Origin of the sequence: Pseudomonas entomophila L48 (assembly GCF_000026105.1) — a bacterium.
GTDB lineage: Bacteria > Pseudomonadota > Gammaproteobacteria > Pseudomonadales > Pseudomonadaceae > Aquipseudomonas > Aquipseudomonas entomophila.
On the sequence record NC_008027.1, the window covers coordinates 2,053,208 to 2,505,967 of the forward strand.

405 protein-coding genes, 6 tRNA genes, 1 pseudogene and 1 riboswitch (2 of these 413 only partly in view) are annotated in these 452,760 nt (G+C 64.6%); of the genes and pseudogenes, 182 read left to right on the forward strand and 230 right to left on the reverse strand.

Annotation, left to right across the window (positions count from 1 at the left end; genetic code table 11):
• The 6 genes from pheT to PSEEN_RS27000 form a co-directional block, all read left to right on the forward strand.
• Positions 1-995 carry the 3' portion of a phenylalanine--tRNA ligase subunit beta gene (gene pheT, locus PSEEN_RS09180; RefSeq protein ID WP_011533209.1) on the forward strand. 1,387 nt of this gene lie to the left of the window's left edge, so 995 of the gene's 2,382 nt are visible here — the last part of the coding sequence; its start codon lies off the left edge, out of view; it ends in the stop codon at positions 993-995.
• 4 nt (positions 996-999) lie between these two features.
• Positions 1,000-1,302, forward strand: a complete 303-nt coding sequence (ihfA, locus tag PSEEN_RS09185) for an integration host factor subunit alpha (RefSeq protein ID WP_009394049.1) — start codon at positions 1,000-1,002, stop codon at positions 1,300-1,302.
• Positions 1,283-1,639 (forward strand): MerR family transcriptional regulator, encoded by a 357-nt coding sequence (locus PSEEN_RS09190; RefSeq protein ID WP_011533210.1) that lies wholly within the window; start codon positions 1,283-1,285, stop codon positions 1,637-1,639. The genes ihfA and PSEEN_RS09190 overlap by 20 nt, the downstream gene beginning before the upstream one ends.
• 99 nt (positions 1,640-1,738) lie before the next feature.
• Positions 1,739-1,815: transfer RNA gene (locus PSEEN_RS09195), tRNA-Pro, on the forward strand.
• A gap of 973 nt (positions 1,816-2,788) precedes the next feature.
• A complete protein-coding gene (locus PSEEN_RS26995; protein ID WP_011533213.1) occupies positions 2,789-3,097 on the forward strand; it encodes a transposase in 309 nt (102 codons plus the stop codon).
• Positions 3,098-3,156: 59 nt separating this feature from the next.
• Positions 3,157-3,495 (forward strand): IS3 family transposase, encoded by a 339-nt coding sequence (locus PSEEN_RS27000; RefSeq protein WP_231845299.1) that lies wholly within the window; start codon positions 3,157-3,159, stop codon positions 3,493-3,495.
• A gap of 220 nt (positions 3,496-3,715) precedes the next feature.
• Here the strand turns inward: PSEEN_RS27000 and PSEEN_RS09210 are convergent, their stop codons facing one another.
• Positions 3,716-6,556, reverse strand: a complete 2,841-nt coding sequence (locus PSEEN_RS09210; protein ID WP_011533214.1) for a DEAD/DEAH box helicase — start codon at positions 6,554-6,556, stop codon at positions 3,716-3,718.
• Positions 6,492-7,811 carry a hypothetical protein gene (locus tag PSEEN_RS27005; protein WP_011533215.1) on the reverse strand — a complete coding sequence of 440 codons (1,320 nt, stop codon included), beginning with the start codon at positions 7,809-7,811 and terminating at the stop codon, positions 6,492-6,494. The genes PSEEN_RS09210 and PSEEN_RS27005 overlap by 65 nt, the downstream gene beginning before the upstream one ends.
• 541 nt (positions 7,812-8,352) lie before the next feature.
• Between PSEEN_RS27005 and PSEEN_RS09215 the strand changes: the two genes are divergently transcribed.
• The 4 genes from PSEEN_RS09215 to PSEEN_RS09230 all read left to right on the forward strand — a co-directional run bounded on the left by PSEEN_RS09215 (position 8,353) and on the right by PSEEN_RS09230 (position 10,556).
• A complete protein-coding gene (locus PSEEN_RS09215) occupies positions 8,353-8,838 on the forward strand; it encodes an Hcp family type VI secretion system effector (RefSeq protein WP_011533216.1) in 486 nt (161 codons plus the stop codon).
• Positions 8,835-9,548: a DUF4225 domain-containing protein gene (locus PSEEN_RS09220; RefSeq protein ID WP_011533217.1), complete on the forward strand. Its 714-nt coding sequence runs from the start codon at positions 8,835-8,837 to the stop codon at positions 9,546-9,548. The genes PSEEN_RS09215 and PSEEN_RS09220 overlap by 4 nt, the downstream gene beginning before the upstream one ends.
• Entirely contained in the window at positions 9,545-9,832 is a 288-nt protein-coding gene (locus PSEEN_RS09225; RefSeq protein ID WP_044487917.1) for a hypothetical protein, read from the forward strand. The genes PSEEN_RS09220 and PSEEN_RS09225 overlap by 4 nt, the downstream gene beginning before the upstream one ends.
• Positions 9,833-10,268: 436 nt before the next feature.
• Positions 10,269-10,556, forward strand: coding sequence for a hypothetical protein (locus tag PSEEN_RS09230; RefSeq protein ID WP_044487919.1), 288 nt, complete (start codon positions 10,269-10,271; stop codon positions 10,554-10,556).
• A 1,050-nt stretch (positions 10,557-11,606) separates the two neighbouring features.
• Here the strand turns inward: PSEEN_RS09230 and PSEEN_RS09240 are convergent.
• The 8 genes from PSEEN_RS09240 to PSEEN_RS09275 all read right to left on the reverse strand — a co-directional run bounded on the left by PSEEN_RS09240 (position 11,607) and on the right by PSEEN_RS09275 (position 21,332).
• Positions 11,607-12,551, reverse strand: a complete 945-nt coding sequence (locus PSEEN_RS09240) for a carbohydrate kinase family protein (RefSeq protein WP_011533223.1) — start codon at positions 12,549-12,551, stop codon at positions 11,607-11,609.
• A gap of 33 nt (positions 12,552-12,584) precedes the next feature.
• Positions 12,585-14,075: a xylulokinase gene (gene xylB, locus PSEEN_RS09245; RefSeq protein WP_011533224.1), complete on the reverse strand. Its 1,491-nt coding sequence runs from the start codon at positions 14,073-14,075 to the stop codon at positions 12,585-12,587.
• A gap of 16 nt (positions 14,076-14,091) precedes the next feature.
• On the reverse strand, positions 14,092-15,567 hold the full coding sequence (locus PSEEN_RS09250; protein ID WP_011533225.1) for a mannitol dehydrogenase family protein: 1,476 nt from the start codon (positions 15,565-15,567) through the stop codon (positions 14,092-14,094).
• 143 nt (positions 15,568-15,710) lie between these two features.
• A complete protein-coding gene (locus PSEEN_RS09255) occupies positions 15,711-16,823 on the reverse strand; it encodes an ABC transporter ATP-binding protein (protein ID WP_011533226.1) in 1,113 nt (370 codons plus the stop codon).
• A gap of 159 nt (positions 16,824-16,982) precedes the next feature.
• The gene (locus tag PSEEN_RS09260) at positions 16,983-17,816 is read right to left on the reverse strand and encodes a carbohydrate ABC transporter permease (RefSeq protein ID WP_011533227.1); all 834 of its coding nucleotides are present in this window, start codon (positions 17,814-17,816) and stop codon (positions 16,983-16,985) included.
• Between the two features lie 10 nt (positions 17,817-17,826).
• Positions 17,827-18,750, reverse strand: coding sequence for a carbohydrate ABC transporter permease (locus PSEEN_RS09265; RefSeq protein WP_011533228.1), 924 nt, complete (start codon positions 18,748-18,750; stop codon positions 17,827-17,829).
• Positions 18,751-18,820: 70 nt separating this feature from the next.
• Positions 18,821-20,131 (reverse strand): ABC transporter substrate-binding protein, encoded by a 1,311-nt coding sequence (locus PSEEN_RS09270; protein ID WP_011533229.1) that lies wholly within the window; start codon positions 20,129-20,131, stop codon positions 18,821-18,823.
• Between the two features lie 295 nt (positions 20,132-20,426).
• Positions 20,427-21,332 carry an AraC family transcriptional regulator gene (locus tag PSEEN_RS09275; protein WP_011533230.1) on the reverse strand — a complete coding sequence of 302 codons (906 nt, stop codon included), beginning with the start codon at positions 21,330-21,332 and terminating at the stop codon, positions 20,427-20,429.
• A gap of 441 nt (positions 21,333-21,773) precedes the next feature.
• On the opposite strand from PSEEN_RS09275, the gene PSEEN_RS09280 reads away from it, so the two are divergent.
• The gene (locus PSEEN_RS09280) at positions 21,774-22,076 is read left to right on the forward strand and encodes a DUF3077 domain-containing protein (protein ID WP_011533231.1); all 303 of its coding nucleotides are present in this window, start codon (positions 21,774-21,776) and stop codon (positions 22,074-22,076) included.
• A 161-nt stretch (positions 22,077-22,237) separates the two neighbouring features.
• Here the strand turns inward: PSEEN_RS09280 and PSEEN_RS09285 are convergent, their stop codons facing one another.
• A complete protein-coding gene (locus PSEEN_RS09285) occupies positions 22,238-22,684 on the reverse strand; it encodes a hypothetical protein (protein WP_044487925.1) in 447 nt (148 codons plus the stop codon).
• A 126-nt stretch (positions 22,685-22,810) separates the two neighbouring features.
• Between PSEEN_RS09285 and PSEEN_RS09290 the strand changes: the two genes are divergently transcribed.
• Positions 22,811-28,018, forward strand: a complete 5,208-nt coding sequence (locus PSEEN_RS09290) for a RecQ family ATP-dependent DNA helicase (RefSeq protein WP_011533233.1) — start codon at positions 22,811-22,813, stop codon at positions 28,016-28,018.
• A gap of 55 nt (positions 28,019-28,073) precedes the next feature.
• Here the strand turns inward: PSEEN_RS09290 and PSEEN_RS09295 are convergent, their stop codons facing one another.
• Positions 28,074-28,799 carry a CPBP family intramembrane glutamic endopeptidase gene (locus tag PSEEN_RS09295; protein WP_011533234.1) on the reverse strand — a complete coding sequence of 242 codons (726 nt, stop codon included), beginning with the start codon at positions 28,797-28,799 and terminating at the stop codon, positions 28,074-28,076.
• Between the two features lie 92 nt (positions 28,800-28,891).
• Here PSEEN_RS09295 and PSEEN_RS27275 point away from each other — a divergent pair, with 92 nt between their 5' ends.
• Positions 28,892-29,119, forward strand: coding sequence for a DUF4225 domain-containing protein (locus tag PSEEN_RS27275; RefSeq protein ID WP_011533235.1), 228 nt, complete (start codon positions 28,892-28,894; stop codon positions 29,117-29,119).
• 719 nt (positions 29,120-29,838) lie between these two features.
• On the opposite strand, the gene PSEEN_RS09300 is transcribed toward PSEEN_RS27275, so the two are convergent.
• Positions 29,839-30,318, reverse strand: coding sequence for a GNAT family N-acetyltransferase (locus PSEEN_RS09300; protein WP_011533237.1), 480 nt, complete (start codon positions 30,316-30,318; stop codon positions 29,839-29,841).
• A 128-nt stretch (positions 30,319-30,446) separates the two neighbouring features.
• Between PSEEN_RS09300 and PSEEN_RS09305 the strand changes: the two genes are divergently transcribed.
• The 4 genes from PSEEN_RS09305 to PSEEN_RS09320 all read left to right on the forward strand — a co-directional run bounded on the left by PSEEN_RS09305 (position 30,447) and on the right by PSEEN_RS09320 (position 34,777).
• Positions 30,447-31,076 (forward strand): LysE family translocator, encoded by a 630-nt coding sequence (locus tag PSEEN_RS09305; protein WP_193383913.1) that lies wholly within the window; start codon positions 30,447-30,449, stop codon positions 31,074-31,076.
• Between the two features lie 17 nt (positions 31,077-31,093).
• Positions 31,094-31,966 carry an alpha/beta fold hydrolase gene (locus tag PSEEN_RS09310; RefSeq protein WP_011533239.1) on the forward strand — a complete coding sequence of 291 codons (873 nt, stop codon included), beginning with the start codon at positions 31,094-31,096 and terminating at the stop codon, positions 31,964-31,966.
• A 176-nt stretch (positions 31,967-32,142) separates the two neighbouring features.
• Positions 32,143-33,279, forward strand: coding sequence for an HlyD family secretion protein (locus tag PSEEN_RS09315; protein WP_011533240.1), 1,137 nt, complete (start codon positions 32,143-32,145; stop codon positions 33,277-33,279).
• Positions 33,269-34,777, forward strand: coding sequence for an MDR family MFS transporter (locus PSEEN_RS09320; protein ID WP_011533241.1), 1,509 nt, complete (start codon positions 33,269-33,271; stop codon positions 34,775-34,777). The genes PSEEN_RS09315 and PSEEN_RS09320 overlap by 11 nt, the downstream gene beginning before the upstream one ends.
• 4 nt (positions 34,778-34,781) lie before the next feature.
• On the opposite strand, the gene PSEEN_RS09325 is transcribed toward PSEEN_RS09320, so the two are convergent.
• The 8 genes from PSEEN_RS09325 to PSEEN_RS09360 all read right to left on the reverse strand — a co-directional run bounded on the left by PSEEN_RS09325 (position 34,782) and on the right by PSEEN_RS09360 (position 44,941).
• A complete protein-coding gene (locus tag PSEEN_RS09325) occupies positions 34,782-35,447 on the reverse strand; it encodes a M24 family metallopeptidase (protein WP_011533242.1) in 666 nt (221 codons plus the stop codon).
• 39 nt (positions 35,448-35,486) lie between these two features.
• Complete coding sequence (locus tag PSEEN_RS09330; RefSeq protein WP_011533243.1) at positions 35,487-36,107, reverse strand: TetR family transcriptional regulator C-terminal domain-containing protein; 621 nt, start codon at positions 36,105-36,107, stop codon at positions 35,487-35,489.
• 102 nt (positions 36,108-36,209) lie between these two features.
• Positions 36,210-37,127, reverse strand: a complete 918-nt coding sequence (locus PSEEN_RS09335) for a pyridoxal-phosphate dependent enzyme (protein ID WP_011533244.1) — start codon at positions 37,125-37,127, stop codon at positions 36,210-36,212.
• A gap of 16 nt (positions 37,128-37,143) precedes the next feature.
• Complete coding sequence (locus PSEEN_RS09340; protein WP_044487927.1) at positions 37,144-37,836, reverse strand: helix-turn-helix transcriptional regulator; 693 nt, start codon at positions 37,834-37,836, stop codon at positions 37,144-37,146.
• Positions 37,837-38,005: 169 nt separating this feature from the next.
• The gene (locus PSEEN_RS09345) at positions 38,006-39,709 is read right to left on the reverse strand and encodes an amidase (protein ID WP_011533246.1); all 1,704 of its coding nucleotides are present in this window, start codon (positions 39,707-39,709) and stop codon (positions 38,006-38,008) included.
• Between the two features lie 286 nt (positions 39,710-39,995).
• The gene (yghU, locus tag PSEEN_RS09350; protein ID WP_011533247.1) at positions 39,996-40,835 is read right to left on the reverse strand and encodes a glutathione-dependent disulfide-bond oxidoreductase; all 840 of its coding nucleotides are present in this window, start codon (positions 40,833-40,835) and stop codon (positions 39,996-39,998) included.
• Between the two features lie 214 nt (positions 40,836-41,049).
• Complete coding sequence (locus PSEEN_RS09355; protein WP_011533248.1) at positions 41,050-43,176, reverse strand: TonB-dependent receptor; 2,127 nt, start codon at positions 43,174-43,176, stop codon at positions 41,050-41,052.
• 109 nt (positions 43,177-43,285) lie between these two features.
• Positions 43,286-43,490, reverse strand: a riboswitch (cobalamin riboswitch).
• A gap of 77 nt (positions 43,491-43,567) precedes the next feature.
• Positions 43,568-44,941 carry an MFS transporter gene (locus PSEEN_RS09360; RefSeq protein WP_011533249.1) on the reverse strand — a complete coding sequence of 458 codons (1,374 nt, stop codon included), beginning with the start codon at positions 44,939-44,941 and terminating at the stop codon, positions 43,568-43,570.
• 530 nt (positions 44,942-45,471) lie between these two features.
• Between PSEEN_RS09360 and quiC the strand changes: the two genes are divergently transcribed.
• The 6 genes from quiC to PSEEN_RS09390 all read left to right on the forward strand — a co-directional run bounded on the left by quiC (position 45,472) and on the right by PSEEN_RS09390 (position 54,209).
• Positions 45,472-47,376 carry a 3-dehydroshikimate dehydratase QuiC gene (gene quiC / locus PSEEN_RS09365; protein WP_011533250.1) on the forward strand — a complete coding sequence of 635 codons (1,905 nt, stop codon included), beginning with the start codon at positions 45,472-45,474 and terminating at the stop codon, positions 47,374-47,376.
• A 169-nt stretch (positions 47,377-47,545) separates the two neighbouring features.
• Positions 47,546-48,208 carry a TetR/AcrR family transcriptional regulator gene (locus PSEEN_RS09370; RefSeq protein WP_011533251.1) on the forward strand — a complete coding sequence of 221 codons (663 nt, stop codon included), beginning with the start codon at positions 47,546-47,548 and terminating at the stop codon, positions 48,206-48,208.
• 260 nt (positions 48,209-48,468) lie between these two features.
• Positions 48,469-50,646 carry an iron-containing redox enzyme family protein gene (locus tag PSEEN_RS09375; RefSeq protein WP_011533252.1) on the forward strand — a complete coding sequence of 726 codons (2,178 nt, stop codon included), beginning with the start codon at positions 48,469-48,471 and terminating at the stop codon, positions 50,644-50,646.
• On the forward strand, positions 50,643-51,260 hold the full coding sequence (locus PSEEN_RS09380) for a LysE family translocator (RefSeq protein WP_011533253.1): 618 nt from the start codon (positions 50,643-50,645) through the stop codon (positions 51,258-51,260). The genes PSEEN_RS09375 and PSEEN_RS09380 overlap by 4 nt, the downstream gene beginning before the upstream one ends.
• Entirely contained in the window at positions 51,257-53,089 is a 1,833-nt protein-coding gene (locus tag PSEEN_RS09385; protein WP_011533254.1) for a carbamoyltransferase family protein, read from the forward strand. Before PSEEN_RS09380 ends, PSEEN_RS09385 begins: the two co-directional genes overlap by 4 nt.
• Complete coding sequence (locus PSEEN_RS09390) at positions 53,076-54,209, forward strand: hypothetical protein (protein WP_011533255.1); 1,134 nt, start codon at positions 53,076-53,078, stop codon at positions 54,207-54,209. Before PSEEN_RS09385 ends, PSEEN_RS09390 begins: the two co-directional genes overlap by 14 nt.
• Before the next feature lie 185 nt (positions 54,210-54,394).
• Here PSEEN_RS09390 and PSEEN_RS09395 read toward each other — a convergent pair whose 3' ends face one another.
• Together PSEEN_RS09395 and aroQ are read right to left on the reverse strand one after the other, a co-directional pair.
• On the reverse strand, positions 54,395-55,243 hold the full coding sequence (locus PSEEN_RS09395; protein ID WP_011533256.1) for a shikimate dehydrogenase: 849 nt from the start codon (positions 55,241-55,243) through the stop codon (positions 54,395-54,397).
• Positions 55,240-55,689, reverse strand: coding sequence for a type II 3-dehydroquinate dehydratase (gene aroQ, locus PSEEN_RS09400; RefSeq protein ID WP_011533257.1), 450 nt, complete (start codon positions 55,687-55,689; stop codon positions 55,240-55,242). The genes PSEEN_RS09395 and aroQ overlap by 4 nt, the downstream gene beginning before the upstream one ends.
• A gap of 318 nt (positions 55,690-56,007) precedes the next feature.
• Between aroQ and PSEEN_RS09405 the strand changes: the two genes are divergently transcribed.
• From PSEEN_RS09405 to PSEEN_RS09425, 5 genes are all read left to right on the forward strand, one after another.
• On the forward strand, positions 56,008-57,222 hold the full coding sequence (locus PSEEN_RS09405) for a TolC family protein (protein WP_044487931.1): 1,215 nt from the start codon (positions 56,008-56,010) through the stop codon (positions 57,220-57,222).
• Positions 57,223-57,340: 118 nt separating this feature from the next.
• On the forward strand, positions 57,341-58,558 hold the full coding sequence (locus tag PSEEN_RS09410) for an efflux RND transporter periplasmic adaptor subunit (protein ID WP_011533259.1): 1,218 nt from the start codon (positions 57,341-57,343) through the stop codon (positions 58,556-58,558).
• 15 nt (positions 58,559-58,573) lie between these two features.
• On the forward strand, positions 58,574-61,729 hold the full coding sequence (locus PSEEN_RS09415; protein ID WP_011533260.1) for an efflux RND transporter permease subunit: 3,156 nt from the start codon (positions 58,574-58,576) through the stop codon (positions 61,727-61,729).
• Positions 61,730-62,125: 396 nt separating this feature from the next.
• A complete protein-coding gene (locus PSEEN_RS09420; protein WP_011533261.1) occupies positions 62,126-62,758 on the forward strand; it encodes a LysE family translocator in 633 nt (210 codons plus the stop codon).
• A gap of 109 nt (positions 62,759-62,867) precedes the next feature.
• Entirely contained in the window at positions 62,868-65,048 is a 2,181-nt protein-coding gene (locus PSEEN_RS09425) for an ATP-binding protein (RefSeq protein WP_011533262.1), read from the forward strand.
• A gap of 214 nt (positions 65,049-65,262) precedes the next feature.
• Here PSEEN_RS09425 and PSEEN_RS09430 read toward each other — a convergent pair whose 3' ends face one another.
• From PSEEN_RS09430 to PSEEN_RS09475, 10 genes are all read right to left on the reverse strand, one after another.
• A complete protein-coding gene (locus PSEEN_RS09430) occupies positions 65,263-67,425 on the reverse strand; it encodes a GAF domain-containing hybrid sensor histidine kinase/response regulator (protein ID WP_011533263.1) in 2,163 nt (720 codons plus the stop codon).
• A 239-nt stretch (positions 67,426-67,664) separates the two neighbouring features.
• A complete protein-coding gene (locus tag PSEEN_RS09435) occupies positions 67,665-68,228 on the reverse strand; it encodes an NUDIX hydrolase (protein ID WP_011533264.1) in 564 nt (187 codons plus the stop codon).
• Between the two features lie 2 nt (positions 68,229-68,230).
• Positions 68,231-68,983: a GntR family transcriptional regulator gene (locus tag PSEEN_RS09440; RefSeq protein ID WP_011533265.1), complete on the reverse strand. Its 753-nt coding sequence runs from the start codon at positions 68,981-68,983 to the stop codon at positions 68,231-68,233.
• Between the two features lie 90 nt (positions 68,984-69,073).
• Positions 69,074-69,463, reverse strand: a complete 390-nt coding sequence (locus PSEEN_RS09445) for a carboxymuconolactone decarboxylase family protein (RefSeq protein WP_011533266.1) — start codon at positions 69,461-69,463, stop codon at positions 69,074-69,076.
• A gap of 128 nt (positions 69,464-69,591) precedes the next feature.
• Positions 69,592-70,077, reverse strand: a complete 486-nt coding sequence (locus PSEEN_RS09450; RefSeq protein WP_011533267.1) for a flavin reductase family protein — start codon at positions 70,075-70,077, stop codon at positions 69,592-69,594.
• A 12-nt stretch (positions 70,078-70,089) separates the two neighbouring features.
• A complete protein-coding gene (locus PSEEN_RS09455) occupies positions 70,090-71,571 on the reverse strand; it encodes an aldehyde dehydrogenase (protein WP_011533268.1) in 1,482 nt (493 codons plus the stop codon).
• Entirely contained in the window at positions 71,568-72,401 is an 834-nt protein-coding gene (locus tag PSEEN_RS09460) for an alpha/beta fold hydrolase (RefSeq protein WP_011533269.1), read from the reverse strand. Before PSEEN_RS09460 ends, PSEEN_RS09455 begins: the two co-directional genes overlap by 4 nt.
• A gap of 67 nt (positions 72,402-72,468) precedes the next feature.
• Positions 72,469-73,065: an amino acid synthesis family protein gene (locus PSEEN_RS09465; protein ID WP_011533270.1), complete on the reverse strand. Its 597-nt coding sequence runs from the start codon at positions 73,063-73,065 to the stop codon at positions 72,469-72,471.
• A gap of 252 nt (positions 73,066-73,317) precedes the next feature.
• Positions 73,318-74,358 (reverse strand): LLM class flavin-dependent oxidoreductase, encoded by a 1,041-nt coding sequence (locus PSEEN_RS09470; protein ID WP_011533271.1) that lies wholly within the window; start codon positions 74,356-74,358, stop codon positions 73,318-73,320.
• Positions 74,359-74,510: 152 nt separating this feature from the next.
• Entirely contained in the window at positions 74,511-74,996 is a 486-nt protein-coding gene (locus PSEEN_RS09475) for a flavin reductase family protein (protein ID WP_011533272.1), read from the reverse strand.
• A gap of 315 nt (positions 74,997-75,311) precedes the next feature.
• On the opposite strand from PSEEN_RS09475, the gene PSEEN_RS09485 reads away from it, so the two are divergent.
• On the forward strand, positions 75,312-76,715 hold the full coding sequence (locus PSEEN_RS09485) for a purine-cytosine permease family protein (RefSeq protein WP_011533273.1): 1,404 nt from the start codon (positions 75,312-75,314) through the stop codon (positions 76,713-76,715).
• Between the two features lie 75 nt (positions 76,716-76,790).
• Here PSEEN_RS09485 and PSEEN_RS09490 read toward each other — a convergent pair whose 3' ends face one another.
• Together PSEEN_RS09490 and PSEEN_RS09495 are read right to left on the reverse strand one after the other, a co-directional pair.
• On the reverse strand, positions 76,791-78,416 hold the full coding sequence (locus PSEEN_RS09490; protein ID WP_011533274.1) for a methyl-accepting chemotaxis protein: 1,626 nt from the start codon (positions 78,414-78,416) through the stop codon (positions 76,791-76,793).
• Between the two features lie 218 nt (positions 78,417-78,634).
• Positions 78,635-79,837 carry an NAD(P)/FAD-dependent oxidoreductase gene (locus PSEEN_RS09495; RefSeq protein WP_011533275.1) on the reverse strand — a complete coding sequence of 401 codons (1,203 nt, stop codon included), beginning with the start codon at positions 79,835-79,837 and terminating at the stop codon, positions 78,635-78,637.
• A 269-nt stretch (positions 79,838-80,106) separates the two neighbouring features.
• Between PSEEN_RS09495 and PSEEN_RS09500 the strand changes: the two genes are divergently transcribed.
• Positions 80,107-80,643: an RrF2 family transcriptional regulator gene (locus tag PSEEN_RS09500; protein WP_011533276.1), complete on the forward strand. Its 537-nt coding sequence runs from the start codon at positions 80,107-80,109 to the stop codon at positions 80,641-80,643.
• A 175-nt stretch (positions 80,644-80,818) separates the two neighbouring features.
• Here PSEEN_RS09500 and PSEEN_RS09505 read toward each other — a convergent pair whose 3' ends face one another.
• Both PSEEN_RS09505 and PSEEN_RS26850 read right to left on the reverse strand, forming a co-directional pair.
• Entirely contained in the window at positions 80,819-81,037 is a 219-nt protein-coding gene (locus PSEEN_RS09505) for a DUF2970 domain-containing protein (protein WP_011533277.1), read from the reverse strand.
• 91 nt (positions 81,038-81,128) lie between these two features.
• Positions 81,129-81,296, reverse strand: a complete 168-nt coding sequence (locus PSEEN_RS26850) for a hypothetical protein (RefSeq protein ID WP_011533278.1) — start codon at positions 81,294-81,296, stop codon at positions 81,129-81,131.
• 138 nt (positions 81,297-81,434) lie between these two features.
• Between PSEEN_RS26850 and PSEEN_RS09510 the strand changes: the two genes are divergently transcribed.
• The 3 genes from PSEEN_RS09510 (at position 81,435) to glgB (ending at position 89,221) form a co-directional block, all read left to right on the forward strand.
• Positions 81,435-83,453, forward strand: a complete 2,019-nt coding sequence (locus tag PSEEN_RS09510) for an alpha-1,4-glucan--maltose-1-phosphate maltosyltransferase (RefSeq protein ID WP_011533279.1) — start codon at positions 81,435-81,437, stop codon at positions 83,451-83,453.
• A 130-nt stretch (positions 83,454-83,583) separates the two neighbouring features.
• Positions 83,584-86,949 carry a maltose alpha-D-glucosyltransferase gene (gene treS / locus PSEEN_RS09515; protein ID WP_011533280.1) on the forward strand — a complete coding sequence of 1,122 codons (3,366 nt, stop codon included), beginning with the start codon at positions 83,584-83,586 and terminating at the stop codon, positions 86,947-86,949.
• Between the two features lie 61 nt (positions 86,950-87,010).
• Entirely contained in the window at positions 87,011-89,221 is a 2,211-nt protein-coding gene (gene glgB, locus PSEEN_RS09520; protein ID WP_044487934.1) for a 1,4-alpha-glucan branching protein GlgB, read from the forward strand.
• An 84-nt stretch (positions 89,222-89,305) separates the two neighbouring features.
• On the opposite strand, the gene PSEEN_RS09525 is transcribed toward glgB, so the two are convergent.
• From PSEEN_RS09525 to ppnN, 8 genes are all read right to left on the reverse strand, one after another.
• Positions 89,306-90,382 carry an autotransporter domain-containing protein gene (locus PSEEN_RS09525; RefSeq protein WP_011533282.1) on the reverse strand — a complete coding sequence of 359 codons (1,077 nt, stop codon included), beginning with the start codon at positions 90,380-90,382 and terminating at the stop codon, positions 89,306-89,308.
• 461 nt (positions 90,383-90,843) lie between these two features.
• Complete coding sequence (gene glgX / locus PSEEN_RS09530) at positions 90,844-92,997, reverse strand: glycogen debranching protein GlgX (RefSeq protein ID WP_011533283.1); 2,154 nt, start codon at positions 92,995-92,997, stop codon at positions 90,844-90,846.
• A 117-nt stretch (positions 92,998-93,114) separates the two neighbouring features.
• Positions 93,115-93,357 (reverse strand): DUF2934 domain-containing protein, encoded by a 243-nt coding sequence (locus PSEEN_RS09535; protein WP_044487935.1) that lies wholly within the window; start codon positions 93,355-93,357, stop codon positions 93,115-93,117.
• Positions 93,358-93,374: 17 nt separating this feature from the next.
• Complete coding sequence (locus PSEEN_RS09540) at positions 93,375-96,149, reverse strand: malto-oligosyltrehalose synthase (protein WP_011533285.1); 2,775 nt, start codon at positions 96,147-96,149, stop codon at positions 93,375-93,377.
• Positions 96,146-98,215 (reverse strand): 4-alpha-glucanotransferase, encoded by a 2,070-nt coding sequence (gene malQ / locus PSEEN_RS09545; protein ID WP_011533286.1) that lies wholly within the window; start codon positions 98,213-98,215, stop codon positions 96,146-96,148. Before malQ ends, PSEEN_RS09540 begins: the two co-directional genes overlap by 4 nt.
• Positions 98,212-99,954: a malto-oligosyltrehalose trehalohydrolase gene (gene treZ / locus PSEEN_RS09550; protein WP_011533287.1), complete on the reverse strand. Its 1,743-nt coding sequence runs from the start codon at positions 99,952-99,954 to the stop codon at positions 98,212-98,214. Before treZ ends, malQ begins: the two co-directional genes overlap by 4 nt.
• A gap of 15 nt (positions 99,955-99,969) precedes the next feature.
• Positions 99,970-101,529 carry a glycogen synthase GlgA gene (gene glgA, locus PSEEN_RS09555; RefSeq protein ID WP_011533288.1) on the reverse strand — a complete coding sequence of 520 codons (1,560 nt, stop codon included), beginning with the start codon at positions 101,527-101,529 and terminating at the stop codon, positions 99,970-99,972.
• A gap of 438 nt (positions 101,530-101,967) precedes the next feature.
• Positions 101,968-103,341, reverse strand: a complete 1,374-nt coding sequence (ppnN, locus tag PSEEN_RS09560; protein ID WP_011533289.1) for a nucleotide 5'-monophosphate nucleosidase PpnN — start codon at positions 103,339-103,341, stop codon at positions 101,968-101,970.
• 298 nt (positions 103,342-103,639) lie between these two features.
• On the opposite strand from ppnN, the gene arfB reads away from it, so the two are divergent.
• Positions 103,640-104,053, forward strand: a complete 414-nt coding sequence (arfB, locus tag PSEEN_RS09565) for an alternative ribosome rescue aminoacyl-tRNA hydrolase ArfB (protein ID WP_011533290.1) — start codon at positions 103,640-103,642, stop codon at positions 104,051-104,053.
• Between the two features lie 81 nt (positions 104,054-104,134).
• Here arfB and PSEEN_RS09570 read toward each other — a convergent pair whose 3' ends face one another.
• From PSEEN_RS09570 to PSEEN_RS09580, 3 genes are all read right to left on the reverse strand, one after another.
• The gene (locus tag PSEEN_RS09570; protein WP_044487939.1) at positions 104,135-105,370 is read right to left on the reverse strand and encodes an RES family NAD+ phosphorylase; all 1,236 of its coding nucleotides are present in this window, start codon (positions 105,368-105,370) and stop codon (positions 104,135-104,137) included.
• A gap of 149 nt (positions 105,371-105,519) precedes the next feature.
• Complete coding sequence (gene pncB, locus PSEEN_RS09575) at positions 105,520-106,719, reverse strand: nicotinate phosphoribosyltransferase (protein WP_011533292.1); 1,200 nt, start codon at positions 106,717-106,719, stop codon at positions 105,520-105,522.
• Positions 106,716-107,366, reverse strand: a complete 651-nt coding sequence (locus PSEEN_RS09580) for a nicotinamidase (RefSeq protein WP_011533293.1) — start codon at positions 107,364-107,366, stop codon at positions 106,716-106,718. The genes pncB and PSEEN_RS09580 overlap by 4 nt, the downstream gene beginning before the upstream one ends.
• A 143-nt stretch (positions 107,367-107,509) precedes the next feature.
• On the opposite strand from PSEEN_RS09580, the gene PSEEN_RS09585 reads away from it, so the two are divergent.
• Complete coding sequence (locus tag PSEEN_RS09585; RefSeq protein ID WP_011533294.1) at positions 107,510-108,211, forward strand: NUDIX hydrolase; 702 nt, start codon at positions 107,510-107,512, stop codon at positions 108,209-108,211.
• Between the two features lie 2 nt (positions 108,212-108,213).
• On the opposite strand, the gene PSEEN_RS09590 is transcribed toward PSEEN_RS09585, so the two are convergent.
• Entirely contained in the window at positions 108,214-108,807 is a 594-nt protein-coding gene (locus PSEEN_RS09590; protein ID WP_011533295.1) for an eCIS core domain-containing protein, read from the reverse strand.
• Positions 108,794-109,357, reverse strand: a complete 564-nt coding sequence (locus PSEEN_RS09595) for a TetR/AcrR family transcriptional regulator (RefSeq protein WP_011533296.1) — start codon at positions 109,355-109,357, stop codon at positions 108,794-108,796. The genes PSEEN_RS09590 and PSEEN_RS09595 overlap by 14 nt, the downstream gene beginning before the upstream one ends.
• Before the next feature lie 88 nt (positions 109,358-109,445).
• On the opposite strand from PSEEN_RS09595, the gene PSEEN_RS09600 reads away from it, so the two are divergent.
• Together PSEEN_RS09600 and PSEEN_RS09605 are read left to right on the forward strand one after the other, a co-directional pair.
• A complete protein-coding gene (locus PSEEN_RS09600) occupies positions 109,446-110,177 on the forward strand; it encodes an SDR family oxidoreductase (RefSeq protein WP_011533297.1) in 732 nt (243 codons plus the stop codon).
• Between the two features lie 26 nt (positions 110,178-110,203).
• Positions 110,204-110,797 carry a 2-hydroxychromene-2-carboxylate isomerase gene (locus PSEEN_RS09605; protein WP_011533298.1) on the forward strand — a complete coding sequence of 198 codons (594 nt, stop codon included), beginning with the start codon at positions 110,204-110,206 and terminating at the stop codon, positions 110,795-110,797.
• Between the two features lie 75 nt (positions 110,798-110,872).
• Here the strand turns inward: PSEEN_RS09605 and PSEEN_RS09610 are convergent, their stop codons facing one another.
• The 5 genes from PSEEN_RS09610 to PSEEN_RS09630 all read right to left on the reverse strand — a co-directional run bounded on the left by PSEEN_RS09610 (position 110,873) and on the right by PSEEN_RS09630 (position 114,682).
• Positions 110,873-111,178, reverse strand: a complete 306-nt coding sequence (locus PSEEN_RS09610; protein ID WP_011533299.1) for a DUF7693 family protein — start codon at positions 111,176-111,178, stop codon at positions 110,873-110,875.
• A 7-nt stretch (positions 111,179-111,185) separates the two neighbouring features.
• Complete coding sequence (locus tag PSEEN_RS09615; RefSeq protein ID WP_011533300.1) at positions 111,186-111,731, reverse strand: cupin domain-containing protein; 546 nt, start codon at positions 111,729-111,731, stop codon at positions 111,186-111,188.
• A 79-nt stretch (positions 111,732-111,810) separates the two neighbouring features.
• Positions 111,811-113,016 (reverse strand): MFS transporter, encoded by a 1,206-nt coding sequence (locus PSEEN_RS09620; RefSeq protein WP_011533301.1) that lies wholly within the window; start codon positions 113,014-113,016, stop codon positions 111,811-111,813.
• Between the two features lie 89 nt (positions 113,017-113,105).
• A complete protein-coding gene (locus PSEEN_RS09625; RefSeq protein WP_011533302.1) occupies positions 113,106-113,639 on the reverse strand; it encodes a cytochrome b in 534 nt (177 codons plus the stop codon).
• Positions 113,636-114,682, reverse strand: coding sequence for a catalase family peroxidase (locus PSEEN_RS09630; RefSeq protein WP_011533303.1), 1,047 nt, complete (start codon positions 114,680-114,682; stop codon positions 113,636-113,638). The genes PSEEN_RS09625 and PSEEN_RS09630 overlap by 4 nt, the downstream gene beginning before the upstream one ends.
• A gap of 351 nt (positions 114,683-115,033) precedes the next feature.
• Here PSEEN_RS09630 and PSEEN_RS09635 point away from each other — a divergent pair, with 351 nt between their 5' ends.
• Both PSEEN_RS09635 and PSEEN_RS09640 read left to right on the forward strand, forming a co-directional pair.
• Entirely contained in the window at positions 115,034-115,552 is a 519-nt protein-coding gene (locus PSEEN_RS09635) for a sigma-70 family RNA polymerase sigma factor (RefSeq protein ID WP_011533304.1), read from the forward strand.
• Complete coding sequence (locus PSEEN_RS09640) at positions 115,549-116,301, forward strand: anti-sigma factor family protein (protein ID WP_011533305.1); 753 nt, start codon at positions 115,549-115,551, stop codon at positions 116,299-116,301. Before PSEEN_RS09635 ends, PSEEN_RS09640 begins: the two co-directional genes overlap by 4 nt.
• Here PSEEN_RS09640 and PSEEN_RS09645 read toward each other — a convergent pair.
• Entirely contained in the window at positions 116,291-117,172 is an 882-nt protein-coding gene (locus PSEEN_RS09645; protein ID WP_011533306.1) for a LysR substrate-binding domain-containing protein, read from the reverse strand. The genes PSEEN_RS09640 and PSEEN_RS09645 overlap by 11 nt on opposite strands.
• A gap of 113 nt (positions 117,173-117,285) precedes the next feature.
• On the opposite strand from PSEEN_RS09645, the gene PSEEN_RS09650 reads away from it, so the two are divergent.
• The gene (locus PSEEN_RS09650) at positions 117,286-118,137 is read left to right on the forward strand and encodes an SDR family NAD(P)-dependent oxidoreductase (RefSeq protein ID WP_011533307.1); all 852 of its coding nucleotides are present in this window, start codon (positions 117,286-117,288) and stop codon (positions 118,135-118,137) included.
• Positions 118,138-118,495: 358 nt separating this feature from the next.
• Here PSEEN_RS09650 and xthA read toward each other — a convergent pair whose 3' ends face one another.
• The gene (xthA, locus tag PSEEN_RS09655) at positions 118,496-119,308 is read right to left on the reverse strand and encodes an exodeoxyribonuclease III (protein WP_011533308.1); all 813 of its coding nucleotides are present in this window, start codon (positions 119,306-119,308) and stop codon (positions 118,496-118,498) included.
• A gap of 164 nt (positions 119,309-119,472) precedes the next feature.
• Between xthA and PSEEN_RS09660 the strand changes: the two genes are divergently transcribed.
• The 3 genes from PSEEN_RS09660 to PSEEN_RS09670 are packed head-to-tail and all read left to right on the forward strand — an operon-like array spanning position 119,473 to position 125,590.
• Entirely contained in the window at positions 119,473-120,123 is a 651-nt protein-coding gene (locus tag PSEEN_RS09660) for a GNAT family N-acetyltransferase (RefSeq protein ID WP_011533309.1), read from the forward strand.
• A gap of 53 nt (positions 120,124-120,176) precedes the next feature.
• Entirely contained in the window at positions 120,177-121,919 is a 1,743-nt protein-coding gene (locus PSEEN_RS09665) for an autotransporter assembly complex protein TamA (RefSeq protein WP_011533310.1), read from the forward strand.
• Positions 121,916-125,590, forward strand: coding sequence for a translocation/assembly module TamB domain-containing protein (locus PSEEN_RS09670; RefSeq protein WP_011533311.1), 3,675 nt, complete (start codon positions 121,916-121,918; stop codon positions 125,588-125,590). Before PSEEN_RS09665 ends, PSEEN_RS09670 begins: the two co-directional genes overlap by 4 nt.
• Positions 125,591-125,714: 124 nt before the next feature.
• Here the strand turns inward: PSEEN_RS09670 and PSEEN_RS09675 are convergent, their stop codons facing one another.
• Positions 125,715-126,095, reverse strand: a complete 381-nt coding sequence (locus PSEEN_RS09675) for a Mor transcription activator family protein (protein WP_011533312.1) — start codon at positions 126,093-126,095, stop codon at positions 125,715-125,717.
• A gap of 441 nt (positions 126,096-126,536) precedes the next feature.
• Between PSEEN_RS09675 and PSEEN_RS09680 the strand changes: the two genes are divergently transcribed.
• Positions 126,537-126,725: a hypothetical protein gene (locus tag PSEEN_RS09680; protein WP_011533313.1), complete on the forward strand. Its 189-nt coding sequence runs from the start codon at positions 126,537-126,539 to the stop codon at positions 126,723-126,725.
• Positions 126,726-126,760: 35 nt separating this feature from the next.
• Here the strand turns inward: PSEEN_RS09680 and PSEEN_RS09685 are convergent, their stop codons facing one another.
• Positions 126,761-127,123, reverse strand: a complete 363-nt coding sequence (locus PSEEN_RS09685) for a hypothetical protein (RefSeq protein WP_011533314.1) — start codon at positions 127,121-127,123, stop codon at positions 126,761-126,763.
• A gap of 199 nt (positions 127,124-127,322) precedes the next feature.
• Here PSEEN_RS09685 and pvdQ point away from each other — a divergent pair, with 199 nt between their 5' ends.
• Complete coding sequence (gene pvdQ, locus PSEEN_RS09690; protein WP_011533315.1) at positions 127,323-129,638, forward strand: bifunctional acylase PvdQ; 2,316 nt, start codon at positions 127,323-127,325, stop codon at positions 129,636-129,638.
• A 99-nt stretch (positions 129,639-129,737) separates the two neighbouring features.
• On the opposite strand, the gene lpxH is transcribed toward pvdQ, so the two are convergent.
• Both lpxH and PSEEN_RS09700 read right to left on the reverse strand, forming a co-directional pair.
• Positions 129,738-130,460 (reverse strand): UDP-2,3-diacylglucosamine diphosphatase, encoded by a 723-nt coding sequence (lpxH, locus tag PSEEN_RS09695; protein WP_011533316.1) that lies wholly within the window; start codon positions 130,458-130,460, stop codon positions 129,738-129,740.
• Positions 130,457-130,957 (reverse strand): peptidylprolyl isomerase, encoded by a 501-nt coding sequence (locus PSEEN_RS09700; protein ID WP_011533317.1) that lies wholly within the window; start codon positions 130,955-130,957, stop codon positions 130,457-130,459. The genes lpxH and PSEEN_RS09700 overlap by 4 nt, the downstream gene beginning before the upstream one ends.
• 213 nt (positions 130,958-131,170) lie before the next feature.
• Between PSEEN_RS09700 and PSEEN_RS09705 the strand changes: the two genes are divergently transcribed.
• Positions 131,171-132,874, forward strand: a complete 1,704-nt coding sequence (locus PSEEN_RS09705) for a glutamine--tRNA ligase/YqeY domain fusion protein (protein WP_011533318.1) — start codon at positions 131,171-131,173, stop codon at positions 132,872-132,874.
• A 9-nt stretch (positions 132,875-132,883) separates the two neighbouring features.
• Positions 132,884-134,266, forward strand: coding sequence for a cysteine--tRNA ligase (gene cysS / locus PSEEN_RS09710; RefSeq protein ID WP_011533319.1), 1,383 nt, complete (start codon positions 132,884-132,886; stop codon positions 134,264-134,266).
• Between the two features lie 35 nt (positions 134,267-134,301).
• Here cysS and PSEEN_RS09715 read toward each other — a convergent pair whose 3' ends face one another.
• The 5 genes from PSEEN_RS09715 to PSEEN_RS09735 form a co-directional block, all read right to left on the reverse strand.
• Entirely contained in the window at positions 134,302-135,693 is a 1,392-nt protein-coding gene (locus PSEEN_RS09715) for a sensor histidine kinase (RefSeq protein WP_044487940.1), read from the reverse strand.
• Entirely contained in the window at positions 135,671-136,351 is a 681-nt protein-coding gene (locus PSEEN_RS09720) for a response regulator transcription factor (protein WP_011533321.1), read from the reverse strand. The genes PSEEN_RS09715 and PSEEN_RS09720 overlap by 23 nt, the downstream gene beginning before the upstream one ends.
• Before the next feature lie 351 nt (positions 136,352-136,702).
• A complete protein-coding gene (locus PSEEN_RS09725) occupies positions 136,703-137,722 on the reverse strand; it encodes a branched-chain amino acid aminotransferase (protein WP_011533322.1) in 1,020 nt (339 codons plus the stop codon).
• Between the two features lie 232 nt (positions 137,723-137,954).
• Positions 137,955-138,308 carry a hypothetical protein gene (locus PSEEN_RS09730; RefSeq protein WP_044488718.1) on the reverse strand — a complete coding sequence of 118 codons (354 nt, stop codon included), beginning with the start codon at positions 138,306-138,308 and terminating at the stop codon, positions 137,955-137,957.
• Positions 138,305-138,676: a glyoxalase superfamily protein gene (locus tag PSEEN_RS09735; RefSeq protein ID WP_011533324.1), complete on the reverse strand. Its 372-nt coding sequence runs from the start codon at positions 138,674-138,676 to the stop codon at positions 138,305-138,307. Before PSEEN_RS09735 ends, PSEEN_RS09730 begins: the two co-directional genes overlap by 4 nt.
• Positions 138,677-138,962: 286 nt before the next feature.
• Between PSEEN_RS09735 and PSEEN_RS09740 the strand changes: the two genes are divergently transcribed.
• The 12 genes from PSEEN_RS09740 to PSEEN_RS09790 all read left to right on the forward strand — a co-directional run bounded on the left by PSEEN_RS09740 (position 138,963) and on the right by PSEEN_RS09790 (position 146,928).
• Positions 138,963-139,796, forward strand: a complete 834-nt coding sequence (locus PSEEN_RS09740) for an urease accessory protein UreD (RefSeq protein ID WP_011533325.1) — start codon at positions 138,963-138,965, stop codon at positions 139,794-139,796.
• 10 nt (positions 139,797-139,806) lie between these two features.
• Positions 139,807-140,109 (forward strand): urease subunit gamma, encoded by a 303-nt coding sequence (locus tag PSEEN_RS09745; protein WP_011533326.1) that lies wholly within the window; start codon positions 139,807-139,809, stop codon positions 140,107-140,109.
• A gap of 10 nt (positions 140,110-140,119) precedes the next feature.
• Entirely contained in the window at positions 140,120-140,437 is a 318-nt protein-coding gene (locus tag PSEEN_RS09750) for an urease subunit beta (RefSeq protein ID WP_011533327.1), read from the forward strand.
• Positions 140,434-142,137, forward strand: a complete 1,704-nt coding sequence (gene ureC / locus PSEEN_RS09755) for an urease subunit alpha (protein ID WP_011533328.1) — start codon at positions 140,434-140,436, stop codon at positions 142,135-142,137. Before PSEEN_RS09750 ends, ureC begins: the two co-directional genes overlap by 4 nt.
• Positions 142,138-142,147: 10 nt before the next feature.
• A complete protein-coding gene (gene ureE, locus PSEEN_RS09760; protein WP_011533329.1) occupies positions 142,148-142,627 on the forward strand; it encodes an urease accessory protein UreE in 480 nt (159 codons plus the stop codon).
• A gap of 19 nt (positions 142,628-142,646) precedes the next feature.
• Positions 142,647-143,192, forward strand: coding sequence for a HupE/UreJ family protein (locus PSEEN_RS09765; protein WP_011533330.1), 546 nt, complete (start codon positions 142,647-142,649; stop codon positions 143,190-143,192).
• Positions 143,192-143,866: an urease accessory protein UreF gene (locus PSEEN_RS09770; protein WP_011533331.1), complete on the forward strand. Its 675-nt coding sequence runs from the start codon at positions 143,192-143,194 to the stop codon at positions 143,864-143,866. Before PSEEN_RS09765 ends, PSEEN_RS09770 begins: the two co-directional genes overlap by 1 nt.
• Positions 143,867-143,877: 11 nt before the next feature.
• The gene (gene ureG / locus PSEEN_RS09775) at positions 143,878-144,501 is read left to right on the forward strand and encodes an urease accessory protein UreG (RefSeq protein ID WP_011533332.1); all 624 of its coding nucleotides are present in this window, start codon (positions 143,878-143,880) and stop codon (positions 144,499-144,501) included.
• A 175-nt stretch (positions 144,502-144,676) separates the two neighbouring features.
• Positions 144,677-144,880 (forward strand): hypothetical protein, encoded by a 204-nt coding sequence (locus tag PSEEN_RS09780; protein ID WP_011533333.1) that lies wholly within the window; start codon positions 144,677-144,679, stop codon positions 144,878-144,880.
• A gap of 288 nt (positions 144,881-145,168) precedes the next feature.
• Positions 145,169-145,318, forward strand: a complete 150-nt coding sequence (locus tag PSEEN_RS26855) for a hypothetical protein (protein ID WP_011533334.1) — start codon at positions 145,169-145,171, stop codon at positions 145,316-145,318.
• 214 nt (positions 145,319-145,532) lie between these two features.
• Positions 145,533-146,438 carry a LysR family transcriptional regulator gene (locus PSEEN_RS09785; RefSeq protein ID WP_011533335.1) on the forward strand — a complete coding sequence of 302 codons (906 nt, stop codon included), beginning with the start codon at positions 145,533-145,535 and terminating at the stop codon, positions 146,436-146,438.
• A 229-nt stretch (positions 146,439-146,667) separates the two neighbouring features.
• On the forward strand, positions 146,668-146,928 hold the full coding sequence (locus PSEEN_RS09790) for a DUF1652 domain-containing protein (protein WP_044487942.1): 261 nt from the start codon (positions 146,668-146,670) through the stop codon (positions 146,926-146,928).
• Between the two features lie 51 nt (positions 146,929-146,979).
• Here PSEEN_RS09790 and PSEEN_RS09795 read toward each other — a convergent pair whose 3' ends face one another.
• On the reverse strand, positions 146,980-147,267 hold the full coding sequence (locus PSEEN_RS09795; RefSeq protein WP_011533337.1) for a hypothetical protein: 288 nt from the start codon (positions 147,265-147,267) through the stop codon (positions 146,980-146,982).
• Between the two features lie 238 nt (positions 147,268-147,505).
• Positions 147,506-147,817: a hypothetical protein gene (locus PSEEN_RS09800; RefSeq protein ID WP_011533338.1), complete on the reverse strand. Its 312-nt coding sequence runs from the start codon at positions 147,815-147,817 to the stop codon at positions 147,506-147,508.
• Positions 147,818-147,976: 159 nt separating this feature from the next.
• On the opposite strand from PSEEN_RS09800, the gene PSEEN_RS09805 reads away from it, so the two are divergent.
• From PSEEN_RS09805 to PSEEN_RS09815, 3 genes are read left to right on the forward strand one after another with little or no spacing between them, the layout of a single operon-like run.
• On the forward strand, positions 147,977-148,630 hold the full coding sequence (locus tag PSEEN_RS09805; protein WP_231845300.1) for an STN domain-containing protein: 654 nt from the start codon (positions 147,977-147,979) through the stop codon (positions 148,628-148,630).
• Positions 148,627-149,169, forward strand: a complete 543-nt coding sequence (locus PSEEN_RS09810; RefSeq protein WP_011533340.1) for an RNA polymerase sigma factor — start codon at positions 148,627-148,629, stop codon at positions 149,167-149,169. Before PSEEN_RS09805 ends, PSEEN_RS09810 begins: the two co-directional genes overlap by 4 nt.
• Positions 149,170-149,198: 29 nt before the next feature.
• Complete coding sequence (locus tag PSEEN_RS09815; RefSeq protein WP_011533341.1) at positions 149,199-150,101, forward strand: FecR family protein; 903 nt, start codon at positions 149,199-149,201, stop codon at positions 150,099-150,101.
• On the opposite strand, the gene PSEEN_RS09820 is transcribed toward PSEEN_RS09815, so the two are convergent.
• Together PSEEN_RS09820 and PSEEN_RS09825 are read right to left on the reverse strand one after the other, a co-directional pair.
• Positions 150,094-150,690, reverse strand: a complete 597-nt coding sequence (locus tag PSEEN_RS09820; protein ID WP_011533342.1) for a type II secretion system protein GspJ — start codon at positions 150,688-150,690, stop codon at positions 150,094-150,096. The two genes, PSEEN_RS09815 and PSEEN_RS09820, sit on opposite strands and share 8 nt — an antisense overlap.
• Positions 150,687-151,121 carry a GspH/FimT family pseudopilin gene (locus tag PSEEN_RS09825; RefSeq protein ID WP_011533343.1) on the reverse strand — a complete coding sequence of 145 codons (435 nt, stop codon included), beginning with the start codon at positions 151,119-151,121 and terminating at the stop codon, positions 150,687-150,689. Before PSEEN_RS09825 ends, PSEEN_RS09820 begins: the two co-directional genes overlap by 4 nt.
• Positions 151,122-151,237: 116 nt before the next feature.
• Between PSEEN_RS09825 and PSEEN_RS09830 the strand changes: the two genes are divergently transcribed.
• The 3 genes from PSEEN_RS09830 to PSEEN_RS09840 all read left to right on the forward strand — a co-directional run bounded on the left by PSEEN_RS09830 (position 151,238) and on the right by PSEEN_RS09840 (position 157,214).
• A complete protein-coding gene (locus PSEEN_RS09830) occupies positions 151,238-151,684 on the forward strand; it encodes a type II secretion system protein N (protein WP_011533344.1) in 447 nt (148 codons plus the stop codon).
• A 225-nt stretch (positions 151,685-151,909) separates the two neighbouring features.
• On the forward strand, positions 151,910-156,601 hold the full coding sequence (locus tag PSEEN_RS09835; protein ID WP_011533345.1) for an RHS repeat-associated core domain-containing protein: 4,692 nt from the start codon (positions 151,910-151,912) through the stop codon (positions 156,599-156,601).
• A 10-nt stretch (positions 156,602-156,611) separates the two neighbouring features.
• Positions 156,612-157,214, forward strand: coding sequence for a hypothetical protein (locus PSEEN_RS09840; RefSeq protein WP_011533346.1), 603 nt, complete (start codon positions 156,612-156,614; stop codon positions 157,212-157,214).
• 83 nt (positions 157,215-157,297) lie between these two features.
• Here the strand turns inward: PSEEN_RS09840 and PSEEN_RS09845 are convergent, their stop codons facing one another.
• The 4 genes from PSEEN_RS09845 to PSEEN_RS09860 form a co-directional block, all read right to left on the reverse strand.
• A complete protein-coding gene (locus PSEEN_RS09845) occupies positions 157,298-158,977 on the reverse strand; it encodes an alpha-keto acid decarboxylase family protein (protein WP_044487944.1) in 1,680 nt (559 codons plus the stop codon).
• Complete coding sequence (locus PSEEN_RS09850) at positions 158,974-160,719, reverse strand: flavin monoamine oxidase family protein (protein WP_044487947.1); 1,746 nt, start codon at positions 160,717-160,719, stop codon at positions 158,974-158,976. The genes PSEEN_RS09845 and PSEEN_RS09850 overlap by 4 nt, the downstream gene beginning before the upstream one ends.
• Before the next feature lie 214 nt (positions 160,720-160,933).
• Entirely contained in the window at positions 160,934-161,710 is a 777-nt protein-coding gene (locus PSEEN_RS09855) for a hypothetical protein (RefSeq protein WP_044487949.1), read from the reverse strand.
• 64 nt (positions 161,711-161,774) lie between these two features.
• A complete protein-coding gene (locus tag PSEEN_RS09860; RefSeq protein WP_011533350.1) occupies positions 161,775-163,052 on the reverse strand; it encodes a bifunctional O-acetylhomoserine aminocarboxypropyltransferase/cysteine synthase in 1,278 nt (425 codons plus the stop codon).
• A gap of 200 nt (positions 163,053-163,252) precedes the next feature.
• Between PSEEN_RS09860 and PSEEN_RS09865 the strand changes: the two genes are divergently transcribed.
• From PSEEN_RS09865 to PSEEN_RS09875, 3 genes are all read left to right on the forward strand, one after another.
• Complete coding sequence (locus PSEEN_RS09865) at positions 163,253-163,735, forward strand: Hcp family type VI secretion system effector (protein WP_011533351.1); 483 nt, start codon at positions 163,253-163,255, stop codon at positions 163,733-163,735.
• Entirely contained in the window at positions 163,732-164,448 is a 717-nt protein-coding gene (locus PSEEN_RS09870) for a DUF4225 domain-containing protein (RefSeq protein ID WP_044487951.1), read from the forward strand. Before PSEEN_RS09865 ends, PSEEN_RS09870 begins: the two co-directional genes overlap by 4 nt.
• 458 nt (positions 164,449-164,906) lie before the next feature.
• The gene (locus PSEEN_RS09875) at positions 164,907-165,224 is read left to right on the forward strand and encodes a hypothetical protein (RefSeq protein ID WP_044487953.1); all 318 of its coding nucleotides are present in this window, start codon (positions 164,907-164,909) and stop codon (positions 165,222-165,224) included.
• An 18-nt stretch (positions 165,225-165,242) separates the two neighbouring features.
• On the opposite strand, the gene PSEEN_RS09880 is transcribed toward PSEEN_RS09875, so the two are convergent.
• Complete coding sequence (locus PSEEN_RS09880; protein ID WP_011533354.1) at positions 165,243-166,190, reverse strand: SCO family protein; 948 nt, start codon at positions 166,188-166,190, stop codon at positions 165,243-165,245.
• Positions 166,191-166,282: 92 nt separating this feature from the next.
• Positions 166,283-169,678: an Ig-like domain-containing protein gene (locus PSEEN_RS09885; RefSeq protein ID WP_011533355.1), complete on the reverse strand. Its 3,396-nt coding sequence runs from the start codon at positions 169,676-169,678 to the stop codon at positions 166,283-166,285.
• Between the two features lie 238 nt (positions 169,679-169,916).
• Here PSEEN_RS09885 and PSEEN_RS09890 point away from each other — a divergent pair, with 238 nt between their 5' ends.
• A complete protein-coding gene (locus PSEEN_RS09890; RefSeq protein WP_011533356.1) occupies positions 169,917-170,663 on the forward strand; it encodes a sulfite exporter TauE/SafE family protein in 747 nt (248 codons plus the stop codon).
• Positions 170,664-170,715: 52 nt separating this feature from the next.
• Here the strand turns inward: PSEEN_RS09890 and PSEEN_RS25790 are convergent, their stop codons facing one another.
• Positions 170,716-171,495, reverse strand: coding sequence for a PDZ domain-containing protein (locus PSEEN_RS25790; RefSeq protein ID WP_011533357.1), 780 nt, complete (start codon positions 171,493-171,495; stop codon positions 170,716-170,718).
• 244 nt (positions 171,496-171,739) lie between these two features.
• Between PSEEN_RS25790 and PSEEN_RS09900 the strand changes: the two genes are divergently transcribed.
• Entirely contained in the window at positions 171,740-172,471 is a 732-nt protein-coding gene (locus PSEEN_RS09900) for a hypothetical protein (RefSeq protein ID WP_011533358.1), read from the forward strand.
• Positions 172,472-172,592: 121 nt separating this feature from the next.
• On the opposite strand, the gene PSEEN_RS09905 is transcribed toward PSEEN_RS09900, so the two are convergent.
• The 4 genes from PSEEN_RS09905 to PSEEN_RS09920 form a co-directional block, all read right to left on the reverse strand.
• Positions 172,593-173,567, reverse strand: coding sequence for a PDR/VanB family oxidoreductase (locus PSEEN_RS09905; protein WP_011533359.1), 975 nt, complete (start codon positions 173,565-173,567; stop codon positions 172,593-172,595).
• Positions 173,568-173,631: 64 nt separating this feature from the next.
• Positions 173,632-174,753, reverse strand: a complete 1,122-nt coding sequence (locus PSEEN_RS09910) for an aromatic ring-hydroxylating oxygenase subunit alpha (RefSeq protein WP_011533360.1) — start codon at positions 174,751-174,753, stop codon at positions 173,632-173,634.
• Positions 174,754-174,881: 128 nt separating this feature from the next.
• Positions 174,882-176,480 carry a BCCT family transporter gene (locus PSEEN_RS09915; protein WP_044487958.1) on the reverse strand — a complete coding sequence of 533 codons (1,599 nt, stop codon included), beginning with the start codon at positions 176,478-176,480 and terminating at the stop codon, positions 174,882-174,884.
• A 243-nt stretch (positions 176,481-176,723) separates the two neighbouring features.
• A complete protein-coding gene (locus PSEEN_RS09920; RefSeq protein ID WP_011533362.1) occupies positions 176,724-177,815 on the reverse strand; it encodes a tartrate dehydrogenase in 1,092 nt (363 codons plus the stop codon).
• 94 nt (positions 177,816-177,909) lie between these two features.
• On the opposite strand from PSEEN_RS09920, the gene PSEEN_RS09925 reads away from it, so the two are divergent.
• Complete coding sequence (locus PSEEN_RS09925) at positions 177,910-178,821, forward strand: LysR substrate-binding domain-containing protein (RefSeq protein ID WP_011533363.1); 912 nt, start codon at positions 177,910-177,912, stop codon at positions 178,819-178,821.
• 89 nt (positions 178,822-178,910) lie between these two features.
• Here PSEEN_RS09925 and PSEEN_RS09930 read toward each other — a convergent pair whose 3' ends face one another.
• From PSEEN_RS09930 to lpxO, 3 genes are all read right to left on the reverse strand, one after another.
• Positions 178,911-179,480, reverse strand: coding sequence for a GNAT family N-acetyltransferase (locus PSEEN_RS09930; protein WP_011533364.1), 570 nt, complete (start codon positions 179,478-179,480; stop codon positions 178,911-178,913).
• Positions 179,481-179,558: 78 nt separating this feature from the next.
• Positions 179,559-179,903, reverse strand: a complete 345-nt coding sequence (locus PSEEN_RS09935; protein WP_011533365.1) for a carboxymuconolactone decarboxylase family protein — start codon at positions 179,901-179,903, stop codon at positions 179,559-179,561.
• A gap of 90 nt (positions 179,904-179,993) precedes the next feature.
• The gene (gene lpxO, locus PSEEN_RS09940; protein WP_011533366.1) at positions 179,994-180,893 is read right to left on the reverse strand and encodes a lipid A hydroxylase LpxO; all 900 of its coding nucleotides are present in this window, start codon (positions 180,891-180,893) and stop codon (positions 179,994-179,996) included.
• Positions 180,894-181,217: 324 nt separating this feature from the next.
• On the opposite strand from lpxO, the gene thpR reads away from it, so the two are divergent.
• Positions 181,218-181,763 (forward strand): RNA 2',3'-cyclic phosphodiesterase, encoded by a 546-nt coding sequence (gene thpR, locus PSEEN_RS09945; protein ID WP_011533367.1) that lies wholly within the window; start codon positions 181,218-181,220, stop codon positions 181,761-181,763.
• Here the strand turns inward: thpR and PSEEN_RS09950 are convergent.
• From PSEEN_RS09950 to PSEEN_RS10040, 19 genes are all read right to left on the reverse strand, one after another.
• On the reverse strand, positions 181,727-183,154 hold the full coding sequence (locus PSEEN_RS09950; protein WP_011533368.1) for an ABC-F family ATP-binding cassette domain-containing protein: 1,428 nt from the start codon (positions 183,152-183,154) through the stop codon (positions 181,727-181,729). The genes thpR and PSEEN_RS09950 overlap by 37 nt on opposite strands.
• The gene (locus PSEEN_RS09955; RefSeq protein WP_011533369.1) at positions 183,145-183,930 is read right to left on the reverse strand and encodes a thioesterase II family protein; all 786 of its coding nucleotides are present in this window, start codon (positions 183,928-183,930) and stop codon (positions 183,145-183,147) included. The genes PSEEN_RS09950 and PSEEN_RS09955 overlap by 10 nt, the downstream gene beginning before the upstream one ends.
• 4 nt (positions 183,931-183,934) lie before the next feature.
• A complete protein-coding gene (locus tag PSEEN_RS09960) occupies positions 183,935-184,363 on the reverse strand; it encodes a ParB N-terminal domain-containing protein (RefSeq protein ID WP_011533370.1) in 429 nt (142 codons plus the stop codon).
• Positions 184,364-184,366: 3 nt separating this feature from the next.
• A complete protein-coding gene (locus tag PSEEN_RS09965) occupies positions 184,367-185,218 on the reverse strand; it encodes a methyltransferase family protein (RefSeq protein ID WP_011533371.1) in 852 nt (283 codons plus the stop codon).
• A 13-nt stretch (positions 185,219-185,231) separates the two neighbouring features.
• Positions 185,232-186,614, reverse strand: coding sequence for an MATE family efflux transporter (locus PSEEN_RS09970; protein WP_011533372.1), 1,383 nt, complete (start codon positions 186,612-186,614; stop codon positions 185,232-185,234).
• A gap of 74 nt (positions 186,615-186,688) precedes the next feature.
• Positions 186,689-188,068, reverse strand: coding sequence for a sensor histidine kinase (locus tag PSEEN_RS09975; protein ID WP_011533373.1), 1,380 nt, complete (start codon positions 188,066-188,068; stop codon positions 186,689-186,691).
• Positions 188,034-188,684, reverse strand: coding sequence for a response regulator transcription factor (locus tag PSEEN_RS26070; protein WP_083789161.1), 651 nt, complete (start codon positions 188,682-188,684; stop codon positions 188,034-188,036). The genes PSEEN_RS09975 and PSEEN_RS26070 overlap by 35 nt, the downstream gene beginning before the upstream one ends.
• 434 nt (positions 188,685-189,118) lie before the next feature.
• On the reverse strand, positions 189,119-190,657 hold the full coding sequence (locus tag PSEEN_RS09985; RefSeq protein WP_011533375.1) for a hypothetical protein: 1,539 nt from the start codon (positions 190,655-190,657) through the stop codon (positions 189,119-189,121).
• The gene (locus PSEEN_RS09990) at positions 190,644-191,228 is read right to left on the reverse strand and encodes a hypothetical protein (RefSeq protein ID WP_011533376.1); all 585 of its coding nucleotides are present in this window, start codon (positions 191,226-191,228) and stop codon (positions 190,644-190,646) included. The genes PSEEN_RS09985 and PSEEN_RS09990 overlap by 14 nt, the downstream gene beginning before the upstream one ends.
• Positions 191,225-191,845, reverse strand: coding sequence for a hypothetical protein (locus PSEEN_RS09995; protein WP_044487962.1), 621 nt, complete (start codon positions 191,843-191,845; stop codon positions 191,225-191,227). The genes PSEEN_RS09990 and PSEEN_RS09995 overlap by 4 nt, the downstream gene beginning before the upstream one ends.
• Positions 191,833-195,783, reverse strand: coding sequence for a non-ribosomal peptide synthetase (locus PSEEN_RS10000; protein ID WP_011533378.1), 3,951 nt, complete (start codon positions 195,781-195,783; stop codon positions 191,833-191,835). Before PSEEN_RS10000 ends, PSEEN_RS09995 begins: the two co-directional genes overlap by 13 nt.
• A complete protein-coding gene (locus tag PSEEN_RS10005; RefSeq protein ID WP_011533379.1) occupies positions 195,780-199,028 on the reverse strand; it encodes a non-ribosomal peptide synthetase in 3,249 nt (1,082 codons plus the stop codon). Before PSEEN_RS10005 ends, PSEEN_RS10000 begins: the two co-directional genes overlap by 4 nt.
• Before the next feature lie 28 nt (positions 199,029-199,056).
• Entirely contained in the window at positions 199,057-200,082 is a 1,026-nt protein-coding gene (sbnB, locus tag PSEEN_RS10010) for a 2,3-diaminopropionate biosynthesis protein SbnB (protein WP_011533380.1), read from the reverse strand.
• Between the two features lie 17 nt (positions 200,083-200,099).
• On the reverse strand, positions 200,100-201,080 hold the full coding sequence (sbnA, locus tag PSEEN_RS10015; RefSeq protein ID WP_011533381.1) for a 2,3-diaminopropionate biosynthesis protein SbnA: 981 nt from the start codon (positions 201,078-201,080) through the stop codon (positions 200,100-200,102).
• Positions 201,081-201,100: 20 nt separating this feature from the next.
• A complete protein-coding gene (locus PSEEN_RS10020; RefSeq protein ID WP_011533382.1) occupies positions 201,101-203,653 on the reverse strand; it encodes a type I polyketide synthase in 2,553 nt (850 codons plus the stop codon).
• A 14-nt stretch (positions 203,654-203,667) separates the two neighbouring features.
• Positions 203,668-213,075, reverse strand: coding sequence for a non-ribosomal peptide synthetase (locus tag PSEEN_RS10025; RefSeq protein WP_011533383.1), 9,408 nt, complete (start codon positions 213,073-213,075; stop codon positions 203,668-203,670).
• On the reverse strand, positions 213,068-214,477 hold the full coding sequence (locus PSEEN_RS10030) for a cytochrome P450 (protein ID WP_011533384.1): 1,410 nt from the start codon (positions 214,475-214,477) through the stop codon (positions 213,068-213,070). The genes PSEEN_RS10025 and PSEEN_RS10030 overlap by 8 nt, the downstream gene beginning before the upstream one ends.
• Before the next feature lie 35 nt (positions 214,478-214,512).
• The gene (locus PSEEN_RS10035) at positions 214,513-215,913 is read right to left on the reverse strand and encodes an amidase (RefSeq protein WP_044487964.1); all 1,401 of its coding nucleotides are present in this window, start codon (positions 215,911-215,913) and stop codon (positions 214,513-214,515) included.
• Between the two features lie 169 nt (positions 215,914-216,082).
• A complete protein-coding gene (locus tag PSEEN_RS10040) occupies positions 216,083-216,682 on the reverse strand; it encodes an NAD(P)H-dependent oxidoreductase (RefSeq protein ID WP_011533386.1) in 600 nt (199 codons plus the stop codon).
• A 93-nt stretch (positions 216,683-216,775) separates the two neighbouring features.
• Between PSEEN_RS10040 and PSEEN_RS10045 the strand changes: the two genes are divergently transcribed.
• Positions 216,776-217,372: a TetR/AcrR family transcriptional regulator gene (locus PSEEN_RS10045; RefSeq protein WP_011533387.1), complete on the forward strand. Its 597-nt coding sequence runs from the start codon at positions 216,776-216,778 to the stop codon at positions 217,370-217,372.
• Between the two features lie 100 nt (positions 217,373-217,472).
• Here PSEEN_RS10045 and nhaR read toward each other — a convergent pair whose 3' ends face one another.
• On the reverse strand, positions 217,473-218,366 hold the full coding sequence (nhaR, locus tag PSEEN_RS10050; protein WP_011533388.1) for a transcriptional activator NhaR: 894 nt from the start codon (positions 218,364-218,366) through the stop codon (positions 217,473-217,475).
• A 132-nt stretch (positions 218,367-218,498) separates the two neighbouring features.
• Here nhaR and PSEEN_RS10055 point away from each other — a divergent pair, with 132 nt between their 5' ends.
• Together PSEEN_RS10055 and PSEEN_RS10060 are read left to right on the forward strand one after the other, a co-directional pair.
• Positions 218,499-218,735: a hypothetical protein gene (locus PSEEN_RS10055; protein WP_011533389.1), complete on the forward strand. Its 237-nt coding sequence runs from the start codon at positions 218,499-218,501 to the stop codon at positions 218,733-218,735.
• Between the two features lie 15 nt (positions 218,736-218,750).
• A complete protein-coding gene (locus tag PSEEN_RS10060; RefSeq protein WP_011533390.1) occupies positions 218,751-219,503 on the forward strand; it encodes a TerC family protein in 753 nt (250 codons plus the stop codon).
• 80 nt (positions 219,504-219,583) lie between these two features.
• Here PSEEN_RS10060 and PSEEN_RS10065 read toward each other — a convergent pair whose 3' ends face one another.
• Positions 219,584-219,763, reverse strand: a complete 180-nt coding sequence (locus PSEEN_RS10065; protein WP_011533391.1) for a hypothetical protein — start codon at positions 219,761-219,763, stop codon at positions 219,584-219,586.
• Between the two features lie 154 nt (positions 219,764-219,917).
• Between PSEEN_RS10065 and PSEEN_RS10070 the strand changes: the two genes are divergently transcribed.
• The gene (locus tag PSEEN_RS10070) at positions 219,918-220,661 is read left to right on the forward strand and encodes a peptidase C39 family protein (protein WP_011533392.1); all 744 of its coding nucleotides are present in this window, start codon (positions 219,918-219,920) and stop codon (positions 220,659-220,661) included.
• Between the two features lie 74 nt (positions 220,662-220,735).
• Here PSEEN_RS10070 and PSEEN_RS10075 read toward each other — a convergent pair whose 3' ends face one another.
• Positions 220,736-222,019 (reverse strand): NAD(P)/FAD-dependent oxidoreductase, encoded by a 1,284-nt coding sequence (locus PSEEN_RS10075; protein WP_011533393.1) that lies wholly within the window; start codon positions 222,017-222,019, stop codon positions 220,736-220,738.
• 202 nt (positions 222,020-222,221) lie between these two features.
• Between PSEEN_RS10075 and PSEEN_RS10080 the strand changes: the two genes are divergently transcribed.
• The 3 genes from PSEEN_RS10080 (at position 222,222) to PSEEN_RS10090 (ending at position 223,433) form a co-directional block, all read left to right on the forward strand.
• Positions 222,222-222,298: transfer RNA gene (locus PSEEN_RS10080), tRNA-Val, on the forward strand.
• Between the two features lie 333 nt (positions 222,299-222,631).
• Positions 222,632-222,708 (forward strand) — tRNA-Val (locus PSEEN_RS10085).
• 155 nt (positions 222,709-222,863) lie between these two features.
• Positions 222,864-223,433, forward strand: a complete 570-nt coding sequence (locus PSEEN_RS10090; RefSeq protein ID WP_044487966.1) for an SPOR domain-containing protein — start codon at positions 222,864-222,866, stop codon at positions 223,431-223,433.
• Between the two features lie 12 nt (positions 223,434-223,445).
• Here the strand turns inward: PSEEN_RS10090 and PSEEN_RS10095 are convergent, their stop codons facing one another.
• From PSEEN_RS10095 to PSEEN_RS10125, 7 genes are all read right to left on the reverse strand, one after another.
• Positions 223,446-223,751, reverse strand: a complete 306-nt coding sequence (locus PSEEN_RS10095; protein WP_011533395.1) for an NIPSNAP family protein — start codon at positions 223,749-223,751, stop codon at positions 223,446-223,448.
• A 70-nt stretch (positions 223,752-223,821) separates the two neighbouring features.
• On the reverse strand, positions 223,822-224,400 hold the full coding sequence (locus PSEEN_RS10100; protein WP_011533396.1) for a hypothetical protein: 579 nt from the start codon (positions 224,398-224,400) through the stop codon (positions 223,822-223,824).
• Positions 224,401-224,575: 175 nt separating this feature from the next.
• Positions 224,576-225,592: an XdhC family protein gene (locus tag PSEEN_RS10105; RefSeq protein ID WP_011533397.1), complete on the reverse strand. Its 1,017-nt coding sequence runs from the start codon at positions 225,590-225,592 to the stop codon at positions 224,576-224,578.
• A 22-nt stretch (positions 225,593-225,614) separates the two neighbouring features.
• Positions 225,615-226,949 (reverse strand): c-type cytochrome, encoded by a 1,335-nt coding sequence (locus PSEEN_RS10110; RefSeq protein ID WP_011533398.1) that lies wholly within the window; start codon positions 226,947-226,949, stop codon positions 225,615-225,617.
• A gap of 18 nt (positions 226,950-226,967) precedes the next feature.
• Positions 226,968-229,214, reverse strand: a complete 2,247-nt coding sequence (locus PSEEN_RS10115; RefSeq protein ID WP_011533399.1) for a xanthine dehydrogenase family protein molybdopterin-binding subunit — start codon at positions 229,212-229,214, stop codon at positions 226,968-226,970.
• The gene (locus PSEEN_RS10120) at positions 229,214-229,669 is read right to left on the reverse strand and encodes a (2Fe-2S)-binding protein (protein WP_011533400.1); all 456 of its coding nucleotides are present in this window, start codon (positions 229,667-229,669) and stop codon (positions 229,214-229,216) included. The genes PSEEN_RS10115 and PSEEN_RS10120 overlap by 1 nt, the downstream gene beginning before the upstream one ends.
• Positions 229,670-229,918: 249 nt before the next feature.
• Entirely contained in the window at positions 229,919-230,392 is a 474-nt protein-coding gene (locus tag PSEEN_RS10125; protein WP_011533401.1) for a GNAT family N-acetyltransferase, read from the reverse strand.
• Between the two features lie 220 nt (positions 230,393-230,612).
• Between PSEEN_RS10125 and PSEEN_RS10130 the strand changes: the two genes are divergently transcribed.
• From PSEEN_RS10130 to PSEEN_RS10140, 3 genes are all read left to right on the forward strand, one after another.
• Entirely contained in the window at positions 230,613-231,254 is a 642-nt protein-coding gene (locus PSEEN_RS10130) for a LysE family translocator (RefSeq protein ID WP_011533402.1), read from the forward strand.
• Between the two features lie 396 nt (positions 231,255-231,650).
• On the forward strand, positions 231,651-233,354 hold the full coding sequence (locus tag PSEEN_RS10135; RefSeq protein WP_373694281.1) for a ShlB/FhaC/HecB family hemolysin secretion/activation protein: 1,704 nt from the start codon (positions 231,651-231,653) through the stop codon (positions 233,352-233,354).
• Positions 233,355-233,399: 45 nt separating this feature from the next.
• On the forward strand, positions 233,400-237,650 hold the full coding sequence (locus PSEEN_RS10140) for a hemagglutinin repeat-containing protein (RefSeq protein ID WP_011533404.1): 4,251 nt from the start codon (positions 233,400-233,402) through the stop codon (positions 237,648-237,650).
• Positions 237,651-237,790: 140 nt separating this feature from the next.
• Here the strand turns inward: PSEEN_RS10140 and PSEEN_RS10145 are convergent, their stop codons facing one another.
• From PSEEN_RS10145 to nhaB, 4 genes are all read right to left on the reverse strand, one after another.
• Complete coding sequence (locus tag PSEEN_RS10145) at positions 237,791-238,492, reverse strand: YoaK family protein (protein WP_011533405.1); 702 nt, start codon at positions 238,490-238,492, stop codon at positions 237,791-237,793.
• A gap of 112 nt (positions 238,493-238,604) precedes the next feature.
• Positions 238,605-239,219: a dihydrofolate reductase family protein gene (locus PSEEN_RS10150; protein ID WP_011533406.1), complete on the reverse strand. Its 615-nt coding sequence runs from the start codon at positions 239,217-239,219 to the stop codon at positions 238,605-238,607.
• Between the two features lie 250 nt (positions 239,220-239,469).
• Positions 239,470-240,069, reverse strand: a complete 600-nt coding sequence (locus tag PSEEN_RS10155; RefSeq protein WP_011533407.1) for a hypothetical protein — start codon at positions 240,067-240,069, stop codon at positions 239,470-239,472.
• Between the two features lie 83 nt (positions 240,070-240,152).
• Positions 240,153-241,655 (reverse strand): sodium/proton antiporter NhaB, encoded by a 1,503-nt coding sequence (gene nhaB / locus PSEEN_RS10160; protein ID WP_011533408.1) that lies wholly within the window; start codon positions 241,653-241,655, stop codon positions 240,153-240,155.
• Between the two features lie 151 nt (positions 241,656-241,806).
• Between nhaB and PSEEN_RS10165 the strand changes: the two genes are divergently transcribed.
• Positions 241,807-242,619 carry a crotonase/enoyl-CoA hydratase family protein gene (locus PSEEN_RS10165; RefSeq protein ID WP_011533409.1) on the forward strand — a complete coding sequence of 271 codons (813 nt, stop codon included), beginning with the start codon at positions 241,807-241,809 and terminating at the stop codon, positions 242,617-242,619.
• Positions 242,620-242,653: 34 nt separating this feature from the next.
• Positions 242,654-243,484, forward strand: coding sequence for an NAD(+) diphosphatase (gene nudC, locus PSEEN_RS10170; protein ID WP_011533410.1), 831 nt, complete (start codon positions 242,654-242,656; stop codon positions 243,482-243,484).
• A 191-nt stretch (positions 243,485-243,675) separates the two neighbouring features.
• Here nudC and PSEEN_RS10175 read toward each other — a convergent pair whose 3' ends face one another.
• From PSEEN_RS10175 to PSEEN_RS10190, 4 genes are all read right to left on the reverse strand, one after another.
• Positions 243,676-244,455 (reverse strand): TSUP family transporter, encoded by a 780-nt coding sequence (locus PSEEN_RS10175; protein ID WP_011533411.1) that lies wholly within the window; start codon positions 244,453-244,455, stop codon positions 243,676-243,678.
• Positions 244,456-244,618: 163 nt separating this feature from the next.
• Positions 244,619-245,962, reverse strand: coding sequence for a glutamine synthetase family protein (locus PSEEN_RS10180; protein ID WP_011533412.1), 1,344 nt, complete (start codon positions 245,960-245,962; stop codon positions 244,619-244,621).
• A gap of 173 nt (positions 245,963-246,135) precedes the next feature.
• The gene (locus tag PSEEN_RS10185; protein ID WP_011533413.1) at positions 246,136-246,696 is read right to left on the reverse strand and encodes a helix-turn-helix domain-containing protein; all 561 of its coding nucleotides are present in this window, start codon (positions 246,694-246,696) and stop codon (positions 246,136-246,138) included.
• A complete protein-coding gene (locus tag PSEEN_RS10190; RefSeq protein ID WP_011533414.1) occupies positions 246,689-247,978 on the reverse strand; it encodes an NAD(P)/FAD-dependent oxidoreductase in 1,290 nt (429 codons plus the stop codon). The genes PSEEN_RS10185 and PSEEN_RS10190 overlap by 8 nt, the downstream gene beginning before the upstream one ends.
• Before the next feature lie 171 nt (positions 247,979-248,149).
• Between PSEEN_RS10190 and PSEEN_RS10195 the strand changes: the two genes are divergently transcribed.
• The 3 genes from PSEEN_RS10195 (at position 248,150) to PSEEN_RS10205 (ending at position 251,338) form a co-directional block, all read left to right on the forward strand.
• Entirely contained in the window at positions 248,150-249,037 is an 888-nt protein-coding gene (locus PSEEN_RS10195) for a LysR substrate-binding domain-containing protein (RefSeq protein ID WP_011533415.1), read from the forward strand.
• Positions 249,038-249,131: 94 nt separating this feature from the next.
• Positions 249,132-250,241, forward strand: coding sequence for an agmatine deiminase (aguA, locus tag PSEEN_RS10200; protein ID WP_011533416.1), 1,110 nt, complete (start codon positions 249,132-249,134; stop codon positions 250,239-250,241).
• Positions 250,241-251,338 (forward strand): extracellular solute-binding protein, encoded by a 1,098-nt coding sequence (locus PSEEN_RS10205; RefSeq protein WP_011533417.1) that lies wholly within the window; start codon positions 250,241-250,243, stop codon positions 251,336-251,338. The genes aguA and PSEEN_RS10205 overlap by 1 nt, the downstream gene beginning before the upstream one ends.
• A 102-nt stretch (positions 251,339-251,440) precedes the next feature.
• Here PSEEN_RS10205 and PSEEN_RS10210 read toward each other — a convergent pair whose 3' ends face one another.
• Positions 251,441-253,408 (reverse strand): DNA topoisomerase III, encoded by a 1,968-nt coding sequence (locus PSEEN_RS10210; protein WP_011533418.1) that lies wholly within the window; start codon positions 253,406-253,408, stop codon positions 251,441-251,443.
• Between the two features lie 233 nt (positions 253,409-253,641).
• Here PSEEN_RS10210 and PSEEN_RS10215 point away from each other — a divergent pair, with 233 nt between their 5' ends.
• On the forward strand, positions 253,642-255,492 hold the full coding sequence (locus PSEEN_RS10215; protein WP_011533419.1) for a polyurethane esterase: 1,851 nt from the start codon (positions 253,642-253,644) through the stop codon (positions 255,490-255,492).
• Between the two features lie 71 nt (positions 255,493-255,563).
• Here PSEEN_RS10215 and PSEEN_RS10220 read toward each other — a convergent pair whose 3' ends face one another.
• The 7 genes from PSEEN_RS10220 to PSEEN_RS10250 all read right to left on the reverse strand — a co-directional run bounded on the left by PSEEN_RS10220 (position 255,564) and on the right by PSEEN_RS10250 (position 263,518).
• Positions 255,564-255,998 carry a GNAT family N-acetyltransferase gene (locus PSEEN_RS10220; RefSeq protein WP_011533420.1) on the reverse strand — a complete coding sequence of 145 codons (435 nt, stop codon included), beginning with the start codon at positions 255,996-255,998 and terminating at the stop codon, positions 255,564-255,566.
• Complete coding sequence (locus PSEEN_RS10225; protein WP_011533421.1) at positions 255,991-257,157, reverse strand: ribosomal protein uL16 3-hydroxylase; 1,167 nt, start codon at positions 257,155-257,157, stop codon at positions 255,991-255,993. The genes PSEEN_RS10220 and PSEEN_RS10225 overlap by 8 nt, the downstream gene beginning before the upstream one ends.
• A gap of 81 nt (positions 257,158-257,238) precedes the next feature.
• Positions 257,239-258,609 carry an adenylosuccinate lyase gene (purB, locus tag PSEEN_RS10230; RefSeq protein ID WP_011533422.1) on the reverse strand — a complete coding sequence of 457 codons (1,371 nt, stop codon included), beginning with the start codon at positions 258,607-258,609 and terminating at the stop codon, positions 257,239-257,241.
• A 246-nt stretch (positions 258,610-258,855) separates the two neighbouring features.
• Complete coding sequence (hflD, locus tag PSEEN_RS10235; RefSeq protein WP_011533423.1) at positions 258,856-259,482, reverse strand: high frequency lysogenization protein HflD; 627 nt, start codon at positions 259,480-259,482, stop codon at positions 258,856-258,858.
• Positions 259,479-260,603 carry a tRNA 2-thiouridine(34) synthase MnmA gene (gene mnmA, locus PSEEN_RS10240; RefSeq protein WP_011533424.1) on the reverse strand — a complete coding sequence of 375 codons (1,125 nt, stop codon included), beginning with the start codon at positions 260,601-260,603 and terminating at the stop codon, positions 259,479-259,481. The genes hflD and mnmA overlap by 4 nt, the downstream gene beginning before the upstream one ends.
• Positions 260,604-260,662: 59 nt before the next feature.
• Positions 260,663-261,103 (reverse strand): NUDIX hydrolase, encoded by a 441-nt coding sequence (locus tag PSEEN_RS10245; protein ID WP_011533425.1) that lies wholly within the window; start codon positions 261,101-261,103, stop codon positions 260,663-260,665.
• A gap of 189 nt (positions 261,104-261,292) precedes the next feature.
• Positions 261,293-263,518 carry an NADP-dependent isocitrate dehydrogenase gene (locus PSEEN_RS10250; protein WP_011533426.1) on the reverse strand — a complete coding sequence of 742 codons (2,226 nt, stop codon included), beginning with the start codon at positions 263,516-263,518 and terminating at the stop codon, positions 261,293-261,295.
• 506 nt (positions 263,519-264,024) lie between these two features.
• On the opposite strand from PSEEN_RS10250, the gene icd reads away from it, so the two are divergent.
• Entirely contained in the window at positions 264,025-265,281 is a 1,257-nt protein-coding gene (gene icd / locus PSEEN_RS10260; protein ID WP_011533427.1) for an NADP-dependent isocitrate dehydrogenase, read from the forward strand.
• Between the two features lie 73 nt (positions 265,282-265,354).
• On the opposite strand, the gene cspD is transcribed toward icd, so the two are convergent.
• Positions 265,355-265,618 (reverse strand): cold shock domain-containing protein CspD, encoded by a 264-nt coding sequence (gene cspD, locus PSEEN_RS10265; RefSeq protein WP_011533428.1) that lies wholly within the window; start codon positions 265,616-265,618, stop codon positions 265,355-265,357.
• A gap of 232 nt (positions 265,619-265,850) precedes the next feature.
• Here cspD and clpS point away from each other — a divergent pair, with 232 nt between their 5' ends.
• Both clpS and clpA read left to right on the forward strand, forming a co-directional pair.
• Positions 265,851-266,225: an ATP-dependent Clp protease adapter ClpS gene (clpS, locus tag PSEEN_RS10270; protein ID WP_011533429.1), complete on the forward strand. Its 375-nt coding sequence runs from the start codon at positions 265,851-265,853 to the stop codon at positions 266,223-266,225.
• Between the two features lie 30 nt (positions 266,226-266,255).
• Positions 266,256-268,526, forward strand: a complete 2,271-nt coding sequence (gene clpA, locus PSEEN_RS10275) for an ATP-dependent Clp protease ATP-binding subunit ClpA (protein WP_011533430.1) — start codon at positions 266,256-266,258, stop codon at positions 268,524-268,526.
• 143 nt (positions 268,527-268,669) lie between these two features.
• On the opposite strand, the gene infA is transcribed toward clpA, so the two are convergent.
• The 3 genes from infA to aat all read right to left on the reverse strand — a co-directional run bounded on the left by infA (position 268,670) and on the right by aat (position 270,437).
• Positions 268,670-268,888, reverse strand: a complete 219-nt coding sequence (gene infA, locus PSEEN_RS10280; RefSeq protein WP_002553999.1) for a translation initiation factor IF-1 — start codon at positions 268,886-268,888, stop codon at positions 268,670-268,672.
• A 103-nt stretch (positions 268,889-268,991) separates the two neighbouring features.
• Positions 268,992-269,699: an arginyltransferase gene (locus PSEEN_RS10285; protein ID WP_011533431.1), complete on the reverse strand. Its 708-nt coding sequence runs from the start codon at positions 269,697-269,699 to the stop codon at positions 268,992-268,994.
• A gap of 57 nt (positions 269,700-269,756) precedes the next feature.
• On the reverse strand, positions 269,757-270,437 hold the full coding sequence (gene aat / locus PSEEN_RS10290; protein ID WP_011533432.1) for a leucyl/phenylalanyl-tRNA--protein transferase: 681 nt from the start codon (positions 270,435-270,437) through the stop codon (positions 269,757-269,759).
• A 351-nt stretch (positions 270,438-270,788) separates the two neighbouring features.
• On the opposite strand from aat, the gene ftsK reads away from it, so the two are divergent.
• The 6 genes from ftsK to cysG all read left to right on the forward strand — a co-directional run bounded on the left by ftsK (position 270,789) and on the right by cysG (position 278,304).
• The gene (gene ftsK, locus PSEEN_RS10295; protein WP_011533433.1) at positions 270,789-273,206 is read left to right on the forward strand and encodes a DNA translocase FtsK; all 2,418 of its coding nucleotides are present in this window, start codon (positions 270,789-270,791) and stop codon (positions 273,204-273,206) included.
• Between the two features lie 62 nt (positions 273,207-273,268).
• Positions 273,269-273,892 carry an outer membrane lipoprotein periplasmic chaperone LolA gene (lolA, locus tag PSEEN_RS10300; RefSeq protein WP_011533434.1) on the forward strand — a complete coding sequence of 208 codons (624 nt, stop codon included), beginning with the start codon at positions 273,269-273,271 and terminating at the stop codon, positions 273,890-273,892.
• A gap of 12 nt (positions 273,893-273,904) precedes the next feature.
• On the forward strand, positions 273,905-275,230 hold the full coding sequence (locus tag PSEEN_RS10305) for a replication-associated recombination protein A (RefSeq protein WP_011533435.1): 1,326 nt from the start codon (positions 273,905-273,907) through the stop codon (positions 275,228-275,230).
• Positions 275,227-275,601, forward strand: a complete 375-nt coding sequence (gene crcB / locus PSEEN_RS10310) for a fluoride efflux transporter CrcB (RefSeq protein WP_011533436.1) — start codon at positions 275,227-275,229, stop codon at positions 275,599-275,601. Before PSEEN_RS10305 ends, crcB begins: the two co-directional genes overlap by 4 nt.
• Positions 275,602-275,631: 30 nt before the next feature.
• Positions 275,632-276,912: a serine--tRNA ligase gene (gene serS, locus PSEEN_RS10315; RefSeq protein ID WP_011533437.1), complete on the forward strand. Its 1,281-nt coding sequence runs from the start codon at positions 275,632-275,634 to the stop codon at positions 276,910-276,912.
• The gene (gene cysG / locus PSEEN_RS10320) at positions 276,913-278,304 is read left to right on the forward strand and encodes a siroheme synthase CysG (RefSeq protein WP_011533438.1); all 1,392 of its coding nucleotides are present in this window, start codon (positions 276,913-276,915) and stop codon (positions 278,302-278,304) included.
• Positions 278,305-278,409: 105 nt separating this feature from the next.
• Here cysG and PSEEN_RS10325 read toward each other — a convergent pair whose 3' ends face one another.
• The 8 genes from PSEEN_RS10325 to PSEEN_RS10360 form a co-directional block, all read right to left on the reverse strand.
• The gene (locus PSEEN_RS10325) at positions 278,410-279,369 is read right to left on the reverse strand and encodes a glutathione S-transferase family protein (protein WP_011533439.1); all 960 of its coding nucleotides are present in this window, start codon (positions 279,367-279,369) and stop codon (positions 278,410-278,412) included.
• Positions 279,370-279,465: 96 nt separating this feature from the next.
• On the reverse strand, positions 279,466-280,449 hold the full coding sequence (locus tag PSEEN_RS10330; RefSeq protein WP_373694309.1) for a glycosyl transferase family protein: 984 nt from the start codon (positions 280,447-280,449) through the stop codon (positions 279,466-279,468).
• A gap of 14 nt (positions 280,450-280,463) precedes the next feature.
• A complete protein-coding gene (locus tag PSEEN_RS10335) occupies positions 280,464-280,799 on the reverse strand; it encodes a TusE/DsrC/DsvC family sulfur relay protein (protein WP_011533441.1) in 336 nt (111 codons plus the stop codon).
• On the reverse strand, positions 280,796-281,092 hold the full coding sequence (tusB, locus tag PSEEN_RS10340) for a sulfurtransferase complex subunit TusB (RefSeq protein WP_011533442.1): 297 nt from the start codon (positions 281,090-281,092) through the stop codon (positions 280,796-280,798). The genes PSEEN_RS10335 and tusB overlap by 4 nt, the downstream gene beginning before the upstream one ends.
• The gene (tusC, locus tag PSEEN_RS10345) at positions 281,092-281,451 is read right to left on the reverse strand and encodes a sulfurtransferase complex subunit TusC (protein ID WP_044487975.1); all 360 of its coding nucleotides are present in this window, start codon (positions 281,449-281,451) and stop codon (positions 281,092-281,094) included. The genes tusB and tusC overlap by 1 nt, the downstream gene beginning before the upstream one ends.
• A gap of 1 nt (position 281,452) precedes the next feature.
• Positions 281,453-281,845, reverse strand: coding sequence for a sulfurtransferase complex subunit TusD (tusD, locus tag PSEEN_RS10350; RefSeq protein WP_011533444.1), 393 nt, complete (start codon positions 281,843-281,845; stop codon positions 281,453-281,455).
• 87 nt (positions 281,846-281,932) lie between these two features.
• Complete coding sequence (locus PSEEN_RS10355) at positions 281,933-283,312, reverse strand: nucleobase:cation symporter-2 family protein (RefSeq protein ID WP_011533445.1); 1,380 nt, start codon at positions 283,310-283,312, stop codon at positions 281,933-281,935.
• Positions 283,313-283,520: 208 nt separating this feature from the next.
• Complete coding sequence (locus tag PSEEN_RS10360; RefSeq protein WP_011533446.1) at positions 283,521-284,192, reverse strand: Bax inhibitor-1/YccA family protein; 672 nt, start codon at positions 284,190-284,192, stop codon at positions 283,521-283,523.
• Between the two features lie 148 nt (positions 284,193-284,340).
• Between PSEEN_RS10360 and PSEEN_RS10365 the strand changes: the two genes are divergently transcribed.
• A tRNA-Ser gene (locus PSEEN_RS10365) sits at positions 284,341-284,428 on the forward strand.
• A 121-nt stretch (positions 284,429-284,549) separates the two neighbouring features.
• On the opposite strand, the gene PSEEN_RS10370 is transcribed toward PSEEN_RS10365, so the two are convergent.
• The 4 genes from PSEEN_RS10370 to PSEEN_RS26915 form a co-directional block, all read right to left on the reverse strand.
• Positions 284,550-285,599 (reverse strand): tyrosine-type recombinase/integrase, encoded by a 1,050-nt coding sequence (locus tag PSEEN_RS10370; protein ID WP_011533447.1) that lies wholly within the window; start codon positions 285,597-285,599, stop codon positions 284,550-284,552.
• A gap of 1 nt (position 285,600) precedes the next feature.
• Positions 285,601-285,846, reverse strand: a complete 246-nt coding sequence (locus PSEEN_RS10375; RefSeq protein ID WP_011533448.1) for a DUF4224 domain-containing protein — start codon at positions 285,844-285,846, stop codon at positions 285,601-285,603.
• 36 nt (positions 285,847-285,882) lie between these two features.
• Positions 285,883-286,530 carry a DUF1281 family ferredoxin-like fold protein gene (locus tag PSEEN_RS10380; RefSeq protein WP_044487978.1) on the reverse strand — a complete coding sequence of 216 codons (648 nt, stop codon included), beginning with the start codon at positions 286,528-286,530 and terminating at the stop codon, positions 285,883-285,885.
• 77 nt (positions 286,531-286,607) lie between these two features.
• Complete coding sequence (locus tag PSEEN_RS26915) at positions 286,608-287,018, reverse strand: hypothetical protein (protein WP_193383914.1); 411 nt, start codon at positions 287,016-287,018, stop codon at positions 286,608-286,610.
• A 424-nt stretch (positions 287,019-287,442) separates the two neighbouring features.
• Between PSEEN_RS26915 and PSEEN_RS10395 the strand changes: the two genes are divergently transcribed.
• Complete coding sequence (locus tag PSEEN_RS10395; protein ID WP_044487979.1) at positions 287,443-289,131, forward strand: ATP-dependent nuclease; 1,689 nt, start codon at positions 287,443-287,445, stop codon at positions 289,129-289,131.
• Between the two features lie 599 nt (positions 289,132-289,730).
• On the opposite strand, the gene PSEEN_RS10405 is transcribed toward PSEEN_RS10395, so the two are convergent.
• Positions 289,731-290,078 (reverse strand): hypothetical protein, encoded by a 348-nt coding sequence (locus tag PSEEN_RS10405; protein WP_011533454.1) that lies wholly within the window; start codon positions 290,076-290,078, stop codon positions 289,731-289,733.
• A gap of 392 nt (positions 290,079-290,470) precedes the next feature.
• On the reverse strand, positions 290,471-290,845 hold the full coding sequence (locus tag PSEEN_RS10410) for a hypothetical protein (protein ID WP_011533456.1): 375 nt from the start codon (positions 290,843-290,845) through the stop codon (positions 290,471-290,473).
• A gap of 120 nt (positions 290,846-290,965) precedes the next feature.
• Between PSEEN_RS10410 and PSEEN_RS10415 the strand changes: the two genes are divergently transcribed.
• Entirely contained in the window at positions 290,966-291,181 is a 216-nt protein-coding gene (locus tag PSEEN_RS10415; RefSeq protein ID WP_011533457.1) for a hypothetical protein, read from the forward strand.
• A 119-nt stretch (positions 291,182-291,300) separates the two neighbouring features.
• Here PSEEN_RS10415 and PSEEN_RS10420 read toward each other — a convergent pair whose 3' ends face one another.
• Positions 291,301-291,567 carry a hypothetical protein gene (locus PSEEN_RS10420; protein WP_011533458.1) on the reverse strand — a complete coding sequence of 89 codons (267 nt, stop codon included), beginning with the start codon at positions 291,565-291,567 and terminating at the stop codon, positions 291,301-291,303.
• A 122-nt stretch (positions 291,568-291,689) separates the two neighbouring features.
• On the opposite strand from PSEEN_RS10420, the gene PSEEN_RS26075 reads away from it, so the two are divergent.
• Entirely contained in the window at positions 291,690-292,811 is a 1,122-nt protein-coding gene (locus PSEEN_RS26075; protein ID WP_083789162.1) for a GTP pyrophosphokinase, read from the forward strand.
• Here the strand turns inward: PSEEN_RS26075 and PSEEN_RS10430 are convergent.
• The 3 genes from PSEEN_RS10430 to PSEEN_RS10435 form a co-directional block, all read right to left on the reverse strand.
• The gene (locus PSEEN_RS10430; protein ID WP_011533460.1) at positions 292,808-293,191 is read right to left on the reverse strand and encodes a helix-turn-helix domain-containing protein; all 384 of its coding nucleotides are present in this window, start codon (positions 293,189-293,191) and stop codon (positions 292,808-292,810) included. The genes PSEEN_RS26075 and PSEEN_RS10430 overlap by 4 nt on opposite strands.
• A 323-nt stretch (positions 293,192-293,514) precedes the next feature.
• The gene (locus PSEEN_RS27280; protein ID WP_162042917.1) at positions 293,515-293,736 is read right to left on the reverse strand and encodes a phage virion morphogenesis family protein; all 222 of its coding nucleotides are present in this window, start codon (positions 293,734-293,736) and stop codon (positions 293,515-293,517) included.
• Between the two features lie 137 nt (positions 293,737-293,873).
• Complete coding sequence (locus PSEEN_RS10435) at positions 293,874-294,920, reverse strand: sensor domain-containing diguanylate cyclase (RefSeq protein ID WP_011533463.1); 1,047 nt, start codon at positions 294,918-294,920, stop codon at positions 293,874-293,876.
• Between the two features lie 426 nt (positions 294,921-295,346).
• Between PSEEN_RS10435 and PSEEN_RS10440 the strand changes: the two genes are divergently transcribed.
• Positions 295,347-296,207 carry an RNA ligase family protein gene (locus PSEEN_RS10440; RefSeq protein ID WP_011533464.1) on the forward strand — a complete coding sequence of 287 codons (861 nt, stop codon included), beginning with the start codon at positions 295,347-295,349 and terminating at the stop codon, positions 296,205-296,207.
• 14 nt (positions 296,208-296,221) lie between these two features.
• The gene (locus tag PSEEN_RS10445; protein WP_011533465.1) at positions 296,222-297,367 is read left to right on the forward strand and encodes an AAA family ATPase; all 1,146 of its coding nucleotides are present in this window, start codon (positions 296,222-296,224) and stop codon (positions 297,365-297,367) included.
• 70 nt (positions 297,368-297,437) lie between these two features.
• On the opposite strand, the gene PSEEN_RS10450 is transcribed toward PSEEN_RS10445, so the two are convergent.
• Complete coding sequence (locus tag PSEEN_RS10450; RefSeq protein ID WP_011533466.1) at positions 297,438-297,866, reverse strand: anti-virulence regulator CigR family protein; 429 nt, start codon at positions 297,864-297,866, stop codon at positions 297,438-297,440.
• Between the two features lie 120 nt (positions 297,867-297,986).
• Here PSEEN_RS10450 and fos point away from each other — a divergent pair, with 120 nt between their 5' ends.
• Positions 297,987-298,397 (forward strand): fosfomycin resistance glutathione transferase, encoded by a 411-nt coding sequence (gene fos, locus PSEEN_RS10455; RefSeq protein ID WP_011533467.1) that lies wholly within the window; start codon positions 297,987-297,989, stop codon positions 298,395-298,397.
• Between the two features lie 11 nt (positions 298,398-298,408).
• Here fos and PSEEN_RS10460 read toward each other — a convergent pair whose 3' ends face one another.
• Positions 298,409-298,594, reverse strand: coding sequence for a hypothetical protein (locus PSEEN_RS10460; protein ID WP_011533468.1), 186 nt, complete (start codon positions 298,592-298,594; stop codon positions 298,409-298,411).
• 355 nt (positions 298,595-298,949) lie between these two features.
• Here PSEEN_RS10460 and PSEEN_RS10465 point away from each other — a divergent pair, with 355 nt between their 5' ends.
• Together PSEEN_RS10465 and PSEEN_RS10470 are read left to right on the forward strand one after the other, a co-directional pair.
• The gene (locus tag PSEEN_RS10465; RefSeq protein ID WP_011533469.1) at positions 298,950-299,441 is read left to right on the forward strand and encodes a GNAT family N-acetyltransferase; all 492 of its coding nucleotides are present in this window, start codon (positions 298,950-298,952) and stop codon (positions 299,439-299,441) included.
• Between the two features lie 58 nt (positions 299,442-299,499).
• Positions 299,500-299,841 carry an SH3 domain-containing protein gene (locus tag PSEEN_RS10470; RefSeq protein ID WP_231845301.1) on the forward strand — a complete coding sequence of 114 codons (342 nt, stop codon included), beginning with the start codon at positions 299,500-299,502 and terminating at the stop codon, positions 299,839-299,841.
• 2 nt (positions 299,842-299,843) lie between these two features.
• On the opposite strand, the gene PSEEN_RS10475 is transcribed toward PSEEN_RS10470, so the two are convergent.
• Complete coding sequence (locus PSEEN_RS10475; RefSeq protein WP_011533471.1) at positions 299,844-300,404, reverse strand: cysteine hydrolase family protein; 561 nt, start codon at positions 300,402-300,404, stop codon at positions 299,844-299,846.
• 515 nt (positions 300,405-300,919) lie between these two features.
• Between PSEEN_RS10475 and PSEEN_RS10480 the strand changes: the two genes are divergently transcribed.
• The gene (locus tag PSEEN_RS10480) at positions 300,920-301,114 is read left to right on the forward strand and encodes a hypothetical protein (protein ID WP_044487985.1); all 195 of its coding nucleotides are present in this window, start codon (positions 300,920-300,922) and stop codon (positions 301,112-301,114) included.
• Between the two features lie 117 nt (positions 301,115-301,231).
• Here PSEEN_RS10480 and PSEEN_RS10485 read toward each other — a convergent pair whose 3' ends face one another.
• A complete protein-coding gene (locus PSEEN_RS10485; RefSeq protein ID WP_011533474.1) occupies positions 301,232-302,149 on the reverse strand; it encodes a LysR family transcriptional regulator in 918 nt (305 codons plus the stop codon).
• Between the two features lie 99 nt (positions 302,150-302,248).
• On the opposite strand from PSEEN_RS10485, the gene PSEEN_RS10490 reads away from it, so the two are divergent.
• A complete protein-coding gene (locus tag PSEEN_RS10490) occupies positions 302,249-303,010 on the forward strand; it encodes a sulfite exporter TauE/SafE family protein (protein WP_011533475.1) in 762 nt (253 codons plus the stop codon).
• Position 303,011: 1 nt separating this feature from the next.
• Here the strand turns inward: PSEEN_RS10490 and PSEEN_RS10495 are convergent, their stop codons facing one another.
• The 4 genes from PSEEN_RS10495 to PSEEN_RS10510 all read right to left on the reverse strand — a co-directional run bounded on the left by PSEEN_RS10495 (position 303,012) and on the right by PSEEN_RS10510 (position 307,343).
• Positions 303,012-304,436 carry a GGDEF domain-containing protein gene (locus PSEEN_RS10495; RefSeq protein ID WP_044487987.1) on the reverse strand — a complete coding sequence of 475 codons (1,425 nt, stop codon included), beginning with the start codon at positions 304,434-304,436 and terminating at the stop codon, positions 303,012-303,014.
• Positions 304,437-304,551: 115 nt separating this feature from the next.
• Entirely contained in the window at positions 304,552-306,381 is a 1,830-nt protein-coding gene (locus PSEEN_RS10500) for an SLC13 family permease (protein ID WP_011533477.1), read from the reverse strand.
• 329 nt (positions 306,382-306,710) lie between these two features.
• Positions 306,711-307,091 (reverse strand): glycine zipper domain-containing protein, encoded by a 381-nt coding sequence (locus PSEEN_RS10505; protein WP_011533478.1) that lies wholly within the window; start codon positions 307,089-307,091, stop codon positions 306,711-306,713.
• Positions 307,092-307,163: 72 nt separating this feature from the next.
• Complete coding sequence (locus PSEEN_RS10510) at positions 307,164-307,343, reverse strand: hypothetical protein (protein WP_044487989.1); 180 nt, start codon at positions 307,341-307,343, stop codon at positions 307,164-307,166.
• Between the two features lie 172 nt (positions 307,344-307,515).
• Here PSEEN_RS10510 and PSEEN_RS10515 point away from each other — a divergent pair, with 172 nt between their 5' ends.
• Positions 307,516-307,866: a hypothetical protein gene (locus tag PSEEN_RS10515; protein WP_011533480.1), complete on the forward strand. Its 351-nt coding sequence runs from the start codon at positions 307,516-307,518 to the stop codon at positions 307,864-307,866.
• A gap of 138 nt (positions 307,867-308,004) precedes the next feature.
• Here the strand turns inward: PSEEN_RS10515 and PSEEN_RS10520 are convergent, their stop codons facing one another.
• Positions 308,005-309,078, reverse strand: a complete 1,074-nt coding sequence (locus PSEEN_RS10520) for a helix-turn-helix domain-containing protein (RefSeq protein WP_011533481.1) — start codon at positions 309,076-309,078, stop codon at positions 308,005-308,007.
• A 135-nt stretch (positions 309,079-309,213) separates the two neighbouring features.
• Between PSEEN_RS10520 and PSEEN_RS10525 the strand changes: the two genes are divergently transcribed.
• Positions 309,214-310,035 (forward strand): class I SAM-dependent methyltransferase, encoded by an 822-nt coding sequence (locus PSEEN_RS10525; protein WP_011533482.1) that lies wholly within the window; start codon positions 309,214-309,216, stop codon positions 310,033-310,035.
• 3 nt (positions 310,036-310,038) lie between these two features.
• Here the strand turns inward: PSEEN_RS10525 and PSEEN_RS10530 are convergent, their stop codons facing one another.
• From PSEEN_RS10530 to PSEEN_RS10545, 4 genes are all read right to left on the reverse strand, one after another.
• Entirely contained in the window at positions 310,039-310,806 is a 768-nt protein-coding gene (locus tag PSEEN_RS10530; protein ID WP_011533483.1) for an SDR family oxidoreductase, read from the reverse strand.
• A 27-nt stretch (positions 310,807-310,833) separates the two neighbouring features.
• The gene (locus PSEEN_RS10535; protein ID WP_011533484.1) at positions 310,834-311,901 is read right to left on the reverse strand and encodes a phosphotransferase family protein; all 1,068 of its coding nucleotides are present in this window, start codon (positions 311,899-311,901) and stop codon (positions 310,834-310,836) included.
• A gap of 198 nt (positions 311,902-312,099) precedes the next feature.
• Entirely contained in the window at positions 312,100-312,417 is a 318-nt protein-coding gene (locus PSEEN_RS10540) for an SCP2 sterol-binding domain-containing protein (RefSeq protein WP_011533485.1), read from the reverse strand.
• A 54-nt stretch (positions 312,418-312,471) separates the two neighbouring features.
• Positions 312,472-313,185 carry a histidine phosphatase family protein gene (locus PSEEN_RS10545; RefSeq protein WP_011533486.1) on the reverse strand — a complete coding sequence of 238 codons (714 nt, stop codon included), beginning with the start codon at positions 313,183-313,185 and terminating at the stop codon, positions 312,472-312,474.
• Between the two features lie 200 nt (positions 313,186-313,385).
• Here PSEEN_RS10545 and sohB point away from each other — a divergent pair, with 200 nt between their 5' ends.
• The 3 genes from sohB to PSEEN_RS10560 all read left to right on the forward strand — a co-directional run bounded on the left by sohB (position 313,386) and on the right by PSEEN_RS10560 (position 315,198).
• Complete coding sequence (gene sohB, locus PSEEN_RS10550) at positions 313,386-314,402, forward strand: protease SohB (RefSeq protein WP_011533487.1); 1,017 nt, start codon at positions 313,386-313,388, stop codon at positions 314,400-314,402.
• A gap of 144 nt (positions 314,403-314,546) precedes the next feature.
• Positions 314,547-314,620: transfer RNA gene (locus PSEEN_RS10555), tRNA-Cys, on the forward strand.
• A 161-nt stretch (positions 314,621-314,781) separates the two neighbouring features.
• Positions 314,782-315,198 (forward strand): hypothetical protein, encoded by a 417-nt coding sequence (locus PSEEN_RS10560; RefSeq protein ID WP_011533488.1) that lies wholly within the window; start codon positions 314,782-314,784, stop codon positions 315,196-315,198.
• A 21-nt stretch (positions 315,199-315,219) separates the two neighbouring features.
• Here PSEEN_RS10560 and PSEEN_RS10565 read toward each other — a convergent pair whose 3' ends face one another.
• Entirely contained in the window at positions 315,220-315,882 is a 663-nt protein-coding gene (locus tag PSEEN_RS10565) for an SOS response-associated peptidase (RefSeq protein ID WP_011533489.1), read from the reverse strand.
• Between the two features lie 398 nt (positions 315,883-316,280).
• Between PSEEN_RS10565 and PSEEN_RS10570 the strand changes: the two genes are divergently transcribed.
• A complete protein-coding gene (locus tag PSEEN_RS10570; RefSeq protein ID WP_011533490.1) occupies positions 316,281-316,469 on the forward strand; it encodes a hypothetical protein in 189 nt (62 codons plus the stop codon).
• A 28-nt stretch (positions 316,470-316,497) separates the two neighbouring features.
• On the opposite strand, the gene PSEEN_RS10575 is transcribed toward PSEEN_RS10570, so the two are convergent.
• The 3 genes from PSEEN_RS10575 to PSEEN_RS10585 all read right to left on the reverse strand — a co-directional run bounded on the left by PSEEN_RS10575 (position 316,498) and on the right by PSEEN_RS10585 (position 317,403).
• Positions 316,498-316,911 (reverse strand): DoxX family protein, encoded by a 414-nt coding sequence (locus PSEEN_RS10575; protein WP_011533491.1) that lies wholly within the window; start codon positions 316,909-316,911, stop codon positions 316,498-316,500.
• A gap of 102 nt (positions 316,912-317,013) precedes the next feature.
• A tRNA-Leu gene (locus PSEEN_RS10580) sits at positions 317,014-317,098 on the reverse strand.
• 92 nt (positions 317,099-317,190) lie between these two features.
• Positions 317,191-317,403 (reverse strand): hypothetical protein, encoded by a 213-nt coding sequence (locus PSEEN_RS10585; protein WP_011533492.1) that lies wholly within the window; start codon positions 317,401-317,403, stop codon positions 317,191-317,193.
• 103 nt (positions 317,404-317,506) lie between these two features.
• On the opposite strand from PSEEN_RS10585, the gene PSEEN_RS10590 reads away from it, so the two are divergent.
• The 4 genes from PSEEN_RS10590 (at position 317,507) to PSEEN_RS10605 (ending at position 320,865) form a co-directional block, all read left to right on the forward strand.
• Complete coding sequence (locus tag PSEEN_RS10590) at positions 317,507-317,797, forward strand: hypothetical protein (RefSeq protein ID WP_011533493.1); 291 nt, start codon at positions 317,507-317,509, stop codon at positions 317,795-317,797.
• 79 nt (positions 317,798-317,876) lie between these two features.
• A complete protein-coding gene (locus PSEEN_RS10595; protein WP_044487992.1) occupies positions 317,877-319,037 on the forward strand; it encodes a two-component system sensor histidine kinase NtrB in 1,161 nt (386 codons plus the stop codon).
• Positions 319,038-319,047: 10 nt separating this feature from the next.
• Positions 319,048-320,493: an ATPase domain-containing protein gene (locus PSEEN_RS10600; protein WP_011533495.1), complete on the forward strand. Its 1,446-nt coding sequence runs from the start codon at positions 319,048-319,050 to the stop codon at positions 320,491-320,493.
• A gap of 12 nt (positions 320,494-320,505) precedes the next feature.
• Positions 320,506-320,865 (forward strand): response regulator, encoded by a 360-nt coding sequence (locus tag PSEEN_RS10605; protein WP_011533496.1) that lies wholly within the window; start codon positions 320,506-320,508, stop codon positions 320,863-320,865.
• Positions 320,866-320,940: 75 nt separating this feature from the next.
• On the opposite strand, the gene csrA is transcribed toward PSEEN_RS10605, so the two are convergent.
• The 8 genes from csrA to PSEEN_RS10640 all read right to left on the reverse strand — a co-directional run bounded on the left by csrA (position 320,941) and on the right by PSEEN_RS10640 (position 326,686).
• Positions 320,941-321,138, reverse strand: a complete 198-nt coding sequence (gene csrA / locus PSEEN_RS10610) for a carbon storage regulator CsrA (RefSeq protein ID WP_011533497.1) — start codon at positions 321,136-321,138, stop codon at positions 320,941-320,943.
• A 263-nt stretch (positions 321,139-321,401) separates the two neighbouring features.
• Positions 321,402-322,412: a DNA topoisomerase IB gene (locus tag PSEEN_RS10615; protein WP_011533498.1), complete on the reverse strand. Its 1,011-nt coding sequence runs from the start codon at positions 322,410-322,412 to the stop codon at positions 321,402-321,404.
• Positions 322,413-322,468: 56 nt separating this feature from the next.
• Positions 322,469-323,560, reverse strand: a complete 1,092-nt coding sequence (gene modC, locus PSEEN_RS10620) for a molybdenum ABC transporter ATP-binding protein (protein ID WP_011533499.1) — start codon at positions 323,558-323,560, stop codon at positions 322,469-322,471.
• A 1-nt stretch (position 323,561) separates the two neighbouring features.
• Complete coding sequence (modB, locus tag PSEEN_RS10625) at positions 323,562-324,242, reverse strand: molybdate ABC transporter permease subunit (protein ID WP_011533500.1); 681 nt, start codon at positions 324,240-324,242, stop codon at positions 323,562-323,564.
• The gene (gene modA, locus PSEEN_RS10630) at positions 324,242-325,000 is read right to left on the reverse strand and encodes a molybdate ABC transporter substrate-binding protein (RefSeq protein WP_011533501.1); all 759 of its coding nucleotides are present in this window, start codon (positions 324,998-325,000) and stop codon (positions 324,242-324,244) included. The genes modB and modA overlap by 1 nt, the downstream gene beginning before the upstream one ends.
• Before the next feature lie 97 nt (positions 325,001-325,097).
• Complete coding sequence (locus tag PSEEN_RS10635; protein WP_011533502.1) at positions 325,098-326,171, reverse strand: NAD(P)H-dependent flavin oxidoreductase; 1,074 nt, start codon at positions 326,169-326,171, stop codon at positions 325,098-325,100.
• Positions 326,172-326,206: 35 nt separating this feature from the next.
• On the reverse strand, positions 326,207-326,377 hold the full coding sequence (locus PSEEN_RS26860; protein ID WP_011533503.1) for a hypothetical protein: 171 nt from the start codon (positions 326,375-326,377) through the stop codon (positions 326,207-326,209).
• Between the two features lie 6 nt (positions 326,378-326,383).
• Positions 326,384-326,686, reverse strand: coding sequence for a DUF1883 domain-containing protein (locus PSEEN_RS10640; protein ID WP_008090281.1), 303 nt, complete (start codon positions 326,684-326,686; stop codon positions 326,384-326,386).
• Between the two features lie 162 nt (positions 326,687-326,848).
• Here PSEEN_RS10640 and PSEEN_RS10645 point away from each other — a divergent pair, with 162 nt between their 5' ends.
• The 8 genes from PSEEN_RS10645 (at position 326,849) to PSEEN_RS10680 (ending at position 334,301) form a co-directional block, all read left to right on the forward strand.
• Positions 326,849-327,208 (forward strand): hypothetical protein, encoded by a 360-nt coding sequence (locus PSEEN_RS10645; RefSeq protein WP_044488730.1) that lies wholly within the window; start codon positions 326,849-326,851, stop codon positions 327,206-327,208.
• A gap of 145 nt (positions 327,209-327,353) precedes the next feature.
• Positions 327,354-328,004 carry a c-type cytochrome gene (locus PSEEN_RS10650; RefSeq protein ID WP_011533505.1) on the forward strand — a complete coding sequence of 217 codons (651 nt, stop codon included), beginning with the start codon at positions 327,354-327,356 and terminating at the stop codon, positions 328,002-328,004.
• Complete coding sequence (locus PSEEN_RS10655) at positions 328,001-328,915, forward strand: c-type cytochrome (protein WP_011533506.1); 915 nt, start codon at positions 328,001-328,003, stop codon at positions 328,913-328,915. Before PSEEN_RS10650 ends, PSEEN_RS10655 begins: the two co-directional genes overlap by 4 nt.
• Positions 328,916-329,205: 290 nt before the next feature.
• Entirely contained in the window at positions 329,206-330,045 is an 840-nt protein-coding gene (gene galU / locus PSEEN_RS10660; RefSeq protein ID WP_011533507.1) for a UTP--glucose-1-phosphate uridylyltransferase GalU, read from the forward strand.
• A gap of 98 nt (positions 330,046-330,143) precedes the next feature.
• Positions 330,144-331,499 (forward strand): glutathione-disulfide reductase, encoded by a 1,356-nt coding sequence (gene gorA, locus PSEEN_RS10665; RefSeq protein WP_011533508.1) that lies wholly within the window; start codon positions 330,144-330,146, stop codon positions 331,497-331,499.
• 228 nt (positions 331,500-331,727) lie between these two features.
• Positions 331,728-332,291, forward strand: a complete 564-nt coding sequence (gene ahpC, locus PSEEN_RS10670; RefSeq protein WP_011533509.1) for an alkyl hydroperoxide reductase subunit C — start codon at positions 331,728-331,730, stop codon at positions 332,289-332,291.
• Positions 332,292-332,416: 125 nt separating this feature from the next.
• On the forward strand, positions 332,417-333,979 hold the full coding sequence (gene ahpF, locus PSEEN_RS10675; protein ID WP_011533510.1) for an alkyl hydroperoxide reductase subunit F: 1,563 nt from the start codon (positions 332,417-332,419) through the stop codon (positions 333,977-333,979).
• A 130-nt stretch (positions 333,980-334,109) separates the two neighbouring features.
• Positions 334,110-334,301 (forward strand): hypothetical protein, encoded by a 192-nt coding sequence (locus PSEEN_RS10680; protein WP_011533511.1) that lies wholly within the window; start codon positions 334,110-334,112, stop codon positions 334,299-334,301.
• Between the two features lies 1 nt (position 334,302).
• Here the strand turns inward: PSEEN_RS10680 and PSEEN_RS10685 are convergent, their stop codons facing one another.
• From PSEEN_RS10685 to PSEEN_RS10695, 3 genes are all read right to left on the reverse strand, one after another.
• Positions 334,303-334,950 (reverse strand): YceH family protein, encoded by a 648-nt coding sequence (locus PSEEN_RS10685; protein ID WP_011533512.1) that lies wholly within the window; start codon positions 334,948-334,950, stop codon positions 334,303-334,305.
• 127 nt (positions 334,951-335,077) lie between these two features.
• On the reverse strand, positions 335,078-336,289 hold the full coding sequence (gene sstT / locus PSEEN_RS10690; protein ID WP_011533513.1) for a serine/threonine transporter SstT: 1,212 nt from the start codon (positions 336,287-336,289) through the stop codon (positions 335,078-335,080).
• 93 nt (positions 336,290-336,382) lie between these two features.
• A complete protein-coding gene (locus tag PSEEN_RS10695) occupies positions 336,383-337,690 on the reverse strand; it encodes a hypothetical protein (protein WP_011533514.1) in 1,308 nt (435 codons plus the stop codon).
• A gap of 223 nt (positions 337,691-337,913) precedes the next feature.
• Between PSEEN_RS10695 and PSEEN_RS10700 the strand changes: the two genes are divergently transcribed.
• Positions 337,914-339,116 (forward strand): sugar transporter, encoded by a 1,203-nt coding sequence (locus tag PSEEN_RS10700; protein WP_011533515.1) that lies wholly within the window; start codon positions 337,914-337,916, stop codon positions 339,114-339,116.
• A 112-nt stretch (positions 339,117-339,228) separates the two neighbouring features.
• Here PSEEN_RS10700 and PSEEN_RS10705 read toward each other — a convergent pair whose 3' ends face one another.
• The 4 genes from PSEEN_RS10705 to PSEEN_RS10720 all read right to left on the reverse strand — a co-directional run bounded on the left by PSEEN_RS10705 (position 339,229) and on the right by PSEEN_RS10720 (position 342,339).
• The gene (locus PSEEN_RS10705) at positions 339,229-339,813 is read right to left on the reverse strand and encodes a LysE family translocator (RefSeq protein ID WP_011533516.1); all 585 of its coding nucleotides are present in this window, start codon (positions 339,811-339,813) and stop codon (positions 339,229-339,231) included.
• A 49-nt stretch (positions 339,814-339,862) separates the two neighbouring features.
• Positions 339,863-340,693, reverse strand: a complete 831-nt coding sequence (locus tag PSEEN_RS10710) for an AraC family transcriptional regulator (protein WP_011533517.1) — start codon at positions 340,691-340,693, stop codon at positions 339,863-339,865.
• A gap of 76 nt (positions 340,694-340,769) precedes the next feature.
• Positions 340,770-341,384: a LysE family translocator gene (locus PSEEN_RS10715; RefSeq protein WP_011533518.1), complete on the reverse strand. Its 615-nt coding sequence runs from the start codon at positions 341,382-341,384 to the stop codon at positions 340,770-340,772.
• A 34-nt stretch (positions 341,385-341,418) separates the two neighbouring features.
• Positions 341,419-342,339, reverse strand: a complete 921-nt coding sequence (locus PSEEN_RS10720) for a LysR family transcriptional regulator (protein ID WP_011533519.1) — start codon at positions 342,337-342,339, stop codon at positions 341,419-341,421.
• Between the two features lie 104 nt (positions 342,340-342,443).
• Here PSEEN_RS10720 and nfsB point away from each other — a divergent pair, with 104 nt between their 5' ends.
• The 3 genes from nfsB to PSEEN_RS10735 all read left to right on the forward strand — a co-directional run bounded on the left by nfsB (position 342,444) and on the right by PSEEN_RS10735 (position 346,159).
• The gene (gene nfsB / locus PSEEN_RS10725; RefSeq protein WP_011533520.1) at positions 342,444-343,097 is read left to right on the forward strand and encodes an oxygen-insensitive NAD(P)H nitroreductase; all 654 of its coding nucleotides are present in this window, start codon (positions 342,444-342,446) and stop codon (positions 343,095-343,097) included.
• Positions 343,098-343,414: 317 nt separating this feature from the next.
• Positions 343,415-343,915, forward strand: a complete 501-nt coding sequence (locus PSEEN_RS10730) for a hypothetical protein (RefSeq protein ID WP_011533521.1) — start codon at positions 343,415-343,417, stop codon at positions 343,913-343,915.
• 132 nt (positions 343,916-344,047) lie between these two features.
• A complete protein-coding gene (locus PSEEN_RS10735) occupies positions 344,048-346,159 on the forward strand; it encodes a putative bifunctional diguanylate cyclase/phosphodiesterase (protein WP_011533522.1) in 2,112 nt (703 codons plus the stop codon).
• Positions 346,160-346,376: 217 nt separating this feature from the next.
• Here PSEEN_RS10735 and PSEEN_RS10740 read toward each other — a convergent pair whose 3' ends face one another.
• Genes PSEEN_RS10740 through mexE form a run of 3 tightly spaced genes read right to left on the reverse strand, consistent with a single transcriptional unit; the run spans position 346,377 to position 352,222 of the window.
• Entirely contained in the window at positions 346,377-347,792 is a 1,416-nt protein-coding gene (locus tag PSEEN_RS10740) for an efflux transporter outer membrane subunit (protein ID WP_011533523.1), read from the reverse strand.
• Positions 347,789-350,968, reverse strand: a complete 3,180-nt coding sequence (locus PSEEN_RS10745; protein ID WP_011533524.1) for an efflux RND transporter permease subunit — start codon at positions 350,966-350,968, stop codon at positions 347,789-347,791. The genes PSEEN_RS10740 and PSEEN_RS10745 overlap by 4 nt, the downstream gene beginning before the upstream one ends.
• Positions 350,969-350,980: 12 nt before the next feature.
• Complete coding sequence (gene mexE, locus PSEEN_RS10750) at positions 350,981-352,222, reverse strand: multidrug efflux RND transporter periplasmic adaptor subunit MexE (protein ID WP_011533525.1); 1,242 nt, start codon at positions 352,220-352,222, stop codon at positions 350,981-350,983.
• 334 nt (positions 352,223-352,556) lie between these two features.
• Here mexE and PSEEN_RS10755 point away from each other — a divergent pair, with 334 nt between their 5' ends.
• The 11 genes from PSEEN_RS10755 to PSEEN_RS10805 all read left to right on the forward strand — a co-directional run bounded on the left by PSEEN_RS10755 (position 352,557) and on the right by PSEEN_RS10805 (position 357,982).
• Positions 352,557-353,081 (forward strand): SMI1/KNR4 family protein, encoded by a 525-nt coding sequence (locus tag PSEEN_RS10755; RefSeq protein ID WP_011533526.1) that lies wholly within the window; start codon positions 352,557-352,559, stop codon positions 353,079-353,081.
• Positions 353,082-353,278: 197 nt separating this feature from the next.
• Entirely contained in the window at positions 353,279-353,653 is a 375-nt protein-coding gene (locus tag PSEEN_RS10760) for a hypothetical protein (protein WP_011533527.1), read from the forward strand.
• A 216-nt stretch (positions 353,654-353,869) separates the two neighbouring features.
• Positions 353,870-354,331 (forward strand): hypothetical protein, encoded by a 462-nt coding sequence (locus PSEEN_RS10765; RefSeq protein ID WP_011533528.1) that lies wholly within the window; start codon positions 353,870-353,872, stop codon positions 354,329-354,331.
• Between the two features lie 124 nt (positions 354,332-354,455).
• A complete protein-coding gene (locus PSEEN_RS10770) occupies positions 354,456-354,704 on the forward strand; it encodes a DUF7660 family protein (protein WP_011533529.1) in 249 nt (82 codons plus the stop codon).
• Between the two features lie 89 nt (positions 354,705-354,793).
• The gene (locus PSEEN_RS10775; protein ID WP_011533530.1) at positions 354,794-355,105 is read left to right on the forward strand and encodes a hypothetical protein; all 312 of its coding nucleotides are present in this window, start codon (positions 354,794-354,796) and stop codon (positions 355,103-355,105) included.
• A gap of 81 nt (positions 355,106-355,186) precedes the next feature.
• Positions 355,187-355,657: a hypothetical protein gene (locus tag PSEEN_RS26935; RefSeq protein WP_011533531.1), complete on the forward strand. Its 471-nt coding sequence runs from the start codon at positions 355,187-355,189 to the stop codon at positions 355,655-355,657.
• 67 nt (positions 355,658-355,724) lie between these two features.
• Entirely contained in the window at positions 355,725-356,021 is a 297-nt protein-coding gene (locus tag PSEEN_RS10785; protein WP_011533532.1) for a hypothetical protein, read from the forward strand.
• An 86-nt stretch (positions 356,022-356,107) separates the two neighbouring features.
• Positions 356,108-356,404 carry a DUF6881 domain-containing protein gene (locus PSEEN_RS10790; RefSeq protein WP_011533533.1) on the forward strand — a complete coding sequence of 99 codons (297 nt, stop codon included), beginning with the start codon at positions 356,108-356,110 and terminating at the stop codon, positions 356,402-356,404.
• Between the two features lie 85 nt (positions 356,405-356,489).
• Entirely contained in the window at positions 356,490-357,077 is a 588-nt protein-coding gene (locus tag PSEEN_RS10795) for a YwqG family protein (protein ID WP_011533534.1), read from the forward strand.
• Positions 357,078-357,106: 29 nt separating this feature from the next.
• Positions 357,107-357,460: a DUF7716 domain-containing protein gene (locus PSEEN_RS10800; RefSeq protein WP_011533535.1), complete on the forward strand. Its 354-nt coding sequence runs from the start codon at positions 357,107-357,109 to the stop codon at positions 357,458-357,460.
• Positions 357,461-357,472: 12 nt separating this feature from the next.
• The gene (locus PSEEN_RS10805) at positions 357,473-357,982 is read left to right on the forward strand and encodes a hypothetical protein (RefSeq protein WP_011533536.1); all 510 of its coding nucleotides are present in this window, start codon (positions 357,473-357,475) and stop codon (positions 357,980-357,982) included.
• A 139-nt stretch (positions 357,983-358,121) separates the two neighbouring features.
• Here the strand turns inward: PSEEN_RS10805 and gspI are convergent, their stop codons facing one another.
• The gene (gene gspI, locus PSEEN_RS10810; RefSeq protein ID WP_011533537.1) at positions 358,122-358,487 is read right to left on the reverse strand and encodes a type II secretion system minor pseudopilin GspI; all 366 of its coding nucleotides are present in this window, start codon (positions 358,485-358,487) and stop codon (positions 358,122-358,124) included.
• A 147-nt stretch (positions 358,488-358,634) separates the two neighbouring features.
• Between gspI and gspG the strand changes: the two genes are divergently transcribed.
• From gspG to gspF, 7 genes are read left to right on the forward strand one after another with little or no spacing between them, the layout of a single operon-like run.
• Positions 358,635-359,081, forward strand: coding sequence for a type II secretion system major pseudopilin GspG (gspG, locus tag PSEEN_RS10815; RefSeq protein WP_011533538.1), 447 nt, complete (start codon positions 358,635-358,637; stop codon positions 359,079-359,081).
• A 6-nt stretch (positions 359,082-359,087) separates the two neighbouring features.
• Positions 359,088-360,038: a type II secretion system minor pseudopilin GspK gene (gene gspK / locus PSEEN_RS10820; RefSeq protein WP_011533539.1), complete on the forward strand. Its 951-nt coding sequence runs from the start codon at positions 359,088-359,090 to the stop codon at positions 360,036-360,038.
• On the forward strand, positions 360,035-360,973 hold the full coding sequence (gene gspL, locus PSEEN_RS10825) for a type II secretion system protein GspL (protein WP_011533540.1): 939 nt from the start codon (positions 360,035-360,037) through the stop codon (positions 360,971-360,973). The genes gspK and gspL overlap by 4 nt, the downstream gene beginning before the upstream one ends.
• Positions 360,963-361,469 (forward strand): type II secretion system protein GspM, encoded by a 507-nt coding sequence (gene gspM / locus PSEEN_RS10830; protein WP_011533541.1) that lies wholly within the window; start codon positions 360,963-360,965, stop codon positions 361,467-361,469. The genes gspL and gspM overlap by 11 nt, the downstream gene beginning before the upstream one ends.
• The gene (gspD, locus tag PSEEN_RS10835) at positions 361,466-363,829 is read left to right on the forward strand and encodes a type II secretion system secretin GspD (RefSeq protein WP_011533542.1); all 2,364 of its coding nucleotides are present in this window, start codon (positions 361,466-361,468) and stop codon (positions 363,827-363,829) included. The genes gspM and gspD overlap by 4 nt, the downstream gene beginning before the upstream one ends.
• Positions 363,826-365,247 carry a type II secretion system ATPase GspE gene (gspE, locus tag PSEEN_RS10840; protein ID WP_011533543.1) on the forward strand — a complete coding sequence of 474 codons (1,422 nt, stop codon included), beginning with the start codon at positions 363,826-363,828 and terminating at the stop codon, positions 365,245-365,247. The genes gspD and gspE overlap by 4 nt, the downstream gene beginning before the upstream one ends.
• Entirely contained in the window at positions 365,247-366,452 is a 1,206-nt protein-coding gene (gspF, locus tag PSEEN_RS10845) for a type II secretion system inner membrane protein GspF (RefSeq protein ID WP_011533544.1), read from the forward strand. Before gspE ends, gspF begins: the two co-directional genes overlap by 1 nt.
• A gap of 9 nt (positions 366,453-366,461) precedes the next feature.
• Here the strand turns inward: gspF and PSEEN_RS10850 are convergent, their stop codons facing one another.
• A complete protein-coding gene (locus PSEEN_RS10850; protein WP_011533545.1) occupies positions 366,462-367,469 on the reverse strand; it encodes a GlxA family transcriptional regulator in 1,008 nt (335 codons plus the stop codon).
• 118 nt (positions 367,470-367,587) lie between these two features.
• Here PSEEN_RS10850 and PSEEN_RS10855 point away from each other — a divergent pair, with 118 nt between their 5' ends.
• Positions 367,588-368,049, forward strand: coding sequence for a hypothetical protein (locus PSEEN_RS10855; protein ID WP_011533546.1), 462 nt, complete (start codon positions 367,588-367,590; stop codon positions 368,047-368,049).
• Positions 368,050-368,173: 124 nt separating this feature from the next.
• Here PSEEN_RS10855 and PSEEN_RS10860 read toward each other — a convergent pair whose 3' ends face one another.
• Positions 368,174-368,923: an SIR2 family NAD-dependent protein deacylase gene (locus PSEEN_RS10860; protein WP_011533547.1), complete on the reverse strand. Its 750-nt coding sequence runs from the start codon at positions 368,921-368,923 to the stop codon at positions 368,174-368,176.
• 130 nt (positions 368,924-369,053) lie between these two features.
• On the opposite strand from PSEEN_RS10860, the gene PSEEN_RS10865 reads away from it, so the two are divergent.
• The 3 genes and pseudogenes from PSEEN_RS10865 (at position 369,054) to PSEEN_RS10875 (ending at position 372,886) form a co-directional block, all read left to right on the forward strand.
• Positions 369,054-369,473 (forward strand): RidA family protein, encoded by a 420-nt coding sequence (locus PSEEN_RS10865; RefSeq protein ID WP_011533548.1) that lies wholly within the window; start codon positions 369,054-369,056, stop codon positions 369,471-369,473.
• A gap of 304 nt (positions 369,474-369,777) precedes the next feature.
• Positions 369,778-370,926: pseudogene (locus PSEEN_RS27095) on the forward strand (GGDEF domain-containing protein); the annotation flags it as partial.
• A gap of 616 nt (positions 370,927-371,542) precedes the next feature.
• Positions 371,543-372,886: an OprD family porin gene (locus tag PSEEN_RS10875; RefSeq protein WP_011533550.1), complete on the forward strand. Its 1,344-nt coding sequence runs from the start codon at positions 371,543-371,545 to the stop codon at positions 372,884-372,886.
• 231 nt (positions 372,887-373,117) lie between these two features.
• Here PSEEN_RS10875 and PSEEN_RS10880 read toward each other — a convergent pair whose 3' ends face one another.
• The gene (locus tag PSEEN_RS10880) at positions 373,118-374,170 is read right to left on the reverse strand and encodes a YVTN family beta-propeller repeat protein (protein ID WP_011533551.1); all 1,053 of its coding nucleotides are present in this window, start codon (positions 374,168-374,170) and stop codon (positions 373,118-373,120) included.
• Positions 374,171-374,822: 652 nt separating this feature from the next.
• Here PSEEN_RS10880 and PSEEN_RS10885 point away from each other — a divergent pair.
• Positions 374,823-378,701: a non-ribosomal peptide synthetase gene (locus PSEEN_RS10885; protein WP_011533552.1), complete on the forward strand. Its 3,879-nt coding sequence runs from the start codon at positions 374,823-374,825 to the stop codon at positions 378,699-378,701.
• A gap of 54 nt (positions 378,702-378,755) precedes the next feature.
• Here the strand turns inward: PSEEN_RS10885 and PSEEN_RS10890 are convergent, their stop codons facing one another.
• The 7 genes from PSEEN_RS10890 to PSEEN_RS10920 form a co-directional block, all read right to left on the reverse strand.
• Positions 378,756-379,421, reverse strand: a complete 666-nt coding sequence (locus PSEEN_RS10890) for a PspA/IM30 family protein (RefSeq protein ID WP_011533553.1) — start codon at positions 379,419-379,421, stop codon at positions 378,756-378,758.
• Positions 379,421-379,993 (reverse strand): ComF family protein, encoded by a 573-nt coding sequence (locus PSEEN_RS10895; RefSeq protein ID WP_011533554.1) that lies wholly within the window; start codon positions 379,991-379,993, stop codon positions 379,421-379,423. Before PSEEN_RS10895 ends, PSEEN_RS10890 begins: the two co-directional genes overlap by 1 nt.
• Positions 379,994-380,232: 239 nt before the next feature.
• Complete coding sequence (locus PSEEN_RS10900; protein WP_158020239.1) at positions 380,233-381,552, reverse strand: di-heme oxidoreductase family protein; 1,320 nt, start codon at positions 381,550-381,552, stop codon at positions 380,233-380,235.
• Positions 381,549-382,841 carry an ABC transporter substrate-binding protein gene (locus PSEEN_RS10905; protein ID WP_052299095.1) on the reverse strand — a complete coding sequence of 431 codons (1,293 nt, stop codon included), beginning with the start codon at positions 382,839-382,841 and terminating at the stop codon, positions 381,549-381,551. The genes PSEEN_RS10900 and PSEEN_RS10905 overlap by 4 nt, the downstream gene beginning before the upstream one ends.
• Positions 382,828-384,873, reverse strand: coding sequence for a TonB-dependent receptor plug domain-containing protein (locus PSEEN_RS10910; RefSeq protein ID WP_011533557.1), 2,046 nt, complete (start codon positions 384,871-384,873; stop codon positions 382,828-382,830). The genes PSEEN_RS10905 and PSEEN_RS10910 overlap by 14 nt, the downstream gene beginning before the upstream one ends.
• A 321-nt stretch (positions 384,874-385,194) precedes the next feature.
• Positions 385,195-386,010, reverse strand: coding sequence for a protein phosphatase 2C domain-containing protein (locus PSEEN_RS10915; RefSeq protein ID WP_011533558.1), 816 nt, complete (start codon positions 386,008-386,010; stop codon positions 385,195-385,197).
• Between the two features lie 120 nt (positions 386,011-386,130).
• Positions 386,131-386,622 (reverse strand): GNAT family N-acetyltransferase, encoded by a 492-nt coding sequence (locus tag PSEEN_RS10920; RefSeq protein WP_011533559.1) that lies wholly within the window; start codon positions 386,620-386,622, stop codon positions 386,131-386,133.
• A gap of 114 nt (positions 386,623-386,736) precedes the next feature.
• Here PSEEN_RS10920 and PSEEN_RS10925 point away from each other — a divergent pair, with 114 nt between their 5' ends.
• From PSEEN_RS10925 to PSEEN_RS10935, 3 genes are all read left to right on the forward strand, one after another.
• Positions 386,737-387,132 carry a VOC family protein gene (locus PSEEN_RS10925; RefSeq protein ID WP_231845302.1) on the forward strand — a complete coding sequence of 132 codons (396 nt, stop codon included), beginning with the start codon at positions 386,737-386,739 and terminating at the stop codon, positions 387,130-387,132.
• 345 nt (positions 387,133-387,477) lie between these two features.
• A complete protein-coding gene (locus PSEEN_RS10930) occupies positions 387,478-388,311 on the forward strand; it encodes an AraC family transcriptional regulator (protein ID WP_011533561.1) in 834 nt (277 codons plus the stop codon).
• Positions 388,312-388,384: 73 nt separating this feature from the next.
• A complete protein-coding gene (locus PSEEN_RS10935) occupies positions 388,385-388,864 on the forward strand; it encodes a VOC family protein (RefSeq protein ID WP_011533562.1) in 480 nt (159 codons plus the stop codon).
• A 39-nt stretch (positions 388,865-388,903) separates the two neighbouring features.
• Here the strand turns inward: PSEEN_RS10935 and PSEEN_RS10940 are convergent, their stop codons facing one another.
• From PSEEN_RS10940 to PSEEN_RS10950, 3 genes are all read right to left on the reverse strand, one after another.
• Positions 388,904-391,063, reverse strand: coding sequence for a TonB-dependent siderophore receptor (locus tag PSEEN_RS10940; RefSeq protein WP_011533563.1), 2,160 nt, complete (start codon positions 391,061-391,063; stop codon positions 388,904-388,906).
• Between the two features lie 214 nt (positions 391,064-391,277).
• Positions 391,278-392,132 (reverse strand): TIGR03915 family putative DNA repair protein, encoded by an 855-nt coding sequence (locus PSEEN_RS10945; RefSeq protein WP_011533564.1) that lies wholly within the window; start codon positions 392,130-392,132, stop codon positions 391,278-391,280.
• Positions 392,129-393,349 (reverse strand): putative DNA modification/repair radical SAM protein, encoded by a 1,221-nt coding sequence (locus tag PSEEN_RS10950; protein ID WP_011533565.1) that lies wholly within the window; start codon positions 393,347-393,349, stop codon positions 392,129-392,131. The genes PSEEN_RS10945 and PSEEN_RS10950 overlap by 4 nt, the downstream gene beginning before the upstream one ends.
• Positions 393,350-393,522: 173 nt before the next feature.
• Here PSEEN_RS10950 and mqo point away from each other — a divergent pair, with 173 nt between their 5' ends.
• Positions 393,523-395,091, forward strand: coding sequence for a malate dehydrogenase (quinone) (gene mqo, locus PSEEN_RS10955; protein WP_011533566.1), 1,569 nt, complete (start codon positions 393,523-393,525; stop codon positions 395,089-395,091).
• Between the two features lie 63 nt (positions 395,092-395,154).
• Here the strand turns inward: mqo and PSEEN_RS10960 are convergent, their stop codons facing one another.
• Positions 395,155-396,072: a LysR family transcriptional regulator gene (locus PSEEN_RS10960; RefSeq protein ID WP_044488004.1), complete on the reverse strand. Its 918-nt coding sequence runs from the start codon at positions 396,070-396,072 to the stop codon at positions 395,155-395,157.
• 90 nt (positions 396,073-396,162) lie between these two features.
• On the opposite strand from PSEEN_RS10960, the gene PSEEN_RS10965 reads away from it, so the two are divergent.
• Positions 396,163-396,468 carry a putative quinol monooxygenase gene (locus PSEEN_RS10965; RefSeq protein WP_011533568.1) on the forward strand — a complete coding sequence of 102 codons (306 nt, stop codon included), beginning with the start codon at positions 396,163-396,165 and terminating at the stop codon, positions 396,466-396,468.
• Positions 396,469-396,481: 13 nt separating this feature from the next.
• Entirely contained in the window at positions 396,482-397,330 is an 849-nt protein-coding gene (locus PSEEN_RS10970) for a type 1 glutamine amidotransferase domain-containing protein (protein WP_011533569.1), read from the forward strand.
• Between the two features lie 54 nt (positions 397,331-397,384).
• Here PSEEN_RS10970 and PSEEN_RS10975 read toward each other — a convergent pair whose 3' ends face one another.
• The 3 genes from PSEEN_RS10975 to PSEEN_RS10985 all read right to left on the reverse strand — a co-directional run bounded on the left by PSEEN_RS10975 (position 397,385) and on the right by PSEEN_RS10985 (position 398,753).
• The gene (locus PSEEN_RS10975) at positions 397,385-397,579 is read right to left on the reverse strand and encodes a hypothetical protein (RefSeq protein ID WP_011533570.1); all 195 of its coding nucleotides are present in this window, start codon (positions 397,577-397,579) and stop codon (positions 397,385-397,387) included.
• Positions 397,576-398,130: a hypothetical protein gene (locus PSEEN_RS10980; protein ID WP_011533571.1), complete on the reverse strand. Its 555-nt coding sequence runs from the start codon at positions 398,128-398,130 to the stop codon at positions 397,576-397,578. The genes PSEEN_RS10975 and PSEEN_RS10980 overlap by 4 nt, the downstream gene beginning before the upstream one ends.
• Positions 398,131-398,264: 134 nt before the next feature.
• Positions 398,265-398,753: a signal peptidase II gene (locus PSEEN_RS10985; protein ID WP_011533572.1), complete on the reverse strand. Its 489-nt coding sequence runs from the start codon at positions 398,751-398,753 to the stop codon at positions 398,265-398,267.
• A 193-nt stretch (positions 398,754-398,946) separates the two neighbouring features.
• On the opposite strand from PSEEN_RS10985, the gene PSEEN_RS10990 reads away from it, so the two are divergent.
• Entirely contained in the window at positions 398,947-399,993 is a 1,047-nt protein-coding gene (locus tag PSEEN_RS10990; RefSeq protein WP_011533573.1) for a class I SAM-dependent methyltransferase, read from the forward strand.
• A gap of 58 nt (positions 399,994-400,051) precedes the next feature.
• On the opposite strand, the gene PSEEN_RS10995 is transcribed toward PSEEN_RS10990, so the two are convergent.
• The gene (locus PSEEN_RS10995; RefSeq protein WP_038705903.1) at positions 400,052-401,296 is read right to left on the reverse strand and encodes a saccharopine dehydrogenase family protein; all 1,245 of its coding nucleotides are present in this window, start codon (positions 401,294-401,296) and stop codon (positions 400,052-400,054) included.
• A gap of 30 nt (positions 401,297-401,326) precedes the next feature.
• The gene (gene nspC, locus PSEEN_RS11000) at positions 401,327-402,424 is read right to left on the reverse strand and encodes a carboxynorspermidine decarboxylase (protein ID WP_011533575.1); all 1,098 of its coding nucleotides are present in this window, start codon (positions 402,422-402,424) and stop codon (positions 401,327-401,329) included.
• Between the two features lie 263 nt (positions 402,425-402,687).
• Here nspC and PSEEN_RS11005 point away from each other — a divergent pair, with 263 nt between their 5' ends.
• From PSEEN_RS11005 to PSEEN_RS11015, 3 genes are all read left to right on the forward strand, one after another.
• Positions 402,688-403,398: a YebC/PmpR family DNA-binding transcriptional regulator gene (locus tag PSEEN_RS11005; RefSeq protein ID WP_011533576.1), complete on the forward strand. Its 711-nt coding sequence runs from the start codon at positions 402,688-402,690 to the stop codon at positions 403,396-403,398.
• Positions 403,399-403,501: 103 nt separating this feature from the next.
• Positions 403,502-404,446 carry a LysR family transcriptional regulator gene (locus tag PSEEN_RS11010; RefSeq protein WP_011533577.1) on the forward strand — a complete coding sequence of 315 codons (945 nt, stop codon included), beginning with the start codon at positions 403,502-403,504 and terminating at the stop codon, positions 404,444-404,446.
• A 141-nt stretch (positions 404,447-404,587) separates the two neighbouring features.
• Positions 404,588-405,997 (forward strand): DOPA decarboxylase, encoded by a 1,410-nt coding sequence (locus tag PSEEN_RS11015; protein WP_011533578.1) that lies wholly within the window; start codon positions 404,588-404,590, stop codon positions 405,995-405,997.
• A 75-nt stretch (positions 405,998-406,072) separates the two neighbouring features.
• Here the strand turns inward: PSEEN_RS11015 and PSEEN_RS11020 are convergent, their stop codons facing one another.
• Positions 406,073-406,681 carry a hypothetical protein gene (locus PSEEN_RS11020; protein WP_011533579.1) on the reverse strand — a complete coding sequence of 203 codons (609 nt, stop codon included), beginning with the start codon at positions 406,679-406,681 and terminating at the stop codon, positions 406,073-406,075.
• 378 nt (positions 406,682-407,059) lie between these two features.
• Here PSEEN_RS11020 and katG point away from each other — a divergent pair, with 378 nt between their 5' ends.
• Complete coding sequence (katG, locus tag PSEEN_RS11025; RefSeq protein ID WP_011533580.1) at positions 407,060-409,294, forward strand: catalase/peroxidase HPI; 2,235 nt, start codon at positions 407,060-407,062, stop codon at positions 409,292-409,294.
• Between the two features lie 57 nt (positions 409,295-409,351).
• Here the strand turns inward: katG and PSEEN_RS11030 are convergent, their stop codons facing one another.
• Entirely contained in the window at positions 409,352-410,521 is a 1,170-nt protein-coding gene (locus PSEEN_RS11030; RefSeq protein ID WP_011533581.1) for a cupin-like domain-containing protein, read from the reverse strand.
• Between the two features lie 273 nt (positions 410,522-410,794).
• On the reverse strand, positions 410,795-412,231 hold the full coding sequence (gene pdxR / locus PSEEN_RS11035) for a MocR-like pyridoxine biosynthesis transcription factor PdxR (RefSeq protein WP_011533582.1): 1,437 nt from the start codon (positions 412,229-412,231) through the stop codon (positions 410,795-410,797).
• A 92-nt stretch (positions 412,232-412,323) separates the two neighbouring features.
• On the opposite strand from pdxR, the gene PSEEN_RS11040 reads away from it, so the two are divergent.
• Positions 412,324-413,535, forward strand: a complete 1,212-nt coding sequence (locus PSEEN_RS11040) for a multidrug effflux MFS transporter (RefSeq protein WP_011533583.1) — start codon at positions 412,324-412,326, stop codon at positions 413,533-413,535.
• A gap of 71 nt (positions 413,536-413,606) precedes the next feature.
• Here PSEEN_RS11040 and PSEEN_RS11045 read toward each other — a convergent pair whose 3' ends face one another.
• The 6 genes from PSEEN_RS11045 to PSEEN_RS11070 all read right to left on the reverse strand — a co-directional run bounded on the left by PSEEN_RS11045 (position 413,607) and on the right by PSEEN_RS11070 (position 419,524).
• Complete coding sequence (locus PSEEN_RS11045; protein ID WP_011533584.1) at positions 413,607-414,395, reverse strand: DNA/RNA non-specific endonuclease; 789 nt, start codon at positions 414,393-414,395, stop codon at positions 413,607-413,609.
• A 183-nt stretch (positions 414,396-414,578) separates the two neighbouring features.
• Complete coding sequence (locus tag PSEEN_RS11050; RefSeq protein ID WP_011533585.1) at positions 414,579-416,732, reverse strand: TonB-dependent receptor; 2,154 nt, start codon at positions 416,730-416,732, stop codon at positions 414,579-414,581.
• 79 nt (positions 416,733-416,811) lie between these two features.
• The gene (locus PSEEN_RS11055; protein WP_011533586.1) at positions 416,812-417,219 is read right to left on the reverse strand and encodes a DUF2946 family protein; all 408 of its coding nucleotides are present in this window, start codon (positions 417,217-417,219) and stop codon (positions 416,812-416,814) included.
• Positions 417,220-417,323: 104 nt separating this feature from the next.
• Positions 417,324-417,641 (reverse strand): DUF2388 domain-containing protein, encoded by a 318-nt coding sequence (locus tag PSEEN_RS11060; RefSeq protein WP_011533587.1) that lies wholly within the window; start codon positions 417,639-417,641, stop codon positions 417,324-417,326.
• A 173-nt stretch (positions 417,642-417,814) separates the two neighbouring features.
• Positions 417,815-418,708 (reverse strand): dihydrodipicolinate synthase family protein, encoded by an 894-nt coding sequence (locus PSEEN_RS11065; protein WP_011533588.1) that lies wholly within the window; start codon positions 418,706-418,708, stop codon positions 417,815-417,817.
• A 33-nt stretch (positions 418,709-418,741) separates the two neighbouring features.
• Entirely contained in the window at positions 418,742-419,524 is a 783-nt protein-coding gene (locus tag PSEEN_RS11070) for an aldolase (RefSeq protein ID WP_011533589.1), read from the reverse strand.
• 153 nt (positions 419,525-419,677) lie between these two features.
• Here PSEEN_RS11070 and PSEEN_RS11075 point away from each other — a divergent pair, with 153 nt between their 5' ends.
• Positions 419,678-420,220: a helix-turn-helix domain-containing protein gene (locus tag PSEEN_RS11075; protein ID WP_011533590.1), complete on the forward strand. Its 543-nt coding sequence runs from the start codon at positions 419,678-419,680 to the stop codon at positions 420,218-420,220.
• Positions 420,221-420,263: 43 nt separating this feature from the next.
• Here PSEEN_RS11075 and PSEEN_RS11080 read toward each other — a convergent pair whose 3' ends face one another.
• Positions 420,264-420,644 carry a RidA family protein gene (locus PSEEN_RS11080; protein WP_011533591.1) on the reverse strand — a complete coding sequence of 127 codons (381 nt, stop codon included), beginning with the start codon at positions 420,642-420,644 and terminating at the stop codon, positions 420,264-420,266.
• A gap of 168 nt (positions 420,645-420,812) precedes the next feature.
• Between PSEEN_RS11080 and PSEEN_RS11085 the strand changes: the two genes are divergently transcribed.
• The gene (locus PSEEN_RS11085) at positions 420,813-421,508 is read left to right on the forward strand and encodes a tRNA (adenine(22)-N(1))-methyltransferase (RefSeq protein ID WP_309305628.1); all 696 of its coding nucleotides are present in this window, start codon (positions 420,813-420,815) and stop codon (positions 421,506-421,508) included.
• Between the two features lie 116 nt (positions 421,509-421,624).
• Here the strand turns inward: PSEEN_RS11085 and PSEEN_RS11090 are convergent, their stop codons facing one another.
• Positions 421,625-422,929 (reverse strand): MFS transporter, encoded by a 1,305-nt coding sequence (locus PSEEN_RS11090; RefSeq protein WP_011533593.1) that lies wholly within the window; start codon positions 422,927-422,929, stop codon positions 421,625-421,627.
• Positions 422,930-423,041: 112 nt separating this feature from the next.
• The gene (locus PSEEN_RS11095) at positions 423,042-423,302 is read right to left on the reverse strand and encodes a DUF2790 domain-containing protein (protein ID WP_011533594.1); all 261 of its coding nucleotides are present in this window, start codon (positions 423,300-423,302) and stop codon (positions 423,042-423,044) included.
• A 114-nt stretch (positions 423,303-423,416) separates the two neighbouring features.
• On the opposite strand from PSEEN_RS11095, the gene PSEEN_RS11100 reads away from it, so the two are divergent.
• Positions 423,417-424,349, forward strand: coding sequence for a LysR family transcriptional regulator (locus PSEEN_RS11100; protein WP_011533595.1), 933 nt, complete (start codon positions 423,417-423,419; stop codon positions 424,347-424,349).
• A gap of 107 nt (positions 424,350-424,456) precedes the next feature.
• On the opposite strand, the gene PSEEN_RS11105 is transcribed toward PSEEN_RS11100, so the two are convergent.
• The 7 genes from PSEEN_RS11105 to PSEEN_RS11135 all read right to left on the reverse strand — a co-directional run bounded on the left by PSEEN_RS11105 (position 424,457) and on the right by PSEEN_RS11135 (position 430,803).
• Complete coding sequence (locus PSEEN_RS11105) at positions 424,457-425,800, reverse strand: OprD family porin (protein WP_011533596.1); 1,344 nt, start codon at positions 425,798-425,800, stop codon at positions 424,457-424,459.
• Positions 425,801-425,817: 17 nt separating this feature from the next.
• Positions 425,818-426,978, reverse strand: coding sequence for an acetyltransferase domain-containing protein (locus tag PSEEN_RS11110; protein ID WP_011533597.1), 1,161 nt, complete (start codon positions 426,976-426,978; stop codon positions 425,818-425,820).
• A gap of 384 nt (positions 426,979-427,362) precedes the next feature.
• On the reverse strand, positions 427,363-427,647 hold the full coding sequence (locus tag PSEEN_RS11115) for a hypothetical protein (RefSeq protein WP_044488008.1): 285 nt from the start codon (positions 427,645-427,647) through the stop codon (positions 427,363-427,365).
• Positions 427,644-428,228, reverse strand: a complete 585-nt coding sequence (locus PSEEN_RS11120; protein WP_158020240.1) for a DUF4225 domain-containing protein — start codon at positions 428,226-428,228, stop codon at positions 427,644-427,646. The genes PSEEN_RS11115 and PSEEN_RS11120 overlap by 4 nt, the downstream gene beginning before the upstream one ends.
• 125 nt (positions 428,229-428,353) lie before the next feature.
• Complete coding sequence (locus tag PSEEN_RS11125) at positions 428,354-428,839, reverse strand: Hcp family type VI secretion system effector (protein WP_011533600.1); 486 nt, start codon at positions 428,837-428,839, stop codon at positions 428,354-428,356.
• A gap of 221 nt (positions 428,840-429,060) precedes the next feature.
• Positions 429,061-429,264 (reverse strand): hypothetical protein, encoded by a 204-nt coding sequence (locus PSEEN_RS11130; protein ID WP_011533601.1) that lies wholly within the window; start codon positions 429,262-429,264, stop codon positions 429,061-429,063.
• A 114-nt stretch (positions 429,265-429,378) separates the two neighbouring features.
• The gene (locus tag PSEEN_RS11135; RefSeq protein WP_011533602.1) at positions 429,379-430,803 is read right to left on the reverse strand and encodes an aminotransferase-like domain-containing protein; all 1,425 of its coding nucleotides are present in this window, start codon (positions 430,801-430,803) and stop codon (positions 429,379-429,381) included.
• Between the two features lie 432 nt (positions 430,804-431,235).
• Between PSEEN_RS11135 and PSEEN_RS11140 the strand changes: the two genes are divergently transcribed.
• Together PSEEN_RS11140 and tam are read left to right on the forward strand one after the other, a co-directional pair.
• Entirely contained in the window at positions 431,236-432,645 is a 1,410-nt protein-coding gene (locus PSEEN_RS11140; RefSeq protein WP_044488010.1) for an amino acid permease, read from the forward strand.
• 115 nt (positions 432,646-432,760) lie between these two features.
• Positions 432,761-433,537, forward strand: coding sequence for a trans-aconitate 2-methyltransferase (gene tam / locus PSEEN_RS11145; RefSeq protein ID WP_011533604.1), 777 nt, complete (start codon positions 432,761-432,763; stop codon positions 433,535-433,537).
• Here tam and PSEEN_RS11150 read toward each other — a convergent pair.
• The 3 genes from PSEEN_RS11150 to PSEEN_RS11155 all read right to left on the reverse strand — a co-directional run bounded on the left by PSEEN_RS11150 (position 433,514) and on the right by PSEEN_RS11155 (position 435,806).
• A complete protein-coding gene (locus PSEEN_RS11150) occupies positions 433,514-433,888 on the reverse strand; it encodes a DUF2784 domain-containing protein (RefSeq protein ID WP_011533605.1) in 375 nt (124 codons plus the stop codon). The two genes, tam and PSEEN_RS11150, sit on opposite strands and share 24 nt — an antisense overlap.
• A 505-nt stretch (positions 433,889-434,393) precedes the next feature.
• Positions 434,394-434,651 (reverse strand): hypothetical protein, encoded by a 258-nt coding sequence (locus PSEEN_RS26620; protein ID WP_158020241.1) that lies wholly within the window; start codon positions 434,649-434,651, stop codon positions 434,394-434,396.
• A 285-nt stretch (positions 434,652-434,936) separates the two neighbouring features.
• Positions 434,937-435,806, reverse strand: coding sequence for a LysR substrate-binding domain-containing protein (locus tag PSEEN_RS11155; RefSeq protein ID WP_011533607.1), 870 nt, complete (start codon positions 435,804-435,806; stop codon positions 434,937-434,939).
• Positions 435,807-436,070: 264 nt separating this feature from the next.
• Between PSEEN_RS11155 and PSEEN_RS11160 the strand changes: the two genes are divergently transcribed.
• The gene (locus tag PSEEN_RS11160) at positions 436,071-437,387 is read left to right on the forward strand and encodes an MFS transporter (RefSeq protein WP_011533608.1); all 1,317 of its coding nucleotides are present in this window, start codon (positions 436,071-436,073) and stop codon (positions 437,385-437,387) included.
• Between the two features lie 14 nt (positions 437,388-437,401).
• Complete coding sequence (locus tag PSEEN_RS11165) at positions 437,402-438,793, forward strand: FAD-dependent oxidoreductase (RefSeq protein ID WP_011533609.1); 1,392 nt, start codon at positions 437,402-437,404, stop codon at positions 438,791-438,793.
• An 8-nt stretch (positions 438,794-438,801) separates the two neighbouring features.
• On the opposite strand, the gene PSEEN_RS11170 is transcribed toward PSEEN_RS11165, so the two are convergent.
• Both PSEEN_RS11170 and PSEEN_RS11175 read right to left on the reverse strand, forming a co-directional pair.
• Positions 438,802-440,088: a sensor histidine kinase gene (locus PSEEN_RS11170; protein WP_011533610.1), complete on the reverse strand. Its 1,287-nt coding sequence runs from the start codon at positions 440,086-440,088 to the stop codon at positions 438,802-438,804.
• On the reverse strand, positions 440,085-440,825 hold the full coding sequence (locus PSEEN_RS11175) for a response regulator (protein WP_011533611.1): 741 nt from the start codon (positions 440,823-440,825) through the stop codon (positions 440,085-440,087). The genes PSEEN_RS11170 and PSEEN_RS11175 overlap by 4 nt, the downstream gene beginning before the upstream one ends.
• Before the next feature lie 219 nt (positions 440,826-441,044).
• Between PSEEN_RS11175 and PSEEN_RS11180 the strand changes: the two genes are divergently transcribed.
• From PSEEN_RS11180 to PSEEN_RS11225, 10 genes are all read left to right on the forward strand, one after another.
• Positions 441,045-441,314: a DUF2790 domain-containing protein gene (locus tag PSEEN_RS11180; RefSeq protein ID WP_011533612.1), complete on the forward strand. Its 270-nt coding sequence runs from the start codon at positions 441,045-441,047 to the stop codon at positions 441,312-441,314.
• Positions 441,315-441,329: 15 nt separating this feature from the next.
• Positions 441,330-441,887 carry a thioredoxin family protein gene (locus PSEEN_RS11185; RefSeq protein ID WP_011533613.1) on the forward strand — a complete coding sequence of 186 codons (558 nt, stop codon included), beginning with the start codon at positions 441,330-441,332 and terminating at the stop codon, positions 441,885-441,887.
• Between the two features lie 136 nt (positions 441,888-442,023).
• Positions 442,024-442,902 carry a DMT family transporter gene (locus PSEEN_RS11190; protein WP_011533614.1) on the forward strand — a complete coding sequence of 293 codons (879 nt, stop codon included), beginning with the start codon at positions 442,024-442,026 and terminating at the stop codon, positions 442,900-442,902.
• Positions 442,903-443,259: 357 nt separating this feature from the next.
• Positions 443,260-445,584 carry an FdhF/YdeP family oxidoreductase gene (locus PSEEN_RS11195; protein WP_011533616.1) on the forward strand — a complete coding sequence of 775 codons (2,325 nt, stop codon included), beginning with the start codon at positions 443,260-443,262 and terminating at the stop codon, positions 445,582-445,584.
• 98 nt (positions 445,585-445,682) lie between these two features.
• On the forward strand, positions 445,683-447,074 hold the full coding sequence (locus PSEEN_RS11200) for a cytochrome ubiquinol oxidase subunit I (RefSeq protein ID WP_011533617.1): 1,392 nt from the start codon (positions 445,683-445,685) through the stop codon (positions 447,072-447,074).
• Positions 447,075-447,088: 14 nt separating this feature from the next.
• Complete coding sequence (cydB, locus tag PSEEN_RS11205; RefSeq protein WP_011533618.1) at positions 447,089-448,105, forward strand: cytochrome d ubiquinol oxidase subunit II; 1,017 nt, start codon at positions 447,089-447,091, stop codon at positions 448,103-448,105.
• 279 nt (positions 448,106-448,384) lie between these two features.
• Entirely contained in the window at positions 448,385-448,993 is a 609-nt protein-coding gene (gene lexA / locus PSEEN_RS11210; protein WP_011533619.1) for a transcriptional repressor LexA, read from the forward strand.
• Positions 448,993-449,613, forward strand: a complete 621-nt coding sequence (gene imuA / locus PSEEN_RS11215; RefSeq protein ID WP_011533620.1) for a translesion DNA synthesis-associated protein ImuA — start codon at positions 448,993-448,995, stop codon at positions 449,611-449,613. Before lexA ends, imuA begins: the two co-directional genes overlap by 1 nt.
• 6 nt (positions 449,614-449,619) lie before the next feature.
• Positions 449,620-451,038: a Y-family DNA polymerase gene (locus tag PSEEN_RS11220; protein WP_011533621.1), complete on the forward strand. Its 1,419-nt coding sequence runs from the start codon at positions 449,620-449,622 to the stop codon at positions 451,036-451,038.
• Positions 451,035-452,760, forward strand: partial view of an error-prone DNA polymerase gene (locus tag PSEEN_RS11225; RefSeq protein ID WP_011533622.1) — the 5' portion only. The gene runs 1,355 nt beyond the window's last position; only the first 1,726 of its 3,081 coding nucleotides appear in the window; its start codon is at positions 451,035-451,037; the stop codon falls past the right edge of the window. Before PSEEN_RS11220 ends, PSEEN_RS11225 begins: the two co-directional genes overlap by 4 nt.

A 452,760-nucleotide genomic window follows, 5' to 3' on the forward strand; every position in this document is an offset into this window, starting at 1 on the left:
TCGAAGAGCTGGCCCGCCTGTACGGCTACAACAACCTGCCGGTGCGCTACCCGCAGGCCCGCCTGGCCCCGCAAGCCCGCCCGGAAACCCGTGGCGAGCTGCCGAACCTGCGCCGCCTGCTGGTCGCCCGCGGCTACCAGGAAGCCATTACCTACAGCTTCATCGACCCGAAACTGTTCGAGCTGTTCACCCCAGGCGTCGAGCCGCTGCTGCTGGCCAACCCCATCTCCAGCGACATGGCCGCCATGCGCGCCTCGCTGTGGCCGGGCCTGGTCAAGGCGATGCAGCACAACCTCAACCGCCAGCAAGACCGCGTGCGCCTGTTCGAAAGCGGCCTGCGCTTCGTCGGCCAGCTGGGTGATCTCAAGCAGCAGCCGATGATCGCCGGCGTCGTCACCGGCAGCCGCCTGCCAGAAGGCTGGGCCAACGGCCGCGACGGCATCGACTTCTTCGACGTCAAAGCCGACGTGGAAGCCCTGCTGGGCTACTCGGGCGCCCTGAGCGACTTCACCTTCGTCGCCGGTAAGCACCCGGCCCTGCACCCCGGCCAGACCGCCCGCATCGAGCGCGACGGCAAGGAAGTCGGCTACCTCGGCGCCATCCACCCGGAGCTGGCCAAGACCCTCGGCCTCGACCGCCCGGTGTTCGTCTTCGAGCTGGTGCTCGGTGATGTAGTCGAAGGCCGCCTGCCGAAGTTCAGCGAGCTGTCCAAGTTCCCGGAAACCCGCCGTGACCTGGCCTTGATCGCAGGTCGTGATGTAGCTTCTAGCTCGGTGCTTGAAGTAATTCGTGACAATGCAGGCGAATGGCTCACAGACCTCAGGCTGTTTGACGTCTACCAGGGTAAAGGCATTGATCCTGATAGAAAAAGCCTGGCCGTCGGCTTGACCTGGCAACATCCATCGCGCACTCTTAACGACGATGAGGTGAATGAAACCCTGCAAACCATCCTCACCTCGCTTGAACAAAGGTTGAACACCACGTTAAGGAAATAACGGCATGGGTGCTCTGACGAAAGCTGAGATGGCCGAAAGGCTGTACGAGGAGCTGGGGCTTAACAAGCGTGAGGCCAAGGAGCTGGTCGAGCTGTTTTTCGAAGAAATTCGGCACGCGCTTGAAGACAACGAGCAGGTCAAGTTGTCCGGTTTCGGCAACTTCGACCTTCGCGACAAACGCCAGCGGCCGGGCCGCAACCCTAAAACAGGGGAAGAGATCCCGATCACCGCGCGCCGCGTCGTCACCTTTCGTCCAGGGCAGAAGCTGAAAGCCCGGGTAGAGGCCTATGCTGGAACCAAGCCATAACGACGAGCTGCCCCCCATCCCGGGCAAACGCTACTTCACCATCGGTGAAGTCAGCGAGCTCTGTGCGGTAAAACCGCACGTGCTGCGCTACTGGGAGCAGGAATTTCCGCAGCTCAACCCGGTGAAGCGCCGTGGCAACCGGCGGTATTATCAGCGCCAGGATGTGCTGATGATCCGCCAGATCCGCGCTTTGCTGTATGACCAGGGTTTTACCATTGGCGGGGCGCGGTTAAGGCTCTCCAGTGATGAGGTCAAGGATGAGTCCAGCCAGTACAAGCAGCTGATTCGGCAGATGATTGCGGAGTTGGAGGATGTGTTGGTGGTGCTGAAGAAGTGACCTGGTTGGCGACGAGTGGAAATTTTTGAAAAAAAGCTTCCATTATTCAAAAGGTTAGGTTAAATTCTTCAACGTTCTCAGCGGTATCGAGAATGATGTCGGGGCGTAGCGCAGCCCGGTAGCGCACTTGCATGGGGTGCAAGGGGTCGAGTGTTCGAATCACTCCGTCCCGACCAAAATACTCCAAAGAATCCAGTCACTTAGCGGTGACTGGATTTTTTTATGTCTTTCGAGATGTTGATTAGATTTCGCGGGCTGCTTAGTACATCGAAATCCGTGGCTGAGGGTTGCTCAGAGCCGTTTACCTCTATGGGGAAGGTCAGATACTCCCTCCCCCCAAAAAAATTGATCTGCAAATGGTGAATTTTGGATGGCCGCTTTCGACCCATAGCGGCCATTAGCGACAGTTACCGGCCAGAAGCGGATGTTTACCTAGGCTCGATTTGAGTCATTGAGTGTCCACGAAACCTGGGACGATTCAGATGTTCCGTTAGAACGGCTCCAATGAGTTGTCGATAGATTGGATGCCAAAACAATCGTCGCAGAGCCGAATTGTTCCTGGCCCAGCTGCGGGAGGCCTCACTAAGGCATAGTCGCGAGCTGGATCATCTGCGCAAATGCTGCACACATTAAAGGTCCCCGCCACTGTAGTAGCCGCTGCTGTCATGGCAGCCTGTTTTGGGTCCCATTCGCGCAGCGAAGCAAACCACTCAGGTGAGTGCGGGCGGAGTAGTCTGCGAGGCGCGGGATCAAGCAGCCCTCTACGTTCCAGCCACGCGGTAGCCGCTTTGATGCGTCGAGCGTGAAAATTGGCCAAGAGGTTATATAGCGCCACCTGTAAGGCGAAGTATTTACGAGGGTGCTCCGCATTTAAGCCTACATAGAACCCGTGATTTAGGACAAAACGGTTTTGTCCTAACTTCTGGTCTGCGAGCAGCTCTTCGCAGTACTTCCGCTTGTGGTCCTCCGGGACATTGTGCCCCTCCATCATGGCGACGTGGTATTGCCAGGCGTTCCTTTCGAATTCCTCATGCCACAACCCCAGATACCGTGAAACTTGCAGGGCTTGCACAAGGTGCGCATCTGAACTGGCCTAATGACCCCGGACACCTCTTAAGGGCGATATGATTCGCCCAATCAGGAGGTTCCATGCAAGAGCGAAAGACCTATACCCGTGACTTCAAGCAACGTGCCGCAAGCATGGTTCTTGATGACAACAGCTCGGTTCCCGACGTCTGTGCGTTATTGGACGTCGGCCCCACGGCTCTACGCCGCTGGGTTGATCAGGTTCGCAAAGAGCGTCAGAAAGGGCAGCCAGTGGCAGGTACCAAGGCAATCAGCGACGAACAGCGAGAGCTTCAACAGCTGCGAGCCAAAGTCAAACGCCTGGAGACCGAGGCCGAAATATTAAAAAAGGCTACGGCTCTCTTGATGTCGGATCCCGATCGTTTTTCCTGATCGAAGAGCTGAGAGAGTCGAACTCGTATCCGACCAGCCTGCTTTGCAGTGCACTGGGCGTGTCCCGCAGCGCGTTTTATGACTGGCTTAAACGACGTTCAGCGCCGAGTGCCAAGCGTGACGCGCTCAGGGCAAAAGTCGTGCAGCTGCATATCGAAAGCCGGGAAAGTGCAGGCGCGCGGATGATCTCTCAGCACTTGAAGGCCCAGCAGATCAAGGTGGGACGGTATCTGGCTGGAAAACTCATGGCGGAGGCAAATCTGGCCAGCAGACAACGCCGTCGCCATCAGTATCGCTCCAAAGGTGTCGAAGCTTTTGTGGCCAAGAACCTGCTCGAGCGTAATTTTGAGCCAACTGCAGTCGGAGTGGGTGCCCTCCAAGGGCTACACGACCATTGAAGAAGCCAGGCAGGACATGACTAGCTTCTTCATGCGCTACAACCGAATCAGGCTCCACAGCTACAACAACTACCTGTCGCCAATGGCCATGGAGCAGCAGGCGGCTTGATCACCGTAATCGGTGTCCGGAAAAACTTGACCAGAACAAGCCCGCTCCCACGATGATTCCTGTACTGCCGACGGCGCTTTTCGGAGCGCCTCAGCAGTCCCGCCCACCCGATCATTGTAACGAACCCGCAAGTAGCGCCAGCAGTGCATCAGCATCCAGCTTGGCACTCACTTCACCGCCCTCCAACAGGCTGTCGGCCAGGTCTCGTTTGCGAGCATGCAGGGCGACGATCTGCTCCTCGATGGTGTTCTCGGCAACCAGCCGGTAAATCGTCACCGGACGCTGCTGGCCGATGCGATAGGCACGGTCACTGGCTTGATCCTCCACCGCCGGGTTCCACCAGGGGTCGAGGTGGATCACATAGTCGGCGGCGGTAAGGTTTAGGCCGCTGCCGCCAGCTTTCAGGCTGATGAGGAAGACTTCACCCGCGCCAGCCTGGAAGGCATTGACTCGGCTTTCCCGTTCCTTGGCGGGCACGCTGCCATCCAGGTACTGGTAGGCGATGCCTTTTTCATCGAACCAGGTACGGACGATACTCAGGTGATCGACGTACTGGCTGAAGATCAAAGCCTTGTGGCCATTGTCCAAAAGCTCTTCGACGATCGCGGTGACCGCCTGGAACTTGCTGCCAGGCAGGGTCGAGCCGGGAGTCACCAGGGCCGGGTGGCAGCAGAACCGTCGCAGGCGGGTGATCTCCGTCAGGATCTGGAATGATCTGCCTGCCCCGGGCGCCAGATCAGAGACATTGCTCACCGCTTGCTGGCGAAGGGCCTCATAGAGGTGAGCCTCTTCATCGGACAGCGGTACTTTGTAGGTAATCTCCGTGCGTGCGGGTAATTCGTCGAGCACCTGGCTCTTCAGGCGGCGCAGGATAAAGGGCTGGATGAGGGCCTTCAGGGCCCGACGGGCTGCTGCATCGCCCTGCTCGATGGGGGTGGCGAAGCGGCTGTTGAAGTGTTCCTGGCTGCCGAGCAGCCCTGGGTTGATGAATCGGAACAGGTTCCACAACTCGCCCAAGTGGTTTTCCAGCGGGGTGCCAGTGGCGACCACGCGGAAATCGGCCTGCAAGGCCATTACTGCTTGAGAGCGTTTGGTCTGGGCATTCTTGATGGCCTGGGCCTCGTCCAGCACGACACTGTGCCAGTGGCAGGCGGCGAAGCCTGCGCTGTCCTGCTGCAGTAGCCCGTAGCTGGTGATCACCAAGTCGCCGGGGCCGAGATCTGCCAGATTGCGCGCTTGCTGATAGAGATGCAGTTTCAGTTGTGGTGCGAAACGCCGGCTCTCAGCCTGCCAGTTGAGGGTTACCGACGTCGGTGCCACGACCAGTTGCGGGCCACCGGCGGCCCGCTGCAGCAGAACGGCCAGGAGCTGTACCGTCTTGCCCAGGCCCATGTCGTCAGCCAGGCAGGCACCGACGCCCCATTGAGCCAGACGTGCCAACCAGGTGAAACCCTCATGCTGATAGGCGCGCAGGTCGGCCTGCAGGGTACGAGGGAGCTGAGGCTGGTGGTCGCGCATCGACTGCAGTTTATCGAGGTGCGCCTGCCAGCTTTTATCGGCCTTGAACTCACTCACCTCGGCGGCCAGCCCGGCCAGCAACGGGGTAGTCAACGGGCTGAGGCGAAGGCCCTGGTCCGTGACCCGATCAGCCAGATACGCCAGTTCCTCCAGGTGTTTGCGCAAGCGCTTGTCAAGCGCCAGCCAGTCACGCTCGTCGAGCTTGAGGAAGCGTCCGGGGCTGGCCTTGAGCAGTTCCAGAAGCTGACGCAGTTGCAGCACTTTGCCGTCATCGAGTGCGACTTCCCCTTGCAGGATGAACCAGTCACCCTGTTTGCGCAGGCCCAGCTTGAGCGCGTCGAGGTTCACGCGGCCCTTTATGCGCAGGCGCTCGCCCTCTGGCCAGACGCAGTGCAGCAAGTCGCCGTCCAATGCATGCAGTTCGCCGAGTACCTGCAAGGCATCCTGAGGCTGGTCCAGCTGCCATTCCTGGCCATCGCTATTGGCGTTGGCCAGGCCGGGGCAGGCATGCAGTACCTGTTGCAGTGCCTGGCGTTCACCCGCCAGGTCGCGGCACACCTGCAAGGGTTTGCCGTCGCGCTCGCCAAGCAGGTTCTGCGCGCCCTGACCCGGGCGAAACCAACTGCTCTCGGCCAAAGGGCGCACCAGCAGTTGCAAGCGCAAACCTTCGGCAAGTGGCAGCAAATGCGCGTACAGGCGCGTATCGGCAGGTTCCTGTTCAAGGTTCACCGAGAGCTCGGGCAGGTCCGAATGGATGGGCAGCAGCGGTGCGATGGCGCTGACGGCTTCGATCAGTTGCGCCTTGCCCGATTGCGGTACGCGCAGGCCGTCGCCGATGATCCTGGCGATCTGGCGCAGATCGCTGTTGACCGGATAGAGCTGCAAACGGGTCGGTGTCTGCTGATGAATGTAGAAGGTGTCGGCGGTGACGATGCCCTCTGGCTCGAGACGCAAATGGATCTGCCCGTCCTGGGCCTGAAGGTGCAGGCTGGCTTCGCCTGCCTGGAGATCGATGCGTGTGTCAGGGGCATCTTGCCAGAACAACGCCGGATGACCGACCAACCTGGGCAGGGCCATGCCAAGCGGCAATTCGTACTCGGCGTGGGAGTAGTAGGACTGGCTGACCTGAATCGCGCTGATCACCTGGCGGTCTTGCTCGCAGAGAAAGTCCAGGCTGTCGCCCTCGTCCATCAGGCGTTTGAGTGCCACGGGGCGGCCCTTGCTCCATTGTCCCTTGGCCCCCAGTTTCTGCTCGCGCGGCTCCAGCTGGTTGCCGTAGCGATGAAGACTCAGCAACCACGCCAGGCGGGTGCTCTTCTTGCCAGCCGCGGTGACCGTTGCATTGGTCGATTTCAGCTGACTCAGTGCACTAAGGGCATGCTGCCAGGCTTCCTGGCGCTGAAGCAGCGCAGTCAGTGGTTTGAAACCCTGCATCGTGATGCAGGTCGTGAAGCTGGCGGGGCACGCCGAATTGCATGGCGATCAGGGCGTCGAATTCTGCCGCCAGCCAGCTGTAACCCTGTTGATCGAGTTCGCCTCGGTAACCTTCCAGCTTCGCGCGCCAATCGGGCCCACGCGCGAGTGGGGCATCCAGCCAGTACAGTGCCAGGGAGAGCATCAGCCCATCCAAGCCATTGAGGGTGGTTGAACGCAGGTACGACAAGTCTGGCGTGTTGCCTTGCAGCCGCTCGAACACCTGATAGAGCGCCGGATAAGCGCTGCCGTAGTTTTCCTTTGTGCCCAGAACCAGTGCCTGTTTGAGCGCAGCGTAGTGCTGGCTGTCGTTTTCAGCGATCAGCGCCAGGCAGTACAGTGCGTTGAGCAACGGTGGCAGGTCGATTTTGCGCTTTTTGGTCTGTTTGCGCTGATCGGTGAGCCAATCCCGCAGCAATCGCAGGGTCTCGTTGGGCTGGCCGCGCAGCATCGACTGCAGACACTGCGTCGTTAGCGGAAGCTCCTGCTCGCCATAGTGTTGCAGCACCGCCCAGTCGCCACGCCAGAGCGCCTGTTGAATCAGTTGCAGGCGCAATGCGGGAAACGGCCTGAGTGCCATCTCCTGCTTGGCCAATGCATAGCTCTCGTCTGCCGGCCCCAGCAGGTCGTTGTTCAGGCGCAGATGATCCTCGATCAGCAGCCCGCGCACCGTCTCGTCCAGTTTGCCGATCACTTCCCGCCCGGCCGGATCGCACTGCAGGAGGCGCATAGGGTGCTGGGCATGCCACTCGCTCACGGGGAGCACCCTGTACGACAGGTACAGCGACTCGGGCAGTCGCTGGCTGTCGCCACTCAGCAGGCGTATCCAAAGCTCTTGCAGTACTCGGGATCTGCCAGGCATTTGCCATTGCCCAAGTGCAGGCAAACTGGCGTTGATCCGGTGCAAGCGCAGGCTCCCCTCGGTTGTGCCCAGCAGGCTGAGGAGCACGCTGTTACGACACTGTGCCGCCACGCAGAAATACAGGCCTTCGTTGCGCTGCTCTACTTCGATCCAGCCCTGGCTTTGCAGCCACTCCAGCAAGGCGGGCAAGGTCGTGGCGTCAAGCAGCCTGCCACCATCGTCACGGATCTCCATGGCACGCAGCAGTTTGAGCAGCGCGGTCTTACCTTTGCCAGGAACCGAGGTTACCAGCGCATAGAGCACAGCCTTGCAATGATCAGGCAGCGAATGGGGGGAGAGGGGGAGGAGGGGCATCCTGGATCTCTGTAAGGTGGTTGTGGCACGGGCGCGCGATGGCTCAAGTCACCTGGTGATGCCCGCGCTGAGGTCGGCCTCGGCAGCAACTTGGCTCCATGCCTACCTATTGCAGTACTTGATTCGGAATACAAAAAAACCGGTGAAAGAGGATAGCACCAGGCATCGCTTCAATGCGGGTGTTCGGAAGGTTACTTGGCCGGACGTCTGGCGTTCACTCTGATCGAGCAGCAACTGCTGCAGTCGTCGGGTGTCCTGCGGGCTTCGAGTCAAGGAGCGTAGGTTCAGGGAGTCTTGTCGCTGAACACATGTTCGCTGGCCGTCTTTGTGGTGCCTTCGGTGTGTTACCTGCATCGCGGGGCAAGCCCGCTCCCACGATGACTCCGGTACCGCCGACGTCTCTTCGCGGAGCGTGCCAGCAGTTCCTTTCCGCCGCAATAAACAGGGCGTTCCGCGAACGGCGGAAATTTGGGAAGCGTCTGGCATACAACCGGTTGTCGTTTTCGTAGGCTGCATCCCTTGTCTACAGGGAGAGCAGACCATGGCGTTCAACGGCTACATGAGTATCAAAGGCAATCGACAGGGGTTGATTTCGGCGGGGTGCAATACCCAGCCATCCATTGGCAACAAATGCCAGCTCGTGCACCAGGACGAAATAACGGTGCTGTCCTTCAATCACGCCATTGCCACCCCTGATACCAACCAACGTGCAGTGCACCAGCCCGTGGTGATCACCAAGCACATCGACAAGGCCACACCTTTGCTGGCCCAGGCCGTGGACAGCCGGGAAGTGGTCGACTGCGATATCCAGCTGTACCGCATTCATCCGGCGGGCCATCGGGAAAAGTACTTCTCCGTAAGGTTGGAGGGCGCGGTGGTCGTCAGTCAGGAGCTGGACGTGCCCCACGTGACGCTCTTGACCGACCAGGATGCCGAGGAGCGGCTGCTTATCAGCTATCGGGCCATCAGCTGGATTCATCATGCTGCCGGTACTACCGGGTACGCCACGTGGGGGGAGGAGCTATGAGCCAGCGCGAAGAATATGGTGGGCGGCTGGATGAGGCGTATTGGGAGGTGAATGCGGCGGCGTCTCGGTTGATCAGTTATGGCTGTGGGGTCAGTGCCAAACACCTGAGCGATCGGCGGTTGCGGATGCAGTTCAATCGAGAACTGGCTTATTACGCGCGGCGAGTTTTGGATGATGTGTACGACCGTAAATCCAGTGCTGGGGATGCGCTTATTGAGCTGAGGAATGAGAGGGACAGGCTGAAAGCTCAGTCGGAACGCATCACTTTGCAAGCGATTGGTGTTGTTGGCGGGACAGGGCAGATTATCACCGGTGCCGGTATTTGTTATGGGTCGCTTGGGTTGTTGTGCGCAACTTTAGGATCTCCAATGATTGCACATGGAGGAAACAACATATATGAGAATGCCAGGGGGTTGTATGAAGGTCGCGATGATGTCGAAGGGCCGGTAAAAAAAGGATACCGTGAAATCTCGAAAAGTTTGGGGTATACCGAGCGTGAAGGCACGCTAGCCTACTTGGCTACCGATGCGACGCTGTCGCTGAGGGCGTTGCTTCGTCCTGTTTTAAAAGCGGATGCATGGAGGCTCTACAAATACTATTCCGTTGATAAAGAGATGGCGGTGAAGCAGATGAGTGGATCTGCAGTTTTTATGGAGGGGCTTACAAATGGTGCGACCGCATACCAGTTTAATGAAGAGCTTAAGAAGTGAGTGTATTCGAGTTTGTGCTCGTGATTCTTGTGGATGTGCCGGTGACGCTATTGATTCGGCGATATTTATTTTCTGAAACGAGTGGTGTGTTTCGGGAAGTGCTAGCCCTTTTGTATGGCTTTGTAATGGGGGTGTTTTATGTGCTGCTTTTAAAAAATGACAAAACGTTTTTCGTGGTGATCGATTATGGTGATAATTTCTATCGAGACCTGATAGTGCAAAATGTTGGTGTGTTTATTATGGTTCTCTTTCACGCATGGTCTGTTTCGGTGCGCTACAAATGATCGGGCCTTGTAGGCGGGCTGACTTAGATGGTGAACGTTATGTCGGCGCGTTGACGCTTGATCAACTTGCCGGAGAGTATGTTAAGTGAGTTTGATAATGTTTTTTGTTTTTTTTGCGCTTGATGTTTTTGTAAGTCTCAAGTGTTTTCGGCGAGTCAGTGTCGATACCCCTGTGTGGAGGGTTAATGTGTCAGTGCTTTACTGCATATTCCTGATTGCAAATTATATGTCGTTATTGCTTGGTAGAGGGTGGCTTATTGTAGGCGGCTCAGAGGGGTTGGAAAATTATCAGTTAATTGTTTTTTTGTTTCTTTTGTTATGGTGATTTTTCATCTTGGACTAATTTAGCTCGGAGTGTTGGGGTGGGTGTCGTATCTGCTTTGGAAGACCTCGCAAGTGGTGCAGTTGCTTATCGGTTTAGTGAAGAAGCTAAGAAGTGAGTGTCTTTGAGTTTGTACTGGTAATTCTGGTGGATGTGCCGGTGACGCTATTGCTTCGGCGGTATTTGTACTCTGAAAAGAGTAGTGTGTTTCAGGAAGTGCTAGTTCATTTGCATGGTTTTATAGCGGGGGTGTTTTATATGCTGGTTTTGAAGGAGGATAAGACATTTTTCGTAGTGATTGACTATGGAAACAATTTTTATCGGGATCTCATAGTGCTGAATGCTGGTACGCTGATCATGGTTTTTTTTCATGCATGGTCTATTTCTGTTCGTCACAAGTGATTCGGTCTTGTCAATAAATTTTTCTATGGCGGTGGGGGACGGGCTCTGTAGCAAATTTTGGCTTTCACCTCGCGAGGTGTTGATTGATTCGAGACTTTGGCAAAGGTTATTGGGAGAAGTGGTGGTGCGGTAGGTGAGTAAGTTTAGTGGTGTTGTGGGGTGGAAATAATATGGCCGCCTATCAGCTTTGTGATGAATATAAGAAATGAGTGTATTTGAGTTTGTACTACTGATTTTGGTGGATGTGCCAACAACCCTCCTGCTCAGGCGCTATCTGTATACCGAGGCGAGAACTGCGTTTCGAGATACACTGGCCTGTCTTCACGCATTCTTAGTAGGGGGGCTCTACGTGACGTTCTTGAAAGACAACGAAACATTTTTCGTGGCAATCGATTACGGCGACAATTTTTACCGAGATTTGATAGTGCTTAATGTTGGGGCTGTAAGTATGATTTTCTTTCATGCATGGTCTATTACGATACGTCACAAATGATTGTGTCTTTTTGCGTGCTCTATACGGGTTGTACTGAACCTGTGTGGCCCTTCCCGCATTTAGGAGGGAGCTGAATGTCGTGGTGACTTTAAGTGTTGCTATGATTCTGTTTTACGCTTGGTTTGTATAGGCTTTCTCAGCTAGGCTCTAAAACCAGTCAATGCCCGAGGGTGTAGAGCGTCATGAGCGTTCATGCATCAGGAAACGTTCAGTTGTTTTGGCTAAATTGGAATCTGACATGAAATGTGTGATTGTTTTGACGTTGGTGCTTGCAGGTTGCGGCGGCACGCCAAGCTTTTATCAATACAACCACGAACGGCAGTTTAATTGTGACATGGACCCGAACCTGCAGATGTGCGCCAGCCCAAGGGATGTCAGCGGCCATGGCGAGAAGCGGTAACAGGCTGCGGCAGGGGCGCGTCAATAGACCATGGACGGGTAGAAGGCTCCTGTTGCGAATCGACGGCGTAGCTGGGGTGGGAACAGTGTCGTCTGCATCGCGGCTAAAGCCGCTCCTACAGGGGGCGCCAACTGAGGGATCTGTGTTGCAGCCGTTTTCAGGGGATCGATGGAAGTTCACGTTCAAAGGGCAAATCGGGGCCTACCCGGGAGCAGGTAATCGCAGCGGCTCGGATTGCATGGGCCAGTATTGCGTCGATCGTTGCCCGGTCGAGCAGCGCCACCTCTGCGGGGCTGTCCGCGCCAAGGCGCGCCAGATAGGCGAGCACGGCCGCTTGGAAGGTGTCGCCTGCGCCCACGGTGTCGTGAACGGGTAGCGAGGTATCCGCCGGGCGCTGCCATGATCCGTGTGCACAGTGCACGCTGGCCCCATCGCCACCGTGGGTGACGAACACCAACCTGCACCGTTCATTCAGCCAGCCACGGGCTACATCGCGTGCCTCTCGGCCTGGATAGAGCAGGGCGAGGTCTTCCTCACTGGCCTTGATCACATGGGCATGGCCAGCAAAGGCTTCCACCTGCCGCCGCCACACCGCCACATCCGGCTGCGGATTGAGCCGCACATTCGGATCGAGACTGATCAGCCGCCGATCGCGCTCGCGTTCTGCCAGCGCCATCAGCGTATCGGCCACGGGCTGCACCACCAGGGTGTACGAGCCCACATGCAACCCCCGCACGCGCTCATCCAACACCGGCAGATGCTCCAGCATCACCTGCCGATCCGCACACCCGTCACCGCGAAACTGATACTGCGCCGAGCCATTGGCATCCAGCCCGACCATGGCCAACGTGGTCGGCGCATCGCTGGTTATCACGTAGCGGCAGTCCACCCGTTCCTCTTCCAGCACCCGGCGCAGCCGGGCACCCAGGTAGTCGCTGGACAACCCGCCAAACAACGCTGATTCCACGCCCAACCGTCGCAAGCCAACCGCCACGTTGAACGGCGACCCACCGGCAATCGCGGTAAACCCCAGCTCGCTGCTGCGGCTGCTGTTTTCCAGGCTGAAGACATCGAACAGGGCCTCGCCACACACCAGGTACATGTAGTTCTCCAATCCAAAAAGTGAGGCCGACGCTCAGCGCGCCGGCAGATGATCGCGATAGCGTCGATAAGCAACCTCATACGCGGCCTGCTGCACAGGGCGGGGCAGGGTGCGGGTGCTTTCGTCCAGCGCCACGCAGCGCTTGCACAATGTCTTTAGGCTGTCGCCCCGACCAAACTGCCGGCCCAGGCTCCAGGCGGCCTGGATCGCGGCGCCCAGGGCGGCGGCTTCGGTTTGTTGGGGGCACACCACCGGCAGGCCCAATAGGTCGGCCAGCACCTGACGCCACAGCGGGCTTTTCGCCGCGCCGCCGACCAGGCGGATTTCGCTGCCTTGCAGGCCGCTGGCGCGCAACAGGTCGAGGCCGTAGCGCAGGCTGAAGCAGGTGCCTTCGAGCACGGCGCGGCAGAGGTTGGCGCGGGTCAGGTTGGCGCTGGTCATGCCGTGCAGGCTGGCGCTGGCTTCGGGCAGCGCGGGCACGCGTTCGCCGTCGAAGAAGGGCAGCATCAGCAGGCCGTCGGCGCCGATCGGTGCTTGGGCGGCGAGCTCAGTGAAACGGTCGAGGTCGAGTTCGAGCAGGTCGCGCACCAGGGCGCAGGCGCTGGTGAGGTTCATGGTGCAGATCAATGGCAGCCAGCCGCCGCAGGAGGCGCAGAAGGTCGCCACTTCGCCCTGGGCGCTGACGTGGGGCTGGTCGGCGTGGGCGGCCAGGGTGCCGGAGGTGCCGAGGCTCAGGGTGATCGTGCCGGGGGCGATATTGCCGGTGCCGATGGCGCCGAGCATGTTGTCGCCACCGCCCGTGGCCACCCAGGTCTGCGGGCTCAGGCCGAGTGCCGTGGCGGCTTGGTCGCGCAGGGAGCCGATGCAATCGCCGGATGCGACCAACTCAGGCAGCGCCGCCAAAAGACGCTCGCCTGGCTCGATGTGCTGAAGGACATCGGATGCCCAGGTCCGTCGGCGCACATCGTAGTAGCCGGTGCCGGAGGCGTCACCGGGTTCGCTGCAGGCGCGGCCGGTCAGCCAGTAGTTCAGGTAGTCGTGGGGCAGCAGGATATGGGCGAGGCGGGTGAACAGTTCGGGATGTTGGCGCTTGGTCCAAAGCAACTTGGACACGGTGTAGCCCGGCGCGATCACCAGCCCAAGGCGTTCGAGCGAGCCTTGGGTGCCGCCGAGGGCATCGAGCAGTGCCTGGTTCTCGGGCGCGCTCTCGGTGTCGCACCATAGCTTGGCCGGGCGCAGCACCTGGCCCTGGGCGTCGAGCATCACCAGGCCGTGCTGCTGGCCGGACACCGCCAGTGCGCGGATCGCCCGGCCAACCACGCCGGCTTCTCGCAATGCCGCGGCCACCGCCGCGCGCAGGGCGTCCAGCCAGTCGGCGGGGTCCTGCTCGCGCCGGCCATTACGGCCTTGGGGCGGCGCGTGGGCAGCGCTGCCCAGGCCGAGCACCTGGCCGCTGCCTGCGTCCAGCACCAGGGCCTTGGTGCCCTGGGTGCCGCAGTCGATGCCGAGGAACAATCCGTCCATTTCGAAACACTCCGTGTCAGTCGCCGAGGACCTGGCGCAGGGTTTCACTCACGCCGACTTCGCGCAAGCTATCGTACAGGCGCTCGAAGGCGCTGACGAAAGCCTTGGACGCGGGGATGGCGCTGCCGAAGATCGCCTCGTCGCCCAGCACCCGGGCGGCCAGGCCGTCGCGCTGTACCACCCGGGCCTGGCAGTCGGCGGCGCGCGGGTCGGGGATGCTGTAGCGGGTGCCGTGCTCGTCTTCGCCGCGCAGGTACAGGGCCCAGGCGGTCACCACCAGGGCCACGCGCTCCAGTGGCTTGCCGTCGGCGATCAGGCGGTTGGCGGTGGGCACGATGAACTTGGGGAGCTTCGACGAGCCGTCGGAGCACACCCGCTCCAACTGGTCGGCGATGGCGCGGTTGGCGAAGCGTTCGCCGAGGCTTTGCTTGTAGCGCTCAAGATCAATGCCGGGCACCGGGGCCAGTTGCGGGGTCACGTCCTGGTCCATGAAGGTGCGCATGTAGCGGCGCAGCAACGGGTCGGCGAGGGTTTCGTGGACGAAGCGGTAACCCTGTAGAAAGCCCAGGTAGGTGAGGGCCAGGTGGCTGCCGTTGAGCAGCTTGATCTTCATTTCTTCATAGGGGGTGACGTCGCGGGTGAACTGCACCCCGACCTTTTCCCAGGCCGGGCGGCCGGCGACGAAGTTGTCTTCCACCACCCATTGCAGGAACGGCTCGCACACCACCGGCCAGGCATCGTCGACACCGTGGCGCTCGCGCAGTTGCTGGCGGTGGGCGGGGCTGGTCATCGGGGTGATGCGGTCGACCATGGCGTTGGGGAAGCTGACGTGGCTGGCGATCCAGTCGGCCAGGTCGGGGTCGAGGCGCTGGGCGAAGGCCAGCAGGGCCTTGCGGGCGACGTCGCCGTTGTGCGGGAGGTTGTCGCAGGACATCACGGTGAACGGGCCGGTGCCGGCGGCGCGGCGGCGGCGCAGGGCTTCGCAGAGGTAACCGAAGACACTTTGCGGGGTTTGTGGGTTGGCCAGGTCGTGCTGGATCTGCGGCAGATCGGCGCGGAACTCGCCGGTGCTGTCGTCGATGCAGTAGCCGCCTTCGGTGATGGTCAGGGAGACGATGCGGATGCCGGGTTCGGTCAGTTTGGCCAGCAGGGGTTCGGCGCCGTCCTCGGCCAGCAGCATGCCGTTGATGGCGGCGATCACGCGTACCTTGGTGTCGGGCTGGTCGCCCAGTTCGAACAGGGTGTAGAGGTGGTCCTGGCCGGCCAGGGCATCGCGCATGGCGCGGTCTTCGCAGCGCAAGCCGACGCCGCAGATGGCCCAGTCGAGGCCTTCGCCGCAGTTCATCAGGGCGTCGGTGTAGGCGGCCTGGTGGGCGCGGTGGAAGCCGCCGACGCCGATGTGCGCGATGCCCTGGCGTAGTTGGGCGGGGTCGTAGCTGGGGCGGGCGACGGTGGGGGGGAGGTGGTGGAGGTTGGGGTGGTTCAGTTTCATTCTGGGGCATCCCTTTTGAGGTCATGTGTGGATCGCGTGATGGCGCTGGGGTGCTTGGCGGGAGCCTTGTGGTGTTCTTGAAGTCGAGCGCCGCATGGGCGGCGCTCGATCTGATAGGCGCCAAAACGCTCCCGCCGAACACCTCAGGCCACCTGCTGCAAACGCTTGTCGATCGCCTGTCCATTACTGTCGAACAGATGGCAATGACCCGGATCGAAGGTCAGCTCCAGCGCCTCGCCAAACGCTGGTGCGAAGTCGCCGCGCACCCGCACGGTAAGCATTTCCCCGGAGGCGGCGCGCATGTGGCAATAGCTGTCGCTACCCAGCCTCTCGCTGACATCGGCGGTCACTTGCAATGAGCCTTGGGTACCTTGCCCAGCACGGTCGATGTTCAGGTGCTCAGGACGAATCCCCAGCGTCACCTGGCTACCGGTATGCAACTCCCCCGCGCGCAACGGCAGGGCAATCCGCGCGCCGCACTCCAGCGCCACCTCACACTGGTTGCCGTGGTTGCGGCTCAGGTGCCCACGCAAAAAGCCCATCTTCGGCGTCCCCAGAAACCCCGCGACGAACAGATTGGCCGGATGGTGGTACAGCTCCAGCGGCGAACCGACCTGCTCGATGCGCCCGCCGTTGAGCACCACCACCTTGTCGGCCAGGGTCATCGCCTCGACCTGATCGTGGGTCACGTAGATCATGGTCGCGGCCAGCTCCTGGTGCAGCCGCGCCAGTTCCAGGCGCATCTGCACGCGCAGGGCGGCGTCGAGGTTGGACAGCGGCTCGTCGAACAGGAAGATCTTCGGGTTGCGCACGATCGCCCGGCCGATCGCCACCCGCTGGCGCTGGCCGCCGGAGAGCTGGCGGGGCTTGCGTTCGAGCAGCGGTTGCAGCTCGAGGATGCGCGCGGCGTTGTCGACCTTGGCGGTGACTTCCTGCTTGCCGACCCCGGCCAGGTCCAGGGCGAACGACAGGTTCTTGCGCACGGTCATGTGCGGGTACAGGGCGTAGGTCTGGAACACCATGGCCAGGTCGCGCCTGGCCGGGGCGGTGTCGGTGATGTCGGCGCCGTCGAGGGTGATGCTGCCGCTGCTGACTTCCTCGAGGCCGGCGATCAGGCGCAGCAGGGTGGACTTGCCGCAGCCGGACGGGCCGACGAACACCACGAACTCGCGGTCGCGCACGTCCAGGTCGATGCCCTTGATGATGGCGTGGCCATCGAAGCCTTTGTGCAGGTTGCGGATTTTCAGGTCAGCCATGATGGGTGTCCTCGGCGATGGTCGGGGTTGGATGCGGGAGTGCCGGGACCGCTTCGCGGTCCTTTCGCGACGCAAGGCCGCTCCCACAGGCGTGCGCGATCCCCTGTGGGAGCGGCCTTGTGTCGCGATTGGGCTGCAAAGCAGCCCCAGATAGCGGGATCATTTGACGGCCCCAAACGAAAGCCCGCGCACCAACTGCTTCTGGCTGATCCAGCCAAAGATCAGAATCGGCGCGCAGGCCAGGGTCGAGACGGCCGAGAGCTTGGCCCAGAACAGCCCTTCAGGGCTTGAATAGGAGGCCACCAACGCCGTCAACGGCGCGGCGGCGGACGAGGTCAGGTTCAGCGACCAGAACGCCTCGTTCCAGCACAGGATCAGCGACAGCAGCAAGGTCGAGGCCAGCCCGCCGCGGGCGATCGGCAGCAGCACGCGGACGATCTCCTGCCAGGTGCCGGCGCCGTCCAGCCGCGCGGCTTCGAGGATGTCCACGGGGATGTCCTTGAAGTAGGTGTACACCATCCACACCACGATCGGCAGGTTGATCAGGGTGTAGACGATGATCAGCGCCAGGCGCGAATCGAGCAGGCCGAACTGCTTGGCCAGCAGGTAGATCGGCATCAAGACGCCCACCGGTGGCAGCATCTTGGTCGACAGCATCCACAGCAGCGTGCGCTTGGTGTGGCGGGTCTCGAAGAAGGCCATCGAGTAGGCGGCTGGCACCGCGATCAGCATGCACAGCAGGGTCGCCGAGAACGAAATCAGCACCGAGTTCCAGGCGTAGGCGAAGTAGTCGCTGCGTTCGTTGATGTGCAGGTAGTTCTCCAGCGTCGGCGCGAAGATGAACTGCGGCGGCGTGGCGAAGGCGTCCAGCTCGGTCTTGAAGCTGGTCAGCAGCATCCAGAATATCGGGAAGAAGATCACCAGGGCGATGGCCCAGCACAGCAGGCCGAGCAGCGCGTTCTTCAGGGTGCGGGTTTGCTTGAGTGTCAGCATGGCGGGCTCCTCAGCTGCGCGCGGTGAGGTTCTTGCCGATCATGCGAACCAGCACGATGGCGGCGATGTTGGCGATCAGCACGGCGATCAGGCCACCGGCCGATGCCATGCCGACGTCGAACTGCAGCAGCGCCTGGTTGTAGATCAGGTAGGCGAGGTTGGTGGACTCATAGCCCGGGCCGCCGCTGGTGGTGGTGAAGATCTCGGCGAACACCGACAGCAAAAAGATCGTCTCGATCATCACCACCACGGCGATCGGCCGGGCCAGGTGCGGCAGGGTCAGGTGCCAGAAGATCGCCAGCGGGCCTGCGCCGTCCAGGCGGGCGGCTTCCTTCTGCTCCTGGTCCAGCGACTGCATGGCGGTCATCAAAATCAGGATGGCGAACGGCAGCCACTGCCACGACACGATCAGGATGATCGACAGCAGCGGATAGTGCGCCAGCCAGTCCACCGGCTGCGCGCCGAACAGGCGCCACACGGCGGCAAGAATGCCCGACACCGGGTGGAAGATCAGGTTCTTCCATAGCAGTGCGCTGACCGTGGGCATGATGAAGAACGGCGAGATCAGCAGCACCCGCACCACGCCGCGGCCCCAGAACTCGCCGGCCTCCAGCAGCGCGGCGATCAGCACGCCGAGCACCACGCTGATCGCCAGCACGCTGCCGACCAGGGTCAAGGTGTTGAGGGCGCCGGGCATGAAACCGGCGTCGGTGACGAAGAAGGCGAAATTCTCCAGGCCCACGAATTGGTTTTCGCCGGGGTACAGCAGGTTGTAGCGGATCAGCGAGAAATACAGGGTCATGCCCAGGGGCACGATCATCCACAACAGCAGCAGCGCCACCGAAGGGCTGACCAGGAACCAGCCGGGGCCTACGCGGCGTTTGCCGGGGCGCGCGGTGGCGAGGCTCGGGGTGTCGAGGGCCGATGTGTTCATGGCGACTCCGTGTGCATCGGAAAGGGGCGGTCACCGCGCCGCAGGACGGCGCGGTCTACGGCGGTGCGAGCTACTTGGGGTAGCCGGCGCGTTTCATCTCGCGTTCGGTGGACTGCTGGGCCGAGGCCAGCACCTGGTCCACTTTCATCTGCCCGGTCAGCGCAGCGGAAAACAGCTTGCCGACCTGGGTGCCGATGGCCTGGAACTCGGGGATGGTCACCAGCTGGATGCCGACGTAGGGCACGGGCTTGAGGGTGGGGTGGTTGGGGTCGACGCGCTTGAGCGATTCCAGCGTCACCTTGGCGAACGGCGCGGCGGCCAGGTACGCATCGCTGTAGGTCGAGGCGCGGGTGCCCGGCGGCACGTTGGCCACGCCTTCCTGCTCGGCCACCAGCTTGCCGTAGGCCTCGGAGGTGGCCCAGGTGCTGAAGGTCCTGGCGGCGTCCTTGGCCTTGGAGCTGGTGGGGATCGCCAGCGCCCACGAGTACAGCCAGGTGGCGCCCTTGTCGGTGACCTCCTTGGGCGCGAAGGTGAAGCCAACCTGGTCGGCGACCTTGCTCTGGGTCTTGTCGGTGACGAACGAGCCGGCGACGCTGGCGTCGACCCACATCGCGCACTTGCCGCTGTTGAACAGCGCGAGGTTTTCGTTGAAACCGTTGCTGGAGGCGCCGGGCGGGCCGTATTGCTTGAGGGTGGTCACATAGAAATTCAGCGCGTTCTTCCACTCGCTGCCGCTGAATTCGGGTTTCCATTGCTCATCGAACCAGCGTGCGCCGAAGGCGTTGGCCACGGTGCCGATCAGCGCCATGTTCTCGCCCCAGCCGGCCTTGCCGCGCAGGCAGATGCCGTACTGATCCTGGTCGGGGTGGTTGAGCTTGGCGGCGAACTCGCCGAGCTGGGTCCAGGTGGGTTGCTCGGGCATGGCCAGCCCGGCCTGCTCGAACAGGTCCTTGCGGTAATAGGTGATCGAGGCTTCGGCGTAGAAGGGCAGGGCGTACAGCGTGCCGTTGGCCGACAGGCCGTTGCGCACCGAGGGGAACACGTCGTCGAGGTTGTAGTTGGCGGGCAGGTCGGTCATTGGCGCCAGCCAGCCCTTGGCGCCCCACAGCGCGGCTTCGTACATGCCGATGGTCAGCACGTCGAACTGCCCGCCCTGGGTGGCGATGTCGGTGGTCAGGCGCTGGCGCAGCACGTTCTCTTCGAGCACTACCCACTTGAGCTGGATGTCCGGATGCTGTTGCTCGAACACCTTGGCCAGGCGCTGCATGCGGATCATGTCGTTGTTGTTGACCGTGGCGATGGTCAGGGTTTCGCTGGCCTGGGCGTACAGCGGCAGGGTGAGGCAGGCGGCGGCAAGGCAGGCCTTGATCGAGTCGTTCATCGGTGAACTCCCCTCGGGGCGGAAGACGTTATTGTTTTTGTGTCGCTCGCGGTGGATTACACCGTTGCGCGACGACGCCGACAAAGCCTCGCCTGCACCTTGGCTGATACTTTTTTGCAGTGGCTTGGCGGATATGCATTCCCCTGTGGGAGCGGCCTTGTGTCGCGAAAGGGCCGCATAGCGGCCCCGGCGATTGATGCATCAACGCTGAAACCCAGGGGCTGCTTCGCAGCCCTTTCGCGACACAAGGCCGCTCCCACAGGGGTTGCGTACGACCTCGGCACATCGCCTTGGCTCAGGCCCGGTTCTGCTCGGTCAGGCGTTGGGTCACCAGGCTGCGGTAATCGGAGGGGGTCATGCCCTTGAGCTGCAGGAAGCGCCGGTTGAAGTTCGACAGGTTGCTGAAGCCCGACTCGAAGCACACCTCGGTCACTGGCAGCTCACCCTTGGCCAGCAGCTCGCAGGATTTGCTCACCCGCAGCCGGTTGACGAACTCGACGAAGCCACGCCCGGCGGCCTGCTTGAAGAAGCGCGAGAAGTAGGTGGGGGTCATGCCCAGGTGCTCGGCCACTTCGTTCTGGCTCAGGTCCTGGGCGTAGTGCTGGAAGATGTAGTCCACCGCCCGGTTGATACGCTCGACGTTGTGCTCGTCGGCCAGCTGCGAGGAGGTGACGGTGGACAGCAGCTGGTAATCGTCGCAGGCGGCCAGCTGTTCCATGAGGATAAAAAAGTATCCTAGCCGGGTCATGCCGCGGCTGTCGGCGATGCGTTGCAGCAGGTGGCGGCTTTCCTGGATCAGCGCCGGGTCGCGGAACTCGATGCCATAGCGCGCCCGGGCCAGCAGCGGGGCGAGCTGGGTGAGCTCGGAGAACACCTGGCTGCCGTCCTCGAGCACCTCGTCGGTGAAGTTGACCAGCATGTCGCGCTTGCCCACCACCTCGTCGGGGCCGACCTGGCTGATCCAGTTGTGTGGCAGGTTGGGGCCTGTCAGAAAGAGCGTGTCGGGGGCGAAGTTGCCGATGTAGTCACCGATGAACACCTTGCCGGCGCTGGCGACGATCAGGTGCAGTTCGTACTCCTTGTGGAAGTGCCAGCGCACCAGCGGGCTGGGGAAGCCGTGCTGGCGGTAGATCAGCGAGGCGCCTTCGTGGTCGTCCATCAGCTCGTAGGACGGGTCGGTGACTTTGCTCGTTCTGGGCATGGCGGTGGCTGGGCCTGGGGGCGAGGTGTCATCCTAGCCTGAAGCAGCCAAGCAGAGGGAGCTGCCCTTGCGAGATTCTCCAATGCCAACGCCGCCCCTGTAGGAGCCGGCTTTGCCGGCGAACGGCCGCGCAGCTGTCCTCACTGACGAAATGACCCCGGTACCTGGGGCTCCCGCTGGCAATAACCCTTGCCAATTCTGTAGGTCCTACAGCCATTCTTCCGATGTTCGTGTAGTCCATTTCCTAAAGGGGCCATTTTCCCCCTTTGGCCGTTGTCGCAGGTGGATACGCGCTTTAGTCTCGCCCTGCCCGCCGTGTTTCACCGTCCGGGGGCGGCCGGGCTTCTGGGCAGAACGCCGCGCAGGGACCGCGCGGTCTGGTCCGGGGGCCCTGGAGGGTGAAACACGGCGGGTTCTTTCTTTTTCTTGGGGGGTGAGGTCATGGACAAGGACGAGCAAGCGAAGGGCACTGGGGATCCGAAAATCATCAGCCTGGTCGAGCGCATGAGGCGGCACTCGGCGCGTGACTGGGTGCAGGCGATCCCGGGGTTGCCGATGCAGGACGTGCTGCAGGAAACATCGATCATCCTGGGCTGCATCACCGGGCTGACGTACCAGGCATTGAGCAAACCAAAAGAGGCGCAGACGCTGATGCGCGCCACGTACTACCTCAGCGGCATGGCCAAGGCGATGATCGATGGGCAGTTGCCGGGGCCACGCGGTGAGAAGAGCGATAACGAGTGACAAGGCTGTAGAGGTCAGTCATCGAAGCCCGTGAGTTCGCGTTGAGTACATCCTGGCAAGGTTTCAAGCAAGCCGCTTCCGTAGCTTCGGGAGCGGCTTTTTAGTGGGCTGTGCTGGTGCCGTCGGTCGTTTGAGAAGTACCGCAACCGGTGCGGTCTGTATCAGAACTCGGTGGTGCAGGCGAACTCGTTCGTCCCCGTGGCGGGCAAAGCCTTGGCCGAGCCCTTGGTCGGCAGGTCCACCACAAGGCCATCGGCTGTCCTGGCCCGCAAGGTCTTGGCTTTGCGCAGGCCATCCCACAGGTGGTAGAAGTTGTTGGCCCCCACGCGCGAGGCTGTCTCGTAGGGGGTCTGCACTTCATTGCCGTCCACCATCAGGTCGAAGCCTTTTTCACTATAGCTACCGTATTGCGTCCCCTTCACGGTCAGCGTCATGCTCACGGGGCGATCTTCGCTGCAAGCGATGTACAGCGCATTTCCGGCATTGTCGGCAACGTTGTATTCGAACGTGCCTTGGCCCCAGCCGCTCGACCATTGGCCGGCCTCGCCAAAAGCCATTGCTGTCAGCGGCAGGGCGAGCAGGGTGGCCGTGCAGACGATTCTTTTCATGTTCTTCCTTGACTGTGGAGGCGCGGTTTTTAGCGCTTCGGGTGAGATTGCCTTCAGGGTTCTAATGATGGCTATTTGCTTGTACTCTGCGATGTCTTCTCGCATCAGGCAAGGATTGCTTCAGGCATGTTCTCGATACCCCAGGATAAAAGTCTCGTTGTCGACCTCGAAGTCGTGCCAGCCAAGGACGGAAAACCGGAACACATCTTCAAGGTCGGGGCCCTACGCAAGGATCAGGGAAAGGAGCTTGAGTGCGAGGTGAACAAGAACCTTGCCCAGGTACTGAATAAGGTTGATGCCCTGGCCGAGGGCGCCGACTACCTGCTGGGCCACAACCTTATTGGGCACGACTTGCGAATACTGCGCGAGCAAGCCGCGCAAATGACACTGCATGGGCTGCCCACCCTCGACACATTGCAGTTGTCGCCGTTGGCGTTCCCACGCAATCCTTATCACCGGCTGGTGAAAGACTACAAACTGGTGCGCGACACGCTCAACTCACCCTTGGCCGATTGCCATTTGACGCTCACCCTGTTCAACGACCAGTGCGAGGCGTTCGCCCAGTTGCACGAAGCGGAACCCGCCGAGCTGCTGTGCTACCAGGCGTTGCTGGCACCGACACAGGACCAGGATGCGGGCGGGTTGTTCGCTGCATTGACTGGGCGCACAGCGGTGGGCATTGCCGAGATCAAGCCACTGATCATGCAGCAGATGGCGGATACCGATACCAGTACCCACCGTGACCTCAAGGTCTGCAGGGCGCGCCTGGAGCGGTTGCTGGACGAAGACCTGCAGGACCCAGCCTTGCACCTGCCGCTGGCCTATGTACTGGCTTGGCTGCGGGTTTCTGGGGGCAACTCGGTGTTGGCGCCCTGGGTCAGGTTGCAGTTTCCCAAGGTTGGCGAGCTGGTCACTGAGTTGCGGGACGTGCCTTGCGAGCGCAAGGACTGCCAGTACTGCCTCACCACCCATGACCCACGCCACGAGCTCAAGCGTTACTTCAACCATTCGGATTTTCGCCGTGAAGCATCGGGCCAAAGCCTGCAGTACCTCATCACCCGCGCCGGGATGCGTGGCAAGCATGTGCTGGCGGTCATGGCCACGGGCGGCGGCAAGTCGATCGCCTATCAGTTGCCAGCCCTGAACCGGTTCCATCGCAATGGCAGCCTGACGGTCATCGTTTCGCCGCTGCAGTCGCTGATGAAGGACCAGGTCGATGGGATGCAGGCCAGGGGTATCCAGTGCGCCGAAGCGCTCAACGGCCTGCTGACCATGCCGCAACGGGCGGATGTGCTGGAGAAAGTCCGGCTTGGCGATATCGGTATCTTGCTGGTCTCGCCCGAGCAGTTTCGCAACAGGGCCTTGCGCCGTGCGATCGAGCAGCGTCAAGTGGGGGGCTGGGTGTTCGACGAGGCGCACTGCCTGTCCAAGTGGGGCAATGATTTCCGCCCCGACTACCTCTACGCATCGAGCTATATCGCGCAGTATCACCAAGGCCGCCGACCAGCCCCTGTCAGTTGTTTCACGGCCACGGCCAAACCGGATGTGCTCGCAGAAATACGCGAACACTTCAATGCCAAGCTGCAAGTGGAATTCGAGGTGTTTCTCGGCAGCCATGAGCGCACCAATCTCAGCTTCGAGGTGATGCCCTGCACCCGCGCCGAGAAAGGGCCTCGGGTACACCAGTTGTTGAAGGAGTACCTGGCAGGTAGTTCGGGGGGCGCAGTCGTCTTCGTCGCCAGCCGCAAGTCGGCGGAGGAGCTGGCGACGAGCCTCGCCAGGCAGGGGCTGAACTGTCGGCACTTCCATGCCGGCCTCAAGGCCACCGAGAAGCAGGCGGTGCAGAGCGCCTACATGCAGGGCGAGATCCAGACGATCATCGCCACCAATGCCTTTGGCATGGGTGTGGACAAGCAGGATATTCGTCTTGTGGTGCACGCTGAAATTCCCGGCTCGTTGGAAAACTACCTGCAGGAAGCGGGCCGGGCAGGGCGCGACCAGGCGGCTGCGCACTGCGTGCTGCTGTACGATCCGCAGGACATCGAGACGCAGTTTGGCCTGTGCGAACGGGCCTGCCTGACCCAGCGTGATATCCAGCAGATTCTCGACAAGCTACGCAAGGACCATGACAACCGTCAGGGGCGTGACCTGGTCATCACCGCGGGCGAAATCCTCATGGATGGCAGCGTGCACACCTCCTTCGATGCCGATGCGGCGGATGCCGAGACCAAAGTCGTCACCGCAATCGCCTGGCTGGAGCGAGGGAAGTATCTGCAACGTGAAGAAAACCACACGCAGATCTTCCCGGCGCGGCCGTCGATATCCCACGAGAAGGCTGAGCAACTGCTGCGAGAGTCAGACTTGCACGCGAGACGTCGCGCAGAGTATCTGGCCATTTTCGACTACCTCTGCAAGGCCACTGCCGATGAACGGGTCAACACCGACAACCTTGGCAAGTTGACCGGCCTGGAGCCGGAAGAGGTGGAGCAGGCGCTCAAGACCATGGCGAAGCTGGGCCTGTTGCGTAACGATACACGGTTCACCGTGATGCTCGCCTATGGTGTCACCAACCCCTCGTCGCAGTTGCTGCAACAGATGCGGGCGCTGGAGAAAGCGCTGCTCGAGACACTGGCCGAACAGGCTCCGGACGCACCCAACGCGGGCTGGCAGGATATCAACGTCACGGCGTTGACCGCCGTGCTGAAGGCGCGCCTGGGCCGCAAGGACCTGCTGCCGTTGCATGTGTTGCGTCTGTTGCGTGGGCTGTCGCCTGACCGTGACGACCAGGGTGACCGGTTCAGCAGTTTCGAGCTCAGGCAATTGAGCCACGATTACATCAGGGTGCGGATCAGGCACAAGCATGGCTGGGAGGGGCTCACCGAAGTCAGTGACACACGGGGTTTGATCGCCACCAAGCTGCTGGTGCATCTGCTCACGCGGGTGACCGCGCGGGGTAAGCGAGTCATGGTCGAGGCGACGTACGATGAGCTGGTCGAGCTGATCGAGGGTGATCTGGACCTCGTTCAACGAGTGCAAAAAAAACGTGCGGCGTACATCGAACGCGTGCTGTTGTTCCTGCATCGTCAGGAGGTGTTCACCCTCAACCATGGCATGACGGTGATGCGTCGGGCAATGACCATCAAGGCTATTGCAGGGCGGCACAAATACCTGAACGAAGACTACCAGCGCCTTGACGAGCACTACCGCGAGAAACGCATCCAGGTGCACGTGATGCGCGAGTACGCCGAGCTGGCGCTGCAGGAGCCGCCTTTGGCGCAGGCGTTGGTCGCCGACTACTTCTCGCTGAGCAAGGAGCGTTTCCTGGCACGTCACTTCACGGGCCGCGAGGGCGTGCTCAAGTACGCCACCAGCGAGGCTTCCTGGCAGAAGATCGTCGAGGACCTGAGCCCGGCCCAGCGCGATATCGTCACCAATGAACACGACAACAACTGCCTGGTACTCGCGGGGCCGGGGTCGGGCAAGACGCGGGTGATCGTGCACCGTATCGCCTACCTGCTGCGGGTAAGACGAGTGCCGTCATCTGCCGTGGTGGCACTGACGTTCAACCGGCATGCCGCTAACGAAATTCGCAAGCGCTTGCGCACGCTGGTGGGCGCCGACGCCCGTGGGGTCAGCGTGATGACCTACCACAGCCTGGCCATGCGTCTGACCGGCACACGCTTCCAACGTGGCCAGCAGGTTGACGAAGCGGTGCTCAAGGGCTTGATGGAGGAGGCGGTGAAGTTGCTGGAGGGGCCGTCGTTGGTGGAGGGTGAAGACACCGAGGGTGGCGACAGGGAGCAAGAGCAGCAAGATCGCCAGGAGGATCAGGACAACCTGCGTGCACTGCTGCTGCGCGGCTACCGTCATATCCTGGTGGACGAGTATCAGGATATCGACGAGTTGCAGTATCGGCTGGTCAGCGCCCTGGCCGATCGGGGCTCCAGCGAGGAGGGCCGGCCTTGCATCATCGGCGTGGGAGACGACGACCAGAATATCTACGCCTGGCGCGCGACCAACAACAAGTACATCGAGGAGTTCCTCACCGACTATGGCGCCCGGAGCACCTACCTGGTGGAGAACTACCGCTCCAGTGGATGCATCATCTCGGCTGCCAACCAGCTGATCGGCTTCAATGCGCAGCGGCTCAAGCAATCCCAGCCCATCACCATCGATGCCCGACGCATGGGCGATGCGCCGGGTGGTGAGTGGGAAGGCCGGGACCCGCTGCGCCGCGGGCAAGTATTACGCCTGGCCATCGACCGCAGCGACCGGGAGGTGGGCAACTGCCAGGCACAGGCGGCCATGCTCGAGCTGGAGCGTCTGCTGGCGTTGGACGAAGAAGGGTGGGAAGGTTGCGCGGTGTTGTCGCGCACTCACCACTATCTTTGGCCGGTACAGGCGTGGTGCGAGGAGCACGACATTCCTTACCACCTGGCCTCGGACAAGGACAGTGGGTTGCCGTTGGCACGCCAGCGCGCATTCGTGGCGGTGGTCGGGCTGCTGGGCAATCTGGACCTGAGCCTCACTGCCGCTCAGGCATTGGCGCGGGCGCGGGCGGTGCTGGATGAAACCTCAAGCCCGTTCTTCGAGACCGCTTTCGAGCAACTCGAGGTCGACTTGGGCGAGGACGCGTTGCAGTGTGAACAGATCGTTGATTGGTTGTACGAGTACGCCCGTGAGATGCGTCAGCAAACTGGCAAGGGCTTGTACTTGGGCACGGTGCATTCGGCAAAGGGCCTGGAGTTTCGCCATGTGGTGCTGCTCGACGGTGGCTGGAACACCCGGGCCAAGACACTCGATGATGAGCGACGACTCTATTATGTGGGGATGACGCGTGCCGAGCAGACGCTGACGCTGTGCGAATTCACCGCCGACAACCCTTTCAGCGGGTGCCTGGCGCCGAGCACCAGGCGAGCGGTGTTTTCTGGCCAGCACCAACCGTCGCTGGACAAGCGCTACCAGCAACTGAGTCTGAAGGATATTGACATTGACCATCCTGGGCGCAAATCAGAGTCGCACGAGATCCATGCGGCCCTGCGCAAGCTGCGGTCTGGGATGCGGTTGAGGTTCGAGGCGGACGGTGAGCGCTACCTGTTGCTGGATGAGGCCGGTCAGGAGGTCGGCAGGACTTCGCAGTCTTTCCAGCCGGAGTTCTTGGTCGAGCAGTGTGAAGTGGCTGACATCGTGGTGCGCTCCCGTGAAGATAGCGCAGAGAAGTATCGGGATTGGATCAAGTGTGATTGCTGGGAGCTGGTTGTACCGCGGATCTCTGGGGTGCCGCGCAAGGTGCAGGCAGTAAATGACTGCACCGTCAATCTACCGCATAGGTAAGGCGCGTTTCGAACAAGCCGCTTGTGAGTGATGTGCAAGCGGCTTTTTTGTGTGCTCAGCGGGTCGCCTGGAACAGGGCGTGGCAGGCCAGGGCGGTCACCGAAGCGCTGGCATGCACCAGCATCGGCACCAGCAGGCCGCCACTGGCGATGCGGGTGACAGCCAGAATGACGCCAACGGCGAACATCAGCACCAGGGTGATCAGGTTCTGGTACTGGCTGTGGATGGCGGCGAACAGCAGCGCGCTTCCAAGGATGGCGGTGTACTTGAGGAACTGGCCGCGCTCCCAGGGCAGCAGGCGCATGAGGAAGTGGCGGAACAGCAGCTCTTCGGTCAGCGGCGGGAACAGCGCCACGCTCAGGCTGAGCAGGATGATCTGGCGCTTATCCAGGCCATCGAAGAACGTCACCATGAACGGCTCTTCCGGTATGTCGAAGGCCTTCATGCTGGCGATGCACAGGGCGTAGGCGGCAACGATGGCCAGGACGCCATTGAGCAACGGGCGTCTGAAGCTATGGCCTGCGAAGGTGCGCACGATGCCTTGCTTGCGGTTTTGCAGGCAGAACAGCAGGAGCAGGGCGATGCCGGCATAGCCGATGCCCAGCATAAGGGTCTGGTTGCCGAGGGTGAAAGTTGCACTTTGCAGCGCGGCCTGGATCCCCGCCAGCATGTTCCCTAGCACGTAAAGCGCGATGGCCAGCAGCAATAGGCCGATGCGTTTGAAGAGGTGGTAGTCGGGTTGGGGGGCGAATGCAGGATGGGGCGTGGTGACAGCGTGCACGGAACGGTCCTTGTCGAAGGTTGGCCGCGCATGATGATGGGCTGGGGGCGGGATATCAACGTGCGCCGTGGTGGATGCAACCTGGGATAAACATGCCGTGTAGAAACGGGCCGGCAATTTCAGACGCAGCTGGCATACACGGCGGTGTCGAGCCCGTAGCCTGCGTGCACAGTGCTTCAAAAGCCCTGGGCTATGGAGAACGTGAGGGAGATATAGCTTATCTGGGAAGTGACATGGCTTTGTCAATAGGCGTACTTTTTAGGCCTGTGCTGCGACCTGACGCTTGGCGGCTATTCAAATACTATCGGGTGGATAAATAGGCGGCTGTCCGACAGATGAGCAAGGGCGGGGTTTTAATTGAGGGGGCAGTGAACGGAAATACGGGATACCAGCTTTATGATGAGTACAAAGAGTGACGTGGTTTAGTTTGTGTATGCTTGTCTTGGTTGATGTTGGCGTCTCCCGTTTCTTGTGGCGGCGCTCTTTAAGTAGCAGAGTGGTTGGAGTCTTGTCTAACCTTTATGGGATGACAATGAGCGCAATTTATGTGGGGGTTTTTGGTGGGAAGGGGGTGGTGGTATTTTCATTTGATTATGGGGCAGGCTTTGCGTGGAATTTCTATGCGGTGATGGCGGTGTGTGTGGGTATGATTATTTTTCATGTTCTCCATGTTAGATGAGTGTGGGGCGTAAAATTTATACAGCTGGAGGGAATTTCAATGTTCGAATACGTCGTTTTTGTGATCTTCAGCTTGTTGATGACTGCCTTTCATTTCTGGGCGTTAAGAATAGGGTAGGGGTACCCGAATACGTGTGCTGCATGGCACCAGCTATGCCGGTGATCGCGGGGCAAGCCGGTGGTGCAGGCCGGGAAGGCTGCGTTGTCACGTGGAGAACAGAGCCCTTTGTAGGAGCGGCTTCAGCCGCGATGCAGGCAACGCGGTGTCAGGCACCCGCCTTGCGGGTGATCGCGGCTAAAGCCGCTCCTACAGAAATCGTGAAAAATCAGATGGATACGATTATTTCGCGACCCGTATGCATCACCCTTCGGCAAACTGCCGCAACCGCTCGCCATCCAACCGGTAGCGCACCCATTCATCCTGCGGTTGCGCCCCCAGCGACTGGTAGAAACCGATTGCCGGTTCGTTCCAGTCCAGCACGCTCCACTCCAGGCGGCCACAATTGTTCGCCAGCGCCTCGCGGGCAATGTGCCGCAGCAGCTTGCGGCCAGCGCCGTCACCGCGTTGCTCGGGCGTCACGTAGAGGTCTTCCAGGTAAATGCCATTGCGCCCCAGCCAGGTGGAATAGCTGTAGAAGTACACGGCAAAGCCAATCGCCTGGCCGTTGCGCTCGCACATCAGGCTGCGCACGGTGCTGCCTTCGTCGAACAGGCTGTGCTCGATGTCGGCGAGGGTGGCCACCACTTCGTGGCGGGCGCGTTCGTAATCGGCCAGTTCGGTGATGAAGGCGAGGATCTGCTGGGCGTCGCCGCGCACCGCAGGGCGGATGGTCAGGCTCATGGCATGTCTTCCTTGTGAAAAGCTACGGACCGTATCAGTAATGTGTATCTGTGCATTTTTCACAAACTGTACCGGTGGAAAGCCGCCGGGCTCCGTTAGTGTGGTCACACGATAACCAGAAAACGGAAATGCCTGCCATGCTTGCCTCTCTCGACCTGCTCAGCGCCTTCGTGCTGTTCGCTTTCGTCTCGTCCATCACGCCCGGCCCGAACAACACCATGTTGCTGGCCTCGGGGGTGAATTTCGGGGTGCGCCGCACCATCCCCCATGCGTTGGGGATCAGCGTCGGGTTCATGGTGCTGGTGCTGGCGGTGGGCCTGGGGCTGGGCGAGGTGTTCAAGGCCTGGCCGCCGCTGTACAGCATCCTGCGCTACGCGGGCGCCGCGTACCTGTTGTACCTGGCCTGGAAGATCGCCACCTCCGGGCCGATGTCCGGTGATACGGCCAGTGGCCGCAAACCGCTGGGCTTCTGGGGCGCGGCGGCGTTCCAGTGGGTCAACCCCAAGGCCTGGGTGATGGCGGTGGGGGCGATCACCACCTACACACCGGCCCAGGGCTATGTGTTCAACGTCATCATCATCGCTGCGGTATTCGCCCTGGTGAACCTGCCCAGCGTGGGGATCTGGGTGATGTTCGGCAGCGCGCTGCGCAACCTGTTGCGCAACCCGCGCGCGGTGGTGCTGTTCAATGTCCTGATGGCCGTGTTGCTGGTGATTTCACTGTATCCACTGCTGTTTGTAGAATCGGCGTTTTCCTGAAGCAATGAGTGCAGTCGATGGAGTTGATTCCCTGGTCCCATGAATGCGCCGAAGGCTTCACCCTGCGGGGTTGGCGCACACCACCGAGTGGCCGGCCGCTGTTGCACTTCCTGCATGGCAATGGTTTTTGCAGCCTGGCCTACCAGCCGCTGCTGATGCGCCTGGGCGAGCATTTCGACCTGTGGCTGAGTGATGTCCAGGGCCATGGCGACAGCGACCATGGTGGTGTGTTCCGCGGCTGGAACCGCACGGCGGCGCTGGCGGTGGAGGCATTCGCGGCCGAGCGTGGTGAATATGGCGAGGTGCCGCGGTATGCCGTGGGCCACAGTTTCGGTGGGGTGCTCACCGGGTTGATCCTGGCGGCCGAGCCTGGGTTGTTCCAGCGTGCGGTGTTGCTCGACCCGGTGCTGTTCAGCCGCGGCATGATCGGCATGATGGGGGCGGCGGCGATGGTCGGCCTGCACCGTCGCCACACCCTGGCGCGCAAGGCCGCGACCCGGCGTAGCCACTGGCCGGACCGCGAAGCGGCGCTGGCGTCGTTGCAGGGCAGGGGGATCTTCAAGGGCTGGAGTGACGCCGCCTTGCAGGCCTACGTGGAGCATGCCATCGGCGATTGCGGCGAGGGTGTGGTACTCAAGTGCCGGCCCAGCCGCGAAGTGGAGATCTTCAGCTCGTTCCCCGAGCGCATGTGGCAGAGCCTGATGCGTATCCAGACCCCGACGCGGATTCTCTACGGTGAACACACCTACCCCTTCGTGCCGCATTCGGTGCGGCGGCTGGCCAGTCTGAATGCCCAGGTGACCGCGCAGCAAGTGGCGGGCGGGCACTGCTTCATGCAGGAAGACCCGGCCGCCGCAGCGGAGCAGGTGGTGGCGTTCCTGCAAGCGTGATCCCAAGTTCGGCGCAGCACCTGTAGGAGCCGGCTTTGCCGGCGAACGGGGTCAGCGCGGTCAGCCCCTTCGATCAGACTGTTGTCTATTTCACGACGATTGCCTGCCGATTCGCGCGCGAACGACAGGCGCAGATTCCTTACGCTGGCGCTCCCTCAATGCGATGGAGCCCCAGCATGAACCAGGCGGTCAGCCCAGACCCACAGCCCACCCTCGAACAATCCCTTGCCCGGCGTCGACAACGCTGGCTGCGCTTCGGCCTGGCCGGCGCAGTCGGCCTGTCGCTGCTGGCCTATGGCGGCTACTGGTGGCTGGACGGGCGTTTCCTGGAGCAGACCGACGACGCCTATGTGCGCGCCGACTGGGCGCCGATCAGCGCGCGGGTCAGCGGCTATGTGGCCGAGGTGGCGGTGGCCGACAATGCCACGGTCAAGGCTGGCGACCTGCTGGTGCGCCTGGACCCACGCGACTTCCACGATCGCCTGCGCAAGGCCGAGGCGCGCCTGGCGGTGAGCGAGGCGGCCGTGCAGGTGCAGCGCATGCGCTTGCACACCTTCGCCGCCGAACAGGACGAGCAGGTCCAGGCCATCGCCCGCGCTGAAGCCGAGCGCGGCGGCAGCCGGGGCGAGGCGCAACGCGCCGCGGCGGACTGGCAACGCTACCAACGCCTGGCCGAATGGCAGGCAGCCAGCGTGCAGCGCATGGAACAGGCCCGCGCCACAAGCATCCAGGCCCACGCCCTGCAACGCGCCGCCGATGCCGAGCTTGCCCGCCAGCAAGCGCGCAAGGCGGTGCTGGCCCAGCAGGGGCGGCAACTGGAGGCCGAACTGGTGCAGCGCGAGGCAGACCTTGACCAGGCCCGCGCCGAAGCCGCGCTGGCCCGCAGCGCCCTGGCCGACACCGAGATTCGCGCACCCTTCGATGGCGTGGTGGGGCAGCGCAAGGTGCGCCAGCAGCAGTACGTCACGCCTGGCCTGCCACTGCTGGCGGTGGTGCCGGTGGCGCAGGCCTACGTGGTCGCCAACTTCAAGGAAACCCAGCTGGCCCACCTGCGCCCGGGGCAGCCGGTCACGCTTGAGGTCGACACCTTCGGCCAGCATTGGCGGGGCACGGTGGACAGCCTGTCGCCGGGCTCCGGCGCGGTGTTCGCCTTGCTGCCGCCGGACAACGCCACCGGCAACTTCACCAAGATCGTCCAGCGCTTCCCGGTGCGCATCCATCTCGATCCACCAGCCGACGACGCGCCTGGGTTGCTGCCTGGCATGTCGGTGATCGCTACCGTGGATACCCGGCAGGCACGCCATGAGCGCTGAGGAGAAGGTCAGCGCACGCGCCTGGGTGGCGGTGATCGGTGGCTTGTTCGGCTGCTTCATGGCGGGCATGAACGTGCATGTCACCAGCGCCGCCTTGCCCGAGATCGAGGGCGCGCTGGGCGCGAGCTTCGAGGAGGGCTCGTGGATCTCCACCGCCTACCTGGTGGCCGAGATCAGCATGATTCCGTTGACGGCCTGGCTGGTGCGGGTGTTTTCGTTGCGCCGGGTGATGCTGGTGGGCTCGGCGATCTTCCTGGTCAGCTCGGTGAGCTGCGCGCTGGCCCCCAGCCTGGAGGCAATGATTGCGTTGCGGGTGATCCAGGGGGCGTCCGGGGCGGTGCTGATTCCGCTGTCGATGCAGCTGATCATCACCGAGCTGCCGGCCAGCCGCATCCCGTTGGGGATGGCGCTGTTCAGCCTGGCCAATAGCGTGGCCCAGGCTGCCGGCCCGTCGATCGGTGGCTGGCTCACCGACATGTATTCCTGGCGCTGGATTTTCCTGCTGCAGTTGCCGCCCGGCGTGGCGCTGCTGGCGGCGGTGGCCTGGTCGATCAAGGGCCAGGCCGGGGACCGCAGTGCCCTGCGCCAGGCCGACTGGCTGGGCATCGCGGCCATGGCGCTGGGCCTGGGGGCGTTGCAGGTGGTGCTGGAGGAGGGCGGGCGCAAGGACTGGTTCGATTCGCGTTTCATCGTCACGTTCAGCATCGTCGCGGTGCTCGCCCTGGCGTTGTTCATCCAGCGCCAGCTGTGGGGCGCACGGCCGTTCATCAACCTGCGCCTGCTGGGCAGCTACAACTTCGGTGTCTCCAGCCTGGCCATGGCGGTATTTGGCGCGGCGACCTTCGGCCTGGTGTTCCTGGTGCCCAACTACCTGTCGCTGGTGCAGGGCTACAGCGCCAGCGAAATCGGCAAGAGCCTGATCGCCTATGGCCTGGTCCAACTGTTGCTGGCGCCGTTGTTGCCACGGTTGATGCGCTGGCTCAACGCCAAGCTGCTGGTGGCCAGCGGGTTCGCGATCATGGCCCTCGGTTGCTGGCTGGGGTCGCAACTGACGGTGGATTCGGGCAGCAATGTGATCATCCCGTCGACCGTGGTGCGTGGTATCGGCCAGCCGTTGATCATGGTGGCGCTGTCGGTGCTGGCGGTGAAGGGGCTGGACAAGGCCCAGGCGGGCTCCGCCTCGGCGTTGATCTCCATGTTGCGCAACCTGGGCGGCGCACTGGGCACGGCGTTGCTGACGCAACTGGTGTCGCAGCGTGAGCGCTTTCATTCGGTGCGGGTGGGGGAGGGGCTGACACCCTTCGATGCTGCATTACAGGCACGCCTGCCGGGCGGCTTGGTCGACCCGCAGTCGCCCGAGGTGATGCAGACCCTGGCGCTGATCGACCGCAGCGTGCGCGAGCAGGCCTACCTGATGGCCTACTCGGATGCCTTCTACCTGTCGTGCGTGGCGTTGCTGGGGTGTGCGCTGGCGGCGTTGCTGCTGCGCAGCCGCTAGGGCTTCAGGCCAGCAGGTCCTCGTGGAAGGCGCCATAGGCGTGTTCGGGGTGGGCGATCTGGATTTCCAGGATCCACAGGCCGTCATGGGGTTCGCCGGTGAAGTCGCCGAGGTCGCCGGCGCGGTAGATGGCGTGGGGGAAGTCACTGACCCGGTGGCCCTTGATGTCCATGTTCAGGCGCCAGCCCATCGCTTCAGCGCGTGCGGCGGCGAACCGGTACAGTTCGACGCCGTTGGTGCGGTGCTGGCGCCAATGGCCTTCGACCTGCTGGAAAAGGTCTTTGGCCGCCCTGGCGCACGCGGCCATCTGGGCATCGTCGCCGGTGACGAAGGTGGCGCCGGCATCACCCTCGTGGCCCTCCCACACCACGCCCATGTCGATGAAGAAGATATCGTGCTCGCCCAGCACCGGATCGCCATCGGAGCGTTGCTTGAAGGTCTTCAGTGTGTTGGCGCCGAAGCGGATGTGCGTCGGGTGCCAGATACGCTGCATGCCCAGCTCGGCCAGCACCTGCTGGGCCAGCTCGCGGGCCTGGGACTCGCGCATGCCGGGGTGGATGCCCCGGGCGATGCGCTCCACCGCCTGCCAGGTCATGGCTTGCGCGTGCTTCATCAGCGCCAGTTGGTAGGGGGCGCCTACGGCTTCCTTGGCGGCGTTGGCTGGGGACATGCCTGCACTCCTTGTGATGTCAGTCATTATTTTTTTTGACTATAGCGTTGGCTGTAGGATGTGTGCTGTCCCGCAGGGGTCGGGCTGCAGCCCACGCAGGAGCATGGCGGTCATGGCGCGTGTCGAGGCGGGTGTCGGCTTGTGCACACCGCCAGCGAACGCGGCGAAGCGAAAGGCCGCCAGCGGCGCGGACCAGAGGAACAGTAGCAGGTGCTCGGGCGCGGTGCGGGCGATCAGGCCGCGATCCATCCACGCGCTCAGGCAGGCCAGGCTTTGCCGGGCACTATGGCGCATGTCCTCGGTGCGCTGGCTCGACAGGTGATGGGCGCCATGCAGCAGTTCACGCAGCCACACCCGCGCGGCGTGCGGGTGACGCCGCGCGACAGCCGCCTTGGCCTTGAGGTAGCGGGGCAGGGCCTGCTCGGGGCTGGCGTCGGGGGCCAGGGCCTGGGAGGCGCGCAGCAGCGGCTCCATGACCGTGTCCAGAACGGCGGCATACAGCGTGTGCTTGGTGCGGAAGTAGTAGAACACGTTGGCCCGGGGCAGGCCGGCGCGGGTGGCGATGTCGTCGACGCGGGAGGCATTGAAACCGTGGAGGGCGAACTCTTCGCTGGCGGCGTCGAGGATCAGTTGCAGGTTGCGGTCGCGGATACTGGGCATGGCAGGGACTTCTGAATCGCTATGTTTAAAAGTATATAGCGATACGCGATAGCCCTGCACCCCTCGAATTCAAGCCGGGCCTTCTACCCGGCTCGAACGCATTCAGCTCGCCTGGTCGAGCCAGGTGTGGATCTGCTCCAGGGTGGCCGTGGCACCGCCGCAGACGATCACCAGCACATTGCCTTGCGCAGGCAGCGCCTCGGGGTGGTTCAGCAAGGCCAGCGCCGCGCCGCACGCAGGCTCGACCAGCAGTCGATGGTCGAACAGGAATCGCTCGCAAGCCTCGAGTGCCTCGCGGTCCGTGACCAGGTGGCTGTGCAGCGGGTGGGTGAGTGCGCAGGTCATTGCCTGCTCGGCCACGCGTTTGGCGCCCAGAGAGGTGGCCACCGAGGTGATGGCCGGCAGTTCCACGGTATGCCCGGCAGCGATGGCCGCGTGTAGCGAGGCGGCGCCTTCGGTTTCCACGGCGAGCACCGGCACATCGTGCCAGCCGTTGCGTTCAAGGCCCTCGACCACACCGCTGAGCAAGCCGCCACCGCCGACCGAGAGCACCACCGCATCAGGCTTGAAGCCCGCCGCCGCCACCTCGTCGATCATGCTGGCATGGCCCTGCCACAGCAGCGGGTCGTCGAAGGGGTGGATGAAGGCGTCGTCCGGGCCGAGCAGCGTCTGTGCATGGGCGTTGGCTTCCTGCCACGAGCCGCCCTGGACCACTACCGTGGCGTCTTCGAGGCGCAGCAGCGCCTTGGCGCGCTCGGTGGTGGTCTCGGGCACCACCACGGTGACCGGCACACCCAGCTTGCGCCCGGCGTAGGCCACCGCCAGCCCGGCGTTGCCACCGGACGAGGAGACGAAATGGCGGGCACCCCGGGCATGGTGCGTTTCGCAGGCATGGCCGACGCCGCGCAGCTTGAACGAACCGCACGGCTGCAGGGCTTCGAGCTTGAGCCAGACTGGGCGGCCGGCGGCCAGCGACAGTGGGCGGGACTCGATCAACGGGGTGGCGATGTGCAAGGGCATGGGGGGCTCCGTGGCGTCAGTCGCGGGCAGCCGACGCGTGTTCGCCGCGCAGCTGCTCCAGGTAGTTGTAGATGGTGTAGCGGGTCACGCCGAGGGCTTCGGCGGCTTTCTCCACGCCACCCTTGACGATGAACAGGCCGCGCTCCTGCATCACGCGCACGGCCTCGACCTTGGCCTGCTTGTTCATCCGGCCCTGGCCGCTGCGCTGCAGCGAGGCCTGGATGATCTCGGCCATCAGCACGGTCATGTCGGCGGGTTCGCTGGCGGCGGGTGGCGCAGGCGTGGCGCCGAGGGGCTGGAAGTGCTGGAGGAAGGCCAGGGCCGCGTCGAGGCCGGTGACGTCGGTGTTCACGCACAGGCTGGCGAAGGGGTGGCCGTGACGGTCGCGGAAGATGGCCGTGGCACTGCGCAAGGTGCGGCCCTTCAAGGTGGTGGGGTAGTCGGGCAGTACCACTGGCTCGCAGCCCTGCTGGTCGGCAGAGGCCTGCATCAGGGCCTTGAAGCCCAGGTCCTGCTCGGGGGCGGCGAGGATCGGGCTGCCGACCTGGCGGCCGGAAAGGTGGCCGTTGACGATGGCCACCACGGAGTGTTCCGGGTGGTCGAGGTCGTGCAGGAGGATTTCCAGGTTCCGCGGGGCGATGCTGCCCAGGGCCTGGAGTGTGGCCTTGAGGACGGTGAGGGTGAGTTGGCGTTCTTGGGCGGGGGTCATGGCATCATGCAAGTATCAACATAAAGTTGATATTTGCATGATTTGTTGAAATCACCAAGGTGTTTCTTGTAGGAGCCAGCCTTGCTGGCGAACCGGCCTCATGGCAAGGCTGCGCCTTGCGTTCGCCAGCAAGGCTGGCTCCTACAAGAAAAAGGGGCGCTTACGTGAATCAGCCCAGCTTGGGGGTGCGCGGCGGGATCATGCGGCGCGAGCCGGTCGACTCGAAGGCGGCGGCGAATTTCAACAGATTGTTGTCGCTGTACGCACGGCCCGCGAAGGTCAGGCCCACCGGCATGCCGATATCGGCCATCACACCCATGGGCACGGTCACGGTCGGCACGCCCAGGTGACGGATCGCCAGGTTGCCGTTGGCCACCCAGATGCCGTTGCTCCAGGCGATGTCCGCCGATTCGGGGTTGACGTCGGCATCGGCCGGGCCCACGTCGGCCACGGTCGGGAACAGCACCGCGTCCAGGCCCTTTTCGTCCATCCAGTCTTCCAGGTCTTGCTTGCGGGTCTGTTCCAGGCCGCGCAGGCCATCGGGCACGGTGGCGATCTGGTCCCAGGTCTTGAGCCCGCGCTTGGCCATGTTGACGTACTCGTCCATGCCGGCAGCCAGGTCGTCCTCACGGTTGGGCAGGGTGCCCGGGTCGTGGGGGAAGATCTGCGGGCCGTCGACATCGGCGAGGCGGTTGAGCTTGGGGTCGTCGTTGGCACGCAGGAAGTCATCGAAGGCCCAGCCGGACAGCTCCCACAGCTCGTCATGCAGGAATTCCTTGCTGACGATGCCGCGGTTGTACACGGTCGGCGCGCCGGGGCGATCGCCCTCGCAGTTGGAGACCAGCGGGAAGTCGGTCTCGACCACTTCGGCGCCGGCTGCTTCCAGGGCCTGGCGCGCCTGTTGCCACAGCTCGATTACGCTGGCGCGGGTGTGGATGCGCTGGCCGGTCGGGCCGCCAATGCCAGGCTTTTCGGACGTACCGGCTTCGGCGTCGGCGTTGATATACATGCGTGGCACGCCGAAACGCTTGCCCTTGAGCGAGTCGGCGTTCGCCGCCAAGTCCAGGTACGAAGCCGGGCGCACGCTGGAGGCGGCCGGGATCGGCACCCATGGCTGCAGGCGCCACAGGTCGCCGCGCGTGTCGGCGTCGTCGGCCACCACCACGTCCAGGATTTCCAGCAGGTCGGCCATGGTTCGCGCGTAGGGCACGACCACGTCCATGGTCGGGGTCAGCGGCCAGTTGCCGCGCACCGAGATCACCCCGCGCGACGGGGTGTAGGCGCACAGGCCGTTGTTCGAGGCCGGGCCACGGCCACTGGACCAGGTTTCCTCGGCCAGGCCGAAGGCGCTGTAGCTGGCGGCGGTGGCGGTGCCGGCGCCGTTGGAAGAGCCGGAGGCGAACGGCGCGGTCAGGTAGTTGGCGTTGTACGGGCTCTCGGCGCGACCGTAGACGCCGCGCTGCATGCCGCCGTTGGCCATGGGCGGCATGTTGGTCTTGCCCAGGCAGATGGCGCCGCCGGCGCGCAGGCGCTCGACGGTGAAGGCGTCGCGCTGGGCGACCAGGTCCTTGAACGCCGGGCTGCCGGAGGCGGCGGTCAGGCCCTTGACCAGGTAGCTGTCCTTGGCGGTGTAGGGGATGCCGTCCAGCGGACCGAGGGTCTGGCCTCGGGCGCGACGGGCATCGGAGGCCGCAGCCTCGTTGAGCGCTTCAGGGTTGCGTGCCACCACGGCGTTGAGGGCGGTGGCGGTGTCGGCCCCATCGTAGGCGTCGATGCGGGCCTGGTAGGCCTTTACCAGCTCGACCGCAGTGGTGCGGCCGGACGCGAGCGCGTCGCGCAGCTCGGCAATGGAAACCTCGGTTACCTCGATCATGCTGTCACCAGTTGTGCAGGTGGAAATCATGGCGGCGAGTGTAGCAAGAAGGTCTTGCCGGGCGCAGGCATGCAGCGGGGAAATGCTTCGTTGCAGCGCGGCATTCTGGCCGCGCTGCGCAATCAGTCCTCAACCCTGGCGCGATCCCTGTAGGAGCGGCTTTCAGCCGCGAAAGGGCCGCAAAGCGGCCCCGGCGATCTATGTAAATGCTGAAGCCCTGGGGCCGCTGCGCAGCCCCTTCGCGGCTGAAGGCCGCTCCTACAGGGTAAGGCGTAAATCCCGATGGTCAGCCCAGGTCGGCCGCCGAGTGGCGCTCCGGTACCTGGCTGGCTTCGTCACCCCAGGTGCGGTTGACCCGGGTGCCGCGCTGTACCGCGGGGCGCTGGGCGATGGCTTCGGCCCAGCGTTGCACATGCGGGTACTCGTGAACCGCCAGGAACTCGGCCGCGCCATACAGGTTGCCGCGCACCAGCTGGCCATACCACGGCCACACGGCGATGTCGGCGATGCTGTATTCGTCGCCGCCCAGGTAGGCGCTTTCAGCCAGGCGGCGCTCAAGCACATCGAGCTGGCGCTTGGCTTCCATGGTGAAGCGGTTGATGGCGTACTCGAACTTTTCCGGCGCATACACGTAGAAGTGGCCAAAACCGCCGCCCAGGTAAGGTGCCGAACCCATCTGCCAGAACAGCCAGTTGAGGGTTTCCGTGCGGGCGGCCAGCGATTTTGGCAGGAACGCGCCGAATTTCTCGGCCAGGTACAGCAGGATCGAGCCAGACTCGAACACCCGCACCGGCGGCTCGACACTGCGGTCGAGCAGGGCGGGGATCTTCGAGTTGGGGTTGACCCCGACGAAGCCGCTGCCGAACTGGTCGCCTTCGCCGATGCGGATCAGCCAGGCGTCATATTCGGCGCCCGTGTGGCCGAGGGCCAGCAGTTCTTCGAGCAGGAGGGTCACCTTCACGCCGTTGGGCGTGGCCAGCGAGTACAACTGCAGCGGGTGCTTGCCCACGGGCAGGTCCTTGTCGTGGGTCGGGCCGGCCACCGGGCGGTTGATGCTGGCGAACTGGCCGCCGGACGGCGCTTCGTGAGTCCAGACCTTGGGCGGGACGTAAGGGTGCTTGCTCATGCGTGAAACTCCTTGAGGCTCGATACGGGCACATACACGTGTGGACTCGCATCTATGCCATGGGTTCGGCGCAAAGGGCAAATGCAATGGGCGCGGGCGGGTGGTGCAAGGGGGAGGGCGTGTGGACCGGTTCGCCAGCAAGCTGGCTCCTACAGGTGCCCGTAGGAGCCGGCTTGCCGGCGAACACCGGCAAGGCCGGTGCCAGTCACAGGGGTCAGAAGCTGTAGTCGACCGTGGCGAAGTACGAGCGCGGCGCGCCCAGCAACCACTGCTCGCCACTGTGGGCCGAGACCACATAGTCGCGGTTGAACAGGTTGTTCACCTGCAGGCCCAGGCGCACGTCCGGCAGTACCTGCCAGCCGAGGTTGGCATCCACCACGGTATAGCCCGGCACGGACTGTTCATTGTCGACACTGGCATAGCGCTCATCCACATAACGCAGGCCCACGCCAGCATCCACCGCCTGGCCGAAGCCCTTGCTCAACCACAGGTTGGCGGTGCGCCGCGGCACGTTGGCGGGGCGGTTGCCAGCACGGTCCATCACGCCTTGCGAGGTGCTCTGCAGGTACTCGTCGTACTTGGCCCGCACCAGCGCGGCGTTGGCCGACAGCTGCCACTGGTTGCCCAGCGCCAGTTCCAGCGAGGCTTCCAGGCCATCGGAGGTCTGCTGCCCGGCCTGCTGCTGGGTCTTGCTGGCCGGGTCGTAGACCAGCAGCTTCTTCTTGACGATATGGTAGGCCGCCAGGGTCCATTCGCCCTGGCCTTCCCAGAAGCGCTGCTTGACGCCGAACTCCGTCTGCTTCGCCTCGGTGAGGTCGAAGTCCATCTGCTTCTGGCTGAGGCTGATCAGGTTGCCGACGCCGTCTTCACTGGTGGAGTACTGGCCATAAACCGACAGGTCGTCGCTGAGCGCATAGACCAGCCCGGCGCGCCAGTTGCCGCCGCGCAGGCTGACGTCGCTGCGCGAGCCATCGACCAGGTTGTCGCGGTCGATATGGTTCTGGTCGCGGCGCACGCCGGTGACCAGCGACAGGCGCTCGGTCAGCTGGGTGCGGTTTTCCGCGAACAAGGCGACGGTGTGGGTGCTGGACAGGGTCTGCGGGCGCAGCGGCGAGGCGCTGTGGAACCCACCCGGTGCCGGGCTCCACGGGTCGACCAGGTCGACGCCGTCGTCGATGTAGGGCGAATTGCTGTCGACGTTGAAGCGGATCTTGTTGTACTCGACGCCAACCACCGTCTTGCTGGCCAGGCCGAACAGCCCGTGGTCAAAGGTGAAGCTCTGGCGATCGCCGAACTGCTCCTGGTTGTGCTTGATTTCCAGGTAGCTGCCCCGCTGCAGCAGGCCTTCATCGGTGTTCCAGGTGTAGTCCTCGGCGTTGCGCCAGTGGCGGCGGCTCTTGATGTAGTACAGCTGGTTGCTGGCCGAGACCGTGTCGCTGAGGGTCCAGTCGGTGGTCAGGCGCGTCCATTCATCGTGGTAGCGCTGCACATCGTTCTGCACGTTGTAGTTCTTCTTGCGCAGGCTATCGCGGTAGTGGCCGTCGATCAGCGGCGTGCCGTAGTAGTTGGCGGGCTCGGCATCGCCACGTTCGTGGGCGAGGGTGAAACTCAGGTCGTCGCTGGCATCGAAGCGCAGGGCGGCGCTGAGCGACAGGTTGCGCGAGTCGGTGCGGTCGACCCAGCCGTTGCCTTCCTGCTTGTTGAGTGTGACCCGGTAGCTCAGGCGTTCGCTCAGGCTGCCGCCGCTGTCCAGGCCCAGTTGCTGGCGGTCCCAGGAACCGTAGCCCAGGCGCAGGTGGTTGTGGATTTCGCCGGCGAAGGGTTTTTTCGGGATCACGTTGACCACCGCGCCGGTGGCCCCTTCGCCGTACAGCACCGAGGCCGGGCCGCGCAGCACGTCGATGCGCTCGACCATCCACGGGTCGACCGGGAAGGTGAGGGTGCCGGCGCCGGTGTACAGTCGCGCGCCGTCGAACAGTGTCATCACCGAGCCCTGGCCGCTGAAACCGCGCGCCGACAGGCCTGTGCCGCCATCACCGGGGGTGCCGATGAAGGTGATGCCCGGGGAGCGGGTCACGGCGTCCTGCACGGTGAGGTTGTTGCGTTGCAGGATCTGCTCGGCGGTGATGCTGCTGGTGCTGGCCGGGGTTTCCAGGGCGCTGAGGTTCAGCCGTGAACCGGCCTGGGTCGGGGTGGCCAGGTCGATGGCCGAGGGCTCGCGGGTTTCGGTGATTGCCGTGGAGGGCAGGGTGAGCGGGGCACCCTCGTGGTCGTCGGCCAGGGCCGGGAGCGAGACGGCCAGGCAGGCCGCCAGGGTGTGAAGCTTGTTGAATCGGGACATGTCGTTCCACTGCTGCAGGAATGAATGGATCCCGGTGGAAAACACGCAAAGGCGAACCACATACGCAGGCGCGCACGCGATGACCGGCCTGCGCCCGCCCACCGCGGGTTGCCAAGTAAGGCTTCAGGCCGGTCTCCGGGCTTGCGAGGGGCATGAAACCTTCACCTTCCCATGCGGGTGCACAGTGGTCTGTCGAAGGGTTCGCTCGCTTACCGTTGCGGGGGCAGCGCCGGACTTGTCGTGAACACGACTCACCGGCTTCCCGTTTCACCCTGCGCGCGGCGGCGCAGGACACCTGAAACTGGCGCGCATCTGACCATCGAACGAGAGGGGAGTCAATCATCTGGATGGGCCAGGCCTGTCGGTGCGCGACAGGCCTGGCCCGGGGCGTTCAATGCCCGAACGCTTTCAGGCTGCCCTTGCGGTTGGCTTCATAGGCCTCCTGTTCCATGGGCTTTGCCTGGGGGTTGCCCAGGTCTTCCATGGCCAGCCGGTGGGTCTCCGGCGCGAGGTACGCCGCGAACGCGCACACGCAGGTGATGAAGAACGCCAGCCCGCCCACCACCAGCGGGATGTTGTCCGAGCCCGGTGGCGCCACGGTGGCGAACAGTGCCGGCAGCATGGCGGTGAGCATGGTGCCGACGTTCTGCGCGATGGCCATGGCCGAAACCCGGTAGCGGGTCTGGAACAGCTCGGGGTAGAAACTTGGGAACACCGCGTTGTAGCCCTGGTAGACCACGCCCCACATGACGATCGAGGCGGCGAAGGCCAGCGGCACGTTGTGGATGCTGATTGCATACAGGTAGACGAACGCCAGCAGGCCCGAGCCCAGGCAACCGGCGATCATGGTCGGGCGACGGCCGATGCGGTCGGAGAGGTTGCCGACGAAGGGGATCACCAGCACCGCGACGATATTGCCCACCACCGGAATCCACAGGTACACGCTCTTGTCGAAGCCGACGCCGTAGGCCGGCTGCACCGCATAGGCCGCGCCGAAGATGGTGGCGACCACCGGGATCACGTTCATCAGCGCCATGAACATCACCAGCACCATGTGCTTCCAGCTGTGGCGGAAGGCCTCGCTGATCGGCGACTTGGCCACCTTGGCCTGTTGCTCTTCCTGAACGAAGGCCGGGGTCTCGTGGACTTCCTTGCGGATGATGAAACCGGCCACCAGCACCAGCGCGCTCATCAGGAACGGAATGCGCCAGCCCCATTCGTTGAAGGCTTCGCTCGGCATGAAGTAGGCCAGCGGCAGGAACACTGCCGCCGCCATCACCTGGCCGGCCTGCACGCCCTGCAGCGTATAGCTGGCGTAGTAGCCACGGCGACCGAACGGCGCGTGCTCCATGATCATCGAGCTGGCCCCGGAGATCTCGCCGGCCACGGCGAAGCCCTGGACCAGGCGCAGCAGCACCAGCAACGCCGGGGCGAGCAGGCCGATGTCGTGGTAGGTGGGCAGCAGGCCCACGGCCATGGTCGACAGGCCCATCAGGAACATGCACAGCAGCAGCACGTTCTTGCGCCCGCGGGTATCGCCCCAGTGGCCGAGCACGAAGGCGCCCACCGGGCGGGCCAGGTAGCCGACGCCATAGGTGGCCAGCGAGGCGATGATGGCCATCTTCGGGTCGGTGGAGGGGAAGAAGATCTGCGGGAAGATCAGCGCCGCGGCCTGGGCATAGATGAAGAAGTCGTAGTACTCGAGGGCAGAGCCGATCCACCCGCTGGCGGTGGCTTTCTTGGCTTGGGAGCTTGAGCGGGCCATGTTGTCTCCGTTGTTCTTGTCGGTGGCCGGAAGGTCAGCGCGCACGGGGCGCGTGAACCGGGGGGCGGTAAGGAGAAGACGAACGTGGCGGTGCGGATCGCAGGGCGAGGAACGTGAGCATAGGTCGGTACCCGTTTTATTGAACTTATTATGTGGTGACGTTGGGTGGTGCGGCGCAGGACCCGCCGAGTAACCGGCGTGGCAGCGAGAAAGGCCGGCGGGCCTGCGACTGGTGTTCATGGTTGTTCACGGGGGTGGGTGAATCAATTCGCTGGAACGGGTTTTGTTCGGTAATCGAACAAAAACTAACTGTTCCGTACAAAGTTCATTGCCGGGGTGACTTTACCTGCGAATAATCGGTCGTGCCAGGCCGGTCGACGCGTCATCGGCCTGGCACGACCTCTGTAGGAGCGGCTTCAGCCGCGATCATCCGCAAAGCGGATGCCAGGCACCCCGGCGCCTGCATCGCGGCTGAAGCCGCTCCTACAGGGGGGCGCAGCCCCAAGCCTCCGACAACAAGGAACCCCAGCATGCAGAGTTCGATTGCCACCGTGTCCCTCAGCGGCACCCTGCCGGAAAAGCTCGAAGCCATCGCCGCAGCGGGTTTCGACGGCGTCGAGATCTTCGAGAACGACCTGCTGTACTACGCCGGTAGCCCGCGCGAGGTGCGTCAGATGTGCGCCGACCTCGGCATCGCCATCACCCTGTTCCAACCCTTCCGCGACTTCGAGGGCTGCCGCCGCGACCGCCTGCACAAGCAGCTCGACCGCGCCGAGCGCAAGTTCGACCTGATGCAGGAGCTGGGCACCGACCTGGTGCTGGTGTGCAGCAACGTCCAGCCCGACGCCCAGGGCGACGAGCAGTTGCTGGTGGACGACCTGCGCCTGCTCGCCGAGCATGCCGGTGATCGCGGCCTGCGCATCGGCTACGAGGCCCTGGCCTGGGGGCGCCACGTCAACACCTACCAGCAGGCCTGGAACCTGGTGCGCCAGGCCGACCACCCGGCGCTGGGGCTGATCCTCGACAGCTTCCATACGCTCTCGCTCAAGGGCGACCCCAGGGGCATCCGCGATATCCCCGGCGACAAGATCTTCTTCGTGCAGATGGCCGACGCGCCGATCCTGGCCATGGATGTGCTGGAGTGGAGCCGGCATTTTCGCTGTTTCCCGGGGCAGGGTGAGCTGAACCTGGCCGGCTTCCTCGCACCGATCCTCGCCACCGGCTATCGCGGCCCGCTGTCGCTGGAAATCTTCAACGATGGCTTCCGCGCGGCACCGCCCCGGCAGAATGCCGCCGACGGCCTGCGTTCGCTGCTGTACCTGGAGGAGAAGACCCGTCGCCAGCTCGAGCGCGAAGCCCGGCAGGTGGAGCCCGGCGTGCTGTTCGCGCCGCCCTCGGCCAGCCGCTACGACGGCGTGGAGTTTCTTGAGTTCGCGGTCGACGAGGCGGTGGGCGCGCGGCTCGGGGTGTGGCTCAAGCGCCTGGGTTTCGCCGAGGCGGGCGAGCATCGCAGCAAGGCCGTGCGTCTGATGCGCCAGGGTGATATCAACATCGTGCTCAATGCCGAACCGTATTCCTTCGCCCACAACTTCTTCGAGGCCCATGGGCCCTCGTTGTGCGCCACTGCCTTGCGGGTGAAGGACGGCCAGGCGGCCTTGCAGCGCGCCACCGCCTACCGGGGCCAGCCGTTCCGTGGCCTGGTCGGCCCCAACGAGCGACAGATCCCGGCGGTGCGTGCGCCGGATGGCAGCCTGCTGTACCTGGTGGAGCAAGAGGCCCACGGCCAGACCATCTACGACAGCGATTTCCACCTCGCGCCCGGCGCGCAGGGCACGGGCGGGCTGCAACGGATCGACCACATGGCCCTGGCCCTGCCGGCCGAGGCGCTGGACAGCTGGGTGCTGTTCTACAAGAGCCTGTTCGACTTTACCGCCGATGACGAGGTGGTGCTCCCCGACCCCTACGGCCTGGTCAAGAGCCGCGCGCTACGCAGCCCTTGTGGCACGTTGCGGCTGCCGCTGAACATCTCCGAGAACCGCAACACCGCCATCGCCCATGCCTTGTCCAGCTACCGGGGCTCGGGGGTGCACCATATCGCCTTCGACTGCGACGACATTTTCCGCGAAGTGGTGCGGGCCAAGGAGGCCGGGGTGCCGCTGCTGGAAATCCCGCTGAACTATTACGACGACCTGGCGGCGCGGTTCGAGTTCGGCGACGAGTTCCTCAGCGAGCTGGCGTACTACAACGTGCTGTACGACCGCGACGCCCAGGGCGGTGAGCTGTTCCACGTGTACACCGAACCGTTCGAGGAGCGCTTCTTCTTCGAGATCATCCAGCGCAAGGGCGGCTATGCCGGGTATGGCGCGGCCAATGTCGCGGTGCGCCTGGCGGCGATGGCCAAGCGGCGCAGCGAACGCCCGCGCCCAACCCTGTAGGAGCCAGCTTGCTGGCGAACCAGGTGATGCACGGTTTCAGGGGCAGCGTCTGCCCCGGTTCGCCAGCAAGGCTGGCTCCTACAGGAGCGGGGGCCTAACAGCGCGCTTCCCTGCACCGCCCGGCTCACGGATAATCCCCCGGATTCCTATAACGAGCCTGTGAGTCGGTATGCGTGATTCGGTAGCCAAGCCTGAAGTCGAAGGGGCGCGCAAGACGCGCAAGAACAACCCGGAGAAGACCCGCGAAAACATCCTCCAGGCCGCCATCACCGAGTTCGTCCAGCAAGGCCTGGCCGGCGCCCGGGTCGACGCCATCGCCGAGCGCACCGCCACCTCCAAGCGCATGATCTACTACTACTTCGGCAGCAAGGAGCAGCTGTATGTCGAGTGCCTGGTCAAGCTCTACGGCGATATCCGCAAGACCGAACAGCGCCTGGACCTCGAGTCGCTGCCCGCCGAACAGGCGATCCGCCGCCTGGTGGAGTTCACCTTCGACCACCACGACCACAACGTCGATTTCGTGCGCATCGTCTGCACCGAGAACATCCACTACGGCGAGTACGTCAAGCAGTCGCCAGTGATCCGCGAGATGAGCAGCCTGGTGCTCGAAACCCTCGGTCGCACCCTGCAACGGGGCGTGGAGGAGGGCGTGTTCCGCCCGGGCATCGAGGTGATCGACCTGCACATGCTGATGAGTTCGTTCTGCTTCTACCGGGTGTCCAACCGCCACACCTTCGGCGACATCTTCCAGATCGACCTGGCCGACGAGCAGATCAAGCTGCGCCACAAGCAGATGATCGGTGACGCGGTGATGCGCTACATCAAGGCCTGACCTGGCGGCACTGCAGCATTAGCGAGGCTCATGCTTGTCGCCAATGCAGCCCGTTTTACATTTTCATGACCACTGCCCAGAATCCCCCTCGCAAAACGTTATAAGCATATTCCCTCGTATCAGGAAGATGCTTCGCATCAAGGACGATGCACTCTTCACCCAGGCCTTCGGCCGCCAGCCTACGCGATAACTTCGCGCGGCCCGGCCTGGCCTGGGTGAGGTCTGTCTTCAGGCCATCACGAAGAGGAGGGGCTGGCGCAATGGCCAACCTGGCGCAGGAGGTGCCTGCGTTCACCGCACCCAGCTTTCTGGCGATCACGCCGACAGCACTCGGGCAGGTGCGACTGAACGCCCGGCAATGGTTCTTCAGACTGGTCAACCAGGAAGAGCGGCATGGCTTGCTGGAGCTGGTCTGGACGCGAGTGACGCAGCATCTCGAGGCGCATCGCGACACCGGCACGCTGCAAGCGGCCGCAATCGACCAACCGTCGCGAGCGCTTCACGAAGGCCTGCGGGCCCACTATCCCGCGCTGATCCCCGATAACCCGCGCAAATGTCACTTCTATTGCCAGCACGCCCCCTTGTTCAAGGTGATGGGGGGATGGCTCGATGGTGTGATCTCGATTGCCCACGCCTGGCGAGCGGACAGCGGCCAGTTGCTCAAGATCCATGCGCTGATGGTCGGGGGCGGTTATCCGCAACGTAGCCAGAGCCGGTTGTTCGACCAGGCGGCGCAACGGGTGGGCATGGCCGTGGCCGAGGTGTTCAGCCATCGCTTCTGCGACGATCCCGCCATCGAAGACGCGGCATTCGAGCTGCCGGTCTTCTTGCTGGCCCTGGCCTGTTTCCCACAGGCATTCCATGCCGAGACACTGGGCGTCAACCTGGCCCTGTGCGACTACATCGACCAGCTCAATGCCCTGCGCGAGGGCGACACGGCGCTGTTCGGGCAGGCGCAGGCAACGGCCTACCATGGCATGGCCGTGTCCGCGCTCGATCTCTTCCTGCAACGGGCTTCGCTGGCCGATAGCGCCCGGGTCGGCACGGGGTACCGCTGTGCACTGGCGCTGATCGAAACCCATGAGCGGCATTTGGCCCAGGTGCTGGCGGACCCGCAGCGCTTCAATGAGCACGCCGCCATGGTGGCCCTCATCGACAGGCTGGGGCGCCATGGGTGTGGTTACCACCAGCGCGGTCAACTGGCGGGCGAGCCCATCGACCAGTGGCTGGCACCGCAGACGTTCTGCCCCCACGCCACGGTCCGGGCGTTGGCCGATTCGCGCTATGTGCGCCCAGGCCAGCCGGCGCGCAGCGCGTTGCTGAACATCATCGGCAAACCCACCGGCAGCATGTTCGGGGTGTTTTCCAGCGATGACATCGCGGTGGTCGAACGATGGATCTCGACGCTGGCACCCAGCGCCGAGCGCCCGACGGCAAGCACTGGGAGCAACCCGCCCACGCCTGCGGCCGTGACCTTGTGCGACCAGGCTTTGGCCCAGGCCAACCGGCTGGCCTTGAAAAAGTACCGGCACCTGTCGCTGCGGGCCTTGTATCCCCTGTTCCTGCAGATAGACCAGGCACCCGACGCCTTGCCAGCGGCCCGGGCCTTTGCCGATGCCTGGCTGGCGCGGCACCGGCTGCGTCTGCGCCGCGAGGGCCTGCCGTTCAGCCCCTACAGCCACGAAGGTCTGGCGCAATGGCTGGAGGCGCAGCATGCGCGGCAGGTGCAGAGCTATCGGCCTCTGGTCGGCACGCCTGAGGAAACCCGCGAGGAGATCGTCGCCGACGCCCTGAGCCTGGCGCCCCTGACCCTGATCGACGGTGCCTGGCTGCGCCAGGTGGTGGCGCCGGCCATGGTCACCACGCCCATCGGCGCCTTGCTTTACCGCACGCTGATCGACGAACTGGGGCAGGGCGACAGTGCGCTGCACCACGGCAACATCTACCAGCAACTGCTGGCCAGCATGGGCCAGGACGTGGGCAGTTTCGTCGAGCCGGGCTTTGCCGCGGCCCGCCATTTCGAGGATGACGACCTGCGCGTGCCGGTGTTCTGGCTGGCCATCTCGCTGTTCCCGCAGCGCTATCAGCCGGAAACCCTGGGCTTGAACCTGGCCATGGAGCTGTCGGGCGTGGGCGGCGAGTACCGGCGCTCCGCTGATGTCCTGCGCCACTACGGTTTCAGCGCGCTGTTCACCGACCTGCACAACACCATCGACAACGTGGTCAGTGGCCACACCGCCTGGGCCATCGAAGCGATCCGCCAGCACCTGGACGACGCCCTGCAGCGCGGCGGCGAACAGGAGCAGGCGCGGCACTGGGAGCGCATCTGGGTGGGTTACCGCGCCCTGAGCCCACCTTCGGGGTCGCCTCTGCAGTGGGTCAAGGACCGCCTGCACAGCATTCGCCACACATTCACTCAACGACGAGGTGCGCCATGACGTACGGCTTTCTCTCCTTTCTGCTGGCAGTCCTGATCATCAACGCCTCCCCCGGCCCGGCCATGCTGTACGTGATGAACCAGTCACTGCGCCACGGCGTGCGCACGGGGCTCAAGGCCGCCGCCGGGGTCGAGTTCGGGGTGTTCTTCTACGTGCTGCTGGCGGCGTTCGGCCTGATGCTGATCTTCAAGGAAGTGCCGTTGCTGTACCGCATCGTCCAGGTGGCCGGCGCCCTGTACCTGCTGTACCTGGCCTACACCTGCTGGCCACGGCGCGCCGCGGCCGGAGCCAGCGCCAGTGGTGAAGGTACGCCGCCGCCCGCGCGCTTCGCCTTCGGCAAGGGCGTGCTGATCAACCTGTCCAACCCCAAGATCGGCCTGTTCTTCGTCAGCCTGCTGCCGCAGTTCGTGCCGGCCGACGCCCAGCCGGCCTGGCTGTACTTCCTGATCTACGGCCTGGTGTTCAACATCGGCGGCATCCTGGTGAACATGACCGTGGGCCTGGCCGCCCACAACCTGCGGGCGTTCATCCAGCGCAGCTCGTGGTTCGACTACGTGCCACCGGTGCTGTTCCTGGCCATCGCGGTACTGACCCTGACACGGGAGTTCGCATGACTTACATCCTCGGGCTATCGGCCTTCTACCACGACAGCGCGGTCACCCTGATCAAGGACGGGCAGATCGTCTGCGCCTTGCAGGAAGAGCGCTTTTCCCGGATCAAGCAGGACCGCGGCTTCCCCCGCCATGCCCTGCGCGCCTGCCTGGAGCAGGCCGGCATCAGCCTGGCCGATGTCGCCTGGCTGGCCTACTACGAAGACCCGGAAGTGAAGTTCGAGCGTATCTGCACCACCTACAAGCGCAACTTCCCCCGTGGCGCGCTGGCCTTCGCCCAGCAGTACACCCGTTTTGCCGCGCGCCGGGACATCAAGGGCATCATCAACACGGAGTTGCAGGGGCTGTTCCCGGACCAACCGCTGCCGGCGATCTTCATCAGCCAGCACCACCTGAGCCACGCGGCGTCGGCGTTCTACCCGTCGCCCTATCAAGAGGCCGCGGTGCTGTGCGTGGACGGGGTCGGCGAGTGGTCGACCACCACGGCCTGGCAGGGCAAGGGCAACCAGCTCGAACCCTTGTTCGAAGTGCGCTTCCCGCACTCGCTGGGCCTGCTCTATTCGGCGTTCACCTACTATTGCGGCTTCAAGGTCGACTCCGGCGAGTACAAGCTGATGGGGCTGGCGCCCTATGGCGAGCCGCGCTACGTCGACACCATCCTCGAGCACCTGATCACCCTCGAGGAGGACGGCAGCTTCAGCCTCAACCGCAAGTACTTCGACTATGAAGTCGGCGAGCGGATGATCAGCACGGCGTTCGAGACCCTGTTCGGCGCGCCGGCCCGTGAGCCGGAAAGCCCCATCGGCCAGCGCGAGATGGACCTGGCGGCGTCGATCCAGGTGGTCACTGAGCGCGTCATGCTGGCCCTGGCGCGGCGGATCAAGGCACAGACCCAGGCCGACTATCTGTGCCTGGCCGGTGGCGTGGCGCTCAACTGCGTCGCCAACGGCAAACTCCTGCGCTCGGGGCTGTTCAAGGGCTTGTTCGTCCAGCCGGCCTCGGGGGACTCGGGCGGTTCGCTGGGCGCGGCGCTGCATTGCCACTACCAGACCAGCCAAGCGGCGCGCCAGGCCAACGGCGTGGACGACGCCATGCAGGGCGCCTACCTGGGCAATGCCTACGACAGCCCGCAGATCGAACGCACCCTCAGCCACCACGGCGCGCCGTACCAGAAGCTCGACCGGGCCGCGTTGCTCGCCGCCACTGCCCGGCACCTGGCCGAGGACAAGGTGGTGGGCTGGTTCCAGGGGCGCATGGAATTCGGCCCGCGCTCGCTGGGCGCGCGCTCGATCCTCGGCAACCCGCGTTCGGCGACGATGCAGAGCGTGATGAACCTGAAGATCAAGAACCGCGAGTCGTTCCGCCCGTTTGCCCCGGCGGTGCTGGCCGAGCAGGCCGGGCAGTGGTTCGAGCTGGACACGCCATCGCCCTACATGCTGATCGTCGCCCCGGTGCACGCGCAAAAACGCCTGGCCGGGCTGGACGAGCGCGGCTACAGCGGCATCGAAAAACTGCAACTGGTGCGCTCGCAAATCCCGGCGGTCACTCACGTCGACTGTTCGGCCCGGGTGCAGACGGTGGACGGGCGCCACAACCCGTTGTTCCGCGACCTGCTGGCCAACTTTGCCGAGCTCACCGGCTGCCCGGTGCTGATCAACACCTCGTTCAACGTGCGCGGCGAGCCCATCGTCGAGAGCCCGGAGGATGCCTACCGCTGTTTCATGCGCACCGAAATGGATTGCCTAGTGCTCGGCGACTACCTGCTGCTCAAGGACGAGCAGCCGCGCTGGCACGAAGTGGCCGACTGGAGAAGCCAATATGCACTCGACTGAAAAGCCTGTACTGAGCCACCACGAGGCCGTGCAGGAGGTGTACCGCTGGACGCCACAGATCCGCGACTACGACCGCTTCATGCACATCGGCGCGCGCTGGGTGCCGTACACCATGTACTTCCACGAAAAGATGTTCCGCTCGCCGACCATCAACACCGATGCCCTGGGTTTTCGCTATACCGAGTTCGACGGCAAGCGCCATTCGGTGGCCGAGCGCCCGCTGGCGGGCAAGGTCAACCTGCTGGTGGGCGGCTCCACCGCCCTGGGCGTAGGTTCCACCCACGATGGCGCCACGGTGGCTTCGTACCTGAGCGCGATCACCGGCGAGGTGTGGCTGAATTTCGCCGGGCGCGGCTATAACGCCACGCAAGAGCTGCTGATGTACCTGATGCAGCAGAAACGCATTGGCGAGGTCGGCCACGTGGTGGTGTTCAGCGGCATCAACACCCTGGCCCTGGAGGGGATTCCCGACGCCTTCGCCAGCGACCATGGGCGCTACTACTACTCGTTCGAATTCCAGCACTACATGAACAAGTTCAACGAGGACATGAAGCGCAAGAAGAACACCTTCGGCGGCGCCGGTGGCGAGTCGCTGTTCAAACGCTGGAAGAACGCCCTGTTCGACGAGAACCCGGCCGATGAGGTGATCACCGACGAAGGTGTCTCGCTGGACGAGCGCCTGGAGCGGGCGGCCCTGGCGATCACCGACGCGCTGAAACAATGGCGGTTGCTGCTGGCCGGCCATGGCGCCAGCCTGAGCTTCGTGCTGCAGCCGCTGGCGCATTGGTGCCGGGAACGCTTGACGGCTGAAGAAGAGGCGGTGTTCCACGCCATCGACAGCTGCCCGAACAACTTCTACCGCCTGTTCAGCGGCGTGCTCGGCAAGGAGGTGCACGCACCGTTCTTCCAGCACATCCAGGCCAGCGCCGACGGCATTCCCTGCCTGGACATGAACGAAATGCTCAAATTCAGCCCCGTCTTCGAGGAAACGCTGTTCGTGGACCGCGTCCACTTCAACGACCTCGGCAACCAGCAACTCGCTCAATTGATCAGTGACGAACTCGGCCTTTACCAGGAGAAAAGCCATGAGCCTCATTCGCAAGCTGTTAAGCCTGTTTAAGCGCAAGAAGAAACGCGGCGGGTCGATCTACCCGCTGCGGTAGCGGTAGGAGCGGCCTTCAGCCGCGAAAGGGCCGCAGAGCGGCCCCGGCGATCTCTGCTGTAGCTGGATTCCTGGGGCTGCTGCGCAGCCCTTTCGCGGCTGAAGGCCGCTCCTACAGGGGGTGCGTTGAACCCAAACCAAGCTCAGCCCAGGCGGGCGAAATGCGCCTGCATGCGCCCGGCATCGGCCGGGTGGCCGCTGAACAGCTCGAACGCCTTGACCGCCTGGAACACCGCCATGGTGCCGCCATCCAGGGTGCGGCAACCCAATGCTCGGGCCTGGCGCAGCAGTTCGGTTTCCAGCGGGAAATAGATGATCTCCGCCACCCACAGCTGTGCCCGCAGCAATTCGGCGGGCAACGGCATGCCCGGCAGCTTGGCCATGCCCACCGGGGTGGTGTTTACCAACCCATCGGCTTCGGCCATCGCGCTTGCCAGGTCATGGCCGAGCACCGCGCGCCCGGCACCAAAACGCTGCGCCAGATTGGCCACCAGCGCCTGGCCACGCGCCGCGTCCACCTCGAACAGCACCAACCGCTCGACCCCTTCGGCCAGCAGCGCATGGGCCACCGCCGAGCCCGCGCCACCCGCGCCCAGTTGCACCACCTGGCGCCGCTCGACATCCGGCAGGCCGCGCCGGAAACCTTCGGCAAAGCCCAGGCAGTCGGTGTTGTGGCCAATCCGCCGACCGTCGCGCAGCACCACGGTATTGACCGCGCCGATGCCCCGGGCTTCCTCCGACAGTTCATCAAGCAACGGCAGGATCGCCTGCTTGAACGGGAACGTGACGTTCAGCCCGGTGAAGCCGGTGCGCTGGGCGGCGTCGAGCAGCTGGGGCAGGGCGCTGTCGTCCACCCCCAGCTGGTCGGCGTCGATCAGCCGGTAGAGGTAGCGCAGCGCCTGGGCGTCGCCTTCGGCCTCATGCAGCGCGGGGGTGCGCGAGGCCTGGATGCCGCGGCCGATCAGGCCAGCGAGAATGCCGGGAGCGTTCATGCCGCCTGCTCCTTGAACAACCCGCTGAAGTAGCCGAGGGCCATGGCGTAGCCTTGGCTGCCGAGCCCGCAGATCACCCCGACGGCAATGCTGGAGACGAACGACAGGTGACGGAAGGGTTCGCGCTTGTGCACGTTGGACAGGTGAACTTCGATCACTGGCAACTCGCTGGCAACCAGCGCGTCGCGGATGGCCACCGAGGTGTGGGTCCAGGCGGCGGGGTTGATCAGGATGCCGTGGCAGCGGCCACGGGCGGCGTGGATCCAGTCGATCAGCTCACCTTCGTGGTTGGTCTGGCGGAACTCCAGTTCCAGGCTCAGTTCGCGGGCGCTGGCGGCGCACAGGTTGGCCAGGTCGGCGAGGGTTTCGTGACCGTACTGGGTAGGTTCGCGGGTGCCCAACAGGTTCAGGTTGGGGCCGTTGAGCACGAGGATTCGGGGTGTCATGGCGGGGCATCGCTTTGTTGTTTTTGGATGTCTCGATATATGTACTACCTGGTTAGTTTCGTCAAATGAGCTGATTCAAAACCGGGCGATTATCGAACGCCTGCACGCGGTCCTGTCCTGTAGGAGCCAGCTTGCTGGCGAACCGGGCCTACACCGAACTACCGTGTCGACTCGGTTCGCCAGCAAGCTGGCTCCTACAGGGGAGGGCGCGCGCATTGATTACAGAATTGTAATTTTCACGCCACCGCCCCGATAACCACCCCTCCCTAAAGTCCCACGCCAAAGCATTCCGCCGCTTTGTCGACGAGGACCCACGCCGTGCCCATCCCCCGCAAGATCGCCTTGCTCTGCCTGCTCCTGGCCGGCCCCGCCGGTGCCCAGGGCCTGAGCCTGGAACAGGCGCTCGACGCCGCCTACGCCCGCAACCCGGACCTCGCCGCTGTCGGCCGCGAAATCGGCATCGCCGAGGGCGAGCGCCGCCAGGCCGGGCTGATCCCCAACCCCGAGCTGTCCTGGGAGGTCGAGGACACCCGCCGCGACACCAGCACCACCACCGTCACCCTCAGCCAGGCCCTGGAGCTGGGCGGCAAGCGCGGCGCACGCATCGAGGTCGCCGAGGCCGGCCAGGCGGTTGCCCAACTGGAGCTGGAGCGTCAGCGCAATGGCCTGCGCGCCGACGTGATCCAGGCCTTCCATGCCGCCCTGCGCGCACAGACCGCGTTGGAGCTGGCGCAGCAGTCGCAGGCGCTGACCGAACGTGGCCTGCGGGTGGTGGAAGGGCGGGTCAAGGCGGGCCAGTCCTCGCCGGTGGAGGCCACCCGCGCCCAGGTGCAACTGGCCCAGGCCCAGGCGGCGGTGCGTCGCGCGCAGACCGAGCGCGGCGTCGCCTGGCAGTCACTGGCACGCCTGACCGGCAGCGCGCAGACAAGCTTCGACCGGCTCGACGCCACGACCCTTTCACCGGGGCCGGCGCCCAAGCCCGAGCCGCTGCTGGCCAAGGTCGAGCAGACCGCCGACTGGCGCCTGGCCGCGGCGCAGATCGAGCGCGGCGAAGCGAGCCTGGGGTCGGAGAAGGCCCAGCGCATTCCCAACCTGACCGTCAGCGTCGGCAGCCAGTACAGCCGCGAGGACCGCGAGCGGGTCAACGTGGTGGGGCTGTCGATGCCGCTGCCGTTGTTCGACCGCAACCAGGGCAACGTGCTGGCTGCCGCGCGCCGCGCCGACCAGGCCCGCGACCTGCGCAACGCCGTGGAGCTGCGCCTGCGCAGCGATACCCGCAGTGCCCTGGAGCAGTGGGCCACCGCCATGGGCGAGGTACAGGCCTACGACCGCACCATCCTGCCGGCTGCCCAGCAGGCGGTGGACACCGCCACCCGTGGCTTCGAGATGGGCAAGTTCGCCTTTCTCGATGTGCTCGATGCGCAGCGCACGCTGATCGAGGCGCGGGGGCTGTATCTGGACGCACTGGCTTCGGCCACCGATGCGCGGGCGCAGGTAGAGCGGATTTACGGCGATCTGGCGGTAGGCCGGTGATGCATTCGTTCGCCGGCAAGCCGGCTCCTACAGGACCCGTAGGAGCCGGCTTGCCGGCGAAAGGGCCGCGCAGCGGCCCCGGCGATTCGACTGACGACCCTTTCCAGCAGGAACGACAATGACCAACCCACGCAAACTCGCCATCCTCGCCGCTGCCATTGCCGCCCTCGGCCTTGGCGGCCTGGCCTGGACCGGCACCCTCGGCCAGGCCTCCAGCGGCCTGGCCCAGCACGACGACCACGGCCACGCCGAAGAGCAGGATGACGGTCATGGCCACGGCGCCTCTGAAGGCGAGGGTGATAGCCACGGCGAGGAAGAGGGCAAGCTGCACCTCAGCGCCGAGCAGATCCAGGCCGCCGGCGTGCAACTGAGCACCGCCGGCCCGCAGACCCTGGGCACCGCCATCAGCTTCCCCGGCGAGATCCGTTTCGATGAAGACCGTACCGCCCACGTGGTGCCCCGCGTGCCAGGCGTGGTCGAGTCGGTGCACGCCGAGCTGGGCCAGGCGGTCAAGCGTGGCCAGGTGCTGGCGGTGATCGCCAGCCAGCAGATCTCCGAGCTGCGCAGCGAGCAGCAGGCCGCCCAGCGCCGCCTGGAGCTGGCACGGCTGACCTTCGAGCGCGAGAAGCAGCTGTGGCAGGAGCGCATCAGCGCCGAGCAGGACTACCTGCAAGCTCGCCAGACCTTGCAGGAGGCCGAGATCGCCGCTGCCAACGCCGGGCAGAAGGTCGCCGCCGTGGCCCCGGCCGGCAAGGGCAACCGCTATGAACTGCGCGCACCGTTCGACGCGGTGGTGGTGGAGAAGCACCTGACCGTGGGCGAGGTGGTGGACGAGACCAGCAACGCCTTCACCCTGTCCGACCTGAGCCGGGTCTGGGCCACCTTCGCCGTTGCCCCGCGTGACCTGGACAAGGTGGTCAGCGGCCGTGGCGTCAGCGTCAGCGCGCCGGACCTCGGTGCCCAGGTCGAGGGCAAGGTCAACTACGTCGGCAGCCTGCTCGGCGAGCAGAACCGCGCCGCCACCGTGCGCGCCACCCTGGCCAATCCCAACGGCGCCTGGCGCCCGGGGCTGTTCGTGAATATCGCGGTCACCGTCGAGCGCTTCGACGCCGCCGTGGTGGTGCCGGAAAGCGCCTTGCAGACCTGGGAGGAGCAGACCGTGGTGTTCGTGCGCAACGACGAAGGCTTCGAGGCCCGCCCGGTCAAGCCCGGGCGCCGCGACAGCGGCCAGGTGGAGATCCGCGAGGGGCTGGCCGCCGGCGCCGTGGTGGCTGCCGCCGGCAGCTTCGTCCTCAAGTCCGAGCTGGGCAAAGGCTCGGCCGCGCACAGCCACTGACCGGGAACGCCTGACATGTTCGAACGCCTGATCCAATTCGCCATCGAGCAGCGCCTGGTGGTGATGCTCGCCGTGGTGCTGATGGCCGCCGTGGGCATCCACAGCTACCAGAAACTGCCCATCGACGCTGTGCCCGACATTACCAACGTGCAGGTGCAGATCAACACCGCCGCGCCCGGCTATTCACCGCTGGAAACCGAGCAACGCATCACCTTCGCCATCGAGACCGCCATGGCCGGCCTGCCGGGCCTCAAGCAGACCCGCTCGCTGTCGCGCTCGGGCCTGTCGCAGGTGACGGTGATCTTCGATGACGGCACCGACATCTTCTTCGCCCGGCAACTGGTCAATGAGCGCCTGCAAGTGGCCCGCGAGCAGTTACCCGAAGGTATCGAGGCGGCCATGGGGCCGATCTCCACCGGCCTCGGCGAGATCTTCCTGTGGACGGTCGAGGCCAAGGAGGGCGCGCTGAAAGACGATGGCACGCCCTATACCGCCACCGACCTGCGGGTGATCCAGGACTGGATCATCAAGCCGCAGCTGCGCAACGTGCCGGGCGTCGCCGAGGTCAACAGCATTGGTGGCCACGCCAAGCAGTACCTGGTCGCCCCCGACCCCAAGCGCCTGGCGGCCTACAAGCTCACCCTCAACGACCTGATCGCCGCGCTGGAACGCAACAACGCCAACGTCGGCGCCGGCTATATCGAGCGCAACGGCGAGCAGTTGCTGATCCGCGCCCCGGGCCAGGTGGCCTCGGCCGAGGACATCGCCAACATCGTCATCTCCAGCGTCGACGGTGCGCCGATCCGCGTCAGCCATGTCGCCCAGGTCGGCCTGGGCCAGGAGCTGCGCTCGGGCGCGGCCACCGAGAACGGCCGCGAAGTGGTGCTGGGCACCGTGTTCATGCTGATCGGCGAGAACAGCCGCACGGTGTCCCAGGCCGTGGCGGCCAAGCTCGAGGCGATCAACCGCAGCCTGCCCAAAGGCGTGGTGGCGATCACCGTGTACGACCGCACCAACCTGGTGGAAAAAGCCATCGCCACGGTGAAGAAGAACCTCATCGAAGGCGCGATCCTGGTGATCGCCGTGCTGTTCCTGTTCTTGGGCAACATCCGCGCGGCACTGATCACCGCCATGGTCATTCCGCTGTCGATGCTGTTCACCTTCACCGGCATGTTCAGCAACAAGGTCAGCGCCAACCTGATGAGCCTCGGGGCGCTGGACTTCGGCATCATCGTCGACGGCGCGGTGGTGATCGTCGAGAACGCCATCCGCCGCCTGGCCCATGCCCAGCAGCACCATGGCCGCATGCTCACCCGTTCCGAGCGCTTCCACGAAGTGTTCGCCGCCGCCCGCGAAGCGCGCCGGCCGCTGATCTACGGGCAGTTGATCATCATGGTGGTGTACCTGCCGATCTTTGCCCTGACCGGTGTCGAGGGCAAGATGTTCCACCCCATGGCCTTCACCGTGGTGATGGCGTTGCTGGGGGCGATGATCCTCTCGGTGACCTTCGTGCCGGCGGCGCTCGCGCTGTTCGTTACCGGCAAGGTGAAGGAAGAAGAGGGCGTGGTCATGCGCACCGCCCGCCGCCGCTACGCACCGGTGCTGGACTGGGTGCTGGCGCGGCGTAACCTGGCCTTCGCCGGCGCCGCCACCCTGGTGCTGCTGTCGGGCGTGCTGGCCAGCCGCATGGGCAGCGAGTTCATCCCCAGCCTCAGCGAGGGCGACTTCGCCCTGCAGGCCCTGCGCGTGCCGGGCACCAGCCTGTCGCAGTCGGTGGAGATGCAGCAGCGCCTGGAGAAGACCATCATCCAGCAGGTCCCGGAAGTGGAGCGGGTGTTCGCCCGCACCGGTACCGCCGAAATCGCCTCCGACCCGATGCCGCCGAACATCTCTGACGCCTATGTGATGCTCAAGCCACGCGACCAGTGGCAGGACCCGGGCAAGCCGCGTGATGAGCTGATCGCCGAAGTGCAACGCGCCGCGGCCAGCGTGCCGGGCAGCAACTACGAGCTGTCGCAGCCGATCCAGCTGCGTTTCAACGAGTTGATTTCCGGGGTGCGCAGCGATGTCGCGGTGAAGGTGTTCGGCGACGACATGGAGGTGCTCAACCGCACCGCCGCGCAGATCGCCACGCGCCTGCAGAGCGTGCCAGGCGCGTCGGAAGTGAAGGTCGAGCAGACCACCGGCCTGCCGGTGCTGACCATCGACATCGACCGCGACAAGGCCGCCCGCCATGGCCTGAACGTCGGCGACGTGCAGGACGCCATCGCCATCGCCGTGGGAGGGCGCACGGCAGGCACCCTGTATGAAGGTGATCGCCGCTTCGACATGGTGGTGCGCCTGTCGGAGACGCTGCGCACCGATGTCGACGGCTTGTCCAGCCTGCTGATTCCGGTGCCGGCCAGCGCCAGCAACGGCGCCGCGCAGATCGGTTTCATCCCGCTGTCGCAGGTGGCCACGCTGAACCTGCAGCTGGGCCCCAACCAGGTCAGCCGCGAGGACGGCAAGCGTGTGGTGGTGGTCAGCGCCAACGTGCGCGGGCGTGACCTGGGCTCGTTCGTCGAGGAAGCGTCGCAGGCCTTGATCGACCAGGTGCAGATCCCGCCGGGCTACTGGACCCGTTGGGGCGGCCAGTTCGAGCAGCTGCAGTCGGCGGCCGAGCGCCTGCGAGTGGTGGTACCGGTGTCGTTGCTGCTGGTGATGGCGCTGCTGCTGATGATGTTCAACAACCTCAAGGATGGCCTGCTGGTGTTCACCGGCATTCCCTTCGCCCTGACCGGTGGGGTGCTGGCGCTGTGGCTGCGGGACATTCCGTTGTCGATCTCGGCGGGCGTGGGCTTCATCGCGCTGTCGGGGGTGGCGGTGCTCAATGGCCTGGTGATGATCGCCTTCATCCGCAACCTGCGTGAAGAAGGGCGCGGCCTGCGCGCGGCGGTCGAGGAGGGCGCGCTGACCCGCCTGCGGCCGGTGCTGATGACGGCGCTGGTGGCCTCGCTGGGCTTCATCCCCATGGCCCTGGCCACCGGTACCGGTGCCGAGGTGCAGCGGCCGCTGGCGACGGTGGTGATCGGCGGCATCCTGTCGTCGACGGCGTTGACCTTGCTGGTGTTGCCGGCGCTGTACCAGTGGGCGCATCGGCGCGAAGAACCGGGCGAGCCGCAGGGCCACTGAGGTTCTGCATGGGATCGAGCAACGCCACGCCGGTCCCTGTAGGAGCCGGCCTTGCCGGCGAACAGGTCCCACCTTCACCGCACAGCGTCTGATTCCTGTGCTGGATGTGCCGGCCCTTTCGCCGGCAAAGCCGGCTCCTACAGTGCGGGGTATTAGGCGGTACGCATCTGCGCCTTAGCCGCCTGCTGCATCTGGACACCACACGAATGGCGACGGCTGTACGCGGGTTGGTCAACCGGGAATCAAGGAAACCGGCTCGCACGAGTGCGCCCCACGCACAGCCACCATTGAACGAAACGAGCGGGCACAAAAAATGCGCCGTTCGGGAACACGTTTCAAGGCGGGGTCATGTGCGGATACACTTCGTGCCTCCCACCCCCACAAGGATTGTGCCCCATGCCCGACACCACGAACCTCCTGGCCTTCGCCCTGATCTGCCTGGGCATGGTCCTCACCCCCGGCCCGAACATGATCTACCTGATCTCCCGCTCCATCTGCCAGGGGCGCATGGCCGGGCTGATCTCGCTGGGGGGCGTGGCCCTGGGCTTCGTCATCTACATGCTCTGCGCGGCACTGGGCATCACCGCCCTGGTGATGGCCGTGCCGTTCGCCTACGACGCCTTGCGTATCGGCGGCGCGCTGTACTTGTTGTACCTGGCCTGGCAGGCCCTGCGCCCGGGCGGTCGTTCGCCGTTCCAGGTCCGCGACCTGCCGGCCGACAGCCCGCGCCGGCTGTTCGGCATGGGCTTGCTGACCAGCCTGCTCAACCCCAAGATCGCGGTGATGTACCTGTCGCTGATGCCGCAGTTCATCGAACCGGGCCATGGCAGCGTGCTGAGCCAGTCGTTGGTGCTGGGCTGCACGCAGATCGCCATCAGCGTCACGGTGAACGCACTGATCGCGGTGATGGCCGGCTCGATCGCCGTGTTCCTCGCCGGCCGGCCGCTTTGGCAGCAGGTTCAGCGCTGGCTGATGGGCACCGTGCTGGCGGGCCTGGCGCTGCGCATGCTGACCGAAGGGCGTCGTTGAAAGCGCCTTTTGCCGTGCACAGACCGAAATGATTGGAACGTCTGGCGCTGGCTGATTTCATACCTGTGAAGGATGGCAATCTGACAGGATCCACCATGGCCCGAACGTCATGAAATCAGCCCGCCACATACCGGCCAAACACCGCGATCCCGCGGCGAACTTCCTGCTTCATGACGGAGTGGTCAGCGGCCTGCTGCAGACGATGGACTGGGCCGGCTCGCCGCTGGGCCAGCCGCAGGGCTGGTCGCCCGGGCTCAAGGCGATCACCGCCACGTTGCTCTCGGCCCAGGCGCAGATCGTGCTGTTCTGGGGGCCGCAGTATATCGCCCTGTACAACGACGCCTACTTCCCGACCATCGGCAACAAGCACCCCGGCGCGCTGGGGCGGCCCGGGCAGGAGCACTGGGGCGAGCTGTGGGACGACCTGGAACCCTTGCTGCGCGGCGTGCGCGAGACGGGCGACACGTTCTCGGCGAAGGACCGGCCGTTCTACATCGAGCGCAGCGGCGCGGGCGAAACGGTCTATTTCGATGTGTCCTATTCCGCCGTGCGCGAGGCCGACGGCGGGGTGGGCGGGGTGCTATGCATCGTCACCGATACGACTGAGCGGGTGCGTTTCGAGCGGCGCCAGGCATTCCTCCTGGAACTGCGCCAGGCCTTGCCCGAACTGGGTGACGCCGAGCATATCGAAGGGCATGCCACGCGCCGGCTGGCGCAGGAGCTGGGCGCCGCGCGGGTTTGCTTTGGCGAGCACCTGGGCGATGGCAAGCGCTTTCGCGTCGCCCACGAATGGGCCGATGGCGTGCCCTCGCTGCTGGGCGACTTCCCTTTCGCGGACTTCGACCCGAACCTGTACGGGGCGATGCAGGGCGGGCACGTCGCCCGGCACAGCTACCAGCAGGACGAGCCGCGCCCGCTCCACCTGGAGGGGCTGTGCGCCGCGCTGCATGTGCCGGTGCTGCGCGCCGAGCGGCTGGAGGCGATGCTGATCGTGCATTTCCATGGCGCGCACTCGGTCCTGGACGATGAATGCCTGTTGGCCGAGGAAGCCGCCGAGCAGACCTGGACGGCCATCACCCATGCCCGGGCCGAACGGGCCCTGCATGTGCTCAACGAATGCCTGGAGGAGCGCGTGGCGACCATGCTGGCCCAGCGCGAGGCAGGCCTGCAGCAACTGCATGAAGCGCACAAGATGGAGATGATCGGCCAGCTCACCGGCGGGATCGCCCACGACCTCAACAACATGCTCACGCCGATCATCGCCTCCCTGGAACTGCTGCGCCGCCACCCCGAGCCTGCGCGGGGCGACCGCCTGATCGACGGCGGCCTGCAGGCGGCGGAGCGGGCGCGCAACCTGGTCGGGCGCCTGCTCAGCTTTGCCCGGCGCCAGACCCTCAAGCCGCAGGTGGTGTCGCTGGCGCTGCTGGTCGACGACATGCATGAGCTGATGGCGCGTTCGCTGGGGCCGACCATTTCGATGCAGGTGCGTATCGACGCGGCGCTGCCGCAGGTGTTGGTCGACCCCCATCAACTGGAGCTGGCGCTGCTCAACCTGGTGGTCAATGCCCGCGATGCCATGACCGAGGGCGGGCACCTGAGCATCGTTGCCGGGCTGGATGACGACAGGAAGGGGCCGGCGAGGCCCGCCGGGCTGGCCCCGGGCCGTCAGGTGTGGCTGCAGGTGGCCGATACGGGCTGCGGCATGAGCGCTGAGGTGTTGAAGCACTGCACCGAGCCGTTCTATTCGACCAAGGGCGTGGGCAAGGGCACGGGCCTGGGGCTGCCGATGGTTCAGGGCCTGGCGGTGCAGTCCGGTGGCGGCTTTGGCATTCGCTCGCGGCCGGCGAAGGGGACCGAGGCGACCCTGTGGTTGCCCGCCAGTGACACCGGGGTGGTAGAGGCCGGCGTCAGGCCTGTCGACCTGCCACGCCCGCAGCGGCCGACCCGGGTGTTGCTGGTGGAGGACGAACCGCTGGTGCGCCAGGCCACCGTGCTGCAGTTGCTTGAGCTGGGGTATGAGGTCACCGAGGCGGATGGTGCGGCCCAGGCGCAGGTGTTGCTGGATGACGGGCTGTGTCCGGATGTGCTGCTGACCGACCATGTCATGGCCGGGATGACGGGGGTGCGGTTTGCCCGGCAGGTGCGCGAGCGGTTCGCGGATTTGCCGGTGTTGGTCATTACCGGGTATGCCAACCTGGCACCTCGTGAATTGCATGGGTTCGAGGTGTTGCGCAAGCCGTTTCGCCAGGAGGAGCTGGCGCGCAGCCTGGCGCGGTTGTTGGGGGGGTAAGGTGCCTGGCGGGAGCGTTGTAGCGCCTATCAGATCGAGCGCCGCCCACGCGGCGCATCGCGGATGAATCCGCTCCTACCGTGTCATGCTGAACTGGCCCTAAATGAACCTGTAGGAGCGGATTCATCCGCGATGCACCGCACGGGCGGCGCTCGATCTACGGAACACTGCAACGCTGTCGCCTTGCTCCCATGGGGTTCACACAATCCATGACTCAACCTCCATCCAGCACCGTCCCCAGCATCTGGCACACCTGCTCGGCCGAATACGGCTTGGCCAGGAACGCGAACCCCTGGTGGCCTTCCTCGGCGATCGCCTCGCTGTAGCCGGAGGTGAGAATCACCGGCAGGTCAGGGTGGCTCTGGCGCAACTGGCGCGCCAGCGCCAACCCGCCCATGCCGGGCATCACCACATCGGAAAACACCGCGTCGAACGGCACCCGCGCATCGCCGATCTGCGTCAGGGCCTGCTCGGCACTGGTCGCCCAACTGATCTGGTAGCCGTGGTCGCGCAGGATCTGCGCGGTAAAGCTGCCGACATCGGGATTGTCCTCGACCACCAGGATCCGCCGCCGCTGGCCATGGGCGGGTAACGCCCCGCCGCCAATGCTGGGCTCCACCTGGGCCAGGGCCACCTGGGGCAGGTAAAGGGTGAAGGTCGTGCCCTTGCCCTCGACGCTGCTGACCTTCACGTCGCCACCGGACTGCTTGGCGAAGCCGAACACCTGCGACAGCCCCAGGCCCGTGCCCTGGCCCGAAGCCTTGGTGGTGAAGAACGGATCGAAGATGCGTTCGAGCAGGTGCGGGGCGATGCCCACGCCGCTGTCGATCACCGAGATCGCCGCGAATGGCTTGGGCAGGCCCGGCAGGCGCTGGTCGGGCTCCAGGCGCAGGTACAGCGTGCCTTCACCGGCCATGGCGTCGCGGCCGTTGATCATCAGGTTGATCACTGCGGTTTCCAGCTGGCCCAGGTCGGCGTGCACATGGCAGGGCGACGCCGGCAGCTCCAGCTTTACCTGGAGGCGCGCGCCGGTGGCGGTATCGAGCATGTCGGCCATGGCTTCCAGCCTGGGGCCGGCTTCGAACACCTGGGGGCTCAGGGCCTGGCGCCGGGCGAAGGCGAGCAGCTGGCCGGTGAGCTTGGCGCCACGGTCGACGGTGTCGGACACAGTCTTGAAGTAGCGGGCGCGGCGGGTCTCGTCGAGGTCGGGGCGCTGCAGGAAGTGGAGCGAGGAGCGGATGATGGTCAGCAGGTTGTTGAAGTCGTGGGCCACGCCGCCGGTGAGCTGGCCGATGGCTTCGAGCTTTTGCGTCTGGCGCAGCATTGCTTCGGTGTGCAGCAACTGGCCGGTGCGCTCTTCCACGCGCTGTTCGAGCGTCGTGTTGAGCGCTTCGAGCGCCGCGAACGCTTCCCGCACTTCGGCATGGGCCTGGACCCGCTGAATGTGCGCCCAGCAGCGTTGGGTCACTTCGCTGAGCAGCATCTGTTCGTAATGGGTCCAGTTGCGTGGCAGCTTGTCGTGGATGGCCATCAGCGCGGTCAGGCGGCCCTCCTTGATCAGGGGCATGCAGATGGTCGCGGTGATGCCGATGGCCTGGAAGGTCGCCGCGGCCTGGGCCGGCAGCTGCGTAAGGTTGTCGTCGATCACCAGCGGCTCGCCGCCGCGCAGGCGGCTGACCGCCAGTTCGCCGAAATCGGCCAGGCGGTATTGCCCCAGCAGCCGTGGCGAACCGGGGGCAACCCAATCGCCACAGATGGTGAAACCGTCCTGGTCGGCGGCCATGACTGCATAGGCGCAGCTGGACAGTTGCAGATGCTCGCCCAACAGGCGCGTGGTGGTGGCCATGATCCGTTCCGGATCTTTGGCGTTGGCGGTGGCGCGGCCCAGGCTGTCGAGGAATTTCAGGCGGCGGTTGGCGACCACGCTGTTGGTGGTCTCGGTGACCGTGTCGAGCATGCCGACGACCTGGCCGTCATGGTTGCGGATGGGGCTGTAGCAGAAGGTGAAGTAGGCCCGTTCAGGTTTGCCGTGGCGCTCGATCAGCAGCGGGAAGTCCTCGATGTACACCGCTTCGCCGGCCAGCGCTCGATCAGCCAGGTGGCTGATTTCGCTCCAGGCTTCCTGCCACACTTCGCTGAACGGGCGGCCGAGGGCAAAGGGCTTTTCACCGAGGATCGCGCTGAAGGCATCGTTGTGCAGGGTGATCAGCTGGTCGCCCCAGAGCACGGCCTGGGGGAAGCGCGAGGCCAGGCACAGGGCGACGGCGGTGCGCAGCACGTCGGGCCAGGTGTCCAGCGGGCCGAGCGAGGTCGCCGCCCAGTCGTGGGTGCGGATGCGTTCGGCCATCAGCCCGCCGCCGTCCAGCCATTTCGCCATGAGGTTTGCCGGTCCATTTGCGTGAGAGCATCAGGGTGCACCGTGAGGCGGCGCTTGGCGAGGGTTTTGTTTCGGGACTTTCGCCTACCCCTGTAGGAGCGGCCTTGTGCCGCGAAAGGGCCGCAAAGCGGCCCCGGCGATCTTTGCTCAACGTCGACATCCTGGGGCCGCTGCGCAGCCCTTTCGCGGCACAAGGCCGCTCCTACAGGGATTGCGCAAGGCTGACGCTGGCGCAGGGCTCAGCGAATGAAATGCACCTTCCCGGTGTCGTCGTTGCCCATGTAGATCCCATACACCCCGGCCTGCCGTTCGAGGATGTAGCGTTCGAGAATCTGCCGGATCGCCGGGTAGTAGATCTCGTCCCAGGGGATCTCGTCCGGCGCGAAGAAGCGGTAGGCCAGGGTCTCCGGCCCGTACTGCCCGGTCTCTTCGGTGGCGATGGCGCGGAAGATGATGTACACCTCGCTGATCGTCGGCACGCTGAAGATCGAGTAGGGCGAGACGATTTCGCCGCGCACGCCGCTCTCTTCCCACACCTCACGCAGGGCCGCCTGCTCGGTGGTCTCGCCGGCCTCCATGAACCCGGCCGGCAAGGTCCAGGTGCCGGGGCGCGGCGGGATGGCGCGCTGGCACAGCAGGTACTTGCCGTCGCGCTCGATGATGCAGCCGGCGATGATCTTCGGGTTGACGTAGTGCACATAGCCGCAGGCGGTGCAGTACAGGCGCTCGTGGGTGTCGCCGTTGGGGATGCCCCGGGCCAGTTGCGTGGTGCAGTGCGGGCAGTAGCGCGGGGCGGTGGGCATGGTCAGCGGCCTATGCGAGGGTCCTTGAGGGGCAGGGGCTCGACGATTTCGCGGACCTTGGCGTTGTCGTCCTGTTTCTGGCGCAGGTAGTCCAGGGCCACCTTGGCGGCGGCGCGCACATGGTCGACCGAGGCCTGGTGGGCGGCTTGCGGGTCGCCGCTCTTGATCGCCTCGACGATCTTCTCCATCTCGCGGTTGCTGGCGCCCCGGCGGTTCTCCTGCGATACCGAGGTGGCGCGCAGGTAGCTGATGCGTGCCTGCAGCTGGCGCAACTGCTGGGCGGCGACCTGGTTGCCCGAGCCTTCGAGCAGCACGTCGTAGAAACCCTGCACCGAGTCGAGCACCTGGGCCAGCTCGCCGTCTTCCAGCGCCTCGCGATTGACCTCCAGGGCGCGCTCCAGGGCGCGGATGTCCTTGGCTTTGGCATTCAGGGTGAACAGCTGGACGATCAGGCCTTCGAGCACGCAGCGCAGCTCGTAGATGTCGCGGGCGTCGTCCAGGGTGATGATGGCCACGCGCGGGCCCTTGGCGTCGGCAAACTCGACCAGGCCTTCGGACTCCAGGTGGCGCAAGGCCTCGCGCACGGAGGTGCGGCTGACGCCCAGGCGCTCGCAGAGGTCGCGCTCGACCAGGCGATCGCCGGGCAGCAGGTGGAAGTTCATGATCGCGCCGCGCAGCTTGTCGAGCACGATTTCACGCAGGGTGACGGGGTTGCGGTTGACCTTGAAGCTGTCGTCGAGGGGCTGGCGTTTCATCAGGTGCGCTCTGTATGAGGCTGTTGCGCCAGGTTCGCGCAGCCCACGAACCGTGGGGCTGCTCCTTGCCGTGGTTCGCACAGCCCGCGGTTAACGGGGTTGCTCCGCGTCGGCTGCGGCGAATGCTTCGCGGGCCAGGCGGAAGCTGTCCACCGCCGCGGGCACGCCGCAATAGATGCCGACCTGGAGCAGAATCTCGCGAATCTGTTCGCGACTCAGGCCATTGCGCAGGGCGCCGCGGATATGCAGCTTGAGCTCATGGGGCCGGTTGAGCGCGGAAATCATCGCCAAGTTTATCATGCTGCGCTCTTTGAGCGACAAGCCATCACGGCCCCAGACGTGGCCCCAGCAGTACTCGGTGACCAGGTCTTGAAGGGGCTTGGTGAAGTCGTCGGCGTTCTGGATCGAGCGAGTGACATAGTCTTCGCCGAGCACCTGGGTGCGGATCTGCAGGCCTTTTGCGTATTTCTCGTTGTTCATGGGCAGGTCCTGTGTGAGTGGATAGGTAGGAGCCAGCCTTGCTGGCGAACGGCCGCGCCACAATTGCAATGCCGTGCCATGGCCGGTTCGCCAGCAAGGCTGGCTCCTACAGGTGAGCGTTCGCCGGCTCAGCCCAGCGGCGGCAGTGCGCCGAGCTTGCCCTTGTGGTACACCATCGGCGTCACCGGCTGCTCAGGCAGCACCAGGTTCTTCACCTGGCCGACGATGATCGCGTGGTCACCGCCGTCGTACTCGCGCCACAACTCGCACTCGATGATCGCCGTGGCCTTGCTCAGCAGCGGGTTGCCCAGTTCGCTCAGGTGCCAGTCGATGCCCTTGGCCTTGTCCTTGCCTTTGCCGGCGAAGGCATAGGCCTCGGCGGTCTGCTCGGCCGACAGCAAATGGATGGCGAACTGCTTGCTGTCACGCAGCACCGGGTAGGTGTCGGAGGCGTAGTTGGGGCAGAACAGCACCAGCGCCGGCTCGATCGACAACGCGCTGAACGCGCTGGCGGTGATGCCGACGATGCCGCCGTCGGCGTCCAGGGTGGTGACCACGGTGACACCGGACGGGAACGAGCCCATCACGTCTTTGTAGATGCCGGGTTCGATCATGGCGCAGGTCTCCTAGCGCATCACAAAGGGGTCGGGCATGGGCGCGGTGGACAGGTTGATCCACACCGTCTTCAGCTCGGTATAGGCCAGCACCGAATCGATGCCGCTCTCGCGGCCGTAGCCGCTGTTCTTGAAGCCGCCGATCGGCGCCATGGCCGACACCGCGCGGTAGGTGTTGACCCAGATGATCCCCGAGCGCACGTCGCGGGCCAGGCGGTGGGCGCGGCCCAGGTCGCGGGTCCAGATGCCGGCGGCCAGGCCGAACTGCGAGTCGTTGGCCATGGCCAGGGCCTCTTCCTCGGTCTTGAAGCGGATCACCGCGGCGACCGGGCCGAACACCTCTTCCTGCATGATGGTCATGGCGTTGCTGTCGCACTCGAACAGGGTCGGTTCGTAGAACCAGCCGTCGCCCTCGACCTCGGCACGCTTGCCGCCCATGCGCAGCCGAGCGCCTTCGGCCTTGGCGGCGGCCACCAGTCCTTCGACCACGGCCAGTTGCTGGGCGGTGGCCATCGGGCCCATCTCGCTGGCGTCGTCCTGCGGGTTGCCGATGCGGATGCGCTGGGCGCGGGCGATCAGGCGCTCGACGAACGCATCGAAGATCTCGTCCTGCACCAGCAGGCGTGAACCGGCCACGCAGCTCTGCCCGGAGGCGGCGTAGATGCCGGCCACCGCGCCATTGACGGCGCTGTCCAGGTCGGCGTCGGCGAAGATGATGTTGGGCGACTTGCCGCCCAGCTCCAGCGACAGCTTGGCGAAGTTCTCGGCGCTGCTGCGCACCACATGGCGGGCGGTGGCGGCGCCGCCGGTGAAGGCGATCTTGCGCACCAGCGGGTGGCGGGTGAGGGCGGCGCCGGTGCTAGGGCCGAAACCGGTGACCACGTTGACCACGCCAGCCGGGAAACCGGCTTCCAGCGCCAGGCGGGCCAGTTCGAGGATGGTCGCCGAGGCATGCTCGGAAGGCTTGAGCACGATGGTGTTGCCGGCGGCCAGGGCCGGGGCGAGCTTGATCGCGGTGAGGTACAGCGGGCTGTTCCACGGGATGATCCCGGCCACCACGCCGATCGGTTCGTGCACGGTGTAGGCGAACAGGTCGGGCTTGTCCAGCGGCAGGGTGCCGCCTTCGAGCTTGTCGGCCAGGCCCGCGGTGTAGTGGAAGAACTCCGGCAGGTAGCCGACCTGGCCGCGGGTCTCGCGGATCAGCTTGCCGTTGTCGCGGCTTTCCAGCTGGGCCAGGTGTTCCTTGTTCTCGGCGATCAGGTCACCCAGGCGGCGCAGCAGCTTGCCTCGGGCGGTGGCGGTCAGGCCGCGCCAGGCCTTGCTGTCGAAGGCGCGCTGGGCGGCCTGTACGGCCAGCTCGACGTCATTTTCATCGGCGTCGGGCAGTTGCGCCCAGGCCTTGGCGGTGGCCGGGTCGAGGCTGTCGAAGGTCTTGCCGCTCTGGGCATCGCGCCATTGGCCGTCGATGCACATCTGGAAACGAACGAGGGTCATGCAACTATCCCCTTGGCGGATTCGGTGAGGGTGCGGGCCTGCCTGAGGAAGTCCAGCAGCATCTTGTTGACTTCGCGCGGTGCTTCCACCGGCATCATATGCCGTTGCTCGGCGAGCACCACGCAGTGGGCGCCGGGTATGCGCGCGGCGAGCTGGCGGGCCATGGCCGGGGTGGAGCCGGCGTCGAGCTCGCCGGTGGCGATCAGCGTCGGCACCTGGATGCTGCCCAGGTCACCTTCGCGGTACATGTCCTGGGTGGCGAACAGTGCGTAGGTGGTGTGGTAGCCCTGCGGGTCGTTGCTCGCCAGCACCTGGCGAATGGCGGCGACCTGGGCCGGGTTGGCGGCCTTGTACTCGCGGCTGAACCAGCGATCCAGCGCGGCGTCGACGTTGGCATCCGGGCCTTGTGCCAGTGCCTGGGCGGCGCGGGCGATGACCCCGGCGCTTTGTTCGGGGCTGCGGTTGAACACGCTGTTGAGCACCACCAGCGCCGCCAGGCGTTGCGGGTGATTGAGGGCGAACGCGCGGGCCACCAGGCCGCCCATGCTGAAGCCGATCACGGTGGCTTGCGGGACTTGCAGATGGTCGAGCAGTTCGGCGAGCTGGTCGGCGTAGCCTTCCAGTGGGGTGTCGGCGGCCGGCACGCGGCTGTGGCCGTGGCCGAGCATGTCGTAGGCGATGACGCGGTAGTCGTTGGCCAGGCCCACGAACTGCCCGCCCCACATTTCCTTGTTCAGGCCCACGCCGTGGATCAGCACCACGGGGTGGCCCTGGCCGAGGGCCAGGTAGCTGGTCCCGGCCGGTGTACGTTCAGCGACAGGCTGAATCATCGAGGGCGCTCCTTGAAGGTCGGGCGCGGCGGGGAGTTCGCCACGCCCAGGCCCGTCTTGGTTGTTGTTATCGAGCGTTGGCCTTTTCCGCCGCCAGTTCTTCCAGGTCGATGTAGCGGTTGCCGATGCGCGGGTGCAGGCGGCCGCCGTCGGCGGCGCCGAGCACCACGACGATCTCGTCGGCGCGCGGGGCGTCCTCGATCTGCATTTCCAGGGTGATGTAGTGCGAGCGCAGGCCCTCGTCGTCCTTCTGCATCATCGGGATCTGGATCGAGGTGCCGGGGCCGCCGCGCTTGTTGGTGAAGCTCAGGTAGCTCTTGGCCTGCACGGCTTCGCGGTAGTGGTTGCCAAAGCGCAGGGTGTGGATCACCGCCGAGGCGTGCTCGATCTCGCCGTCGGCGCCGACCACAGCGGCCTTGCCGTAGGCCTCGATCTTGTCGGCGCCGCCGATGGCGGCGGTCAGGCGCTCGACCATCAGCGCGCCGAGGTCGGAGCAGTTGGCGCGGATCTCAGGCTTGAGGTCCTCGACGAAACCGCGACCGGCCCAGGGGTTCTTGATCACCACGGCCAGGCCGACCATGGTCACCGGCGTGTCGGTGGCCTTGCCGCCTTCGATGCGGGTCTCTTCGGAGTAGGTGACGATCTTGCGGATTTCGAAACTCATGGAGGGCTCCTGGGTAGGGTGATCAGTTCTTGTTGTCTGATGGTATACCATAATATTTGATGTGCAAGAGGGCGTTGGAAAATTCTCTGGCCGGGGGATGAAAGGTGGGTGGTTCGCCGGCAAGCCGGCTCCTACAAAGGCCTGTAGGAGCCGGCTTGCCGGGGCGAACCGACCGCGAAAAAAGCCCGCTCCCATGGGCCGGTACAACCCACGGGAGCGGGCCGATCCCGCAATCAATCAGGCAAAGGGAATTCAGGCGAACGCCGGCACCACTTCCTTGATGAACAGCTCCAGCGACTTCTTCTTCTCGCTGTGGGGCAGGCTGTTGTCGCACCAGAAGCTGAACTCGTCGACACCCAGTTCCTGGTAGTAGCGGATGCGCGCGATGATCTCCTCGGGCGTGCCAATCATGGTGTTCTTGCGGATGTTCTCCAGCTGGAACGCCGGCACCTCGGCGAACTTCGACTCCGGGCTCGGCGCGAGGAAGCCATTGACCGGCACAGTCTTGTTGCCGAACCAGGCATCGAAGGTGCGGTAGAAGCGCGAGATGGCCTGGGCGCCGACCTTCCAGCCGTCCGGCTCGGCCGGGCTGTGCACATGGGTGTGGCGCAGCACCATCAGTTGCGGTCGGGGCACGCCGGGGTTGTTGTCGAGGGCGGCCTGGAACTTGTTCTTCAGGTCCAGCACTTCCTCGTCGCCCTTCATCAACGGGGTGACCATGACATTGCAGCCGTTGGCCACGGCGAAGTTGTGCGAGTCGGGGTCGCGGGCGGCGATCCACATCGGCGGCGCGGTGTTGAACGGCTTTGGCACGCTGGTGGAGGTGGGGAACTTGTACACTTCGCCGTCGTGGGCGCAGTCGCCCTGCCACAGCTTGCGCACCACCGGCACCATCTCGCGCAGGGCCTTGCCGCCGTCGGTGGCCGGCATGCCGCCGGCCATGCGGTCGAACTCGAACTGGTAGGCGCCACGGGCCAGGCCCACTTCCATGCGGCCGTTGCTGATCACATCGAGCAGGGCGCATTCGCCGGCCACGCGGATCGGGTTCCAGAACGGCGCGATGAGGGTGCCGGCGCCCAGGCGGATCTTCTCGGTGCGTGCGGCAAGGTAGGCCAGCAGCGGCATCGGGCTTGGCGAGATGGTGTATTCCATGGCGTGGTGCTCGCCGATCCACACGGTGCTGAACCCGCCGTCCTCGGCCATCAGGGTCAGTTCGGTCAGGTCTTCGAACAGCTGGCGGTGGCTGACCTGTTCATCCCAACGTTCCATGTGCACGAACAGCGAAAATTTCATGGGGCCTTCCTCGTAGCTTGTTGTTGTCGCCTGCCGTTGCAGGCCTTTCTGTAGGAGCCGGCTTGCCGGCGAAGCAGGCGACGCGGTGGATGGCACCGGCATCGCCGGTGTTCGCGGGTAAACCCGCTCCTACACGGTCCCCTGCTGAATGCTCAGGCGAAGGCCGGCAGGCTGGCCATCTTGCCGCGGCAGTAGACCATCGGGCGGGGTGCCTCTTGCGGGACGATCAGGTTGTGTACCTTGCCCACCATGATCGCGTGGTCGCCGCCTTCGTATTCACGCCACAGTTCGCACTCGATGACGGCGGTGGCGCCGGCCAGGATCGGGTTGCCCAGCTCGCTCAAGGTCCAGTCGATACCCGCCGCCTTGTCCTTGCCCTTTTTCGCGAAGGCGTAAGCCTCGGCCTGTTGCTCACCGGAGAGCAGGTGAATGGCGAAGCGCTTCTGCTGGATAAGAACAGGGTAGGAGTCGGAGCTGTAGTTGGGGCAGAACAGCACCAGCGGCGGGTCCATCGACAAGGACGAAAAGGCGCTGGCGGTGAGGCCGACGATCGAACCGTCGTCGTCCAGGGTGGTGATGACCGTGACGCCGGACGGGAAGGAGCCCAGGACGTGCTTGTAGACGGTTGCGTCGATCATGGTGTGATCCTCGAGGGGCTGCGGTGGTCCGCGGTTTTTATCGTTGATGTGTCTGATGGTATACCGTAATACCTTCTTTGCAAGCGGAATTTTCCAGGCCGCGCAGAACACGATGAACGGCACAGTCCCCGGTTTCATTGGCGTGGCCGCTGAAAACAGTGCGCGAAGAGAGGACGGAGAGCAGATCAGCTGCGCCGAAAAAGCCCGGTGCAGTGTTGTCAAAAGCTTGGAATACCATAATATGGTGCGCAGCTGAGAGGCCGCCCCGAGCGGTTTCCTTACAACGATAAAAACGACCTTTCGAGCTGAAATCCTATGTCCCAACCGTCGTCGCAACACGCGTTTGTCGAAAATCACACGGTCGATTACGTGCCACCCGCCGAGCGCCACGGGAAGGCGCGCGACCTGTTCACCCTCTGGTTCAGCACCAACATCGCGCCCCTGCCCATCGTCACCGGCGCCATGGTGATCCAGGTGTTCCACCTGAACCTGTTGTGGGGCCTGGTCGCCATCGTGCTGGGGCACCTGGCCGGCGGCGTGGTGATCGCCCTGGCCTCGGCGCAGGGGCCGCAACTGGGCATTCCGCAGATGGTGCAGAGCCGTGGCCAGTTCGGCCGCTACGGCGCGCTGCTGATCGTGTTCTTCACCGCGCTGATCTATGTCGGCTTCTTCATTTCCAATATCGTCCTGGCCGGCAAGACCATCCACGGCATCACCCCGAGCGTGCCGATGCCGGGTGCGATCGTGATCGGCGCGTTGAGCGCGACGGCCATCGGTGTGATTGGCTACCGCTTCATTCATATCCTCAACCGCATCGGCACTTGGGTGATGGGGTCGGCGCTGCTGGCCGGCTTCGTCATGATGTTCGTCCAGGAGCTGCCGGCCGACTTCTTCAGCCGGGGTGCCTTCAACCTGTCGGGCTTCATCGCCACCGTGTCGCTGGGCACCATCTGGCAGATCAGCTTCTCGCCGTACACCTCCGATTATTCGCGCTACCTGCCGCGTGAAGTGGGTATAGCCAGGCCGTTCTGGGCCACCTATTTCGGTGCCACCCTGGGTACCATCCTGTGCTTCAGCTTCGGGGCGGTGGCGGTGCTGTGCGTGCCCGAAGGCACCGACGCGATGGATGCGGTCAAGCAGGCCACGGGTTGGCTGGGGCCGATCCTGATGGTGCTGTTCCTGCTCAACATCATCAGCCACAACGCCCTCAACCTGTACGGCGCGGTGCTGTCGATCGTCACCGCGATCCAGACCTTCGCGGCGCAGTGGACGCCGAGCATCAAGGTGCGGGTGGTGCTGGCCTCGGTGATCCTGGCGGGTTGTGGGCTGGTGGCACTGAATGCGTCGGCGGGCTTCATCGGCCAGTTCATCGGGCTGATCCTGGCGTTGCTGCTGGTGCTGGTGCCGTGGGCGTCGATCAACCTGGTCGACTTCTATGTGATCAAGCGGGGGCAGTACGATATTGCCTCGATCTTCCGGGCTGACGGTGGGATCTATGGCCGCTTCAACCACCACGCGATCATTGCCTATGCCTGCGGCATCCTGGTGCAGTTGCCGTTTGCCAATACGTCGCTGTATGTGGGGCCGTATTCGAATATCGTCGAAGGGGCGGACCTGTCGTGGTTGTTCGGGTTGATCGTGACGGTGCCGCTGTATTACTGCCTGGCGACGCGCGGCCAGCCGGTGAAGGCGGGGCGGGTGATTGAGGTGAATGACTGACAGAGTGGTTCGCCGGCAAGCCGGCTCCTACAGCGATCCCCTGTAGGAGCCGGCTTGCCGGCGAACGGGCTGTGCTCAGACCTTGAACTGCGCCACCATCCCGTTCAACTCCACCGCCAGCCGCGACAGATCCTGCGCCGCCGCGCTGGTCTGGTTGGCCCCCGCCGAGGTCTGCATCGCCAGGTCGCGGATGTTCACCAGGTTGCGGTCCACCTCCCGCGCCACCTGCGCCTGCTGTTCGGAGGCGCTGGCGATCACCAGGTTGCGCTGGTTGATCGCGGTGATGGCTTCGGCAATTACCTCAAGCGCCTGCCCGGCCGACTGCGCCACCTCCAGCGTGCCACTGGCCCGGCCCTGGCTGCTGTGCATGGCGCTCACCGCACGCTCGGTGCCGGTCTGGATGCCACCGATCATCTGCTCGATCTCAGCCGTCGACTGCTGGGTGCGGTGGGCCAGGGCGCGCACTTCATCGGCGACCACGGCGAAACCACGCCCGGCCTCGCCGGCACGGGCGGCTTCGATGGCGGCGTTGAGGGCCAGCAGGTTGGTCTGCCCGGCGATCGAGCCGATCACATCGAGCACCTGGCTGATTTCGTTGGCGCGGGTAGCCAGCTGTTCGATCTCCTGCGAGGTGCCGGTCACGTCCGCGACCAGCAGCTGGATCGAGCTCAGGGCCTGGTTGACGCGGTCGCGGCCGTCGCGGGTGTTCTGGTCGGCGCCTTTTGAGGCGTCGGCCGTGCTCACTGCGTTGTTCGCCACTTCCTCGACGGCGGCCGTCATCTGGTTGACCGCCGTGGCAGCCTGGTCGATCTCGGCGCTCTGCTGGTGCAGGCCGCGGCTGGTGTCCTCGGTGACAGTGTGCAGTTCCTCCGAGGCCGAGGCCAGCTGGTCGGAGGACGCTGCAATCTTGCGCAAGGTCTCGCGCAGGCTCTGCTGCATCTGGCCCAGAGCACGCAGCAGCAGGGCCGGTTCGTCACGGCCGGTCACCGCGATGTCGCGGGTCAGGTCGCCGACGGCGACACGCTCGGCCACTGCCACGGCGTCGGCCAGCGGCAGCACGATGCTGCGGGTGAGCAGGGTGGAGATGACCACCAGCGCCAGCAGGATCACCACCAGCGCACCTATCAGCAGCTTGAATGCCTCGTCGGACGCGTTGCTGCTGCGCAACGAGGCCTGTTCGGCGCCCTGGGTGTTGTATTCCACCAGGGCGCCCAGGGCCTTCATCATGCTGTCGGCATACTCGGCCAGCGGGCCGTTGGCCAGGCGTCGGGCCTCATCCAGCTGGTCGTGGCCAGCTGCATCGCGAATGGCTTTCTGCAGGCCGTGGTAGCGCTCGCTCAGGCTCATGAAGGTGGTGAACAGGGCCCGGTCGTCCTGGGCGATGATGGTGCTTTCGTAGGCCTTGAGGTCGCCTTCGAGTTGCTGGTTGACCTCGACGATACGGGCCAGGGTGGCGTGGCGGGTGGCGGGGTCGTCTTCGAGTACGCTGCGCAGGGTGAGGGCGCGGGCACGGCCCAGGTTGGTGCTGACATCGCCCAGGGCGATGACCGCGGGCATCCAGGTGACGCGGATCTCATCGGTGGCGCTGTCCATCTTGCGGGTTTCATAGAGGGCGATCAGGCCCATGGCCAGGACCAGGATCCCTAGGAGGGTGAACACAGTGGCTGCCCGAATGCCGATCTTCATATTCCTTAATTGCATGCAACGCTCCTTGACGATGGCTGGCAGGCGTCAAGAGCGCGGGTTTACCGGGCTCGGTGGTTCAGGCTCTCGATGCACTGCTTGGGGGTGTGATTTCCTCATTTTTCGTATTGTTTTTCTTCGATAGTGCCATAACGCCACTATTATTGACCAGTCATCCAAAGTAATAACGAAAATTGAAAGGCCCGTCACTTATGAGACGGGCCTGTCTTTTAGCGTCACGCCACGATCGGGATCAGCGGGTCGGCGGCCGCCAGGGCTTGCGCGCGATCGGCGGCGGGCGGGTAGATCCACACCGAGTTGATCTGGCGCTTGAGGTTTTTGCCTTCCTGGCCCTCAAGCACAAGTTCGCGCTCCCAGCCTTCGCTGTACGCCGCGCCCCAGTCGCCCAGGTCGAGACAGGTGACGTACTTGGGCTGGCGGTAGGTTACCGGCGCCAGGCCCAGCAGGTCGGCCATGGCGTTGTTGCCCGAGTGGCGGCCCATGGGGATGGCGTGCTGGCAGGTCATCAGGGCGTGGTTGCCCAGCTCGTCGACCTTGGCCCAGGCGGTGTCGCCGGTGGCGTAGATGTGCGCCTGGCCGACCACTTTCAGATGGTCGTCGACCCGCAGCCGGCCGAAGCTGTCGCGCTCACCGTCGATTTGCGCGGTCAGCGGGCTGGCCTTGACGCCCACCGTCCAGATCACTGTCTTGCTGGCGATGTATTCGCCGTTGTCGAGGGTCACGCCACCGGCGTCGACCGCCACCACCGAGGTGTTGGTCAGCCACTGTACGCCGGCCTGTTCACTGGCGGCGACGATGGACGGGGTGATGCCGGCGCCCAGTGCCGCGCCGACGCTCTGGCCGCGGTCGACCAGGATCACCCGGGCATGGCCTTCGCCGAGAATGGCACGCAGGCGGGCAGGCATTTCGGTGGCGGTCTCGATGCCAGTGAAACCACCGCCGCACACCACCACGGTGTTGCGCGCCGGAGAGGCCGGTTGCGCGGCCAGGGCGACCAGGTGTTGCTCCAGGCGCATGGCCGACTCCATCTGGTCGACATCGAAGGTGTGCTCGGCCAGGCCCGGCACGGCGGGGCGGGCAACCTGGCTGCCGGCGGCGAGGATCAGGCGGTCGTAACCAAGCTGCTGGCGCTGACCGTTGCCGTCGAGATAGCCGACCTGGCGCGCGTCGCTGTCGATGTGCTCGGCGCTGCCCTGGATGAACGTGACCCCGACCGCGTCGAGCAGTTCGCCCACCGGGGCCATCAAGGTGTGCACGTCGGCCTCGTAGAAGCGCGGGCGGATACGCAGTTCCGGTTGCGGGGCGAGCACGCTGATGCGCACGTCGCCACGCTGGGCCTGGTCGAGCAGGCGGGCGGCGCTCAGGGCGCTCCAGACACCGGCAAAGCCGGCACCGATGATCAGGATATGGGAAGTCATGTGGGTGCTCCGCGAGGGTGGGAAAGGGGCTTCGGTCAGGGTTTGGTTGCCTGGCGAATAACTACGACTGTATTGATCGTAGTTTAGTGAGGCAAGTGTTTTTTCCATCCGACCCTGTCGATGACGCCGCTGAAACCTGTCGCAAACGGCGTGGTTAAAGGCTTTAGGGCGCTTTAGATTTTTTTGGCGAACGACGGGCGGCGCGGGGTGGCTTTGCTTGTACTGGCTGGAAGGCGTACTATTTGCGACAAATTCAGTCGGAGATTGACATGTCGCTTTACAGTGCCGGCGTCGAGTACGGCATCCATTGCCTGCTGTTCCTGGTGGACGAGCGCGGGGATAGCCGCGAGGCCAGCGTGCGCGACCTGGCCGAGCTGCAGGGGGTGCCCCAGGAGTACCTGGCCAAGGTGTTCACCAAGCTGGCCCGGGCGGGGTTGGTGGTGGCCACCGAGGGCGTGCGCGGCGGGTTTCGCCTGGCGCGGCCGTCGGACGAGATCACCGTGCTGGATATCGTCACGGCCATCGATGGCGCGAAGAAGATTTTTGACTGCCGGGAGATCCGCGAGCGTTGCGCGGTGTTCGAGGGCTCGGCGCCGGGGTGGGCGACCGAGGGCACCTGCGCGATCCACGCGGTGATGCTGGGCGCGCAGAAGCGCATGGAAGAGGCGCTGGCGCAGCAGACCATTCTCGACCTGGCGCGGCGGTTCGGGCGCAAGGCGCCGGCTGAGTTCGGGCAGAGGGTCAATGACTGGATGAGCGAGCGGCGGGACGGGAAGGGCGGGGATATTCCGGTGGTGGCTGTTTGATCTGCTTGTGATTTGCAGTGTCTTTAAGACCGAGCGCCGCTCTGCGGCGCATCGCGGATGAATCCGCTCCTACACAGGCAGGCGGGGCGACAGCGGCCGAATGTAGGAGCGGATTCATCCGCGATGCGCCGCGGGGCGGCGCCCGATCTCAAGCACGCCGCAAGACCCTCCCTGATCACCGAGCGGTCAAATGCATCGCCAACTGCACCAACCCAATCAAGACGAAAATGAATACCAAGGTGAACACCGTCCCCATCACGATGAAATGACTGGCCTTGCCATAGGTGAAATCCCGCGCCCGGTTCTTGCCGCTTTGCACGCCAAACGCCGCCGCCAGCACACTTTGCAGCATCTGCCAGAACCCGGGCGCCTTGCCGGAATCACGATCGTCCATGAGTAGCTCCTCACGCCAGAAGCAATCACGACCAGTGTAGGAGATCGAGCGGCAGGCTGCCCGCAGCGCCCACTCATCCGGCCAGCTTTGGCTATCCTTGCCCTTTCACCGGAGGCTCCTCGCTGGGCGGATCGCCCACGGTCGGCGGCACGGTCGGTTTGATCGGCAACTCGTCCGGGTCTTGTTCAGGCACCGGCGGCGGCAACGTCGGGTCGTCGATGTTCGGATCGGGCGTCTCCGGTGGAATGGGAATGTTCATGGCCTGACCTCGCGGGGTGAGTGAAGAGGTAGTGCAGGCTTCGACCCTGGCCACCGTCATTCGCTCATTTTTTTTGAACCCCCGCGCGCCAGCACGGCTCTGAACCCTTACCGCCACCAGCCAAACGGAGCGAGTGCGATGTCAGGTAACGAGCCCTTCGAAAGCGGGCCCATGGCCAACGATCACCCGGACCAGGCCATCAGCCTGTCGCAAGCGTTGCTGGCGCCCCGCATCGTGATCGAGGACGCAAGCCCGGTGCTCGATGCCGGTGCCTTCGCGGCCAAGGCGGTGCGCGGGCAGAAGGTCGAGGTCAGTGCAAAGGTCTACAGCGACGGCCACGATCGCCTGGCGGTGACACTGCACTGGCGCCAGGCCCATAGCCGACGCTGGCATTGCGTGGCCATGCACTCGCCGGGCAACGACCTGTGGCTGGCCGCGTTCACGCCCACGGACCTGGGCCTGCATGTGTTCAGTATCCAGGCCTGGATCGACCCTTTCGCCACCTATTGCCACGACCTGGAAAAGAAATACGCCGCAGGCGTGGACGTGCGGCTGGAGCTCGAGGAGGGCCGCTTGTTGCTGGGCAAGGGCATCGAGCGCAGCGACGGTGCCTTGCGCGAGCAACTCGGGCAATTGTGCGAACGCCTGCCCGAGCTGCCGGTGGACGACCAGGTGGCACTGCTGCTGCATCCCGACGCCGCGCGGCTGATGGGTGAGGCTGAGCACCGCAGCTACCTGACCCACAGTCCCGAGTATCCGGTGGATGTCGACCGCGAGGCAGCGTTGTTCGCCAGTTGGTATGAACTGTTCCCGCGTTCGGTCACCGATGATCCGCAGCGTCACGGCACCTTCGACGCGGTGCACCAGCGCCTGCCGATGATCCGCGACATGGGTTTCGATGTGCTGTACTTCCCGCCCATCCACCCCATTGGCATGAAGCACCGCAAGGGCCGTAACAATGCGCTCCAGGCCGAGCCTGGCGACCCCGGCAGCCCCTACGCCATTGGCAGCCCGGAGGGCGGCCACGACGCCATCCACCCGCAGCTGGGCAGCCGCGAGGATTTCCGCCGTCTGGTGGCCGCAGCCGCCGAGCATGGCCTGGAGATCGCCCTGGACTTCGCCATCCAGTGCTCCCAGGACCACCCCTGGCTGACCGAGCACCCGGGTTGGTTCAGCTGGCGCCCCGACGGCACCATCCGCTATGCCGAGAACCCGCCCAAGAAGTACCAGGACATCGTCAATGTCGACTTCTATGCACCGGAGGCGGTGCCGTCGCTGTGGCTGGCCCTGCGTGACGTGGTGGTCGGCTGGGTGGAGGAGGGGGTCAGGACGTTCCGCGTCGACAACCCGCACACCAAGCCGCTGCCGTTCTGGCACTGGTTGATCGCCAATGTGCGTGGCCAGTACCCCGATGTCATCTTCCTCGCCGAAGCCTTCACCCGCCCGGCGATGATGGCGCGGCTGGGCAAGGTCGGCTACGCCCAGAGCTACACCTACTTCACCTGGCGCAACAGCAAGCAGGAGCTGCGCGAATACTTCGAGCAACTGAACCAGCCGCCCTGGAGCCAGTGCTACCGGCCGAACTTCTTCGTCAACACGCCGGACATCAACCCCTTCTTCCTGCAAACCTCCGGCCGCCCGGGCTTTCTCATCCGTGCCGCCCTGGCGACCCTGGGCTCGGGGTTGTGGGGCATGTATTCGGGCTTCGAGCTGTGCGAGGGCACACCGTTGCCAGGCAAGGAGGAGTACCTGGATTCGGAGAAGTACGAGATCCGCCCGCGCGACTTCAACCAGCCTGGCAACATCGTCGCCGAGATCGCCCAGCTCAATCGCATTCGCCGGCAGAACCGCGCGCTGCAGACGCACTTGGGGGTGCTGTTTCTCAACTGCTGGAACGACAACATCCTCTACTTCGCCAAGCGCACCCCCGAGCGCGACAACGTCATCCTGATCGCCATCAGCCTTGACCCCTACAACGCCCAGGAGGCCAGTTTCGAACTGCCGTTGTGGGAGCTGGGGCTGGACGACAACGCCGACACCCTGGGCGAGGACCTGATGAGCGGCCACCGCTGGACCTGGCACGGCAAGACCCAGTGGATGCGCATCGAGCCCTGGCAGCAGCCGTTCGGCATCTGGCGTATCGAACGTTCCCGATAGGGGCCGCTTTGCGGCCCATCGCCGGCAAGCCGGCTCCTACAAGGGCGCGCGGTACCTGTAGGCGCCGGCTTGCCGGCGATGGGCTGCAAGGCAGCCCCGATACAGCAACCCGAACAGAAAGGAGTCGCACATGGCCAAGCGTTCCCGCCCGGCAGCCTTCATCGACGATCCGCTGTGGTACAAGGACGCGGTGATCTACCAGTTGCACGTCAAATCGTTCTTCGACTCGAACAACGACGGCATCGGCGATTTCGCAGGGCTGATCGGCAAGCTCGACTACATCGCCGAACTGGGCGTCAACACCCTCTGGCTGCTGCCGTTCTACCCTTCGCCCCGGCGCGACGACGGCTACGACATCGCCGAATACAAGGCCGTGCACCCGGACTACGGCAGCATGGCCGACGCCAAGCGCTTCATCGCCGAGGCCCACAAGCGCGGCCTGCGGGTGATCACCGAACTGGTCATCAACCACACCTCCGACCAGCACCCCTGGTTCCAGAAGGCCCGCCACGCCAAGCGCGGCAGCAAGGCCCGGGACTTCTACGTGTGGTCCGACGACGACCAGAAATACGACGGCACGCGGATCATCTTCCTCGACACCGAGAAGTCCAACTGGACCTGGGACCCGGTCGCCGGCCAGTACTTCTGGCACCGTTTCTACTCGCACCAGCCGGACCTCAACTTCGACAACCCGCACGTGATGAAGGCGGTCATCGACGTGATGCGTTTCTGGCTCGACATCGGCGTCGACGGCCTGCGCCTGGACGCCATTCCCTACCTGATCGAGCGTGACGGCACCAACAACGAGAACCTTCCCGAGACCCACGTGGTGCTCAAGGCGATCCGTGCCGAGATCGACGCCAACTACCCCGACCGCATGTTGCTGGCCGAGGCCAACCAGTGGCCGGAGGACACCCGGCCGTACTTCGGCGAAGGCGACGGTGACGAATGCCACATGGCCTTCCATTTCCCGCTGATGCCGCGCATGTACATGGCCCTGGCCATGGAGGACCGCTTCCCGATCACCGACATCCTGCGCCAGACCCCGGAAATCCCGGCCAACTGCCAGTGGGCGATCTTCCTGCGCAACCACGATGAACTGACCCTGGAGATGGTCACCGACCGCGAGCGCGACTACCTGTGGAACTACTATGCCGAAGACCGCCGCGCGCGCATCAACCTCGGCATTCGCCGGCGCCTGGCGCCACTGCTGCAGCGCGACCGCCGGCGCATCGAACTGCTCACCAGCCTGCTGCTGTCGATGCCCGGCACCCCGACCCTGTACTACGGCGACGAGCTGGGCATGGGCGACAACATCTACCTGGGCGACCGCGATGGCGTGCGCACCCCCATGCAGTGGTCGCCGGACCGCAACGGCGGGTTCTCCCGGGCCGACCCGCAGCGCCTGGTGCTGCCGCCGATCATGGACCCGCTGTACGGCTACCAGACCATCAACGTCGAGGCCCAGGCCCACGATCCCCACTCGCTGCTCAACTGGAACCGCCGCTTGCTGGCGGTGCGCAGCCAGCAGCAGGCCTTTGGCCGGGGCAGCATGAAGATGCTCAGCCCGAGCAACCGGCGCATCCTTGCCTACCTGCGCGAATACACCGACGCGAATGGCAACAACGAGATCGTGCTGTGCGTGGCCAATGTCTCGCGCACCGCCCAGGCGGCGGAGCTGGAGTTGTCGCAGTACGCCGACAAGGTCCCGGTGGAGATGCTCGGGGGCAGTGCCTTCCCGCCCATCGGCCAGTTGCCGTTCCTGCTCACCTTGCCGCCCTATGGCTTCTACTGGTTCCTGCTGGCGCCCCACGACCGTATGCCCAGCTGGCATATCCAGCCCAGTGAAGGGTTGCCCGAACTGACCACCCTGGTGTTGCGCAAGCGTCTGGAGGAGCTGCTCGAAACGCCTTCGCGCGACACCCTGGAGCAAGCGATCCTGCCGCAGTACCTGCCCAAGCGGCGCTGGTTCGCCGGCAAGGAAGGGCCGCTCGACCAGGTGCGCTTGCACTATGGCGTGCGCTTCGCCACGGCCACATTGCCGACGCTGCTCGCGGAGCTCGAGGTGCACAGCGAGGGCGTGGTCAGCCATTACCAGCTGCCGTTCGGCCTGCTGCCGGAGGAGCAGATCAGTGCCGCGCCACCCCAGCAGCTGGCGCTGTCCCGGGTACGGCGCGGTCGGCAGGTGGGCCTGATCACCGATGCCTTCGTGCTGGAGCCCTTTGTCCGTGCGGTGCTGCAGGCCTGCCAGGGCAACACCCGGCTGCCCTGTGGTGATGGCCTGGGCGAGCTGCATTTCACCTGCACGCCACAACTGGCCGCACTGGGCATCGATGACGAAAGCGAGGTGCGTTACCTCAGCGCCGAGCAGTCCAACAGTTCGGTGGTGGTGGGCGGCAGCCTGGTGCTCAAGTTGATCCGCCGGGTCAATCCGGGCATTCACCCGGAGCTGGAAATGAGCGCCTACCTCACCGCTGCGGGCTTCGCCAACATCTCGCCGTTGCTGGCCTGGGTCAGCCGCGTGGACGCGGCGGGCGAGCCGCACCTGCTGATGATCGCCCAGGGTTACCTGAGCAACCAGGGCGACGCCTGGGGTTGGACCCAGAACACCCTGGAGCGGGCGATCCGTGACCAGATGGAACCCGCCACTGGCGAAGCGGACGCGCACACCGATGCCTTGGTCGAGCTCACCGGTTTCGCCGCCTTGCTCGGCCAGCGCCTGGGCGAGATGCACCTGTTGCTGGCCGCGCCGACCGAGGACCCGGCCTTCCAGCCACGGGCAAGCGATGAGCAGGATAGCCAGCGCTGGAACCGCCAGATCAACGCCGAGCTCAACCATGCCCTCGACCTGCTGGCCGAGCACCGCGCCGCGCTGGACGGCGACAGCCAGGCCCTGGTCGACGAACTGCTGCAACAACGCGAAGGCCTCGCCCAGCACATCGGCAACCTCGCCCGGCAAGCCCAGGGCGGTGTGCTGATGCGCGTGCATGGCGACCTGCATCTGGGCCAGGTGCTGGTGGTGCAGGGCGATGCCTACCTGATCGATTTCGAGGGCGAGCCGTCGCGCCCGCTGGACCAGCGCCGCGCCCGGCACAGCCCGTACAAGGATGTCAGCGGCGTGCTGCGCTCCTTCGACTATGCTGCTGCGATGATCCTGCGCAGCGCCTCGGCGGTCGACCTTTCCGACGCGGCGCGCCAGGCCCGTCAGCGGGTTGCCCGGCAGTACCTGCACCAGTCGCGCCATGCCTTCGTCGAAGCCTATGGCCTGGCCACCGCGGCCATGCCCCATGCCTGGCAGCAGGCGGACGGGGCGCGCGCGGCACTGGAACTGTTCTGCCTGGAGAAGGCCGCTTACGAAATCACCTATGAAGCCGAGAACCGGCCGGGCTGGTTGGCCGTGCCTTTGCATGGCTTGCATGGGTTGAGTAGGAGCGGCTTCAGCCGCGATGAAGGCAGCGCGGTGCCTGGCACCCGCTCTGCGGGTGATCGCGGCTGAAGCCGCTCCTACAGAGGGCAGGGCGGGGCATTATTAAGAACCTATGAAAAGGGGCAGTGAGATGAATGCAACCACGCGTGACAACGGCGGCCTTCGGCAACGGGACCTGGATGCCCTGGCCCGCGCCGAGCACGCCGACCCGTTCGCCGTGCTCGGCCCGCACGCCGATGGTGCGGGCGGCCAGATTATCCGTGCCTTCCTGCCCAGCGCCCTGGGTGTGCGCGTGCTGGCACGCCACGACGGGCGCGTGCTCACCGAGATGCTGCAGGCCAGCCTGCCGGGGCTGTTCACCGCGCACCTGGGCGAAACGCAACCGTATCTGTTGCAGATCGTCTGGGCCGGTGGCGAGCAGGTCACCGAGGACCCCTACAGCTTCGGTCCGCAGTTGGGCGACATGGACATGTACCTGTTCTCCGAGGGCAACCACCGCGACCTGTCCGGGCGTTTCGGCGCGCAGCCGACCCAGGTCGACGGCATCGACGGCGTGTGTTTTTCGGTGTGGGCACCCAATGCCCGGCGCGTGTCCGTTGTCGGTGATTTCAACAACTGGGATGGCCGCCGCCACCCCATGCGCCTGCGCCACAGCGCCGGGGTGTGGGAGCTGTTCGTGCCTCGGCTCGGCGTTGGAGAAACCTACAAGTTCGAAGTGCTCGGCAAGGACGGTGTGCTGCCGCTCAAGGCCGACCCCCTGGCCCGCGCCACCGAGCTGCCGCCGAGCACCGCGTCGAAGGTGGCCGGGGCACTGGCCCACGATTGGCGCGATCACGGCTGGATGGCGCAGCGCGCCCAGCGCCACGCCTACAACGCGCCGCTGTCGATCTACGAGCTGCATGCCGGCTCCTGGCGCTGCGAGCTGGACGATGCCGGCGAGGTCGCGCGCTTCTACAACTGGCGCGAACTGGCTGAGCGTCTTGTGCCTTATGTTCAGGAACTGGGCTTCACCCATATCGAGCTGATGCCGATCATGGAGCACCCGTTCGGCGGCTCCTGGGGCTACCAGCCGCTGTCGCTGTTCGCGCCCACCTCGCGCTACGGCAGCGCCGAGGACTTCGCCGCGTTCGTCGATGCCTGCCACCAGGGCGGTATCGGTGTGATCCTCGATTGGGTGCCGGCGCATTTCCCCACCGACGAGCATGGCCTGGCGCGTTTCGACGGCACCGCGCTGTACGAGTACGACAACCCGCTGGAAGGCTTCCATCAGGACTGGAACACGCTGATCTACAACCTCGGGCGCAACGAAGTGCGTGGCTTCATGCTGGCTTCGGCGTTGCACTGGCTCAAGCACTTCCACATCGACGGCCTGCGCGTGGACGCGGTGGCTTCGATGCTCTACCGCGACTATTCGCGCAAGGCCGGCGAATGGGTGCCCAACCGTCACGGCGGGCGCGAAAACCTCGAAGCCATCGACTTCATTCGCCACCTCAACAGCGTGGCCGCCCATGAAGCGCCGGGCGCGCTGATCATCGCCGAGGAGTCCACCGCCTGGCCCGGCGTCAGCCAGCCGGTGCAGCAGGGCGGCCTGGGGTTCGCCTACAAGTGGAACATGGGCTGGATGCACGACACCTTGCATTACATCCAGAACGACCCGATCCACCGCACCTACCACCACAACGAGATGAGCTTCGGGCTGATCTACGCGTACTCCGAGCACTTCATCCTGCCCATCTCCCACGACGAGGTGGTGCACGGCAAGCATTCGCTGATCGACAAGATGCCCGGTGACCGCTGGCAGAAGTTCGCCAACCTGCGCGCCTACCTGACCTTCATGTGGACCCACCCGGGCAAGAAGTTGCTGTTCATGGGCTGCGAGTTCGGCCAATGGCGCGAGTGGAACCATGACCAGCAACTGGACTGGTACCTGCTGCAATATTCCGAGCACCAGGGCGTGCAGAAGCTGGTGACCGACCTCAACCGGCTGTACCGTGAACTGCCGGCGCTGCACGAGCAGGATTGCCAGCCCCAGGGGTTCCAGTGGCTGATCGGCGACGACGCGCACAACAGCGTGTATGCCTGGTTGCGCTGGAGCAGCCAGGGCGAGCCGCTGCTGGTGGTGGCCAACTTCACCCCGGTGCCGCGAGAGGGGTACCGGATCGGTGTGCCGTTCGGGGAGCGTTGGGAAGAATTGCTGAACAGTGATGCGGGGCTGTATGCGGGGTCGAACGTGGGCAATCTGGGGGCGGTATCGGCCGATGAGGTCGCCAGCCATGGGCAACCGTTATCGCTGGCACTTAACCTGCCGCCGTTGGGGGTGTTGGTGATGAAACCGGCATAGGCCGGGCTACCGCTGTTCGCCGGCAAGCCGGCTCCTACAGGCGTGCGCGATCCCTGTAGGAGCCGGCCTTGCCGGCGAACCGCGCTACCAGCGCATCCGTATCCCCAGGCTGCCGATCAACCCATTCAGGTCATTGTCATCCACATCGCTGCTGTAGTCGGCACTGACGAACAGCGCCACATTCGGCGACACCCGCGCCACCAGCCCCAACCCCAACTCCACCGTAGTGGCGCTGCGCGCGCTGGAGATCTTGTCCACCTGGTCCAGCTTCACCGTGTCGGTGTTGCTGAAGTCATGCCAGACGTTGGTGCGCACGTAGGGTTCGATGGGCATGCCGCTGACTTCATAGCGCGCCGACAGCTTGGCACCGACCCGGCCGCTCCAGGTGGGCTGGCTGTCGAAGGCCTGCAGGGTTTCCTCCTGAGCCTGGCTACCGGGGAAGAACTGCTGGTTGATCAACTGCGCCTGGGGTTCGATCACCCAGCCGCCACCCAAACCGATGGGGTAGCCGCCTTCCACCGAGAAGGTCATCGCATGGCCGCTGTCGTCGACCCGCTCGCCGGCCTGGGAGCGGCCGTTGACGTCGATGCGCGTGCCCATGGCCACCGCGTCCACGTGCCAGCCCTGCTCGTGGGTCATGCTCCAGTACACGCCCAGGCTCTCGCCGCTGAGGTTCACCGCGTCGCGCTGCTTGTCACCCAGCAGGGGGCGCATGCCGTTGAAGCTGCTTTGCAGGTTGTTGTGCCCCATGAAGATCCCCGCGCGGTGCACGCTGCCGTCGCTGGCCTCGCGCACGAACAGGTCCGGGCCGATCATCAGTTGCTGGCTGGGGGCTTCCAGTTGCGCCGGCGCCTGGGCGCCGATGCGCGGGGCACCGGGGAAGAACTGTGCCCACTGGCTGGCGATCGTATCCGGCGTGGCCGGGCCGTGGCGCTCGCCCATGCGTTCGGAGAAGGCGTTGAGCAAGCCCTGGTTGAGACCGCTGGCGTTCACCGGGTCCAGGGATAGTCGCGGCACCTCGGGCTGTTCCAGAAAGCGGGCGAAGGGCTCGCCTTCCTGCGCTTCGAAAGCGAAGGTTTCCACCGGGGTTGCCAGAAGCAGCGACGTGGAAACCGCGTAGAAAAAGACATCGAAACGCGAGGGATTCGAGGTGCTTTTCATGGCGGATCTCCTGTTGAGGGTTGAGGGACAGCACGTGGGGCAACCGCAGAGCAGGCCTTGCGTCACGAGCTGTACGTCAAAAACAGGGCGACCCAAGCCAGCGCGCCAGCCTCGAAGGGCGCGCACGAAGGCGCGAGCTAGAGGCCCGGCACGAGTTTTTACGTCTGCTGATTACTGTTCAGCTAAGGAGAGGACGGGGCTTGCGTCAAGAAATCGTGAATGGGGTGGTAAAGGCTCGTTTATCAATGTAACCGTTTGATTTTCGGCGTTTTTGAAGTGGGTATATCGATAATGGTGATTTGCCGTTGCCGCGCTATGCCGAATCGTTGCTACAGAGGCTTCGCGGTGAGACCAATGTTCGCCGGCAAGCCGGCTCCTACAGGTACCGCGCAGAACCTGTAGGAGCCGGCTTGCCGGCGAATTGGCGCAATAGCGCAACGTCCAATTCAGGACAAACCACCTCATTCCTCCTCACGCTGCAACGCCATCAACTGCAACGACCGCCCCTTGACCTCGAACACCGTCTCGAACTGCAGGTGTTGCGGCTTGCGCATCTCCGGCCGGTCGGTGTCCACCAGGCAGCTCCAGTAGTCACCTTCTGGCACCGTCGGCAGGGTGAACGGCACCACGTCGTGGTAGGCATTGACGATCAACAGCAGCGTCGCCTCGGCGCCGGGCCGGGCAATGCCGCTGACCTGGGCGCGGCCGTCCATCAGCATGCCCAGGCAGCGCCCGTGCGGGTCTTCCCACTGCTCGACAGTCATCTCCTCGCCGTCGGGGGCGAGCCAGGTGACGTCCTTGACGCCGATCGCCTCGTTGTAGTCGCCGACCAGGAACCGCGAGCGGCGCAGGATCGGGTAGGCCAGGCGCAGCCGGGTCAGGCGCTTGACGAAGGCCAGCAGGTCCTTGCCGTCCTGGTCCAGGTCCCAGTTCACCCAGCCGATCTCGCTGTCCTGGCAGTAGGCGTTGTTGTTGCCGTGCTGGGTGCGGCTGAACTCGTCGCCGGCGACGATCATCGGCGTGCCCTGGGCCAGCAGAAGGGTGGCGAAGAAGTTGCGCATCTGGCGCATGCGCAGGGCGTTGACCTGCGGGTCGTCGGTGGGGCCTTCCACGCCGCAGTTCCACGACAGGTTGTTGTGGGTGCCGTCCTGGTTGTTCTCGTCGTTGTCCTCGTTGTGTTTCTCGTTGTACGAAACCAGGTCGCGCAGGGTGAAACCGTCATGGGCGGTGACGAAGTTGACCGAGGCGTAGGGGCGTCGGCCGCGGTTGTTGAACAGGTCGCCCGAGGCGGTCATGCGCGAGGCGAAGTCGGCGAGCATGCCTTCATCGCCCTTCCAGAAACTGCGCACGGTGTCGCGGAAGCGGTCGTTCCACTCCGCCCAGCCGGGGGCGAAGTTGCCCACCTGGTAACCGCCGGGGCCGCAGTCCCAGGGTTCGGCGATCAGCTTGACCTGGCTGAGCATCGGGTCCTGGCGGCAGGCGACGAGAAAGCCATGGCGCTCGCTGTAGCCGTCGTGGTAGCGCCCGAGGATGGTCGCCAGGTCGAAGCGGAAACCATCCACGTGCATCTCGCCGGCCCAGTAGCGCAGCGAGTCGGTGACCAGTTGCAGCACGCAGGGGTGGCTCAGGTCGAGGGTGTTGCCGGTGCCGGAATCGTTGATGTAGAAGCGCTTGTCGTCGGGCATCAGGCGGTAGTACGAGGCGTTGTCGATGCCGCGCATCGACAATGTCGGGCCGCGCTCGTTGCCTTCGGCGGTGTGGTTGTAGACCACGTCGAGGATCACCTCGAGCCCGGCGTCGTGAAGGTGCGCGACCATCTCCTTGAACTCGGCGATCTTGCCGCTGGCCAGGTAGCGGGGGTGGGGGGCGAAGAAGGCGATGCTGTTGTAGCCCCAGTAGTTGTTCAGGCCCTTGTCCAGTAGGTGCTGGTCGTTGACGAAGGCGTGGATCGGCAGCAGCTCGATGCTCGACACGCCGAGGGCCTTGATGTGCCCGAGCAGTTCGTCGTTGGCAAGGCCGGCGAAGGTGCCGCGCAAGTCCTCCGGTACAGCGGGGTGGCGCATGCTGATGCCGCGGGTGTGGGCCTCGTAGAGGATCGTGCGCTCCCAGGGGATCAGCACGCGCTGGTCGCGGCCCCAGGTGAAGGCCGGGTCGATGACCTTGCACTTGGGCACGAAGGGCGCGCTGTCGCGCTCGTCGAACGACAGGTCGCCGTCGGGGTGGCCGATGGTGTAGCCGAACAGCGCCTCGGACCATTTCAGCGTGCCCACCAGCTGCTTGGCGTAGGGGTCGATCAGCAGCTTGTTGGGGTTGAAGCGATGGCCGTTGGCCGGGTCGTACGGGCCGTGCACGCGGTAGCCGTAGACCAGGCCGGGGTGGGCGTCCGGCAGGTAGCCGTGGTAGATCTCGTCGGTGTACTCGGGCAGCTCGATGCGCTCGAGCTCGTGCTCGCCGGTCGAGTCGAACAGGCACAGTTCGACCTTGCTGGCGTTGGCCGAGAACAGGGCGAAGTTGACCCCCAGGCCATCCCAGGTGGCGCCGAGCGGAAACGGCAGGCCTTCGCGGATGCGCGACGGGGCGACGGAACGGGTTTTCTTCGGGGCGCGGGGGCTCATGGCGGTCCTCATGGTCCGGGTGAAGGGGCAAGCCCGCTCCCACGATGGCGGTGACGCGATCATCGGGTAGGAGCGGGCTTGTCCCGCGAAGAGGCCGGTACAGGCGCTGAAGACGTGTCAGCCCGCCGTTGGCTTCTTCACTGCCCGAGGCTTCTTGACGGCAGCGGGTTTCTCCGCCGGCACTACCTTCGGTTTGGCGGCCACCTTCTTGCGCGGCGCGGCTTTAGGCGCCAACGACTCGGCCTCGGCGAGCTTGCGCGCCATGTCCCAATGGCGGTCCTCCTGGCCGGCCGGCTTACCCTCCGACTCCCAGATCTGATAGGCGAATTCGCGAATACGTTTTTCATCGACACTCATCACGACACTCCTGAATGCAGTTAGGCATGATCAATCAACACATTGACCGGAAACTCCGCCAGTACGGTGCTCAACAACAGCTCCCTTGAAGGGGTGACCGCGGCACCGGCGAAAAGTCCCGAACAGTTGGCAGGCGACAAGGCGAACGGCAAGGTCAGCCGGGTATCGTCCCAGTTCTGTGCCGGGATCAATGGGGTCGAGGTGTTGCCCAGCAGGGCGCTGGCCAGCCTCGGTACGACGATGACGGCGCGTTCGCCTTCGCCCAGGCGGGCGAAGGCGAGCACCTTGTCAGCGTGACGCCCGCGCACGGTGAGCGGCAGGTAGGCGCCACGCTGGAACAGCTCGGGGTGGGCCTGGCGGCAATCCAGCACCCGTGCGATCAATGCCTGCTTGATGCGGCCGTCGCGCCAGTGGGCGAGCAGTTCGGCCGCTGGTGCGCTGTCGTCCAGGCTGGCCCGCCGTGCAGCGTAGTCCACCGGGCGGCGGTTGTCCGGGTCGACCAACGACAGGTCCCAGAACTCGTTGCCCTGGTACAGGTCGGGCACGCCGGGCGTGGTCATGCGCAACAGACACTGGGCCAGGCCATTGAGGGCGCCGGGGCAATCGAGACGGCGCGCGGCGTCGTGCAGGGACTGGCGCAGTTGCTGGTTCTCGTCGTCCAGCAACAGGCCGTCGACATAGCCAGCACAGGCCTGTTCATAGGCTTCGTTGGGCGCCGCCCAGCTACTGCGCAACTTGGCTTCGCGCAGCGCCTTGCATTGCCACTGGCGAATGCGTTCGGCATAGGCGCGCAGGGCCACGGCATCGTGCAGGTCAAGGTCCAGTGGCCAACTGCCGAGCAGGGTCTGGTACAGCATCAGCTCATCGCCCGGGCTGGGCGCGACGCCATCGTCCAGCACGGCGCGCAGGGGCGTTGCCAGCTCGCGCCAATGCTCGAAACGGCTGGCCAGCCAGGGCCCGCGCTCGCTGAGCAGCGCCAGGCGGGCGCGGCAGTCTTCGCCACGCTTGTGGTCGTGGGTGGCGGTGGCCAGCAGGTTGTCGGGGAAGTCGCGCAGGCGGCGTTGTGCCTCGTTGTGGAACCAGGCGGGATCGGCGCTGAAGCGTTCGGCGTCGAAACCGACATCGTTGCGCGACAACAAGCGGCCGGAGCGATAGAACGCGGTGTCCTCCACCGCCTTGGCGGCGCTGGGCGCGGTCAACTGCTGAAAGCGCACGCAGGCGTGGCGCAGGTGCTTGCGTGGTTGGCCGGGGGGTAGCTGGCGCCAGGGCTGGCCGCCCAGCCATTGCTCAAGGTGATCGAGCAACGGCCAGTCGGCTTCACCCAGTGATGATCGCGCACCGGCCAGCGCCTGCTGGAAGCACGCTTCGTCCTCGGTTGGCCGGCCACCGGCATGGATGTAGGTGCGGTACACCGGATAGTGCTCGACCAGTGCTTGCAGTGCGCGACGGATGGCCCCCAGGGTGAGGTCGCGGGTCATCAGGTCGTCGCGGGCCACCTGCAGCAGGGCCTGGGCCACCGACTCGCAGTCGCCGGCAAGGCTGGCGTTGAGCACCAGGTGGCGGGCCTCGCGCACTTCGTCAGGGAAATCGGGGCGCTCGCTGACATCGCGCCACAGCTCGCTCAAGGGGGCCTCGCCAGCGGGATCGTGCTGCAGCAAGGACACTTGGTTCATGAACTCGTAGCCGGTGGTGCCATCGGTGAGCCAGTCACGGTGCAGGTGTTCGTCCGGGCCGAGAATCTTCTCCACGTAGATCGGGAAATGCTCGACGGCGGCCGGCATGGGCCGGTTGGCCAGCAACCGCTCGACGCGCCGTCGCAGGTTGCGGCAGTAGCGACGTGGGTCGGCAAGGCCGTCGATATGGTCGATACGCAGGCCATCCACCAGCCCCCGCTCGATCAGCGCGAACAACTTGGCGTGGGTCGCTTCGAACACTTCCGGGCGCTCCACCCGCAGGCCACCCAGTTCGTTGATGTCGAAGAAGCGTCGCCAGTTGATGTCGTCGGCGGCGGTGCGCCAGCTGGCCAGGCGGTAGACCTGGCGCTCGAGCAGCAGGTGCAGGCGCTTGAAGCCCGCCGCGTCGCGGCTGTCGAAGGCGGCGAGGGCACCCTCGAGTTGCACTCCGGCAGCGGCCAGGCGCGCCAGTTCGCGGTGCAGGGGCGGGGCGTCGGCCAGCGGCTCGGCGGCTTCGTGCAGGGCGCTGAAACGTTGGGCCAGGGCGTGCAGGCGAGGGTCCTCGGCCTGGCCGAGGATGCGCCCGTAGTCCAACGGGCAGATCGGGAACCGGTGTTGATGGTGGGCGACCTCGAACAGGCCTTGATCCGCGTCGAACGTCAGCGGGATTTCACCGTCGCGCAAGGCCACGCCGTAGTCGCTGCCGAGGAAGGGCAACAGCAATTGCCCGGCCAGCAGCGGGTCGCTGGAGTGCCACTGGATATCGAAGAACGTCGCGTATGGGCTGCGCCGCCCCCAGGCCAGCAGGCTCTGCCACCAAGGGTTGTCTGCACCGCCCACGGCCATGTGGTTGGACACGGTGTCGAGGATCAGCCCCATGCCATGCTGGCGCAGGGCGGCCACCAGGCGCTCCAGCGCCGCCTCGCCCCCCAGCTCGGGGTTGACCCGGGTCGGATCGACCACGTCATAGCCGTGGCGTGAGCCTGCGCGGGCGGTGAGGATCGGCGAGGCGTAGACATGGCTGATGCCGAGCCGGGCGAAATAGGGCACCAGCGGCACGGCGTCATCGAGGGTGAAGTCGCTGTGCAGTTGCAGGCGCAGGGTCGCGGTCAATGGCCTCATCGATCACGCTCCCAGGCCTGCTCGCGGGCCTGTGCCAGCAGCTCCAGGCGGCGGGCGGCGTCCTCGTCGTCGAGCAGGTCGCGCACCGGCGTCCTGAAGCGTCGTCGCCAGTTGGGGTGGCCCTCGGTGGTGCCGGGCAGGTTGGGTTGTTCGTCGCAGCCCAGCAGGTCTTCCAGGGGCACCAGCACCAGCGGGGCGCGGGTATGGCCGACGTAGCGTATCGCGGCGTCGATCAGTGCGCCGTCGTCCGCCAGGGGGCCGTAGTTCTGCTCCAGGGTGCGGCGCAGGCCGTCGCGCTCCAGTGCCCGCGCATGCCGCCAGTGCAGTTCTGCGGCGGCCTCGATCAGCTTCAGGCGGTGGCTCCAGTCGATATCGCGGCCCGCCAGCCAGCCGGCCAGGGGCGCAAGGTCATGGGTGCCGGTGGTGGCCAGGGCGTTGTCGGGCCAGTCGAGGATCGGTGTGAAATGCCCGGGCGCGGCCTGCTCGAAGGGCAGCACGCGCATGCCCAGCACGGCCTTGTCGGCCAGGCGTTCACGCAGGCCTTCGGGGACGGTGCCAAGGTCTTCACCGAGGATGATTGCCTGGTGGCGTACCGACTCCAGGGCCAGCAGGCGCAGCAGGTCGTCCAGCGGGTACTCCAGGTAGGCGCCCTCGCTGGGCTTGGCGCCACGGGGCACCAGCCACAGCCGGCGCAGGCCCATCACATGGTCGATGCGCAGGCCGCCGGCATGGGCCAGGTTGGCCCGCAGCATCTCGATGAAGGCGCGGTAGCCGTTGCGCTTGAGGCCTTCGGGCGAGAAGGCGCAGATGCCCCAGTCCTGCCCGGCGCGGTTGAGGATGTCCGGGGGCGCGCCGACCTTGAGGTCGGCCAGCAGCTCATCCTGGCGGCTCCAGGCCTGGCTGCCGGCACCGTCGGCGCCCACCGCCAGGTCGGCGATCAGGCCGATGGCCATGCCATTGCCGCGCGCGGCGTCCTGGGCCCGTTGCAGGCTGCGTTCGGTCAGCCACTGGCAGAAGGCATGGAACTCCACGCGGGCGGGGTAGGCATGGGCAAAGGCCTCGACTTCCGGGTGGTAGGGGTCGTGCCAGGCCGCTGGCCAGGTGCGCCAGTCGGACCCCAGGCCGTGTTCCATGGCATGGGCCTGCAGCACCTCGAAGCGGCAGTGGTGCTCGAGCTTTTCACCGCCACTGGCGCGGAACCGGTCGAAATCTTCGCGCAGTGGATGATTGCCCTGGCTGAAGTCCTGGTAGAGGGCTTCGAGCAAGCGCAGGCGGGCATCGGCGGCCCGTGGCCAGTCGACCAGCGGGCGCTGCTCCAGGTCTTCGAGTGTCTGCTCCAGGCCGCAGGCTTCGATCGCCATGCGTACGGCACGCTCGCCCAGCAGGGCGGCGGGGCTGGCGTACAGGGTGTTGAGCAGCAGGCGGCTGGAGGGCGAGTAGGGGCTGTAGTGCTGCTGGTCGATCACCGACAACGCGTGGATCGGGCTGATCGCCAAGGCTTCGGCGCCGCGCTCGGCGGCGTTGCGCGCCAATTGCTCCAGGGCCAGGCAGTCGCCGTAGCCGCCATCGCCGGGGCGACGCAGGCTGTACAACTGCACCGCCAGGCCCCAGCAGCGGGGCGGTGTTTGCTCCACGCGGTCTTGCAGGGCATGGCAGCGCAGGGGCGCCACCGCCACGGTGAAGCTTCGGCCGTCGATGTCCAGTTGGTGGTAACCCAGCGGCAGTTCGCCCGGCAGGCGGGCCTGGGCGTCCAGTTGCAGCGTTTGCTGGCTGCCGTCTTCCAGGGTGCAGCGCACCGTGCTGCCGGCACTGAAGTAGCGTTGCAGGTCGAGTGGCTGGCCACTGTCGACGGTGATCAAAGGTGGCAAGTGCTCGCTGTCCTGCGCCTGCGCGACCGCAAGCAGGCTGGCGTCGATGGCCGCGCGGTCATGGGCCGGGTGCCCGAGGCCTTGCAAGACCTGGCGCAACACGTCATCGCTGACCTGCTGCGGGCGGTTGTTGGCATCGACCCAGTCGCGGGCCAGGCCCATCTGGGCAGCCAGGCGATGGAGGGGCTGTTCGCTCATGGCATCTCCTGGTCGGGGGGCAGCAGGCTGACCACGCAACTGTGCGCGGCCAGCGTCGAGTCGGGGTGGGCGTTGTCGCTGCTGTCGTACAGGCGCTGCGCCAGGGGCGGCAGTTGCACCGGCTGCGGTTGCGTGTCGAGGTTGAGGTCGATGCGCAGCACGTGGCCATCGCCCAGTCGCCAGCGGGCGGTCAATGCCTTGTCGCCCAGCACGTCGGTGCCCAGGGCGCGGGTGCCGGGCAGGTGCGGGATGATGTGGCGCCTGCGCAGGTCGAGCAGTTGCTGATACAGGCCATGCCAGCCGGCCAGCACCTCCTTGTGGTGCAGCCTGGAGATGTCGAAGGTGGTTTCGGCATTGGGGTCGGGGATTCGCTCGCGCTGCCGCGGGTCGGTGAAGGCGCTGAAATGGGCGAACTCGCCGCGCCGGCCTTCGCGCACGGCATCGGCCAGTTCGTCATGGAAGTCGGTAAAGAACAGGAACGGCTCGCGGCTGCCGTCTTCATCGCCCATGAACAGCAGCGGGATCATCGGCGTCAGCAACAACAGCGCGGTGGCGGCGCGCAAGGCCTGCGGCGGGCACAGGCGGGTCAGGCGTTCGCCCAGGGCGCGATTACCGACCTGGTCATGGTTCTGCAGGAACAGCACGAACGCAGTGGGCGCCAGGTGCCCGCTGGGCTCGCCCCGGGGCACGCCATGGCGATCGGGCTGGCCCTGGAACGCGAAGCCTTCGGCGAGGCAGCGGGCCAGTTGCTCGATGGGGCGTTTCGCGTAGTCGGCGTAGTAGCCTTCGGTTTCGCCGGTCAGCAGCACGTGCAGGGCATTGTGGCCGTCATCGTTCCACTGGGCGTCGAAGCCTTGCTGCAGCAGCGAGGCCTGGTTGTGTTCGTTTTCCAGCACCAGCCAGACCTGGCGCCCCGGCTCGACGGCAGCGCGCACCCGCTGTGCCAGCTCGACCAGGAAATCCGGCTGGTCGATGGCGTGCACGGCGTCCAGGCGCAGCCCGTCGCAGCGGTAATCGCACAGCCACATCAGCGCGTTCTGGATGAAGTACTCGCGCACTTCGGGCTTGCGAAAGTCGATGGCCGCGCCCCAGGGCGTCTGCCGGTCATCGCGAAAGAACGGGCTGGCATAGCGGTGCAGGTAGTTGCCGTCGGGCCCGAAGTGGTTGTAGACCACGTCCACCAGCACCATCAGGCCGTGGCCATGGGCAGCGTCGACCAGCGCGCAGAATTCCAGCGGCGTGCCGTAGCTGTGCTGAGGCGCGAAGGGCAGCACGCCGTCATAGCCCCAGTTGCGCTCGCCTGGGAACTGCCCCAGGGGCATCAGCTCGATGGCGCTGATGCCGAGCGCGGCCAGGCGTGGCACTACCTCGGCGACACCGGGGTAACCGCCGAGCAGGCCGACGTGCAGCTCCTGGATCACGGCTTCATGCCAGGGCCGGCCCTGCCATGGGTGTTGCCAGGCGTAGCCGCTCAGGTCCACCAGCGCGCTTGGGCCCTGTACGCCTTCGGGCTGGTAGCGCGAGGCCGGGTCGGCCACCTGCAGTTCATCGTCGATCTGAAAGTGATAACGATCGCCCGCCTGGCAGGCGGTGACCACGCTGTACCAGCCATCGCCCTCGGCCAGCAGCTCGACGGGCGGTCGCTGCCCGATTTCCACGCTCACGCTGCGCGCATCCGGTGCCCAGAGGGCGAAGCGCGCCGACGTGGCGTCCAGCAACTGTGCGCCATGCCTGTGCATCGTGCGCTCCCTGTCTCAGTAGTGGGCCAAATGCGCCTGCTTGACCAGGTCCTCGTACAAACGGGCGTAGGGTTCCACTGCCTGGCACCAGTTGAACGGCTGGGTCATCGACAGGCAGCGCATGGCGTTGAGCAGGTGCTTCTTGCCGTACACATAGAAGGCGCGGCCCAGGGCTTCGCGGTAGCTGTCGACGGTGGAGTCGTCGAACAGGAAACCGGTCACGCCGTTCTCGATGGTGTCGGCCAGCCCGCCGGTGTTGCGTGCCACCGGCAGCGAGCCGAAGCGCTGGGCGTACATCTGGCTCAGGCCGCAGGGCTCGTAGCGCGAGGGCATCAGCAGGAAGTCGGAGCCGGCGAACATGCGCCGGGCGTCGGTTTCGTTGAAACCGATGCGCACGCCGATGCGGCCCGGGTGACGCAGGGCGAGTTCGCGCATGGCCTGTTCTTCTTCCGGCTCGCCCCGGCCAATGATCGCCAGCTGGCCGCCTTGCTCGACGATGTAGTCGGCCACGCCCAGGGTCAGGTCCAGCCCTTTCTGGTAGACCAGTCGCGACACCACCGCGAACAGCGGCCCCTCGGACGGTTCCAGCGCGAACAGCTCGCGCACCTGCTGGGCGTTGCGCGCCTTGCCGGCCCAGTCGTTGATGCTGAAGTTGTGGTGCAGGTGCTGGTCGGTGGCCGAGTCCCAGCTCTCGTCGATGCCGTTGGGGATGCCGCCGAGCAGGCCTTGCTGGGCCTTGCTGGCGAGGAAACCGTCCAGCCCGCAGCCGAACTCGGGCGTGGTGATCTCGCGGGCGTAGGTGGCGCTGACCGTGGTGATGTGGCTGGAGTAGGCCAGCCCCGCCTTGAGGAACGACAGCTTGCCGTAGAACTCCATGCCTTCCTGCTGCATGGCGTGGTCTGGGATCGCCAGTTCCGGGCTGCAGCCGCGGCTGTACACGCCTTGGTAGGCGAGGTTGTGGATGGTGAACAGGGTCGGCGTGCTCAGCCCGCGCCAGTGCATGTAGGCCGGGGCCAGGCCGGCCGGCCAGTCATGGGCGTGCACCAGGTCCGGGCGCCAGTGGGCCATGCCTTCGCCGGCGGCGATTTCGGCCGCGGCCAGGCCCAGGCGGGCGAAGCGGATATGGTTGTCCGGCCAGTCGCGGCCATTGTTGGCGCCGTAGGGGGTGCCGTCGCGCTGGTACAGCTCGGGGCAGATCAGCACGTAGATCACCAGGCCGTCGGCCAGGTCCATGCGCCCGATCTTGCACGGTGGCAGCGCGGCATGGCCGCCCAGTTCACCGACGATATGGATGGGGTTGTCGCTTTCGACCACCTGGCGGTAGCCGGGGATCAGTACGCGCACGTCATGCAGGTGCGCCAGGGCCCGGGGCAGGGCCGCGGACACGTCGCCCAGGCCGCCGGTCTTGACCAGGTCGGCAATCTCCGAGGTGACGAACAGGATCTTGCGCTTGTTCGGGTTGTGCTGGCGCTGGGCGCCGGGTGCCTTGGCTGTCGTGGCGAAATCCGGGGTGAGCGGTTCGCGGTTGTCCGGGTTGAATGCGTCTACGTGAGGTTCGACAGCGGCACTGATCATACTTCTCTCCGTCCCATGTGCATTTCAGGTGCGTGGCGTTGGCTCGTTCTGGTTCTCTCTGGTGTTGGTCACTGCATCTTCGTAGTGCGATCCTTGCCCCAAAGCTGTGCGCGCAGGCGCGGCACGTGCGGCATTCCGGCCGAAAGGCGCGTGGACTGGCTGGGGTGGGTTGGCCTGGCGTGAGGAAGTCCCTTTGCGTTGGCCTACTTAGTTCCTGACCTGCCCGTATTTCGGAAAGTTCGACTTTTTTACGTCACTTTTTCCGAGCAATTCGCGGGCCGAAACTGGAGTGTAGGAGACGAACGGGCATTAAAGTGACCCGCTGGTCATTTTTATTGCGGTGTTTTTTTGCGCAAACGTTGGCGAGATGTCACGGCAGGTGACCGATGGCGCGGAGGGCGAAAGGGAGGAGGGGCCGCGATGCGGCCCCGGGGTGTCTCAGGTCACGACCTGGTAGCACGGCACATAGGCCGCGCCGCCTGGCAGCTTCATCCGGTGCTGGTCGACGAACGCCTGCAGCAGGCGCCCCAGCGGGTCGAGGATCGCCGCGTCGCCGCGGATCTGGTAGGGGCCGTGTTCTTCGATCAGGCGGATGCCCTTGTCCTTGACGTTGCCGGCGACGATGCCAGAGAACGCCCGGCGCAGGTTGGCCGCCAGCTCGTGGGGCGGCAGGTCGCGGCGCAGGGCCAGCGCGGCCATGTTCTCGTGGGTTGGGTCGAATGGATGCTGGAAGCCTTCGGCAATCTTCAGCAGCCAGTTGAAGTGGAAGGCATCGTTGCGCTCGCGGCGGAACTGCTTGACCTCCTTGAGCCCCTCGACCATCTGCCGGGCCACTTCGGCCGGGTCGTCGATGATGATCTGGTAGTGGCGCTGGGCGGCTTCGCCCAGGGTGGCGCCGACGAAGGCGTGCAGTTGCTGCAGGAACGGTTCGGCGCTGCGTGGGCCGGTGAGGACGACCGGGAACGGCAGGTCCTGGTTGTCCGGGTGCATGAGAATGCCGAGCAGGTAGAGGAACTCCTCGGCGGTGCCGGCGCCGCCGGGGAAGATGATGATGCCGTGGCCGACACGGACGAAGGCCTCCAGGCGCTTCTCGATGTCCGGCAGGATCACCAGCTCGTTGACGATCGGGTTGGGTGCCTCGGCGGCGATGATGCCCGGCTCGGTCAAGCCGAGGTAGCGGCTGCCGTGCATGCGCTGCTTGGCGTGGGCGATGGTGGCGCCCTTCATCGGGCCTTTCATCACGCCCGGGCCGCAACCGGTGCAGACATCCAGCTTGCGCAGGCCCAGTTCGTGGCCGACCTTCTTGGTGTACTGGTATTCCTCGCTGCTGATCGAGTGGCCGCCCCAGCACACCACCATCTTCGGTTCCACGCCCGGGCGCAGGGTGCGGGCGTTGCGCAGCAGGTGGAAGACATAGTCGGTGAGGCCCTGGGAGCTTTCCAGGTCGATGCGCTGGCTGGCCAGCTCGCTTTCGGTGTAGACGATGTCGCGCAGGGCGCTGAACAGCATTTCCCGGGTGCTGGCGATCATCTCGCCATCGACGAAGGCATCGGCCGGCGCGTTGAGCAGCTCAAGGCGCACGCCGCGGTCTTGTTGGTGGATACGCACCTCGAAGTCCTTGTAGGCCTCGAGGATGGTCTTGGCGTTGTCGACATGGGCGCCGGTGTTGAGGATGGCCAGGGCGCACTGGCGGAACAGGGTGTAGAGGCTGCCGGTACCGACTTCGCTCAGTTGCTGGACTTCACGTTGCGACAGCGTCTCCAGGCTGCCCTTGGGGCTGACGGAGGCGTTGATGACATTGCGTTGGGGCATGTAAGTCTTTCCTGTGCGGGTAAAACATCCTTCTTGGACAACACCATACAAGCAAATGTGCGTGGCAACGAGGGGGTGGGTGAAAATCCGGTTCGCTGGATGCAGCCCCTCCATAACCCACGGTGCGCCCCCTGTAGGAGCGGCTTCAGCCGCGATCACCCGCAAGGCGGGTGCCATGCACCGTGTTAACCCGCATCGCGGCTGAAGCCGCTCCTACGGAGCAGCGCAATCAGAAAAGGGCGGGGTAGGGAAGAGCGGCAGAGGCTGTGATAATGGCCGCAATTACAAGGGCCATACCATGCTGACCATCTCCAACAACGTGCATCTGCCGGATGCCGAAATAGAACTCACCTACATCCGCGCCCAAGGCGCGGGTGGGCAGAATGTCAACAAGGTGTCCAGCGCCGTGCACCTGCGCTTCGACATCCCGGCCTCGTCGCTGCCCGAGTTCTACAAGGCGCGGCTGCTGGCGCTGCGTGACAGCCGCATCACCGGCGACGGTGTGTTGATCATCAAGGCCCAGCAGTACCGTACTCAGGAGCAGAACCGCACTGACGCACTGGCGCGTCTCGCCGAATTGATCATCGCGGCCGGCAAGACCGAGAAGAAACGCCGCCCTACCAAACCGACCCTTGGCTCGAAGACCCGCCGACTCGAAGGAAAGGTCAGGCGGAGCTGTGTCAAGGCGGGGCGAGGCAAGGTGGATTTCTAGTGCTGGTGGTGGAACGTTGCTGGCAAGTCACAGTTCTGGTAGCGCAAACCTCTGGGACTGAGCACCGAGGTCGTTATCTATTTACTCGAGGGGATTGGTTTTGCGATTTTGTTTTTTAATTTTGCGCTCTGGTATTTCCTTGTTTGTTATTTTGAATTTGACTTTCTCGATGGTGTGTTGTTGTAGAGAATCCGGGGAGTAATACAGTGCGGCCGATTTTTTTTTGTTGTTGGGGGCCCTGTGAGCTGTTCTGAGGTTGTTGAATATGGCGATATTTTTCCCTTTTTGTGCTTGGGCAGAGTTGAATATTATTCCGTCAATTTGATGTTCGGTTTGAGTGGTGAGATATTCGGCGAGAACCTGGGTTGCCAAGTAGTCTTTCTTCTGCTCAGGCAGCACAGGCCTAGTGATCTCCTTGTGTAGAAGCTTCAAGAAATCTCGCTTGCCTTGTTTTTCCTCGTATTCACGGTCGAAAATGCTCAGTGGGCTGTTATCAAATGATGCTTCCAAAAGGCTAAAATCGAATACCTGGATGGGCTTCTGTAATTTGAATTTTCCCGTTATGACTCTGGACCCAACGGGTGGTCGCAATTCGGCGATGCAAGTTTTACGTTCAAAGGCTGCATAGAATACAGAAATCCCCTCGGCGTTCATTCTACCCGCCCCGGGCTTTCCTGGTGGTGCAGCACCCAGCATCGAACCGGGGTTCTCTACGATTTCGGCGTAGGCACTGTCGGTGTCGCAGCGGCGCCCCCTGTAAAGAGTCCCTTTAGTCATGGTACGGATGATGGTTGGTGAGTCCGCTCCATAGACTACAAATTTTTCAATGCCTTCAAACAGCCAGTCGAAGTAGGACTTTGCCGCGGTGTTGAAAAAGCGGCTGCCTAGGTTCAGCTCGGCCTTGAAATTTTCCCATTTCTCCATGGCTTCGTCAGGGAAGTTTGGGTGTCTGACGTAGTCACCATCTTCATGAAACTCTGGCTCTTCTCCATTGCGTATGTCACCTCGCTCTGGACGGGTGATCTCGTTTAGAATCAGCTCGACGAAACTTGAATCTTCGGGGGCGTGAAGCAAGTCGGAAAGTACTTCCTGCAGGGTTTCGCCCTCTGGCTCTTCGTGACTTATTTTGTCGGAGTCCGGGCAGTGAATTGCCGAGCCTTCCCCACGTCTGTAATTGTCTCTCAAGAAGTCGATGACAATGTTGGCTATCAGTTCAACAGAAACGGCTTTTTTCGTGGTTTTGCAAAGTGCACACTTTCCGTTCGTGCCGTTGGCTCGGATGTGTGTCACAAGTCCAGGGTCGTTCACGCAGTTCATGCAAATCATCAATTAGCCCCTATCTATCTTCAGCAGCCACCGTACTGCATTCTCGGTCTCTTCACTGCGGCGCTCGTAATCACATCCTCTGTAGCTTTTGAGTCTGACAGACTGAACGGTGAAGTCCGCAGATGAAAGAGGCGTGCAGATCACTGGACCTTGAACACATGCCGCAGATACGCCACAAAATTCTCATCCCGACACTGAGTCTTCCCCGGGCTGTCGGAAATCTTCGCCACCGGCGCGCCGTTGCAGGCGGTCATCTTGATCACCATGTTCATCGGCTTCACCCCAGGAATGTCACAGGTAAGGTTGGTGCCGATGCCGAAACTGACATGGATCCTGCCATTCAACGCCCGGTACAACTCAAGCATTTTCTGGAAATCCAACCCATCGGAGAAGATCAGCGTCTTGCCCTTCGGGTCGATCACCAGCCGTTCATAGTGGGCGATGGCCTTCTCAGCCCAAGCCAGCGGCTCACCCGAATCATGGCGCAAACCGTCAAACAGCTTGCCAAAGTACAGATCGAAATCGCGCATGAACGCATCCATGCCAATGCAGTCAGTCAGGGCGATACCCAACTGCCCCCGATACTCACGCACCCAGCATTCCAGCGCAGCGGCCTGGCTGTCGACCAGCCGTGGGCCAAGCTGCTGGTGGGCCATGAACCATTCGTGGGCCATGGTGCCGATAGGCTTGAGCTGGTACTCACGGGCCAGGTGCACGTTGCTGGTGCCGACGAAGCGCCCCGGGAAGTCGCGCTTGAGAATGTGCACCACCTCTTCCTGCACCCGGTAGGAGAAGCGCCGGCGGGTGCCGAAGTCGGCCAGTTGCAGGCCGGCCAGTTCAGCCGTGCTGGCTTCGGCCTTGAGCCAGTCGAGCTTCTGGTACAGGCGTTCGCCCACCTGCTCGATCACCACGTCGCGATAGCGGTAGCGGTTGCGCACCTCGGAGATGATCGCCAGCAGCGGGATCTCGAACAGGATCACATGCAGCCAAGGCCCGCGTATGCGGATCGCCAGTTGCCCGGCATCGTCGAGGCCGACCTGGACATAGCGCAGGTTGAAGCGGAACAGGCTGAGGAAGCGGATGAAGTCAGGCTTGATGAACGGGATCTTCTCCAGGTACGCCAGCTGGTCGAGGGTCACCGAAACATCGGCCAGTTGTTCGACCTGGTAGCGGATCTCGGCGAGGTAGGGCGCCAGGTCCTCGTCGTTGCGGCAGCGGAACTCCCACTCCACCTCGGCGTTGGGGTAGTTGTGCAGCACCGCCTGCATCATGGTGATCTTGTAGAAGTCGGTGTCCAGCAAGTTCTGGACGATCCGTGGGCCAAATACGCTGTCGGTCATGGGCGGGCTTCCTGCAGCAGGGTGAGTCGGGTGTCGAGCGCGGCTTCGTCGGCGCAGAGGTGGATGCCGGCGGCGCTCATCGCGGCGCAGGCGTCGTTGGCACCGTCGGCGCTCAGGGCGCGGCAGGCCGGGAGGTACAGCAGCACCTCGAAGCCGGCCCGGCGCAGTTGCAGGGCGGTGGTGCGCACGCAGTAGTCCAGGGCCAGGCCGCCGACGATGATCGCCTGCACCTGTTGCACCTTGAGGTATTCGATCACGCCGGTGGAGCGGCGCTCGGCCAGGTCGTGGTAGCAGGCGCCGTAGGGGTGCAGGTCGAGCTCGACGCCTTTCCAGACGAAATAGTCGTAGTCGACCGGGGCGGGCAGGCCGGGTAGCAGTTCGAAGCCCGGGGTGCCGGGGACGCAGTGGCTCACCCAGGTCAGGTCGGCGTTGGCCAGCGCCAGGGGCTGCAGCATCTGGCTCGCTTCGGCCACGACCCAGGCGGCGTTGGCCGGGTGGGCGTCCTTGCTGCCCAGGCGCAAGGTGGCGCGGCGGGCCATGAGGTTGAGCGCGGGGGCGATCTGCTCGCCGCCAGGCACCGGCAGTTCCTGCGGGGCGTTGGCGGTGAAACCGTTCTGCGCGTCGACATCGAAACTGGCGATTTTCATCGGAGGCGTCTCCTCGGCTGGAATGTCGATATAATTCACCTGGTGCATTAAGTCTGTCAAGGATGAAATTGAATACAGTTTGGTACTTGATCGATTTATTTGCTCTGGTGGAATATATGGCGATCTTGGAGGGGAGCCTTGCCGTGAGCACAGCAGAAGTCCTGGCCAGCGTGGATATCGTCGCGCTGCGCCTGTCACCGCATACCCAGCGCCTGCAGGTGCTGCTTCATCAGCGCGAGCGCGAGCCCCATGCCGGGCAGTGGGCCTTGCCGGGGGTGATCGTCAACGGGCGCACGCCGGACAACAGCCTCGACGCCGCCGCCGAGCGGGCCTTGGCCGAAAAAGCACGGGTGGTGCCGCGCCACCTTGAGCAGGTGGGGACCGAGGGCAATGCCTTCCGTGATCCGCGAGGGTGGTCGCTGAGCACTTACTACCTGGCGTTGCTCGATCCGGCTGCCGAAGTGGAGGACGGGGCGCTGGCGTTCTACGACCTGGACAGCCTGCTGGCGCGCAAGGTGCTGCTGCCATTCGATCACCGGCTGCTGGTCGAGCGGGCCTGTGAGCGCCTGGCGAGCAAATCGGTGTACACCAGCCTGCCGCTCTACCTTGTCGCGGAGTGCTTCACCGTGGTCGATGCCCTGGCAGCGGTGCAGGCGTGCCTGGGGCAGTCGATCAACAACACCTCGCTGCGTAAGCGCCTGGAGCGCATGAAAGCCGCGGGCTGGGTGGAGGACACTGGCGAGAAGCACCAGCCCAGGCTGGGGCGCCCGCAGCAGCTGTACCGGCATACGCCGCAAGGGGCGGGCGCCTTCGTGTTCGACCGCAGCCTGCTGGCGGCGGGCTGAAGTTAGCGGGGGCCGCCTGTGCCGCGTGCGTGCAGGGCCTTCGCCACTTCGGCCTCGATCTTGTAGGCCGGCCCCTCCAATTCCTGCGAATTGTGGGTGTAGCGCTGGGCGAAGGTCTCGACCCCCAGTTCCTGGTACTGCTGCACGTGCTTGAGCTCATGGGCCCACAGCGCCACGTTGTCCTCTGCGTCGCCGGCGCGGCGGAAGATGACCGTGTCGATCAGGGTCACCGCGTTCACATCGGGGTTTTGCAGCAGCGCATTGGCCGCGCTGATCTGCTGGTCGTCGCCGACCCGGTAGCGGGCGGCATCGAGCACGGCGAAGTCGTACCAGGGTTCGAGCTGGGCACGAATGTGCAAGGGGATGGGCTGGGTGCCATTGGCCGTTGCTTCATCCCGCGCCTGGCGCAGGGCGAAGGCCAGGCTGGCGGCAGCCACGCGCTCGACATCCTGCAATACCTGGCCACCCTGGCCGGGGTCGATCGGCGCGCAGAAGCACACCACCAGGCACACCTGGTATTGCCCGACGGGGCAGCTGTTCTGGGCAAAAGCCGGCAGGGCCAGCAACAAGCCGAACAGGGCACTAGCAATCTTCATCGAGCACCTTGTCGACCAGTGTGCGGCTGGATTGCAGTACCTGCTCCTGGACGTCTTCGCTGGCCAGCATGCGCCCGACCACCAGCGCACCGACGCACTGGCTGATCAAGGCCCAGGCCAGTCGCGGGTCTTGCAGGGTGCTGCTCCAGGCATCGTGCAGCGCCACCAGCCAATGCTCGGCTTCTTCACGCACTGGCCGTTCGGCGCGGGCGATCTCCACGCCCAGGGGCGGCAGCGGGCAGCCGCCTTCGGCGTTGTGCAGGTGGGCGAGGCTCAGGTACTGGTCGAGGCAACGTTTCAGGCGCCCATGATCGGTACCGCGACTGGCCTGTCGTCCCAGCGGGCTGTTTGAAAGTTCGCGGCGGACCACTTCGGTGAACAGGTCATCCTTGGATGGGAAGTGGTTGTAGAACGCGCCGCCGGTCAGGCCGATGGCCTTCATCAGCCCGGCCACCCCGGTGCTGGCGAAACCGCCGCGCTTGGCCAGCGCGCCACTGCTGGCCAGCAGTTTCTCGCGGGTCTGTTGCTTGTGTTCGAGGGAGTAGCGCATCCGGAAACCTCATGGCGCTGGCTTGACGTTCGGCAGATCGTAGCATAGCGTTCGTTTACTAAACGATCATTCATCAATGGAGAGGTCCATGGCAGAACAACAAAAAGTCGTGCTGGTGATCGGGGCGGGCGATGCCACTGGAGGTGAGATCGCCAAGCGCTTTGCCCGCGAGGGCTATATCGCCTGCGTCACCCGGCGCCAGGCCGAGAAGTTGCAATCGCTGGTGGACGAGATTCGCGCCGCAGGCGGGCAGGCCCATGGTTTCGGTTCCGATGCGCGCAAGGAGGAGGAGGTGGCCGAGCTGGTCGAGACCATCGAGCGCGATATCGGCCCGATCGAAGCGTTTGTCTTCAATATCGGCGCCAATGTGCCCTGCAGCATCCTTGAAGAGACACCGCGCAAGTACTTCAAGATCTGGGAAATGGCTTGTTTCGCGGGCTTTCTGACCGCCCAGGCAGTGGCTCGACGCATGGTGACCCGCGAGCGCGGCACGATTCTTTTCACCGGTGCCACCGCCGGCACCCGTGGCGCCGCCGGCTTCGCCGCCTTCGCCGGGGCCAAGCACGCCTTGCGCGCCCTGGCCCAGAGCATGGCCCGGGAGCTGGGGCCACGGAATGTCCATGTCGCCCATGTGGTGGTCGATGGCGCCATCGACACCGCCTTCATCCGTGACACCTTCCCCGAGCGCTATGCCCTCAAGGACCAGGACGGCATCCTCGCCCCGGCGCATATCGCCGACAGCTACTGGTTCCTGCACACTCAGCCGCGGGACGCCTGGACCTTCGAGCTGGACTTGCGCCCCTGGATGGAACGCTGGTAACCCCTCACTCACACAAGGATCGCCGCATGAGCAAGACCGTCGAGTTCTATTTTGACCTGGGCAGCCCGGCCACCTATCTGGGCTGGACCCAGTTGCCCGCTCTCTGCGCCCGCCAGGATGCGCAACTGGTGTACCGGCCGATGCTGCTGGGTGGGGTGTTCCAGGCTACCGGCAATGCATCGCCGGTGATGGTGCCGGCCAAGGGGCGCTACATGTTCATTGACCTTCAGCGCTTTGCCGACCGTTATGGCGTGCCGTTCGGGCTGCCACCGGGGTTTCCGGTGAACACGCTGACCCTGATGCGGGGGGTGATCGGCACCCAGTTGCAGGCGCCTGCGCGGTTCGAGGCGTTGCTCAAGGTGCTGTTCGAAGGGTTGTGGGTGCACAGGCGCAACCTGTCGGACCCGGCCGTGCTGGCTGACACTTTGGCACAGGCGGGGTTCGATGCAGAGGCGTTCGTGGCACTGGCTGGACAGCCTGAGGTCAAGGAGGCGCTCAAGCAAGCGACAGAGAAGGCTGTGGGCCGGGGCGTATTCGGGGCGCCAACTTGCTTTGTCGGTGAGCAGATGTTCTTTGGCCAGGACCGGCTGGATTTTGTCGAGGAGGCGTTGATCGGGTAGGAGTGGCTTTAGCCGCGATGCAGGCAACACGGTGCCTGGCACCCGCTTCGCGGGTGATCGCGGCTGAAGCCGCTCCTACAGAGGAATGGGTATGGGCTTCAGTAATTGCTCGATCCGGTCGCGCTCCCAGATGCTCAGGTGGTCGACCGGGTTGGTGCCATAGCGGTGCCACTGCTCAAGATCAGCCTGGCGGCCGTCGGGGCTCTGGCACCCGGTGCAGCAGGCCAGGCCTTCGCCGTCCAGCAGCAGGCTCAGCGACCAGCCGTCGACATGCACTTCGATCTGCCCGTCGGGCAGGCGGGCAACAATGTCCAGCGCCAGGATGCCAAGGGCGGCATCACGCAGGCATTGCCAGGCTTCCCGGCTGCTGACGCAGGGCACGGCGCGGTCAGAAGTTCGCCGGGGTGTTGGCGCTGATGATTTCCGCTTCGTCCGGGCCGATGTTCTTGAAGCTGTGCGGCAGCGTGGTGGGGATGTAGTAGCCGTCGCCTGCGTTGAGCACGCTGACCTGGCCATCGACCCACAGCTCCATGGTGCCCCGGGTGACCAGGCCGCATTCCTCGCCTTCCGAATGCACGATCGGCTCGCCGGAGTCGGCGCCGGGGGCATACAGTTCGCGCAGCATGCGCATCTGCCGGCCTTCGACACTGGCGCCAACCAACAGCATGCGCAGGCCGTTGCGGCCCAGGTCGGGCTGCTCGCCGCCACGGAACACGAAGCGCTCCTCGCGCACCGGTTCGTCGAAGCTGAAGAACTCTGCCAGGGACATGGGGATGCCCTCGAGCAGTTTTTTCAGGGAACTGACCGAAGGGCTGACGCGGTTCTGCTCGATCTGCGAGATCGTCGAGTTGGTCAGGCCGCTGCGGCGGGCCAGCTCCCGTTGGGAGAGGTTGTTGCGTTCACGCACCAGCTTGAGTCGTGTCCCCGTGTCCATAGCCGCCTTGTTTGCAGAGGTGTCAAAAATAATGGGCGACGCATTAAAACACACTCTGCGGGCTTGCGCGCTGTGCGTGTCAGTGGCGCTGGTCGGCAGGCACCGGCCACAGGCCGACCACCAGCAGCAGCAGGCCGACGGCCAGGAACGGCAACCGCGCATCGAGGGCGTAGACCAGGGTTCCGGCCAAGGGCCCAATTACCGCGCCCATGCCCTGGGCGGCACCAATGGAGCCGGCGGTGGCGCCTTGTTCGCCGGCCTGCATGGCGTTGGCCGCGAGGGCGGAGAACGCCGGGAAGACGAAACCCATGCCGAATGCGGCGACGAAGAATGCGCTCCACAGCCAGGGGGCATGGGTGGCCAGCGCCGCGGCGGCAAAGCCCAGCCCGGAAATGCTGGCGCCGATGCGGATCATCTTCGCCGGCGGCCATTCGAGCCGACGCAGGAACACCTGGGCCAGCATCAGGGCCACACCTACGCAGGTCAGCGCGATACCCGCGGCCTGGGCGGCATCTGCGGCCGCCAATTGCAGGCGATCGAGGGCGAAGAAACCGACGGCGATCTGCGACACGGTAATGCTGAGCATGGCGCTGAAGGCGACCAGCAGCGGGCGGCGCAAACGTGGATCGGACAGCCGTACCGGGCTGGGCGCGTGGACTTGGGTCAGTGGTTGGGGCTTGAGCTTGAACAGCAGCACCACGAATGCCGTGGCGGGCAACAGCGACATCGCATAGAACGGCAGGCTCAGGCTGTAGCGTGACAGCAGCGCGGCCAGCGCCGGGCCCACCACCAGGCCGACGGCGTTGGCCGCGCCCAGCGACGCCATCGCCCGTGCCCGGCGCTGGGGTTCGACATGGTCGGCGATCAGTGCGTTACCGCCGACCGGCAACGCGGCATAGAAGGCGCCGATCATGCCGCGGGCCAGCATCAGGCCGAAGAATGCCAGGGTCGCGCCCGGCAACCAGCGCAGCGCGCCGTCGATGAACAGGCACAGCACCCAGTAGGCCAGGGTGAAACCTCCGCTGCCCAGCAGCAGCACCCGGCGCCGGCCATAGCGGTCGGCCAGGCGACCCCAGGGGCGTGCCAGCATCACCCAGACCACCCCGGCCACGGTCACCGCGGCGCCGGCTTGCCAGGTGGCCATGCCCAGCAGGCGGGCGATGGGGCCGATCAGGGCGACGAAGGCCATCATCGACATGGTGCAGGCCATGTTGACCAGCATCAGCGGACGCAGGTCGAGGGTGCTGGCGGGGGTGAGTGAAGCAGGGTCCTTTGCGACGTTCATTGGGCAGTCCAGGGGGCAGTTCGGCAAAAAAGGATGCCGATGGTAGTAATAATTATTTACATGTGTCGACATCGAGGATTTGCCGGCGCTCATTCGCTCCGACGCAACGGGCCAGGCCACATGCTACGCAACACGCCGTCGCGGCGCACCAGCGCGTGCATCAGCGCCGCGCCCAGGTGCAGCATTATCGTGGCGAACAACAGGTAGCCGGCCCAGCCGTGGGCTTCTCTGAGCACGGCATACAGGCGCAGGTCGTGGGGCGCGATGGCGGGTAGCTGCAAGGGGCGAGGATAGCCGCCGGCCGACAGCATTGCCCAGCCCAGCAGCGGCATGGCCAGCATCAAGGCGTAAAGCGCCAGGTGCGAAGCCCCGGCGGCCAGGCGCTGCGCACTGGGCAGCTCGCGGGGCAGCGGTGGGTGGGGCAGGGCCAGGCGCAGGGCGATACGCAGCACCACCAATGCCAGCAGGGCCAGGCCGGTAGCCTTGTGCAGCTCGACCAACAACGGATGCCGGGGCGACAGGTCGCCGACCATGGCCACGCCAATGAACAACATGGCCAGGATCAGCGCGGCCATCAGCCAGTGCAGCAGCCGGGCCAGGGGATGGAAGGCAACAGGGTTCATGGGTGGGCTCCTTCGTTCAGCGCTTCGTGGCTACGGCGGTTGAATGACACCGAATAGGCGGCCGAGCGAGCGGCAAGGATCGGGTCGTCGGAGGGTTCGATCCCTCGGGGCAGGATCAGCGGGTCGAAGTTGAGGTCACGGCAGGCGCCTTGTTCCGGGCCATCGACCTGCTCCAGGACCAAGGTGCCGGCATCGATGGCGCGACGCTCGGCAGGCCATGGCCGGGCCGGGTCGTCCACCGGGTCGCCGGGCTCGGCGAGGGTCAGGCGCAGGGTCCAGCGCAATGGCCCCTGGGCCAGGCGTTGTTGCAGGTCGTGCTGCAGGAACTGCTTGTCGTCGACCTGGGCGGGCAGGGCGGCGAACGGCGTCTCGGGTTGCAGCGACCAGCGCACCGGATGGGGCTGGCCTTTGGCGTCGATCAGGCGAAACGCATTGATGCTGTTGTAGGCGGTGCTGGCGAAACTGTCGCTCGCCCGGTAGCCGGCCGCCCACTGGCGGAACGCCGCGCTTTCCGGGTGGGCGGCGAAGAACGCTTGCAGCCTGGCGGGGTCGGGTTTGCCGGTGGCCGGGTCCGGTGTGGCGGCCAGTACCTGTTCGTAAAAGCCTTCGGGCGTGCTCACCGCCAGCACCGTCGGGTTGTTCATGCCGGTGCGCCAGACCTGTCCGTCATCGCTGCTCAACTGGATCGCCAGGCTGCGTACCGGCACGGCAGTGTCGGGCGCGAACGGGTTGGCGCCACCAATGGCGAAGCGCCCGATCACCGGGACCCTCTGCTGGCTGAAGACCCTCGCGGTGGACAGCTGCGCGGCCTGGCCGCTGCCTTGGAAATAGCCACTGACGCACAGGCCCTTGGCGTGGTTCTTCCGATAGCCTGGATGGTGGCCGGCCTGGGCCTCGAAGGTGTCGATGATGCGCTGGGGGGTAAGCCTTGGCGCGCCGATCCAGCCGGCCGCATAGGCGAAGCCCGCACCGAGCGCTGCCAGGGTGGCGCCGATGGCGGCCAGGCGCAGGGCCTTAGCGGGGCCGTTGACGGGAGTCTGCATGTTGGAGGGTCCGCTGCTGGGGAATGAAACGGTACGACGGGGGAGAGGAAGATTTATTCCTGTGTGGGAATCCGCCCATTCGAGATGTTCGACGGTGATTTTGCTGTGGCGGCGGAATCGAGCGCCGCTCGCGCGGCGCATCGCGGATTAATCCGCTCCTACAGACACCCCCGCCTGGCAACCGCTGTAGGAGCGGATTCATCCGCGATGCGCCGTGTCAACGGCGCGCAATTTCGAGAGCACTGCAAGGCAATCGCCATGCTGGGACTTTCAAAGGGGCACAGGGAATAGATTTCGTCTTGCGCCGTCTGCCTCTTACACTGACTGCCCAGCGGGGCCCGGAACCTGACCATGCACGAACTGGACGATCAACAGTGGCGCGAGCTGCTGCAACGCCTGCGCCGCTTCGCCCTGTGGCTGACCCGCGAGCCCGGCAGCGCCGATGACCTGGTCCAGGCCACCGTTGAGCGCGCCTTGAGCCGGGGCAGTCAACAGCGCGGAGTGGACAGCCTGCGGCCCTGGCTGTTCACCATCCTCTATCGGTTGTTTCTCGACGGTAAGCGTCGCGAGCGCCTGCATGCCCGCTGGCTGGCCTGGTTCGGCCGTGGCCAGGCGGACGAACCGCTGGGGGCGAACACCGAAAGCATCGTGCTGGCCCAGGCCGACCTGCAGGCCTTCGCCAAACTCTCGGCCGAGCAGCGTGCATTGCTACTGCTGGTCAGCGTCGAAGGCCTGAGTTACAAGGAGGCCGCCGAAGCGCTCGGCATTCCCATTGGCACGGTGATGTCGCGCCTGTCGCGGGCGCGGGCCGCCCTGCGTGAACTGACCGAAGGCAAGCCCACGCCCCCGGCCTTGCGGAGACTCAAATGACCCATCTGATCCCCACCGAGCACGAGCTGCACGCCTATGTCGACGAGCGCCTGGACCCGCAACGCCGGGCCGAAGTACAGGCCTGGCTGGCGGCCAACCCCCAGGAGGCGGTACGCATTGAAGCTTGGCGCGAGGATGCCCGGCGCCTGCGTGCGGCGCTGGCCGGTTTTGGCGAACGCCCCAGCGATCCGGCCCTCGACCTGGGCCCGTTGCGCCAACGCCTGCGTCAGCGACGGCTGCGGCGGCTGGCCTCGGCGGCGGTCCTGCTGATCGCCGTCGGCCTGGGCGGGCTGGGCGGTTGGCAGGCGCGGGAGGTGACGCTGATGGCGGGTAGCCTGCCGATGGCCGACGCGGTCCAGGCCCACCGGATGTTCGTCGACGCCACCGCGCTGGATATCCAGGCCAGTGACCCGGTTCAATTGCAAGCTTGGCTGGGCCGCCATTTCAACCGTGTCGGCCAACTGCCGGACCTGGCCGGGTATGGCTTCCAGCCGGTCGGCGCGCGTCTGCTCAGCAACGAAGCGGGGCCGGCGGCCTTGCTGGTGTTCCAGGACCGCACCGGGCAGCGCATCAGCCTGTTCCTGCGCTCGCCGGGCGAGCACTTCGAGCGCATGCCCAGCGGCCAGCGCACCGAGGGGCAGCTCCAGGCGCGCTACTGGTCCCATGGCGACTACAACTTTGCCTTGGTCAGCGCCGCCGACGATGCCCGTAGCGAGCCGGTGCGCCAGGCGCTGGGCGTCAGCCTGTAAGCCATTCGAGCAGGCGCTGGCGGGCCAGCGAGCCGTCGCCGGCCCGCCAGGCCAGGTACAGCGGCAAGGGCGCGGCGACATCCCGCAGCGGCCGGAAGCACACACCCGGTTGGACGTTGGCCAGGGCTGCCGATTCTGGCAACAGCGCCACGCCAAAGCCGCAGGCGACCAGGCTGGCGACCGTTTGCAATTGCGCGGCCTCCTGCACGATCCGAGGGCTGAAGCCTGCGTCGAGGCACAACTCGAGCAGGTGCTGGTGATAGCGGCTGCCGAGGCTTCTAGGGGTGAACACGAAAGGCTCGTCGGCGAAATCGGCCAACGCGACACTGGAGGCGTCGGCACGCGGGTGGTCGGCCGGCAAGGCCAACAGCAGCGGCTCTTCGTGCCACATGTGGCGTTGCAGGCGTTCGTCGAGCTCCGGGACATCGCGCAGCACGGCCAGGTCCAGTTGCTCGTCGAGCAGCATCCGCGCCAACTGTGCCGAACTCGCCTGTTGCAGGCTCAGCTCGACGTCCGGCCATTGCTGGCGAAAGCGTTTCAGGCCGTCGAGCAACGGCGGATGGCCGGCCAGGGCCAGGCTGCCGATGCGCAGGGCGCCCGCCTGGCCTTGAGCAATACGACGCGCCTGCTGAACACCCAGTTCCAGCCCTTGCAGGGTGGCGCGGGCGGTGTCCAGCAGTTGCGTGCCCGCCGGGGTCAGCCTGACCCCACGCGAGTGGCGCTGGAACAGGATGAACCCCAGGCGCTGTTCGAGCCGGGCGATCGCCTGGCTCAGCGGTGGTTGGGCCATGTGCAGGCGTTCGGCGGCGCGGTGGAAATGCAGCTCTTCGGCAACGGCGACGAACTGGCGCAGCAGGCGGGTTTCGATCACGGCAGGCGTCCTTGGCAAGCGGCGATATCGGCGCGATATCGATGACCATGGCCAATAGTATTCAACTTTGCCTCACCTGCTGGATAGGCTCGTGGCTGGACAAGGAGAGCCTGATGCATCAAGCAAAGACTGTACTGATCACCGGTGGCGCTCGTGGCCTGGGCCTGGCCGCCGCGCGTGCGTTGGCTGAAAGTGGCGCGCAGGTGATGATCACCGACCTGGGTACCGACAACCAGGGGCGTGGTAGCGACCCTTTGGTGGTGGCCGCTGCGGCGGCGGAGCTGCGGGCCTTGGGCCTCAAGGTGGAAGGGTTGTGTCGCGACTTGGCCGACGGAGCCCAGTGTCGGGAGCTCATCGAGGCGTGCGTGGCCTGTTTTGGTAGCCTCGACGTGCTGATCCACAATGCCGGCTGGGTGGATTACCAGATGGTCGAGCAGACCACCGAGGTGTTTCTCGGGCGTGCCCTGGGTATCAATGTGCAAGCGCCCCTGTGGCTGTGCAAGCATGCCTGGCCGTACCTCAGGCAGTCGTCTGCGCCACGTATTGTGCTAGGGACTTCCGACCGTGCCATGTACCGCTGTCATGCTCGGCCGGGGCTGGCGGCGTACTCGGCAGGGAAGATGGCGCAACTGGGCCTGATGAATGCGTTGGCTGCCGAAGGCGCTCCCCATGGCATTCTGGTCAATGCCTTGTCGCCGGTCGCACGCACGCGGATGTGGGGCGAACAGGGCGAGCCGGAAGACCTCAGGCCTGAGTGGGTGGCGCCGGGGTTCGTGTTCCTGGCCTCGGCTGCCTGCAAGCTCAGCGGGTATGTGTTGCGGGCGAGCAATGGGCAGTTCCGGGCCACGCGATTCGAGGAAGGGCACGACGTGGAGTATCCGCGTGACCTGTGTGGCGTGGTGGCGCGGTCGGGGGAGGAATTGGTGGCGCATTGGGGCGAGATAACGGTGCTGGATGCCAGCTGACAAGGTGCCAGGAGCCTCACCGCAACCTTGTAGGAGCCAGCCTTGCTGGCGAACACCGGCAAGGCCGGTGCCATCCACCGCGTCGTCTGGTTCGCCGGCAAGCCGGCTCCTACACAGTGCGCGCCGAACGGAAGCTCACCGCAACCTTGTAGGAGCCAGCCTTGCTGGCGAACACCGGCAAGGCCGGTGCCATCCCTCGCGTCGCCTGGTTCGCCGGCAAGCCGGCTCCTACACAGTGCGCGCCGAACGGAAGCTCACCGCAACCTTGTAGGAGCCAGCCTTGCTGGCGAACACCGGCAAGGCCGGTGCCATCCACCGCGTCGTCTGGTTCGCCGGAAAAGCCGGCTCCTACACAGTATCAGCTCAGCTCCAGCCAGATCGGTGCATGGTCCGACGGCTTCTCCATCCCCCGCAGTTCATAATCGACCCCGGCAGCCTTCAACCTTGGCAGCAACCCCTGCGAAGCCATGATCAGGTCGATACGCAGCCCACGCTTTGGTTCGTCCTCGAAACCGCGGCTGCGGTAGTCGAACCAGCTGAAGCGGTCGGCCACCTCAGGGTTCAGGTGGCGGAAGCTGTCGACCAGCCCCCAACCCTTCAGACGCTCCATCCACTCGCGCTCCTCGGGCAGGAAGCTGCACTTGCCGGTCTTCAGCCAGCGCTTGGCGTTGTCCGCGCCGATACCGATATCGCAGTCCTGGGGCGAGATGTTCATGTCGCCCATCACCAGCACTGGCTGGCCATTCTGGAACTGGCCTTCGAGCAGCGCTTGCAGGTCGCTGTAGAAGCGCTGCTTGGCCGGGAACTTGGTGGGGTGGTCGCGGCTCTCGCCCTGGGGGAAATAGCCGTTCATCACGGTGACGGGCGTGCCGTCGCGGTCGGCGAAGGTGCCCCAGATGAAGCGGCGCTGGGCGTCTTCTTCATCGCTGGCGAAACCCTTGTGCAGCGACAGCGGTTTTTCCCGCGAGAGCAGGGCGACGCCGTAGTGGCCTTTCTGGCCGTGGTAGTGCACGTGGTAGCCGAGCGCCTCGACGTCCTTGAGCGGGAACTGATCGTCACTGACCTTGGTTTCCTGCAGGCCGATCACGTCCGGCTGGTGCTTGTCGATCAGCGCTGCCAGCTGGTGCGGGCGGGCGCGCAGGCCGTTGATGTTGAACGAGACGATCTTCATGGAAAGACGATCCTGGTAAAAGCTTCGGATGCTAGCCGACATCGCCCGCCACGGCCAGCGTGGCGCCCTTCGATTGGCGCTGCTAACGTGCTGGGGTGAGGTGAACGTTACGCAGTGGAGCACCTCCAAGGCACTGTACGCCCATTCCAGGAGGACTGCCCGCAATGCCCGACGCCACTGCCGCCCCGGCCCAAGTCAGCCTGCTTGATGCGGGTTTCGCCCGCGAAGCGCGCTCGCTGCTTTATCACGCCTACCGCCATGAGCCGACCTTCGCCTGGTTGTTCGAGGGCCAGCGGCCGGGCTACGAACGGCGCCTGAGGGTGATGGTGCGCGAGTGGGTGCGCCAGCACTTCTACCTGGAACTGCCGGCGATCGGCCTGCTGGTGGAGGATCGCCTGGTGGGGCTGGCCTTGATCGTGCCGCCGCAGCGGCGCCTGGGGGTGGCCGACAGCTGGGCCTGGCGCCTGCGCATGATCCTGGGCACCGGCTTGCGTTGCACCCGGCGCTACCTGGACTACCAGGCCGCGCTCGCCGGTTGCCTGCCTGGCGAACAGGTGCATGTGTTGCCGTTGCTGGGGGTGCATCCACAGTTCCAGGGCCAGCACTATGGCGAACAGCTCTTGCAGGCGGTGCATGACTGGTGCGCCGAGGACCCAGCCACCGATGGCGTGGTGCTGGACACCGGCAACGCCCACTACCTGGCGTTCTATCAACGCCAGGGTTATGAAGAGATCGGGGAGATTGCTGTAGGGCCAATCCGAGAGCGGGTATTCTTTCACCCGAATCCTGTGTCATCCAAGGTATCAAACCTGTGACAGGCATTTACTGACGGCTCCGTTGACTGTCCCGCTCTGGTAGCATGCGCCGCATGACGTATTCAGGAAGACTTGGCTGGGGCCTGCTGTTGTTGGCCGCCAGCTCCATGGCATGGGCCCAGAGCGAATTGCTGGTGCGGGTCAAACCCGCCAACAAGGCGCTCAAGGCCAATATCGAAGGGTATATCGGCAACCTCGGGGACCGCGATGAAGAAGCGCTGCTGCGCTTCAGCCGCGGTGCCGAGGAGCAGGCGCGCAAGGCGGCCCAGGCGCTGGGCTACTACCAGGCGCACATCGACGCCGAGGTCAAGCCGCCACCCGACAAAGACAAGCCGCCGCAACTGATCCTGCGCGTGGACCCGGGTGAGCCGGTGCGCCTGCGCAACGTGACCGTGCGCATCGAAGGGCCGGCCAGCGAGCTCAAGGCGTTCCGTATTCCGGACAGCAAAGCGCTGCGCCCGGGTGAACAGCTCAATCATGGTCACTACGAGGATGCCAAGCGGCTGATCCAGAACCAGGCGTCGCGCTATGGTTTCTTTGCCGGCCACTTCGAGCGCCAGCGCCTGGCGGTCGATCCGCAGGCCGGCGTGGCCGATATCGAACTCATCTACCAGAGCGGCCCGCGCTATCGCCTGGGGGCGGTGACCTTTGGTGGCGATGCGCCGCTGGACAACGACCTGCTGCAGCGCATGGTGTCGTTCAAACCTGGCACGCCGTACGACTCCGAACTGATCGCCGAACTCAACAACGACCTGCAATCGAGCGGCTATTTCGAAGGGGTTCGTGTCGATGCGGCGCCGACTGCCGCAGTCGGCGAGGACATCCCGGTAGCTGTCCAGCTGGACATTCGCAAGCCGCGCACCATGGGGCTTGGCCTGGGCTTCTCGACGGACGTCGGCCCGCGCGGCAAGGCCAACTGGACCCGCCACTGGGTCAACCCGCAAGGCCACAGCTATGGCTGGGAAACCGAACTGTCCGCCCCCCGGCAGAACGTCGGGTTGTGGTACGACATTCCCCTGGATCCACCCCTGACCGACAAGCTGCGTTTCGCCGGCGGCTACCAGAACGAAGAGCTTGCCGGCACCGACACCCTGAGCAAGCTGCTCACCGTCGGCCCCGAGTGGCACAGCAAGCTGGCCAGCGGCTGGCAGCGGGTGATTTCATTGAAGTACCAGCGTGAAGAATATCGCCTGGGCGATGATTCGGGGCTGAGCAACCTGCTGATGCCCGGCGTCAGCTTCTCCTACCTGCGCAGTGACAACCGTATCGACCCGCACAACGGCTATCGTCTGCAGTTCGACTTGCAGGCCGCCAAGGAAGGCCTGGGCTCGGACACCAACCTGGTGCACGGCAACGTGCTGCTCAAGGGCCTGACCACCCTAGGGCAGAACCACCGCTTCCTGGGGCGCGTGCAGTTCGGCGGCAGCGCCACCAATGGCTACCAGCAGAACATCCCGCCATCGCTGCGCTTCTTCGCCGGTGGTGACCAGAGCGTGCGTGGCTACGACTACCAGTCGCTGTCGCCGACCAACAACAAGGGTGACAAGATCGGTGGCCGTTATCTGGTGGCGGGCAGTGCCGAGTATCAGTACTCGGTTGCCGAGAAATGGCGCCTGGCGACGTTCATCGACCAGGGCAACTCGTTCAACTCGCTGGAACTGCCCAGCCTCAAGACGGGCGTCGGGGTCGGCGTGCGCTGGGTCTCGCCGGTCGGGCCGTTGCGCCTGGACCTGGCCCATGCGCTGGACGACGATGGCGGGTTCCGTTTGCACTTCTCCATGGGGCCTGAACTGTGACGCGCGTGCTCAAATCCATTCTCCTGGGCCTGTTGGCGCTGTTGCTGCTGCTTGCCCTGGCGCTGGGCCTGGTACTGGGCACCCAGGCCGGCAGCCGCTGGGTGCTGGGGCTGGTCCCAGGGTTGCAGGTCGACGACTTCGATGGTCGTCTGGGGGGCGCCTGGCAAGCCAGCCATCTGCGTTGGGCAGATGGCGACAACCGTGTGGAACTGCTGGCGCCGCAACTGAGCTGGTCGCCTGCGTGTCTGCTGCGGGCAACCCTTTGCATCGAGCGCTTGCGGGCTGAGCGCGTCGACATGGCCTTCGCCCCAGGCGAGGCGCAGGCCGATAACGGTCCGCTGAAGCTGCCGGCCTTGCGCCTGCCGCTGGCTATCGAAGTGGGGGAGGTCAAGGTGGGCCAGTTGCGCCTGGACGGTGACGACCTGCTCGGTGACCTGCTGCTGGTTGCGCATTGGACCCGCGCGGGGCTTCAGGTAGACAGCCTGCAAGTGCGCCGCGACGACCTGCACCTTGACCTCAAAGGCCTGCTGCAACCGGAAGGGGACTGGCCTGTACAGTTGCAAGGCTCTGTGCAATTGCCCACCGTCGACGGCAAGGCCTGGCAGCTGGACCTCAATGCCAAGGGGGAATTGCAGAAGACACTAACCCTGGACGCCACCAGCCGCGGCTTCCTCGACGCCCACCTCACGGGGGAGCTGCAAGCCCTGGCCGAGCATCTGCCTGCCAGCGTCAGTATTCGCGCCGATGGCTTCAAACCGGCCGGCACGTTGCCCGACACCCTGCAGTTGAATCAACTTCGCCTGGACGCCCAGGGTGACCTGCTCAAGGGCTACCAGCTGTCCGGGGCCGCCAGCCTGCCCGCCGAGCAGGGGGCGATCGGCCTGGCGCTGGGCGGCAAGGTCGATGCCAAAGGGGCCCGTCTCGATGCTCTGGACCTCAACGCCAGCGACACCCAGCGCTTGAAACTGCAGGCCAGTGCCGACTGGCAGCAAGGCCTGAGCGCCGACGCCACCCTCGACTGGCTGGACTTCCCCTGGTTACGTCTCTACCCCCTGGAGCAGCCGCCTCAGGTCGTACTAAAGCGGTTCAATGCCCAGGTGCAGTATCGCGACGGCAACTACAAGGGTACCTTCAGCAGCGATCTCGATGGCCCGGCCGGCGCATTCAAGCTGGCCAGCCCGTTCGAGGGCGATCTGGCCCAGGTTCGCTTGCCGCAGCTGGCCTTGAGCGCGGGGCAGGGCAAGGCGGGCGGCAGCGTCGCATTGCGCTTTGCCGACACCCTGGCCTGGGATGTCGACCTGCAACTGTCGGCGCTCGATCCGGCCTACTGGCTGGCGGAGCTGCCCGGCACCCTGGCTGGGCCGCTGCGCAGCCAGGGCGAATTGAAGAACGAACAGCTCAAGCTCAAGGCGCAACTCGACCTCAAGGGCCGTCTGCGCGGTCAACCAGCGCTGCTCAAGGTCGACGCCGATGGCGCAGGTGACAACTGGACACTGGGCAGCCTGGCCGTGCAGTTGGGCGACAACCGCATCAACGGCAGCGGCAGCCTGCAGCAGCGTCTGGCAGGGCGGATCGACCTCGATCTGCCGCGCCTTGGCCAGCTCTGGCCGCAGTTGCAGGGGCAGGCCAAGGGGCGCCTGGATGTCAGTGGCACCCTGGCCGCGCCACAAGGCACCCTGGTGTTGCAGGGGCAGCAGTTGGCGCAGGCCGACAACCGCGTGCAGCGGCTCGACCTGGAGGCGCGGTTGGACAGCGCCCAGCGCGGGCTTGTCACGCTCAAGGCTGGCAACATCCGCCTGGGCGACACCGCCTTGGGCACCCTCGATGTGCAAGGCAAGGGCGATGCCCGCCAGCAGGCCGCGACCCTGGCCCTGGACGGCCCGCAGCTCAAGCTCGACCTGGCCCTGGATGGCGCCTTGAGTAAAGGGGATTGGCGCGGGCGCCTGGCCAGTGGCCGGATCCAGGCCGGTGGCCAGGACTGGCAATTGCAGGCGCCCGCGCGTCTGCAGCGCCTGGCCAGCGGCCAGCTGGACTTTGGCGCGCACTGCTGGCGTTCGGGCCAGGCCAGCCTGTGCGGCGAGGACCAGCGCCTGGCTCCGGAGCCGCGCCTGCGCTACCACCTCAAGCAGTTCCCGCTGGACAGCCTGGCGCAGTGGCTGCCCAAGGACTTCGCCTGGCAGGGGTTGCTCAACGCCGACATCAACCTTGACATACCCGCCAGCGGGCCCAAGGGCAGCGTCCGTGTCGACGCCAGCGCGGGCACCTTGCGCGTGCGTGACAAGGGGCGCTGGATCGACTTCCCGTATCAAGTGCTGCGCCTGGACAGCAACCTTGCGCCACGCCGGGTCGACACCCGCCTGGACTTCCGTGGCGAGCGCCTGGGCGAACTGACCCTCGACACCCGGCTCGACCCCCTGGGCCGCAACAAACCGTTGTCCGGTGAGTTCCGCCTGGCCGGCCTGGACCTGGCGATTGCCCGGCCGTTCCTGCCGATGGTCGAGCGTCTGGCTGGCCAGCTCAATGGCAGCGGGCGCCTGGCGGGCAGCCTGCTGGCGCCGCAGGTCAACGGCACCCTGGCCTTGACCGGCGGTGAAGTCAGTGGTGCCGAATTGCCCGTCAGCCTGCAAGATCTTTCACTGCGCGCGTTGATCGCGGGTGAGCAGGTCCAGCTCAGCGGTGACTGGCGCAGTGGCGATACCGGGCGTGGGCAATTGGCTGGCCAGATGACCTGGGGGCAAGTGCTGGCCATGGACCTGCGCCTGCAGGGGCAGCAGCTGCCGGTCAGTGTCGAGCCTTACGCGGCGCTGGAAGTCGCTCCGGACCTGACCATTCGCCTGGTTGACGACAAACTCGCAATCACCGGCAAGGTACGGGTGCCCAAGGGCAAGATCACCGTGCGCGAATTGCCACCTTCGACAGTCAAAGTTTCGGACGACACCGTGATCGTCGGGCACCAGGCCGAGGAGGGCAAGCCGCCCATGGCGATGGCCATGGACATCGATGTCGAGGTGGGCAGTGACAAACTGGCGTTCAGCGGATTCGGCCTGAGCGCCAACGTGCTTGGCCACGTGCATATCGGCGACAATCTCGACACCCGCGGCGAACTGAGCCTGGCCGATGGGCGCTACCGCGCCTATGGCCAGAACCTCATCATTCGCAGGGCGCGGTTGCTGTTCGCCGGCCCGATCGACCAGCCGTACCTGGATATCGAGGCCATTCGCAAGGTGGACGATGTGATCGCCGGCATCCGCCTGAGCGGCAGCGCCGAACAACCCACCACGAAGGTGTTCTCCGAGCCTGCGATGAGCCAGGAGCAAGCCTTGTCGTACCTGGTGCTGGGCAGGCCGCTGAACAGCACGGGCGAGGACAGCAACAGGATGGCCGAGGCGGCACTGGGGTTGGGGCTGGTGGGGGCCGAGGGGCTGACGGCGGGCCTGGCGTCGAACCTGGGCATCGATGACTTCCAGCTGGACACCCAGGGCGCGGGCAACACCACCAGCGTGGTCGCCAGCGGCAACCTGACCGAACGCCTGAGCCTGCGATACGGCGTGGGGGTGTTCGAGCCCGCCAATACCATCGCTTTGCGCTACAAGCTGAGCAAGAAGGTCTACCTGGAGGCCGCTAGCGGCCTGGCCAGCTCGCTGGATATCTTCTACAAGCGCGACTTCTGACAGCACGCCGACATCCTCACCGTCCTTGGCGGCCGGTGAGGATGTTTCCGGCCGTGTTCTGCTTCGGCGATCCTTTTGACCATGCCTTGATCCTGTCCTTGGATCTTCCAGCGCTGCTGGGCGCTCAGCGAGCGTGGTGCTCCTGACGACGAATGTTGCCGATCTGTCGCAAGCTCAATCCGTACTTGTCAGCCAGCAGGCTGCGGGACAGGCCGTCCGCGCTTTCCCTCTGGATCTGTTGGTTGCGCAGCTGGCGTTGGAAATGGTCGGCCTTGGGGATCTCCAGGGCGATGCCTGCGAAGCGCTCGATCAGCGCGTCAAGTGCTTCGGCTGGCAGGACGTCGGCCAGTTTGGTGCGCTCGCGATGCTTGGGGATGTACTTCGGGCGGCCCCCAAAAGCACAGGTCAGGTGATAGGCATTCTCGATGCCGATGCATTCGATCAGCGATTGCAGGGAGTGGGGCAGCTGGCTTGTTTCGATGTTGTTGAGATCTGGCATTTCCATGCAGGCATTCCTTCTGCTGAATCTTGTTGTCATGACGCTTGACCGTCTATGGCAAGTGTCGAGGTTGCCACTGAGTGGCTTGGCTCGATTTTCAGACAGCTCCAGAAAGTGCCGCTAGGCGCGAAGCGGAACGGGGGTTGTAGCCTCAGCGCATTGCCAATTGCGGGCAGTCGCCAAAATCGATGTAGGAAATTACTTCGCCCTTGCTCTGCAGGCCCCAAAAATCCTAGAGAAGGCCTTCCATGGTGGCACTCTGGGTGCATATGTATAGGGGTAATATTGCCAATGCACTACTTGCCCAACGGGCACCCAGATGCTGTGCTCGATAGCGTGTAAGGGAAATGGTTCGTGGCAGGAATGTCAGCGTAGGAAAAAGTAGCGCGGTATCATGGCGTCGGCTCCGCGGGAGCCTCATGTCCCCGATGTCGCAAGGAAATTCCGATGACACATGTGCAGCGCCTGAAATATTCGATCCTGATCATCCTGGTAGTCCTGGGCATCATGCTCGGCCTGAGTTACCTGCAGAAGCAGGGCACTATCAGCGAGCAGACGTTCCAGTACATCGCCATCGCCATTGCGGTCGTGGTGGTGGTGATCAACGGGATCCTCCGGCGCAAGGTCAAACCCTGAGGCGAACGGGCCGGCGGTCCTGGCCGGCCAGGCGCTCAGCGTGCGGCCGGCAGCTCGAGCACGGCCCGAGCCTGGGCTTCGAGGCTGTAGCACTTGTCGCTGCCCAGGCTGATGACGCCCTCGGCGCACAAGCGCTTGAGCACTTCGCGCACGCTCAGGAACGACAGGGGAATATCCAGCTGCTCGAGCTGCGCATGCACGCCGCGCACGCCAATGCTGCGGCCGTCGCGGGCTGCGCTGTGCAAGGCGTCGATGACCTTGAGGCGGATCAGGCTGGTGCGTAGGCCATAGGTTCGCAACAGCTCGCGGATCTGCTCGTTGCCGACGCGTTCTTCCTGCCCGCCGGGTGCCTGGACCGGGCCGTGCGGTGTCTGCAGGGAGGGTTGCGGGTTGTACATGCGAATGCTCCTTTTCGTGGACTGTCCCGAAATCATGAGTGCCTCACTACTTAAGACGAATGAGAACGGGAAAACTGCAATCCCCGTGGAAAAAAATCTGACACGCCTTGTTCAAGACGTTGCAACCCGCCACGGGGCGTAAAATTTTCATCCGGCTTTTCGTCTGATCGGGATAACCCCGATTGCACGAGGAGTGCTTGTGATCTCTCTTTCGCGTCCCCTGTTCCACCTCGGGCTGGCCACCCTGTTGGTCGGCACCAGCCTGGCCGGCCAGGCGCGGGAGGCTGCCGGTGAAGCCTCCGCGCAGATTCGCCGGACCAGCTTCGGCGTGCCGCATATCCTCGCCAAGGATGAACGTGGCCTGGGCTACGGCATCGGCTATGCCTATGCCCAGGACAATCTCTGCCTGCTGGCCAATGAAGTGTTGACGGTCAATGGTGAGCGTTCGCGTTACTTCGGCGCCCAGGCAAAGACCGTGGAGCTGCGTGAAAACCTCGCCAGCGACCTGTTCTTTACCTGGCTTAACAACCCGCAGGCGGTCAATGGTTTCCTTCAGGCGCAGCCCAGCGCCGTGCGCGACCTGCTCGAAGGCTATGCGCTTGGCTACAACCGTGCCTTGGGCGAACGGCGAGCGCAGGGCCTGCCCGCCGAATGTGGAAAAGGCGATTGGGTACGGCCGATCACCAGCCTCGATCTGGTCAAACTGACCCGCCGCTTGCTCGCCGAGGGCGGGGTAGGGCAGTTCGCCGAAGCCGTGGTGGCTGCCACGCCGCCGAAGCTGGCGGCGCAACGCCCGACGGTCAATTACAGCGTGGCCTTGGCGCGGCAGGCGGCGTTTGCCGCGGAGCGCGGCAGCAACGCGGTTGCCGTCGGTGCCGAGCGGTCGGCCAACGGTCGTGGCCTGATGCTGGCCAACCCACATTTCCCATGGGTGGGCGGGCTGCGTTTCTACCAGATGCAATTGACCATTCCCGGTCAACTGGACGTGATGGGGGCGGCATTGCCTGGGCTGCCGGTGGTCAACATCGGTTTCAACCGGCACCTGGCCTGGACCCACACGGTCGACACGTCCAAGCATTTCACGCTCTATCGCCTGCAGCTCGACCCGAAGGATGCGACGCGCTACCTGCTGGACGGCCAGTCGCTGCCGCTCGAACGGCAGATGCTGAGCGTCACGGTCAAGGGAGAGGATGGCACGTTGGGCCAGGTCGAGCGGCCGGTCTACCTGTCGAAATTCGGCCCGGTGGTGCAATGGCCTGGTCGGCTGGACTGGGATCGCCAGGCCGCCTACAGCCTGCGTGACGCCAACCTGGACAACACCCGGGTGCTTGAGCAGTGGTACCGGATCAACCGCGCCGACAGCCTGGACGCCTTGAAGGGCAGCATCGGGCAGTTGCAGGGCATTCCCTGGGTCAACACCCTGGCGGTGGACAGTGCGGGGCGCACGGTATACCTGAACCAGTCGGTGGTGCCCTATGTAGACCAGGCCTTGCTGACACAGTGCAGCAACCCCCAGGCCTCCGGCCCGCTGGTGGTGCTGGATGGCTCGCGAACGGCCTGCCAGTGGAAGGTCGATGCACAAGCCGCCCAGCCCGGTATCTTCCCGGCTCGCCTGCTGCCGAGCCTGGAACGTGGCGATTTCGTGCAGAACTCCAATGATTCCGCCTGGATGGCCAACCCGGCGCAGCCATTGACGGGCTTCTCGCCCTTGGTCAGCCGCGATGACCAGCCGCTGGGCATGCGCAGCCGATTTGCACTTGAGCGCCTGAAAGGGGCCGCGAAGGTGGATGCCAGCGCGCTACAGCGCATGGTCTTCGATGACGAGGTCTATCTGGCCAGCCTGTTGCTGCCGGACCTGCTGCAATGGTGCGCGGGCGCGAAGGCCGACGTGCAACCGGTGTGCGCCAGCCTCCAGGCCTGGAACGGCAAGGCGGACCTGGACAGCGGTATTGGGCTGGTCCACTTCACCAACATCCTTAATGCACTGGCGCAGCATCCACAAAGCTGGCGTGTGCCCTTCAACCCGGCAGACCCGCAGCACACGCCGCGTGGGCTGGCGGTGGAGCAGGCAGCGGTCGGCAAGCTGCTGCGCGAGGCGGCGCTGGCCTCGCAGGAACAGGTCGGCAAGTCGGGTATCGGCGCCGATCAGCGCTGGGGGCAGATCCAGCAGGCGGCCGATGGCACGCCGGTGCCGGGTGGCCCGCAGGCTTTGGGGGTTTACAACGCGATGGTCAGCGTGCCAGTGGGGCCTGGCAAGCGCCTGGTGGTGAGTGGTTCGAGCTATCTGCAGGTGGTCAGCTTCACCGAGCAGGGGCCGCAGGCCCAGGGGTTGCTGGCGTTTTCGCTGTCGAGCGAGGCGGCATCGCAGCATGCGGGTGATCAGACGCGCGCATTCGCGGCCAAGCAGCTGGCACCGATTCCTTTTACCGAGATGCAGATCAAGGCGGATCCGCAGTACCGGCAGTATGTGATCAGCGAGCGTGACAAGGCTGCGGTGGCGAGCAACGGTCAGTAGCCTTGGCCCGGCAAAGCCGGGCATCGCCAGCAAGGCTGGCTCCTACGGGGATCGTTGTAGGAGCCAGCCTTGCTGGCGAACAACTGGCACCGGCCGAGCTCAGGAAAACTCGAACGGTGCCAGCTGGAAGCCCTGTTCATCCACCTGCAGTGCCCAACCGCGCCTGTCCCAGTCCCCCAGCACGATACGTCGCGCCGGTTGACCATCGATCACCAGCTTGTGGATCGCCGGGCGGTGGGTGTGGCCGTGCACCAAGGTGCGAACGCCGTGCGCCGCCATCACCTTCGGTACTTCGTCCGGGGTGACATCGACGATTTCGGTGTTCTTCATGCGGGTCTGCGACTTGCTCTCGCTGCGCAGCTTGCGCGCCAGCTTCTGGCGCGTGGACAACGGCAGATGCCGCAGGATCCACAGGCTCAGCGGGTTGCGCAGGTAGCGGCGCAGCTTCATGTAGCCGACATCGCGGGTGCACAGCGTGTCGCCATGCATCAGCAACACGGCTTCGCCACCCAGTTCGATCACGCTCGGGTCGTCCAGCAAGGTGCAGCCGGCGGCTTGGCAGAACGCCTGGCCGATGAGGAAGTCGCGATTGCCGTGCATCAGGTAGATCGTCGTGCCACTGTCGCTCAGCTGGCGCAGGGCCTGGCAGATCGACCGCTGGAACGGCGTCATGGCATCGTCGCCGATCCAGGCCTCGAAGAAGTCGCCGAGGATGTACAGCGCCTTGGCGTGGCGCGCGCGGCCGTCGAGCAGATCAAGAAACGCCCGGGTGATGTCCGGGCGTTCTTCTTGCAGGTGCAGATCGGAGATCAGCAGTATCACTCAATGATCTCGGCTTTCTCGATGATCACGTCGTCCTTCGGTACGTCCTGGTGGCCGGCCTTGGAACCGGTGGACACGCCTTCGATGGCGTCGACGACTTCACGGCCTTCGATCACTTCGCCGAATACCGCGTAGCCCCAGCCCTGCACGTTCTTGCCGCTGTGGTTGAGGAAGTCGTTGTTGCTGGCGTTGATGAAGAACTGCGCGGAGGCCGAGTGCGGCTCCATGGTGCGGGCCATGGCGATGGTGTACTTGGCGTTTTTCAGGCCGTTGTCAGCTTCGTTCTGGATGCTGGCGCGGGTTTTCTTCTGGCTCATGCCTGGCTCGAAGCCGCCGCCCTGGATCATGAAGCCCTTGATCACGCGGTGGAACACGGTGCCATCGTAATGGCCTTCCTTGACGTACTGGACAAAGTTCTCGGTGGTCAGCGGGGCTTTTTCGGCGTCCAGTTGCAGGACGATGTCGCCGTGGTTGGTGCTCAGTTTGACTTTGGACATGCTTAAGTTCGCTCTCAAGGCATCGGGAATAGGGTGCGCCCAAGTTGTACCGGTTACCCGGCACTAGGCGCGCGGTCGCCATTTTTGCACGGATCGCGATAATTCGCGCCAGTTTGTCGGTGCCTGGCTGTCGGCAGCTTGACTGCTTCGGCTATGATAGGCCCTTTGATTCAATCGGCCTACCCGGGCCGGCTACCTGTATTCAAGGACACTATGAGCAAGCCCACTGCCGACAACGCGCCCAACGCCGCCGCAAAAGGCGCCCCCGCCGTCCCTGCGAACTTCCTGCGGCCGATCGTCCAGGCCGACCTGGACGCGGGCAAGCACAGCAGCATCGTCACCCGTTTCCCGCCGGAACCGAACGGTTACCTGCACATCGGCCACGCCAAGTCGATCTGTGTGAACTTCGGCCTGGCCCAGGAATTCGGCGGCGTCTGCCACCTGCGTTTCGACGATACCAACCCGGCCAAGGAAGACCAGGAGTACATCGACTCCATCCAGCGTGACGTCAAGTGGCTGGGCTTCGAGTGGGCGGGCCCGGTGCGTTATGCCTCGGACTACTTCGACCAGTTGCACGACTGGGCCGTGGACCTGATCAAGTCGGGCAACGCCTATGTCTGCGACCTCAGCCCCGAGCAGGCCAAGGAATACCGTGGCAGCCTGACCGAGGTCGGCAAGAACAGCCCGTTCCGCGAGCGCAGCGTCGAAGAGAACCTCGACCTGTTCGCGCGCATGAAGGCCGGCGAGTTCAAGGACGGCGAGCGCGTGCTGCGCGCCAAGATCGACATGGCCTCGCCGAACATGAACCTGCGCGACCCGATCCTGTACCGCATCCGCCATGCCCACCACCACCAGACCGGTGACAAGTGGTGCATCTACCCGAACTACGACTTCACCCATGGTCAGTCGGATGCCATCGAAGGCATCACCCATTCGATCTGCACCCTGGAATTCGAAAGCCACCGCCCGCTGTACGACTGGTTCCTCGACAAGCTGCCAGTGCCGGCGCACCCGCGCCAGTACGAGTTCAGCCGCCTGAACCTGAACTACACCATCACCAGCAAGCGCAAGCTCAAGCAACTGGTGGACGAAGGCCACGTCGAGGCCTGGGACGACCCGCGCATGTCGACGCTGTCGGGCTACCGTCGCCGTGGCTACACGCCGGCCTCGATCCGCAATTTCTGCGAAATGATCGGCACCAACCGTTCCGACGGCGTGGTCGACATGGCGATGCTCGAGTTCAGCATCCGTGACGACCTGGACCGCACCGCGCCACGCGCCATGTGCGTACTGCGCCCGCTGAAGGTGGTCATTACCAACTATCCGGAGGGCCAGGTCGAGCAGCTCGAACTGCCGCGCCACCCGAAGGAAGACATGGGCGTGCGCGTCCTGCCGTTCGCCCGCGAGCTGTACATCGACCGCGACGACTTCATGGAAGAGCCGCCCAAGGGCTACAAGCGCCTGGAGCCGGCCGGTGAAGTGCGCCTGCGCGGCAGCTATGTGATCCGCGCCGACGAGGCCATCAAGGACGCCGACGGCAACATCGTCGAACTGCGCTGCTCGTATGATCCGGACACCCTCGGCAAGAACCCCGAAGGCCGTAAAGTGAAGGGCGTGATCCACTGGGTGCCGGCCGAAGGCAGCGTCGAGTGCGAAGTGCGCCTGTACGACCGCCTGTTCCGCTCCGCCAACCCGGAGAAGACCGAAGAGGGCGGCACTTTCCTCGACAACATCAACCCCGAGTCGCTGCAGGTGCTCAGCGGTTGCCGCGCCGAGCCGTCGCTGGCCCAGGCCCAGCCGGAAGACCGCTTCCAGTTCGAGCGCGAGGGTTACTTCTGCGCCGACCTGAAGGACAGCCAGCCGGGCCGCCCGGTGTTCAACCGCACCGTCACCCTGCGTGACTCCTGGGGCAGCTGAGGAACCGCCGTGCTTACGATCTACAACACGCTGAGCAAGACGAAGGAAACCTTCAAGCCGCTCGATGGCAACAACGTGCGCATGTACGTGTGCGGCATGACCGTGTACGACTACTGCCACCTGGGCCACGGACGCAGCATGGTGGCCTTCGACCTGATCACCCGCTGGCTGCGCAAGAGCGGCTACGCGCTGACCTACGTGCGCAACATCACCGACATCGACGACAAGATCATCAACCGGGCCAACGAGAACGGCGAGTCGTTCGACGCGCTGACCGCCCGCATGATCGACGCGATGCACGAGGATGAGCGGCGCCTGAGCATCCTCAAGCCAGACCTGGAACCTCGTGCCACCGACCATATCCCCGGCATGCACGCGATGATCCAGACGTTGATCGACAAGGGCTATGCCTACGCGCCGGGCAACGGCGACGTGTACTACCGGGTCGGCAAGTTCGCCGGCTACGGCAAGCTGTCGCGCAAGAAGATCGAAGACCTGCGCATCGGCGCACGGATCGAGGTGGGCGAGTCGAAACAGGACCCGCTGGACTTCGTGCTGTGGAAGGGCGCCAAGCCGGGCGAGCCGTTCTGGGATTCGCCGTGGGGCCCGGGCCGCCCGGGCTGGCATATAGAGTGCTCGGTCATGTCCACCTGCTGCCTGGGCGAGAGCTTCGACATCCACGGTGGCGGCAGCGACCTGGAGTTCCCGCACCACGAGAACGAGATCGCCCAGAGCGAGGCGGCCACCGGCAAGCCGTACGCCAACGCCTGGATGCACTGCGGCATGATCCGCATCAATGGCGAGAAGATGTCCAAGTCGTTGAACAACTTCTTCACCATCCGCGACGTGCTCGACAAGTACCACCCGGAAGTGGTGCGCTATCTCCTGGTGGCCAGCCATTACCGCAGCGCCATCAACTACTCCGAAGACAGCCTGCGCGATTCGAAGGGGGCGCTGGAGCGCTTCTATCACGCCCTGCGTGGTTTGCCTCGGGTTGCCGCGAAGGGTGGCGAGGCGTTCGTCGAGCGTTTCACCGTGGCAATGAACGACGACTTCGGCACGCCGGAAGCGTGCGCCGTGCTGTTCGACCTGGTGCGCGAGATCAACCGCCTGCGTGAAAGCGATGTCGAGGCGGCTGCCGGCCTGGCAGGTCGCCTGCGTGAGCTGGGTGATGTGCTGGGTGTGCTGCAGTTGGATGCCGACGAGTTCCTGCGGGCCGGTGCCGAAGGCAAGGTCGATGCGGCGCAAGTGGAGGCGTTGATCCAGGCGCGCCTGCAGGCGCGTGCGGACAAGAACTGGGCCGAGTCCGACCGTATCCGCGACCAGATCACCGCCATGGGCGTGGTGCTGGAAGACGGCAAGGGTGGCACCACCTGGCGTCTGGCTGACTGATCAGTGCAATTGGGGCCGCAAAGCGGCCCCAATGATTACTTGGCCAGGCCCGCCAACGGGCAATGCAACACCAGCTTCGCCCCACCCAGCTCGCTGGCTCCCACCTCCAGTCCGAAGCCATGCAGGTCGACGATCGCCGCGACGATCGACAAGCCCAACCCGAACCCCGGGTGACGATGGCCTTCATCACTGCGATAGAAGCGCTTCAGCACCGCCTCACGCTCCTCCGCCGGGATCCCCGGCCCACTGTCTTCGACGGCAATGCGCACGCCATCTTCGTCCTGCATCGCCTCGATCCATACCTGCCCACCCTCCGGGGTGAACTTGATTGCGTTGCCCACCAGGTTGGCCAGCGCCTCGAACAGCAATTCGCGGTCGCCATGCAACGCAGGCAACTGCCCGGGCTGCGCCAGGCGCAGGCGGATGCCGCCATCCTCGGCCAGTGGCAGATAGAAGTCATGCAGCTCTACCAGCAGTGCATGGGGGTCGAGCTGCACGAAACCGGCACGCCGCTGGCGATCTTCCAGTTCGCTGATGCGCAGCAGGCCGCGAAAGCGCGCCATCAGGGTGTCGGTCTCGCCGATTGCCTGGTCCAGTGCTTCGCCTTGCACCGAATCGATGCCGTTCTGCTGGCGAATGCGATAGAGCTGGGCGCGCAACCGGGTCAAGGGCGTGCGCAGGTCGTGGGCGATGTTGTCGCACACCCCCTTGACCTCATGCATCAGGCGCTCGATGCGGTCGAGCATGGCGTTGACGATGGCGGCGAGCATGTCCAGCTCATCACGCCGGGCCGACAGCGGCAGGCGATGGGTGAGGTCGCCGGCGACGATCAGTTCGGCCTGGGCCTGGATGGCGCGGATGCGTTTGAGCGGCCGGCGGCGCAGCAGGTACCAGCCGGCAAAGCCGGGGATCAAGGTGAGCGAGATGCCCCAGAGCAGCGCGTGAAGGATGATCCGGGTCACCACGAACAGCGAGCCGTTGTCACGCACCAGCACCAGCCAGCGGCCGTCCTGGATCTTGATCGCCACGGCATCGCAACTGTCGGGTGGAAGGCGCGGGTCGTCGGCGTCCAGGCAGCGCTCGAGCTCGTGGATCTTGCCATCCAGGCCGAGGTCCGAGGGGATGGCGCGGATGCGCCCGCCAATGGGGTTGAGCTGCGGGTCGAACAGGCCGTAGGCGTCGAAGCTGCGCTCTTCGAAGGCCTGGCTGGCGATCAGGGCGTCGTCCAGCTGCTTGCCGCTCATGTGGGCGAACAGGTGCTGGCGTTGCAGCATGGAGTGGCGGGTGAGTTTGTTCAGGTAGCTGGACACTTCGAAGTACAGCACCCCCATGAGGATGCTGCTCCAGGCCACGAAGAGGAAACTGTACAGCGCCAGCAGGCGGCTGGTGGAGGAGCTCCAGCCCTTAGACGGGTTCGGCAATAGCATAGCCGGAGCCCCGCACGGTACGGATCAGGGGAGTCTGGCCGGGCGAGTCGATCTTCTTGCGCAGGCGCCCGATGTGCACGTCGATCAGGTTGGTGCCGGGGTCGAAGTGATAACCCCAGACCTCCTCGAAGATCATCATCCGGGTGATCACCTGGCCGGAATGGCGCATGAGGTATTCCAGCAGCTTGTATTCGGTGGGCAGCAGGTTCAGCGACTGCTCGCCGCGGCGTGCCTCGTGGCTGATCAGGTCGAGCTCCAGGTCGGCGACCTGCAGGCGGGTCTGGGTCATGGGCGTGCTGTTGCGACGCAGCAACACCTCGACCCGCGCGGCCATCTCATCCGAAGCGAATGGCTTGGTCAGGTAGTCGTCCCCACCGGCGCGCAGGCCACGTACGCGTTCGTCGACATCGGAGAGGGCGCTGATCATCAGGATCGGGGTGGCGATCTTCAGGCTGCGCAGGGTGGTGACGATGGTCAGGCCATCGACCTCGGGCAGCATGCGGTCCACGGTGATCAGGTCATAGCCACCGGCGATGGCCTTGGACAGGCCTTCGCGACCGTTGTCGGCCCAATCGACCTCCAGGCCGTGGCTGGTGAGTTCGGCGACGATTTCCTGGCCGGTGACGGCATCGTCTTCGATGGTCAGTACGCGTGGCATGCTGGTTCCTGGGCGGCGAATGGAGGCTTGATTGTGCCAAAGAATAGACAAACGGCGATTTAAGAAAAATTCATCTGCGGCAGCGGCGTCCAGGATTGCCTGTGGTAAACGGTTTGCCAGGAGCAACCACCTTACAAAGTACTCGTCGTTTGTGCTTGCTCTTGTGGGAGCGGCCTTGTGTCGCGAAAGGGCCGCGTAGCGGCCCCAGCAATCATTGCATCGACACTGAGATACTGGGGCTGCTACGCAGCCCTTTCGCGACACAAGGCCGCTCCCACAGAATCTGGACATGCCAAGAAAAACGGGGCATGCCATCGCTGGCATGCCCCGTATTCACAGCAGGCGAACGCCTCAGGCGACCTTGACGATCCAGCCCGCGGGCGCTTCGACGTCACCGCTCTGGATGCCAGTCAGCTCGTTGTAGAGCTTCTGAGTGACCGGGCCGACTTCGGTTTCGCTGTGGAACACGTGCAGCTTGCCGTTGTACTGGATGCCGCCGATCGGCGTGATCACGGCGGCAGTGCCGCAAGCGCCGGCCTCGACGAAACGGTCGAGCTTGTCGATTTCCACATCGCCCTCGATGACCTTCAGGCCCAGGCGCGATTCGGCCAGTTCCATCAGCGACAGGCGGGTGATGCCCGGCAGTACCGAGATCGACTTCGGCGTGACGAATTCGTTGTTGGCGGTGATGCCGAAGAAGTTGGCCGAACCGACTTCCTCGATTTTCTTGTGGGTCAGCGGGTCGAGGTAGATGCAGTCGGCGAAGCCGGCTTTCTTGGCCTCGTAACCGGGTTGCAGGCTGGCCGCGTAGTTACCGCCGACTTTTGCTGCGCCGGTGCCTTGCGGGGCCGCGCGGTCGTAGTCGGAGATCAGGAACTTGTGCGGGGTCATGCCGCCCTTGAAGTACGAGCCGACCGGGATGGCGAAGACCGAGAAGATGAACTCGGGGGCGGTGCGCACGCCGATGTTGTCACCGGTGCCGATCACGAAGGGGCGCAGGTACAGCGCACCTTTGCCGTGCGGCGGGACGAATTTTTCGTTGGCCTTGACCACCTGCTTGCAGGCTTCGATGAACTGCTCGGTCGGCACGCGTGGCATCAGCAGGCGGTCGCAGCTGCGCTGCATGCGCGCGGCGTTCTGGTCCGGGCGGAACAGGTTGATCGAGCCGTCCTTGCAGCGGTAGGCCTTCAGGCCTTCGAAGCACTGCTGGCCATAGTGCAGGGCGGTGGAGCCTTCACTGATGTGCAGCACGTTGTCTTCGGTCAGGGTGCCCTTGTCCCACTCGCCGTTACGCCATACGGACAGGTAACGTTTGTCGGTCTTGATGTAGTCGAAACCCAGCTTGTCCCAGTTAATGCTTTCGTTACTCATGACACCCTCATAGCTCAACGCCCGAACACGGCGGGCTGCTTTTATATGCGCACCCCGCCACCTTAATACATCCGGCGCGGATCGGGAACCGTGGGCGATCACACAACTTTTGGAGAGGCAGGGGCCTCTGTAGGAGCGGCTTTAGCCGCGATGCAGGCCATGCGGTGCCTGGCACCCGCTTCGCGGGTAATCGCGGCTAAAGCCGCTCCTACAGGCGAACAGGCCTCACGGCTCAGCGCAAGCGCCGATTCCAGTCGCCGCCATGATCCCGCCAGCAGGCTTCTTCGCTGTCGAAGCGCACATGCCAGGCGACATGATCCAGCTGGATGCCGGCGTCTGCGAGTGCCTGGGCCGTCAACGCCAGCATCCGGGACTTGTCCTCGCCTGCCAGCGCCCTGGCCTTGTCGGTGTCATCGGTGAACACCCAGGTAATGCGCAGGCTGGCGGGGAAGTCATCGAGATCGACCTGGTGCGTGAGCCAGGCGAAGCCGACGATTTCGGCCTGGGCCGTGGCGCAGGCCTCGGTCAGGCAGGCAACCATCTCCCGCTCGAGGCGCGCCAGGGCCCGCTTGTCTTTGGCCATCAGGCGTCGTCGCCGATCTGCTGGCAGAAGCGCAGGCGATTGCCGAACGGGTCGGCGACCTGCATCTCCAGGCCCCAATCGACCGTCTGGGCCTGGGGGCGCGCGTAGCCGTACCGCTTGTCCAGCAGTTCGCGCTCCAAGGCCTTTAGGTCTTCCACCCGGGCGAACACCGCTGAGCCCGGCGTGGCGTCACCGTGGTGCTCGGACAGGTGCAGGATCAGCCCGTCGCGATGGATCTGCATGTACAGGGGCAGGTCGGGGGCGAAGCGGTGTTCCCAATCCAGCTGAAAACCGAGGAAGTCGAGGTAGAACTCTCGGGCCTTGTCGACCGAGAAGATGCGCAGGATCGGGATGGCGGGGGCGAACGTCATGGGGCACATCCTTGTTTCGAAAGAGGGCGGGAGCGCCACTTTAACGCACCTGCGAACAAGGGAAGGCACGTTAATCGCGCGTCAATGCGCCAGCCGCTCTGGCCTGGGGCAGGGCGCCATGACCGACGGTCCGGAAGTTTCATCTTCGTTCACCTGCGGACTTGGCCCGCTACCTGCTATATCCAGCCAGCGAATATTGATCGAGTGGTCAGCCTGGCGCGCCTGCAAGCACCCAGCGCATGGCCCTCCGGACGGCCGCAAGGCCACGGATTGCAGGGGTTCCAGGATGTCGTTGGCGCAGCAGATCGAACCACCGCAGGCAGACCCGGGCTGGAGCGCCCACCTGCAGTTGCGCTTCATCCAGCGCGAGGGCGTGACTCGCCTTGGTGCGCGGCGTCATGTCGGACCTCTTTTGGTGCAGCGTCCGTTCTACCCGGAGGGCGCCCCTTGTCATGTCTACGTGCTTCATCCGCCAGGTGGCATCGTCGCCGGTGATCGCCTTGAGCTGGATATCCACCTCGAGGCAGGCAGCCACGCCCTGCTGACCATGCCCGGTGCCAGCAAGTTCTACCGCAGCATTGGCCCGACCGCGCACCTGGCCCAACGCTTTCACCTCGCCGCCGGCAGCACCCTGGAGTGGCTGCCTCAGGACAGCATTTTCTTCAATGGCGCCCAAGCCAGCCTCGACAGCCGCTTCAGCGTCGAACCCGGCGCCCGGTTGCTCGCCTGGGAAACCCTGTGCCTGGGGCGGCCGGTCATGGGTGAGCGCTTCGACCAGGGGGCCATCGACAGCCGCCTGTGCATCGATCTGCCCGGCGAGCCCGGCTTGCATGAGCGCCTGCGCATCGAGGGTGGCCGCCTGGACAAGGTGGGCGGACACCCGCTGGTGGCGACCTTCTGTGCAACACCGGCCGACCAGGCCGTGCTGGAGCAGGTCCGCCAACAGCTCGAGGCGCTCGACACCCCAGCCGGCGCGACGTTGCTCGGCCCGCTGCTGGTGATTCGCCTGCTCGACCACGACAACCAACACCTGCAACGCAACCTGCAGCGCCTCTGGCACCTGCTGCGCCCGGCCGTGCTCGGGCTGGCGCCGTGCCCGCCGCGCATTTGGGCCACCTGAGAGAGCCGCCATGGAGCTGACCCCAAGAGAGAAAGACAAACTGCTGCTGTTCACCGCCGCATTGCTGGCCGAACGGCGCCTGGCCCGTGGCCTGCGGCTGAACTACCCGGAAGCGGTGGCGCTGATCAGCGCCGCAGTGCTCGAGGGCGCCCGTGACGGCCGCACCGTGGCCGAGCTGATGAGCCTGGGGCGTGAGGTGCTGGTGCGCGAGCAAGTCATGGACGGCGTGCCGGAAATGCTCCACGACGTCCAGGTCGAGGCGACCTTCCCCGACGGCACCAAGCTGGTGACCGTGCATGACCCCATTGTCTGAGGAGCCCCGCATGATCCCCGGAGAAGTCCAGGTCGCCGCAGGCGACATCGAGCTCAATGTCGGCCGAGAAACGCTCAGCGTCAGTGTGGCCAACCACGGTGACCGCCCTGTGCAAGTCGGTTCGCACTACCACTTTTTCGAAGCCAACGACGCCCTGGTATTCGAGCGCGCGCCGACCCGTGGCTATCGGCTGGACATCCCGGCCGGCACGGCGGTGCGCTTCGAGCCGGGCCAGGCGCGGACCGTGCAACTGGTGGCCTACGCTGGCAAGCGCGAGGTATACGGCTTCCAGGGCAAGGTGATGGGCGCGCTGGAGGGCAGGGCATGAGCCGCATTTCCCGGCAGGCCTACGCCGACATGTTCGGCCCCACCGTCGGCGACCGCGTGCGCCTGGCCGACACCGCGCTGTGGGTGGAGGTGGAAAAGGACTTCACGGTCTATGGCGAGGAGGTCAAGTTCGGCGGCGGCAAGGTGATCCGCGACGGCATGGGCCAAGGCCAGATGCTGGCGGCCGAGGCCATGGACCTGGTGCTGACCAACGCGCTGATCATCGACCACTGGGGCATCGTCAAGGCTGACATTGGCGTCAAGCACGGGCGTATCGCTGCGATCGGCAAGGCCGGCAACCCTGACGTGCAACCCGGCGTCAGTGTGCCGGTCGGGCCGGGCACCGAGGTGATCGCCGCCGAAGGCAAGATCGTCACCGCCGGTGGCATCGACTCGCATATCCACTTCATCTGCCCACAGCAGGTGGAAGAGGCACTGACCAGCGGCGTCACCACCTTCATCGGTGGCGGCACGGGGCCGGCCACCGGCACCAACGCCACCACTTGCACCCCCGGCCCCTGGTACCTGGCACGCATGCTCCAGGCCGCCGACAGCCTGCCGATCAACATCGGCCTGCTGGGCAAGGGCAACGCCTCGCGTCCCGAAGCCTTGCGCGAGCAGATCACTGCCGGCGCCGTGGGCCTGAAGCTGCACGAGGACTGGGGATCGACGCCCGCGGCCATCGACTGCTGCCTGGGCGTGGCCGAGGAAATGGACATCCAGGTGGCGATTCACACCGACACCCTCAATGAGTCGGGCTGCATCGAGGATACCCTGTCCGCCATCGGCGACCGCACCATCCACACCTTCCATACCGAAGGCGCGGGCGGTGGCCACGCCCCGGACATCATCCGCGCGGCCGGGCAGGCCAACGTGCTGCCGTCCTCGACCAACCCGACCCTGCCATACACGGTCAACACCGTCGACGAGCACCTGGACATGCTCATGGTCTGCCATCACCTGGACCCGAGCATCGCCGAGGACGTGGCCTTCGCCGAATCGCGCATCCGCCGCGAGACCATCGCCGCCGAGGACATCCTCCATGACATGGGCGCATTCGCCATGACCTCGTCCGACTCACAGGCCATGGGTCGGGTTGGCGAGGTGGTGTTGCGCACCTGGCAGGTGGCGCACCAGATGAAGCTGCGCCGCGGGCCGTTGGCGCCAGACGGCAGCTACAGCGACAACTTCCGGGTCAAGCGCTACATCGCCAAGTACACGATCAACCCGGCGCTGACCCACGGCATCGCCCATGAAGTGGGCTCGGTGGAAGTGGGCAAACTCGCCGACCTGGTGCTCTGGGCCCCTGCGTTTTTCGCGGTCAAGCCGGCGCTGGTGCTCAAGGGCGGGATGATCGCCACCGCGCCCATGGGCGATATCAACGGCTCGATCCCGACACCTCAACCGGTTCACTACCGGCCGATGTTCGGCGCCCTGGGCGCGGCCCGGCATACCACGCGCATGACCTTCCTGCCCCAGGCGGCCATGGACCGTGGCCTGGCCGAGGAGCTGAACCTGCAGAGCCTGATCGGCGTGGCCCACGGCTGCCGACGGGTGCGCAAGGCCGACATGGTCCACAACACCTTGCAGCCGCTGATCGAAGTCGATGCGCAAACCTACCAGGTGCGTGCCGATGGCGAACTGCTGGTCTGTGAACCGGCCCGCGAACTGCCGCTGGCCCAGCGCTATTTCCTGTTCTGAAGGAGCGAACATGATCGTATTCACCCGGCGGATTACCGAAGCCGACACGGTTACCGGCACCCTCACGCTCGCTGTCGACAGCCGTATCAAGAGCCGACTGCGCGTCACCCTGGACGATGGCCGCGAGGCGGGGTTGATGCTTGAGCGTGGGCACCTGCTGCGCGGTGGCGAGCTGCTCGCCGACGCCGATGGCCGCCAGGTGGTGCGTGTGCTGGCGGCACCCGAAGCGGTGTCGACGGTGCGTTGCGCCGACCCGCACCTGCTGGCCCGCGCCGCCTACCACTTGGGCAATCGCCATGTGCCACTGCAGATCGAGCCAGGTTTGCTGCGTTACCAACATGACCATGTGCTCGACGACATGGTGCGGGGCCTGGGCTTGAACGTCGACGCCGAACGGGCGCCGTTCGAGCCCGAGTCCGGCGCCTACCAGAGTGCCCCCCACGGTCATGGCCACGATCATCCGTTCGTGCGTCTGCCCGCCCATTCCTGAACTGCCGTTGGAGCTTGTGATGAAAAAGACGTTTGCCCTTGTTTTGCTGATGGTGGCCTTGCCAGCCTTCGCCCACCCCGGTCATGACGCCAACCCGCTGCAGGACGGCCTGCTGCACCCGCTGACGGGTCTCGATCATTTGCTGATGCTGATCGGCACCGGCGTGCTGGCGGCGTTGACCCGGCGCACCCTCGTGCTGCCGCTGGCCACCCTGGCAGCCATGTTCGGCGGTGCCGTGTGTGGCCATCTGTTCGGCGATGTGGTGGGCATGGAGCAGATGATCGTCGCGTCGCTGCTGGTGGCTGCCGCCGCCATGCTGCTACCGAGCCGCCAGCTACTGCTGTCGCTGATCATGCCGGTGTTCGCCCTGTTCCATGGCTGGGCCCATGGCGTCGAGGCCACGCCCAGCGCGTTCTGGCAGTTCAGCGCCGGTTTCGTCACGGTCAGCGGCCTGTTGCTGGTAGTCGGTTTCGCGCTGGGCTGCCTGCTGCGCCGCCATGCCGGCCTGCAGAAAGCCTTCGGTGGTGGCCTGCTGGCCGGCGCCGCGCTGGTGCTGGCCGGCTGATGAACACTGACCTGGCGTTGCTGCGCTTGCTGCAGCTGGCCAGCCCGGGCCTGCCAGTGGGTGGTTTCACCTATTCGCAAGGCCTGGAATGGGCCGTCGAAGCGGGTTGGGTAAGGTCTGTCGCAGGCTTCGCCGCCTGGCAGCGCGAGCAATTACACGACACCCTCGGCTACCTCGACTGGCCTGTCCTGGCACGCCTGTACCGCGCCTGCCAGGCCGACGATGCCGAGGTGTTCGCCTACTGGAGCCGTTTTCTGCTGGCCAACCGCGAGACGTCCGAGTTGCGTCTTGAGGAGACCCAGCGTGGCAGCGCTTTGGCCCGCCTGCTGGATGGCTGGCAGTTGGGCCAGGATCCGGCCTGGCGCAACGGCCTCGAGCTCAGCCAGCTCGGTGGCATGGCCTGGCTTGGCGCGCACTGGGCCATTCCATTGCGCGACCTCGCCCTGGGCCATGGCTTTGCCTGGCTGGAGGGGGCGGTGATGGCGGGCGTCAAGCTGGTGCCGTTCGGTCAACAAGCCGCCCAGACGCTGCTGCGCGACCTGGGTGAGGAACTGCCCGCCGTGCTCGATCACGCGCTGGTGCTCGACGATGAGCAACTCGGCGGCGGCCTGCCGTTGCTGGCCATCGCCTCGTCGCGCCACGAAACCCAATACACCCGTTTGTTCCGTTCTTGAGGATTGCCACGATGCAAAACTACCAGCAACCCCTGCGCGTCGGTGTCGGCGGCCCGGTGGGCTCCGGCAAGACCGCGCTGCTTGAAGCCTTGTGCAAGGCCATGCGCGATCATTACCAGATCGCCGTGGTGACCAACGACATCTACACCAAGGAAGACCAGCGCATCCTTACCGAGGCAGGCGCCCTCGAGCCCGAGCGCATCGTTGGCGTCGAGACCGGCGGTTGTCCGCATACCGCGATCCGCGAGGACGCGTCGATGAACCTTGCCGCTGTCGAGGCTCTGGCAAAAAAATTCGGCAATCTGGAGGTGATTTTCGTCGAGAGTGGCGGTGACAACCTCAGTGCCACCTTCAGCCCGGAGCTGGCCGACCTGACCATCTATGTGATCGACGTTGCCGAGGGCGAGAAGATCCCGCGCAAGGGTGGGCCGGGTATCACCAAATCGGATTTCCTGGTGATCAACAAGACCGACCTGGCGCCCTATGTCGGGGCCTCACTGGAGGTGATGGAGCGGGACACCGAGCGTATGCGCCCAGAGCGGCCGTGGACTTTCAGCAACCTGAAAAAGGGCGAGGGGCTGCAAGCGGTGATCGATTTCATTGTCGAGCGGGGGATGTTGGGCGTTAGAGGCTGAGTGATGACGCGCAATAGAATGGCTTCCTACGAGAAATAGGGGGGAGGCTCAGGTATTACGCGGATTGGAGGTGAAAGCCAGTGTGTTGATTGAGCGCTAAGGTCGGCTGCCACGGCAGGGTTGAGACAATTCGACTGTGGCACTTAAAACTTAAGGCTCATTCAAGGAAACAGGTATGCAAAAGATTGCACTGATTGCTCTACTGGCAACTACAGGCATGACACAGGTCGCGTATGGCAGCAGCGCCGTGCTTGTCGGCACCATCGATACCGCATTTGTCGTGCTGCCCGCGCTTGGGCAAGTCAGCTCCATTCCATGCCCGGAGGGCACCTACATGACGCCGGTAGGTCTCTGCCAGCCTGATTTCGATTTTGATTGAGCACGGTAGCACTAGCACATTTCCCCGCCTGTGAGTGATGCCTCACAGGCGGGGCTTTTCCTGCAACAAGCATTGATGTTGGTAATAGGTAGTCGATCGAGCGGTGGTGTGCGCGCCAGCGGCCTTGCCAGTTTCTTACGTGGTATGGGGTGATCTTCTGAGGGGCGTGTAGGGCTTTGGCTAAATCCAGCGAAATGGGTGAAGGGTAAAGTCTGTCGGACTGCCGGTAGGGGAGTAAGACATTTCACTTGCCGCAGGTAAATCAGAAGAATCGCTAAAGGAAAAGATATGAAGAAGTTCGCAATGATCGCACTGTTGGCAACCACTGGCCTGTTTCAGGTTGCCCATGCGTCGGGTCCGGGGTTTATCGACCAGTGCCCGGAAGGTTACTTCATGACTGCGACGGGGCTGTGCGCACCTGACTTCGACTTCGACTGATCATCGTTGCGTTTCGCCGGCAAGCTGGCTTCTACGGACGATCGCGTAACTTCGTAGGAGCCGGCTTGCCGGCGAACAGGCCCCGACGGGCAGTACAAAAATATGCTCAAGCCTTAGGCAAATCCTCTATCACCTGGCCATTCACAGGCCCTGGCACCCAGGTAAAGTAACAGGAAAATCCCACGGTGCTGCGAGCGGCGCCAGAGAGGTGCTTGTGGCTTCCTACACCTTGCGTCAACTCAGATACTTCGTCACCACCGTCGAGGCCGGCAGCGTCGCCGAAGCCTCCCGCCAGTTGTATATCGCCCAGCCGTCCATCTCCACAGCCATCAAGAGCCTCGAAGAAAGCTTCGGTGTGCAGCTGTTCATCCGCCATCATGCCCAGGGCGTGTCGCTGACCCCCAGCGGCAAGCGCTTCTATGCCAAGACCAAGTCGTTGCTGCAGATGGCCCATGAGTTCGAGCAGAATGCCTTGGCCGACAACGACACCGTGGCCGGCCAGATCGATATCGGCTGTTTCGAGACCGTGGCGCCGCTGTACCTGCCCAGGTTGATCGCGGGCTTTCGCGAGCGCTACCCCGGCGTGGATATCCGCCTGCGCGACGGCGAGCAGCAGGAGCTGATCCAGGGGTTGACCGCCGGCACCTTCGACCTGGCCTTCCTCTACGACCACGACCTGGACGGCACCATCGAGACCGAGCCGTTGATGCCGCCGCAGAAACCCTACGTACTGCTGCCGGAAAAGCACCGTTTTGCCGGCCAGGTCCAGGTGTCGCTACGCGACCTGTGCCCGGAGCCGATGATCCTGCTCGACGTGGCGCCTAGCCGCACCTACTTCGTCAGCCTGTTCAACGAGCTGGGGCTGACCCCCAACATCGTCTTCAGCTCCCCCTCCATCGAGATGGTACGGGGCATGGTGGGGCAGGGCTTCGGCTTTTCGCTGCTGGTCACCCGGCCCCACTCGGAATTCACCTATGACGGGCAGCGCCTGGTGATGCTCGATATCGCCGAGCCGGTGGCGTTGTCGGGATTGGCAGCCGCACACCTGAAACGTGTGCAATTGACCAAGCCGGCACAGCTGTTCGTTGAGTTCTGCCGGCAGGAGTTGGCACGGTTGTAGACGCTCGGGTAGGAGTGCCAGGGCGCGACCACCCGTCGCCCCGTTGATGCAAATGATCGAACGAACGCAGCCAGGCAGGATTCTTCCACTAAGGTGCTAGAGGATCTTGCGCGCCTTCATTAGACGCGGCGCATGGAGCACCGCTTGGGCATGGGCAATATCAATTGGCACCCGGTCATGCGAAAGCGTACTCACATAACAGGCCATCCAGCACAGAGAGGGTCGTACCATGTCGTTGATAGGAGTTTCAATGCTTGAGATGCGGCAGATGATCGAGCAGGCCTGCCTGCCGGACCGCTGCGAGGTTAGCTGCCCGGACGGCGAAAACCTCACCATCCGCCTGGGCCAGGGGCAGAACCTGGACGACTGCCTGACCCTGACCGGTGTCCCGGTCGCCAGCCTCAACAGTTGCCGCGACCTGGTGGGGTTGGTGGCGCAGCTCAAGGAGCAGCGCCACGCCCATCCATCCGCACTCAAGGCCATCGCCTGAGCGTCAGTCAGCCCGACCGACCCAGGTTGGTCGGGCACACACGCATATGCCTCACTGCAGTTCGAGCAGAAGGTTAAGCCCGCCATCCCCGCATTTGACGTGGTCGCGAACCACGCCTCGGTAGCTGCGCCCCTCCCATATGAACGAGACGCTGTGCGCACGGTCGACCTTGCCAGGCAGCGGCGGCTCGATATGCAAGCGCAGGGCCGGGCGGCCCTGGAGGCTGAGGGCGGCGATCTGGACCTGGCATTCGGCATGTTGCGCCACCGGGCCGAACAGGGTGTCGCGCACGTAGTCCAGTTCCAGGCAGGCGCAGGGGGCACGGCAGGACATGCGCATGGCGGAGCTCCGGATGAACGAGGGCAGTCATCATTCATTTGAAGCCTTCAGCACGCACTTGTTCAAATTATTTCAACTGCGCAGGAGCATCGGGCACGACGCATAGCCTATGGGAGCGGGAAGTCTGAGCCTCACCGCAAACCTGTAGGAGCCAGCTTTGTTGGCGATGCCCGGCAAAGCCGGGCCAGCTTCCACAAAGAAGGCAGTCGCTCCCACAAAGCATGCGCGGCATTTGTCCTCAAGGCCGCTGCGGTACCACCGCGCTGCCAAAGGCATTGCCCATCCGCGTCGAAGTCGCCGCTGGCGTGGCCAAACCCATTTGGTTCGGCGCCTGGCCTTGCAACTGTTGCAGCGGGTCAATCCGCTCCCGCAGCCCTTTTGCCGCACGCGGATCGCTGCCTTGCAACTGCTGGCTCAGACAGTCATAGGCCAATGCCCGTGACTGGCCGACCTGCACGTCGATACAGCCTTGACCGGCCTTGGGCGCCTCGGCGAGCACCGGCAACGCACCGGCCAGCAGCGCGAAGGTAGCCAGAGACAATCTGCCCATGGGCACACTCCTTGAACGATTCCTGGGCGGAGTCTAGCCCGTGCTGTGTCGACCCCGGGTGAAGCTTTGGTTGCGGCGCGCTGTCACCACAGCGTCATGCACAAGCCCCAGGATGACGTTTCCCCGGCAGCGGCGGCCAGCAAGGAGGCCCGTTCATCCGTGCGTGCATTGCGTGTGGCCGGCCTGTTGGCCCTGGCCTGGCTGCTGGTTGCGCTGCCTGCGCGCAGCCAGGTGTTGTTGGCCTTGGATATCCCGGCACAGCCTCTGAACCTCGCCCTGGACAGCTTCGCTCGGCAGAGTGGCCTGGCGGTGCTGGTCGACCGGGCGCTGCTGGCCGGGCAACGCTCAAGCCCGATGCAGGGGCGTTACGCCGCGCGGGAAGGCCTGCAGCGTCTGTTGCAAGGCACCGGCTTGCAAGCTCACTACAGCGGGGCGGGCGGTTTCACCTTGCAGCCAGTGCGCCAGGAAAGGGGAACGGGAAGGGCACGCGGCAACACGACAACAACGGTGGGCCACAGTTATGCCCTGGCATTGCAACAAGCGGTGGAGCAGGCCTTGTGCAGCTCCGCCCTGACCCGCCCCGGCAGCTACCGGGCGGCCGTGCAGGTGTGGATCGACGCAGGTGGCCAACTGGTGCAGAGCCGGTTGCTGGCCTCGACCGGCGATTTCACCCGCGATGCCGAGCTGGTCGAACGTTTGCGCGCGGTGCGCCTGCAACGCCCACCGCCGACATCCCTGGCGCAGCCGGTCACCCTGCTGTTGCGCCCGGTACCTATGGATTGCCCTTTATCGCAAGGAGCTGCGGCGGCATGAACACACCTCGGGACAGTGCGTTGCTCAAGCTGTTTCTGAATTCCTACGACGTCCTCAGGTTACGCCTGAAGCGTCGGTTCGGTTGCGATGACCTGGCCCACGATGTGCTTCAGGAAACCTACCTGCGGGTCGACCGCATGGAGGCGGTGCACAACTTGCAGAAGCCGGACGCCTATCTGTACCGCATGGCCCTTAATGTCGCCGCCGACCGCCGCGAGGCCGACGCACGGCTGCTGACCGGCACCGAGATCGAAGCCCTGCTGCAAGTGGCCGAGGACCAGGACCCGGCGCGCATCGTCGGTGGCCAGCGCGAGATTCAGAACCTGCTGGGGGCGCTCTACGAGCTGCCAGCCAGGCGCCGCAGAATCTTCATCGCTGCGCGTCTGGAGGAGGCTTCGCACCTGGAGATCTCCCAGCGCTTCGGCATTTCCACGCGCACCGTTGAAAAAGAGCTCAAGGCCGCGTTGGGGCATTGTGCGATGCGCCTGGACAGAAAAGCCTTCCAGCGCTTCGGTCCAGGGGCGGGAAAACCGTCTTGATCAATAGTCGACCCTTTCATGTGAGCACCATGCCCCAGATTTCGCCCGATCCCGACTTGCAGCGCCAGGCCCAGGAATGGCTCGTGCGGCTGACCTCTGGCCAGGCCACGGAGGCCGATGCCCAGGCCCTGCGGCAATGGTGCGCGCGCAGCCCAGCACATGCCGAAGCCTTTGCCCAGGCACGTCGCTTGTGGCAGTTGCTGGCGCCTGCCGCACGCCAGGCCAACCAGGTAATGCCGCTGCTTGGTCGGCGAGCCTTGCTCGGTGGCGCGGTGGCGGCCACGGCGGCGTTCGCGGCCTGGAACACCGGCCTGTTGGGCAAACTTGATGCTCAGCCGGCGGCCTTCGAAACGGCGTTGGGCGAGCAGCGCCGCGTCGAGCTGGCACCGGGGATCGACCTGGAAATGAATGTACGTACCCGTGTCAGCCGCCAGGCACACGGCATCGCCTTGCTGGGGGGCGAGATCGAGGTGTTCGCCCGCCACGCTGTGCAGGTGCGCGCGGGCGAGGGGGTGATCAGTGCCGAACAGGCGCGGTTCAATGTGCGCGAAGACGACGACGGTGTCTGTGTCACCTGCCTGAGCGGTGAGTTGCGCATCACGGCGTTGGGGCGTGTCGAAGCCTTGCCAGGCGGGCGTCAGCTACGTTTTGGCGCTCGCCAGATCGGCGAGCCCCAAGCGTTCGACGCCAGCCAGGTGATGGCCTGGCGCGAGCGCATGCTGGTGTTCAACGACGCACCGTTGGCCCAGGTGATCGACGAGATCAACCGCTACCGCCCCGGGCGCCTGCTGCTGCTCAATCCGTCCCTGGGGCGGCGCCGGGTACAGGCACGCCTGAGCTTCGAGCAATTGCCCCAGGCCGCCGAGCTGATTCGCGCCGCCTACGGTGCTCGCTGCCTGGAGTTGCCCGGCGGCGTGGTGCTGGTCAGTTGAAGGGGCCCAGCACCTGGCGGTAATGCTCCTCGCCCTGGGGGCCGCGCCAGGCCAGGCGCACTTCGAGGCCGGCAGGGTTGTCCTGGGGCTGGCTCCCCGGTACCTGCCAACCGCCCTTGGCCTGCCAGCCGCGCAGGCTGAAACGCGTCACGTTGGCCAGTACCGCCGTCGCCGCCTTTGGCGCTGGCAGCGGGTAACGGTCACTTGCTGGCGCCGCGGCGCGATACAGGGTACCGCCGCGTACATACCAGCGCACGCGTTGCAGGCCGCTGCCCGGCACGGCGCCGTTGCGGATCAGCTCTAGGCGGTCGGTGCGGGCACGCAAGGCAGGCAGCAGCGGTTTGTCGGGCGGCTCGCGCCCCGGCAGGGACGGTTCGGCCAGCTCCACGGTCGCGCGCAGTGCCAGGTCGCGCTCCAGTTGCTGGAACACCCGCAGCACCGCCTGGCTGTCCTCGCTGGCCTGGCGTATGTGGCGGTCGGCGCGGCTGACGCTGTCCAGCCCGCGCCAGGCGATCAGGCTGACCACCGCCATCAGCAGGATGGCGATCATCACTTCGATCAGGGTGAAGCCTTGGGCGCGGTGCTTCATGGCTGGCTCACCCTGACCTGCCCGGCGCCCGTGCGCGTCAGTTGCACCGTGGCCTGGCCGCTGCGCAGGCGCAGGCTGAGGGGTGTCGTGACCCATTCGCCCTCCAGCCACAGCGGGCCGCGTGGCTCGACCTGTACCTTGACTGCATCGGCCTGCCAGCGTCGTGGCTGCAACGGCCCCTCTGCGAGCATCTGTCCGTCGGCCCGGACGAAGCGATAGCCGCCCGCTTCGTTTTTCCAGCGCAGGGGCTGGCCGTCGGCCTGGGCTTCGCTTTGCGCCAGCTCCAGCAGGTGCGCCAGGCGTTCGCCGTCGGCGCGCAGGCGCTTGCCGGGGTCGGGGCGGATGTTCAGGCTGATGGCGGCGCTGGCGATCCCGACGATCACCAGCACTACCATCAGCTCGATCAGGGTGAAACCGCGTTGTCCATTCACAGAATCGCTCCTTGTCCTGCAAGGCAGCATGCCCGACGAAGATGATCGCGATGTGAAACAAAACCGTGAGAATTGGCCGTTATGCTCGGGCACAGGTACATAAGGAGCACGTGACCATGCAGATCGCTCGCTTCACCGTTTCCCCCAACCTGTTGCTGCAAGGGCTGGGTGTGTTGGCCGCGGTCGCCGTTGCACTCACCTGGGCCAGCGTGATGCTGCAGTCGGCCCCGCCGGCAAGCTCGGTCGAGCCCAGTTCCACGCAGGCCATGGGCGATGTGCCCGCCGCCCGTTGGTTCGCCGATATCCCCGTGCAGGTGGACATCAAGGTCAGCGGGGTGATGGCGGGTAGCCAGGGCGCCGTGGCCATCGTCAGCCTGGACGGTGGCCCGGCCCGTGCGGTGCGCAGTGGCGAGGAGCTGGCCCGTGGCGTGCGGCTGGTCGCCATCGAGGCTGATGGCTTGCTGATTGAGCGTGCAGGCCAGCGCAGCCGTGTCGAGGTGCCGGTACTGGCGCGCACATCGTTCTGGAGCAACGACTATCTGAACTCGAAAAGCGAACTATAGTTGCCACGCCCCCTGTAACGCCCCACCCGTTTTAATGATTGGCGCTCACCTGTCGCAGGGCAAGCATGGATTCGCCCATGACCAGCCAGGTTTGCGCGGTGAGCTACCGGGGACTGTTTGCGCTCCCTCGTTTGCCGGAAGGGGCATGGATTGAACAACAAGAGGGACAAGGATGTTTGTCTCAGCCAATCGTAACCGCTCGAGCCTGCGCCATGAGGTGCCGGGATGACCGAGTCCGCCAGGAAGCGCGAACCGCAGGTCGCCGTCGCCCCGCTCAACACTATCGATCTCAAGGACGTTGGCCGTGGCGCCGCCGCCTTTGACGCCTGGCTGCAGTCGGCCAGCGGCGGCTATGTCACCCTCGAACGGGTCAAGACCGTGGCTGGCGCGCTGCCGGTGGTGGGCAACATCATGGCACTGGTCGATGCCCTGGGAGACGTGGTCACCCTGGTCAAGAGCAAGAACCGCCAACTGCTCGACTGGGTCAGCTTGGGCATCAATCTGATCGGCGTGCTACCGGCGCCGCCGACCATGGCCGCAGCGCGCATGAGCCTGCGCCCAACCCTGTCCCTGGTGCGCCAGGAACTGCGCAACAGCGCCAAAATGCTGTTGGGTGACTCGCTGATCCAGGTGCTGATCGGCCATCTCAATGCCACCATTGCCGGGACCATCGACGACTTCGTGGCCAAGGCCCAGCCGAAGATCGCCGGCATTCTGGCCGACGCTGGCGCACTAGGCACCAAAATGACTAATGAGATCGCCATCGGCCTTGAGAAAGTGGTCAAGGGCCAGCTCGACGCCAAGGGTGACCGCGCTGCCGCGAGGCAGCAGATGTCCGCCGCCGCCGACAAGTTGCTCAACGACCCAAAGGCCGCCTTCAGCAACTTCTTCGGTGCCGTGCACAGTGCCTACAAGGCCGCCGGCAAGGGGCTGGCCAACAGCACCACCAGCAAGCTGTTGCCGGATCAGATCAAAGCCAAGGTATTGGCCAACACCAGCCAGCTGCGCGCCCTGGGGCCGGAGATGGCCCGGCAGTTCGCCAAGCTGGCCGACCCGGCAGCGCAGATGAGCATCGGCTGGATGCTGACGGTGCTGGGCGGGGCGGTGAAGGGGTTCCGCAAACGCAACAGGAACGGGCAACCAGGTGTGAGCAAGCCGGGGGCGACCACGCAGGTGGCGCGGGAGAAGGGCAAGGGGGAGTTGGCGGCTATCAGTACTCAGGCCAAGGCGATCCAGACGCCTTGTCCCTGCGATAAAAGAAAGCGGCCTGCGCTACCCTCGATACCCAAGTCGACTACAGGGCGCAGCATCAGCTTTGCCCTGGGGTCGGAGTTCATTATCCACGCTGATTTCAGCCTGCCTGGCGCATTTCCCATTCACTGGCAGCGCTTCTACCACTCGCGGCAGGCGAATTATGACCTGGGCAGCCTTGGCGCCCGCTGGGTCAATGAGTTCACCACGCGTATTGATGTGCTTGGCAAAGGCTTGCTGTTCCATGACTACGATGGCCGTAGCCATGAATTTGAACTGCCCCAAGTAGGCAAGTCGCTGTTCAACGCCATCGAGGACTTGCTGCTGGTACGCAGCAGCGACGATGAGCTGGTGATCTGCCGTGGCTTCGTGCGCAAGGAGTATTACCTGCGCGTGGGCGACCGTTACTACCTGCGCAAGATCCTGCTGCAGAACGACGCCGGCTGCATGCTGCACTACGAGCATCACCACGAAGGGCGTCCAGTGCTGTCGGACATCATCACCTTCCAGGGCGATGTGAAAGACGTCCTGCGCCACCTGGGCACGCTGATCGACGAACAGGGCCATATTACCGGCCTGTGGGAAATGCGCGATGGTCAGCCACTGCGTCAGCTGTGTGCCTACCACTACGATGATCAGGGGGATTTGGTCGCCACCCAGGACGAGCATGGCGCCGCCTGGCACTACCAGTACCAGAATCACTTGGTGACCCGTTACACCGACCGTACCGGTCGTGGGATGAACCTGCAGTGGGATGGCAGTGCATTCGATGCCAAGGCGATTCGCGAGTGGGCCGATGATGGCAGTTACGATACGCGCCTGGAATGGGACGAGAACATTCGCCTCACCTACGTCACCGACGCCCACGGCCAGGAGACCTGGTACTACTACGACATCCTTGGCCACCTGTACCGTGTGCGGCATCCGGACGAGCGCTCGGAGTGGATTTTCCGTGACGAGCGCAAGAGCGTGGTGCGCCATGTACACGCCGACGGCAGTGAGGACCGCTACGACTATGACGAACAAGGCAGTGTCATTCGCCATATCCGCGCCGATCACAGCCAGGTCCATATCGCTTATGACGACCGTCGCCGTCCGATCAAGATCCGCGACGCCGAAGGCGGCTTGTGGCTGCGGGACTATGACCAGAAGGGCAACCTGGTCGAGACCACCGACCCGTTAGGCAACAAGACCGAGTTCGCCTACACACCGTCTGGGCTGGTCAAGGCGATCAAGGACGCCAACGGTAACGAGAAAAAGCTGGCCTACAACGCGGCGGATCAGCTGATCGAGTACACCGACTGCTCGGGCAAGACCAGTCAATGGGCATACGACGCCTTCGGTCAGTTGGTGCTGTTCACCGATGCGGCGGGTAATAAGACAGCTTACGAGTACAAAACCGGCCAACTGGCAAAAGTCATCCACCCGGACGCCACTGAAGAGCGTTTCGAGCGCGATGCTGAAGGTCGTCTGCTGGCTCACGTCGACGCGTTGGACCGTTGCACCACCTGGGCCTACAACGCTGTGGGCCTGCTCGCCGAGCGGGTGGATGCCAATGAACACACGCTGCGTTATCGCTGGGACAAACTGGGCCGCCTGATCGGCCTGGAAAACGAGAACGAGAGCAAGGCCAACTTCCTCTATGACCCGGTCGGGCGCTTGCTGCAAGAGCAAGGCTTCGATGGCTTGGTGACGCGTTACCAGTACGATCCTGATACGGGCCGGCTGGCCAGCACCCAGGTCGGTCAGCGCCGCATCGATATCACCTTCGACCCGGTGGGGCGTCTGATTTCACGTGCGGCCAGCTTGGGTGACCAACGTCAGGAGGAGACCTTCGCTTACGACGGCAACGGCAACCTGATCCAGGCGGTCAACGCGGCCAGCAAGCTGCAATGGTTCCATGATGAGGCGGGCAACCTGACCCGCGAGCACCAGTACTACCTCGGTACCGAGGTGCCGATGGTTGCGGTGTGGCAGCACGAGTACGACGCACTGAACCTGCGCACAGCGACGATCCGCCCGGATGGTCACAAGGTCAGCGTGCTCACCTACGGCAGCGGCCACGTGCTCGGCATGACCCTCGACCAGCATGAATTGCTCGCCTACGAGCGCGATGACCTGCACCGTGAAGTAGTGCGCCATCAGGGCAACCAGCTGATGCAAACCCAGGCCTGGGACCCGGCGGGGCGCCTGCAAGAGCAACTGCTGGGCAGCCATGATGGTCAGTCCACCTTGCTCAAGCGCCAATACCAATACGATGCCGTGGGCCAGCTGACCGATATCCACGACACCCGCCGTGGCCTCCTGGCCTATCAGTACGATCCCGTTGGCCGCTTGCTGCAAGCCACCAGCCGCCTTGGCGTGGAGACCTTTGCTTTCGACCCGGCCGGCAACCTGCTGGATGACAAGACCCAGGAACTCAATCGTCCGCTGGAAAGCGATCCGCGGCGCAACAAGCTGATGGACAACCTGCTGCGTGAATACGCCGGGACCCATTACCAGTACGACGACCGTGGCAACCTGATCTATCGCCTGCACAACGGCGACAAGGCCCACCTGGCCTGGGACCTGTTCGACCGCCTGACGCGTTATGACGATGACAGGCTCACGGTGGTGTACAGCTACGATGCCTTGGGCCGCCGTCTGCACAAGCACTCCACCGCGCATCACCAGGATGATCCGCGGGCCGGCAGTGGCTGGAACCAGATGCAGCGGGCCAAGCGCCAGCGCGAACTGGGTTGCGGTTACAGCTTGTATGGTTGGGATGGCGACAATCTCGCCTTGGAAAGCTCGCCGCCGCAGGACGAGGGTGAAACCGGGCGCACCGTGCATTACCTGTACGAACCGGGCAGTTTCGTGCCGGTTGCCCAGGCTATACGCAAGCAGCCGATCCGCTTGCTACGCCAACCGGACTGGAGCGACCGGGAATACGATTTCGATCAGGACCCGCTGTGGCAGCACGAGGTCAAACCACAGCCGATCGACGCCATTGCCTGGTACCAGTGCGACCACCTCGGCACGCCGATGGAACTGACCGACCACAATGGCGAATTGGCGTGGACGGCGCAGTACAGGGCGTGGGGGGAGATCAAGGAAGCCCGTTCGGAGTGGGCCAAACAGAATGGCCTGAACAACCCGATTCGCTTCCAGGGGCAGTACCACGACCATGAGACCGGGCTGCATTACAATCGCTATCGGTACTATGATCCTAACGCGGGTCGGTTTATCAGCCAGGACCCAATCAGCTACGCAGGTGGGTTGAACCTCTTTGCCTACACCCCCAACCCCATCTATTGGTATGACTCCCTGGGCCTTGAGCCCACTCCTTTGCACAGACCGGGATACTCGGTCTATGGCCTGTATAACCCAGGTCAGAAGGAGCCATTCTATGTGGGGCATACGGTTCAGGACCCCGTCGACCGAGAGCAGCAGCACAGGCAGAATCAACGGCTTGGCAAAGGGGAGCTGAGGGTCATCGAGAGTGACTTGACCTACACCCAGGCGAAGGGGAAGGAACAGTTCTATGTCGAGAAGTATGAGACTAAAACGGGTTTTCCCGGGAACGTCATCCAGCCAATTGATAAGTCCAGAACTGACGAGCGCGGGCTCTCGCATATCGCGGAGTATGAAAAGGCCAAGCAGGGAGCCCTTCAGTGTGGGCATTAAGGATGCAGAGATGAAGCGAGTGAATAAAAGTATTGCCCCTGGGGACCTGTTCTGTATTCCCGCGCTGAGCAAGGAGGGGGAAGGTTTTGTGGTCGCCCGATTCATTGATGTGGTTTCGGGCAATGCTGGGTATTTGATCGAGGTTTTCAAGAAGTTCTACAAGGCGCTGCCGGGGAGTTTGGCAGATGTCGATGTCAGTGAGCGTCTATTCCGGCCCGTGCTCTGCTCGTTCAATTTCACCGACATTCCTCGGTGGAGGGTCTTGTTCCAGGATGCTGCATACGAGAAAGCCCAATCTTGCTTCGCGGATATCGTTCTGGAGTTTGTGCCGTATCTCTGGGTCGGTGGAGAGAAACGCCCCAAGGGCAGCGTGGCAGAGGGTAAAGGGTTAGAGCCCTCGGTGTGTTGGCGCACGCTGCATGTGATCTTCAGGGTGAATGCGCACCTGGCAGGCATCTTCAAGCAGGACGAACCCTACGACTACCATCGTTTGCCGGCCGAAATGCGGGTTGATGACGATGCTGCTGTCCAGGCTGTGATTGAGCTTGCGGAGTCAGTGGAGCAGGCGCTGGCCATGAAGGAAGCTGCCTGGAAGAAAACGGCCAAGGCATGAGCAGCCCCTGGCCACTTACTCCGCCGTGATGAAAAGCCGCTTTCATCGTTGTGAAAGCGGCTTTTCAGGTCAATCGCAAAGGGCTAGCTCACCGTCGCCAGTCGCTTGATCTGCTCGGCCAGGTCCTTCTCGGCGATCTTCACCTCCACCAGCACCGGCCGGCCCACGACCACCAGCAACTGCGGCAGCAACTGCTCCAGTTGGTCCACTGTTTCCACCCGGTACCCCAACGCGCCATAGCCTGTGGCCAGTGCCGTGTAGTCCAGCGCGGGCAGGGTATCGAACGGCGCGAACTCACCGCCTGGGGTAAACGCCTTGGGATCGACGAACGCCTGCTCGATCGCGTACACCTGGTTGCTCATCACGAACACCACGGCATTGACCTGGTTGCGTGCCAACGCCGCCAGCGACTGGCTGACCATCATGAAGCCGCCGTCGCCGGCCACCACCACCGGGCGGCGGCCGCTGCCCAGCGCCACGCCCAGGGCGCAGCCGGTCTCGTGGCCGAGCGAGCCCCAGATGGCGTCGGAGATGAAGCTGCCGCGGGGCATGCCGTTGATGTTGCTGGCCACGTACAGCGACGAGCTTTCACCCAGGATCAGCGTGCTGCTTTGCCACAGCCGGTGTTCCTGGGCGAAGCTCACCAGGCTGTCGAAGAAGCTCGCGTAGCTCAGCGCGCAGGGTACCGCGCCGCTGCCCAGCAGCGGGCGCGAGGCGGCGAGGGCCATGCCCTGGCGGGGGAACTGGGTGTCCACCTTCAGGGCCTTGAGCAGCGCGTCGACGTAGTCCGGCAGGCGCACGTTGGGGTAGTTGTCGTCGCCAGCGCGGGCCAGCTCGCAGTTCACCTGGACGATCTGGCCGTAGCGCGCGTTCAACAGGTCGAGGTAGTCGTCGGTGAAGATCACGCCGATGGCCAGGATGCAGTCGCAAGTATCCACCTGCGCCGAGGTTTCCGGGCGCGAGGCGGGGCCGGCGTAGGTGCCGATGAACGGCGCCTGGCTTTCGTCGAGCACGGTCTTGGCGTCGAGGGTGGTAGAGAAGGGCAGGCCGCAACTGTCGATCAGGCGTTGCACGGCATCCTGCAGGCCATAGCGGATCACCTCCACGCCCAGCAGTACCAGTGGCTGGCGCGCCGTGGCCAGGCGCTCAACAGTGGCGTCGACCAATTCCTGCAGGGCCTGCGGGTTGGACGGGCGCGGGGCCGGGGTCAGCTGGCCGTGGGGCCGGCTGACTGCTTCGCCCCAGATGTCCTGGTAGGCCTCCAGATAAATGGGTTGGCGATGGGTGAGTGCGGCGATCAGGGCGTTGTCGATCTGCCAGGGTGCGCGGTGCGGGTCGGACAGAATCTCGCAGGCCACGGTCACTTGTTCCAGCACGTTGCGGTCGGCCTCGAAGTCGCCGGTGGAGTGGTGGAACAGCACGTTCTGGCTGTTGGCCTTGAGGCGGTCTTTGGTCGAGGGGCTCGCGGAAATCACCACCACCGGGTTGCGCTCCACAAACGCGCCGGCGATGGCGTTCACCGCGCTGAAGGTGCCTACGCCATATTGCAGCGACACGGCACCCAGGCCATGTACCCGGGCGTAGCCATCGGCGCTGTAGGCGGCGCCCATCTCGTAGATTTCGCCCACGGCGTCGATACCGTCGAAGGCCTCCAGTGCGCTCATGAAGTTCGAGCAATAGTCCCCAGGCACCTGGAACACCTTCTCCAGGCCGAGTTGCTTGAGCCGGGTGAGCAGGTAGTCGGCCACGGTGAATTTCGTCATGGCTTGATCCCCGCACAGATGTTCTGGGTGATGCCGTCGAGTACTTGCGCAGGATGTGCGGGCATGGGCGGCTTGCTGTAGTCGATTTCCTCCGGTGCCGGAGTCGGCAGCAGTTGGTAGCTGGCCGGCAGCCAGCTTGGGCGCGGCAGCTCGAAGAACTCTTGCAGGGCGGACTCGGCGGTGGTCAGCGCGCCTTCGACCCAGCCCTGGCCGTAGGAGTAGGCCTCGCCGACGATGAACACCTGCTGGTCTTTCACCGGGTGGCGCATCTTCTGGATGATCAGGTCCACGCGGTAGTTGGCCTTCCACTCGTGCCAGCCACCGCCGTACGGGTCGGCGTCCCAGGCGTGGTAGACGGCCGAATACGGTGCCGGCAGCTCCACCTGTGCATGCAGCTGGGTGACCTGGCGCTGGGCGATGCGCACCATCTCGTCACTGATCTGGAACTGCGTGCGCGGCACCACCGCGTCGTTGGCGATGCGGCCTTCGAGGCTGCGCGGGGTGTAGCCGACGAACTCGGGGCCGTCTTCCAGGCCTTTCCAGAACGGTACGGTGCCGATGTCGTTGTAGGAGGCCATCAGCAGCGAGTTGAAGGTCTGCTCGCCGCCCGGCTGATCGCACTCGGTGCCCATGTAGTAGCACTGGCGGATCGGCAGGTCGGTGACCGAACGCCCGGCGACCAGGCCGAGGTTGCGCCACCAGGGTTGCTCGTAGGCCAGGAACAGCTTGAACGCCGACTGCACCAGCACCGACTTCAGGTTGTCCTTGAGCCAGGGGTCGTCGAACAGCGGCGAGTCGATCAGCTCCAGCGAGCGACGCGGCAGGGCGAGGATCACCTGGCGGGCCTCCACGATGTCCTCGCCTTCGAGGTCGTGGGTCTTGCCGTTGATGGTCTCGGTGTGGCGCAGGTGCAAGCGGTAGGGGTATTCGCTGTTGCCGCTGTAGCTCAGGGCGGCCAGGCGGCGGTTCATCTGGATGCGCTGGTCGCCGGGCACCAGCCCGCCGGCGTGCTCGACGAAGCGCTGGGCGAGGGTCAGCGGCAGGCTCTGGAAGCCATCCTTGAGCGTGCGGAACTCGGTGGCGTCGCTGTATTCGGTAGCGGGCAGCTGGGTCACGGCACTGGCGTTGGCGACGTTGGCGTCATAGCCGCCGGCGTCCTTCATGAACTGGTAGCCCTCGTTGCTCAGCACGCGGTAGAGCAAGTCCCAGAAGCCGTAGCGCCAGATCGGCTTGCCGAACACCTGCACTTGCATCTGCTCGGCCAGGCTCAGCTTGTCGAAGCCGGGGTAGATGCTGTTCATCACGTTGACCTGGAGGTCTTCGGGGTTGTAGCCGCGTTCGGTCCAGCCCAGGTCGTAGGGGATCTTGTGCGGCGCCTCGACGAAGTCGCGGAAACGGAAGCGCTGGCCGCGCAGGTAGAACAGGTTGTCCTTGGCGCCGATCTGGTCCTGCTCGTTGCCCATGGGGAAGTCTTTGCTCGGCAGGCCCAGGTGCTGCACCAGGGTGTCGACCATCACATGGCCGTCGGCCCCGGGCATGTAGCGCATGCCGCCAACCTCGGCGACCACGTTGGGCAGGCCGGGCAGGTTGATGCTGAACAGGCGCCCGCCGATGCGATCACCGTATTCGAAGAGCTGGATGCGTTGGTGGGTGCCGTGGGCCTGTTGCAGGCGCCAGGCGCTGTAGGTACCGGAGACACCGCCGCCGATGATGGCGACGTCCAGGGGGTGGTTGTGGCTCATCGCAAATTCCCTTTTGTTGTGTGTGGGCAAGGAAATCCATGTGACGAGCCAGTATTGTCGAGGTTTGCCGGAATGCCAGTTTGCCATCACCGATTGTTGGGGCGGGCCATCTCCCATTGATTTGGCAAAACCTCCGTAGGAGCGGCTTCAGCCGTGATCACCCGCGCAGCGGGTGCCAGGCAGCGCGTTGTCGGCATCGCGGCTGAAGCCGCTCCTACAGAGGGCGCTGTTTCTTGCGTGACAGCGCCGCCAGCCCGACAGTCAGCACTACCGCCAGCCCCATGGCCAGGCTGATGGTCACGGCCACCCCCAGCCGCTCCAGCAACCCCGCCATCGCCAGGTAGAACGCAATCACCCCCACCGCCCCGATGGCATTGCCCCGCACCATCGCCGCCATCCCGGCGCGCCCGCCCTGCACATGGGCGAACACCACCAGCGGCCAGGCAATCACCGGGATCGGCGCCAGCATGCCGCTGGTCGCCGGGCCCAGCCAGCTGGCCAGGCTGGTGGTGATCATCAGCAGCGAGGTGGCGGACACCATCCGCAGGGGAATCTCCCAGTACCGGTGTCGGGGGCGGGCGAGCGTATCGGGTGTGGGCTCGCGACCACTGGCGCGGATCAGCACGGCAATCAGCAGCAACGCCACCGCAATCGACAGGTACAGGCTGCCCCAGTGGGTAAAGGCGTAGGCCGCCAGCCCGTAGAACAGGATTGCCAATGCCACCGCCGGGGCAATGCCGACCTTGCGCGTGGCGAACAGGTAGAACGTGTAGGTGGCCTGCACGGCCGCCAAACCGCCCAGCGCGCCGGGCACCGCGCCCAGGGCGAAGCCCGTGCCTTGCTCCAGGCACAGGAAGGTCATCACCAGGGCCGAGGTGATCGGCAGCCCGGACAGCAACCCACCCAGCAGGCCACCCCAGCGCCGCGAGGCAAGGGAGATGGCCCACATCAACAGCGGGGTGACGAGGAGTTTCAGGTAGAAGAGGGTCATTGCACGAAGGTCCGGATTTGCAAGGTGTGCGCCCGCCGTTGGCATTGGGTGGGGCGCGGGTGACTCAACCGCGGCTGGCCTCCAGCGCCTGCGCGAGGTCGGCGATGATGTCGTCGCTGTGCTCGATGCCGATCGACAGGCGCACCATGTCCCGTGGCACCCCGGCCTTTTCCAGCTCTTCGTCGTTGAGCTGGCGGTGGGTGGTGGAGGCGGGGTGGCAGGCCAGCGACTTGGCGTCGCCGATGTTCACCAGGCGCACCACCAGCTGCAGCGCATCGATGAAGCGCGCCCCGGCCGCCTGGCCGCCCTTGATGCCGAACGACAGGATCGACGCCGGCTTGCCGCCGGTGTAGCGCCGGGCCAGCTCATGCTCGGGGTGGTCGGGCAGGCCGGCGTACTTCACCCAGGCCACCTGGTCGTGTTGTTGCAGGTAACGGGCGACCTTGAGCGCGTTCTCGGTGTGGCGCTCCATGCGCAGGGCCAGCGTTTCCAGGCCTTGCAGGATCAGGAAGGCATTGAACGGCGACAGCGCAGCGCCGGTGTTGCGCAGCGGCACCACGCGGCAGCGGCCGATGAAGGCGGCGGGGCCGAAGGCTTCGGTGTAGGTGACACCGTGGTAGGACGGGTCAGGGGTGTTGAGCAGGGCGAAGCGTTCCTTGTTTTCACCCCAGGGGAACTTGCCCGAGTCGATGACGATGCCGCCGATGCTGGTGCCATGGCCGCCGATGTACTTGGTCAGCGAGTGCACGACGATATCGGCGCCGTGCTCGAACGGGCGGCAGAGGATCGGCGTGGCGACGGTGTTGTCGACGATCAGCGGCACGCCATGGCGGTGGGCGGCGTCGGCCAGGGCCTGGATATCGACGATGTTGCCGGCGGGGTTGCCGATGGACTCACAGAACACCGCCTTGGTGCGTGCGTCGATCAACGCCTCGAGGGCGGCGATGTCGTCATGGGCGGCGAAGCGGGTGGTGATGCCCATGCGCGGCAGGGTGTGGGCCAGCAGGTTGTAGGTACCGCCGTACAGCTTGGCCACCGAGACGATGTTGTCGCCGGCCTCGGCGACGGTCTGCAGGGCGTAGGTGATGGCCGCCATGCCAGAGGCCACGGCCAGCGCGCCGACTCCGCCCTCGAGGGCGGCCATGCGCTGCTCGAGCACGTCGTTGGTGGGGTTCATGATGCGCGAGTAGATATTGCCGGCCACCTTCAGGTCGAACAGGTCGGCGCCATGCTGGGTGTCGTCGAAGGCGAACGAGGTGGTCTGGTAGATGGGCACGGCCACGGCCCGGGTGCTCGGGTCGGGGCTGAAGCCCGCGTGGATGGCGAGAGTTTCCAGCTTCATGCGGTCGTTCCTTGCGCGTGGGTGGAAGCGGCTGAGCATGGGGCGGGAGGTGCAAGGCGGTCAAGCGCGTGGGTTGGCACAGTGGGGCGGTGTTGTCTGTCGTACTTGGTAACTTCTCGATGGCGTATTTTCGGACGCGTCCGACATACAACACGGTTTTACGTTTTTACAGTGCGAACTTTTTACAGGGAGTTCGCAGCATGGCTTATCACGGCTACATGACGATCACGGGCGCGCTTCAGGGCCTGATTTCGGCGGGGTGTTCCACCCAGGATTCCATCGGCAACAAATGCCAGGCGGGTCATCGGGACCAGATCATGGTCCTGGCCTTCGATCACAGCCTTTCCAACCTCGACAACGTCAGCCGGGCGCTGCACCGGCCGGTCTACCTCACCAAGTTCATCGACAAGTCCACCCCGTTGCTGGCGCAGGCGCTCGATTCGAGGGAGCGGGTGGAGTGTGACCTCACCTTCTTCCGCACCAGTGCTGCGGGCCTGCAGGAACGGTACTACTCGGTAAGGCTCGGCGGCGGGCTGATCGTCCAGCAGAACGTGGCCATGCCCCATGCCGTCCTGCTGAACGAGCAGGAGCCGCAGGAGCACCTGGCGATCCGCTATCGGGAGATTTCCTGGGTGCACCATGCGGCGGGGACCACCGGTTATTCGACCTGGGGTGAGGAATGACGGCGCGCAGCGAGCACGAGGTCCCGTGGGATGACGACTTCTGGGAAGTGAGCCATGCGGCGGCCCGGCTGACCCAATATGCCTGTGAGGTGGCCGCGCGGTGTTTGGATGACGGGATGTTGCGGCTGCAGTTCACGCAGGAGATGGCGTATGTCGGGAAGGGCATTGTGGAGGAGGTTCGGACGGGGAGGAAAACGCCGGAGCAAGGGCTGAATCTTATAAAAAAAGAGCATGTCGAATTGACTCAGCAGGCTCTTCAATATTCAAGGTTGGTTGCAGGTTTGGCGGCTGGAGTGTTGCAAGTTGCTGGAGGCGTTGCAGTCTGCAAACTTTCCGCAGGGATTGCATGTGCTACGGGTGGTATTGCGCTTGTACAGCACGGAATCAATGGAATTTATGAAAATGGCCGGAATATTATTCAAAGGCGAACCGATACTGTAGGACCACTTCGGTCGGGCTATCAAGAAATGGCGAAGGCTCTTGGTGGGAAAGCGTCACATGGGAATGTTGCGTATGGGGTTATGGAAATCGCTCTTTCGGTGTTTGGGTTGACCACGCTCGTGGTCAGTCGTTCTGCATGGCGACTCTACAGGTATGTCAGGGCTGATATGGTTCCTGCTTACAAGAAGATGGGGACGATTCTTGTAACGTTTGAGCTTGGGGTGAATGTCATGAATGGGGAATTGATCTGGGTGGAGTTGACAAAGGAATGATCTCCTGGTTGTTTGGAAGCTGCGTGATTATGGGTGTGGTCACCGCGCATGCACTCAGGTACAGATTTTCTGGGCAGAACTTCAGGTGGTGGAGTTTTTGGGCTTGTCTAATATTTAATTTGTTTTTTATAACTTACTATATGAGGATTATGGAGCGCTCTTACTTGCTTTTTATTGGCCATAGGCCTGATTTTTTGTATGAGAACCCTGCTACAGGTTGGTGGTGCTTGGTGGGTATGGTGTTGCACAGCTTTGCAACACCTGTGCAATGGGAGCCCAAAAGATGGTTTAGGAAAAAGTGAAGGGCGTCTGCATGGCTGTGGATGAAATGGTAGGCCAATAATTAGCGGGTGCTAAATTGGGTGTGAAGCTCATGTTGTATATTGCAATGATGGTTTGGAAAATTCTGAAGGTGGGCAACCTCAGATGTGAATGATGGGGGCTCGGGAGGAGAGGTGATGATTTTATACATTGTGTTGGCTGTGGTGGGGCTTGCAATCTCGAGATGGCTTCGTTGCTTGTTGACCACACCAAGCGAAAAGCGGGATCTGAATGTCTTTGTTGTTATGTATAATTTTGTTCTCATGCTGTTGCATGAGGACATCGCCATGCGGGATACCTATTTGTTTCTCTACCACTGGCCAGAGATTTCGGAGAGGTATCCAGCTATCACATGGCTGGCGTTCATGTTCCTGTTTATTCACCTTTATGGCATTGTGGCGAAAAATAATGTTCGGTGTTTTCCCGGGATGAGAACGAAGGGGCAGTCAATTTAATTGAAACTCTACGCCACCTCACTGCCCCTGCACCCGCACGGTCTCCTCTTCCAGATACGCCAGCAACGCCGCCACCTCCGTCTCCCCCAACCGCAGGTTGGGCATCGCCAGTTGGTTGTACTGGCGATACAGCAACATCGCTAATGGGTCGTTTTCCGCCAGCATCCGGTCCGGTTCTTTCAGCCAGCGTTCGAGCCACTGCGCTTCCCTTTGCCGGGTCACCCCGAGCAAGTCAGGGCCGATCCTGCGGGTGGCGCCGGGTTCGGCCTCGCCGACGGTATGGCAGGACGAACAGCGGGTGCGGAACAGTTGCTCGCCCGCACTGGGTGGGCGGATCTCGGGGGCCTGGGTGTAATCGCGGCGCTGGGCGCTGGCGGTCTTCCAGTTGTGCAGGCTGTTGGCCAGGCGGTCGGCGAGGATGTACGGGCTTTCGAACGGCGATGCCTTCATCCAGCGGCCGGTGGCCTGGTTGCCGATGATCAGGCTGAGGTTGTGGTCTTTGCTGCGGCCATTCTCCAACCCTTCGATATACAGGCCGAGGCTGCGACGCAGTTGCTCGATATCGGCGGCTTCGCCGGTGAGCAGGGTCCAGCCGGGGCCGATGGCGAATTTCTCGGCGTAGCGTTTCAGGGTGGCGGGGGTGTCGTTGTAGGGGTCGATGCTGATCGAGTAGAAGAAGATGTCCTGGCCGACGCGCTCGCCCAGCAGCTTCTGCACCTGGCGCAGGCGGGCGGTTTCCACCGGGCAGGTGTCGCCGCAGCCGGTGAAGATGAAGTTGATGGCGACCACCTTGCCCTTGATCAGGTCGTCGTAGAAGTGCACTTGCCGGCCGTCCTGGGTGAGCAGCGGGATGTTGGGGAAATAGGCGGCGCCCCAGGGGCTGGGGTCGGCGCCGGTGGGGGGCAGGGCGCCGGGGAGGGTGAGGAGGATCAGCAGGGGGAGCAGCAGGCGCCAGTGGTAGGGCATGGTGGTCGTCCTTTGTCGCGTGCCATTGGGCCTGCTGCGCAGGCCATCGCCGGCAAGGCCGGCTCCTACAGGGAGCAGGCCTTGCCAGGGCGTCACTTGATACTGATCTTCGCGGTCACGCTCTGGCCCAGCGCCGAGCGCACGGTCACCGTCGGTGGCGAGGCCGGGCCGCTGCCGACGGTGGTCACCGACAGCCGCCAGCGCGCGCCCGTGCCACTGGTGGTGAGTGTCGCGGCACCCAGTTCCAGCGGGCCGCTGGTGGTGTTGGCGGTCACACTGATGCTGTTGTTGGCCGTCACTGACGTGCTGCCGGACAGCTCCCAGGTCCAACGGTTGTTGCTGCGCAGCTGCACAGTGGCGCTGCTGACCTGGATCTCGTCCATGGCCAGCGCCGGCGTCACGGCGACGCTCACCGTGGCCGGCACCAACGATTCCAGGCCCTTGGCGTCGCGCGCGGCGTAGGTGAAGCTGGCGGTGAACGGGCTGGCCACCGTGGCCGGCGGGGTGTAGGTCACCTGGGTACCGTTGCTGCTGACCGTGCCCTGGCCGGAGTCGGGCTGGGCCAGGCTGCTCACGCTCAGCGGCAGGTTGCCGTCGGGGTCGCTGTCGTTGGCCAGCACGTTGAGCACGATCGGTTTGCCGGCGCTGGTGGCGGCGCTGTCGTTGGCCGCCACGGGCGGCTTGTTGGCGCTGTTGTCGTCGCTGCTGGCGGCCGTGCGGAAGGTCGGCAGGGCGGCGGAGTCGACGTACTCCACGCCATCCCAGCCAGGCAGGGGCGTGGGCATCAGCTGGAACTGGCCGGGGTGCTCCAGGTCCCAGCGCAGCAGCATGGAGGTGTCTTCATGCTGGGTGTTGTGGCAGTGCTCCATGTAGGTGCCGGCGAACTCGCGGAAGCGAATGGCCATTTCCACTTCCGCGGTCGACTCGCTGTCCGGGCCGATACGGTAGACGTCCTTGCGCGCCCACTTCTCCCATTCCGGCGGGGCCTTGCCACCACGGCTGAGGATCACCCCTTCCTCGAAGTGTACGTGCACCGGGTGGCTCCAGCCGTTGCCGCCGTTCTTGATCTTCCACACTTCCAACGTGCCATCGCCGCTGAAGCCGCCATCGGTGGCCTCGCTGGCCAGCTGCGGGGCGGCGTTGATGCGCCGCGGGTCCATGCTGTAGCCGAAGCCGCCGTCGGTCTTGATGGTCCAGGGCGCGCTGTCGGTGCCGTCCGAGCGGCCGAAGACGAACTCGCGGTGGCGCGCCACCTTGAGCTTGGCCTGGTCGCTGGCGCTGCCGGGGTCCAGGGGCAGGGGGATCATCACCAGGCCGGCGGCCTTGCCGGGCTTGGCCGGTTCGTACAGGGCCGGGTCCATGCTCAGGTCCTGGCCGCTGTAGGGTTGCACCAGCAGTTGCAGGAACTTGCCGACCACGGGGTCGCCTTTGTCCCATTCCGGGCCCTTGCTGGTCTGCTTGATCACCGCCTTGTACTTCTCCGACAGCACGTCGGCCAGGGCGATGGCCTTGTTCGGGCCCTTGCCGGTCTGGTGTTCCATCAGGTTGACGAAGTACAGCTTGTCGCCGGGCTTGATCCCGTTCTTGGCGAAGTTGACGATGATGTCGTAGCGCTCGGCGATGCCCTGCATGGGCAGGATGGCGTTGTGGTCCTGGCGGTCACCGTCGCCGTTGAGGTCCATGCTGCCGTCGAAGGGTACGGCGTGTTCCATCAGGTTGCCGTCGTTGGCGATCAGGTGGAACGGCACGCGGTTATAGGACAGGTTGGAACCGGACGGCCCTTTGAACTCGCCACTGTTGCCGGCGACCTCACGCACCACGGCGAACTTGAAGTAGCGCGACACCGAGCCGTTGAGGATGCGGAAGCGGTAGCTGCGCGCGCGCACCTTGAGCCGGGGCTGGTACTGCCAGTTGACCAGGATCTGGTCGCCGAGGAAGCCGTCGCTGTTGAACGGGTTGAACCACAACTGGCCGTTGGCGTCCCAGGCCTTGTCGGCCACCACCAGGTTGACGTCGTAGTCGCGGTTGCCCCAGGGCATCGCGCTGCCGCTGGGCAGGCGCAGGTTGACGCCGTCCTGCAGCGCCTCGTTGCCACGGTCCAGGGCCGAGTAGTAGTTCATCATCACCGCGTTGCCCTTGTAGACGTTCTGCGCGGTGAAATCGAGCATGTGGTCGTGGAACCAGTGGGTGCTCATGGTTTCGCGCCAGTCGCCGCGGATCTTGATGCTGCCGTTCTCGCAGGTTTTCAGGCCGGGGGAGGCGTCGTTGACGAACAAGGTTTCGCCCGGCGAACAGGGGAAGGCGGCACGCGGGTCCTGGGCGCGGGTGTTGATGGTGTCGTAGCCGGCCAGCTGGATCGGCCAGCGATAGTCGTAATACTGGCCGGGGAAGAAGTAGGCGTTGGCAAAGCCGTCGCTTTCGGCCGGGGAGTGGCCGTTGTGCTCGTGGGTGGAAATGGTGTGCAGGCCAAAGCCTGCGTTGGCCGACGGGTCGATGGGCAGGGCGTTGTAGTGGCGCATCAGCAGCGGCTGGCCATAACGCACCATCAGCAGCTTGACCGGGAAGGTGCCGTCGAAGGTCCACAGCGCTTTGTGGCCCTGCAAGGGCATTTTCGGGTGGAAGCGGGTGTCGATGCCCTTGGTGGTGCCCAGGGTGGTGGGGATGTCGGAGGTCTGGTAGTACAGGCCGCCGGGGCCGAACTCACCCTTGCTGTAGCCATGCAGCTGCTTGCGGTCGCGCAGGCCCTGGTTGATGCGTGCGCCGGCCTGCGCGGTCTTGAACGCGGCCTGGGGGTAGAACTCGTTCCAGCGCTGGTGCGACCAGCCCTTTCCTGGGGGCCGCCCTTCGGCGGGGGAACCGACCGAGTTGCGGTTGAGGAAGACCTCGATCTGCGCCTTCCACGGGTTACGGTCGAGCACGTTGGCGTACTGCGACGGGAAGGGGGTCAGGCCCGGCTGGGTGAGGAAAGCCTCCAGGGCGTTGCCGTTGGGGCTGCTGCGCGCGACGTTGTTCGGGTCCTGGGCGGGCGCCGGGCCGGTCATGGGTAGCGGAAAGGTGAGGGTATAGGGCGGGGTGGCCGGGTCGAGCTTCTCCGGGCCGAATTCCTCGAACAACAGCAGTTGCTGGGTGAACGGTTCGGCGCCAAACAGCGGGCTCGGTTTGCCATTGGTGGGGTACTGGCTGGAGGTCTGCTGCGCGGGGGGCAGCACATTGTCGGTGCTGACCGTGGCGCGGGTGCCGAACGCGCCGTCGTTCAACTCCAGAGAGCCTTCGTTGGCCTCGGGCATCGACTTCAGGGCCTCCAGCGCTGCAGCCGCAGCCACTGGGTCCGCAGGCGGATCGCTGTAGGCCGACGGGTCGGTGGGCGGTGGCTGACTCACATCGTCGAGCCCGCTGGCGACCGCGCAGGCCACTCCGAGGCCGAGCAACAGCGCCGTGACAGAGGACAACCTGAACAGGTGCGTGGAAGTCGCTGCTGGTTTCTTCATAGCCGTGTGCCCCGTGTTGTGCAGCCTGGCATCTGCTGCCACCGGCGAAGGTGGCGATGTGCCTTGTTTCAAAGGGGTGAGCAACGGCTATGCCAAGGTGAAAACGGCTGGAAGGTACATGTTTCAAGATGTTGCTACGGTGCGAAGTAGGACCGATCCGTTCTGCCCCGCAAACCTGGGGCTGGACACCCACTCCTGGGTGGGGAATGCTGCCCACGATCACCTGCAGGGAGCACCCATGGACCCGCTATACCTCATCGCCCTCGGGGCCATCGTCGCCGGCTTCGTCCAGGGCTTGTCGGGCTTCGCCTTCGGCATGGTGGCCATGTCGTTCTGGGCCTGGGGCCTGGAGCCCCGGGTGGCGGCGGTGCTGACGGTGTTCGGCAGCCTCACCGGCCAGCTGATCGCCGTGTTCAGTGTGCGCCGGGGCTTCAGTTGGCCACTGTTGTGGCCGTTCGTGCTCGGTGGCCTGGCAGGGATTCCCCTTGGCGTGTGGGTGCTGCCGCACCTGGACATGCTGTGGTTCAAGGCGGTGTTCGGTACCCTGCTGGTGCTGTGGTGTCCGCTGATGTTGCTGGCGCCGCGCCTGCCCCGCCTGCAGGGCGGGCGCCTGGCCGATGGCGCGGTGGGCATGGTCGGTGGCGTGCTGGGTGGCATCGGCGGTTTCACCGGCACCGTGCCGACCTTGTGGTGCACCCTGCGTGGTTTTGAACGCGACACCCAGCGCGCGGTGATCCAGAACTTCAACCTGTCGATGCTGGCGGTGACCATGCTCACCTACCTGGGCAGCGGGCTGGTGACCACGGCGTTGCTACCGTGGTTCGGCGTGGTGGCGCTGGCGATGGTGCTGCCGACCGTGCTCGGCACCCGGGTATACCTGGGCATCAGCGAGCTGGCGTTCCGGCGGATCGTGCTGGGGCTGCTGACTTTGTCGGGGGTGGCGATGCTGGTGGTGGCGGTGCCGGGGTTGCTGGCGCGGGGGTGAGTGGCCCCCTGGTCGATCTCGCAACACCCGGCGCCAGGGCGTCAGGCGATCATCATCGTCTGGCAGGGTTGAGCAAGACTTCTTTTTCCAGGAGCTTGCCTTTGCGGCTGACGGTCATGCTTACGCGCTGCCCGGCCTTGGCTGCATACAGCTCCTGCAGCTGCCTGGAATTGGACACCGGCTGCCCATCGAAACGTTCGATGATGTCGTCGACCATGAGGTCGGCCCTGAATGCCGGGGAGTCATCTATCACCACGCGGGCTTTGACGCCGACATTGGTCTGACGCTCGCTGCGCTCCTTGTCGGTCAGGTCCTGCAGCATCACACCGAACAGGACGGGTACCTTGATCATGTAGACCGCCAGGTAGTCGAAACGCTGCTCGGTTACGGGCACATACTGGGTATCCATCGTGTAGCTGGTTGCGCTCAGGGTGCCAATCTGCGCGGTGGTGACGCTGGGCGAGATCACTTCCTTGGATGTCTGGAGCGTGCCGGTATGCTGAGGTTGTTGTATGAGCACCACATCGGCCTTGACCACCTTGCCCTGGGCAATGGCCAGGGTATCGGCGAAGGTGCCCGCGCTGTTGAATCGCGAGGTACCGTAGGCCTGATAGCTCTTGCGCTGCCAGAGTGCATAGGTGTCTTGCATGTTGCCAGTGACGCGTTGCATCACGGGGGTGATGGGGGCGGGGGCTTCACGCGATGCGGCTACCCAATCCTGGGAGTTCACCATTTCTTCGCGATAGAAGTCCTTGTAAGGGTTTTCTGCGCATCCGGTAAGTTGCAGGCACAGGGCCAATCCGATCAGGTGCGGGGCAAAGCGGGAAATCATGATACGGCTTCCTTGACGTGGGCTGGCGGACGCTTGGCCATGCAGTCGTGCATGGTTGGAGAGCAGGATTCTGAGTCACTGGGGGAATGATGGCAATCTGATGCGGGCGAATGTCGACGTCGGCGGATGCCAACACCGATGCAAAGGCCGCCCGTAACGTCAGACCTTGCTCCGCCATCTGCTTCTTGGCACCCTTTGCCGGCCTTTGCTGGTCATCGACACCGTAGAACAAGGAAACACCAAGGTGAGTTGGGAAAAAATCGGTAAATCTCTCGTGGGCCTGTTGGTGGTCGCCATCATCGCAGCCGTGCTTTACGCGGTGCTGCGCACTGGCGATCGCCTCGAGGCGCGCCTGACCTACGCCTACCTCACCTACCCGGGCCAGTTCAGCGAACGTATCAGTCAAACCAACGAACTGCTCAAGTACGAGCGCTTGCATGCGCGCATCAGTGAAGTCAGCGACGGTGCACTGAGCCATCCGCAGGTCGAGCGCCTGGTCGAGCTGGCCCAGGCGCCTTACCTGCAGCTGTTCGCCAAGCCGTTCGAGGCCGGCCTGGTGGACCACCGCACCGGGTTGCTCATCGAGCTGGTCAACCACCGCAAGCAGCCGGTCAAGGCCGTGAAGATCCGCTTGCCGGCCAAGGGGCTGGTGCAGGTTCGCGACGATGCCGGCAACGACAGACTGATCCCGGCGCCGACCGGTATCGTCGAGATTCCCGCCATCGATGCATTGGGCGAGAGCAAGGTCTGGGTATATTTCGATTCGGACTACTCGCTGGTTCGCCACGGCGGCGTCAACATTCGTTATGCCGGTGGCACGGCCGATATCCAGGTGTACCGCGAGGTGATCGGCTTCCCGGCGCTGGTGGCGCGCTACAGCCGGGAACTGATGGTGCTGTTGCTGTTGCTGGTGACCTGTGTGCTGGGGCTCGGTTATCACAGCCTCGGCCCGCGCCGTACCAGCGCCTCGCTGTAAACCTGTAGGAGCCAGCCTTGCTGGCGAACACCGGCAAGGCCGGTGCCCTCCATCGTGGTGTCTGCATCGCGGATGAATCCGCTCCTACAGGGAGCGTGCGCATCCAGGTTCGCATTGGCCCTTAGAGATCCAGCACCAACCGCGCCGTCCTGGCGCGCGACACGCACAGCATCATGGTCTGCTGCGAAGCCTTCTCCTCATCGCTCAGGTACTGGTCGAAATGCTCGGCCTCGCCTTCGAGGATTGCCGTCTCGCAGGTACCGCACACACCTTCGCGGCACAGGCACTCGACCTTGGCGGCCTTGGACTTCTCGATGGCCTGGAGGATGGTCATGCCTTCCTCGACTTCCAGTTCGGTGCCGGAGCGCGCCAGCACCACGGTGAAAGCCGAACCCGCAGCGGGCGCGGCGGCGGCGAACTGCTCCCAGTGCACGCGCGGCTCGGCGATACCAGCCGTAGCGGCAGTGGCGATCACCGCATCGATCAGCGGCTTCGGCCCGCATACATAGAGATGGGCGTCATCGGCCAGGCCCGCGCAGAGGGCGGCAAGATCAAGCTTGCGCTCCAGGCTGTCGATGTAGAAACGGGTATTGCCGGCATGCGGGCCTTGTTCCAGGTCGCCCTGGAAGGCGCCGTGCTCCGGGGCGCGAAAGGCGTAATGCAGCTCGTAGGGGGTATCACCGCCTTCCAGTTCGTGCAACTGCGCCAGGAACGGGGTGATGCCGATACCACCGGCAATCAGCACATGGCGCCCCGCGCTCGGGTCGAGGGCGAACAGGTTGTTAGGGGTGGAGATGGTCAGTTCGCTGCCCACCTCGACCTGCTGGTGCATGAACGCCGAGCCGCCCTTGGACTGCTCTTCCAGGCGCACGCCGATCTGGTAGCTGTGTAACTGGCGCGGGTCGCTCATCAATGAGTAGGCGTTGCTGAACTGGCTGCCGCAGGCCGACTGCATCTGCACGATGACGTGGCTGCCGCCGCTGAAGGCGGGCAGGGCGGCGCCGTCGGCGCGGGCCAGGGTGAAGCGCTTGATCTGCGGCGTGGCCTGTTCCACGCCGGTCACGCGCACCTTGAACATTTCGTATTGCTTGGCCATGGCGTACCTCGACAACGAAGCCCCGCGCCAGGCCCTGGCGCGGGGCGCAGAGCTGGTAGTGTGTTCAGTCGTCCAGGTGGGCGACGGCGATCAGGTTGTGGAAGTGGGCGATGCCGTGCTCGCTCACGCCGCTGCGCTGCGAGTCGACCATGATCCGGCCCTGGCCACGGTAGCCACGGGACTTCAAGCCCTTCTGCACGCTTTCGACCAGGCGCAGGTCCTCGGGGCGGAACACCTCGCGGTACCAGTCGATCAGCTTGTGCTGCTCCTCGGTGATGTCCTTGTTGAGGAAGTAGATGTCGTAGTGCTGCAGGGTGGTCTCGGCATCGACCGGGAACTCGTAGATCACGGTCATGAAGTTGGCCCCTGGCGGCACGTTGAACATGGTGCACGGCCAGGCCCAGAAGCCGGCGAAGGACGGGTCTTTCACCGTTTCGTCGAACTTGAACGACTGCTCCGAGGGCTTGGCCAGGCCGTACTGCAGGGTCCAGTTACCGTGCAGGCTGTGGCTGTACTGGCCGACGTCCACCGAGTCGGAGAAGCCGGGGTGGGCCGGGGCGCAGTGGTAGCATTCCAGGTAGTTGTCGACGATCGACTTCCAGTTGGCCGGGGTGTCGCTGACGAAGCGCGCGGCCAGGTGCAGGTCGTCGATCACCGCGCAGGCTTCGCGCATGCGCTTTTGCATGCCAGGCAACTGGTCTTCGACGGAGCCTGCGTCGTTGTCCATGTTGATGTAGATGAAGCCGGCGTACTCTTCGACGCGCAACTGCACAAGCGTGGAATTGTCCTTGTCGAAGTTGGCGACGTTCTCGCAGTTGCGCGCGTGGGCCAGTTCGCCGTCGAGCTTGAAGGTCCAGGCGTGGTACGGGCAGGTGATCACGTTCTTGGCCTTGCCGCTGCCTTCGAGCAGTTGGTGGCCGCGGTGCGGGCAGACGTTGTAGAACGCGCGCAGCACGTCGTCGCGGCCACGCACGACGATGATGCTTTCGCCGATCACCTGGCGGGTGATGTAGGCGTTCTTCTCGGCGACTTCGCTGCGGTGGCCGACGCAGATCCAGCTGCGGGCGAAGATCGCTTCCTTCTCGTGCTCGAACACCGCGGCCTGGGTGTAGAACTTGGCCGGGAGGGTGAAGGCCTCTTCGGGGTTGGCGCAGAAGTCGGCGGGCAGGCGTTTGAAATCGTTCATGGCTCTATCTCGGTTCTTATTGGTTAACGCGTATCTATTGGTTAACAAGCAGGGCAAAAAAATTTCTTTAAGTGTCGCTCGCCGGCAAGCCAACTCCTGTAGGAGCCGGCTTGCCGGCGAACCGACCGTCAGTGCACCGCCGCCGCGCTGCGTGGCGCGTGCGCTTGCGGTTCCTCACCCGCCAGGCGGCTGGCCTCTTCCTCGATACGGTACGCCGGCACCTGGCCATAGTCGGCCGCCAGCCACTTGAAGAAGCCGTAGATCTTCACCAGCAGGATCACCATGAACGGGATCGCGGTCAGCACCACGGCAGTCTTCATGGTCGACAGCGAGGCCTTGGCGAACAGCATGGCCAGCGGTACCAGGGTCAGCACCACGCACCAGAACAGGCGCAGGGTCGGGCTCGGGTCCTCGCCCTCGCGCAGGTTGCGGGTGCTGGTAGCGGCCACGGCGTAGGCGGCGGCGTCCATGTGCGAGGCGCAGAACACCGCCATGATGAACAGGTACGCAGCCAGGAACAGCGTGCCCCACGGCAGGGCCAGCAGCAGGTCGGTCACCGCCGCTTCGCCGCCGAGGGTGCCGAGCAACTTGGGCACGTCGATCTGGCCGTTGATGAACTGATGCATGCTGTAGCTTTCCAGCGCGCCGAAGAAGAACCAGCAGCCGAAGCTACCGCCCAGCAGCAGGGCGAACACCACTTCCTTGATCAAGCGTCCGCGCGACACACGGGCGACGAACATGGCCACGCCCGGAGCGTAGGAGACCCACCACAGCCAGTAGAACACCGTCCAGTTGCGGGTGAAGGCGCCATCGCCGGCCGGGTCGGTGAACAGGCTCATCTGCACGTAGTGCTGCAGCATCAAGCCGATGGAGTTGGCGGTGTTGTTCAGGGTGAACTGGGTCGGGCCAACCAGCAGCACGACGGCGGCGAACACCAGTGCGCCGACGCAGACCATCTTCGACAGGCGCTGCAGGCCGCCGTCGATGCCGATGTACGAACTCAACGAGAACAACAGCGCCACCGCGCCGATCACCAGCAATTGCACGGTGAAGGTGTTGGGCGTGCCGGCCAGGTCCGACAGGCCCCGGGTGAGCGTGGAGGCGGTGAGCGCCAGCGACACGGTCAGCGCGCCCATCATGGTCAGCAAGAAGATCAGGTCGACGGCACGACCGACCGGGCCGGTGGCCTTGAAGCCGGTGACTGCCTCGATGATCGAGGCCAGGTTCAGGCCGCTCTTCTTGCGCACGTGGAAGTGATAGGCCATGGCCAGCGAGGCCAGGGCGTAGATCGACCAGGCGCTGATGCCCCAGTGGAAGAACGAGTAGCTGACGCTGTACTCCAGGGCCTTGGCCGACATCGGGGCGATGTTCAGACCGGGGGTCTGATAGTAGTAGGCCCACTCCATCACGCCCCAGTACAGCGTCGAGGAGCCCATGCCGGCGCAGATGAACATGAACACCCAGGTGGTGGTGGAGTATTCGGGCTTGCCAGCACCCAGGCGGATGTTGCCGTACTTGCTGAAGGCCAGGTACAGCACGGCCAGGGAGCTGCCGAACACCAGCACCTGGACGCTGGTGCCGAAGGTGCGGGTGGCCACTTCGAACAGCTGGTTGGCCAGGTTTTCCGCTTGCGCGGGGAAGACAGCAAGGCCGATCACGGTGAGCAGCACGGCCACCAGGCTCACGGCGATCAGGAACACGTCGATCTTTTTGTTATTGGGGGACATCAATTGTCTCCTGGAGCATTTTTTTTGTAGTAGGCGTCAGGCGTTGGGAAGTCCGTGTCGAGGCTGGTTTTTCCTTTTTGTTAACTGTAGGGTAACAAGTATCTTTTGGTTTACAGATTCTGCATGGAATCGTGATGGGTGGCAATAGGATCGTCGGACAATCCGGATGGTTGGTTTTGCCCTTTTCGCGGATGAATCCGCTCCTACAAGAGCGGATTCATCCGCGAAAAGGGCGCCGCCGACTCAAGCCCCGAGCAACTCGGCAATCGCCTTGCCCACTTCCTGAGTCGAACGGCTGCCACCCATGTCGCGGGTGGTGTCGCCATTGGCGATCACGGTTTCGATGGCCTTGAGAATGTCGTCATGAGCCGCCTGGTAGCGCGCATCACCGTCATCCTTGCCAAGGAACTCGAGCATCAGTGCGCCCGACCAGATCATCGCGATCGGGTTGGCGATGTTCTTGCCATGGATGTCCGGCGCCGAACCGTGCACCGGCTCGAACAGCGACGGGAACTTGCGCTCGGGGTTGAGGTTGGCCGACGGCGCGATGCCGATGGTGCCGGCGCAGGCCGGACCCAGGTCGGAGAGAATGTCGCCGAACAGGTTGGAAGCCACCACCACGTCGAAGCGTTCCGGCTGCAGCACGAAGCGCGCGCAGAGGATGTCGATGTGCTGCTTGTCCCAGCTGATCTCGGGGTAGTGGGCGGCCATGGCGGCGGTGCGCTCGTCCCAGTAGGGCATGCTCACGGCCATGCCGTTGGACTTGGTCGCCGATGTGACGTGCTTGCGTTCGCGGGTCTGGGCCACATCGAAGGCGTACTTGAGGATGCGGTCCACGCCGCGGCGGGTGAACACCGACTCCTGCAGGACGAATTCGTTTTCGGTGTTCTCGAACATGCGCCCGCCCAGGGACGAGTACTCGCCCTCGGTGTTCTCGCGGATCACCACGAAATCGATGTCGCCGGGCTTCTTGTTCGCCAGCGGGCAGGGTACGCCGGGGAACAGGCGCACCGGGCGGATGTTCACGTACTGGTCGAAGTCGCGGCGGAACTTGAGCAGCGAGCCCCACAGCGAGATGTGGTCCGGCACCTTGTCTGGCCAGCCGACGGCGCCGAAGTACAGGGCGTCGAAGCCCTTGAGCTGGTCGAACCAGTCGTCGGGCATCATCTTGCCGTGGGCCAGGTAGTAGTCGCAGCTGGCCCATTCGAAGTACTCGATCTGCAGGTCGAGGCCGTGCTTGCGCGCGGCGGCCTCGACCACGCGGATGCCTTCGGGGAGGACTTCGTTGCCGATGCCGTCACCGGGGATGGCGGCGATCTTGAAGGTCTTGGTCATGGGGCGCATCTCGTGTCCAGGGAAGATGCGGTCATGCTATAAGGGTACGATGTGCAGATAATCTGCCGATCTATCAATTCTTGGTGCACGAAGCGTGAATAATCTGCCGAACCTTGACGACCTCGATATCTTCCTGCAAGTGGCCCGCCGCGCCAGCTTTGCCGCCGTGGCGGACGAGCGTGGTATGTCGGCGGCGTTCGTCAGCAAACGCATTCGCCTGCTTGAGGAAAGCCTCGGGGTACGCCTGCTGCATCGCACCACGCGGCGAGTGTCGGTGAGCGAGGAGGGCGAGCGGGTCTACCAGTGGGCGCAGCAGATCTTCGATACCGTGCAGCGCATGGACGATGACCTCAACGCCGGTCAGCGCGAGCCGGCCGGGCAGTTGCGCATCGCCAGCAGCCTGGGGTTGGGGCGGCGCTTCGTGGCGCCGGCGTTGTCGGAGCTTGCCGCGCGCTACCCGCGCCTGGATATCCGCCTTGATGTGCATGACCGCCTGGTTGACCTGATCGCCGAGGGTGTCGACCTGGATATTCGCGTGGGCAACGTGATTGCCCCGCACCTGATCGCCAAGCCGCTGGCGCGCAACCGCCGGGTGCTGTGCGCGGCGCCTTCGTACCTGGCCGAACACGGTGCGCCACGGGTGCTGGCCGACCTGGCCAGCCATGATTGCCTGGTGATCAAGGAGCGCGACCACCCGTTCGGCCTCTGGCACCTGGAAGGGCCGCAGGGCGAGGAGAGTGTGCGGGTGACCGGCGCGTTGTCGAGCAACCATGGCGAAGTGGCGCACCAGTGGTGCCTGGATGGCCGTGGGATTCTGCTGCGTTCCTGGTGGGATGTGTACGACAGCATTGCCGATGGACGGCTGGTGCAGGTGTTGCCCGACTACCAGCAGGCGGCGGACATCTGGGCGGTGTATACCGCGCCGCTGGCGGGGTCGGCCAAGGTGCGGGTGGCGGTGGAGTTCTTCCGGCAGTATTTCGCCGAGCGTTACCGGTTGCCGGTGTAGGAGCCGGCCTTGCCGGCGAACCTGGCGACGCGGTGGAAGGCACCGGCCATGCCGGTGTTCGCCGGCAAGGCCGGCGCCTACAGGGACTGTTATCGACCGCGGCGGCGGGAAACCCGTGCCTCGATATTCTTGCGCCCGATCAGCAACGGTGGTTTCTCCACCACCGGCTCGTCGGCCAGCCACTTGTACATCACCAGGCAGTCCACCAGCCCATGCTCGGCATGGCGATAGGCCTTGGGCAGGCGCCCGACGGTCTCGAAGCCCAGCGCGTGCCACAGCGCCACGGCCACTTCGTTGGTGGCCACCACCGAATTGAACTGCAGGGCCAGGAAGCCTTCCTGGCGTGCCAGCTTCTGCGAGTGCTCGCACATCAGCCTGGCCACGCCACGGCCACGAGCTTGCTCGCAGACCATGTAGCCGCAGTTGCCCACGTGCGCGCCGGGGCCGGCGGCATTGGCCTTTAGGAAGTAGGAGCCGAGCAGTTCGCCGTCTTCTTCAGCCACCAGGGTGCGCAGGGGTAGCTCCAACCACAGCTGGCGGGCCCGGTCGATGTCGAGTTCGGGGTCGAAGGCGTAGGTCTGGCGGGCCTGGACGATGGCCTGGAAGGTGGGCCAGAAGCGCTCGAAGTCTTCCGGGGTCATGGGGCGAATGTGAATCATGGCAATACCTGCGCGGGCTGGACCGCCCAGTCTGGGTGTCGCGGCGCCGTCGCGCAAGGGCGGTGACGCCGCGCGGGGTCAGGCGCCGGCCTTGCCGACGGCATCCAGCGCCCGTGCCGAGTAGACCAGCGCCGCGCCGGCGTTCATCGCCACGGCCACGCCGAGCGCTTCGGCGATTTCTTCGCGGCTGGCGCCGTGCTTGACCGCCTGCTGCGAGTGCACGGCGATGCAGCCGTCGCAACGGGTGGTGACGGCCACGGCCAGGGAAATCAACTCGCGGGTCTTGGCGTCCAGGTGGTTGGTCTTGGCGCCGGCGCCGCTGGCGGTCATGTAGCCGGCCACGGTGTCGGGGGAGAGTTGCTTGAGATCGCCGATGCCGGCCATCAACTGCTTACGGTAGGCGTCCCAGTCCATCATGCTCATCGTCTTCACCTTGTCAGGTTGGCAACAGGAGCTTTCAGGCTAGTCGAAGTTCGGGTGCCTGGGGGGCTGCGTGGCAGCCCCAAGGGGCGATCAGATATAGATGAACACCAGCACCAGTGCCGCGACCACTGCCCATTTTTCCAGGTAGTAGCGGGTGCGGTTGCGTTTCTTCATCGCCTTGCCGCGCTCGCGGATCTTGTAGATGCGGGTGAACAGGCGGTTGATGCCACCGGTCTTGTCATTGGCGTCGTTGGGCGCGGCGGCGGCGGCCATCACGTTGCGGCTGAACCAGCGGTTGAAGGCACTTGCCCAGCGGTACTTGAGTGGGCGTTCGACGTCGCAGAACAGGATGATGCGGTTGTGTTCGGTGGTGTTGGCGGCGTAGTGGATGTAGGTTTCGTCGAACACCACGGCCTGGCCGTCGCGCCAGGAGTACTTTTCGCCGTCGACGTCGATGTAGCAACCGTCGTCATTGGGCGTGTCCAGGCCCAGGTGGTAGCGATACGAGCCGGCATACGGGTCGCGGTGGCGCACCAGCTTGGCGCCTGGAGGCAGGGTGGCGAACATCGCCGCCTTGACCGAACCGATGCCCTGTAGCAGTTCGGTGGTGCGCGGGCACAGGGTCATCGCCGACGGGTGGCTCTCGCCGTACCACTTCAGGTAGAAACGTTTCCAGCCGGTCTTGAAGAACGAGTTGAAGCCGACATCGTCGTAGTTGTCGGACTTCTTGATCTCGCCCGCGTGCAGCAGGTGCTGCGCCTCTTCGCGGATCTCCTGCCAGTGGTCCTGGAGCGTCTGCAGCTCGGGGAACGCCTCGACCGGCAGGTAGGGCTTGGCCGGGTGCTTGGAGAACAGGTAGAGGAAGCTATTGACCGGTGCCAGGAAGCTGGAGTGGTCGCCCAGTTGGCGGGTCAGCTTGTGACGCACCCGACCGCGCAGGTGAACATAGGCGATCGAGAGGACGAAGATCAGTACGAGTGCGATTTTCATGGACGGTTACTTGTCTAAAAAATGGCCATGCGCCATGGCTTGAGCCCGCCAGCATAAACAATCGCGACTTGGGTTTGTACTTATTGTTACGACAAATCCGGGCGACTTAGGTGTAATGGCCTACAGGTTGCGTAAACGATTCAACTGGAGGTGGGTTGTCATTCCGTGCTTGGGGGCTGGTTTTTTCAAGGTGTTCGACGGGAGGGTTGCAGCGCCCTGAAGATCGAGCGCCGCCCGTGCGGCGCATCGCGGATGAATCCGCTCCTACGGTTGTTGCAACGTACCACTACACTCGAACATCCCACCGCGCCCAAGGAGTTTCATATGGCCCAGGATGCACGCCCCAGCGGCGCCCCGTTCAAGCGCCTGTTCTTCGCCCTGTCGGTCAGTGATGCCCAGCGTCGCGCCCTGGCCAAGTGGCGACGCGAACTGAACCTGCGCAGCGGCAAGCCGGTGCCGGCGGATAACTTCCATGTCACCTTGCTGTTCCTGGGCGATGTGGACGCGGCCCTGGTGCCGGCCATTTGTGCCGCGGTCGAGCCGTTGCAGCGCCCGCAGGCGCCGCTGCGCCTGCCGCTCGACCGCTTGCAGGTCTGGCAGCGGGCCAGCGCGCTGGTGCTGGCGCCACAGCAGGCACCGACGGCCCTGCTTCAGCTCGTGTACGCCTTGCAACAGGCCATGTTGCCCTTGGGTATCGAGGAGCGGGCGCGCGAGTACCGGCCGCACCTGACGCTGTCCCGGGATTTTCACACGCAGGTGCCGGAGGCCGCGCAAGCGCCTGATTTTCTCCTCGCGGCGCGACACTTCACCCTCTACGAGTCGCGCAAGGGCCGCTACTGGCCACTGGCCGAGTGGCCCTTGGCGCAGTGAAAGCTGCGGCTGACGCCCAGCCCTTCGAGGAAGCCCTCGTCGTGGGAGATCACCAGCAGCGCGTTGGGATAGTCCGTCAGCACCTCCAGCACATGGGTACGCATGCGCAGGTCGAGGTTGTTGGTGGGTTCGTCGAGTATCAGCAGTTGTGGCGGGCTTGCGGCGATGCAGGCCAGCGACAGGCGCGCCTTCTCGCCGCCGGAGAGCGCCCGCACGGGAGTCTGCACCGCGTCACCGTCGCGGAACAGGAAGTCGGCCAGGTGCGTGCGCAACTGCTCGATGGACCAGGCAGGGACCACCTGCGCCAGGGCGTCCTGCACGCAAAGCTCGGCGGGCAGGGTGCTGTAATGCTGGTCGATGTAGCCGATCTGCGTGGGCGGCGGGATCAGCCAGTCGCCTGTGCGCCATACCTGCGGATCGCCGAGGATGGCCCGGGCCAGGGTCGACTTTCCGCTGCCGTTGTTGCCGGTCAGGGCCAGGCGCTCGCCGCTGGCCAGTTGCAGGTCGATACCGTCGAGCACGGGACTGGCGTCGTAGCCGACACGGCCGTCGCGCACCTGGATCAGCACCCGTGACGACTGCGCCGCCGCCGGCAGGTGGAAGCGTGGGACGATCACCGGCTCTGGCCGCAACTCGGCCAGCTGGGCGCCGAGGTCGCGTTGCTGTTGCAGGATCTGCGCCTGCTTGCGCCCGGCCGTGGTGTTGCCGCGCCCCAGCTTGGTGGGCGAGCGCACGGTGGCCCACTTGCTGTTCTGGATCGCCTTCACGCCCCGCTTGCGCGCATTGGCGGCACGCGCCTGCTCCTGCATCAGCGAATCGTGGGCATCGTCACGGGCGCGGCGCATCTCGCTGATGCGCTTGTCGAGCACGCCGCGCTGCAGGTCGCGTTCGGCCATGTAGTCGGCGTAGCAGCCGTTGAACACGTCGAGGTGCCCATGGTGCAGGTGCCAGAGGGTGTCGCAGGTCTGGTTCATCAGTGCCACGTCATGGGTGACCATTACCAGGGTGCCATGGAAGTGCTCGAGCATGCGCGACAACGAACGACGGTTGGCGGCGTCCAGGTGGTTGGTCGGCTCGTCCAGCAGCAGCAGGTCGGGGCCCAGGGCCAGGGCCTGGCTCAGGGCCTGGTTGACCCGTTGCCCGCCGCTGAGCGATGACTCGCCGTCCAGCACTTGTGGCACATGGCCGATGCGCAGGCCGCCATGGCGTTCGATGTGCCCTTCGCTGGGCGCCAGGCTGCCTTGCAGCAGGCGCAGCAGCGACGACTTGCCGCTGCCGTTGTCGCCGATGATGGCGATGCGCTGCCCCCACTCGATGCGGGCGTCCAGGTCGCTGAAGCAGGTCCTGCGGCCATGGTTCAGGCTGATGCCGCGTAGTTCGATCATTGCCATTGTACGGGAGCCCTCCTGGGCGGGCCGTTCAGTGTCGTGGCCATGGCGTCGAGTATGCAACGCCGGATGGCCGCGGCTTGAGGCCGGATGAAAAAGTGATCGCCGGCGAATCCGTGGTGGCTGCAGCCCGCGCTGGTTTCGTCGGCCCAGGCCACCAGGTCGGCGCCGGGGACATGGGGGTCGTCGTGCCCGGTGAACACATGGATCGGTATTGGCAGCGGCGGTGATCGCCGATAACGGTAGTCGCCCACCAGGCGGAAGTCGGCGCGCAAGGTCGGCAGTACCAGGCCCAGCAAGTCAGGGTTGGCCAGCACGCCTGCGGGTGTGCCGTTGTAGTCGCGCAGGTGGGCCAGCAGCTGTTCGTCGTCGAGGGTGTGCAAGGGTGGTTCAAGGCGGCAGGCCGAAGGCGCCGCGCAACCGGAGGCGAACAGCCGCAAGGGCAAAGGCATGCCCTGGCGGTGCAGGCTACGGGTCAGTTCGAAGGCCAGCAGGGCGCCCAGGCTGTGGCCGAAGAAGGCGAACGGCAGGCCGTCGTCGTTCGCGCGCAGCACCGCGACCAGCTCGGTGACCAGTGTCGCCAGGTCGTCGCGGGCGGGCTCGGCCATGCGCGAGCCGCGCCCCGGCAACTGAACCGCGCACAACTCCAGGTGCGGGCCCAGGTGCGGATGCCAGGGCAGGTAGTCGGCGGCGCTGCCGCCGGCGTGGCTGAAGCAGAACAGGCGCAGGCGTGGTGCGATCACGCTGCGGCGTACGAACCAGGTGTCGCGTGGTGGCATCGGCTCATCCTTGGCGAAGCGGCGGAGGTTGATGCTGGCGCAACAGCGCCAGGGGCAGGTTGATCGGGGGCAAGGCCGGCTGGAAGCGGTGCCGGGTGGTTTTGTAGGGCAGCACCTGGCCGGCGGCGATGGTGCCGTAGAGGTGTGCCAGGTCGAAGGCCTGGCCGTCGGCCCAGGCCTGCACGCTGACCCGTCGATCGCTGTAGTCGAGCAGCACGCAGGGCAGGCTATGCAAGCCCAGCAGGCGGGCCGCGAACAACCGGTGGTTGCCATCCATCACCAGGCCGCTGCGACGCTCGATCGGCACCGCGCTGCACCACTGTTGTCGCTCGAGGATCGCCAGGGCCAGGGCGCGGGCGTGGCGTTCGTCGATGGCCTCGCTGGCGCGCAGGGTGTCGATGGCGGTCAGCTCGATGTCATAGCCGTGATGCATGGGTCACCTCGTCAGGCGCAGGTCCAGCAGTGTCATGCCGTTTGCCAGGCGATGCGACTCGCCCAGCGCCAGCCCGCTGTCCCTGGCCAGGGCCAGGTAGTGCGCCTGGTCGCGCTCGCGGCCCGGGCCGATCAGCAAGTTGTTCAGGTCCAGCCAGCGGGCCGCGTCGAAGCCGTTGCCGGGCGTGAACATCAGCTCCACCAGCAACAGGCGGCTGTCGGGTGCCATGGCCTCGGCGCAGCGCCGCAGCAGGGCGCGTGCCTGGTCGTCGTCCAGGCGATGCAGCTGGTGGGTCAGCAGGTAGAGGTCGGCGGCGGGCGGCGGCGCTTGCTCGGTGTGTTCGACGCGCGCCACGCGAGCACCATCGCCCAGGTCGCAGACCGCCTGGATCGCCCGCTCCTGGGCCGCTGCGTCGGCGGCGAGGTAGTCGGCATGGATGCCGGGCTGGCTCGCGCGGCGCTCCAGGTATTGGTAGTAGGGCTGGCCATGGCGCTGTTCGAACACTGGGTCGCCCAAGCGCACGGCCTGGTAAAGGTCGCCCCAGCTCGCATAGTGCTCGGCACCGTAGAGGCTGGCGGCCAGGTACTGCGACTGCGGATGGTCGCGACGCAGCAGCTCGGAGGCGCCGGCGTGCACGAAGCCATCGTCTTGTTCGGCGAACAGGCCGATGCCGCACAACGCTCGTAACAGGCGTTGCAGGCCATCGGCTGGGCAGCCGCAGGCCTGAGCCAGGTGTTCCAGGGATACCGGGTGCTGGTCGATGTGCTCGGCGATGCCCAGGCGCGCGGCGACGTGGATCGCCTGGGAGATCTGGAAACCGAAGATCCACAGGCGCAACTGGCGGGCATCGGGCATGGTCGGGAACTCCTCATTCATGGACAGGTTGACGGGCCGGGACTGCGGACAGGGGCGCCGTGCGCTGGTGGAAGCGGCCCAGCATCAGCACCGCGCCGAGGCCGAAGGCCAGCAGCAGGCCGCCGTTGATGCCCCACAGGCCCAGCCCACCGGGGAAGGCCAACAGGTAGCACAGCGGCATGCCCAGCACCCACAACAGCGCCATGTTCAGCCACATGGGCCCCCAGATGTCCGGTAGGCCGCGCAGGGCAGAGAGCATCAGGTTGCGCAGGGCATCCAGGGCCTGGCTGAAGGCGACCACCGCCAGCATGCCGGTGGCCAGCGCGGCCAACGTCGGGTAGTCCGCCCGCGCCGGGTCGAGGTAGGCATCGATGATCGGGCGTGGCAGCAGCAAGTAGACCAACGCAAGGGCCGCCATCACCGCGCCGACCAGCACTGTCGCCGCCAGGCCGATGCGCCGTACCGCCTGGCCGTCGCCACGGCCCATGGCCCGACTGATCAGCAAGGTGCAGGCCTGGCCCGCGCCCATGGGGATCATCAGCGCGACGGTGGCGCACTGGATGACGATCTGCTGCACGCTGAGCGCGCCAACCCCCAGCCAGCCGACCATGATGTTCACCAGGCTGAATGCCAGCAGTTCGCTGGCGAACTGCACGGTGATCGGCACACCGAGCACGAAGAACGCCTTCAGCCGGTCCGGCGCCCACAACTGCTCGCGGGTGAACAGTTGGTACGGGCGCATGGCCGGCGCCAGGGCCAGGTAGCCGAGGGTCAGCAGCAGCACCACCCAGTTCATCGTCGATACGGCATGGGCCCAGCCAGCCATGCCCAGCGCGGGCAGGCCCCAGGCACCGTGCAGCAGGGCCGTGCCGAGCAGCAGCACGCCGGCCAGGTTGATGGCGCTGAACACCATCACCAGGCGGCCCTTGCCGGCCGGGAAGAACAGCTGGTGGCAGCAGGCGGTACACAGGAACGGCGGCATGCCCCAGGCCATGGCGCGCCAGTAGTCGGCGGTCAGCGCCTGCAGCGCCTCTGGCTCGCCCAGCAGCGGCATCAGGGTCGGCAGCGCCAGCAGTGCCAGGGCGGCGAGCACGCCGATTGCCACGCTCATGAACAGGCCCTGGCGCAGGTCGACACCCACTCCCGTGGCCTGGCCCTGGCCCAGTCGGCGGGCGATGCAGATACCGGTGGCCAGCAGCGGCGACAGGGCGATGACCTGGATGCTGGTGCACAGCACCGTCACCAGGGCGCCAGCGGCGACCTCGCTGGGGCCGAGGCGGGCGATCAGCAGCATGCCGATGACGTTCACGGCGATGTGCAGCACGCGTACACCAAGGATGGGCGTGGCCAGTTTGATGATTTCGCGGCACCAGGTGCCGAGCGTTGTGTCAGTCATTGCAGATTCCAGGGCAGTGCGGCGACAGTCATGCAGGCTAGGGCGCCGGAGGTTGTGGCAACAGGTGCAAATCCTCATGGTTCCGGTGAGTCACCGGGAATGTGCACGCGCACCAGGGTGAGGCCATGGCGTTCGTGCACGCTGACCTCGTGGCCGAGGATCGCGCACAGGCGCAGGACGATGGCCAGCCCCAGGCCGACACCCTCCTGTGGGCAAGGGCCGTCGGGCGTTGCCTGGTAGTAGGGGCTGAAGATCCGCTGGCGGTCCTGCTTGGGGATGCCGGGGCCATCGTCCCAGACTTCCAGGGCGACGCCGCGGCGCGTGCGACGGGCCGCCACCAGCACGCGGCCGCGGGCGAACTTGCAGGCATTGGCCAGCAGATTTTCCATGACCCGCGCCAGGCGGTTGTGATCGCTGCGCAGGGTCAGGGCGCTGGCGCGCACGCGCAGGTCGACGCCGCGCTGCAGGGCGACATCCTCGAAGCCCAGCTCCAGTTCCTGGAACAGCGACTGCACCTGCAAGGCTTGGCAATGCGGGGTCGTGCTGTCACTGCGCAGGCGGGCCAGGTCGAGGAAGTCACGCACGTAGGCCTGCAGGTTGAGCACCACGTAGAGGGTCTTGCCCAGCAGCACGCGGCCTTCGCGGGGGTCACTGTGCTGCACGGTGTGCAACAGCAGTTGCATGGCGTGCAGGCGTTGGCGGAAATCATGCGAGGCCTCCTGGAAGAACCGACAGTCGCGATCGACCTGGCAGGCCAGCTCGCGGCGTTGCCGGGACAGCTCCAGGTTTTGCACGCGCAGTTGGGCGAGGTTGCGGTCGAGCTCGTCGAACAGCTCCAGCGCCCTGCCGCGCAAGGCCAGCAGCACCGCCAGGCAAGCCAGGGCCAGCGCCAGCAATGCCTGGCGGCCCAGTGTCTGGTAGGGCGCCAGCACCGGTGCCAGCGCGCTGCCCAGCACCAGGGTCAGGTCGCTGTCGGGCAGTCGGCGATAGGTGAGCAGTTGACTGTTACCCAGGGCGTCGTCGGTGATGCTGCTGGCCACCCGCGCATGGCGGCTGCGGCGGTACGCCGAGGTGCGCGCCAGGGTTTGCGAGGCCGGCGCCGGCGAGCGTTCGGTGGCATAGGCGACGCGCCCCTCGTCATCGAGCAGGTAAAGCTGCCGGTGGTCACGCAGCGATGGCGCCAGGTTGTCGTCCAGATAGTGGCCAAGACCTTCGGCGCCAAGGTCGCGAGGCAGGCTGGCGACCATTTCGCAGGCCAGCATCTGCTGGGCACCTTGCAGGTTCTCCAACAACCCCGCCTTGAACCGTTGCAGGACGAAACCGCCGAGCAGCACGAACACCAGCGACAGGCCCAGGGTGAGTGCAAGGGCGATGCGCCAGGAGATTCGGCGGGCCGTGGCCAGCGGCGGGGGCAGGCGTTCAGTGCCAAGCGGCTCTTGATGTGTCGTAGTCATGCAGGTACCCCAGGTCCATGGCGCGCGACACCGCGTGGGTGCGGTTGGTCACGCCCAGTACACGCATCAAGCCGGTGACGTGGTTGTTCACCGTGCCCAGGCTCAGGCCCAGTTCCGCGGCAACCTCCTTGGAAGCCAGGCCGCGGTGCAACAACTGGAGGATTTCCTGTTGCCGCCGGGTCAGGCGCACGGCTTCGGAGGGGGCGCGGTCATCGCTGATGGGAAATGTCTTCTGGCCGTGCAGGATGTGTTGCATTGCCTGGGTGAAGTCTTCCAGGTTGGCCGCCTTGACCACGTAGCCAAGCAGGCCCATCGCCTGGACTTGCTGGCTCCAGTCCTGGTTGTGGGTGGCGGTCACCACGGCGCACTTTGCCGCCACGCCGAGGCGGTGGAAAGTTCTGACCAATGAGAGTCCGCAAGCATGCGGCACATTGATATCAAGTAATATCCGGTGCCAGTCGCGTTCATGTCGGAAAGTTTCGATAGCGCTGGGCGCACTGTCGCAAATGAATACATTCAATGAGGTATCCATCTTCAACAAGAGTGATCGGGTGGCGTCGGCCACCAGCGGGTGATCTTCCACAAGCAATATTCTTTTTGTTGTCTGAAAGTGCATCGTTTCAATCCTCGTCACCTGCGCCGGGCATTTCGCGGCAACAGCGAAACAGGCGCCGTGAAGGGCACCTTTGCTGAGCACGCGCAACGCAGGAGGTGGTCAGAAGGTCGGATGGCAGGCCGCACGCAAAGCGGCAGTGGGGTGTCCCGATGTGGGCGGGCGGGGATAGACGAACAATGAAAACCGGTTGTGACGTGTCACGAGATCTCTTCCTTGATATCGAGAGTTGCAGGTTGGCCGCCGTGCCGAACGCCTCGCAGTCTAGTTCAAGTTGCTCGCGTTGACACATGAAAAGTGACTTGCGGTAGTGACTGCTGTTCCTTGGGGAAGTTTTATCGATTGCGAACTTTCTGAAATATCCTCGGCAAGCGGAAGTATGCAAACGCTTTGTGTATCGAACTGTCGCCCCGCTTTCAGGGGGCGACAGGGATGTTTCATTCCACCCAACTACCGTTGACGAAGCCGCGATAATCGGCCGGCACGAACCACAGGAACAGGATGCCCAGGCGGCCCTGTTCGAGTTTTTCGCGCCAGTGCGGCATCTGCGGGTCGATCAGGTGGCCATCGCCGGGCAGCAGGCGCGCCTCGTGCACCTGCCGTGGGGTTTCCACGCAGATCGGCCAGGCCAGTTGCCGGTCATGTTCCGGGCGTGCCTCGATGGGTAGCGACATCACCCAGGCAAAAGCCTGCACGTCGTCCTGGTGGCGGGGGAGGGTGGCGCCATCCTGGTAGATGGTCAGGGCGTTGTGGCCCGGCTTGACCGGTTCGGCCAGCACCTGATTGAGCAGGGTGCAGACCATGCCGTGCAGGTAGAAGGTGAATTCGTCGCGGTGGCACCAGAAGCGCTGCTGGGTTTTGCCGTTGACCTTGTCGAGCAAGAGGAAGCGGCCATCCATCATGAAGCGCAGGTAGCGGCGAGCGATCGCCAGTTCCAGTGGCGGCAGGACTTGCTCGAAGGTCATGCAGCCGTCCGTGGCCATCCGTTGCGCCAGGGTATCCAGGCGCTGGCGCCAGGCGTCGCGGCGGGCCGAAAGGGTGGCGGGCTGATGCAGGATGCCCGCCTGCACGAACAGCGCGCGGGTGGCCGGATCGAGTGTCGCCGGTGTCGAGCGCCCCTCGCGCAGGGCGTTCAGGGCGAGCTGCTGCTGCGCCGTCAGCCAGCGCATGACGACGATGCCTCTGACCGGGTCCTCGACCCACAGGCTGGGCGCGCAGGACTGCGCCCAGGCTGGGTTGACCACCTGGCGACGCAGGTGTTCGGGGAGCTGTTCGAACCGTGGGTACAGCCCGGGCACCAGCGCCAGCGAGTGGCTGTCGACGTCGCTGTCGGCGAGCTGCGAGTGGTAGCAGGCGGGCAGTTCGTCCAGCAAGGCCTGGTCGAGCTGGCAGCGTTCGGCGAGAAAACGCTCGCGCTGCGGCAGGCGTTCGACCGGGGTGACCAGGCCATGCTTGGCCAACCGGCGCCGCACGCGCGGCGACAAGCCGCGGTAGGTGGGTTCGTCCAGGCCGTTGGCGGCGATGCGCAAGGCATGCTCGGCATAGCCGGGAGCCCAGGCCGGGAGGATCACCCGCTCTTCCAGGAACTGTTGGGGACGTTGGGTGTAGAACGCCATGAACACCAGCGAAGTGACATGGTAGTCGCAGCCGCGAAACGGCACGCGGCGGAAACGGCCGCTGTCGAGCACGCGCCACAGACGGCGAGCCCGGGCCTGCCAGTCGAGGCTGGCGACGGGGGCGAGGAACCCGTATTCGATCAGTTGCTCGAACAGGTGTTCGGGGTACTGCTCGACCATACGGGCATCGACCTGACCGCGCGCCAGGCGCACCAGCAGCTCGCACATCCGTGGCTGTTCGACCACCGCGAACGACACGTAGCGCGAACGGGTGGCGTGGGTGCTGTAGTTGCGAAACCCGACGATGACCTTGCACAGGTCGTTGACCGCCCACTGCGGGCGGACCTCAATGGCTTGCATGGTGCTTCCTCCTTTTCAGGCCGGCCGCTTCAGCCAGCAGACGCGCGCCTCCCAGCGCATGACGAATCAGGTGTACCCGCCACTTCCAGCGACGCTTGTGGCGCACGCCGCCGCACAGGTGGCGTTCGGCGCCATCGAGCAGGTCGCCGATCAGGGCGTCGTGGACCCAGCGCACCAGCAGGTGCCACATCAGCCAGTGGTAGGGGCTCAGGCGCAGGCAGGTGAAGTGGCTCAGGCAGGTGTGGCCATCCTCCAGCGCCTGGATGCGGAACCCGTGCACGCCCTGGTAGCCCTGTGGGGCGATGAAACGGAACAGCGCTTCCTGATCGGGCAGGTAGTGTTCCAGGCGGTAGCGTGTCGCGCCGTGGCCGCCGACGCTGCCCTCGCACATGGGCCCTTCGAAACGGTCGCGTGGCCAAACGGCTTCAGGCCAGAGCGGCGAGCCCGGTGTGTCGAACCCCGCCAGCAGGCGCCCCACGGCGGCTTGAGTGCAGGGCAGCGCGCGTTGGTGCAGGCTGATCACGTTGGCTTGTTCCAGCGTCGCCAGGGCCTTGAGGGTGCGCGCGGTCATCGCCCACCTCCGGTTGTCAGCAGCACCTGCTCCGCCTGGCGCCGGACCGCACTTTCCCCAGGCAACTGGCTGGCCTGTTCGAGCACCTGGCGCCAGCCCTCGGCGACGCCCCCTCGCTCCAGGCGCCCTGGCAACTGCTCCAGCCATTGAAGGGCCAGGCAGCGCAACTCGCGAGCGATGACGGCAAAGGCGATGAAACCACCCTGGACCCGGTCGGCGCGCCTGGCATCGGTGAGCACCGCGCGGATCAAGGTGTGCTGCGCCTCCTTGCGTACCTGCAGGCGCACCGGGCGGCGTACCGCATGGCCGGCGACGGTTACTTCGTAGTCGCCGTCGGCGACATGGCCACCGCCGCTGTGGGCCGCGCCGGGCAGCCAGTAGACCGCGACCTGGCGCTGGTTGAAGAAGGCGATCTCGCGGCCACGGTACTGGGCGAAGTCGGCGCAGCTGAACTGGGTGAGCAGGAAGCCGCGCTGGGTCGGGTGTGGCGTGACCGTGGGCAGGGCTTCGGGGGCGCAGCGATACATTCGCTCGAACAGCAGGTACAGCGGGTCGGCGCGCCAGGCCAACCAGCGGTAGCGCACCTGGCGCAGGTGGTGTCGGGTCATTTCGAACATGTCGGCTCCTGGGCCTGGAGCAACTGCTCCAGGTGGCGGATGGTGGGTTGTCGGTAGAACGCCTGCAGGCGCACCTTGCGCCCGTGGGCCTGCTCGACCGCGGCGAGCATCTCGATGACCTTCAGTGACTGGCCGCCCAGGACGAAGAAGTCGTGGTCGACGCCGAAGCCTTCGCAGCCCAGGATGCGCTGCCACAGCACCTGCAACTGTTGTTGCAGTGGGCTGCTGGCGACGCTTGCCGGAAGGTCGTGGCGCGGTGCCCGGCCGTGCAGGCGGCGCAGGTCGGGCTTGCCGTTTTCGTTCAGGGGCATCTGGCCGATTATCAGCAGTTCGTCGGGCAGCATGTACGCGGGCAGGCATTCGGCCAGGTACTGGCGCAAGGCGGCCGGGTCGCAGAGGGGCGGCGGCGGTGTGTCGCCGCGCAGGCCACTGTGGCCGACCCAGATGGACGGGTCGTGGTAGCAGGCGCGGTCATTGGCCAGGTCGACCTCGACCGGTTGCAGGGCCTCTTCGAGCTGCCAGGGGCCGGAGCGGTCCAGGGTCACGCCGGTCCAGTCCCGCCACTGCGCCAGGCTGCCTTCTATGCGCTGGGAGCGCGGTGCCACGCCGAGTTCCCGGGCGCCCAGGCGCAGGTGCACGCGCAGCCAGAAATCCAGCGGTTCGCCTTGGTTGTCGCGGGTGTCGGCCCATTGCTGCACCGGCATGCCTGCGGGCATGCCCACCGGCCGCACCGGGCCGAGGAAATGTTCCAGGCCATGGCGTGTGGCCAGGGCCCGGAAGCCCTTGGCCAGGGTGCTGGCCAGGCCTTGCCCCTGGCAGTGCTCGGCGACGATGCCGGCCAGCCCCACCACGGTGTTCGGGGTGATGCCCGCCTGGTGCTGGCGCAGCGCCAGTTGCAAGGCGGCGTCCCAGCCTTCCGGCACGCTCTGCTGCTCGCCGTCCCAATGCAGCGGGACGCCATTGGCGACGCAGGCGACCTGGTCGTTGGCGTCGACCAGGCAGAACTGATAGTGCGGGAACACGCTGTACAGCGATTCCCAGTGCGCCGTCAGCACCGGGCTGCCGGCAAAGTAGCGTGGCCAGGTGCCCTGGTGGATGAGGTTCATGTGCACGCGCAGTTCCGGGCGCTGGGCCACGCTGAACTGGCGCAGCACCTGGCCACGTGCCTCGATGCGCGCCACCTGGCGTTCACGCAGCTCGATGAAGGCGCGCAGGCGGCCGCCGTCCTCCTCCTGCCAGGTGACGGCCACGCGGGCCACGTCGGGGTGGCTGGCCAGGGCCGACTCGATATCACCCAGTTCAACCCGGTTGCCGCGCACCTTGACCTGGTGGTCGAGACGGCCGATGTAGTGCACCTGGCCCTCGCCGTCGAAGCGCGCCAGGTCACCGGTGCGGTACAGCCGTAGCGCGGGCTGGCCGGGTAGCAGGGCCTTTTCGACGAACGCCTGGCGTGTCTGTTCCGGGGCCTGCCAGTAGCCGGGGCTGAGGCCGGTGGAGGCCAGGCACAGTTGGCCGGGCACCCCGATCGGCAAGGGCTGGTCGTGGCGGTCGAGGATGAAGGCCTGGACATGGGGCAATGGCCGGCCGATGGGCACCCGGTCGCTGGCACAGGGTTGCGCGCAGTCGTGCCACAGGGCGTCGACGGTGGCCTCGGTGGGGCCGTAGTGGTTGGCCAGGCGGCAATCGAAGGTGGCCAGGGTGCGCTCGGCCAGCGAGCGATGCAGGGCCGCGGCGCCGCAGATGATCAGGCGCAGGTCGGGCAGCCGTTCATCGCCACGCCGTGCGGCCTCGACCAGGGCCTCGAGCATGGCCGGCACGGTCTGCAGCGCATTGATGCGTTGTTCGCGCAGCACCCGCAGCAGGTTGTCGGCGGTACGGGCCAGCCCCTGTGGCCAGGGCACGACCTGGGCGCCGGCACAGAGCGGCCAGAGCATGTCCAGCAGCGAGGCGTCGAAGGTCGGCGCGGTCCAGAACAGCATGCGTTCGCCGGGTGCCAGGGCATACCTGGCCTGGGTGGCCTGGACCAGCGCCAGCAGCCCGGCGTGCCCGGCGGGGATTCCCTTGGGTTGGCCGGTGGTGCCGGAGGTGAACAGCAGGTAGGCCAGCTGCCCGGATGTGGCCTGGCTGGCCAGGCGTGGCTGGCCGGGCGCCTGCCGGGGCAGGTGCTCCATGACCAGCACCGGCTTGGCCAGTGCCTGCGCCTGGTGCTGCAACGCCTCGTGGCTGACCACCGTGCCTATGCCGGCCTGGGTGGCCACCGCCTGCAGGCGGCTCGCAGGCCACTCCGGGTGCAGTGGCACGTAGAGCGCGCCGAGCCTGAGGATGGCCAGCAGGGCGATCACCGCATCGGCGCCGCCGTCCAGCAATACGCCGACGGCTTGGCCGCCTCTGATGCTTTGGCTGGCGAGGGCCCGGGCCAGGCGATCGACCTCGCCGGCCAGGGCCGCCTGGTCGAGGCTGCCGTTGGCGGTGGCCAGTGCCGCGGCCGTGGGGGCCCGGCGGCACTGGTTCTCGATCAGCTCGAGCACCGTGCCGGCGGCCGGCTCGGTGAGCGGCATGGGTGAGTTGAAGCCCTGCAGCACCTGCCGCGCGGCCTCGTCGGACAGCAGCGGGTAGTTGGCCAGGGGCTGCCCAGGGTCGGCGATCACGGCTTGGAACAGGGTCTGCAGGCTGTCCAGCAGGCGCTCGACGGTGGCGGCGTCGAACAGGTCGCTGTTGTAGGTGCAGAAGAACTTCACGTCGCTGCCCACCGGGTCGAGGCCGATGGCCAGGTCGAACCGCGCGCCGTGGTTCTCGGCGGCGAAGATGTCCTTGGGGTACAGCTGGCCCTGGCCCAGGTCGACGCTGACGAAATCGGACTTGTCGTTCTGCACCCCGGCCATCACCGAGAACAGTTTCGGCCGTGACAGGTCCTTGTGGTGGTCGAGTGCCTCGATCACGTTCACGCAGGGGTAGCGATAGTGTTCGAAGGCCTCGAGCACTGTGCCGGCGACCTGTTCGAGCAGCGTGGCGAAGGTCATGTCGGGGCCGATCCGCGTGCGGATCGGCATGGGCACGGCATAGCAGCCCAGGTTGCCTTGGTCCTGGGGCGAGCGCCCGGCGATCGGGCAACCGAGTACCAGGTCGTCCTGCCCGCAGACACGGTGCAGGTACAGGTTCAGCGCCGCCAGCAGAAACATGAATGGCGTGCTGTTGCGGCTGGCGCAGAAGCGGCTCAGGTCGCGCGCCAGCGCCCGTGGCAGCCAGGTCTTGGCGGTGTTGCCGTTGTAGGTCTGGACCACCGGGCGCGGGCGGTCGGTGGGCAGTTCCAGGGGCGCGGGCAGGTCGGCGAACTGGGCCATCCAGTAACGGCGGTGAACCTCCAGCTCGCCGCTGTGCAGCGCTTCGTTGCTGCGCCTGGCGTAGTCGAGGAAACTGCCGCGCAGGGGCGGCAGTTGCACCTGCCGCCCCTGGCAGGCGGCCGCGTAGAGCGTGGCGAACTCGCGGATCAGGTTCAGCGTGCTGGTCTCGTCCCAGATGATGTGGTGCACGGTGAACAGCAACTGGTACTCGTCGCCTGGGTAAGCCACCAGGTGCAGGCGATAGAGCACTTCGTTGGCGAAGTCGAACGGGGCCAGGGCGTATTCGCGGGCCAGCCGCTGCTGCTCGGCCAGCACCTGCTCCGCGGCCAGCCCGGTGCGGTCGATGAACAACCGCGCCGGGTCGAGCACCTGGGGCTCGCCCAGGTACTGGCCGGGGCGGCCATCGGCGTAGCCCAGGCGCAGGCGGAACACGTCGTGGCGGTCGAGCAGCTGTTGCCAGGCGGTGAGGAACGCGGCGCGGTCGACCCGGTCGAGGAAGAAGTGGTTGAAGCTGACGTTGTACACCGCGCTTTCCGGCGCCAACTGGTAGGCGAACCACTCGGGGATCTGGCTTGGGGCCAGGTCTTGCAGGCTCATACGGTCTCCTCCAGCGCCTGGGCGCAGTGTTCGCAGAGTTCGGCGATGCTTGGGTGGTTGAACAGGTGGGTCACTTGCAGCCCCTGGCCGAGCACTTCGCGGCAGCGGGTGGTCAGTTCCACCGCCAGCAGCGAATGGCCGCCGAGCAGGAAGAAGCTGTCGTCGATGCCCACCCGCTCGACGCTCAGCAGTTCGGCCCAGATTTCACTCAGGCGTCGTTCACGCGCGTCGCGCGGGGCGCGGTAGGGCAGCTCGCCAGCCTGGTCGAAACTGGCCAGTGCGGGCAGCGCGGCACGGTCGATCTTGCCGTTGGGCAGCAGGTCGAAGGCATCGAGCAGGCACACGGCGGCGGGCACCATGTAGTCCGGCAGGTGCTGGCGGCAGAACGCGCGCAGGCTCTGGGCGGAGGGCGCGGGGCGCTGGGGGGCGATGACATAGGCGACCAGTTGCTGCTGCCCGTTGCCGTCGGCGGCACCGACCACCAGGCTCTGCTCGACCGCCGGATGCTGGCGTAGCACGGCCTCGACCTCGCCGGCCTCGATGCGACAGCCCCGGACCTTGAGCTGGAAGTCGCAGCGGCCGAGCATGTGCAGGTTGCCTGCGGCATCCCAGCGCCCGAGGTCGCCGGTCTTGTACAAGCGGGCGCCAGGGTGGTTGTCGAAGGGGTCATCGATGAAGCGCTCGGCGGTGCGCGCGGGATCCTTATAGTAGCCTTGCCCGACGCACAGGCCGCCGATGTGGATCTCGCCGACCACGCCTGCAGGTACCCGCCCTAGGCTGGCGTCGAGCACATACAGGCGGGCATTGCCGATCGGGCGCCCGATCGGCTGGTAGGGCTGGGTCGGCTCGGGGGCCGCGTGCAGGCACAGGTGGGTGACGTCGTCGGAGCACTCGCTGGGGCCGTAGGCATTCATCAGCGCGGTGCCCGGGCAGTGCTCGAACCAGCGGCGGGCCAGGGCGGTGGCCAGCGGCTCGCCGTTGCTGATCATCCAGCGCAGCCGTGGCAGCGCGCGTGGCTGGCGCTGCAGTTCGTCGAGCAGCAGTTCCAGGTGCGAGGGCACGGTCTCGACCACGCTGACCTGGCAGGCTTCGAGCTGGTCGCACAGGGCGCGTGGTTCCCAGGCCTGCAGGCCAGTGAGCACGCGGGTGCGGGCGCCCGGGAGGAGCGCGACGAGGAACTGCCAGACCGCCACATCGAAGGTCTGCACGGCAATCTGAGCCACGCAGTCGTCACGCCCGAGGTTCAGGTCGTGGGCCTTGGCCTGCAGGTGATTGATCATCCCCAGGTGGCTGACCATGGCCGCCTTGGGCTCGCCGGTGGAGCCCGAGGTGAAGATCAGGTAGGCGGTGTCGTCAAGCCCGCTGGCGGGGGCCTCGGGCCAGTCCGTGGGTTGCCGGTCGAGGCTGGCGGGCGCAAGGCACAGCGCGGCGCAAGGCGCCTGCAGGTGCTCGAGCGCCGGCGCGCTGGCCAGGTCGCAGAGGATCAGCGCCGGCTCGCTGCGCTGCAACATGCGCCCATTGCGCTGGCTGCCCTGGCCCGGGTCGAAGGGCACGAACGGCGCCCCCAGCTTGAACAGGGCGAGCATGGCCGCGAGGTAGTGGCAGCCACGGCTCATGAACAACGCCACCCGCTGGCCCTTGGTCACCCCCTGCTGGCGCACGGCGTGGGCGATACGGTTGGCCAGCTGGTCCAGTTCGAGATAGCTCAGGCGCTGGCCTTCGTGTTCCACGGCGATGGCCTCGGGCTGCACCGCCACCCAGTCGGCCAGGCAGGTCAGCAGGTGGCGGTCGGGCAGCGGGTCCTGGCTGGCGCTGCCCCAGCGGCGCAGGCAGGCTTTCTCGTCGTCGCCGAGCATTTCGAGCTCGGCCAGCCTGGCTTGGGGGGTGGCCATGGCCGACGCCAGCAGGGTGCGCAGGTGCTCGACCATGCGCACGGCAAAGGCATCGTCGAACAGCTCGGCGTTGTACTCGATCTGGCCGGTGATCGCGCCGGGGCTGTCTTCCAGCGCCAGGGTCAGGTCGAACTTGGTGTAGCCGCTGGCGCGCGGCAGCGGCTCGACGCTGGCGCTGCCCAGGGCGAAGCGCTGGGCCAGGGCCTGCTGCAGGACGAACTCGACCTGGAACAGCGGCGCATGGCTGGTGCTGCGTGGGGGGTGCACGGCCTCCACCACGCGGTCGAACGGTACGTCCTGGTGGGCGTAGGCGGCCAGCGCCTGTTGCTTGACTTGCTGCAGGAAGGTGTCGAACGGCAGTTCGGCGCGCGGCTGGTTGCGCATCACCAGGGTGTTGACGAAGAACCCTACCAGCGCCTCGGTCTCCTGGGGGAAGCGGTTGGCGACAGGCGAGCCGATGAGGATGTCTTCGCTGGCGCTGTAGCGTGAGAGGAGAATGTTGAACACCGCCAGTAGCAGCATGTAGGGCGTCACCCCCTGGGCGCGGGCGAAGCGCCTCAGCTGCGTGCTCAGTTCGCCGGGCAGGGCCAGGCGCAGGGTCTTGCCGGCATAGCGCTGCTGTGCCGGGCGTGGGTGGTCGAGGGGCAGGGCGAGCAGCGCGGGCGCGTCGGCCAGTTGGGTGCGCCAGAACGCCAACTGGCTGTTCAGCCGTTGTTCGTCGAGCCACTGGCGTTGCCAGTGGGCGTAGTCGCCGTACTGCACCGCCAGCGCTGGCAGCGGTGACGGCAGGCCCTGGCTGAAGGCCTCGTAGAGCTGGCCGATCTCGCGAAGCATCACCCCCATCGACCAGCCGTCGCAGGCGATATGGTGCACGGTCAGCGACAACAGGTGGTGACGGCTGTCCAGGCGCAGCAGGTGGGTGCGCAGCAGGGGCGCCCGCGCCAGGTCGATCGGGGCGTCGGCCTCGCCGCGCAGCCAGTCCAGCGCCTGGCGCTCATCGGCCATTTCGAGGATCGGCAGTTCCAGGCGTGACAGGGCGTCGCAGCGCGCCTGGGGCTGGCCGTCGAGCGCTTCGACCACGGTGCGCAGCACGGCGTGCCGCTGGACATGCGCCTCAATCGCCCGGCGCAAGGCTTCGACATCGATGGCACCGCGCACGCGTAGGGCGCAGGGCATGTTGTACAGGCCGCCGACCGGCTCCAGGTTCTGGTGCAGCCAGAGCCGCTGCTGGGCGGCCGACAGGCAGGGAGGGGCGTCGCTGGCCTGCAGCCCGCCGTTGGCTCGCCGGCGCCGTTGCAGCAGGTTCTGCTGCAGGTGGGCCGGGTGGTGTGGATCCTGTTCTGCTGGGGTCATCGTCACATCCCTTTGCTGGTGGTTGCGCTCATGCCTGGTCGGCCTGGTAGGGGCGGGGGAAGAAATCCGTCACCCGCAGGTGCGGCTGTGCCGCGCAGTCGTGGTGGATGGCCCGGGCCACGGCGAGGTCGAGCACGCCCATGCCGAAGGGCGAGAAGATCCTGGGCCGGGTCGGGTCCGGGGTGACCTTGCCGCGCAGCGCCTCACTGATGTCGCCGGCGATGAAGCGCTGGTGGCCCGCCTGCAGCCAGGCCAGCTCCAGGGAGGTGGCGGCCTTGAGGCAGTGGCTGACGTTGTCGGCGAGATTCTGCGCCTGCAACACCACATTGGTGGCCAGGTCGCGCAGCGACAGGTGCAGCACGGTGGGGGCGTGGGCGAACCAGTGCGCCTGGTCGATGCCTGGGCGCACCGCCGAGGTGGCGAACAGCAGCAGGTCGCTATTGCGAATACAGGTTTCCAGCGGCGCCACGCGGGCCCGCAACCCCAGGTCCTGGCAGCGCTGGCGCAGGCGTTCGGCCCGCGCCGGGTCGAGGTCGCACAGGCTGACCTGCTCCAGCGCCCAGCCCGATTGGTGCAGCAGGCACAGGGTGCGCCAGGCGATCGGCCCGCAACCGACCACGCCGAAGTGGGCGCTGTGCCCGGGAGTGGGGTGCAGGCAACGGGCGCCGAGCACCGCCGAGGCCGCGGTGCGCGCGGCGCTGATCAGGCTGCCTTCGAGGCAGGCCAGGGGGTAGCCGGTTTGGCGGTCGTTGAGGATGATCAGCGCCGAGGCACGGTCCAGGCCGTGGCGGGTGTTCTCTGGAAAGCTGGCGATCCATTTCAGGCCGGCGACCGGCCGCGCGTCGTCGAGCACCGCGGGCAAGGCGATGATGCGGTTGCGGTCACTGTCGGCGAAGCGCAGGAAGTAGCTGTCAGGGTTGCCGGCGAGGCCCTCGGCGGCGTCCAGGTAGACCTGGGCGACCAGCTCCAGCAGGCGCCCAGGGTTGGCCTGCAGCCAGGCTTCGATGGGCGCTGCGCCGAGAATCGACAGCGCGGGGGGGTGATGGATGTCCATGGTGTTCTCCTGGCGGCTCAGGCGCATGATTCGGCCGCGGCAACGGGGTGGGCGGTGCGCAGTTGGGGGAAATGGCGTTGCACCCACTCGGGGTTGTAGAGGGTGTCGACGTAGCGGTCGCCGAGGTCGGGCGCGATGGCCACCACGCAGGCGTTCGGGGCGATGTGCCGGGCATGGCGGCGCACACCGGCCAGCACGGTGCCGGAGGAGCCACCCAGCAGGATTCCGCGTCGGGCGAGTTTCTGGCACATCGCCACGGCTTCCTCTTCGGGCACCATCAGCAGTTGGTCGTGGCAGCAGTGGCGGCGGATCTCCGGCGGCTGGCTGGTGCCCAGCCCTGGAATATGCCGTGGCCCGGATGGGTGGCCGAAGGTCACCGAACCGACGCTGTCGACCGCTACTACCTGGGTGTGTGGCGAGTGTTCGCGCAGGTAGCGCGACACCCCGGCCAGGGTGCCTGTGGTGCCGGCGCCGACGAACACCAGGTCGGGGTGGGGGAACTGGCGCAGGATCGCCGGGCCGGTGCTGAGCATGTGGGCCTCGACGTTGTTGATGTTGCCGTACTGGTTGGTCCAGACCAGGTGCGGGTCCTCCGCGAGCAAGTGTTCGATCAAGGCGATGCGGCTGCCCAGGTAACCGCCGTTGCGGTCACGCTGATCGACGATGACCAGACGCGCGCCGTAGGCGCGGATCAGCTTGGCGGTCTGCGGCGAGATGTTCGGGTCGCTGATGCAGGTGAACGGATAACCCTTGCTGGCACAGACCATCGCCAGGGCCAGGCCGAGGTTGCCCGAGGAGCTTTCCACGAGGGCCTTGCCGGGCCCCAGGCGGCCTTCGAGCTCCAGGCGTTCGACCATGCGCAGGGCCGGCTTGACCTTGATCGAGCCGCTGAGCGAGAACCCTTCGAGTTTGACGAACACCGGGGCGTGGGGCAGGACCTCGCGCAGTTCGAGGAACACGTCGTCGAACACCAGGTCGGCGGGAGAGGAAATCACCATGCTTGCCTCCTTGCGGGGTGTCAGTGGGAGGTGTCGGGCACGGCGGCCTCGCTGCGCAGCAGCAGGCTGGCCGTGGCCTCCACGGTGGGGTGGTCGAACAGGTCTTCCAGGCTCAGTTCGATACCGAAACGCTGGTGCAGGCGTGCGTTGAGCTGGGTGGCCAGCAGCGAGTGGCCACCCAGGTCGAAGAAGTCCTCGGTGACGCCGACCTGCTCGATGCCCAGCAGCTCCGACCACAGCCCGGCGATCTCCCGCTCCAGCTCATTGCGTGGGGGTACCTGCGCGCTGCTGGCGCTATCCATGGCGTGCGCCGGGGTGTCCACGGCCCCCGGGCTCGGCGGTTCGATCCAGTGGCGGCTGCGTTCGAACGGGTAGCCCGGCAGCGCCACGCGCAGGCCACGGCCGTCGTGCACGGCGAGCAGGTCGAGGTTGACGCCCCGCATCCACAACTGGCCGGCGAGGTCGAGCAGTTGCTCATGCGCTGCTGGCTGGTCGCTGTGCAGGCAGGCGTCGGTGTCGGTGCCCGGTGGCCATGGCGCGGCCGCGGCGTCCACCAGGCAGTGCCCGGGCGCCTTGGCCAGGCGCGCCAGACTGGTGTTGAAGACCGTCTGGCTGCGTGCCTGCTGCCAATACTGCCCATCGAGCGAGCGTGCGTGCCTGACCGGCTGGCCGTCCAGGCTCGATAGCCACGCGAACCCAGGCTCGCCCTGGCGTTCGGGCAAGGCACCGAGCTGGCCGTCGAGCAGCGCGAGGGCTTCGCCCGGCGAGAGTCGGCCGGCCCGGCAGGCCATGGCCAGTTCGCCCAGGGCGTCGCACAGCACCAGGTGGGGACGCAAACCCCAGGCATGCCACAACTCGGCCAGGGCGTACAGGGCGGCGAAGCGTTGCTGCGTCGGGCCCAGGTTGCTACCGATGTGGCCGAGGGCCTCGGCCAGCGGGCGGCAGTGCGGGGCCAGTGGCGCCACGCGCTCGACCAGGTGCGGGTCGTCGCGCAGCACCAGCACCAGGTCGGCCGGTGGCGGCGCGGCGAGACGCGCGGGGCGGCCCTCGCGCAGCCGTGCCAGCAGTTCGGCGTGGCTGCGCACCACCAGCGCCAGGCGATGCACGTGCTGGGTACGCCCGCCGTTGGCGGTGTGGCAGATATCCATCAGCGGCGCCTGCTGCAGCTGTTCCAGCCAGTCCGCCAGTTGCGCTTGCTTGCGTGCCACGGCGGGCGCCGACTTGGCCGACAGCGTCAGCAGCCAGGGGCCGGCGGGCACCTGGCTGGCGGCGCGTGGTGGCGCCGCCTCCAGCAGCACATGGGCGTTGGTGCCGCCGATGCCGAACGAACTGACCGCCGCCCGCGCCACGTGGTCGGCCTGTGGCCATGGGCGCAGCTGGGCGTTGACCTGCAGTCCGTCGAGGCTGGCCTTGTCGGTCAGGCGGGTGAAGTGCAGCGACGCGGGGATCTGCCGTTGTTGCAGGCACAGCACGGCCTTGATCAGGCCGGCCACGCCCGCGGCGGAGTTGAGATGACCGAGGTTGCTCTTCAGCGAGCCGAGGTAGCAGGGCGCGTCGGCGGCGCGGGGTTGCCCGCCGTACACCTCGTTGAGCGCGGTCAGCTCGATGGGGTCGCCCAAGGCCGTGCCAGTGCCATGGCATTCGATGTAGCCGACCTCGTCCGCCTGCAGGCCGGCCATGGCCAGGGCCCGGCGCAGCACCGCGACCTGGCCATCGACGCTGGGGGCGGTGTAGCCGACCTTGCGCGCGCCGTCGTTGTTGATCGCCGAGCCGCGAATCACCGCTTCGATGCGGTCGTTGTCGCGCAGGGCGTCCTCGTAGCGTTTGAGCAGCACCAGGGCTACTCCCTGGCCGGCGACGGTGCCGCGGGCCTGCTGGTCGAAGGCCCGGCAGTGGCCGTCCGGCGACAGGATGCTGTCGGGGCGGTGCAGGTAGCCTTGCTGTTCGGCGGCCTGCACCGAGGCGCCGCCGGCCAGGGCCAGGTCGCACTCGTGCAGCAACAGGCTGCGGCAGGCCTGGTGGATCGCCACCAGCGAGGTGGAGCAGGCGGTGGCGACATCCATCGCCGGGCCGCGCAGGTTGAGCTTGTAGGCGATCTGCGTGGCATTGCCGCTGTTGGCGTAAAGCAGTTGCACCGGGTCGGTGGCGGCCATGGCCTGGGCATTGGGCAGCAGGTTGTGGACGAAGTAGCTGCTGGCATCGGCACCGACGAACACCCCGGTTTCCTGGCCATGGCGCTCCGGCGCATAGCCGGCGCGTTCGAAGGCGTGGTAGGCGGTCTCGAGCAGCAGGCGTTGCTGCGGGTCCATCAGGCTGGCGTCGCGCGGCGAGAAGCCGAAGAAACCGGCATCGAACAGCTGGCGGCCCGGCAGGGCAACGCCGGCCTTGACGTAGTGCGGGTCGGCCAGGCGTTCGGCGGGCACGCCCTGGGCCAGCAACTGTTCGTCGCTGTATGACTCGATGGCTTCCTGGCCTTCGGCCAGGGCTTGCCAGAACTGCTCTGGGCTGTCGGCGAAGGGGAGGCGGCAGGCCATGCCGATGATGGCGATGGCGTTGTCCATGGGCGGATTCATCGCTGCATTCCTATTCAGAGGGTGGTCAGGCGCGCACGGCGTGCGCTGAAGGCCGCGGCGCGGCGCTGTTCGTCGTTGGCCGGCGGCTGGTCGGCCGCGGCCTCGCGGGGGGTGTCGTCGAGGAAACGCGCCATGCTGCGCAGGGTGGGGTGGCGGAACACCTCCACCACCGCCAGTTCCCGGGCGAAGGCCTGGCTGATGTGCTGTTGCAGCTGCATGGCCAGCAGCGAGTCGCCGCCGCGCTCGAAGAAGTTGTCCTCGGCGTCGATGTCGCCGTGGCCGAGCAGCGCGCTCCAGATCTGGTGCAGGCGTTGCTCGTTGGCATCGCTGAAGGTGCGGGCCGGCACCGCCAGGTCCCGTGCCGACGGCAGCCGGTGGGTGTCGATCTTGCCGTTGCGGTTGAGTTCGAACGTGTCGACCTGGATCAGCCGGGCCGGCAGCATGTAGCCCGGCAAGCGGCTCGCCAGGGCCTGGCGCAGCGCCTGGGCGGTGATCGTGCCGCTGAAGTACAGCAGCAGGCCGTGGTCGTTGACCGCGATGCACTGCTCGAGGTCGCCGCACTGGCGGGCCGTGTTTTCCAGCTCGCCCAGGTTCACCCGGAAGCCGTTGACTTTGATCGTGCGGTCGATGCGGCCGAGGTAGCCCAGCGTGCCATCGGCCTGCCAGCGCGCCGCGTCGCCGGTGCGGTAGAGGCGCAACGGGCCCTGGCCATCGGCCAGGTCAAGGGTGACGAAGGCCACGTCGCTGCGCCCAGGGTCGTTCAGGTAGCCGCGGGCCAGGCCCTGGCCGCCCAGGTACAGTTCGCCGACCTGGCCGATGGCGGTGGGGCGCCCCAGTTCGTCCAGCACGTGGGCGCTGGTGCCGCGGATCGGCCGGCCGATGGCGATGTCACCCAGGGCCAGGCGCTCACGGTCCAGCGGCTGGAAGGTGCTGAAGGTGGTGTTCTCGGTCGGCCCGTAGACGTTGTAGACGTGCTGCGGGCGGCCTTCGGCGCAGGCCAGTACCTGGTCGACGGTGAGCGGGTCCATTACCTCGCCACCGATCATCAGGTAGCGCAGGCCGCGGAACATCGCGGCGTGGCCGGCGGCGACGTGGCGGTCGAACAGGCGGGTGGTCATGAACAGGATGCTCACCGCCTGCTCGTGCAGGTAGCCGGCCAGTGCCGGGCTGTCTAGCGCGCAACCGACCGGTGCGAGGGCCAGGGTCGCGCCATTGAGCAGCGCGCCCCAGATCTCGAAGGTGGCCGCGTCGAAGCTCAGGGTGGCCAGTTGCCCGAGCACGTCGCCCGGGCCGATGTGCACGTAGTCGGCCTCCACCACCAGGCGCAGGATGCCGGCCTGCTCGACCATCACGCCCTTGGGCTGGCCGGTCGAACCGGAGGTGTACATCACGTAGGCGAGGGCATCGGCAGCGACGGGGACCAGTGGCCGCAGCGGCGGCTGCGGCAACGGCGCGTCGTCGATGACCAGCGCCGGCAGGCTTAGCCCGGCATGTTTCTCCAGCGCCATCACGTCGCCGGCCAACAGCGCCGGCCGGGCGTCATCGAGCAATTGACGCAGGCGTGCGGTGGGGTACTCCGGGTCCAGCGGCAGGTAGCTGGCGCCGACCTTGAGCACCGCCAGCAATGTGGCGATGGTGGCCATGCCGGGCCGGGTGAACACGCCGACCCGCTGCCGATCGAGGCGGGCGCCATGTTGCGCCAGCAGGCGCAGGGCGAGGTTGTCCGACCAGCGATCCAGCTCGGCATAGCTCACTGTCCGGTCGCCTTCGCGCAGGGCCGGGCGCTGGCCATGCCGGGCGACGATGGCGGCGAACCGCCCCGGCAAACCACCGCAGGTGTCGGCCGCAGGGTTCAGGCCTTGCCAGGCGGCGGGTGGATACAGGGCGTGCAGCGCGGCCTGTTGCGCTTGGGACGGCGCGACTTCGGCCAGTTCGCACAGGGCTTGATGCAGGTGCAGGGCGAAGCGCCGCGCCGAGGCGTCCGACCACTGTTCGGCGCGGTGCACCAGTTCGATACGCAGCGCGCCGCTGTGCGGGTCGATGCCGGTCTGGTTGACCAGGGTGAAGTTGGTCTGCTCGTGACAATAGCCGGGGCTGACCTGCAAGTGATGCAGGTGTTGCAAGCGGTCGAAGGCATGGAAATGCACGAAGTTGAACAGGCTGTCGAACAGCGCGCCACCGTGCTCGCGAAGAACCTCGCGCAAGGGGTACTGCGCGGCGTCGCCGAGCCCGGCGCGATAGTCGTGCAGGCGTCTCACCCGTTGGCGGGGCGTTGCGTCGGCGTCGAGGGCGATAACGCAGGGCGTGGTGTTGAGGAACAGGCCGAGCATGCGTTGGCCCTCGTCCTCGACCAGGCGACCGTGGGATGGCATGCCGCAGGCGACCCGGCGGCGCCCGGTCTGGCGGCCAAGGGCTTGCAGGTGGGCGGCCAGCAGCACCAGGTCGAGGCTCACGCCCAAGGTGCGGGCAGTGTGGCGCAGGGCCTCGTCCAGGGCAGGTTCCAGCGTCACCTCGAGGCGGCGCAGGCTGCCGCCTGGGTGGCGTTCGGCCTCGGCCAGCAGGGTCGGTTCCAGTTCGGCGCAGGTCGCCTGCCAGAACGCCCCCAGCTCAGCTTGGGCGCGCCATTGGCGCTCGCGGGCCACATAGTCGACGAAGTCCAGCGTCGACACCGGCTGGAAGGGAGACTCGCCGTCGAGCATCCGGTCGAGGTTTTCTAGCAGGGTGGTGAAGAAACTGGCCACGCTCCAGCCATCGAGGATGGCGTGGTGGCAGGTCAGGGTCAGGTACCAGCCGCCCTCCAGGACATGCGCGGTGACGCGCCACAAGGGCGCCAGCTCGCCATTCAGCGGGCGGTGTAGTTCGTCGCGGTGGAAGGCCTCCAGCCAGCGCTCCTGGGCCGCAGGCTCCAGCGCGCGCAGATCGTCCACCACCAACGGCAGGGGCAGGTGCCCGCGTACGCGCTGCCAGTGGCCCTGAGGGCTGGCGGCGAACAAGGTGCGCAACACCGCGTGGGCCTGCATCAAGGCCTGCAACTGCTCGCGCAGGGCGGCCTCCTCGAACCGTCCCTGGACCCGGCACGACATGATGTCCAGGTAGGTGGCGGCTTGTTCCAGCTGCGAATGGAACAGCATGCCTTCCTGTAGTGCGGTCAGGGGATAGCCGTCCTGGTCGCCCATCTGCCGGGCAAGCTCGGCGCGTTCGGCATCGAGCAGGGCAAACGGTAGCCGGCGTTCGGCGCCGGGCGTGGCTTGCCATGGCGCGAGCTGGGTGGCCAGGCCGGCCAGGGTGGGGTGGCGGAACAACTGGCGCGGGCTGAAGTTGAAGCCAGCTTCGCGGGCCAGGCGCTGGACATCGAGGATCCGCATCGAGTCGCCGCCGCTGGCGAAGAAGTCGTCGTCGGCACCGGGTTGCTCGAGCTCCAGCACGGTGCGCCAGATCCCGGCGAGCAAGCGCTCGCGTTCGCCCGATGGCGCGCGCCAGTTGTCTGCCCGTGCTTGCTCGAGCGGTTCGAGGGCGCGCAGGGCATCGACATCCACCTTGCCGTTGGCGGTCAGCGGCAGGCGCTCGACCTGACGCAACTGCTGGGGCTGCATGTACGCCGGCAGGTGCTCGCGCAGGTGCGCCTGGACGTCGCCAAGCGCCAGAGGCCGGGAGGCGCTGAACCAGGCTTGCAGCACGCCACGGTGGGCGTCATGGCGTACCACCGCGTCATCGACTTCGGTCAGGCGCAGCAGCGCGGCCTGGATATCACCCAGCTCGATACGGAAACCACGGACCTTGACCTGGTGGTCGTTGCGCCCCTGGTATTCGAGCTGGCCGTCTTCCAGCCAGCGGCCGAGGTCGCCGCTGCGGTACAGGCGCAGGCCGTGGCGCTCGACGAAAACGCGCGCGGTCAGCTGCGGCTGGTTCAGGTAGCCACGGGCCAGGCCTGGGCCGGCGACGTGCAACTCGCCGGTGACCCCCGGCGGGCACAGTTGGCCGTGGGCGTCGAGCACCAGCACACTGAGGTCGGGTAGCGGCCTGCCGATGCGTTGCTGGGTGGCGCGCGCCAGGTCATCGCGGGTGACGGGCGTGTGGGTCACGTGCACGGTGGTTTCGGTGATGCCGTACATGTTGTTCAGGCGCACGCGGTCGCCGTACTTGTCGAACCAGGGGGCCAGCGTTGCCACCTGCAGCGCCTCGCCGCCGAAGATCACCTGGCGCAGGGGCATGGGCGCGGCATGGCGCAGGTCCTCGGTGACCAGGCGGACGAAGGCGCCCGGGGTCTGGTTGAGCACGGTCACGCCCTGGCTGACGATCAACTCGCGCAAGGCCTCGGGGTCGCGGCTGGTGGCTTGCGGCACGATCACCAGGCGTGCGCCGTGCAGCAACGCGCCCCAGATCTCCCACACCGAGAAGTCGAACGCGTAGGAGTGGAACAGGCACCAGGTGTCGTGCTCGTCGAAGTCGAACAGCGGCCGGCTGGCGTCGAACAGGCGCATGACGTTGTGGTGGCTGAGCAGCGCGCCTTTGGGCGTGCCGGTGGAACCAGAGGTGTGGATGACATAGGCCAGTTGCGCCGGGGCAACCCGTGGCAAGGGCTGGGCGTCATCCGCCGCAGGCGCCTCGTCGTCGAGCAGGATCGCCTGCAGGTCCTGCAGCCCACTGCGGGCCAGGGCTTCGCCTTGCGCCACCACCCAGTCCAAGGCGCAATCCTGGCGCACGGCGGCCAGGCGCGCGTGGGGGTAGTCGGGGTCCAGCGGCACATAGGCGGCGCCGGCCTTGAGAATGCCGAGCATGCCCACCAGCAGGTCGATGCCCCGGGTGGCGCAGAGGCCGACCAGCGTGTCGGCCGGCAGGGCTTGGCCGTGCCGTTGCTGGTGGGCCAGGCGCAGGCGCCGGGCCAGCCGGTCACTGGCGCGCTCCAGCTCGGCGTAGTTCAGGCGCTTCTGGCCGTCCTCGATGGCGATCCTGCCGGGCAGGCGAGCGGCCACGCGTTTGAACGCGTCCACCAGCGACGCACTCGCTGCCGCGGCCGGGCGCCGGGCCGGGCGCAGCAACGCCTGGCGCTGCCGTGGGCGTAGCAGTTGCAGGTCACGCAACGGTACGTCGGCATCGAGCAGTTGCTCCAGCAGGTACCGGTAGTGTTCGCCCAGACGCGCCATGCGTGGGGCGGCGAAGCGTGTGCGGTCGTACTCCAGGGTGGCGCGCAGGCCACCGTCATGGCGACGCAGCGAGAGGAACAGCGGATAGCGGGCGATGCCGTCGTCCACTTCGACGAAGCTGGCGTGGACATCGTCCAGCGCGAGTTCGTGTTGTTCGTTGGCGTTCTGCAGGGCGAACACTGCCTGCATCAACGGGTGCACGCGGCCATCGCCGGATGCCTCGGTCATGGCCTCCAGCGGCACGCCCTGGCAGGCCTGGGCCTGGCGCGACAGCGCGGCGACCTGCCCGAGCAGGCTGGCCAGGCCGGCCTGTTCATCGAGGCGCACGCGCAGTGGCAGGGTGCAGGTGAACAGGCCGAACACCTGGTCGTTACCAGCGCCGCGGTTGGCCGACGGCACGCTGATCACCAGGTCACGGGTGTTGCAGTAGCGACCCAGCAGTACCGCGTAGGCTGCGTACAAGGCGCAGAACAACGAGGTCTTGTGGTCCGCGCAGTGCTGCTCCAGACGGCTGACCAGGTTTGCCGGCAGGTCGAAGTGATAGTGCGCGCCCTGGTCGCCATCAACGTGCTCAAGGCCCGGATCGCGAGGCAGGTCGAGGCCTTCGTAGCCCACCAGCAACTCGCGCCAGAAGGTTACCGCCTGGTGGCCCGCGGGGCTGTCCAGCCAGCCCTGCTGCTGGGCGATGGCGTCGGCGTAGCGTTGACACGCGGGTGCCTCGCCCAGCGGCTGGCCACGGCGCTCGGCGTTGTAGGCTTGGCCCAGTTGCCGGCGCAGCAGGTCCAGCGACCAGCCATCGGCCAGCAGGTGCGGCAGTTGCAGCAACAGGATGTGTTCCTGCGCTGCCAGGCGCAGCAGGTGCAGGCGATACAACGGCGGACGGTCGAGTGGCAGCGATGCCCGCAGGGCCCTGCGCAGCAACCCAGGCAGTTGGTCGCGAGCGACATCGAGTGGGGTGAGGGGCTGCTGATCCTGGGTGTCCAGGACCTGCCACACACCTTCATCATCAGCCTCGACACGCATGTGCAACTGGGGGTGGCGTGCCGCTACCTGCCGCCAGGCCGCTTGCAACGCCGGGATATCCAGCGGCCCGAGCAGGCGCTGGACCACCGCGAGGTTGAAACGTTGCGGGCCGCCTTCGTCGTAGCGGTCGCTGAAGTACAGCTGGCGCTGCGCCGGCGACAGCGCAAAGCGCGTGGTCAGGCTGGGCGGGATGGGCGTCGGCGTCAGCTGCCGGGAGGCATCCAGGCAACCCGCGAGCTCGCGCAGGCTGGGATGGCGCAGCAGGTCGGCCAGGCCCAGGCGGATACCGAACTGCTGGTCGATGGCCACCAGCAACTGGGCGGCCATCAGCGAATGGCCACCCAGTTCGAAGAACGATTGCTCGGCACCGACCTGCGGCACTTCAAGCAAGTCCTGCCAGAGCCTGGCCAGCCGCAGCTGGGTCGCGCCCTGCGGCGCGGCCTGTGGCGCCAGGTCGCTGCGCGCGGGGCGGCTCAGTGCCCGGCGATCGACCTTGCCGTTGAGCGAGTGCGGCAGCCGGGCCAGGCATTCGAAACGCTGCGGCACCATGTACGCCGGCAGCCGTTCGAGCAGGGCCGCGCGCCAGGCGTCGGGGTCGCCCAGGCCGTCATCCTGGGGCACCACGTGGGCGCTCAGCTCGGTCTGGCCATCGCTGTCCCAGGCCAGCACCACGGCCTGTCGGATGCCGGGCAGTTGATGCAGCGCGTGCTCGATCTCGCCCAGTTCGATGCGGTGGCCACGCACCTTGACCTGGAAGTCCAGGCGGCCGTGGTAGACCAGCTCGCCCTGGTCGTTCCAGCACACTCGGTCGCCGGTGCGGTACAGGCGGGTCGGCCGGCCTTCCAGGCCCAGCGGATCGAGCAGCGGGAAGCGTTCGGCGGTCAGCGCGTCGCGCTGGTGATAACCCTCGGCCAGGCCGGCGCCGCCGATGCACAGCTCGCCACTGGCGCCCCAGGGCACTGGCTGCCCCTGGGGGTCGAGCACGTAGCAGCGGGTGGCGCCGATCGGCCGACCGATCACCGCGTGCTGGCTGGCATCGGTCAGGCGCTGGCGGGTCGACCAGATGGTGGTTTCGGTGGGCCCATAGACCTGCACCACCTGCCCGGCGCAGCCCAGCAGGTAGCTGGCCAGGTTGCTCGACAGGGCCTCGCCCCCGCACAACAGGCGAACGCCGTCGCGTTCGGCCGGGTGCCAGCCGGCCAGTGCCAGCAGCGACCAGAAGGATGGCGTGCCTTGCAGCAGTGTCGGACGCAGCGCGTCCAGGGCCTGGGCCAGGGCCGTCGGGTCGCGCACCTGGTCGTCGATCAGTTGCAGGCAGGCGCCGCTGGTGAGCGCGCCGTACAGCTCCAGGCCGAAGATGTCGAAACCGATGGCGGTGGCGCCCAGCACCCGGTCCCGCGCGCTGATTTCAAGGTCGGCCACGAAGTCGGCGATCAGGTTGCCCAGCGCGGCGTGGGCGATGCGCACGCCCTTCGGCTTGCCGGTCGAGCCGGAGGTGTAGATGAGGTAGGCCAGGCTGTCCGGCGCTGGCGCCTGCAGGGACACGGGCCGGGGCACGGTGCGTGCCGACGGTGGCGAAGGGCACAACTGGCGCACGTCGATGGGCAATGCTTGGTCGGTGATCAACAGGTCCATGCCGCTGTCGGCGACGATATCCTTGAGCCGTTCCAGCGGCATGTCCGGGTCAATCGGCACATAGGCCGCGCCATTGCCCAGCACCGCGAGCATGGCGATGACGGCCTGGTCCTTGCGCCGCAGGTGGACGCCGATGCAGCCGCCCCGGGCCTGTTCGCCGAGCCGATCGGCCAGCGCCGAGGCCGCGCCGGCCAGTTGCCGGTAGTCGAGGGTGCCCTGGCGGTACTGCAGGGCCGGCGCATCGGGACGCCGTTGCACCTGCTCGAGGAAGCGCTGCATCACCCCTTCCTGGCCCACTGCGTGGCACGCGGGTTCGCCAGCGAAGGCTTGCAGGCGCTCGGCCATGCCCGTCGGCAGCAGCCAGTGGCGCTGCATGGGCTGTTCGGGGGCGGCCAGCGCCTGCTCGAGCGTGTGCTGCAAGCTTTCACCCAGGCGTTGGATGAACGCCTCGCTGAATGATTCGAGCGGGTAGTCCAGGCGCAGGCGGATACGCTGGGTGTCGAGCTGGTAGGCGACCACCAGGTCGCCTACCACCTGGCGCCGGCCGAGGGGCTGAGGCGCAAAGACCGCCTGGCCCAGGATCAGTTGGTCAGCGCCGAAGTAGGCCTCGACCAGGCTGACATTGAAGGGCCGTTCCACGCTCTCGCCCTGTTCGCGTAGCTGGCGCATCACGTCGGTGAGCGTAAAACGCGGGTGCTGGCGGGCAGCCTTGCGCTCCTCGCGCAGCCTGGCGACCAGCGCTTGCAGGCTGCCCTCGCTGGCGAGCTCGACTGGCAATGGGTAGTTGTTGATTCGGCAGCCCAGCACCCGACGGGCACCAGCGGGCCGTTCGTCCACCGGGTGGTTGAGCACCAGCGCCTGGGCACCGCTGTAGCCAGCCAGCACGTGGGCCAGCGCGGCGGCGAGGACCACGAAAGGCGTGGCCCCCTGGCTGCGGGCATAGCGGCGCAACGAGCGGGCCAGTGGTTCGGGCAGGTCGAAGTAATGCGAGGCGCCCAGCCCCGAGTCGCCCGCCTGGGCGCTGTGCTGGCGCGGCAGGTCGACGCTCAGGGGCAGCCCGGCCAGGCGCTGGCACCAGTGCGCGACGTCGGCGCTGGCGGTGCTGTCTTGCACCGACGCACGGGTGTCAGGCTCCGGTTGGGGTAGTGGGCGACCCTGCTGATGGCACGCGTAGCTTTCGGCCAGGACCTGGACGAACTGCAGGGCCGAGGTGGCGTCGGCGATAATGTGGTGGAAGTTCAGCACCAGTCGCTGCTCGTCGCCCTGGCGCAGCAGGTCGAAGCGAAACAGCGGGCCGGTGCGCAGGTCGAACGGATGCGCCAGTACCTGCTCGGTTGCCAGCTCCAGTTCGTGTTCCGGGGGCAGGTCGCACACCGTGAGTACTTGGGCCTGGGCTGGCCCGGCCAACTGCCAGAGGGCTTCGCCACGTTGTTCGAAGCGGCCCAGGCAGGCCGGGTAGTAGTGGTTGACGAAGTGCGCCAGGGCGCTCTGCAACGCGGGCAGATCGAGCGCCCCGGCCACTCGATAGACCAATGGCGTGTTGTACAGGGTGCTGCCTGGCGCCAGTTGCCACTCCAGGAAGAAACGGCGTTGGTAAGGGTTGGCGAGGGTCTCAGCCATGATGGTGCTCCTTCAGGCGGATCCGCACCGGGCGGCTCATGGCCAGGGCGAAGTGGAAGTGATGTTCGAGGGGCTCATCGGTGGATTCCCAGTCGCCGGCGCGCACCATTTCGGCCAGCAGCACCTTGAGCGAGTAGCGCGAGAACATCTGGCCGGTGCAGTTGTTCGGCCCGCTGGAGTAGGCGAGGAACGGCTGGCGGTAGCGCTCCGGGGCTTCCTGGAAGCGCTCGGGGCGGAAGGCGTCGGCATCCTCGCCCCACAGCTCGGGCAGGCGCAGCACGTGGTAGATGTCGGCCACCAACTCGCTGCCCTGGCGGACGAAATGGCCGTTGACCATCAGGTCGCGGCTCGCCGCGCGGAACAGGAAGGGCTGTGCCGGATGCAGGCGCAGCACTTCGTGGACGCAGGCGTGCAGCAGCGTGTCGTCGCGGCGGATGTAGGCGGCGTGGTCATCGCCCTTCGTCAGCAGCTCCTGGCGCAGGGCCTGGCGATAGCGGGGGTGACGGCCGAGCTCGTCGACCAGGGCGAGGAACGACGGGAAAGGCGCCACGTAGCCGGCCAGCACCGCGCCATTGAGCCCGGTGGCGAACGCCTCGTCCTGCAGCGACTGGTAGTGCTGGTCGATGTAGGCATTGAGCCGGTGGGTGTAGTCGGTGCTGTTGAGCAAGCCCGGATCGTTGCCGATGCGCGCCACCAACTGGCGCTTGAGCTCGTCGAAGCGACGGTTGAAGTGCGCGGGCTTGTGGTAGGCGAAAGCCTGCCCGAGCAGGTCCACCTGCTCCTCGAGCATCTGCCCCACGCCTTCCACCGGCCCCTGAAGGTCCATGACCGAGCGCAGGTAGACCTCGGCGGTGAATTCGCTGAGTTCGGCGTTGACCAGCAAGGTCGGCGCGCCTTGCCACCAGCGACGCACCCGCTGCTCGCTGAGTTGGCGCATGGTCTGGATGAAACGTTCCGGGCCGCTGACCAGGTGGGCGATGATGTTGCGCTTCTGCTTGGCGTCCTGGCGCTCCTTGCTCAGGCGCATGCGCCCCAGCGCATCGGCGATGACCAGGAACTGGCGACCGTCGCCGACCAGCTCGCCCTGGCCCATGCGCGGGTGTTGCATCAGCCCGCGGATCTCCTCGACGCCGATCAGCACGCTGTAGTCGCCGGCGAAGGTCGGCAGGCGCAGGTAGCGCCGCCAGCTGCCGTCGGCGTGCCTGGCCAGCTTGCCGATGTAGTGGTAGGGGCGGGTGCGGTCGCGCAGCGCCCGCGAGTTGCGCCAGCGCCGTGGCAACAGCCAGGGGGCGGCCAGCACGCCGAGCAGGCGGTGCAGGCGGCTTTGCAGGGGGGTGGCGGCGACCATCGTGAAGGGGTGGCCGCCGTGGGTGTGCAGTGATCGATTGTCGAGCGCTTCCATGGCTTACCTGCGGATTCGTTGGGAGGGGAGGGCTGTCAGGCGTCGAGGGCCAGGCGCGGCTTGTGCCAGCCGGCCAGTTGCTCGAGGTGGCCGGCCACCTGCAGGGCGAGGTCTTCGCGCCAGGGCTTGGCGATGACCTGGATGCCGATCGGCAGGCCGTCGCGGGACTGGCCGATGGGCACCACCGCCACCGGCCAGTTGACCAGGCTGTAGCAGATCGAATAACTGAAATCGCGTACCTGCGCGTAGGAGCAACCATGGGGCTTGGCGACCGTCGCGGCGACGGGGCAGAGGATCACGTCGTAATCCTCCATGAAGCGCAGCATCGCCTGGCGGCAGCGGTCCAGCTGCATCCAGATGCCGCGCAACTGGGTGACCGTGAGCTGGCTCTGGCGGGTCAGCGCGTGGTATTCGCGCAGCAAGGGCGAGATTTCGCGCAGGCCCAGTTGCTGGATCAGGTCGCTGAGCCACTGCCCCTGGTCGCCACCGAGCAGGATGCTGTCGGCCAGCAACTCCTCGATTTGCCCGAGGCAGTCGGGGCGGCGCTCGTCGAGGCAGGCGACTTCGCCGCGCAGGGCATCGGCGGCGTGGGCCACGGCCTGGCGGATATCGTCCTGTGGCGTGCTGATGCCGTCGTCGGCGTACCAGGCCACCCGCAGTTCGGACAGTGCCTGGGGGGACGCGGTGTGCCAGGGCACCGGCGGCACGTGGGGGTCGCGGCCGTCGGGGCCGGCCAGCAGCGGCGCGGCTAGGCGCAGGTCGGCAATGGTGCGGGCCATGGGGCCGAAGCTGATGAACGGGCTGAACATGCCCATGCAGTCCAGGGGGAAGTGACCTGTGAGGGGCACGCGCCCTTGGGTGAGCCGCAAGGTGCAGATGCCGCTGTTGTGCGCCGGTACCCTCAGGCTGCCACTGGCATCGGAACCGATGCCCAGCAGCGAACCTTGGGCGGCGATCAGCGCCGCCTCGCCGCCACTGCTGCCGCCGGGGCTGCGGGTCAGGTCATGGGGGTTGCGGGTCTGGCCGTAGAGCAGGTTGTCGGTCTCGTAGCCGATGCTCAGCTCGGGGGTGTTGGTCAGGCCCAGCAGCAGCGCGCCTTCGCCGCGCAGGCGGGCCACCACGGTGGCGTCGGTTTCGCTGGCCTGGCCTGCGAGGCCGGCACAGCCCTTGTCGGGGCTGTAGCCCAGGGCGTGGCAGGTGTTCTTGACGCTGAAGGGGACGCCCAGCAAGCGTTTGTGTTGCAGGCGAGGCAGCTCGCGCTCGATCCAGGCCGCCTGTTCGTAGGCCATCTCCCGGTTGCTCTGCACTATGGCGTTGATGTGGGGGTTGACCGTGTCGATCTGCTGGAAATAGGCGTCCAGCACCTGCGCTGGGCGGATCGCGCCCCGCTTGACCGCGTCTGACAGGGTGCTGGCATCGCAACCGAGTATGTCCACGTATCGCTCTCCATCGCTCGTCGGCTGGACAATCGCCGCGGGACCGGTCGCCGGTGCCCGTGGCGGGGCTGCGGTGCAGAGTGCCAACGGGGTGGGGGAGCGTATATGTGCAATTCTTCATGGTTTGCCCAGGTCGCGCCGCGCCGGGTGAATGGTGCGGCGCAAGTGTTCAGGCCGCCGCGTCCAGGCCGTCAAACAGCTGCAGGCCCAGCGTGCGGGCCTGTTCGAGCAGCGGCGCAGGGCGCCCGCCTTCACTGTCGGGCATCAAGGTCGAGCTCAGTACGCGCGCACCGCAATAGTCGAAGATGCCGTGCTCGATCTGCACGCGCATCGCTTCGCCATAGCCGTGTCGTTCGAAGGTACCTGCGTCAGCTCCGGCTATGCCGACCAGGTGCGCGGTCATGCCCCTGAGGCGTTTGGTGGTGCTGCCGTCGGCGGCCTGGTCGAAGGCCCAGCCATTGCTGAACACACGCTCGACCCAGCCTTTGAGCAGTGCCGGTAGCGACCACCAATAGATGGGATAGACCAGTACCAAGGTATCGGCGCGATCGATGCGCGCCTGCTCGGCCAGTACGTCCGCGGGCGGCCCGGCTTGGCGCCGGTGCACGGCATGGTCGGCCAGGCCGAAGCGCGGGTCGAAGCCTTCGCGGGACAGGTCGGCGAATTCGCTGGTGTGGCCGGCGGCACGCAGGCCGGCGGCGATCTGCTCGGCGATGGCGTGGGTGAGGGAGTCGGGGTCGTGGTGGCCAATGACGATCAGGGCATGCATGGCAGGTTCTCCAGAAGCAGGGTGCACGGATGGGGCGAGCGCTATATACTCGCAGTAAGTTACCGTTGGTAAGTTACTTTTGGTAGGTAAGCAATGTCAAGCGATGGCAAACCCACGGCGCGCAAGCGCCTGTCCCGTGAGGAGCGTCGCCGCCAACTGCTGGACGTGGCCTGGCAGCTGGTGCGCGAGGAGGGGACCGATGCCCTGAGCCTGGGGCGTCTGGCCGAACAGGCGGGCGTGACCAAGCCGGTGGTGTACGACCATTTCGAAACCCGCACCGGGTTGTTGGTGGCGCTGTACCAGGAGTACGACGCGCGACAGACGGCCATGCTCAACAGTGCCCTGATGGGCTGCGCGGCCGATCTGCCGGGCAGGGCCTGGGTGATCGCCGAGGCGTATGTGGATTGTGTGATGAGCCAGGGGCGGGAGATCCCCGGGGTGAGCGCAGCGCTGGCCGGATCGCCGGAGCTGGAGGCGCTCAAGCGTGTATACGAGGGGCCGTTCCTCGCCAAGTGCCGCGAGGCCCTGGAGCCGTTCTCGGCTGGAGGCCGCATCGGCCAGGCCGGGATGCGGGCGCTGGTGGGGGCGGCGGAGGCGTTGTCCCAAGGCGCGGCGACTGGGGAGCTGGAGGCGCGGGAGGCCAAGGAGGAGCTGCAGGCGACCATCGTGGCGATGGTGGGGCGGCATTGACCTTGTGGGGCGGGCTTGCCAAGCGGGCGCCGCGGTGGTTGGCACCGGCTTTGCCGGTGTTCGCCGGCAAAGCCGGCTCCTACGGGTAGGTTGCAGCGTGCTACCAGTTGAATAGCTCCCGCCGTGCGCCTTCGGTGATCGCGATGATCCCGGGGTGCTTGACCTTGCGCTCCACCGAGATGGCATAGAACGATTCGTTGACCGCCTCGGTCTGGCCGATCAGGCGCACGCCATACTGCCGGCACACCTCTTCGGCGATCACGCTAGGGGCGACGAAGATCCCGCTGCCGGACTGCCCGAACGCCTGCATCAACGCACTGTCATCGAACTCGCCGACGATCCGTGGCTGCACCTGCTGCTCGGCCAACCAACGCAGCAGGCGGCTGCGCACCACGGTCTCCTGGCCGGGGATCAGCAGCGGCGCGTCGTCCAGGCAGGCGGGGAAGGGCTTGTCGAGCAATTCGGCCAGGGCGTGGGTGGCGAAGAAGCTCAGGCCGCATTCGCCGAGTTTCTGGCTGTAGCCCTTGATGTCCAGGTGGCTGGGCATCGGGCTGTCGGAGATCACCAGGTCCAGGCGCTGGATCGCAAGGTCCGCGAGCAGGCGCTCGAACTTGTCCTCGCGGCAATTGATGCGCAGCACCTCGTCCAGCTCCATGGTCGGTGCCAGCAGGCGATAGACGATGGACTTGGGCACCACGTCGGCCACCCCCACGCGAAACAGTATCTGTTCCTGCGGCCCGGACCGCAGCATGGCTTCCAGCTCGCCGCCGATCTGGAACATCTGCTCGGCGTAGACCAAGGCCTGGCGCCCGGTCTCGGTGAGTTCCAGCTGGCGGCCGACGCGCTGGAACAGTTCGAGGTTCCAGGTTTGCTCGAACAGGCTGATCTGGCCACTGATGGTCTGCGGGGTGAGGTTCAGTTGCTCACTGGCGCGGGCGATGCTGCCGGTCTTGGCCACGGCCCAGAAATAGTGGAGCTGGCGGTAGTTGAGCATGGCGCGTCCATATTCGTAAAAACCGAAGTATATACGCTGAAAATACGAATTTTCCGGATGTTTCAGTCTCTCTAGAATGCAACCCCATCAGGCGCATGACGCGCCGCACGGCATTCGACAAGCGAGGACCCCATGCTACAACTCAAATCCATTGGTACACCGTTGGTGCTGGCGCTGGCACTGTTCGCCATGTCTGGCTGCGACCAGGCCGAGAAATCCGCCCAGCAGATGCTCGACCAGGCGGCCGAAACGGCCAAGCAGGCCATCGACAAGACCAACGACGCCGCCCAGGAGGCCCTGAGCGAGGCGATTGGCAGCGATGGCAAAGCCAAGGCCGAAGACGACAAGAAAGACAACCAGGACATCTGAGAGCAGGACTGACCCATGGAATATTTGCTGGAACTCGCCGCAAGCCCCACCGCCTGGGTTGCCCTCGCCACCCTGGTGGCCATGGAGGTCGTACTCGGCATCGACAACCTGATCTTCATTTCCATCCTCACCAACAAGCTGCCTGAGCAATACCGTTCCAAGGCCCGCCGCATCGGTATCAGCATGGCCCTGGTCATGCGCCTGGCGCTGCTCAGCACCGTGGCCTGGATCGTCCAGCTGACGGAGCCGGTGGTCGAGGTGTTCGGCCACACGTTCTCGTGGAAGGACATGATCCTCATCGCCGGTGGCCTGTTCCTGCTGTGGAAGGCGACCAAGGAAATCCATGAAAGCGTCGACCCCCATGGCGCCAAGGAAGAGTCCAAGGTCGGCAGTACCGTGACCATTGGCTTTACTGCGGCGATTTTCCAGATACTGCTGCTGGACATCGTTTTCTCGATCGACAGCATCATCACCGCCGTGGGCATGACCGAGCACCTGCCGATCATGATCATCGCCGTGATCAGCGCCGTGATCGTGATGCTGGTGGCCGCCGACCCGCTGGCCAAGTTCATCAACGACAACCCGACCGTGGTGATGCTGGCCCTGGGCTTCCTGATCATGATCGGCATGACCCTGATTGCCGAAGGCTTCGGCGCCCATGTACCGAAAGGTTATGTGTACGCAGCCATGGCCTTCTCGACGGCCATCGAGATCCTCAACATCATGGCGCGTCGGGCACGTTTGAAGCGTGAGGCAGCTGAAGGGTAATCAAGCGCCAAGTTGCAAGTGAACGACAAGAGGGGGCCACTGGCCCCCTCATGTCGTTCATGGCTCGGAAGTCGTCGCCGTCAATGTGCCCCGGCATGGCGCCGCGCACGGCGCACGGGCTGTGGCTTGGCCAGGGCCTGAGGGGGCAGGTGGTGAGGGTGGGAGTGTCGCCGCACGATGCGCAGCACGCCCCAGAGCATGGCGGCCGCTACGCTCAGCCACATGCCGACCAGCATGAGAATTGCCATTGTCAGGCTCATGTGTGCCTCCTTCTCTCCGGCGAGCCGTGCTTGCCGTCCAGACACAGCTTCAGTCTAGCGCGCCGCCTGTGACGTTCCATTGACCTAAGGTCTAGTGCTTGGGCCGTTTCGTTCCAAGCCCGTGCCGGGCTATACCCGCAGGCGCCCGACGCCTATGATCTGTGCCCAGGGCCGGGCGTCGCCTGCCTGGCATCGGAACAAGCGAGTGCCCATGTTGCAACTTTCTCCAAACTCCCGAATCTTCGGCCCACGCCGGCTGCTGGCAGCTTGCCTGGTGGCGGCCGCGTTGTCCGGTTGCGCCAGTGCGCCGCCAGCATCGCTCAACAGCCTGCCGCAGCGGGTCGAGATCAGCAGCGTGCCGTTCTACCGTGGCAACGCCAATCACAGCGGTTCGATGGCCCTGGCCGCCGTGCTGTCGCAGAAAGGCGCGCCGATCACCCCTGGCCTGCTGGACAAGTCGCTGGGCCTGCCCAAGGCCGCAGACAAGCTGGACACCGGCATCCCCCGGGTGGCCCGCGAGTACGGCATGGTCGTCTATCCCCTGGACAAGCGCATCGATGCCTTGCTGGCGCAGGTGGCCGCGGGCTATCCGGTGCTGGTGCGCTACCAGGAGGGTTCGGCCTGGTGGAGCGAGACGCGCTATGCGGTGTTGATCGGTTATGACCGTTACAAGCAGCGTGTGCTGCTGCGTTCGGGCATGCATCGGCGCCAGCTGGTGAGCTTCGCTGACTTCGAGTCGGCGTGGGCGAAGGAGGGGCGTTGGGCGGTGCTGGTGCAGTCGCCACGGCAGGTACCGGCCCAGGTGGATCGCCAGCGTTGGTTGCAGGCGGCCGATGAGCTGGCCCGCGCGGGGCAGGAGATCGCGGCGAAGCAGGCGGTCAACAGCCTGGGGCATTGAGGTTGAAATGATCGCGGGGCAAGCCCGCCCCCACGATGGTCGTGGGGGCGGGCTTGCCCCGCGATGGATTTATATCAGAAGCCCAGGCGATCGCGCAGGCTGTAGTACCAGGCACCGATGGCGCTGAACGGCACACGCAGCATCTGGCCACCCGGGAACGGGTAGTGCGGCAGGCCGGCGAACGCGTCGAAACGCTCGGCCTGGCCGCGCAGGGCCTCGGCCAGCACCTTGCCTGCCAGGTGGGTGTAGGTCACGCCGTGGCCCGAGCAACCTTGCGAGTAATAGATGTTGTCGCCGATACGGCCGACCTGCGGCAGGCGCGACAGGGTCAGCAGGAAGTTGCCGGTCCAGGCGTAGTCGATCTTGACGTCCTTCAGTTGCGGGAAGGCCTTGAGCATCTTCGGACGGATGATCGCCTCGATGTTCGCCGGATCGCGCGCGCCGTACACCACGCCACCGCCGAAGATCAGACGCTTGTCGCTGGTCAGGCGGTAGTAGTCGAGCAGGTAGTTGCAGTCCTCGACGCAGTAATCCTGCGGCAGCAGGGTGCGGGCCAGTTCCTCGCCCAGCGGCTCGGTGGTGATTACCTGGGTGCCGCACGGCATGGACTTGGCGGCCAGCTCCGGCACCAGGTTGCCCAGGTAGGCGTTGCCGGCGACGATGATGAACTTGGCGCGGACCTTGCCCTGCGGGGTGTGCACAACCGGGTTGGCGCCACGCTCGATGCGTACGGCCGGGGTCTGCTCATAGATGATGCCGCCCAGCGACTCGACCGCGGCGGCTTCGCCCAGGGCCAGGTTCAATGGGTGGATGTGGCCGCCGCTCATGTCGAGCATGCCGCCGATATAGCTGTCGCAAGCCACCACTTCACGGATGCGCTTCTGGTCCATCAGCTCCAGCTGGTTGTGGCCGAAGCGTTCCCACAGGCGTTTCTGCGATTCCAGGTGGCCCATCTGCTTGCTGGTCAGCGCGGCGAACACGCCGCCGTCCTTCAGGTCGCACTGGATGTTGTACTTGGCCACGCGCTCACGGATGATGCGGCCGCCCTCGAAGGCCATCTGGCCCAGCAGTTGCGCCTGCTTGGGGCCGACGGTGCGTTCGATGACGTCGATGTCGCGGCTGTAGCTGTTGACGATCTGGCCGCCGTTGCGGCCCGAGGCGCCGAAGCCGACCTTGGCGGCTTCGACGATGCTCACCTTGAAGCCGTTTTCCAGCAGGAACAGGGCGCTGGACAGGCCGGTGTAGCCGGCACCGATGATGCACACATCGGTTTCCACCTCACCCAGCAGCGCCGGACGTGGCGGCACCGGGTTGGCCGAGGCGGCGTAGTAGGACTGGGGGTAGGGGGTGTTGGCCATGCTCGAGGAACCTCGTGTTTTATATTTTTAACGAATGTACCGATGCTATCAATAATAATAAACACCCGCTAGTCGTCCGGTGAAAATCCTTTACGCGCACCTGCAGCCTGGCCTTTCTATAAATATTTTAAGATTCAGTGAGTTAGCGTGAAAAAAACGGTTGACACCGGTTTTGGATCGCGTAGAATGCGCCCCACACGACAGGCACATAGCTCAGTTGGTTAGAGCACCACCTTGACATGGTGGGGGTCGTTGGTTCGAGTCCAATTGTGCCTACCAAATCAGAAGAGGGCGATCCGTAAGGATCGCCCTTTTTGCATTTCTGGCCTCCGGCCTCGACGAAACGAGGCTTCAGGCTATGCGCATTCCCTGTGGGAGCGGCCTTGTGTCGCGAATGGGCTGCAAAGCAACCCCCAGGGTTTTAGCGCTGGGGCCGAAACTGCTGGGGCCGCTGCGCAGCCCATTCGCGACACAAGGCCGCTCCCACAGGGTTCGATGTTCCGCGTGCGCCCAGGCAGAGGCCATGTGAAGCTGTTTCGCAAAGTTTTTGATTTTTTTGAAAAAAACGCTTTACAGGTGTGCATCTGATCACTAATATGCGCACCACACGACAGGCACATAGCTCAGTTGGTTAGAGCACCACCTTGACATGGTGGGGGTCGTTGGTTCGAGTCCAATTGTGCCTACCAAATCAGAAGAGGGCGATCCGAAAGGATCGCCCTTTTTGCTTTCTACGATTCCGTTGCCGCGGACACACGCTGCAACCTTCCACCTTCGCCGCCCATCCCCGGCAACCCCCTCCCGCCATGCTAGAATCCGCCCCTTCGAATCTGGAGGTACAGGCGTGCGCAAACTGGCGGTGGTAATGGCGATGTTGGCCCTGGCGGGCTGTAACAACGAAGTCGAGGGCGTGCACAAGCAGGTCGCCGAACACCTGCACAACCCCAAGACGGCCAAGTTCGCCAACGTGCGTTTCGACACGCAGGGCTCGATCTGCGGCCAGGTGCGGGGCAAGGACGATGCCGGGCAGTACGAGCCCTACCGCAGCTACGTGGCGATCAAGCACGATGGCCAGTACGAGATCCTCATCGACGAAACCGGCAACAACCTGCGTATCCGCGAGGTCTGCGGCGGTGCCGACCTGCAGCGTCGCGCCGAGGCGCTGGCCGAGCAGCCGGCACCGGAAGGCTGGGATGTCGAGGTGATCCAGGGCCCTAACATGGGCGCCCTGACCGACATGACCGCGCGCCTGATCGAGAAGGGCATCCCGTCCTGGGTCGAGTACCGCGACGGCAAGCCGGTGGTGCTGATGGGGCCGTTCCCGGCCAAGGCCGAGGCCGACGCGCGTAAAGCAGAAGTCATGGCCAAGCTCGGCACCGACTCGATCGTCATCCAGCACGGCGTCAAGCGCTGACCTTCATTGTGCTCAGCCAAGCATCGGGCGCAGGAAACTGCGCTCGTAGCTGAGGATGAAGCGCTGCTGCTCGGCCAGGGCAAAGGCGGCGATGCACTCAGGGTCGGTTTGCGAGGCTGTGCGGTACTGCTCGTAAGCCGCGAGGCTTTCGAAGCTGAACAGCGCGTAGGCGATGTTGTTGGCGCCTTCGCTGGGCAGGAAGTAGCCGTGGTGCACGCCGCCCATGCGGTTGACCAGATCGATCCAAAGCTTGCCGTAGGCCTCGAAGGCCGGGAGCTGGTACGGGTCGATGACGTACTTGAGGTGGCAGGTGATCATGGCGGGCATTCCTTTGAGTGGGCCGGATGGCCCACCTTACAGGCAAGCCCGCCACCAGGGCGAGGGGGATCTAGCGCGAGGTTTCCACACGCAGTACTTCCGTGTAGATGGCATCGACGGTCTGGCCGACCTTGAGGTTCTTCATGCGCGCCTGGAGCTCGGGCTTCTCGACCTTGACCACCTGCACCTTGCCCTCGGGCGGTAGCAGGGTGACTTCGTGGGTCTTCAGGTCGATCTTTTCGATCTTCGAGGTGACCCGCACCTGGCGGAACGCCTCGCCACCGGGGTTGGGGTTGTCCTTGGTGGCGCGAATGGTGCCGGACTCCTCACTGGCCTTTGGCGCGCCCCCCACCTTGGTGTCCAGTACATAGGCGATGGCCCGGGTCACATAGATGTCGACCTGGTCGCCGACCTTGAGGTTGGGCAGGGCCTTGGCCTTTTCGGTGAGCTGGAAGGTCACGTCCTTCTCATGGGGTCCCTTGACCGTCACCTGACGGTTGGCCAGGTCGATGGCGGTCACCTGGGTGGTGATGTGGCTTTCCAGCGCTTCGCTGGCGATGGGCAGTTCGGCGGCCTGGGCGGTGAAGCTGGCGGCGGACATCAATGAAGCTAGAGCGATGGCACGAGCGAGGGAACGGGTGGATTTCATGGGCCTGTCTTCCTTGTGGTCGATACCGGTGGGCTTTTGCGAGGTGAAGCATAGCCACTGGCAGGCAGAACGGGAGCAACGGCCCAACTTCTTGTGTAGGAGCCAGCCTTGCTGGCGAAGAAGTCCACACTGCCCCGAGATCCACGCTTGCCCTGTTCGCCAGCAAGGCTGGCTCCTACAAGTGCATGCCTTCAATCCCGCCTTTTGCCCGGGATACGTTGACCGCGCCCGGCAAATTGACTGCGTTCTTTGCCGCAAGCACTTCGGCCATCACGCTGACCGCGATCTCCGCCGGGGTCTTGCTGCCGATATAGATGCCGATGGGGCCGTGCAGGCGTTCGAGCGAGGCTTCGCTTTCCCCGAAATGCTCGATCAGCCGCTCGCGGCGCAGTTGGCTATTGCGCCGCGAGCCGATGGCACCGATGTAGAAGGCTGGGCTGTGCAAGGCCTCGAGCAGGGCCAGGTCGTCGAGTTTCGGGTCGTGGCTGACAGCGATGATGCAGGTGCGCAAGTCGGCCCTGAAGTCATGTGCCACGTCGTCCGGCATGCCCTTGAGGTGCTCCACGCCCGCGACCGACCAGGTGGCCATGTGTTCCGGCCGCGGGTCGCACACGGCCACCTTGAAACCATTGAACAGCGCCATCGTCGCCAGGTACTCGGCCAGCGCGCCAGCACCGATCAGCAGCATGCGGTAGCCGGGGCCGAGGGTATTGATCATATGCTGGCCATCGAAGCTGAACTGCTCCGGTGTGGTGGTGGTTTCGAGGCGGGTCGTGCCATCGGCCAGTGTCAGGTGCCGACGCATCAGGATGCCGTTGTCGAGTTGAGCAAGCAACTGCTGCAGCGGGGCTGGCGCGGGGCTGAATTCAAGGACCAGTTCCAGCGTGCCGCCACAGGGCAGCCCAAAGCGGTGAGCCTCATCGGCACTGACACCGTAGCGGATCACCTCGGGTGGCCCTTCCGGCAGTCCGCTGCCGCCATAAGTGGTGGTGTAACGGTGGATCAAGTCATCCTCGATGCAGCCGCCGGACACGCTGCCGATCACCCGGCCGTCGTTGCGCAGGGCCATCATCGAGCCGACCGGACGAGGGGATGAGCCCCAGGTGCGGGCGACGGTGACCAGCAGCACGCGGTGGCCGGCCTGGAGCCAGTCGTGGGTGGTGCGCAGGACCAGCAGGTCGATGCTTTCCATGGTGTCCTCGTGTGTCTGCAGGTCAGCGCATGTGCAGGATGATCGGGCTGCTGCTGGCCGGGTCGGTATGGCCGCGCAGCTTGCCGACCGCCTGGGCGTCCACCGCGCCGCCCTGGTTGCCCCAGGTGGCGCGGGCAAAGCTCAGCACCTCGGCGATCTGCTGATCCGATAACTGCTCGCGGAACGCCGGCATGCGATAGGCGTCCGGCACGCCGGCCGCGACGATGCGCTGCGAGCCATTGAGGGTGATATTGATCGCCGAGGCGTTCTCCTTCGCCAGCATCGAGGTGGCGCCCGCCAGCGGCGGCATCCATTCGGCCTGGCCCTTGCCATCCAGGCCATGGCAGCTGGCGCAGCGGGTCACGTAGGTATGTGCCCCCGGCGTGTCTATGCCCGCAGATACCGCTTGGTACTGCCACGGTGCGCCGTCACGTTGCAGGTCGCCGGGCAATGACTTGAGGTAGCGGGCGATCGCGGCCAGGTCATCATCGGTCATGAATTGCGTGGAGTTGTTGAACGCCTCGGTCATCGAACCGTACACCACGGCATGCTGGTTGCGCCCGGTCTTGAGGAACTGCACGATCTGCGCTTCGCTCCAGCGGCCCAGCCCGGTGTTGTGGTCCTGGCGCAAGCTGGGCGCGTACCAGCCATCGAGCAGGGCGCCGGCGAGGAAGGGCGCGCCCGCTTCGTCCAGGGCCTTCTCGTTGAAGGCCAGACCGCGCGGAGTATGGCAACTGCCACAGTGGCCGGGCCCCTGGACGATATAGGCGCCGCGATTCCACAACGGGTCCTGATCGGGTTTCTGTGCGTAGGGCGTGGTCGGCGCGAACAGGCCGTTCCACAGGGCGATGGGCCAGCGCAGGTTCAGCGGCCAGGGAATATCGCTGGGGATATTGGCTTCGGCAGCCGGTTGTACGCCTTTCATGAAGAATGCATAGAGCGCCCGCATGTCATCGTCGCTGAGCTTGACGTAGGACGGGTAGGGCATGGCCGGGTACAGCCGCCGCCCGCCCGGCGCGACGCCATGGCGCACGGCGCGGTCGAAGTCGGCCAGGCTATAGGCGCCAATGCCGTGCTCCGGGTCGGGGGTGATGTTGGTGGCATGGATCGCCCCCAGCGGCGTGGCCATCTCCAGCCCACCGGCAAACGGTGCCTTGCCGGGCAGGCTGTGGCAGGCCACGCAATCGCTGAGGCGGGCGACGTACTCGCCACGGCTGATCAGTGCAGCGTCGACGGTCTGCTCCTGGGGGAATGGCGAGACGGGCTCGCGGATGACGTACCAGGCCAGCAGGCCTGCCGCGACCAGGCACGGCAGGACCAGCCAGCCAGCGGCTCTGGCGAATCGGCTATTGCTCATTGGGCGGTCCTTGTCGTGTCAGCTGAACGTATGGCGGCTCAGGGGCATGCTGCGCACGCGCTGGCCGGTCAGCCGTGCCACGGCATTGGCCACTGCGGGCGCCACGGCCGGCAGCGGCGGTTCGCCAATGCCGCCCATCTTCGCCCCGCTTTCGACGATGCGCACATGCACCCGGGCCATGCGCGACGGCGGCAGCACCGGGTACAAGTCGTAGTTGCGCGCCCGTGGCATGCCGTTGAGCCACACCGCCTCTTCCAGCAGCACCTGGGACAAGCCCAGGGATACCGCACCGTTGACCTGCGCCTCGATGATTGCCGGGTTGACGATGCTGCCTGGGTCGATGGCCTGCCAGATGTCGTGCACCTTGACCTGGCCGCCCTCCAGCGAGACTTCGGCGATCACCGCCGCTTCAGAGCCGAACGGCGAGGCCATGGCCACGCCGCGGGCGCGCCGGCTGCCGTCCTCGGCGGTGAACGGGCCGCGCTTCCAGCCACCGGACAATTCGCCCACCGCCTGCAGCAGCGTGGTCAGGCGCGGATTTTCGCGCAGCAGGTGCAGGCGCAGTTCGAAGGGGTCGTGGCCGCCTTTGTCAGCCAGTTCGTCAAGGAACGATTCGTAGAAGAAGTCGTTCAGCGAGTTGCCCACCGAGCGCCAGTAACCCAGCATGGCCGGGCCTTTGACGTAGATCTGTGCGATGCGTTTGTTGGCGATGGCGTAGGCTTTGCCCGACAGCCCTTCCAGGGCGGTGGGATCGACCTTGTCGCCCTGCTTGCCGGCGATGGCCTCGGTCGGGCCTTCTGTCGCGCTGATCGCCTCGATGGCCACCGGCAGACCCTTGTCGTCCAGCCCGGCGCGGAACTTGACCACGGCCATGGGCCGCATGGCATCGCGCAGGAACTCTTCCTCGCGGCTCCAGATCAGTTTCACCGGCCGCCCCACGGCCTTGGCCAGGGCGATGGCCTGCGGGTAGGGGTTGGCCGAGTCGTACAGGAAGTGCCGGCCGAAGAAGCCGCCGAGCAGTGGCGAGTGCAGGGTGATGCGGGCTGGGTCCAGGCCGGTGCGCTTGGCGATGTCGTCGCGGAACATGTCCTGCGCCTGGTTGGGCAGCCACACCTCCAGCGAACCGTCGGGGTTGAAGCGGGCGGTGGCGGAGGGCGGTTCCAGCTGCGCATGGTTGAGGAACTGATTGTGGTAGGTGGCCTCGACCGTGGTCTTGGCGCCGGCCAGGGCGGCGGCCACGTCGCCTTCGTTCTCTTCATCGCGGCTCGGCCCGGTCTGGGCAGCCAGGTGGTCGCGCCAGCCGTCGCTGGAGAAGTCGGCGGGCATCGGCCGCACCTGGCTGTCGGCGCCGGGCGCTTGCCAGTCCACCTGCAGCGCTTCCACGGCGCGCTTGGCGTGCCACCAGCGCTCGGCGACCACCGCCACCGCGCCGGGCAACTGATGCACCGAGTGCACGCCTTTCATGGCCTTGACCTGGTCTTCGTTGCGCAGGCTGCCTACGGTCATGCCCAGGCGTGGTGCATGCTGCACGGCGGCGTGGAGCATGCCGTCGACCTTGATGTCGATGCTGTAGATCGCCTTGCCGGTGGACTTGTCTTGGGCGTCGAGGCGCGGCACCGGCTTGCCGATCCAGCGGAACTGGCCGGGGTCGCGCAGGGTGACGCTGGCCGGGTCCGGCACCGGCAGGTCCATGGCCTTGGCGGCCAGTTCGCCATAGCCCAGCTCACGGCCCGAAGCCGTGTGCACGACCTTGCCGGGTTTCGTGGTCAGTTCACTGACCGGAACACCCCATTGCGCGGCACCGGACTGCAGCAGCATGGCCCGGGCCAGGGCACCGAGGCGGCGCATGGTCGGGTAGCTCATGCGCACCGACATGCTGCCGCCGGTGATGCGCCAACCGTTTTCCATCACCACGTAGGCTTCACCCGGTGGGGCGCTGTCGACCACGAAGGTGGCGGGGTCGGCATCCAGCTCCTCGCCGATGATCTGCGCCATGGCGGTATTGATGCCTTGCCCGCCTTCCATGAAGGGGCTGAGCAGGTGCACGCTGCCGTCCGGGCGGATTTCCAGGAAGGCCGGCACCTGGGTGCCGCGTTCGGTCGTGGCGGCGGCTGCCTGAGCCCGTGCCGAACCCAGCGGCAAACCGAAGCCCAGTACCAGCGCGCCAATGGCGGTGCCCGCCAGGAAGCGTCGGCGCGACAGGTTGACGGTTTCGCCGTTGCGTAAGCGCAACAGGTCATCGGAGGAATCGATACGCGCATTCATCAGGCGTTCTCCCCTTGGGCCAGGTCGTGCACGGCGGCATGGATGGCGTTGTAGGTGCCGCAGCGGCACAGGTTGACCATGGCCGCGTCGATCTGCGCATCGCTCGGTTTGGGGGTGTGCTTGAGCAGCGCGGTGGCCGCCATCACCTGGCCGGACTGGCAGTAGCCGCACTGGGCCACCTGGTGCTCGACCCAGGCGGCGACCACGCGCTTGCCGACCGCGTCCTGCTCGATGGCCTCGATGGTGGTGATTTCGCGGCCGACCACGCCGGCCACCGGGGTGACACAGGCGCGCACCACATTGCCGTCCACCAGCACCGAACAGGCGCCGCATTGGGCCAGGCCGCAGCCATATTTGGTGCCGGTCAGGCCCAGGTCGTCGCGGATCACCCAGAGCAAGGGCGTGTCGGCGTCGGCCTCGACCTGATAGGTCTGCTGGTTGATGCGTAGTTCCATGGGCTCACCTGCTGATCATCGGTTGGTTTCGCGGCAGGGGAATACGTTGTTCCCCAATCTGGAAACGCTAGCACAGGGGCGTCGGTGCGGAACCGATCCAGCCCACGCGCCAGAGGATCAGGCAAGCAATTCGGCGGAATGCGCAAGCGCAGTCCATTGGGCCGCGCCATACCTGTAGGAGCCGGCTTGCCGGCGAAAGGGTCAGTACCGTCAACCCAGAACAGTGGCTCGCGCAGGGGGCATGGCATGTCAGGGGGCAGTGGCGGCAAGGTCACGAGACATGAGCCAGTGCGCCTCGCCCCATGCCTCGAACCGCTCCACCAGGCGCCATCCACGCTTCGCGTAGTAGGCGTGCTGGTCATGGGTATGCAGGTACAGCGTCGAGACCCCGCCGTCACGGGCGTGATGACAGATCCCTTCGATCAACCGTTCGGCGAGCCCCTGGCCACGTGCCTGCGGGCTGACGAACACGCAAGCCAGCCAGGGCCCGAGCTCCGGTCGTTCGGGCAGGTCGTCGACGGCCAATGCGGCACTGCCCAGCAACCGGTCGCCGTCCAGCGCCACCAGGCACTTCCACTTGCCATTGCGCTGCCCTTCGGCGAACTCGCATTGCCAGGCTGGCAAGGGGAAATCCTGGAACTCATAGTGGAACTGCGCGTGCAGCCATTGCGCCAAGGTGTCGCAATGGGCCATGTGGTATTCGAGCCAATCCAGGCGGGGCATCGGTAGTTCCTTTTCTTGTTATCGATCACAGGGCGGCATCATGGCGCATTTCTGGTGTCTGGTGGTGCTGTGGGGCATCTGTAGGAGCGGGTTTACCCGCGAAGACGGTAGTGTGTTCGCCGACGCATTCGCGGGTGACGTGGCATTGTTCGAGGGCCGCCGCTTTTCATCATGGCTCCGCTGTATGATGCGGGTTCCGTAGCCTTGCACGAGCCTGAACATGGACACTCACTCGCTTCTCGCCTTCACCCTGGTTGCCGCGATCGCCATCGCCAGCCCAGGCCCCGCCACGCTCATGGCGATCAACAACAGCCTGGCCCACGGGCAACGCAGCGCGGTGTGGTCGTCGCTGGGTAACGCCACCGGGCTGTTCTGCCTGTCGGCGGCGGCGATGCTCGGGCTGGGGGCGTTGCTGGCCAGTTCGGAAATGCTGTTCAACGCGGTCAAGGTCATTGGCGCCGGCTACCTGTTCTACCTCGGCACACGGCAACTGCTGAAGAAGAACCCGATGCTGGTCGAAGGCGTGGAGGAGGGCGCGGGCAAGCGCCGGCCGACACCGTTGAAACTGTACAAGTCGGCGTTCCTGACCGCGGTCACCAACCCCAAGGCGACGATGTTCTTCACCGCGCTGTTCCCGCAGTTCATCGACCAAGGCGCGGCATTGCTGCCGCAGTTCCTGATCCTCACCGGAATCTTCATCCTGCTGTCGCTGACCTCCCTGAGCCTGTACGCCGCGCTCGCCGCACGGGCCAAGGGCGTACTGACCCGGCCGTCGCTGTCGCGCTGGGTGAGCCGGGTGGTGGGCTCGACCTTCATCGGGTTTGGCGCGGCGATCCTGGCGATGCGTCGGCAGGCGGCCTGAACGACTTTTCATGACGGGGCGCCTCGCGCCCCGTACTGCAACTTCCCCGCGTAATGGTCTTGATGACCGTCCCTCTTCGAATCCCACTCTAAAGTTGTTGCCCGGTGATTCGTGTCTATTTGAAAGCGGGCATTCTGCTTTCGTCTGATTGTTCGACAATCCTTGTTTCGTGTTTTATGGAACCTGCGAGGCAGATGGGTTTGCGTAGGTTGCTATCAAAATGATGTGCAACTAATCGCCGAACTAATGACGCCAATTTTTCGAACTTTCTCAAGTTTCAAGACGAGGGCCGATAACCTGAAGTAGGCACGCCGGAAAGTTAAAAAATCCGACTGCCTGAATGCGTTAGTTGTGCAGTTCTGTCCGAATGGGTGTTGTATGTTGTACCTGCCTGCCATGTCCCGCCGTCCCGCCACGCCCAGCCGGTTGTTGCCTGCCATGGGGCTGTGTTTGTGTGCCGGTCTTGCGCACGCCGAAACCGTCGGCCCGGGCCAGGAAGTGCTGCGCCAACAGCAACAGCAGCAGACCGACCTGCAACAGTTGCAGTTGGAGCAACGCCGTCGACAACTGCAACGCGGCGCGTTTGGCCCCTCGGCGACGACACCGCAGACGCCCCAGGCCGTGACCCCCGATGCACAGTGCTGGCCACTGGCGGGCGTGCGTGTCGGTGGCGTCACGCTGATCGACCGCGCCGCGCTCAACGCCCGTATCGAGCCCCTGGTCACCCCTTGCATGGGCGTGGGCCAGATCAATCACCTGCTGGCGACCCTCACCGCGCTGTATGTCGAGAAGGGCTATATCGCCAGCCGGCCTTACCTGAGCAGCGCTCCCGCCGCAGGGCATTCGCTGGATATTCTGGTCGACGAAGGCTACCTGGAGGCCATCGAACTGGCCGACCAGCGCCTGCCGGTGTCCCTGGCCGGCGCCTTCCCCGGCATGCTGGGCGAGCCGCTGAACCTGCGCGACCTGGAGCAGGGCCTGGACCAGCTCAACCGCCTGCGTTCGGTCGACCTGACCGCCGATATCGCCCCGGGCAGCCAGCCCGGCGCCTCGCGGATCGTCTTGCGTTCACGCAGCGCCGGTCAGCCGCGGGTGGCCATGGGGCTGGGCCTGGACAACCTGGGCAGCGCCGGCACCGGTCGCGACCGCCAGGTGCTCAGCCTGAGCCTGGACAACCCGCTGGCGCTCAACGACCTGCTTAGCCTTAGCGCCAGCGACACCCTCAACCAGGGCGATCGCTACAGCCGCAATGCCAGCCTTTACTACGCCATCCCCTACGGCTACTGGACCTTCAGCCTGTTCGCCAGCCATGCCGAGTACCGCTCGCCGTTCAAGCTCAGCAGCGTCACCCTGCACAGCACCGGCATCACCGACCAGCTCAGCCTGCGCAGTGAGCGTGTGCTCTGGCGTGACCAGCAGCACCAGCTGAGCGCCAACCTGCAGCTGGCGCACAAGGAGGTCGACACGGAGTTCGCCAAGGTGCGGCTGGATGTGCAGAGCCCGACCCTGACGGTGGCCGAGGCCGGGCTCAACCTGTTCTGGCTCGACCGCGCCGTGTGGAACCTCGACGTCAACTATGCCCAGGGCCTGCGTTGGCTCGGCGCCGACGACGATGGCCGGCGCCTGAACGGTGACCTGCCCAAGGCGCAGTTCCACAAGTACCGCGCCAGCCTCGGCCAGTGGCGCAACGGCCAGCTCGGCGGGCAGGCCTGGCAATGGCAGAGCCAGCTCAACCTGCAGTACAGCCCCGACCCGCTGCCGGCCATCGAGCAGTTGCTCGGCACCGACGATTCCGCCGTGCGCGGCTATCGGGTCAACAGCATGTCCGGTGCCAGCGGAGCGATCTGGCGCAACACCTTGCGCCTGCCCCTACGCCATGACGGGCCCTTTGCGATCACCCCGCGCATTGGCCTCGACCATGGCTGGATCAAGGCCGACCACGGCGCCTCTAGCCAACGCCTGAGCGGTGCCAGTGTCGGCCTGAGCCTGGGCTACAAGGCCCTGCAGATCGATGTCGACTACCAGCGTGGTCTGACCACGCCCAGTGGCCTGCGCCACGAACCCGAAGTCTGGCTGTTCCGGGCCGGCCTGCAGATCTGACCGCGATCGCGCAGTGAATTGCAGCACCTACATGGAGAGTGACCTATGCCAAAGAACACCTTTGCCTTCCACCTTTCACCGCAGGGCAAACTGCGCTGGGCAATTGCCAGCCTGTTTCTCGTTGCCAGCCTGCCGCAGGCATTGGCCGAAGGCGTGGTAGTGGCGCCCGGCCCCGGTGGCACGGCGCAATTGCAGACCCAGGGTGGCGTGCCCATCGTCAATATCGTCGCGCCCAATGGCGCAGGGCTGTCCCATAACCAGTTCCTCGACTACAACGTCGACCGCCAGGGCCTGGTGCTGAACAACGCCTTGCAGGCTGGCAATTCCCAGCTCGCCGGCCAGCTGGCGGCCAACCCGCAGTTCCAGGGCCAGGCGGCGAGCGTGATCCTCAACGAAGTGGTCAGCCGCAACCCGTCGGCCATCAACGGCGCCCAGGAAATCTTCGGCCGCGCCGCCGACTATGTGCTGGCCAACCCCAATGGCATCTCGGTCAATGGCGCCAGTTTCATCAACACGCCCAATGCCAGCCTGGTGGTCGGCCGGCCGGAGTTGAACGAGGGCAAGCTGAGGAGCCTGACTACCCAGGACGCCAGCGGCCAACTGCAGGTGCAGGGTGGCGGGCTGCGCAACGATGGCGGTTCGGTCAACCTGATCGCCCCACGCATCGACAGCAAAGGGCGCCTGGATGCGCGTGACCAGCTCAACCTGACCGCGGGTCGCCAGCAGGTGGATTACGCCAGCGGGCAGGTCACCCACGTCGACCCAAGCGCCAACACCACCGAGCAGCGTATCGACGCCAGCTTGTTCGGCGCGATGCAGGCCGGGCGCATCAACATTGTCAGCACCGCCCAGGGCGCGGGCGTGCGTGTTGGTGCCGTGCAGGTCGAAGGGCGTGACGGCGTGCGCATCGATTCGGCCGGCGACCTGAACATCAGTGGCGCGGCCGTGGCCGACAAGCTGGAGGCAACCCGTGCCGGTGTCCACAGCAGCCAAGGCGATGTCGGGCTGCGCAGCGGTCAGGACCTGACTCTGGCCGCCGCCGATGTCAGCGGGCGCGATGTCGGTCTCGACGCCGGGCGCAACCTCACCTTGAGCACCGTGCAGAGCCGCAAGCTCCAGGAAAAACGCGAGAACTGGCGCAGCGGCGCGCTGGGCATCGACTGGGAAACCTACCAGCGCACCCAGACCGACAGTGACACCCGCGAGCACGGCACCCAGGTCGTGGCCCGGCGCGACGCCCAGCTGAAGTCGGGGCAGGACTCGCTGCTCAATGCCGCCAACGTCGAAGCGCCAGGCCACCTGAGCGTGAACAGCGGTGGCGACCTGCGCGTGACTGCGGCCACCGAGCGTCACGTGCAGACCGACCAGGGCAAGCACACCAAGGGCTTCTGGAAGGCCGATTGGGACACCCGCAGCGAAGAACAGCGCAGTGTCACCAGCCAGCTCAAGGGTGGCGACATCGAGCTGCGCGCCAAGGCGGCGGTGCTGGCCGAGGGTGCACAGCTGGCCAGCGGCAAGGACATCCGCATCGACGGCAAGCAGGTGAAGATCAACAACGCCTCGCGCACCGACCAACGCGACAGCCAGAACCAGCAGAGCAAGTTCTTCGGCGTCAGCCACAACGAAGCCAAGCAGAACACCCGGGAAAGCACCTCGGTGCGCAGCGAACTGGTGGCCGGTGGCAACGTCGGCCTGAACAGCACCGAAGGCATCGATGTGGTCGGCTCGACGGTCAAGGCCAGCGGTAAGTTGAACGCCGAGGCGGCGGGCGATGTGAAGGTCACCTCGGCCCAGGACACTCGTGAACAAAGCAGTGCCAGCAGCAATCGAGGTTTCGTGGCCTCTGCCAAGGAAACGGCGCCTGGCTCCGGTCAGTATCGTGCGGGCGTGGGGTATGTCAGCGAGCAGCAGGGGGCGACCCGCACCGACGTCAAGCAGCAAGGCTCGAGCCTCAGCGGCAGCGAGGTGCAGGTCAATGCCGGTGGCGAGCTGGCGCTCAAGGGCGCGACGGTGAAGTCCACGTCCGGCGACACCACCCTGACCGGCAAGCAGGTGTCTTTGCTGGCCGAGCAGGATCGCCACAGTGAATCCAGCGACAGCAGCCGCACTTCAGGGGGTGTCTACCTCACCGCCGGCCTCGATCGCGCGGGCGCCGGGGTCGATTTCGCCCATGGCACGCAGCAGGACGCCGCGAGCACGACGACTGCGAAGACCACCGGCGTGGACAGCGCTGGCAAGCTGACGATCAAGGCCGATACCCTGGCCAGCGAAGGCGCGCAGGTGAACAGCGCCGGTCAATTGAGCGTCACCGCCAACCAGGTGGACAACCGCGCGGCCAGCGATACCACCAGCAGCAGCCACCAGCAGAGCAACTGGTCGGCGGATGTCGGTGTCAACGTCGAGTACAAGGACATCGCCCGGCCGATCGCCGGCGTGGTCAAGGATGTGGTCGATGGCAAGGTCACGGTCAAGGACGCGCTCGACGGCAAGCTGCCGCTCAAGGACGTCAAGGATGTACTGGACGGCAAGACCTCGCTGACCGACGCCCTGGGCAAGCTGGGCACGCCGAACCTGGGCGTCGACCTGGCCGTTGGGCATGCCAGCGAGCAGCGCAGCGAACAGACCGGCACCGCAGTGGTCGGCCAGTTCAATGGCCAGGGCGTCGAGCTGAACGTGGCCGGCGCATTGAAGGACCAGGGCACCCAGTACAACGCCAACGGTGGTGTGCTGAGCGTCAAGGCGGGTTCGCTGCAGGCCGAGGCGGCCAGCAACACCCACAGCCGCACCGAGCAGCAGGTGAATGCCGATGTATCCGCCCGGGTCTACACCAAGACCGGTGAGGACCTGAACGTGACCGCCAACGGTTCGGGGGGCAGCAAGTCCCTGGCTGAAGACAAGTCCACTGCCGTGGTTGGCAGCTACACCGGCAGCCAGGGCCTGAACATCCAGGTCGGTGGCGATGCGCGCTTCGAAGGCAGCCGCTTCGACGGTGGCCAGGGCGCCGTGGCCGTCACCACCGGTGGCAAGCTGGCCCTGGACCAGGCCAACAACCATGAGCGTCGCGACAGCGGCAGCCTCGGTGGCAGCGGTTCGCTGACCGTTGGCACCTTGCCGGTGGGCGACAAGATCGACCTGGGGGCCGGGTTCCAGCTCGACCATGCCGGTGAGCACATTGTCGACAGCAAGGCCCAGGTGGCGAGCATCAAGGGCAGTGGCTCGGTGCAGCTGGCTAGCGGTGGTGACCAGGTACTGCAAGGTACGCGCATCGACGCGGGCGGCCCGGTCACGGTCAAGGCCGGTGGCGCGCTCGACCTGCAAGCGGCCAGCGACACCCGGACCGTCACCGGCAGCCACCTGGGCGGCGGCCTCAACCTCGGCGGCAAGGCCGCCACTGGTGAACAAGGCCGTGACCTGAGTGGCAAGCTGGGCGGCAACTTCAATGTAGGGCAGACCAACGAGCGCTCGCAGACCCTGACCGGTGGCCAGCTCGATAGCCGTGGCACTGTGGGCCTGGAAGGCCAGTCGGTGCACCTGCAGGGCACGCAGGTTGGCGCGGTAGGCGTCAACGTCGCGGCAGGCGAGGGCGGCCTGGTGCTGGAGTCGGCGCAGTCCACCCAGCGCCGCGGCAACTGGGGCGTCGACCTGAAGGCCGGCAGCAACCTGAGCCGCAACACGCCAGCGGATGCCGCGCAACAGGTCACCACGTCGAAAGATTTCGACCTGGGCGGCAAGGTGCACGTCGACTACCTGCAAGGCGCCACCCAGCAGAACAGCCACATCACCGCCGGCGAAGTGACGCTGAACAGTACCGGCGCGGCGCAGCTCAGCGGCGCACGGGTCGATGGCCAGCAGGTCGGTGGCAAGCTGGCCGGTGGGCTGACGGTCCAGGACCGCCAGGACACCACCACGTCGGTTCGTCTTGATCTAGGCGCAGGCCTGGCCGGCAAGCCGGGCAAGGCGAAGGAGGGCCAGGACAAGGAGGGCCAGGAGAAGGCCGGCTTCGACTACACGCCGTCTTTCAACGCCCAGGGCGAGTTCATGCGCAAGGCAGCTACCAAGGAGGCGTCGCACATTGCGAGTGAGCGCAACCTGGCGCTGGAAGGCCAGGGTGTCGAGCAGGCCGGGACGCTGATCGGTGCCCAGGTGAAGCCGCTGGGCTATGAGGTCAAGGCCACGCTGGACCTGCCCAAGTTGCCTGAGGGGGGTGTGCCGAGCGTTTCGCTGGACAACGGCAAGCTGAAGGTCGGCCCTGTCACGGTGGAAGGCCATGTTGACGGCCTGACCACCAAGGGCTGATCGACACCCACCGCAGGAGCCAGCATGCCGGCTCCTGCGGTGGTCGGCGCGGTCCCTTTAGGAGCGGGTTTACCCGCGAATGCGAAGGTGAACTCACCGGCGTATTCGCGGGTAAACCCGTTCTCACAGGGCCTTGCCGATCAACGGGGCATGTAGCCCAACTGCCAGGCCCTGGGGATGAACCGCGTCACCAGGGCCAACAGGCAGGCCAGGGCACAGCTGGCCGCCAACGCCCGCAATCCGAGTCTGTGCTCCAGCCAGGCCCCCATCGCCGCACCCAGCAGCATGCCGCTCCACGGCACCAACTGCACGCGCCAGCCATGCCGGCGTTCACCCAACAGCCAGCGCCCGAGCCCGCGCCCGAACCGCGAAAGCGCCCCGGTTACGTAGGTCAGGCCGATGGGCAGGCCATTCACCTGTTCGACCACGGCATTGAGCATGCCCATGGCGAGAATCGTCGTGACCAGCGCCGCGAAGGTCGACGTCCCGGGCCAGGCGGCGGCGAAGGCAAGCAGCGCGGCGACCAGCAACAGCAACGGCGAGGCCCGTCGGCGGAATTGCCGGGCCAGCAGCACACCCATGGCATTACCCAATACGAAGCTGAGGATCGCCAGGGCCAGGCGCAGCATCAGGGCGAAGTCCGCCTGGCTGATCGCCACGGCCAGGCGGGTGGTGTTGCCGCTCATGAACGAGACGAAGTCCCCCAACGCCAGCAGGCCGATCGCGTCGGTCATGCCCGCCAGCACCGAAAGCCCGGCCACCAACCCAAGGCCGACCCGCCCGCGCAGTACTTGCAACCTGACCCGACGGGCGCTGTGCAGGGAGGAGGCGGTGGGCAGCATGCGAGGTATCTCCGGTACAGGACGGGGCGGGACCCCGATCATATACCTGGCGTCATGTTGGCGGCTGCCCACAGAGGGGTCATGTTATGGCTCGGTTGCGTGAGGCCATTGTTCAAAAACTGCCGGTGCGCACCTCGCCACTGCGCACATAGTGGGCGATCAAGACACCGTTGGGTGAGACGGCCGATTCCCTCAAGGTGAATGCCGCCGCCTGCGCATCGTCGCCGAACAGGCGCTTGCCGCGCCCGAGCAGCAATGGGTGAATCAGCAGGCGCAGCTCATCCACCAGCCCCGCGGCCAGCAACTGGCGGACCAGTTCGCCACTGCCCTGGGTCAGCAGCCGAGCGCCGTCTTGCTGCTTGAGCCTGCTGACCGCTGCACTCACGTCCTGGCCCAACGCATGGCTGTTGTGCCACGCGATCGATTCGGGGTGGTGGGTGGCGACGTGCTTGGGGACGCTGTTGAACAGGTCGGCGAGCGGGCTATCTTCCGAATCTTGCCCCTGGTGTGGCCAGTAACCGGCAAAGATGTCGTAAGTGCGCCGTCCCAGCAGCAATTCGAACGGTTCGCTGAACAGCGCCTGCATGGCCTGGCCGAAGACTTCGTCTGCGTAGGGCGGGATCCAGCCGCCGTAGGTGAAGCCGCCGCTGGTGTCTTCCTCTGGCCCGCCGGGGGCCTGCATGACGCCGTCGAGGGTGATGAAGGCGGCAACGATGAGCTTGCGCATGGGGTGGACCTCCTCGGTTGTGTGAGGGTTAGTCGAGCGGCACGGGCTGAAATCGACAGGAGCACTGAACGATAGCCGGAAATGAATAGCTGTCAGCTCTCTCTGTGGGAGCGGCCTTGCGTCGCGAATGGGCTGCGCAGCAGCCCCGCAAATCTCGCAGGCGCCACTGAGACCGTGGGGCCGCGTTGCGGCCCTTTCGCGACACAAGGCCGCTCCCACAGGGCGTGACGGTTGTCCGCGAATCTTGCACTCAAGGCAGGGAGGCGATCATCCGGTCGAAGGTGGCGATCGAATAGCGCTCAACTTGGTCTTCCAGGGCAGGTAGTTCCTTAGGAAAGTCGAAATGCACGCGCCCGGGCAGCACCTGATCCAGGGCCGAATACCACGCCATCAATGCCGGCTGCAGGCGCACATGCAGCTCGAAGCCGCTACGTCGGCGGGTACTGTCCGCCTGGGCACGTGCCCGCGCCAGTCGAGGGTCGATACGGCCGACCAGGTAACGGTCGGCAAAGCCGATGCGCCCTTGCGCGATTGTCTCCCGGGTGGCGGCAAGCTCCAGGCGCCAGTCACGCTCGCTTGCCTCGCCGATCTGCCACAGGCTCCAGATGTAGTGCAGCTTCAGTGGGTCGCTGTCGCACACGGCCCATGTCGCGGTGCTTTCCATCGCCAGCGCCGCTTGCCAGCGGTCCACGTTGCGCTCAGCCCAAAAGGCCGCCGCGCCGACCGGGTCTGTCGAGCGCTCCGGCACATTGGCGAAACGCCCATTTTCAGCAATGACCTGCTGACTTCCATGCTGCGTGCACCAGGTGGTCTTGCCACAGGCGCTGATCCCTTCGACCACCAGAATCATGCTTCGACTGCTCCGTTGCTTGCCTCATCCTTGCGGGCAGGGCGCGTCACGCCCCGCCCGAGGACACTCGAAAGGCGCGCACTTTACAGCCAGTAGGTTACCGCCCACCAGCCCAACCCACCCATGACCACGGTGTAGGGCAGGGCCATCCACACCATGCGCCCGTACGACAGGCGAATCAGCGGCGCGATGGCCGAAGTGAGCAGGAACAGGAACGCCGCCTGCCCGTTCGGGGTGGCCACGCTGGGCAGGTTGGTGCCGGTGTTGATCGCCACCGCCAGGGTCTCGAAGTGCTCGCGGCTCATCGCGCCGTTGACGAAGGCCTGCTTGACCTCGGTGATGTAGATGGTGGCGACGAACACATTGTCGCTGATCGCCGACAGCAGGCCGTTGGCCAGGTACAGCATGCCCGGCTGCTGCTCGCTGGGCAGGGCCAGCACCCAGGCGATCAGCGGGCTGAACAACTGCTGCTGGTGGATCACCGCGACCACGGCGAAGAACACCACCAGCAGCGCGGTGAACGGCATGGCGTCCTGGAACGCACGGCCCAGGCGGTGCTCGTCGGTGATGCCAGTGAACGCGGTGATCAGCACGATCACCATCAGGCCAATCAAACCCACCTCGGCGATGTGCAGGCCCAGGCAGACGATCAGGATCAGCGCGGCCAACCCCTGGACCACCAGGGCGATGCGTTGCGCCTGGGTGCGCGCGGCGTCGTCCTCGGCGGCGTAGGCGGCCAGCACCTGGCGCACGCGCTCGGGCATCAGCGTGCCGTAGCCGAACAGCCGCAGCTTCTCCAGCAACACGCAGGTCACCAGGCCCGCTGCCAGCACCGGCATCGACACCGGCGCGACCTTGAGGAAGAAGTCGGCGAAATGCCAGCCCATCTCATGGCCGATCAGCAGGTTCTGCGGCTCGCCCACCAGGGTGCATACGCCGCCCAGGGCGGTACCCACCGCGCCATGCATCAGCAGGCTGCGCAGGAAGGCGCGGAACTGGTCGAGGTCTTCGCGGTGCAGTTGCTCGACCTGGTGGTCGCTGTCCAGCGCCGACTCCTCGCGTGGGTTGGTGCCGGAGGCAACACGGTGGTAGACGGCATAGAAACCCACCGCCGCGCTGATGATCACCGCAGTCACGGTAAGGGCGTCGAGGAACGCCGACAGGAACGCCGACAGCACGCAGAACAGCAGGCTGAGCACGGCCTTGGAGCGCACCCCCAGCAGGATCCGCGAGAACAGGAACAGCAGCAGCTCCTTCATGAAGTGGATGCCGGCGACCATGAACATCAGCAGCAGGATCACCGGGAAGTTGTGCTGCAACTCCTCATACAGCGCCTCGGGCGTGGTCATGCGCAGCAGCAGCGCCTCGACCAGCAGCAGGCCGCCGGGCATCAGCGGGTAGCACTTGAGCGCCATCCCCAGGGTGAAGATGAACTGGATCACCAGCACCCAGCCGGTGACCACCGGGCCGAGGGTCGCCAGCAGTAAGGGGTTGAGGACCAGGAACAGGGCGATGACGGCCTTGTACCAACGCGGCGACTGGCCCAGGAAGCTGTGGGCGAGGGCGCCAGTCAGGGAACGGGACATGAATTTGTATCCTTTTGATTCAGCAGTCGCGCACGGTGCCCCATCAAGCCGCGCGGCGCAAGGCATTCAGTCCAGCTTTTGGCACATGCACGGCCTTGTCGCTGCGCTAAGATCCTGCACTGTGAACCCTTTCCCCACAGGAGTGCCGTCCGTGACCGACTACACCGCTTTCAAAGTCGAACTGACCGATAACATCGCCCACGTGCAAATCAACCGCCCGGAAAAGATCAACGCGATGAATGCCGCGTTCTGGGAGGAGATCGTCGACATCTTCCAGTGGATCGACGAAACCGACGCGGTGCGCGCGGTGGTCATCAGCGGTGCGGGCAAGCATTTCTCCTCGGGCATCGACCTGATGATGCTGGCCTCGCTGGCCGGCCAGATGGGCAAGGACGTCGGCCGCAACGCCCGCCTGCTGCGCCGTACCATCCTGCGCCTGCAAAGCTCCTTCAACGCCGTGGACAATTGCCGCAAGCCGGTGCTGGCGGCGATCCAGGGCTACTGCATCGGGGGCGCCATCGACCTGGTCTCGGCCTGCGACATGCGCTACTGCGCCAGTGACGCGCAGTTCTCGATCAAGGAGATCGACATGGGCATGGCCGCCGATGTCGGCACTCTGCAACGTCTGCCGCGTATCATCGGCGACGGCATCCTGCGCGAGCTGGCCTACACCGGGCGCAACGTGGACGCCGACGAGGCGCTGCGCATCGGCCTGGTCAACCGTGTCTACGCTGACCAGGCGGCGCTGCTCGACGGGGTCTTTGCCATCGCCCGGGAAATTGCCGCAAAATCACCGGTCGCGGTGGCCGGCACCAAGGAGATGCTCAGCTACATGCGCGACCATCGCATCGACGATGGCCTGGAGTACATCGCCACCTGGAACGCCGCCATGCTGCAGTCCGAAGACCTGCGCGTGGCCGTGGCCGCCCACATGAGCAAACAGCAACCGACGTTCGCCGACTGACCTCGCGGCGGGCGTCTTCAAGGGGCCCTGAACCATGTCAGCACGCTGGACAACCGCAGTACTCGACCCGCAGACCACCGGGGGCTGGGCCGTTGCCCGCAGCCCGGAAGGGTTCCTGGTGGACGCCAACGGCGCGCTGTTCCCCCGCGACTGGCTCAAGCGCCAGGAACTGGACGTACTGTGCGAGCACGGCATCGGCCATTTCGACGGCCAGCCGGTGTTCCTGCTGGAGCTGCGCACCGCCAGCGAAGTGCAGGGTTGCAACTGGCAAGGGCTGCGCCGGTTCATGCTCGAGGGTGACTTCGACACCTACAAGGTGCTGGGCTATGCCGCGCAGATCGGCACCTGGGCCCGCGAGCACCGCTTCTGCGGCAGTTGCGGGCAACCCATGACCCAGATCCACTGGGAGCGGGCGATGTACTGCCAGCCGTGCGACCTGCGCAGCTACCCGCGCATTTCACCCAGCATGATCGTGTTGATCACCCGCGGCGACGAGGTGCTGCTGGCCCGCTCGCCACGCTTCGTCACCGGCGTGTACAGCACCCTGGCCGGTTTTGCCGAGCCGGGGGAGTCGGCCGAAGAGTGCCTGGTGCGCGAGGTGCGCGAAGAGGTGGCGATCGAGGTGAGGAATATCCAGTACGTGGGCAGCCAGTGCTGGCCGTTCCCGCATTCGATGATGCTGGGTTTCCATGCCGAATACGCCGGTGGGGAGATCGTCATGCAGCCGGACGAGATCGAGGACGCCCAGTGGTTCAGTGTCCACGACCTGCCGCCGCTGCCGGCCGGGCGCTCCATCGCCCGCTACCTCATCGACCTCTACGTGGCCCGACGGCTAGGTCTGGCAGAGCCTGTACTGCCCGCCTGACGCGATTCCTGTAGGAGCGGCCTTCAGCCGCGAAAGGGCCGCAAAGCGGCCCCGGCGATTGTTGCTCAACTTTGAAATCCTGGGGCCGCTACGCAGCCCTTTCGCGGCTGAAGGCCGCTCCTACAGGGGTAAACGTAAATCCCAAACACCATGCAAGACCGTTGCTCCCACACCGAATGATGTGATGCCAATCAGGCCTGCCCGAACCAGTGCTGCCACGCCAGGCGTACGGTCAACGCCAGCACCACGGTGATGAACACCGGGCGGATGAACTTGCTGCCGCCACTGATCGCCGTGCGTGCACCAAAGAAAGCACCCACCATCACCGACAGGCCCATGCACAGGCCGACGATGTAGTCCACCTGCCCGGAAATGATGAACACCGTCAGCGCCGCGATGTTGCTGACGAAGTTCATGCTGCGCGCCACGCCACTGGCGCGGACCAGGTCGATGGGGTAGAGCAGCAGCGTGCTCACGGTCCAGAACGCGCCGGTGCCGGGGCCGGCCACGCCGTCATAGAAGCCCAGCGAGAAGCCCTGGGGAAACTGCCATTTGCGCTTGATCGGCGCGTCGGCGTCCAGCGGCGCCTTGGGCGTGCCGCCGAACAGCAGGTAGACGCCGCAGGCAAAGACGATCACCGGCAGCATCTTGTTCAGCCATTCGGCCGGCATGTAGTGGGCGGCCACCGCGCCGATCAGCGCACCCACCAGCGTGCCGAGAATCGCCAGGCGCCATTGCGCCGGGTGGAACAGCTTGCGCCGGTAATAGGTAATGCTGGCGGTGGCCGCGCCGAAGGTCGAGCTGAGCTTGTTGGTGCCCAGCACCAGGTGCGGTGGCATGCCGGCGGTCAGCAGTGCCGGGGTGGTCAGCAGGCCGCCGCCGCCGGCGATGGCATCGATGAAACCGGCGACAAAGGCGACCAGGGCGAGGATCAGCAGGGTGAGCGGTTCTACGGTAAGTTCGAAGGGCATGGGGGCTTTGGGCTGGCTGGACGGCGGGGTGCGGCAAAAGGCCGCGCTAGAGGCGGCACATGGTAATCCTCGCCAGGTTGAGTTGCCAGCGTCGACCTTGTTCGCCGGCAAGCCGGCTCCTACCAGGACCTCTGTAGGAGCTGGCTTGCCGGCGAACAGGGCATTACAGGAACCAGCGATACTCCCGCGCACTCACCTCCTGCATGAACGCCAGGTGATCCTGGCGCTTGTTCTCGCAATACACCATGACGAACTCCGCCCCCAGCCCTTCATTGACCACCGGATGCCCACGCATGGCCGCCACCGCGCCAAGCATGTCCTTGGGGAAATCGATGCCGCTACCACGGTCCTCGTTCAGCGGCGCGATCGGCTCCTGCGCGGTATCGAGCCCGTGCTCCATCCCGCACAGGATCGCCGCCAGCACCAGATACGGGTTGGCGTCCGCCCCCGCCAGCCGATGCTCGATACGCAGGTTGCGTGGGTCCGACTCGGGGATGCGGATACACGCGTCGCGATCCTCGAAGCCCCAGCTGGCACGGCTGGCGGCATTGACCATGGCGCCATAGCGGCGGAACGCATTGTGGTTGGCGGCGAAGATCGGCATGCAGTGCGGCAGCAGCGCCAGGCAGCCGGCCACGGCGTGGCGCAGCGGGCGTTGCTGGTCGGTGGCAAGCAGGTTGTTGCCATCCCGGTCGTAGAGACTGACATGCACGTGCATGCCGCTGCCCGGCGCCTGCAGGTAGGGCTTGCTCATGAACGAGGCGCGCAAACCGTGTTTCAGCGCCACGCCACGGGTGCTGCGGCAGAACATCGCCGCCCAGTCGGCGGCGCGCAGGCCGTCGTCGCAGTGGCCGAAGTTGATCTCGAACTGGCCCGGCCCCAGTTCGGCGGTGATGACGTTGGCATCCACGCCCTGGGCGTTGGCGGTCTCGACCATCTCGCGCAGCACGTCGGAGAAACGCGACAGGCGTTCGATATGCAGGTTGGGCTGGTCATCGGCGTCATTGCCGAACGGGTCGTGGGGAAACTGTGGCAGCCCTTCCTTGAGCGCGCGGTCGAACAGGTAGAACTCCAGCTCGAACGCCACCACCGGGCGGATACCGCGTCGCGCCAGGCGCTGCAACACACGGGCGAGCACTTCGCGGGGTTCGAACTCGATGGGCGCGGCGGTGCCGTCGGAGGTGATCAGCATCTGGCCCAGTGGCTCGCGTTCCCAGCTCACCGGCTTGAGCGTGCCCGGCACCAGGCGGCGCAGGGCGTCCGGGTCGCCGTCGTTGAAGCAGTAGTCGCCGATTGGGAACAGACCGCCCTGGACACCCAGCAACACGCAGTTCTGCGGCAGCTTCAGGGGGCTGCCGGCGGCGACCTTTTCCAGCATGTCGATGGGGTAGCGCTTGCCGTAGAAGTGGCCAGGAATGTCCAGGCTGATCAGGTCGACGTAGCGCACATCAGGATGCTGAGCGCGAAAGGCACGGACTTCGTCGAGCAAGCTGTGGTTCGTGGTCATCGTGTGCTCCATTGCAATGAAACATGTTCGGTGATCAGTAGGCATGCGCCAGCTTCAAATTCAACGCCGCACCTGTAGGAGCCGGCTTTGCCGGCGAATGGGCCAGCACAGTCGACACAACACAGTTGCTCCCAAAGCGGCGTTGGCCCCAGGCAGGCAACAAGCCCGTGCCATCAACGGAATACCCAAAGGACACGCGTCACCAGGGACGTCAGGTTGGCGTAGCGAAACTGGCTGTGCGGCGGCAGCTGGAAGCTGTCGTTGGGGTGCAAGGTCACGGCCTCGTCATGGCCGTGCAGCCATAGGGTCAGCTCGCCTTCGAGGACAAAACCACCCTGTTCCGAGCTGTCGTCCAAGTGCCCCTCGCCACTGCTGGCGCCCGGTGCCAAGTGGCTTTCGAGCATGGCGAAGCGGCCGGTGAGCGTCGGCGAGACCAGTACGTCGGTAACCCCAGCGGCGTAGTACAGGGTGCGCCGTTCGCCGGGGCGGGTGACCCAATCGATCTCCCGCGGTGGCACCGCCTGGTAGAAATAGGTGGTGGGTACCTGCAACGCTTCGCTGATGGCGGTGAGATCAGCCACGGTGGGGCGTGACAGGCCGCGCTCCACCTGGGAGAGAAAGCCCACGGAGCGGTTCATCCGTGTGGCCAGATCATCCAGTGTGAAGCCCCGGTGCTTGCGCAAGTCGCGGACCAGGCGCGCCAGGTCTTCAAGTGCTTCACGTGGCTCAGACATGATCGCGCATCCTGTACCAGGCCTTGGCTGCCGCCTCCAGCGGGGCCGCCAGCAGGTCGCCACCAAGGAAACGCCCGTTGTCGATGCCCTGATACAACGCCAGCAGGTCATCGTCGCCGAGGATCGCGTCGCTGACCGCGCGCGCCCCGGCCAGGGTCGGCAGCACGCCGTGCCCGGAGAAACCCTGCAACCAGTAACGCTGGCCTTGGCGGCCGATATCCGGCGTGCGTTGGAGGCTGCAGTCGATATGCCCGCCCCAGGCGTGCTCGATGGCCACGCCCTTGAGTTGTGGAAACACCCGCTCCAGGCACGGGCGGGTGGCGGCGGCGACATCCTTGGGGATGCCGCCCAGGTAGGTGCAGCCGCCACCGAACAGCAGGCGGTGATCGGGGGTGAGGCGGAAATAGTCGGGGATGAACTGGTTGTCGATCACGCAACTGTTGCGTGGCAGCAGCGAGGCGGCGAGGCCCGCCTCGAGCGGCGCGGTGGCCACCTGGTAGGAACCTACCGGCAGCAAGCGGCGCGAGAGGGTGCGGTCGAGGCCGTCGATGTAGGCATTGCAGGCCAGCACGAGTACGCGGCTGCGCACTTCACCTGCGGCGGTGCGGGCCACGAAGCCCTCCGCGTGTTCCTGGTAGTCGAGCACTTGGCTCTGTTCGAAGATGTCGCCTCCGGCCGCCTCGATCGTGGTCGCCAGCCCCTGGGCCAGTTTCAGCGGGTTGAGGTGGGCACCGTTGGGGTCGTACAAGGCGGCTTGATAGCGAGGGCTACCGATCCATTCAGGCAGCTCGTCGCGGCCGATCAGGCGAAGGCATTCGTAGCCGAGTGTTTGTTCGGCTTCGCGGCGGGCTTCTTCCAGCAGCTTGACTCGACGCGGTAGAACAGCGGCCCACAGGCTGCCGAGGCGGTAGTCGACCTCGAAGCCATGGCGCTGGGGCAGCTCACGCAGCTCCCGCGCCGCCCAGCACATGCTGTCCCACAGGCGACGCCCACGTTCCAGGCCAAGGGCCTTGAGCAGGGGCGGCATGTCGCACGACCAGCCGAGCAACGCCTGGCCGCCGTTGCGACCGGACGCCGCCCATGCCACCCGGCTGGCCTCCAGCAGGGTGACGCGCTTGCCGGCCAGGGCTAGGCGTAGGGCGGTGTGCAGGCCACTGAAGCCGGCGCCGATGATCAGGACGTCGGTGTCGACGGTGCCATGCAGGGTAGGGCGCAGGGGTATGGGGGCTGGGTAGGTCTGGGCGTAGTAGCTGGCGACGTGTTGGGCGGACTGTTTGAACATGCCAGGGCCTCGTGAAAATTCTTATGATTATTTTCATGAAAATATAGCCGTGAATTTTCAGCGCGCCAGTCGATCGTTTTTCCCTTGAGGTTGGCGATATGATCCGGGGACCGCTCTGCGGTCCTTTCGCGACACAAGGCCGCCCCAGAAAACAACGACAAGAATCTCGCCATGCGCCGCCTGCCATCCCTGACCGCCCTGCGCACCTTCGAGTGTGCCGCCCGCCATGGCCACTTCGGCCGCGCCGCCGCCGAGCTGTGCGTCACCGACAGCGCCGTCAGCCACCAGATCCGCCAGCTCGAGGAACAGCTCGGCGTCGCCCTGTTCGAACGCGTGGGCCGCCAGGTGCGTCCGACCGCCGAGGCCGAGCGCCTGCTGCACCATTTGCAACAAGCCTTCGAATTGATTGGCAAGGCCTGTGACGAATTGCGCGACCCTGCCTCGCAGGCTGTGCTGCGCGTTGCGGTGACTGCCGAACTGGCGCAGAAATGGCTGGTGGCCCGGCTCGCCGACTTCAGCAGCCGCTATCCGCATATCACCCTGCACTTGCACGAGCAGCCGATCGACGCTGGCGCCCCGGCACTGGAGGTGGACCTGGCCATCACCTACGGCACCAGCGCCCTGGATGGCAGCACCCATTTCGTCCGGCCCCTGCCGTTGCTGCAGTTCTTCCCAGTGTGCAGCCCGGGGCTGTTCAACCTGGGCGGTCTCAAGCGCCCCCGCGACCTGGTGCGCCACTGTCTGCTGCATGACGATCAGGACGGCCGGACCTGGACCGCCTGGCTGGCCACCCACGCCGAAGACGCCATGCCCACCCGCCAGCTGTACTTCCCCCACGCCGCCCTCGCGCTGGAGGCGGCATTGCAGGGGCAGGGCGTGGCCATGGGTGACCACCTGACCTGCCAGGCCGATCTGCAAAGTGGTCGCCTGGTTCGCCCGTTCAGCGCCAGCGTGACGGCCCAGGGGCAGTACGCACTGGTCTGTGAGCGCCTGCGCCTGGAGCGCGGCGCGGTGGCGCAATTCATCGAATGGTTCATCGAACAGCTGGGCGATAGCTGAATCCAGTTCACCTATCGCTGAGTTTTCATCGTTGGAGGCGCCTCTCGACGCAGCGTAGCGTGCAGTCATCACTCCCCGACACCGAGGTCGACCCATGGCACGTTCGCTCACCACCACCCCCAAGGCCGATGGTTTCCGCTTACCCGGCGAATTCGAGCCCAAGGCCGGTTGCTGGCTTGGCTGGCCCGAGCGCCCGGACGTCTGGCGCAATGGCGGCAAGCCCGCGCAGAAGGTCTGGGTCGAGATCGTCAGCGCCATCGCCTCCAGCGAGCCGGTGACCGTGTGCGCCTCGGCCGCCCAGTACAGCAACGCCCGCAACCAGTTGCCGGCCCATGTGCGGGTGGTGGAGATGACCTGCAACGACACCTGGTTCCGCGACAGCGGGCCGTGCTTCGTGGTCAATGACGACAGCGGCGAAGTGCGCGGCGTGGACTTCGAGTTCAACGCCTATGGTGGATTGGACGGTGGCCTCTACTACCCCTGGGACAAGGACGACCAGATCGCCCGCAAGATCCTCGAGATCGAGCAGCTCGACCGCTACCGCGCACCGCTGATCGCCGAGCTGGGTGGTATCCAGAGCGACGGCCAGGGCAGCCTGCTGACCACCGAGCAATGCCTGCTCAACCGCAACCGCAATGCGCACCTGGGCAAGGACGAGGTGACCCGCCGCCTGCAGGATTACCTGGGGGCCGAGCAGGTGATCTGGCTGCCACGGGGCTGCAAGTTCGACGAGACCGATGGCCATGTCGACGACCTGGCGTGTTTCGTGCGCCCCGGCGAAGTGGTGCTGCAATGGACCGACAACCGTGACGATCCGCAGTGGGAGATCTACCAGGAGGCCTACGACATCCTGCGCAGCACCCGTGACGCCCGTGGCCGCGCCTTGACGGTGCACAAGCTGCCCCAGCCCGAAGTGCTGCGCTGGAGCGCCGAGGAAGCGGCGGGCCTGGACCAGGTCGAAGGCACCCATGTGCGCCAGGCGGGCACGCAGATCTGCGCCTCGTACATCAATTACTACGCCGGCAATTCGGTGATCGTCGTGCCGCTGTTCGGTGATCGCAACGACAGCGTGGCCCAGGCCACCCTGGCGGAGCTGTTTCCTGGCCACCGCATCATCGGCATCGAGAACAGCCGGGAAATCCTGCTCGGTGGCGGCAACGTCGCCTGCATCACCATGCCCCAGTACGCCGGGGGGCGCCGCTGATGAAACGCCTGGCCCTGGCACTGGCACTGGCCCTGGGCTGCGCGGCGTGCTCGGCCCTGGCGGCCGACGCGGCACAGCCCACCGTCAACCTCTATATCTGGGGCGAATACCTGGCCCCGGATACCCTGACCAACTTCGAAAGGCAGACCGGGATTCGCGTGGTGGCCGATCACTTCGATTCCCTGGAAACCGCCGAAACCAAGCTGCTCACCGGCGGCAGCGGCTACGACGTGGTGCTCAGCGCCGGCCAGCACTTGAGCCGGGCCATCGCCAGTGGCGCGCTGCAGCCATTGGACAAGGGGCGCTTGCCGCACCTGCAAGGGGTGGGGGAGGAGTTTCGCCAGCACATGGCGGTGTTCGACCCCGGCAACCGTTATGCCGGCACCTACGCCTGGGGGACCACGGGGGTGGGCTTCCAGCAGCAAGCGGTGGCCGCGCGGCTGGCGGATGCGCCGAAGGACAGCTGGGCGATGCTGTTCGATCCGCAGGTCGTGGCCCGGTTCGCTGATTGTGGCGTGAGCCTGCTCAACGACCCCAACGAGGTGTTCGCGGCAGTGATGCGCTACATGGGCCTGGACATCAACCAACAGCGCCTTGAGGACCTCAAGGCTGCGGAGGCGCAATTGCGCAAGGTCCGACCGTACATCCGCTACTTCGACAACGACCGCAACATCAACGACCTGGCCAATGGCGAGACCTGCGTGGCGATGTCGTGGAACGGCAACGTGGCGATTGCCCAGGCCCAGGCGGAACAGGCGAGCAAAGCGTTCACACTGGACTATCGCATCCCCCGCGAAGGCACGCTGATCTGGCTGGACGCGCTGGTGGTGCCCAAGGACGCGCCGCATCCAGAGGCGGCCTGGGCCTTGATGGACTACCTGATGCGCCCGGAGGTGATCGCGCCGATCACCGACACCATCCACTACGCCAATGCGATCACGGCGGCCGATGGCTTGGTGGACCCACGGATCCGCAATGCGCCGGGGACCTATCCACCGGCCGAGGTGCGGGCGCGGTTGTACAGCAAGAATGACAACGGCAAGGCGTTCAACCGCGAGCTGACCCGTGCGTTCAGCCGGTTGAAGAGTGGTACCTAGCCGCTGGCTTATCGGCCTCTTCCCCTATGGCCCGCGCAACGCCACTCCTGTAGGAGCCGGCTTGCCGGCGAAGAGGCCGGCACAGCCTGATCAACCTGCCAGCTAGGTCGCCGTTTTGCGCCGTGGCTGCCTTGGCTTGCCCGCTGCTGCTTTGCCCCCGCTCCCCGCGACCTTGCCCTTGCCTGAACTCTTGCGCTTCTTCTTCCACGGTGCCGCGGCCTTGCCCGCCGCCGGCCCGGTGATCGTCAGGCGCATCCCCGAGCAACGCTGCACCAGCTTGCCCATCCACGCCGATTGCCGGGCGACGAACTCGTCCAGGCTCATCTCGCCGTTCTGCACCATATCCAGCGCCTGTTCCCAGATCGCCGTGGTGCCGGGGTCGGCGATGGCCCGGGGCACGGCGTCGATCAGGCTGAAGGCCGCCGGTGTCGCCGACAAGGCCTTGCCGTTCTTGACCAGGTAGCCGCGGTCGAGCAGGCCCTGGATGATGCTCGCGCGGGTCGCCTCGGTGCCGATGCCGGTGGTTTCCTTGAGCTTCTGCTTGAGCAGTGGGTCCTCCACCAGTTTGGCGACGTTCTTCATCGCCTTGATCAGGTCGCCTTCGGTAAACGGCTTGGGGGGCTGGGTCCACAGATCCTTGAGCTGCAAGCCCTGCACCGCACAGTCCTGCCCCTCGCGCAATGCCGGCAGTACCTGGGCCGGTGGCGCCTCGCGGCCTTTCTGGGGCATCAACGCCTCAGGTAGCGCACGGCGCCAGCCCGGCTCGATGATCTGCTTGCCGACCGCCCGCAGCGTGTGCCCGGCGCAATCGAAATCGGCCTGGGTGCGGTCGTACTCGTGGTTGGGCAGGAACTGGGCGAGGTAGCGGGCGCGAATCAGGGTGTACACCGCCTTGTACTTGGGTGGCAGGCGCGACGGGTCGCTGGCGGCGGCGGTGGGAATGATGCCGTGGTGGGCGCTGACCTTCTGGTCGTTCCAGGCCCGCGAGCGCCGTTGCGGGTCGAGGTACGGCTGCAGCGGAGCAAGGCTGGCGTCGGCGCGTTGCAGCGCGGCGAGGATGCCCGGCGCCTCGCCGTGCTGGCTGAGGGGCAGGTAACCGCTGTCGCTGCGCGGGTAGGTGATGAGCTTGTGGGTTTCGTACAGCGCCTGGGCGATGTCCAGGGTCTCCTGGGCACCGAGCCCCAGTTTCTTCGAGCAGACCTCTTGCAGGGTGCCCAGGTCGAAGGGCAGGGGCGCGGTTTCGCGGACGCGCTCGGTGGCGATCTTCATCACCCGGGCGCTGCCGGCTGCCTGCATGTCATGGGCGGCCTGTTGCGCCAGGGCCTGCTTCAGGCAGCGGCCCTGGTCATCGCAGGCATCCTCCGGCGCACGCCATTGAGCGTTGAACACATTGCCGGCGCTTTCCAGTTGCACGTCGATGGCCCAGAAGGGGACCGGCACGAAATCGGCGATGCTACGGTCGCGGTCCACCACCAGGCGCAGCGTCGGTGTCTGCACCCGCCCCACCGGCAGCACGCCCTGATAGCCGGACTGGCGCCCGAGCAGGGTGAACAGGCGACTCATGTTCATGCCGATCAGCCAGTCGGCCCGCGAGCGGCCCAGCGCGGAGTGGTAGAGGTTGAAGGTTTCCTGGCCGGGCAGCAGGCGCGCCAGCGCCTTGCGGATCGAGGCGTCGTCCAGGGCCGACAGCCACAGGCGCTGGATCGGCCCCCGATAGCGGCAATGCTCGACCAGCTCGCGGGCGATCATCTCGCCCTCGCGGTCGGCGTCGGTGGCGATTACCAGTTCGCGAGCCTCGCCGAGCAGGCGCTTGACGGCCTTGTACTGGCTGGCGGTCTTGGGCTTGACCGTCATCTTCCACTTCTCGGGGATGATCGGCAGGTCGTCGAGCGACCAGCGCTTGTAGCGCTCGTCGTAGCTGTCGGGCGGCGCGGTTTCCAGCAGGTGGCCGATGCACCAGGTCACGCAGACATCGGTGCCTTGCCAGCAGCCGTCGCCCCGGCGCTGGGCGCCGAGCACTTTGGCGATGTCTTTTGCCTGGGAGGGTTTTTCGCAGAGAAAGAGGCGCATGGCCGCAACGCTTGATCGGTGGGAATGGGCACTAGGATGCGCAAGGCAGGGCGCGCAGGCAAGTTTTATCTGTATGTATGTACAGTTTTTTGCCCGTGATTTTGGCAGGGCAGTCACACCCGGGGGCTTGTGTTCAGTGGCACTGACGTGCCAGTTTTGCCTTTCGCCCGTCAGTCGTGTCAAAGGACGATGTCGCTGGGGCGCCTTTCTTACAACGAACAGGGATGTATCCAATGCCCGTATTTGATTACCGCCATCTTGGCAGTTCTGCCTCTTCCGCCCTCTACAAGGATGCCATGGCCCTGGCGATGTACGCCTACCACGGTATCGACGATGGATTCGCCGCAGGCTACCAGCAGCATGGCTTCGGCCTGGGCCTGCCGGCAACGCTGGTCAAGGCACTGATCGGCGGCACCGACAGCCAGGGCGTGATCCCCGGCATCCCCTGGAACCCGGACGCCGAAGCCAAGGCCCTGGCCAACGCCAAGGCGATCGGCTGGAACCCGATCAGCGCCGCGCAGCTGGGCTATCAAGGCAAGACCGATGCGCGGGGGACCTTCTACGGTGAAAACGCCGGCTACCTCACGGCCCAGGCTGAAGTCCTCGGCCGCTACGACGCCGATGGCCACCTGACAGGCATCGGTATCGCCTTTCGCGGCACCGGTGGGCCACGGGAAGTGCTGGTTGGCGACACCATCGGCGATGTGATCAACGACCTGTTGGCGGCGTTCGGGCCACCAGGCTATGCCCGCGACTACACCGGCAACGCCTTCGGCCGCCTGCTCGACAATGTGGCGGCGTTTGCCAAGGCCAACGGCCTGACCGGCGCCGATGTCACCGTCAGTGGCCACAGCCTCGGCGGGCTGGCGGTGAACAGCCTGGCAGACCTCAGCACCTCGCGCTGGGGCGGCTTCTACCAGGATTCGCGCTACGTTGCCTTCGCCTCGCCAACCCAGGCCGCCGACGCCGACAAGGTGCTCAACATCGGCTACGAGAACGACCCGGTGTTCCGTGTGCTCGACGGCACCTCGGTCACCTGGGGCACCGCTGGCGTGCACGACGGCGCCAAGGCTTCGGCCACCAACAACATCGTCAACTTCAACGATCATTACGCCTCCGACGCCTGGAACCTGCTGCCGTTCTCCATCGCCAACATCGCCACCTGGCTGTCGCACTTGCCGGCCGCCTACACCGATGGCCTGGGGCGGGTGGTGGACTCTTCCTTCTACCAGTGGACCACCCGCGACTCGACCGTGGTGGTCAGCAACCTGTCCGATACGACCCGGGGCTCGACCTGGGTCGAGGACCTCAACCGCAATGCCGAGCCGCACAAGGGCAGCACCTTCATCATTGGTACCGACAAGGACGACCTGATCCATGGTGGGCGTGGCAACGACTACCTCGAAGGGCGTGCCGGCAACGATACCTTCCGTGATGATGGCGGTTTCAACCTGATCGATGGCGGCGACGGCCATGACACGCTCAAGCTGCAGGATTCACTGGCCAACCTGAGCATCGCCCGCGACGGCGAGGGCACGGTGTATGTGCAGGATGCCGTGGGCGGCATCAGCCAGCTGCACAGCGTCGAGAACCTGGTCAGCAAGGAGCCGAGCCTGGTGATCTTCACCAAGGAGGTGACCCATCAGCTGGGTGTGGATGGGTTGCTGAACAGTGGCAAGCTCAACCCCTACGCCGCGTCGATCAGTGGCAGCCAGGCGGGTGACCAGCTGGTGGCGGGGAACCAGGGGCAGTGGCTGTTCGGCCTGGGCGGGGATGATCGCCTGCAGGGCGGCGCGGGCAATGACGTGCTGGTCGGCGGTACCGGCAACGATGTGCTCAGTGGCGGGGCAGGGCGCGACACCTTCCTGTTCAGCGGGCACTTCGGCCTGGACCGGGTGCTGGATTTCACTGGCCAGGACCGCCTGGTGTTCATGGGGGTTGAGGGGGGCACGGCGGCGCCGGACTGGCGTGATCATGCCAGCCAGGTGGGCAGTGACCTGGTGCTGAAGTTCGGTGCCGACAGCGTGACGCTGGTGGGGATTGCAGCGCAGTCGCTGGGTGACGGCCAGGTCGTGATTGCCTGACCAAGCGGTTCGCCGGCAAGCCGGCTCCTACGGGTAACCCTGTAGGAGCCGGCTTGCCGGCGAATGGCGGCTCAGGCGATCTCGCGTGAGTCGCGCACCATGTCCACGTGCGGGATCCCGGCCTCGAGAAACTCCTCGCTGACCACGCGGAACCCCAGGCGCTCGTAGAACGGTGTGGCATGCACCTGGGCGCTGAGCATCTGCTGCTTGAGGTCGCGGTTCTGCGCCTCGACGATCACCGCTTTCATCAACGCATCGCCCACCTTCAGGCCGCGCCAGTCCTTGAGCACCGACACCCGGCCGATGGTGCCGTCGGGCAACAGGCGCGCGGTACCGATCGGGTAATCACCCTCCATGGCCAGGAAGTGCACGGCACTCGGGTCCTCGGCGTCGAACTCCAGCTCCGGCGGCACGTGCTGCTCGGCGACGAACACGGCGCTGCGGATACGGTGGATATCGGCGTTGTCTTTGTGCCAGTCGGCCAGTCGAACGCTGATCTTATTCATCGGCGAACCCCAGGCTGCCTTGCATGACCAACTGTTGTACCAGCATCAGGCCGTCTTCGTCCTGCAGCCACTCGGCCAGGTTTTCGCTGTGCAGGGCGTCGGCGGAGCAGATCAGTTTAAGCAGCTCGCGCAGCTTGCCTGGCAGCGGGCAGCTGCGGCCGCTGGCGAACAGCAGCAGGTCGTCGCCGAACTCCGACCAGGCCATGCGTGCGCTCGGGTTGCGGATCAGGATGGCGCCCTGGCCGAGGTAGTCGAGCAGCTCCTGTTCGGACAGTTCCTCGCCCACCACCTGCTCCGGGTAACGCGGCTCGGTCATGAACTGGCCGAACCAGGTCAGCAGCAGGTCCTTGTCGGCCATGTGCTTGTCGATCAGGGCCTTGAGGCGGTCCAGGGCGTCGTGCTGGATCTGGTGCGGGTCGCTGACGGGCTGGGCGTCGGCATCGCTGTAGCGCTCTTCTTCCGGCAGGAACTGGCCGAGGAAATCGGTGAAGTGGGTCAGCACTTCGGCCGCGCTCGGGGCCCGGAAACCGACCGAGTAGGTCATGCACTCGTCCTCGGCAACGCCGTAGTGGGCCAGGCGCGGCGGCAGGTAGAGCATGTCGCCGGGCTCCAGGGTCCACTCGTCGCTCTGTTCGAATTCGGCGAGGATGCGCAGGTCGGCGTGGTCGATCAGCGGGCTGTCGCTGTTGCACATCTGGCCGACTTTCCAGTTGCGCTTGCCATCGGCCTGCAGCAGGAACACATCGTAGTTGTCGAAGTGCGGGCCGACGCTGCCACCGGGCGCCGCGTAGCTGATCATCACGTCGTCGATACGCCAGCTGGGCAGGAAGCGGAACTCTTCGAGCAGTTCGGCCACTTCCGGCACGAACTGGTCCACCGCCTGCACCAGCAGGGTCCAGTCACGCTCGGGCAGGTCGGCGAAGGCGTCCTCGGCGAACGGGCCGCGGCGCAGCTCCCACGGGCGCTCGCCGTGTTCGAGCACCAGGCGCGACTCGACTTCTTCTTCCAGGGCCAGGCCGGCCAGCTCGTCGGCGTCGATGGGGCTGACGAAGTCGGGGAAGGCCTGACGCACCAGCAGCGGCTTCTTCTGCCAGTAGTCGCGCAGGAATTCACGGGCCGTCAGGCCGCCCAGCAGTTGCAGTGGAGTATCAGAATTCATGTTCAACCTATTGAAAAAACGTAGTTTTCAGACGGGAATAAAAACGCCCGGCCAGGCCGGGCGTTAAGCGCGGGGCGCAGGTCAGATGCGTTTGGCCTGGGCCACGGCGTTGCCAATGTAGGTGGCAGGGGTCAGTTGCTTGAGCTCGGCCTTGGCTTCGGCCGGCATGTCCAGGCCGTCGATGAAGGTCAGCAGCGCTTCAGGGGTGATGCCCTTGCCACGGGTCAGCTCCTTGAGCTTCTCGTAGGGGTTCTCGATGTTGAAGCGGCGCATCACGGTCTGGATCGGCTCGGCCAGGACTTCCCAGCAGGCGTCCAGGTCGGCGGCGATACGGGCGGCGTTGACTTCCAGCTTGCCGATGCCTTTGAGGCTGGCTTCGTAGGCGATGACGCTGTGGGCGAAGCCCACGCCCAGGTTGCGCAGCACGGTGGAGTCGGTCAGGTCACGCTGCCAGCGCGAGATCGGCAGCTTGCTGGCCAGGTGCTGGAACAGCGCGTTGGCGATACCCAGGTTGCCTTCGGAGTTCTCGAAATCGATCGGGTTGACCTTGTGCGGCATGGTCGAGGAGCCGATTTCGCCGGCGACGGTCTTCTGCTTGAAGTAACCCAGCGAGATGTAGCCCCAGACGTCGCGGTCGAAGTCGATGAGGATGGTGTTGAAGCGGGCGATGGCGTCGAACAGCTCGGCGATGTAGTCGTGCGGCTCGATCTGGGTGGTGTAGGGGTTGAACACCAGGCCCAGTTCGTCCTCGATGAAGGCGCGGGCGTTCTGCTCCCAGTCGATCTGCGAGTAGGCCGACAGGTGGGCGTTGTAGTTGCCCACGGCGCCATTGATCTTGCCCAGCAGCGGCACGGCGGCCACCTGGGCGATCTGGCGCTCCAGGCGGTAGACGACGTTGGCCAGCTCTTTACCCAGGGTGGTCGGCGAGGCCGGCTGGCCGTGGGTGCGCGACAGCATGGGGACTTCGGCGTGGGCGTGGGCCAGGGCGCGGATGGCCTCGGCGATCTGGCGCATCAGCGGCAGCAGGACTTCGTCGCGGCCGGCGCGCAGCATCAGGGCGTGGGACAGGTTGTTGATGTCCTCGCTGGTGCAGGCGAAGTGGATGAATTCGCTGACCTTGGCCAGCTCAGGCAGTTGAGCAGCCTGCTCCTTGAGCAGGTACTCGATGGCCTTGACGTCGTGGTTGGTGGTGCGCTCGATTTCTTTGACGCGTTCGGCGTGCTCGAGCTTGAAATCGGTGGCCAGGCTGTCCAGCAGGGCGTTGGCTTCGGCGGAGAACGCCGGCACTTCGCCGATCTGCGGGTGGGCGGCCAGGCGCTGCAGCCAGCGCACTTCGACCAGGGCGCGGAAACGGATCAGGCCGAATTCGCTGAAGATGGGGCGCAGGGCCTGGGTTTTGCCGGCATAACGGCCGTCTACAGGGGAAACCGCAGTGAGCGAGGAGAGCTGCATGGGGTGTTCTCGGACAGTCAGGCTTTTGGAAGGGCGCATATCATACATGAAAAACGCGCCTGAGTCGGGTGGCTGACCAAAGGTCGGGCCAATATTCAGCAAACTGTGGGCCCTGTGGGAGCGGCCTTGTGTCGCGAAAGGGCTGCGCAGCAGCCCCAGCAATGTTGAGTCAAGTTCGAGGCCCTGGGGCCGCGTTGCGGCCCATCGCGACGCAAGGCCGCTCCCACAGGGTTCGATGTATGCCAGTCAATCGGTGGTACGCATCATCCCGTAAAGCTCCTTGAGCAGCTTGCGCCGGCTGAACACCAGCTGCCAGCGGTGCCCGCCCAGCTGGCGCCACAGGCGCGCGGCACGGATGCCGGCCAGCAGCAGGGCGCGGATCTTCGAGGCATTGCTCGCCTGCTGCAGGAAGCGCATGTCGCCGTGCACCTGGATGCGCTGGCGCAGGGTGCTCAGGGTGTCCTGGTACAAGGCTCCGCTGGAAGCGATGACGTTTTCGTGAACCAGGCCGAAATGATCAGCCTGCGATTGAATCTGCGGCAGGCGATTACCAATGATGTCGAGCATGTCGCCGCGCTTGTTCAGCTGCCGTTCCAAGCCCAGCATCGACAGGGCATAGCGCAGCGGCTCGCGCTGAAGGCTGCTGGGGTCGCGCTCCAGGGCGCCGACCAGCGCGCGGTAGCCGTCACGCAGGTTGAGGTCGTCGCCGCCGAATACCTCCAGCGTATCCTTCGGGTCGCGCACCAGTAGGCTGCCGAGCATACAGCCGATGTTGGCCTCGCTGGCCTGGCCGGTGCGGGCGATGCGGTCGACCAGCACGGCGGCCTGGAACACACCACCCAAAGCGATCAACTGCTCCTGGAGGTTGTTCATTGACGCGGGCTCCACGGCTCGGCGGTTTCGATCACGCCGCCGCCCAGGCACACCTCGCCGTCGTAGAACACCACCGACTGGCCGGGGGTAACGGCGCGCTGAGGTTCGTCGAACATCGCGCGGTAGCCATTTTCGGTGCGTTCCAGGGTGCATTGCTGGTCGCCCTGACGGTAGCGCACCTTGGCGGTGAGCCGGCGCGGGCTGCTCAAGTCGATCGGGTTGACCCAGAAAATTTCCGAGGCCAGCAGGGCGCGGGAGAACAGCCATGGGTGTTCGTTGCCCTGGCCGACCACCAGCACATTACGAGCGAGATCCTTGTGCAGCACGTACCACGGCTCGTCACCGGCGTCCTTCAGGCCGCCGATGCCCAGGCCCTGGCGCTGGCCGATGGTGTGGTACATCAGGCCGTGGTGGCGGCCGATCACTTCGCCTTCGGTGGTCTGGATCTCGCCCGGCTGGGCTGGCAGGTACTGTTTGAGGAAGTCGCTGAAGCGGCGCTCGCCGATGAAGCAGATACCGGTGGAGTCCTTCTTCTTCGCCGTGGCCAGGCCGTGTTTCTCGGCGATGGCGCGCACTTCGGGCTTCTCCAGCTCACCGACCGGGAACAGGGTACGGGCGATTTCCTTGCCGCCGACGGCATGCAGGAAGTAGCTCTGGTCCTTGTTCGGGTCCAGGCCTTTGAGCAGTTCGGTCAGTTCGCCAGTGTCGCGGCGGCGCACATAGTGGCCGGTGGCAATCAGGTCGGCGCCCAGGGACAAGGCGTAGTCGAGGAACGCCTTGAACTTGATCTCGCGGTTGCAGAGGATGTCCGGGTTTGGCGTGCGGCCGGCCTTGTACTCCTCGAGGAAGTGCTCGAACACGTTGTCCCAGTATTCGGCGGCGAAGTTGGCGGTGTGCAGCTTGATGCCGATGCGGTCGCACACGGCCTGGGCGTCGGCCAGGTCTTCGCGGGCGGTGCAGTATTCGGTGCCGTCGTCCTCTTCCCAGTTCTTCATGAACAGACCTTCCACCTGGTAGCCCTGCTCCATAAGCAGAAGGGCGGAGACGGAAGAGTCCACGCCGCCGGACATGCCGACGATGACGCGGGTCTTGGCGGGGTCTTTGAGTGCTGGGCTGGTCATGGCTACCGAATGTGTATCAGAGGGAAAAACGCCGATTCTATCAAACCCGCGGGCTGGCGTCAGTCGCGCAGCAGTTCGAGGCTGTGCAATGGGCCTTTGAGGTAGTCGTCCAGGCAGCGGAGCACCAGCTCGCTGCGCCAGCGTGATGGCTCGGCCAGCAGCTCGTCGCGGCTCAACCACACGGCGCGGACGATGTCGCTGTCCAGGGCCAGGTCGGTGTGATGACGCACGGGGCGGGCGGCGAAGCAGATGCGCTGGTAGGTGACGCCGTTGCTCGGGGCGGTATAGAGGTAGATGCCGACCACGCCGGTGAGTTCGACTTCCCAGGCGGTTTCTTCGAGGGTTTCGCGCAGGGCGGCCTGGGTGATGGTTTCGTTGGCTTCGAGGTGGCCGGCGGGTTGGTTGAAGACGTGCTGGCCGGCCTTGAATTCCTCGACGAAGAGGAACTTGCCCTCATGTTCGACGATGGTGGCGACGGTGATGTGGGGTTGCCAGGTCATGAGCATTTCCTATGGTTGGCGCGGCCCCTGTAGGAGCGGGTTTACCCGCGAATGCGTCAGTGGATTCACCATTGCATTCGCGGGTAAACCCGCTCCTACAGGGGCCGTGTAGGCCGAGAAATATCATTTATCCAAAAAGCACAAACCCCGGTGCGTGGCCGGGGTTTGTGCTGTTACTGCAAGCGAACCTTACAGTGCGGCAATGGCGCTGTTCAGGGTCTGGCTTGGACGCATCACTTTGGCGGTCAGCTCAGCATCAGGGGCGTAGTAGCCACCGATGTCCGCCGGCTTGCCCTGGACGGCGTTGAGCTCGGCGACGATGGTCGCTTCGTTCTCGCTCAGGGTTTTTGCCAGCGGGGCGAAACGCGCCTGCAGGGCGGTGTCGTCGGTCTGGGCAGCCAGCGCTTCTGCCCAGTACAGGGTCAGGTAGAAGTGGCTGCCACGGTTGTCGATACCGCCAACCTTGCGCGAAGGCGACTTGTTGGTGTCGAGGAACTTGCCGGTGGCCTGATCCAGGGTGTTGGCCAGAACCTTGGCGCGTGGGTTGTCGTAGGTGTTGCCCAGGTGCTCGAGCGAGGCGGCGAGCGCGAGGAATTCACCCAGCGAGTCCCAACGCAGGAAGTTCTCTTCGACCAGCTGCTGCACGTGCTTCGGTGCCGAACCGCCGGCGCCGGTTTCGAACAGGCCACCGCCGTTCATCAGCGGGACGATCGACAGCATCTTGGCGCTGGTGCCCAGCTCCATGATCGGGAACAGGTCGGTCAGGTAGTCGCGCAGCACGTTGCCGGTCACCGAGATGGTGTCCTTGCCTTCGCGGATGCGGGCCAGGGAGAACTTGATGGCGTCGACCGGGGCCAGGATGCGGATGTCCAGGCCGGACGTGTCGTGATCCTTCAGGTACTGCTGCACCTTCTCGATCATCACGCCGTCATGGGCGCGGGCCGGGTCCAGCCAGAACACCGCCGGGGTGTTGCTCAGGCGGGCACGGTTGACGGCCAGCTTGACCCAGTCCTGGATCGGCGCGTCCTTGGTTTGGCACATGCGGAAGATGTCACCAGCCTCGACGTTCTGCTCCAGCACGACCTGGCCCTTGCCGTCGACCACGCGCACGACGCCGTCGGCCTTGATCTGGAAGGTCTTGTCGTGGGAGCCGTACTCTTCGGCTTTCTGGGCCATGAGGCCGACGTTGGGGACGCTGCCCATGGTGGTCGGGTCGAAGGCGCCGTGTTGCTTGCAGTCTTCGATGGTGGCCTGGTAGATGCCGGCGTAGCAGCGGTCCGGGATCACGGCCTTGGCGTCCTGCAGTTCACCAGCGGTGTTCCACATCTTGCCCGAGTCGCGGATCATCGCAGGCATCGAGGCGTCGACGATGACGTCGCTTGGTACGTGCAGGTTGGTGATGCCCTTGTCGGAGTTGACCATGGCCAGGGCCGGGCGAACGGCGTACAGGGCCTGGATGTCGGCTTCGATCTCGGCTTGCTTTTCAGCAGGCAGGTCCTTGATGCGGGCGTACAGGTCGCCGATGCCGTTGTTCGAGTTGAAGCCAACCTCGGCCAGCGCCGCGGCGTGCTTGGCCAGCACGTCGTTGTAGAACTCCTCGACGATCACGCCGAACATGATCGGGTCGGAGACTTTCATCATGGTGGCTTTCAGGTGCACCGACAGCAGCACGCCGGAGGCCTTGGCATCGGCGATCTGCTCGGCGATGAAGGCTTTCAGGGCCTTGCGGCTCATGGTGGCGCAGTCGATGACTTCAGCGGCCTTGACGGCGGTTTTCTCTTTCAGGACGGTGGTGGTGCCGTCCTTGCCGACCAGCTCGATGCGCAGGCTGTCGTCAGCCTCGATCAGCGCGGCCTTTTCGCTGCCGTAGAAGTCGCCGTGGGTCATGTGGGCGACGTGCGACTTGGAGTCGGCGGCCCAGGCGCCCATCTTGTGCGGGTGCTTGCGTGCGTAGTTCTTGACCGACAGCGGGGCGCGGCGGTCGGAGTTGCCTTCGCGCAGGACCGGGTTCACGGCGCTGCCCTTGATGCGGTCGTAACGGGCGCGGGATTCTTTCTCTTCAGCAGAGGCCGGCTCGTCAGCGTAGTCGGGGATGTTGAAGCCCTTGGCTTGCAGTTCCTTGATCGCCGCCTTCAGCTGTGGAACCGAAGCGGAAATGTTCGGCAGCTTGATGATGTTGGCTTCAGGGGTGGTGGCCAGCTGGCCCAGTTCCGCCAGGTGATCGCCTACCTGCTTCGCGCTGCCCAGTTGCTCAGGGAAAGCCGCGAGGATTCGGCCAGCCAGGGAGATGTCGCGGGTTTCGACGGCGATATCGGCCGAAGCGGTGAAGGCTTCGACGATCGGCAGCAGCGAGTAGGTGGCGAGGGCGGGGGCTTCGTCGGTGAAGGTATAGATGATCTTGGAACGGGTGGGCATGCGGGTTAACTCTCTATGTGCTGAGCGTACTCGAGTCTCGAGGTGCGCAGGGTAGGCGCTTCGCCCTGGCGACGCCATGAGCGGAAAGTCGAGAGGCTGCGAGCGGTGATGGTGGATGCATCAGTCGAGCGTCAAGTGCTGGGCTGCGGTAACAACCCAGGCTTATGGCCATTTCCTGGCCGAGGGCGAGCCGCATTTTCCTGGGATTCGCCCCGATGACCCTTCGGTCGCGCCGGAGTATATCAAACCCTTTGGGCTAATCAGCAAGGTGAAGTCGTATCAGCGCATTTATAAGACCAAAGACGTAGGAGCAATGTGACGTGTTGCCGCAGGGTCTCAAGCCCGCCAGGGTCCCTGTAGGAGCCGGCTTGCCGGCGAATCGGGCGGTGCGGTCACCCCAATGCAGTTGCTGCCAACGGGTGCCACCTTGCAGGTCGACGGATGTGGTTTAGGCTCAGTGGATCGCACGATTTCCAATCACACCAGGAAAAGCGGAGTAGTGCAGCATGGGATACCAGAAAATCAAGGTGCCGTCTGATGGTGCCAAGATCACCGTCAATGCAGACCATTCGCTCAATGTTCCCGACAACCCCATCATTCCCTACATCGAAGGCGACGGTATCGGCGTGGATGTCTCGCCGGTGATGATCAAGGTGGTCGACGCTGCGGTGCAGAAGGCCTACGGCGGAAAGCGCAAGATCGCCTGGATGGAGGTCTACGCCGGCGAGAAGGCCACGCAAGTCTATGACCAGGACACCTGGCTACCCCAGGAAACCCTCGATGCGGTGAAGGACTATGTGGTCTCGATCAAGGGGCCGCTGACCACGCCGGTCGGCGGCGGCATCCGTTCGCTCAACGTGGCCCTGCGCCAGCAGCTCGACCTTTATGTGTGCCTGCGCCCGGTGGTTTGGTTCCAGGGCGTACCAAGCCCGGTCAAGAAGCCTGGCGACGTGGACATGGTGATTTTCCGCGAGAACTCCGAGGACATCTATGCCGGCATCGAGTGGAAGGCCGGCTCGCCCGAGGCGAACAAGGTGATCAAGTTCCTCAAGGAGGAAATGGGCGTCACCAAGATCCGTTTCGACCAGGATTGCGGCATCGGCGTCAAGCCGGTTTCGAAGGAGGGCACCAAACGCCTGGTGCGCAAGGCGCTGCAGTATGTGGTGGATAACGACCGCAAATCGCTGACCCTGGTGCACAAGGGCAACATCATGAAGTTCACCGAAGGGGCCTTCAAGGACTGGGGTTACGAGGTGGCGCGCGACGAGTTCGGCGCAGAGCTGCTCGACGGTGGCCCATGGATGAAGTTCAAGAACCCCAGGACCGGCCGTGAGGTGATCGTCAAGGACGCCATCGCCGACGCCATGCTCCAGCAGATCCTGCTGCGTCCGGCCGAATACGACGTGATCGCCACCCTCAACCTCAACGGCGATTATCTGTCCGACGCCCTGGCGGCCGAGGTGGGCGGTATCGGTATCGCACCGGGCGCCAACCTGTCGGACACCGTGGCCATGTTCGAGGCCACCCACGGCACCGCGCCCAAGTATGCCGGTAAGGATCAGGTCAACCCGGGTTCGGTGATCCTGTCGGCCGAGATGATGCTGCGGCACATGGGCTGGACCGAAGCGGCGGACTTGATCATCAAGGGCACCAATGGCGCGATCGCGGCCAAGACCGTGACCTATGACTTCGAGCGCTTGATGGACGGCGCGACACTGGTGGGCAGTTCAGGCTTTGGCGAGGCGCTGATCAAACATATGTAAGCGACACAAAGAAACCGGCCGCCTCTCTATAAAGAGGCGGCCGGTTTTTTCGTATATCGGCAATCGGCAGGGATCAGGCTTCAGCCGTAATGGCCGGGGAGGCATTGCCTGTACTGGTGCTCGAATTGCTGGCAGTGGCGCTTTGGATATTCACCGCATGCTTGCCCTTGGGGCCTTGCAAGAGCTCGAACGTCACGGCCTGGCCAGCTTTCAATGTTTTGTAGCCATCCATCTGGATGGCGGAGTAGTGGGCGAAAAGGTCTTCGTCCTTACCCTCCTCATTGATGAATCCGTAGCCCTTGGCGTTGTTGAACCACTTGACTTTACCGCTTGCCATCCCTATGTCCCTCTGCAAAGGACTCCATCACTGGAGTATCATCCACTTCATCCGCATACGAACCATGCGAGAAAATCTGGTTGACTGCGCGGATCTTTATAGACCACGGTGGGTTCTTATTGGTTGTAACACCGTTTTGCCGTTAGTCAAGGTCAGCCGGCGCCCGCGCTGACAGCTGCCTGAAGCGGTCAACCCACAACCTTAACCTGTCGCTCATGATGAAATTCTTTCCATGCATGTACCCAGTGAGATTCGACTAACATTCAATCAGGATCGCCCGCAGTCGAACGAGGACGGGCATGAGGACGATGGTTCCGGCCTTGCGGTCCAGGAGGCCAAGCCGATCCTGCAGGCGCCACCGATGTACAAGGTGGTTTTGTTCAACGATGACTACACGCCAATGGATTTCGTCGTCGAAGTGCTCGAGACGTTCTTCAATCTGAACCGCGAGCTGGCAACGAAGATCATGCTGACCGTCCATACCGAAGGGCGGGCAGTATGCGGATTGTTTACCCGTGACATCGCCGAGACAAAGGCCATGCAGGTCAACCAATACGCCAGGGAAAGCCAGCATCCGCTACTCTGTGAAATCGAGAAGGACGGTTAATCGCCGACCACTTGGGTATGAGGTGAAGCTATGTTAAACCGCGAGCTCGAAGTCACCCTCAATCTGGCCTTCAAGGAGGCACGTTCGAAACGTCATGAGTTCATGACCGTCGAACATCTGCTGCTGGCACTCCTTGACAATGAGGCTGCCGCGACCGTTCTGCGCGCCTGTGGCGCCAATCTCGACAAACTCAAGCATGACCTGCAGGAGTTCATCGACTCGACCACCCCGCTGATCCCCGTGCATGACGAGGACCGTGAAACGCAACCGACCCTGGGCTTCCAGCGCGTGCTGCAGCGTGCCGTGTTCCACGTGCAAAGCTCCGGCAAGCGCGAAGTGACCGGCGCCAACGTGCTGGTGGCAATCTTCAGCGAACAGGAAAGCCAGGCCGTGTTCCTGCTCAAGCAGCAGAGCGTGGCCCGCATCGATGTGGTCAACTACATCGCCCACGGTATTTCGAAAGTGCCGGGCCATGGCCCGCATACAGAAAACGAACAAGACATGCAGGACGAGGAGGGTGGCGAGACTTCTTCTTCCGGCAATCCGCTGGACGCCTATGCCAGCAACCTGAACGAACTGGCCCGTGCCGGGCGCATCGACCCACTGGTGGGGCGTGAGCAGGAGGTCGAGCGCGTCGCGCAGATCCTCGCCCGCCGGCGCAAGAACAACCCGTTGCTGGTCGGTGAGGCCGGCGTGGGCAAGACCGCTATCGCCGAAGGCCTGGCCAAGCGCATCGTCGATGGCCAGGTGCCGGACCTGCTGGCCCAGAGCGTCGTCTACTCCCTCGACCTGGGTGCGCTGCTGGCGGGCACCAAGTACCGTGGCGACTTTGAGAAGCGCTTCAAGGCGCTGCTCGGTGAGCTGCGCAAGCGTCCGCAGGCGATCCTGTTCATCGATGAGATCCACACCATCATCGGTGCCGGCGCGGCGTCTGGTGGCGTGATGGATGCCTCCAACCTGCTCAAGCCACTGCTGTCGTCCGGTGATATCCGCTGCATTGGCTCGACCACGTTCCAGGAGTTCCGCGGCATCTTCGAGAAAGACCGTGCCCTGGCGCGTCGCTTCCAGAAGGTCGATGTCAGCGAGCCTTCGGTGGAGGACACGGTGGGTATCCTGCGTGGCCTGAAAGGCCGCTTCGAGAGCCACCACAACATCGAGTACAGTGACGAAGCCCTGCGCGCCGCCGCCGAACTGGCCTCGCGTTATATCAATGACCGGCATATGCCGGACAAGGCCATCGATGTGATCGACGAGGCGGGTGCCTACCAGCGTCTGCAACCGGAAGCCAATCGCGTCAAGCGTATCGATGTGCCGCAGGTCGAGGACATCGTTGCCAAGATCGCGCGGATTCCGCCGAAACATGTCACCAGCTCTGATAAAGAGCTGCTGCGCAACCTGGAGCGTGACCTCAAGCTCACGGTGTTTGGCCAGGATGCGGCGATCGATTCGCTGGCCACTGCCATCAAGCTGTCGCGTGCCGGCCTCAAGGCGCCGGACAAGCCAGTCGGCTCGTTCCTGTTCGCCGGCCCGACCGGTGTGGGCAAGACCGAGGCGGCTCGCCAACTGGCCAAGGCGCTGGGTGTGGAGCTGGTACGCTTCGACATGTCCGAGTACATGGAGCGGCATACCGTGTCGCGCCTGATCGGCGCGCCGCCCGGCTATGTCGGGTTCGACCAGGGTGGTTTGCTGACCGAGGCCATCACCAAGCAGCCGCACTGCGTGCTGCTGCTTGACGAGATCGAGAAGGCGCACCCCGAAGTCTTCAACCTGCTGCTGCAGGTGATGGACCACGGCACCCTGACCGATAACAACGGGCGCAAGGCGGACTTCCGCAACGTGATCCTGATCATGACCACCAACGCTGGCGCTGAAACCGCCGCGCGGGCTTCGATCGGCTTCACTCACCAGGACCATTCCTCCGATGCCATGGAGGTGATCCGCAAGAGCTTCACGCCGGAGTTCCGCAACCGCCTGGACACCATCATCCAGTTTGGCCGTCTCTCCCACGAGACGATCAAGAGCATCGTCGACAAGTTCCTCATCGAACTGCAGGCGCAGCTGGAAGACAAGCGCGTGCTGCTGGAGGTTACCGACGCCGCGCGCGGCTGGCTGGCGGCCTCGGGCTACGACGTGCAGATGGGCGCGCGACCAATGGCGCGGCTGATCCAGGACAAGATCAAGCGGCCATTGGCCGAGGAGATCCTGTTTGGCGAGTTGGCCGAGCATGGTGGCGTGGTGCACATCGACTTGCGCGATGGTGAGCTGGTGTTTGATTACGAAACCACGGCAGAAGTCGCGTAAAGCTGGGGCCGCTTTGCGGCCCATCGCGGCTGAAGCCGCTCCTACAGGGATGCGCGGTGCCTGTAGGAGCGGCTTTAGCTGCGATGCGTTTTCCCAGGCACAAAAAAGCCCGGCACATGGCCGGGCTTTTTCATGGCTTGAGCTTAGCGCGCACGGTAGGTGATGCGGCCCTTGCTCAGGTCGTAGGGCGTCAGTTCGACGCGGACCTTGTCGCCAGTGAGAATACGGATGTAGTTCTTGCGCATCTTGCCGGAGATGTGCGCGGTAACGACGTGCCCGTTTTCCAACTCCACGCGGAACATGGTGTTGGGCAGGGTGTCGACGACAGTGCCTTCCATTTCGAAGCTGTCTTCTTTCGACATGCAGTAAAGCCCTCGGTATCCAGTGTTGGCCCGACGCACGACTGCACCGGGCAAAAAAAGTGGCGTGGAGTATGCCCGAAAACTGCGTGTCAAGCCAATGCTTTCAGTTGAGGGTGACCCAGCGCTGATTGATCAGTAGTTCGATGGGGCGATATTGGGTCTTGTAGTTCATTTTCTTGCAGTTCTTGATCCAGTATCCCAGGTACACGGCGTCGAGGTTCTGGCGCAGGGCTTCGGTGATCTGCCAGAGGATGGCGTAGCGGCCCAGGCTGCGCCGTTCCTCATCAGGCTCGTAGAAGGTGTACACCGCCGACAGGCCGTTGGGCAGCAGGTCGCAGACTGCCACCGCCATCAGGCGCCCCTCGAGGCGGAACTCGTAGAACCAACAGAACGGCAGGTCGCGGACCAGGAAGGTCGAGAACTGGTCACGGCTGGGCGGGTACATGTCGCCATCGGCGTGGCGCTGCTCGATGTAGCGGCGGTACAGGTCGAAGTACTCTTCCTTGAATACCGGGCGCACGGCGCTGACGGTCAGGTCGGCATTGCGCTTGAGAATGCGCCGCTGCTGGCGGTTGGGGATGAAGCGCACCGCAGGAATGCGCGCGGGCACGCAGGCATTGCAGTTCTGGCAATGCGGGCGGTACAGGTGGTCACCGCTGCGGCGAAAGCCCATTTCCGACAGGTCGGCGTACACATGCACGTCCATCGGCTGGCTCGGGTCGAGAAACAGCGTGGTGGCCTGCTCATCCGGCAGGTAGCTGCAGGAGTGGGGTTGAGTGGCATAGAACTTCAACCGCGCCAACTCTGTCATGTTCAACCCCTTAGATGAGTCGTTGTCTCTAAGTGTAAGCCAGCTCTGGAAACTCGCCTAGCGAACCCAGCTGGCACCGCTGGGCTGATCGAGGTGGCGCGCCAGGTGGTCGGCGAATTCGGCGCGGCTGATGGCCCGGGCGCCCAGGCTATGCAAGTGATTGGTGGGCATCTGGCAGTCGATCAGGACAAAGCCGGCCTGTTTCAGGTGCTCGACCAGTGCCACGAAGCCTACTTTCGAGGCATTGTCGGCGCGGCTGAACATCGATTCGCCAAAAAACAGGCGGCCCATGGCCAGGCCGTACAGCCCGCCGACCAGTTCACCTTCCCGGCGCACTTCCACCGAATGGGCGAAGCCGCGGCGGTGCAGTTCGCAGTAGGCCGCGCGCATGCTGTCGGTGATCCAGGTGCCGTCCGCGTAGTCGCGTGGCGCGGCGCAGGCCTCGATCACGGCTGGGAAGTCGCTGTCGAAGCTGACCTGGTAGTGGCCCTGGCGGATGAACTTGGCCAGCGAGCGCGAGATGTGTAGTTCTTCGGGGAACAGCACTGTGCGTGGGTCGGGCGACCACCAGAGGATCGGTTGGCCGTCCTGGTACCAGGGGAAGCAGCCGTGACGGTAGGCGGCGACCAGCCGTTCGGGCGTGAGATCGCCTCCGGCGGCAAGCAGGCCGTTGGGGTCGTGCAGGGCCTTTTCCAGGGGCGGGAAGGTCAGCGAGTCGCGGGTGAGCCAGGTGAGCATGGTGTTCTTGGGTGGCGGGGGAGGGGAGGGCGACCAGCATGGCTTGGCTTGCGGGTGGGGTCAACGACCGTCATCGCGGGGTAAGCCTACTCCCACGCCTGATGATCCGCAGCGTGTTTCACCTCGGGTTGGGCACCATCTGGCACATTTGCTGTCACACCTGTGCAAAAACACAGCATAAGCCTTTGTCACAAAAGAAAATGCATGCTCAAATTACAGCCATTGAGAAAGTAGCCCCCGTTCACGCTACAGCAGCGTGCCGCCATGGCGGCTGGCGGGCAGTAATGTTAAAAGTAGTGATTTATCGGCCAGTCACCGGCCAATCACTATTCGCGCAGGAATAGACGCGTTTTGAAGAAATCCACCGCAACTCCAGCCCCCTTGCCAGTGCCTCTCTGGCGGCAACAGCTGCACTACCGTCTGAAGGAAGGTGCGCTGATCGCCGTCGGTGCCCTGTGCCTGTACTTGTGGATGGCACTGGTCACCTACGACACCGCCGACCCAGGCTTCAGCCACACCAGCAACGCCGACCAGGTGCAGAACGCCGCCGGCCGTGCCGGGGCGTACTTCGCCGACATCCTGTTCATGGTGCTTGGCTACTTCGCCTACATCTTCCCGTTGCTGCTGGCGATCAAGACCTGGCAGATCTTCCGCGAGCGTCACCAGCCCTGGCAGTGGAGCGGCTGGTTGTTTTCCTGGCGGCTGATCGGCCTGGTATTCCTGGTGCTGTCAGGCGCGGCGCTGGCACATATTCATTTCCACCCTTCGGCCAGCCTGCCGTTCTCCGCGGGCGGGGCCCTGGGCGAGAGCCTGGGGGACCTGGCGCGCAACCTGCTCAATGTGCAGGGCAGCACGCTGATGTTCATTGCCCTGTTCCTGTTCGGCCTGACCGTGTTCACCGACCTGTCCTGGTTCAAGGTGATGGACGTCACCGGCAAGATCACCCTCGACCTGTTCGAGCTGATGCAGGGCGCCGCCAACCGTTGGTGGGAGGCGCGCAACGAGCGCAAGCGCCTGGTGGCGCAGCTGCGCGAGGTGGATGAGCAGGTCGAGGAAGTGGTTGCCCCGGTGGTGGCAGACAAGCGTGAGCAGGTCAAGGCGCGCGAGCGCATCATCGAGCGCGACGAGGCGTTGACCAAGCACGTTGCCCAGCGCGAACAGCAACCGGCCCCGGTGATCAACATTCCGCCTGCGCCGGTCAAGGCGCCGGAACCAAGCAAGCGGGTGATGAAGGAGAAGCAGGCGCCGCTGTTCATCGACAGCGCCGTGGAAGGCACCTTGCCGTCGATCTCCATCCTCGACCCCGCCGAAGAGAAGAAGATCGAGTACTCGCCGGAGTCGCTGGCCGGTGTCGGTCACCTGCTGGAAATCAAACTGAAGGAATTCGGTGTCGAGGTGTCGGTCGATTCGATCCACCCAGGCCCGGTGATCACCCGCTATGAGATCCAGCCCGCCGCGGGCGTCAAGGTCAGCCGTATCGCCAACCTGGCCAAGGACCTGGCGCGCTCCCTGGCGGTGACCAGTGTGCGCGTGGTCGAGGTGATCCCCGGCAAGACCACCGTGGGTATCGAGATCCCCAACGAGAACCGCCAGATGGTGCGTTTCTCCGAGGTGCTGTCGACGCCGCAGTACGACGAGCAGAAATCGCCGGTCACCCTGGCCCTGGGCCACGACATCGGCGGCAAGCCGGTGATTACCGACCTGGCGAAGATGCCGCACCTGCTGGTGGCCGGTACCACCGGCTCCGGTAAGTCGGTGGGTGTCAACGCGATGATCCTGTCGATCCTGTTCAAGTCGGGCCCGGAAGACGCCCGCCTGATCATGATCGACCCGAAAATGCTCGAACTGTCGATCTACGAAGGCATTCCGCACCTGCTGTGCCCAGTGGTCACCGACATGAAGGACGCCGCCAACGCCCTGCGCTGGAGCGTTGCTGAAATGGAGCGCCGCTACAAGCTGATGGCGGCCATGGGCGTGCGCAACCTGGCCGGTTTCAACCGCAAGATCAAGGATGCGGAGGAGGCTGGAGAGGTCGTTCACGACCCGTTGTACCGCCGCGAAAGCATGGACGACGAGCCGCCCACGCTGAAGACGCTGCCCACCATCGTGGTGGTGGTCGACGAATTCGCCGACATGATGATGATCGTCGGCAAGAAGGTCGAAGAGCTGATCGCCCGTATCGCCCAGAAGGCCCGTGCCGCCGGTATCCACTTGATTCTCGCGACCCAGCGCCCGTCGGTGGATGTGATCACCGGCCTGATCAAGGCCAACATCCCGACCCGCATGGCGTTCCAGGTATCGAGCAAGATCGACTCACGGACCATCATCGACCAGGGTGGCGCCGAGCAATTGCTGGGCCACGGTGACATGCTCTACATGCCGCCGGGCACCAGCCTGCCAATCCGCGTCCACGGCGCCTTCGTCTCCGACGACGAGGTACACCGTGTGGTCGAGGCGTGGAAACTGCGTGGTGCTCCGGACTACAACGATGACATCCTCAACGGCGTCGAAGAGGCCGGCAGCGGCTTCGATGGCGGCGGCGGTGGCGGTGATGGCGAAGATTCCGAGAGCGACGCCTTGTATGATGAGGCCGTCCAGTTCGTGCTCGAAAGCCGTCGCGCCTCGATTTCGGCCGTGCAGCGCAAGTTGAAGATCGGCTACAACCGTGCCGCCCGGATGATCGAGGCGATGGAGATGGCCGGCGTGGTCACCCCCATGAACAGCAACGGCTCGCGGGAAGTGATTGCCCCGGGCGGCCCGCGCGACTGATGAACACCCTGCCGGGCACCAACGAAGGTGCCCGGCCTTTCCAATGCTCAATGAGGATTCCCATGCGCGCGATTCGCATGCTGTTGGTTTCTGCCCTGGCCATGGGCGCCGTGTCGGCACATGCCGACGAGAAAGACGTGGCTCGCCTCACCCAGCTGCTGGAAAAGTCCCAGACCATTACCGCGCGTTTCTCCCAGCTGACCCTGGACGCCAGCGGCACCAGCCTGCAGGAAGCCAACGGCGAGATGGCGGTCAAGCGCCCGGGGCTGTTCTACTGGCACACCGACGCACCCCAGGAGCAGGTGGTGGTTTCCGATGGCCAGAAGGTCACCCTGTGGGACCCGGACCTGGAACAGGCCACCATCAAGAAGCTCGATGTACGCCTGAGCCAGACGCCGGCGCTACTGCTCTCGGGTGATGTGTCGAAGATCAGCCAGAGCTTCGACATCAGCTCGAAGGAGCAGGGCGAAGTGACCGACTTCACCCTCAAGCCGAAGACCAAGGACACCCTGTTCGATTCGCTGCGGGTGTCGTTCCGCAAAGGCCTGATCAATGACATGCAACTGGTCGACAGTGTCGGCCAGCGCACCAACATCCTGTTCAACGGGGTCAAGGCCAACGAAGCCATCCCGGCGAGCAAGTTCAAGTTCGATGTCCCGAAAGGCGCGGACGTCATCCAGGAGTAACCAGAGCCCGCCATGGACCTGTTTCGTAGCGAACCCGTCGCCCAGCCCCTGGCCGCCCGCCTGCGCCCGTCCAACCTGGACGAGTACGTCGGCCAGGAGCACCTGCTGGCACGCGGCAAGCCGCTGCGCGAGGCGCTGGAGCAGGGCGCCCTGCACTCGATGATCTTCTGGGGGCCGCCGGGGGTGGGCAAGACCACCCTCGCGCGGTTGCTGGCGCAGTTCTGCGACGCTCACTTCGAGACGGTCTCGGCGGTACTGGCCGGGGTCAAGGAGATCCGCCAGGCGGTCGAGGTGGCCAAGCAGCAGGCGGGGCAGTATGGCCGTCGCACCATTCTGTTCGTCGACGAAGTTCACCGTTTCAACAAATCGCAACAGGACGCCTTTCTGCCCTACGTGGAGGACGGCACGCTGATCTTCATCGGTGCCACCACCGAGAACCCTTCGTTCGAGCTGAACAACGCCTTGCTCTCGCGGGCGCGGGTATACGTGCTCAAGAGCCTGGACGAAGCCGCGCTGCGCAAGCTGGTCGATCGCGCCCTGAGCGAAGAGCGCGGCCTGGGCAAGCGCAACCTGCGCGTTGGCGACGAAGCGTTCAAGATGCTCATGGCTGCCGCCGATGGCGATGGCCGGCGCATGCTCAACTTCCTCGAGAACGCATCGGACCTGGCCGAAGACGGTGGCGAGATTGGCGTCGAGTTGCTGCAGAGCCTGCTCGGTGACAGCCGCCGCCGCTTCGACAAGGGCGGCGAGGCGTTCTACGACCAGATCTCGGCCTTGCACAAATCCGTGCGTGGCTCCAACCCGGACGGCGCGCTGTACTGGTATGCGCGCATGCTCGACGGTGGCTGCGACCCGCTGTATATCGCCCGCCGCGTGGTGCGCATGGCCAGCGAGGATATCGGCAACGCCGACCCCCGAGCCCTGAGCCTGTGCCTGGCGGCGTGGGACGTGCAGGAGCGCCTGGGTAGCCCCGAGGGTGAACTGGCGGTGGCCCAGGCCATCACCTACCTCGCCTGCGCGCCGAAGAGCAACGCGGTGTACATGGGCTTCAAGGCGGCCATGCGAGAGGCCGCCGAGCATGGTTCGCTGGAGGTGCCGCTGCACCTGCGCAATGCACCCACCAAACTGATGAAGCAGCTCGGCTACGGTGAGGAGTATCGCTACGCCCATGACGAGCCGGACGCCTATGCCGCGGGCGAAGACTATTTCCCCGAGCAGCTCGAGCCACGCCAGTACTATCAGCCCGTGCCACGCGGCCTTGAACTGAAGATCGGCGAAAAGCTGCGTCATCTGGCCGAGCTCGACCGCACCAGCCCCCGCCAGCGGAGAAAGCCGTGATCGCACTTATCGCTGCCGTCAGCGCGGGCGGCATTGCCGGCACGCTGCTGCGCTTCGCCACCGCCAACTGGGTGGCGGCCCACTGGCCACGGCACTTCTATGCCGGTACGCTGGCGGTCAACCTGGTCGGCTGCCTGCTGATCGGCCTGCTTTACGGGCTGTTCCTGCACAAGCCCCTGGCGCCGGTCGAGCTGCGCGCCGGATTGATCGTCGGATTTCTGGGTGGCCTGACCACTTTTTCCTCTTTCTCGCTCGATACCGTGCGCCTGATGGAAAGCGGGCAAGTTCCGCTGGCCATGGGCTATACCATTATCAGCGTGGTGGGCGGCCTGCTCGCGACCTGGGCTGGCCTGTCCCTGACCCGATTCTGAACCAACTTTTACACATAACGAGAGAACGACATGCTCGATTCCAAACAGTTACGCACTGAACTTCAGGTAGTGGCGGACCGCCTGGCCACCCGTGGCTTCAGCCTGGATGTCGCGCGCATCGAATCGCTGGAAGAGCGCCGCAAATCGGTGCAGACCCGCACCGAGCAACTGCAGGCCGAGCGTAACGCCCGTTCCAAATCGATTGGCCAAGCCAAGGCCAAGGGCGAGGATATCGCGCCGCTGATGGCCGACGTCGAGCGCATGGCCAACGAACTGGCCGAAGGCAAGACCGAACTGGACGGCATCCAGGCGGAGCTGGACGCGATCCTGCTGACCATCCCCAACCTGCCGGACGCCAGCGTGCCGGTCGGCGCCAGTGAAGAAGAGAACGTCGAAGTGCGCCGCTGGGGCACCCCGGCCACCTTCGATTTCGAGATCAAGGACCACGTGGCCCTGGGCGAGATCAGCCGTGGCCTGGACTTCGAAGCCGCCGCCAAGCTGTCCGGTGCCCGTTTCGCCGTGCTGCGCGGCCCGATTGCCCGCCTGCATCGCGCCCTGGCCCAGTTCATGATCAACCTGCACACCGGCGAGCATGGCTACGAGGAACACTACACCCCGTACCTGGTGCAGGCCCCGGCCCTGCAGGGTACCGGCCAGTTGCCGAAGTTCGAGGAAGACCTGTTCAAGATCAGCCGCGAAGGCGAGGCCGACTTCTACCTGATCCCGACCGCCGAAGTGTCGCTGACCAACCTGGTGGCCGGTGAGATCATCGACGCCAAGCAACTGCCGATCAAGCTCGTCGCCCACACCCCGTGCTTCCGCAGCGAAGCCGGTGCATCGGGTCGTGACACCCGCGGCATGATCCGCCAGCACCAGTTCGACAAGGTCGAGATGGTGCAGGTCGTCGAGCCGTCGAAGTCGATGGAAGCCCTGGAAGGCCTGACCGCCAACGCCGAGCGCGTGCTGCAGTTGCTGGAGCTGCCGTACCGCGTACTGGCCCTGTGCACCGGCGACATGGGCTTCGGCGCCGTGAAGACCTACGACCTGGAAGTGTGGGTCCCCAGCCAGGACAAATACCGCGAGATCAGCTCCTGCTCCAACTGCGGTGATTTCCAGGCCCGTCGCATGCAGGCCCGCTGGCGCAACCCGGAAACCGGCAAGCCAGAGCTGGTACACACCCTCAACGGCTCGGGCCTGGCCGTCGGTCGTACCTTGGTCGCGGTGTTGGAGAACTACCAGCAGGCCGACGGTTCCATCCGTGTGCCGGAAGTGCTCAAGCCCTACATGGGCGGCGTCGAGGTCATTCGCTGAATGGACTACCTGCCGCTGTTCCACAAGCTGCAGGGTGGCCGCGCGCTAGTCGTCGGCGGTGGCGAGATCGCCCTGCGCAAGGCGCGCCTGCTGGCTGATGCCGGCGCCGCGCTGCGGGTGGTGGCGCCGGAAGTCGACGGCCAGCTCGCCGCGCTGGCCCGCGAGGGCGGTGGCGAAGTCCTGGTGCGCGGCTATCAGTCGTCCGACCTGGACGGCTGTCGCCTGGTGATCGCGGCCACCGATGACCCCGGGCTCAACGCCCAGGTCTCGGCGCACGCGCAGGCGCGCAGCCTGCCGGTCAACGTGGTGGATGCGCCGGCCCTGTGCACGGTGATCTTCCCGGCCATCGTCGACCGTTCACCGCTCGTGGTGGCGGTGTCCAGCGGTGGCGATGCCCCGGTGCTGGCGCGGTTGATCCGCGCCAAGCTGGAAGCCTGGATTCCCTCCGCCTATGGCGAACTGGCCGGGCTGGCCGCGCGCTTCCGAGACAAGGTCAAGGCCTTGTATCCGGACGTCAACCAGCGCCGCGGCTTCTGGGAAAACGTGTTCCAGGGGCCGATCGCCGAACGCCAGCTAGCCGGGCAGGGCGCAGAGGCCGAGCGCCTGTTGCAGGCGATGGTCGATGGCGCGCCGGTGCAGCAGGGGGGCGAGGTGTACTTGGTGGGTGCCGGCCCGGGCGATCCGGACCTGCTGACCTTCCGCGCCCTGCGCCTGATGCAGCAAGCCGACGTGGTGCTCTATGACCGCCTGGTGGCGCCAGCCATCATCGAGATGTGCCGGCGTGACGCCGAGCGCATCTATGTCGGCAAGCGCCGCGCCGACCATGCCGTGCCCCAGGACCAGATCAACCGTCTGCTGGTGGACCTGGCGCGCCAGGGCAAGCGCGTGCTGCGGCTCAAGGGCGGCGATCCGTTCATCTTCGGTCGAGGTGGCGAGGAGATCGAGGAACTGGCCGACGAAGGCATTCCATTCCAGGTGGTGCCGGGGATCACCGCGGCCAGTGGCTGCTCCGCCTATGGCGGCATTCCGCTGACCCACCGTGACTATGCCCAGTCGGTACGTTTCGTCACCGGTCACCTGAAGGACGGTACCAGCAACCTGCCCTGGAACGATCTGGTGGCGCCAGCCCAGACCCTAGTGTTCTACATGGGGTTGGTCGGATTGCCGACCATCTGTGCCGAGCTGATCCGCCATGGCCGCGCGGCCAGCACGCCCGCGGCGCTGGTGCAGCAAGGCACCACGCGTAACCAGCGGGTGTTTACCGGTACCCTGGCAGACCTGCCTGAGCTGGTGGCCCGCCATGAAGTGCATGCGCCGACCCTGGTGATTGTCGGGGAAGTGGTGAAGTTGCGCGACAAGCTGGCGTGGTTCGAAGGGGCACAAAATAGCTGAAGCAACTGGGGCCGCTTTGCGGCCCATCGCCGGCAAGCCGGCTCCTACACCGATCTCGTAGGAGCCGGCTTGCCGGCGATGGGCTGCAACGCAGCCCCAATTGCCTCAGGCCTGCCAGATGCCTTTGCCAGGCAACCGCTGCCGATCATGCGGCAGGTTGAAATCCTGCAGCGGCCCCTTGGGCACGATCCCATTCGGGTTGATGGTCTTGTGGCTCATGTAATAGTGCTTCTGGATATGCTCCATGTTCACCGTCTCGGCCACGCCCGGCCACTGGTACAGCTCGCGCAACCAGTTGGACAGGTTCGGGTAGTCGCTCAGGCGGCGCAGGTTGCACTTGAAGTGACCGTGGTACACCGCGTCGAAACGCACCAGTGTCGTGAACAGGCGAACGTCGGCCTCGGTCAGGTACTCGCCGGCCAGGTAACGCTGACGACCCAGTAACCCCTCCAGGTGATCCAGCTCGTTGAATACGTCGTCGAAGGCCGCCTCGTAGGCGGTTTGCGAAGTGGCGAAGCCTGCGCGGTACACGCCATTGTTGATCGCTGGATAAATACGTTCATTGAGCGCATCGATGCTGGCGCGCAGGGGCTCTGGGTACAGATCCAGCGTGTTGCCGGTGAGTTCGTTGAATGCCGTATTGAAGATGCGAATGATCTCCGCCGACTCGTTGTTGACGATGCGCTTCTCCTGTTTGTCCCACAGCACCGGTACGGTCACACGCCCGGTGTAGTGCGGGTCGTCCTGGGTGTAGCGCTGGTGCAGGTACTGCAGGGCGTCCAGGTGGTCGCCCGTGGAGCCTTCCTGCTGGTCGAAGGTCCAGCCGTGCTCGCCCATCAGCCAGCTGACCACCGAGACATCGATCAGCGGCTCCAGGCCCTTGAGGGCTCGAAAGATCAGGGTGCGGTGGGCCCAGGGGCAGGCCAGCGACACGTACAGGTGGTAGCGGCCGGCCTCTGGAGCAGGCAGCGTATTGCGGCGTTGTGCGTTCTCGCGCTGGAAGGCGCCGTCTTTGCTGCTCTGGTACCACTGGTCATGCCAGTGGCCATCGATCAAAAGGCCCATGCGGGAGCTCCTCGAACAAAGATGTCTGTCGTTGGAGCTCAGTCTAGAGAAAAGCGTTCGAATAAATAGCGCAAAGACTGCACTGTTTTTATCGGGTTATTCGATGCTTTTTCGGTTGGCCCAGTAGGTGCGCGCAGTGCTGAAAGCCTGCTCGCGATTCTGCCCGAGCCCGCGCAGGGCAAGGGCCATGGTGGCGACCACCGCCAGTTCGCCATAGCTGTCATCGGTTTCGCCGCGCCACACTGCCAGCAGGTGCTCAGGTTGCAGGCTGGCGGGTTTGACATGGCGCTGGGCGCTCAGGGCCGGCCATTCCTCGTCCCAGGCCTCGCCACCGGAGGTGCCATACAGATGGCTGATCACGTCTGGATTGATCTCGATTTCGCCACCGTCACCCTTGACGACTACGGCATGATCACCCAGCAGGCGACTGGCTTCGCGGTGAACGGCCTGGTAGCCGGGGTGGAAGATGCTTTGCAGCCCGCAGCGTGCGCCAAGGGGGTTGAGCACGCGGGCCAGTGAGTGGATCGGCGAACGCAGGCCGAGGGTGTTGCGCAGGTCGATCATGCGCTGCAGTTGCGGCGCCCAGTCCAGCAGGGGAGCAAAGGCCAGTCGACGAGCGTCCAGCGCCTGTTCGACCGATGCCCAGTCGCGGCACAGGGAGATGTCCAGCAGCCCCAGCAGTTGCTCGGTGTACAGCCGCCCGGCGGTGTGCGCTCCACCCCCGTGCATCAGGATGCGCAGGCCGTTGCCCGCCAGGCACTTGGCGGCCAGCAGGTACCAGGGCAGATGGCGCTTCTTGCCGGCGTAGCTCGGCCAGTCGAGGTCGACGGCAAGCCGTGGTGCCTGCAAGTGCGCGCGCAGGGCCTCGGTGAAGCCGGCCAACTCCTCGGCGCTTTCCTCCTTGTGCCGCAGCAGCATCAGGAAGGCACCAAGCTGGGTGTCCTCCACCTTGCCCTCGAGCAGCAAGGTCATGGCGGCATGGGCCTCTTCACGGGTCAACCCGCGGGCACCACGTTTGCCTTTGCCGAGGATGCGAACGAACTCGGCGAACGGATGTTCGGCCGGGGTTTCCAGGGTCAGTGCAAGCGGTTCGGTCATATGCAGTTGGTCGGCTTGGGCAGGCCCGCCAGCTTGGCGGCAAGTTTGGCGGGAGTGCCATTGAACAGGCGGTTCAGGTGCGAGCTGTTGCCCTTTTCCACGCCCAGCTTGAGTGCGGTGTATTTGATCAGCGGACGGGTGGCCGGGGACAGTTGGTACTCGTCGTAGAACTGGCGCAGCAGTTCGAGGACCTCCCAATGATCCGTGGTCAAGGCGATGTCTTCGCGGGCGGCGAGGCACTCGGCGACCTCGTGGGACCAGTCCTGCAGGTCGACCAGGAAACCATCCTTGTCCAGGGCGATCGAACGATCGCCGACAGTCAGTGTGCTCATAGCCAGCTGTTGACCTTGTCGTAGTGCAGGGTGAGTTCGACAAATGCGGGGTAGTCCACGGCCTTGGCCAACTGGCTGTCGAGGGCACGGGCCTGCAGGTCCTCGGTAAGCGCATACAGGCGGCCGCCGAGATGAGCGGCTTGCAGGGCTGCGAAGGGCTCGCTGCCGGCCTTGAGCGCGTAGGTGGCGTCACCACACAGCAGCAGTGCGTCTTGCGGGCCCAACAGACGCAGGCAACTTGCCAGGCGCTCGTCACCGAACGGCGAATGGGCGATTACATGCAGGGTTGTCATCAGAGCGTTACCACCTGGTCGAAACGGGCAATCAGCGCAGCCAGCGCGGTGTCGTCAAGCACTTCGACCGGCAGGCCCAGCGTGTCGCTGCCCAACCCGCGACGGGCCAGGCTATGGCCGCAGGCGAACAATTCCTCGACACCGAACATCGGCAGGGCCTGAAGGTTGGCGGCAAGGTTCTTCTGTTGCAGGGCATCGGGTTGCTGGTCGGCAGCGAGCTGGAACACGCCGTCATCGAGGAACAGCATGCCCAAGGGCAGGTCGAAGGCCCCGCCAGCCAGGGCGATGTCGAGCGCTTCGCGCGCGGACGGGCCGTTCCAGGGCGCCTGGCGGCTGATGATCAATAGCGACTTGGCCATCTCAATCCCCTCCGAAGCAGACCAGGCGATCGGCCAGCTGCGCCGCCTCGTGCAGTTGCCCCAGACCTGACAGCTCCCAGGGCATGGGCAGGTTGACGGCCGGACGCTGATAACGGTTGGCCTCCGCGTCGTCCAGTACGCCACGGCGCAGGGCGGCGGCAATACACACCACGGCGTCGAGCCGGTGTTCGCTGATGAAAGCGCGCCATTGAGCCGCCACGTCCACTTCGTCCTGGGGCGCGACGATATTGGCCGAAGCGCTGTGCACGCCATCCTGGTAGAAGAACAACCGGGCAATTTCATGCCCGCCGGCCAGCACCGCCTCGGCGAAGCGCAGGGCGCGGCGTGAGGAGGGCGCATGGGCCGGGGAAAAAACCGCGATGGCGAATTTCATGGAAAGCTCGTGCAAATGAATGCGGCCATGATAAAGCAAAAAGCCCGCGCGGGTGGGCGCGGGCTTTTCGGTTCAACCGGGCACGGCTCAGGCCGCTTCCTTGCTCTCCGGCAGGAACCAGTTGAGCACCAGGGCGCAGATGCCGCCGGTGGCGACACCCGACTCCAGTACATGGCGCAGTGCCGACGGCATGTGCGACAGGAACTCAGGTACCTGCGCCACGCCCAGGCCCAAGGCCAGCGAGACGGCGATGATCAGCAGGGCGCGGCGGTCGAGGCGGGTGCTGGCGAGGATGTTGATGCCCGAGGCGGCCACCGCGCCGAACATCACCATGGCCGCGCCGCCGAGTACGGGCTCCGGCACGGCCTGGATCACACCGGCAACGCTAGGGAACAGCCCCAGCAGGACCAGCATGGCCGCGATCCAAATACCGATATGGCGGCTGGCGATGCCGGTCAGCTGAATCACGCCGTTGTTCTGGGCGAAGATCGAGCTGGGGAAGGTGTTGAACAGGCCGGCCAGCAGCGAGTTGGCACCGTTGACCAGCACGCCGCCCTTGATCCGCTGCATCCACACCGGGCCTTCGACCGGCTGGCGCGAGACCTTGCTGGTGGCCGTCACATCGCCAATGGCTTCCAGCGAGGTGACCAGGTAGATCACCAGCATCGGGATGAACAACGCCCAGGAGAAGCCCAAGCCGAAGTGCAGCGGGGTGGGCACCTGGAACAGTGCGGCCTGGTGCATGCCGGTGAAGTCCAGGCGGCCCAGGTAACCGGCCAGGGCATAGCCCACGGCCAGGGCGATGACGATGGCGCAGCTGCGCATCCACACCACCGGGATACGGTTGAGGATGACGATGATGGCCAGCACCACGCCCGACAACAGCAGGTTCTCGCCGTTGGCGAAGGTGCCATCGGCCATGGCGCCGAAGCCGCCGCCCATGCTGATCAGGCCGACCTTGATCAGGGTCAGGCCGATCATCAGCACGACGATGCCGGTCACCAGCGGGGTGATCAGGCGTTTGACGAAGGGCAGGATGCGCGAGACGCCCATTTCCACGAACGAACCGGCGATGACCACGCCGAAGATCGCCGCCATCACGCTTTCCACCGGCGTCCCTTGCTTGACCATCAACGCGCCACCGGCGATCAGCGGCCCGACGAAGTTGAAGCTGGTGCCCTGGACGATCAGCAGCCCGGCACCGAATGGCCCGAAGCGCTTGCACTGGACAAAGGTGGCGATCCCGGAGATCACCAGGGACATCGACACGATCAGGTTGGTGTCGCGGGCGGATACACCCAACGCCTGGCAGATCAGCAAGCCGGGTGTGACGATCGGCACGATGATCGCCAGCAAGTGCTGCAGTGCGGCCAGCAGGCCGATCATCAGGCGTGGCTTGTCTTCGAGGCCTAGAACCAGTTCATTGGCAGGCGCCGTGGCGCCCGGGCCCTGTTCGAGTGAACTCATGGAAATTGCTGCCCCGGATGAAAAAAGGAGCGCATTCTACGGGGTGAAATCGCAGAGGGGTAGTGGCAAGCATGATGGCAGCATAATCGCTGAGGAATCAGCGAATAAGCTGACTTTTAGGTCAATTGTTTTGTTGGTGATTTTCGGTTTCGTACAGGCATGAAAAAGCCCGCCGAGGCGGGCTTTTCGAGGAGCGGCGGAAATTGGATCAGTCGTCGCGCCCCATGATGCCGAACAGCTGCAGCAGGCTGACGAACAGGTTGTAGATCGATACATACAGGCTGATGGTCGCCATGATGTAGTTGCGCTCGCCGCCGTGGATGATGGCGCTGGTCTGGAACAGGATGCAGACCGACGAGAACAGCACGAAGCCAGCGCTGATCGCCAGTTGCAGGCCGCTGATCTGGAAGAAGAAGCTGGCCACCACGGCGCCCAGCAGGACGAAGAAGCCGGCGGTGATGAAGCCGCTGAGGAAGCTCATGTCCTTGCGGGTGATCAGCACGTAAGCGGACAGACCGCCGAACACCAGGGCAGTCATGGCGAACGCCGAGCTGACGATTTCGGCGCCGCCGGCCATGCCCAGGTAGCGGTTGAGGATTGGGCCGAGGATGAAGCCCATGAAACCGGTGAGGGCGAAGGTGGACACCAGGCCCCAGGCCGAATCACGCAGCTTGTTGGTGAGGAAGAACAGGCCGTAGAAGCCGATCAGCACCACGAAGATGTTCGGGTAGCCGACACGCATCTGCTGGGCGACGAAGGCCATGATGCCGCTGAAGGCGAGGGTGAGCGCCAGCAGGCTGTAGGTGTTGCGCAGGACCTTGCTGACCTCCTGCTGATCGGCCTGCAGGCCGTGTTGGATGGCGTAATCCTGTTCGCGCATGGCGCACTCCTTTGGTGGGAAACCGGTGGGTCGGGACCCGTGGTATTGGAACGTATGGGCTGAAGCATACCAGAGCTGCCACAACCCGCGACACAGAGAGTTTGACAGCGTGTTTCATTAAGGTATTATTGCCGCCGCAAAACCAGCTGGAAGCGTGGCCGAGTGGTTTAAGGCAACGGTCTTGAAAACCGTCGATGGGCAACTATCCTAGAGTTCGAATCTCTACGCTTCCGCCACATTCAAAGCCCTGATTATTCAGGGCTTTTTGCGTTTTTGGGGCATAGAAAAACCACCTGTGGGAACACCCTTGGGAATGGCGCCAGATACTTTGAATTAGGACGCGTCCTAATACTTTGCTCATTTGGTCGGCTTGGCGAGCGCCCCGACGCGTCGATAAACCCTCTCGGTTATGTCTCCCTTCGTGTGGCCAAGCAGCAGGCTGGCATGGTCGACATCGGCGATTTCCGAGGCCGCCTTCGGGCGAATGTCGCGGAATTGAAACTGACTGATTCGGCTGGCCAGCACCTGGTCCCCTGCGGCGGTCGCTTCCTTCACAGCCTCCTCCCGAGCATCATCCCAACGGTGCCGTAGCATCGCCGCAGTAACTCGTTTCCCCGCATCGGTAAGTATCAAGTAAGGTGATCCGTGCGCCGCGTTGCGTTTCAAGACCTCTTCGATGAGGACGCCCAGGCCGCTGGCCAATCCGTCCACCTCCAGCAGGATCCGCAGTTTCTTGTGGGTCTTCTTTTGCTTCACGCCGAGGGCCTTGTCCTCGATGTCGTCCTTCCTCATCACCAGCACGTCCGCAGGACGCTGGCCCGTCAAGTACGCCAAATCCATGGCGACCTTCAGCTCTTCAACCGCTTTCCCGTACACCGCCCGCCAGACCGCGTCATTGGCGTAGAAGTCGCGGGGCGTCTCCTTGTTTTTACGCACGCCCTGGCAAGGGTTCTCCTTCGTGGTGAAACCCCACTCGCGGGCCAGGTTGTACACGTGGGACAAAAGAGCGATTTCCCGGTTTGCCCTCACAGGCGCTGACCTGGCATCCCGGTACTGTGCGACCAGCGCCGGCGTTATTGCGTCAATTGGCGCCTCGTCGAAGAAGGGGCGAAGCTGACGGAGTTCCGCTAGGTTGTCTTTCTGTGTCCGTTCAGCCTTCTTGGGGATTACGTCGCGTTGGTACCTATCGAAGATCGCTTTCATCAGCAGCAGATCACGCGGCTTGTCTTTCGCTTCCAGCTCAGCCCACTTTAATCGTGCGATGTTCAGGTCGGCGCCTAGGGTAATCTCCTTTCCCGACCTATCTAGGCAGTAGTAGCTGACCCAAACCTTGCCGCTTTTGCGCTTGCGCTTTCGTTCGTACAGTCGGGGTGGGAGGTGGCGGTTCTCAGTCTTGCGCGGGCGCATGTCATCTCACTTTCGAAAAGTCTGGTGTCCAAGCGGCGGCCGCTGTTGGGGGGAGGGGAGCTAGGGGCACTACCTCAAGGGTTACGCCCAACTTCATGCGGGCATACTGGCGAGCCACCAGAGTGCGGCCGCCGCGGCTCTCGACGAAGTGCCAGCAGCGATCATTGAGCCAGCGGCGCTGCCAACCTCTGGCCTTGTAGCCGGTCAGGTCGGCCAGCTCTTCGTCCGAAAGGATCTCGGTTTCCATGGGATGGTCTCCACGCCGCCGGTGGCGGCAGGTTTGTTATTCGTCTTCGTCTTCGTCGGTTCGACCTGTCACTTCCATAGCGAAAGCCCGCCACTTCGCCTGCTCGGCCTCGCTCATTCCGTTCCATGACCCCGCGCAGTCCTGCTCTACCAGTTCGCCTGCCTTGAGTTTCAGGGTTCCGCAGTTGCTGCCGATGTCCTCGTCAGCGAACACGACTGTGATTTCTTCCGTTGGATGCGGGGCGGAGAGTGCTTTGAAAATAGGGATGGGCGCGTTCCAGGCTGTATCGAACGACAGGTAGAGGTCTTCAAGGTCGACTTTCTGGACGTATGCATTCCACTTGGTACCCCAGGCTTGGCGACCGAAGTTCATGTCATGCAGGTGGCCGCATTTCCGGTGGTTGCGCAGCATCTGCATGAACTGCTCGAAGCTTTCATCGCTGAGCTTCGTCACAGACGAAGTCTCGCGATTGTGCCGCTGTATGCTGGCAAGCATTGGGTTGCTGCTCAGCGGGAGATTGATTGCTGCCTCCGCAGCGGTCTCCGCGGCACCGCAAATCATGTCCCAAGAGAAATCGCCCTCAAATTTGATGAGCACTCTGAAGTCGATGTGGCCTTCTTCGTTGATCATCGAGGCGAGCACGTGAGCTGGCGCGCTCAATTTGTTAGTGATGTGGCTTGGCATGACGATTCCTTGGCCGCTCACTCGCGGCAGTGAATAGAGGGGTTACAGCTGGATGGAGTGCAAATGTGCTCTTTCGGTCAGGACTGCTTGCCTCGCGCTCTGCTGGCGCACCCGAAGCACTTGCCGCAATTGATGCCAGGCCTGCACACAACAGCCGGCACGGGAGGTGACTTGATCGCTTCACGCTTCCATACCGGCCAGGTCGACACTATCTCGGCACAGCGGTCGCAGTAGTCGCGGAAGGCCTGCTTTGCATTTTGCTCTGCGCTGTCGGCTCGCATGCACTCCGCCATCTCGCCCATCTGCTCGATGATGGCGTGCTCTTCGGCTTGTGCGGATCTGGTGATATTTTCCTTGCGCTTCTGGCAAAGCAAGCAATCGACTCTCGCCCAGTTGCCTGACAGCTGGGAGTGCTCCCCAAGCCAAGTTCCGCAAGGTGCCTGCTCGATGTCATCCAGGTCGGCGGATGTTGCGAAATGCGTCCTCACGATCTCACCTCCGGCTCCGCTCTGGCGTGCTTCGTTTCGGTTAGCCAAGTTGCTATTTGGTCAGCGCTCACAACGGCAAGGGTCTCGGAGCACTCATCGCAGCCCAGCACCAGCAGGCACTGAATATCTTGGGTGGTCAGCCGGCCATGTTGAGCGTGACCTACGTTCTTGTTGTGGGTCTGCCAAGTCAGGGCGTCGCTACCGCACTCGCAACACTCACGGATGCTGAGCTTCTTCTCGGTGGTGGATCGGTTTTCTGTGGGCATGGAGATGCCTCGGGAGGTTTCAATGGTCTCAATTCGATTCAGAAAAAGCTTAAGGCACTAAAAATCGTGATCTTTACGGTGGTGAGGGTGGGTGTCAAAGGCGCTGATCTCTAGTAGCATCAACGCATTTCGATGTCGTTTTGGTGCAAGGAAGAACTATGAAAGTAACTAGTGTAAGAATAAAAAACTTCAGGACAATTACGGCTGAGCAGGTAATTAATATTCGAGACGGGTGTACGCTTATTGGTCCGAATAATTCCGGCAAGACCAATGCGATGCTTGGGGTTTACTATTTTTTTACGGGTTATGATAATAAATACGGGTATGATGATGAAAGAGATATTCCCTTCTCTCATGAAAGCGTAAAGACAAGTATTACTTTGGTTTTTGAAGCTGACCCTAAAAAGGATAAGGATGTTCTTGATAAGATTGGCAAGCTAAAGCAAATGTTGAAGTCGCCGCGAACGGAGGTTTCGGGTAACTCGTTCTCTATTAATGTTTATTTTAATGGTCAGTTGCCGGTATATCAAATATATCCCGGTGCAAAAAAAGCGGATGGAAAATCTGCTCAGTATTCCACGCTTCAAAAATCCATTGTGACAATGGTGCTTGATGCATTTCAGTGTTACTATATCCCTTCCAATAAATCTATTGCTCAGTTGTACGACGAGTTCGTTTCTCCGTTTGTTAAGAAAAAAGTGGCGGAAGCTCTCGAACCCTACGATGAAGAGATTCGAAAAAGTATTCAGTCGCTAACAGATTGTATGAACTCTGCCCTGGCATCTTCGGGGTTGGAAGGAGTTAAGACTGCCCTGGAATATCCAAGAAACGCGCTTGAACATCTTATCTCCGGTTTCGAACTTATGGTTCAGGATAATAGCCGCAGCTCAATTTTCACTAAAGGGATGGGGATTCAGTCCGCTGTACTGCTATCTTCTTTTAAATGGATCACCCAACAAAAGCCTGAAAAGCGTGTACTTTGGCTTATTGAAGAGCCTGAGACTTATATGCACCCTTCATTGGCTTATCAAAGCTCTAAAATTTTGGAAGACCTGGCTAGTATCTCCACGGTTATCAAAACCACACATTCTTTGAGCTTTATGCCCCAGTCCGTAGATAGTGTGCAGGGGGTTGCTACATCATCTACTGCAGGAACCCGATTGCAATCATATACTACGATGAGAGATGCTACGGAAGATATTCGATCGTCGCTAGGTGTCAAGTTCTCGGATTACTTTGGTCTTACAGATCTAAATATTTTTGTGGAGGGGGAAACGGATATAGATTATCTGTCGCAAATGGCTTTTTATTATCAGGAGGCGTATGGCGACACTATGATAATCGCTTCTTTAGATGTTCAGTTTCGAGACTTTGGTGGTGTAAAAGAACTTGAGGGTTTTATACGCGCCAATTATATGCATGTGAGGAAGGAGGTGGTGGTAATAAGCGTGTTTGATGGTGATGAGGCGGGTCGGAAAAGCATAAAAGATCTACACGGATTTTACGGAAATAAAGGTGGATTCAATGGGAACTTTGATTATGTCGTTATTCCGGGAAAAACAGCAATCGAAGCCTTGTTTCCAGATGAGTGGATTTTGTCGGCATACGAACTGCATCCCTCTTGGTTTGTATATCTAATCCCTGACGCTGCTGGTGGTGTAACTGATTTCAAGTTGTCAGGCACCTCAAAGAAAGCATTTAAAACCTTCGTCCTTGAACTTTGCGATCAGGCCGTTGATTACAAGTTTTTAGAGAGGTTCGAACCGCTTATAGTAACTCTTGAGGCTTGTATAAAATCTCGTATAGGGAAACTTTGGCCGCATAGTTCCTACTTGGAAAGGGCGTAGCTCATCAAGTAAATGGTATTCAGATTCGCCGTAGTCCATGACCATTGCCGATACGTCCCAAGCTGCTGGGCGGCAGATTGATGTGTTGCTGGCGCCGGGCGTGTCGGGCGCGTGCGGTGATGCGTTTTATGCTGCTTTCTGCTGATTCCAGGCGCCCACTGCGGCAAAGATCTTGGCGGCCTCTGCTTTGTCGAGCGTTGTGTCGGTAGGGATGGCGATCCAGCCGGCCGCCACCAGGTGATTGGGGTTGGCCGTGCTCCAGCCTCAGTCTGGTCTTTCTCCCCGTCTGCACCGGTCACCCTGGCGGCGGAGTTGTGGCAATTTGGGGTTGGATGGGGTAATACAGATGGTCGGCAATCGAGCCGTCTGCAAGGAGCGGTGGAAATGGGGCACGCTACTGAATCATTGGTGCGAGTCGCGATGGCTGGCGGAAGCCTTGTCGTGAGCGGCAATCATGCAGTAGATGGATTGGTTAAAGTTGCCATGGCGCTCAAGACAAGTGGGCAGGGCACGCTCACAATCAAAACTTCAAATGCGGCAGTAGACAGTTTGGTGCGGATAGCGATGGCAGCGCCTGGACAGGTCGTTTTCGACTTTACCTAGGGCCTGACAATCTCATCGCCAGGGTTTCGCCTCAGCTCAGCCGTACTAGTCTCTTCGAACTGACGCGCTAGTTTCGGCGAGATGTAAAAGGCTGGCGCGTTAGGTCGTTCAAGTCGACGCACCCGCTCTTCAGGATCTTGTGCAATCCACGACAAGGCCAGGTCCTGCCAGAGCTCCCGCACCTGGTCGTAGCCGTGTCGCTCGATCTCGGCAGCCAATGCAGCCTTGATCCCTGCGGGCATGTTGAAGAACACCTTCTCGATGCCCAGCTTCTCGGCCTTCTTCTTCTCGCGATCGCGGTAGTCCGCAGAGTGCTTGGCGGCCCCCGTCTTCTGCTCGGCCATGGCCGATACCTCTTGATTTGTATGCGCCGCCCTCCGTGCTGGTGGCGGCATGGTGGCAATTTGGTTTTGAATGTTGTTTGATGATCGGCCCGAATTCCGCATGGATCGCCAATCGTGAAAATTAAGATTCTCTTTGCTGCTGTCTTGGCAGCTGTGTCACTCGAGGTGGCTGCCGAGGCCATATACGAGAAGTACCCAGGCCCCTGGGTTACAACTGCTAATGCGCAGATCGAGTCAGCTCTTGAGAGGCTTGGTGCAGATGGGTGCTACAAGTACAAGTATCGAGCGAGCCGAGACAGCGAGAGCGAGTTCGTTGTGTATTGCGCATCGCGAGGCTCAGGTTGGAATTCAGCCTACCTGCTATGGCCGAACATTGACCGGATAATGGGGCCTTACCCCACAGACCCAAGCATGCCTTGATCTGGTGGAACGACTTCATCTCCCGGGTTGCGCTTAAGCTCCGCTGCGCTGGTTTCATTGAGCTTACGCGCTAGTTTTGGCGAGATGAAAAAAGCTGGCGCGCCAGGTCGTTCAAGCCGGCGTGCCCGCTCTTCATGGTCCTGCGCGATCCACGACAGGGCCAAGTGCTGCCAGAGCTCCTGCACCTGGTCGTAGCCATGGCGCTCGATCTCGGCGGCCATGGCGGCCTTGATCCCGGCAGGCATGTTGAAGATCACCTTCTCGATTCCCAGCTTCTCGGCTTTCTTCTTCACGCGATCGCGGTAGTCCGCAGAGTGCTTGGCGGCTCCCGTCTTCTGCTCGGCCATGGCCCGATACCTCTTGATTTGTATGTGCCGCCCTCCGTGCAGGTGGCGGTATGGTGGCAATTTTGGGGGGAATGGGTTATTACGGGGAGCCGGCATGGAGCCGGGAACAAGGAGCCACAGATGACTGAAGTAACGCTGGATATGCGCCAACAGGCGTTAGTTGCGCTTATAGCTGCCGCTCAAGAGCAAGGTCTTCACAGTAAAAATTTGGTAGACCGCGCAAGTGAATTGCTCAACTCACCCGAGGGGAAGGTCCGCTTTATCCCTGAGCGAGATGTGGGGGATGTTGAACTGGAGCTGAGCTTGGCTTACGCGAGGTTCATGACGATATTGTAGAGAGTTACCGTTAGACTTTTGGTCGGCTGGTCTGGCGCGTGCTGGGCCCGCTTAGATACCGGTTGAGAACCGCTCAGCACCTGCGCTGTGCTTCTAAACAGCCGATATCGGTATTACTTTCATCGACCGCCCTGCTGAGTTGCTGCGCCTGCCTCCATTGCATCCACGAAATGCATAGCCGCTCGGTGAGTGAAACAGAATCCCTTGGTCTTGCCCGTAGCGATCTCGATGATGTGCCAGGCATTGCCCTTGGTGACGGCCTTGTACAACGGGCCAGGCGCAGGAGCAGGGCGTCCAATTAGCTCGTAGAACTCAGCAATTGCCATGAGTGAGCGTGCACGCAGGGCGGCCAGGCCGTCCACGCGCTGTTGCATGGAGTCGTGCATGTGATGATCCTCTGTTGGGATTCGGGGGGGGCTCGTCCTTATGAACGACCGGAGATTTGGAGGTGTGCTTTCAGATCTGAGGCAGTATGATGGCATTCTGATATAGAAAATCGAGAGATGACATGGATAATTCGAAGGCAAATGCTATTACTCAGGAACTCATGAGGAGTTACGATGAACAGCACGATCTGTACTCAGCTTTCTGTGTTACTTCGGCAGATTTAATACGGCGTCTTCTCGAGGCTCAAGGAGTAGCAGTTCATTCAATCTCGTTTCGTTGTAAGGATCGTAAAAGTTTAGAGAGAAAAATAAACAAGAAGAATAAGTATAAGTGTATATCGGATATTACCGATCTGGTTGGTGTTAGGGTGATAACGCACTATTCTGATGATGTGGATGTTGTTGCGAAAATAATAGAAAAAGAATTTACGATAGATTCGGTAAATAGTATAGATAAGCGAGCATCTTTAGATCCTGATCGATTCGGATATCTTTCTCTTCATTATGTCGCGTCATTCGTAAATCAAAGGTCAAAGTTGCAAGAATATGCTGCATATAAAGGATTAAAGCTGGAGATTCAAATTAGGTCTATCCTGCAGCATACGTGGGCTGAAATTGAACATGATATTGGATATAAGAGTAAGTATGATATCCCTGATCCGGTAAAGAGAAAGTTTTCTAGGCTTGCAGGTCTGTTGGAATTGGCGGATCAAGAATTCATATCTATACGGACCGAAAATCATTCATATGCTCAGGGTCTAGATGAGGCTTTGAAGAGTGGCTATGCCGGCATTGGTTTGGACGTGGTTTCTTTCGAGAAGTTTTTGCAGGCAGATAATGATTGTCGGCGTATTATGGACAAGTTTAAGGAGATCGCTACTGTTCACGAAATTCCTTATACTAAGGATAGTGTGCTAATTCAGCGTTTGGGGTCATTTGGTATTGAAGGCATTGAGCGCCTGCATGAGTTGCTGTGTGAAAATGAATCTGAAATACTCAGGCTCTTTGAAGAGATGCAAAAGCTCCCTAATGACGATGGCGAGCATGATGAATTTCTAACTTTTTCGATAAGTGCCCCGGTCTTTTATCTTTGCCATATACTAGCTTCTAAAATGAGCGAGCATGAAATCTTGAAGTACATACAGGTGAATGGTTGGTTTACTGAGGCGTCGGGAGAAGAGTTCTTGGATGTCCTGGTAAATTTCAATGGGGTGAGGCAGGTCGATACAACACTTGATTTCTAAATGCGATACTCAAATCCCTCGGCTTTTCGCACCAGTCTAACTTGAGCTGCACTTCGTTCGGGTGCCCGACGATCACGACGTAACGGGTCGCTATCATCGTTGATGGCATGTAGTGCGATAAGGCCGGCGAGGGCGATACACACCGGACTGATGATCTGTCGGCGCATTGCTTCGGCCACCGCAGCGGCACGACGTGCCACGCCGAGCTTGAACATGGCGTTCTCGATGCGGTTGGCCACTGTGCCTGGTGTGATTTGCATCTGCTGAGCAATCTGTTTGGCGGTCATGCCCTGAGCGACGCCGAGCAGTGCTTCCAGTTCGCGGGGAGCCAGCCCTTTGCCAAGGCGGCCTGTCCATGTGCCGCAGGTAATCGTTTCCATGAGTGGTCCTTGGTGGGCTGCATCGGTCGTGATGGATTGCTCTAGTGGCGATACAACTTGGGATGGCGCTAGGCCATTGGCATGGCGTTTCGCTACTGATAGCCTCAGAGCTATGAGTTCATCGTTAAAGATATGGAGTACAAGGACGTGACGATTAAAAAGACGATGCGCAAATGCTTGGTAGCTGTCTCGTTATTGGGAATCTACTCGGCATCTGTCAGTGCTGCGGATGAGCCAAAGCAATCAGTACCCCTAGATTAGCAGCTTGGTATCAAAGCTCTGCTAAGCCGGGCGCGGAGACTAGCATACCGCAAGGTCCACACCTAAAGAGACAGATGGCTGGCCAGGATGTTTCGGATAGTTTCGAGGCCTGCCTCTGCGAAACCCGGCAGTTGTCGGCGTTCATACCGCACGGCAAGTGCACCAAGCGCCGGGCGGTCCCTCAAGCCTTTCTGATGGGCATTGGCGATCCTGGCGATCCTGCCGGTGAAGCCAACCGTTACGCCCGTAGCTTCACTCCGCGCCTGAGGTGGGTTGCCGTGCACTGCTTCTGGAACATCTTCACCGTGCGGCCCACACGACCTTTCCTGCCCCGCAATTGGCGGGCTTGACTGAGCGTCAATGGGGCGCGCTGACGCCAATTCGACATCAGCGCGGTTGGTCAGTTGATTGATCCAACAATTCAATGGTCCACAGCTGGCGGAGGCATATAGACAACTCGATCACGCCCCCCCTGTTTGGCGGCGTAGAGCCCGCTGTCGGCGCGCCGCAGTGCGTCATCGATCTCTTCGCTATCGCTGAGTAGCGTACATCCAATACTGACGCTCACCCTCAACGGACCGCTGGAAAGCTGCACCGGTCCGCCGCCGATAAGTAGCCGCACGCGTTCCGCGATCAGCATCAGTTCTTCACGGTCATTTACCCGCAGCAGGGCGACGAATTCCTCACCGCCCTGGCGCACCAGCAAGTCATCGGGACGAAGCGCAGCGCGCAGGCGACGCGCACACTCGCAGAGCACCAGGTCGCCCTCGGCGTGACCATGTTTGTCGTTGACAGACTTGAAATGGTCAAGGTCCGCATAAACAGTACCCAGCTTGAGGCCTTGCTCCTCTGCCAAGCGCCGTTCACGATCCTGGAAGGCCGCCAGCGCGCCGCGATTCCATAGCTGTGTCAGTGGATCAAGTAACGCCTTGCGTTGTTCACGGTCCATTTCCAACCGAAGGTCGCGGTTGGCTTGTATCAAACTGCGCAGTTGTAGATAACCCTCTGCGAGTGTCGCCAGATCCCTGAAGTTGGATTGTTGGGCCTCGCTTAGAAGGCGCGGGCTAGGGCCGAACATGCATAGGGTTCCGATAGCTTTGCCGTTTCCAGCACGCAAGGGGTGCCCGGCATAGAAGCGGATATAAGGTGCGCCCAGTACCAGCGGATTATCGGCGAATCGCGGATCGTACTCGGCGTCCGGCACCAGCAAGGTGTCGTCACTCAGAATGGCGTAGCCACAGAAGGATATATCGCGTGGGGTCTCGCTCACGTCCAGCCCTATCCTGGCTTTGAACCACTGTCGATCTTGATCGATCAGGCTGATAAGCACAGTGTCCACGTGTGCAACTTCCTGGGTGAGCCGCACCAGGGTATCGAGGTAGTGCTCAGCCGGCGTATCCAGCACATTCATCTCATCGAGGGTACGCTGGCGAAGCGTTTCGTCAGTCGGTATGGGGCAGGCCGGCATGTCTTTTCTCCAGTCCATGGGTAGGTAGCGTCTGCGAAAGGCAAGCTTTGACGCCGAGACATGAAGTACTTTAGACAGATCAGAGCATTAGATCGAAGTCAGTTTGGGGAAATGAACGCCTGGTTTAACAACTCCACGGCACCCGTCCCGTCCTGGCTAATCCACTTCGCGTAATGGATGTTGCGCCCTGGCACATGGCCAATGGGGCTTGACCCAACCCTGCCATTTGCTGTTGAATGCGCGCCCTAAAGCCCCCGCAACCTTTTCCCCAAGTGGTGAAGCCAGTGCCCTACGCCAGCCAACACGCCTGATACCGACGACGGTCCATCGTGCCTGATGGCTGCCCGCACCTGTGCGCGGCGGCGCTTCATCGCTGTGCCTGCCTGATCCTGTCGTCGGTTTTTCCCTTTTTGAATGGAGAAACCCATGAACATGGATTTTCGTGCCGACGCGCACACCCTCGAACTGCTCAAGTACCCGCGCACGCCCCACCTGGAAGGCTCACGCCTGCAGGACGGCGATACCGACGCCGGCCAGGTCCGCTATGCCTCGTTGGCTGGCCAGTGGCTGGTGGTCGAAGAAAAACTCGACGGCGCCAATGCCGGCATCAGCTTCACCGAAGGCGGTGAGCTGCGTCTGCAGTCGCGCGGTCATTACCTCACCGGCGGTGGCCGCGAACGCCAGTTCAACCTGTTCAAGCAATGGGCCGTGGCCCACGAACGCTGGCTGCTGGAGCGCCTGGAGGACCGCTTCGTGCTGTATGGCGAGTGGCTGCACAAGAAGCACTCGGTGTTCTACGACCACCTGCCGCACTACTTTTGCGAGTTCGACATCTGGGACCGTGCCACCGGGCTGTTCCTGTCCACCGAGGCGCGCCGACGCTTGCTCGAGGGCGGGCCGGTGCTGTCGGTGCCGGTGTTGTACGAGGGCCCGGCGCCGCGCCGTTATGCGGAGCTGATGGCGCTGGTTGGTGATTCGCTGGCCAAGACCGCGCGGTGGCGAGAGGTGTTCGAGCAGGTAGTGAGCCGCGAAGGCCTCGACCTGGCCCGCGCCTGGCGCCAGTGCGACCGCTCCAGCTGCATGGAGGGGCTGTACCTGAAGCTCGAGGACGAGCGGCAGACCCTCGGTCGGCTCAAGTGGGTGCGCCAGGACTTCGTCCAGGCCATCCTCGATGCCGACCAGCATCATGCCAATCAACCCTTCATCCCCAATCAACTGGCCGACGGCGTCGACCTGTACGCACCTTGCCTGTCCATGGACTGGCAGGGCCCGCGCCGCGGCTACTGAAGGAGCATCCCGAAATGGATATTCGACAACTGCAACAACTAGTGCCCGAGCCCGGGCACGACATGGACGCCATGGCCTGCCTGGCGGCAATTCCGGCCTTGGCGCGCCTGGCCGACACACCGCAGGACCCGACCTATCACGCCGAGGGCGATGTGTGGACCCACACCCGCCTGGTGGTCGAGGCGCTGCTGGCACAGCCCGCCTATCAGCAGGCCACCGCCGAGCAGCGCCTGGTGCTGTTCTTTGCGGCGCTGTTGCATGACATCGCCAAACCCGACACCACGGTGATCGACCCGCAAACCGGGCGCATCGGCCAGCCCGGCCACTCGCGCCGGGGCGCGGTGGATGCGCGGCTGCTGCTATGGCGCGCGGGCGTGCCGTTCGACCTGCGCGAGCAGATCTGCCGCATCATCGCGGTACACCAGTTGCCGTTCTTTGCCTTACAGGGTGATCGCAGCGGCCGCAGCGCGGAGTTCCTGCTGCACAAGCTGTCGTGGGAACTGCCAGTGTGGATGCTCTGCGCGGTGGCCGAAGCCGACATGCAGGGCCGCCACTATGCCGGCAAGGCCGATGTGCTGGACGCCATCGAACTGTGGAAAGAGCTGGCGGCCGAGGAGGGCTGCCTGCACGGGCCGCGAGCATTCGCCGATGACTACACGCGCATCCAGTACCTGCGTGGTGCCCGGGTGCATCCCGATTACTCGCTGCACGAGCCGGAGGGCTCGCAGGTGGTGATGCTCTCGGGCCTGCCGGCCAGCGGCAAGGATACCTGGACCGCGCGGCATCATCCGGATCTGCCGGTGGTGTCGTTCGACGACGCGCGTCAGGCTTTGGGGTTGCGCCATGGGCAGAACGAGGGGGCCGCCGCGCATTACGCCATCGACCGGGCCAAGGCCTTGCTGCGTGAGCAGCGGCCGTTCGTGTGGAACTCGACGCACCTGTCGGCGCAGATGCGCAGCCGTACCCTGGACTTGCTCTACGGTTACGGCGCGCAGGTGGAGATCGTCTACCTGGAGCGCCCTGAAGCGGAGATCATGCGGCGCAACCAGCGGCGTGACACGTCGCTGCGCAACGACGATATCCGCCGCATGCTGTTCAAATGGGAAGTGCCATTGCCGACCGAGGCGCACCGGGTCATGTATCAGGCCGTGACGGCTTGAGTGGGCCCGCATCACGAAAGCCCTGGCACACCGGGCTTTCGCGATTCAATGTGCCTGTGGCCAAGCGGCTTCAGTCCAGCACATTGTGCAGGACCTCATAGATCACGCCCGTGGCAATCGTCACCAACAGCAGGTCTGTCCCGGCCTGTCGCCACTCATAGCCGTCGTAATGCGGAAGCCTTCCCAGCAACCGGCCATCCAGCTTTTTGGCGATACCCGGCGGCAGCGGCTTACCCCGTTCAAGGTTCTTCTGTACGCCAGGCGGTAACGCCGAGCCGCGGCTCCAGTACTCGCGGTTGTCATCGAGTACGACCCGCACCCCACCCAGGTCCACGGATGGGCCGCCATGCCAGTCGCTACCGTTCTGTGAGTGGCCCTGACCGCCATGCGGGTTGCCCTTGTCATGGCCCTTTCCCTTGCCTGGGTCCGCCAGCAAGGTAGGGCTCGCGCAAGCAAGGGCAAGGCTCAATGCGGCAGTGAATACCGATTTAAGTTTCATTAGTGGCTACCTCTGGACGGCTTCCTTTGAGCAAAGAGCGTAGTCAGTCTCTTGCGCCGTGCAGACATTTCACTGCTTGTGGCCTACAGTCCAGCGGACAATTTCTCCAGGGTCTCTTCCATGCTGACGGGCTTCAATCACCTCACCCTCGCCGTAAGCCAATTGCCTCGAAGCATCGCGTTCTATCAGCAAACCCTGGGCTTCAGGTTGCACGCGAGCTGGAAGGCAGGGGCCTATCTCAGCCTGGGTGAGCTTTGGCTCTGCCTGTCATTGGACGAAGTGCGTGCGGTGCACTTGCAGCGCAACTACACGCACTACGCATTCTCCATCGAGCAGGGGCATTTCAGTGCTTTTGCGCAACGTTTGCGTGAACGGGATGTTCCGCTGTGGAAGCAGGACAGGAGCGAAGGTGATTCGCTCTACTTCCTCGACCCCGACGGCCATCAACTGGAAGCGCATGTCGGCGGCCTGGCGTCGCGATTGGCGGCGTGCCGTGCCAGCCCCTACAGCGAGATGGTGTTTTACGACTGACCCGTGTCGGATCACTGCAAGGTGGTCGGCTTGAAGGCTTGCGAAGTCTCGAGCAATCCCTGCTCCAGCCTGGCAATGATGCGCGCCAGTTCGTCCGCGCGCTTCAGGTCCCCAGTTGCTTTCAGTTGTGCGTGGTCCTTGCGCATGTTCAGCAAGCATTTTTGTAGCCCCAGTGCGGAAGTGTCGTAGTTTTCCATTGTGTTCTCACTTGGCGTGGCATCCCTGCCGTTGTAGGAATGTGGCGACGGTATCAGCTCAATTCAGCATTCAATACTGATTATTCATACACGGGAGAGGGGTTGGAGTGAAACGTCCTACTTCACAAAAAGATCGCTCCTACAGAGTGTTCGTCGGGAATGTTTCCACATGCTTCCAGCCGATTAGCTGCAGGCCCTGAACCTTGCGGCCTTGCGCCGAAAAGGGGATGCATGCATGGGCGTTTCGGGTTGATGGGGCTTGCAGGACCCTGCTGAAAAGATATGTTGCAAATCAGCACGGCAGGACAACTTCCGTTAGCATGTTGCGCTCTGTTTCCAGCCATCCGGACACCCCATGAGTTCCCTGAACTTCCGCCAGGCCACGCCACACGATGTGGACCGTTGTTTCCAGATCGAAACCACCGCCTACGAGGGCGATGAAGCCGCCACTCGGGAGAAGATCGCCACGCGCATCGCCCAGTATCCGCAAGGCTTCCTGATTCTGGAGCTGGACGGCCAGGTGATCGGCTTCATCAACAGTGGTTGCGCCCACGAAGTCGTGATGTCCGATGAAGCCTTCAAGGAGCTGGTCGGGCATGACCCTCAGGCCCTCAACGTGGTGATCATGTCGGTGGTGCTGGACCCGGCGCACCAGGGGCAGGGCCATGCCGGGCGCCTGATGGCGCGCTTCGTCGAGCAGATGCGCGAGCATGGCAAGGCGACCATCCACCTGATGTGCAAGGACCGGCATGTCGGCCTCTACGAGAAGCTGGGCTATCGCTATGTCCGCCCGTCGGCCTCCGACCACGGTGGCATGGCCTGGCACGAGATGGTCATGGTGCTCTGAGGCAGGTCTGTTAGCATCGACGCTTTTCGCAGCCAGGGAGAGGCTTGTGAAGTACGTCGTGATAGCACCCCACCGCAGTGAATACCCGGCACCCATCACCTTCGCCAGGGATACCCTGCTGGAAATAGGCCAGCGCTACGAGGGCAACGAGCATTGGGAGGACTGGTACCTGTGCAGTTGTGCGGGGCAGACCCCGGGCTGGGTGCCGGCCCAGGTCATCGAACGGCTCGGTGTCGGACGGGGCAGGGCACTGGAAGCCTACAGCGCCCATGAGCTGGACATCGACCCTGGCCAGATGGTCGAGGGGTTGCGGCCTTTGAACGGCTGGCTGTGGTGCCGCAGCCTGCGCAATGGCGAACTGGGTTGGTTGCCATTGGCGAAGTTGCGGTTGATGGCCTGAGCTCAGTCAGTGGCCAGCACGGTGGCCGTGTCGAGGATACGGGCATAGTCCATGGCCAGGTTGCTCAGTGACAGGGCATGCACCTCTTCGGCAGGCCAGTGGCGGCCCTGCAGGTCCTGCTGGTCGAAGGTGTAGCAGGCATCGCCTACCACCACGGTGGCGAACCCCAGGTTACCGGCCGAACGCGCAGTCGACTCCACCGAGTTGTTGGTGATCACCCCGACGATCACCAGCTCGGTGATGCCGCGTACCTGTAGCCAACGCTCAAGGCCACTCTGGCAGAACGCATCGGGCACCTGCTTGGTGAAGATGGCTTCGCTGGCCAATGGCGTGAATGCGGCCTGGAACTCGCAGCCAGGCTGTCCGGGCCAGAACACCGAATCGGGGTCGCGCGAAGCGTGCCGCACATGCACCACAGGGCGGCCGCGCAGGCGCCAGGCCACCAGCAATTCGTGCATGCGAAGCTCCGCCTCGGGGTTGTTGCGTCGGCCCAGGCGGGGGTGGTGGATGCCGGCTTGCATGTCGATGATCAGCAGGGTGGCGTTACTGGTGAGGGCGGTCATGCCTGGGGTGCTCGTCGGTGAATTTCACGGACCGTAGCACAGCTCGCTCCAGCAGCGGATCAGTGGCTCATCTGATCCGCTTTTTTTCCTCGAACCTGCCTCTGTAACCGTATCAGTCAGGCGCTGACAATAGCCACCAGGCCCAGCCTTGCGAACCGGCGTGCTGGGCAGGTTGGCCGACTTTGGCCAGCCCCGTCGTCTAGTCATCACACTGTAGAGGTTCCAATGGGCAAGCTCGCTCTGTTCCTGGGTGGTTTTCTGCTGCTGACCATCATGATTGGCCTGCTGGGAACCATCCCGCCAAGCTGACACGCACATTTTCCTTGTTTCAGCCCGCCTCGCCGCAAGGCGGGCTCAATCCTTCCCCCAGGCTGCCAAGCCGTCTTTTTGCAGTTGTCTGGACAAGCGGTAGCTGCAAGTCATTCTCAAGTGCAGGACGCTCGTGTAATCTCGCGCCCCCATCTATCAGGTCCGGGCACACGGGCCAATCACCTGCCTTGGAGTCGAAGCTCACTATGGAATGCAAGAAAGGCACTGCAGCGATGCTGGAGTGGCGCGGTCGTTTTCTTGGAGAAGGTATCCTGCACGAAGAAGATTACGACCAGGCACTGCGCCGTGCCGAGGCGTTGGAGCGTTCCGGGGTGATCAGCCCAAGCGAGTGGATTGAACTGGTCAAGTTGGCCAATGCGGCCTTGTTGCGATTGCGATAAACCCTACGGCCCCTGCTGAAACTGTCCACAAAAATCGTGGGTAGGTCTGTGGATAAAACGCTACAGGCCAGTATTTGCAGGGGGTCTGTTAGATTGAGCAGAATTTGAACAGCGATTTCACGCCGGTGTCTGCGGCCGAGGGTGAGCCTCACGCAAGGCCTGCAGCAGTTCGCGAACCCGTGCAGGCATATTGCCTGCGGGGTACACCGCATGCATCTGCGGGTCATGACCACTGCTTGAGGTCAGGTGGTATTGCGGGCAGATCTTCACCAGGCGACCTGCCTGCACGTGTGGCTCGGCCAGCCAGTCGGCCAGCCGCGCGATACCAGCACCCGCCAACGTACTTTGCAATACGGCGACGCCCGAACCCAGCCGCAATCGTGGCTGTGGGCGCAGGCTGGTGATCTGCCCCTCGCGGCAGAAGTGCCAGGCCTTGAGGATGCGCGGGGCGGTGTGCAGGATCAGGGCGTGCCGCTCCAGCTCATCCAGTGTTGTGGGGGTACCTGCGCTCGCCAGATAGCGTGGGCTGGCATAGAGGTAGCGACGATAAGCCCACAGCGGGTAGCCGATCAGTTCGCTGGACTGCGGAAAAGCCCCGCGGATGACGAAGTCGAACTTGCCCTGCAACGGGTCGAGTGCCTGGTCGCCGAACTGCACGTCGAGGGTCACTTTCGGATGGCGCTGGGAGAATTCGGCCAGTACCGAGGGCAGGACATGCTGGGCCAACACCTCGGGTGCGGCCAGGCGGATCCAGCCCTGGGCCGAGCCGGTCAGTGCCGCGAGCTCGTCGGCGGCATCCCGTTGCACATCCAGCAAGCGCTCGGCGTGGGGCAGCAACCGCTCACCGGCCTCGGTCAGGCTGACGGCACTGGCGCTGCGGTTGAACAGCTTGGCGCCGGTATTGTCCTCGAGCGTCTGTACCGCGCGGGTCACGGCGCTGGGCGAGCGTCCCAGCGAGCGGGCGGCGCTGATGAAGCTGCGCTTGTGCGCAACGCTGACGAAGGCTTGTATCTCTCGCAACATGTCCAGGGCCATGGGCTTTACTCATTGCAGTTTTTGCAATGTGGCATTTCAACACAAGCGCGATGCTTTGATTAGTCTGGCAGCCTGTTTTCCCCTGCCTGGACGTTCAACATGATGGATATTGCCCTGCTTTCACTGTTCGCCTTCGCCGCCGGCCTGATCGATGCCGCCGTGGGAGGTGGCGGGCTGATCCAGATCCCGGCGCTGTTCAACGTGTTGCCGAACGCACAACCTGCCGCGTTGCTGGGTAGCAACAAGCTGGCCTCGGTGTGCGGCACCAGCTTTGCCGCGCGCTCGTTCCTTCGCAAGGTGAAGCTGGACTGGGGGCTGATCGTGCCCGCGGCGTTGAGCGCCTTCGTCATGTCGTTCTTCGGCGCGGCCACGGTATCGCTGGTGCCAGCCAGCGTGATGCGGCCGATGGTGTTGGTGCTGATCGTGCTGATGGCGGTCTACACCTTCTGCAAGAAGGATTTCGGCACCTTGCACAAGCCCACCGTGATTGGCCGCAAGGAGCAATGCCTGGCGGTGCTGATCGGTGGCGCCATCGGCTTCTACGACGGGCTGTTCGGTCCGGGCACCGGCAGCTTCCTGATCTTCCTGTTCATCCGCTTCTTCGCCCTGGACTTCCTGCATGCCTCGGCGTCGGCGAAGTTGGTCAATATCGCCACCAACCTGGCCGCGCTGGTGTTCTTCATCCCTTCGGGCAATGTGCTGTGGGCCATCGCTCTGCCCATGGCGGTGTTCAACATTCTCGGCGCACTGACGGGAACCTGGCTGGCAGTGCGCAAGGGGGCGGGCTTCGTGCGGGGGTTGTTCCTGATCCTGCTCTGCGTGCTGATAGCCAAGCTGAGCTGGGACCTGCTGGCCAGTTGAATCAGACCAGTTGGCGTTGCGTCTCGGCCTGTTCGATGCGATTGCGTCCATGTGCTTTTGCCCGGTACAGGGCCAGGTCGGCCTGGGCCAGCAGTTCGTCGAGGCTGGACGATGGATACTCGGTGGAGCAACCTGCAAGGCCGATGCTGACAGTGATCTGCAAGCGTTGATCAGCTTGGCTGATGTGCAGGTCCTGTACCGTGCGGCGCAGGCGTTCGGCGCTGAATCTGGCCTGCTCGGGTGCCAGCCCGGGCATGACGATGGCGAACTCTTCACCTCCCAGGCGGGCGAACAGTTCGCCTTCGTGCAATTGATCCTGCAAGGTCAGGGAGAATTGACGCAGCACCTGGTCGCCGAGTGCATGGCCATGGCGGTCGTTGATGCTCTTGAAGTGGTCGATGTCGAGCATCATCAAGGTCAGCGGCATGGGTTGCGCATCTCGCTGGCGGCTCTCCAGCAAGGTGTTGGCACGCTGGGTGAACGCGCTGCGGGTGAGGGCGCCGGTCAGGTGATCGATGGATGCCTGATGCGCCAACCGGGCCACCAGGTTGCGGTTGGCGCTGCTCACACAGGCCAGTACCAGCGGGCCCAGCACGAGCATGGCGATGCCTAGCCGGGCCGACATCAACGCGGTGACCCCAGCCTCGCTCTGCGGCACGCTGAAATGCATGAGGTTCTGCGCCACGGCGACGATCAGCGTGCTACCGGCGGTCAGCGCCAGCAGCGAAACCAGGAAGGGTGTGTAGCTCAACGCACACCACAGCAGTGCGGCGATAGGGAAGGCGATGGCGCCGGGGCCGCCGAAGGCGATGCTCAGGGCAAGGGAGGCCAGCAGCACCAGCAACGGCGCGATAGGGATTGACTGGCTACCGCTGCGTGTCAGGGCGCGCGGCGAGGGCGCAGTGAGCAGCACCGGCAATACCAGCACGCTGGTGGAGAACTGTTCGCTGAACCAGGCCAGCCAGGTGGCGCGTAAGGATTGCTCGAACCACGGTGTGGCCATCACACAGGCCAGGCTGGCGGCCACTGCGGCACCGGCGGCGCAAGCGCCGAACAGGCAAAGTGTGCCGTGTGGCGTTCGCAAGCGACGGTGCTGGCGCGGCAGGCGTGCTACCAGGTACCAGATGGTGGCGATGGCGCCCAGGTTGCACAGATTGAACCACAGGGCCGGTTGCCAGGCGGTACCGCAGGCCAGGTCGGCGATGACCATGGCCAGGTAGACCAGGCTGAAACCTGCCGGCGTGGCCTGGCGTGGGTTGCGCAGCAACACCCCGGCGAGCACCGCATTGACCGGCCAGAACAGTGAAAGGGACTCGATCGGCCGGGCCAGGATGCCGCCCAGGGTCAGTGCCAGGGTCAGGCCGAACAGGATCAGGGCAGGCAGCAGGCGCGAAGTGACTGGAGACACCATAGGCTCGACCGGCAAGCGAGGACGGAATCCAGGAAAGCGGCTGTAGGCACCTGGGATGATGTCGTGTCAGTGTCTTTCAAGTCGCCAATTGATGTCAATTCACGGAAAACCGTCGGGATATTGCCAGGGATTACAGGTCGAACACCCAAGGCACCATGAGTACGGTCACCAGCATGACCAGCAGTGTGAAGGGCACGCCAACCTTGACGAAGTCGGCGAAGCGATATTGGCCTGGGCCGAGTACCAGTGTGTTGACCGGTGACGAGACCGGCGTCATGAACGCCGCTGACGCGGCCAGGGCCACGGTCATGGCGAAGGGGTAGGGCGACATGCCCAGTTGCTGGGCAGTACTGATCGCCACCGGGGCCATCAACACAGCGGTGGCGGTATTGGAGATGAACAGGCCGATCAGTGCGGTGAGGGCGAACAGGCAGCCAAGGATCACGCCGGGGCCGGCGCCACCGAGCAGGCTGACCAGCGCCCCGACCGCCAGGTCGATGCCGCCGGTCTTCTGCAGAGCCAAGGCGAAGGGCAACATGCCGACGATCAGCACCAGGCTCTGCCAGTGGATGGCACGGTAGGCGCTGTTCATGTCGATGCAGCGGCCGGCACCCATCAGCAGGCAGCCGATCAGCGCGGCGATGACATTGGGCACCAGGCCGCTGACCATAAGCCCGACCATCACCGCCAGGCTGATCAACGCGTAGGGCGCGCGGGCGCGTGCTGGCGCCACCTGGTCGATCTCGGCGGGCAGGCTGAGCACCAGGAAGTCGCGTGGCTTGCCTTGCAGTTGGCGCACCGCTTTCCAGGGGCCGACCACCAGCAGGGTGTCGCCCAGGCGCAGCTTTTCTTCCACCAGTTGCCCTTCGATGGCCACCTGGTCGCGGCGCAGGCCGACCACGTTGAGGTCGTAGCGGGTGCGGAAGGCCAGTTCGAGAAGGGTCTTGCCGATCAGTTGCGAACCGGGCGGCAGCGAGATCTCGGCCATGCCCACTTCCTGGGACTGATCGATGAAGTAGGCGGCCTTGAAATGCAGCGGCTCGAGCAACATGCCCTGGCACAGGCTGCGCAGGTCGTCGCGGTTGGCGAACAGGTCGAGCAGCAGGATGTCGCCTTGCTGCAGCAGCGTGCCGGAGTCTGCGGGGATCACCCGGGTGGTGAACTTGTGCTGGCGCTCGATCCCCACCACGTTGGCGCCGTGGCGAGTGCGCAGCTCCAGTTCGCCCAGCGTGTGGCCGATCAGCGGCGAGTGCGGACGGATGCGCAAGCGCCGCTCGCGGCCGTTGAGCTTGTAGTCCAGGACCAGGTCGAGCAGGGTGCGGCGGGTTTCCACCCGGCCATCCTTGCGTACTTCGCCATTGAGCCAGTGACGGGTCAGTAGCATGTAGCCGATGCCCAGCACCAGCACCACCAGACCGAAAGGGGTGAAGCTGAAGAAGTTGAAGCCGTGTTCGCCGTGGCGCACCAGTTCACTGTGCACCACCACGTTCGGGGGCGTGGCCACGAGGCTGAGCATGCCGCTGATCAGGCCGGCGAAACTCAGGGGCATCATCAGGCGGCTGGGCGAGAGCTGCAGGCGCGCGGCAATGCTCAGCACCACCGGGATGAAAATGGCGACCACGCCGGTCGAACTCATCACCGAGCCAAGACCGGCCACCGCGATCATCAACAGCACCAACAGGCGGGCTTCGCTATTGCCTGCGCGCTCGCTCATCCACTCGCCGATGCGATAGGCGATGCCGGTGCGTACCAGGCCTTCGCCGATCACGAACAATGCGGCGATCAGCACCACGTTGGGGTCGCTGAAACCGGCCAGGGCCTGTTCCACGCTGAGGATGCCGGACAGCGGGAGCGCGAGTATCACCAGCAGGGCGACCACATCCATGCGCGGCCGGTTGATGATGAACAGGAAGACGACGACGGCGAGCAGGCCGAGGACCCAGAGCAGCTCATGGTTCATGGGGGGAGGGGGTTCCTTCACACAGGGCACGAAAGGCAATGGCACCAGTGTGGCAGCTTGGCGTGAAGGTGGTGTTGACGTGCTGCAGTATTTTGCCGGGGGCTCCTGTAGGAGCCGGCTTGCCGGCGAACACCGGCGAAGCCGGTGCCATCCTGTTGTCCAGATACAGTCTTTGTAGGAGCGGCTTTAGCCGCGATCACCCGCAAAGCGGGTGCCAGAGACCGCGATGCCTGTATCGCGGCTGAAGCCGCTCCTACAGGACCGCGCCACGCTCCACTGTGGCGCTTTGGGGCCACGGTTCCAGACCGTTGCCCCCGCCGAGGCCTGAATCAGTGACGGTGCTTGTGCTTGCGGTTGTTGTCGCCCATGTGGTTGCCGATGGCACCACCGGCCGCGCCACCCAGGCCTGCGCCGATGGTCGAACCATTGGAACCACCCAGCTTACCGCCGATCAGCGATCCACCAGCGGAGCCCAGGCCGCCGCCAATGGCCGCTTCGGTACGATTGCCTTTGCGTGCAGCCACCGCGCTGCCGGCGGCGCCGCCCAGGCCTGCGCCGATTGCGGCGCCGGTGCTGCCACCGATCTGTTTGCCGACGACATTGCCCAGCGCGCCACCCAGGCCGCCACCAATAGCCGCGGTGCCGTCACCGGCGAAAGCACCTTGGCACAGCAGCAGGCCGAGGGCGAGGGAAGGCAGAGTCAGACGCATGTTATGAACCTCAAGGGGAGTCATCAGGGTTGTTGCCGCACGGTCAGCGGCGAGTCAGGGATGAAAAGCGCTTCAGCGGTAGTAGCGGTCACGGTATTGTCGGTCATCATCATCGTCATCGCGGTCATGCCGATGGTGATGCCGGTGGTCACGGTCACGCCAGCCATCATCATCGTGGTAGTGATGGCTGTAACAGCCCCCCAGTAGCAGGAAGGCGGCAATCAGCGAGGCACTTGCGAGGCGCGGAATCATGAAGTAGGTCCTTGATCCGAATAGGTTTACCGGATATCCGATCAGACCGGGACTCATTCATTTGGTTCTTTGTCGCGCAAAATTTTGTTGCCCTGTATTCAGGCGTTGAGGACTCACTCAACCGGCCCGCGCAGTGCTAGAGTCGCCTTCTTTTTTGTCCCGAGGATGGAACATGCGAGCGATTCTGCCGATCACCGTGACGCTGCTGCTGGCGGGCTGTGCGTCATCGACCATGGAAGCCGCGCGCAATGGCGCGCCAACCGCACGCCTGGACTCGCACAAGACCCCGGACGTGGTTGCCCAATGCATCCAGTTCAGTTGGCAGGAGGAGTCGTCGTTCGGTGTCGATGCCAGCGGCTACCTGGAGGCGCGCAAGCAGGGTGGGTTCACTGTGTATACCCGCGAAGCGGAATCGTTCGTCGATGTCTATGCCCAGGCGGGCGGGACGCGGGTGGACTACTACGCCCGGCAGGATGATGGCATGGCCTTGCGCCGTCGGGCCGCTGCCGCGACCTGCCTGTAGGCAATTGTTGCCCGGCCCCTTGTAGGAGCGGCTTCAGCCGCGATGAAAGCACCGCGATGTCAGGCACCCGCGTCGCGGGTGATCGCGGCTGAAGCCGCTCCTACAGGGGCCAGGCCAAGGCTATGGGCCGCAGGGTCCTCAACCTAGCCGAGCCTCGAGCCCGGCAATGTGCGCCTGCAGCCGTTCATGTTCCTCACGTTCGGCGCTGATGTCCTCGAACACGCTGATCAGGTGTTCCGGCTGACCATCGGCCTGGCGCTGCAATGAGGTCCGCGCACGCACCCAGAGATAGTGGCCATCCTTGTGCTGCACGCGCTTCTCCAATTCATAGCGGTCGATCTCTCCTGCGAGCATGCGCCCCAGCAGTTGCAGGTTGTCCGGCAGGTCTTGCGGGTGGGTCAGTTGCTGGAAGGTCATGCCATACAACTCCTGTTCGCTGTACCCCAGCAACTCGCAGAAGCTGCCATTGACGCGCTGCCAGCCGCCATCCAGGTCGATGTAGGCGAGTGCGCCCCAGGCCAGCTCGAAGATCGTGCGAAAACGCTCCTCGCTCTGGCGCAGGTCCTCTTCGGCGACCTTGCGTTCGGTGTTGTCCATGCTGATACCGACCATCTTCACCGGGCGCCCGACGCTATCTCGCAAGACCGTGGCACGCGAAGCGATCCAGCGCTGGCCGCCATCGGGGCGGGTGATGCGAAAATCGCATTCGCAGCCGGTGCCATCGGCCACGGCCTGGGCGTACATGCCCTGCATATGGCGGGCGTCATCGGCGTGGATATGCTCCCAGAAATCTTCGTTGCGCCGTAGCGGCCAGCCATAGACGGCCTCGACGTTGGGCGAGTAAGTCACTTCGTCGCTGATCAGGTTCCACTCCCAGGTGACGATGCGTGCGCCTTCCTGGGCCAGCTTCATGCGTGTTTCGCTTTCCATGATCTCGGCGGTGTAGCGACGCCGCACATCGGTCATGGGCAATTCGACCACTTCGGCCTGTTGCACGCTCTGCAGTGCTTCTTCGCCATAGCGCAGCCAGATCCAGTTGACCTTGAGGAAGTCCGCCAGCTTGCGCAGGTTCTCGTAGTCGATCTCGCCGCCGCGGGTCCATTTGTGCACTGCTGTGCGCGAAATGCCCAGCGCGGTCCCGACCGCCTGCAGGGTCAGCTTGTGGTGCTCGAGCAGTTCCTTGAGGCGAAAGGCGAAGCTGTTTTCCGTCATGGGTGCTGGATCCTTGGGGGCGTGCCGAAGGCGGCAGTATACCCGAGCTGTAAACTTGAGGTTGACGGAGAGAGTTGCCTGGCGGGGTAGGCACGATTAACGTAGCGCATCGTTATCAATCCAAGGAGGGACTGCATGAGCCGTTCACTTGAACTCAATCGCGCCAGTTGGGACGAGCGGGCGCCTTTGCACGCTGCGTCGAAAGACTACGAAGTCGAGTGCTTCGTCAGCAACCCAGGGCACCTCTCCGAGGTGGTGCGTTTCGACCTGCCGCGGCTTGGCGACATCCGAGGCCTGCACGCGGTGCATCTGCAATGCCACATCGGTACTGATACCTTGTCGCTGGCACGCCTGGGTGCCCAGGTCAGTGGTCTGGATTTTTCAGCGGCTTCATTGCACCAGGCGCGGCAACTGGCCGAGCGCGCCGGCGCACGCATCGACTACGTGCAGGCGGATGTCTACCAGGCTGCCGAAGTGTTGGAGGCGGGCAGTTTCGACCTGGTCTACACCGGTATCGGCGCCCTGTGCTGGCTGCCCAGCATCGAGCGCTGGGCACGCACTGTCGCGGCATTGTTGAAACCAGGCGGGCGGCTGTTCCTGCGTGATGGGCATCCGATGCTGATGGCCGTCAACGAAGACCATCCGGACCGCCTGCAGCTGGATTACCCGTACTTCGAGCGGGAGGCGCCGACGATCTGGCACAACGACCAGACCTATGTCGACACCGACCAGGCCCTGACCCAAACCGAAACCCATGAGTGGAATCACGGGCTGGGCGAGGTTATCACCGCACTGTTGGCCAATGGCCTGCGGATAGCCGGCCTGGAGGAACACCAGAGTATTCCTTGGGAGGCCTTGCCCGGGCAGATGGAGCTTGGAGCCGACGGCGAATGGCGCCTGCGCGAAGCCCCTTGGCGCCTGCCGCTGAGTTACACGCTGCAGGCGCTCAAGGCCTGAACGTCAAGACAGGAAACCACCGTCGACATTGAGCGCGGTACCGGTGGTATAGCTGGAGGCGTCGCTGGCCAGGTACAGCACCGCGCCAGCCATCTCGCTCGGGTCGGCCACGCGCTTGAGCGGGATCTGTTGCAGGGCGGCATTGCGGATGCTGTCGTTCTTGACCAGCGCCGAGGCGAACTTGGTGTCGGTCAGGCCCGGCAACAGGGCGTTGCAGCGGATGCCGAACTGCGCGCATTCCTTGGCGAAGACCTTGGTCATGTTGATCACCGCGGCCTTGGTCACCGAGTAGATGCCCTGGAACAATCCTGGCGAGACACCATTGATCGACGCCACGTTGATGATGCTGCCACCACCGTGCTCGCGCATCAGCTTGCCCGCTTCGACCGACATGAAGAAGTAGCCACGGATATTCACGTCGACCGTCTTCTGGAACGCACCCAGGTCAGTGTCCAGTACATTGCAGAATTGCGGGTTGGTGGCCGCGTTGTTGACCAGGATGTCCAGGCGCCCGAACTGCTCGCGAATGCCGGCGAACACCTGCTGGATCTGCTCCATCTCGCCGATGTGGCAGGCCACCGCCGTGGCCTTGCCGCCTGCGGCGATGATCGCCTCGGCAACCTGCTGGCAGCCGTCGAGCTTGCGGCTCGAGACGATCACATGGGCACCCTGCTGGGCCAGCAGGTGGGCGATGGCCTCGCCGATGCCACGGCTGGCGCCGGAGACGAAGGCGATCTTGCCGTCTAGGTCGAACAGGTGAGTCTTGGACATGCCGGGATTCCTTGTTGTCTGCCGGTGTTACAGGCTGGATTTGTCGATCAGCTGCAGGCTCATGTGCTCCAGCAACCGGTTCATGTGGATGAACTGGGCGAAGCGCTTGTCCTGGGTCTGGCCGTGGAAGAAGCGGTAGTAGATCTGCTGGACGATGCCGGCCAGGCGGAACAGGCCATAGCAGTAATAGAAGTCGAAGTTGTCGATGCGGATGCCGGCGCGCTCGGCGTAGTAATCGACGAACTGCTGGCGGGTGAGCATGCCGGGTGCGTTACTGGGCTGACGGCGCATCAGTTGCACAGGGGCCGGGTCGCTTGCTTCGATCCAGTAAGCAAGGCTGTTGCCCAGGTCCATCAGCGGGTCGCCAATGGTGGCCATTTCCCAGTCCAGCACACCGATGATGCGCATGGGGTTGTCGCTGTCGAGGATGACATTGTCGAAGCGGTAGTCGTTGTGCACGATGCCGGGGCGAGGGTGGTCGGCGGGCATTTTCTCACGCAGCCAGGCGATCACCTTCTCCCAGCGTGGCGCATCAGGGGTCAGCGCCTTTTCGTAGCGGCTGGCCCAGCCCTCGATCTGGCGTTGCACATAGCCTTCCGGCTTGCCCAGGTCGGCCAGGCCGCAGGCGGTATAGTCCACCTGGTGCAGTTCGACCAGGCGATCGATGAAGCTCCTGCACAGGGCTTCGGTGCGGGTGGCATCGAGGTCGAGTTCAGCGGGAATGTCCGAGCGCAGGATGATGCCCTTGACCCGCTCCATCACATAGAACTCGCCACCGATCAGCGCTTCGTCGGTGCAGTGTGCATAGGCTTTCGGGCAGTAGGGGAAACCTTCGTTGAGCTGGTTGAGGATGCGAAACTCACGGCCCATGTCGTGGGCCGACTTGGCCTTATGGCCGAACGGCGGGCGACGCAGGACGAACTCCTTGCCTGGGTAGGCCACCAGGTAGGTGAGGTTGGAGGCGCCGCCTGGGAACTGGCTGATCGTCGGTGTGCCTTCCAGGCCTGGAATGTGATCCTTGAGGTACGGATCGATGACGGCGGCATCGAGTTCTTCGCCGGGGCGGACCTGGGTGGACTGGTCGGTGAGCGTCATGCGATTTCCTTATGATCAGTAGCAAGGACTATTGGCTAATCTAATTTCCCGATGCAGTTGGTACAAGCGTGCCAGGCTGTTATAGGCCAGGGTGTTGCCGGGCGATCAATGGCCTTGATGGCCCGATCATTTCTTGTGCAAAAAAAAAACCGAAGCACGTTGGCTTCGGTCTTTTCTTTCTACGATACGCCCTGGCAATCAGGCCGGGAACAGCTCGCTGAGCTTCATCGACAGCATCATGTCGCCTTCGACGCGCAGCTTGCCGCCCATGAAGGCCTGCATGCCGTCGGTGTCACCGCTGACGATGCCCTTCAGCGTCTCGCTGTCCAGCACCAGGGTGCAGTTGGCGTCGGCGTTTTCACCTTCCTGGATCTCGCAGGTGCCATCCTTGACGAGCAGCGCGTAGTGCTTGTCTTCGTCGGTGATGTTGAAGCCGAACACCAGGTTCAGGCCGGCGGCCGCTGCAGGGTTGAATTTTGCCTTCATCGCCTCGACGGCTTTAGCTACATCGCTCATGGTGTATTCCTTGTTAAGTGATATTCGCGTCCGCAGGGACACAACAGACCGGGCTCATCGATAGGTGATGAGCTCCGGTGCCCGCAACAGCTGCACGTGGGCTTGGCTGTTGAAGGAAGCCAGTGCCACGTCGCGGCCCCGGAATTTCAGGTGGCTGAGCGACGTGTTGATGATCTGCCAGTTCAGGTTGAAGGCCTGCGCCGGCGTGACTCCGGTAACCAGGTGGAGCAGGGCGGCAATGGTGCCGCCCGAAGTGAACAGGGCAATGTTGTCGCCACTGGCGGCGCTGGCGAGCAGGCGCCGAAGGCCGTCGCCGACCCGGTCGATGAATGCCTGCCAGGTTTCAAGATTGTCGTCGTGGCTGTGCTCGCCGTCATGCCAGCGCTGCACCATCAGGGCGAACAGGCGCTGGAACTCGCTGCGGTGCTGTGCGCCATTGCGCAGGACGTGCAGTGCTTCGGGTTCGTCGGGCAGCAGGCCTGGCAGCAGGGCACGGATGACGCCATCGGCGTCGAACTCGTTGAAAGCCGCATCGGTTTCTATGACGGGTACCGGGCTGCCGCTTTGCTGCAGCGCCTGTAGCGCCAGCCGGGCAGTGTCCTGCTGGCGACGCAAGGTGCCGGCGACGCATCGATCCAGGCGCAGCCCCAGTTGTGAGAGGTGCTCACCCAGGGCTTGGCTCTGGCGCTCACCCACGGGCGAGAGGACGTCGTAGTCGTCGGCACCGAAGGAGGCTTGGCCATGTCGGATCAGGTAGAGGTTGCCCACGAGGTAGTCCGGCCCGGTTGGAGGTTGCTGCGAGGTTAGGATGCCCCAGGCAGGCTGTCAACGAAAAAACATACAAGCGTTTGAAAAGGTCGTTTGAACTGTGTTGCCAGCGTTTTCCCCGGCTGGCAGCCGCCCATGCGCACCGGTATGCTTGCAAGCATTTCGCGCCCCTCGTGGCGCTGGTCTATCAAGGAGTCAATGTGGAGTTTCTTGCCGAATACGCAAGCTTTCTCGCCAAAACCGCCACGCTGGTGATCGCCATCCTGGTCGTGCTGTCGGCCATCGCCGGGCTGCGCGGCAAGGGCAGGCGCAAACCGGGCGGGCAGTTGCAGGTCACCCGCCTCAACGAGTTCTACAAGGAGCTGCGCGAGCGCCTGGAGTCGGGCCTGCTCGACAAGGCCCAACTCAAGGCCCTGCGCAAGCAGCAGGCCAAGGCGGAAAAACAGCAGAAGAAAAAGCCCGATGACAAGCGCCGGGTGTTTGTTCTCGATTTCGATGGCGACATCAAGGCATCGGCCACCGAGAGCCTGCGCAACGAGATTACCGCGTTGCTCACCCTGGCTACCCCACAGGATGAAGTGGTGTTGCGCCTCGAGAGTGGTGGAGGCCTGGTGCACAGTTATGGCTTGGCAGCCTCGCAGCTGGCGCGCATCCGCGAGGCCGGTGTTCCGTTGACCATCTGCATCGACAAGGTGGCGGCCAGCGGCGGTTACATGATGGCCTGCATCGGCGAGAAGATCGTCAGCGCGCCCTTTGCGGTACTGGGCTCGATCGGGGTGGTGGCGCAGATGCCCAACGTCAATCGCCTGCTGAAAAAACATGACATCGATTTCGAGGTGCTCACGGCGGGTGAGTACAAGCGCACCCTGACCGTATTCGGTGAAAACACCGACAAGGGCCGGGAGAAATTCCAGGAAGACCTGGACATCACCCACCAGCTGTTCAAGGACTTCGTCGCCCGCTACCGCCCGCAGTTGCATATCGACGAAGTGGCTACGGGTGAAGTGTGGCTGGGTATCGCCGCGTTGAATCGCCAGTTGGTTGACGAGTTGGGCACCAGCGACGAGTACCTGAGCCAGCGTGCCCGCGAGGCCAACCTGTTCCACCTGCGCTTTGCCGAGCGCAAGACGCTGCAGGAACGCATCGGGGTAGCGGCCAGTGGCGCGGTGGAGAACACCCTGGTCGGTTTGTGGAGCAAACTCGGGCGTTTGCGCTAACACCTTGAACCCCTTGAAGATTTTTTTCAAAAAGGGGGTTGCAAGGTGAATCGAATGCCGACATAATGGCGTCCATCGAAACGCAGCTGACTTGAAAAAGCCCAGCGGTTTCAAGGGGATAGCGAAAGCTGACTCCGACTTTGAGGCCGAGTAGCAAAGTGGTTATGCTCCGGATTGCAAATCCGTCTACGCCGGTTCGATTCCGACCTCGGCCTCCATCATTCGAAACCCCGCAGATCACAGGTCTGCGGGGTTTTTCTTTTGCGGTATAGAACTACCGAAGTTCCTAAACAACGTACGGCCAGTCCCAAAACTTCTCTGTTTTGAGAGTTTGGCGATAGTGATTACGGAGCTTGCGGCCACCAACAAGGAGAGTGGTATGCGCACATTGATCGGCCTGGCCTCATTGGCACTGATCGCAGGTTGTTCCACGACGCCGGTTTCCGAGGAGCTTGCGAAGCAGATTCCAGCAGAGCGAATCTACGACCAGGCAATCACCAGAACAGTGTCGAATGACGAGTCCACGGTCACCTTCCTGCGTGACGAAGGGTTTTATGGGTCTGGGTGCAGCCATGTTGTGTATGTGAACAACCGCAAGGCCTTCGCCATCCGATCCGGCGAAGGCATTCGTCTCCACCTGGTGCCTGGCTCCTACTTCTTCCGTCTGGAAACAGGTGCAGGCATGTGCCCGAACATCGCCACATCCCAGAACTCTGAACTCAAGCCTGGAGCGCATGAGGCATATCGTATTCTCCTGCCTTCGGACGGCAGCCTGCGACTGACAAGGATCCAATAGCGAAGAGGGCACGCACGCAGGCTAGATCGGCTTGATCAGTTCGCTTCCCTGGTTCCTTGCATTCCCGACGGCCGCTGCCACCCGATACCATTCGAACGCTTCGGCAGGCTCTGCGAGCTCAAGCACCAATTGCTCGGCCTGCTCGCTGGGCGTTGCAGGCGTTAGCCAATCGCGGGCCAGTGCCGGAGCCAGCACCACGGGGCGTCGGTCGTGCACATCGACCATGCCACCCTGGGCGTCGGCGGTGATAATCACGAAACCGTCGTTATCAGTGCCGGCGAACTGGCCGATCGAAGCGCACAGGGCAGGGCGCCCGTCCCGACGCTTGATGAAGTAGGGCTGTTTTCTGGGGGCGCCTTCATCAACCCATTCGAACCACCCGTCTACGGGAGTGATCGCACGGTGGGGCCAGATCGCCCGAAAGAATGGGCCGTGCGCGACTTTTTCGGCCCTGGCGTTGATCGGCGGTGCTCGGTCGGTTGCCCAATGGGGGCGCCATCCCCATCGGACCAGGTCGGCCCGAGGGCCAGCGTGGTCCAGCCGAAGCACGGCCACCGCTGTCGAAGGGGCAATGTTGTAGCGCAGCAGCGGCAGGTTACCGACTGTCGTGCGCCAGGCGCCTTCCATGTTCAAGGTGTCGGCGAACTCATGCAGGCCGCGGTACTGTGAAAGTCTTCCGCACATGGAGCTTACCTCCGCACCTTGAGCATAGTTGCCGGTGCGGTGGTCAGTTGCTGGCCTGCAAGCACTGCCCCAAAAAAAGAAAACCCGCCGAGGGGCGGGTTGAACAGAACGTATCGAAGCCAGGTTAGTCTGCCTTCACGAATGTCAGCGTTTCGTGAAAACCGGTTGGCAAGGGCTCCAGTAACCGTTACTGAATTTTTCATCGATCATGTGTGTAGAGCGCCGCAGCGGCGCAAGCTCGCAAGAAAAAAGCCCGCCATGGAGGGCGGGCAAGAACGTTTCTGAAGGGAGAGCCCTTAACCTGCGCCTTGCCGGTTAAGGCAGGGTTAACCGCGTCGATGATTGACCAGGCGAGGCGCTCGGCTTATACAGGCGGGCTGTTGTTACCGGAGGCTGTGATGCACGACGAAGACGATTTGCCCGAACCCGAGCACGATCACCTGCTCGACCCCGAATTCCATGATGACTTCGACCCTGAGGCCGACGCCTATGGTGCGTTGGACGAAGTGGAGGAGGACGAGGAAGTGCTGGATGACTTCGATGACGAGGAAGACCATCCAGCCTGGCATGACGACTACGACGATTGACGCCGCAGTCGCCGTGTAGCGGCATGGCTCAGCGTCGATCGAGTGAGAATCGGCCAGGGCCGCTGACGGCAAGCACAAGCAGCCCGCCAATGATGCTCAGGTTCTTCAGGAACTGGGTCAGGTTGGCGCTGCGCTCAGGGTCGACCATGTTCCAGAACGGGTGGCCGAGCAGGGCGGTGCCGAGCACGAACAGGGCGAACAACAAGGCCAGCGGCCGGGTGTAGAACCCGAGGATCAGCAGGATGGCGACCAGGAACTCCATGATCACCGCGATCGAGGCAACCAGCATGGGGGCGGGTGCGCCCAGTGACGTCATGTAGGCGACCGTGCCTTCGAACCCGGTGAGTTTGCTCCACCCGGAAAGCACGAACAGGATCATCAATAGAGTGCGGGCGACCAGCAGGATGAAGTCACGTTGACCGTCGAGCAGGGTATAGCGCATGGCGGCGCTCCAATGAACAGGGACATGTTCCACTCTAGCAGCCGGGCCTGTTTTTGACGGGCATGAAAAAAGGCGCCGCAAGGGCGCCTTTTCGAATGAGGATGGTGCGAGTGGCGGGACTCGAACCCGCAAGGCTCACGCCGACAGATTTTAAGTCTGCTGTGTATACCAATTCCACCACACTCGCACGTTTGACTGTCGCGCTTCATAGGCAGAAGGGCCTGACAACCAAGGGCGCTTTATAACCCATTGTTATAGAAGCGTCAACCAGCGGCAGGTTCAGGCTTCGATGGCGCTGGCGATTTCGCGCATCTCGCACGCCGTGCCACGCAGGCCTTCCACATGCCCGTTCATGGCCTGTGCATCGGCCTGGTGGACCGAGTGGCGCAGGAACAGGGCGTGGCCATCCAGTGCCTCGCACAGCTCGTCAAGTTCCGTGGCCGTGCGCATCAGTTCATCCTGCAGGCCTTGCATGCGAAGGTTCGAATTCATGTCGCTTCCTTGTGGGTTCGAGGCGGGCGCAACTATAGGTCAATTGACAGGATGCTTCCATTACGCCACCTTTTGTTCATTGGATCCAATAGAGCGTGCCGCCATGCCTTCGTCTTCCTCCGACCCCAGTACTGTGCGTGGGCGCATTGTGCGCCCACGCCTGTTCTGGCGTCTGCTGTTCATTCAGGTCTGCCTGCTGGGGGCTTTTCTGTATGTCGGCCTTATGTGCCTGGGCGGTTACCTGGTGATGCTGGCGATCGACGAACAGCACCCTGATCCACAGCGGTTCATGGCTTTGTGCGGTGGAGCGTTGATTCTCCTGGTCGGCTTGTGGCTGCTGAAAGTGGCGATGCCAAGGCGTCTGGTACCGTCGCTGTTCGAGCGCGAGGGTTGACGATCGTCGCATGCGGCCCGGTGCCCGCGGGACTTTTGACTACGCTCAATATGTCCTTTCGCGGTCTTGTGGAGCTCGTATGGTTTCAGCGGACCACCCCGGCCAATCCAGCATGCCCGAAGCGCGCTATGAACAGTTGGTTCAGGCGGTGGTCGACTATGCCATCTACATGCTCGACCCGTCGGGGCATGTGGTGTCCTGGAATGCAGGGGCCCAGCGGATCAAGGGCTACCGTGCGGACGAAGTGATCGGCAAGCATTTTTCCCTGTTCTTTACTCACCAGGATTGCGCCGATGGGCGACCTGAGCGTTTGTTGCACCAGGCGCTGGAACAGGGGGTGGCGCAGGACGAAGGCTGGCGAGTGCGCAAGGACGGCACGCAGTTCTGGGCACTTGCCGCGCTGGATGTCATCCGTGACGAGCAGGGGCAAGTCATCGGCCTGGCCAAGGTGACTCGGGATATCACCGACCGTCGCGAGTCGGCCCTGCAGCTCGATGCCATGCGCGCGCAACTGTTCCAGGCGCAGAAGCTCGAGGCGCTTGGCCAATTGACCGGGGGATTGGCACACGACTTCAACAATCTGCTGACCATCATTCTCAGCTCGGCGCGTCTGGCGGTGAACAGCCAGGACCCGGCCCGTACCCAGCGCCTGCTCGACCATATCCTCGATGCCGGGCAGCGGGGCACGCAACTGACCCAGCAGTTGCTGAGTTTCGCCCGTCATCGTCAGCTGAGTGTGACGTTTATCGCGCCAGCCGACGTGGTGCAGGCAACGCGTGGTCTGTTGGAGCACGCCTTGCCACGGGACATTGAATGGCACGAGCAGGTCGAACCCGGTTTGCCATTGATCGAGGTCGATGCAGGTCAGTTGCAGATGGTCCTGCTCAACTTGATGTTCAACGCGCGTGACGCTATCCAGGGGGCAGGAACGATTCGCCTGGTGGTGGAATGTGTACAGTTGGCCGGTGAGGTCGAGGCGCTGCAGGGGCGCTTCGTACGCTTCGCCATCCACGATGATGGCCAGGGAATCGAGCCGGGCGTGTTACCGCGGATCTTCGAACCCTTCTTCACCACCAAGGCCTTTGGCAAGGGCACGGGGCTCGGGCTCAGCCAGGTCTACGGTTTCGCGAAGCAGAGCAATGGCGCGATCAGCGTGGACAGTCGACTGGGCGAGGGGACCTGCATGAGCCTGTACTTACCGGCCACCCAGGCGGCCGATGACCTTGAACCCGGGAGGTAGGTAGACAGCCATGGTAGAACAACTCAAGCGCCTGCCCACCGGTATTCCAGGGCTCGACGCCTTGCTCAAGGGTGGGTTGGTGGCCGGCGCCTCGTACATCGTCCAGGGCCATCCGGGCTCGGGCAAGACCATCCTCGCCAACCAGCTCGCCTGCAATCATGTGCGCGACGGTGGGCGGGTGCTGGTGGCCACCTTGCTCAGCGAGTCCCATGAGCGGTTGTTCCAGTACCTGTCGACGCTGGCCTTCTTCGATCCTTCCCAGGTGGGCGACGCCATTCAGTTCGTCAGTGCCTTCGATACGTTGGAACAGGACGGCCTGGACGCGGTGGTGCGTTTGTTGCGTCAGGAAATCGCCCGGCAGCAGGCCAGTCTCCTGATCGTCGATGGCCTGCTCAATGCCCGTTCGCGAGCGGAGACCAGCCTGGACACCAAGAAATTCGTTTCCGAATTGCAGGGGCATGCGGCATTCGCCGGCTGCACCGTGTTGCTGCTGACCAGTGCGCGCCTGGAGGAGGGCAGCCCCGAACACACCATGGTCGACGGCGTGATCGAGCTTGGAGAGCACTTGGTCGGCAGTACTGCCGTACGCCATGTCCAACTGCGCAAGACCCGTGGCAGCGGGGCATTGTCCGGACGTCATGAGTGCCTGATCGACGAGGATGGCCTGCAGATCTACCCGAGGCTGGAGTCGCTCTTCAGCCATCCCGGCGGGGAAGGTGGGCATACCGTGAACCAGGTGACCACAGGCGTCCCTGACCTGGACATGATGCTTGGCGGCGGCCTTGCCCAAGGCTCCGTGAGCCTGCTGATGGGGCCATCCGGTGTCGGCAAGACAGCCTTGGGAGTCGCCTTCCTCGCCGCATCCAGCAAGGAATCGCCTGGGCTGCATTTCGGGTTTTACGAAACGCCGGTGCGTCTGCGCCTGAAGGCGGCGGCGCTGGGCTATGAGTTGGCTGGACTGGAGCGCGACGAAGCGGTGCGGTTGAGCTGGCAACCGACGACCGAAGGGCTGCTCGACCAGGTCGGCGAACGTTTGCTGCGCCAAGCCCGAGAGATGGGCGCGCGGCGCGTGGTGATCGACAGCCTTGGCGCCTTTGGGCGCCTGGCGCTGGACCCGGCACGCCTGAATGCTTTTTTCCGTGCCTTGACCAGCGAACTGCGGTCACGTGGTATCACCGTACTGCTGACCTGGGAGATGCGCGATATCTTCGGTTCGGAGATCACCGCCCCGGCGCCGGATCTGTCGAGCATCGTCGATAACCTGATGCTGTTGCGGTTCGCTGAGCTTGAAGCCCGCCTGCACCGCGTGCTATCGATCGTCAAGGTGCGCGACAGCGACCACGACCCAGCCCTGCAGGCGTTGCACCTTGGGCCCCATGGCATCAGCCTGGGGCGTGTGTTCGACGGTGCCAGCGGTGTGCTCAGCGGTACGGCGGTCCCTCAGGGAGATCGCTGATGGGATAGTGCGATGAATACCATCCTGATCGTCGATGACGAGTACCTGATAGCCGACATCCTGGGCTTTGCCCTGGAGGATGAAGGCTTTCTGGTGGAAAAGGCCAGTAACGGGCACAAGGCCCTGGATGCACTGAAAGAGAAGCGCGTGGACCTGGTGATCACCGACTATATGATGCCGGTGCAGAATGGTTTGGAGCTGGCGCGGGCGATTCGCGAGGACCCGCAACTCCCGGACCTGCCAGTGATTCTCATGAGCGGCGCGCAGGCCAGCCAGGGGCGCGATTGCCCGGAACTATTCGCGGCGGTATTCGACAAGCCATTCGACATGGACAGGATGATCGCCAAGGTGCGCGAACTGCTGGGCACCTGAGGCGCGAGGTGGGCTCCCCCCGCGTGGGCGGGCAGTCGATCAGACGCGTCCGTGCGGCTTGATACTGGGTAGTTGTCAGTGGTGCTCGTCACCTTTCTCCGGGGCTGGGCTACCGGCCTGGATACGCTTGAAAATCTCTTCACGGTGCACCTGGACATCCTTTGGCGCATCGATGCCGATCCTCACTTGCATCCCCTTGACGCCCAGAATGGTGACTTTGATGTCATCGTTGATGACGATACTTTCGCCAACCTTGCGGGTGAGTATCAGCATGTAGTTCTCCTTGGTGGTGTAGAAAACCGCGGGGCCTGTGCCCAACGGGTGGGAGCTCGTCCCTCTTCCTTCTCATTAAAGACGCTTTCGGCGGATAGTAATTCCCTGGCAGACAAATTCTGTTGCCAGTCTTCAGGTGCAGGTGCCGATGAAAATGGCGAAACCATCATCGACGGAGGTGCTCGGTGGCAAGGATAGGGTGCTTGGCGTCATATGGGAAATTTCTGTGCTCGATGGGCTAAATAGGCAGAGTCAATGATCGTCTAGGCCTGCAGGTCCTGCAGGAAGCGCAACAGTGCCACTTCCTCCCGTTCCAGGCCCTTGCGCTGGCGGACACGAGGCAGCTTGGCCAGGTGCCCGAGCTGGAACTGTTCCAGCACGGCAGGGTGGATGTAGCAGCGCCGGCAGACCGCCGGGGTGTTTCCCAAGCGGGCCGCCACCTGGCGGACTATCGCGGCCACCTGGCGGCGGGCCTCGCTGATGGGTTCCCACGCCAGCGGTTTCAACAAGTCGAGGGCCAGGGTGCTGCCTGCCCAGGTGCGATAGTCCTTGGCCGTGAAGTCGGCCCCGGTGAGTTGCTGGATGAACTGGTTGATTTCGGTCGAGCCCACGCAGTGACGTTGTCCTTGCTCGTCGAGGTACTGGAACAATGCCTGGCCGGGTAGTTCGATGCAGCGCTTGAGCAGCCCGGCCAGGCGCCTGTCGCGCAATGTGACGTCATGCTCGACGCCGCGCTTGCCCCGGAACTGGAAGCGCATGATGCTGCCACGGACCCTGACGTGACGCGTCGCGAGGGTAGTCAGTCCATAGGAGCGATTGTCGCGAAGGTACTGTCGGTTACCGATGCGTATCAGCGTGTTGTCGAGCAGGCTGATCACCAGTGCCATGACCTTCTCCCGGCCCAGGCCGGGACATGCCAGGTGTCGATCCAACTGTTTTCGCAGGTTCGGCAGGGCTTCGGCGAAGGCCAGCATGCGGTCGTACTTGTGCTGGTCGCGCAGTTCGCGCCACAGGGCGTGGTAGCGGTACTGCTTGCGCCCGCGGGCGTCACGCCCGGTGGCCTGCAGATGCCCCTGCGGATCGGCGCAGATCCACACGTCGGTATAGGCGGGCGGAATCACCAGCGCGGCGATGCGAGCGAGCGTTTCAGTATCGCGAATCCGCTGGCCTTGCCTGTCGAAGTAATGAAAGCGCTCGCGCCAAAGACGCCGCGTCAGGCCGGGCTGAGTGTCATCGACGTAATGCAGTGAAGCAGGCAACGGGCAGTCAGGCATTCTGGCGATCCTGGCAAGGGTCATGCTGCAGTGGACACCCGCAGCATTGGCATTGCTCAACCCAGCAGTGCCACCGACTTGATCTGCGCCCACAGCGTTTGGCCTGCCTGCACGCCCAACTGCTCGGCCGAGTAGCGGGTAATGCGTGCCAGCAGCGGGTTGCCGGCGGCATCCAGGCTGACCAGAACATGGGCCGGGTTGTCGGCGGGGCGGCATTCGCGTACCCGGACCGGCAAGCGGTTGAGGATGCTTGAGGCAGCGTCGGCGTTCAGCGCCAGGCTCACGTCGCGCGCCTGCACCTTGAGCCGCAGGGTGCTGCCGACATGCAGGTCGGGATGGGCGATGCGCAGCAGTTGCCCGTCGCTGCCGGGCAGGCGCAGGTCGAACAATCCGTAATGTGGGTCATGGCCGACCACCACCCCTTCAAGCACGACGCCGGCGTCCTCGCCCTGGGCCAGCGACAGGTCGAGGCGGGCCAGGGTCTGGCCGATGGGGCCACTGGCCACGGCCTTGCCCTGTTCCAGCAGCACCAGATGGTCGGCCAGGCGTGCCACTTCGTCCTGGGCATGGCTGACGTAGATCAGCGGGATGTCCAGTTCATCGTGCAGGCGTTCGAGGTAGGGCAGGATTTCGCGTTTGCGCGCGTTGTCCAGGGCCGCCAGGGGTTCGTCCATCAGCAGCAGCCGCGGGCTGCTGAGCAGCGCCCGGGCAATGCCGACACGCTGGGCCTCGCCACCGGACAGCGTTGCCGGCTTGCGTTCGAGCAGGTGGCCGATACCGAGCAGTTGGCAGGCTTGCGCCTGGTTGATCTTGCGCTCGGCGGGGGCGATGCGGCGCCAACCGAATTCCAGGTTGGCGCGTACTGACAAGTGCGGAAACAGGCTGGCTTCCTGGAATACATAGCCCACCGGGCGTTTGTGGGGGGCGAGGAATAGACCGCGTGCGCTGTCTTCCCAGACCTCGCCGTTGACCTCGATGTAGGCGCTGGCGGCACGTTCGAGCCCGGCCAGGCAGCGCAGGCAGGAGGTCTTGCCCGAGCCCGAGTGGCCGAACAGGGCGCTGATGCCACGGCCAGGCAGGCACAGGTCGACATCCAGGGTGAAATCGTCGCGGGCCAGTTTCAGGCGCGCCTGTATCGCTTTGGTCATTTCAGCTCCAGCCCGCCTTGCCACGGCGGCCAGCATAGAGCATCAGCAGCACCAGGAAGGAGAACACCAGCATCGCCCCGGCCAGCCAGTGGGCCTGGGCGTATTCCATGGCTTCGACATGATCGAAGATCTGCACCGAAACCACGCGGGTCTTGTCGGGGATGTTGCCACCGATCATCAGCACCACGCCGAATTCGCCCACGGTGTGGGCGAAGCCGAGGATGCTGGCGGTGATGAAGCCGGGACGGGCCAGCGGCAGCACCACGTGGACGAAGGTGTCCCAGGGGCTGGCGCGCAGCGTCGCTGCCACCTCCAGTGGGCGCTGGCCGATGGCGCCGAAGGCGTTCTGCAGCGGTTGCACCACGAAGGGCATGGAGTACACCACCGAGCCGATCACCAGCCCGGTGAAGCTGAACACCACGCTACCCAGGCCCAGGGCCTGGGTCGTCTGGCCAATCCAGCCGTGGGGGCCGAGGGCCAGCAGCAGGTAGAAACCGATCACCGTCGGTGGCAGCACCAGGGGCAGGGCCACCACCGCGCCGATCGGCCCGCGCAGCCAGGAGCGGGTGCGGGCCAGCCACCAGGCGATGGGCGTGCCCACCACCAGGAGGATGGCTGTGGTCAGGCTGGCCAGCTTGATGGTCAGCCAGATCGCCCCCAGGTCACTGGCGTCGAGCGGCATCAGATTTCATAGCCGTACGATTTGATCACCGCGGCGGCTTTCGGGCCCTTGAGGTAGTCGACCAGTGCCTTGGCGGCCGGGTTGTCCTTGCCTTTGTTGAGGATGACCGCGTCCTGGCGGATCGGATCATGCAGTTCGGACGGGACGATCCAGGCCGAACCGTTCTCGATCTTGCCGTCCTTGTAGACCTGCGACAGGGCGACGAAGCCCAGTTCGGCGTTGCCAGTGGAGACGAACTGGAAGGCTTGGGTGATGTTCTGGCCCTCGACGATCTTGGCTTTGGTGGCTTCGGTCAGCTTGAGCTTGTCCAGCACCTGGGTGGCGGCCAGGCCATAGGGGGCAGCCTTGGGGTTGGCAATCGACAGGTGCTTGAATTCGTTCTTCTTCAGTACTTCGCCTTTGGCATCGACATAGCCCGGTTTGGCCGACCACAGTGCCAGGGTGCCGACGGCGTAGGTAAAGCGCGAACCGTCGACGATTTCCTTTTCCTGCTCGAGTTTGGCGGGGGTGCTGTCGTCGGCGGCGAGGAACACCTCGAACGGCGCGCCGTTCTTGATCTGCGCGTAGAACTGGCCGGTGGCGCCATAGGCGGCGACCAACTTGTGGCCGGTGTCTTTCTCGAAGTCCTTGGCGATGGCCTGGATAGGTGCGGTGAAGTTGGCCGCCACGGCGACCTGCACTTCATCGGCCAGGGCGTTGTTGACGGAAACCAGGGTGGCCAGGGCACTGATGGCCAGGTGGGACAGGCGAATACGCATGCAGACGGCTCCATAATGGACGACGGGTTATCGTTATGTCGTGGAATATATAGCGATAAGCCACCCGTCGGGAAGAGGGTGGCTCGGAAAAACCTGATCAGAAAGTCAGTTTTTTCAGTGCGTTGTCCGCGATGTCCCGGGTCCGTTCGCCTGCCGGCATGTGCCGCCCAAGCCGCAAGGCCTGGCCCGACCACAGGTTGCTGAAATCGGCATTGCCCTGCGCATCGGTGATTGCCCGCAATGGCATCAGCGCGCCGCCTGCCAGCGGGAAGCGTGGGGCGAGGGTATTCATCGGCCCCAGTTCGCGCATGAGGCGGTTGTTGATGCCCCGCGCGGGGCGGCCAGTGAACAGGTTGGTCAGCGCTGTATCGCTGGCCGGAGCCGTGTCCAGCGCGTGACGGTGGGCCGCGGAGACTTTCGCTTCCGGGCAGAACAAGTAGGCGGTGCCGATCTGCGCCGCCGAGGCGCCCAGTGCCAGGGCGGCGACCAGTCCGCGGTGGTCGCTGATCCCGCCAGCGGCGATCACGGGCACCCGCACGGCATCGACGATCTGCGGTACCAGGGCGAAGGTGCCGATCTGGCTGGTGATGTCTTCGCTGAGGAACATGCCGCGATGGCCGCCGGCTTCATAGCCCATGGCGATGATCGCGTCGCAGCCCCGCTGCTCCAGCCAGAGGGCTTCCTCGACCGTGGTGGCGCTGGACAATACCTTGGCGCCCGAAGCCTTGACCCGTTGCAGCAGGTCGGCCGAAGGCAAGCCAAAGTGAAAGCTGACCACTTCCGGGCGCATCGCCTCGATCAACTGGCAGCTTCGTTCGTCGAAGGGCGCCCGGTTGGACACGGGTGTCGGCGCCTCGAAGTCTGCCCCAAGCTCTTGGTAGTAGGGCTTGAGTGCCTGTTTCCAGCGCGCGTCGCGTTCAGGGTCGGGCGCAGGTGGCTGGTGGCAGAAGAAGTTCAGGTTGAGCGGGCCTTGGCAGGCGGCCCGGAACGCCTCGATCTCGCCGCGCACCTGTTCAAGAGTGAGCATGGCGCACGGCAGGGCGCCCAGACCGCCGGCATTGCCCACGGCGATGGCCATGGCCGCGCCGCTGGCGCCGGCCATGGGCGCCTGGAGGATGGGCACCTCGATGCCCAGCAGGTCGAGGATGCGGCGGTCTTGCCAGGTGCTCATGGGCGACTCCTTTCGTGCGGCTGGATCGGACGTGGTTACAGCGCCTTGCTCACCTGGATGTCGCTGATCTTGTCGGCGTCGTCGCCGTGGATCTTGCGCAGGGCTTCCCGGGCTTGCTCGAGGGAAGCATCCGGCATCTGGGCGAAGTCCCAACGGCGCTCGCCGTCGAGTTTGTACTTGATCACATACTTGATGGTCTGGGTCATGCGGTCTTATCCGAGTTTCGACGACGAGCGGCGAATGATCTTGATCTTGTGGGTGAGCGTCGGCTTGCGTGTTACCGAGATCGGCCGCGTGGTCACGGTGTCGATGGTGATGTTCCAGAAACCGGTGCTGGGTACGGTGATCTTGGCCGGGAAGCGTTCGAAGTGGCCGCCGTGGTACGTGTGCCGGCCGCCGTTCTTGAAACTGCGGAAGTTGGCGTCGTTCATCAGGCGGATATTGCAGCGCTGGGAGCACTCGATGACGACGATGTCGTCCTCGTTCAGGTGCTCGCGCTGGTGTACGAATTTCATGGGGTGCTCCGCAAGGATTGGTTCAGCAAAGGCGAACGATATCACGATGTGAGGGTACACTTGCGCCCTGGCTGGCCGGGCCAGGGAGATTTCTGCCAGAGCAGGGAGCAAAACCGCCCGGATGTGGTCACAGGATGACTTTCGATGTTGGAGATGGCGTGGATGAAGTGGATGGTAGTGGCAGCGGCGCTGGCGTTGGGTGGTTGTGTCAGCGTGGCGGAACTGGAACAGTCGCACGCGACCCTGGATGTGATCTCCGGCAAGACGCCGCGCGAGTATGCCGATTGCGTCAAGCACAATCTTGCCGATACGCGGGATCCGCTGCAGGAAGAGGAGACTGGCGATTCGCTGCGCCTGATCGTGCCGCAGAAGGTGTCTGCGGGTGTCGGCCCTGCCGCATTGGTGGATATCGACAAGCGTGGCAGTGGTAGCACCATCAAGGTTTATGAGCGCTTGAACAACTTCCCGCTGCGCCTGGGCGATGTGCGCACGGCAACGACCGAGTGCATCTCGGGTTCTTGATCCAGCTCAGCAAATGAGCGATTAACCAGCGGAATGTACGTTTCCTGCCCGGTGACGCGTTGTCGCACACCGGGGAATAGGCCTAGTATTTCTGGGCTTATATCGAATAAGCCTAAGCTTATAACAAGGAAATGGAGCCTCCGTGATGAAACCCTTGAGCCGTGTCGTGATCAGCAGTCTGCTGGTCCTGGCCTGGCCCTCGGCGCATGCTGCCGATGGCCAGAAAATCTTCAACCAGGGCGGACAGAACCCCGCTGCCATGGCCTGCCTGGGTTGCCATGGCGCCGACGGCAAGGGTATTGCCGCCGCTGGTTTTCCCCGCCTGGCCGGCTTGCCTGCCGGCTATCTCGCCAAGCAACTGCACGACTTTCGCAACGCCAGCCGCAAGCAGGCGGTAATGGAGCCGTTGGCCAAGGCGCTGGACGATGCGGAAATCGAAGCGGTCAGCGCTTACCTGAGCACGCTCCCGGCTGACGCGGCCCCCGATCAACGCCGCCAGCAGATCGCCACCGATCCGGTCACCCGCCTGGCACTGTATGGCGACTGGAGCCGCCAGATCCCCGGTTGCGTGCAATGCCATGGGCCTGGCGGCAGTGGTGTTGGCGAGCACTTTCCACCCTTGGCCGGGCAGCCGGCCGGTTACCTGGTTGCGCAGCTCAATGCCTGGCGCGACGGCAGTCGCAGCAACGACCCTAATCAGTTGATGGTCAATGTCGCCAAGGCGATGACCGACGCCGAGGTCAAGGCGGTCGCCGAGTACTTCGCCCATCCCGCCGTCCAGGAGGCCAAGCCATGAAAGCCGTGATTCCAGCCCTGCTGTTGTTGGCCATGGGTGGTACCCAGGCGGCGCCGATCGCCATGGAAGACCAATCCCAGCTCAAGGTGCCTGGCGCCCAGGCCGCGCCGCAGTTCGTGCCGCCGAGCGAAGACGCGATCCCGGACAATGCCTTCGGCAAGATGGTCCGTCAGGGGCACGCGCTGTTCGTCGATACCCGGCGGCTGATGCCCGAGGCCGTGGGCAATGGCCTGAACTGCAGCAATTGCCACCTCGACCAGGGCCGTCTGGCCCATTCTGCGCCGCTGTGGGGCGCCTATCCGATGTATCCGGCTTATCGCAAGAAGAACGACAAGGTCAACACCTTCGCCGAACGCATCCAGGGCTGTTTCCAGTTCAGCATGAACGGCAAGCCACCGGCCGCCGATAGCCCGCAGATGACCGCGCTCAGCGTATATGCCTACTGGCTTTCGACCCAGGCCCCGACGGGGGTGGAAATTGCCGGCCGGGGTTACCCCGAGGTGCCCAGGCCTGAAGGCGGGTATGACTTCAAGCGTGGCCAGCAGGTCTTCCAGGCGCAATGCGCGATCTGCCATGGCAGCGATGGCGAGGGCCAGAAGGTCGCCGGCGAGTACGTGATGCCGCCGCTGTGGGGCAAGGACTCCTACAACTGGGGGGCCGGCATGCACCGGATCAACACTTCTGCTTCCTACATCAAGTACAACATGCCCCTGGGCAAGCCCGGCAGCCTGAGCGACCAGCAGGCCTGGGACGTGGCGGCCTGGATCAATCGCCACGAACGGCCGCAGGATCCGCGGTTGGTGGAAGGCTCGATCGAGAAGACCCGGCTGAAGTTCCATGCCAATGATGGGGTCAACCTGTACGGGCAGAAGGTCGATGGGGTGCTGATCGGTCAGGGGACCGGCGGCTGACGGCGCTGTCTGGCAAGTGGCCTCCAGAGGGAGCAACTGTCTAGTCGATGCAACGATCGCAGGGGCCGCTTTGCGGCCCTTTCGCGCCACAAGGCCGCTCCCTCAAACGTGACGTCGGAACCGCCTGTGCAACCGTTCGACGGAGGCGATATTTACGATCCCCCGGAACTATCTACACTTGGATATCTCTATCATGGCATCGGCCAAGCGCGGGTGGGGCATTGTAAGGTGACCGCCGCCTGATTAGACTGCGCCGAATTTCGTACGCAAAGCCCTTGTTAAGGACGTTTATGATCAAAAAATGCTTGTTCCCGGCAGCCGGTTACGGCACTCGTTTCCTGCCCGCTACCAAAGCCATGCCCAAGGAAATGCTGCCGGTGGTCAACAAGCCACTGATCCAGTATGGCGTTGAAGAGGCACTGGACGCCGGTCTGCATCAGATCTCCATCGTCACTGGCCGTGGCAAGCGTGCCCTGGAAGACCACTTCGATATCAGCTACGAGCTGGAAAACCAGATCAAAGGCACCGACAAGGAAAAATACCTGGTCGGCATCCGCCGTCTGCTCGACGAGTGCTCCTTCTCCTACACCCGTCAGACCGAGATGAAAGGCCTGGGCCATGCCATTCTCACCGGCCGCCCGCTGATCGGCGATGAGCCGTTCGCCGTGGTGCTGGCCGACGACCTGTGCGTCAACCTCGAAGGTGAAGGCGTGCTCGCGCAGATGGTCGCGCTGTACAAGAAGTACCGCTGCTCGATCGTCGCCATCCAGGAAGTCGATCCGCAGGAAACCAACAAGTACGGCGTTATCGCCGGTGAAGAAATCAAGGACGGCATCTTCCGTGTCGACGCCATGGTCGAGAAGCCGAAGCCGGAAGACGCACCGTCCAACCTGGCCATCATCGGTCGCTACATCCTGACCCCGGACATCTTCGAGAAGATCGAACAGACCGAACCCGGCAAGGGCGGCGAAATCCAGATCACCGATGCGCTGATGAAGCAGGCCGCAGAAGGCAACGTGATCGCCTACAAGTTCAAGGGCAAGCGTTTCGACTGCGGTGGCGCCGAGGGTTACATCGAGGCGACCAACTTCTGCTTCGAGCACTTCTACAAGACCGGCAAGGCGTACTGAGTTCGCCCGCCAGGTCACCAAGCCACCCTTCGGGGTGGCTTTTTTGTTTGTGGCGGCCATCGGCGCTATGCTGGGCGACCGCCAAGGAGACTGAATACATGGCCTACGATTTTGATCTGTTCGTGATTGGCGCCGGTTCCGGCGGTGTGCGCGCGGCGCGTTTCGCCGCGGGCTTCGGTGCGAAAGTGGCGGTGGCCGAGAGCCGCTACCTGGGGGGCACCTGCGTCAACGTCGGCTGCGTGCCGAAGAAACTGCTGGTATACGGCGCCCATGTGGCCGACGAGCTGGAGCAGGCCGCAGGCTTTGGCTGGACCCTGGAAGAGGGGCACTTCGACTGGGGCACCTTGATCGGCAACAAGAACCGCGAGATCGAGCGTCTCAACGGTATCTACCGCAACCTGCTGGTCAACAGCGGTGTCACCCTGCTGCAGGGGCATGCGCGCATGACCGGTGCCCACGAAGTAGAAATGGACGGCCAGCGCTACAGCGCCGAGCACATCCTCATCGCCACCGGCGGCTGGCCGCAGGTGCCGGACATTCCGGGCAAGGAGCTGGCGATCACCTCCAACGAAGCCTTCTACCTCAAGGATTTGCCACGCCGCGTGCTGGTGGTGGGCGGTGGTTACATCGCTGTGGAGTTCGCCGGCATCTTCCAGGGCCTGGGCGCCGACACCACGCTGCTGTATCGCGGTGACCTGTTCCTGCGTGGCTTCGACGGTTCGGTGCGCACGCACCTGAAGGAAGAGCTGGAGAAGCGCGGGCTGGACCTGCAGTTCAACGCCGATATCCAGCGCATCGACAAGCTCGACGACGGCAGCCTGAAAGCCACGCTCAAGGATGGCCGCGAGCTGGTCGCCGACTGTGTGTTCTATGCTACCGGCCGCCGGCCGATGCTGGACAACCTGGGGCTTGAGAACACCGGTGTCGAGCTTGACGAGCGCGGTTTCATCCGCGTCGATGAGCAGTACCAGACCACCGAGCCCTCGGTGCTGGCCATTGGTGATGTGATCGGCCGTGTGCAGCTCACCCCCGTGGCCCTGGCCGAAGGCATGGCCGTGGCGCGCAGGTTGTTCAAGCCCGAACAGTATCGTCCGGTGGACTACCAGAACATTCCCACCGCGGTGTTCAGCCAGCCACCGATCGGCACAGTGGGCCTGACCGAGGAGCAGGCGCTCAAGGCCGGGCACAAGGTGCAGGTTTTCGAGAGCCGCTTCCGGGCGATGAAGCTGACCCTCACCGACATCCAGGAAAAGACCTTGATGAAACTGGTGGTGGATGCCGAGACCGACAAGGTGTTGGGTTGCCACATGGTCGGGCCCGATGCGGGTGAGATCATCCAGGGACTGGGGGTCGCACTGAAGGCCGGTGTCACCAAGCTGCAGTTCGACGAAACCATTGGCGTGCACCCGACCGCTGCGGAAGAGTTCGTCACGATGCGTACCGTGACCCGCTGAGCCTGCTGTTCGCCGGCAAGCCGGCTCCTACCTGGCCCGTGTAGGAGCCGGCTTGCCGGCGAACCGGTGCCACGCAATCCTTTGCTCAGCCCAATCCCTTCTATTAATAATCCCCGCTTATAGCCAAAACCAATCACCAGCATGAGCTTTGCCAATGAGCCTTCATCGGGACCAGCGGTTAGGATTCTCTCCGTCAACTGATTCCAACCCCATGAAGGAGCGTCTCTCATGCCGATCATCAACAGCCAGGTCAAACCGTTCAACGCCACCGCCTACCACAACGGCGAGTTCGTCCAGGTCAGCGAAGCCGACCTGAAAGGCAAGTGGTCCGTCGTGTTCTTCTACCCAGCCGACTTCACCTTCGTCTGCCCGACCGAACTGGGCGACCTCGCCGACAACTACGCCGAGTTCCAGAAGCTGGGCGTGGAAATCTACGGTGTGTCCACCGACACCCACTTCACCCACAAAGCCTGGCACGACACCTCGGACACCATCGGCAAGATCAAGTACCCGCTGATCGGTGACCCGACCCACGTCATCTCGCGCAACTTCGACGTGCTGATCGAAGAAGCCGGCCTGGCCGATCGCGGTACCTTCGTGATCAACCCGGAAGGCCAGATCAAGATCGTCGAAATCAACGACGGTGGTGTGGGCCGTGACGCCAGCGAACTGCTGCGCAAAGTGAAGGCCGCCCAGTACGTGGCCGCTCACCCAGGTGAAGTCTGCCCGGCCAAGTGGAAGGAAGGCGAAGCCACCCTGGCGCCATCGCTGGACCTGGTCGGCAAGATCTAAGCCGATGCGCACCCCGCGGGCGGTGGACAGCCGCCAAAGCTGAAGTCTCTATCGCCCCGTAAAAACGCCCGGGCGACCTCGCCTGGGCGTTTTTGTATCCGAGTTTTGAAAAAGGAATCGCCCGTATGTTGGACGCCACGCTTAAATCGCAACTGAAAACCTACCTGGAGCGGGTCACCCAGCCGATCGAGATCGTAGCCTCCCTCGACGACGGCGCGAAGTCCCGCGAATTGCACGACCTGCTGGTGGAAATCGCCGGCCTGTCGAACCTCATTACCTTCAGCGCGGACGGCAATGACGCCCGTCGTCCTTCGTTCTCGCTGAACCGCCCGGGGAGCGATATCAGCCTGCGCTTCGCCGGCATCCCCATGGGCCACGAATTCACCTCCCTGGTACTGGCGCTGCTGCAAGTCGGCGGCCACCCGTCAAAGGCCAGCGCCGAAGTGATCGAGCAGATCCAGGGGCTGCAAGGTGAATTCACCTTCGAGACCTACTTCTCGCTGTCGTGCCAGAACTGCCCGGACGTGGTCCAGGCGCTGAACCTGATGGCGGTGCTCAACCCCAATGTGCGCCACGTGGCCATCGATGGCGCGCTGTTCCAGGATGAAGTCGAGGCCCGCAAGGTCATGGCGGTGCCGAGCATCTACCTGAACGGCGAAGTGTTCGGCCAGGGCCGCATGGGCCTGGAAGAAATCCTCGGCAAGATCGACACCAGCGCCGGTGCTCGTCAGGCCGAGAAGATCAACGCCAAGGAAGCCTTCGATGTGCTGGTGGTCGGCGGTGGGCCCGCAGGTGCCGCAGCGGCGATCTATGCCGCGCGCAAAGGCATCCGTACCGGTGTCGCCGCCGAACGCTTCGGTGGCCAGGTGCTCGATACCCTGGCGATCGAGAACTTCATCTCGGTGCAGGAGACCGAAGGGCCGAAGCTGGCAACGGCCCTGGAAGAGCACGTCAAGCAGTACGACGTCGACATCATGAACCTGCAGCGCGGCGAAGCGCTGATCCCGGCCACCGACGGCGGCCTGCACGAAGTGCGCCTGGCTGGCGGCGCCTCGCTCAAGGCCAAGACCGTGATCCTGGCCACCGGCGCCCGCTGGCGCGAGATGAACGTGCCAGGTGAACAGGAGTACCGTGCCCGTGGCGTGGCCTACTGCCCGCACTGCGACGGCCCACTGTTCAAGGGCAAGCGCGTGGCGGTGATCGGCGGCGGCAACTCCGGCGTGGAAGCGGCCATCGACCTGGCGGGTATCGTCGCCCAGGTGACCCTGATCGAGTTCGACAGCCAGCTGCGCGCCGATGCCGTGTTGCAACGCAAGCTGCATAGCCTGCCGAACGTCAAGGTGATCACCAGCGCGCTGACGACTGAAGTGGTTGGCAATGGCGAGAAGGTCACCGGCCTGCGCTACAAGGACCGCACCAGCGACACGCTGCATGATCTGGCGCTGGAGGGCATCTTCGTGCAGATCGGCCTGCTGCCGAACACCGATTGGCTCAAGGGCACGGTCGAGCTGTCGCCACGTGGCGAGATCATCGTCGATGCCAAGGGCGCGACCAGCATCCCGGGCGTGTTTGCGGCGGGTGACGTGACCACCGTGCCGTACAAGCAGATCGTTATTGCGGTGGGCGAGGGCGCCAAGGCTTCGCTGGCGGCGTTCGATCACCTGATCCGTACCTCGGCGCCGGCCTGAGTCTGATTGCCGGATAGAAAAATGCCGCCCTTTCGCAAGAAGGGCGGCGTTTTTCGTAGGTGTAGGAGCGCAGCCTGTATGTATACGGCAGGTCTACGCTTAACCTCAGTCCACCTCAGGAACCTCTCCCATGAAGCCGATCAGCCGCGAACCCTGGTGGCTCGTGCCACCCCAGCCCGGTCAGAAAGAGCAGGACCTGCACTGGGGCTACCTGGAAATCTACGCCGACGGCCGTACCGTGTTCGTCGACCAGCGCCCCAGTGACAAGGAGCTGGCCGAGCGCAAGAGCTGCCGCAACTTCCCCGAGGCAGAACAGTCCTGACTCAGCCTTCCAGCTGGGCCAGGCGCGCCTCCAGCGCAGCGATACGCGCTTCCAGCGCCTCGATGCGTTCTTCCGACACACTCCCGCCAGCACTACGCCCGCCACCTTCCTGCTGGCGCGCGGCAAGGATTTCCTCGATCTGCGCCGGATCGCCCAAGGCATGGGTATAGCGGTCCTCGCGCTGCCCGGCCTGGCGTGGCAGGTGCAGGGCCAGGCCACGGGAGATCAGGCGCTCCAGCTGGTGCTGAACCTGGTCGACATCCTCGAAGTCATGCAGGCGATTGCTGCGGGTCAGCAGTTCGTTGAGGGTTTGCGGGCCGCGCAGGAACATCAGCCCCATCAGCACCAGTTGCGCCGGCACCAGTTCCAGGGCCTTGTCGACCCGCTGCTCCCAGCGGTCGGCGCGGCTGCCCATCTGCAGGCGGGCCATCTCCTGGCCCTCGAGGGCGCGCAGGGCCTGGCCGACCTGGCCGGGGGAGAGGTTCATCACAGGTTCGCGGCTGGTCTTCTGGTTGCAGGCCAGGACCAGGGCGTTGAGGGTCAGGGGGTAGGTTTCCGGGCTGGTGGCCTGCTTCTCGATCAGCGAACCGAGCACGCGGATCTCGATGCTGCTGAAGCGGCCTTCGCCGGTGGTTTCGTGTTCTGACATGGCCCTGTCTCGTTGCGAGGAAAAGGCCACTAGCCTAGGTAAAGTACCCGGCTTAAGCAATCGGTGTGGCGGTTCGCCGGCAAGGCCGGCTCCTGCAGGGAGACAGCTTGCCGGCGGAAGGGCCCGGTCAGGCGCTACGTTGTTCCATGGCCTGGCAGGCGGCCGCGGTGAACAGCACGTCGGTCGAGGAGTTCAGCGCCGTTTCCGCCGAATCTTGCAACACACCGATGATGAAGCCGACCGCCACGACCTGCATGGCGATTTCGCTGGGGATGCCGAACAGGCTGCACGCCAGCGGGATCAGCAGCAGCGAACCACCGGCCACGCCGGACGCGCCGCAGGCGCAGATGGCCGCGACCACGCTGAGCAGCACGGCGGTGGGCAGGTCGACCGGGATGCCCAGGGTGTGCACGGCGGCCAGGGTCAGCACGGTGATGGTGATCGCCGCGCCGGCCATGTTGATGGTCGCGCCCAGTGGGATCGATACCGAGTAGGTGTCTTCGTGCAGGCCAAGCTTCTGCGACAGCGCCAGGTTGACCGGGATGTTGGCCGCCGAGCTGCGGGTGAAGAACGCCGTGATGCCGCTTTCGCGCAGGCACATCAACACCAGCGGGTACGGGTTGCGGCGGATCTTCCAGAACACGATCAGCGGGTTCATCACCAGCGCCACGAACAGCATGCAGCCGATCAGCACGGCCAGCAGGTGCAGGTAGCCCAGCAGCGCGTCGAGGCCCGACTGCGCCAGGGTGGCGCTGACCAGGCCGAAAATGCCCAGCGGGGCGAAGCGGATCACCACGCGCACGATCAGGGTGACGCCGTTGGACAGGTCCTCGACCACGCCGCGGGTGGTGTCGCTGGCATGGCGCAGGGCCACGCCCAGGCCGATGGCCCAGGTCAGGATGCCGATGAAGTTGGCGTTGAGCAGCGCATTGATCGGGTTGTCCACCGCGCTGAGCAGCAGGTTCTGCAGCACCTCGCCGATACCGCCCGGCGCGCTGAGCGATGCTTCGCTGGTGCTCAGCACCAGGCTCGAGGGGAACAGCATGCTGGCGGCCACGGCCACCACCGCCGCGGCGAAGGTGCCCAGCAGGTACAGCCAGAGGATCGGGCGGATGTGGGTTTCCTGGCCATGGCGGTGGTTGGCGATCGAGGCCATCACCAGGATGAACACCAGCACCGGCGCCACGGCCTTCAGCGCGGTGACGAACACCTTGCCGAGGAACGCCAGGTCGCGGGCCACGGCCGGAGCGAACAAGGCGAGGGCGATACCGGCCAGCAGGCCGATGCAGATCTGCGTCACCAGGCCGGTGCGGTTGATCAGGCGAAGAACGGGGGTCATGTGCAGCACGGTCTCGGTTTTTGAAAAAGGGCGCGACTTTACCATAGACCTTGGTCGGGCTGTTCTGACGCTTGTCATGTCAGGTTGCGGCCGCTACCAGGCCATGGGCTTGTCGAAGCCTTTCCAGCACAGCCACCGGCGGATTTCCCCATGCTCGCCGGTGCCGATCTGCCAGTCGGGGCGGCCTCGGTCCAGGGCGATGAGCGAAATGAAACCGGCCTGGCTGGCCGCCACCAGGGTGCGGCCGTCCTGGCTGATGTCCATGGCGCTGATGGTCGAACCGAGGTAGTGCTGCCAGTGTTCCTGGCCGTCCTCGCCGAAGGCGCGCAGATAGCCTTGAGCATCACCAACGATGTATTCGCCGTCTCGGGCCACGCCAGCATGTAGCGGTGCGCTTTGTTGCAGCAGTGGAGCCTCGCTGTGGGTGCCGGTGCCCAGGCTCGGCAGGTCCGCTACGCGCACGCCGACGGTCGTGCCATGACAGCAGCGGCTGGCATGGAGAATCAACTGGTCACCGTGACGGTTGAACAAGGCGAAATGGGGAGACTCGCCGACCGGGTCGACTTCGGCCAGGTGGCGCAGTTGCTCATCGAGCACCAGGTGGCGGCCACACTGCTCGCCGAGCGCGATCAGCCGGCCATCCGGCGACAGCGCGGCGTGCTCCATTTCCAGCATCAGGGGGATGTCGTCCGGGTCGGTGCCGTTGCGCAGCGCCTCGAGGATCTCGCTTTCCCGTGGCAACAGGCGAGTCGCGCCCTGGGCCGCCAGCAGAAAGATACCGTCGCTGCTGACCAGCAACACGCGCTGCCCGTCGGGGAACGGCAGCAGCGCGGTTGGCGTCGGTGGCAAATCGAGTGGGTCGAACGGGTAACCCTTGGGGAGTCCCTCCAGCCCATGGGGCCACGCCAGCCGTGCAACCAGGGGGCCGCCCCAGCCATCGGTGACGCGCACGCCCTCGCTGTTGGCCAGGGCGTAATAGCGCCGCTGTGGGCAACGGCCGAAGTGTTCGACGCCGATCACCGGCGTGATGGTGTAGTCATCGATATGCAGCACCTGGCCCCGGTCCCAGGGGCGGCCGACCCGTACCAGCAGGCTGCCGTCGTCGAGCATCAGCAGGTGGCCGATGCCTTGGGCTTGCTTTTCCAGCAAAGGCAGCAATGGCAAGTGCGCTGGCGGCCAGGCCTCACGGAACAGGGCGCGCTGCTGCGCGTGCGTGCCGGGCCGGTTGATCGCCTGCAAGGCGCAGCGCCAGGCGTCGAGCAGGTGCGCGGTGTCGGGTACCTGGGGTTCGTCGAGCGTGTCCCAGCCTTGCGCACGGCCCTGCGCCACATAAGCGTTGATCGCTTGGGCATAGGTGATTACGGCGTTGCGCCACTGCTGCTGGGGGTGTTGCTTGTCCATGGTCGGATCGAACTCCTTGTTCCGCGAGGCTGACCGGGTGCGTGCCACAAAAGGGTGCACGAATGCGTGCATGGTACTCCGTCCACGCCCGTGGTTGTGAGGGCCAGGTGGGATGCGTACCATGCCGGCATCCTTCCAATAACAACACGTGCGTCAGCCGCCTGAGTGCCAGGTGGTCGGCGTGCGTGCCCTTGCCTTGTCCGCGGAGTAAAGACTTCATCACATGAATGGCCCCGTCCCCTCGAACCTGCCCCCCACCGCCGGCAACGGCAGCTGGCTGAGCGTCATCGCCCTGGCGCTGGCGGCGTTCATCTTCAATACCACCGAGTTCGTGCCGGTGGCGCTGCTCAGCGACATCGGCCGCAGCTTCGACATGACCACCGCCCAGGTCGGCCTGATGCTGACCATCTATGCCTGGGTGGTGGCATTGGCGTCGTTGCCGATGATGCTGATGACCCGCAATATCGAGCGGCGCCGCCTGCTGCTGTTCGTGTTCGTGGTGTTCATCCTCAGCCACTTGATGTCGTGGTTGTCGCAGAGCTTCGCCATGCTGCTGGTCAGCCGTATCGGCATCGCCCTGGCCCACGCGGTGTTCTGGGCCATCACCGCGTCGCTGGCGGTGCGGGTGGCGCCGCCCGGGCAACAGGCCAAGGCGTTGGGGCTGCTGGCCACCGGCACCACCCTGGCGATGGTCATGGGCATCCCGCTGGGCCGAGTGGTGGGTGAGGCGCTGGGCTGGCGCATCACCTTCCTGTGCATCGCCGGGGTGGCGCTGGCGACCATGCTCTGCCTGATGAAGTCGCTGCCGCTGCTACCCAGCCAGAACTCCGGTTCCCTGCGCAGCCTGCCGATCCTGTTCAAGCGCCCGGCGCTGGTGATCACCTACCTGCTGGTAACGCTGGTGATCACCGCGCAGTTCACCGCCTACAGCTATATCGAGCCGTTCGCCCTGCATGTGGCGCAGATCGGTGGCGAGCGCACCACCTTGCTGTTGCTGTTGTTCGGTGGCGCCGGGGTATTCGGCTCGCTGTTGTTCAGCCGTTACAGCGAGCGTTTCCCACACGGTTTCCTGGTGATGGCCATCGCTGCCCTGGCGGCCTGCCTGCTGTTGCTGCTGCCGCTGTCGGGCAACTTCTACCTGTTCGCCGGCCTGAGCATGGTCTGGGGCATGGCGATCCTGAGCTTCGGCCTGGCGCTGCAGTCCAAGACGCTCAAGCTCGCTTCGGATGCCACCGATGTGGCCATGGCGCTGTTCTCCGGCATCTACAACATCGGTATCGGCGGCGGCGCGTTGTTGGGCAGCATCGTCAGCAGCCAGCTGGGCGTGGCCGATATCGGCCTGATTGGCGGCGGCGTTGCGCTGGTGGGGCTGGTGCTGGCGCTGGCCAGTGCCCGGCGCTTTCGCGAGGCCTTGGGCAAGGGATGAGCTTCCATCTGCCGGTGTGGCGGTTCGCCGGCAAGCCGGCTCCTACAGATATCGTGCGACACACGCGTTCCGTAGGAGCCAGCTTGCTGGCGAACCAAACCACCGGATTCTTTCAGATCAACAACGCCGACCACGCCGACACCAGCAGCAACCCGGCCAGCCCCTGGTTGAACCCACGCAGCCTTCGCGGCGAACGCAGCCAGCGCGCGCTGCCCACGCCCAGCAGCGCCCAGGCGGCCATGCTCGGCAGGGCGATCAGCAGGAACACCAGCGCCAGCCAGCCCATCGACAGGGCTGGCGTGGCGAACAGCCCGACCATGGCCACCGCCGTCACCCACACCTTGGGGTTGACCAGTTGCAGCGTCGCCGCGCCCAGTGGCGACAGGCCGGCATCCTCGCCCGCCTGCAAGGGCGCACCGGCAGCGCGCAGCAGGCGCCAGGCCATCCAGCTCAGCCACAAGGCGCCCACCCAGCTCATGGCGTGCTGCACCCTCGGGTAGCGCAGCAACAGCTCGCCCAGGCCCAGGCCCACCAGCAGTATCACCGCCGAGGCGGCGCAGCAGGCGGCCAGGATCGGCCCCACGCTGGCTCGCAAGCCGCGTTGGGCGCCGTGGGCGAGGATCAGCAGGTTGGTCGGCCCCGGGCTGATGCTGGCGGCGAGGGCGAAAAGGATGAAGGGCAACAACGTATGCGACATGGTCAAGGCTCCGAGTGATCGAAGCGCCATGCTCGCCGTTCGTGGGCATTCAGTCTGGAAGCTTTGAGCAGCGCTTGCGGTAGTCGGCCGGTGTGAGCCGGTAGGCGCGGCGGAACCAGCGGCCCAGGTGGCTCTGGTCGGCGAAACCCAGCAGGCTGGCCACCGCAGCAGGCGTTTCGCCACGGGACAGCAGGCGCCGCGCCCTGGCCAGCCGCAGTTGGATGAGGTAGGCGTGCGGCGCCAGGCCGAAGGCGGCCTTGAAGGCGCGGGTGAGACGGAAACGGTCGGTGGCGCAGACACGCGCCAGGTTGTCCAGGCCGATGTCCTGGTCGAGGTGGGCGTGCAGGTAGTCGCGGGCGACTTGCGCGGTCAACGGCAGGCGCGGGTCCGGGTCCAGGCGCTGGCGCCATTGAAGGTGGCCGGTGAGGCAGGCCAGCAGGTCGTCGAGGGCGGTCTGGCGGACGATGCGCAGCTCGCCATGGTGCACCGCCGTGAACGCGCGGGCGGTGGCGCCGGCAAGGCGCGTGTCGCGGTGCAGCAGGGCGGCGAAGCTGGGCAGAGCACCGGACGGGGCATGTTCGAACAGTGCGCGCAGTTCGGTTTCCAGCCAGTTGGCGTCCAGGTAGAGGGTGGAGTAGGTGAAGCCATCGTCCGTCGGCGCATGGCCGTCGTGCAGGTCGCCAGGCTCCAGCACGAAGACCTGCCCGGGCGTGCTCTGGTGGCGCGCGCGGCGACAGTTGAACTGCTGCACGCCCTGCTCGGTGACGCCGACCAGGAAGCTGTCGTGCCAGTGCGGGTCGTAGGCGTGGCCGGTGAAATGGGCGCGGACCGACTCGATGCCGGTGTCGGCGTCCTGTCTGAGGTCGATCCAGTTGCTCATGGGGGCGGGCCGTCAGGGGGGATCGAACGACCTTATCGCAGAACCACCCCGCCTGCTTAGAACGTTTGTGCAGCCCTCAACGCTGGGCGAACGCCAGGTTGATCCCCAACCCGGCGAACGACGCGGCAAAGCCCCGGCGCAACCACGCCTGAACGGCTGGCGAGTCGATTACCGCGCGGCGGAACAGGTGGGCGAGCAGGCCGTAGAGCACGAACACCACGAAGGTCATGGCCATGAACACGGCGCTCAGCCCAAGCATCTGCAGGGTGGCGGAGCCGGCGCGGGGGTCGATGAACTGCGGCAGGAAGGCCAGGAAGAACAGGGTCAGCTTGGGGTTGAGGATGTTCAGCAGGCAGGCCTTGAGCACCAGCTGGCCAGCCGAGGCGGGCGTGGCCTTTTCATCCACGGCGAAGGCCGCGCGGTCGCGCCAGGTGGCGTAGGCCAGGTACAGCAGGTAGGCGACACCGGCAAACTTCAACCCCTGGAACGCCAGGGCGCTGGCATGCAGCAGCGCCGACAGGCCCAGCACCGAGGCCAGCAGGTGCGGGACGATGCCCAAGGTGCAGCCCAGGGCGGTCCACAGGCAGGCACGGCGCCCGGCCACCAGTGCGCTGGAGACGGTGAGGATGACGCCGCTGCCGGGGATCAGCACGATGATCAGGGCAGTGACGAGGAATTCCAGGCTCGGCATTGGTGACAGCTCCTTGCAGTCGGGGGTGGATGCACTATACGCCGGGCGCGGGCGGCTGCAACACGTCCTCCGGGCGCAACGCGGCGAAGCGCTCGCGCAGCCATTGGTGCAACTGCGCCACGGCGGGCGTCAGCTGTTTGCGGTGCGGGCAGACCAAGGTCACCGGGGTAAGTTCGCCGGGGTGCTCAGGGAGCAGTACCTCCAGCTCGCCGGCGGCGACATTGGCGAACACATCCAGCCACGACTTATAGACGATGCCTTCGCCCTCCAGCGCCCAGCGCCGGACGACGTCGGCGTCGTCGCTGAACAGCGGCCCGCGTACGTGTACGGTCTTGTGGCCCAGGCGCCATTTGTCATAGACCCGGCTCTGTTGCAGGTACAGCAGGCAGTCGTGCTGTTGCAGTTCCTCGGGCGTGCGCGGGCGGCCATGGCGCGCCAGGTAATCCGGCGAGGCTACCACCACCCGGCGGTTCCACGGCGCCAGGGGCAGGGCGATGTAGTTGGCGTCTTCGTTGAGGCCGTAGCGGATGGCGACGTCCACCGGGTCGCGGTACAGGTCGGCCATCTGGTCGGAGAGAAAGAAGCGCAGGTTCAGGCCCGGGTGCTCGCGGCGAAAGGCGCTGAGCCAGGGGCGCAGCAGGTTGCGGCCCATGTCCGAGGGCGCGGCGATCTGCAGCACGCCGCGCAGGCTGCTGTGGTCGCCGTGCAGGTCTTCGCGGCCTTGGCGCAGCGTATCCAGCACGCGCTGGGCGGTGGGCAGGTACAACTCGCCCTCGGCGGTCAGGCGCAGGCTGCGGGTGGTGCGGGCGAACAGGCGTACGTCCAGTTCGCGCTCCAGGCGCTTGATGGCCGCCGCCACTTGGCCGGGCAACAGGTCGGCCTCGTGGGCTGCGGCGGTGAAGCTGCCCAGGGCGCTGGCACGGGCGAACAGTTCCAGGTCGGTGATGCGCAGCATTTTCACTCCAGGGATGAAAGTGTTGCTGCATTGTGCGGGTTTTTCTTTGCAGCCGGGAAGATAAGATTTGCCTCAATCACGATCCCACCGAGGAGTTACCGTCCATGGACACCGTTGCCCTGGCCAAGCGCCGCTACACCACCAAAGCCTACGACGCCAGCCGCAAGATCCCCCAGGCCACCATCGACGCGCTGCTCGAGCAGTTGCGCCACAGCCCGTCCTCGGTCAACTCGCAGCCCTGGCACTTCGTGGTTGCCGACAGTGAAGAAGGCAAGGCGCGCCTGGCCAAGAGTACAGAGGTAGGTTTTGCCTACAACACGCCGAAGATCCTCAACGCCTCCCACGTGATCGTGTTCGCCGCCCGCACCGACATGACCGAGGCGCACCTGAACGGGCTGCTCGAACAGGAAGCCAAGGACGGGCGTTTCCGCAGTGAAGAGGCCAAGGCCGGGCAGGACCAGAGCCGCCGCTTCTATGTCAACCTGCATCGCCACGACAACAAGGACCTGCAGCACTGGATGGAGAAGCAGACCTACCTGGCCTTGGGCACCGCGCTGCTGGGCGCTGCCGCCTATGGTCTGGATGCCACGCCGATCGAAGGCTTCGACGCCAAGGCGATGGACGCCGAGCTGGGCTTGCGCGAGCGTGGGCTGACCAGCGTGGTGGTGCTGAGCCTGGGCTACCGCAGCGAGGAAGATTTCAATGCCGGGCTGGGCAAGTCGCGGCTGCCGGTGGACAAGGTGTTCACGTTCCTCTGAATCTGTTGCGGCAGGGTGTTTGACGCAATAGTCGTTGCGCCTGTCAGATCGAGCGCCGCTCCCGCGGCGCATCGCGGATAAATCCGCTCCTACAGGTTTGTTTCAGGGCCTCACGGGTGCGGCACGTTGCAATAGATGTAGGAGCGGATTTATCCGCGATGCGCCGCGCGGGCGGCGCTCGATCTCAAGAACGCTGCAAGGTTATCGTCTGGCACCCGCCCGCCATTACACCATCCCCCACCTGAAAGTGCTGGCTGTAAAACCCCTAGGGCACAGGTAGACTCGCGCCTCCCTCCAGCCCCTCAGCGAGCCCCCGCATGGATGCCACCCTCGAACTGCTCCAGACTGCCCCCGAACAGGCCGACCTGGTACGCAATCTCTACCAGTTCTATGCCTACGAGTCTTCCGACTGGGAGCAGGAGGACGTGGAAGTGGACGGGCGCTTCTACATCCACGAACCGCACTTCGAGCGCTACTGGCAGTCGCCTGGCTGGAGCGCCACGCTGGTACTGGTCGACGGTTTCATCGCCGGCTTCGTCCTGGTCGAGCGCAGTGAGTTGCCAGGCATCGACGCCTTCGAACTGGCCGACCTGTTCATCCTCAAGAAATACCGCCGCCTGGGCATCGGCCGCGCAGTCGCCCGGCAGTTCCTCTGCGAAGGCGATGCCGACTGGCTGCTGCGCTGGCATGGCGCCGATGCCGTGGCGACGCAGTTCTGCCGGGCGCTGCTGGCCGACCTGCCGCGCGCTACGCGGGAAATCGCCCTGGACGATGAGCCCGAGCTGTTCAATTACCTGGTGACACCACGGCGGCACTGACGGATACCTGTCTTTTTGTGACGGGCTTCACAAAATCCCCTCAAGCGGCATAATGCCAGCACTGTGCGGTTCCGTTCGCCAGACGCCCGGAAGCGCTCCACTCGTGCCCGTCGCAGTTTCAGGGAAACCCCCATGTCGCTAGCCACAAGTCCCGACGTCATGTACCGGTTGTTGATCCAGAGCGTGGTGGACTACGCCATCTACCTGCTCACCCCCGAAGGCATCGTCGCCAACTGGAACCCCGGCGCGCAGCGGGCCAAGGGTTACCAGGCCGAGGAAATCGTCGGCCAGCACTACTCGCTGTTCTACACCGAGGACGAGCGGGCGGCGGGGCTGCCGGCCAAGAACCTGGAACAGGCCCGCAGTACCGGCCGCTTCGAAGAGCAGGGTTGGCGTTTGCGCAAGGATGGTTCGGCGTTTCACGCCCACGTGCTGATCGAGGCGGTGCGCGATGAACAGGGGCACTTGATCGGCTTTGCCAAGATCACCCGCGACATCAGCGAGCGCCGCCGCCACGAGCAGGAGCTGCTGCAAGCCAAGGAACTTGCCGAGCAGTACAGCCAGGAAATGACCAAGCTGTCGCAGTTCCTCGATTCGGTGATCACCCACATTCCCGCCAGCGTGATCGTCCAGGACCTGCACAGCCAGCAGATCCTGCTGGCCAACCAGCAGGCCGAGCAGCTGTTCGGCGGGCAGGGCGCGAGCCTGGTCGGCAAGCTGCCGGGCGAGTGCATGGCGCCCACGGCGGCCGACTACCTCGAACAGCACCTGGCCCGTGGCGCGCGCAGTGCCAAGGGCTTTGCCGCCGAAACGCGGGTCGACACCGCCAGAGGCCCGCGTACCTTGCGTAGCCGCGCCATGCTTTGCCGGAACCAGGGGCAGGGCGACTACGTGTTGTTCGTGGCCGAGGACGCCACCGAGGAGCTGGCCGCCCATGCCCAGATCCACCATATGGCGCACCACGACGCCCTGACCGGGCTGCCCAACCGCACGCTGTTCCATGAGCGGCTCAAGCAGGCGCTGCTGCGCGGCGAGGACGACGGCAAGCTGACCGCCGCCCTGTGCCTGGACCTGGACAACTTCAAGAACATCAACGACACCCAGGGTCACGCCTTCGGCGACAAGCTCCTGCGTGCTCTGGGCAAGCGCCTGCGCCGCGAGCTGCGCGAGCACGACACCTTGGCCCGGCTAGGTGGCGATGAATTCGCCGTGGTGTTGTCCGGCCTGGACAGCCGCGAGGCCGCGAGCAGCACCGCCCAGCGCTTGATCGAGGCTATCTGCCCGCCATTCCAGATCGAGGGGCACCAGTTCAGCGTGGGGGTGAGCATCGGTGTCGCTACCGCCCCGGACGACCACGACCAGGCCGAGCAGTTGCTCGGCTATGCCGACATGGCCCTGTACGAAGCCAAGCGCAACGGGCGCAACCGCTTCGAGTGCTTCCACGTCGAGCTCGACGTCGCCGCGCGCCAGCGCCGGCTGGTCGAGACCGACCTGCGCACCGCCCTGCACCTGGGGCAACTGGAGCTGCACTACCAGCCAGTGGTCGACCAGCAGAGCAACAGCGTCACCGGCTACGAGGCGCTGCTGCGCTGGCAGCACCCGGCGCGGGGCATGATCATGCCCATGGACTTCATCCCCATTGCCGAGGAGACCGGGCTGATCCACGAGATCGGCGCCCGCGCGCTGAACCTGGCCTGCCAGGAAGCGGCCAGCTGGGGCACCGAGCAGACGGTGTCGGTCAACCTGTCGGCGGTGCAGTTCAAGAACGCCGGGCTGGTGCACAGCGTGGCCCTGGCGCTGGCTGATTCAGGTTTGCCGGCGACAAGGCTGGAGCTGGAGATCACCGAGTCGGTGTTGTTGGGCAACAGCGAAGAGAACGTGCGCACCTTGCGTGCTTTGAAGGACCTGGGGGTGTCGATCTCCCTCGATGACTTTGGTACCGGATATTCGTCGCTGGGCTACCTGCGCTCGTTCCCGTTCGATCGGATCAAGATCGACAAGTCGTTCGTGCATGATATGTGCGAAAGCCGCGAGGCGATGTCGATCGTGCGCGCCATCACCGAGCTGTCCAACAGCCTGATGATCAAGACCACTGCCGAGGGCGTGGAGTCGGCGGAGCAGATGCAGCGGTTGATGGCCGAGGGGTGTTCGCATTTCCAGGGTTACCTGTATGGGCGGCCGGCGCCGGCCAGCGAGCGGTTGCGGCAGGTGGGGGTGGTGGAGTGCCAGGCGACGGATTTGTAGTGAGTTCGAGATCGAGCGCCGCTGTGCGGCGCATCGCGGATGAATCCGCTCCTACAGTCATCGCGTCGGACGCGTGTAGGAGCGGATTCATCCGCGATATGCCGTGCTCGGTTTCATGATCGCTGCAATTCTCTCTTCCAAGCCATAAAAAAGCCCCGACGACCAAGGCCATCGGGGCAAACGGTTGGGGGAGGAACCAACCAAAGGAGTCTTCAGATCAACGCGCGCTGGCCACCACATCCGGCTGCCAGCCGCCACCCAGGGCCTTGTAGATCGCCACGATGCCGCTGTACAGCTCGACCTCGCCCTGGGCCTGGGCATCCTCGGCGCTCAGCCGCTCACGCTCGGCATCCAGCAGCACCAGGTAATCCACCGTCCCTTCGCGATAACGGATCGAGGCCAGCTCGGCCGCCTTGCGGCTGGCCTCGCTCTGGCGCATCAACGCCAGCAGGCGCTGCTGGCGCTTGCCGTAGTCGCTGAAGGCGTTGGCGGACTCTTCCAAGGCCAGCAGCACTTGCTGCTCATAGTTGGCCAGGGCGCCGTCGGCGTCGGCCTTGGCCCCGCGCAGGCGGGCGCGCACGCTGCCCAGGTCGAACGCCGCCCAGGTGATGCTCGGCCCCAGCGCCCAGGCGTTGGACGCCGCCGAGCCGATCTGCGAGCCGCGCGCGGCGGTGAAACCGAGGAAGCCGCTCAGGCTGACCCGCGGGAACAGGTCGGCGGTGGCCACGCCCACGTTCGCCGTGGCCGCCGCCAGCTGGCGCTCGGCGCTGCGGATGTCCGGGCGGCGGCGCAGCAGTTCGCCCGGGTCGCCCACCGGCAGGGCCTTGGCGATGGCCGGCAGGGCCTTGGGCGACAGGTCCACGGTCATCGCGTCCGGGCGCTGGCCCAGCAGGGTGGCGATGCGGTTTTTCGCCCGCACCTGTGCGGCCTGTAATTGCGGCACGGTGGCTTCGACACCCGCCAGGCGGGCGTCGGCGCGCACCACGTCGAGTTCGTTGCCGACCCCGGTATCGCGCAGGGTCACGGTGATGTCCCGCGACTGCTGCTGGGTCTTGAGGTTGGCCACGGCGATCTGCTCGCGCAACTGGGCGCCGCGCAGTTGGCCGTAGGCGTCGACCAGCTCGGCGATCAGGCTGACCTGCAGCTGTTGCAGGTCGGCTTCGGCGGCGGCTTCCTGGGCTTCGCTGGCCTCGATCTGGCGCTGGATGCGGCCGAACAGGTCGAGCTCCCAGGCCATGTCCAGGCCCAGGTCGTAGCGCTCGCTGTTGACCCGACGTTCAGTCTGGCCCGGGATCTGGCCCTTGCCCAGGTCGCTGCTGGCGCGGCTGGTGACTACCGGGATCTGGTCGTTGGACACATCCTCGCGGATCGCCCGCGCCGCCTTCAGGCGGGCGAACGCCACACGCAGGTCACGGTTGCCCTCCAGCGAGGCTTGCACCAGCTGGTTGAGCACCGGGTCGTCGAACTGCTTCCACCACACGCTCTCGAAGCGGCTGCGGTCGAAGGCCTTGGCCTCCAGGCCGCTGTCCAGCCTGGCCGGCGCGGTGTCCGGCGTCTTGTAGTCCGGGCCCACGGCGCAGGCCGCCAGGGCCAGGGCCAGCAGGCTCGGGGTCAGGGGTTTGAGCAACTTCATGCGTGGTTCTCCAGCGCGACGCTGCGCTCGGCCTTGCGGGCCTGGCGACGCTCGACGAAACGGCGGATCAGGAAGAAGAACACCGGGGTCAGGAACAGGCCGAACACGGTCACCCCGATCATCCCCGAGAACACCGCCACACCCATGGCGTGACGCATTTCCGAGCCGGCGCCGGAGGAGAACACCAGCGGCACCACGCCCATGATGAAGGCGATCGAGGTCATCAGGATCGGCCGCAGACGCAGGCGGCAGGCTTCCAGTACCGCGGCCAGCGGGTCGAGGCCCTTGGCCTGTTCATCCTTGGCGAACTCGACGATCAGGATCGCGTTCTTGCACGCCAGGCCCACCAGCACGATCAAACCGATCTGGGTGAAGATGTTGTTGTCGCCACCCGAGACAATCACCCCGGTGATGGCCGACAGCAGGGTCATCGGCACGATCAGGATCACCGCCAGCGGCAGGCTCCAGCTCTCGTACTGGGCGGCCAGCACCAGGAAGGCCAGCAGCACGCAGAGCGGGAACACGAACAGCGCGGTGTTGCCCGAGAGGATCTGCTGGTAGGTCAGGTCGGTCCATTCGAAGGTCATGCCGTTGGGCAGCTCCTCTTTCAGCAACTTCTCGATCGCAGCTTCGGCCTGGCCGGAGCTGTAGCCGGGTGCTGCGGCACCGTTGATTTCGGCAGTGATGAAGCCGTTGTAGTGCATGACCCGGTCAGGCCCCGAGGTGTCGCTGACCTTGAGGAAGGTTGCCAGCGGGATCATCTCGCCCAGGTTGTTGCGCACCTTCAGCTGGCCGATCTGCTCGGCGTCGAGGCGGAACTGCTGTTCGGCCTGGACATTGACCTGATAGGTGCGGCCAAAGCGGTTGAAGTCGTTGGTGTACAGCGAGCCCAGGTACACCTGCAGGGTGTCGAAGATGTCGGTGATCGCCACGCCGTGGGTCTTGGCCTTTTCCCGGTCGATGGCGGCATCGACCTGCGGCACGTTGACCTGGTAGCTGGTGAACAGGCCCGCCAGCTCCGGCACGCTGCGGCTCTTGGCGATGATGTTCTGGGTCTCTTTGTACAGCGCCTCATAACCCAGGTTGCCACGGTCCTCGATCTGCAGGCGGAAGCCGCCGATGGTGCCAAGGCCTTGTACCGGCGGTGGCGGGAAGATCGCGATGTAGGCGTCCTGGATATCGGCGAACTGGGCGTTCAGCGCCGCGGCGATGGCCTGCGCCGACTGGCTCGGGTCCTTGCGCTCGTCGAACGGCTTGAGCGGGGTGAACACGATGCCGCTGTTCGGGCTGTTGGTGAAGCCGTTGATCGACAGGCCTGGGAAGGCCACCGAATCGGCCACGCCCGGTTGCTTGAGGGCGATCTCGCTCATCTTCTTGATCACCGCCTCCGTACGGTCGAGGCTGGCGGCGTCAGGCAGCTGGGCGAAGGCCACCAGGTACTGCTTGTCCTGGGCCGGGACAAAGCCGGTCGGGGTGGACGAAAAGCCCAGGTAGGTCAGCCCCATGAGGCCTGCATAGACGAACAGGGCGATGCCGCTGGAGCGGATGACCCGGCGCACGCCGCCGACATAGCCATGGCTGGCGCGGTCGAAGAAGCGGTTGAACGGCGCGAACAGCCAGCTGCCCAGCAGCTTCTCGAGGAACCGCGAGAAACGGTCCTTGGGCGCGTGGTGGTCCTTCAGCAGCACGGCGGCCAGGGCCGGCGACAGGGTCAGCGAGTTGAACGCCGAGATCACGGTGGAGATGGCGATGGTCAGGGCGAACTGTTTGTAGAACTGCCCGGTAAGCCCCGAGATGAACGCGGCAGGTACGAACACGGCGCACAGCACCAGGGCGGTGGCGATGATCGGGCCGGTCACTTCGCTCATGGCCTTCTGCGTGGCTTCCAGCGGTTTCAGGCCAAGCCCGATATTACGCTCGACGTTCTCCACCACGACGATGGCGTCGTCCACCACGATACCGATGGCCAGCACCAACCCAAACAACGACAGCGCGTTGAGCGAGAAGCCGAACAGGTGCATCACCGCGAAGGTACCGATCAGCGAGACCGGCACGGCCATCAGCGGGATGATCGAGGCGCGCCAGGTCTGCAGGAACAGGATCACCACCAGCACGACCAGGATCAGCGCTTCGAACAGGGTGTGCACCACCGCTTCGATGGAACCACGGACGAACACGGTCGGGTCATAGACAATGCTGTAGTCCATGCCTTCCGGGAACTCTTTCTTCAGCTCGGCCATCTTCGCCCGCACTTCGTCGGAGATCTCGATGGCGTTGGAGCCCGGGCGCTGGAAGATCGGGATGGCCACGGCCGGCTGGTTGTTCAGCAGCGAACGCAGGGCGTACTGGCTGGAGCCGAGCTCGACCCGGGCGATGTCCTTCAGGCGCGTGATCTCGCCGTTGGCGCCGGCACGGATGATGATGTTCTCGAACTCTTCCTCGTTGACCAGGCGGCCCTGGGTGTTGATCGACAGCTGGAAGCTGGTCGAACCCGGGGCGGGCGGGGCGCCCAGCTGGCCGGCGGCCACCTGGCGGTTCTGCTCGCGAATGGCGGCCACCACATCGCTGGCGGTCAGGTTGCGCGAGGCGGTCTTGTTCGGGTCGAGCCACACCCGCAGCGAGTAGTCGCCCATGCCGAACAGCTGCACGTCGCCCACGCCGCCCAGGCGCGCCAGCTCATCCTTGATATTCAAGATGGCGTAGTTGGACAGGTAGAGCATGTCGTAGCGGTTGTCCGGCGAAGTCAGGTGCACAACCATGGTCAGGTCGGGCGAGGCCTTGTCGACGGTGATACCGATACGGGTGACTTCCTCCGGCAGCTTGGGCTGGGTGCGGGTCACGCGGTTCTGTACCTGCACCTGGGCATTGTCCAGGTCGGTGCCCAGGGCGAAGGTAATGGTCAGGGTCAGCTTGCCGTCGGCGGTGGACTGCGAGGACATGTACAGCATGTTCTCGACACCGGTGATGGCCTGCTCCAGCGGCGCGGCGACGGTTTCGCCGATCACCTTGGGGTTGGCGCCGGGGAAGTTGGCGCGCACCACCACGGTGGGCGGCACCACTTCGGGGTATTCGCTGATCGGCAGCTGGAACAGCGAGATCGATCCCGCGATCAGCAGCACCAGCGACAGCACCGCGGCGAAGATCGGCCGGGTAATGAAGAATTTCGAAAAGTTCATCGGTGTCGTCCCTTAACCGCGCGGCGCCTGGGCGCTGGCGACTTTTTCATTGGTGCCGGCCACTTTCGGCGCCGGGTTGCTGGCCTCCAGGGCCTGGCGCTGCTGGGCGAGGGCGGCGAGGGTCTGCTCGCTGGCCATCGGCGTTTCCTCCGGGGTGACCGGCGAGCCAGGGCGCACGCGCTGCAGGCCCTTGACCACGATGCGGTCATCCTTGCCCAGGCCGCTGCGCACGATGCGCAGGCCTTCGAGCTTGGGCCCCAGTTCCACGGCGCGGTAGGCGGCCTTGTTGTCCTTGTCCATCACCAGCACGAACTTCTTGCCAAGGTCCGTGCCGACCGCTTCGTCGTTGATCAGCACGGCGTCGTACTGGGCGCTGCCGACCAGCTTCAGGCGTGCGTACAGGCCTGGGGTGAACTGGCCGTCGCGGTTGTCGAACACGGCGCGGCCACGGATGGTGCCGGTGCGCGGGTTGACCTGGTTGTCGACGAAGTTCATCTGGCCCAGGTGCGGGTTGCCGGTTTCGTTGGTCAGGCCCAGGTACACCGGGGTGCTCTGGCCGCGCTGGCCGTCGCGGGCGAGCTGGCTGTACTTGAGGTACACGCGCTCGTCGGCGTCGAAGTAGGCGTACACCTTGTCGGTGGAAACCACGCTGGTCAGCGGGGTGACATCGGCCGTGACGATGTTGCCGGCGGTGAACTGGGCGCGGCTGACGCGGCCGCTGATGGGCGCGGTGACGCGGGTGAAGCTCAGGTTCAGGCGGGCCAGGTCGAGCTGTGCCTGGATCGCGTCGACCCCGGCGCGGGCCTCGGCGGCGGCGCTGGTGCGCGACTCGGCCAGCTCCGCGGAGATGGCGTTGCTGTCGCGCAGACGCTCGCCACGGCTGGCTTCGTTGGCGCTGCGCACGGCGGTGGCCTTGGCTTGTTGCAGTTGGGCTTCGAGGCGGCGAACTTCAGCCTGGAACGGGCGCGGGTCGATCTGGAACAGCAGGTCGCCTTTCTTGACCTGGGCGCCTTCGGTGAAGGCCACCTGGTCGATCTGGCCGGAGACGCGCGGGCGCACCTCGACGGTTTCCGGCGCCTCGAGGCGGCCGGTGAACTCGTCCCATTCGTTGATCGGTTGCTCGATCACCTTGGCTACGCTGACCTTGGGCGCGGCGGGAGCCTGCACGGCGTCGGGGGTGCGACCGCAAGCGCTGAGCACCACCACTGCCAGGGCAGCGAGCGGGAAGCGCAAGGGTTTGAGTGAGTGATCCATGGAGAGCTCCGCCAATGTATTAGTAGTGGGCGGAGTGTGAGTGTGTTGCGTTTAAGGAACGAATCGAACGGAGCGAAGGTTATTATCACGCGCAATGATATGAGCGCTGGTGGCATCGATGATGGGCATGCAGCGCACAATCCGTAGGCACCGGCAGAACCGATGCCACACATTCGCTTGCCCCCCAAGCTCGGTCATCGTCTGACAGGGAGGTCCACAGGGGAGCGGCTGCCGGTATCTACGGGCCTTCTGGAACGGCTGCGGGATGCCGATAAGGCAGAAGGCTTGTGTGGGTTTGATAAGTGACTGTGCTGGGTCCTCTTGGGGAGTAGAAATGACCATTCAAGGTTTGGTGAACGTGTTGACGCCACCGGGTTCACCCTTCGAATCAGGGCACGGAAAGCGATGGCCGAAGTTCGAGGGGGAAATAGCGTTCCCGGCGGATTATATTGAATTCATAAATGTCTATGGTTCCGGGCGAATTGCGGATTTTGTAGTGATATTTAATCCGTTCAGTAACGACGAAGGGACTAATTTCTTTGAGCAGTTCAAGCAGGTCCTGGAGGATTTCCGTTTCTTGGAGGCGTCAGGGGGTTGCTATAACTATGTCGTGTATCCCGAGGCGGAGGGGCTGATCCCCGTAGGGGTGACGGATAATGGCGATTATCTTTTCTGGGTGTTTGATGCCGACATCAATAGTGATGAATGGCTGACTGCAATGGTTTCAGCCAGGTCGCCTGAAGCTGAGTATTTTAATTGTGGTTTAGGCCGTCTGCTGGAGAGCGTTCTCAGTGGCGAGGTGAAGGCTAAATCGTTGCCTGATTGTTTTCCTGGGTTGATTGATTTTGAGCCGTTATGAGCAACGGTTCGCGTGTGTGATCAGGAGCGCCTTGTGAATGTGTTCCTTGATTTTTTCGTGCCTCACTTTATTCTAGGCTTGCCAGGAATCATCAAGCACGGCCGTGGTGCTGGTCGATATATTCGCCAAGCCCGGTTCTAACGGAGTAGGGCATGGTTTCATCGGGTGTTCAGTGACGAAAGGATGGTGGGCGACATATGGATTTAAATGAGGCGGAAAAGATTTTTGAACAGTATTGCGGCTTTGATGATGGTCTGTTGAAGGCGTTTGAGTATGTGTTCTCGGAAGAGGGTGCCTGCTCTGTCAAGCTTGAGTTGTACGCAGAGAATTATTCGTTGGACGCCAATGTTTGGCGAAGGGTGGATGTGTGCGTTCGGGGTGTGAGCGAAGTGCGCTCGACAGTCATCCCGATTGTCATTAACTCGAAGGTCAAGCTCGTGAGGCTTGGGGGGGAGGTGTGTTTGGAGGTGAGTGGGGATTTTGGCCACGAGCCGATGTCGATTGAAAATATCCGCAAGTACAGTTTCTGCTACGTGGTTGGGCGGTCGGTTGAGGTGATGGAGCATGTCTAGGCTGTCTGGTGGGTGGGGAACGGTGTGTACGATAGGTTGTTAAAAGATGTTCTGGATTTTTTGAGGGGGCGCGGATTTCATCCTGGTTAGACGTCCGTGAAGGTAGTTTGAATGGCTCGGCACCACTTCACGTGCTGGGGTGGCCCACGATGAGTCGATGTCGGCAGTTTCGAAATCCACCTTGAAGGGACGAGTGTCTCACTGAGCAGGGAGCTTATGTTAGATCAATATTATTACTCGAAGGCTGACGAGCTAGAAGCGCTTGCAATTGATAAGCAAGTGTCTGTAAGTCGCTTGGCTGCTTGGTGTTCTGATTTTTTGATTGATATGCATGGCCAGCAAAGGGTGTCTACACCTAATGCCATTGCTTTGGCCGAGGTGAAGGACCATCTTGTAGCGATCGGCAGGGTTGGGGTGAATAATGTTGGTAAAGCGCAGAGGGATGATGCGCTGGTTACGCTTTGGCAAATACACGACATGGAGAGGGCTGCGGATCGCGTGCTGGCAGCGTATGCTCGCGCTGCGATAGGTTGCTTTGCTGGGGATAAGGAGTGGGCGGGCAGCCAAGCGGACAGTGAGACGCCCATCTACTATCATTTTTTGAATCTGGTTGATTTGGGCATGGATGTGCTGGATGCATTCTACCTATTTCTGAAAGCCAAGCTGGTTGGCTCGTGATTATGGCTGATTGGCTGCTCTGAGCTGGGTAGTCGAGAAGTAAAAATGGGCATGGCGGCATGGTTACTTTGCCATTTCCTCGCCTTGGGACCTGTAGGGAAACGAAAGGCTTTCGGTGATTGATATGTTGGAAGAACGTATTCTGGTTGAGAATAAAAGTGACCTTGTCAGTCTGATATTTTCTTTGGTGAAAGACCTGAGGGAGAATCCTGAAGCGTGGCAGAATGGGGACTTGGTGAGTTACCTCGAGGCGATGGCGGCTTGGGTAGAAGATATGGACGGGTACTATGAGAACACCCATCAAGCGCAGCCTGAATGTGCGGCATTGAACGTGGTTGCAGATATGCTGATGGCTGCGAGAGTTTACGAATGAAACGTGTGCTCTTGAATTTAATGTGGCTGGCGTTTTCCGGTGTGAGAAGTTTTTTGTCGTGTTATTCGAAATGAGAAAGGTCGAGCGCTGTGAGCGTGTATTATGTGGCGATGGCTATTGATGTGGACGGCTATGGGCAAAGTGATTATTTGTGCCTGATAAAAATCGAGGGAGGCGCGGTGATTGGCTACGCTGCCGAGTTTGACGCTTGTACGGAGGATGTCGATATGGCTTGTGATGTTGCACGAACCCATCAAGCAAAGTGGTTTGCCTGGAGGGACGAGTGGGAAACACGGCCTGCGGCACTAGGTGAAATCAAGCTGGCAAATCTGGATGGTTATGTAATCGGCATAAAGCGCAATATGCGGCTTTCTACGCCGGTTGAGCCATTGCTTCTGTGATGGCTCATATTTTATTGTAGGGTGAAAGGCAATGGGTGTTATTCGGCTTCGGGACGTGTAGAGAACATAAATGATGGCCGCATGATGAAAGCAAGTAGGGCGAGGGGGTTGAATTTGGCATGTCATGAATTTTGTCATGCTTATGAGTTATTGAATGCAGCAAATCGGATAGGCGTGAAGGCGCACCTTGCCGACGATGAGATGGCTGCCAAGTACATTTCAGTTGTCTTGGATAGGTACAAACCCTGGAAGACGGTTGGTCACTTGAGTATTGGTGAGGGCGCCAGTAAACTGCCGACCGATGAGCATGAGTTTTCGTTTTTTCTATCGGTCAAGCCTGGTGCTGGCTGGATGTTTTTTGAGCAGGATGCGTTTAATAAGCATGTGGTTGTTGTAATTGATGATGTTCGGGATATATCGAGGTTGATGGAGGCTTGTTATGGTATGGAATACTTTGTTGCTGACGAAAATGGTACGTTTCTTGTCGCGGTGAACTGGTATGTGATTGAGTTTACGGACGGCGCAGTAGTCACCGAAACAGGTTGTGGTTGAGCGAGGGGTTTATCCGTGACGGGGCCAGACGTATGCACCGGATTGTTCGACCTTGGGACATCACTCTATGGTTGATGATTTGATCGATAGTTTTATTGAAAAGTGGTTGGACTTGGACCTGCAACTGCGTGAAAAACGCGGGCTTGATGGTACTTTGTACCAGGAATTGATGGCCCTGTTGAAACAGATCAAAGCGCATCTGGATGGCCAGGACGCCATCCCCAAGAACCTGGCTGAGATCTTCCTGGACATGTGGGGAGCGATGACCAGCAGCGCTGACCTGTATGACAGCGATATACAGCGTGAAATCTACCAAGCGGCCGATCACTTGAGCGACCGCGCCAGGGCGGTCTGCACGGGTTGACTGACTGTGGCGAGCACCTGCGAGCACACCTTGGTCCAGCACTGGGGCAAGCTTGAAGGCGCAGGAGGCGGAAGAGGGCGGCATTCATGAGGTTTCTCAAGGTTAAGTGGAATCATGCGCATGCCGATGAGCCGCACCTGATATTCCAAGAGGTGGACGGTGGCTCCTGGGAGACCAGGAAGGTCGAGTTATTCAAAGGTGGGGCAGTGTGTGGTTATGCATCCAAGGCGGCAGATGTGGGCGATTCGATTTTGAGTGACCAACCCATCCCGAGCATTGAGGCAATCAATGCGTCTGGCGAGTTCGACGCAGAACCCATCACGCAAGAGGCATTTGAGAGGGTCTGGGTATGGGCAATCAATGCTCAAGGGCTGCAAGCGTGATGGCGGGTAGCGCGTGCGTCTTTGTGCGGGCTGAAATCTGCGTTCAACCGTTCGCCGAATGGGCGTCGACTATGGGGTGGGCACCATGAAGCGACTGAGGTTCAAGGCAACCCTGGCCGATCTTGCCGAGCCCCATGCGGGAGGCGGCTGTTTGCTGCCTGATGATCGGTACTGGCCCGTCGACAGCAAAGGCGACCCACAGCTCCACCTGATGACGATTCCCACCGCCTGGGTTGAAGAGGGCAGTGAGGGTTGGTTGTCGTTCTTTACGCCCTACGATCGGGAAGACACTTACCTGCACTGGGAAACACTCACAAGCGAAGCGGGTAATGCCTCGGTCGTGCTCCTTCACGATAACAGCGGCACCGCTAGCAGTGGTGGCCATGACGCACTCTCGCCCGCGCGCACGATCCAGTTGGAACTCACGGACGAACCTGAACGCTGCCGGCAATTCACGTCTCGCGTGAGCCAGCACATTGCCTGGCTGAAGGGCCGCGAGCAGGTTGAAGGGCACGCATGCCGAATGATGGTCAATGGCGATGATTTCGATGTGGGGCTTGCCGGGGCACCGGGGGTCTTTTCCGATGGCGTGGTCTATGTGTTCTTGAGTACTGACTTCCACACGCAATGCAGGCCAGGCACGTGCGGCCTGCTGACGTTCCAGTTTTCGTGATCGGGTTTGATGGATGACAAGGGGTTGCCATGAGTGGTTTTGAGCTCAACAAAATCTACCGGATCGAGGAAGTTGTTCAGTGGGTAAGGAACAGGGAAGACAGGCAGCATACCTACGCGCTCTACAGTGAGCGGGACGCGGATGAGCTGATGCAGGGGATGAGGGTGCTTGTGGGGGAAACCCCCTCTTTTGGCGAGGACGACAATGAAGTCATGCCGCTAGTTGTGCAGACGCTTGGGTTTGAGTTCTGCTACGCGTGCGATCAATTCCAGGATGTCATCGACCTGGCCGTGTCGCAGGATGCAAGTGTGAGCACGCCCACGTTGATCGAATGCTTGAACCACTACGCCAACTATGACGATTTTCTGGACGTTTTTCCTTGAAGGGGAGTGTGCATGGCGGTCGCTGAAAGCAGCCCCTTCAAGGGAATCTTCGAAGCCATGCAGGCGGCACAAGGGCCGAAGGTCAGAAAGACGCTGTACGTGTTGTCCCAGGCGTTTGATGATGCGTCCTGCGAGCTGGATACACCGCAGGTTGCCGTCGACTTTGTCGTTGCCGTGTTCGCTTCGTGCACATTGTGTGACAAGCCAGGCATGAGCCACCTGGTGGAGCAGGTGGGGTGGGAGTTCCATCGCTATGACGATGCGCAGAAGCAGCAGATCTATCGTGTGCTATGCGACACCTACTCCCAGTACCAGGACGGAGTGTTCTGCTGGCGGGTGTGCGACTTGGTCGCGCGCCAGTACACGTCGCGGCAGGCCATGGATTTCTTCAAACGCCAATCCAAGGCAGCGACGGGTGAGGGGAGAAAGGGGATCGATGCAGGCCTTCAGGTTATTGCCAGGAGTGAACAGCACAATCGAAGCATGTTGGCCCAGATTCAACAGCTCAAGCGTCGTCGCTAGAGAAATGCCGCGGTAGGTGGGGGCGGCCAGCTTCCGTAGTGCCCATGCGGTTGTCTGGGGTCAGCCAAATGATCTTCTGTGCCTATCAGATCGAGCGCCGCGCGGCGGCGCTCGATTTGCGCACCACCACAAAAACCGCTCAGCCCCCCACCACCATCACCGTCTGCAACCGCGCCAACGCCCCGCCCTCCCGATCCCGGTCGAATACCTGCACTGACACCTCCACCCCTTCACCCGCCAAGCGCACCACCCGCTGTTCACAACGCAACCGTAACCGCCCCTGGTCACACTCGACCTGCCGCACCCCGGGCTTGGGGGCGCCCTCCAGCCGCACCTCGGCCAGCCGCCCCTGGGCCGCCAGCAACGCCAGCGACTTGTCCCGCAGCAGCCCATTCCCCTGGGTCATCAGCCCGGTCGCGCGCACGGCAGCGGCCATGGCCACCGCGACGATGGTCAAGGCCACCAGCACCTCAATCAGGGTAAAACCCGCCTGGCGGTTACGCACGAGCTGAACTCCGGGCAAGGGAAAGCCGCACTGTAGAGCGCCTGGGTGACGGTTTGACGACGCCGACTCCCGAGCTTTTTCAATATCCGTGACATACCCGCTTGCCACAATCGGCCCCCGACTCAAACTCACGCAAGGAATGCCGAGATGCAGATCGCCCGTCGCAGCGCCAGAGGCCGCCGTTTTCGCCAGCAGGGCTTCACCCTGATCGAGATCATGGTGGTGGTGGTGATCCTCGGGATTCTCGCGGCAATGGTGGTGCCCAAGGTGCTCGACCGCCCCGACCAGGCCCGCGCCACGGCGGCGCGCCAGGACATCGCCGGGCTGATGCAGGCGCTCAAGCTCTACCGCCTGGACAACGGCGGCTACCCGAACCAGAACCAGGGCCTGAAGGTCCTGGTGGAAAAGCCGGCCCAGGTCAAGGACGGCCAATGGCGCGCCTACCTCGACCGCCTGCCCAATGACCCGTGGGGGCGCCCGTACCAGTACCTGAACCCCGGCGCCAACGGCGAGATCGATGTGTTCTCCCTCGGCGCCGACGGCCAGGCCGGTGGCGACGGGGTGAACACCGACCTCGGCTCCTGGCAGTTGTGACCGGCCATGGCGCGCCAGGACGGCATGGCGGTGATCAGCGCCTTGCTGATCGCCGCAGTGGTGGCGGTGATCGCCGCCGGGATGATCGAGCGCCAGGGCCTTTTGACCCGGCAGGTGGAGAACCGCCAACTGGCGGTGCAGGGGCAGTGGGCGTTGCAGGGGGGCTTGCAACTGAGCCGGCAGTTGCTGGCTGAGCAACGCCTGCGCGATCCGCTGGTGCGCGCTGGCCAGCCCTGGACGCGGCCGTTGCCGGACATGGCGGCGGGCAATGTGGTATTCGCCGGCCAGTTGGAAGACGAGCAGGGCAAGTTCAACCTGCGCAACCTGGTGGTCGATGGCCGGGTCGACGCTGAGGCGCTGGCGACCTTCCAGCGGCTGTGCGCGCTGATCGGTGTCGAGGCGCGGCTGGCCTCGGCCATCAGCGAGCGGGTGATCGACAGCTATCCCCGGCAACCGGCCAGCCCGGTGGCGCCGCAACAGGCCGGTTTCGACAGCGGCCGCCTGACGTCGCCCGCCAGTGCCAGTGCAGCACTGCCGGCCAGGCAGCCGATGATAGGCAGCCTCGATGCCCTGGCCTCGCTCAAGGGCATGAACACACAATCCCTGCAGCGCTTGCGCCGGTTCGTCACGCTGTTGCCGGCGCTCACCTGGGTCAATGGCAATACCGCCAGCGCCGAGGTGCTCGCCGCCCAGGTGCCGGGGCTGTCACTGCAACAGGCGGCCGCGCTGGTGGCCGAGCGCGATGGCGGGCGCTGGTTCGTCAACCGTGGCGACTTCGTCAACCGCCTGCGCATGCCGCAGCTGGCGCAGGCCAATGTGCGGGTGGGGATCAACAGCGACTGGTTCCGCCTGCATGGCCAGGCGCGCCAGGGGCAACGAGTGCTGCGCATGCAGGCGCTGCTGCGCCAGCGCGAGGGGCGCTTGCCGGATGTGGTCTGGACACGGGTGGGCGCATGAACACGCTACTGGACGTTCAACTGCCACCGCTGGCCGAGCTTGCGCCGGCGTCGAGCCTCGACTATCGCCTGAGCGATCGCCAGGGTCACACCTTGGCCACCGGCAACGCCGAGCGTGCGCAACTGCTGCGCGAAGCCAAGGGCGCCGGCTGGCGCCTGCACCTGCACGAGGACGACAGCCTGGCCTTGGCCGTCGCCTTGCCGCCGCTCACGGGCAAGCGCTTGAGCGCGGCGGTGCGCTGTGCGGTGCAGGGGCTGGTGCTGGGTGATATCGGGCAGGTTCATGTGGCCCACGGGCCGCGCCAGGGCAATGGCCAGGTGGCGGTGGCCTGGCTTGGGCTGGCGCAGTTGGTTCACTTGCAGGATTGGTTGCAGGCCGGACGGATCCGGCCGCAAGGGGTGTTCACGCAGCCTGCGGAGGATCGGCCGGTGGTGGACCTGGGCGGTGGCTTGCAGGGGCCAGCCCACTCCTTGGATGTGGGACGGGTCGTGGCGGTGTGGAGTGTGGCGGTGCTCGTCTGGTGCCTCGGTTTGAACCTGCATGCCATGCAACTGGCCAGCGAAGGCGAACAATTGCGGGCGCGCATGGTGACCCAGGTGCGCACGGCGTTCCCGCACTTGCCGGTGGTACTCAACCCGTTGCAACAAACGCGTCAGCAGTTGCAGAGCGGGCAGGGCGCCATGGGCACCGGGTTGGTGGCGCTGCTCGATGGCGCAGGCAAGGCCATGCCGTTTCTCGCCGGCAATGTCGCGGCGCTGGACTACGCCGACGGCGAGCTGCGCATCACTCCTTTAGCCGAGGGACGCAAGGCGCCCGCAGACATGGCCTGGCAAACGCAACTCGCCGCCCAGGGCATCGAGGCCAGCGCTGGCGAACAAGGCTGGACATTGCGCGCTGGCGGCGCCGCGAGCGAGGCCCTGGCCCATGTCGATTAAGGCGCGCATCAACGGCCTGCGCGGGCAGGCGCGGCAGCGTTGGCAAGCCTTGGCCCCGCGTGAGCGGCGTGCCGTGGCGCTGGCCGGCGCGGTGCTGGGCAGCTTCTTCTGCTGGCAAGTACTGGTGGCGCCGGCGCTCACCCGTATTGAGCACTGGAACACTGAAACCCCAAAGCTGCGCAGCCAGGCCCAGGCCCTGGATGCTTTGCTTGGGCAACGCTCGGCCGACCTTGCCGGCGCCCTGGCGCAGAGCCTGGACGAAGCCGGCCTGCGCGCGCATTCACAACTCGACGCCGAGGGCGACGGCTGGCACCTGGCCTGGCGGCAGGCCCCGGCCGAACCGGCCATGGCCTGGTTGCAGCGCATTCCCCCGCGCCTGGGGCTCACCATCGGCCAACTGAGCTTGCGCCGCGACCCGGGTGCCGGCACCGGCCCGGTGACGTTTTCCGGAACCCTTCGCATGGATCAGGCGCACGGCGCTAAGGACCCTTCATGACGTGCACTGGATCGCCACGCATTCTTTCTCGGGCACTGCCGTTTGCACCCCTGGCCATGGCCCTGGCGCTCGGCGCCTGCGCCAACGCGCCGGTAGCGCACAAGCCCCTGGCCAGCAGCGAACTCGGCCAGCCCCTGGCCCAGGTCGACAGCACTTCGACCGCGCTGGACCTGCACACCCAGCCCGGCGCCGGGGCACGCCCGGCCGTGCGCCAGGTGCCGCCCCGTGTCGGCCAGCGCCATAGCCGTGGTACGCCCGCGCCTGCGACCGGCAACCCGTTGGGCGATCAGCCCGTGCAACTGAACTTCGTCGACGCCGATATCCAGGCGGTGGTGCGCGGCCTGTCCCGGGCCACGGGCCGGCAGTTCCTGGTCGATCCACGGGTCAAGGGCCAACTGACCCTGGTCTCCGAAGGCGAGGTGCCGGCCAGTAAGGCCTACGGCATGTTGCTGGCGGCGCTGCGCATGCAGGGTTTCAGCGTCGTCGACGTCAACGGCGTGGCCCAGGTGGTGCCTCAGGCCGACGCCAAGCTGCTCGGTGGCGCGCTGGTGAGCGGCGACCGCGACGCGGGCAACGGCATGGTCACCCGCACCTTCCGCCTGCAGTACGAGAACGCGGTCAACCTGATCCCGGTGCTGCGCCCGATCGTCTCGCCGGACAACCCGATCAACGCCTACCCCGGCAACAACACGATCGTGGTCACCGACTACGCCGAGAACCTCGAGCGGGTGGCACAGATCCTTGACCGCGTCGATATCCCCAGCGCCCTCGACACCGACGTGGTGGCGATCCACAACGGCATCGCCAGCGACATCGCCAGCATGGTCGGCGAGCTGCTCGACAGCCAGGGCGCCGACCCGACACAGAAGATCAGCGTGCTCGGCGACCCGCGCTCGAACAGCGTGGTGATCCGCTCCTCCAGCCCTGAGCGCACCCAACTGGCGCGGGACCTGATCTACAAGCTCGACAACGCCCAGAACAGCACCGGCAATCTGCACGTGGTGTACCTGCGCAACGCCCAGGCCGACAAGCTGGCCCAGAGCCTGCGCGGGTTGCTCACCGGCGAGAGCGACAACGCCACCAGCGACGGCGCCCGGGCGCTGCTCAGCGGTGGCGGCATGCTGACGGGGGGCAACAACAAGAGTGGCAGCGCCAGCAGCAGTGGCACTTCGCAAACCACCAACGGCAACACCGGCAGCCTGAGCCGGGGCAATGGACAAGCGGGCGCGACCGCTCCCAATGGCTACGGCAATGGCACCCAGCAGAGCGAACAGGGCATCGCGTTCTCCGCCGGCGGCGCTACCATCCAGGCCGACAAGACCACCAACACGCTGCTGATTTCCGCACCCGAGCCGCTGTACCGCAGCCTGCGCGAGGTCATCGACCAGCTCGACCAGCGCCGCGCCCAGGTGGTGGTGGAGAGCCTGATCGTCGAGGTCGGCGAGGACGACGCCAACGAATTCGGCATCCAGTGGCAGGCCGGCAACCTGGGCAAGAACGGCCTGTTCGGCGGCGCCAACCTGGGTGGCAGCGGCCTGGGCAAGGGGCCCACCAGCATCGATGTGCTGCCGCCGGGGCTGTCGGTGGGGGTGGTCGACGGCACGGTGAAGATCCCCGGCGTCGGCGCGGTGCTCGACCTCAAGGTGCTGGCCCGGGCGCTCAAGAGCAAGGGCGGCAGCAACGTGTTGTCGACGCCCAACCTGCTGACCCTGGACAACGAGGCGGCGAGCATCTTTGTCGGCCAGACGATTCCCTTCGTCAGCGGCCAGTACGTCACCGACGGCGGCGGCAACAGCAACAACCCGTTCCAGACCATCCAGCGCGAGGAGGTGGGCTTGCGCCTGAACGTGCGTCCGCAGATCTCCGAGGGCGGCACGGTCAAGCTCGATGTCTACCAGGAGGTCAGCAGCGTCGACCAGCGCGCTTCCAGTGCCGCGGGCACGGTGACCAACAAGCGCGCCATCGACACCAGCATCCTGCTCGACGATGGCCAGATCATGGTGCTTGGCGGCCTTTTGCAGGACGGCTACACCCAGAGCAACGAGGGCATCCCGTGGCTGTCGAGCCTGCCGGGGGTGGGCGCGCTGTTTCGCAGTGAACGGCGGGCCAGCAACAAGACCAACCTGATGGTGTTCCTGCGGCCCTACATCGTGCGCGACGCCAATGCCGGGCGCAGCATCACCCGCAACCGCTACGACTTCATCCGCCGCGCCCAGGGCAACCTCAAGCCCGAGCACTCGTGGGCGCTGCCGGACATGGACATGCCGTTGCTGCCGCCGGTGGAGCAGGGGGTGCCCGATCAAGGGCGTGCGCCCCGTGCGTCGATCCGCGCGGTGCCGGTGGACGAGGTCGCTCGGTGAGCCGCCTGCCGTACGCCTGGGCCAAGGCCCAGCGCCTGGTGCTGCAGGCCAGCGGCGAGGAGGGCGCGCGCCTGGCGCGCTGCCCGTCGAGCCCGGCGTGGGCAGTAGCGGAGGTGCTCCGGCGATTTGGCCAGGTGCCGGTCGAGGCGTTCAGCGACGCACAGATGGACGAACTGCTGATCAGCGCCTACGCCGATACCGGCAGCGCCGCGGCGGTGGTGGGGGCGGCGGAGAACGAGGTCGACCTCGACCGCCTGCTGCAGGACATGCCCGAGGTCACCGACCTGCTCGAAGCCCAGGACGACGCGCCGGTGATCCGCATGATCAACGCCTTGCTCACCCAGGCCGCGCGCGACCAGGCCAGCGATATCCATATCGAGCCGTTCGAGAGCCACTGCCTGGTGCGCTACCGGGTCGACGGCACCCTGCGCGACGTGGTCTCGCCGCGCAAGGCACTGCACGGGGCGCTGGTGTCACGGATCAAGATCATGGCGCAGCTGGACATCGCCGAGAAACGCCTGCCCCAGGACGGCCGCATCGCCCTGCGGGTGGCCGGGCGGCCGATCGATATCCGTGTGTCCACCGTGCCTACCGGGCATGGCGAACGGGTGGTGATGCGCCTGCTCGACAAGCAGGCCGGACGGCTGCGCCTGGAGGCGCTGGGCATGGACGCGGCGCTGCTGGCGCGGCTCGACCAGCTAATTCGCCAGCCCCATGGCATCGTCCTGGTCACCGGCCCCACCGGCTCGGGCAAGACCACCAGCCTGTACGCCGCCCTGGCGCGGCTGGATGCCAGCGTCAGCAACATCCTCACCGTCGAGGACCCGGTGGAGTACGACCTGCCGGGGATCAGCCAGATCCAGGTCAACGCGCGCATCGACATGAGCTTCGCCGTGGCCCTGCGGGCGATCCTGCGCCAGGACCCTGATGTGATCATGATCGGCGAGATCCGCGACCTGGAGACTGCGCAAATCGCCGTGCAGGCGTCGTTGACCGGGCACCTGGTGCTGGCCACCTTGCATACCAACGACGCGGTGTCGGCAGTCAACCGCCTGGTCGACATGGGGGTGGAGCCGTTCCTGCTGGCCTCGGCGCTGCTCGGGGTGCTGGCCCAGCGCCTGGTGCGCCGGTTGTGCCCGCATTGCCGTGAGCCCGACCCGGCGACGCCGGGGCAATACCGCGCGGTCGGCTGTGCCCAGTGCAACCACTGCGGCTACAGCGGGCGTACCGGCATCCACGAACTGTTCTGCGTCGACGACGCGGTGCGCAGCCTGGTGCACCAGGGCGCCGATGAACAGGCCCTGCGCGCCGCCGCCCGGCGCAATGGCATGCTCAGCCTGCGCGAGGATGGCCAGCGCTGGGTCGACGATGGCAGCACCTGCCTTGAAGAAATCCTGCGTGTCACACGGGACGCCTGATGAACCGCTATCGCTATGAAGCCGCCGACGCCCAGGGGCGCCTGGTCAATGGCCTGCTGGAGGCCGACAGCCCGGCTGCGGTGATGGCCCAATTGCGTGCCCTGGGGCTGACCGCCCTGGCGGTGGAGCCCCAGGCCGTGGCCGGGCAGGGCGGTGGCCTGTTCAGCCCGAAGCTGTCCGATGGCGACCTGGCCTGGGCAACCCGCCAACTGGCCAGCCTGCTGGCCGCCGGGCTGCCGCTGGAAGCGGCGCTGGGGGCGACCTTGGAGCAGGCCGAGCGCAAGCACATCGCCCAGGTGCTGGGCGCCGTGCGCGCGGATGTGCGCAGTGGCATGCGCCTGGCCGACGCGTTGGCCGAACGGCCACGGGATTTCCCGGATATCTACCGCGCCCTGGTGGCGGCGGGCGAGGAGTCCGGCGACCTGGCGCGGGTGATGGAGCGCTTGGCCGATTACATCGAGGAGCGCAACACCCTGCGCGGCAAGATCATGACCGCGTTCATCTATCCCGGGGTGGTCGGGCTGGTGTCGGTGGGGATCGTCATCTTCCTGCTCAGCTACGTGGTGCCCCAGGTGGTCAGCGCCTTCACCCAGGCACGCCAGGACTTGCCCGGGCTGACCCTGGCCATGCTCGCGGCCAGCGACTTCGTGCGGGCCTGGGGCGCGCTGTGCTTCGCCTTGCTGGCTGGAGCGTTCTGGGGCTGGCGCGTCTATTTGAAGGCGCCAGGGCCGCGGTTGGCCTGGCACAGGCGAGTGTTGAGGCTGCCACTGATCGGGCGCTTCGTGCTCGGCCTGAACACGGCGCGCTTCGCCTCGACCCTGGCGATCCTGGGCAGCGCCGGGGTGCCCTTGCTGCGTGCCTTGGAGGCGGCGCGCCAGACCTTGGGCAACGACTGCCTCGACCAGTGTGTCAGCGAGGCCACGGCGCGGGTGCGCGAGGGCGTGGGCCTGGCAACGGCGCTGGCGGTCGGCAAGGTGTTCCCGCCGTTGCTGATCCATTTGATTGCCAGCGGCGAGAAGACCGGCGACCTGCCGCCGATGCTCGACCGGGCGGCCGACAGCCTGGCCAAGGATATCGAACGGCGGGCGATGGGCATGACGGCCTTACTCGAGCCATTGATGATCGTGGTGATGGGCGCCGTGGTGCTGTTGATCGTGATGGCGGTGCTGATGCCGATCATCGAGATCAACCAGTTGGTGCAATGACGCCCTGGGTTACTCGCCGAGGCGTTGCTCGCGCGAGGGCGGGTAACCGAAGTAGGCGGCGTAGCACTTGCTGAAGTGCGACACCGAGACGAACCCGCAGGCCACCGCGACCTCCATCACCGACAGGTCCGAATACTGCAGCAGGCGCCGGCTCTTGGTGATGCGCAGCTCCATGTAGTAGCGCCGCGGCGAGGTGCCGAGCTGGGCCTGGAACAGGCGGTCGATCTGCCGCCGCGAGCGGCCGGAGTAGGCGGCCAGCTGGTCCAGGCTCAGGGTTTCCTCGAGGTTGTTTTCCATCAGCTCGACGATGGTGCGCAGGTGCAGGCTCATGGATTTCTTTGCCCCGGGGCCGACCTGGCGATAGCGCGCGCCGGAGAACGACAGGATCTCCTCGACACCTTCGGCCAGGGCATCGCCGTGCAGGCGGCGGACCAGGCCGAGCATCAGCTCCATGGCGCCGTTGGGGCTGGCGGCGGTGAGGCGGTCGCGGTCGAGGGTGAAGCTGGCCGGGGTGATGCGGGTTTGCGGGCTGCATTCGGCCAGGCTGGCGCGCTGCTCGGGGTGCACGCTGCAGCCATAGTCGTCGAGCACCCCGGCGCGGCCAAGGAACCAGGCGCCGTTCCACAGCCCGCCCAGGGTCAAGCCGTGACCGGCGCAGTCGGCCAGCAGGCGGTCGAGTTCGGGGTATTTGAGCGGCGTGCGCAGGCCGCCGCAGATCACCAGCAGGTCGAAGTCGTGCAGGGTATTTGGTAGGAGGGGAGTGGCGACCAGTTCCAGGCCCAGGTCGCTGAGTACCCGGTCGCCGCCCAGCGACAGCGGGGTGAAGGCGAAGCGCTCGGCGCGCAGCAGGTTGGCGGTGACCAGCACGTCCATGGCCACGGTGAAGCTGGCCATGGAGAAGTGTTCGAGCAGCACGAAGGCGACCTGGTAGGGGCGTTCGGCGCTGCCGTCGGTGGGCTTGAGGCGCAGCATGTTGCTGGTGCTGGTCTTCTTGCTGAACTGGCGTGGCGTGGGCACTGCGGACTCCGCTTCCTGGCTGGCGGGGATGAGTGTGCGTCGCGGCGGGGGGAAAGACAACCGGGTGAGTGCGCGTTGGGCTATGCTGGGCGCCCACCTACCCTGGACCTCGATCACGATGAAATATGCCGCCGCCCTGTTGCTCAGCCTGCTTCCGCTGCTGGCCCAGGCCTTGGAGCCTGGCGACAGGCTCGCGCCCTGGACCTTGCTCGACCAGTACGATCAGCCCTACAGCCTGTCGGCCGACACCCGCATCCTGCTGGTGGCCCAGGACATGGAGGGCGCCAAGCTGGTCAAGGCGGCGCTGGAGGGGCAGCCCAAGGGTTACCTGGAGTCGCGCGGCGCGGTGTTCGTCGCCGACATCCAGCGCATGCCGGCGCTGGTCAGCAAGCTGTTCGCCATACCGGCGATGCGTGACTACAGCTACCGGGTGATGCTGGATCGCGAAGGACGGGTCGCCAGCCGTTATGCGGCGGCTGATGGCAAGGTGCAGTGGCTGACGTTGGATAACGGTGTGCTGGTGAAGCGCCAAGCGTTTTCCGATGCCCCGGCACTCAAGGCGGCCCTGGAGCACCTGTAGGAGCCGGCCTTGCCGGCGAACACCGGCAAAGCCGGTGCCATCCACCGTGTCGCCTGGTTCGCCGGCAAGGCCGGCTCCTACAGGGTATGTAAACGACCACGTGCCGCGCTCCTACAGGCCGTTTTCAACTGAAGGCTTGCTTCAGCAGTCTGGGCAATATTTCTCCTGCCTTGCCGGGCAGGGTGACCTCACGCGGATGGCTGGCCACCACCGGCTGCGGATTGACATGCACCACGGTCGCGCCGGCCTGCAACGCTATCCGTGGTATTAACGCCGCAGGTTGCACCACGCCCGAGGTGCCTACCGACAGCAGCAGGTCGCAGTCTTCGGCAGCGGCAAAGGCCTGGTCCAAGGTGTGTTCGGGCAACTGCTCGCCAAACCAGACCACGCCGGGCCGCAGGTAGCCGCCACAGGTTTTGCAGCGCGGCGGTTCGATACGCCGGCCACGGGCGGCGCCTTCGGCCAGGGGAAGCGCGCTGTCGACCGGTTGGGCGCAGCTGAAACAGCGAAAGGCATCCAATCGTCCGTGTAAGTGCAGCACTTCGCGGCTACCCGCGCGCTCATGCAGGTCATCGACGTTCTGCGTTACCAAAGTGATCCTCGGCAGTTTGGCCTGCAAGGCAGCGATGGCCTGGTGCGCAGGGTTGGGACGTGCCTGATTGATGCCCGCACGGCGCATCTCGTACCAGCCCCAGACCAGTGCCGGGTCTGCGGCAAAACCGTCGGCGCTGGCCAGTTGCACAGGGTCGAAGCGTTCCCACAGTCCATGGAGCTTGTCGCGAAAGGTGGCGATACCGCTTTCGGCCGACACACCGGCACCGGTGAACACCACCAGGTGGCGGGCCTGGGCAAGCAGTCCGGGGTCGAAGGGCATGGCGGATCTCCAGGGGCAGGGCGGTCACTGTGCCTGCGGGTCGGCAGGCGAACAAGGTGAATCGACGCTTGACCTCGACTTAACCCGAGGTTCGATACTCGGCCGCTCTTTCCATCGACGGAGCGATACCATGACTCAGCCACATGCCTTTCACCTGTCCAACCCGGAAGGCCTCTACGACCCGAGCGCCAACGCCTATTCCCACGTCGCCGAGGTGCGCGCCGGCAGCCGCTTGCTGTATATCGCCGGGCAGGGCGGGGAAGATGATCGGGGCGAGCTGTCGGCGCATTTCGACGAGCAGGCCCGGCAGGCCCTGGCCAACCTGAAGACTGCCCTGGCATCCAAGGGTGCGAGCCTGGCCGATGTGTTCAAGCTGACGTTGCTGGTGGTCGACCATTCTGAGGAACGCCTGCGCCAGTGGGTGGCCGAGGCCGAGCGGGCCTGGGGCGGGCGGATGGCACCGACCTGCACCTTGATCCCGGTACCGCGCCTGGCGCTGGACGGCATGCTGGTGGAAGTCGATGCGGTGGCGGCGCTACCCGCGCAGTAGCACCGACACGGACCCTGTGGGAGCGGCCTTGCGTCGCGAAAGGGCCGCGCAGCGGCCCCCAGCGTTTCAGCAAAAAGCAAAGATCGCCGGGGCCGCTTTGCGGCCCTTTCGCGACGCAAGGCCGCTCCCACAGGGACGGTTGGAAACCCCGATCATTCTGGCTATTCGATACGTCAGAATGGAACTCGATCGAATATCTGATTCTGATGAATGCCATCATTTGAATGGCATTTTTGCCTGCCATCCCCTCGGCGAACACATACAATCTCTCCTCACCAACGATCACCCACAGGCCCTCCGATCCATGGCGTTCGACGCTTCCACCTTGCTGACCCTGTCCATCGCCCTCGCGGCGGCGGCGGCGCTGTACCTGATGATCGAGTGGCGTAGCGTGCGTGAACCTTCACTGCTGTGCTGGAGCATCGGTTTCGCCACCATCAGCATCGGTTCCTCGCTGGCCTTGCTGCGTGGCAGCGGCTACCTGTTCATCGGCATCTGGTTCGCCAACGGCCTGCTGGTCGGCGCCCACTGGCTGTTCCTGCTCGGGGTTTCGCGTTTTACCGAGACGCGCCTGTCACGGGCCTGGTACCTGGCGCTGGTCGCCTGGTCGGCGTTGCTCCTGCTGCCGCAATGGCCGACCTGGTCCAAGACCTTCCTGGTGCTCAACTCGCTGCTGGTCGCCCTGTTCACCCTGCGTGCCAGCGTGCTGCTGCGCCCCCATGGCCAGTCGTGGAGCGTGGGGGCGGCGCAGTTGCGCTACGTGTTGTTGCTGCATGGCCTGTTCTACCTGGCCAAGACCTTGCCTGCCCTGGTGCCGGGCACACTGATCGACCTGACGGCCTTCCGCGGGCTGATCATCCAGGTGTCGCTGGTGGAAGGCACCATGGCGATCATGCTGATTGCCCTGTCGATGACCGGCACCGTGCGCTATCGCCGCGAGGAGCGTATCGAGCGCCTGGCCGCGCGCGACCCGCTCACTGCGTTGTACAACCGCCGCGCACTGGAAGTGCGTGCGGCAAATCTTTTCAAGGGCGTCTCGCCAACCAGCCCAGGTGCGTTGCTGCTGATCGACATCGACCACTTCAAACAGGTCAACGACCTGCATGGCCATGCCGCTGGCGACCGCTTGCTGGTGGCCTTGAGCGACTTGATCAGGGCCGTGCTGCCGGAGCGTTCGATCGCAGCCCGGCTGGGGGGCGACGAGTTCGTCATCTTGCTGGGCGGTGCATCGGCCGAGCATATCGAGGCGCTGGGCAGTCGCCTGCGCGAGCAGTTCCAGCAGCTCGCCGCCCAGGCGTTCGCCACGCCCGAGGCGGTGACCCTGAGCATCGGCGCCCACCTGTTCGATCAACCACCTGCCAGCCTGGCCGCGCTGATCGAGCAGGGCGACGTACTGCTGTACGCCTCCAAGCGCGCCGGGCGCAACAGCCTGCAGATGCTCGACCGGGCATCCTCCAGGGCTGACCTACTTGTTGTTGATGCACTGCGACTGCACTGCGTAGCGCACGGTGCGCAGGGTGCCCTGGCTGTCCTCGAAGGTCATCAGCTTCGGCACCACCTCGCAAGTGCGCGGGTCGCCCGATTGGCGCACGAAGCGGGCGACATCCAGCTTCATGCCATAGCGGTAGTCGACGATCTCGGGCATCGGCTTGTCGCGTTTCGCCGCGTAGGCCGCCACGGCCTGCTGGTGGTCGGCGAACAGCTGCTCGTTGCGCTGCTCGGAAAAGCCCGTGGCCTGGGCCGAGAGGGAAAGCGCCAGCAGCGCGGCGCAGAGGATCAGACGTTGCATGGGGTGCCTCCGAAGGGTTCGTGGTTTCGGAGTTCACCCTAATGAGCGTCGGCCAACAGCGGCATGACGCTCGGGTTACAGATCTGCAAGGGTCGCCGTGCCCGCCGTGTTCACCCCTTGAATGACGCGATTGTAATCCGCCCATCACCTTCCCGTTATCCGCCGGCGGCGAGCATCAGCCTCGGCCGAAGGGGCTGGGTGCGCCTGCATCTGGCCAAGCCAGGGACGCTCCAGCGCCAAGGGCCGACAACAAGAACAGCCGCAATCGAAGGAGCATCGGATGACAAACAGTCCCACACTTTCCCTGGCCGCGCTGCTGGCGTTGGCGGGTGTCGGCCCGGCCGCCTGGGCCGCCGAGGAACAGCAGGAAGGGTTCATCGAGGGCAGCCGCCTGAGCGTGCTCAACCGCAACTATTACTTCAACCGTGACCACCGCGACGGGCCGGCCCCCACCTACAACCGTGGCAAGGAGAGTGACAACGGCTACTCCGAAGCCTGGGCCCACGCCATCATCACCCGCTTCGAGTCCGGCTTCACCCAGGGCACCGTGGGTGTCGGCGTGGATGCCTTCGCCATGCTCGGGCTCAAGCTCGACACCGGCGGTGGGCGCAACGGCGGGCGCAGCTCGTTCGATGTGCTGCCGGTGGACAGCGACGGCCAGGCCCGCGACGAATACAGCAAGGTGGGTGGCGCGGCCAAGGTGCGCCTGTTCGACACTGTGCTGCGGGTGGGCGATGTGTTCCCGGTCAACCCGGTGGTGGCCGCCGGTGACTCGCGCCTGCTGCCGGAAAGCTTTCGCGGCGTCACCCTGGAGAACACCAGCCTGCAGGGCCTGACGCTGCAAGCCGGGCGCCTGCATGCCATGAGCCAGCCGGTGTCCAGCGACCTGCGCGACAACTTCGTGACCTTCTACGGCGGCCCGGTGGATTCGCCGTGGATCGCCTACGGCGGCGGCGACTACGCGATCAACGAAAACGTCAGCGTGAGCCTGTTCGGCAGCCGCCTGAAGGACGTGTGGAACCAGTACTACGCCGGCACCAGCGTGACCTGGCCGTTATCGGACGACCTGGCGCTGATCGGCGGCTTCAACTTCTACAACGCCAGGGACGAAGGGCGTCAGCGCCTGGGGCAGTTCGACAACGACATCTGGAGCGCCAAGCTCGGTGTGCGCTACGGCGCCCACACCCTGGCGCTCACGCACCAGCGCAACAATGGCGACAACGACTTCGACTACCTGCGCCAGTCCGACTCGATCTTCCTCGACAACTCCATCCAGTACAGCGACTTCAACTCGCCGAAGGAGCGGTCGTGGATGCTGCGCTACGACCTGAACATGGCTGCTTACGGCGTGCCGGGGCTGTCGTTCATGACCCGTTACGGCCGCGGCAGCGACGCCGACTACAGCCATGCCAACGCCTACTACATGCGCCGCGACGACAACGGCGACCCGCTCACCGACCAGAAGCGCTGGGAGCGCGACATCGAGGTCAAGTACGTGGTGCAGACCGGCGCAGCCAAGGACCTGTCGTTGCGCGTGCGCCAGGCCACGACCCGGGCCACGGCCTTCGAGTCGGACCTGGACGAGGTGCGGGTGATCGTCGAGTACCCGCTGTCGATTCTCTGATCACACCCAGGATTCACCTTGAGAAGCCCACGTGCTCCTTTGGTTGAAGGTGAATGTTTTGGCGCCTCTTGCGAGGCGCTTTTTTTATGGACTTGAAGGGAGAATTGCAGCGACCATGAAACCGAGCGCCGCCCGCGCGGCGCATCGCGGCTAAAGCCGCTCCTACAAACATGTTGCGCTGCGCCTGTAGGAGCGGATTCATCCGCGATGCGCCGCGCGCGGCGCTCGACCTCAGCTGTCTTCCTTCGGCTGCACCACGATCGCCAGGGCATCCGGCTCGGGGCCGGCCTTCCAGCGCGTCTTCTCGGTCCAGTTGGCGGTGCTGATCACCGCGACTTCGTCGCCCCCGCTGATCGCCACATAGACCCGCTTGCCATCGGGCGAAACCACTGCGCCAATCGGCAGCGCCTCCTCGCCAAGCATCGTACGGCGGTACTCGGCACCCTCGCGGGCCAGGCCGATGCGCTTGATCTCTTTCTTGGCCGCCACGTCGATGACGGCAAGCTCCGCCGATTTGGCGCAGGTGGCCAACGCATACTTGCCGTCCGGGGTCATGGCGACGCGGATCGGGAACAGGCCGGTGCGGATACGGTCGGTGACCTCCAGGCGCTGGGCATCGACGATGACCACTTCGTTGCCGCCACGGTTGCTGACCCACACCTGGCTGCCGCTGGGGGTGACCGCCACGCCTTCGCTGCCCGCGCCGGTCGGGATCTCGGCGATCTTCTTCTTGTGCAGCAGGTCGACCACCGACAGGGTTCCGCTGTCGACATGGGTGACATAGGCACGGTCGGCGCCGGGCGACAGTGCGACCATGTGCGGTTTGCCGCCGCCGACGTCGATGCGGTCGAGCACCTTGCCCTGGGCCAGGTCGACGATCAGCAGCCGTTCACTGGCTTCGGTGGTGACCACCACGCGCTGGCTGTCGGGCAGGAAGCGAATGCCGTGGGGGCGTGCATCCTGGCCCAGATCAATGGTGCGGATGACCGTGCGTGTCGGCCAGTCGATCACGCTCAGGCTGTTGTTGGCCGTGCCTTGGACGCCGTAGTTGCCGACCACCGCCAGCAGGCCGTTGCCGCTGACCACCACTTCGTGGGGGCCGGTGCCGACCGGCAGGCGTGTCATTTCCTGGCCGTTGCGGGTGTCCAGGGCCGATACGCTGGCGCCGGCCTTGTTGCCGACCAGCAGGACGTCGTCGGCACTGGCCAGGGGCGCGCAGGCGAGCAGGGCGCTGGCCAGGGCCAGCAGGCGGAAGGGGGTCGTGAGTGTCAGAGGGTAGGGCATGTCCAGTCTCCTTGAGGGTGCATTCCTTATTGCATGCACTGGTTGTGACCGGCCGGGCCAGGTGGGAGTTTCAGTGGATGTGCGTGGGGCGGAAAAATTGACGTTGCTGTTACATGAGTACGCGAGGCGTTAGGCTGCGCTGAGATGGCAAAATAATGCCAGTTGTTCATGTGAGTAACAGGTGAATTATTTATGTATGTGTTATGCCTTGGGTCAGTGTTTTTATGAGATTTAGTTGTGGTTGTAGTTGTTTTTTGTCAGCGCGTGGGCATGAAATAATTAGGCTTTTAATTCTAAATTGTGCGAATGGGTGCCAGTGAATTCTGGGGCGGCTTCAATTGAATTGATTTGGAGCTGTTGCTCTAGGTTTGCCGCTCTATCTCGGCTGTTTTGCTGGGTTTCTGGTAAATTGACAGCAGTGTCGGCATCCTCTAGAGTCCGTCACCACTTGTTACAAACTAATTCGTTAGTAGAGTGGCAAGATGTCGCTATGGATTGGCGTCATACAAGAACAACACCCGTCTGCGTATATCTCGTGTTTATTGAAAGTTAAATGAGATTGTCGCTGTCCTAGTGGCGTCGAGCCATGAAGTGGACAGGCACGCGGCTGCCTGTCGATAACCGGAAGCCACTAAAGAAAAGGAAATTCTTTATGTTCCAGATATACAGCTGCCCGCTCAGCACCGCCCAGCAGGAAGTGTGCCTCGCTATCAGCCAGAGCGGTCGTAACGTCAACTATCACTTGTGTGACGTCATCGACTTGCGCGGTGACCTGAACCTGACCTGGTTGGAGGCGGCCATCCATGACCAGTTGCTGCAGGCCGAGGCCCTGCGCGCCAACTTCGAGATCGATCCATGCAGCGGTGAATACGTGCAGCGCATCCACGCCACCGATACGCTGCCAGCCAAGACCTTCCAGTTTCATGACGTCAGCGACCACGCCGATCCGGAACAGGCTTGCAGCGAGCTGCTGCAGCACCTGCTGGGGCATGACATGGACCTGCAGCACGAACCGCTGACCCGCTACGTGGTGGTGCGCCTGGGCGCGCGCCACCATCGTATGGTCGAGTTGGCCTCGCACCTGGTGGTGGACGGTTTCGGCCATGGCATCCTGTTCGGCAATATCACCGCGCACTACAACGCCTTGAGCCGGGGCGAAACACTGGCGCCCCACGGCTATGCGCCCCTGGCCAGCGTGGCCGCCGCCGAGCAGGCCTACCGCGATAGCCCGCAGCGCGACAAGGACCGCAGCTACTGGCGCCAGTACTGCCTGAAGATGCCCGAGCCCACCCAGCTGGTGCCAGGCGACGCGCCCCTGGTCTCGCTCAACCGCCTGCGCCAGGTGTTCCAGGGTGAGACCGTGCAGCGGTTGCGCCATGTGGCAGGCGAGCAATCGTTGCGGCTGTCGAGCATCCTGCTGGCGCTGTGCGCCACCTACCTGCACCGCATGACCGGCCAGGCCGAATTGGCCGTCGGCATGCCTGTGGCCGCGCGCCAGCTCAAGGCGCTGCGCGAGCTGCCCTCGATGGTCGCCAACATCCTGCCGTTGCACGTGTCGTTCACGGCCCAGAGCACGGTGCTGACGGTGGCGGCCAACATCCAGCGCCAGTTGCGTCACCACCTGCTGCACCAGACCTACCGCAGCGAAAGCATGATCCGCGACCTGCACGCCGAGCGGGGCAACAAGCCGCTGTTCAACACCCTGCTCAATATCGTCGCCTACGACCAGGGCCCCGGCTTTGCGGGCTGCGACACCACGATCCAGAACTACGCCAACGGGCCGGCCGAGCACCTGGGCATCGATATCTTCGACCGGCATCAGGACGGGCGCCTGGAGATCGGCTTCAATGCCAACGCCGACCTGTATCCGGATGCCGCGCTGGCGCTCCACTATCAACGCCTGGTGGCCCTGTTCGAGCGCTTCGCCGAGGCGCCGGATACCCTCGCGGCGGACTATGACCTGTTCCTGGCGGATGAGCACGCGCGCTACTACTCGTTGCCTGTGACCGAGGCTGCGCTGCCGGTGTTCGCCGACGCGTTCGCCGGCGCCGTGCGCGAGTATGCCGGGCGGGTGGCGCTGAGCGAAGGTGGGCGTTCGCTGCGTTACGCCGATCTCGACGCCGACGCCACGCGCCTGGCCGCGCACCTGAGCGGGCGCGGCGTGGTGGCCGGCGACTGCGTGGTGGTGATGTTCTCGCGCAGCGTCGAGTGGGTAGTGGCGGCAGTGGCATTGTTCAAGCTAGGCGCCTGCTATGTGCCGGTAGACCCGGACTTGCCGCCGGCACGCATTGAGCACATCTTCGCCGATGCCGACCCCGCGCTGGTGATCGTGGCGCCCGGCAGTCAGCTCGCCGTCGAGGTTGCCGCCGACAAATTGCTCCGGCTTACCCCTGAAGCATTGGCGCAGCTGCCGCAGGCCGAACAGGCACTGGCGCCGTTCGATGCCAGCCTGCCGGCCTATTTGATCTACACCTCCGGCTCCACCGGCAAGCCGAAGGGCGTCGAGGTCACCCACCGCAACCTGGTGCCGATTGCCCGCACGGCCATCGAAGCCGCCCATCTGCAGCCGGGCGCGCGCGTGCTGCAGTTCATCGCCGCCGGTTTCGACATGTCGGTGCTGGAGATCATGATGACCCTGCTGGCGGGTGCCGAGCTGGTGATCACCGACAAGGTCTCCAGCGCACCGGGCAAGGCGCTGGCCAAGGTAGTCCGGCAGGCGTCCATCGACCTGCTGGTGATGACGCCGAGCCTGCTGGCGTGCCACCAGACCGAGGACTTCCCCCAGGACACCACGCTGATGCTCGGCGGCGAGCCGTGCACGCCGGCGTTGCTGGCGCGCTTCGCCCATTGCCGCCTGCTCAATGTGTACGGGCCGACCGAGACCTCGTTCGCCACTTCGATCAACGCCCACTACGGCAATGGCGACCTGTCGATCGGGCCGGCCACCGACAACACCCGCCTGTACGTGGTGGACAGCCTGCAGCGCCTGCTGCCGCCGGGCAGCTGGGGTGACCTGTTCATCGGTGGCGCGGGCGTGGCGCGGGGCTACCGCAACCGCCCGGACCTCACCGCCAAGGGCTTCGTCAGCGACCTGCTCGACCCGCGGGGCACCATGTACCGCGCCGGGGACCGGGTGTTCTTCGACCACCTGGGGCGCATCCATTACCTCGGCCGCCAGGATAACCAGGTCAAGTTGCGCGGCCTGCGCATCGAGCTGGACGAGATCAAGAACGTGCTGCTGGGGTGCAATGGCGTGACCGACGCCACGGTGTTGCTGCGTGAGTTGCGCCAGGGGCCGGCCATCGTCGCCTATGTCGCCAGCACCGATACCCGCCTGGACAGCCCGCAGCTGAAGCAGGCGCTTGGCCGGCATCTGCCCCAGCACATGATTCCGAGCGTGATCATGCGCGTCGACCACTTCCCGCTGACGCCCAACGGCAAGCTTGCGATCGATCGCCTGCCGGAGCCTGTACTGACCGAAGCCAACGAGCTGAGCGCCGCCGAGACGCCGGAGGAGCAGGCCATGTGCGCGTTGTTCGCCGAAGCGCTCGACTGCCCGGAGGTGTTCGCCAACCAGAGCTTCTTCGACCTGGGTGGGCATTCGCTGTTGGGCCTGCAACTGGTCAGCCGCATTCGTGAACAATTTGGTGTCGCCTTGGGGATTGCCGACTTCCTCGCCGCGCCGACCCCACGTCAGCTCGCCCAGCGGCTGCGGCGCAACAACGGTTACAGCGATCCGTTCAGTGCCGTGCTGGCGCTGCGTACCGAAGGCCAGCGGCCACCGCTGTTCTGCATACATCCCGGTGGCGGCATCGCCTGGCCGTACGCGGGGCTGCTGGCGTACCTGCCGCAGGACCAGCCGCTGTATGCCTTGCAGTCACCGATCCTGCTCGACCCGGAGCGTGTGGTCGGGTCGCTGGAGGAACTGGCGCGGGAGTACCTGCAACGCATTCTCGCGCTGCAGCCCCAGGGCCCTTACCAGTTGGCGGGTTGGTCGGTGGGCGGCAACCTGGCGCTGCTGATGGCAGCGATGCTGCAGGCCCAAGGGCATGAAGTGAGCTTCCTGTGCATGTTCGACAGCTATCCGCTGCAGGGCGGGCCGGCCTCGCTGAAGCTGGACGACGCGATGATCATCAGCCGCATGACCCGCGCCATCGTCGGTACGCCACGGGCTGGGCTGAAGGGGCTCAAGAGCGCCATGGAGGAAGTGCTCGGCAGCCAGCAACTGGGGGATGCTTTCCTGACCCGTCTGGTGGACGACTCCAAGCTGATGCTCGAACTGCTGGGGCGATGCCAGTACGCGCGCTACAAGGGCGACTTGCTGTTCATCCGTGCCACCACCGATATCCTGCGCCAGGACGAGCAGCAACCGGGCTTGTGGCTGCCCTACATCGACGGTGACCTGGTGCAGGTCGATGTCGAGGCGCCCCATGAGTGCCTGCTGCAGCGCCAGTACCTGGACCAGTTCGGCGAGCGCTTCGTCGAGGCGCTGCTCGAACGGCAGGCTGCGGTGGTCGTGGACGAAGCCTGAAACGCAGCGCCACCCGGTTTCACCCGCTGACGGTGAAACCGGGTGGCATGCTTCCTATTCTGCGAACAGATCGCTGGTCGAGGGCACCGCCTCTAACTTCGCCTCAAGCAGCGCGATGCACTGCTCGTGGTGAGCGATCTGTGCGCGGTGGGCCTCGATCTGCGCCTGCAGGTCGTGGCTGTCCGGTGAGACGAGGCGGGCCATCTTCCTCGATAGTGAGATCTTGCGGTCGGCCTCTTGCCTGGCGAGGTCGTCCATCTGCGCCACCAGCCACTCCAGGTCCGCAGGCGACTGCACGGTCTGGAACTGCTCCAGTGGCTTGAGGTAGACCAAGGACTTTTTCTGGCGCCCCAGCAGTTCGAGCACGTTGCCGAGCGTGCCGGGGCTCTTGCCATCCCAGATCATCAGGCCGTAGTCGCAGTCCGCCGCCATCGCCAGGTCCTTGGCGGTATGGAAGGCGCGGCCTTTGGCGTTGACCGGCGGCGCGATCATCGCCAGTGGCCAGCCACCGTCGTTGTGGCGAGGCGTGTCGCCGCTGCAGTAGACAGTGACGGCCGGGTAGAGGGCCTGATGAAAGTAGCGCTGCACGGCATGGTCCACACCACCGGCGTCCCCCACCAGCACGTCCAGCCCGGAGGCGCGGATGTTGTCGAGCCTCGCCTCGACGTGTGGGGGGAGGCGCTTGATGGTGATGGAGCCGGCGATGAAGACCCTGGGCATTAGTGCCTCCGCGTCAGGGCGACGACAGAAATGCTGCGGATGCTAGCGTATTCGCGCAGGGCGGTACAGGCAGCCTCCAGCGAGGCGCCGGTGTCGTACAGGTCGTCCAGCAACAGGATGTCGGCGCCGGGCTGCAGGTTGGCGTTGACCGTGAAGCAGCCGGCCAGTGCCTTGACCCGCTCCTCGTAGCTGGCCAGGTCCTTCATCAGGCCGGTGCTCCAGCGTTTTTCCAGGGTGTGTTCGTTGTAGCCGGCGTCGAGCAGCGCGGCGGCCCGCTGGGCCACTTCGTACACCGGCTGGCGCGGGCGCTGCTTGCTGGCAGGCATGGGCAGGACCACGTCGAAGCGGCGGCCGGCAAGCGCGCCAGCGACGGATTGGGCGAGGAATTCCACCTGTTTGTAGTTGTCCCGGTACTTGAGCTGGAACACCGCTTCGCCGATGGCGGTCCTGACTGTGTCGAACTGCATGTAGCCGTACTCGTTGGGGCCGATGGGGACGCTGGAAACGATGTGCTTGTCCAGGCTGATGCCGTAGTCCCAGGCGGGGTTGGCGGGAAGGGGATGGATGACCATGGAGTGCTTCCTTGTACGTCAGACTATGGGAGGGACCCTCGTGGGCCGAGTTGCCATCTTGCGTCTGACTCGGGGCGGGATCGACTTCATGGTTTCCGTGTTTGCTGTAGTCCTTTTCCTTGTTTTTCGGGATTTGGCGGGAGAGTGGCAGCGGCCATGAGATCGAGCGCCGCGCCGGCGGCGCTCGATCGCGCAGACACTGCAACTCTCCCGTCGAATAGCCGAAAAACGCACGCTCCTCAAAGCGACCGCAGAAATGCAACCAAGGCCCGCCGCTCACCCGCCCTCAACCCGGCAAACCGCTGCCGCGCCGCCTGTGCCTCGCCGCCATGCCACAACACCGCCTCGCCCAACGTCCGCGCCCGCCCATCGTGCAGGTAGCCGCTGCCCGGCGCGATCACCTGGCTCAACCCCAGCCCCCACAGCGGCGGCGTCTTCCACTCCCTGCCGCTGGCCTGGTAGTCCTCGCGGCCATCGGCCAGCCCTTCGCCCATGTCGTGAAGCAACAGGTCGCTATAGGGCGCGATACGTCGATGCGACAACCCCGGATAGTCAGGATGCATACCGGTTTCAAGGCTTGGCCTGTGGCACGCGGCACAGCCGATCTCGGTGAACAGCTGCTCGCCACTGATCACCTCGGGGTTGTCGCGATCACGGCGTGGCGGCACGGCGAGGTGGGCGAAGTAGTAGTGCAGGTCGGCCAGTTGCAGGCCATCGAGCTCCGGCTCGCCACCGCTGATGGCTTGCTGGCAGGCCCGTTGGGCCGGGGAACAGTTCTGCAACGGATACAGCGGCGAGGTGATGCCCAGGTCCCCGTGCAGGGCACTGGCGATCTGTTGGCGCAGGTCGGGCTGGTTGGCCTTGAGGCCGAAGCGCCCTGGTTCCAGGCGTTGACGCTCGATACTCCAGACCTGATTCACCCGGCCTTTAATGCCATCGGCCTTGGGTTCAGTGGCCAGGGCCTGCAGGGTGGTGGCCTCGATCGCTTCCAGTAGACCGAGGCCGAACACGGGCGAGGCCACGCGCATTGAGGTCTTCACCTCGTTCAAAGGACCATACGCCAGCTCGCTGAAGTGCACGCGCGGCTTGCGCAGTTCGACCAGTTCGCCGTCGGCCAGGGTGACGGTATGCGTTTCCCAGCTCAGCGTGGCTCGACCACCACCGGGCACACCGGGAATGCCCTGTTCATTGAACTGGTCGCCATAAGCCGGGTGAGGACGTGGCCCGCCATGCCCATCACGGCCATCGACCGACAACCGCACCAGCATGCTGCGCATCGGCTCGTCGACCTGGGAAGGCGCTTGCCCACGGCCATTGCGCGGATGGCAGGCGACGCAGGTGATGCGGTTGTACAGCGGGCCGAGGCCATCCACGGCTTCATCGCGGGAGGGCGCGATCACCCAGGCCTGGTGGAACAGGCCGCGCCCGCGAAAGAAGCGCTCCAATTGCGCATCCTCCGTCAATGACGGCAGCGGCCTGGCATACGCCTCGCGATCGCTGCGCGCTGCAACCGGGAGGCTCAGGCTCAGCGCCAACAGCACAAGGGCGGGGCGCCTCACAGGCCCATGCCTGAAAGCAGGCGCTCGGCTTCGGCGAAGCGCAGCGCGGCCTGGAACTGCCAACCGATTTCCTGGCGACCGAGCGCGTCGGTTTCGTTGCTGGGCGCCGGCTGCATGCCGTGGTCCTGGCGCTGGGCAAACAGGGCCAGCAGTTCAGGCGAACGCGCCTGCTCGGCGTCGAGCGGCGGCTGGGTCAGGCAAGCGCGCACGGCTTGCAAGTCGTGCCCGCTGGCCTCGCCGGCATGCACGCGGCCCCACAGGGCCACCAGCCGAGGGTGCGACTGGCCCAGCCACTGGCTGAACAGCGAAGTCACCAGCCCCAGGTGCTCGCGGGAGGCATCGTTGCCGTAGCGGTAGGCGCCTTGGCGCGCGGCGGCGAACGGGTCGTGATAGCCCTGAGGCAACTGGGCATAGACGCTGGGGCGGGCCGGCAGCTTGCGGATTTCCGGGTCGGCCAGCAGCTTCTGGCCTTCCTCCGACAGCACGAAGCCGACGAACGCACGTGCGCCTTCTGGGTGGCTGGCCTGGGCGGTGATGGCGATGTGCGCGGGGTTGAGCCCGCCATGCGCAGGGTAGACGAAGCCCACGTCATCGCCATTGGCGATGGCCGAGGCGACGAAGAAGTCGATGGACAGCCCCACGGCGGCGCGCCCGCTGGCGACTTCGTCGCTGACTAGCGTGCCACCGAGGCTGACCAGCCGCGACTGCCCGGCCAGTTCGCTCCATAGTGCCCAGCCGCGCTCCCAGCCATAGGCGTCGAGCACGATGTCCAGCATCACCGGGGCGAAGCCCACCCGCGCCGGGTCGGGCAGGGCGATGTGGCCACGCAGGCGGGGATCGAGCAGGTCCGGCCAATCCCTGGGCGCCGGGACATCCAGCCGACGCAGTAACTGAGGGTTGGTCGCGAAACCGAACCCGGCCAGCTCGGTAGCCTGGTAGTGTCGCCCTTGATCGCGCAACGCCGTGCCACCGATGCGTTCCGGCAAGCCGGTGAGGTCGGCCCCCAGCGGTTGCCAGCCATCTTGGCGCGCCAGCCGGGCGAAGTTGCCCGGTGACGGTGCCCAGTACACATCCACGCCACCCTGGCCGGGTTGCAGGAGGAAGGGCAGGGCATCGAAGCCCTGGCGCCAGACCAGTTGCAGCCGGTGCTCGGGGTGAGCGCGGGCGAAGGCATCCTCGAAGCGGGTCATCATCGCCTCGGGGTAGCTGGTCAGCACCACCACCGGCTCGGCCCGGGCGACCCCACAGAGCAGGGCCGCCGCCAGCAGCCAGCCGTTACAGCGGCACATTGAACTGCACGAAGTAGTTGCGGCCCATTTCCGGATAGCCCTCGCTGTATTCATAAAGACGGTCGAACAGGTTGCGCACGCCGGCCTCGACACGCAGGTCGTTGGCGAAGGTGTAGCCGGTCTTGAGGTTGTACACGGCAAAGCCGTCGGCGACCTGCGTGCCATCCGACGCGCTGTAGCGCCGCGATGCCGATTCGACACTGCCAGTGTGGCGCCAGGCGCCCTGGTTCCAGGTGGCGGAGGCGAACAGGTTGTGCCGTGGCGTATCCACCGGATGGATGTCGGGGTTGCTGCGGTTCTTGCGATCGAGGTAGGTGTAGCTGGCATTCAGCTGCCAGTCGCCGATGTCGCCTTTCAGGCCCAGCTCCACCCCTTGGTTACGCGCCTTGGCGATGTTCTGGTACTGGCCGCAGGGGGCCGCGCAACCGGGCTGTGGGGCGACGGTGACCTGCTGGATGGAGTCCTCGATCTCGCTGACGAACAACGCCGCATCCACTGACCACAGGCTGCCGAGCGAGCCGGCATAGCCCAGCTCGTAGTGGGTGGCGCGTTCGGACTTGAGGTCGGGGCTGGGGATCACCGTGCCGAAACGCGTCGAGTAGCGGTCCTTGATGGTGGCGAAACGGCTCTTGCGCGCCACGGTCAGGCGCACCTGGCCGTCATGGTCGACGTGCAGCAGGGGGCCGGTGTTCATGAACAGGCCCAGTTGCGCATTGACCGCGTCGTCGCTGCCGGTGGGTTCGTCGTACAGGGTCTTGACCCGTGGCGAGGCGCTGCTGGTGCCGAAGTTCTCGGCGTCCAGGCTTTTGCGGTAGTTGTAGGAGACGCCGCCGACCACGCTGAAGACGTCGTCGAGTTTCCAGGTGTCTTCCAAGGCGAGGGACTGGGTCTGGTCGCGGAAATGCGTCCACGGATCGCCGCCGTCGCGGGAGCGGTGCACGTCTTCCTTGAAGTGGTAGGCGATGCCCAGGCGGTTGCTGGCGGTCACGGCCAGGTCGCCTTCGATGGAGAAGCCGCTGGACTCATCGTCGTACTTGCTCGGGAAGCCCGCCTGCAGTGGCCCGACGATGCCGTTGTTGTAGACGAAGCTTTCCAGCGAGTTCTTGAAGGTGTCGTGGTAGACCCGAGTCTTCAGGCCGTGCTCGCCGAAGCGTGTGCTGGTGGCCAGGAACAGGCTGGTCTTGTCCCAGGTCGGCCATTCCCACCAGCGCTTGCGCTGGCCGGTGGCGGGCAGGTCGCCGGCGTAGGGTGGCTGGCCTTTGCGGCCTTGTTGCTGGACATAGCCGAGCACGTATTCGTCGGTGTCGTTGGGGGTGAGGCCGAGCTTGAAGCTGAACTTGCCGTCGCGTTTTTCGCTGTTCTCGCGGCGGCCTTCGCCTTGCTGGTTGTTGGTCGGCCTGAAGTCGTCCGGCAGCAGGGTGTAGTCGTAGTCGACGTAGGACACGCCGCCCTGCATCCACCAGTTGCCTTGGTTGGAGCCGGCGTTGACGTAGCTGCGGTAGGCGTTGACGTTGCCGTGGTCGGTCAGCTCAAGGCCGCCGCCCACTTCGCCTTCGAAGGCCTGGGTGGGGCGCCGGGTCACCAGGTTGATCGCCCCGCCCAGGGTGTTGGGGCCGTACAGCAGCGAGGAGAAACCCTTGGCCACTTCGATGCGGGACAGGTCGTAGGTGGTGAAGCGTCCCAGGTCGATGTTGCCGTCATAGGGCACATAGGTGGGCACGCCGTCGATGAACACCGGCACCTGCAAGCGATCGAAGCCGCGCACGAACACCACCTGCTCGGCGCGCCCGCCCATGTAGGCGACGTTCACCCCCGGTGCCAGGGCCAGGGCCTTGTCCACGGTCTCGCGGTCGCGCAGGCGCATGTCGGCGGCCTCGACCACCGAGCTGCCGGTGGCCAGCTTGTCGTCCTGGGGGGCAGCTATGCGGATTTCGCCGAGGGTGAAGGGGGCGTCCTGGTCGACGGCGGATGCGGCCGAAGTGGCCATGGCGGCGAGCGCGGCCAGGGACAGGCGGGGGGCTAGCGACTTCATGACAGCTCCTTGCTGGGCCTTGCCTCAAGGGCGTGCGGCCTCGTTATAGATTTTTATATACAGCGATGGGCGTTAAAAAACCCGCCGATCAGCCCTCCCCAGGGGATCGACGGGTTAGTTTCACTTGACAATCAAAGGGAGAATTGCCGAGCGGCGCTCATCCTAGCCTTGGGTGTGCTGGGAATCAACGGTGTATACAAAAATATATATCGATTGGTGCGAGAAAGTTCGGCGCGCCCCTCAAGATCAACGCTGCACCTGTAGGAGCCGGCTTTGCCGGCGAATGGGCCAGTGCGGACAGCACAACGGCTTGCGCAGGATTCAACTCACCCGCAACCAGATCGCCGAGGCGTCATCGCTCATCTTGAAGCGTGGATGGCTCAGGCAAGCGGCGTCCTCCTGCTCGATCTCCCGCAGCGTGCGTGCCAGATCAATCAGGCCGTGGCTCAGCAGGCGCTCGACGAATGTAGCTGCTGCATACGCTTGGTAGGTGTCGAACAGTGCGGCGAAGCCATCGCTCATCAACACGATGTCGTCGCCTCGCGCCACCGGAGCACGGCTGTAGCAGGTGCCTTCCCGGGACAACTCGGCATCGACGCCAAGCACGGCCCGGGGCCGTTCGCGGGCCTGGCGGCGGTCGGCCAGCACCGCGGGCGTGCGCACGTTATGGGCTCCGGTGCCAGGGCCCAGGGCGGCCGCTTCGCCGCGCTCCGCCTCGCGATCGGGTTCCGGCGTGAGGAAGGCAACACCCCGCGCGCTGCGGTGCAGGACCACGCAATCGGCCAGGTGCGCGCAGACCAGTTCGTCGCCTTCCAGCGCCACGGCGGCGAACGCGGCGCGTGGCAGTTCCCAATGGGCCACGGGGTCGCGTCGGCGGTCTTGCCGGTAATCGCCGGCCAAGGTGTCGAACACCGTTTCGCACAGCGTCTGCAAAGGGCCCGAGGCCGCACTGAATGCGCGTTGCGCCGCATTCGCCAGCCAGGCCGCGCCGCCGCGTTCGCCTAGCAGGCCAGGCGCGCCGAGGTCGGTGGCGCCGTCGATGACCCAGGCATGGCGGTCGGCGCAGCCGATGCGGTCGTCATTGGGTACGTCCGGCTTACCGGCCAGGCTGAGGGTCTGGATCAGGTCGAAATGCATGAGGTTCTCCGTGTCGTTGGCAGGGACGCGCCGGCCCCCGACCTTGAACCTTGCGCTGGCGCGCGTCAAATTCGGGGCATATCCGACAGTCATCTACATTGATGGACGACAGGTTGGTACTCAGCCGAGTGTCTTGGCCATCTCAGCCGTGGCTGCCCAGCCGAGCCCCGCGTAGACCGGCCTGCCGGCCTCGGTCGCATGCAGCACGGCAAAGCCCAGGCCGCGCCGGGCGAACTCGGCCTCGGCCAGGCGCATCAGCCCGCCGGCCAGGCCGCGGCGACGGTGGCTGGGCTCGACATAGACATTGAGCACATAGCCGCGCAGGTCCTGGGTCGGGTGGTTGGGGTGCGGCGGCCATTCGATGTCCATGAGCCCTATGGCCGCCACCGGATGATCCTGCTCCAGCAGCACAAAGCCGTAGTAGCGGCCGTCTTCCAGGCGTGGTCGCAGCCACGGGCTGAAGTGTTCGGTCATCAGGCGAAGACGTTCCGGCACGCCACCGGCCTCGAGGAACATGGCCTCGCGGTGGGCGCAGACCATGGCGTGGTCCGCGGGGCGCACGCGGCGCACGGTCAGGCCTGGAAAGTCGATGTGGGTGGGGAGGTCGTTCATGTCGGCTACCGGGGCGGAGTGTTCGATGCTAGGGGTTGCAGCCCAGGGGCGGCAGATACAGATGCGCGCTGAATCCGGCATACAGCGGGCTTGCCGCGATAATCGAACGAGGCGATGATCGGCGCCAACTCCACGCCCATCGACGAGGCCTGCATGCCCATCGCCCTGCTTCTGCGTTGCCCCGACCTGGAAACCGTACGCAGCCATTACCGTGACGAGTTGGGCTTTACCGTCACGGATACCGCCCAGGGCACCCTGACCGCGCACCTGCAAGGTTGCAGCCTGGTTTTCACCGAGCAGGACCTGTGGCTGCAACCGGTGGGCTGCTCGGGGACGTTCTATCTGGTGATCGACGATGTCGAGGGCTACTACGCACAGATCAGGGACAAGGCCGACATCGCCTGGCCGCTGCAGGACATGCCTTACGGTTCGCGCGAATTCGGTGTGCGTGATTGCAACGGTTATCACCTGGCGTTCAGCCAACACCAGGCCGGGCAGGGTGCTGCCTGAAGGGGGCGTGACCGCGTCAGGGCCGCCAGATACCCGCCGCAACCCTTGCAGTGCTTGCGAGATCGAGCGCCGCCCGCGCGGCGCATCGCGGATGAATCCGCTCCTACAGGGCCACGACACGGTATGGCGGCGGGCGCCAAGGCGGGCAACCATGGCCTCACAGGTGCGGCACGTTGCAATAGATGTAGGAGCGGATTCATCCGCGATGCGCCGCGCGGGCGGCGCTCGATCTCAAGGGCACTGAAACGCTAACGTCGAACCTGCCAGGGCTGACCCGCGCAAGAACGATCAAACCGGCTCCGCGCACACTTGCTAAGGTAGCCGCGCTGACTGAGGAGCAACGGAATGCGCGGCATCGAACACATCCTGTGGTACATCGAATCGGCCCTGGATACTGACCTGGACCTGGCGGGTGTCGCCGGGCACTTCGGCCTGTCGCCGTTCGCCCTGGCGCGCCAGTTCGTCGCTGCCACCGGCTGGCCGGTGATGCGTTATGTCCGGGCCCGGCGGCTGAGCCGGGCGGCCCAGGCCCTGCGCGAAGGCCACCCGGACATCCTGGACGTCGCCCTGGCGGCGGGCTACGGCTCCCACGAAGCATTCACGCGGGCCTTCTGTGACCTGTTCGGCGTTGCGCCGAGCCAGGCGCGTGGGCAGGCCCATGACCCGATCGCCCTGGTGGAGCCTCTGCGCATGAAAGCACTGAACTTCGTTGCCCTGTCTGAACCCCGCTTCGAACACCGTCCCGAATTCATCGTCGCCGGCTTGGGCGAACGCTTCACCTTCGAGCGCAACGAGGGCATCCCGGGGTTGTGGCAGGCCTTCGACCCTTACGTGGGCCGGGTGCCCGGCCAGGTGGGCGATTTCACCTACGGGCTGTGCTGCAATCCAGGGGAGGATGGCAGTTTCGAGTACATTGCCGGGGTCGAGGTGGCCCGCACTGGCGAGCTTGCGGCGAACTTCCGTTACTTCAGGTTGGCGGCGCGAGACTATGTGGTGTTTCGCCATCAGGGGCATGTTTCGATGATTCACCAGACGGTGTTCACCGTGTTCAACCAGTGGCTGCCAGCCTCCGGTTACCAGGCCGCCGACGCGCCGGAGTTCGAGCTGTACAGCCCGGACTTCGATCCGATGCGCGGCGTCGGCTATGTCGACCTGTGGATCCCCCTGGCCGGCCGCTGATCGCGCAAGGCAATTCGCTCGGGGCAGGGGGCTAGACTCGACGGGACATGGCAAGGGCACAGGAGCCAACGACATGACCCCGAAGAACAGCATCTGCCTCTGGTTCGACGGCGACGCCGAATCGGCGGCCAACTTCTATGCGCGGACTTTCCCTGACAGCAGGGTGACCGCAGTGCACCAGGCACCTGGTGACTACCCGTCCGGCAAGCAGGGCGATGTGATCACGGTCGAGTTCACGGTGATGGGCATCCCCTGCATCGGCCTTAATGGCGGGCCGATGTTCAAGCACAGCGAGGCGTTCTCGTTCCAGGTAGCGACCGACGACCAGGCGGAAACTGACCGTTACTGGAACGCGATCATCGACAACGGCGGTGAAGCCAGCGTCTGTGGCTGGTGCAAGGACAAGTGGGGGCTGTCGTGGCAGATTTCGCCGCGCGTGCTCACGCAAGCGGTGGGTGGCGCTGACCGAGCTGCCGCAAAGCGGGCGTTCGAGGCGATGATGACGATGGGCAAGATCGATATCGCGGCGATCGAGAAGGCGCTCAAAGGCTGAGAGCCAGGCGAGAGGGGCGCATCCCTGCGCCGGACGGCATCAGAAGCTGTATTTGGCCGTCAGCATGAAATTACGTGGGTCACCAAAGGTGTCGCTACCGTAGTCCACCGATTTGGAGATCGACGAGTAGTACGTGCGATCAAAGACATTGTTGGCGTTCAACTGCAGGTCCAGCTGCGGGGTGAGCTGGTAGCCAGCCATCAGGTCGGTGACGGCGTAGGCGCCTTGCGTCAGCCGGTAGTTGCCGCCGTCACCCAGGGCGATGTCGTTGTACATGCGGCTTTGCCAGGTAACGCCACCACCGACGCGCAGTTTTTCCAGCGGCCCCTGGAAGCGGTAGACGGTGTACAGCTTGAACTGGTGCTCGGGGGTGTCGGAGTTGAGCGGCTTGTTTACCTTGGCCGGGTTGTTCGCGTCCTTGACGGTGTGGACGCGGGCGTAGGTGTAGCCGGCACCGAGCTGCCAGTGGTCGGTCAGCGCGCCTTGCAGTTCGAAGTCGATCCCTTGGCTGCGCACTTCGCCGGAGGCCTGGTAGCAGCTCAGTTGCGGGCAGTCCGGCAGCTTCACTTCGACCTGACGGTTTTGCTGGTCGATACGGAACACCGCCAGGCTTGCATTCAAGGCCCCGTCGAAATACTCGCCCTTGATGCCGACCTCGTAGTTCTTGCCGACGATCGGGGTCACCGGCTTGCCCGAGCCGTCGCGGCCTTCCTGCGGGGTGAAGATGTCGGTGTAGCTCACGTAGACCGAGTGGTGCTCGTCGAGGTCGTAGATCAGGCCACCGTAGCGGGTGACGTTGCGGGTGACCTTGTAATCGCCGGCGTCATTGTCGCGTTGATCGTAGTCGTACCAGTCCAGGCGCCCACCGAGGATCAGCTTGAGCGGGTCGGCCAGGCTCAGGCGGGTGGTGGCGTACACACCTTCCTGGTTGATCACGTAGCGACTGTTGCCGGTGTGCACGAAGTCGGGCTTGCCGCCGTTGAGCGGGTAGTCGGTGTCGTAGGGGCTGTAGTTGCGCTCGTTCATGTCGTACAGGCGCTTGCTGGCACCGAGCACCAGCTCGTGACTGCGGCCTAGCAGCTCGAACGGGCCGCTGGCGAAGGCGTCGAGGCCCAGCTGGTTCTCGTCGTTCTGCGACTGGTAGACCGTGCGGCTCAAGGTCTTGGCGGCGCTCCAACGCGATTGATAGGAGCCGCGGAACAGGGCGTTCTGCTCGCTGTAGTTGGCGTTGACCTGCAGGTTCCAGTCGTTGGCCAGGCGCTGGCGCACCTCGGCGAACAGGGTGTTGATCTCCTGGTCCTTGTCTTCCCAGTCGGTGCCTGGGTTGTACGAGCGCGACACATCCAGGTGGTGGCCGTTGAGGTCGGTGGGGATGGCGCCCCAGAAGAAATTGGTCTTGTCCTTCTGGTGGGAGAAACCGAGGGTGAGGGTGGTGTCCTCGCTCAGGTCGGCTTCGGTCACGGCGTAGAACAGGCCGTGGTTTTCTTCCTGGCCATCGCGAAAGCCGTTGGCGTCGCGGTATGAGGTGACCACTCGGCCGCGCAGGGTGCCGCTGTCGTTGAGCGGGCTGGAGGCGTCGATTTCGCCGCGGTAGTTGTCCCAGCTGCCGGCGGCGCCGGTCAGGGTGACCTTCTGTTCGGCCAGTGGGCGCTTGCGCACCAGGTTGATCGCCGCCGAGGGCGTGCCGGCGCCGGTGACCAGGCCAGTGGAGCCGCGCACCACCTCGACCCGGTCGAACATGGCCAGGTTCGGCTGGGCGCCGACGACCCAGCCGGTGTAGGCGCTGGGAATGCCGTCGTACATGATGCTGTCGACGTCAAAGCCACGAGCGGTGTAGCTCTGGCGGCCCGGCCCGCTGGCCTGGTTGAGGAACAACCCCGGCGTGTACCTGGCCACATCATTGATGCTGGTCATGTTCTGATCGTCCATGCGCTGGCGGGTGATCACGGTGACCGCCTGGGGTGTTTCGCGCATGGTCAATGGCAGCTTGGTGGCGGTGGCCATGGCGCCAGTGGTGTAGGACTGCGACCCCTCCGTGGTACTGCCCAGGCTGCTGTCGTTGATGGCCGTCGCACCCAGTTCCATTACGGCCGGGGCCTGACTAACTGGCTGCTCGTTGGCGAAGGTGGGGGGGAGGGTTGTCATGCAGATGGCCGCGGCCAGGAGACTGCGCGTGGGCGCGAATGAGCGAGGGGGCATGCAGTAATTGTCCTTATTGCTAGTGCTTATGAGAATGATTAGCAATAAGTGTGTCAGGATTTGACGCGCCTAAACAGCGGGGTGCGCCACATTTCTCACAAATTTTTCACATTTTTCTGGTGACGGTGCAGGACCCTTCGCTACAAGTGCGGCGTTGAACCTGTAGGAGCCGGCTTGCCGGCGAACATCGGCCAGGCTAGCACTTCGCTGGTGATCACTGCGCTTCTGACACCTTGGCCCCATGCAAGGCAATGCGCTTGCCAGCCTGCAAGCCGATTTCCAAGGCTTGGCCATCGCGTTGCTTGCCTTGGCGCGCCTGGCCGACCAGTTCGGGAATCAGCGGCCCTTCGGGCAGGTGCCGCCAGAACCGGCCGGGCAGGTGCTGGCGCAGGGCGTCCGGGTTGAGCCGGGCGGGGTTGAAGGTGTGCCGGTAATAGGTGAGCCACAGCTCGGCGTCCGGATCCTCCGCGCTCCGCGCCCACTGGTGCCATTCATCCGGGCAGTGGCGGCGGTAATCCAGGATTTCTCCATCGCAGCGGATACCGTCGCGCGGTGTTGCAATCAGCCAGCGTTGCCGCCCCAGGCGCTCGGCGAAATGGCCGCTGGCACTGTCGAGGATGTCGTGGGCGGGTTCGTGATAGGCAACCAGGTCCAGTTGCAGGCGTTCGGCCAATGCGCCAGGCAGTGGCACGAAGCGCACGAAGGCGTGCAGGTGATGGGCCTCGCGCCCGACCTGCTTGATGCGCCGCTGCAGTTCGCTGCCCAGGCGGTCGCCGGCGAGCATGGCGGTGCGATCACCATGGGCGACACGCCAGAGCACTTCGTAGAGCAGGTTCCAGCGTTGTTCGCCGCGATAGCGCCCCGCCTGCTCCAGCTGGGCCAGCAAGGCCGCCGGCACGCGGGCGCGAAATGGGCCCGGGCCTTCGGGCAGTGGCGCCGCCACCGCGAGCAGATCATCCATCGGGCCTTGGCCCCAGGTCACCTCGGCCGGGTCGATACCATGGCCGAGCAGCCGCCGTGCCTGGTCGCGCCAGGTGGCGAAGTCATCGTCGCAGTCGAGCGCGATCATCCCCACAAGCCCATCTGCACCGGCGCCTGGGGTTCGCGTAGGCGGGCGCGCAGCAGGCCGCTGCGCAGTTCGGCCTGGGCCGGGCGGTAATCGCTGGTGACGATGAACGGGCGGGCTTTTTCCAGCACGCAGCGCAGCTGGATCAGGTCGTCGTAGCGCACCCGCCGCTCACGGCGCAGGGCCACCAGCCGCTGTACGCTGCGCAGGCCGATGCCAGGGATGCGCGCCAGCAGCGCCGGTTCGGCGCGGTTCACGTCGAGCGGGAACACGTCGCGATTGGCCAGCGCCCAGGCCAGCTTGGGGTCGATGTCCAGCGCCAGGTTACCGGCCTCGCCGAGCAGCTCACCGGCCTTGTAGCCATAGCCGCGCAACAGGAAGTCGGCCTGATACAGCCTGTGCTCGCGCAGCAGCGGCGGGGCGGCCAGAGGGACACTGCCAGGGCTGTCGGGGATGGGGCTGAAGGCGGAGTAGTAGACGCGCTTGAGCCCGTACCCCTGGTACAGCGACTCGGCATTGCGCAGCAGCGTGCTGTCGTCGGTGGTGTCGGCACCGACGATCACCTGGGTACTTTGCCCGGCGGGCGTGAAGCGGGGTGCCCGGGGCTCGCCGGCCACGGCCTGTTGCCCCTGGTGGATCACCCCCATGGCCTGGCGGATGGTGCTGGCCTGTTTCTCCGGGGCCAGGCGCTTGAGGCTGGCGTCGGTGGGCAGTTCGATGTTGACGCTCAGGCGGTCGGCCAGGCGCCCGGCCTCCTCGATCAGCAGCGGGTCGGCGTCAGGAATGGTCTTGAGGTGGATGTAGCCGCGAAAGCCGTGTTCCTCGCGCAGCAGGCGCGCCACCCTGATCAGTTGCTCCATGGTGTAGTCGGCCGAACGGATGATGCCGGAACTGAGGAACAGGCCGCTGATGCAGTTGCGTCGGTAGAAATCGAGGGTCAGGCGTACCACTTCCTCGGGGGTGAAGCGCGCCCGTGGCACGTTGCTGGAACGGCGGTTGACGCAGTACTGGCAATCGTAGAGGCAGAAGTTGGTGAGCAGCACCTTGAGCAGGGATACGCAGCGGCCATCCGGGGTGAAACTGTGGCAGATCCCCATGCCATCGGTGGCACCAAGCCCGTCACGGCCTCGCGAGCTGCGCTTGGGCGCACCACTGCTGGCGCAGGAGGCATCGTACTTGGCGGCGTCGGCGAGGATGCCGAGCTTAGCGATCAGTTGCATGGGGATTCTCGAAGTACTGATTATTCATACAGTATTTCGGGCGGTGGCTGATTGCAAGTGCCAGCTCGATCATGCCTGAGCAAATCAGTCGACTAAGCTTGATCCAGGCTCAACGCCGCAGGCCCCGTGCCTGTGGGTTGCCAGTGCAGGCAATGGCGAAAACGGGAGCGCACATGAACATCGCGAACAAGACGAAATGGGCCTTGGCCGGGTTGGTCCTGGCCTTGGGCCTGGGCAGTGCACAGGCCGCCGACGCCAAGCGGGTGGATGTCCTGCTGGTAGGCGGCGGCATCATGAGTTCGACCCTGGCGGTCTGGCTCAACGAGCTGGAACCCGGCTGGACGATGGAAATGGTCGAGCGCCTGGACAAGGTCGCCGAGGAGAGCTCCAACGGCTGGAACAACGCCGGCACCGGCCACTCCGCCCTGGCCGAGCTCAACTACACACCGGAGAAGGACGGCAAGATCGACATCAGCAAGGCGGTGGAGATCAATGAGTCGTTCCAGGTCACCCGGCAGTTCCTGGCCTGGCAGGTCAAGCAGGGCGTGCTGAAGAACCCGCGTTCATTCATCAACACCACGCCGCATATGAGCTTCGTCTGGGGTGACGACAATATCCGTTTCCTCAGGAAGCGTTACGAAGCCTTGCAGGCCAGCCCGCTGTTCAAACCCATGCAGTACTCCGAGGACCACGCGCAGATCGCCAAGTGGGTGCCGCTGATGATGGAGGGGCGCGACCCCAACCAGAAACTTGCGGTGACCTGGACGCCCATCGGCACCGACGTCAACTTCGGCGAGATCACCCGCCAGTACGTGGGGTACCTGCAGACCCGGCCGAACTTCGACCTCAAGCTGTCTACCGAGGTCGAGGGCATTACCCGCAATGACGATGGCAGCTGGCACGTCGAGTACAAGAACCTCAAGGACGGCAGCACCGCGGCCACGGACGCCAAGTTCCTGTTCATCGGTGCCGGCGGCGCCGCGCTGCCGCTGCTGCAGAAGTCCGGCATCGACGAGGCCAAGGACTATGCAGGTTTCCCGGTGGGTGGCTCGTTCCTGGTCACCGACAACCCGGCCATCGCCCAGCGGCACATGGCCAAGGCCTATGGCATCGCCGCCACCGGCGCGCCGCCGATGTCGGTGCCGCACCTGGACACGCGGGTGCTCGACGGCAAGCGCATGATCCTGTTCGGGCCGTTCGCCACGTTCTCCACCAAGTTCCTCAAGCAGGGCTCGTTGCTGGACCTGGTAGCCAGCATGTCGTTGCACAACACCTGGCCGATGGTGCGGGTCGGGGTGCGCGAGTTCGACCTGGTGCAGTACCTGATCGGGCAGTTGATGCAGTCGGATGATGATCGTTTCGCGGCGCTGCAGACCTACTTCCCCGAGGCGAAGAAGGAAGACTGGCGGTTGTGGCAGGCGGGGCAGCGGGTGCAGATCATCAAGCAGGATGAAAACCTGGGCGGGGTGCTGAAGCTGGGCACCGAGATCGTGACGTCGAAGGATGGCAGCATCGCCGGGTTGCTGGGGGCCTCGCCGGGTGCCTCCACCGCGCCGCCGATCATGCTCGACCTGCTGAACAAGGTGTTCAAGGACAAGGTCGCCACCCCAGAGTGGCAGGCCAAGATCAAGCAGATCATCCCGTCCTACGGGATCCGCCTGAACGAGCATCCGGACAAGGTGCAGGAAGAGTGGAACTACACCAGCGAGGTGCTGCAACTGGCGCCCGCCGAAGCACCCTGAGCCGCATGCGATCGAGGTAGGAGCCAGCTTGCTGGCGAACCGCTTTCGCCAGCAAGCTGGCTCCTATAGGACAATGGACTGCGCAACTGCCTGGATCTGCTGGCGAAACCACCGTCGCAACGGATCGGCATGGGTGCGCGCATGCCAGATCTGCATCACTTGCACCCGTGGCAGGTCGAGCGGCAACGGGTGGATGCGCAGGTCAGGATCACGCGCGACCGCCTCCTCGGCCAATGACCGCAGGCACGTCAGCAGCAGGTCGGTGCCGCGTACCAGCCGCGTGGGTGCAATGAAACTGGACAGGCCGGCAATGATCCTGCGCTCGTGACCCAGGTTGCGCAGCGCGCGATCGACACGGCCATCCAGATCGCCGGTCAAGGTCGTGATCAGATGCTCGCACTTCAGGAAAACCTCAAGGCCCATGCCGCCCGCCAGGTGTGGATTGCTGGCCGATGCCAGCACGACGAAATCCTCGCTGAGCAGATGCTGCTGGTGGAAGGTATCCGGCAAGTCGGTGTAGAAACCGGCGATGGCCAGGTCGCAGGTGCCTTTTTCCAGTGCGTCACGCGGCAGCTCGCCACGGGTGTTGTGGGTGACCAAGGTGAGATTCGGCGCCTGGCGGCGCAGGACCGGCAGTAGCCCAGGCAGCAGTGCCTGCTCAAGATAGTCGGTGCTGTACAGGTGCAGGCGGGCAGGGCGTGCCAGGAAGTCCTCGCCGTCGCAACGCTCGAAGAAATCCCTCAATTGCTCGGTCAGTACCTGAACCTGGGGCGCCAGTTCATGGGCGCGTGGTGTCGGGGTGAGGCCGCGGGGCGCACGCACGAACAACGGATCGCCGAACTGGTGCCGCAGCTTGTTGAGCTTGTGGCTCAGGGCCGGCTGGCTGAGGGCCAGGCGCTCGGCGGCACGGGAGGCGTTGCGCTCCTCGTAGAGCACCTGGAACAGGTGCAGCAGGTTGAGGTCTTTGTTGCCGATATTCATAAATTGGATTGCAGGAATAAAAGCTTTCGAATTATAGAATCTTAGCGCGATGGCTAGGATGTGCCCATTCACATCCAACCGGAGGCGCCAATGCCCATCGCCATCTTCGCCACGATCCACCCCCGCCCTGAATGCCGCGACGCCACCGAAGCGGCCTTGCGCCTGATGGTTGAGCGCAGCCGCGCGGAACCCGGCAACCTGCGCTATGACCTGTTCGCTCACGAGGGCGACGCACCGGCATTCGAGCTGTTCGAACTGTATGCCGACGAGGCCGCTGTCGAAGCCCATCGCGCCAGTCCCCATTACCAGGCTTATCGCGCCACCACCGCCGACTGGCTGGCCGCACCGACACGGGTGCAGTTGGCCCGTGCGCTCGATATCAGCCCCTTCAACTGACCCGGAGATCATCATGTCCAAACTCACAACCGTCGCCCTCGCCGGCGCGCTCGTGGCAGGCGGTGCCGTTGCCGCGCCCAAGGGTGAAGTGCTGGTGCTGCTGTCCAGCGAAAACCAGTTGGCGCTCAAGGGTGGCAAGCACTACCCGACCGGTTACTACCTCAACGAATTCGGTGTGCCTGCCGATCAGTTGCTCAAGGCCGGTTACACGTTGGTGCTGGTCACGCCCAAGGGCAATGCACCGAGCGTCGACGAGCGTTCGGTCGACCCGATGTACTTCGGGGGCGACCAGGCGGAAATGCTGCGTATCCGCCAGGTCGTCGAAAACCTGCCGGGCATCCACGACACGTTGTCGTTGAAAGAGGTGCTGGCGGGTGACCTGGGCCGCTACGCCGGTATCTTCATCCCTGGCGGGCATGCACCGTTGATCGACCTGGCCAACAATCCCGAGGTCGGGGCACTGCTACGCCACTTCCACCAGGCTGGCAAGCCTACGGCCGCCATCTGTCATGGCCCCATCACGCTGTTGTCCGCGCAGCAGGATCCCTTTGCCTACCGCGCGGCCCTGGCCCGTGGCGAGGCCCCGGCGGCCAGTGACTGGAGTTACCAGGGATATCGCATGACCATATTTTCCGACCCGGAGGAGCAGGTGTTCGAAGGCTCGCTGGAGGGAGAGCGCTTGCAGTTCTATCCGGCGAAGGCGATGGCGGGCGCTGGTGGTGACATGAGCTACGCCGATGCCTGGAAGCCCCATGTGGTGGTCGATCGTGAACTGATCACCGGGCAGAACCCGTTCTCCGACAAAGCGCTGGCCAAGGCGTTGCTGGAAAAGCTGGGCCAGGAGGACAACAACGGCGGTTGAACCGTTGGCAACGAGCAACGAGGGCCTTGGCCCGCTGCCCGGGCCTTGGCAAACTCAGCTGTCAGCGCGCTTGCGTGGCTTGTGTGGGCGCCCTGCATAGGCGGATGTTTCGATGCGGGAAAACGCTGTAATTGCATCGTCGGTGAGGAAGCTGTCGTAATGTGCCGATGCCCGCAGGCGAGCCAGCTTTTCATCGGCAATAGTCTTGAAGTGGTTGACCGATGCAGTGAAATCGCTGGGCTTGGTCATGTTTTGAGGTCCTCTTGATCGAAAGCAGCGTAACCATGGGTAAGGTTGTAGGCAAGGCCAACCCCCCTCACCTGACGGAAACCATCCTGAGTGTAGGCGGCGCGTGCCTGGGGTAGCGGATTCCTGATGACCACCCACTTCAAACCGAGCATCCAGGCGTAATATCGCACGGCACTCAGGCACAGTGGCGCTACGTATCCTTTGGTTGCGAGTGTGTTGTCCGGATTGCGCTGCAAATACAGCACCATGATCTTTTCTTGGCTGTCCAGTGGGGTTGCCCAACACATGCCGGCCAGGTGGTCTTCATGCCACAGGGCGATGTCGAGGGCGCGGGCATGGACGTGCCTGGTTTTCCAGCGCGGTACCCGTTCCCAGCCGAAATCGTGTGGGTCGGGAAGCCACTGTTCGTGCGCCGAGATGGCGCGTGTGTCGATTTCGCCGATCTCCAGCAGGCTGGCCATTTGCCTGTTCATTCGCTCGATCTCCAGCAGCGCTTGCCCCCGTGCGGCCTGTTTGAGCCCCATGAGTTGGGCCCGAAGCTGATCATCCATGTCGTCCCTGTTCGATGCAGAAGTGAGGTGCAACGAGGGTAACGATGATTGTGCCAGGAGTGGCCTGAGAGTCCCGGTAGCAGTTTCTCTTCGGGTTGTAGTACTGGTCCGAGCGCGGTGAGTCGGGGAGCCCTTCAGCGTTTGGCCGGCCTGGTCAATCCATCGACCATCAGCACCGCCGCACCGGCCATGATGGCGATATCGGCCAGGTTGAAGACGCCAGTGTGCAGCGAGCCGACATTGAGCACCAGGTAGTCGACCACATGGCCGTCGCGAAACACCCGGTCGATCAGGTTCGACAGACCGCCCATGGCAATGAACCAGGCCGCGGAGGCTTTGATGGGGGCCGTTTGCCAGTGCTTGTAGGCCCAGGCAATGGCCCAGCAGCACACGATGCCCACGGCGACCACGAAGATCAACTGCTTGAGGCCGGGCGCGAGCCCCGCGCCGAGGCTGAGGAAGGCGCCGGGATTGAGGCTCAGGGCCAAGTCCAGCCAGACGTTCTGGTTGCCGAAGACATAGCTGTGGTTGTTCAGGGCGACCAGGGCGATCAGTTTCACCCACTGGTCGAGAATGATGAAGGCGACGCCCAGGATCAGGACGAGGGTACGGCTGGAGAGCATGGTGACAGTTCCTGTGCTGCACGGGCGCGGCCGTCCGGTATTGGCGGGTGTGCCGACAGCGCGGCGAAGATAGCGCAGGCGGGTCTAGACTTAAAGCCTGGCCCCGCATGACACGCGGGCTGTTCAACCCTTCGACCACCGCCTCCGGGCCGGACATCGCCGACGGTGGCCTTCCGCTTGAGGAGGGCAGGTCATGGACGAGGCAAGGCTTCAGGAATTCATGGGCAGGCTGGTGGGGGACATGGGCGCGGCGGCGACCTTGGCCAATGTGGTGCTCGGTGACGAGCTTGGGTTGTATCGGGCCATGGCCGACAGCTTGCCGGTCACGCCCGAAGTGCTGGCCGAGCGCACCGGTTGCCAGCCGCGGTTGGTGCGTGAATGGCTCAATGGCCAGGCCGCGGCAGGTTATGTGGAACATCGTAATGGCAGCTTCACCCTTCCCGAGGAGCAGGCCCTGACCCTGGCGCTCGAGGACTCGCCGGCCTACATGGCCGGTGGCGCGGCGGTGCTGGCGGCGCTGTTCCACGACAAGGACAAGCTGGTGGCGGCCATGCGCGGCGATGGCGGGCTGGCCTGGGGCGATCATCACCCGTGCATGTTCAGCGGTACCGAACGTTTCTTCCGCCCGGGCTACCGGACGTTCTTGGTGGCGGACTGGCTGCCGGCGCTGGACGGCGTGGTGGCCAAGTTGCAGGCCGGGGCGCAGGTGGCCGATGTCGGGTGTGGCCATGGCGCCTCGACCATCGTCCTGGCCCAGGCATTTCCGGCCTCGCATTTCATTGGCTACGACTACCATGCCCCTTCGGTGAGCACCGCCATCGAACGTGCCCGTGAAGCTGGCCTGGGCGATCGGGTGAGCTTCGTCCAGGCTTCGGCCAAGGATTATCCCGGCCATGATCTGGACCTGGTGTGCTTCTTCGATTGCCTGCATGACATGGGCGACCCGGTCGGCGCGGCGCGGCACGCCTACAAGGCGTTGAAAGAGGATGGCACGGTGATGCTGGTCGAACCGTTCGCCGAAGACACCTTGGATGCCAACATCAACCCGGTCGGGCGGCTGTTCTACGCTGCTTCGACCTTCATCTGCACGCCGAATTCGCTGTCGCAGGAAGTGGGGCTCGGGCTGGGTGCGCAGGCTGGCGAGGCGCGGCTGCGGGCGGTGTTCGAGGAGGCAGGGTTCACACGGTTCCGGCGGGCGACGCAGACGCCGTTCAACCTGATCCTGGAGGCCAGGAAGTAGCAACCGGGCTGCGCAGAAAAGAGAAGGGGCGCCATTCAGCGCCCCTTCATCTTGCAGCTTAGGCTTCAGCGTCCCATGGACGATCGCCTTTCTCATCCTTGACGCGGGTCGGCAGGCCCATCACGTCCAGCGCCTTGAGGAACGGCTCGGCCGGCAGCTCCTCGACGTTGACCATGCGCCCGGCGTCCCACTGGCCGCGGGCGACCAGCAGGGCGGCAGCCACCGGCGGCACGCCGGCGGTGTAGGAGATGCCCTGGCTGTCGGTCTCGGCGTAGGCCTCTTCGTGGTCCGCGACGTTGTAGATGAATACTTCGCGCGGTTGACCGTCTTTGGTGCCCTTGACCAGGTCACCGATGCAGGTCTTGCCGGTGTAGCCCGGGGCCAGCGAGGCCGGATCGGGCAGCACGGCCTTGACCACTTTCAGCGGCACCACTTCCAGGCCTTCGGCGGTCTTGACCGGCTGCTCGGAGAGCAGGCCAAGGTTCTTCAGCACGGTGAACACATTGATGTAGTGCTCGCCGAAGCTCATCCAGAAGCGCACGTTCGGCACGTTCAGGTTCTTCGAGATCGAATGAACCTCGTCGTGGCCGGTCAGGTACAGGTTCTGCGAACCGACCACCGGCAGATCGTCGGTGCGCTTGACCTCGAACATGGTGTTGCTGGTCCACTGGCTGTTCTGCCAGCTCCATACTTGCCCGGTGAACTCGCGGAAGTTGATTTCCGGGTCGAAGTTGGTGGCGAAGTACTTGCCGTGGGAACCGGCATTGACGTCGAGGATGTCGATCGAGTCGATCTGGTCGAAATACTGCTGCTGCGCGAGTTTCGCGTAGCTGTTCACCACACCCGGGTCGAAGCCGACACCGAGAATGGCGGTAATGTTCTTCTGCTGGCACTCTTCGAGGTGTTTCCACTCGTAGTTGCCATACCAGGGCGGGGTTTCGCAGATCTTGCCCGGTTCTTCGTGAATCGCGGTGTCCAGGTAGGCGACACCGGTATCGATGCAGGCGCGCAGCACCGACATGTTGAGGAAGGCGGAACCAACGTTGATCACGATCTGCGATTCGGTCTCGCGGATCAGTGCCTTGGTTGCCTCGACATCGAGGGCGTTGAGCGAGAAGGCCTGGATGTCGGCGGGTACCTTGAGGCTACCCTTGGCCTTGACGCTGTCGATGATGGCCTGGCATTTGGAGATGTTCCGTGACGCAATCGCAATACGACCCAGTTCGTCGTTATGCTGTGCGCACTTGTGGGCCACCACCTTGGCGACACCTCCTGCACCAATGATAAGAACGTTCTTCTTCAATTCAGCTTTTCTCCTTCATGAAAGCCTGTCTTACGACAGGCTCGAAACGTAGTCGTCGAACCCGAACTCGCGCACCACCTCGACGCTGCCGTCGAGCTGCTTGACCGCGATGGACGGCATTTTCAGACCGTTGAACCAGTTTTTCTTGACCATGGTGTAGCCGGCGGTGTCGACGAACGACAGGCGGTCACCGATCTGCAGCGGCTTGTCGAACTGATATTCGCCGAAGATATCGCCGGCCAGGCACGACTTGCCGCAGACCATGTAGGTGTGCGCGCCGTCATTGGGGGCCATCTTGGCGTTGAGGCGGTAGATCAGCAGGTCGAGCAGGTGCGCTTCGATCGAGCTGTCGACCACGGCCAGGTGCTTGCCGTTGTACAGGGTGTCGAGCACGGTCACTTCCAGCGAGGCGCTGTTGGTGATGGCCGCTTCGCCCGGCTCCAGGTAAACCTGTACGGCGTATTTTTCCGCGAAGGCTTTCAGGCGCGCGCAGAAGGCATCGACCGCATAGTCTTCACCGGTGAAGTGGATACCACCACCGAGGCTGACCCACTCGACCTTGTGCAGCAGGTGGCCGAAGCGCTCTTCGATGTGCGACAGCATCTTGTCGAACAGGCTGAAGTCGCCGTTCTCGCAGTTGTTGTGGAACATGAAGCCGGAGATCTTCTCGATCACCTTCTCGATTTTCTCAGGGTCCCACTCACCGAGGCGGCTGAACGGGCGGGCGGGGTCGGCCAGCAGGTAGTCGGAGCTGCTCACCTGCGGGTTGACGCGCAGGCCGCGCACCTTGCCTTCGGACTGCTCGGCGAAGCGCTCGAGCTGGCCGATGGAGTTGAAGATGATCTTGTCGCAGTTCTCGAGCATCTCTTCGACTTCATCGTCGGCCCAGGCCACGCTGTAGGCGTGGGTTTCGCCGGCGAACTTCTGGCGGCCGAGCTTGAGCTCGTACAGCGAGGACGAAGTGGTGCCATCCATGTACTGCTGCATCAGGTCGAACACCGACCAGGTGGCGAAGCACTTGAGGGCGAGCAGGGCCTTGGCCCCGGACTGCTGGCGAACGTAGGCAATCTTTTCCATGTTGCCCAGCAGCTTTTGTTTATCGATGAGGTAGTACGGCGTCTTGATCATTTAAAGGCCCCCGGCCAGGCCGGCCAAAAAAAGGACACGCATTGTGCCTTCACTTGCCACTCTTCGAAAGGGCGCGAGGCGCATTTCGTCTGAGTCGCGTGGGTGGAAGGCCCAGTGGAACACAAGATTGTGACTATCGTGGTCCGCGCACGGGGGGCGAACCTGCACGATGTGTTGTCGATCCAGGCCCGAGGGCGTATAAACTGCACCCACTTTTTGGCCGGTCGCTTCCTGAACCGGCCGCTGAAACAAAGAGAGTCGATATGGGCGCACAGTGGAAAGCCAAGCATAGAGAAACGGCGGCCAACGCCAAGGGCAAGATCATGGGCAAGCTGGCCAAGGAGATCCAGATCGCCGCCAAGTCCGGCGCCGATCCGGACATGAACCCACGCCTGCGCCTGGCCATCGTCCAGGCCAAGAAAGCCTCGATGACCCGTGAGACCCTGGAGCGCGCGATCAAGAAAGGCGCGGGTCTGGACGGCGAGGCCGTGCAGTACCATGCCGTCAGCTACGAAGGTTTCGCCCCGCACCAGGTGCCGCTGATCGTCGAGTGCCTGACCGACAACATCAACCGTACCGTGGCCCAGATCCGCGTGCTGTTCCGCAAGGGCCAGCTGGGCGCCAGCGGTTCGGTGGCCTGGGACTTCAACCATGTCGGCCTGATCGAGGCCACCCCGGAAGGTGACGCCGACCCGGAAATGGCGGCTATCGAGGCCGGTGCCCAGGACTTCGAGGAAGGCGAGGAAGAGGGTTCGACCCTGTTCATCACCGACACCACCGACCTGGACGCGGTGCAGAAGGCCCTGCCGGAGCAAGGCTTCACCGTGACTTCGGCGAAGATCGGCTATACCCCGAAGAACCCGGTGAGTGCCGCCAGCCTGAGCGCCGAGGCGTTGGCCGAGGTCGAGGCGTTCCTCGAGGCGATCGACGAGAACGAAGACGTGCAGAACGTCTATGTCGGCCTGACCGACTGATCGGCCCAGCGCTTCGCCGGCAAGCCGGCTCCTACACGCAATTCCCCCGTAGGAGCCGGCTTGCCGGCGAATGGGCACTTGGATTCAACACAGGGGAGCCTGCATGAACCCCACCTTCGCCTCCCTCAGCCTCGCCCACCTGCGCACCCTCGACTGCCTCCTGCACCTGAAGAACCTCAGCCACGCCGCCGAGCGCCTGGGCTGCAGCCAGTCCGCGCTCAGCCGCCAGCTGGCCCACCTGCGCGAAGCCTTCGACGACCCGTTGCTGGTGCGCCAGGGCCGTGGATACGTACTCAGCGAGCACGCCGAGGCATTGGTCGAACCGCTACGCCAGGTGCTGGACGAGCTGAGCGCCTTGCGCCAGCCCGCCGCCTTCGACCCGGCCCGTTGCGAGCGGCGTTTCTGCCTGGCCGCTTCGGACTATGTGGCCGAGCACATGCTGCCATTGCTGGTGGCGGCACTTGAACGTGAAGCGCCGGGGGTGTCGCTGGAGTACCGCACCTGGCAGGCCGGGCAATACGCCTTGCTGGCCAGTGGCGAGATCGACCTGGCCACCACGCTGTTCGACGAGTCGCCGCCCAACCTGCACGGTCGCCTGCTCGGCGAGGACCGTGCGGTGTGCCTGATGCGGCACGACCATCCACTGACCGTACGCGCCGATCTCAGCCAGGATGACTACCTGGCCTTCAAGCACGTGCGGGTGTCCGGTGGCGGCGACAAGGACAGCTTCATCGACCGACACCTGCGCGCCCAGGGCATGCAGCGGCGGATCAGCCTGGAGGTACCGTTCTTCAGCGCCATGGTCCAAGTGCTCGGCAACGGCCAGGCACTGGCCACGGTGCCCGAGCATATCGCCACGCAGCTGGCGCGGTTGCATGGCCTGGCCTGGCGGCCGATGGGCTTCATCACCCATACCCAGCGCTACTGGGTGGTCTGGCATCAGCGCCTGCAGGCGTCGGCCGAGCACCGCTGGTTGCGTAACCGGGTGTTCGAGCTGTGGCGTCAGTCGCAGTTCGGCGTGCAGGGCGGGCATGCGGCATTGCCATAGCAGGTATGCGCGATACGGGGTTATTCATTGGCAAGAGGCCGCCTAGACTGCTGGGCATCGAGTTGTCTGCAACAGCCCGTTCGCCGGCTTGCCGGCGAACGGGCCGGTACAGGCAGCGGACAACCCACAGGAGACCGCCGAGTGACCCCCGAACAATTCCGCCAATACGGCCACCAACTGATCGACCTGATCGCCGACTACCGCCAGACCGTCGCCGAGCGCCCGGTCATGGCCCAGGTCGAGCCCGGCTATCTCAAAGCTGCCTTGCCCGATATGGCACCGCAACAGGCCGAACCCTTCGAGGCAATCCTGAAGGATGTCGACCAGTTGCTGATGCCGGGCCTGTCCCATTGGCAACACCCGGACTTCTACGGCTACTTCCCCTCCAACGGTACGCTGTCGTCGGTGCTGGGCGATTTCCTCAGCACCGGTCTTGGCGTGCTCGGCCTGTCCTGGCAGTCCAGCCCGGCCTTGAGCGAGCTGGAGGAAACCACCCTCGACTGGCTGCGCCAGCTGCTGGGGCTGTCCAGCCAGTGGAGCGGGGTGATCCAGGACACCGCCTCGACCAGTACCCTGGTGGCGTTGATCTGCGCCCGTGAACGGACCACCGACTACGCCCTGGTGCGGGGTGGCCTGCAGGCCCAGGCCAGGCCTCTGGTCGTCTACGTCAGTGCCCATGCCCACAGTTCGGTGGACAAGGCCGCGCTGCTGGCCGGTTTCGGCCGGGACAATATTCGCCTGATCCCCACTGACGAACAGTTCGCCATGCGCCCCGAGGCGCTGCGCGCGGCCATTGACAAGGACCTGGCCGCCGGCAACCAGCCGTGCGCCGTGGTCGCCACCACCGGCACCACCACCACCACCGCGCTCGACCCGCTGCGGGCGATCGGCGAGATCGCCCAGGCCAACCAGCTGTGGCTGCATGTCGACTCGGCCATGGCCGGTTCGGCGATGATCCTGCCGGAATGCCGCTGGATGTGGGACGGCATCGAGCTGGCCGACTCGGTGGTGGTCAATGCCCACAAGTGGCTGGGCGTGGCATTCGACTGTTCGATCTACTATGTGCGCGACCCGCAGCACCTGATCCGGGTGATGAGCACCAACCCCAGCTACCTGCAATCGGCCGTCGATGGCGAAGTGAAGAACCTGCGCGACTGGGGCATCCCGTTGGGGCGCCGCTTCCGCGCGCTGAAGCTGTGGTTCATGCTGCGTAGCGAGGGCGTGGAGAACCTGCAGCAGCGCCTGCGCCGCGACCTCGACAACGCCCGCTGGCTGGCCGAGCAGGTGCAGGCGTCGGGTGAATGGGAGTTGCTGGCACCGGTGCAGTTGCAGACCCTGTGCATTCGTCATCGCCCCGCCGGGCTGGACGGTGAGGCGCTGGATGCCCATACCCGTGGTTGGGCGGATCGCTTGAATGCCTCGGGCGACGCCTATGTCACCCCGGCCACCCTGGAAGGGCGCTGGATGGTGCGGGTGTCCGTCGGTGCGCTGCCGACCGAGCGCGAGCATGTGCAGCGCCTGTGGCAGCGCCTGCAAACCGTCGTGGCCTGACCTTGTATGTAGGAGCCAGCTTGCTGGCGAACCGAAGGCACACCGAGTTGGCTGAGTTCGCCAGCAAGCTGGCTCCTACACCGGCCCTTGCATCAACAGCTTGAGCGATGCGTCGAACTGCTTCAGCGCGTCGGCCTGCACCGCTTGCTCCTCGTCCAATTGGCGTACCAGGTCGACCCCCTTGGCCTGCTTGTTCGCCACCCCCTCGGCGCGGCCGATGTAGGTCAGCTGGTCATCGAAGAAACGCGCCACCACGCTGGCCTGGATAGTTTCGATGCCGGCGCTGGCGAGCTGGCTGCGGGCGTCGAGCAGCACGATCACATCCGGGCGGTCGGCGAGCAGGGTGTCCAGGTCTTCGTAGAACGTCACATCGGTAAATGCCTGGCTCAGGGACTGCGCCAGCCATGCGTAGGCCTGGCTACCACCAAGGGTGGCTACCGGCGTGCCTTTGGTCGTGCCCGGCACGTCCTGGTCGCGATGACGTTGCAGGTAGTCCAGGGTTGCGGCGGCATTGCGCCCCAGCAACACCGCCACATGCTGGCCATGGCTCAGGGTGACACTGGACAGCTCGGTGGCCGAGTAGAAGTGCCCGTAGGGTTGTGCCTGCTGTTGGCTGGCGGGCGCCGCGCAGCCCGCAAGGGCGGCGAACAGGGCCAGCAGGGCGGCGAGCATGCCGGTTTTCATGGGAGTTGCCTCGTCAAGGTGCCAATGCCGCCATCTTCCTCGCGCCGAGCGGCGGGCGGAACTCGATGGCAGGCATGGTGGCTATCGATGGCATCGATGATTCCGCGTGGCGCGCCCCACCGGCTGCGTGGCGCGCCTGGCAACCTGACAGACCCACGCTATCACCCCTCAATACTGCCTCTATTAGACCTCTGCCCAAGCTCGACTAGTCTTTCCCCTGGCCCCGCGAAAAGCCGTCGCGGGATGCGTGGCCGTGCACACCGGCCACACCTGATGAGGGGAGGCCCGGGCCTTGCGCCCGGCCGATCGAATACCTGGCGCCGCGTTCACAACAATGCCCGCAAACCTGGACAGATCCGACCCAAAAGGTAGAAGCAGATGGCGAACGAATCGAAATGCCCGTTCCATCAAACCGCTGGTGGTGGCACCAGCAACCGTGACTGGTGGCCTGACCAGCTCAACCTGAAGATCCTCCACCAGCACTCGCGCAAGTCCGATCCGATGGACCCGGACTTCGACTACGCCAAGGCGTTCAAGAGCCTCGATTTCCAGGCCCTGAAAAAAGACCTGACCGCCTTGATGACCGACTCCCAGGATTGGTGGCCGGCCGACTTCGGCCACTATGGCCCACTGTTCATCCGCATGGCCTGGCACAGCGCCGGCACCTACCGCATCGGCGATGGCCGCGGCGGCGCCGGTTCCGGCCAGCAACGCTTCGCCCCGCTCAACAGCTGGCCGGACAACGTCAGCCTGGACAAGGCCCGGCGCCTGCTGTGGCCGATCAAGCAGAAGTACGGCAACAAGATCTCCTGGGCCGACCTGATCGTGCTCACCGGCAACGTCGCCCTGGAGTCGATGGGCTTCAAGACCTTCGGCTTCTCCGGCGGCCGCGCCGATGTCTGGGAGCCCGACGAGGATGTGTACTGGGGCTCGGAAAAGGTCTGGCTGGGGGGCGATACCCGCTACGGCAAGGCCGAGGCGCCCGGCAAGGGCGACCTGGTGGCCGAACCTGCCAAGCGCCCGCAAGAGCAGGGCCGCAACCTGGCCGGTGAGCGCAACCTGGAAAATCCGCTGGCCGCGGTGCAGATGGGCCTGATCTACGTCAACCCGGAAGGCCCGGAAGGCAACCCCGACCCGGTCGCCTCGGGCAAGGATATCCGCGACACCTTCGGCCGCATGGCCATGAACGACGAAGAGACCGTGGCCCTGATCGCCGGTGGCCATGCCTTCGGCAAGACCCACGGCGCGGGCCCCGCCGACAACGTCGGCGCCGAGCCGGAGGCGGCGGGCCTGGAGCAGCAGGGCTTTGGCTGGCACAACACATTCGGTACCGGCAAGGGTGGCGATACCATCACCAGTGGCCTGGAGGTGACCTGGACTTCGACGCCGACGAAGTGGAGCAACGAGTACCTGAACAACCTGTTCAATTTCGAGTGGGAGCTGACCAAGAGCCCGGCTGGTGCACACCAGTGGCGACCGAAGGACGGCAAGGGCGCCAACACCGTGCCTGATGCCCATGACACCACGAAACGCCATGCGCCTTCGATGCTCACCTCCGACCTGGCGCTACGCTTCGACCCGATCTACGAGCCCATCGCCCGGCGCTTCAAGGACAACCCCGACCAGCTCGCCGACGCGTTCGCCCGCGCCTGGTACAAGCTGATCCACCGCGACATGGGCCCGCTGGCCCGTTACCTGGGCCCGGAAATGCCCAATGAGGAGCTGCTGTGGCAGGACCCGCTGCCCAAGGCCGGCCCTCAGCCGAGCGAAGCCGATATCGCCGCGCACAAGGCCAAGGTGCTGGCCTCGGGGCTGAGTGTCGCCGAGCTGGTTTCCACCGCCTGGGCCTCGGCCTCGACCTTCCGCGGCTCGGACAAGCGTGGTGGTGCCAATGGCGCGCGCTTGCGCCTGGCCCCGCAGAAAGATTGGGCGGCGAACCAGGGCCTCGACAAGGTGTTGGCGGCACTGGAGAAGATCCGGGATGAGGGGGGGAACAAAATCTCCCTGGCCGACTTGATCGTGCTGGCTGGAAGCGCGGCGGTGGAGAAAGCCGCCAAGGATGCCGGACACGCGATCAGCGTGCCCTTCCACCCAGGGCGCGTGGATGCCTCGCAGGCGCAGACCGATGTCGAGTCGTTCGCCGTGCTGGAGCCCCTGGCCGACGGTTTCCGCAACTTCAGCAAGGCCCGCTACAGCGTCAAGGCCGAGAAGTTGCTGCTGGACAAGGCCCAGTTGCTGACGCTCACCGCGCCAGAGCTGACCGTGCTGGTGGGTGGCCTGCGTGTGCTCGGCGCCAACCATGGCGGCAGCAAGGAAGGGGTGTTCACCGACAAGCCCGGCGTGCTGACCAACGACTTCTTCCGCAACCTGCTGGACATGGGCGTGGAGTGGAAGCCCACCTCGGCGGACAACGAGCACTTCGAGGGGCGTGACCGCAAGACCGGCGCGGTGAAGTGGACCGGTAGCCGGGTCGACCTGGTGTTCGGTTCCCATGCGCAGTTGCGTGCCCTGAGCGAGGTGTACGGCAGCGGCGATGCCGCCGCGAAGTTCGTCAAGGACTTCGTCGCGGCCTGGGTGAAAGTGATGGAGCTGGACCGCTTCGACCTCAAGTAGCCAACCTGCCGCAAAAGCCCGCCCCACAGGTTTGCCGCCTGTGGGGCGGGCGCGTTTTCAGACTGTGCTGGAGGCAAGGTCGGGCAGCGGCGAATTCTTCCAGCCACGCCCTGAATTCAACCAGAAGTTCACCGACAGGGACGTGGAGCGCGACTCCACCTGGTGGAACCAGCCTTCGGGCAGGAACAGCAGGTCGCCGGCCTGCAGCACCACCTCCATGAAATGCACGTCGCGGCTAGCGGGATAGCGTGCATGGTCAGGTGCGCGCGGGTCCACGTCGCAACCTTCCAGGCCACCGTTGGGCGAGGTCGACCAGGTACCCAGGGCATCGCGGTGATGAGGAGCTGCCAGGATGAACGACTTCTCACCCCAGACCTGGGCGAACAGGTTGTCGCTGTCGTCGCGGTGCAGGGGCGTCAGGGTGCCTTTGGGGCCGATCCAGATACGCGGCGGGATGAACAGCGTCGGGTCGAAGTAACCGGGGTAGCGAATATGTTCCAGCAATTGCGCGGGCATGATGTTGTTGCCCATGTAGGCTGGCGGCTGCCCGTCGGCTGCTTTCGTGGCGGGTGCATCCAGGCTGGCGATGAACTCGGCCATCGAGGTGGAACGGAAGTCACGGTCGGTGGAGAAGGTCTTTTTCACGTAGTCGCCGTGGCGGGTAATACCTTGCAGGTTGGCGAACAGTTCCAGCGAGGCCTCTCGACCGATGCTGAACAACGGCCAGTCGTGCAGGGCGTCGCTGATCACCACGGGAATGCCAGGCAGCAGGTGGCGCTCGTTGAAGGCCTTCACCGACAGTTCCGCTCGAGGTTTGCGTTCGATTTCCAGCAGCTGTGGCTGGCGTGCCGAAAGCGCGTCGCTGGGGCGCGGGCGAGCTGGGTAGCGTTGGTTGGCGGCGACCTTGGGGGCGCTGGTGCCACGCAATGCCATGTCGATGGCCTGGGGCAACAGGGTCGCCAGGCCGAGGTTGCCGCCGATCTTCAGCCGACCGCTGGCGAACAGGTGTTCGACATTGGCCCGGCCGGTCATGATCCCGGCGAAGTCGCTGGCCGCGACTTCGATGGTCACCTGCGGGGCCTGGTGATGGCCAGTGCCGCTTGCGCCCGAGCCGCCGGCTTCGTACCAGAGCGCCAGGTGGTCGTCGAAGATGAACTGGAAGATACCCTCGAGGCCGACACTGCCGGCGTTGGCGAACAGTTTGCCCAGTATGTGCTGCAGGTCCATGGTGATTGCTCTTGTTGGTTGACCTGAACAGTGGACGAGGCGAGGGGAGGAAAATTTATTGGGGAGCAAGGTGCTTGCCGTGACCTTTTCGGCGCCAGTGAGGCCGAGCGCCGCCTACGCGGCGCATCGCGGATGAATCCGCTCCTACAGGTTTGTTTCGGGCCAGTTGGCCTCACAGGTGCGGCACGTTGTAACCGATGTAGGAGCGGACTCATCCGCGATGCGCCGCGCGGGCGGCGCTCGATGCGCACGGTACCTGGCAGCCATCACGCGTCAATTTTCCAGGAGCAATTTGGCCAACTGCCTGCCAGCGTGGCGCACTTGGGCCAGGGTCAGGGACGCGTATCCGATCACCAGTGCCGACGGTGGCCGCGCGTCAATACAGAAGCGCTGCAGCGGTTGCAGATGCAAGCCGATTTCGGCCGCTCGCTGGCACAGCTGCTCTGCGTCGCTGCCAGCAGGCAGTCGCAGCAGGCAATGCAGGCCGGCATGGTCGCCGTGAAGGATGAACCGCCCGGGCGCATGCTGTTGCAGCACGACGGCCAGGGCATCGCGGCGTTGCTGGTAGGTGTGGCGGGCGGCGCGCAGGTGGCGCAGCAGGCCACCGCTTTCGATCAGCCGGGCCAGGGCCAACTGCTCGACCACACCGACGGCCCGGCCAGTCAGTTCGACACGGGCCAGCAACGCGGCGCGCCAGGCCTTGGGGACCAGCAGGTAACCGACCCGCAGGCCGGCGAACAGGGTCTTGTTGAAACAGCCGCAGAAGATCACCCGGTCACCTTGGTCCAGCGCCTTGAGCGCCGGTAATGGGGCGCTGTTGTAGTTGAACTCGCTGTCGTAGTCGTCCTCGATGATCCAGGCCTGCTCGCGCTGCGCCCAGTCCAGCAACGCCAGGCGCCGCGACACCGGCAGGGTGGCGCCGGTCGGTGCCTGGTGCGCGGGCGTGAGGTAGAGCAGGCGGGCGCCGCTGCCGGGCAGGGCATCACTGCGCAGTCCGTCGTCATCCACCGGCAGTGTCCGCACCTGGGCGCCGGCCTGGCGCAGCAGCGCGGCGGCGGCGGGGTAGCCGGGGTCTTCGACGGCGGCGATGTCGCCTGGGCGCAGCAGCGTGGCGATGACCAGTTCCAGGCAGTCGCGAATGCCATGTGTGATGATCAGGTCGTCGGCCGAGCAGGCGATGCCACGGTACTGGGCCAGGTAGCCGGCCAACTGTTCACGCAACGCAGGCGAGCCTTGCGCCGGGGCGTGGGCGAGTTGATCGGGTGAGGCGCAGTTCAAGGACTGACTCAGCAGTTGCGCCCATTGCCGAGGTGGAAACAGCGCGGGATCGGGCAGGCGGGCCACGAAAGGCACGCCGGCACGGACCCGGGTTTCCAGCGGGGACGGTACGCCGCTGGCCGCGAGTGCCGGCGTGGCGTTGTCCACGCCGAGCAGGTGCTCGGGCACCATGGCGCAGACACGGCTGCCGGAACCGCTGCGCCGTTCGATATAGCCCTCGCTGCGCAGACGGTCGAATACCACTTCCAGCGTGCCGCGCGACAGCCCCCAGCGTGTCGCCAGGGTGCGGCTGGAGGGCAGCGCCGCCCCCGCGAGCAGGCGTCGTTCAAGGATGGCATCGCGCAACGCCTGGTAGGCGCCTTGCTGCTTGCCGAGGCCAGGTGTGGAAGGCAGCGGCAGGTCGAGGGGCAGGGCGGTCTTGCCGCGAGACATAGTGGTCTACTCATTTGTGCGCTAAATGGCTCTGAATACTAGACCGCTTACGCGCTACCTTGCGAGCGTCCTGAGCCTGTGGAGTTGTGCCGATGTTCACCCTTCGTTCCCTGACGCCCTGGGGCTGGTCGTGCCTGCTGCTGGCATTGGTGTGCCTGCCCCGTGTCGCCCTGGACCTGTACCTGCCGGCCTGGCCGCAGATGGCCCAGGCATTGGAGGTGCCGCCCGCCCAGGTACAGTTCAGCCTGACCGCCTACATGCTTGGCTACGCCTTGTGCATGCTGCTGGCCGGGCCCTTGTGTGACCTTTGGGGGCGGCGGCCCCTGTTGCTGGCGGGGCTCGGCCTGTATGGCGTGGCCACCTTGGGCTGCCTGCTGGCGGTAGACCTGCCGAGCCTGTGCGTGGCGCGCTTCTTCCAGGCCCTGGGTGGCTGTTGCGGGCCGCTGGTGGCCAGGGTGATGGTGCGCGATCGGTTTGCCGCAGACGAACAGGCGCGCTTGCTGGGGCTGCTGTCCAGCGGCATGGCCATCGCGCCGCTGCTGGCACCTGCGTTCGGCAGCTTGCTGCTGGAGGTGCTGGGGTGGCGCGGGTTGTTCGGCGGGTTGTTGATCATCGGCTTGCTGAGCCAGGTGCAGGCGGTTCGCTACCTGCCGGAAACGCGTCCATTCGACGCCTCGCCTGCACATTTATGCCAAGCCTGGCGCCAGGTGCTGGGCAGCCGGGTGTTCTGGCGCAGTTCACTGGTCATCGGTTGCGCCTATTGCAGCTACTTCCCCTTCATCAGTGAGTCCTCATTGCTGTTGCAACATGGCCTGGGTTTGTCACCGCAGGTCTATGGCCTGGTGCTGGGCGGGACAGTGGCCGCCTATGCGGCAGGGTCGCGCTGTTATGGCTTGTTGGTTCGACGCCTGGGCAACGAGCGGGTGATCATCCTGGGGTGCGCCATCAACCTGGCCGGCAGCGCGGCGTTGCTGGCCCTGCAACTGGCGGGCGTGAGCCTGTGGACACTGCCCCTGGCGCTGTTGCCGGTGATGCTTTCGGTGGGGCTGATCATCCCGGCTTGCCAGTGGGCCGTGCTGCAGCCCTTCGCCGCGATTGCCGGCACGGCCTCGGGCGGGTTCTTCTTCGTGCAGATGCTGCTGACGGCGCTGAGCAGCGCGCTGACCGGTGCATGGTCCGACGGTAGCGCGTGGCCGATGGTGGGTATGACGGTGGTGGCGAGCGCCTTGTTGCCGGGGGTGCTGTGGCTGACCGCGAGCAGGTCACGGGCACGGACGAAACACGCGCTGCTGGCGGGGGAATGAGTCCAGGTTTTCAAGGTGTTCGACGGCAAGATTGCAGCGCCTATGAGATCGAGCGCCGCTCGTGCGGCGCATCATTCCCGGTCGCAACCAGCCGGTACCGGCCATGAAAACGTCGGGCGCTGGTCCTTCACCGCCTCGGGCACGTCGATCGGTGCTTCGCTCGGCCCCAGCAGCGCCTCGATCTCATGCACACTGCGCAGGTAGGGTGTCAGGTCGGTGCCCAGCCCAGCCTGGTGTGGGATCCACCAGGCAATGACCTGCGGCTGCCCGGCGTCATCTTCGGTCAGCAGCACCTTCCAGAACACCTCCGGTGTGGCGATGCCATGGCTCTGGGCGAAGTAGTCGTTGTTCAGCGCCTCGCCTTCATGGCCGAACACCACGCCACCGATCACCTTGGTTGGGTGCCGGTCTCGAGAACATTCGCTGAGCAGCTCGGTCTGGTACCAGGTCTGGCTGTTGTGCGATGCCAGTTGCGGGACGATGTTGCTCATCAGGTTGGAGGCATCCATCGCCGCGCGGTCGTCATCGAAATGGTTGTTGGCCGCCAGGTGGCCACGGTGGAAACCCTTGGGCAGCGAGTAGGCCTTGGCCGAGTGCTGGCCCACACAGCCCGGGGGCAGGCCTCGGTCGATGCGGAAGTTGTCCTTGCGCTCCAGGTGGCCCTCGTCCCTGTCGAGGATGAAGGTGAAACGATGGGGTTCGCCACGCTGGCAGTCGTACCAGAGCTGGAAACGGCCGCGGTCGAGCAGGGTGAGCTCGGTGGGTGGCGTGGGCAGCGTCTCGGGTGGGGTGGGGGACGGAAGCCGAGGGGCGCAGGAAGTCAGGGTGAGGACGAACAGCAGGAACAGCAAACGGCGCATGGCGCGTCATCCTTGGACGAACAACGAAGGCGAGCTTGCTCCGCGAGGAAACACCTTGCGGAACAAGCAGTTGGGCGCATTCTAACGATCTGCGCCCAATGCATCACTCATCCATGTGCGCGAGGCTGGCACCCGCTGGGCGGGTGATCGCGGCTGAAGCCGCTCCTACGGGGTTGCATGGGTTCAGAAGCGCACGTCCATCGCCACCTCGAAGGTGCGTGGCGCGCCCATGTAGTACTGGGTGCCGTAGGCCTGCTTGGCATAGACCTCGTCGGTGAGATTGCGTACCCGCCCGGTCAGGGTGGTGTGCGCGTCCAGGCGGTAGCGGGCGAAGGCGCCGAACAGGGTGTAGGCCGGCGCCTTGAGGGTGTTGGCGTTGTCGGCGTACACCGCGTCGACGTAGCGCGCATCCACGCCGGCCGACCAGGCCGGGGTGAAGCTGTAGGTCAGCCACAGGTTGCCGACATTGGCCGGCACGTTGACGGGGGCGTTGCCCTTGCGCGACACCGACACGCCATTGACCGCTTCGTTGAACTCGTCGTACTGCGCATCGACGTAGGCGTAGTTGGCTTCGGCGAGCAGCTTCGGGGTGACTTGCAGGCGCCCGGACAGCTCGATGCCACGCGAGGTCTGCTGGCCCGCCTGGACAGTGAGGTTGGGGTTGCTGGAGTCGCGCACGGCGAAGTCCTTGCGCACGATCTGGTAGACCGCCACGGTCGCTGCGCCGCGTCCGTCGAGGAAGTCGAACTTGCTGCCGGCTTCCCACTGCTCGCCCTTGGACAGGTCGAAAAGCCCCACGTTGGAGTAGGTGGCCGCGGCCAGCGAGCCGGCCGGCAGGTCGGCGGCGGTGCTGTATTGCACATAGACGCTGGCCGACGGCGTCAGCGCGTAGGTCAGGCCGACACGCCCGGACAGCGGCTCCCAGCGCCGCTCGAAGTAGGCCGGCGAGGTGGGGCTGACGGCACCGTAGTTGTTCACCTCCATGTCCAGGTAGTCGTAGCGCAGGGCCGTGAGCAGGGCCAGGCGATCGGTCAGCTCCAGGCGGTTCTCGGCGAACAGGGCGCGGTTGACGACTTCGTGGTGACGCTGGCGGGTGAGGCCACGGTTCACGCCGGGGATGGCGTCGAAGCTGCCGGGGTCGAAATGGTCCGGGTCGACCACGTCGCTCCAACTGCTGGAGGTGGGGTAGAGGTCCTGGCGCATGCGTGACCAGTCCAGGCCCATGGCCCACTGGGTCGGCAGGCCGAACAGGCTGTTGTCGTGGCGCAACTCGACACGATCACCCAGCACGCTCTGGGCGTGGCGTTGCAGGTAAGGGCTGGCGCGCACCACGTTGCCCGCGCCGTTGTAGCGATAGTTCTCGACGTTGCGGTAATCGCGCTCGGCTTTGTAGTGGTACAGGGTGTTGTGCACGCTGGTGCTGTCGCTGAACTGGTAGTCGAGCATCGAGCGCAGCCAGCGCACGCGCTGCTCGTAGCGGCCATCGGCGACGTTGTAGTTCTCGAAGCGCCGGCTGTTGTCGATCTTCATGGTGTTGCGCCCGGGCAGGATCGGCGAGCCCCAGTACGGGCTGTCTTCCTTGTCCTCCTGGTACTCCATGGCGAAGGTGTGGGTGAGATCGGGGGTGAGGTCGCTGAGCACGGAGAAGGCCAGGCTGTCGGTCTTGCGCCGGTTGCGGTCGATATAGCCATTGCCCTGGCTGCGACTGAAGTCCAGGCGGGCGAAGTGACGGGCGTCGGCGGGGTTGCTGGCCAGGGCCTGGTTGATGCCGAAGGCGTACTCGGCGTCGTCGTAGCTGCCATAGCGGATGCGCCCGTCGACGGTCTGCTGGTCGCGGCTGGCCAGCTTGGTGATGTAGTTGATCGAACCGCCCACGGAGCCTGCGCCGTGCAGGAACGACGAAGGGCCCCCCAGCAGCTCGACACGGTCTATCACCCAGGCGTCGACCGGGCGGGTGGCACTGCTGTAACCCAGGTTGATGCCGTTGTAGAGCTGGGTCACCTGGTTCTGGGTGAAGCCCCGGTAGGTGACGAAACCACCGTAGCCCGGATTGGCCGAGGCGTTGACGCCGGTCATGGCGTTGATCACGTCCTGGGTGTCCTTGGCGTCGCGCTGCTCGATCACCCGGCGGTCGGAAACGCTTACCGAGGCGGGGGTTTCCCGGGCGGTCAAACCCAGACGCGAGCCGGTGCGGATCGGCTCGTCCAGTTGCACGCCCGAGGGGGCTTCGCGCTCACCGTCGACGGTGGTGGCAGAGAGCTCGACGGGGGCGTATTGCGCCCAGGCACAGGTACAGGTGGCGCCCATCAGGAGCACCAGGGAGGTGTTGCGGATCATGTTGTGTTTTCCACGCAAGGGTCATGGCAGGGCCTGACCGCCTTGGCGAACAGGCACGCACGGGCGCGCCGGCCCAGGGTCAGGCGAACGGTTCGGTTGCGGGGAAAAGATGAGGGGAAGCGCGGGGATTGATGGCGTGGCGCAGGTAACGTGGCGGGGGCTGCGCCCAGCTGCGCGCGACAATCGGGGAAGGGGCGTGGCCCTGGACCTCGGTGAACGACCAACCACTGCTGGCCAAGGGCACCGCGAGGGCGAAGGAGGAGCACACCGGGCAATCGAGCTGCGCCATGTGCTGGTCGCCCTCGCCACCGTCCAGGTCGATGGCCGAGCCGTGTTCGCTGTCCAGCGAGCAGAAGCCACCTTCGAGGCCGGACAGGCGCAAACCACTCATCTGGCCGTGATGCATGCCACACAGCAATAGGCTGAACAGGACGCTGGCATATAGCGTCCAGGCGGTCAGCGAACGTGTCCGACGGGTGGTTTTCATGGCGGCGAATCTACCATCCGGATGGGTGGCGTGCTTCGTGCCAAGGTGTGGCGGATTGTCGCGGCGAGGCTTGGGCGAGGCCCAGGCCTCGGCCGCTCAAGGTGTCATTGACCGACCGCGGCGTCATCCTGCGACAACAGCGCCTTTGCCAGTTCCTCGTCGCTGATCTGCAACCCTGGGTTGTCATGGCGAGCCTGCGCCAGTGCCGACTCCAGGTAGGCGCCACGAATCACGCCGCCACTGGCAACGAAGGCCGACAACTCGTCGCGGGCCGGGACAATGCGCTTATCGTCCTTGAAGGTGGAGTACAGCGAGGCGGAGATCCCCGCCGAGGTGGCGACGTCACCGGCATCGACGCGGGCCAGGGCGGCGCCGGCGGGCAGCAGGAGCAGCAGCGATGAAGCGAGCAGTAAGGGGCGCATGGCAAGTCCTCCGGAAGGTGAGGCCAATGGGAGTTACTGCATGATGTTAAGAGCGGTGGGGCGGGGCCGGAGTTCCACAGAAAACCGAACCCACCGCATGACCCTGTAGGAGCCAGCCTTGCTGGCGAACACCGGCAAGGCCCCCACTGCCTGTTTCGTGGATGTTGGCTAGATCAACGCGTGATGTTCAATCCATCAAGCAGTGCCAGCAACTTCGTTCTACCTGCTTCATCCAACCCGAACACCGGGCGCCGAGGCTCGCCGACCGGCAGCCCGGTCAATGCCAGGCCAGCCTTGATGGTGGCCGGCAAGCCGCCCTTGAGGATGAAGTCCAGCAGTGGCAGCTGGCGATAGAACAACGCCCTGGCCTGCTCCAGTTCACCCGCCAGCACCGCCTGGTACAGCCGCTGGTTGAGTTCGGGAATCAGGTTGGCCGCCGCCGTGCACCACCCTGCGGCGCCCGCGACGAAGGCTTCCAGCGCCAGCGGGTTGCAGCCGTTGTAGAACGGCACCTGCCCCTCGCCGAGCACCTGCAACTTGTGCATGCGCTGGATATCGCCGGTGCTCTCCTTGACCATGGTCACGTTGTCCACCTCACGCACGATGCGCAGGATCAACTCCACAGGCATGTCGGTGCCGCTGGTGGCGGGGTTGTTGTAGAGCATGATCGGCAGGTCGATGGCCGCGCCGATGGCCCGGTAGTGCTGCACGATCTCGGCTTCGCTGAGCTTCCAGTACGCCGACGGCAGCACCATCACCGCATCGGCGCCGTGTTGCTGGGCGAAGCGCGCACGGCGTATGGCGCCGGCGGTGGTCAGGTCGGAGACGCTGACGATGCTGGGGACGCGCCCGGCGATGCGTTCGAGGCTGTACTGGGCGACCTGCTGCCATTCGCTGTCGCTCAGGTAGGCCCCTTCACCAGTGCTGCCCAAGGGCGCGATGGCCTGCACGTCGCCTGCGATCAGGCGGTCGATGGACTGGCCCAGCGCGGGCAGGTCGAGTTGCGCGCCGTCCTGGCTGAACGGGGTGATGGTGTAGCCGATGATGCCGTGGAATCGAGTGGTCATTCTGGAAATCTCCGCAAGCAAGGCAAAAGAGGGTCAGGCAAGGCAGTCGGCGTGCTGGCGCAGGCACTGCCGGGCGAAGTAGTTGAAGGCCGCGCCGTGGCGCTTGGGCCGGTCGATCCAGTCGTGGGCGTCGCGGCCCAGCTCCGGGGCGATCGGCTTGATGGTCCCGGCGGCCATGGCCAGCAACTGCAGGCGCGCGGCGCGCTCGATCAATTGGGCATAGACACAGGCCTGCTCGATGCTGGTGCCGGTGGACAGCTGGCCGTGGTGCGACAGCAGGATGGCGCGCTTGTCGCCCAGAGCCTTGCTGATGATCTCGCCTTCCTCGTTGCCCACTGGCACGCCGGGCCAGGCCTCGAGGAACGCGCAGTCTTCGTACAGCGGGCACAGGTCCATGTGCGAGACCACCAATGGCACTTCGAGCATCGACAACGCGGCGACGTGGGTGGGGTGGGTGTGGATGATGCAGTTGACGTCCGGGCGGGCGCGGTACACCCAGCTGTGGAAGCGGTTGGCCGGGTTGGGCATGCCTTCGCCCTCCAGCACCTCGAGGTCTTCGTTGACCAGCAGCAGGTTGCTGGCAGTGATCTCGTCGAAACCCAGGCCCAGTTGTTGCGTGTAGAACGTGCCCGGTTGCGGGCCTCGGGCGCTGATCTGCCCGGCCAGGCCCGAGTCGTGGCCATGGTCGAAGAGAATTCGGCAGGTCAGGGCCAGCTTTTCGCGCACGGTCCACGTATTATCCGCCAGCGAGCCTTGCATCTGTTTCAGTGCTTTTTGCACCAGCTGGTCTTTGCTGTGTGTCAGGGTATTGGCCATGGGGATCTATCCTCTGTGGCGTGACGGTGGGTGTCATGGCTGGCTCGCCCCTTTGCTTTCGACGGTGGAGGGGCGATCAACTAATGACACAAATAATCCTATATGACACAAAGTGTCATAAGCAAGTGCGTTTGTTCGGGAAACCCGCGTCACATGTCCATTCGACTGAAACTGTTGCGAAAGAAACTGGGGATCACCCTCGAGGTGCTGGCCGAGAAGTCCGGCATGACCAAGAGCTACCTGTCCAAGGTCGAGCGTGGCCTGAACACGCCTTCGATTGCCGCCGCGCTAAAGCTGGCGCGGGCGCTGAACGTCAATGTCGAGGAGCTGTTCGACGGCGAGCACACCGGCCAGGCGCGCTACAGCCTGGTGCGCCGCGGCGAGCGCCAGGCCCTGGTGGGCAGCGGCGAGGGGCCGGGGTATGCGGTGCTGACCTCGCAGGTGGGGCAGCGCAGTTTGTTGCCGTTCCTGATCCAGCCGCCGAGCGAATTCAGCGACCCGACGTTCAAGGCGCACGAGGGCGAGGAGTTCCTGTTCGTCCACGAGGGGCAGGTCGAGGTGGACTTCATGAGTGAGCGGGTGTTGCTGGAGGCGGGGGATGCCTTGCACTTCAATGCCCAGACGCCGCACCGATTGCGTTCGGTCGGTGAGCGCCAGGCTCAGTTGCTGGTGGTGGTGCAGGGCGGCGAAAGCTGAGGGCGGGGGCGGTTCGCCGGCTGGCCGGCGAACCTTCGGTCGATCAACCCTTGGCTGCCATCGCCGTCACTTCCACACGCATGCCTTCAAAGGCCAGCGAGGCGACGCCGACCGCCGCACGTACCGGCCACGGCTTGCTGAAGAACCGCTGGTACACCTCGTTGAACGCCGGGCGGTCGGCCATGTCGGTCAGGTAGATGGTCAGGTGCAGCACCCGGTCCATCGAGCTGCCGGCGCGCTCCAGGGCGACCTTCAGCGCCTGCAGGGTGCACTCGCATTGCGTGGTGATGTCGCCCAGCTCCAGGCTGCCGTCGGCGTGTACAGGGATCTGGGTGCTGACCAGCACGCCGTTGTATTCGGCGACGTCGGAAGAGATGGAGTCGGCGTCCGGGTCCGGAGTGAAGATGATGTCTGCGTTTGCCATGGGTATTTGCCTTGCGACGGAAGGAAAACGGCAAGCCTACGCGAGCGGCCGGGGCGGGTCGAGTCGGGGCCTCGGTCGCGCGGATTTGAAAAGTCCGGCCGGGCTCGGCAGAATCGCGGGCCGCTCCGGCCATCGACGCCGGATTCTGGTTGTTAAATGAGGCTGCCGTTGAGCGAACACACCTTGTCCATGCGCCTGGAGCGCGTGGCCGCGCATGTGCCCGAGGGGGCGCGACTGGCCGATATCGGCTCCGACCACGGCTACCTGCCGGTGGCGTTGATGCGCCGTGGTGCGATCGTCGCCGCAGTGGCCGGCGAAGTGGCGCTGACGCCGTTTCTCTCGGCGCAACGCACCGTGCGCGAGAATGGGCTCGAAGACCGCATCACCGTGCGCCAGGCCAATGGCCTGGCCGCCATCGAGCCTGGTGATGACATCACCGCCGTCAGCATTTGTGGCATGGGTGGCGAGACCATCTGCGCCATCCTCGAAGCTGGCAAGCAGCACCTGCATGGCCAGGAGCGGCTGGTGCTGCAGCCCAACGGCGGCGAGCAGCCGCTGCGCCAATGGTTGGCGGACAACGGCTATCGCATCCTCTTTGAGGAAGTGCTGCGGGAGAATCGCTTCGACTACGAGATCATCGTTGCTGAACGGGGTGACGTGCCGTCCTACAGCGCCGAGCAGTTGTATTTCGGGCCATTGTTGATGCAGGAGCGCAGCCCGGCGTTCCTGTTCAAGTGGCAGCGCATGCTGCGCCAGAAGCAGCAGACCCTGGCCAATTTCACCCGTGCCCGCCAGGCGGTGCCGCAGGACAAGCTCGACGACATCAGCCGCCAGGCCCGCTGGATCAGCGAGCTGCTGGCCTGACGTCCCCTGTAGGAGCGGCTTCAGCCGCGATGCAGGCGCCACGGTAACTGCCACCCGCTTCGCGGGTGATCGCGGCTGAAGCCGCTCCTACAAGAGGACGATATCGCTGCAGGCGTTCAGCTGGGGTTGACCACCTCCGCTGGCACCCTCAGCACCAGCCCTCCACCCAGCACGATGGCCACCGCCAGCACCTGCAGCGCCAACCCCGGGCTCTGCGTGGCATCGCGCATCCAGCCGATCAGGTAAGGCGCCAGAAACGAGGCGATACTGCCAAACGAGCTGATCATCGCGATGCCCGCCGCCTGGGCTCCCCCGGACAGGAACGCCGGGGGCAACTGCCAGAACATCGGCAACGCGGCGCTGGCGCCCATGCCCGCCAGCACCAGCCCACCCATCACCAGCGTGGCATTGCCTGGCGCCAAGCCGGCCAGGGCGATACCTGCGGCCGCCATCAGCAACGGCAGGCACAGGTGCCAACGTCGCTCGCGGCGGTGGTCCGACGAGCGTCCGCAGGCGAGCATGAACAGGCAACCGGCCAGGTATGGCACGGCGCTGAGCAGGCCGACCTGGCCGTCGCTGCCGATCCCGGCGCCATGGATCAGGCTCGGCATCCAGAACGCCAAGGTGTTCACCGCCAGCATCACGGCGAAATAGACCGCCACCAGCAACCACACGTGTCGGTCGGTGAAGAGCCCTGCGAGCGAAGCGATGGGTTTGTGCCGTTCCTCACGCTCGATCTCTGCGCGCAACGCACGCTTTTGCTCGGCGCTCAGCCAGTCGACCTGCTCGAAACTGTCCGGCAGGGCCTTGAGCACCACCAGCCCCAGCAGCACGACGGGCAGGCCTTCGATCAGGAACATCCACTGCCAGCCGCGCAAGCCGCCCTGATCGTGGAACGCTTGGAGGATGCCGCCGGACAATGGCCCGCCGACCACCCCGGCCAGGGGCACGGCGATGGCGAACAGCGCGGTGACCTGGGCCCGCCGCCGCGCCGGGTACCAGCGGTTGAGCACCACCAGGATGCCGGGGAAGAACCCCGCTTCGGCCACCCCGAGCAGGAACCGCAGGGTGTAGAAGCCGGTGGCGTCCTGCACCCACATCATGCCCGTGGACAGCAGCCCCCAGACCACCATCAGGCTGGCGATCCAGCGGCGTGGCCCGACCCGGTCCAGGGCCAGGTTGCTGGGTACGCCGAACAGCGCGTAGGCGATGAAGAACAGGCCGGCGCCAAGGCCGTAGACCGTGTCGGAAAAGCCCAGGTCGGCGCTCATCTGCATCTTGGCGAAGCCGATGTTGATGCGGTCGAGGTGGGCGAACAGGTAGCACACCAGCAGCAACGGCATCAGCCGCCAGGTGATGCGGGCGTGGGTGGCGTCCGGCGAGTGCGCGGACGGTACGGCACAGGTTTTTATCGTGTTCATGGCCCAGGACGTTCTTGTTGTTGTCCTGGATGATCATGCGGCGGCGGGCGAGGGGGGCAAATGCACTTTCAGCAAGATGACTGGTATTTTTCCCTCGCGTTCCGGGCGTGTCCTACAGCTGCGAGCAGTTGCCCATCTGGCGGTAGTCGATTTCGCGGGTCTGGCCTTGGTGGTCGACGTAGACCATGTGCGCGGTACCCACCTGGCAGTCCTCGGCGTTGCTGGCCGGTGTAATGGAGATGACCTTGGCGATGTCCAGCGGCATGCCGTATTCGTAACGGGCGGCCTCGGCCTGGCTGTCGGTAGCGGCGGCGAAGGCGCCGAACGAGGCGAGGGTGGCGGTCAGGGCGACCAGTGCGATCGAACGTTTCATGGCAGGTTCCTCTTTCTCGGGATGTGCCTATGATTCATTCATTTACGTTTCACAATAAATGGTCTATCCCGTGATAGATTCCTGCCTTTCATGTATGAATGAGAGCGACGCCTCATGGATATGCTGCATGCGATGCGTACCTTCGCCCGGGTAGTGGAGTGCGGCAGTTTCGCCGCCGCGGCCAATGCGCTGGACATCTCGTCGGCCCAGGTATCGCGGATCGTCGCGGAGCTCGAGAACCAGCTGCAGACTCGCCTGCTGCACCGCACCACCCGTCGATTGCGCATGAGCGAGGCGGGCGAACGCTTCCTCGAGCGCTCGCGGCAGATCATGCTGCTCACCGAAGAGGCCATGGACGAGGCGCGCGGCGCCCATCTCACGCCGCGCGGCCATCTGCGTTTCCACTGTACCCACGGTCTTGGCCTGTTGATGATGCCGCTGGTGGCCCGCTACAACGCCGCGAACCCCGAAGTGGTGATGGAACTGACGCTTTCGCAACGCAACCCCGACCCTTTGGCCGAAGGCCATGACGTGGTGATCACCATTGGCCAGGGGCTGCCGGACTCGCAACTGATCGCCATTCCCCTGGGCAGCATCCACAGCATCCTCTGCGCTTCGCCCGACTACCTGGCCCGCCACGGCGTGCCCAAGCGCCCGGAAGACCTGCATGAGCATGTCTGCCTGCGCACGGTCGACCCTTTGTTCGAGGAAGACTGGTCGTTCGAGCAGGCGTCGGAGAAATGTGTGATCGTGCCGCAGGACACGTTCCTCACCAACGTCGCCGACGCGATGCTCAAGGCTACCGAGCTGGGCATGGGGGTGGGGCTGCTGCCCTACTATTCAGCCAGCCAGGCGATGGAAGAGGGGCGCCTGTGCCGTTTGCTGGCGCCTCACCGGCTGCGCCAACGCGAGATCTATGCGATCTACCCGTCGCGGCACTACCTGGACGCCAAGGTGCGCACCTGGCTGGACTTTCTCAAGGAGCAGTTGCCGGTGTTGTTCCAGGAGCACCAGCGGGTGGCGGACGAGCCGCGCTATTGGCGGTAGGGCAACCTGTAGGAGCCGGCTTGCCGGCGAACACCGGCAACGCCGGTGCCATCCACCGCGTCGCCTGGTTCGCCGGCAAGCCGGCTCCTACAGGTTCAGCGCAGTGCTTACCAGGTGCCAGACAGCGGATACTCTACTGCCAACCTGATCTGATCCGCATCCAGCTCCGCCTGGGCCGCATTGCCGCGATGCACGTTGTGCCTCAGTGAAATCGCCAGGCCTTTGGCTGTGCCGCCCTGCACCACGTAGCGCGCCTCCAGGTCCCGCTCCCAATGCTTGCCACCCTCGCCATAACCCAGGTACGCATACCCACCGTTGCGGTCGACATGGCTGCCATCGATGTCGAACCCGCGCACATACAGCGCTGTCAGGCTCAGCCCTGGCACGCCATAGGCACCCAGGTTCAGGTCGTAGCGCGCTTGCCATGATTTCTCGTTGGGCGCGTTGAAGTCGGACAACTGCACCGCGTTGCCAAGGAAGATCGCCCCGCGGGTGACGTAGTCGAATGGCGTGTTGCCGTCCACCTGCTGCCAACCCAGGCTGAACGTGTGCGGCCCCTGGGCATAGCGGGACACCAGGCTCGAGGTGGTGTTGTCGATGCTTCCTGACAACGCCTTGCCAGTGTCGGTGGTGTGGTACAGATTCAGGTCGAGGCTGACGCTGCGCCGCTCATCGATGACGTGGCTGAGCGTGCTGCCCAGATAGTGTTGGCGCCAGGTGTCCTGGTAGCGCGAGGTGAAGAGGCTGGCGCTGACGCTGTTGGTCGGGCTCCACACCGCCCCGGCAAGGTCGAACGCATTGCCCTGGCGGCCATTGGAATAATTGACCACAAAACCCTGGTCGTGGCTGGAGGCATTGCGGTCGGTGCTTTCGTTGAAGTGCCCGGCGACCAGCTTGAGCCGGTCGACCTCGTTGCTGGTGAGCAACCAGCCGGTGGCGGTCTCGGGCAACAGACGGCTGTCGGAGGAACTGAACACCGGCGTTTTCACGCGTTGTTCGCCATACGCCAGCACGGTGTTCGACATCCTCAGTTTCACCGCGCCGCCACCACGGCTGTACGCATCCTTGGGATGGCCCTGATTGTCGACCCCGAGCAAGCGCGCCTTGCCCGCGCGACCACCGCCGCTGTCGAGCTGCACGCCCTGGTAGGCGTGGGCGTCGAACCCGACGCCGACCAGGCCTTGGGTGAAGCCCGAGCTGAATGAACCCATCAAGCCGTAGGCCCATTCCTCGGCTTTGCCGTTGCGTTCGGTACGTGGCTTGTAGGCGTTGCGCGCGGCGTTGTTGCGTCCACCGTGGCGGTAGTCGCGTTGGTCGAAGACGCTGCGGTTGAGCAGGCTCCAGGTGCTGTCCTCGAACAGCCCCCTGGCCTGCGACTGGGCGGAGTCGGCCAGGGCCAGGGGGCTGAGGCCGAGCATGGGCAGGGCAATGGCGAAGCGGCGCAGCGGCATGGTCAAGCCCCCAGGGGTCAGAAGTACTTGAGCCAGGCGATATCGCGGCGGCGTGCCTTGAGGCGCGCGAACCCGCGCACCGGCAGGTAGAGCGCCAGCGCCAGCAGCACCGCGACCAGCCACACCGCGCCGATGCCGTCGAAGCCGAAGTAAGCCCCCTGGTTCAGGCCGAACAGGGCGACGCCTGCGAGGTACAGCAGTTTCAACGCATACAGGTGCAGCAGGTAGAAGAACATCGGTGCTGCGCCGAACACGGCCAGCATGCCGATCCAGCGTGCGCTGCCAGCGCGTTCGAAGCCGCGCAGCAACAGCAGGCCGAAGCCCAGGGTCAGGGCCAGGAACAACAGCGACGGCGGGTACTTGGTGATGTTGAAGAAACTCATCAGGGTCTGGGTGGTGTTCGGGTACACGCTCCACGGCGCTTCGCCATAGCCATTGAGTACACGCAGCGCGACAAAGCCGAGCAGGGCGCCGACACCGGCCACAAGCAAGTGCCGTTGACGCTGGGTGGCATTGCCGCCACGGGCGAACCAGGGACCCAGGCCGTAGCCCAGGGCGATTACCCCAATCCAGGGCAGCACCGGATAGGAAGTGCGCAGGCGCAAATGCTCGCCAACCTCCAGCCAGCCACGGTCATGCAGGATCGCCCACGGCACATGCAGCGCTGAGGTGGCGTCGAAGTGCAGGCCATCGAGCAGGTTGTGCCCGCCGATGATCGCCACGCCCACCAGCACCAGCGCTGGCCGTGGCAGCCACACCAGCAGCGACAGGGCGATCATGCTGAGGCCGATGGCCCAGATCACCTGCAGGTAGATCACGCTCGGCGGCAACTGGAAGGTCCAGGCGAAGTTGACCAGGGTGAACTCCAGCACTACCAGGAACAGCCCGCGCTTGAACAGGAAGGCGGCGACATCGCCATGCCCATGGTGCTTTTCGCCGTAGAGCCAGGCGGACAAGCCAGTGAGCAGCACGAACACCGGCGCACACAGGTGCGCCAGTGTACGGCTGGCGAACAAACCGGGGTCGGTGGCGTCGATGGTCATCGGGTCGCTGACCTGGCGGTGCAGGTAGAAGGTTTCCCGCACGTGGTCCAGCAGCATGAACAGGATCACCAGGCCGCGCAGGGCATCGATGCTCTGCAGGCGCTGGGAGAGGAGGGAGGGCGGGGCGCTAGTCATCGAGGAGGGGTCGCTGAAGGATGGGAATTAATGTCAAATGAAATGTTATCTTATATCTTTTTCTGAGCGCCTGGATAGAGGTAGGAGCCGGCCTTGCCGGCGAAAGGGCCACCCCCGGCGACCTCTATTCCAACTTCTGGCGCAAGGCCTCGATAAACGCCCCTTCCACCCGGCTCATGCGCTGGTTCCGCTCCACAACAGGTGAATATCCACATCGGCAATCTCAAATATACTCACTTCTTGAACTCTGCTTTGAACTGGCATGTGGTCGCACCCTTATCGGTTGCCAAGTAGGCCAGTGCCCCTCCCGCTCGGTATAAATCGCTTCGAGACCTCCTGATAGCCTTTCCTGACCGGCCCTCTACACATGGCCAAAACTTGGGATCAGTCAACGCTTCGCGAGGTCATAGCCCAAATATGGAAAAGAAACATTGTCACAGTAAGGAAAACCACGAGCCAGAAACCAAAATCAGTTATCGAATTGTAGGGAAATTGGATAAGCCCCTCCCCACCCAATATTTCAATATAAACGCCACCCATAAAACCGTGGAACAATAACGACCCTAAAAACTGCAAAAATCCATCCATATCCTTAAAAGCGAATCTATTCAGAAGCAAGCTAATTGCGACATCACACATCGAAAAAAGCCCCAGAAGAAGCAGCTTCATTTCCTGTACTCATCCACCCATTGTTTGATTGTCAGACCAGATGTGGAAAGCTCGACTGCAAGCCCTCCCTTACCTAGCTGTTTTATTTTTCGTTCTTTGTCAGCATCCATATATCGATATAGCCGCCATGCATCTCGCCTTGGAACCTTTCGCCACATCGCCCGCCCCGACAGGAAAAGATCCGCCGTGTAGTACGCGAGATTCCCATCCCGCTCGCTATACCCCAGGCTCTTAGCTGCATCCTGATAGAGCTCCCTCACAGGTCCGACCACATCGGTTCGACCTTCGTAGAGACCCCGGGCATTTTCGTAGAGGTTATTACCTCCATGCATGATCAACGGCGCCCCGTGAATCGCGCATGTGGAACCAAAACTCCCTATGCAGTTCCCTAAGCCAGTAGCCAGTTGCGAGGCACCGCCAGCCATGCCGCCCAACTGGGTAAATATCCGCGACGCTTGCGAATAAAGACTTTTCTTCTCGGCCAGAATCCGCTCAAGTCCTTGCTCCGGGCTGATCCGTCGCTCATACACATCATCCATCACCCGCCGCGCGTAATAAGCCAGTTCCCGATTGAACTGCATCCGCGACCGCCGATCGCTCAGGTATTTGGCACTGACCCCACAGCCATAACTGATCAACCGAGACGCCGCCGCATTCACCTCCCAATACGCCTCATCTAGCCGCCCACCCTATTCTTCGCGCTGGCTCATAGCTGCTCCCCCCAGATGGCGTACCCGGTAGTACCGGCAGCGTGATGAATCCAGCTGATGGCTCGATAGCTGATAAGCAGCCGCTCCTCGGCATCCTGGTCGGTCAAGAGCGTCGCGTGGGGTACGTCCAGCTCCTGGCTGACGACCACCGCACCCTCCAGCCTTACGGAGAAGTACTTTTCCCGATGGCCCGCCGGATGAATGCGGTACAGCTGGATATCGCAGTCGATCACTTCCCGGCTGTCCACGGCCTGGGCCAGCAAGGGTGTGGCCTTGTCGATGTGCTTGTTGATCACTACGGGCTGATGCACAGCACGTTGGTTGGTATCAGGGGTGGCAATAGCGTGATTGAAGGACAGCACCGTTATTTCGTCCTGGTGCATAAGCTGGCATTTGTTGCCAATGGATGGCTGGGTATTGCACCCCGCCGAAATCAAGCCCTGCCGATTGCCTTTGATACTCATGTAGCCGTTGAACGCCATGGTCTGCTCTCCCTGTAGACAAGGGGTGCAGCCTACGAAAACGAGAACAGGTTGTATGCCAGACGCTTCCCAAATATTCACCGGGCGCGGAACGCTCTGTTTATTGCACCTAAGTGCTACAGGCTGTTAGCCATCGCACAAGCGTGCTAGGTGTACTTGAGTATGGGGTTTTCCTTGATTGTCAGAGCAAAGGGGCGCCATGCGCCCCACAGCGACCAGCGCTACTTGGCCCACCACTGGGCACCGCCCTTCGGCCAACTGATGCCACTGTACTTCAGGCGCACGAAGGGGTCGTTCGCCCAATTCATGCCAATGTCAGTAAAGGCATCGCCACCCGAGACGAGTTCCAGATCGGCCTCGCTCAGCACCTGAGGGGCGCTGCTGGCAGTGGTCTTTTCCGTTTCCGCAGTCTTGAACGTGAACATGGGGTTTCTCCTTGATTGTCAGCGCGCGGTGCTCCTGCACAACGCAGTGACAATCTAGGTGGGCACCTGCTTTTGTCTCAATAGCACGGGTGGGCTAGGTCAATACGGCTATTGTCACAGCGCGCCGCGGCGCACGTGTTTGACCAGCACCTTCTCCAGCAACTCCCACATCGCAGGGTCGGCACTGAACGCCACGTTGAAGCGCATCCACCCGGTCGCCTTGGCATCGACCATGAACAACTGCCCGGGGCCGAGCATGATGCCTTTTTCCATGGCGTCATCGAGCAGCGCCGCACTGTCCGGAATCGCCGGATGGCGGGTCCAGATGTACATGCCCTCGTCCGACTCGATGAACAACTCGAACCCCAGCCGATGCAGGTGCCGGCCCACTTCCTGGTGCGCCTCGGCCAGGCGCTGGCGCAGGCGCTTGAGGTGCTTGCGCCAGCGGCCGTCGATGATCGCGGCGTACACCACCCGCTCCATCACCTGCGAGGTGGTCAGGCCCGAGCGCATCTTCAGGTGCAGCAGTTGCTGGGTCAGCTCTGGGTTGGCCAGCAGGTAGCCAACCCGCACATTGGGCGAGATGCTCTTCGAATAGCTGCCGACGTAGACCACCTGTTGCAGGTGGTCCAGGCTCGCCAGGCACGGCAGCGGGTCGGCGATCATGTCGGCGTAGAGGTTGTTCTCCACCAGACGGAAACCGTGCTGGCTGGCCAGTTGCAGCAAGCGGTGCAACTGCGCCAGCGGGGTGCGCGAGCAGGTCGGACTGTGCAGGTGCGGCTGGGTGAAGAACGCGGTGGGGCGGTGGTGCGCCAGCAGGCGCTCGAGGTGGTCCAGATCGTAGCCGGCCGGTGTGCGTGGCACGCCGATCAGGGTGGCGCCCTGGGTGCGCAGGATGCTCATCAGGTTGGGGTAGCCGGGGTCGTCCACCAGCACCACGTCGCCCGGGCGCACCAGGGTGCGCACGGCCAGGTCCAGGGCCTGGCTGGCACCATGGGTGAGCATCAGTTGCGCCGGGTTGGCGACGATCGACAGTTCCTGCTGCAGGTTCTGCGCGGTCAGCGCGCGCAACTCCGGCAGCCCCATGGGGTCGCCGTAGCCGGACAGCTCCAGTGGGCTACCGGCCACTTGGCGCAAGCCGCGACGCAGGCCTTCCTCGTACATCCAGTCGTTGGGCAGCCAGCCGCAACCCGGTTTGAATGGCAACTGGCGGGTCTCGAAGATCTGCTGCAGGTACCACTCGGAATTGAAGGTGGGGCGCGTGGTGTCGGTCTCGACGTTGTGCTTGTCCAGCAGCTCGTTCGCCGCACGATTGACGAAGAAGCCTGCATTGCCCTTGCTCACCAGCAGCCCCTGGGCCACCAGGCGGTCATAAGCCTCGACCACGGTGAAGGTGCTCACCGAATAGGTGGAGGCGAACGCCCGGATCGATGGCACCTTCGCGCCAGGCTTGAGGGTCTGGTCGTCGATCAGCGTGCGCAGCCCGTCGATGATCTGGTTGACCAGCGGTGTGGAGGAGTCCGGATGTAGCTGGAGCATTCGGGGGCCTTCAGGTGTGCGGGACGCCAGGCGCCTGCGGGGGTATCGCGGGTGTATTGCATCGGCGGCCTGTACAGTGCAGTGCGTTTTTCATGCCGCTGTGCATGGCTCAATGTGTTCGACATTTTTACATTACGTGTCAGATATAGCCAACACAGCACGTATCAGCGCCATGAATAATCACAACATCGCTGCTTTGCCGTCGGGGACCGCCCCGCACCTTCTTTCCGCGTGGCCGGACACCCAGCGTCCGTCCCCCGCATGGTTCAGTTCGTCCAGAGGGTTGCCTCTGGCCGCGTAAGCAGGCCGCCACGGATGGCCTGCGTGTGCACCGCACACCTCCCTGCCCGCACTGATGTACAGGTGAGACCGATGACCATCGGGGTTTCACAGTTTTTCCTTGGATAAAAAGAAGCACGGGGTATTTAACTGATGGAAGCTACATCCACATCCACCACCGCGAAGGACGGGCACGAGAGCAAGCTCAGTGCCTCGTTGAAGTCGCGCCACCTGACGATGATGTCGATCGCCGGGGTGATCGGCGGCGCCTTGTTCGTCGGTTCCGGCAGCGTGATCCACAGTGCCGGCCCGGCCGCCGTCCTGGCGTACCTGGCCGGCGGCATCCTGGTGGTGCTGATCATGCGCATGCTGGGCGAGATGGCGACGTCCTCGCCGGACACCGGCTCGTTCTCCACCTACGCCGACCGCGCCATCGGGCGCTGGGCCGGTTTCACCATCGGCTGGCTGTACTGGTGGTACTGGGTGATCCTGATGGCCTGGGAGGCCTATGTCGCCGGCAAGATCCTGCATGGTTTCTTCCCCGACGTCAGCGTCAACGTGTTCGTGCTGGCCACCACGCTGCTGCTGATCACCGTCAACTTCTTCAACGTCAAGCACTACGGCGAGTTCGAATTCTGGTTCGCGCTGATCAAGGTGGTGGCGATCGTCTGCTTCCTGGTGGTGTGTACCGCGGCGGTGATGAACGTCTGGCAGTTCGGTGAAGTGCGCGGCATCAGCCACCTGACCGCTGAAGGCTTCATGCCCAACGGCATCACCACGGTGATCGGTGCGCTGCTGGGGGTGATGTTCGCCTTCCTGGGGGCTGAGATCGTCACCATCGCCGCCTCCGAAGCCAAGGACCCGGCCACCCAGATCGTCAAGGCCACCAACTCGGTGGTGTGGCGTGTGTGCCTGTTCTACGTGGGCTCGATCTTCCTGATCGTCTGCCTGGTGCCGTGGAACGACCCGCAACTGGGTGTCTCCGGTTACGGCGCCTACCGCCGCACCCTGGAGCTGCTGGGCGTGCCCTATGCCGAGCTGCTGATGAACTTCGTGGTGCTGACCTCGGTGAGCAGTTGCCTGATTTCCGGCCACTACACCGCTTCGCGCATGCTGTTCTCCCTGGCCCAGCGTGGCGACGCGCCGCGCCTGTTCAAGTTCACCCGCACCGGCACCGGTGTGCCGGTGAACGCGATCATCGGCTCGTGCCTGGTGGCGGTGTTCTGCGCGCTGATCAACTTCAGCGACACCCTGCGCCCGAAGGACGTGCTGGAGACCCTGATGAACACCACCGGCATGATCGCCCTGCTGGTGTACCTGGTGATCGCCTTCTCGCAACTGCGCATGCGCCGCAAGCTGATCGCCGAGGGCAAGGAAGTGCGCCTGAAGATGTGGTTGTTCCCCTGGCTGACCTACCTGGTGATCGTGTTCATCGTGGCTGCCCTGGTGACCATGGCCTTCATGCCTGACTACCAGATCCTGGTGATCTCCACCGGCATCGCCGCTGCCATCGTGGTGGCCATGGGCGTGGTGCACCAGATCCGTAGCGCCAAGCGTCACTAAGCGCCAGGCGTTGCATGAAACGGCCGGCTACCTCTCAGGGGAGCCGGCCGTTTTCGTTCGTTGTGGTGGCGACTTGGCTTATGCTGCACGCATCTGCCATCGAAGGAGCCCGCCCATGGCCTGGTCCGCCACCCAGTATTCACGCTTCGAAGATGAACGTACTCGCGCCGTGCGCGACCTGCTCGCCGCGGTACCGCCGCGTCCGGTTCGCCATGCCACCGACCTGGGCTGCGGCCCGGGCAACTCCACCGAAGTGCTGTTGCAGCGTCACCCCGATGCCCAGGTAACCGCGCTGGACAGCGACCCGGACATGATCGACAAGGCCCGGCAACGCCCGCGCCTGAGCGTGCCGAGGGTGCGCTGTGAAATTGCCGATATCGGCAGTTGGGTTGCCCAGGAGCCACAGGACCTGATCCTCGCCAATGCTTCGCTGCAGTGGCTGCCGGAGCATGGCAGCCTCTACCCGCACTTGGTGCGGCAGTTGAGCGAAGGAGCCAGCCTGGCCGTACAGACGCCCGACAACCTTGACGAACCTGCTCACCGCCAGCTGCGCGAGATTGCCAGCCGTGGGCCGTGGGCCGACAAGTTCGCCGACTTCAGCCTGCCGCCCCGGCATGGCGCGGCGTTCTATTACGATCTGCTCAGCCCGTTGTGCGCGCGGGTGGATGTGTGGCGCACCACTTACCACCACCCATTGATGGGGGGGGCGGAGGCGGTCGTCGAGTGGTTCAAGGGTTCGGCGTTGCGGCCGTACCTGGCCAGGCTGGATGAGCAGGAGCAGGCGGACTTCCTGCAGTTGTACCTGCAAGCCATGCAGCATGACTATCCGCCGGCCACCGATGGCAAGGTGTTGTTGCCGTTTCCGCGGTTATTCGTGGTGGCGACGCGCTAGGCGCCAGAGCACATAACCGTAGATGCCGATGTTGAGTAGCAGGACGAAGGTGCCGAGCCATAGCTGGATCTGTGGCGTGAGCCCGGTTGGGTAGATCACTGGCCAGATGTAGTGTTCGACGAATCCCCCGGGGTAACCGCTGTCGCCGGCAGCGGCGCGCAGGCGGTTCTCCCAGGCGGTGAGCGGGCACTCAAGATGCAGGCCCTCCACCGCCAGGCCCCAGGCGAGGGCGGGCAGGTGGATGAACAGGGCACGGCGGTGCTTGAGCGCCAGCAGGCCGCCGAACAGGACCAGCAGGATGAAGGACAGGTGGAACAGGACCAGGGTGTCGGCGGCTAGGCGGTAGAGCATAGGAGGGGCCTTGAGGCAATCGGGTATGTTTGGGGTGGATTGTGTTTGAGATTCTGAGTCGTTAGTTGGTTTTTGTGTTTGTGGGCATATCCATTTGCTAGGTAGACGCAGAGTCACCTTTCCGCCCTTACGGCGGCCTACTTTGGTCTTGGCCAAAGTAGGCAAAGCCGCTCGCTCCATCATACGGCCCCTACGCTACGCTTCGGGGTCCCTTCGCTCCGGCGCCTTCCGGGCCCGCGCGGCCTACGACTTGCTGCGCAAGTCTACATCTCGCGCCTTCGGCTACGCCGAAGGGTGCTGCGCACCTGGCCCTCCAGACGCCTGCGCTCAGCCTCCTGAAGTCGCGAAGTTACGGGTGGCGCCTAGGCAGGCGCAGCTGTCGCTAGTCGGTTATTCGTGGCCTTGAGTACGCATTCGCCGGCAAAGCCGGCTCCTACAGGAGAGTGCACGCCGCACCACTGTAGGAGCCGGCTTTGCCGGCGAACCAATGGCACAAACACCCCATTCATTGCAGCATTACGTAGCTATCAAGCTCTTTGCTCTTTGCTCTTTGCTCTTTGCTCTTTGCTCTTTGCTCTTTGCTCTTTGCTCTTTGCTCTTTGCTCTTTGCTCTTTGCTCTTTGCTCTTTGCTCTTTGCTCTTTGCTTCTGCGAGCGCGCAGCGCCTCGCCCGGCTTTTGATCTTGGTGCGCGATAGTCCAGGCGCCGCCAAATGCGACTTCAGGAGGCCGAGCGGAGTTCTTGCGTAGTGGGGCGACGGCCATGGATGGCCGTCGAGCGCTGCGCCCCAGGATGGGGCGTTCAGCGCGGTACCCACGGGAGCAAGAACGGAGCGAGGGGACCCCGGAGCGAAGCGCAGGGGCCGTATGATGGAGCAGGCGGCTTTGCCTACTTTGGCCAAGACCAAAGTAGGCCGCCGTAAGGGCGGAAAGGTGAATCAGCGTCTCCATCGCCAATGGATATGCTCACAAACCTCCAAACCCACACTCTGAAAGCCGAAGCCGAAGCCGAAGCCGAAGCCGAAGCCGAAGCCGAAGCCAAAGCCAAAATCAAAGCCCCTCCCGCACCATCTCCAGAAACGTAGCCACCACCCGCCGCGTCCGCTGCTCGCTCAGGCACACCAGCGTCTCGGTCAGATGCCGCTGGCAATCGACAATCGGCAAGGCACAGACCCGGGCATCGGCCCCGAACTCCGCCGCCGACACCACCCCCACGCCAATCCCCACCACCACAGCCTCGCGTGCCGCCTCCCGGCCTTCCACCTGGATCGCCGGGCGAATGCGCAACCCGGCCCGCTGCATTTCCTCTTCCAGCGTCTGGCGCGTCACCGACCCCGGCTCGCGCAGCACCAGCGGCGTGTCGTCCAGGTCCGCCAGGCTGATCTCGCCACGGCTGGCCCACGGATGCTGATGCGAAACGAACGCCACCATCGGGTCCCGACGCATCGGCACGCAATACAGGCGCTCGTCATCGACATCACGCCCGAGCAGGGCAAGGTCGGCCTGGTAGCTGAACAGCCGGGCCAGCGACTCGTCGGTGTTGCCGGTCTCGATCTTCACCTGGATGCCCGGGTAGCGCTGGCAGAACCGCGCGATCTGCGGCAGCACGTGCACAGGGGCATCCACCGCCAGCACCAGGCTGCCGGTGTGCAGCGCACGGGAGTCCTGCAGCAGTTCGACGGCCTCCGCCTCGCAGGCGAACAGGCGCTGGGTCACCCCCAGCAGGCGCTCGCCCAGGTCGGTCAGTTGCACCGAGCGCTTGTTGCGATGGAACAGCAGCACCCCGAAGCGCTCCTCCAGCTTGCGCACCTGGTCGGACACCGCCGGCTGGGTGAGGAACAGCCGCTCGGCCGCGCGGGTGAAGCTGCCCTGTTCGGCGACGGCGTGAAAGGCCTTGAGTTGAGCATGGGAGACCGACATCGAGCACTCCTGTTACAAGCTGGGCTTATGAGTGAAATACGATAAATCGATTTTATTTATCAATCTGCACCTGTTTCCATATCTTTCAACCCCGGACCCGCCGCCACAAGCGGCACTCAAGGGCCATGGCCTCGCCCTGGTCACGCCAGACCACCGAGCCATCTGACCAGGTGACGTCCCTCCGTCACGCAGTGCGCAACACAACAACAAGACAGGCGTTTCTTCACATTCTGCCGGCACACTCAAGCAAGAGGTCAGATCCACATGAACCAATCCCTGGGCGCCATCAAGCGGTGGCGCATGCAGATCTTCGCGATCACCTGGCTGGCCTACGCCGCCTTCTACTTCACCCGCAAGGCCTTCTCGGTCGCCAAGCTTGGCATCGCTGAAGACCCGACGTTCATGCTCGACAAGGCTGCCATGGCCAACCTCGATGCGATCTACCTGGCCGCCTATGCCGTGGGCCAGTTCACCTGGGGCATGCTCGCCGACCGTTTCGGGCCGCGGGTGGTGGTGCTGGGTGGCTTGTTGATCTCGGCCATCGCCGCGGTGGTGATGGGCAGCTACGCGACCTTCCCGATTTTCGCCACCTGCATGCTTGTGCAAGGCCTGGCGCAGTCCACCGGTTGGGCGGGGCTATGCAAGAACATCGGCAGTTTCTTCCCCGCTTCGCAGCGTGGGCGGGTGCTCGGGTTGTGGAGTTCGTGCTACGCCTTCGGTGGGCTGGTCGCTTCGCCGTTCGCCGGCTGGTGGGCCTACACCCTGGTCGGCACCTGGCATGCGGCGTTCTTCTCCAGCGCTGCGGTGGTGGCCGGCGTGGCGGTGCTGTTCTTCATCTTCCAACGCAACAAGCCTGAGGATGTCGGCTTGCCGGCAGTGGAGCCGGAGCCCCAGAGCATGGCCCCGGGCGCGAACCTGTGCAGCGTCTGGGCGCCACTGCGCGAGATCCTGCGCAACCGCACGGTGCTCACCCTGGGGCTGGCCTACTTCATGCTCAAGCCCGCACGCTACGCCATCCTGCTCTGGGGGCCAGTAATCGTCTTCGAACAGATGCCCACGGTGGGCAAGGTGGGCGCGGCGATCATCCCCACCGCCTTCGAGCTGGCCGGGTTGCTCGGGCCGATCATCATCGGCCTGGCCTCGGACAAGCTGTTCGGCGCCCGGCGCATGCCGGCCTGCGTGATCAGCCTGGTGCTGCTGACCGTGACCCTGGCGGGCTTCATGGCGGCGATGCACAGCGGCAGCGTGGCGCTGGTGGTGGCCTTGCTGTTCGTCATGGGCCTGACCTTGTATGGCCCGGACTCGATGATCAGCGGCGCCGCGGCCATCGACTTCGGCACTGCCAAGGCCGGTGCCACGGCGGCCGGTTTCGTCAACGGCTGCGGCTCGGTGGGCGCGGTGCTCGGCGGCTTGCTGCCGGGCTACTTCGACAGCGTCACGGTGTTCATGATCTTCGCCGGCACCGCGCTGTTCTCCGCCCTGGTGCTGCTGCCGCACTGGAACAGCCGCCCGGCGACCGCCCCGCAGGCCAACGACGTGGCGCCCAACACCGGCATGGCGATCAAGCCACTGCGTACCTAGAGGAAAGCGAGTAGATGAGACCCTTCTGGCTGCAACAGGCCCTGGACCAGGAAGACGAAGCGCTGTGCCCGCCATTGCAAGGCGACGCCCGCTGCGATGTATGCATCGTCGGCGGTGGCTACACCGGGCTGTGGACGGCCCTGATGCTCAAGGAGCAGGTGCCGCAGCTCGACGTGCTGCTGGTCGAGGCGGACATCTGCGGCGCCGGGGCCAGTGGTCGCAATGGTGGCTGTGCGTTGTCCTGGTCGGCCAAGTACTTCACCCTCGAGCGCCTGTTCGGGGTGGCGGAGGCGATCCGCCTGGTGCGGGAGTCGGAGCGCAGCATCGAAGCCATCGGCGCGTTCTGCCAGGCCAATGGCATCCACTGCGACTACCGCATGGACGGCACCTTGTACACGGCCACCAACCAGGCCCAGGTCGGCGGAACCGATGCGGTGATCGCCGCGCTGGAGCAGAAGAGGATCAACTCGTTCCGGCGCTTGCCGCTGGAGCAGGTGCAGCGGGTGGCCGGTTCCAGCCGCCATCTCGAGGGCTGGTATTCACCGGCCGCGGCCACGGTGCAACCCGGGCGGCTGGTGCGTGGCCTGCGTCGAGTCGCCTTGCAGCGCGGCGTGCGCATTCATGAAGGCACGGCGATGACCGGGCTGGAGCATGGCGCGCCGGTGCAGGTGCGCACCCGGGGCGGAACCATTCGCGCCGACCGCGTGGTGCTGGGCCTCAATGCCTGGATGGCGCGGGCCTTCCCGCAGTTCGAGCGCAGCGTGGCGATCGTCTCCAGCGACATGGTGATCACCGAGCCGTGCCCGGAGCTGCTGCGCCAGATCGGCCTGGACAGCGGGGTCAGCGTGCTCGATTCGCGGATCTTCGTGCACTACTACCACAACACCTCCGATGGCCGGCTGATGTTGGGCAAGGGCGGCAACACCTTCGCCTATGGCGGGCGCATGCTGCCGGTGTTCGACCAGCCCTCGCCGTACCAGCCATTGCTGCGCGAGCGCCTGACAGACTTCTTCCCGGCGTTGGCCGACGTGCCCCTGGCGGCTAGCTGGAACGGCCCTTCGGATCGCTCGGTGACCGGCCTGCCGTTCTTCGGCCGGCTCGATGGGCAGGGCAACGTGTTCTATGGCTTCGGTTACTCCGGCAGCGGTGTCGGGCCGTGCCACATGGGCGGGCAGATCCTCGCGTCATTGGCACTGGGCCTGGACAATGACTGGACCCGCTCACCGCTGGTCAAGGGGCCGCTGGGGCAGTTCCCGCCGGAACCGATCCGCTACCTGGGGTCGTTGATGGTGCGCAACGCCATCCGGCGCAAGGAGCGGGCCGAAGACCACGGTGTGCGACCGCGCCGCCTGGACGTGCGGCTGGCGCGGTTCGCGGCGGCGGCGGGGAAGGCGGACAAGGGCTGAGCAGCGCTTCAGCGCAGCTCGATCTGCGCGCACAGCCCGCCCTCCAGGCGATTGCTCAGGGTCAGGTTGCCGCCCATGGACTGGGTCAGTTGCTGGGCGATCGCCAGCCCCAGCCCGGTGCCGCCGGTGCTGCGGTTGCGCGAGGCTTCGACGCGGTAGAACGGCTTGAGCACTTCGTCCAGCTCGTCAGCCGGGATGCCCGGGCCGTCATCGAGCACGCGGATCTGCGTCACCCCTTGTTCGTGGCGTACTTCCAGGTGTGCGGCACCCGCGAACTTCAAGGCGTTGTCCACCAGGTTCACCAGTACCCGGCGCAGGGCATGGGGGCGGGTTTCCAGGGTGGCCTGGGCGCTGCCCTGGCGGTCCACCTTGGCGCCGCTGTCCTGGTAGTCGAAGACCAGGCTGTCGAGGAAGGCGTCGAGGTTGACCCGGCAGGGCGCCTCGGTGCTGCTGTCCATGCTGCGGGCATAGGCCACGCCCTCGCGCACCAGGTGCTCCATGGCGTCGAGGTCGTGCGACAGTTTTTCCTTCTCCAACCCATCGTCCATCTGCTCCACCCGTAGCTTCATGCGGGTGATCGGGGTCTGCAGGTCGTGGGAGATGGCGGCCAGCAGTTGCATGCGCTCCTTGAGGTAGGCGGCGATGCGCGCCTGCAGGGCATTGAAGGCTACTGCGGCGTAGCGCACTTCACGCGGGCCGCTCTCGTCGAGCAGCGGCCCGGGGCTGTTCGGGTCGAGGTTGTCGACGGCCTGCACCAAGCGGGTCAGCGGCCCGATGGCCAGACGTACCGCAAGCCAGGTACACAGCAGCAACACCAGCAACTGGATCAGCAGCACCACCGGCAGCCAGGTGGCCACCGGAACCGGGGCAGGGGTGACATCGATGGTCAACGGTGCGCCATCGGCCAGGCGCAGGTGGGCCTGGAAGTGCGCGTTGGGGCCGGGAATTTCCTGGAACGTCAGGCGGTACTGGCCGCCGATGGCCTTGACGATCGACTCGGCGGCCATGGGTGGGTCGGCGCTGGGCATGGCCTGGCCCGGCAAGCCGCCATCGAGGCGGTAGCGGTAGGTACGCCGCTCCAGCCGCGTGAGCCAGGCCGGGCGCTCCGCGGCGGGCAGGCGGTCGAGAATGGCCACCGAGGTGGCGACGTCCATTTCCAGGTTGCTGAGCATCATCGAGCGGCTGCTGACGTAGCGCTCGTAGGCTTGCAGGCTGAACGACAGGCCGTAGGCCAGCACCAGGCCGGTGAAGAAGATCAGGGCCAGGCGCGAGGCCAGGGTACGTGGCCATTTCATACAGGCGACCCCAGCAGTTGCACCGCCAGGGAGAACACATAGCCCTCGCTGCGCACGGTCTTGATGCAGGTGGGTTCGCGGGCGTCATCACCCAGGCGCTGGCGCAGGCGGCTGACCAGCAGGTCGATGGAGCGGTCGAAGATGTCCGCCTCGCGGCCCTGGGTGAGGTTGAGCAGTTGTTCGCGGCTGAGCACCCGCTGCGGGTGGTCGAGGAACACCCGCAGCAGGCGGTACTCGGCGCCCGACAAGGCGACCAGGGTACCTTCGCTGTCGAGCAGGTGGCGCGCGGTGGTGTCCAGGCGCCAGGGGCCGAAGGCGATCAGCTGGCTGCTTTCGCTGATGGTGAGGTTGGGCGGCAGCATGCGGGTGCGGCGCAGCACGGCGTTGATCCGCGCCAGCAGTTCGCGGGCGGAGAAGGGCTTGGTGAGGTAGTCGTCGGCGCCCATTTCCAGGCCGATGATGCGGTCGGTCTCGTCATTGCGCGCGGTGAGCATCAGCACCGGCGTGTTGCGGTGCTTGCCGGCGCGCAGTTCGCGGCACAACAACAGGCCATCGTCGCCCGGCATCATGATGTCGAGGACGATCAGGTCGACCGTGTTGTTCTCCAGGAAGGCGCGCATCTGCCGGCCATCGGCGACGATGCTGGTGCGCAGGCCGTTCTTCTTCAGGTAGTTGCCGACCAGTTCGCGGATCTCGCGGTCGTCGTCGACGACCAGAATGTGATCGACGTGTTCCATCGGGCGGTGTCCTTGTACGTTGGGAGTGGGCGCAGTCTACCGAGGTGATTGCGGCTTGCCTGCCCCGGTTTGTATTGCAGTGTATCTGTTGTATCCGCTGATACAGGAGGAGGCACGGCAGCCCCTGGGCCGACACAAGCGCGATACCTGGCGGGCATCAAATGGCGCTACCGGGAAGCACAAGCCTTCCCCTCTTGAAGCCGCACAAGGAGACACACCATGAATGCCAAGACCTTCGCCAGTGCCAGCCTGTTCGCCCTGCTCAGCCTGGGCGCGTTCGCCGCACAGGCCGCCACCCAGCCAGCCCCGGAAGCCATGCCGTACCACTACGGGGAGCACCTGGACGTGAAGAAAGTGCTGTCGGTCCAGACCGACCCGAGCGTCAGTTGCGGGGTGGCCAACTCACGCATGAACTACCTCGACTCCCAGGGCCGCCAGCATGATCTGCAATACCTGACCTATGCCACCGATGGCTGCCACGAACACTGATCGGGAGCCTGGCCGATGACTTCGAAAACCGGCGGCGCCTGGCGCCGCCCAGGGCGTGTATTGCTGGCCGCCGTGGCGGTTACCTGCGCCCTTGGCGGCCTGGCCCTGGCGGTCCGGTCGCCTGCGCCCGACCTGGGGGCCATGCCGCCGTTGGCCGGTGCGCAGCAGTGGCTGAATTCACCACCGCTGGATGCCGCTGCGCTCAGGGGCAAGGTGGTGCTGGTCGACTTCTGGACCTATGACTGCATCAACTGCCGGCGCAGCCTGCCGCATGTCAATGACTGGGCCCGGCGCTACGCCGACCAGGGGCTGGTGGTCATCGGGGTGCATACACCGGAGTACGACTACGAGCACGATGTCGGCAACTTGCGCACGCAGGTCAAGCAATTGGGTATCGACTACCCGGTGGCGGTGGACAACGACTATCGCATCTGGAATGCCTGGGGTAATCAGTTCTGGCCCGCGCATTACTTCGTCGATCGCCGTGGCCAGGTCCGTCATGTGCATTTTGGCGAGGGGAACTATGCAGGCCAGGAACAGGTGATCCGGCAGTTGCTGGACGAACGGGAGTGACCCTGGCCCGGGGAAAGTGGTCGATCAGCGAACGGAATGTACCAACTGGAACATAAAGCTTTGTCCATCCCCGGGGTTCTCTTCTAGAATCCGCGCATGCCCAGGCGCCATGCCCGGGCCATCGCCCGAGAGCCCCATGAGTTCCAGTACGCCGCTGTCCGGAGTCAACCAGCCGCTGCGCGGCATCGCCCTGGTGGTGGTGGCCACCTTCCTGTTTGCCAGCCACGATGGGCTCTCGAAGTTCCTCGGTGGCGTGTACCCGATCATCATGGTGGTGTGGGCACGTTATGTGGTGCACACGTTGCTGATGGCCGGGATCTTCCTGCCCAAGGCGGGATTCGCCGTGCTGCGCACCCGCCGGCCGCTGCTGCAGACCCTGCGCGCACTCAGCCTGCTCAGTACCAGCCTGCTGTTCACCGCTGGCCTGCAGTATTTGCCCTTGGCGGAGGCGACCTCGGTCAACTTCCTCGCGCCGGTGCTGGTTACCGCGCTGTCGGTGCCCTTGCTCAAGGAGCGTGTCACGCTGGGACAGTGGGTGGCGGTGGTGATGGGGTTCATCGGCGTACTGGTGGTGGTTCACCCGGGGGGCGCGATGTTCACGCCGGCCATTTTGTTCCCGTTCGGTTCGGCGCTGGGGTTCTGCTTCTATCAGTTGCTCACGCGCAAGTTGGCGGCCCATGACAGCCCGACCACCAGCAACTTCTACGCGGGGTTGTGCAATACCTTGATCATGACGGCGCTGGTGCCGTTTTTCTGGCAGGTGCCGGCGTGGCCGCATGTGTTGTTGATGTTGGCGCTGGGCGGCTGCGGGATGACGGCGCACCTGCTGTTGACCCAGGCGTTCCGCCATGCAGCGCCCGCGTTGCTGGCACCGTTCAGTTACTGCCAGATCGTGTTTGCCGGGTTGCTCGGGGCGGTGGTGTTCGGGCAGGTGCCGGATGGGATGAGCCTGGTGGGGATTTCGGTCATTTGCCTGAGTGGGCTGGGCGCGGCCTGGATGCAACGACGCAGCTAGGGGGCGCGCATAGGGTCAGGGCCGTGCTGTCCCCGTAGGAGCCGGCTTGCCGGCGAACAGGCCTCGGTGATCAAGCCCTATTAAAACTCATGTAACTGCCGTGTTTGAAATTTGCCGAAACAGCAGGCTGTGAAGGACATATAACAATGTCCAATCATATTTGATGAACAGTTGATTGGTGTCATCTATCAAGCTGGCGTGATAGAGAGGGCCGATCATGTCGTCATAACTTTTGATTGGACGATCGTGTAGTGCATTCAATAGCCTGACAGGGTCGACAGTGTTGAAGTTGGTTATTCGGATAACTTGAAACTTCGCGCTGGTTATTTCGCATGATCGCGATCACGGGTGACCCTGATGAACGAAGAAGAACACATCAAAAGTTACAATAGCCCGGCCGCCGGCTGGGGTGCGCTCAAGAGCGTGACCAAGGCCTGGCTGGGCAGCGAGAACGCCGTCAAGAACATCCGCATGATGCTCAAGACCAACCAGGACAGCGGTTTCGACTGCCCCGGCTGTGCCTGGGGCGAGTCGCCCGAGAGCGGCATGGTCAAGTTCTGCGAAAACGGCGCCAAGGCGGTCAACTGGGAAGCCACCGGGCGCTCGGTGGATCCCACATTCTTTGCCAAGTACAGTGTCGCCGCACTGCTCGAGCAGAGTGACTACTGGCTTGAGTACCAGGGCCGGCTGACCCATCCGATGCGTTATGACAGTGCCACCGACCATTACGTCGAGATCAGTTGGGACGAAGCCTTCGCCCTGATCGCCCAGCACTTGAACCGCCTTGAGTCGCCCGACCAGGCCGATTTTTATACATCGGGTCGGGCCAGCAACGAAGCCGCCTTCCTTTATCAGTTGTTCGTGCGCACCTTCGGTACCAACAACTTCCCCGACTGCTCGAACATGTGCCACGAGGCCAGTGGCCTGGGCATGTCCAGCACCCTGGGCGTGGGCAAGGGCACCGTGGTGTTCCACGACCTGGAGCAGGCCGACGCGATCTTCGTCATCGGCCAGAACCCCGGCACCAACCACCCGCGCATGCTCGAACCGTTGCGTGAGGCGGTGGAGCGCGGTGCCCAGGTGGTGTGCTTCAACCCACTGAAGGAGCGTGGCCTGGAACGCTTCCAGCACCCACAGCACCCATTCGAGATGCTCAGCAACGGTTCCGAACCGACCAACACCGCCTACTTCCGCCCGGCCTTGGGTGGCGACATGGCGGTACTGCGCGGCATGGCCAAGTTCCTCTTGCAGTGGGAGCGCGAGGCCCAGGCCAACGGCATGCCGCCGGTTTTCGACCATGCCTTCATCAAGGCCCATACCGATGGCATGGGCGATTACCTGGCACAGGTCGACGCCACTTCCTGGGAACATATCGTCGAGCAGTCCGGCCTGAGCAAGGCCGAGATCGAGCTGGCCGCGCGCATGTACCGCAAGGCCGAGCGGGTGATCATGTGCTGGGCCATGGGCGTCACCCAGCACCGCCACTCGGTGCCGACTGTGCAGGAAATCGTCAACCTGCAGCTGCTGCGCGGCAACGTCGGCCGCCCGGGCGCCGGCCTGTCGCCGGTGCGTGGCCACAGCAACGTGCAGGGCGACCGTAGCATGGGCATCGACGAGAAACCGCCAACCTGGCTGCTCGACAACCTGCAGCGGCGTTTCGGCATCGAGGTGCCGCGCGGCCACGGGCACAACGCCGTGCTGGCGATCCAGGCCATGGAGGAGGGGCGCACCAAGGTGTTCGTCGCCCTGGGCGGCAACTTTGCCCAGGCCACCCCGGACACCCCGCGCACCCATGCGGCCCTGCGCAACTGCGAACTGACCGTGCACATCGCCACCAAGCTCAACCGTTCGCACCTGGTCACCGGCCGTGACGCGTTGATCCTGCCGTGCCTGGGGCGCACCGAGATCGATATCCAAGCCGAAGGCCCGCAGGGCGTCACCGTGGAGGACACCTTCAGCATGGTGCACATCTCCCACGGCCAACTGAAACCGCGCTCGCCGCACCTGCGTTCGGAGCCTGCGATCATCGCCGGCATGGCCAAGGCCACCCTGGGCAACCGGCCGATCGACTGGGACTGGGTGGTGGCCGACTATGGGCGCATCCGCGACCTGATCGCCGATACCATTCCCGGCTTCACCGACTTCAATGCGCGTCTGCACCACCCGGGTGGCTTCTATCTGGGCAACGCCGCCGCCGAGCGTGAGTGGAACACCGCCAGCGGCAAGGCGCAGTTCAGCGCCAGCCCATTGCCGGCGCAACTGGTCAACGAGGCGGTACTGGCCCGTGGCGACAAGCCCGACCTGATCCTGCAGACCTTGCGCTCCCACGACCAGTACAACACCACCCTCTACGGCCTGGACGACCGCTACCGTGGCGTGTTCGGCCTGCGCGAAGTGGTCTTCGCCAATGAGGCGGACATCCGTCGCCTGGGCTTCGCGCCGGGTGACAAGGTGGACATGGTGTCGCTGTGGGAGGACGGCCGCGAGCGGCGGGTCACGGGTTTCACCCTGGTGGCCTACGACATTCCCACGGGCCAGGCAGCCGCCTACTACCCGGAGACCAACCCGCTGGTGCCCCTGGAAAGCTACGGCGACCAGACCTTCACGCCCACCTCGAAGTTCGTCGCCATTCGCCTCGAGCCGGCGCAGCCGGATGCGTTGATCCACGCCGTCGCCGAATAACCCTCAACTTCCTTCATTCATCGACTGCGGGCCCTCGGGCGTGCGGCGCGCTGTTGGCCGTCGCCCGGCAGGACCTGCCTGTCCACAAGGATATTGTCATGTCGACTCTGAGTGCGCTGGACCTGGCGCGGCTGCAGTTCGCCTTCACGGTCTCATTCCACATCATTTTCCCGGCCATCACCATCGGCCTGGCCAGTTTCCTGGCCGTGCTCGAGGGCTGTTGGCTGAAAACCGGCAACGCGGTCTACAAGGACCTGTACAAATTCTGGTCGAAGCTCTTCGCCGTCAACTTCGGCATGGGCGTGGTCTCGGGCCTGGTGATGGCCTACGAGTTCGGCACCAACTGGGCGCGGTTCTCCGACTTCGCCGGCAGCGTGACCGGCCCCTTGCTCACCTACGAGGTGCTCACCGCGTTCTTCCTCGAGGCGGGCTTCCTCGGGGTGATGCTGTTCGGTTGGGGCAGGGTGGGGCGCAAGCTGCATTTCTTCGCCACGATCATGGTGGCGATCGGCACGCTGATCTCGATGTTCTGGATCCTTTCGTCCAACAGCTGGATGCAGACCCCGCAGGGCATCGAGATCGTCGATGGCCGCGTGGTGCCGCTGGACTGGTTCAAGATCGTCTTCAACCCGTCGTTCCCCTATCGCCTGGCGCACATGGCGCTGGCCGCGTTCCTCTCCACCGCGTTGTTCGTCGGCGCCTCGGCCGCCTGGCACTTGCTGCGCGGGCGCGACACCCCGCAAGTGCGCAAGATGCTGTCGATGGCCATGTGGATGGTGCTGGTCGCAACGCCCGTGCAGGTGGTGGTCGGTGACGCCCACGGCCTGAACACCCTGGAGCACCAGCCGGCGAAGATCGCCGCCATCGAAGGGCACTGGGAGAACAAACCGGGCGAAGCCTCGCCGCTGGTGTTGTTCGGCCTGCCGGACATGGCCGGCGAAACCACCCGCTACAGCCTCGAAGTGCCTTACCTGGGCAGCCTGATCCTGACCCACAGCCTGGACAAGCAGATCCCGGCGCTCAAGAGCTTCGCCAGGGAAGACCGCCCCAACTCGACGATCATCTTCTGGAGCTTTCGGGTCATGGCCGGGCTGGGCATGCTGATGCTGGCCTGCGCGCTGCTGGCCCTGGTGCTGCGTCGCAACGGCGCGCTGTACCGCAATCGTGCCTTCCTCTGGTTCGCCCTGCTGATGGGGCCGTCGGGGTTGATCGCACTGCTGGCCGGTTGGTTCACCACCGAAGTAGGCCGCCAGCCCTGGGTGGTCTACGGCATGCTGCGTACCACCCAGGCGGCGTCCAACCATAGCGCCATGCAGATGAGCATCACCCTGGCGGCCTTCGTGGTCATCTACTGCCTGGTGTTCACCGTGGGCATCGGCTACATGATGCGCCTGGTGCGCAAGGGGCCGACCGCGCACCAGGCGCCGCCAACCCCCGAGCAACCGCAATCGCTGGCCAGCGCGCGTCGCCCGCTGTCCGTCGCCGACTGAGAAGGAGCAGGCAAATGGCAATTCAAGGTATCGACCTGTCGGTCATCTGGGGCGTGATCATCGCCTTCGGCCTGATGATGTACGTGATCATGGACGGCTTCGACCTGGGGTTGGGGATTCTCTTCCCGTTGATCGAGGACTCCAGTGATCGCGACGTGATGATGAACACCGTGGCACCGGTCTGGGACGGCAACGAGACCTGGGCGGTGCTGGGGGCGGCGGCGCTGTACGGCGCCTTCCCGCTGGCCTACTCGGTGATTCTCGAGGCCCTGTACCTGCCGCTGGTGCTGGTGCTGGCCGGGCTGATCTTCCGCGGCGTGGCCTTCGAGTTCCGCTTCAAGGCTCATCCACGCAAGCGCCACCTGTGGGACAAGGCGTTCGTCGGCGGTTCGGTGCTGGCGACCTTCTTCCAGGGCGTGGCCATCGGCACCTACATCGGCGGCATCCCGGTGGTGGACCGCCAGTTCGCCGGCTCCGGCTGGGACTGGCTGGCGCCGTTCCCGTTGTTCTGCGGCGTCGGCTTGCTGTTGACCTACGCGCTGCTGGGCAGCACCTGGCTGCTGATCAAGACCGACGGCATGCTCGAGTCACGCATGCGCCACTACAGCCGCCCGCTGACCTACCTGCTGGCGCTGGTGATCGTGGTGATCTGCGCCTGGACCGCCTGGTTGCATGACGACATCGCCCAGCGCTGGTTCGGCGCCAGCCACTGGCTGCGCTCGGCGCTGATCGCGGCGCTGGCCGTGGTGGCCGTGGTGGTGATCCAGAAGACTCTGCGCAAGCGCCACTCGCACCTGCCGTTCATGGCGGTGGTAGGGCTGGTGTTCCTCGGTTACCTGGGCCTGGCGATCAGTCTCTGGCCGAACATCGTGCCACCGGGCATCACCCTGTGGCAGGCGGCCGCGCCGCTGACCAGCCAGCTGTTCGCGCTGATCGGGGCGCTGTTCATCATCCCGATCATCCTGGGGTACACCTTCTGGAGCTACCACGTGTTCCGCGGCAAGGTGCGGGCGGGGGATGCGTATCACTGAGGATCAGGGATGTCTTTTTAGGCGCGGCGCTCTCAAGGTATTCGGCAGGTGCGTTGCAGCGCCTGTGAGATCGAGCACCGCCCATGTGGCGCATCGCGGATGAATCCGCTCCTACCTCAGTTGCAACGGCATAACTGGCCCGAAACAAACCTGTAGGAGCGGATTCATCCGCGATGCGCCGCGCGGGCGGCGCTCGGCCTCAAGAACGCCGCAATCCTCCCGTCGGACACCTGGAAAGGAACTGGCCAGTTCTTCGCAAAAAGAGTACAAATGTACTCCATGGACAATCTGACCCCCAAACGCCGCGCCATTCTCGATTTCATCCGCGAGCGCATCACCGACCAGGCCCAGCCCCCCTCGCTGGCCGACATCGCCGAGCGCTTCGGTTTCGCCTCGCGCAGCGTGGCGCGCAAGCACATCACCGCCCTGTGCCAGGCCGGCTATATCGACGTCACGCCCAACCAGGCACGGGGCATCCGCCTGGCCGAACCGCTGCGCCGCCCCGAAATTCTCGAGCTGCCGGTGCTGGGCCAGGTGGCCGCCGGCGCCCCCATCGGTCCCGACCTCGACATCCACGAGCAATTGCTGCTCGACCCCAGCCTGTTCCGGCGTACCCCCGACTACCTGCTCAAGGTGCGCGGCGACTCGATGGTCGACGACGGCATCTTCGACGGCGACCTGGTCGGCATCCGTCAGCAGGGCGATGCCCGTGACGGGCAGATCGTGGTCGCCCGGCTCGACGGCGAGGTCACCATCAAGCGCCTGCAGCGTACCCGCGAGGGCTACCGCCTGCTGCCGCGCAACCCGCACTACCAGCCCATCGACGTGGGCCCGGAACGCGACTTCTTCATCGAAGGCGTGTTCTGCGGCTTGCTGAGGCGCGACTGATGGGCGCGGTGGTCGGGCTCGACCGCCTGCTCGACCAGCGCCAGGTCTGGCGTGGCCGGCAAGCGCAGGCACGCCCGCTCGGCCTGCAACCCACCGGGCATGTGGCGTTGGACGAGCGGCTGCCTGATGGCGGTTGGCCGGCGGCGGCGCTGAGCGAGCTGTTGCTGGCCAGCCCAGGCTGCGGCGAGCTGCAGTTGCTCTGGCCGACACTGGCGCGCTTGACCGGCGCGGGCGAGCGGGTGGTGCTGGTGGCGCCACCGTTCATCCCCTTCGCGCCGGCCTGGCAGGCGGCGGGGGTGGACCTGCGCTGGCTGGCCCAGGTCGACGCCACGGCGGGCGACGCCCTGTGGGCAGCCGAGCAGTGCCTGCGCTCGGGCAGTTGCGCGGCCGTGCTGTGCTGGCCGGCGCGTGCCGACGATCGTGCGCTGCGGCGCCTGCAGGTGGCGGCGGAAACCGGCGAGGCCCTGGCGTTTGCCTGCCGCACGCAACAGGCCGCGCTCAACCCGTCGCCCGCGGCCCTGCGCATCGCCATCGACACCCGCCCGGCGCAGTGGCGGGTGCTCAAGTGCCGTGGCGGCCTGCCACCCGCCATGCCCATCGCCTGCCCAGGGCGGGGCTGATGCATCATGCTCTGGGCCTGCATCCTGCTGCCACAGCTGGCGCTGGACACCGTCCTGCGCGAGCGTGACGACCCCGACACACCGCTGGTCTTGATCGACGGGCCAGCCCAGCGTCGCGTGCTGCGGGCGGTCAACCCGGCCGCCAGCCAGCTGGGCCTGCGTGCCGGGCAGAGCCTGACCGCCGCCCGCGCCCTGGCCGACGGCTTCACCTGCGTCGAAGTCGATCCGGCGCGTATCGAGCAGGTGCAGCAGTTGCTGGCCGCCTGGGCCTACCGGTTCAGTGCCCAGGTCAGCCTGCATTATCCTCGCGCACTGTTGCTGGAAGTGGGCTCGAGCTTGCAACTGTTCGGGCCTTGGCCGTTGTTCGAGGCGCAGTTGCGCCAGGAACTGGCCGCCTTGGGGCTGCGCCAGCGCATCGTGCTGGCCAGCAATCCGGTGGCCGCGCGCATGCTCGCCAACGCTCACGATGGTCTGGCCGTGGCCGGCCCCGATGAAACCCGTGCCGCAGTGGCGAACCTGCCCATCGACCGCGCCGGCTTGCCGGCGGAGGCCAGCACCACGCTGGCGCGCATGGGCCTGCGCCGGTTGGGGGAGGTGCTCGCGCTGCCGCGCGAGGCGCTGGCCAGGCGCTTCAGTGCCCAGGTTCAGGTGCACTTGGATCAGTTGCTCGGTCTGCGTACGTTGGGTCTGGACTTCTATCAGCCGCCCGACCGTTTCGAGGCGCGGCTGGAGCTGAACTTCGATGTCGAGTCACACCAGGCGCTGCTGTTCCCCCTGCGCCGCCTGGTCACCGACCTGGCCGCGTTCCTGGCCGGTCGGGATTGCGGTGTGCAGCGTTTCGAGCTGCACCTGGAGCATGCCGAAGGCCCGGACACGCAGCTCAAGGTCGGCCTGCTGGCCGCCGAGCGCGACGCGGCGATGCTTTTCGAACTGGCCCGGGGGCGGCTGGAACCGCTGCGCCTCCCGGCCCCTGTGCGCAACCTGCGCCTGGTCGCTGCGGACCTGCCTGTCTTCGTGCCCCAGCACCGGGCCCTGTTCGACCCGCGTGCCCAGCAGGCCCAACCCTGGGAGCTGTTGCGCGAGCGGTTGCGGGCGCGCCTGGGCGACGAGGCAGTGAAGGGCCTGCGCGTCGAAGCCGATCATCGCCCGGAATGTGCCTGGCAAGGAACGTGGCAGGAGGGCGTGGGCCGTATGATCATCGCCCCGGGCAGCCGCCCTGGCTGGTTGTTGCCGGCGCCACGGGCCTTGCCTGAAGCCGGCCTGCGCCTGCTCGGCCATGCCGAGCGCATCGAGTCCGGCTGGTGGGACGGCGGTGACGTACGCCGCGACTACTACCGCATCGAGACCCGCGACGGCCTGCGTGGCTGGGCCTACCGTGACCTGGCCCAGCCCGGGCCGCTGTGGTTGCAGGGGTGGTTCGCATGAGCACGCCGGGCTATGCCGAGCTGCACTGCCTGTCGAACTTCAGTTTCCAGCGCGGCGCCTCCAGCGCCGACGAACTGTTCCGACGAGCGCGTGAGCAGGGCTACCAGGCCCTGGCGATCACCGACGAGTGCACGCTGGCTGGCATCGTCCGGGCCTGGCAGGCCGCCAAGGCGCATGAGTTGCGGCTGATCATCGGCAGCGAGGTGCAGGTGCATCAGGGGCCCAAGCTGGTGCTGCTGGTGCAGGATCTGCACGGCTACCAGAACCTCTGCGCCCTGATCACCCGCGCCCGGCGCCGGGCACGCAAGGGCAGCTACCAGTTGCTCGGCGAGGACCTCGAGGCCCATCACCAGGGCCTGCTGGCACTATGGGTTGCGGGCCCTGACGAACCGTCGGAGTCCGGCCCATGGTTGCGCGCGTTGTTCGGCGAGCGCCTGTGGCTGGCGGCGCACCTGCACCGTGGTGCCGACGACCAGGCCCGGCTGGCGTGGCTGCGTGCGCAGGGCCTGCGCCTCGGCGTGCCGCTGGTGGCCTGCGGCGACGTGCACATGCATGCCCGTGGCCGCCGCGCCCTGCAGGATTGCATGACTGCCATCCGTGCCCACTGCAGCGTGGCCGAGGCGGGCGGCCTGCTGTTCGCCAACGGCGAGCGCCACCTGCGCCCGCTCGACCAGCTACGGGAGCTGTATCCCGCGCCACTGCTGGACGAGACGCTGAATATCGCCCGGCAGTGCACCTTCGAGCTCTCGCAACTGAAGTACCGGTACCCTCGTGAATTGGTGCCGGAAGGTCACAGCCCCGCCAGTTGGTTAAGGGCGCTGTGCGAGCAGGGCCTGCCCGGGCGCTGGCCCGCCGGCCCGAGCGACAAGGTGCGCGCGGTGCTGGACAAGGAGCTGGCGCTGATCGAGGAGCTGGGCTACGAAAGCTACTTCCTCACCGTCCACGACATCGTCGCGTTCGCCCGCCGCCAACGCATCCTGTGCCAGGGGCGGGGGTCGGCGGCCAACTCGGTGGTGTGCTTCGTGCTGGGCATCACCGAGCTCGACCCCATGGTGCACCGCCTGCTGTTCGAGCGCTTCCTGTCCCGCGAGCGCAACGAACCGCCGGACATCGACGTGGACTTCGAGCACGACCGCCGCGAAGAAGTGATCCAGTACGTATTCAGCCGCTATGGCCGGCACCGCGCCGCGCTCACCGCCGTGGTCAGCAGCTACCACGCCGCCGGCGCGGTGCGCGACGTGGCGCGGGCGCTGGGGTTGTCGGCCGACCAGGTGGACGCCCTGGCCAAGTGCTGTGGGCGCTGGAGCGACCGCATCCCCGACGATCAGCGCCTGGCCGAGGCCGGTTTCGACGCGCAGAGCCCATCGCTGCGGCGCATCCTGGTGCTGGCCGGCGAGCTGATCGGTTTCCCCCGGCACCTGTCGCAGCACCCCGGTGGCTTCGTCATCAGCGAGCAGCCCCTCGACCAGTTAGTGCCGGTGGAGAACGCGACGATGGAGGCGCGCACGGTGATCCAGTGGGACAAGGACGACCTGGACATGGTCGGCCTGCTCAAGGTCGATGTGCTCGCCCTCGGCATGCTCAGCGCCCTGCGCCGCTGCTTCGACTTGCTGTACCGGCACCGGGGGATCGAGCTCACCCTCGCCAGCATCCCGCCGGACGACCCGGCCACCTATGCGATGATCGGCCGCGCCGAGACCATGGGCGTGTTCCAGATCGAAT

Excerpts from the sequence above, each read along its gene's own strand:
- ihfA (WP_009394049.1), top strand. The coding sequence starts at position 1,000 with ATGGGTGCTCTGACGAAAGCTGAGATGGCCGAAAGGCTGTACGAGGAG.
- PSEEN_RS09190 (WP_011533210.1), top strand. The coding sequence starts at position 1,283 with ATGCTGGAACCAAGCCATAACGACGAGCTGCCCCCCATCCCGGGCAAA.
- PSEEN_RS26995 (WP_011533213.1), top strand. The coding sequence starts at position 2,789 with ATGCAAGAGCGAAAGACCTATACCCGTGACTTCAAGCAACGTGCCGCA.
- PSEEN_RS09210 (WP_011533214.1), bottom strand. The coding sequence starts at position 6,556 with ATGCAGGGTTTCAAACCACTGACTGCGCTGCTTCAGCGCCAGGAAGCC.
- PSEEN_RS27005 (WP_011533215.1), bottom strand. The coding sequence starts at position 7,811 with ATGCCCCTCCTCCCCCTCTCCCCCCATTCGCTGCCTGATCATTGCAAG.
- PSEEN_RS09215 (WP_011533216.1), top strand. The coding sequence starts at position 8,353 with ATGGCGTTCAACGGCTACATGAGTATCAAAGGCAATCGACAGGGGTTG.
- PSEEN_RS09220 (WP_011533217.1), top strand. The coding sequence starts at position 8,835 with ATGAGCCAGCGCGAAGAATATGGTGGGCGGCTGGATGAGGCGTATTGG.
- PSEEN_RS09240 (WP_011533223.1), bottom strand. The coding sequence starts at position 12,551 with ATGTACCTGGTGTGTGGCGAGGCCCTGTTCGATGTCTTCAGCCTGGAA.
- xylB (WP_011533224.1), bottom strand. The coding sequence starts at position 14,075 with ATGGACGGATTGTTCCTCGGCATCGACTGCGGCACCCAGGGCACCAAG.
- PSEEN_RS09250 (WP_011533225.1), bottom strand. The coding sequence starts at position 15,567 with ATGAAACTGAACCACCCCAACCTCCACCACCTCCCCCCCACCGTCGCC.
- PSEEN_RS09255 (WP_011533226.1), bottom strand. The coding sequence starts at position 16,823 with ATGGCTGACCTGAAAATCCGCAACCTGCACAAAGGCTTCGATGGCCAC.
- PSEEN_RS09260 (WP_011533227.1), bottom strand. The coding sequence starts at position 17,816 with ATGCTGACACTCAAGCAAACCCGCACCCTGAAGAACGCGCTGCTCGGC.
- PSEEN_RS09265 (WP_011533228.1), bottom strand. The coding sequence starts at position 18,750 with ATGAACACATCGGCCCTCGACACCCCGAGCCTCGCCACCGCGCGCCCC.
- PSEEN_RS09270 (WP_011533229.1), bottom strand. The coding sequence starts at position 20,131 with ATGAACGACTCGATCAAGGCCTGCCTTGCCGCCGCCTGCCTCACCCTG.
- PSEEN_RS09275 (WP_011533230.1), bottom strand. The coding sequence starts at position 21,332 with ATGCCCAGAACGAGCAAAGTCACCGACCCGTCCTACGAGCTGATGGAC.
- PSEEN_RS09280 (WP_011533231.1), top strand. The coding sequence starts at position 21,774 with ATGGACAAGGACGAGCAAGCGAAGGGCACTGGGGATCCGAAAATCATC.
- PSEEN_RS09285 (WP_044487925.1), bottom strand. The coding sequence starts at position 22,684 with ATGAAAAGAATCGTCTGCACGGCCACCCTGCTCGCCCTGCCGCTGACA.
- PSEEN_RS09290 (WP_011533233.1), top strand. The coding sequence starts at position 22,811 with ATGTTCTCGATACCCCAGGATAAAAGTCTCGTTGTCGACCTCGAAGTC.
- PSEEN_RS27275 (WP_011533235.1), top strand. The coding sequence starts at position 28,892 with ATGCCGTGTAGAAACGGGCCGGCAATTTCAGACGCAGCTGGCATACAC.
- PSEEN_RS09300 (WP_011533237.1), bottom strand. The coding sequence starts at position 30,318 with ATGAGCCTGACCATCCGCCCTGCGGTGCGCGGCGACGCCCAGCAGATC.
- PSEEN_RS09305 (WP_193383913.1), top strand. The coding sequence starts at position 30,447 with ATGCCTGCCATGCTTGCCTCTCTCGACCTGCTCAGCGCCTTCGTGCTG.
- PSEEN_RS09310 (WP_011533239.1), top strand. The coding sequence starts at position 31,094 with ATGGAGTTGATTCCCTGGTCCCATGAATGCGCCGAAGGCTTCACCCTG.
- PSEEN_RS09315 (WP_011533240.1), top strand. The coding sequence starts at position 32,143 with ATGAACCAGGCGGTCAGCCCAGACCCACAGCCCACCCTCGAACAATCC.
- PSEEN_RS09320 (WP_011533241.1), top strand. The coding sequence starts at position 33,269 with ATGAGCGCTGAGGAGAAGGTCAGCGCACGCGCCTGGGTGGCGGTGATC.
- PSEEN_RS09325 (WP_011533242.1), bottom strand. The coding sequence starts at position 35,447 with ATGTCCCCAGCCAACGCCGCCAAGGAAGCCGTAGGCGCCCCCTACCAA.
- PSEEN_RS09330 (WP_011533243.1), bottom strand. The coding sequence starts at position 36,107 with ATGCCCAGTATCCGCGACCGCAACCTGCAACTGATCCTCGACGCCGCC.
- PSEEN_RS09335 (WP_011533244.1), bottom strand. The coding sequence starts at position 37,127 with ATGCCCTTGCACATCGCCACCCCGTTGATCGAGTCCCGCCCACTGTCG.
- PSEEN_RS09340 (WP_044487927.1), bottom strand. The coding sequence starts at position 37,836 with ATGACCCCCGCCCAAGAACGCCAACTCACCCTCACCGTCCTCAAGGCC.
- PSEEN_RS09345 (WP_011533246.1), bottom strand. The coding sequence starts at position 39,709 with ATGATCGAGGTAACCGAGGTTTCCATTGCCGAGCTGCGCGACGCGCTC.
- yghU (WP_011533247.1), bottom strand. The coding sequence starts at position 40,835 with ATGAGCAAGCACCCTTACGTCCCGCCCAAGGTCTGGACTCACGAAGCG.
- PSEEN_RS09355 (WP_011533248.1), bottom strand. The coding sequence starts at position 43,176 with ATGTCCCGATTCAACAAGCTTCACACCCTGGCGGCCTGCCTGGCCGTC.
- PSEEN_RS09360 (WP_011533249.1), bottom strand. The coding sequence starts at position 44,941 with ATGGCCCGCTCAAGCTCCCAAGCCAAGAAAGCCACCGCCAGCGGGTGG.
- quiC (WP_011533250.1), top strand. The coding sequence starts at position 45,472 with ATGCAGAGTTCGATTGCCACCGTGTCCCTCAGCGGCACCCTGCCGGAA.
- PSEEN_RS09370 (WP_011533251.1), top strand. The coding sequence starts at position 47,546 with ATGCGTGATTCGGTAGCCAAGCCTGAAGTCGAAGGGGCGCGCAAGACG.
- PSEEN_RS09375 (WP_011533252.1), top strand. The coding sequence starts at position 48,469 with ATGGCCAACCTGGCGCAGGAGGTGCCTGCGTTCACCGCACCCAGCTTT.
- PSEEN_RS09380 (WP_011533253.1), top strand. The coding sequence starts at position 50,643 with ATGACGTACGGCTTTCTCTCCTTTCTGCTGGCAGTCCTGATCATCAAC.
- PSEEN_RS09385 (WP_011533254.1), top strand. The coding sequence starts at position 51,257 with ATGACTTACATCCTCGGGCTATCGGCCTTCTACCACGACAGCGCGGTC.
- PSEEN_RS09390 (WP_011533255.1), top strand. The coding sequence starts at position 53,076 with ATGCACTCGACTGAAAAGCCTGTACTGAGCCACCACGAGGCCGTGCAG.
- PSEEN_RS09395 (WP_011533256.1), bottom strand. The coding sequence starts at position 55,243 with ATGAACGCTCCCGGCATTCTCGCTGGCCTGATCGGCCGCGGCATCCAG.
- aroQ (WP_011533257.1), bottom strand. The coding sequence starts at position 55,689 with ATGACACCCCGAATCCTCGTGCTCAACGGCCCCAACCTGAACCTGTTG.
- PSEEN_RS09410 (WP_011533259.1), top strand. The coding sequence starts at position 57,341 with ATGACCAACCCACGCAAACTCGCCATCCTCGCCGCTGCCATTGCCGCC.
- PSEEN_RS09415 (WP_011533260.1), top strand. The coding sequence starts at position 58,574 with ATGTTCGAACGCCTGATCCAATTCGCCATCGAGCAGCGCCTGGTGGTG.
- PSEEN_RS09420 (WP_011533261.1), top strand. The coding sequence starts at position 62,126 with ATGCCCGACACCACGAACCTCCTGGCCTTCGCCCTGATCTGCCTGGGC.
- PSEEN_RS09425 (WP_011533262.1), top strand. The coding sequence starts at position 62,868 with ATGAAATCAGCCCGCCACATACCGGCCAAACACCGCGATCCCGCGGCG.
- PSEEN_RS09430 (WP_011533263.1), bottom strand. The coding sequence starts at position 67,425 with ATGGCGAAATGGCTGGACGGCGGCGGGCTGATGGCCGAACGCATCCGC.
- PSEEN_RS09435 (WP_011533264.1), bottom strand. The coding sequence starts at position 68,228 with ATGCCCACCGCCCCGCGCTACTGCCCGCACTGCACCACGCAACTGGCC.
- PSEEN_RS09440 (WP_011533265.1), bottom strand. The coding sequence starts at position 68,983 with ATGAAACGCCAGCCCCTCGACGACAGCTTCAAGGTCAACCGCAACCCC.
- PSEEN_RS09445 (WP_011533266.1), bottom strand. The coding sequence starts at position 69,463 with ATGAACAACGAGAAATACGCAAAAGGCCTGCAGATCCGCACCCAGGTG.
- PSEEN_RS09450 (WP_011533267.1), bottom strand. The coding sequence starts at position 70,077 with ATGATCGAACCCGGCATCTACAAAGACGTGATGGGCTCGTTCCCGTCC.
- PSEEN_RS09455 (WP_011533268.1), bottom strand. The coding sequence starts at position 71,571 with ATGACCCTCGTTCGTTTCCAGATGTGCATCGACGGCCAATGGCGCGAT.
- PSEEN_RS09460 (WP_011533269.1), bottom strand. The coding sequence starts at position 72,401 with ATGATTCAGCCTGTCGCTGAACGTACACCGGCCGGGACCAGCTACCTG.
- PSEEN_RS09465 (WP_011533270.1), bottom strand. The coding sequence starts at position 73,065 with ATGAGTTTCGAAATCCGCAAGATCGTCACCTACTCCGAAGAGACCCGC.
- PSEEN_RS09470 (WP_011533271.1), bottom strand. The coding sequence starts at position 74,358 with ATGAAATTTTCGCTGTTCGTGCACATGGAACGTTGGGATGAACAGGTC.
- PSEEN_RS09475 (WP_011533272.1), bottom strand. The coding sequence starts at position 74,996 with ATGATCGACGCAACCGTCTACAAGCACGTCCTGGGCTCCTTCCCGTCC.
- PSEEN_RS09485 (WP_011533273.1), top strand. The coding sequence starts at position 75,312 with ATGTCCCAACCGTCGTCGCAACACGCGTTTGTCGAAAATCACACGGTC.
- PSEEN_RS09490 (WP_011533274.1), bottom strand. The coding sequence starts at position 78,416 with ATGCAATTAAGGAATATGAAGATCGGCATTCGGGCAGCCACTGTGTTC.
- PSEEN_RS09495 (WP_011533275.1), bottom strand. The coding sequence starts at position 79,837 with ATGACTTCCCATATCCTGATCATCGGTGCCGGCTTTGCCGGTGTCTGG.
- PSEEN_RS09500 (WP_011533276.1), top strand. The coding sequence starts at position 80,107 with ATGTCGCTTTACAGTGCCGGCGTCGAGTACGGCATCCATTGCCTGCTG.
- PSEEN_RS09505 (WP_011533277.1), bottom strand. The coding sequence starts at position 81,037 with ATGGACGATCGTGATTCCGGCAAGGCGCCCGGGTTCTGGCAGATGCTG.
- PSEEN_RS26850 (WP_011533278.1), bottom strand. The coding sequence starts at position 81,296 with ATGAACATTCCCATTCCACCGGAGACGCCCGATCCGAACATCGACGAC.
- PSEEN_RS09510 (WP_011533279.1), top strand. The coding sequence starts at position 81,435 with ATGTCAGGTAACGAGCCCTTCGAAAGCGGGCCCATGGCCAACGATCAC.
- treS (WP_011533280.1), top strand. The coding sequence starts at position 83,584 with ATGGCCAAGCGTTCCCGCCCGGCAGCCTTCATCGACGATCCGCTGTGG.
- glgB (WP_044487934.1), top strand. The coding sequence starts at position 87,011 with ATGAATGCAACCACGCGTGACAACGGCGGCCTTCGGCAACGGGACCTG.
- PSEEN_RS09525 (WP_011533282.1), bottom strand. The coding sequence starts at position 90,382 with ATGAAAAGCACCTCGAATCCCTCGCGTTTCGATGTCTTTTTCTACGCG.
- glgX (WP_011533283.1), bottom strand. The coding sequence starts at position 92,997 with ATGAGCCCCCGCGCCCCGAAGAAAACCCGTTCCGTCGCCCCGTCGCGC.
- PSEEN_RS09540 (WP_011533285.1), bottom strand. The coding sequence starts at position 96,149 with ATGAGGCCATTGACCGCGACCCTGCGCCTGCAACTGCACAGCGACTTC.
- malQ (WP_011533286.1), bottom strand. The coding sequence starts at position 98,215 with ATGAGCGAACAGCCCCTCCATCGCCTGGCTGCCCAGATGGGCCTGGCC.
- treZ (WP_011533287.1), bottom strand. The coding sequence starts at position 99,954 with ATGCACAGGCATGGCGCACAGTTGCTGGACGCCACGTCGGCGCGCTTC.
- glgA (WP_011533288.1), bottom strand. The coding sequence starts at position 101,529 with ATGATCAGTGCCGCTGTCGAACCTCACGTAGACGCATTCAACCCGGAC.
- ppnN (WP_011533289.1), bottom strand. The coding sequence starts at position 103,341 with ATGCCCCAACGCAATGTCATCAACGCCTCCGTCAGCCCCAAGGGCAGC.
- arfB (WP_011533290.1), top strand. The coding sequence starts at position 103,640 with ATGCTGACCATCTCCAACAACGTGCATCTGCCGGATGCCGAAATAGAA.
- PSEEN_RS09570 (WP_044487939.1), bottom strand. The coding sequence starts at position 105,370 with ATGAACTGCGTGAACGACCCTGGACTTGTGACACACATCCGAGCCAAC.
- pncB (WP_011533292.1), bottom strand. The coding sequence starts at position 106,719 with ATGACCGACAGCGTATTTGGCCCACGGATCGTCCAGAACTTGCTGGAC.
- PSEEN_RS09580 (WP_011533293.1), bottom strand. The coding sequence starts at position 107,366 with ATGAAAATCGCCAGTTTCGATGTCGACGCGCAGAACGGTTTCACCGCC.
- PSEEN_RS09590 (WP_011533295.1), bottom strand. The coding sequence starts at position 108,807 with ATGAAGATTGCTAGTGCCCTGTTCGGCTTGTTGCTGGCCCTGCCGGCT.
- PSEEN_RS09595 (WP_011533296.1), bottom strand. The coding sequence starts at position 109,357 with ATGCGCTACTCCCTCGAACACAAGCAACAGACCCGCGAGAAACTGCTG.
- PSEEN_RS09600 (WP_011533297.1), top strand. The coding sequence starts at position 109,446 with ATGGCAGAACAACAAAAAGTCGTGCTGGTGATCGGGGCGGGCGATGCC.
- PSEEN_RS09605 (WP_011533298.1), top strand. The coding sequence starts at position 110,204 with ATGAGCAAGACCGTCGAGTTCTATTTTGACCTGGGCAGCCCGGCCACC.
- PSEEN_RS09615 (WP_011533300.1), bottom strand. The coding sequence starts at position 111,731 with ATGGACACGGGGACACGACTCAAGCTGGTGCGTGAACGCAACAACCTC.
- PSEEN_RS09620 (WP_011533301.1), bottom strand. The coding sequence starts at position 113,016 with ATGAACGTCGCAAAGGACCCTGCTTCACTCACCCCCGCCAGCACCCTC.
- PSEEN_RS09625 (WP_011533302.1), bottom strand. The coding sequence starts at position 113,639 with ATGAACCCTGTTGCCTTCCATCCCCTGGCCCGGCTGCTGCACTGGCTG.
- PSEEN_RS09630 (WP_011533303.1), bottom strand. The coding sequence starts at position 114,682 with ATGCAGACTCCCGTCAACGGCCCCGCTAAGGCCCTGCGCCTGGCCGCC.
- PSEEN_RS09635 (WP_011533304.1), top strand. The coding sequence starts at position 115,034 with ATGCACGAACTGGACGATCAACAGTGGCGCGAGCTGCTGCAACGCCTG.
- PSEEN_RS09640 (WP_011533305.1), top strand. The coding sequence starts at position 115,549 with ATGACCCATCTGATCCCCACCGAGCACGAGCTGCACGCCTATGTCGAC.
- PSEEN_RS09650 (WP_011533307.1), top strand. The coding sequence starts at position 117,286 with ATGCATCAAGCAAAGACTGTACTGATCACCGGTGGCGCTCGTGGCCTG.
- xthA (WP_011533308.1), bottom strand. The coding sequence starts at position 119,308 with ATGAAGATCGTCTCGTTCAACATCAACGGCCTGCGCGCCCGCCCGCAC.
- PSEEN_RS09660 (WP_011533309.1), top strand. The coding sequence starts at position 119,473 with ATGCCCGACGCCACTGCCGCCCCGGCCCAAGTCAGCCTGCTTGATGCG.
- PSEEN_RS09665 (WP_011533310.1), top strand. The coding sequence starts at position 120,177 with ATGACGTATTCAGGAAGACTTGGCTGGGGCCTGCTGTTGTTGGCCGCC.
- PSEEN_RS09675 (WP_011533312.1), bottom strand. The coding sequence starts at position 126,095 with ATGGAAATGCCAGATCTCAACAACATCGAAACAAGCCAGCTGCCCCAC.
- PSEEN_RS09680 (WP_011533313.1), top strand. The coding sequence starts at position 126,537 with ATGACACATGTGCAGCGCCTGAAATATTCGATCCTGATCATCCTGGTA.
- PSEEN_RS09685 (WP_011533314.1), bottom strand. The coding sequence starts at position 127,123 with ATGTACAACCCGCAACCCTCCCTGCAGACACCGCACGGCCCGGTCCAG.
- PSEEN_RS09700 (WP_011533317.1), bottom strand. The coding sequence starts at position 130,957 with ATGTCCAAAGTCAAACTGAGCACCAACCACGGCGACATCGTCCTGCAA.
- PSEEN_RS09705 (WP_011533318.1), top strand. The coding sequence starts at position 131,171 with ATGAGCAAGCCCACTGCCGACAACGCGCCCAACGCCGCCGCAAAAGGC.
- PSEEN_RS09715 (WP_044487940.1), bottom strand. The coding sequence starts at position 135,693 with ATGCTATTGCCGAACCCGTCTAAGGGCTGGAGCTCCTCCACCAGCCGC.
- PSEEN_RS09720 (WP_011533321.1), bottom strand. The coding sequence starts at position 136,351 with ATGCCACGCGTACTGACCATCGAAGACGATGCCGTCACCGGCCAGGAA.
- PSEEN_RS09725 (WP_011533322.1), bottom strand. The coding sequence starts at position 137,722 with ATGAGTAACGAAAGCATTAACTGGGACAAGCTGGGTTTCGACTACATC.
- PSEEN_RS09735 (WP_011533324.1), bottom strand. The coding sequence starts at position 138,676 with ATGACGTTCGCCCCCGCCATCCCGATCCTGCGCATCTTCTCGGTCGAC.
- PSEEN_RS09740 (WP_011533325.1), top strand. The coding sequence starts at position 138,963 with ATGTCGTTGGCGCAGCAGATCGAACCACCGCAGGCAGACCCGGGCTGG.
- PSEEN_RS09745 (WP_011533326.1), top strand. The coding sequence starts at position 139,807 with ATGGAGCTGACCCCAAGAGAGAAAGACAAACTGCTGCTGTTCACCGCC.
- PSEEN_RS09750 (WP_011533327.1), top strand. The coding sequence starts at position 140,120 with ATGATCCCCGGAGAAGTCCAGGTCGCCGCAGGCGACATCGAGCTCAAT.
- ureC (WP_011533328.1), top strand. The coding sequence starts at position 140,434 with ATGAGCCGCATTTCCCGGCAGGCCTACGCCGACATGTTCGGCCCCACC.
- ureE (WP_011533329.1), top strand. The coding sequence starts at position 142,148 with ATGATCGTATTCACCCGGCGGATTACCGAAGCCGACACGGTTACCGGC.
- PSEEN_RS09765 (WP_011533330.1), top strand. The coding sequence starts at position 142,647 with ATGAAAAAGACGTTTGCCCTTGTTTTGCTGATGGTGGCCTTGCCAGCC.
- PSEEN_RS09770 (WP_011533331.1), top strand. The coding sequence starts at position 143,192 with ATGAACACTGACCTGGCGTTGCTGCGCTTGCTGCAGCTGGCCAGCCCG.
- ureG (WP_011533332.1), top strand. The coding sequence starts at position 143,878 with ATGCAAAACTACCAGCAACCCCTGCGCGTCGGTGTCGGCGGCCCGGTG.
- PSEEN_RS09780 (WP_011533333.1), top strand. The coding sequence starts at position 144,677 with ATGCAAAAGATTGCACTGATTGCTCTACTGGCAACTACAGGCATGACA.
- PSEEN_RS26855 (WP_011533334.1), top strand. The coding sequence starts at position 145,169 with ATGAAGAAGTTCGCAATGATCGCACTGTTGGCAACCACTGGCCTGTTT.
- PSEEN_RS09790 (WP_044487942.1), top strand. The coding sequence starts at position 146,668 with ATGTCGTTGATAGGAGTTTCAATGCTTGAGATGCGGCAGATGATCGAG.
- PSEEN_RS09795 (WP_011533337.1), bottom strand. The coding sequence starts at position 147,267 with ATGCGCATGTCCTGCCGTGCCCCCTGCGCCTGCCTGGAACTGGACTAC.
- PSEEN_RS09800 (WP_011533338.1), bottom strand. The coding sequence starts at position 147,817 with ATGGGCAGATTGTCTCTGGCTACCTTCGCGCTGCTGGCCGGTGCGTTG.
- PSEEN_RS09810 (WP_011533340.1), top strand. The coding sequence starts at position 148,627 with ATGAACACACCTCGGGACAGTGCGTTGCTCAAGCTGTTTCTGAATTCC.
- PSEEN_RS09815 (WP_011533341.1), top strand. The coding sequence starts at position 149,199 with ATGCCCCAGATTTCGCCCGATCCCGACTTGCAGCGCCAGGCCCAGGAA.
- PSEEN_RS09820 (WP_011533342.1), bottom strand. The coding sequence starts at position 150,690 with ATGAAGCACCGCGCCCAAGGCTTCACCCTGATCGAAGTGATGATCGCC.
- PSEEN_RS09830 (WP_011533344.1), top strand. The coding sequence starts at position 151,238 with ATGCAGATCGCTCGCTTCACCGTTTCCCCCAACCTGTTGCTGCAAGGG.
- PSEEN_RS09835 (WP_011533345.1), top strand. The coding sequence starts at position 151,910 with ATGACCGAGTCCGCCAGGAAGCGCGAACCGCAGGTCGCCGTCGCCCCG.
- PSEEN_RS09840 (WP_011533346.1), top strand. The coding sequence starts at position 156,612 with ATGAAGCGAGTGAATAAAAGTATTGCCCCTGGGGACCTGTTCTGTATT.
- PSEEN_RS09845 (WP_044487944.1), bottom strand. The coding sequence starts at position 158,977 with ATGACGAAATTCACCGTGGCCGACTACCTGCTCACCCGGCTCAAGCAA.
- PSEEN_RS09850 (WP_044487947.1), bottom strand. The coding sequence starts at position 160,719 with ATGAGCCACAACCACCCCCTGGACGTCGCCATCATCGGCGGCGGTGTC.
- PSEEN_RS09855 (WP_044487949.1), bottom strand. The coding sequence starts at position 161,710 with ATGACCCTCTTCTACCTGAAACTCCTCGTCACCCCGCTGTTGATGTGG.
- PSEEN_RS09860 (WP_011533350.1), bottom strand. The coding sequence starts at position 163,052 with ATGAAGCTGGAAACTCTCGCCATCCACGCGGGCTTCAGCCCCGACCCG.
- PSEEN_RS09865 (WP_011533351.1), top strand. The coding sequence starts at position 163,253 with ATGGCTTATCACGGCTACATGACGATCACGGGCGCGCTTCAGGGCCTG.
- PSEEN_RS09870 (WP_044487951.1), top strand. The coding sequence starts at position 163,732 with ATGACGGCGCGCAGCGAGCACGAGGTCCCGTGGGATGACGACTTCTGG.
- PSEEN_RS09875 (WP_044487953.1), top strand. The coding sequence starts at position 164,907 with ATGATTTTATACATTGTGTTGGCTGTGGTGGGGCTTGCAATCTCGAGA.
- PSEEN_RS09880 (WP_011533354.1), bottom strand. The coding sequence starts at position 166,190 with ATGCCCTACCACTGGCGCCTGCTGCTCCCCCTGCTGATCCTCCTCACC.
- PSEEN_RS09885 (WP_011533355.1), bottom strand. The coding sequence starts at position 169,678 with ATGAAGAAACCAGCAGCGACTTCCACGCACCTGTTCAGGTTGTCCTCT.
- PSEEN_RS09890 (WP_011533356.1), top strand. The coding sequence starts at position 169,917 with ATGGACCCGCTATACCTCATCGCCCTCGGGGCCATCGTCGCCGGCTTC.
- PSEEN_RS25790 (WP_011533357.1), bottom strand. The coding sequence starts at position 171,495 with ATGATTTCCCGCTTTGCCCCGCACCTGATCGGATTGGCCCTGTGCCTG.
- PSEEN_RS09905 (WP_011533359.1), bottom strand. The coding sequence starts at position 173,567 with ATGGCCAAGCAATACGAAATGTTCAAGGTGCGCGTGACCGGCGTGGAA.
- PSEEN_RS09910 (WP_011533360.1), bottom strand. The coding sequence starts at position 174,753 with ATGAACGATTTCAAACGCCTGCCCGCCGACTTCTGCGCCAACCCCGAA.
- PSEEN_RS09915 (WP_044487958.1), bottom strand. The coding sequence starts at position 176,480 with ATGTCCCCCAATAACAAAAAGATCGACGTGTTCCTGATCGCCGTGAGC.
- PSEEN_RS09920 (WP_011533362.1), bottom strand. The coding sequence starts at position 177,815 with ATGACCAAGACCTTCAAGATCGCCGCCATCCCCGGTGACGGCATCGGC.
- PSEEN_RS09930 (WP_011533364.1), bottom strand. The coding sequence starts at position 179,480 with ATGATTCACATTCGCCCCATGACCCCGGAAGACTTCGAGCGCTTCTGG.
- PSEEN_RS09935 (WP_011533365.1), bottom strand. The coding sequence starts at position 179,903 with ATGAGCATGATGGACTGGGACGCCTACCGTAAGCAGTTGATGGCCGGC.
- lpxO (WP_011533366.1), bottom strand. The coding sequence starts at position 180,893 with ATGAAAATCGCACTCGTACTGATCTTCGTCCTCTCGATCGCCTATGTT.
- thpR (WP_011533367.1), top strand. The coding sequence starts at position 181,218 with ATGGCCCAGGATGCACGCCCCAGCGGCGCCCCGTTCAAGCGCCTGTTC.
- PSEEN_RS09950 (WP_011533368.1), bottom strand. The coding sequence starts at position 183,154 with ATGGCAATGATCGAACTACGCGGCATCAGCCTGAACCATGGCCGCAGG.
- PSEEN_RS09955 (WP_011533369.1), bottom strand. The coding sequence starts at position 183,930 with ATGCCACCACGCGACACCTGGTTCGTACGCCGCAGCGTGATCGCACCA.
- PSEEN_RS09960 (WP_011533370.1), bottom strand. The coding sequence starts at position 184,363 with ATGCATCACGGCTATGACATCGAGCTGACCGCCATCGACACCCTGCGC.
- PSEEN_RS09965 (WP_011533371.1), bottom strand. The coding sequence starts at position 185,218 with ATGCCCGATGCCCGCCAGTTGCGCCTGTGGATCTTCGGTTTCCAGATC.
- PSEEN_RS09970 (WP_011533372.1), bottom strand. The coding sequence starts at position 186,614 with ATGACTGACACAACGCTCGGCACCTGGTGCCGCGAAATCATCAAACTG.
- PSEEN_RS09975 (WP_011533373.1), bottom strand. The coding sequence starts at position 188,068 with ATGACTACGACACATCAAGAGCCGCTTGGCACTGAACGCCTGCCCCCG.
- PSEEN_RS26070 (WP_083789161.1), bottom strand. The coding sequence starts at position 188,684 with ATGCACTTTCAGACAACAAAAAGAATATTGCTTGTGGAAGATCACCCG.
- PSEEN_RS09985 (WP_011533375.1), bottom strand. The coding sequence starts at position 190,657 with ATGCAAGCCATTGAGGTCCGCCCGCAGTGGGCGGTCAACGACCTGTGC.
- PSEEN_RS09990 (WP_011533376.1), bottom strand. The coding sequence starts at position 191,228 with ATGACCGCGCGCACCCTCAAGGCCCTGGCGACGCTGGAACAAGCCAAC.
- PSEEN_RS09995 (WP_044487962.1), bottom strand. The coding sequence starts at position 191,845 with ATGTTCGAAATGACCCGACACCACCTGCGCCAGGTGCGCTACCGCTGG.
- PSEEN_RS10000 (WP_011533378.1), bottom strand. The coding sequence starts at position 195,783 with ATGAGCCTGCAAGACCTGGCCCCAAGCCAGATCCCCGAGTGGTTCGCC.
- PSEEN_RS10005 (WP_011533379.1), bottom strand. The coding sequence starts at position 199,028 with ATGACCCCAGCAGAACAGGATCCACACCACCCGGCCCACCTGCAGCAG.
- sbnB (WP_011533380.1), bottom strand. The coding sequence starts at position 200,082 with ATGGACATCCATCACCCCCCCGCGCTGTCGATTCTCGGCGCAGCGCCC.
- sbnA (WP_011533381.1), bottom strand. The coding sequence starts at position 201,080 with ATGGTGATTTCCTCTCCCGCCGACCTGGTGTTCGACGACGTGTTCCTC.
- PSEEN_RS10020 (WP_011533382.1), bottom strand. The coding sequence starts at position 203,653 with ATGAATCCGCCCATGGACAACGCCATCGCCATCATCGGCATGGCCTGC.
- PSEEN_RS10025 (WP_011533383.1), bottom strand. The coding sequence starts at position 213,075 with ATGGCTGAGACCCTCGCCAACCCTTACCAACGCCGTTTCTTCCTGGAG.
- PSEEN_RS10030 (WP_011533384.1), bottom strand. The coding sequence starts at position 214,477 with ATGGAAGCGCTCGACAATCGATCACTGCACACCCACGGCGGCCACCCC.
- PSEEN_RS10040 (WP_011533386.1), bottom strand. The coding sequence starts at position 216,682 with ATGCATGCCCTGATCGTCATTGGCCACCACGACCCCGACTCCCTCACC.
- PSEEN_RS10045 (WP_011533387.1), top strand. The coding sequence starts at position 216,776 with ATGTCAAGCGATGGCAAACCCACGGCGCGCAAGCGCCTGTCCCGTGAG.
- nhaR (WP_011533388.1), bottom strand. The coding sequence starts at position 218,366 with ATGCTCAACTACCGCCAGCTCCACTATTTCTGGGCCGTGGCCAAGACC.
- PSEEN_RS10055 (WP_011533389.1), top strand. The coding sequence starts at position 218,499 with ATGCTACAACTCAAATCCATTGGTACACCGTTGGTGCTGGCGCTGGCA.
- PSEEN_RS10060 (WP_011533390.1), top strand. The coding sequence starts at position 218,751 with ATGGAATATTTGCTGGAACTCGCCGCAAGCCCCACCGCCTGGGTTGCC.
- PSEEN_RS10065 (WP_011533391.1), bottom strand. The coding sequence starts at position 219,763 with ATGAGCCTGACAATGGCAATTCTCATGCTGGTCGGCATGTGGCTGAGC.
- PSEEN_RS10070 (WP_011533392.1), top strand. The coding sequence starts at position 219,918 with ATGATCTGTGCCCAGGGCCGGGCGTCGCCTGCCTGGCATCGGAACAAG.
- PSEEN_RS10075 (WP_011533393.1), bottom strand. The coding sequence starts at position 222,019 with ATGGCCAACACCCCCTACCCCCAGTCCTACTACGCCGCCTCGGCCAAC.
- PSEEN_RS10095 (WP_011533395.1), bottom strand. The coding sequence starts at position 223,751 with ATGATCACCTGCCACCTCAAGTACGTCATCGACCCGTACCAGCTCCCG.
- PSEEN_RS10100 (WP_011533396.1), bottom strand. The coding sequence starts at position 224,400 with ATGAAATCCACCCGTTCCCTCGCTCGTGCCATCGCTCTAGCTTCATTG.
- PSEEN_RS10105 (WP_011533397.1), bottom strand. The coding sequence starts at position 225,592 with ATGGAAAGCATCGACCTGCTGGTCCTGCGCACCACCCACGACTGGCTC.
- PSEEN_RS10110 (WP_011533398.1), bottom strand. The coding sequence starts at position 226,949 with ATGAGCAATAGCCGATTCGCCAGAGCCGCTGGCTGGCTGGTCCTGCCG.
- PSEEN_RS10115 (WP_011533399.1), bottom strand. The coding sequence starts at position 229,214 with ATGAATGCGCGTATCGATTCCTCCGATGACCTGTTGCGCTTACGCAAC.
- PSEEN_RS10120 (WP_011533400.1), bottom strand. The coding sequence starts at position 229,669 with ATGGAACTACGCATCAACCAGCAGACCTATCAGGTCGAGGCCGACGCC.
- PSEEN_RS10125 (WP_011533401.1), bottom strand. The coding sequence starts at position 230,392 with ATGCCCCGCCTGGATTGGCTCGAATACCACATGGCCCATTGCGACACC.
- PSEEN_RS10130 (WP_011533402.1), top strand. The coding sequence starts at position 230,613 with ATGGACACTCACTCGCTTCTCGCCTTCACCCTGGTTGCCGCGATCGCC.
- PSEEN_RS10135 (WP_373694281.1), top strand. The coding sequence starts at position 231,651 with ATGTCCCGCCGTCCCGCCACGCCCAGCCGGTTGTTGCCTGCCATGGGG.
- PSEEN_RS10140 (WP_011533404.1), top strand. The coding sequence starts at position 233,400 with ATGCCAAAGAACACCTTTGCCTTCCACCTTTCACCGCAGGGCAAACTG.
- PSEEN_RS10145 (WP_011533405.1), bottom strand. The coding sequence starts at position 238,492 with ATGCTGCCCACCGCCTCCTCCCTGCACAGCGCCCGTCGGGTCAGGTTG.
- PSEEN_RS10150 (WP_011533406.1), bottom strand. The coding sequence starts at position 239,219 with ATGCGCAAGCTCATCGTTGCCGCCTTCATCACCCTCGACGGCGTCATG.
- PSEEN_RS10155 (WP_011533407.1), bottom strand. The coding sequence starts at position 240,069 with ATGATTCTGGTGGTCGAAGGGATCAGCGCCTGTGGCAAGACCACCTGG.
- nhaB (WP_011533408.1), bottom strand. The coding sequence starts at position 241,655 with ATGTCCCGTTCCCTGACTGGCGCCCTCGCCCACAGCTTCCTGGGCCAG.
- nudC (WP_011533410.1), top strand. The coding sequence starts at position 242,654 with ATGTCAGCACGCTGGACAACCGCAGTACTCGACCCGCAGACCACCGGG.
- PSEEN_RS10175 (WP_011533411.1), bottom strand. The coding sequence starts at position 244,455 with ATGCCCTTCGAACTTACCGTAGAACCGCTCACCCTGCTGATCCTCGCC.
- PSEEN_RS10180 (WP_011533412.1), bottom strand. The coding sequence starts at position 245,962 with ATGACCACGAACCACAGCTTGCTCGACGAAGTCCGTGCCTTTCGCGCT.
- PSEEN_RS10185 (WP_011533413.1), bottom strand. The coding sequence starts at position 246,696 with ATGTCTGAGCCACGTGAAGCACTTGAAGACCTGGCGCGCCTGGTCCGC.
- PSEEN_RS10190 (WP_011533414.1), bottom strand. The coding sequence starts at position 247,978 with ATGTTCAAACAGTCCGCCCAACACGTCGCCAGCTACTACGCCCAGACC.
- PSEEN_RS10195 (WP_011533415.1), top strand. The coding sequence starts at position 248,150 with ATGCGCCGCCTGCCATCCCTGACCGCCCTGCGCACCTTCGAGTGTGCC.
- aguA (WP_011533416.1), top strand. The coding sequence starts at position 249,132 with ATGGCACGTTCGCTCACCACCACCCCCAAGGCCGATGGTTTCCGCTTA.
- PSEEN_RS10205 (WP_011533417.1), top strand. The coding sequence starts at position 250,241 with ATGAAACGCCTGGCCCTGGCACTGGCACTGGCCCTGGGCTGCGCGGCG.
- PSEEN_RS10210 (WP_011533418.1), bottom strand. The coding sequence starts at position 253,408 with ATGCGCCTCTTTCTCTGCGAAAAACCCTCCCAGGCAAAAGACATCGCC.
- PSEEN_RS10215 (WP_011533419.1), top strand. The coding sequence starts at position 253,642 with ATGCCCGTATTTGATTACCGCCATCTTGGCAGTTCTGCCTCTTCCGCC.
- PSEEN_RS10220 (WP_011533420.1), bottom strand. The coding sequence starts at position 255,998 with ATGAATAAGATCAGCGTTCGACTGGCCGACTGGCACAAAGACAACGCC.
- PSEEN_RS10225 (WP_011533421.1), bottom strand. The coding sequence starts at position 257,157 with ATGAATTCTGATACTCCACTGCAACTGCTGGGCGGCCTGACGGCCCGT.
- purB (WP_011533422.1), bottom strand. The coding sequence starts at position 258,609 with ATGCAGCTCTCCTCGCTCACTGCGGTTTCCCCTGTAGACGGCCGTTAT.
- hflD (WP_011533423.1), bottom strand. The coding sequence starts at position 259,482 with ATGAACAACCTCCAGGAGCAGTTGATCGCTTTGGGTGGTGTGTTCCAG.
- mnmA (WP_011533424.1), bottom strand. The coding sequence starts at position 260,603 with ATGACCAGCCCAGCACTCAAAGACCCCGCCAAGACCCGCGTCATCGTC.
- PSEEN_RS10245 (WP_011533425.1), bottom strand. The coding sequence starts at position 261,103 with ATGACCTGGCAACCCCACATCACCGTCGCCACCATCGTCGAACATGAG.
- PSEEN_RS10250 (WP_011533426.1), bottom strand. The coding sequence starts at position 263,518 with ATGCCCACCCGTTCCAAGATCATCTATACCTTCACCGACGAAGCCCCC.
- icd (WP_011533427.1), top strand. The coding sequence starts at position 264,025 with ATGGGATACCAGAAAATCAAGGTGCCGTCTGATGGTGCCAAGATCACC.
- cspD (WP_011533428.1), bottom strand. The coding sequence starts at position 265,618 with ATGGCAAGCGGTAAAGTCAAGTGGTTCAACAACGCCAAGGGCTACGGA.
- clpS (WP_011533429.1), top strand. The coding sequence starts at position 265,851 with ATGCATGTACCCAGTGAGATTCGACTAACATTCAATCAGGATCGCCCG.
- clpA (WP_011533430.1), top strand. The coding sequence starts at position 266,256 with ATGTTAAACCGCGAGCTCGAAGTCACCCTCAATCTGGCCTTCAAGGAG.
- infA (WP_002553999.1), bottom strand. The coding sequence starts at position 268,888 with ATGTCGAAAGAAGACAGCTTCGAAATGGAAGGCACTGTCGTCGACACC.
- PSEEN_RS10285 (WP_011533431.1), bottom strand. The coding sequence starts at position 269,699 with ATGACAGAGTTGGCGCGGTTGAAGTTCTATGCCACTCAACCCCACTCC.
- aat (WP_011533432.1), bottom strand. The coding sequence starts at position 270,437 with ATGCTCACCTGGCTCACCCGCGACTCGCTGACCTTCCCGCCCCTGGAA.
- lolA (WP_011533434.1), top strand. The coding sequence starts at position 273,269 with ATGCGCGCGATTCGCATGCTGTTGGTTTCTGCCCTGGCCATGGGCGCC.
- PSEEN_RS10305 (WP_011533435.1), top strand. The coding sequence starts at position 273,905 with ATGGACCTGTTTCGTAGCGAACCCGTCGCCCAGCCCCTGGCCGCCCGC.
- serS (WP_011533437.1), top strand. The coding sequence starts at position 275,632 with ATGCTCGATTCCAAACAGTTACGCACTGAACTTCAGGTAGTGGCGGAC.
- cysG (WP_011533438.1), top strand. The coding sequence starts at position 276,913 with ATGGACTACCTGCCGCTGTTCCACAAGCTGCAGGGTGGCCGCGCGCTA.
- PSEEN_RS10325 (WP_011533439.1), bottom strand. The coding sequence starts at position 279,369 with ATGGGCCTTTTGATCGATGGCCACTGGCATGACCAGTGGTACCAGAGC.
- PSEEN_RS10335 (WP_011533441.1), bottom strand. The coding sequence starts at position 280,799 with ATGAGCACACTGACTGTCGGCGATCGTTCGATCGCCCTGGACAAGGAT.
- tusB (WP_011533442.1), bottom strand. The coding sequence starts at position 281,092 with ATGACAACCCTGCATGTAATCGCCCATTCGCCGTTCGGTGACGAGCGC.
- tusC (WP_044487975.1), bottom strand. The coding sequence starts at position 281,451 with ATGGCCAAGTCGCTATTGATCATCAGCCGCCAGGCGCCCTGGAACGGC.
- tusD (WP_011533444.1), bottom strand. The coding sequence starts at position 281,845 with ATGAAATTCGCCATCGCGGTTTTTTCCCCGGCCCATGCGCCCTCCTCA.
- PSEEN_RS10355 (WP_011533445.1), bottom strand. The coding sequence starts at position 283,312 with ATGAGTTCACTCGAACAGGGCCCGGGCGCCACGGCGCCTGCCAATGAA.
- PSEEN_RS10360 (WP_011533446.1), bottom strand. The coding sequence starts at position 284,192 with ATGCGCGAACAGGATTACGCCATCCAACACGGCCTGCAGGCCGATCAG.
- PSEEN_RS10370 (WP_011533447.1), bottom strand. The coding sequence starts at position 285,599 with ATGCGCCCGCGCAAGACTGAGAACCGCCACCTCCCACCCCGACTGTAC.
- PSEEN_RS10375 (WP_011533448.1), bottom strand. The coding sequence starts at position 285,846 with ATGGAAACCGAGATCCTTTCGGACGAAGAGCTGGCCGACCTGACCGGC.
- PSEEN_RS10380 (WP_044487978.1), bottom strand. The coding sequence starts at position 286,530 with ATGCCAAGCCACATCACTAACAAATTGAGCGCGCCAGCTCACGTGCTC.
- PSEEN_RS10395 (WP_044487979.1), top strand. The coding sequence starts at position 287,443 with ATGAAAGTAACTAGTGTAAGAATAAAAAACTTCAGGACAATTACGGCT.
- PSEEN_RS10405 (WP_011533454.1), bottom strand. The coding sequence starts at position 290,078 with ATGGCCGAGCAGAAGACGGGGGCCGCCAAGCACTCTGCGGACTACCGC.
- PSEEN_RS10410 (WP_011533456.1), bottom strand. The coding sequence starts at position 290,845 with ATGGCCGAGCAGAAGACGGGAGCCGCCAAGCACTCTGCGGACTACCGC.
- PSEEN_RS10415 (WP_011533457.1), top strand. The coding sequence starts at position 290,966 with ATGACTGAAGTAACGCTGGATATGCGCCAACAGGCGTTAGTTGCGCTT.
- PSEEN_RS10420 (WP_011533458.1), bottom strand. The coding sequence starts at position 291,567 with ATGCACGACTCCATGCAACAGCGCGTGGACGGCCTGGCCGCCCTGCGT.
- PSEEN_RS26075 (WP_083789162.1), top strand. The coding sequence starts at position 291,690 with ATGGATAATTCGAAGGCAAATGCTATTACTCAGGAACTCATGAGGAGT.
- PSEEN_RS10430 (WP_011533460.1), bottom strand. The coding sequence starts at position 293,191 with ATGGAAACGATTACCTGCGGCACATGGACAGGCCGCCTTGGCAAAGGG.
- PSEEN_RS10435 (WP_011533463.1), bottom strand. The coding sequence starts at position 294,920 with ATGCCGGCCTGCCCCATACCGACTGACGAAACGCTTCGCCAGCGTACC.
- PSEEN_RS10440 (WP_011533464.1), top strand. The coding sequence starts at position 295,347 with ATGAACATGGATTTTCGTGCCGACGCGCACACCCTCGAACTGCTCAAG.
- PSEEN_RS10445 (WP_011533465.1), top strand. The coding sequence starts at position 296,222 with ATGGATATTCGACAACTGCAACAACTAGTGCCCGAGCCCGGGCACGAC.
- PSEEN_RS10450 (WP_011533466.1), bottom strand. The coding sequence starts at position 297,866 with ATGAAACTTAAATCGGTATTCACTGCCGCATTGAGCCTTGCCCTTGCT.
- fos (WP_011533467.1), top strand. The coding sequence starts at position 297,987 with ATGCTGACGGGCTTCAATCACCTCACCCTCGCCGTAAGCCAATTGCCT.
- PSEEN_RS10460 (WP_011533468.1), bottom strand. The coding sequence starts at position 298,594 with ATGGAAAACTACGACACTTCCGCACTGGGGCTACAAAAATGCTTGCTG.
- PSEEN_RS10465 (WP_011533469.1), top strand. The coding sequence starts at position 298,950 with ATGAGTTCCCTGAACTTCCGCCAGGCCACGCCACACGATGTGGACCGT.
- PSEEN_RS10475 (WP_011533471.1), bottom strand. The coding sequence starts at position 300,404 with ATGACCGCCCTCACCAGTAACGCCACCCTGCTGATCATCGACATGCAA.
- PSEEN_RS10480 (WP_044487985.1), top strand. The coding sequence starts at position 300,920 with ATGGAATGCAAGAAAGGCACTGCAGCGATGCTGGAGTGGCGCGGTCGT.
- PSEEN_RS10485 (WP_011533474.1), bottom strand. The coding sequence starts at position 302,149 with ATGGCCCTGGACATGTTGCGAGAGATACAAGCCTTCGTCAGCGTTGCG.
- PSEEN_RS10490 (WP_011533475.1), top strand. The coding sequence starts at position 302,249 with ATGATGGATATTGCCCTGCTTTCACTGTTCGCCTTCGCCGCCGGCCTG.
- PSEEN_RS10500 (WP_011533477.1), bottom strand. The coding sequence starts at position 306,381 with ATGAACCATGAGCTGCTCTGGGTCCTCGGCCTGCTCGCCGTCGTCGTC.
- PSEEN_RS10505 (WP_011533478.1), bottom strand. The coding sequence starts at position 307,091 with ATGCGTCTGACTCTGCCTTCCCTCGCCCTCGGCCTGCTGCTGTGCCAA.
- PSEEN_RS10510 (WP_044487989.1), bottom strand. The coding sequence starts at position 307,343 with ATGATTCCGCGCCTCGCAAGTGCCTCGCTGATTGCCGCCTTCCTGCTA.
- PSEEN_RS10515 (WP_011533480.1), top strand. The coding sequence starts at position 307,516 with ATGCGAGCGATTCTGCCGATCACCGTGACGCTGCTGCTGGCGGGCTGT.
- PSEEN_RS10520 (WP_011533481.1), bottom strand. The coding sequence starts at position 309,078 with ATGACGGAAAACAGCTTCGCCTTTCGCCTCAAGGAACTGCTCGAGCAC.
- PSEEN_RS10525 (WP_011533482.1), top strand. The coding sequence starts at position 309,214 with ATGAGCCGTTCACTTGAACTCAATCGCGCCAGTTGGGACGAGCGGGCG.
- PSEEN_RS10530 (WP_011533483.1), bottom strand. The coding sequence starts at position 310,806 with ATGTCCAAGACTCACCTGTTCGACCTAGACGGCAAGATCGCCTTCGTC.
- PSEEN_RS10535 (WP_011533484.1), bottom strand. The coding sequence starts at position 311,901 with ATGACGCTCACCGACCAGTCCACCCAGGTCCGCCCCGGCGAAGAACTC.
- PSEEN_RS10540 (WP_011533485.1), bottom strand. The coding sequence starts at position 312,417 with ATGAGCGATGTAGCTAAAGCCGTCGAGGCGATGAAGGCAAAATTCAAC.
- PSEEN_RS10560 (WP_011533488.1), top strand. The coding sequence starts at position 314,782 with ATGCGCACATTGATCGGCCTGGCCTCATTGGCACTGATCGCAGGTTGT.
- PSEEN_RS10565 (WP_011533489.1), bottom strand. The coding sequence starts at position 315,882 with ATGTGCGGAAGACTTTCACAGTACCGCGGCCTGCATGAGTTCGCCGAC.
- PSEEN_RS10570 (WP_011533490.1), top strand. The coding sequence starts at position 316,281 with ATGCACGACGAAGACGATTTGCCCGAACCCGAGCACGATCACCTGCTC.
- PSEEN_RS10575 (WP_011533491.1), bottom strand. The coding sequence starts at position 316,911 with ATGCGCTATACCCTGCTCGACGGTCAACGTGACTTCATCCTGCTGGTC.
- PSEEN_RS10585 (WP_011533492.1), bottom strand. The coding sequence starts at position 317,403 with ATGAATTCGAACCTTCGCATGCAAGGCCTGCAGGATGAACTGATGCGC.
- PSEEN_RS10590 (WP_011533493.1), top strand. The coding sequence starts at position 317,507 with ATGCCTTCGTCTTCCTCCGACCCCAGTACTGTGCGTGGGCGCATTGTG.
- PSEEN_RS10595 (WP_044487992.1), top strand. The coding sequence starts at position 317,877 with ATGGTTTCAGCGGACCACCCCGGCCAATCCAGCATGCCCGAAGCGCGC.
- PSEEN_RS10600 (WP_011533495.1), top strand. The coding sequence starts at position 319,048 with ATGGTAGAACAACTCAAGCGCCTGCCCACCGGTATTCCAGGGCTCGAC.
- PSEEN_RS10605 (WP_011533496.1), top strand. The coding sequence starts at position 320,506 with ATGAATACCATCCTGATCGTCGATGACGAGTACCTGATAGCCGACATC.
- csrA (WP_011533497.1), bottom strand. The coding sequence starts at position 321,138 with ATGCTGATACTCACCCGCAAGGTTGGCGAAAGTATCGTCATCAACGAT.
- PSEEN_RS10615 (WP_011533498.1), bottom strand. The coding sequence starts at position 322,412 with ATGCCTGACTGCCCGTTGCCTGCTTCACTGCATTACGTCGATGACACT.
- modC (WP_011533499.1), bottom strand. The coding sequence starts at position 323,560 with ATGACCAAAGCGATACAGGCGCGCCTGAAACTGGCCCGCGACGATTTC.
- modB (WP_011533500.1), bottom strand. The coding sequence starts at position 324,242 with ATGCCGCTCGACGCCAGTGACCTGGGGGCGATCTGGCTGACCATCAAG.
- modA (WP_011533501.1), bottom strand. The coding sequence starts at position 325,000 with ATGCGTATTCGCCTGTCCCACCTGGCCATCAGTGCCCTGGCCACCCTG.
- PSEEN_RS10635 (WP_011533502.1), bottom strand. The coding sequence starts at position 326,171 with ATGAGCACCTGGCAAGACCGCCGCATCCTCGACCTGCTGGGCATCGAG.
- PSEEN_RS26860 (WP_011533503.1), bottom strand. The coding sequence starts at position 326,377 with ATGACCCAGACCATCAAGTATGTGATCAAGTACAAACTCGACGGCGAG.
- PSEEN_RS10640 (WP_008090281.1), bottom strand. The coding sequence starts at position 326,686 with ATGAAATTCGTACACCAGCGCGAGCACCTGAACGAGGACGACATCGTC.
- PSEEN_RS10645 (WP_044488730.1), top strand. The coding sequence starts at position 326,849 with ATGAAGTGGATGGTAGTGGCAGCGGCGCTGGCGTTGGGTGGTTGTGTC.
- PSEEN_RS10650 (WP_011533505.1), top strand. The coding sequence starts at position 327,354 with ATGAAACCCTTGAGCCGTGTCGTGATCAGCAGTCTGCTGGTCCTGGCC.
- PSEEN_RS10655 (WP_011533506.1), top strand. The coding sequence starts at position 328,001 with ATGAAAGCCGTGATTCCAGCCCTGCTGTTGTTGGCCATGGGTGGTACC.
- galU (WP_011533507.1), top strand. The coding sequence starts at position 329,206 with ATGATCAAAAAATGCTTGTTCCCGGCAGCCGGTTACGGCACTCGTTTC.
- gorA (WP_011533508.1), top strand. The coding sequence starts at position 330,144 with ATGGCCTACGATTTTGATCTGTTCGTGATTGGCGCCGGTTCCGGCGGT.
- ahpC (WP_011533509.1), top strand. The coding sequence starts at position 331,728 with ATGCCGATCATCAACAGCCAGGTCAAACCGTTCAACGCCACCGCCTAC.
- ahpF (WP_011533510.1), top strand. The coding sequence starts at position 332,417 with ATGTTGGACGCCACGCTTAAATCGCAACTGAAAACCTACCTGGAGCGG.
- PSEEN_RS10680 (WP_011533511.1), top strand. The coding sequence starts at position 334,110 with ATGAAGCCGATCAGCCGCGAACCCTGGTGGCTCGTGCCACCCCAGCCC.
- PSEEN_RS10685 (WP_011533512.1), bottom strand. The coding sequence starts at position 334,950 with ATGTCAGAACACGAAACCACCGGCGAAGGCCGCTTCAGCAGCATCGAG.
- sstT (WP_011533513.1), bottom strand. The coding sequence starts at position 336,289 with ATGACCCCCGTTCTTCGCCTGATCAACCGCACCGGCCTGGTGACGCAG.
- PSEEN_RS10695 (WP_011533514.1), bottom strand. The coding sequence starts at position 337,690 with ATGGACAAGCAACACCCCCAGCAGCAGTGGCGCAACGCCGTAATCACC.
- PSEEN_RS10700 (WP_011533515.1), top strand. The coding sequence starts at position 337,914 with ATGAATGGCCCCGTCCCCTCGAACCTGCCCCCCACCGCCGGCAACGGC.
- PSEEN_RS10705 (WP_011533516.1), bottom strand. The coding sequence starts at position 339,813 with ATGTCGCATACGTTGTTGCCCTTCATCCTTTTCGCCCTCGCCGCCAGC.
- PSEEN_RS10710 (WP_011533517.1), bottom strand. The coding sequence starts at position 340,693 with ATGAGCAACTGGATCGACCTCAGACAGGACGCCGACACCGGCATCGAG.
- PSEEN_RS10715 (WP_011533518.1), bottom strand. The coding sequence starts at position 341,384 with ATGCCGAGCCTGGAATTCCTCGTCACTGCCCTGATCATCGTGCTGATC.
- PSEEN_RS10720 (WP_011533519.1), bottom strand. The coding sequence starts at position 342,339 with ATGCTGCGCATCACCGACCTGGAACTGTTCGCCCGTGCCAGCGCCCTG.
- nfsB (WP_011533520.1), top strand. The coding sequence starts at position 342,444 with ATGGACACCGTTGCCCTGGCCAAGCGCCGCTACACCACCAAAGCCTAC.
- PSEEN_RS10730 (WP_011533521.1), top strand. The coding sequence starts at position 343,415 with ATGGATGCCACCCTCGAACTGCTCCAGACTGCCCCCGAACAGGCCGAC.
- PSEEN_RS10735 (WP_011533522.1), top strand. The coding sequence starts at position 344,048 with ATGTCGCTAGCCACAAGTCCCGACGTCATGTACCGGTTGTTGATCCAG.
- PSEEN_RS10740 (WP_011533523.1), bottom strand. The coding sequence starts at position 347,792 with ATGAAGTTGCTCAAACCCCTGACCCCGAGCCTGCTGGCCCTGGCCCTG.
- PSEEN_RS10745 (WP_011533524.1), bottom strand. The coding sequence starts at position 350,968 with ATGAACTTTTCGAAATTCTTCATTACCCGGCCGATCTTCGCCGCGGTG.
- mexE (WP_011533525.1), bottom strand. The coding sequence starts at position 352,222 with ATGGATCACTCACTCAAACCCTTGCGCTTCCCGCTCGCTGCCCTGGCA.
- PSEEN_RS10755 (WP_011533526.1), top strand. The coding sequence starts at position 352,557 with ATGACCATTCAAGGTTTGGTGAACGTGTTGACGCCACCGGGTTCACCC.
- PSEEN_RS10760 (WP_011533527.1), top strand. The coding sequence starts at position 353,279 with ATGGATTTAAATGAGGCGGAAAAGATTTTTGAACAGTATTGCGGCTTT.
- PSEEN_RS10765 (WP_011533528.1), top strand. The coding sequence starts at position 353,870 with ATGTTAGATCAATATTATTACTCGAAGGCTGACGAGCTAGAAGCGCTT.
- PSEEN_RS10770 (WP_011533529.1), top strand. The coding sequence starts at position 354,456 with ATGTTGGAAGAACGTATTCTGGTTGAGAATAAAAGTGACCTTGTCAGT.
- PSEEN_RS26935 (WP_011533531.1), top strand. The coding sequence starts at position 355,187 with ATGATGAAAGCAAGTAGGGCGAGGGGGTTGAATTTGGCATGTCATGAA.
- PSEEN_RS10785 (WP_011533532.1), top strand. The coding sequence starts at position 355,725 with ATGGTTGATGATTTGATCGATAGTTTTATTGAAAAGTGGTTGGACTTG.
- PSEEN_RS10790 (WP_011533533.1), top strand. The coding sequence starts at position 356,108 with ATGAGGTTTCTCAAGGTTAAGTGGAATCATGCGCATGCCGATGAGCCG.
- PSEEN_RS10795 (WP_011533534.1), top strand. The coding sequence starts at position 356,490 with ATGAAGCGACTGAGGTTCAAGGCAACCCTGGCCGATCTTGCCGAGCCC.
- PSEEN_RS10800 (WP_011533535.1), top strand. The coding sequence starts at position 357,107 with ATGAGTGGTTTTGAGCTCAACAAAATCTACCGGATCGAGGAAGTTGTT.
- PSEEN_RS10805 (WP_011533536.1), top strand. The coding sequence starts at position 357,473 with ATGGCGGTCGCTGAAAGCAGCCCCTTCAAGGGAATCTTCGAAGCCATG.
- gspG (WP_011533538.1), top strand. The coding sequence starts at position 358,635 with ATGCAGATCGCCCGTCGCAGCGCCAGAGGCCGCCGTTTTCGCCAGCAG.
- gspK (WP_011533539.1), top strand. The coding sequence starts at position 359,088 with ATGGCGCGCCAGGACGGCATGGCGGTGATCAGCGCCTTGCTGATCGCC.
- gspL (WP_011533540.1), top strand. The coding sequence starts at position 360,035 with ATGAACACGCTACTGGACGTTCAACTGCCACCGCTGGCCGAGCTTGCG.
- gspM (WP_011533541.1), top strand. The coding sequence starts at position 360,963 with ATGTCGATTAAGGCGCGCATCAACGGCCTGCGCGGGCAGGCGCGGCAG.
- gspD (WP_011533542.1), top strand. The coding sequence starts at position 361,466 with ATGACGTGCACTGGATCGCCACGCATTCTTTCTCGGGCACTGCCGTTT.
- gspF (WP_011533544.1), top strand. The coding sequence starts at position 365,247 with ATGAACCGCTATCGCTATGAAGCCGCCGACGCCCAGGGGCGCCTGGTC.
- PSEEN_RS10855 (WP_011533546.1), top strand. The coding sequence starts at position 367,588 with ATGAAATATGCCGCCGCCCTGTTGCTCAGCCTGCTTCCGCTGCTGGCC.
- PSEEN_RS10860 (WP_011533547.1), bottom strand. The coding sequence starts at position 368,923 with ATGCCCTTCGACCCCGGACTGCTTGCCCAGGCCCGCCACCTGGTGGTG.
- PSEEN_RS10865 (WP_011533548.1), top strand. The coding sequence starts at position 369,054 with ATGACTCAGCCACATGCCTTTCACCTGTCCAACCCGGAAGGCCTCTAC.
- PSEEN_RS10875 (WP_011533550.1), top strand. The coding sequence starts at position 371,543 with ATGACAAACAGTCCCACACTTTCCCTGGCCGCGCTGCTGGCGTTGGCG.
- PSEEN_RS10880 (WP_011533551.1), bottom strand. The coding sequence starts at position 374,170 with ATGCCCTACCCTCTGACACTCACGACCCCCTTCCGCCTGCTGGCCCTG.
- PSEEN_RS10885 (WP_011533552.1), top strand. The coding sequence starts at position 374,823 with ATGTTCCAGATATACAGCTGCCCGCTCAGCACCGCCCAGCAGGAAGTG.
- PSEEN_RS10890 (WP_011533553.1), bottom strand. The coding sequence starts at position 379,421 with ATGCCCAGGGTCTTCATCGCCGGCTCCATCACCATCAAGCGCCTCCCC.
- PSEEN_RS10895 (WP_011533554.1), bottom strand. The coding sequence starts at position 379,993 with ATGGTCATCCATCCCCTTCCCGCCAACCCCGCCTGGGACTACGGCATC.
- PSEEN_RS10905 (WP_052299095.1), bottom strand. The coding sequence starts at position 382,841 with ATGTGCCGCTGTAACGGCTGGCTGCTGGCGGCGGCCCTGCTCTGTGGG.
- PSEEN_RS10910 (WP_011533557.1), bottom strand. The coding sequence starts at position 384,873 with ATGAAGTCGCTAGCCCCCCGCCTGTCCCTGGCCGCGCTCGCCGCCATG.
- PSEEN_RS10915 (WP_011533558.1), bottom strand. The coding sequence starts at position 386,010 with ATGCATTTCGACCTGATCCAGACCCTCAGCCTGGCCGGTAAGCCGGAC.
- PSEEN_RS10920 (WP_011533559.1), bottom strand. The coding sequence starts at position 386,622 with ATGAACGACCTCCCCACCCACATCGACTTTCCAGGCCTGACCGTGCGC.
- PSEEN_RS10925 (WP_231845302.1), top strand. The coding sequence starts at position 386,737 with ATGATCGGCGCCAACTCCACGCCCATCGACGAGGCCTGCATGCCCATC.
- PSEEN_RS10930 (WP_011533561.1), top strand. The coding sequence starts at position 387,478 with ATGCGCGGCATCGAACACATCCTGTGGTACATCGAATCGGCCCTGGAT.
- PSEEN_RS10935 (WP_011533562.1), top strand. The coding sequence starts at position 388,385 with ATGACCCCGAAGAACAGCATCTGCCTCTGGTTCGACGGCGACGCCGAA.
- PSEEN_RS10940 (WP_011533563.1), bottom strand. The coding sequence starts at position 391,063 with ATGCCCCCTCGCTCATTCGCGCCCACGCGCAGTCTCCTGGCCGCGGCC.
- PSEEN_RS10945 (WP_011533564.1), bottom strand. The coding sequence starts at position 392,132 with ATGATCGCGCTCGACTGCGACGATGACTTCGCCACCTGGCGCGACCAG.
- PSEEN_RS10950 (WP_011533565.1), bottom strand. The coding sequence starts at position 393,349 with ATGCAACTGATCGCTAAGCTCGGCATCCTCGCCGACGCCGCCAAGTAC.
- mqo (WP_011533566.1), top strand. The coding sequence starts at position 393,523 with ATGAACATCGCGAACAAGACGAAATGGGCCTTGGCCGGGTTGGTCCTG.
- PSEEN_RS10960 (WP_044488004.1), bottom strand. The coding sequence starts at position 396,072 with ATGAATATCGGCAACAAAGACCTCAACCTGCTGCACCTGTTCCAGGTG.
- PSEEN_RS10965 (WP_011533568.1), top strand. The coding sequence starts at position 396,163 with ATGCCCATCGCCATCTTCGCCACGATCCACCCCCGCCCTGAATGCCGC.
- PSEEN_RS10970 (WP_011533569.1), top strand. The coding sequence starts at position 396,482 with ATGTCCAAACTCACAACCGTCGCCCTCGCCGGCGCGCTCGTGGCAGGC.
- PSEEN_RS10975 (WP_011533570.1), bottom strand. The coding sequence starts at position 397,579 with ATGACCAAGCCCAGCGATTTCACTGCATCGGTCAACCACTTCAAGACT.
- PSEEN_RS10980 (WP_011533571.1), bottom strand. The coding sequence starts at position 398,130 with ATGGATGATCAGCTTCGGGCCCAACTCATGGGGCTCAAACAGGCCGCA.
- PSEEN_RS10985 (WP_011533572.1), bottom strand. The coding sequence starts at position 398,753 with ATGCTCTCCAGCCGTACCCTCGTCCTGATCCTGGGCGTCGCCTTCATC.
- PSEEN_RS10990 (WP_011533573.1), top strand. The coding sequence starts at position 398,947 with ATGGACGAGGCAAGGCTTCAGGAATTCATGGGCAGGCTGGTGGGGGAC.
- nspC (WP_011533575.1), bottom strand. The coding sequence starts at position 402,424 with ATGATCAAGACGCCGTACTACCTCATCGATAAACAAAAGCTGCTGGGC.
- PSEEN_RS11005 (WP_011533576.1), top strand. The coding sequence starts at position 402,688 with ATGGGCGCACAGTGGAAAGCCAAGCATAGAGAAACGGCGGCCAACGCC.
- PSEEN_RS11010 (WP_011533577.1), top strand. The coding sequence starts at position 403,502 with ATGAACCCCACCTTCGCCTCCCTCAGCCTCGCCCACCTGCGCACCCTC.
- PSEEN_RS11020 (WP_011533579.1), bottom strand. The coding sequence starts at position 406,681 with ATGAAAACCGGCATGCTCGCCGCCCTGCTGGCCCTGTTCGCCGCCCTT.
- katG (WP_011533580.1), top strand. The coding sequence starts at position 407,060 with ATGGCGAACGAATCGAAATGCCCGTTCCATCAAACCGCTGGTGGTGGC.
- PSEEN_RS11030 (WP_011533581.1), bottom strand. The coding sequence starts at position 410,521 with ATGGACCTGCAGCACATACTGGGCAAACTGTTCGCCAACGCCGGCAGT.
- pdxR (WP_011533582.1), bottom strand. The coding sequence starts at position 412,231 with ATGTCTCGCGGCAAGACCGCCCTGCCCCTCGACCTGCCGCTGCCTTCC.
- PSEEN_RS11040 (WP_011533583.1), top strand. The coding sequence starts at position 412,324 with ATGTTCACCCTTCGTTCCCTGACGCCCTGGGGCTGGTCGTGCCTGCTG.
- PSEEN_RS11045 (WP_011533584.1), bottom strand. The coding sequence starts at position 414,395 with ATGCGCCGTTTGCTGTTCCTGCTGTTCGTCCTCACCCTGACTTCCTGC.
- PSEEN_RS11050 (WP_011533585.1), bottom strand. The coding sequence starts at position 416,732 with ATGATCCGCAACACCTCCCTGGTGCTCCTGATGGGCGCCACCTGTACC.
- PSEEN_RS11055 (WP_011533586.1), bottom strand. The coding sequence starts at position 417,219 with ATGAAAACCACCCGTCGGACACGTTCGCTGACCGCCTGGACGCTATAT.
- PSEEN_RS11060 (WP_011533587.1), bottom strand. The coding sequence starts at position 417,641 with ATGCGCCCCTTACTGCTCGCTTCATCGCTGCTGCTCCTGCTGCCCGCC.
- PSEEN_RS11065 (WP_011533588.1), bottom strand. The coding sequence starts at position 418,708 with ATGACCACTCGATTCCACGGCATCATCGGCTACACCATCACCCCGTTC.
- PSEEN_RS11070 (WP_011533589.1), bottom strand. The coding sequence starts at position 419,524 with ATGGCCAATACCCTGACACACAGCAAAGACCAGCTGGTGCAAAAAGCA.
- PSEEN_RS11075 (WP_011533590.1), top strand. The coding sequence starts at position 419,678 with ATGTCCATTCGACTGAAACTGTTGCGAAAGAAACTGGGGATCACCCTC.
- PSEEN_RS11080 (WP_011533591.1), bottom strand. The coding sequence starts at position 420,644 with ATGGCAAACGCAGACATCATCTTCACTCCGGACCCGGACGCCGACTCC.
- PSEEN_RS11090 (WP_011533593.1), bottom strand. The coding sequence starts at position 422,929 with ATGAACACGATAAAAACCTGTGCCGTACCGTCCGCGCACTCGCCGGAC.
- PSEEN_RS11095 (WP_011533594.1), bottom strand. The coding sequence starts at position 423,302 with ATGAAACGTTCGATCGCACTGGTCGCCCTGACCGCCACCCTCGCCTCG.
- PSEEN_RS11100 (WP_011533595.1), top strand. The coding sequence starts at position 423,417 with ATGGATATGCTGCATGCGATGCGTACCTTCGCCCGGGTAGTGGAGTGC.
- PSEEN_RS11105 (WP_011533596.1), bottom strand. The coding sequence starts at position 425,800 with ATGCCGCTGCGCCGCTTCGCCATTGCCCTGCCCATGCTCGGCCTCAGC.
- PSEEN_RS11110 (WP_011533597.1), bottom strand. The coding sequence starts at position 426,978 with ATGACTAGCGCCCCGCCCTCCCTCCTCTCCCAGCGCCTGCAGAGCATC.
- PSEEN_RS11115 (WP_044488008.1), bottom strand. The coding sequence starts at position 427,647 with ATGAAGCTGCTTCTTCTGGGGCTTTTTTCGATGTGTGATGTCGCAATT.
- PSEEN_RS11120 (WP_158020240.1), bottom strand. The coding sequence starts at position 428,228 with ATGCAGTTCAATCGGGAACTGGCTTATTACGCGCGGCGGGTGATGGAT.
- PSEEN_RS11125 (WP_011533600.1), bottom strand. The coding sequence starts at position 428,839 with ATGGCGTTCAACGGCTACATGAGTATCAAAGGCAATCGGCAGGGCTTG.
- PSEEN_RS11130 (WP_011533601.1), bottom strand. The coding sequence starts at position 429,264 with ATGTTCACGTTCAAGACTGCGGAAACGGAAAAGACCACTGCCAGCAGC.
- PSEEN_RS11135 (WP_011533602.1), bottom strand. The coding sequence starts at position 430,803 with ATGCTCCAGCTACATCCGGACTCCTCCACACCGCTGGTCAACCAGATC.
- PSEEN_RS11140 (WP_044488010.1), top strand. The coding sequence starts at position 431,236 with ATGGAAGCTACATCCACATCCACCACCGCGAAGGACGGGCACGAGAGC.
- tam (WP_011533604.1), top strand. The coding sequence starts at position 432,761 with ATGGCCTGGTCCGCCACCCAGTATTCACGCTTCGAAGATGAACGTACT.
- PSEEN_RS11150 (WP_011533605.1), bottom strand. The coding sequence starts at position 433,888 with ATGCTCTACCGCCTAGCCGCCGACACCCTGGTCCTGTTCCACCTGTCC.
- PSEEN_RS26620 (WP_158020241.1), bottom strand. The coding sequence starts at position 434,651 with ATGGCCGTCGCCCCACTACGCAAGAACTCCGCTCGGCCTCCTGAAGTC.
- PSEEN_RS11155 (WP_011533607.1), bottom strand. The coding sequence starts at position 435,806 with ATGTCGGTCTCCCATGCTCAACTCAAGGCCTTTCACGCCGTCGCCGAA.
- PSEEN_RS11160 (WP_011533608.1), top strand. The coding sequence starts at position 436,071 with ATGAACCAATCCCTGGGCGCCATCAAGCGGTGGCGCATGCAGATCTTC.
- PSEEN_RS11165 (WP_011533609.1), top strand. The coding sequence starts at position 437,402 with ATGAGACCCTTCTGGCTGCAACAGGCCCTGGACCAGGAAGACGAAGCG.
- PSEEN_RS11170 (WP_011533610.1), bottom strand. The coding sequence starts at position 440,088 with ATGAAATGGCCACGTACCCTGGCCTCGCGCCTGGCCCTGATCTTCTTC.
- PSEEN_RS11175 (WP_011533611.1), bottom strand. The coding sequence starts at position 440,825 with ATGGAACACGTCGATCACATTCTGGTCGTCGACGACGACCGCGAGATC.
- PSEEN_RS11180 (WP_011533612.1), top strand. The coding sequence starts at position 441,045 with ATGAATGCCAAGACCTTCGCCAGTGCCAGCCTGTTCGCCCTGCTCAGC.
- PSEEN_RS11185 (WP_011533613.1), top strand. The coding sequence starts at position 441,330 with ATGACTTCGAAAACCGGCGGCGCCTGGCGCCGCCCAGGGCGTGTATTG.
- PSEEN_RS11190 (WP_011533614.1), top strand. The coding sequence starts at position 442,024 with ATGAGTTCCAGTACGCCGCTGTCCGGAGTCAACCAGCCGCTGCGCGGC.
- PSEEN_RS11195 (WP_011533616.1), top strand. The coding sequence starts at position 443,260 with ATGAACGAAGAAGAACACATCAAAAGTTACAATAGCCCGGCCGCCGGC.
- PSEEN_RS11200 (WP_011533617.1), top strand. The coding sequence starts at position 445,683 with ATGTCGACTCTGAGTGCGCTGGACCTGGCGCGGCTGCAGTTCGCCTTC.
- cydB (WP_011533618.1), top strand. The coding sequence starts at position 447,089 with ATGGCAATTCAAGGTATCGACCTGTCGGTCATCTGGGGCGTGATCATC.
- lexA (WP_011533619.1), top strand. The coding sequence starts at position 448,385 with ATGGACAATCTGACCCCCAAACGCCGCGCCATTCTCGATTTCATCCGC.
- imuA (WP_011533620.1), top strand. The coding sequence starts at position 448,993 with ATGGGCGCGGTGGTCGGGCTCGACCGCCTGCTCGACCAGCGCCAGGTC.
- PSEEN_RS11220 (WP_011533621.1), top strand. The coding sequence starts at position 449,620 with ATGCTCTGGGCCTGCATCCTGCTGCCACAGCTGGCGCTGGACACCGTC.